At 62.6% G+C, this 456120-nt stretch carries 442 protein-coding genes, 9 tRNA genes, 5 pseudogenes and 2 riboswitches (1 of these 458 only partly in view); of the genes and pseudogenes, 212 read left to right on the forward strand and 244 right to left on the reverse strand.

Annotated elements, in window-relative coordinates:
* Positions 1-96: 96 nt before the first annotated feature.
* The 3 genes from NP552_RS03505 to phnN form a co-directional block, all read right to left on the reverse strand.
* Entirely contained in the window at positions 97-525 is a 429-nt protein-coding gene (locus tag NP552_RS03505; RefSeq protein ID WP_054916581.1) for a GNAT family N-acetyltransferase, read from the reverse strand.
* A gap of 228 nt (positions 526-753) precedes the next feature.
* A tRNA-Arg gene (locus NP552_RS03510) sits at positions 754-830 on the reverse strand.
* Between the two features lie 109 nt (positions 831-939).
* Entirely contained in the window at positions 940-1530 is a 591-nt protein-coding gene (phnN, locus tag NP552_RS03515) for a phosphonate metabolism protein/1,5-bisphosphokinase (PRPP-forming) PhnN (RefSeq protein WP_058540771.1), read from the reverse strand.
* A 344-nt stretch (positions 1531-1874) separates the two neighbouring features.
* On the opposite strand from phnN, the gene NP552_RS03520 reads away from it, so the two are divergent.
* The gene (locus NP552_RS03520; RefSeq protein WP_003254499.1) at positions 1875-2201 is read left to right on the forward strand and encodes an Arc family DNA-binding protein; all 327 of its coding nucleotides are present in this window, start codon (positions 1875-1877) and stop codon (positions 2199-2201) included.
* A gap of 56 nt (positions 2202-2257) precedes the next feature.
* On the opposite strand, the gene mgtE is transcribed toward NP552_RS03520, so the two are convergent.
* From mgtE to alaS, 8 genes are all read right to left on the reverse strand, one after another.
* Entirely contained in the window at positions 2258-3700 is a 1443-nt protein-coding gene (gene mgtE / locus NP552_RS03525) for a magnesium transporter (RefSeq protein WP_043860297.1), read from the reverse strand.
* Between the two features lie 383 nt (positions 3701-4083).
* A tRNA-Arg gene (locus NP552_RS03530) sits at positions 4084-4160 on the reverse strand.
* 77 nt (positions 4161-4237) lie between these two features.
* A tRNA-Arg gene (locus NP552_RS03535) sits at positions 4238-4314 on the reverse strand.
* Positions 4315-4391: 77 nt separating this feature from the next.
* Positions 4392-4468, reverse strand: a tRNA-Arg gene (locus NP552_RS03540).
* Positions 4469-4576: 108 nt separating this feature from the next.
* Positions 4577-4667 (reverse strand) — tRNA-Ser (locus tag NP552_RS03545).
* 72 nt (positions 4668-4739) lie between these two features.
* A complete protein-coding gene (gene csrA, locus NP552_RS03550) occupies positions 4740-4928 on the reverse strand; it encodes a carbon storage regulator CsrA (protein ID WP_010226667.1) in 189 nt (62 codons plus the stop codon).
* Between the two features lie 184 nt (positions 4929-5112).
* On the reverse strand, positions 5113-6348 hold the full coding sequence (locus tag NP552_RS03555) for an aspartate kinase (RefSeq protein WP_043860296.1): 1236 nt from the start codon (positions 6346-6348) through the stop codon (positions 5113-5115).
* Positions 6349-6438: 90 nt separating this feature from the next.
* The gene (gene alaS / locus NP552_RS03560) at positions 6439-9057 is read right to left on the reverse strand and encodes an alanine--tRNA ligase (protein ID WP_274096442.1); all 2619 of its coding nucleotides are present in this window, start codon (positions 9055-9057) and stop codon (positions 6439-6441) included.
* Positions 9058-9270: 213 nt separating this feature from the next.
* A riboswitch (FMN riboswitch) is annotated at positions 9271-9422 on the forward strand.
* A gap of 93 nt (positions 9423-9515) precedes the next feature.
* On the opposite strand from alaS, the gene NP552_RS03565 reads away from it, so the two are divergent.
* A complete protein-coding gene (locus tag NP552_RS03565; RefSeq protein ID WP_043860294.1) occupies positions 9516-10022 on the forward strand; it encodes a 6,7-dimethyl-8-ribityllumazine synthase in 507 nt (168 codons plus the stop codon).
* 89 nt (positions 10023-10111) lie between these two features.
* Here the strand turns inward: NP552_RS03565 and astE are convergent, their stop codons facing one another.
* The 13 genes from astE to acs all read right to left on the reverse strand — a co-directional run bounded on the left by astE (position 10112) and on the right by acs (position 24728).
* The gene (gene astE / locus NP552_RS03570; RefSeq protein ID WP_104572318.1) at positions 10112-11122 is read right to left on the reverse strand and encodes a succinylglutamate desuccinylase; all 1011 of its coding nucleotides are present in this window, start codon (positions 11120-11122) and stop codon (positions 10112-10114) included.
* 12 nt (positions 11123-11134) lie between these two features.
* On the reverse strand, positions 11135-11425 hold the full coding sequence (locus NP552_RS03575) for a hypothetical protein (protein WP_043860292.1): 291 nt from the start codon (positions 11423-11425) through the stop codon (positions 11135-11137).
* A gap of 14 nt (positions 11426-11439) precedes the next feature.
* A complete protein-coding gene (gene astB, locus NP552_RS03580; RefSeq protein ID WP_043860291.1) occupies positions 11440-12789 on the reverse strand; it encodes an N-succinylarginine dihydrolase in 1350 nt (449 codons plus the stop codon).
* Positions 12790-12814: 25 nt separating this feature from the next.
* Positions 12815-14281: a succinylglutamate-semialdehyde dehydrogenase gene (gene astD / locus NP552_RS03585; protein WP_173925083.1), complete on the reverse strand. Its 1467-nt coding sequence runs from the start codon at positions 14279-14281 to the stop codon at positions 12815-12817.
* Positions 14278-15306, reverse strand: coding sequence for an arginine N-succinyltransferase (gene astA / locus NP552_RS03590; protein ID WP_043860289.1), 1029 nt, complete (start codon positions 15304-15306; stop codon positions 14278-14280). Before astA ends, astD begins: the two co-directional genes overlap by 4 nt.
* Before the next feature lie 62 nt (positions 15307-15368).
* Positions 15369-16388, reverse strand: coding sequence for an arginine/ornithine succinyltransferase subunit alpha (gene aruF, locus NP552_RS03595; RefSeq protein ID WP_043860288.1), 1020 nt, complete (start codon positions 16386-16388; stop codon positions 15369-15371).
* 128 nt (positions 16389-16516) lie between these two features.
* Positions 16517-17737, reverse strand: coding sequence for an aspartate aminotransferase family protein (locus NP552_RS03600; RefSeq protein WP_043860287.1), 1221 nt, complete (start codon positions 17735-17737; stop codon positions 16517-16519).
* 318 nt (positions 17738-18055) lie between these two features.
* Positions 18056-19036, reverse strand: a complete 981-nt coding sequence (gene argR / locus NP552_RS03605; protein WP_043860286.1) for a transcriptional regulator ArgR — start codon at positions 19034-19036, stop codon at positions 18056-18058.
* A gap of 107 nt (positions 19037-19143) precedes the next feature.
* Entirely contained in the window at positions 19144-19908 is a 765-nt protein-coding gene (locus NP552_RS03610) for an ABC transporter ATP-binding protein (protein ID WP_043860285.1), read from the reverse strand.
* A gap of 65 nt (positions 19909-19973) precedes the next feature.
* Positions 19974-20672, reverse strand: coding sequence for an ABC transporter permease (locus NP552_RS03615; RefSeq protein ID WP_054916584.1), 699 nt, complete (start codon positions 20670-20672; stop codon positions 19974-19976).
* Positions 20669-21358: an ABC transporter permease gene (locus NP552_RS03620; RefSeq protein ID WP_054916585.1), complete on the reverse strand. Its 690-nt coding sequence runs from the start codon at positions 21356-21358 to the stop codon at positions 20669-20671. The genes NP552_RS03615 and NP552_RS03620 overlap by 4 nt, the downstream gene beginning before the upstream one ends.
* Positions 21359-21448: 90 nt before the next feature.
* Positions 21449-22231, reverse strand: coding sequence for an ABC transporter substrate-binding protein (locus NP552_RS03625; protein ID WP_043860283.1), 783 nt, complete (start codon positions 22229-22231; stop codon positions 21449-21451).
* Positions 22232-22766: 535 nt separating this feature from the next.
* Complete coding sequence (acs, locus tag NP552_RS03630) at positions 22767-24728, reverse strand: acetate--CoA ligase (protein WP_043860282.1); 1962 nt, start codon at positions 24726-24728, stop codon at positions 22767-22769.
* A 414-nt stretch (positions 24729-25142) separates the two neighbouring features.
* Here acs and NP552_RS03635 point away from each other — a divergent pair, with 414 nt between their 5' ends.
* The gene (locus NP552_RS03635) at positions 25143-25403 is read left to right on the forward strand and encodes a DUF2790 domain-containing protein (RefSeq protein ID WP_043860281.1); all 261 of its coding nucleotides are present in this window, start codon (positions 25143-25145) and stop codon (positions 25401-25403) included.
* An 87-nt stretch (positions 25404-25490) separates the two neighbouring features.
* Here NP552_RS03635 and NP552_RS03640 read toward each other — a convergent pair whose 3' ends face one another.
* Positions 25491-27050: a sigma-54-dependent phenylalanine hydroxylase transcriptional regulator PhhR gene (locus NP552_RS03640; RefSeq protein WP_043860280.1), complete on the reverse strand. Its 1560-nt coding sequence runs from the start codon at positions 27048-27050 to the stop codon at positions 25491-25493.
* Positions 27051-27322: 272 nt separating this feature from the next.
* Between NP552_RS03640 and phhA the strand changes: the two genes are divergently transcribed.
* The 5 genes from phhA (at position 27323) to NP552_RS03665 (ending at position 31377) form a co-directional block, all read left to right on the forward strand.
* The gene (phhA, locus tag NP552_RS03645) at positions 27323-28111 is read left to right on the forward strand and encodes a phenylalanine 4-monooxygenase (protein ID WP_043860279.1); all 789 of its coding nucleotides are present in this window, start codon (positions 27323-27325) and stop codon (positions 28109-28111) included.
* A gap of 44 nt (positions 28112-28155) precedes the next feature.
* Complete coding sequence (locus tag NP552_RS03650) at positions 28156-28512, forward strand: 4a-hydroxytetrahydrobiopterin dehydratase (protein ID WP_036994257.1); 357 nt, start codon at positions 28156-28158, stop codon at positions 28510-28512.
* The gene (locus tag NP552_RS03655; protein ID WP_210014469.1) at positions 28512-29705 is read left to right on the forward strand and encodes an amino acid aminotransferase; all 1194 of its coding nucleotides are present in this window, start codon (positions 28512-28514) and stop codon (positions 29703-29705) included. The genes NP552_RS03650 and NP552_RS03655 overlap by 1 nt, the downstream gene beginning before the upstream one ends.
* Before the next feature lie 203 nt (positions 29706-29908).
* Positions 29909-30040: a hypothetical protein gene (locus NP552_RS03660; RefSeq protein ID WP_255002693.1), complete on the forward strand. Its 132-nt coding sequence runs from the start codon at positions 29909-29911 to the stop codon at positions 30038-30040.
* 137 nt (positions 30041-30177) lie between these two features.
* Positions 30178-31377, forward strand: coding sequence for an MFS transporter (locus NP552_RS03665; RefSeq protein ID WP_058540765.1), 1200 nt, complete (start codon positions 30178-30180; stop codon positions 31375-31377).
* On the opposite strand, the gene arfB is transcribed toward NP552_RS03665, so the two are convergent.
* Together arfB and NP552_RS03675 are read right to left on the reverse strand one after the other, a co-directional pair.
* A complete protein-coding gene (gene arfB, locus NP552_RS03670) occupies positions 31371-31784 on the reverse strand; it encodes an alternative ribosome rescue aminoacyl-tRNA hydrolase ArfB (protein WP_210014468.1) in 414 nt (137 codons plus the stop codon). The genes NP552_RS03665 and arfB overlap by 7 nt on opposite strands.
* A 100-nt stretch (positions 31785-31884) precedes the next feature.
* A complete protein-coding gene (locus NP552_RS03675; RefSeq protein WP_043864106.1) occupies positions 31885-33306 on the reverse strand; it encodes an amino acid permease in 1422 nt (473 codons plus the stop codon).
* A gap of 426 nt (positions 33307-33732) precedes the next feature.
* On the opposite strand from NP552_RS03675, the gene NP552_RS03680 reads away from it, so the two are divergent.
* Complete coding sequence (locus NP552_RS03680; RefSeq protein WP_152644145.1) at positions 33733-34005, forward strand: hypothetical protein; 273 nt, start codon at positions 33733-33735, stop codon at positions 34003-34005.
* A gap of 4 nt (positions 34006-34009) precedes the next feature.
* Here NP552_RS03680 and rluB read toward each other — a convergent pair whose 3' ends face one another.
* The 5 genes from rluB to NP552_RS03705 form a co-directional block, all read right to left on the reverse strand.
* On the reverse strand, positions 34010-35074 hold the full coding sequence (gene rluB / locus NP552_RS03685; RefSeq protein WP_043864107.1) for a 23S rRNA pseudouridine(2605) synthase RluB: 1065 nt from the start codon (positions 35072-35074) through the stop codon (positions 34010-34012).
* A gap of 153 nt (positions 35075-35227) precedes the next feature.
* Positions 35228-35992 carry an SMC-Scp complex subunit ScpB gene (gene scpB / locus NP552_RS03690; protein ID WP_058540764.1) on the reverse strand — a complete coding sequence of 255 codons (765 nt, stop codon included), beginning with the start codon at positions 35990-35992 and terminating at the stop codon, positions 35228-35230.
* Between the two features lie 18 nt (positions 35993-36010).
* A complete protein-coding gene (locus NP552_RS03695) occupies positions 36011-36709 on the reverse strand; it encodes a segregation and condensation protein A (RefSeq protein ID WP_162484885.1) in 699 nt (232 codons plus the stop codon).
* A gap of 128 nt (positions 36710-36837) precedes the next feature.
* Positions 36838-37467, reverse strand: coding sequence for an L-threonylcarbamoyladenylate synthase (locus tag NP552_RS03700; RefSeq protein WP_043864297.1), 630 nt, complete (start codon positions 37465-37467; stop codon positions 36838-36840).
* A gap of 13 nt (positions 37468-37480) precedes the next feature.
* Complete coding sequence (locus NP552_RS03705) at positions 37481-38344, reverse strand: PHP domain-containing protein (protein WP_210014467.1); 864 nt, start codon at positions 38342-38344, stop codon at positions 37481-37483.
* A 66-nt stretch (positions 38345-38410) separates the two neighbouring features.
* Between NP552_RS03705 and NP552_RS03710 the strand changes: the two genes are divergently transcribed.
* From NP552_RS03710 to NP552_RS03735, 6 genes are all read left to right on the forward strand, one after another.
* On the forward strand, positions 38411-39007 hold the full coding sequence (locus tag NP552_RS03710; RefSeq protein ID WP_043864111.1) for a septation protein A: 597 nt from the start codon (positions 38411-38413) through the stop codon (positions 39005-39007).
* A gap of 1 nt (position 39008) precedes the next feature.
* Entirely contained in the window at positions 39009-39308 is a 300-nt protein-coding gene (locus NP552_RS03715) for a YciI family protein (RefSeq protein WP_088514522.1), read from the forward strand.
* Between the two features lie 202 nt (positions 39309-39510).
* Positions 39511-39912, forward strand: a complete 402-nt coding sequence (locus tag NP552_RS03720) for a translation initiation factor 2 (RefSeq protein ID WP_043864113.1) — start codon at positions 39511-39513, stop codon at positions 39910-39912.
* A 7-nt stretch (positions 39913-39919) separates the two neighbouring features.
* Positions 39920-40597 carry a response regulator transcription factor gene (locus NP552_RS03725; RefSeq protein ID WP_043864114.1) on the forward strand — a complete coding sequence of 226 codons (678 nt, stop codon included), beginning with the start codon at positions 39920-39922 and terminating at the stop codon, positions 40595-40597.
* Positions 40598-40760: 163 nt separating this feature from the next.
* Complete coding sequence (locus tag NP552_RS03730; protein ID WP_274096443.1) at positions 40761-41177, forward strand: Spy/CpxP family protein refolding chaperone; 417 nt, start codon at positions 40761-40763, stop codon at positions 41175-41177.
* Positions 41178-41234: 57 nt separating this feature from the next.
* Positions 41235-42572, forward strand: coding sequence for a sensor histidine kinase (locus tag NP552_RS03735; RefSeq protein ID WP_043864116.1), 1338 nt, complete (start codon positions 41235-41237; stop codon positions 42570-42572).
* Positions 42573-42700: 128 nt separating this feature from the next.
* Here NP552_RS03735 and NP552_RS03740 read toward each other — a convergent pair whose 3' ends face one another.
* On the reverse strand, positions 42701-43264 hold the full coding sequence (locus NP552_RS03740) for a nitroreductase family protein (RefSeq protein WP_210014466.1): 564 nt from the start codon (positions 43262-43264) through the stop codon (positions 42701-42703).
* 100 nt (positions 43265-43364) lie between these two features.
* On the opposite strand from NP552_RS03740, the gene NP552_RS03745 reads away from it, so the two are divergent.
* Complete coding sequence (locus tag NP552_RS03745) at positions 43365-44819, forward strand: TrkH family potassium uptake protein (protein WP_043864118.1); 1455 nt, start codon at positions 43365-43367, stop codon at positions 44817-44819.
* On the opposite strand, the gene NP552_RS03750 is transcribed toward NP552_RS03745, so the two are convergent.
* Positions 44776-45861, reverse strand: coding sequence for an AraC family transcriptional regulator (locus NP552_RS03750; protein WP_043864119.1), 1086 nt, complete (start codon positions 45859-45861; stop codon positions 44776-44778). The genes NP552_RS03745 and NP552_RS03750 overlap by 44 nt on opposite strands.
* 159 nt (positions 45862-46020) lie before the next feature.
* Between NP552_RS03750 and NP552_RS03755 the strand changes: the two genes are divergently transcribed.
* Complete coding sequence (locus tag NP552_RS03755) at positions 46021-46332, forward strand: DUF962 domain-containing protein (protein WP_043864120.1); 312 nt, start codon at positions 46021-46023, stop codon at positions 46330-46332.
* A 25-nt stretch (positions 46333-46357) separates the two neighbouring features.
* Here NP552_RS03755 and NP552_RS03760 read toward each other — a convergent pair whose 3' ends face one another.
* The gene (locus tag NP552_RS03760; protein ID WP_274096444.1) at positions 46358-47176 is read right to left on the reverse strand and encodes a UDP-2,3-diacylglucosamine diphosphatase; all 819 of its coding nucleotides are present in this window, start codon (positions 47174-47176) and stop codon (positions 46358-46360) included.
* 139 nt (positions 47177-47315) lie between these two features.
* Between NP552_RS03760 and NP552_RS03765 the strand changes: the two genes are divergently transcribed.
* Entirely contained in the window at positions 47316-48200 is an 885-nt protein-coding gene (locus tag NP552_RS03765) for a DMT family transporter (protein WP_210014464.1), read from the forward strand.
* A 1-nt stretch (position 48201) separates the two neighbouring features.
* On the opposite strand, the gene NP552_RS03770 is transcribed toward NP552_RS03765, so the two are convergent.
* The gene (locus NP552_RS03770) at positions 48202-48486 is read right to left on the reverse strand and encodes a SelT/SelW/SelH family protein (protein WP_054916592.1); all 285 of its coding nucleotides are present in this window, start codon (positions 48484-48486) and stop codon (positions 48202-48204) included.
* A 70-nt stretch (positions 48487-48556) separates the two neighbouring features.
* On the opposite strand from NP552_RS03770, the gene NP552_RS03775 reads away from it, so the two are divergent.
* Positions 48557-50746 (forward strand): patatin-like phospholipase family protein, encoded by a 2190-nt coding sequence (locus NP552_RS03775; RefSeq protein ID WP_043864124.1) that lies wholly within the window; start codon positions 48557-48559, stop codon positions 50744-50746.
* On the opposite strand, the gene NP552_RS03780 is transcribed toward NP552_RS03775, so the two are convergent.
* Together NP552_RS03780 and recQ are read right to left on the reverse strand one after the other, a co-directional pair.
* Positions 50743-51177: a MarR family transcriptional regulator gene (locus NP552_RS03780; protein WP_043864125.1), complete on the reverse strand. Its 435-nt coding sequence runs from the start codon at positions 51175-51177 to the stop codon at positions 50743-50745. The two genes, NP552_RS03775 and NP552_RS03780, sit on opposite strands and share 4 nt — an antisense overlap.
* 118 nt (positions 51178-51295) lie before the next feature.
* Positions 51296-53428, reverse strand: coding sequence for a DNA helicase RecQ (gene recQ, locus NP552_RS03785; protein WP_043864126.1), 2133 nt, complete (start codon positions 53426-53428; stop codon positions 51296-51298).
* A 245-nt stretch (positions 53429-53673) separates the two neighbouring features.
* On the opposite strand from recQ, the gene NP552_RS03790 reads away from it, so the two are divergent.
* Positions 53674-54261, forward strand: coding sequence for a UPF0149 family protein (locus NP552_RS03790; protein ID WP_054916593.1), 588 nt, complete (start codon positions 53674-53676; stop codon positions 54259-54261).
* A complete protein-coding gene (locus NP552_RS03795; RefSeq protein WP_370409172.1) occupies positions 54215-54637 on the forward strand; it encodes a YbaN family protein in 423 nt (140 codons plus the stop codon). Before NP552_RS03790 ends, NP552_RS03795 begins: the two co-directional genes overlap by 47 nt.
* Positions 54638-54761: 124 nt before the next feature.
* Here the strand turns inward: NP552_RS03795 and NP552_RS03800 are convergent, their stop codons facing one another.
* Positions 54762-61883: a retention module-containing protein gene (locus tag NP552_RS03800; protein ID WP_274096445.1), complete on the reverse strand. Its 7122-nt coding sequence runs from the start codon at positions 61881-61883 to the stop codon at positions 54762-54764.
* Positions 61884-62393: 510 nt separating this feature from the next.
* Between NP552_RS03800 and NP552_RS03805 the strand changes: the two genes are divergently transcribed.
* Genes NP552_RS03805 through NP552_RS03815 form a run of 3 tightly spaced genes read left to right on the forward strand, consistent with a single transcriptional unit; the run spans position 62394 to position 67316 of the window.
* Positions 62394-63767: a TolC family outer membrane protein gene (locus NP552_RS03805; protein WP_043864130.1), complete on the forward strand. Its 1374-nt coding sequence runs from the start codon at positions 62394-62396 to the stop codon at positions 63765-63767.
* A gap of 28 nt (positions 63768-63795) precedes the next feature.
* Complete coding sequence (locus NP552_RS03810; RefSeq protein ID WP_043864131.1) at positions 63796-65949, forward strand: type I secretion system permease/ATPase; 2154 nt, start codon at positions 63796-63798, stop codon at positions 65947-65949.
* 11 nt (positions 65950-65960) lie between these two features.
* Positions 65961-67316 carry an HlyD family type I secretion periplasmic adaptor subunit gene (locus NP552_RS03815; protein ID WP_274096446.1) on the forward strand — a complete coding sequence of 452 codons (1356 nt, stop codon included), beginning with the start codon at positions 65961-65963 and terminating at the stop codon, positions 67314-67316.
* Positions 67317-67322: 6 nt separating this feature from the next.
* Here the strand turns inward: NP552_RS03815 and NP552_RS03820 are convergent, their stop codons facing one another.
* The 4 genes and pseudogenes from NP552_RS03820 to NP552_RS03830 form a co-directional block, all read right to left on the reverse strand.
* A complete protein-coding gene (locus NP552_RS03820; RefSeq protein ID WP_058541545.1) occupies positions 67323-67916 on the reverse strand; it encodes a tRNA-uridine aminocarboxypropyltransferase in 594 nt (197 codons plus the stop codon).
* A 75-nt stretch (positions 67917-67991) separates the two neighbouring features.
* Positions 67992-68489: pseudogene (locus NP552_RS26000) on the reverse strand (methyl-accepting chemotaxis protein); the annotation flags it as partial.
* Between the two features lie 786 nt (positions 68490-69275).
* Positions 69276-69557: pseudogene (locus tag NP552_RS26005) on the reverse strand (PAS domain-containing protein); the annotation flags it as partial.
* A 136-nt stretch (positions 69558-69693) separates the two neighbouring features.
* Positions 69694-70587 carry a LysR family transcriptional regulator gene (locus NP552_RS03830; protein ID WP_043864135.1) on the reverse strand — a complete coding sequence of 298 codons (894 nt, stop codon included), beginning with the start codon at positions 70585-70587 and terminating at the stop codon, positions 69694-69696.
* Positions 70588-70810: 223 nt separating this feature from the next.
* On the opposite strand from NP552_RS03830, the gene speB reads away from it, so the two are divergent.
* Positions 70811-71761, forward strand: coding sequence for an agmatinase (gene speB, locus NP552_RS03835; RefSeq protein ID WP_043864136.1), 951 nt, complete (start codon positions 70811-70813; stop codon positions 71759-71761).
* A gap of 138 nt (positions 71762-71899) precedes the next feature.
* A complete protein-coding gene (locus tag NP552_RS03840) occupies positions 71900-73279 on the forward strand; it encodes a sodium:solute symporter (RefSeq protein WP_043864137.1) in 1380 nt (459 codons plus the stop codon).
* A gap of 502 nt (positions 73280-73781) precedes the next feature.
* Here the strand turns inward: NP552_RS03840 and NP552_RS25925 are convergent.
* Positions 73782-73907, reverse strand: coding sequence for a PA1414 family protein (locus NP552_RS25925; RefSeq protein WP_286900691.1), 126 nt, complete (start codon positions 73905-73907; stop codon positions 73782-73784).
* A gap of 111 nt (positions 73908-74018) precedes the next feature.
* A complete protein-coding gene (ptrR, locus tag NP552_RS03845) occupies positions 74019-74918 on the reverse strand; it encodes a putrescine utilization regulator PtrR (protein ID WP_088514513.1) in 900 nt (299 codons plus the stop codon).
* 105 nt (positions 74919-75023) lie between these two features.
* On the opposite strand from ptrR, the gene NP552_RS03850 reads away from it, so the two are divergent.
* On the forward strand, positions 75024-76199 hold the full coding sequence (locus tag NP552_RS03850) for an MFS transporter (RefSeq protein ID WP_210014461.1): 1176 nt from the start codon (positions 75024-75026) through the stop codon (positions 76197-76199).
* Here NP552_RS03850 and NP552_RS03855 read toward each other — a convergent pair.
* Both NP552_RS03855 and NP552_RS03860 read right to left on the reverse strand, forming a co-directional pair.
* Positions 76147-77031 (reverse strand): DMT family transporter, encoded by an 885-nt coding sequence (locus tag NP552_RS03855; RefSeq protein WP_370409175.1) that lies wholly within the window; start codon positions 77029-77031, stop codon positions 76147-76149. The genes NP552_RS03850 and NP552_RS03855 overlap by 53 nt on opposite strands.
* A gap of 143 nt (positions 77032-77174) precedes the next feature.
* The gene (locus NP552_RS03860; RefSeq protein WP_043864142.1) at positions 77175-77570 is read right to left on the reverse strand and encodes a hypothetical protein; all 396 of its coding nucleotides are present in this window, start codon (positions 77568-77570) and stop codon (positions 77175-77177) included.
* A 128-nt stretch (positions 77571-77698) separates the two neighbouring features.
* Between NP552_RS03860 and NP552_RS03865 the strand changes: the two genes are divergently transcribed.
* Entirely contained in the window at positions 77699-77968 is a 270-nt protein-coding gene (locus tag NP552_RS03865) for a hypothetical protein (RefSeq protein WP_043864143.1), read from the forward strand.
* Positions 77969-78042: 74 nt separating this feature from the next.
* Here NP552_RS03865 and NP552_RS03870 read toward each other — a convergent pair whose 3' ends face one another.
* Positions 78043-79371: a DEAD/DEAH box helicase gene (locus NP552_RS03870; RefSeq protein ID WP_043864144.1), complete on the reverse strand. Its 1329-nt coding sequence runs from the start codon at positions 79369-79371 to the stop codon at positions 78043-78045.
* Between the two features lie 142 nt (positions 79372-79513).
* Between NP552_RS03870 and NP552_RS03875 the strand changes: the two genes are divergently transcribed.
* Entirely contained in the window at positions 79514-80815 is a 1302-nt protein-coding gene (locus tag NP552_RS03875; RefSeq protein WP_210014460.1) for a mechanosensitive ion channel family protein, read from the forward strand.
* Here NP552_RS03875 and NP552_RS03880 read toward each other — a convergent pair.
* From NP552_RS03880 to NP552_RS03900, 5 genes are all read right to left on the reverse strand, one after another.
* Positions 80756-81634 carry a carboxylate/amino acid/amine transporter gene (locus tag NP552_RS03880; RefSeq protein WP_043864146.1) on the reverse strand — a complete coding sequence of 293 codons (879 nt, stop codon included), beginning with the start codon at positions 81632-81634 and terminating at the stop codon, positions 80756-80758. The genes NP552_RS03875 and NP552_RS03880 overlap by 60 nt on opposite strands.
* Before the next feature lie 93 nt (positions 81635-81727).
* Positions 81728-82666 (reverse strand): hypothetical protein, encoded by a 939-nt coding sequence (locus NP552_RS03885; RefSeq protein ID WP_210014459.1) that lies wholly within the window; start codon positions 82664-82666, stop codon positions 81728-81730.
* Between the two features lie 45 nt (positions 82667-82711).
* A complete protein-coding gene (locus NP552_RS03890; protein ID WP_210014458.1) occupies positions 82712-83533 on the reverse strand; it encodes a hypothetical protein in 822 nt (273 codons plus the stop codon).
* Between the two features lie 249 nt (positions 83534-83782).
* Entirely contained in the window at positions 83783-84382 is a 600-nt protein-coding gene (locus tag NP552_RS03895; RefSeq protein ID WP_054914940.1) for an FMN-dependent NADH-azoreductase, read from the reverse strand.
* 107 nt (positions 84383-84489) lie between these two features.
* A complete protein-coding gene (locus tag NP552_RS03900) occupies positions 84490-84804 on the reverse strand; it encodes a hypothetical protein (RefSeq protein ID WP_043864149.1) in 315 nt (104 codons plus the stop codon).
* A gap of 50 nt (positions 84805-84854) precedes the next feature.
* Here NP552_RS03900 and NP552_RS03905 point away from each other — a divergent pair, with 50 nt between their 5' ends.
* From NP552_RS03905 to NP552_RS03920, 4 genes are all read left to right on the forward strand, one after another.
* The gene (locus NP552_RS03905; RefSeq protein WP_043864150.1) at positions 84855-85778 is read left to right on the forward strand and encodes a LysR family transcriptional regulator; all 924 of its coding nucleotides are present in this window, start codon (positions 84855-84857) and stop codon (positions 85776-85778) included.
* A gap of 12 nt (positions 85779-85790) precedes the next feature.
* Positions 85791-86606 carry an alpha/beta fold hydrolase gene (locus tag NP552_RS03910; RefSeq protein ID WP_043864151.1) on the forward strand — a complete coding sequence of 272 codons (816 nt, stop codon included), beginning with the start codon at positions 85791-85793 and terminating at the stop codon, positions 86604-86606.
* Positions 86600-87157, forward strand: a complete 558-nt coding sequence (locus NP552_RS03915) for a peptidylprolyl isomerase (protein WP_196932143.1) — start codon at positions 86600-86602, stop codon at positions 87155-87157. Before NP552_RS03910 ends, NP552_RS03915 begins: the two co-directional genes overlap by 7 nt.
* A gap of 68 nt (positions 87158-87225) precedes the next feature.
* Positions 87226-89055: an ABC transporter ATP-binding protein gene (locus tag NP552_RS03920; RefSeq protein WP_196932161.1), complete on the forward strand. Its 1830-nt coding sequence runs from the start codon at positions 87226-87228 to the stop codon at positions 89053-89055.
* 77 nt (positions 89056-89132) lie between these two features.
* On the opposite strand, the gene NP552_RS03925 is transcribed toward NP552_RS03920, so the two are convergent.
* The 6 genes from NP552_RS03925 to hrpA form a co-directional block, all read right to left on the reverse strand.
* Positions 89133-90257, reverse strand: a complete 1125-nt coding sequence (locus NP552_RS03925; RefSeq protein ID WP_123753010.1) for a GNAT family N-acetyltransferase — start codon at positions 90255-90257, stop codon at positions 89133-89135.
* A gap of 94 nt (positions 90258-90351) precedes the next feature.
* Complete coding sequence (locus NP552_RS03930; protein WP_043864155.1) at positions 90352-91665, reverse strand: OprO/OprP family phosphate-selective porin; 1314 nt, start codon at positions 91663-91665, stop codon at positions 90352-90354.
* Between the two features lie 206 nt (positions 91666-91871).
* On the reverse strand, positions 91872-92105 hold the full coding sequence (locus NP552_RS03935; RefSeq protein WP_043864156.1) for an anti-sigma factor family protein: 234 nt from the start codon (positions 92103-92105) through the stop codon (positions 91872-91874).
* Positions 92099-92707, reverse strand: a complete 609-nt coding sequence (locus NP552_RS03940) for an RNA polymerase sigma factor (protein ID WP_274096447.1) — start codon at positions 92705-92707, stop codon at positions 92099-92101. Before NP552_RS03940 ends, NP552_RS03935 begins: the two co-directional genes overlap by 7 nt.
* A 12-nt stretch (positions 92708-92719) precedes the next feature.
* Positions 92720-93841: a beta-ketoacyl-ACP synthase III gene (locus NP552_RS03945; protein ID WP_274096448.1), complete on the reverse strand. Its 1122-nt coding sequence runs from the start codon at positions 93839-93841 to the stop codon at positions 92720-92722.
* A gap of 194 nt (positions 93842-94035) precedes the next feature.
* A complete protein-coding gene (gene hrpA, locus NP552_RS03950) occupies positions 94036-97947 on the reverse strand; it encodes an ATP-dependent RNA helicase HrpA (protein WP_054914945.1) in 3912 nt (1303 codons plus the stop codon).
* Between the two features lie 443 nt (positions 97948-98390).
* On the opposite strand from hrpA, the gene NP552_RS03955 reads away from it, so the two are divergent.
* Positions 98391-99755: a glutamine synthetase family protein gene (locus tag NP552_RS03955; protein ID WP_058541534.1), complete on the forward strand. Its 1365-nt coding sequence runs from the start codon at positions 98391-98393 to the stop codon at positions 99753-99755.
* A gap of 27 nt (positions 99756-99782) precedes the next feature.
* Positions 99783-101090 (forward strand): NAD(P)/FAD-dependent oxidoreductase, encoded by a 1308-nt coding sequence (locus tag NP552_RS03960; protein WP_043864161.1) that lies wholly within the window; start codon positions 99783-99785, stop codon positions 101088-101090.
* Positions 101091-101180: 90 nt separating this feature from the next.
* Here the strand turns inward: NP552_RS03960 and fadD1 are convergent, their stop codons facing one another.
* Complete coding sequence (gene fadD1 / locus NP552_RS03965; RefSeq protein ID WP_043864162.1) at positions 101181-102878, reverse strand: long-chain-fatty-acid--CoA ligase FadD1; 1698 nt, start codon at positions 102876-102878, stop codon at positions 101181-101183.
* Between the two features lie 283 nt (positions 102879-103161).
* The gene (gene fadD2 / locus NP552_RS03970) at positions 103162-104850 is read right to left on the reverse strand and encodes a long-chain-fatty-acid--CoA ligase FadD2 (protein ID WP_274096449.1); all 1689 of its coding nucleotides are present in this window, start codon (positions 104848-104850) and stop codon (positions 103162-103164) included.
* A gap of 201 nt (positions 104851-105051) precedes the next feature.
* Between fadD2 and NP552_RS03975 the strand changes: the two genes are divergently transcribed.
* The 3 genes from NP552_RS03975 to NP552_RS03985 are packed head-to-tail and all read left to right on the forward strand — an operon-like array spanning position 105052 to position 107298.
* Positions 105052-105996 (forward strand): alpha/beta hydrolase, encoded by a 945-nt coding sequence (locus NP552_RS03975; RefSeq protein WP_054914948.1) that lies wholly within the window; start codon positions 105052-105054, stop codon positions 105994-105996.
* A 42-nt stretch (positions 105997-106038) separates the two neighbouring features.
* Entirely contained in the window at positions 106039-106509 is a 471-nt protein-coding gene (locus tag NP552_RS03980; RefSeq protein WP_043864165.1) for a MaoC family dehydratase, read from the forward strand.
* A gap of 9 nt (positions 106510-106518) precedes the next feature.
* On the forward strand, positions 106519-107298 hold the full coding sequence (locus tag NP552_RS03985; protein WP_078481628.1) for a helix-turn-helix domain-containing protein: 780 nt from the start codon (positions 106519-106521) through the stop codon (positions 107296-107298).
* Positions 107299-107491: 193 nt separating this feature from the next.
* Here the strand turns inward: NP552_RS03985 and NP552_RS03990 are convergent, their stop codons facing one another.
* The 4 genes from NP552_RS03990 to NP552_RS04005 all read right to left on the reverse strand — a co-directional run bounded on the left by NP552_RS03990 (position 107492) and on the right by NP552_RS04005 (position 109831).
* Positions 107492-108151, reverse strand: a complete 660-nt coding sequence (locus NP552_RS03990) for a LysE family translocator (RefSeq protein WP_078481629.1) — start codon at positions 108149-108151, stop codon at positions 107492-107494.
* 82 nt (positions 108152-108233) lie between these two features.
* A complete protein-coding gene (locus tag NP552_RS03995) occupies positions 108234-108566 on the reverse strand; it encodes a type II toxin-antitoxin system HicB family antitoxin (protein ID WP_043864168.1) in 333 nt (110 codons plus the stop codon).
* The gene (locus NP552_RS04000; RefSeq protein WP_274096450.1) at positions 108563-108817 is read right to left on the reverse strand and encodes a type II toxin-antitoxin system HicA family toxin; all 255 of its coding nucleotides are present in this window, start codon (positions 108815-108817) and stop codon (positions 108563-108565) included. The genes NP552_RS03995 and NP552_RS04000 overlap by 4 nt, the downstream gene beginning before the upstream one ends.
* Positions 108818-108874: 57 nt before the next feature.
* A complete protein-coding gene (locus tag NP552_RS04005) occupies positions 108875-109831 on the reverse strand; it encodes a threonine dehydratase (protein WP_043864169.1) in 957 nt (318 codons plus the stop codon).
* 88 nt (positions 109832-109919) lie between these two features.
* Here NP552_RS04005 and NP552_RS04010 point away from each other — a divergent pair, with 88 nt between their 5' ends.
* From NP552_RS04010 to ada, 3 genes are all read left to right on the forward strand, one after another.
* Complete coding sequence (locus NP552_RS04010; protein WP_274096451.1) at positions 109920-111245, forward strand: aminotransferase-like domain-containing protein; 1326 nt, start codon at positions 109920-109922, stop codon at positions 111243-111245.
* A gap of 152 nt (positions 111246-111397) precedes the next feature.
* Complete coding sequence (locus NP552_RS04015) at positions 111398-112021, forward strand: DNA-3-methyladenine glycosylase family protein (RefSeq protein ID WP_274096452.1); 624 nt, start codon at positions 111398-111400, stop codon at positions 112019-112021.
* A gap of 93 nt (positions 112022-112114) precedes the next feature.
* Positions 112115-113185, forward strand: a complete 1071-nt coding sequence (gene ada / locus NP552_RS04020; protein ID WP_043864172.1) for a bifunctional DNA-binding transcriptional regulator/O6-methylguanine-DNA methyltransferase Ada — start codon at positions 112115-112117, stop codon at positions 113183-113185.
* 3 nt (positions 113186-113188) lie between these two features.
* On the opposite strand, the gene NP552_RS04025 is transcribed toward ada, so the two are convergent.
* Positions 113189-113446 (reverse strand): DUF2790 domain-containing protein, encoded by a 258-nt coding sequence (locus NP552_RS04025; RefSeq protein WP_043864173.1) that lies wholly within the window; start codon positions 113444-113446, stop codon positions 113189-113191.
* A gap of 282 nt (positions 113447-113728) precedes the next feature.
* Here NP552_RS04025 and NP552_RS04030 point away from each other — a divergent pair, with 282 nt between their 5' ends.
* The gene (locus NP552_RS04030; RefSeq protein WP_043864174.1) at positions 113729-114181 is read left to right on the forward strand and encodes a GNAT family N-acetyltransferase; all 453 of its coding nucleotides are present in this window, start codon (positions 113729-113731) and stop codon (positions 114179-114181) included.
* Here NP552_RS04030 and def read toward each other — a convergent pair.
* The 3 genes from def to NP552_RS04045 form a co-directional block, all read right to left on the reverse strand.
* Positions 114133-114672: a peptide deformylase gene (def, locus tag NP552_RS04035; protein ID WP_043864175.1), complete on the reverse strand. Its 540-nt coding sequence runs from the start codon at positions 114670-114672 to the stop codon at positions 114133-114135. The two genes, NP552_RS04030 and def, sit on opposite strands and share 49 nt — an antisense overlap.
* Positions 114662-115645 (reverse strand): YihY/virulence factor BrkB family protein, encoded by a 984-nt coding sequence (locus NP552_RS04040; RefSeq protein ID WP_043864176.1) that lies wholly within the window; start codon positions 115643-115645, stop codon positions 114662-114664. The genes def and NP552_RS04040 overlap by 11 nt, the downstream gene beginning before the upstream one ends.
* A gap of 167 nt (positions 115646-115812) precedes the next feature.
* The gene (locus tag NP552_RS04045; protein WP_043864177.1) at positions 115813-116004 is read right to left on the reverse strand and encodes a CsbD family protein; all 192 of its coding nucleotides are present in this window, start codon (positions 116002-116004) and stop codon (positions 115813-115815) included.
* Positions 116005-116246: 242 nt separating this feature from the next.
* On the opposite strand from NP552_RS04045, the gene NP552_RS04050 reads away from it, so the two are divergent.
* Positions 116247-117731: a right-handed parallel beta-helix repeat-containing protein gene (locus tag NP552_RS04050; RefSeq protein WP_196932137.1), complete on the forward strand. Its 1485-nt coding sequence runs from the start codon at positions 116247-116249 to the stop codon at positions 117729-117731.
* Between the two features lie 132 nt (positions 117732-117863).
* Complete coding sequence (locus tag NP552_RS04055) at positions 117864-118247, forward strand: hypothetical protein (RefSeq protein ID WP_043864179.1); 384 nt, start codon at positions 117864-117866, stop codon at positions 118245-118247.
* Here NP552_RS04055 and NP552_RS04060 read toward each other — a convergent pair whose 3' ends face one another.
* Complete coding sequence (locus NP552_RS04060; RefSeq protein WP_043864180.1) at positions 118248-119084, reverse strand: CvfB family protein; 837 nt, start codon at positions 119082-119084, stop codon at positions 118248-118250.
* A gap of 105 nt (positions 119085-119189) precedes the next feature.
* On the opposite strand from NP552_RS04060, the gene NP552_RS04065 reads away from it, so the two are divergent.
* Positions 119190-120059 carry a DUF6279 family lipoprotein gene (locus NP552_RS04065; RefSeq protein ID WP_274096453.1) on the forward strand — a complete coding sequence of 290 codons (870 nt, stop codon included), beginning with the start codon at positions 119190-119192 and terminating at the stop codon, positions 120057-120059.
* Positions 120060-120135: 76 nt separating this feature from the next.
* Here the strand turns inward: NP552_RS04065 and aceK are convergent, their stop codons facing one another.
* Positions 120136-121857 (reverse strand): bifunctional isocitrate dehydrogenase kinase/phosphatase, encoded by a 1722-nt coding sequence (gene aceK / locus NP552_RS04070; RefSeq protein ID WP_043864182.1) that lies wholly within the window; start codon positions 121855-121857, stop codon positions 120136-120138.
* 245 nt (positions 121858-122102) lie between these two features.
* Between aceK and NP552_RS04075 the strand changes: the two genes are divergently transcribed.
* Positions 122103-123008: a DMT family transporter gene (locus NP552_RS04075; protein WP_054914956.1), complete on the forward strand. Its 906-nt coding sequence runs from the start codon at positions 122103-122105 to the stop codon at positions 123006-123008.
* Here the strand turns inward: NP552_RS04075 and NP552_RS04080 are convergent.
* The 3 genes from NP552_RS04080 to cysK form a co-directional block, all read right to left on the reverse strand.
* Positions 122990-123889 carry a DMT family transporter gene (locus tag NP552_RS04080; RefSeq protein ID WP_054914957.1) on the reverse strand — a complete coding sequence of 300 codons (900 nt, stop codon included), beginning with the start codon at positions 123887-123889 and terminating at the stop codon, positions 122990-122992. The two genes, NP552_RS04075 and NP552_RS04080, sit on opposite strands and share 19 nt — an antisense overlap.
* 372 nt (positions 123890-124261) lie before the next feature.
* Entirely contained in the window at positions 124262-125197 is a 936-nt protein-coding gene (locus NP552_RS04085) for an aspartyl/asparaginyl beta-hydroxylase domain-containing protein (RefSeq protein WP_043864185.1), read from the reverse strand.
* Positions 125198-125368: 171 nt separating this feature from the next.
* Positions 125369-126343 (reverse strand): cysteine synthase A, encoded by a 975-nt coding sequence (gene cysK / locus NP552_RS04090; protein ID WP_043864186.1) that lies wholly within the window; start codon positions 126341-126343, stop codon positions 125369-125371.
* A gap of 130 nt (positions 126344-126473) precedes the next feature.
* Here cysK and NP552_RS04095 point away from each other — a divergent pair, with 130 nt between their 5' ends.
* The 3 genes from NP552_RS04095 to NP552_RS04105 all read left to right on the forward strand — a co-directional run bounded on the left by NP552_RS04095 (position 126474) and on the right by NP552_RS04105 (position 129768).
* The gene (locus NP552_RS04095) at positions 126474-127547 is read left to right on the forward strand and encodes a DUF748 domain-containing protein (RefSeq protein ID WP_258662354.1); all 1074 of its coding nucleotides are present in this window, start codon (positions 126474-126476) and stop codon (positions 127545-127547) included.
* A gap of 178 nt (positions 127548-127725) precedes the next feature.
* Entirely contained in the window at positions 127726-128571 is an 846-nt protein-coding gene (locus NP552_RS04100; RefSeq protein ID WP_043864188.1) for an AAA family ATPase, read from the forward strand.
* 18 nt (positions 128572-128589) lie between these two features.
* Positions 128590-129768, forward strand: a complete 1179-nt coding sequence (locus NP552_RS04105; protein WP_043864189.1) for a vWA domain-containing protein — start codon at positions 128590-128592, stop codon at positions 129766-129768.
* 40 nt (positions 129769-129808) lie between these two features.
* Here the strand turns inward: NP552_RS04105 and NP552_RS04110 are convergent, their stop codons facing one another.
* The 6 genes from NP552_RS04110 to NP552_RS04135 are packed head-to-tail and all read right to left on the reverse strand — an operon-like array spanning position 129809 to position 134041.
* The gene (locus NP552_RS04110) at positions 129809-130729 is read right to left on the reverse strand and encodes a biotin-dependent carboxyltransferase family protein (RefSeq protein WP_088514498.1); all 921 of its coding nucleotides are present in this window, start codon (positions 130727-130729) and stop codon (positions 129809-129811) included.
* Positions 130726-131421 (reverse strand): 5-oxoprolinase subunit PxpB, encoded by a 696-nt coding sequence (pxpB, locus tag NP552_RS04115; protein WP_100634623.1) that lies wholly within the window; start codon positions 131419-131421, stop codon positions 130726-130728. Before pxpB ends, NP552_RS04110 begins: the two co-directional genes overlap by 4 nt.
* Positions 131418-132170, reverse strand: a complete 753-nt coding sequence (locus NP552_RS04120; RefSeq protein WP_058541522.1) for a 5-oxoprolinase subunit PxpA — start codon at positions 132168-132170, stop codon at positions 131418-131420. Before NP552_RS04120 ends, pxpB begins: the two co-directional genes overlap by 4 nt.
* 44 nt (positions 132171-132214) lie before the next feature.
* On the reverse strand, positions 132215-132736 hold the full coding sequence (locus NP552_RS04125; protein WP_054914961.1) for a DUF2937 family protein: 522 nt from the start codon (positions 132734-132736) through the stop codon (positions 132215-132217).
* 12 nt (positions 132737-132748) lie between these two features.
* The gene (locus NP552_RS04130; RefSeq protein WP_043864194.1) at positions 132749-133525 is read right to left on the reverse strand and encodes a class II glutamine amidotransferase; all 777 of its coding nucleotides are present in this window, start codon (positions 133523-133525) and stop codon (positions 132749-132751) included.
* A 24-nt stretch (positions 133526-133549) separates the two neighbouring features.
* A complete protein-coding gene (locus NP552_RS04135) occupies positions 133550-134041 on the reverse strand; it encodes an MFS transporter (protein ID WP_100634621.1) in 492 nt (163 codons plus the stop codon).
* Between the two features lie 84 nt (positions 134042-134125).
* Here NP552_RS04135 and NP552_RS04140 point away from each other — a divergent pair, with 84 nt between their 5' ends.
* Positions 134126-136177: a S9 family peptidase gene (locus NP552_RS04140; RefSeq protein WP_274096454.1), complete on the forward strand. Its 2052-nt coding sequence runs from the start codon at positions 134126-134128 to the stop codon at positions 136175-136177.
* 136 nt (positions 136178-136313) lie between these two features.
* On the forward strand, positions 136314-136787 hold the full coding sequence (locus NP552_RS04145) for a cyclic nucleotide-binding domain-containing protein (RefSeq protein WP_088514493.1): 474 nt from the start codon (positions 136314-136316) through the stop codon (positions 136785-136787).
* On the opposite strand, the gene NP552_RS04150 is transcribed toward NP552_RS04145, so the two are convergent.
* Positions 136784-137062 (reverse strand): hypothetical protein, encoded by a 279-nt coding sequence (locus NP552_RS04150; protein ID WP_043864198.1) that lies wholly within the window; start codon positions 137060-137062, stop codon positions 136784-136786. The two genes, NP552_RS04145 and NP552_RS04150, sit on opposite strands and share 4 nt — an antisense overlap.
* A 126-nt stretch (positions 137063-137188) precedes the next feature.
* Here NP552_RS04150 and NP552_RS04155 point away from each other — a divergent pair, with 126 nt between their 5' ends.
* The 3 genes from NP552_RS04155 (at position 137189) to NP552_RS04165 (ending at position 138531) form a co-directional block, all read left to right on the forward strand.
* A complete protein-coding gene (locus NP552_RS04155; RefSeq protein WP_043864199.1) occupies positions 137189-137563 on the forward strand; it encodes a YajD family HNH nuclease in 375 nt (124 codons plus the stop codon).
* A 65-nt stretch (positions 137564-137628) separates the two neighbouring features.
* Positions 137629-138099, forward strand: coding sequence for an RNA methyltransferase (locus NP552_RS04160; RefSeq protein ID WP_196932130.1), 471 nt, complete (start codon positions 137629-137631; stop codon positions 138097-138099).
* A gap of 66 nt (positions 138100-138165) precedes the next feature.
* Positions 138166-138531 (forward strand): YgaP family membrane protein, encoded by a 366-nt coding sequence (locus tag NP552_RS04165; RefSeq protein ID WP_043864201.1) that lies wholly within the window; start codon positions 138166-138168, stop codon positions 138529-138531.
* Here the strand turns inward: NP552_RS04165 and NP552_RS04170 are convergent.
* A complete protein-coding gene (locus NP552_RS04170) occupies positions 138528-139748 on the reverse strand; it encodes a hypothetical protein (RefSeq protein ID WP_043864202.1) in 1221 nt (406 codons plus the stop codon). The two genes, NP552_RS04165 and NP552_RS04170, sit on opposite strands and share 4 nt — an antisense overlap.
* Positions 139749-139771: 23 nt before the next feature.
* A complete protein-coding gene (locus NP552_RS04175; protein ID WP_043864203.1) occupies positions 139772-140218 on the reverse strand; it encodes a YcgN family cysteine cluster protein in 447 nt (148 codons plus the stop codon).
* Positions 140219-140370: 152 nt separating this feature from the next.
* Between NP552_RS04175 and NP552_RS04180 the strand changes: the two genes are divergently transcribed.
* A complete protein-coding gene (locus NP552_RS04180; protein ID WP_043864204.1) occupies positions 140371-140964 on the forward strand; it encodes a nitroreductase family protein in 594 nt (197 codons plus the stop codon).
* Between the two features lie 99 nt (positions 140965-141063).
* On the opposite strand, the gene NP552_RS04185 is transcribed toward NP552_RS04180, so the two are convergent.
* From NP552_RS04185 to NP552_RS04205, 5 genes are all read right to left on the reverse strand, one after another.
* Entirely contained in the window at positions 141064-141996 is a 933-nt protein-coding gene (locus NP552_RS04185; protein WP_274096455.1) for a D-2-hydroxyacid dehydrogenase, read from the reverse strand.
* Between the two features lie 78 nt (positions 141997-142074).
* Positions 142075-142368 carry a YcgL domain-containing protein gene (locus tag NP552_RS04190; protein WP_043864206.1) on the reverse strand — a complete coding sequence of 98 codons (294 nt, stop codon included), beginning with the start codon at positions 142366-142368 and terminating at the stop codon, positions 142075-142077.
* On the reverse strand, positions 142365-143498 hold the full coding sequence (rnd, locus tag NP552_RS04195) for a ribonuclease D (protein ID WP_043864207.1): 1134 nt from the start codon (positions 143496-143498) through the stop codon (positions 142365-142367). Before rnd ends, NP552_RS04190 begins: the two co-directional genes overlap by 4 nt.
* A gap of 97 nt (positions 143499-143595) precedes the next feature.
* Positions 143596-145230: a phosphoethanolamine transferase gene (locus NP552_RS04200; protein ID WP_078481643.1), complete on the reverse strand. Its 1635-nt coding sequence runs from the start codon at positions 145228-145230 to the stop codon at positions 143596-143598.
* A 200-nt stretch (positions 145231-145430) separates the two neighbouring features.
* Positions 145431-145796, reverse strand: a complete 366-nt coding sequence (locus tag NP552_RS04205) for a 5-carboxymethyl-2-hydroxymuconate Delta-isomerase (protein ID WP_058541519.1) — start codon at positions 145794-145796, stop codon at positions 145431-145433.
* Positions 145797-145910: 114 nt separating this feature from the next.
* Between NP552_RS04205 and NP552_RS04210 the strand changes: the two genes are divergently transcribed.
* Positions 145911-146138, forward strand: coding sequence for a YdcH family protein (locus NP552_RS04210; protein ID WP_043864210.1), 228 nt, complete (start codon positions 145911-145913; stop codon positions 146136-146138).
* Between the two features lie 164 nt (positions 146139-146302).
* Here NP552_RS04210 and NP552_RS04215 read toward each other — a convergent pair whose 3' ends face one another.
* From NP552_RS04215 to dapA, 9 genes are all read right to left on the reverse strand, one after another.
* Positions 146303-146494, reverse strand: a complete 192-nt coding sequence (locus NP552_RS04215; protein WP_043864211.1) for a YhfL family protein — start codon at positions 146492-146494, stop codon at positions 146303-146305.
* Between the two features lie 188 nt (positions 146495-146682).
* The gene (locus tag NP552_RS04220) at positions 146683-147948 is read right to left on the reverse strand and encodes a trans-sulfuration enzyme family protein (protein WP_274096456.1); all 1266 of its coding nucleotides are present in this window, start codon (positions 147946-147948) and stop codon (positions 146683-146685) included.
* An 80-nt stretch (positions 147949-148028) separates the two neighbouring features.
* Positions 148029-149246, reverse strand: coding sequence for a YcaO-like family protein (locus tag NP552_RS04225; protein ID WP_100634611.1), 1218 nt, complete (start codon positions 149244-149246; stop codon positions 148029-148031).
* 64 nt (positions 149247-149310) lie between these two features.
* Positions 149311-149436, reverse strand: coding sequence for a hypothetical protein (locus NP552_RS04230; RefSeq protein ID WP_254996984.1), 126 nt, complete (start codon positions 149434-149436; stop codon positions 149311-149313).
* 249 nt (positions 149437-149685) lie between these two features.
* Positions 149686-149775 (reverse strand) — tRNA-Ser (locus NP552_RS04235).
* 92 nt (positions 149776-149867) lie between these two features.
* Entirely contained in the window at positions 149868-150578 is a 711-nt protein-coding gene (gene purC / locus NP552_RS04240; RefSeq protein WP_010223163.1) for a phosphoribosylaminoimidazolesuccinocarboxamide synthase, read from the reverse strand.
* Between the two features lie 30 nt (positions 150579-150608).
* Positions 150609-151367, reverse strand: a complete 759-nt coding sequence (locus NP552_RS04245) for an MBL fold metallo-hydrolase (RefSeq protein WP_043864220.1) — start codon at positions 151365-151367, stop codon at positions 150609-150611.
* Positions 151368-152483 (reverse strand): outer membrane protein assembly factor BamC, encoded by a 1116-nt coding sequence (gene bamC, locus NP552_RS04250; protein ID WP_213607179.1) that lies wholly within the window; start codon positions 152481-152483, stop codon positions 151368-151370. It lies immediately after the preceding gene.
* A gap of 17 nt (positions 152484-152500) precedes the next feature.
* A complete protein-coding gene (gene dapA, locus NP552_RS04255) occupies positions 152501-153379 on the reverse strand; it encodes a 4-hydroxy-tetrahydrodipicolinate synthase (protein ID WP_043864222.1) in 879 nt (292 codons plus the stop codon).
* A 260-nt stretch (positions 153380-153639) separates the two neighbouring features.
* On the opposite strand from dapA, the gene NP552_RS04260 reads away from it, so the two are divergent.
* Both NP552_RS04260 and NP552_RS04265 read left to right on the forward strand, forming a co-directional pair.
* Complete coding sequence (locus NP552_RS04260) at positions 153640-154200, forward strand: glycine cleavage system protein R (protein ID WP_043864223.1); 561 nt, start codon at positions 153640-153642, stop codon at positions 154198-154200.
* An 11-nt stretch (positions 154201-154211) separates the two neighbouring features.
* On the forward strand, positions 154212-154685 hold the full coding sequence (locus tag NP552_RS04265; protein WP_043864224.1) for a peroxiredoxin: 474 nt from the start codon (positions 154212-154214) through the stop codon (positions 154683-154685).
* 30 nt (positions 154686-154715) lie between these two features.
* Here the strand turns inward: NP552_RS04265 and NP552_RS04270 are convergent, their stop codons facing one another.
* Positions 154716-155786 carry an AI-2E family transporter gene (locus NP552_RS04270; RefSeq protein ID WP_043864225.1) on the reverse strand — a complete coding sequence of 357 codons (1071 nt, stop codon included), beginning with the start codon at positions 155784-155786 and terminating at the stop codon, positions 154716-154718.
* A gap of 23 nt (positions 155787-155809) precedes the next feature.
* Positions 155810-156049: a sulfurtransferase TusA family protein gene (locus NP552_RS04275; protein WP_043864226.1), complete on the reverse strand. Its 240-nt coding sequence runs from the start codon at positions 156047-156049 to the stop codon at positions 155810-155812.
* A gap of 128 nt (positions 156050-156177) precedes the next feature.
* On the opposite strand from NP552_RS04275, the gene NP552_RS04280 reads away from it, so the two are divergent.
* On the forward strand, positions 156178-157611 hold the full coding sequence (locus tag NP552_RS04280) for a M48 family metalloprotease (protein WP_043864227.1): 1434 nt from the start codon (positions 156178-156180) through the stop codon (positions 157609-157611).
* Between the two features lie 82 nt (positions 157612-157693).
* Here the strand turns inward: NP552_RS04280 and nadA are convergent, their stop codons facing one another.
* The 6 genes from nadA to NP552_RS04310 form a co-directional block, all read right to left on the reverse strand.
* Positions 157694-158752 (reverse strand): quinolinate synthase NadA, encoded by a 1059-nt coding sequence (gene nadA, locus NP552_RS04285; protein ID WP_274096457.1) that lies wholly within the window; start codon positions 158750-158752, stop codon positions 157694-157696.
* Between the two features lie 209 nt (positions 158753-158961).
* Positions 158962-160452 carry a YdgA family protein gene (locus tag NP552_RS04290; protein ID WP_058541515.1) on the reverse strand — a complete coding sequence of 497 codons (1491 nt, stop codon included), beginning with the start codon at positions 160450-160452 and terminating at the stop codon, positions 158962-158964.
* 40 nt (positions 160453-160492) lie between these two features.
* Complete coding sequence (locus NP552_RS04295; RefSeq protein WP_043864299.1) at positions 160493-161362, reverse strand: isocitrate lyase/PEP mutase family protein; 870 nt, start codon at positions 161360-161362, stop codon at positions 160493-160495.
* 216 nt (positions 161363-161578) lie between these two features.
* Entirely contained in the window at positions 161579-162397 is an 819-nt protein-coding gene (locus NP552_RS04300) for a methyltransferase domain-containing protein (protein WP_043864230.1), read from the reverse strand.
* Between the two features lie 26 nt (positions 162398-162423).
* Positions 162424-162786 (reverse strand): DUF1641 domain-containing protein, encoded by a 363-nt coding sequence (locus NP552_RS04305; RefSeq protein ID WP_058541513.1) that lies wholly within the window; start codon positions 162784-162786, stop codon positions 162424-162426.
* 26 nt (positions 162787-162812) lie between these two features.
* Positions 162813-164003: an NAD(P)/FAD-dependent oxidoreductase gene (locus NP552_RS04310; RefSeq protein ID WP_058541512.1), complete on the reverse strand. Its 1191-nt coding sequence runs from the start codon at positions 164001-164003 to the stop codon at positions 162813-162815.
* 1055 nt (positions 164004-165058) lie between these two features.
* Here NP552_RS04310 and mgtA point away from each other — a divergent pair.
* The 14 genes from mgtA to NP552_RS26010 all read left to right on the forward strand — a co-directional run bounded on the left by mgtA (position 165059) and on the right by NP552_RS26010 (position 179100).
* Positions 165059-167770, forward strand: coding sequence for a magnesium-translocating P-type ATPase (mgtA, locus tag NP552_RS04315; protein ID WP_229589607.1), 2712 nt, complete (start codon positions 165059-165061; stop codon positions 167768-167770).
* A 25-nt stretch (positions 167771-167795) separates the two neighbouring features.
* Positions 167796-168146, forward strand: a complete 351-nt coding sequence (locus NP552_RS04320; RefSeq protein WP_210014251.1) for a DUF2493 domain-containing protein — start codon at positions 167796-167798, stop codon at positions 168144-168146.
* A 307-nt stretch (positions 168147-168453) separates the two neighbouring features.
* Complete coding sequence (locus NP552_RS04325; RefSeq protein ID WP_274096458.1) at positions 168454-169341, forward strand: ParA family protein; 888 nt, start codon at positions 168454-168456, stop codon at positions 169339-169341.
* Positions 169334-170086 (forward strand): hypothetical protein, encoded by a 753-nt coding sequence (locus tag NP552_RS04330; protein WP_274096459.1) that lies wholly within the window; start codon positions 169334-169336, stop codon positions 170084-170086. The genes NP552_RS04325 and NP552_RS04330 overlap by 8 nt, the downstream gene beginning before the upstream one ends.
* Positions 170083-170325, forward strand: coding sequence for a hypothetical protein (locus NP552_RS04335; RefSeq protein ID WP_274096460.1), 243 nt, complete (start codon positions 170083-170085; stop codon positions 170323-170325). The genes NP552_RS04330 and NP552_RS04335 overlap by 4 nt, the downstream gene beginning before the upstream one ends.
* Positions 170325-171023: a DUF2786 domain-containing protein gene (locus NP552_RS04340; protein WP_274096461.1), complete on the forward strand. Its 699-nt coding sequence runs from the start codon at positions 170325-170327 to the stop codon at positions 171021-171023. Before NP552_RS04335 ends, NP552_RS04340 begins: the two co-directional genes overlap by 1 nt.
* Entirely contained in the window at positions 171020-172366 is a 1347-nt protein-coding gene (gene dnaB / locus NP552_RS04345) for a replicative DNA helicase (protein WP_274096462.1), read from the forward strand. The genes NP552_RS04340 and dnaB overlap by 4 nt, the downstream gene beginning before the upstream one ends.
* A gap of 174 nt (positions 172367-172540) precedes the next feature.
* Positions 172541-173068, forward strand: coding sequence for a hypothetical protein (locus NP552_RS04350; RefSeq protein ID WP_274096463.1), 528 nt, complete (start codon positions 172541-172543; stop codon positions 173066-173068).
* Between the two features lie 225 nt (positions 173069-173293).
* A complete protein-coding gene (yejK, locus tag NP552_RS04360) occupies positions 173294-174298 on the forward strand; it encodes a nucleoid-associated protein YejK (RefSeq protein WP_213607169.1) in 1005 nt (334 codons plus the stop codon).
* An 11-nt stretch (positions 174299-174309) separates the two neighbouring features.
* A complete protein-coding gene (locus NP552_RS04365; RefSeq protein WP_274096464.1) occupies positions 174310-174657 on the forward strand; it encodes an Arc family DNA-binding protein in 348 nt (115 codons plus the stop codon).
* 1 nt (position 174658) lies between these two features.
* Positions 174659-176365 carry a ParB family protein gene (locus NP552_RS04370; protein ID WP_274096465.1) on the forward strand — a complete coding sequence of 569 codons (1707 nt, stop codon included), beginning with the start codon at positions 174659-174661 and terminating at the stop codon, positions 176363-176365.
* 32 nt (positions 176366-176397) lie between these two features.
* The gene (locus NP552_RS04375; protein ID WP_274096466.1) at positions 176398-177093 is read left to right on the forward strand and encodes a DUF2857 domain-containing protein; all 696 of its coding nucleotides are present in this window, start codon (positions 176398-176400) and stop codon (positions 177091-177093) included.
* A complete protein-coding gene (locus NP552_RS04380) occupies positions 177090-178388 on the forward strand; it encodes an STY4528 family pathogenicity island replication protein (RefSeq protein WP_274096467.1) in 1299 nt (432 codons plus the stop codon). The genes NP552_RS04375 and NP552_RS04380 overlap by 4 nt, the downstream gene beginning before the upstream one ends.
* Before the next feature lie 262 nt (positions 178389-178650).
* Positions 178651-179100 (forward strand): prepilin peptidase, encoded by a 450-nt coding sequence (locus NP552_RS26010; protein ID WP_443201027.1) that lies wholly within the window; start codon positions 178651-178653, stop codon positions 179098-179100.
* A 45-nt stretch (positions 179101-179145) separates the two neighbouring features.
* On the opposite strand, the gene NP552_RS04385 is transcribed toward NP552_RS26010, so the two are convergent.
* On the reverse strand, positions 179146-179739 hold the full coding sequence (locus tag NP552_RS04385) for a hypothetical protein (protein WP_274096468.1): 594 nt from the start codon (positions 179737-179739) through the stop codon (positions 179146-179148).
* 157 nt (positions 179740-179896) lie between these two features.
* On the opposite strand from NP552_RS04385, the gene NP552_RS04390 reads away from it, so the two are divergent.
* The 10 genes from NP552_RS04390 to NP552_RS04435 all read left to right on the forward strand — a co-directional run bounded on the left by NP552_RS04390 (position 179897) and on the right by NP552_RS04435 (position 190189).
* On the forward strand, positions 179897-180622 hold the full coding sequence (locus NP552_RS04390) for a PFL_4669 family integrating conjugative element protein (protein ID WP_274096469.1): 726 nt from the start codon (positions 179897-179899) through the stop codon (positions 180620-180622).
* A gap of 26 nt (positions 180623-180648) precedes the next feature.
* Entirely contained in the window at positions 180649-181164 is a 516-nt protein-coding gene (locus tag NP552_RS04395; RefSeq protein WP_230852995.1) for a DUF3158 family protein, read from the forward strand.
* A 13-nt stretch (positions 181165-181177) separates the two neighbouring features.
* Positions 181178-181690 carry a single-stranded DNA-binding protein gene (locus NP552_RS04400; protein WP_028700191.1) on the forward strand — a complete coding sequence of 171 codons (513 nt, stop codon included), beginning with the start codon at positions 181178-181180 and terminating at the stop codon, positions 181688-181690.
* A 199-nt stretch (positions 181691-181889) separates the two neighbouring features.
* A complete protein-coding gene (locus tag NP552_RS04405; RefSeq protein ID WP_103463305.1) occupies positions 181890-182276 on the forward strand; it encodes a hypothetical protein in 387 nt (128 codons plus the stop codon).
* A gap of 416 nt (positions 182277-182692) precedes the next feature.
* Positions 182693-182890: a CrpP family ICE-associated protein gene (locus NP552_RS04410; protein ID WP_023660706.1), complete on the forward strand. Its 198-nt coding sequence runs from the start codon at positions 182693-182695 to the stop codon at positions 182888-182890.
* A gap of 120 nt (positions 182891-183010) precedes the next feature.
* Positions 183011-184921 (forward strand): DNA topoisomerase, encoded by a 1911-nt coding sequence (locus NP552_RS04415; RefSeq protein ID WP_274096470.1) that lies wholly within the window; start codon positions 183011-183013, stop codon positions 184919-184921.
* A 20-nt stretch (positions 184922-184941) separates the two neighbouring features.
* A complete protein-coding gene (locus NP552_RS04420; RefSeq protein WP_274096471.1) occupies positions 184942-185376 on the forward strand; it encodes a hypothetical protein in 435 nt (144 codons plus the stop codon).
* Positions 185377-185654: 278 nt separating this feature from the next.
* Positions 185655-187622 carry a DEAD/DEAH box helicase gene (locus NP552_RS04425; RefSeq protein ID WP_274096472.1) on the forward strand — a complete coding sequence of 656 codons (1968 nt, stop codon included), beginning with the start codon at positions 185655-185657 and terminating at the stop codon, positions 187620-187622.
* A gap of 114 nt (positions 187623-187736) precedes the next feature.
* Complete coding sequence (locus tag NP552_RS04430) at positions 187737-189260, forward strand: hypothetical protein (protein WP_274096473.1); 1524 nt, start codon at positions 187737-187739, stop codon at positions 189258-189260.
* Positions 189261-189322: 62 nt separating this feature from the next.
* The gene (locus NP552_RS04435; RefSeq protein WP_274096474.1) at positions 189323-190189 is read left to right on the forward strand and encodes a DNA adenine methylase; all 867 of its coding nucleotides are present in this window, start codon (positions 189323-189325) and stop codon (positions 190187-190189) included.
* Positions 190190-190317: 128 nt separating this feature from the next.
* Here NP552_RS04435 and NP552_RS04440 read toward each other — a convergent pair whose 3' ends face one another.
* Positions 190318-191004, reverse strand: a complete 687-nt coding sequence (locus tag NP552_RS04440; protein ID WP_274096475.1) for a DUF6710 family protein — start codon at positions 191002-191004, stop codon at positions 190318-190320.
* Between the two features lie 175 nt (positions 191005-191179).
* On the opposite strand from NP552_RS04440, the gene pilL2 reads away from it, so the two are divergent.
* The 9 genes and pseudogenes from pilL2 (at position 191180) to pilV (ending at position 201293) form a co-directional block, all read left to right on the forward strand.
* Complete coding sequence (gene pilL2, locus NP552_RS04445) at positions 191180-192319, forward strand: PFGI-1 class ICE element type IV pilus protein PilL2 (RefSeq protein WP_274096476.1); 1140 nt, start codon at positions 191180-191182, stop codon at positions 192317-192319.
* Positions 192316-194031 carry a PilN family type IVB pilus formation outer membrane protein gene (gene pilN / locus NP552_RS04450; protein WP_274096477.1) on the forward strand — a complete coding sequence of 572 codons (1716 nt, stop codon included), beginning with the start codon at positions 192316-192318 and terminating at the stop codon, positions 194029-194031. Before pilL2 ends, pilN begins: the two co-directional genes overlap by 4 nt.
* A 3-nt stretch (positions 194032-194034) precedes the next feature.
* Entirely contained in the window at positions 194035-195369 is a 1335-nt protein-coding gene (pilO2, locus tag NP552_RS04455; protein WP_274096573.1) for a type 4b pilus protein PilO2, read from the forward strand.
* The gene (gene pilP, locus NP552_RS04460) at positions 195359-195889 is read left to right on the forward strand and encodes a type IV pilus biogenesis protein PilP (RefSeq protein ID WP_225231631.1); all 531 of its coding nucleotides are present in this window, start codon (positions 195359-195361) and stop codon (positions 195887-195889) included. Before pilO2 ends, pilP begins: the two co-directional genes overlap by 11 nt.
* Before the next feature lie 12 nt (positions 195890-195901).
* Positions 195902-197440: a GspE/PulE family protein gene (locus tag NP552_RS04465; RefSeq protein WP_274096478.1), complete on the forward strand. Its 1539-nt coding sequence runs from the start codon at positions 195902-195904 to the stop codon at positions 197438-197440.
* A complete protein-coding gene (locus tag NP552_RS04470) occupies positions 197433-198599 on the forward strand; it encodes a type II secretion system F family protein (protein WP_274096479.1) in 1167 nt (388 codons plus the stop codon). The genes NP552_RS04465 and NP552_RS04470 overlap by 8 nt, the downstream gene beginning before the upstream one ends.
* 22 nt (positions 198600-198621) lie before the next feature.
* Positions 198622-199137, forward strand: coding sequence for a type 4 pilus major pilin (locus NP552_RS04475; RefSeq protein ID WP_225231628.1), 516 nt, complete (start codon positions 198622-198624; stop codon positions 199135-199137).
* Positions 199138-199148: 11 nt separating this feature from the next.
* Positions 199149-200093, forward strand: a complete 945-nt coding sequence (locus NP552_RS04480; protein ID WP_274096480.1) for an ATPase, T2SS/T4P/T4SS family — start codon at positions 199149-199151, stop codon at positions 200091-200093.
* Positions 200083-201293 (forward strand): annotated as a pseudogene (pilV, locus tag NP552_RS04485) (shufflon system plasmid conjugative transfer pilus tip adhesin PilV). Before NP552_RS04480 ends, pilV begins: the two are co-directional and overlap by 11 nt.
* Positions 201294-202112: 819 nt before the next feature.
* Here the strand turns inward: pilV and NP552_RS04490 are convergent.
* Both NP552_RS04490 and NP552_RS04495 read right to left on the reverse strand, forming a co-directional pair.
* Positions 202113-203273 (reverse strand): site-specific integrase, encoded by a 1161-nt coding sequence (locus tag NP552_RS04490; RefSeq protein ID WP_274096481.1) that lies wholly within the window; start codon positions 203271-203273, stop codon positions 202113-202115.
* Complete coding sequence (locus NP552_RS04495) at positions 203248-203526, reverse strand: helix-turn-helix domain-containing protein (RefSeq protein WP_274096482.1); 279 nt, start codon at positions 203524-203526, stop codon at positions 203248-203250. Before NP552_RS04495 ends, NP552_RS04490 begins: the two co-directional genes overlap by 26 nt.
* Positions 203527-203630: 104 nt before the next feature.
* Between NP552_RS04495 and pilM the strand changes: the two genes are divergently transcribed.
* From pilM to NP552_RS04570, 16 genes are all read left to right on the forward strand, one after another.
* Positions 203631-204071: a type IV pilus biogenesis protein PilM gene (gene pilM / locus NP552_RS04500; RefSeq protein WP_225231623.1), complete on the forward strand. Its 441-nt coding sequence runs from the start codon at positions 203631-203633 to the stop codon at positions 204069-204071.
* Positions 204072-204964: 893 nt separating this feature from the next.
* Positions 204965-205321 (forward strand): hypothetical protein, encoded by a 357-nt coding sequence (locus tag NP552_RS04505; protein WP_274096483.1) that lies wholly within the window; start codon positions 204965-204967, stop codon positions 205319-205321.
* A gap of 106 nt (positions 205322-205427) precedes the next feature.
* On the forward strand, positions 205428-205778 hold the full coding sequence (locus NP552_RS04510) for a hypothetical protein (protein WP_274096484.1): 351 nt from the start codon (positions 205428-205430) through the stop codon (positions 205776-205778).
* A gap of 700 nt (positions 205779-206478) precedes the next feature.
* Entirely contained in the window at positions 206479-207048 is a 570-nt protein-coding gene (locus NP552_RS04515; protein ID WP_274096485.1) for an STY4534 family ICE replication protein, read from the forward strand.
* A 53-nt stretch (positions 207049-207101) separates the two neighbouring features.
* Complete coding sequence (locus NP552_RS04520; protein ID WP_274096486.1) at positions 207102-207260, forward strand: hypothetical protein; 159 nt, start codon at positions 207102-207104, stop codon at positions 207258-207260.
* Between the two features lie 77 nt (positions 207261-207337).
* On the forward strand, positions 207338-207763 hold the full coding sequence (locus NP552_RS04525) for a hypothetical protein (protein WP_274096487.1): 426 nt from the start codon (positions 207338-207340) through the stop codon (positions 207761-207763).
* A gap of 76 nt (positions 207764-207839) precedes the next feature.
* On the forward strand, positions 207840-208190 hold the full coding sequence (locus NP552_RS04530; protein ID WP_103463313.1) for a hypothetical protein: 351 nt from the start codon (positions 207840-207842) through the stop codon (positions 208188-208190).
* Between the two features lie 309 nt (positions 208191-208499).
* Positions 208500-208820: a hypothetical protein gene (locus NP552_RS04535; protein ID WP_043287754.1), complete on the forward strand. Its 321-nt coding sequence runs from the start codon at positions 208500-208502 to the stop codon at positions 208818-208820.
* Positions 208821-209166: 346 nt separating this feature from the next.
* On the forward strand, positions 209167-209298 hold the full coding sequence (locus NP552_RS26015) for a DUF5983 family protein (RefSeq protein ID WP_443201028.1): 132 nt from the start codon (positions 209167-209169) through the stop codon (positions 209296-209298).
* A 62-nt stretch (positions 209299-209360) separates the two neighbouring features.
* Positions 209361-209966, forward strand: a complete 606-nt coding sequence (locus NP552_RS04540; protein WP_274096488.1) for a DUF3275 family protein — start codon at positions 209361-209363, stop codon at positions 209964-209966.
* A 92-nt stretch (positions 209967-210058) separates the two neighbouring features.
* Entirely contained in the window at positions 210059-210313 is a 255-nt protein-coding gene (locus NP552_RS04545; protein WP_023660733.1) for a hypothetical protein, read from the forward strand.
* A 65-nt stretch (positions 210314-210378) separates the two neighbouring features.
* A complete protein-coding gene (locus NP552_RS04550) occupies positions 210379-210981 on the forward strand; it encodes a hypothetical protein (RefSeq protein ID WP_443201022.1) in 603 nt (200 codons plus the stop codon).
* A gap of 28 nt (positions 210982-211009) precedes the next feature.
* Positions 211010-212449: a DUF6094 domain-containing protein gene (locus NP552_RS04555; RefSeq protein ID WP_274096489.1), complete on the forward strand. Its 1440-nt coding sequence runs from the start codon at positions 211010-211012 to the stop codon at positions 212447-212449.
* Positions 212450-212546: 97 nt separating this feature from the next.
* Complete coding sequence (locus NP552_RS04560) at positions 212547-214796, forward strand: SNF2-related protein (protein WP_274096490.1); 2250 nt, start codon at positions 212547-212549, stop codon at positions 214794-214796.
* Between the two features lie 396 nt (positions 214797-215192).
* Positions 215193-215390 (forward strand): hypothetical protein, encoded by a 198-nt coding sequence (locus NP552_RS04565; RefSeq protein WP_274096491.1) that lies wholly within the window; start codon positions 215193-215195, stop codon positions 215388-215390.
* 65 nt (positions 215391-215455) lie between these two features.
* A complete protein-coding gene (locus NP552_RS04570; RefSeq protein ID WP_213607138.1) occupies positions 215456-215686 on the forward strand; it encodes a hypothetical protein in 231 nt (76 codons plus the stop codon).
* On the opposite strand, the gene NP552_RS26020 is transcribed toward NP552_RS04570, so the two are convergent.
* From NP552_RS26020 to NP552_RS04580, 3 genes are all read right to left on the reverse strand, one after another.
* Entirely contained in the window at positions 215609-215863 is a 255-nt protein-coding gene (locus NP552_RS26020) for a DUF2946 domain-containing protein (RefSeq protein ID WP_443201023.1), read from the reverse strand. The two genes, NP552_RS04570 and NP552_RS26020, sit on opposite strands and share 78 nt — an antisense overlap.
* A complete protein-coding gene (locus tag NP552_RS04575) occupies positions 215850-217214 on the reverse strand; it encodes a PepSY-associated TM helix domain-containing protein (RefSeq protein ID WP_213607137.1) in 1365 nt (454 codons plus the stop codon). Before NP552_RS04575 ends, NP552_RS26020 begins: the two co-directional genes overlap by 14 nt.
* 117 nt (positions 217215-217331) lie before the next feature.
* The gene (locus tag NP552_RS04580) at positions 217332-217715 is read right to left on the reverse strand and encodes a DUF2946 family protein (RefSeq protein ID WP_274096492.1); all 384 of its coding nucleotides are present in this window, start codon (positions 217713-217715) and stop codon (positions 217332-217334) included.
* A gap of 380 nt (positions 217716-218095) precedes the next feature.
* Between NP552_RS04580 and NP552_RS04585 the strand changes: the two genes are divergently transcribed.
* From NP552_RS04585 to NP552_RS04630, 10 genes are all read left to right on the forward strand, one after another.
* A complete protein-coding gene (locus tag NP552_RS04585; RefSeq protein WP_274096493.1) occupies positions 218096-218812 on the forward strand; it encodes a TonB-dependent siderophore receptor in 717 nt (238 codons plus the stop codon).
* A gap of 75 nt (positions 218813-218887) precedes the next feature.
* The gene (locus tag NP552_RS04590) at positions 218888-220276 is read left to right on the forward strand and encodes a TonB-dependent siderophore receptor (RefSeq protein WP_274096575.1); all 1389 of its coding nucleotides are present in this window, start codon (positions 218888-218890) and stop codon (positions 220274-220276) included.
* A 10-nt stretch (positions 220277-220286) separates the two neighbouring features.
* The gene (locus tag NP552_RS04595) at positions 220287-221117 is read left to right on the forward strand and encodes a DJ-1/PfpI family protein (protein ID WP_274096494.1); all 831 of its coding nucleotides are present in this window, start codon (positions 220287-220289) and stop codon (positions 221115-221117) included.
* Positions 221118-221431: 314 nt separating this feature from the next.
* A complete protein-coding gene (cydD, locus tag NP552_RS04600; RefSeq protein ID WP_274096495.1) occupies positions 221432-223135 on the forward strand; it encodes a thiol reductant ABC exporter subunit CydD in 1704 nt (567 codons plus the stop codon).
* Complete coding sequence (locus NP552_RS04605) at positions 223120-224832, forward strand: amino acid ABC transporter ATP-binding/permease protein (protein WP_274096496.1); 1713 nt, start codon at positions 223120-223122, stop codon at positions 224830-224832. The genes cydD and NP552_RS04605 overlap by 16 nt, the downstream gene beginning before the upstream one ends.
* 33 nt (positions 224833-224865) lie before the next feature.
* Positions 224866-226470: a cytochrome ubiquinol oxidase subunit I gene (locus tag NP552_RS04610; RefSeq protein ID WP_274096497.1), complete on the forward strand. Its 1605-nt coding sequence runs from the start codon at positions 224866-224868 to the stop codon at positions 226468-226470.
* A 3-nt stretch (positions 226471-226473) separates the two neighbouring features.
* On the forward strand, positions 226474-227628 hold the full coding sequence (gene cydB, locus NP552_RS04615; RefSeq protein ID WP_213607130.1) for a cytochrome d ubiquinol oxidase subunit II: 1155 nt from the start codon (positions 226474-226476) through the stop codon (positions 227626-227628).
* 17 nt (positions 227629-227645) lie between these two features.
* Positions 227646-227801, forward strand: coding sequence for a cytochrome bd-I oxidase subunit CydX (gene cydX, locus NP552_RS26025; RefSeq protein WP_213607129.1), 156 nt, complete (start codon positions 227646-227648; stop codon positions 227799-227801).
* 296 nt (positions 227802-228097) lie between these two features.
* Positions 228098-229522: a di-heme oxidoreductase family protein gene (locus NP552_RS04625; protein WP_213607128.1), complete on the forward strand. Its 1425-nt coding sequence runs from the start codon at positions 228098-228100 to the stop codon at positions 229520-229522.
* A 55-nt stretch (positions 229523-229577) separates the two neighbouring features.
* Positions 229578-230198 (forward strand): methyltransferase domain-containing protein, encoded by a 621-nt coding sequence (locus tag NP552_RS04630; RefSeq protein ID WP_213607127.1) that lies wholly within the window; start codon positions 229578-229580, stop codon positions 230196-230198.
* A gap of 237 nt (positions 230199-230435) precedes the next feature.
* Here the strand turns inward: NP552_RS04630 and NP552_RS04635 are convergent, their stop codons facing one another.
* Positions 230436-231362 (reverse strand): LysR family transcriptional regulator, encoded by a 927-nt coding sequence (locus tag NP552_RS04635; protein ID WP_213607126.1) that lies wholly within the window; start codon positions 231360-231362, stop codon positions 230436-230438.
* A gap of 1 nt (position 231363) precedes the next feature.
* On the reverse strand, positions 231364-231810 hold the full coding sequence (locus NP552_RS04640; protein ID WP_274096498.1) for a DUF2946 family protein: 447 nt from the start codon (positions 231808-231810) through the stop codon (positions 231364-231366).
* A gap of 712 nt (positions 231811-232522) precedes the next feature.
* On the opposite strand from NP552_RS04640, the gene NP552_RS04645 reads away from it, so the two are divergent.
* The 8 genes from NP552_RS04645 to NP552_RS04675 all read left to right on the forward strand — a co-directional run bounded on the left by NP552_RS04645 (position 232523) and on the right by NP552_RS04675 (position 241103).
* Positions 232523-232912 (forward strand): DUF2946 family protein, encoded by a 390-nt coding sequence (locus NP552_RS04645; RefSeq protein ID WP_274096499.1) that lies wholly within the window; start codon positions 232523-232525, stop codon positions 232910-232912.
* 71 nt (positions 232913-232983) lie between these two features.
* Entirely contained in the window at positions 232984-235137 is a 2154-nt protein-coding gene (locus NP552_RS04650; protein ID WP_274096500.1) for a TonB-dependent receptor, read from the forward strand.
* A gap of 5 nt (positions 235138-235142) precedes the next feature.
* A complete protein-coding gene (locus NP552_RS04655) occupies positions 235143-236612 on the forward strand; it encodes a PepSY domain-containing protein (protein ID WP_274096576.1) in 1470 nt (489 codons plus the stop codon).
* 37 nt (positions 236613-236649) lie between these two features.
* A riboswitch (cobalamin riboswitch) is annotated at positions 236650-236853 on the forward strand.
* 36 nt (positions 236854-236889) lie between these two features.
* Complete coding sequence (locus tag NP552_RS04660) at positions 236890-237537, forward strand: energy-coupling factor ABC transporter permease (RefSeq protein WP_213607121.1); 648 nt, start codon at positions 236890-236892, stop codon at positions 237535-237537.
* A 247-nt stretch (positions 237538-237784) separates the two neighbouring features.
* Complete coding sequence (locus tag NP552_RS04665) at positions 237785-238075, forward strand: c-type cytochrome (protein WP_213607120.1); 291 nt, start codon at positions 237785-237787, stop codon at positions 238073-238075.
* Between the two features lie 136 nt (positions 238076-238211).
* Positions 238212-238592: a DUF2946 family protein gene (locus NP552_RS25930; protein ID WP_337994628.1), complete on the forward strand. Its 381-nt coding sequence runs from the start codon at positions 238212-238214 to the stop codon at positions 238590-238592.
* 106 nt (positions 238593-238698) lie between these two features.
* Positions 238699-240615 (forward strand): TonB-dependent receptor, encoded by a 1917-nt coding sequence (locus NP552_RS04670; protein ID WP_213607119.1) that lies wholly within the window; start codon positions 238699-238701, stop codon positions 240613-240615.
* A gap of 56 nt (positions 240616-240671) precedes the next feature.
* Positions 240672-241103: a copper uptake system-associated protein gene (locus NP552_RS04675; RefSeq protein ID WP_213607118.1), complete on the forward strand. Its 432-nt coding sequence runs from the start codon at positions 240672-240674 to the stop codon at positions 241101-241103.
* A gap of 31 nt (positions 241104-241134) precedes the next feature.
* Here the strand turns inward: NP552_RS04675 and NP552_RS04680 are convergent, their stop codons facing one another.
* The 3 genes from NP552_RS04680 to NP552_RS04690 form a co-directional block, all read right to left on the reverse strand.
* A complete protein-coding gene (locus tag NP552_RS04680; protein WP_213607117.1) occupies positions 241135-241710 on the reverse strand; it encodes a putative natural product biosynthesis protein in 576 nt (191 codons plus the stop codon).
* Positions 241711-241786: 76 nt separating this feature from the next.
* Positions 241787-242176 carry a DUF2946 domain-containing protein gene (locus tag NP552_RS04685; RefSeq protein WP_274096501.1) on the reverse strand — a complete coding sequence of 130 codons (390 nt, stop codon included), beginning with the start codon at positions 242174-242176 and terminating at the stop codon, positions 241787-241789.
* 174 nt (positions 242177-242350) lie between these two features.
* Positions 242351-242731, reverse strand: a complete 381-nt coding sequence (locus NP552_RS04690; protein WP_213607116.1) for a DUF2946 domain-containing protein — start codon at positions 242729-242731, stop codon at positions 242351-242353.
* A 147-nt stretch (positions 242732-242878) separates the two neighbouring features.
* Here NP552_RS04690 and NP552_RS04695 point away from each other — a divergent pair, with 147 nt between their 5' ends.
* Positions 242879-243280, forward strand: a complete 402-nt coding sequence (locus NP552_RS04695; RefSeq protein ID WP_213607115.1) for a DUF2946 family protein — start codon at positions 242879-242881, stop codon at positions 243278-243280.
* A gap of 75 nt (positions 243281-243355) precedes the next feature.
* Positions 243356-245416: a TonB-dependent receptor gene (locus tag NP552_RS04700; RefSeq protein WP_213607114.1), complete on the forward strand. Its 2061-nt coding sequence runs from the start codon at positions 243356-243358 to the stop codon at positions 245414-245416.
* A gap of 193 nt (positions 245417-245609) precedes the next feature.
* Here NP552_RS04700 and NP552_RS04705 read toward each other — a convergent pair whose 3' ends face one another.
* Positions 245610-247661: a TonB-dependent receptor gene (locus NP552_RS04705; protein WP_274096502.1), complete on the reverse strand. Its 2052-nt coding sequence runs from the start codon at positions 247659-247661 to the stop codon at positions 245610-245612.
* Here NP552_RS04705 and NP552_RS04710 point away from each other — a divergent pair.
* The 22 genes from NP552_RS04710 (at position 247660) to NP552_RS04815 (ending at position 265730) form a co-directional block, all read left to right on the forward strand.
* Entirely contained in the window at positions 247660-247935 is a 276-nt protein-coding gene (locus tag NP552_RS04710; RefSeq protein WP_274096503.1) for a hypothetical protein, read from the forward strand. The genes NP552_RS04705 and NP552_RS04710 overlap by 2 nt on opposite strands.
* Before the next feature lie 676 nt (positions 247936-248611).
* Entirely contained in the window at positions 248612-249307 is a 696-nt protein-coding gene (locus NP552_RS04715) for a methyl-accepting chemotaxis protein (protein ID WP_274096504.1), read from the forward strand.
* A 10-nt stretch (positions 249308-249317) separates the two neighbouring features.
* Positions 249318-250076, forward strand: coding sequence for a TIGR03759 family integrating conjugative element protein (locus tag NP552_RS04720; protein WP_274096505.1), 759 nt, complete (start codon positions 249318-249320; stop codon positions 250074-250076).
* Positions 250073-250621, forward strand: a complete 549-nt coding sequence (locus NP552_RS04725) for a lytic transglycosylase domain-containing protein (RefSeq protein WP_443201029.1) — start codon at positions 250073-250075, stop codon at positions 250619-250621. Before NP552_RS04720 ends, NP552_RS04725 begins: the two co-directional genes overlap by 4 nt.
* Positions 250618-251148 carry an integrating conjugative element protein gene (locus NP552_RS04730; RefSeq protein ID WP_274096507.1) on the forward strand — a complete coding sequence of 177 codons (531 nt, stop codon included), beginning with the start codon at positions 250618-250620 and terminating at the stop codon, positions 251146-251148. Before NP552_RS04725 ends, NP552_RS04730 begins: the two co-directional genes overlap by 4 nt.
* Before the next feature lie 32 nt (positions 251149-251180).
* Complete coding sequence (locus tag NP552_RS04735) at positions 251181-251402, forward strand: hypothetical protein (RefSeq protein ID WP_274096508.1); 222 nt, start codon at positions 251181-251183, stop codon at positions 251400-251402.
* 1 nt (position 251403) lies between these two features.
* On the forward strand, positions 251404-253620 hold the full coding sequence (gene traD, locus NP552_RS04740) for a type IV conjugative transfer system coupling protein TraD (RefSeq protein WP_274096509.1): 2217 nt from the start codon (positions 251404-251406) through the stop codon (positions 253618-253620).
* A 10-nt stretch (positions 253621-253630) separates the two neighbouring features.
* Positions 253631-254380, forward strand: a complete 750-nt coding sequence (locus NP552_RS04745) for a TIGR03747 family integrating conjugative element membrane protein (protein WP_213607107.1) — start codon at positions 253631-253633, stop codon at positions 254378-254380.
* Positions 254381-254391: 11 nt separating this feature from the next.
* Positions 254392-255861, forward strand: coding sequence for a UvrD-helicase domain-containing protein (locus tag NP552_RS04750; RefSeq protein ID WP_274096510.1), 1470 nt, complete (start codon positions 254392-254394; stop codon positions 255859-255861).
* A gap of 18 nt (positions 255862-255879) precedes the next feature.
* Positions 255880-256188, forward strand: a complete 309-nt coding sequence (locus tag NP552_RS04755) for a hypothetical protein (protein WP_274096511.1) — start codon at positions 255880-255882, stop codon at positions 256186-256188.
* Between the two features lie 502 nt (positions 256189-256690).
* Positions 256691-257008, forward strand: coding sequence for an integrative conjugative element protein, RAQPRD family (locus NP552_RS04760; protein ID WP_274096577.1), 318 nt, complete (start codon positions 256691-256693; stop codon positions 257006-257008).
* A gap of 2 nt (positions 257009-257010) precedes the next feature.
* Positions 257011-257244, forward strand: a complete 234-nt coding sequence (locus tag NP552_RS04765; RefSeq protein ID WP_443201024.1) for a TIGR03758 family integrating conjugative element protein — start codon at positions 257011-257013, stop codon at positions 257242-257244.
* A gap of 15 nt (positions 257245-257259) precedes the next feature.
* Positions 257260-257610 carry a TIGR03745 family integrating conjugative element membrane protein gene (locus tag NP552_RS04770; RefSeq protein WP_213607103.1) on the forward strand — a complete coding sequence of 117 codons (351 nt, stop codon included), beginning with the start codon at positions 257260-257262 and terminating at the stop codon, positions 257608-257610.
* A gap of 13 nt (positions 257611-257623) precedes the next feature.
* Positions 257624-258007: a TIGR03750 family conjugal transfer protein gene (locus tag NP552_RS04775; RefSeq protein ID WP_274096513.1), complete on the forward strand. Its 384-nt coding sequence runs from the start codon at positions 257624-257626 to the stop codon at positions 258005-258007.
* A gap of 8 nt (positions 258008-258015) precedes the next feature.
* Positions 258016-258666 (forward strand): PFL_4703 family integrating conjugative element protein, encoded by a 651-nt coding sequence (locus NP552_RS04780; RefSeq protein ID WP_023628669.1) that lies wholly within the window; start codon positions 258016-258018, stop codon positions 258664-258666.
* Positions 258663-259553, forward strand: coding sequence for a TIGR03749 family integrating conjugative element protein (locus NP552_RS04785; protein ID WP_274096514.1), 891 nt, complete (start codon positions 258663-258665; stop codon positions 259551-259553). The genes NP552_RS04780 and NP552_RS04785 overlap by 4 nt, the downstream gene beginning before the upstream one ends.
* Positions 259534-261033, forward strand: a complete 1500-nt coding sequence (locus NP552_RS04790; RefSeq protein ID WP_274096515.1) for a TIGR03752 family integrating conjugative element protein — start codon at positions 259534-259536, stop codon at positions 261031-261033. Before NP552_RS04785 ends, NP552_RS04790 begins: the two co-directional genes overlap by 20 nt.
* Positions 261011-261460 (forward strand): TIGR03751 family conjugal transfer lipoprotein, encoded by a 450-nt coding sequence (locus NP552_RS04795; RefSeq protein WP_274096516.1) that lies wholly within the window; start codon positions 261011-261013, stop codon positions 261458-261460. The genes NP552_RS04790 and NP552_RS04795 overlap by 23 nt, the downstream gene beginning before the upstream one ends.
* A complete protein-coding gene (locus NP552_RS04800) occupies positions 261460-264453 on the forward strand; it encodes a conjugative transfer ATPase (RefSeq protein WP_443201025.1) in 2994 nt (997 codons plus the stop codon). Before NP552_RS04795 ends, NP552_RS04800 begins: the two co-directional genes overlap by 1 nt.
* Positions 264450-264755: a hypothetical protein gene (locus NP552_RS04805; protein WP_213607100.1), complete on the forward strand. Its 306-nt coding sequence runs from the start codon at positions 264450-264452 to the stop codon at positions 264753-264755. Before NP552_RS04800 ends, NP552_RS04805 begins: the two co-directional genes overlap by 4 nt.
* 31 nt (positions 264756-264786) lie before the next feature.
* Positions 264787-265392, forward strand: a complete 606-nt coding sequence (locus tag NP552_RS04810) for a DsbA family protein (RefSeq protein ID WP_274096579.1) — start codon at positions 264787-264789, stop codon at positions 265390-265392.
* Positions 265393-265400: 8 nt separating this feature from the next.
* Positions 265401-265730: a hypothetical protein gene (locus NP552_RS04815; protein WP_103470041.1), complete on the forward strand. Its 330-nt coding sequence runs from the start codon at positions 265401-265403 to the stop codon at positions 265728-265730.
* Positions 265731-266046: 316 nt separating this feature from the next.
* Here the strand turns inward: NP552_RS04815 and NP552_RS04820 are convergent, their stop codons facing one another.
* Complete coding sequence (locus NP552_RS04820; protein ID WP_274096517.1) at positions 266047-266331, reverse strand: hypothetical protein; 285 nt, start codon at positions 266329-266331, stop codon at positions 266047-266049.
* 479 nt (positions 266332-266810) lie between these two features.
* Between NP552_RS04820 and NP552_RS04825 the strand changes: the two genes are divergently transcribed.
* Genes NP552_RS04825 through NP552_RS04845 form a run of 5 tightly spaced genes read left to right on the forward strand, consistent with a single transcriptional unit; the run spans position 266811 to position 271429 of the window.
* The gene (locus tag NP552_RS04825; protein ID WP_274096518.1) at positions 266811-267230 is read left to right on the forward strand and encodes a TIGR03757 family integrating conjugative element protein; all 420 of its coding nucleotides are present in this window, start codon (positions 266811-266813) and stop codon (positions 267228-267230) included.
* On the forward strand, positions 267230-268165 hold the full coding sequence (locus NP552_RS04830; RefSeq protein WP_274096519.1) for a TIGR03756 family integrating conjugative element protein: 936 nt from the start codon (positions 267230-267232) through the stop codon (positions 268163-268165). The genes NP552_RS04825 and NP552_RS04830 overlap by 1 nt, the downstream gene beginning before the upstream one ends.
* Before the next feature lie 20 nt (positions 268166-268185).
* Positions 268186-269547, forward strand: coding sequence for an integrating conjugative element protein (locus NP552_RS04835; RefSeq protein ID WP_213607096.1), 1362 nt, complete (start codon positions 268186-268188; stop codon positions 269545-269547).
* A gap of 2 nt (positions 269548-269549) precedes the next feature.
* Entirely contained in the window at positions 269550-269906 is a 357-nt protein-coding gene (locus tag NP552_RS04840) for a hypothetical protein (RefSeq protein ID WP_213607095.1), read from the forward strand.
* Positions 269903-271429 (forward strand): conjugal transfer protein TraG N-terminal domain-containing protein, encoded by a 1527-nt coding sequence (locus NP552_RS04845; protein WP_213607094.1) that lies wholly within the window; start codon positions 269903-269905, stop codon positions 271427-271429. Before NP552_RS04840 ends, NP552_RS04845 begins: the two co-directional genes overlap by 4 nt.
* Before the next feature lie 38 nt (positions 271430-271467).
* On the opposite strand, the gene NP552_RS04850 is transcribed toward NP552_RS04845, so the two are convergent.
* On the reverse strand, positions 271468-271818 hold the full coding sequence (locus NP552_RS04850; protein WP_213607093.1) for a hypothetical protein: 351 nt from the start codon (positions 271816-271818) through the stop codon (positions 271468-271470).
* A gap of 111 nt (positions 271819-271929) precedes the next feature.
* Here NP552_RS04850 and NP552_RS04855 point away from each other — a divergent pair, with 111 nt between their 5' ends.
* The 5 genes from NP552_RS04855 to NP552_RS04875 all read left to right on the forward strand — a co-directional run bounded on the left by NP552_RS04855 (position 271930) and on the right by NP552_RS04875 (position 276586).
* Positions 271930-272208: a type II toxin-antitoxin system ParD family antitoxin gene (locus NP552_RS04855; protein ID WP_213607092.1), complete on the forward strand. Its 279-nt coding sequence runs from the start codon at positions 271930-271932 to the stop codon at positions 272206-272208.
* Positions 272209-272225: 17 nt separating this feature from the next.
* Entirely contained in the window at positions 272226-272570 is a 345-nt protein-coding gene (locus NP552_RS04860) for a type II toxin-antitoxin system RelE/ParE family toxin (RefSeq protein ID WP_274096580.1), read from the forward strand.
* 91 nt (positions 272571-272661) lie between these two features.
* The gene (locus tag NP552_RS04865; protein ID WP_213607090.1) at positions 272662-273333 is read left to right on the forward strand and encodes a hypothetical protein; all 672 of its coding nucleotides are present in this window, start codon (positions 272662-272664) and stop codon (positions 273331-273333) included.
* Positions 273334-273440: 107 nt separating this feature from the next.
* Complete coding sequence (gene mobH / locus NP552_RS04870) at positions 273441-275336, forward strand: MobH family relaxase (RefSeq protein WP_443201026.1); 1896 nt, start codon at positions 273441-273443, stop codon at positions 275334-275336.
* Positions 275333-276586 carry a site-specific integrase gene (locus NP552_RS04875; protein ID WP_213607088.1) on the forward strand — a complete coding sequence of 418 codons (1254 nt, stop codon included), beginning with the start codon at positions 275333-275335 and terminating at the stop codon, positions 276584-276586. The genes mobH and NP552_RS04875 overlap by 4 nt, the downstream gene beginning before the upstream one ends.
* Before the next feature lie 337 nt (positions 276587-276923).
* Here the strand turns inward: NP552_RS04875 and NP552_RS04880 are convergent.
* From NP552_RS04880 to NP552_RS04965, 18 genes are all read right to left on the reverse strand, one after another.
* A tRNA-Lys gene (locus NP552_RS04880) sits at positions 276924-276999 on the reverse strand.
* Between the two features lie 61 nt (positions 277000-277060).
* On the reverse strand, positions 277061-277735 hold the full coding sequence (queC, locus tag NP552_RS04885) for a 7-cyano-7-deazaguanine synthase QueC (RefSeq protein WP_058541509.1): 675 nt from the start codon (positions 277733-277735) through the stop codon (positions 277061-277063).
* Between the two features lie 15 nt (positions 277736-277750).
* Positions 277751-278398, reverse strand: a complete 648-nt coding sequence (queE, locus tag NP552_RS04890) for a 7-carboxy-7-deazaguanine synthase QueE (RefSeq protein ID WP_043864236.1) — start codon at positions 278396-278398, stop codon at positions 277751-277753.
* A 158-nt stretch (positions 278399-278556) separates the two neighbouring features.
* Entirely contained in the window at positions 278557-279369 is an 813-nt protein-coding gene (gene ybgF / locus NP552_RS04895; RefSeq protein ID WP_054914972.1) for a tol-pal system protein YbgF, read from the reverse strand.
* Between the two features lie 6 nt (positions 279370-279375).
* On the reverse strand, positions 279376-279873 hold the full coding sequence (gene pal / locus NP552_RS04900; protein WP_042121796.1) for a peptidoglycan-associated lipoprotein Pal: 498 nt from the start codon (positions 279871-279873) through the stop codon (positions 279376-279378).
* A 52-nt stretch (positions 279874-279925) separates the two neighbouring features.
* Entirely contained in the window at positions 279926-281176 is a 1251-nt protein-coding gene (tolB, locus tag NP552_RS04905; RefSeq protein WP_213085823.1) for a Tol-Pal system beta propeller repeat protein TolB, read from the reverse strand.
* Between the two features lie 47 nt (positions 281177-281223).
* Positions 281224-282309, reverse strand: a complete 1086-nt coding sequence (gene tolA, locus NP552_RS04910) for a cell envelope integrity protein TolA (RefSeq protein ID WP_043864239.1) — start codon at positions 282307-282309, stop codon at positions 281224-281226.
* Entirely contained in the window at positions 282309-282761 is a 453-nt protein-coding gene (gene tolR / locus NP552_RS04915; protein ID WP_043864240.1) for a protein TolR, read from the reverse strand. The genes tolA and tolR overlap by 1 nt, the downstream gene beginning before the upstream one ends.
* 14 nt (positions 282762-282775) lie before the next feature.
* Positions 282776-283471, reverse strand: coding sequence for a protein TolQ (gene tolQ, locus NP552_RS04920; RefSeq protein ID WP_043864241.1), 696 nt, complete (start codon positions 283469-283471; stop codon positions 282776-282778).
* Positions 283472-283473: 2 nt separating this feature from the next.
* Positions 283474-283929 carry a tol-pal system-associated acyl-CoA thioesterase gene (ybgC, locus tag NP552_RS04925; RefSeq protein ID WP_043864242.1) on the reverse strand — a complete coding sequence of 152 codons (456 nt, stop codon included), beginning with the start codon at positions 283927-283929 and terminating at the stop codon, positions 283474-283476.
* Positions 283930-284054: 125 nt separating this feature from the next.
* Entirely contained in the window at positions 284055-285110 is a 1056-nt protein-coding gene (gene ruvB / locus NP552_RS04930; RefSeq protein ID WP_043864243.1) for a Holliday junction branch migration DNA helicase RuvB, read from the reverse strand.
* Complete coding sequence (gene ruvA, locus NP552_RS04935) at positions 285111-285719, reverse strand: Holliday junction branch migration protein RuvA (protein ID WP_043864300.1); 609 nt, start codon at positions 285717-285719, stop codon at positions 285111-285113.
* A gap of 108 nt (positions 285720-285827) precedes the next feature.
* The gene (gene ruvC / locus NP552_RS04940; protein ID WP_043864244.1) at positions 285828-286352 is read right to left on the reverse strand and encodes a crossover junction endodeoxyribonuclease RuvC; all 525 of its coding nucleotides are present in this window, start codon (positions 286350-286352) and stop codon (positions 285828-285830) included.
* Between the two features lie 116 nt (positions 286353-286468).
* Positions 286469-287215: a YebC/PmpR family DNA-binding transcriptional regulator gene (locus tag NP552_RS04945; RefSeq protein ID WP_043864245.1), complete on the reverse strand. Its 747-nt coding sequence runs from the start codon at positions 287213-287215 to the stop codon at positions 286469-286471.
* Between the two features lie 121 nt (positions 287216-287336).
* Positions 287337-289112, reverse strand: coding sequence for an aspartate--tRNA ligase (aspS, locus tag NP552_RS04950; protein ID WP_043864301.1), 1776 nt, complete (start codon positions 289110-289112; stop codon positions 287337-287339).
* A 96-nt stretch (positions 289113-289208) separates the two neighbouring features.
* Positions 289209-289430, reverse strand: coding sequence for an FmdB family zinc ribbon protein (locus tag NP552_RS04955; protein ID WP_043864246.1), 222 nt, complete (start codon positions 289428-289430; stop codon positions 289209-289211).
* Between the two features lie 110 nt (positions 289431-289540).
* Positions 289541-289870 (reverse strand): ribbon-helix-helix domain-containing protein, encoded by a 330-nt coding sequence (locus tag NP552_RS04960; protein WP_043864247.1) that lies wholly within the window; start codon positions 289868-289870, stop codon positions 289541-289543.
* A gap of 274 nt (positions 289871-290144) precedes the next feature.
* A complete protein-coding gene (locus NP552_RS04965; RefSeq protein WP_043864248.1) occupies positions 290145-290615 on the reverse strand; it encodes a Dps family protein in 471 nt (156 codons plus the stop codon).
* A 303-nt stretch (positions 290616-290918) separates the two neighbouring features.
* On the opposite strand from NP552_RS04965, the gene NP552_RS04970 reads away from it, so the two are divergent.
* Positions 290919-291506 (forward strand): cold-shock protein, encoded by a 588-nt coding sequence (locus NP552_RS04970; protein WP_043864302.1) that lies wholly within the window; start codon positions 290919-290921, stop codon positions 291504-291506.
* A 122-nt stretch (positions 291507-291628) separates the two neighbouring features.
* Here the strand turns inward: NP552_RS04970 and NP552_RS04975 are convergent, their stop codons facing one another.
* Entirely contained in the window at positions 291629-291835 is a 207-nt protein-coding gene (locus tag NP552_RS04975) for a SlyX family protein (RefSeq protein ID WP_043864249.1), read from the reverse strand.
* 3 nt (positions 291836-291838) lie between these two features.
* Positions 291839-292264 (reverse strand): HIT domain-containing protein, encoded by a 426-nt coding sequence (locus tag NP552_RS04980; RefSeq protein WP_043864250.1) that lies wholly within the window; start codon positions 292262-292264, stop codon positions 291839-291841.
* Between the two features lie 771 nt (positions 292265-293035).
* On the opposite strand from NP552_RS04980, the gene NP552_RS04985 reads away from it, so the two are divergent.
* The 3 genes from NP552_RS04985 (at position 293036) to NP552_RS04995 (ending at position 297160) form a co-directional block, all read left to right on the forward strand.
* Complete coding sequence (locus NP552_RS04985; protein WP_043864251.1) at positions 293036-294310, forward strand: OprD family porin; 1275 nt, start codon at positions 293036-293038, stop codon at positions 294308-294310.
* Positions 294311-294476: 166 nt separating this feature from the next.
* Positions 294477-296192, forward strand: coding sequence for a proline--tRNA ligase (locus NP552_RS04990; protein ID WP_043864252.1), 1716 nt, complete (start codon positions 294477-294479; stop codon positions 296190-296192).
* 20 nt (positions 296193-296212) lie between these two features.
* Complete coding sequence (locus NP552_RS04995; RefSeq protein ID WP_043864253.1) at positions 296213-297160, forward strand: lipoprotein; 948 nt, start codon at positions 296213-296215, stop codon at positions 297158-297160.
* Positions 297161-297205: 45 nt separating this feature from the next.
* On the opposite strand, the gene dinB is transcribed toward NP552_RS04995, so the two are convergent.
* Positions 297206-298270 carry a DNA polymerase IV gene (gene dinB, locus NP552_RS05000; RefSeq protein ID WP_043864254.1) on the reverse strand — a complete coding sequence of 355 codons (1065 nt, stop codon included), beginning with the start codon at positions 298268-298270 and terminating at the stop codon, positions 297206-297208.
* A gap of 213 nt (positions 298271-298483) precedes the next feature.
* Between dinB and NP552_RS05005 the strand changes: the two genes are divergently transcribed.
* The 4 genes from NP552_RS05005 to NP552_RS05020 all read left to right on the forward strand — a co-directional run bounded on the left by NP552_RS05005 (position 298484) and on the right by NP552_RS05020 (position 302928).
* Positions 298484-298560: transfer RNA gene (locus NP552_RS05005), tRNA-Met, on the forward strand.
* A gap of 132 nt (positions 298561-298692) precedes the next feature.
* Positions 298693-298769, forward strand: a tRNA-Met gene (locus NP552_RS05010).
* A 224-nt stretch (positions 298770-298993) separates the two neighbouring features.
* Positions 298994-301636 carry a bifunctional lysylphosphatidylglycerol flippase/synthetase MprF gene (gene mprF, locus NP552_RS05015; protein WP_274096521.1) on the forward strand — a complete coding sequence of 881 codons (2643 nt, stop codon included), beginning with the start codon at positions 298994-298996 and terminating at the stop codon, positions 301634-301636.
* On the forward strand, positions 301636-302928 hold the full coding sequence (locus NP552_RS05020; protein ID WP_043864256.1) for a virulence factor family protein: 1293 nt from the start codon (positions 301636-301638) through the stop codon (positions 302926-302928). Before mprF ends, NP552_RS05020 begins: the two co-directional genes overlap by 1 nt.
* Before the next feature lie 74 nt (positions 302929-303002).
* Here NP552_RS05020 and NP552_RS05025 read toward each other — a convergent pair whose 3' ends face one another.
* Positions 303003-304901 (reverse strand): potassium transporter Kup, encoded by a 1899-nt coding sequence (locus tag NP552_RS05025; protein ID WP_043864257.1) that lies wholly within the window; start codon positions 304899-304901, stop codon positions 303003-303005.
* A 267-nt stretch (positions 304902-305168) separates the two neighbouring features.
* Between NP552_RS05025 and rimO the strand changes: the two genes are divergently transcribed.
* The 5 genes from rimO (at position 305169) to tsaA (ending at position 309110) form a co-directional block, all read left to right on the forward strand.
* On the forward strand, positions 305169-306506 hold the full coding sequence (gene rimO / locus NP552_RS05030) for a 30S ribosomal protein S12 methylthiotransferase RimO (RefSeq protein WP_043864258.1): 1338 nt from the start codon (positions 305169-305171) through the stop codon (positions 306504-306506).
* A gap of 89 nt (positions 306507-306595) precedes the next feature.
* Positions 306596-307063 (forward strand): acetyltransferase, encoded by a 468-nt coding sequence (locus NP552_RS05035; protein ID WP_054914976.1) that lies wholly within the window; start codon positions 306596-306598, stop codon positions 307061-307063.
* A gap of 130 nt (positions 307064-307193) precedes the next feature.
* On the forward strand, positions 307194-307904 hold the full coding sequence (locus NP552_RS05040) for an rRNA pseudouridine synthase (protein ID WP_088514533.1): 711 nt from the start codon (positions 307194-307196) through the stop codon (positions 307902-307904).
* Between the two features lie 41 nt (positions 307905-307945).
* Entirely contained in the window at positions 307946-308407 is a 462-nt protein-coding gene (locus NP552_RS05045; protein ID WP_043864260.1) for a DUF1456 family protein, read from the forward strand.
* 7 nt (positions 308408-308414) lie between these two features.
* Complete coding sequence (gene tsaA, locus NP552_RS05050; protein WP_196932159.1) at positions 308415-309110, forward strand: tRNA (N6-threonylcarbamoyladenosine(37)-N6)-methyltransferase TrmO; 696 nt, start codon at positions 308415-308417, stop codon at positions 309108-309110.
* A 110-nt stretch (positions 309111-309220) separates the two neighbouring features.
* Here tsaA and fpr read toward each other — a convergent pair whose 3' ends face one another.
* Positions 309221-310000 (reverse strand): ferredoxin-NADP reductase, encoded by a 780-nt coding sequence (gene fpr, locus NP552_RS05055; protein ID WP_043864261.1) that lies wholly within the window; start codon positions 309998-310000, stop codon positions 309221-309223.
* A gap of 121 nt (positions 310001-310121) precedes the next feature.
* On the opposite strand from fpr, the gene NP552_RS05060 reads away from it, so the two are divergent.
* Positions 310122-311048, forward strand: a complete 927-nt coding sequence (locus NP552_RS05060; protein WP_043864262.1) for a LysR family transcriptional regulator — start codon at positions 310122-310124, stop codon at positions 311046-311048.
* Here the strand turns inward: NP552_RS05060 and NP552_RS05065 are convergent.
* From NP552_RS05065 to NP552_RS05075, 3 genes are all read right to left on the reverse strand, one after another.
* Positions 311045-311407, reverse strand: coding sequence for a diacylglycerol kinase (locus tag NP552_RS05065; protein WP_054914977.1), 363 nt, complete (start codon positions 311405-311407; stop codon positions 311045-311047). The two genes, NP552_RS05060 and NP552_RS05065, sit on opposite strands and share 4 nt — an antisense overlap.
* Before the next feature lie 77 nt (positions 311408-311484).
* On the reverse strand, positions 311485-312135 hold the full coding sequence (gene erdR, locus NP552_RS05070; RefSeq protein ID WP_043864264.1) for a response regulator transcription factor ErdR: 651 nt from the start codon (positions 312133-312135) through the stop codon (positions 311485-311487).
* A 264-nt stretch (positions 312136-312399) separates the two neighbouring features.
* Positions 312400-313110 carry a tRNA-uridine aminocarboxypropyltransferase gene (locus tag NP552_RS05075; RefSeq protein WP_043864265.1) on the reverse strand — a complete coding sequence of 237 codons (711 nt, stop codon included), beginning with the start codon at positions 313108-313110 and terminating at the stop codon, positions 312400-312402.
* A 246-nt stretch (positions 313111-313356) separates the two neighbouring features.
* On the opposite strand from NP552_RS05075, the gene NP552_RS05080 reads away from it, so the two are divergent.
* Together NP552_RS05080 and NP552_RS05085 are read left to right on the forward strand one after the other, a co-directional pair.
* Positions 313357-313776 carry a quorum-sensing-regulated virulence factor family protein gene (locus tag NP552_RS05080; RefSeq protein WP_043864266.1) on the forward strand — a complete coding sequence of 140 codons (420 nt, stop codon included), beginning with the start codon at positions 313357-313359 and terminating at the stop codon, positions 313774-313776.
* A gap of 345 nt (positions 313777-314121) precedes the next feature.
* Complete coding sequence (locus NP552_RS05085; RefSeq protein WP_043864267.1) at positions 314122-315240, forward strand: LOG family protein; 1119 nt, start codon at positions 314122-314124, stop codon at positions 315238-315240.
* 53 nt (positions 315241-315293) lie between these two features.
* Here the strand turns inward: NP552_RS05085 and recX are convergent, their stop codons facing one another.
* The 23 genes from recX to NP552_RS05200 form a co-directional block, all read right to left on the reverse strand.
* On the reverse strand, positions 315294-315761 hold the full coding sequence (gene recX, locus NP552_RS05090; protein ID WP_043864268.1) for a recombination regulator RecX: 468 nt from the start codon (positions 315759-315761) through the stop codon (positions 315294-315296).
* 14 nt (positions 315762-315775) lie between these two features.
* Positions 315776-316858: a recombinase RecA gene (recA, locus tag NP552_RS05095; protein ID WP_043864269.1), complete on the reverse strand. Its 1083-nt coding sequence runs from the start codon at positions 316856-316858 to the stop codon at positions 315776-315778.
* Between the two features lie 106 nt (positions 316859-316964).
* Positions 316965-317447 carry a CinA family protein gene (locus tag NP552_RS05100; protein WP_054914980.1) on the reverse strand — a complete coding sequence of 161 codons (483 nt, stop codon included), beginning with the start codon at positions 317445-317447 and terminating at the stop codon, positions 316965-316967.
* Between the two features lie 59 nt (positions 317448-317506).
* On the reverse strand, positions 317507-318001 hold the full coding sequence (locus NP552_RS05105) for a lysis system i-spanin subunit Rz (protein ID WP_058541502.1): 495 nt from the start codon (positions 317999-318001) through the stop codon (positions 317507-317509).
* A complete protein-coding gene (locus NP552_RS05110; RefSeq protein WP_054914982.1) occupies positions 317998-318549 on the reverse strand; it encodes a glycoside hydrolase family 19 protein in 552 nt (183 codons plus the stop codon). The genes NP552_RS05105 and NP552_RS05110 overlap by 4 nt, the downstream gene beginning before the upstream one ends.
* A gap of 26 nt (positions 318550-318575) precedes the next feature.
* The gene (locus NP552_RS05115) at positions 318576-319619 is read right to left on the reverse strand and encodes a phage late control D family protein (RefSeq protein ID WP_058541501.1); all 1044 of its coding nucleotides are present in this window, start codon (positions 319617-319619) and stop codon (positions 318576-318578) included.
* 64 nt (positions 319620-319683) lie between these two features.
* A complete protein-coding gene (locus NP552_RS05120) occupies positions 319684-319890 on the reverse strand; it encodes a tail protein X (RefSeq protein ID WP_058541500.1) in 207 nt (68 codons plus the stop codon).
* Positions 319865-320710 carry a phage tail protein gene (locus NP552_RS05125; RefSeq protein ID WP_054914985.1) on the reverse strand — a complete coding sequence of 282 codons (846 nt, stop codon included), beginning with the start codon at positions 320708-320710 and terminating at the stop codon, positions 319865-319867. The genes NP552_RS05120 and NP552_RS05125 overlap by 26 nt, the downstream gene beginning before the upstream one ends.
* 9 nt (positions 320711-320719) lie before the next feature.
* The gene (locus tag NP552_RS05130; protein ID WP_274096522.1) at positions 320720-322102 is read right to left on the reverse strand and encodes a hypothetical protein; all 1383 of its coding nucleotides are present in this window, start codon (positions 322100-322102) and stop codon (positions 320720-320722) included.
* 140 nt (positions 322103-322242) lie between these two features.
* Positions 322243-322542, reverse strand: coding sequence for a phage tail assembly protein (locus NP552_RS05135; RefSeq protein WP_043864277.1), 300 nt, complete (start codon positions 322540-322542; stop codon positions 322243-322245).
* A 9-nt stretch (positions 322543-322551) separates the two neighbouring features.
* Positions 322552-323061: a phage major tail tube protein gene (locus NP552_RS05140; protein ID WP_274096523.1), complete on the reverse strand. Its 510-nt coding sequence runs from the start codon at positions 323059-323061 to the stop codon at positions 322552-322554.
* A 12-nt stretch (positions 323062-323073) separates the two neighbouring features.
* Positions 323074-324240 (reverse strand): phage tail sheath subtilisin-like domain-containing protein, encoded by a 1167-nt coding sequence (locus NP552_RS05145; RefSeq protein WP_043864279.1) that lies wholly within the window; start codon positions 324238-324240, stop codon positions 323074-323076.
* Between the two features lie 109 nt (positions 324241-324349).
* Entirely contained in the window at positions 324350-324682 is a 333-nt protein-coding gene (locus tag NP552_RS05150; RefSeq protein WP_088514470.1) for a hypothetical protein, read from the reverse strand.
* Positions 324683-324692: 10 nt separating this feature from the next.
* A complete protein-coding gene (locus tag NP552_RS05155) occupies positions 324693-324884 on the reverse strand; it encodes a Com family DNA-binding transcriptional regulator (RefSeq protein WP_411269346.1) in 192 nt (63 codons plus the stop codon).
* Between the two features lie 64 nt (positions 324885-324948).
* The gene (locus NP552_RS05160; protein WP_274096524.1) at positions 324949-325338 is read right to left on the reverse strand and encodes a phage tail assembly chaperone; all 390 of its coding nucleotides are present in this window, start codon (positions 325336-325338) and stop codon (positions 324949-324951) included.
* 1 nt (position 325339) lies between these two features.
* Positions 325340-327241 (reverse strand): phage tail protein, encoded by a 1902-nt coding sequence (locus NP552_RS05165; RefSeq protein WP_274096525.1) that lies wholly within the window; start codon positions 327239-327241, stop codon positions 325340-325342.
* Positions 327241-327843 (reverse strand): phage tail protein I, encoded by a 603-nt coding sequence (locus NP552_RS05170; RefSeq protein ID WP_274096526.1) that lies wholly within the window; start codon positions 327841-327843, stop codon positions 327241-327243. Before NP552_RS05170 ends, NP552_RS05165 begins: the two co-directional genes overlap by 1 nt.
* Before the next feature lies 1 nt (position 327844).
* Entirely contained in the window at positions 327845-328726 is an 882-nt protein-coding gene (locus tag NP552_RS05175) for a baseplate assembly protein (RefSeq protein ID WP_104572111.1), read from the reverse strand.
* The gene (locus NP552_RS05180; RefSeq protein WP_043864285.1) at positions 328723-329049 is read right to left on the reverse strand and encodes a GPW/gp25 family protein; all 327 of its coding nucleotides are present in this window, start codon (positions 329047-329049) and stop codon (positions 328723-328725) included. Before NP552_RS05180 ends, NP552_RS05175 begins: the two co-directional genes overlap by 4 nt.
* 80 nt (positions 329050-329129) lie before the next feature.
* The gene (locus NP552_RS05185; RefSeq protein ID WP_274096527.1) at positions 329130-329690 is read right to left on the reverse strand and encodes a phage baseplate assembly protein V; all 561 of its coding nucleotides are present in this window, start codon (positions 329688-329690) and stop codon (positions 329130-329132) included.
* On the reverse strand, positions 329687-330208 hold the full coding sequence (locus NP552_RS05190) for a hypothetical protein (RefSeq protein WP_043864287.1): 522 nt from the start codon (positions 330206-330208) through the stop codon (positions 329687-329689). Before NP552_RS05190 ends, NP552_RS05185 begins: the two co-directional genes overlap by 4 nt.
* A gap of 103 nt (positions 330209-330311) precedes the next feature.
* A complete protein-coding gene (locus tag NP552_RS05195; protein ID WP_043864288.1) occupies positions 330312-330668 on the reverse strand; it encodes a hypothetical protein in 357 nt (118 codons plus the stop codon).
* 106 nt (positions 330669-330774) lie between these two features.
* A complete protein-coding gene (locus NP552_RS05200) occupies positions 330775-331128 on the reverse strand; it encodes a phage holin family protein (RefSeq protein ID WP_043864289.1) in 354 nt (117 codons plus the stop codon).
* A gap of 649 nt (positions 331129-331777) precedes the next feature.
* Between NP552_RS05200 and NP552_RS05205 the strand changes: the two genes are divergently transcribed.
* Complete coding sequence (locus tag NP552_RS05205; RefSeq protein ID WP_274096528.1) at positions 331778-333787, forward strand: acyltransferase family protein; 2010 nt, start codon at positions 331778-331780, stop codon at positions 333785-333787.
* Positions 333788-333924: 137 nt separating this feature from the next.
* Here NP552_RS05205 and NP552_RS05210 read toward each other — a convergent pair whose 3' ends face one another.
* The gene (locus tag NP552_RS05210) at positions 333925-334659 is read right to left on the reverse strand and encodes a LexA family transcriptional regulator (RefSeq protein ID WP_078480062.1); all 735 of its coding nucleotides are present in this window, start codon (positions 334657-334659) and stop codon (positions 333925-333927) included.
* A gap of 169 nt (positions 334660-334828) precedes the next feature.
* On the opposite strand from NP552_RS05210, the pseudogene mutS reads away from it, so the two are divergent.
* A pseudogene (mutS, locus tag NP552_RS05215) lies at positions 334829-337395 on the forward strand (DNA mismatch repair protein MutS).
* Between the two features lie 139 nt (positions 337396-337534).
* A complete protein-coding gene (gene fdxA / locus NP552_RS05220; RefSeq protein WP_043863281.1) occupies positions 337535-337858 on the forward strand; it encodes a ferredoxin FdxA in 324 nt (107 codons plus the stop codon).
* A 535-nt stretch (positions 337859-338393) separates the two neighbouring features.
* Here the strand turns inward: fdxA and rpoS are convergent.
* From rpoS to NP552_RS05260, 8 genes are all read right to left on the reverse strand, one after another.
* The gene (gene rpoS, locus NP552_RS05225; RefSeq protein ID WP_274096529.1) at positions 338394-339401 is read right to left on the reverse strand and encodes an RNA polymerase sigma factor RpoS; all 1008 of its coding nucleotides are present in this window, start codon (positions 339399-339401) and stop codon (positions 338394-338396) included.
* A gap of 108 nt (positions 339402-339509) precedes the next feature.
* A complete protein-coding gene (locus NP552_RS05230; protein WP_088514535.1) occupies positions 339510-340370 on the reverse strand; it encodes a peptidoglycan DD-metalloendopeptidase family protein in 861 nt (286 codons plus the stop codon).
* 174 nt (positions 340371-340544) lie between these two features.
* Complete coding sequence (locus tag NP552_RS05235; RefSeq protein ID WP_162484879.1) at positions 340545-341222, reverse strand: protein-L-isoaspartate(D-aspartate) O-methyltransferase; 678 nt, start codon at positions 341220-341222, stop codon at positions 340545-340547.
* Positions 341222-341971: a 5'/3'-nucleotidase SurE gene (gene surE / locus NP552_RS05240; protein WP_043863278.1), complete on the reverse strand. Its 750-nt coding sequence runs from the start codon at positions 341969-341971 to the stop codon at positions 341222-341224. The genes NP552_RS05235 and surE overlap by 1 nt, the downstream gene beginning before the upstream one ends.
* Complete coding sequence (truD, locus tag NP552_RS05245) at positions 341959-343017, reverse strand: tRNA pseudouridine(13) synthase TruD (protein WP_043863277.1); 1059 nt, start codon at positions 343015-343017, stop codon at positions 341959-341961. Before truD ends, surE begins: the two co-directional genes overlap by 13 nt.
* Positions 343014-343487: a 2-C-methyl-D-erythritol 2,4-cyclodiphosphate synthase gene (gene ispF / locus NP552_RS05250; RefSeq protein WP_274096530.1), complete on the reverse strand. Its 474-nt coding sequence runs from the start codon at positions 343485-343487 to the stop codon at positions 343014-343016. Before ispF ends, truD begins: the two co-directional genes overlap by 4 nt.
* Before the next feature lie 76 nt (positions 343488-343563).
* Complete coding sequence (fghA, locus tag NP552_RS05255) at positions 343564-344412, reverse strand: S-formylglutathione hydrolase (RefSeq protein ID WP_043863275.1); 849 nt, start codon at positions 344410-344412, stop codon at positions 343564-343566.
* Between the two features lie 8 nt (positions 344413-344420).
* Positions 344421-345533, reverse strand: coding sequence for an S-(hydroxymethyl)glutathione dehydrogenase/class III alcohol dehydrogenase (locus tag NP552_RS05260; RefSeq protein WP_043863274.1), 1113 nt, complete (start codon positions 345531-345533; stop codon positions 344421-344423).
* A gap of 109 nt (positions 345534-345642) precedes the next feature.
* Here NP552_RS05260 and NP552_RS05265 point away from each other — a divergent pair, with 109 nt between their 5' ends.
* Positions 345643-346536 (forward strand): LysR substrate-binding domain-containing protein, encoded by an 894-nt coding sequence (locus tag NP552_RS05265; protein ID WP_177346320.1) that lies wholly within the window; start codon positions 345643-345645, stop codon positions 346534-346536.
* A gap of 95 nt (positions 346537-346631) precedes the next feature.
* Here the strand turns inward: NP552_RS05265 and ispD are convergent, their stop codons facing one another.
* The 23 genes from ispD to rpsB all read right to left on the reverse strand — a co-directional run bounded on the left by ispD (position 346632) and on the right by rpsB (position 372575).
* Complete coding sequence (gene ispD, locus NP552_RS05270; RefSeq protein WP_054914996.1) at positions 346632-347342, reverse strand: 2-C-methyl-D-erythritol 4-phosphate cytidylyltransferase; 711 nt, start codon at positions 347340-347342, stop codon at positions 346632-346634.
* Positions 347339-347617, reverse strand: a complete 279-nt coding sequence (gene ftsB / locus NP552_RS05275; protein WP_043863271.1) for a cell division protein FtsB — start codon at positions 347615-347617, stop codon at positions 347339-347341. Before ftsB ends, ispD begins: the two co-directional genes overlap by 4 nt.
* Before the next feature lie 160 nt (positions 347618-347777).
* The gene (gene eno, locus NP552_RS05280; RefSeq protein ID WP_043863270.1) at positions 347778-349067 is read right to left on the reverse strand and encodes a phosphopyruvate hydratase; all 1290 of its coding nucleotides are present in this window, start codon (positions 349065-349067) and stop codon (positions 347778-347780) included.
* 155 nt (positions 349068-349222) lie between these two features.
* Positions 349223-350068, reverse strand: a complete 846-nt coding sequence (kdsA, locus tag NP552_RS05285) for a 3-deoxy-8-phosphooctulonate synthase (protein WP_043863269.1) — start codon at positions 350066-350068, stop codon at positions 349223-349225.
* A gap of 3 nt (positions 350069-350071) precedes the next feature.
* Positions 350072-351700 carry a CTP synthase gene (locus NP552_RS05290; RefSeq protein WP_043863268.1) on the reverse strand — a complete coding sequence of 543 codons (1629 nt, stop codon included), beginning with the start codon at positions 351698-351700 and terminating at the stop codon, positions 350072-350074.
* Between the two features lie 271 nt (positions 351701-351971).
* Entirely contained in the window at positions 351972-353255 is a 1284-nt protein-coding gene (gene tilS, locus NP552_RS05295) for a tRNA lysidine(34) synthetase TilS (RefSeq protein WP_274096531.1), read from the reverse strand.
* A gap of 63 nt (positions 353256-353318) precedes the next feature.
* Positions 353319-354266, reverse strand: a complete 948-nt coding sequence (locus NP552_RS05300; protein WP_043863266.1) for an acetyl-CoA carboxylase carboxyltransferase subunit alpha — start codon at positions 354264-354266, stop codon at positions 353319-353321.
* 106 nt (positions 354267-354372) lie between these two features.
* Positions 354373-357894 carry a DNA polymerase III subunit alpha gene (dnaE, locus tag NP552_RS05305; RefSeq protein WP_058541490.1) on the reverse strand — a complete coding sequence of 1174 codons (3522 nt, stop codon included), beginning with the start codon at positions 357892-357894 and terminating at the stop codon, positions 354373-354375.
* A gap of 102 nt (positions 357895-357996) precedes the next feature.
* Positions 357997-358626 (reverse strand): ribonuclease HII, encoded by a 630-nt coding sequence (gene rnhB, locus NP552_RS05310; protein ID WP_210014264.1) that lies wholly within the window; start codon positions 358624-358626, stop codon positions 357997-357999.
* Positions 358627-359754, reverse strand: coding sequence for a lipid-A-disaccharide synthase (gene lpxB / locus NP552_RS05315; protein WP_210014265.1), 1128 nt, complete (start codon positions 359752-359754; stop codon positions 358627-358629).
* Position 359755: 1 nt separating this feature from the next.
* The gene (lpxA, locus tag NP552_RS05320; RefSeq protein ID WP_043863262.1) at positions 359756-360532 is read right to left on the reverse strand and encodes an acyl-ACP--UDP-N-acetylglucosamine O-acyltransferase; all 777 of its coding nucleotides are present in this window, start codon (positions 360530-360532) and stop codon (positions 359756-359758) included.
* Positions 360529-360969 (reverse strand): 3-hydroxyacyl-ACP dehydratase FabZ, encoded by a 441-nt coding sequence (gene fabZ / locus NP552_RS05325; RefSeq protein ID WP_038613986.1) that lies wholly within the window; start codon positions 360967-360969, stop codon positions 360529-360531. The genes lpxA and fabZ overlap by 4 nt, the downstream gene beginning before the upstream one ends.
* Before the next feature lie 112 nt (positions 360970-361081).
* Positions 361082-362137, reverse strand: a complete 1056-nt coding sequence (lpxD, locus tag NP552_RS05330; protein ID WP_058541488.1) for a UDP-3-O-(3-hydroxymyristoyl)glucosamine N-acyltransferase — start codon at positions 362135-362137, stop codon at positions 361082-361084.
* Positions 362138-362139: 2 nt separating this feature from the next.
* Positions 362140-362643, reverse strand: coding sequence for an OmpH family outer membrane protein (locus tag NP552_RS05335; RefSeq protein WP_043863260.1), 504 nt, complete (start codon positions 362641-362643; stop codon positions 362140-362142).
* A 45-nt stretch (positions 362644-362688) separates the two neighbouring features.
* Positions 362689-365037 carry an outer membrane protein assembly factor BamA gene (gene bamA / locus NP552_RS05340; RefSeq protein WP_043863259.1) on the reverse strand — a complete coding sequence of 783 codons (2349 nt, stop codon included), beginning with the start codon at positions 365035-365037 and terminating at the stop codon, positions 362689-362691.
* A 74-nt stretch (positions 365038-365111) separates the two neighbouring features.
* Positions 365112-366464, reverse strand: a complete 1353-nt coding sequence (gene rseP, locus NP552_RS05345; protein ID WP_054915001.1) for an RIP metalloprotease RseP — start codon at positions 366462-366464, stop codon at positions 365112-365114.
* A 57-nt stretch (positions 366465-366521) separates the two neighbouring features.
* Complete coding sequence (gene ispC, locus NP552_RS05350) at positions 366522-367712, reverse strand: 1-deoxy-D-xylulose-5-phosphate reductoisomerase (protein WP_210014266.1); 1191 nt, start codon at positions 367710-367712, stop codon at positions 366522-366524.
* Positions 367709-368524, reverse strand: a complete 816-nt coding sequence (locus NP552_RS05355; protein ID WP_054915002.1) for a phosphatidate cytidylyltransferase — start codon at positions 368522-368524, stop codon at positions 367709-367711. The genes ispC and NP552_RS05355 overlap by 4 nt, the downstream gene beginning before the upstream one ends.
* Positions 368524-369279 (reverse strand): polyprenyl diphosphate synthase, encoded by a 756-nt coding sequence (gene uppS, locus NP552_RS05360; protein WP_043863255.1) that lies wholly within the window; start codon positions 369277-369279, stop codon positions 368524-368526. The genes NP552_RS05355 and uppS overlap by 1 nt, the downstream gene beginning before the upstream one ends.
* Positions 369280-369297: 18 nt before the next feature.
* Complete coding sequence (gene frr, locus NP552_RS05365) at positions 369298-369855, reverse strand: ribosome recycling factor (RefSeq protein ID WP_043863254.1); 558 nt, start codon at positions 369853-369855, stop codon at positions 369298-369300.
* A complete protein-coding gene (gene pyrH, locus NP552_RS05370; RefSeq protein ID WP_038614006.1) occupies positions 369852-370595 on the reverse strand; it encodes a UMP kinase in 744 nt (247 codons plus the stop codon). Before pyrH ends, frr begins: the two co-directional genes overlap by 4 nt.
* A gap of 182 nt (positions 370596-370777) precedes the next feature.
* Positions 370778-371641, reverse strand: coding sequence for a translation elongation factor Ts (gene tsf, locus NP552_RS05375; protein WP_043863253.1), 864 nt, complete (start codon positions 371639-371641; stop codon positions 370778-370780).
* 193 nt (positions 371642-371834) lie between these two features.
* A complete protein-coding gene (gene rpsB / locus NP552_RS05380; protein ID WP_043863252.1) occupies positions 371835-372575 on the reverse strand; it encodes a 30S ribosomal protein S2 in 741 nt (246 codons plus the stop codon).
* Between the two features lie 345 nt (positions 372576-372920).
* On the opposite strand from rpsB, the gene map reads away from it, so the two are divergent.
* From map to NP552_RS05400, 4 genes are all read left to right on the forward strand, one after another.
* Positions 372921-373703, forward strand: coding sequence for a type I methionyl aminopeptidase (gene map, locus NP552_RS05385; protein WP_043863251.1), 783 nt, complete (start codon positions 372921-372923; stop codon positions 373701-373703).
* Positions 373704-373723: 20 nt separating this feature from the next.
* Positions 373724-376426, forward strand: a complete 2703-nt coding sequence (locus NP552_RS05390; protein WP_043863250.1) for a [protein-PII] uridylyltransferase — start codon at positions 373724-373726, stop codon at positions 376424-376426.
* Between the two features lie 23 nt (positions 376427-376449).
* On the forward strand, positions 376450-377643 hold the full coding sequence (dapC, locus tag NP552_RS05395; RefSeq protein WP_274096532.1) for a succinyldiaminopimelate transaminase: 1194 nt from the start codon (positions 376450-376452) through the stop codon (positions 377641-377643).
* Positions 377644-377737: 94 nt separating this feature from the next.
* A complete protein-coding gene (locus NP552_RS05400) occupies positions 377738-378481 on the forward strand; it encodes a M12 family metallopeptidase (protein ID WP_052504292.1) in 744 nt (247 codons plus the stop codon).
* Between the two features lie 109 nt (positions 378482-378590).
* Here the strand turns inward: NP552_RS05400 and NP552_RS05405 are convergent, their stop codons facing one another.
* Positions 378591-380237 (reverse strand): Na+/H+ antiporter, encoded by a 1647-nt coding sequence (locus NP552_RS05405; protein ID WP_043863248.1) that lies wholly within the window; start codon positions 380235-380237, stop codon positions 378591-378593.
* A 158-nt stretch (positions 380238-380395) separates the two neighbouring features.
* On the opposite strand from NP552_RS05405, the gene pncA reads away from it, so the two are divergent.
* From pncA to NP552_RS05430, 5 genes are all read left to right on the forward strand, one after another.
* The gene (gene pncA, locus NP552_RS05410) at positions 380396-381085 is read left to right on the forward strand and encodes a bifunctional nicotinamidase/pyrazinamidase (protein ID WP_274096533.1); all 690 of its coding nucleotides are present in this window, start codon (positions 380396-380398) and stop codon (positions 381083-381085) included.
* Positions 381086-381153: 68 nt separating this feature from the next.
* On the forward strand, positions 381154-381501 hold the full coding sequence (locus NP552_RS05415; RefSeq protein ID WP_043863246.1) for an ArsC family reductase: 348 nt from the start codon (positions 381154-381156) through the stop codon (positions 381499-381501).
* A gap of 39 nt (positions 381502-381540) precedes the next feature.
* The gene (gene dapD, locus NP552_RS05420; protein WP_274096534.1) at positions 381541-382575 is read left to right on the forward strand and encodes a 2,3,4,5-tetrahydropyridine-2,6-dicarboxylate N-succinyltransferase; all 1035 of its coding nucleotides are present in this window, start codon (positions 381541-381543) and stop codon (positions 382573-382575) included.
* Positions 382576-382629: 54 nt separating this feature from the next.
* Positions 382630-383835, forward strand: coding sequence for a cysteine desulfurase (locus NP552_RS05425; RefSeq protein ID WP_054915006.1), 1206 nt, complete (start codon positions 382630-382632; stop codon positions 383833-383835).
* Complete coding sequence (locus NP552_RS05430; RefSeq protein WP_078480074.1) at positions 383832-384242, forward strand: SufE family protein; 411 nt, start codon at positions 383832-383834, stop codon at positions 384240-384242. Before NP552_RS05425 ends, NP552_RS05430 begins: the two co-directional genes overlap by 4 nt.
* Here NP552_RS05430 and tcdA read toward each other — a convergent pair.
* Positions 384221-385045 (reverse strand): tRNA cyclic N6-threonylcarbamoyladenosine(37) synthase TcdA, encoded by an 825-nt coding sequence (tcdA, locus tag NP552_RS05435; protein ID WP_058541484.1) that lies wholly within the window; start codon positions 385043-385045, stop codon positions 384221-384223. The two genes, NP552_RS05430 and tcdA, sit on opposite strands and share 22 nt — an antisense overlap.
* Positions 385046-385334: 289 nt before the next feature.
* Between tcdA and NP552_RS05440 the strand changes: the two genes are divergently transcribed.
* The 4 genes from NP552_RS05440 to NP552_RS05455 all read left to right on the forward strand — a co-directional run bounded on the left by NP552_RS05440 (position 385335) and on the right by NP552_RS05455 (position 390464).
* Positions 385335-387926 (forward strand): glycosyltransferase, encoded by a 2592-nt coding sequence (locus NP552_RS05440; protein WP_043863241.1) that lies wholly within the window; start codon positions 385335-385337, stop codon positions 387924-387926.
* Between the two features lie 177 nt (positions 387927-388103).
* Positions 388104-389255, forward strand: a complete 1152-nt coding sequence (gene dapE / locus NP552_RS05445) for a succinyl-diaminopimelate desuccinylase (protein ID WP_043863240.1) — start codon at positions 388104-388106, stop codon at positions 389253-389255.
* On the forward strand, positions 389255-390067 hold the full coding sequence (locus NP552_RS05450; RefSeq protein ID WP_274096535.1) for a putative RNA methyltransferase: 813 nt from the start codon (positions 389255-389257) through the stop codon (positions 390065-390067). Before dapE ends, NP552_RS05450 begins: the two co-directional genes overlap by 1 nt.
* Before the next feature lie 19 nt (positions 390068-390086).
* On the forward strand, positions 390087-390464 hold the full coding sequence (locus NP552_RS05455) for a hypothetical protein (protein ID WP_043863238.1): 378 nt from the start codon (positions 390087-390089) through the stop codon (positions 390462-390464).
* Positions 390465-390572: 108 nt separating this feature from the next.
* Here NP552_RS05455 and NP552_RS05460 read toward each other — a convergent pair whose 3' ends face one another.
* Positions 390573-390782 carry a cold-shock protein gene (locus NP552_RS05460; RefSeq protein ID WP_038996759.1) on the reverse strand — a complete coding sequence of 70 codons (210 nt, stop codon included), beginning with the start codon at positions 390780-390782 and terminating at the stop codon, positions 390573-390575.
* A gap of 222 nt (positions 390783-391004) precedes the next feature.
* Here NP552_RS05460 and plsB point away from each other — a divergent pair, with 222 nt between their 5' ends.
* From plsB to NP552_RS05475, 3 genes are read left to right on the forward strand one after another with little or no spacing between them, the layout of a single operon-like run.
* Positions 391005-393500, forward strand: a complete 2496-nt coding sequence (gene plsB / locus NP552_RS05465; protein ID WP_043863237.1) for a glycerol-3-phosphate 1-O-acyltransferase PlsB — start codon at positions 391005-391007, stop codon at positions 393498-393500.
* Positions 393501-393513: 13 nt separating this feature from the next.
* On the forward strand, positions 393514-393912 hold the full coding sequence (locus NP552_RS05470) for a YbaY family lipoprotein (protein ID WP_043863236.1): 399 nt from the start codon (positions 393514-393516) through the stop codon (positions 393910-393912).
* Positions 393913-393944: 32 nt separating this feature from the next.
* Positions 393945-394634 carry a DUF4197 domain-containing protein gene (locus NP552_RS05475; RefSeq protein WP_043863235.1) on the forward strand — a complete coding sequence of 230 codons (690 nt, stop codon included), beginning with the start codon at positions 393945-393947 and terminating at the stop codon, positions 394632-394634.
* Between the two features lie 78 nt (positions 394635-394712).
* Here the strand turns inward: NP552_RS05475 and NP552_RS05480 are convergent, their stop codons facing one another.
* The gene (locus NP552_RS05480; protein ID WP_043863234.1) at positions 394713-397778 is read right to left on the reverse strand and encodes an efflux RND transporter permease subunit; all 3066 of its coding nucleotides are present in this window, start codon (positions 397776-397778) and stop codon (positions 394713-394715) included.
* Between the two features lie 6 nt (positions 397779-397784).
* Positions 397785-398885 carry an efflux RND transporter periplasmic adaptor subunit gene (locus tag NP552_RS05485; protein ID WP_043863233.1) on the reverse strand — a complete coding sequence of 367 codons (1101 nt, stop codon included), beginning with the start codon at positions 398883-398885 and terminating at the stop codon, positions 397785-397787.
* A gap of 280 nt (positions 398886-399165) precedes the next feature.
* On the opposite strand from NP552_RS05485, the gene NP552_RS05490 reads away from it, so the two are divergent.
* Positions 399166-399801, forward strand: coding sequence for a TetR/AcrR family transcriptional regulator (locus tag NP552_RS05490; RefSeq protein WP_043863232.1), 636 nt, complete (start codon positions 399166-399168; stop codon positions 399799-399801).
* Here NP552_RS05490 and NP552_RS05495 read toward each other — a convergent pair whose 3' ends face one another.
* Positions 399802-400581, reverse strand: coding sequence for a class I SAM-dependent methyltransferase (locus tag NP552_RS05495; protein ID WP_274096536.1), 780 nt, complete (start codon positions 400579-400581; stop codon positions 399802-399804).
* 99 nt (positions 400582-400680) lie between these two features.
* On the opposite strand from NP552_RS05495, the gene NP552_RS05500 reads away from it, so the two are divergent.
* Positions 400681-401301: a hypothetical protein gene (locus NP552_RS05500; RefSeq protein ID WP_058541478.1), complete on the forward strand. Its 621-nt coding sequence runs from the start codon at positions 400681-400683 to the stop codon at positions 401299-401301.
* Here the strand turns inward: NP552_RS05500 and NP552_RS05505 are convergent.
* The 7 genes from NP552_RS05505 to ppc all read right to left on the reverse strand — a co-directional run bounded on the left by NP552_RS05505 (position 401298) and on the right by ppc (position 408454).
* Positions 401298-401987, reverse strand: a complete 690-nt coding sequence (locus NP552_RS05505; RefSeq protein WP_058541477.1) for an extensin-like domain-containing protein — start codon at positions 401985-401987, stop codon at positions 401298-401300. The genes NP552_RS05500 and NP552_RS05505 overlap by 4 nt on opposite strands.
* Before the next feature lie 6 nt (positions 401988-401993).
* The gene (locus tag NP552_RS05510) at positions 401994-402824 is read right to left on the reverse strand and encodes an isocitrate lyase/PEP mutase family protein (RefSeq protein ID WP_274096537.1); all 831 of its coding nucleotides are present in this window, start codon (positions 402822-402824) and stop codon (positions 401994-401996) included.
* A gap of 33 nt (positions 402825-402857) precedes the next feature.
* Positions 402858-403721: a DUF72 domain-containing protein gene (locus tag NP552_RS05515; protein ID WP_213607016.1), complete on the reverse strand. Its 864-nt coding sequence runs from the start codon at positions 403719-403721 to the stop codon at positions 402858-402860.
* Between the two features lie 3 nt (positions 403722-403724).
* Positions 403725-404018 carry a hypothetical protein gene (locus NP552_RS05520; protein WP_043863226.1) on the reverse strand — a complete coding sequence of 98 codons (294 nt, stop codon included), beginning with the start codon at positions 404016-404018 and terminating at the stop codon, positions 403725-403727.
* Between the two features lie 127 nt (positions 404019-404145).
* On the reverse strand, positions 404146-404820 hold the full coding sequence (gene tsaB / locus NP552_RS05525) for a tRNA (adenosine(37)-N6)-threonylcarbamoyltransferase complex dimerization subunit type 1 TsaB (protein WP_043863225.1): 675 nt from the start codon (positions 404818-404820) through the stop codon (positions 404146-404148).
* Between the two features lie 88 nt (positions 404821-404908).
* Complete coding sequence (gene adk / locus NP552_RS05530; RefSeq protein WP_043863224.1) at positions 404909-405559, reverse strand: adenylate kinase; 651 nt, start codon at positions 405557-405559, stop codon at positions 404909-404911.
* A 267-nt stretch (positions 405560-405826) separates the two neighbouring features.
* Positions 405827-408454 carry a phosphoenolpyruvate carboxylase gene (gene ppc, locus NP552_RS05535; RefSeq protein WP_043863223.1) on the reverse strand — a complete coding sequence of 876 codons (2628 nt, stop codon included), beginning with the start codon at positions 408452-408454 and terminating at the stop codon, positions 405827-405829.
* A 144-nt stretch (positions 408455-408598) separates the two neighbouring features.
* Between ppc and NP552_RS05540 the strand changes: the two genes are divergently transcribed.
* The 4 genes from NP552_RS05540 to NP552_RS05555 all read left to right on the forward strand — a co-directional run bounded on the left by NP552_RS05540 (position 408599) and on the right by NP552_RS05555 (position 415290).
* Complete coding sequence (locus NP552_RS05540; protein WP_043863222.1) at positions 408599-408943, forward strand: hypothetical protein; 345 nt, start codon at positions 408599-408601, stop codon at positions 408941-408943.
* Between the two features lie 373 nt (positions 408944-409316).
* Positions 409317-409730, forward strand: coding sequence for a DUF4398 domain-containing protein (locus NP552_RS05545; protein ID WP_043863221.1), 414 nt, complete (start codon positions 409317-409319; stop codon positions 409728-409730).
* A 52-nt stretch (positions 409731-409782) separates the two neighbouring features.
* Positions 409783-410571, forward strand: a complete 789-nt coding sequence (locus tag NP552_RS05550) for an OmpA family protein (RefSeq protein ID WP_043863220.1) — start codon at positions 409783-409785, stop codon at positions 410569-410571.
* A 138-nt stretch (positions 410572-410709) separates the two neighbouring features.
* A complete protein-coding gene (locus NP552_RS05555; RefSeq protein WP_274096538.1) occupies positions 410710-415290 on the forward strand; it encodes an NEL-type E3 ubiquitin ligase domain-containing protein in 4581 nt (1526 codons plus the stop codon).
* A 48-nt stretch (positions 415291-415338) separates the two neighbouring features.
* Here NP552_RS05555 and NP552_RS05560 read toward each other — a convergent pair whose 3' ends face one another.
* The 15 genes and pseudogenes from NP552_RS05560 to NP552_RS05630 all read right to left on the reverse strand — a co-directional run bounded on the left by NP552_RS05560 (position 415339) and on the right by NP552_RS05630 (position 431384).
* Positions 415339-415668 carry a hypothetical protein gene (locus NP552_RS05560; RefSeq protein ID WP_043863218.1) on the reverse strand — a complete coding sequence of 110 codons (330 nt, stop codon included), beginning with the start codon at positions 415666-415668 and terminating at the stop codon, positions 415339-415341.
* Positions 415665-416582, reverse strand: coding sequence for an alpha/beta hydrolase (locus NP552_RS05565; RefSeq protein WP_043863217.1), 918 nt, complete (start codon positions 416580-416582; stop codon positions 415665-415667). Before NP552_RS05565 ends, NP552_RS05560 begins: the two co-directional genes overlap by 4 nt.
* Complete coding sequence (locus NP552_RS05570; RefSeq protein WP_043863216.1) at positions 416554-417831, reverse strand: flavohemoglobin expression-modulating QEGLA motif protein; 1278 nt, start codon at positions 417829-417831, stop codon at positions 416554-416556. Before NP552_RS05570 ends, NP552_RS05565 begins: the two co-directional genes overlap by 29 nt.
* 24 nt (positions 417832-417855) lie before the next feature.
* Positions 417856-418401 (reverse strand): hypothetical protein, encoded by a 546-nt coding sequence (locus NP552_RS05575; protein ID WP_100633066.1) that lies wholly within the window; start codon positions 418399-418401, stop codon positions 417856-417858.
* 27 nt (positions 418402-418428) lie between these two features.
* Positions 418429-419133, reverse strand: a complete 705-nt coding sequence (locus NP552_RS05580; protein WP_043863214.1) for a TetR/AcrR family transcriptional regulator — start codon at positions 419131-419133, stop codon at positions 418429-418431.
* A 100-nt stretch (positions 419134-419233) separates the two neighbouring features.
* Positions 419234-420736 carry a lysine--tRNA ligase gene (gene lysS, locus NP552_RS05585; RefSeq protein ID WP_043863213.1) on the reverse strand — a complete coding sequence of 501 codons (1503 nt, stop codon included), beginning with the start codon at positions 420734-420736 and terminating at the stop codon, positions 419234-419236.
* A 71-nt stretch (positions 420737-420807) separates the two neighbouring features.
* A protein-coding gene (prfB, locus tag NP552_RS05590; RefSeq protein ID WP_100633065.1) for a peptide chain release factor 2 occupies positions 420808-421903 on the reverse strand; the annotation gives its coding sequence in 2 pieces (ribosomal slippage) (positions 420808-421830 and positions 421832-421903; 1095 coding nt in all).
* Positions 421904-422043: 140 nt separating this feature from the next.
* A pseudogene (locus NP552_RS05595) lies at positions 422044-423085 on the reverse strand (diguanylate cyclase); the annotation flags it as partial.
* A 48-nt stretch (positions 423086-423133) separates the two neighbouring features.
* Positions 423134-424147: a chemotaxis response regulator protein-glutamate methylesterase gene (locus NP552_RS05600; protein ID WP_274096539.1), complete on the reverse strand. Its 1014-nt coding sequence runs from the start codon at positions 424145-424147 to the stop codon at positions 423134-423136.
* A complete protein-coding gene (locus NP552_RS05605; RefSeq protein WP_274096540.1) occupies positions 424144-426459 on the reverse strand; it encodes a hybrid sensor histidine kinase/response regulator in 2316 nt (771 codons plus the stop codon). Before NP552_RS05605 ends, NP552_RS05600 begins: the two co-directional genes overlap by 4 nt.
* Entirely contained in the window at positions 426456-427124 is a 669-nt protein-coding gene (locus tag NP552_RS05610; protein WP_043863208.1) for a chemotaxis protein CheW, read from the reverse strand. The genes NP552_RS05605 and NP552_RS05610 overlap by 4 nt, the downstream gene beginning before the upstream one ends.
* On the reverse strand, positions 427121-428386 hold the full coding sequence (locus NP552_RS05615; RefSeq protein WP_274096541.1) for a CheR family methyltransferase: 1266 nt from the start codon (positions 428384-428386) through the stop codon (positions 427121-427123). Before NP552_RS05615 ends, NP552_RS05610 begins: the two co-directional genes overlap by 4 nt.
* Positions 428383-428898: a chemotaxis protein CheW gene (locus tag NP552_RS05620; protein ID WP_274096542.1), complete on the reverse strand. Its 516-nt coding sequence runs from the start codon at positions 428896-428898 to the stop codon at positions 428383-428385. Before NP552_RS05620 ends, NP552_RS05615 begins: the two co-directional genes overlap by 4 nt.
* A gap of 7 nt (positions 428899-428905) precedes the next feature.
* The gene (locus NP552_RS05625; RefSeq protein ID WP_043863205.1) at positions 428906-430528 is read right to left on the reverse strand and encodes a methyl-accepting chemotaxis protein; all 1623 of its coding nucleotides are present in this window, start codon (positions 430526-430528) and stop codon (positions 428906-428908) included.
* 136 nt (positions 430529-430664) lie between these two features.
* Entirely contained in the window at positions 430665-431384 is a 720-nt protein-coding gene (locus NP552_RS05630) for a tellurite resistance TerB family protein (protein WP_054915019.1), read from the reverse strand.
* A 175-nt stretch (positions 431385-431559) separates the two neighbouring features.
* Here NP552_RS05630 and ydcS point away from each other — a divergent pair, with 175 nt between their 5' ends.
* The 5 genes from ydcS to NP552_RS05655 all read left to right on the forward strand — a co-directional run bounded on the left by ydcS (position 431560) and on the right by NP552_RS05655 (position 437017).
* Positions 431560-432711 (forward strand): putative ABC transporter substrate-binding protein YdcS, encoded by a 1152-nt coding sequence (gene ydcS, locus NP552_RS05635; protein WP_058541467.1) that lies wholly within the window; start codon positions 431560-431562, stop codon positions 432709-432711.
* A 110-nt stretch (positions 432712-432821) separates the two neighbouring features.
* Positions 432822-433862, forward strand: a complete 1041-nt coding sequence (locus NP552_RS05640; RefSeq protein ID WP_043863202.1) for an ABC transporter ATP-binding protein — start codon at positions 432822-432824, stop codon at positions 433860-433862.
* A 1-nt stretch (position 433863) separates the two neighbouring features.
* Positions 433864-434769, forward strand: a complete 906-nt coding sequence (locus NP552_RS05645; protein WP_054915022.1) for an ABC transporter permease — start codon at positions 433864-433866, stop codon at positions 434767-434769.
* Positions 434759-435568: an ABC transporter permease gene (locus NP552_RS05650; protein ID WP_043863200.1), complete on the forward strand. Its 810-nt coding sequence runs from the start codon at positions 434759-434761 to the stop codon at positions 435566-435568. The genes NP552_RS05645 and NP552_RS05650 overlap by 11 nt, the downstream gene beginning before the upstream one ends.
* Positions 435569-435592: 24 nt before the next feature.
* Entirely contained in the window at positions 435593-437017 is a 1425-nt protein-coding gene (locus NP552_RS05655; protein ID WP_058541466.1) for a gamma-aminobutyraldehyde dehydrogenase, read from the forward strand.
* 65 nt (positions 437018-437082) lie between these two features.
* Here NP552_RS05655 and NP552_RS05660 read toward each other — a convergent pair whose 3' ends face one another.
* From NP552_RS05660 to NP552_RS05670, 3 genes are all read right to left on the reverse strand, one after another.
* Entirely contained in the window at positions 437083-438189 is a 1107-nt protein-coding gene (locus NP552_RS05660; protein WP_043863198.1) for an NADH:flavin oxidoreductase/NADH oxidase, read from the reverse strand.
* 107 nt (positions 438190-438296) lie between these two features.
* On the reverse strand, positions 438297-440006 hold the full coding sequence (recJ, locus tag NP552_RS05665) for a single-stranded-DNA-specific exonuclease RecJ (protein ID WP_274096543.1): 1710 nt from the start codon (positions 440004-440006) through the stop codon (positions 438297-438299).
* Between the two features lie 45 nt (positions 440007-440051).
* The gene (locus tag NP552_RS05670) at positions 440052-440594 is read right to left on the reverse strand and encodes a YaeQ family protein (RefSeq protein ID WP_054915026.1); all 543 of its coding nucleotides are present in this window, start codon (positions 440592-440594) and stop codon (positions 440052-440054) included.
* Between the two features lie 153 nt (positions 440595-440747).
* Here NP552_RS05670 and NP552_RS05675 point away from each other — a divergent pair, with 153 nt between their 5' ends.
* Together NP552_RS05675 and NP552_RS05680 are read left to right on the forward strand one after the other, a co-directional pair.
* On the forward strand, positions 440748-441947 hold the full coding sequence (locus NP552_RS05675) for a CaiB/BaiF CoA transferase family protein (protein ID WP_043863195.1): 1200 nt from the start codon (positions 440748-440750) through the stop codon (positions 441945-441947).
* Between the two features lie 8 nt (positions 441948-441955).
* The gene (locus NP552_RS05680; protein ID WP_274096544.1) at positions 441956-442813 is read left to right on the forward strand and encodes a TIGR02285 family protein; all 858 of its coding nucleotides are present in this window, start codon (positions 441956-441958) and stop codon (positions 442811-442813) included.
* Positions 442814-442984: 171 nt separating this feature from the next.
* Here the strand turns inward: NP552_RS05680 and NP552_RS05685 are convergent, their stop codons facing one another.
* The 6 genes from NP552_RS05685 to xerD all read right to left on the reverse strand — a co-directional run bounded on the left by NP552_RS05685 (position 442985) and on the right by xerD (position 448624).
* Complete coding sequence (locus tag NP552_RS05685; RefSeq protein WP_054915027.1) at positions 442985-443272, reverse strand: DUF3509 domain-containing protein; 288 nt, start codon at positions 443270-443272, stop codon at positions 442985-442987.
* A gap of 117 nt (positions 443273-443389) precedes the next feature.
* Positions 443390-443788, reverse strand: a complete 399-nt coding sequence (locus tag NP552_RS05690; protein WP_052504291.1) for a response regulator — start codon at positions 443786-443788, stop codon at positions 443390-443392.
* Positions 443789-444015: 227 nt separating this feature from the next.
* Positions 444016-445425, reverse strand: coding sequence for a threonine synthase (gene thrC, locus NP552_RS05695; RefSeq protein ID WP_054915029.1), 1410 nt, complete (start codon positions 445423-445425; stop codon positions 444016-444018).
* A gap of 27 nt (positions 445426-445452) precedes the next feature.
* Positions 445453-446757: a homoserine dehydrogenase gene (locus NP552_RS05700; RefSeq protein ID WP_043863191.1), complete on the reverse strand. Its 1305-nt coding sequence runs from the start codon at positions 446755-446757 to the stop codon at positions 445453-445455.
* An 81-nt stretch (positions 446758-446838) separates the two neighbouring features.
* Entirely contained in the window at positions 446839-447576 is a 738-nt protein-coding gene (gene dsbC, locus NP552_RS05705) for a bifunctional protein-disulfide isomerase/oxidoreductase DsbC (RefSeq protein WP_043863190.1), read from the reverse strand.
* Positions 447577-447727: 151 nt separating this feature from the next.
* Entirely contained in the window at positions 447728-448624 is an 897-nt protein-coding gene (xerD, locus tag NP552_RS05710) for a site-specific tyrosine recombinase XerD (protein ID WP_043863189.1), read from the reverse strand.
* Between the two features lie 68 nt (positions 448625-448692).
* On the opposite strand from xerD, the gene NP552_RS05715 reads away from it, so the two are divergent.
* Positions 448693-450495 (forward strand): cation:proton antiporter, encoded by a 1803-nt coding sequence (locus NP552_RS05715; RefSeq protein ID WP_054915032.1) that lies wholly within the window; start codon positions 448693-448695, stop codon positions 450493-450495.
* Between the two features lie 21 nt (positions 450496-450516).
* Here the strand turns inward: NP552_RS05715 and NP552_RS05720 are convergent, their stop codons facing one another.
* The 6 genes from NP552_RS05720 to ffh form a co-directional block, all read right to left on the reverse strand.
* Entirely contained in the window at positions 450517-450924 is a 408-nt protein-coding gene (locus NP552_RS05720) for an acyl-CoA thioesterase (protein ID WP_043863187.1), read from the reverse strand.
* Between the two features lie 96 nt (positions 450925-451020).
* Entirely contained in the window at positions 451021-451371 is a 351-nt protein-coding gene (rplS, locus tag NP552_RS05725) for a 50S ribosomal protein L19 (RefSeq protein WP_043863186.1), read from the reverse strand.
* A gap of 42 nt (positions 451372-451413) precedes the next feature.
* A complete protein-coding gene (gene trmD / locus NP552_RS05730; RefSeq protein ID WP_043863185.1) occupies positions 451414-452166 on the reverse strand; it encodes a tRNA (guanosine(37)-N1)-methyltransferase TrmD in 753 nt (250 codons plus the stop codon).
* 3 nt (positions 452167-452169) lie between these two features.
* Entirely contained in the window at positions 452170-452706 is a 537-nt protein-coding gene (gene rimM, locus NP552_RS05735; protein ID WP_043863184.1) for a ribosome maturation factor RimM, read from the reverse strand.
* A gap of 5 nt (positions 452707-452711) precedes the next feature.
* The gene (rpsP, locus tag NP552_RS05740; protein WP_028942918.1) at positions 452712-452963 is read right to left on the reverse strand and encodes a 30S ribosomal protein S16; all 252 of its coding nucleotides are present in this window, start codon (positions 452961-452963) and stop codon (positions 452712-452714) included.
* A 238-nt stretch (positions 452964-453201) separates the two neighbouring features.
* Complete coding sequence (ffh, locus tag NP552_RS05745) at positions 453202-454578, reverse strand: signal recognition particle protein (protein WP_043863183.1); 1377 nt, start codon at positions 454576-454578, stop codon at positions 453202-453204.
* Between the two features lie 196 nt (positions 454579-454774).
* Here ffh and NP552_RS05750 point away from each other — a divergent pair, with 196 nt between their 5' ends.
* The gene (locus tag NP552_RS05750; RefSeq protein ID WP_043863182.1) at positions 454775-455587 is read left to right on the forward strand and encodes a cytochrome C assembly family protein; all 813 of its coding nucleotides are present in this window, start codon (positions 454775-454777) and stop codon (positions 455585-455587) included.
* A 10-nt stretch (positions 455588-455597) separates the two neighbouring features.
* Positions 455598-456120 carry the 5' portion of a transporter associated domain-containing protein gene (locus tag NP552_RS05755; RefSeq protein WP_054915033.1) on the forward strand. It continues 677 nt past the right edge of the window, so the window shows 523 of its 1200 coding nt (coding positions 1-523); the start codon lies at positions 455598-455600; the stop codon falls past the right edge of the window.

The raw sequence follows: 456120 nt of genomic DNA on the forward strand, positions 1-456120 counted from the left end.
GACTGCGCCGGAAGTGGTGCGAATTATAGAGAGATTAAATTGTGCGTCAAGGGTTTATTTCAAAATAACCTCGGCACATAGGTCAGCATGAGCATTTCAAGACTGAAGCGTCTTTTTCAGGTAGTAGCGCTGATAACCAGGCGGGCAATCCTCCAGCATCCCCATGATGTGGTATCCCTGCTTCTGGTAGAAGTCAGGGGCCTGGAAGCTATAGGTATAAAGAAACAAACCGGTGCAGCCCCGCGCCCGCGCCTCCTCTTCGGCTCGCATCAGCAGTTCGCTGCCCAACCCATGACCGCGTGCGGCATCGCTCAACCAGAAGTAGTCGATATAGAGCCAACCCATTGCGAAATGACCGAACAGCCCACCTCTCACCTGGCCCCCGCCATCGCGGGCATACAGCTGGAAATCTTCATAGGTGTAAGGGCCGATCTGTTCGATGTTGAAGCGGCGCAGCCCTTCACGCACCACTGCCATGGCATCGGCGTCAGCGCCCAGGGTGAATCGGTAAGGGGCATCTGTCATAAGCTCTCCTGTGCGGCATTGGACTACATGAGTACGCTGCGAGCCTGCAGGCGCCGGCTCGCAGCGGATGTTAAATCGGATTTCGGGTTCACAGGTAGAAGGAGGCTCGCCAGGGGGCAGCACGAACGTCAGCCAAGGTAGCGAATCATGCGCAGAAACGAGGAGGGATGGATGGAGCAGAAGAAGAGAAGGTAAAGCGCAGGAAGCAGCCAGCCCTCGAACGAAGGATGGTGTCCCAGGCAGGGTTCGAACCTGCAACCTTCCCCTTAGGAGGGGGATGCTCTATCCAATTGAGCTACTGAGACATGCGTCTGGCGTACATGGCCCGCCATACGGAACGGCGAGCATGTTACCCAGCGAGCCAGGATTTGTCATGTCGTCTCTGCGCTTTTTACCAGTAGGTGGTTTCCAGCCTCAGGCACGTACGCCTGCCTCCTGCAAAACCATCAGCAGGCGGCGCACTGCATCGTCAAGACTGGTCGAGTTGTCCACCCGCCGGACCCGATCATCAACCTGTGTCATGGACTGTTGGTTGCGCGCCATTCGCTGCTCGATCTCGTGCTGCCCCTCCCTGCCCCGTTGAAGCAATCGCCCGCGCAATACCTGCGGATTCACACAAAGCAATATGGGCAACAGGTCCGGGTACTTCGCCTGCGCCACCGGCAGGTGCGCGCGCGACCCGTTGACCATCACGTGCCAGCCTTCGGCAAGCCACGCATCTATATAAGCAGGAACCCCATAAGCCAACCCATTGGCGCGCCACTGCAGGGCAAATTCGCCACGGTCAGCCATCTGCTCGAACTGCTGGACCGATACGGCGACTGCGTCCTCCCCCACCGCCTCGGCGGAGCGAGTGATGACACGCTTAGGAATGCGCACCTGGCTTGCCAGCAAAAGCTCACGCGCCGCATCCAGAAGACTGTCCTTGCCGGCACCGGACGGCCCCATCAAATAGATCACCCTGCCCGCCCCCGCCAAGGGAACGTCGCTTGCGTCATACTGCATAGCCACTATGCTCAGAGAAAGGAAAGCTCGCGCATTTTAGGCGCATTGCACGGTCTTTGCGCCTTTGCCGGTGATGAAAAGTCGAGCCGCCGAGGTGGCCAGGCCGAGCGCCAAATGAAAACTTTTCAAACCAGTGCGCATTTCTGATAATTGGTACTGGCATAACGCCTTTACCCAGTTCAATATTTGTCACAGAATTGACGCCAAGGAACTGGCGACACTGAGGCATGATGAAGACCTCATTCGTAATCCAGGTTGAACATTTTGTCTTAACGATGGTCGTAACACTCATCGTGCGGCCGATTTCGAGAACCGCTTCCCCCTGAACTAAACCGGTCAATTATATGCGCCCAATGAAACAGGCTATCTACTCAAGCCGCACCGCTGACAAATTTGTCGTCCGCCTGCCAGACGGAATGCGTGAGCGCATTGCCGAGGTTGCGCGTAACCACCACCGCAGCATGAACTCCGAGATCATTGCACGCCTGGAGCAGAGCCTTATTCAGGAAGGTGCACTGGGCGACGAGCTGAGCATGCGCTTGGACAGCCCAGAACTGTCACTGCACGAACGTGAACTGCTGCAACGCTTCCGCCAGCTGTCCCATCGCCAGCAAAATGCTCTGGTCGCACTGATCGCCCATGACGTCGAGATGGCCGCAGACGCTTCCTGATTCCACCCACGCACAAAAAAGCCAGCTTTCGCTGGCTTTTTTTATGCCTTGCCTTTTTACAGCAAGAAGATCGTAGCAAGGCCCAGGAAGATGAAGAACCCGCCACTGTCGGTCATGGCAGTGATCATCACACTTGCGCCCATCGCAGGATCGCGCCCCATTCGAGCAAGCGTCATCGGGATAAGAACGCCCATCAGGGCCGCCAACAGCAGGTTCAGGGTCATCGCCGCAGTCATCACTACCCCCAGCGACCAGCTGCCATAGAGCAGGTAGGCCACAACGCCGATCACGCCCCCCCACACCAGGCCATTGATCAAGGCCACCGCTAGCTCCTTGCGCATCAATCGCGCAGTATTGCCCGGGCTGACCTGATCGAGCGCCATGGCACGTACGATCATGGTAATGGTCTGGTTGCCGGAGTTGCCCCCGATACCGGCCACGATGGGCATCAGTGCAGCCAACGCCACCAGCTTCTCGATCGACCCCTCGAACAGGCCGATCACTCGCGAAGCGACAAAGGCCGTGATCAGGTTGATTGCCAGCCATGCCCAACGGTTGCGAAGCGAACGCCAGACCGAGGCGAAGATGTCTTCCTCCTCACGCAGACCCGCCATGTTGAGGACTTCGTTCTCGCTTTCCTCACGGATCAGGTCGACCATTTCGTCGATGGTCAAACGGCCGATCAGGCGATCGCTCTTGTCCACCACCGGTGCCGAAATCAGGTCATAGCGCTCAAAGGCCTGTGCCGCATCGTAGGCGTCTTCATCGGGATGAAAACTCACCGGGTCACTGGCCATCACCTCGGCAACCTGCTTGTCGGGGTCGTTCACCAGCAGCCGCTTGATGGGCAACACACCCTTGAGCTTGCCGTCGTAATCGACCACGAACAGTTTGTCGGTATGGCTTGGCAGCTCCTTGAGCCGGCGCAGGTAACGCAACACCACCTCAAGGCTGACGTCCTCGCGGATGGTCACCATCTCGAAGTCCATCAAGGCACCGACCTGGTCCTCGTCATAGCTCAACGCGGAGCGTACGCGCTCACGCTGCTGGGCATCGAGGGTTTCCATCAGCTCATGCACGACGTCGCGCGGCAGCTCCGGCGCAAGGTCGGCCAGCTCGTCGGCGTCCATCTCCTTGGCAGCGGCAAGCAGCTCGTGATCGTCCATGTCGGCGATCAGGGTTTCCCGAACCGAATCGGATACCTCGAGCAGGATGTCACCATCACGCTCGGCCTTGACCAGTTGCCAGACCGTCAGACGATCATCCAGCGGCAGGGCTTCGAGAATGTAGGCAACGTCAGCGGAGTGCAGATCATCGAGCTTGCGTTGCAGCTCGACCAGATTCTGGCGGTGTACGAGATTTTCGACCCGATCGTTATGGTGCCCTTCCTGACGATGTGTCAGGTCTTCGACCACTCGTTGGCGCTGCAGCAATTCGACCACCTGGGCCAGGCGATCCTGCAGGCTTTCTTGCGATTTTTTTACTTCACTTTCGGTCATACGCGTACTCCACTCCCAGCAGCGGAGCACGCCAGGAGAATCAATCAGTCAGATCGTGATTGGCAAAACAAGCTATTGAGTAACTACTGGGTAAGTCCATGGTGGTATTCCACAAGCCCCGGCGGAGCTGACGGGCGCAATCATACACGGCTTGGGCTGCTCGGGCTGAAAATATTGGCCAGAACAATCGCTTGCGAGATAAAGCTGTGACAACGTACAGCTCTGACAGTGCGACGGCTGGCACACCCCAAAGAACACATTGAAGACGCAAAAGTTAGCAGAGGCCGGTAAACGCATCGATGACAGTTTATTCATCGCGCCTTACGGAAAAGTGAAAAGCCGAAAAGCAGAAGGCCCGCTCAAAAAGCGGGCCTTCTGTTGTATGGTGCACTCGACAGGATTCGAACCTGTGACCGCTCGGTTCGTAGCCGAGTACTCTATCCAGCTGAGCTACGAGTGCAGGGTTGGCGCTTGATAGACCAGATCACCTCTGGTTGAAGCTGAAACAACTTCCAGACTGGAAGCTGCTTCGTCGTATGGTGCACTCGACAGGATTCGAACCTGTGACCGCTCGGTTCGTAGCCGAGTACTCTATCCAGCTGAGCTACGAGTGCAGGGTTGGTACTTGATGGACCAGATCACCTCTGGTTGAAACTGAGGCAACTTCCAGACTGGAAACTACTTCGTCGTATGGTGCACTCGACAGGATTCGAACCTGTGACCGCTCGGTTCGTAGCCGAGTACTCTATCCAGCTGAGCTACGAGTGCATTTGTTGCCGCGCATTATAGACCGCTTAATCGATTTGCCAACCACTTTTTCGTTTAATTTCAACTACTTAGCGATTCAAGCAAGATTACAGCGCCCTACATGAATAATGGCGGAGAAGGGGGGATTCGAACCCCCGATACCCTTGTGAGGTATACTCCCTTAGCAGGGGAGCGCCTTCGGCCACTCGGCCACCTCTCCGCAACACGGGGCGTATAATAACCAGAGCCTTCCCCGTTTGCAAACCCTTTTTTGAAAAAATATCGATAAAAATTAATGGGTTGGTTCTTCGTCCTTCTCTTTCTTGATCCGCAGGTAGATTTCCTCACGGTGCACGGCCACTTCCTTGGGCGCGTTCACCCCAATCCGTACCTGGTTTCCTTTGACGCCGAGCACGGTCACGGTGATTTCGCCGTCGCCAATTATCAGGCTCTCTGCGCACCGACGAGTCAGAATCAACATACCTTTCTCCTCACGCAATTCAGTTCAGGGATAACAGTCTGCAAAAAAAAGGGCTTCAACCCGCCGCCAGAACAGCGACGGACCTACGCCTGAACGTTGACCGACACCCGACAACCCACAGGTTTCTTGTGCCGTTCAAAAACACGAAGGGCGCGGCCAGGCCGCGCCCCAGTGAGCACAACGCTTACTCGCCCTGACGGGAAGGCGCGTCGAGTTCGAAAGCGGTGTGCAAGGCACGCACAGCCAGTTCCAGGTACTTCTCTTCGATAACCACCGACACCTTGATTTCCGAAGTGGAGATCATCTGGATGTTGATGCTCTCCTTGGCCAGCGATTCGAACATGCGGCTGGCAACGCCCGCATGCGAGCGCATGCCCACACCCACGATCGATACCTTGGCGATCTTGGTATCACCCACCACTTCGCGGGCATTGAGCTTCAGGGCGGTTTCACCCAGTACCTTCTGCGCCTTTTCGTAATCGTTGCGGTGTACGGTGAAGGTGAAGTCGGTGGTGTTATCGTGCGAAACGTTCTGCACGATCATGTCGACTTCGATATTGGCTGCACTGATGGGGCCCAGAATCCCGAATGCCACGCCCGGGGTATCCGGCACACCGCGAATGGTCAGCTTGGCTTCATCGCGATTGAAGGCGATGCCGGAAATGATCGGCTGTTCCATGGATTCCTCTTCATCAATAGTAATGAGGGTACCCGGACCCTCCTGAAAACTGTGCAGTACACGCAGCGGTACGTTGTACTTTCCGGCAAACTCCACGGCCCGAATCTGCAGCACCTTGGACCCGAGGCTGGCCATTTCCAGCATCTCTTCGAAAGTGATCTTGTCCAGCCGCTGCGCCTGGGACACTACGCGCGGGTCGGTGGTATAGACACCATCGACGTCGGTGTAGATCTGGCACTCGTCAGCCTTCAATGCAGCCGCCAGGGCCACGCCGGTGGTATCGGAACCGCCACGCCCCAGCGTGGTGATGCTGCCGTGCTCGTCAACGCCCTGGAAACCGGCTACCACGACCACGCGACCTGCCTTGAGGTCGGCACGAATCTTCTGATCATCGATCTGCAGGATGCGCGCCTTGTTGTGCGCACTGTCGGTGAGAATACGCACCTGGTTGCCGGTGTAGGACACCGCAGGCACACCCCGCTTGATCAGCGCCATGGCCAGCAATGCGATGGTCACCTGCTCGCCGGTGGACACGATCACGTCCAGCTCGCGCGGAACCGGCTGATCGCTGATTTGCCTCGCCAGCTCGATCAGACGATTGGTTTCCCCGCTCATTGCCGACAGCACGACCACCAGGTCGTCGCCAGCCTCGCGGAACTTCTTCACCTTGTCGGCAACCTGTTCGATGCGCTCGACCGTGCCCACCGAGGTGCCGCCAAATTTCTGTACGATCAACGCCATTTCAAAGCCGCCTCAGCCCGTGAAGGGCACCCAATAAACACAATTACCCAACGCCAGGGCCCGCCATCGGATGGCGGGCCACCGGGCGCTTCAGACACCCTGTTCTACGAATGGCACGGTCAGAGCCAGTGCACCGTCCAGCGCTGCGGCATCCACGCCACCGCCTTGCGCCATGTCCGGACGACCACCGCCTTTGCCGCCCACCGCTGCAGCGGCTTGCTTCATCAGATCACCGGCTTTGAGTTGGCCGGTCAGGTCCTTGGTCACGCCTGCGACCAGTACGACCTTTTCTTCGTGGACACTGCCGAGCAGGATCACTGCGCGGCCGAGTTTGTTCTTCAACTGGTCGACCAGGGCCAGCAAGGCTTTGCCGTCCTGCCCGTCCAGACGTGCGGCCAGCACTTTGACGCCCTTGACGTCGACTGCGCTGGCAGACAGGTCATCGCCGGCAGCACTGGCAGCTTTGGCCTGCAGTTGCTCCAGTTGCTTTTCCAGCTGACGGTTGCGCTCGAGCACCGCCGACAGCTTGTCGACCAGGTTCTCGCGGCTGCCCTTGACCAGCTGGGCAGCTTCCTTGAGCTGCTCTTCGGCAGCGTTCAGGTAGGCCAGTGCGGCGGCGCCAGTGACCGCTTCGATACGACGCACCCCGGAGGCCACACCGCCTTCGCTGATGATCTTGAGCAGACCGATATCGCCGGTGCGCTTGGCATGGATGCCGCCGCACAGCTCGACGGAGAAATCACCGCCCATGCTCAGCACGCGCACGCTGTCGCCATACTTCTCGCCGAACAGCGCCATGGCGCCCTTCTGCTTGGCAGTCTCGATGTCGGTCTCTTCGGTCATGACCTCGGTGTTGTTGCGCACTTCGCGGTTGACGATGTCTTCCAGCGCCTTGAGCTGCTCTGGCTTGACCGCCTCGAAATGGCTGAAGTCAAAACGCAGGCGCTGGCTGTCGACCAGCGAGCCTTTCTGTTGTACGTGCTCGCCCAGCACCTGACGCAATGCCGCGTGCAGCAGGTGGGTGGCCGAGTGATTGAGCGAGGTGGCATGACGAACCTGCGCATCGACCCGGGTTTCAACCTGGGCACCGACGCTCAGCTTGCCGCTGGCAACCACACCGTGGTGCAGGAAGGCACCGCCGGTCTTGGTGGTGTCACGGACATCGAAGCGGACGGCACCGGCCTGCAGGTACCCGCAGTCACCCACCTGGCCGCCGGACTCGGCGTAGAACGGCGTGCGATCGAGGATCACCACACCCTCCTCGCCTTCACCCAGCTGCTCGACGGCCTTGCCGTCCTTGTACAGTGCAACGACGCTGGCAGCGCCTTCGGTGGTGGCATAACCGGTGAATTCGGTGGCCACATCGACCTTGACCAGGGTGTTGTAGTCCAGGCCGAAGGCGCTGGCCGAACGCGCGCGCTCACGCTGCGCCTCCATCTCGCGCTCGAAACCGACTTCGTCGATGGTCAGGCTGCGCTCACGGGCGATGTCGGCCGTCAGGTCCATCGGGAAACCGTAGGTGTCATACAGTTTGAACACCACGTCACCGGGCACCACGCTGCCCTTGAGTTCGGCCAGGTCCTGCTCGAGGATCTTCAGGCCCTGCTCCAGGGTCTTGGCAAACTGCTCTTCCTCGGCCTTGAGCACGCGCTCGATGTTGGCCTGCTGCTGCTTGAGTTCCGGGAACGCCTCGCCCATCTCGGCAACCAGCGCCGCAACGATCTTGTAGAAAAAGCTGCCGGTGGCACCGAGCTTGTTGCCGTGACGGCAGGCGCGACGAATGATGCGACGCAGCACGTAGCCACGGCCTTCGTTGGAAGGCAGCACGCCATCAGCAATCAGGAAGCTGCACGAACGAATGTGGTCCGACACTACCTTGAGCGACGACTGGTCTTCGTTGCTGCAGCCGATGGCGGCAGCCGACGCGCTCAGCAGGTTCTTGAACAGGTCGATTTCATAGTTCGAATGCACATGCTGCATCACCGCACTGATGCGCTCCAGGCCCATGCCGGTGTCCACCGACGGTGCAGGCAGCGGGTGCAGCACGCCGTCGGCAGTGCGGTTGAACTGCATGAAGACGTTGTTCCAGATCTCGATGTAACGGTCACCGTCTTCTTCCGGCGAGCCTGGCGGGCCACCCCAGATGTCGGCGCCGTGGTCATAGAAGATCTCGGTGCAGGGGCCGCACGGGCCGGTATCGCCCATGGTCCAGAAGTTGTCCGAGGCGTAGAGCGCGCCCTTGTTGTCGCCAATGCGCACCATGCGCTCGGCCGGCACACCGATGTGCTGGGTCCAGATGTCGTAGGCCTCGTCATCGGTGGCATACACGGTGACCCAGAGCTTTTCCTTGGGCAGTTGCAGCACGCCGGTGAGGAAGGTCCAGGCGTAGGTGATGGCGTCACGCTTGAAATAGTCGCCGAAACTGAAGTTGCCCAGCATTTCGAAGAACGTATGGTGACGCGCGGTATACCCGACGTTTTCCAGGTCGCTGTTCTTGCCGCCGGCGCGCACGCACTTCTGGCTGCTGGTGGCGCGGGTGTACGCGCGCTTTTCCTGGCCAAGGAAGCAGTCCTTGAACTGGTTCATCCCCGCGTTGGTGAACAGCAGGGTCGGGTCGTTGCCCGGGATCAAGGAGCTGGAGGCAACTCGGGTATGGCCCTGCTCTTCGAAGAAGCGAAGGAAGGCTTCACGGATTTCTGCGCTTTTCATAGGTTCTTCCACGGAAACGGCGGCCTGCGTCAAATTGACGAAACGACGGCAAAGGGCCGCATTATATCGAGCCTTAACACGAGGTGCAGTGAGTTTATACATCGCCAACCGCCATTTGAGGATGAAATGACCTTCATCCGGCGCGGTTTGCTTAGCAGGCTATACGTTCTGCCGACATCTATGCTACAACGTGTGCGTCGCCAGCCACTGGCGGCACGTTCTCAGGGCGGGGTGCAATTCCCCACCGGCGGTAATTGCGCCCATTGCGCATAGCCCGCGAGCGCTTGCAGGCAACCCTGCAAGGTCAGCAGACCCGGTGTGATTCCGGGGCCGACGGTCATAGTCCGGATAAAGAGAGAGCGGGATAGGCACGCGAGTGCCTGCGTCTGCACATCTGCGCAACGACAATCCCCTTCGATCCACTGCCCTGTTTCTCATACAAACAGGAGTTCGTTTCAATGCAAGCTACCCCAATCGACAGCAAAGGCCATCACAACGATCGCATCGCCTTCGTCCAGGCCTGCTGGCACAAGGATATTGTTGACCAGAGCCGCAAGGGTTTCGTCGAAGAGATGGCCAAGCAAGGCTATCAGCTGAGCGATATCGACTTCTATGAAGTCGGCGGTGCCTTCGAAATCCCGCTGCACGCCAAGCTGCTGGCCCGCAGCGGCCGTTACGCCGGCATCGTGGCTGCAGGCCTGGTGGTCGACGGCGGCCTGTACCGCCATGAGTTCGTCGCCCAGTCGGTGATCAGCGGCCTGATGCAGGTGCAGCTGGAAACCGAAGTGCCGGTGTTCTCGGTGGTACTGACCCCGCATCACTTCCATGCCGGCGACGAGCACCAGAAGTTCTTCTTCGATCACTTCGTGCACAAGGGCGCCGAAGCGGCAGTGACGTGCGCCGACACCCTGCTCAAGCTGCGCTCGCTGCGCCGCAATGAAGTACCGCAGAAGATGGCGGGCTGATTGCACTGCCCCTTTCGCCGGCAGGGCCGGCTGCTACGGGATGCGCGACACCTGTAGCAGCCGGCCTTGCCGGCGAAGGTGTTTCATCTTCAGCCCAACTGCTCATCCGACGCAGGCACGATCAGCATCCCCGCACGCAGCCCGTTCTTCACCTTGGGGTTCGGGAAAATGATCCGCGCGCCCTCCTCCTCGACAACCCAGCGCGTCTCGGCCAGGTCCTCGGCCAGCAGATACCCTCTGGAAAGCTCGGAAAAGTTCTCGATATCCGCCGGCAGGTGCAGGTGGAAGCTGTCGCTGTGCTTGATGATCTCGCGCGCGACGCTGAACAGTTGCAGCCCGCCGATCCCTTCATCTTCAGCCGGCTCGTTACCCTCGATGATCGCCCTGAGCCGCGCTTCGAGCTTGCCGAGCTTGATCTCGCCGTTCTGGCCGAACGGCCGCGCCTTGCCCAGCTCGAGGGTGAACGCTTCGGCCCCCAGGGTTTCGTAGGTGAATGCGGTAAAGGTGATCGAAGGCTTGCTCTGCAGCAGCACAGCCTGCATGCCGGCGGCGCGCAAGCGAGCCAGTTCCCGACGCGAGTGCTGACGGCCTTCCTTGTAGGGATACAGCGCAAACTGCTCGATCTTGGAGCCGCGAATGGCGGTGTGCAGGTCATAGTGCAGGCGGGTACGGCCCTCTTTATAGAAAAAAAAGGCCGTTGCCAGACGCTCCAGCGCACAGGCACGCAATGCCTCGACACCACTGGACTGCTCATGACGCCGGTTGAACAGACGGTTGACGTCGTGCTCGATATACCGCGCGCCCGTGCGCATCGCCTCGGGGTTGCCGAACAGGAACAGCACACGCGCCCGCGGCTTGATCTCCCCCCTGGCAATGCCATGCAGGAGTTCGTCGAGCAACTCGATCGGTGCAGTCTCGTTGCCATGAATGCCCGCAGACAGCAGCAGGTCCATGCCATCGTCACGCCCCTCGGGCGGGGTCACTTCAAGCGCCCCCTCGTCGAGCCAGCGCATGCGCACGCCTTCGACAGTCAGCTGGGTCTTCTCTGCCGGTTCACGACCGGCAAGGGTCAGTTCAAGCAGTTTGCCGAGGGCGAGCATGGGCGGTGTTCCTTAGTGGTGATGCCCGCAATCGGGGCCATGGACGTGGTCGTCATCTTCGCCAGCATCGGCCGGCTCCATTTCCAGCTGCAGGCTCACCAGGTTGGTGGCGAGCGGGCGCAGCAGCAGGTTGGCATACTCGGCGTCGCCTTCTTCAACATCGACACCGATCAGCAGCTGGCCGCGGCCATCCTGCTGAATCCACACTTCCTTGCCTTGCCACAGCACGGCAAAACGGGTGCAGGAAGTTTCCAGCTGGGTGCCATCTTCATCTTCGAGGATCAGCTGCAGGGCGTCGGACATAATCGAGTTCTCTTTCAAGGTTGGAGTTGGAACGGATACACCGAACCCAGCTTGAGGATCTGGGTCAGCTCATCCAGTGCCGTACGACATTCCAGCAACAGCTGCGGGTCAGCCAGGTCGCGTTCGCTCAGGCTGTCGCGGTAGTGCCTGTCGACCCATTGGGTCAGGGTGTCGTACAGCGGCGCGGTCATGATAACCCCTGGGTTGACGGCCGCCAGTTCCGTTTCGTTGAGCGCCACGCGCAAACGCAGGCACGCGGGGCCGCCGCCATTCTGCATGCTCTGCTTGAGGTCGAAGACCTTGACCTCGGTCACCGGCCCGCCCTGGCCGGTCAAGGCCGACAGATAGGCCCAGACCCGCTCGTTGTTGCGGCATTCCTCCGGCACGATCAGCAGCATCGAACCGTCTTCACGGGACAGCAACTGACTGTTGAACAGATACGAACGCACGGCGTCCTCGACCGTCACCTGGGCCCGCGGCACGCAGATGGCCTTGAACTTACCGCCACATCCGGCCAGTTTAGCCTGCAGCTCGGCCAGCACCGCTTCGGTGTCGAGGAAGGCATCCTCGTGATAGAACAGCACCTCGCCGTTGCCTACCGCGATCACATCGTTGTGAAACACGCCCTGGTCGATCACGGCAGGGTTCTGCTGAGCATAGACCACGCCGTCGGCACTCAGGCCATGCAGCCGGGCAACCGCCTGGGAAGCTTCCAGGGTCTGGCGGGCCGGGTATTTGTGCGGCGCCGGGTAGCGCGCATCGAATGCACTTCGCCCGAACACGAAGAACTCCACGCCCGGTTCGCCATAGGCACGGCAGAAGCGCGTGTGGTTGGCAGCACCTTCGTCACCGAACTGCGCCACCGCCGGCAACGCGGCATGGTGGGCAAAGTGCTGCGTATTGGCGAACATCGCGCCCAGCACACGACTGGTGGTCGGGTGCTCGATACTGCGGTGGTACTTGCAGTTCAGGTTGGCCGCCGTGAAGTGCACGCGTCCATCGGCCGTATCGGCGCTCGGGCTGACCGTGGCGGCGTTGGCCACCCACATGCTGGACGCAGAGCAACTGGCGACCAGCAACGGCATCGCCTCCCTGGCCGCCCGCTCGATGACCTGCGCATCGCTGCCGCCAAAGCCCAGGCGACGCAGCGCAGCCACATCCGGACGCTCCTGCGGGGCCAGTACGCCCTGCACAAAGCCCATCTCCATCAGCGCCTTCATCTTCGCCAGGCCCTGGCGCGCCGCTTCACGCGGGTTGGATGCCTGCTGGCTGTTGCTCTGCGAAGCAACGTTGCCGTAGGACAGCCCGCCGTAGTTGTGCGTCGGCCCCACCAGGCCATCAAAATTCACTTCAAATGATTTCATCGGCTAAGGCTCCGTGAAGCTGTTGTTATAGGGTGACGCCGGGCGTCAGCGTGGCGGGCAGCACAAGGCTGGATGCCTCCAGCGACGCCACCGGGTAGGCGCAGTAGTCGGCCGCGTAATAGGCGCTCGCCCGATGGTTGCCACTGGCCCCGACACCACCGAACGGTGCGCTGCTGGCGGCACCGGTCAGTTGCTTGTTCCAGTTGACGATACCGGCGCGGCTTTCCAGCCAGAACTGCTGGTAGCGCGCCTCGGAATCGGACAACAGCCCTGCGGCCAGGCCGTACTGGGTGTTGTTGGCTTCGCGGATCGCGGCATCGAAATCGCTGTAGCGGATAACCTGCAGCAGCGGCCCGAAGAACTCCTCGTCCGGGCGCTCGGCCACCGAGGTCACGTCGATGATGCCCGGGGTCAGCAACGCCGCATCGGCCTGTGGCTGGGTCATCGGCAGCAGCGACTGTGCGCCGCTGGCCAGCAACTGGGCCTGGGCATCGAGCAGCGCGCGGGCTGCCCCCAGGGAGATCACCGAGCCCATGAACGGCGCCGGCTGCTGATCGAACGCGCCCACCGAAATGTTCCGGCTGACGGCCACCAGCCGCGCCAGCAGGGTGTCGCCCCATTCGCCTTGGGGTACCAGCAGGCGGCGTGCACAGGTGCAGCGCTGGCCGGCGGAAATGAAGGCCGACTGGATGATGGTGTATACCGCAGCGTCCAGGTCCTGCACCTGGTCGACCACCAGGGGGTTGTTGCCCCCCATCTCCAGGGCCAGGATCTTGTCCGGGCGCCCCGAGAACTGCTGGTGCAGCAGGTTGCCGGTGCGGCTGGAGCCGGTGAAGAACAGGCCGTCGATGCCGGGGTTGGCCGCCAGGGCCACCCCGGTTTCCCGCGCCCCCTGCACCAGGTTGAGCACGCCAGCCGGCAGCCCGGCCTCGATCCAGCACCTGAGCGTCAGCTCGGCCACTTTCGGCGTGAGCTCGCTGGGCTTGAACACCACGCTGTTACCGGCCAGCAGCGCCGGCACGATATGCCCGTTGGGCAGGTGGCCCGGGAAGTTGTACGGGCCGAACACCGCCACCACACCGTGGGGTTTGTGCCGCAGTACCGCCGTGGCGTCAGCCAGCGGGCCGCTCTTCTCGCCGGTACGTTCGCGGTAGCTCTGCACCGAAATGGCCACCTTGTTGACCATGCTGGTCACTTCGGTGGTGGCCTCCCACAGCGGCTTGCCGGTTTCTTCGCCGATGCAGCGGGCCAGTTCATCGGCGTGGGCCTTGAGGCTCGCGGCAAAGGCTTCGAGCACGCTGATACGCGCCTCCAGCGGTTGGCGAGCCCAGCCAGCAAAGGCTTGACGCGCAGCCTGTACTGCGGCCTCGACCTGCCCCGCGTCGGCGCCCTGGCCCTGCCAGATCACCTGCTGGCTGACCGGGTTCAGCGACTGCAGGGCCTCGCCCTGGCCGGCCTGCCATGTACCGGCAATGTAGTGCGTGGTCATTATTTGGCCTCCCGTGCTGCGGACAGTGGCACCGCACGTACCTGGTCACCGGCGCTCAGGCGCAGGCGCTTGGCCGTAAGCGGGTCGACCACCAGGGTGCCCGCAGCCAAGCGCGCGGGCGCTGCGGTGATACGGCAGTCCTCGCGCTTGCGGTTGTGGATGATGAAAGGGGTGGCATCGTCGCCCGGCGTGCCGATCGCCAGCACCAGGGCCTGGCTGTCGTGCACCGCGCGAATCTTGCTGGTCTGGCACTCGACCGCCGGGCCCGCGTCGAAGATGTCGACGTAGCCCTGATAGCTGAAGCCTTCGCTCTGCAGCATGGCCAGCGCCGGTTCGGTATCGGTGTGCACGCGCCCGATCACATTGCGCGCCGCCTCGGACAGAAAGCAGGTGTACAGCGGGAACTTGGGCATCAGCTCGGCGATGAACGCCTTGTTGCCGACCCCCGTCAGGTAGTCGGCCTGGCTGAACTCCATCTTGAAGAAGTGTCGGCCCAGGCTCTCCCAGAAGGGCGAACGGCCCTGCTCGTCGGACATGCCGCGCATTTCTGCAATGATCTTGTTGCCGAACAGCTCGCTGAATTCGGCAATGAACAGCAGGCGAGCCTTGGCCAGCAGGCGACCATTGAGGCCACTGCGGTAGTCGCTGCGCAGAAACAGGGAGCACAACTCGGAGTTGCCGGTCAGGTCGTTGGCCAGAAACAGCGTGGGGATCTCGCGGTAGATGTCCAGTTCCTGGGACGCGCTGACGGTCAGGCCCACCCGGTAGTTGTACCAGGGTTCACGCAGCCCAACGGCACCGGCGATGGCCGAAATGCCCACCACTTCGCCTTCGTCGTTCTCGAGCACGAAGAGGTAGTCGGCATCGCCACGCTCGGCTTCGCCGCGGAAGGTCTTCTCGGCCCAGCCCACCCGGTGGGCCAGGCGCTCTTCGTTGGCCGGCAGAGTGGTCAGGCCGGTGGTGCCGGTGCTGCGCGCCAGCTCGATCAGCGCCGGTAGGTCGCTGCTGCGTACGGGACGAACAATCATGCTATCTCCTCGGGCAGGTGCCTGCTGGCCCCTGCGAAACTCGACCTGGGGTAGCCAGGCAATCAGACCGCGACCAGGCGCACGCTGGCGCCCTCACCCACTCCCAGCGCCTCGGCGGCGGCCAGGTCCAGCTGCACCGGCTTGCCAGGGGCCCAGTCCAGCTCCAGCATCACGGCGCGGTAATCCTGCAACTGGCCGTTGGATACCAGGTACGGGCGCCCACCCTTGACGGCCTGCTCCTGCAGCTTGACCGGCACCAGCCGGCTCTGGGCGATGGAGCGGATGCCGGACACTCGCGCATGCAGGGTCGGCCCACCGTCGAAGATGTCGATGTAGTGATCGGTCTCGAAGCCTTCGCGCATCAGGATGTCGAAGGTGATCTGCGCGCGCGGGTGCACCTGGCCCATGGCCTCCTGCGCGGCATCCGGCAGCAGGGGCACATAGATGGGGTAATGCGGCATCAGCTCGGCAAGGAATGTACGGCTCTTGAGCCCGCACAGGCGCTCGGCGGCAGCGTAGTTGAGGTCGAAGAAGTTGCGCCCGATGGCATCCCAGAACGGCGAGTCGCCGTGCTCGTCGCTGTAGCCGACGATCTCGGTCACCACCGAATCGGCAAACCGCTCCGGGTGCGCTGCCATGAACAGCAGCCGGCCGCGGGAATTGAGCTCGGCCCAGCCGGTGCCCACCAGTTCGGGCAGCACGTAGAAGCTGGTCAGCAGGCTGTTGCCGGTCAGGTCGTGACACTGCGACAGCACATGGATCTTGTTGTGGATCTTCAGCTCGCGCGAGGCGTGCACGAAGGTCTCGTTGCGAAAACTGTAGAACGGCTCGGAATAGCCGGCCGAGGCCACGATGGCCGAACAGCCGACCAGCTTGCCGGTCTCGCTGTCTTCGAGCACGAAGAAGTAGCTCTCCTCGCCATTGAAGCTGACTTCGGCGGCAAAGGAGGTTTCGGACGCGGCGATCTTGTCGCCCAGGCGACCGGCATCATCCGGCAGGGACGTGACACCGATGGGACTGTCCGCGGCCAGACGCTGCACTTCACCCAGGTCAGCCATTTGCGCGGGGCGCATCACCAGCATGGTGTCACTCCTTTAGGGAAAATCGGGCCGACAGCTGCCGGCGCAGAAGAAGCGGCACGTGCCACGGGCACGGGCCACCAGAATCGGTTCGCTGGCCACCGGGGCCAGCGAAGGACCGCAGGCCGGTATCAGGCCTTGGTCAGTGCAGCGGCAGCGCGTTCGAAGCGGTCCAGGCCTTCATCGATGTCGGCATCTTCCACCACCAGGCTGGGGGCGAAACGCACCACGTCCGGGCCGGCCTGCAAAACCATCAGGCCTTCTTTCTCGGCAGCGTTGAACACGTCCTTGGCCTTGCCCTTCCAGGCATCGGACAACACGCAACCGATCAGCAGGCCCAGGCCGCGGACCTGGGTGAACAGGCCGTACTGCTGGCCGATCTTCTCCAGGCGCGCCTTGAAGCGCTCGTGCTTGGCCTTGACGCCCGCCAGCACTTCGGGGGTATTGACCACATCCAGCACCGCAGAGGCCACGGCGCAGCCCAACGGGTTGCCGCCATAGGTGGTGCCGTGGGTGCCCACGGCCAGGTGCTTGGCCAGCGCTTCGGTGGTCAGCATCGCGGCAATCGGGAAACCGCCGCCCAGGCTCTTGGCGCTGGTCAGGATGTCGGGGGTCACGCCGTAGTGCATGTAGGCGAACAGCTCGCCGGTACGGCCGACGCCGGTCTGCACTTCGTCGAAGATCAGCAGTGCGTTGTGCTTGTCGCACAGCTCGCGCGCGCCTTGCAGATAGGCCTTGTCGGCCGGCACCACGCCGCTCTCGCCCTGGATCGGCTCGATCACCACCGCGCAGGTCTTGTCGCTGATCTGCGCCTTGAGCGCTTCGAGGTCGTTGTACGGCACATGGCTGATGCCGGTGATCTTAGGGCCGAAGCCGTCGGAGTACTTGGGCTGGCCACCGACGCTCACGGTGAACAGGGTGCGACCGTGGAAGCTGTTCACGGTAGCGATGATCTCGTGCTTTTCAGGGCCGAAGCGGTCGTGGGCGACACGACGGGCCAGCTTGAAGGCGGCCTCGTTGGCCTCGGCGCCGGAGTTGCAGAAGAACGCACGCTCGGCAAAGGTGGCGTCGACCAGCTTGTGGGCCAGACGCAGGGCTGGCTCGTTGGTGAACACGTTGGACACGTGCCACAGCTTGTTGGCCTGCTCGGTCAGCGCACCGACCAGTGCCGGGTGGGCGTGCCCCAGGACGTTTACGGCGATGCCGCCAGCGAAATCGATCAGCTCGCGCCCCGCCTGGTCCCATACACGGGAGCCCTGGCCACGCACGGGGATGAAAGCGGCCGGCGCATAGTTGGGGACCATTACCTGGTCGAAATCGGCGCGTTGCACCGGAGCTTGCTCAACGGACATCGGAGTCTCCTGAAGAGGAACGCCTGCCTGGAACTGGCGAGCGATGGGGGGATTGTAAGGACTGATGAACGCCCGGCCTTGCCGCCAAGCGACAACTTCTTATAGCGCCAAACCCTGTTTTGCCAAGGCTTTCGGCAATGCGACAAATAGGGTCGCAAAGGCGCAGTTTAAACGGTGCGCGGTGCTGGCGGGGAGATTGTGTCACGCACGGATTTGCGGGGGCTTATTCGCTGGCAAGCCAGCGCCCTCGGGCCGGTGCAGCCCCCTTCGAAGCTGTGGGCGCTGGTTTGCCGCCGAAGGTCGCGCTGCGCTACCGAATCAGCCGCGCTCGGCAGGCGCCGACGACAACTCGAACGGGCTGTTGCTGCGGCGCTGGTTGCGGTCTTCGCGTGGCGTTGCACCAAAGAAGTTGCGGTACGCGCTGGAAAAATGCGGCCCCGACGAGAACCCGCACGACAGGCCGATCTGGATGATCGACTTGCTGGTCTGCATCAGCATCTGGCGCGCCTTGTTCAAGCGCAGCTCCAGGTAATACTGGCTGGGCACCCGATTGAGGTACTGCTTGAAGATCCGCTCCAACTGCCGGCGCGATACGCACACATGCTGGGCAATCTCGTCGGTGGTCAACGGCTCCTCGATGTTGGCCTCCATCAGCAGCACCGCCTGGGTCAGCTTCGGATGGCTGGAGCCCAGGCGATTCTGCAGCGGGATGCGCTGACGCTCGCCCCCCTCGCGAATGCGCTCGACCACCAGCTCTTCGGAAACCGCACCGGCAAGCTCGGCGCCATGGTCACGGGCCAGCACGGCCAGCAGCAGGTCCAGTACCGACATGCCACCACACGCGGTCAGCCGATCGCGATCCCAGTCGAACAGGTGGCTGGTGGCGATGACCTTGGGGAAGCGCTCGGCGAAGTCATCCTGCCAGCGCCAGTGCACCGCGGCGCGATAACCATCCAGCAGGCCCAGCTGGGCCAGCGGATACACACCTGCCGAAAGACCGCCCACCACGCACCCCGAGCGCACCAGTTGCTTGAGCGCGCTGCCCAACGCCGCGCCTACCGCCTGCGGCGGCTCATCGGCCAGCAGAAACAGCTTCTGGCAACCTTCCAGCCGCCCCACCCAGGCTTCGCCAGGCAAGCGCCAGGCGCCCTCCGGCGCAGGTTCGGCCTGCAGGAACAGCAACTCGTAGACCACTTCGGGGTGCACCTTCTGGGCCACCCGCAAGACCTCTTCGGCCAGCGCCAGGGTCAAGGCCTTGGTGCTGGGCCAGAGGAGAAAACCGATTCGCTGGGTGGTCATTGGGTAAGGTCCGAAACCTGAGAGGAGTCTGGGAGAAAAGCCTCGATCGAGGCGCAGCATGCCCTATTCTGGTGCAAAGCGGCAGCCTCGAACTGTAGCACGGTCGATTATTTCAGGCTGCCGGACAGGAACTGCTGCAACCGCTCGGACTGCGGGTTGACCAGCACTTCACGCGGGTTGCCGCTCTCTTCGACCACACCCTTGTGCAGGAACACCAGCTGGTTGGACACCTCGCGGGCGAAGCCCATCTCGTGGGTCACCACCACCATGGTGCGGCCTTCCTGGGCCAGCGCCTGCATCACCTTGAGCACATCGCCCACCAGCTCCGGGTCCAGCGCCGAGGTCGGCTCGTCGAACAGCATCACTTCAGGCTCCATCGCCAGTGCACGGGCAATCGCCACACGCTGCTGCTCACCACCGGACATATGGCCCGGGTAGGCATCCTTGCGATGGGACACACCGACCTTGGCCAGGTAGTGCTCGGCCTTTTCCAGCGCGTCCTTGCGGCTCATGCCCAGCACGTGCACCGGTGCCTCGATGATGTTCTCCAGCGCAGTCATGTGCGACCACAGGTTGAAGTGCTGGAACACCATCGACAGACGCGAGCGCATGCGCTGCAACTGCTTGGGGTCGGCCGCCTTCAGCGCGCCGTCCTTGTTCGCCACCAGCTTCAACTCTTCGTTGTTGAGCAGGATCTTGCCGGCATGCGGCTGCTCGAGCAGGTTGATGCAGCGCAGGAAGGTGCTCTTGCCCGAGCCGCTGGAGCCGATGATGCTGATCACATCGCCCGCCTTGGCCGCCAGGGACACACCCTTGAGCACTTCGTGACTGCCATAGCGTTTGTGCAGGTCTTGGACTTCGAGTTTGTACATGCTGTCGGTTCTCACAAAGCGTCAGTCCCGGGCCTGCGCCCGGGGCGAAAAAGTTGCCGCCGGGCTCAGCCCTTGCGCGGCGCCAGGTAGCCGAGCCAGCGGCGTTCAGCCAGCTTGAACAGGCGCACCAGAATGAAGGTCAGGCACAGGTAGAACACACCGGCGGTGATGTACGCCTCGAACGGCAGGTAGTACTGGGCATTGACCGTGCGCGCCGCACCGGTGATGTCGATCAGGGTCACGATCGACGCCAGGCTGGTGGTCTGCAGCATCATGATCACTTCATTGCTGTACTGCGGCAGCGCCCGGCGCAGGGCCGAGGGCAGCAGGATGCGGCGGTACATCTTGACCCGCGACATGCCCATCGCCTTGGCCGCTTCGATCTCGCCGTGGGGCGTGGCCTTGAGGCTGCCGGCGATGATCTCGGCGGTGTAGGCACTGGTATTGATGGCAAAGGCCAGGCACGCACAGAAGGTCGCACTGGACAGCCACGGCCACAGGAAGCTCTCGCGCACCGCCTCGAACTGGGCCAGCCCGTAATAGATCAGAAACAGCTGCACCAGCATCGGCGTGCCACGAATCACGTAGGTGTAGAGCCAGGCGCTCATGTTCACCAGCGGCTGCTTGGACACCCGCATCAGGCCCAGCGGCACTGCCACCAGCAGGCCGAACAGCAACGACAGCGCCAGCAGCTTGAGCGTGGTCAGCATGCCGCTCAGGTACAGCGGCATGGCTTCCCAGATGACGTTGTAATCGAAAATCATAGATCAGCCGCCTTTACGCCAACCGAGTAGCGTTTCTCGAGGTAACGCAGGGCCAGCAACGAGACGCTGGTGATCACCAGGTACAACGCCGCGACCGCCAGGAAGAACGTGAACGGCTCGCGGGTCGCGTCCGCCGCCTGCTTGGCCTTGAACATCATGTCTTGCAGGCCCACCACCGAAATCAGTGCGGTGGCCTTGGTCAGTACCAGCCAGTTGTTGGTGAAGCCAGGGATCGCCAGGCGAATCATCTGCGGCACCAGCACCCGGAAGAAGATCTGCAGGCCGCTCATGCCATAGGCCATGCCGGCTTCGGCCTGCCCCTTGGGGATGGCCATGAAAGCGCCGCGGAAGGTTTCGGACAGGTATGCACCAAAGATGAAGCCCAGGGTACCGATACCCGCCATCAGCGGATTGAGGTCGATGTAATCGTCGAAACCGAGCAAGGGTGCGACGCGGTTGAGCAGGTCCTGACCGCCGTAGAAGATCAGCAGGATCAGCACCAGGTCGGGGATCCCGCGGATCACCGTGGCGTACAGGTCGCCCAGCCAGGCCAGCCAGCGCACCGGCGACAGCCGCAGCGCCACGCCGATCAGGCCCAGTACGATGGCCAGGGCCATGGACGACAAGGCGAGCTGTAGCGTCAGCCATGCTCCATCGAGGATGACTGCCCCGTAGCCTTTCAACATGTTGAGGTCCTCGACCTTAGGGATGAAAAAATGGTGCAAACCTCAGCGCTTCTGCTGCTTGCACCATTGAACAGGTGAAACGTCGACGGATTACTGCGCGTCAGGGCCGTAGATGTCGAAGTTGAAGTACTTGTCCTGGATCTTCTTGTACTCGCCATTGGCACGGATGCCGTCGATGGCGGTGTTGATCTTGTCCTTCAGGGCGTCGCCCTTGCGCACGGCGATACCGATACCGTCACCGAAGTACTTGGCGTCGGTGAAGGACGGGCCTACGAATGCATAGCCCTTGCCGGCGTCGGTCTTGAGGAAGCCGTCTTCGAGCAGGGTCGCATCGGCCACGGTGCCATCCAGACGACCGGCGGCAACGTCCAGGTAGATTTCGTTCTGGGTGCCGTAGGGAACGATGGTGGCGCCTTTGGGGGCCAGCACTTCCTTGGCGAAACGGTCGTGGATCGAGCCACGCTGAACGCCGATCTTCTTGCCCTTGAGTTCGTCCAGGCTGTCGCTGACGGTGGTACCGTCCTTCATCACCAGGCGGGCCGGCGTGAGGTAGTAGCGCTTGGTGAAGTCCACGGACTTCTTGCGATCATCGGTGATCGACATGGACGACAGGATGGCGTCGATCTTGCGCACCTTGAGCGCCGGGATCAGGCCGTCGAACTCCTGCTCGACCCAAACGCACTTGACCTTCATCTCTGCACACAGCGCGTTGCCGATGTCGTAGTCGAAGCCCACGATGCTGCCGTCCGGCGCCTTGGAAGCGAACGGTGGGTAGGCGGCCTCGATGCCGATCTTCAGTGGTTTTTCATCAGCCAGCGATGCCAGGGAAAACACGGACAGCGCCAGGGCGCCAAGCAGTGCGAGTTTCTTCATCTGGGAACTCCATCGGTAAAGGGCAATACGTGACAGGCCGATTGGCCGTCGACGTTGCGAATGGGTACAACGCGAGCTGCGCAGGGCTCGACGAAACAGGGTCGAGGCATCACGAGCGAGTGATTGGCATTTTAGCGACAGCTCCGAACCCGATATTTCTTCAATGCGACAACTAGTTACAGAAGCGCCGGAAGTCAGGGCCGGAGATATTGACAGCTTTCGCGGAATATGCAAAAGCGAGAGACAAATAACCTATCAATCAAGCAATAACCGCGCCCATTATTGGCAAAGCCTTGTAATCCGGCAAGTGCAGCGTGGCAGCCATGCAAAATTGGCGTGGTGGATGCGCCCGGATCGGGCGGCGGCGTTTCCCAATGCCCCGTTTGTGTGCGAAACCGGTGACAGAAAAGGTTACCGATGAAAGTCGGCGTAACAGGCATGAAAAAGCCCCGCAGTGCGGGGCTTTGTGCTGACAGCCAACCGGCCCTATCGCCGGCAGGCCGACCCCTACAAGGGCCGGCCTGCCGGCGATGACTCAGGCCGACGCCAGGTTCATCGACTTGTGCGTGTCGATCAGGTGCTGCACCACACCCGGGTCGGCCAGCGTCGAGATGTCGCCCAGGCCGTCGTACTCGGCCGTGGCGATCTTGCGCAGGATACGGCGCATGATCTTGCCCGAGCGGGTTTTAGGCAGCCCTGGTGCCCACTGGATCACGTCTGGCGAGGCGATCGGCCCGATCTCCTTGCGCACCCAGTTCTTCAGCTCCAGACGCAATGCTTCGCTCGGCTCCTCGCCACCGTTGAGCGTGACGTAGACATAGATGCCCTGCCCCTTCAGATCATGCGGCACACCGACGACCGCCGCCTCGGCGACCTTCGGATGCGCAACCATGGCGCTCTCGATCTCGGCGGTCCCCATGCGGTGGCCCGAGACGTTGAGTACGTCGTCGACCCGGCCGGTGATCCAGTAGTAGCCGTCTTCGTCGCGGCGCGCGCCGTCACCGGTGAAGTACATGCCGCGGAAGGTCTTGAAGTAGGTGTCGACGAAACGGTCGTGATCGCCGTACAGCGAACGCGACTGGCCCGGCCACGAATCGAGGATCACCAGGTTGCCCTCGGCGGCGCCGTCGATCAGGTTGCCCAGGTTGTCCACCAGCGCCGGCACCACGCCGAAGAACGGACGGGTGGCCGAGCCCGGCTTGAGCGCAGTGGCGCCCGGCAGCGGGCTGATCAGGATGCCGCCGGTCTCGGTCTGCCACCAGGTGTCGACGATCGGGCAACGCTCCTTGCCCACGGTGGTGTGGTACCAGTTCCAGGCTTCAGGGTTGATCGGCTCGCCTACCGAGCCCAGCAGGCGCAGGCTCGAACCGTCGGCATCCTTCATGGCCGCCTGACCTTCGGCCATCATCGCGCGAATGGCGGTGGGCGCGGTGTAGAGGATGTTGACCTTGTGCTTGTCGACGATCTTCGCCACACGGGTGATGTCCGGGTAGTTCGGCACGCCTTCGAACAGCAGGGTGGTGGCGCCGTTGGCCAGCGGGCCATAGACGATGTAGCTGTGACCGGTTACCCAGCCCACGTCGGCGGTGCACCAGTACACGTCACCAGGGCGATAGTCGAACACGCGCTCATGGGTCAGCGAGGCGTACACCAGGTAGCCGCCAGTGGTGTGCAGCACGCCCTTGGGCTTGCCGGTGGAGCCGGAGGTATAGAGGATGAACAGCGCTTCTTCGGCGCCCATCTCTTTCGGCGCGCAGTGGGCAGAAGCCACTTTCATCAGGTCTTCGTACCAGATGTCGCGGTGCTGGTGCCAGGCAATGTCGCCACCAGTGCGCTTGCACACGATGATCTTCTGCACGCTGGCGGTTTCCGGGTTGGTCAGCGCCAGGTCGACGTTGGCCTTGAGTGCGGTACGACGCCCGCCACGCAGCCCTTCGTCGGCGGTGATCACGACCTTGGACTTGCAGTCGATGATGCGGCCGGCCAGCGCCTCGGGCGAGAAGCCGCCGAACACCACCGAGTGGATCGCGCCGATACGCGCGCACGCCAGCATGGCGACCACGGCTTCGGGAATCATCGGCATGTAGATGGTCACCACGTCGCCGCGGTGAACGTCCTGGCCACGCAGGGCGTTGGCGAACTTGCAGACCTGCTCGTGCAGTTCGCGATAGGTGATGTTGCGGTGCTCGGAAGGGTCGTCGCCTTCCCAGATGATCGCCAGCTGATCGCCACGCTCGGCCAGGTGACGGTCCAGGCAGTTGTAGGAAACGTTCAGAGTGCCGTCGGCAAACCACTTGATGTCGACATGGTGGTCGTCGAACGAGGTCTGCTTGACCTTGGTGAAGGGCTTGATCCACTCGAGGCGCTGAGCTTGCTCGCGCCAGAAGCCGTCAGGGTTGATCACCGACTGCTGGTACATGGCCTTGTAGGTCGCCTCGTCGGTCAGCGTGTTGGCCGCAACCTCGGGACGCACGGGATACAGGGGAGCCGCACTCATCTTTGTTACCTCGGTGTAATAGTTGTTTTTGTATGACCTCGTTTTAACTGTACCAGAGCGCCAAGGGCCATTCGACGTTGGTAGTAACGGGACCTGCATTTGGTCCAACACTGCGCGCCGACCGCTCTGGCACGGGCGCTCCAGCGCGGCAACAGATAGAAAAATAAATCCCGAGGTGAAATTTCAACTGATTGTTACAGTTTCCGCCAACAGTGTTTATCAAAACGGGCTCTGTTTCGGGGCCCGCCACACTCCTAGAATTCACCTCGCCAGCAACGGCAACGCGAATTAACTGGTAACAGCCCCCACGAAGGCATGTTAATCCCGCGATAACCCTGAAAGTTTCAACTTGCTGCACACGCCGCGCCACAAGCGCAGCGTGACCCCTTACGACCTTAGACAGGTAACTTGAAGATGAAAGCTTTACTGGTATTGGCACTCGGTAGTTTTTGCGCATCGGCCATGGCGGCTGAAGTTGCAGATGTTTCCGCCGAGCAGATTCCGGTTGAACAATACAGTTACTCGCAACATCTGGACATCGCCAAAGTCATTTCCATGACCGAAGTCCCGAACGTCTGCGAAGTGGTTCCGGCCCGCATGACCTACGAGGACTCCCAAGGCCAGAAGCACATTCTCGAATACCGCGTCATGGGTAACGGGTGCTCCAACGGCTGATAGAGCACACTGACGGTAGTTGCGCCTCGGGCCTTGTGTCGACGAGGCGCACCCTCGCTGAAAACAGTAACTTCCCCGCCTTTCAAGTCACTCCACAACTTTGCCGATTGCGTAATCACGCAACTTGTTGGCAATGGTGGTATGCGAAACGCCCAGGCGTTTACCCAGTGCTCTGCTACTGGGGAATTCACCCTGCAAACTTTCAAGTACGGCTTTTTCGAAACGACCGACTATTTGCGACAAGTCACCTTCCAGGGAAAACTCGCCCAAAGGTTGGCGCGCGCCATAATCGGGCAGGCGAATATGCTCGGCCTTGACCACCCCGCCGTCGCACAATGAAACCGCCTGGAACAGTACGTTCTCCAGTTGCCGCACGTTGCCCGGCCAATGGTATTGGCTCAGGCGCTCCATCGCCGCCGGTGCCAGGCTCGGCAACGGGCAGCCAATCTGACGGCTGGCCTGGTCGAGAAAATGCTCCACCAGCGGCGCCAGGCCGTCCAGGCACTCGCGCAGCGGTGGAATGTGCAGCGACAGCACGTTGAGGCGGTGATACAGGTCCTGGCGAAACTCGCCGCGGGCGCACAACTCCGACAAGTCCACCTGGGTCGCGCAGATCACCCGCACATCCAGGTACACCTCCTCGTCACTGCCCACCCGGCGAAAGCAACCGTCCTGCAGAAAGCGCAACAGCTTCACCTGCAGGCGCGGGCTCATCTCACCCACGCCGTCGAGAAACAGCGTGCCGCCCGCGGTCAGTTCCAGCAGGCCAAGCTTGCCCTCGGCGCGGGCGCCTTCGAACGCCCCCGGCCCATAGCCGAACAGCTCGGTCTCGGCCATCGACTCGGGCAGCCCGGCACAGTTGAGCGCCATCAGCGGCGCCTGCCCACGCGGACTGGCCAGGTGGCAGGCACGGGCCAGCAGCTCCTTGCCGGTACCGGTCTCGCCCTCGATCAGCAGTGGCGCATCCAGCGGCGCCATGCGACGTGCCTCGCGCACCACCGCCGCCATCACCCTGGAGCTCTGGAAAATGCTGTCGAACCCACGCAGCTCCTGCTTGCGCACGTTGTAGATGCGTTCGCCGATGCGGTCAGCCCGGTGCAGGGTCAGCACGGCCCCTGCCAGCGCCTCGCTGTCATCGTGCTCGGACTGCAGCGGTGCGATATCGGCCAGGAACACATCGCCTTTGATCTTCACCCGCAAGCCGTTGATGCGTGACTTGTTGGCCCGCACCAACTCCGGCAGGTCGAAATCCTCGGCATACCGCGACAATGCAATGCCCGGCACTTCGTCCACCCGTACCCCGAGCAACTGCGCCGCCGAACGGTTGGCCGCGACGATCGAGCCCCCCATGTCGATCGACAGCACCGGAAAATCCAGCGCACCCAGCAAGGCATTGAGCTCCATGTGCCGGCGCTCGCTGGGCATCAGGCCCACCCGCTTGACCCCGAACACACCGGTAATGGCTTCGAACTTGGGGCGCAGCGCCTGGAACTGCAGGTTGATCAGGTTCGGGCAGTGCAGGTAGATGGCATTGCCATGCTCGCCCCCCACCTCGCCGCGGGCCACGTTGATCCCGTACTCGACCAGCAGGTTGAGCATGTCGCGCAAGATACCGATGCGGTTCTGGCAGTGCACTTTGATACGCATGAAAGGTCCTACAAACAAGAAGACGAGGCCAACTATCTGCACAACGGCATTAATTCTCGTAAAGAATACGTTACAAAAAGGCGGATTCACAGCTACCAGCACCTGCGTTTTCTCGGCGCTTTGGCACCACCGTAAAATCTGCGTTACAAAAATACGGTTGAACCGCCCGCCGGGCACGAGGCAACGGGATGCAAACACCAGGGTGAGGGGGTATTCCTAGGGCATGGCGAAAGCCACCCTATAACAATAAAGGCCCTCATCAGGAGAGCAGCATGAAACAGACGCACTACGTGGCCCGCGAGCCCGATGCGCAGGGTTTTATCGATTACCCGCCGCAGGAACATGCGGTGTGGAATACCCTGATCACCCGCCAGCTGAAGGTGATCGAGGGCCGCGCGTGCCAGGAGTACCTGGACGGCATCGAACAACTGAACCTGCCTCATGACCGCATTCCGCAACTGAGCGAGATCAACCAGGTACTGGGCGCCACCACCGGCTGGCAAGTTGCCCGCGTGCCGGCCCTGATCCCCTTCCAGACCTTCTTCGAACTGCTGGCCAGCAAGCGCTTTCCGGTGGCCACCTTCATTCGCACCGAAGAAGAACTCGACTATCTGCAAGAGCCCGACATCTTTCACGAGATCTTCGGCCACTGCCCGCTGCTGACCAACCCCTGGTTTGCCGAATTCACCCACACCTACGGCAAACTCGGCCTGGCCGCGACCAAGGAACAGCGCGTCTACCTGGCCCGCCTGTACTGGATGACCATCGAGTTCGGTCTGGTGGACACCCCGCAGGGCCGCAGGATCTACGGCGGCGGCATCCTCTCCTCGCCCAAGGAAACCGTCTACAGCCTGTCCGACGAACCGGAACACCAGGCCTTCGATCCGCTCGAGGCCATGCGCACGCCGTATCGCATCGATATCCTGCAGCCGGTGTACTTCGCCCTGCCGCAGCTCAAGCGCTTGTTCGACCTGGCCCACGAAGACATCATGGGCATGGTTCAACGCGCCATGCAGCTGGGCCTGCACGCCCCCAAATTCCCCCCCAAGGTGGCCGCTTGAGCCACCCTGTACACCTATAACAACCACTTGCGGAAGAATCACCTATGAACGCCTTGAACCAAGCCCATTGCGAAGCCTGCCGTGCCGACGCCCCACAGGTCAGCGACGAAGAACTGCCGGTACTGATCAAGCAGATCCCGGATTGGAACATCGAAGTGCGCGACGGCATCATGCAGCTGGAAAAAGTGTTCCTGTTCAAGAATTTCAAACATGCCCTGGCGTTCACCAACGCAGTGGGCGAAATCTCCGAAGCCGAAGGCCATCACCCTGGCCTGCTGACCGAGTGGGGCAAGGTCACCGTGACCTGGTGGAGCCACTCGATCAAGGGCCTGCACCGCAACGACTTCATCATGGCCGCGCGCACCGATGAGGTCGCCAGCACCGCAGAAGGTCGCAAGTAATGCACTTCGGCGCCATCGCGCGCGTGCCAGGCGACCCGATTCTGGGGCTGATGGAGGCGTACGCCAGGGACACCAACCCCGACAGGTTCGACCTGGGGGTTGGCGTGTTCAAGGACGCCCAGGGCCTTACCCCGGTGCCCAAGGCGGTCAAGCTGGCCGAACAGCGCCTGCTCGACGCCCAGACCAGCAAAAGCTACGTAGGCGGTCACGGGGATGCAGCCTTCGGACAACTGATCGCGCAACTGGTACTCGGTGACGACGCGCCACTGCTCGCAGCCCGGCGCGCAGGCGCCACGCAAACCCCGGGCGGCACCGGCGCACTGCGACTGGCGGCGGAGTTCATCCGCCAGTGCCTGCCAGGGCGTGGCATCTGGCTGAGCGACCCGACCTGGCCGATCCACGAAACGCTGTTCGCCAGTGCCGGCCTGAAGGTCAGCCACTACCCCTATGTGGGCGCAGACAACCGCCTGAACGTGACCGGCATGCTCGCGGCACTGGAATCGGTGCCCACGGGCGACGTGGTGCTGCTGCACGCCTGCTGCCACAACCCCACCGGCTTCGACCTGTCGCAGCAGGACTGGCAGGCGGTGCTGGAAGTGGTCAAGCGCCGCGAACTGCTGCCGCTGATCGACTTCGCCTACCAGGGCTTCGGTGACGGGCTGGAGCAGGATGCCTGGGCCGTGAGGCTGTTTGCCCAGGCCCTGCCGGAGCTGCTGGTGACCAGTTCGTGCTCGAAGAACTTCGGCCTGTACCGCGAGCGCACCGGTGCGCTGCTGGTATGCGCCGACAGCGCCGAAAAGCTGCAGGATGTGCGCAGTCAGCTGGCATCCATTGCACGCAACTTGTGGTCGACGCCGCCAGACCATGGCGCGGCGGTGGTGGCGACGATTCTTGGCGATCCGGCGCTCAAGCGCCTGTGGGCCGATGAAGTCGACGCCATGCGCCAGCGCATCGCCATGCTGCGGGTCGGCCTGGTCGAGGCGCTGCAGCCCCATGGGCTGAGCGAGCGGTTCGCGCATATCGCCGCGCAACGCGGAATGTTCTCCTACACCGGCCTCTCACCGCAGCAAGTGACGCAACTGCGCGAGAAGCACAGTGTGTACATGGTCGGTACCGGGCGGGCGAACATCGCCGGGGCGGATGCGGCCAGGCTGCAGGTGCTGGCGGCGGCCATCGCGGACGTCTGTCGCTGAAGCCTTCGTCGGCAAGGCCGGCTCCTACAGGGACGACGTCGATCCGTGTAGGCGCTGGCCGTGCCGGCGAAGCCGCTGAAGGCCACCAATCAGCAGGAAAATTCATACTGTCATCCAGACTCCTGTATCCTGCCCAGGCTTTATCGAAGCCAAGCGCGCCTTGCGCAGCCTTTCCACCTTATAAACTTGCGAGGAACGACGAGATGCATGAAATCCCGAATCTTCCCTTCCCAAGCCTGAACCAAGCCGAGCAGCCTGCTGCTCCTCTCAGCGCCGAACCTGCCCACGTGGCAGATTCCGATGGCGACGAAACCCCGAGCGCCGAACAGGAATAAACCGCGCACTACCCGGCGTGTGAAAACCACTACGACAGGGGACGACCCCGGCAACGGGTTTTCACACCGCCAAGAACCCTCCCCGCGCTCCACAGGTCTATGATAGGCACTCCAGCCCGTCACCTCCCGGACCTTCCATGCCTGTCACACCGCGCCCCCTGGCGGTCACCCTGCAAGTCGTCTCCATCGTGCTGTTCACCTTCATCGGCTACCTCAACATCGGCATTCCCCTGGCCGTGCTGCCCGGCTTCGTGCACGACACCCTGGGGTTCGGCGCCGTGGTCGCCGGCCTGGTGATCAGCGTGCAATACCTCGCCACCCTGCTCAGCCGCCCCTATGCCAGCCGCCTCATCGACAATCAGGGCTGCAAGCGTGCGGTGATGTACGGCCTGGCCGGCTGCGGCCTGAGCGGCGTGTTCATGTTGCTGGCCGCCTGGCTGCAGGCCACGCCCTGGATGAGCCTGACCAGCCTGCTGGTGGGGCGCCTGGTGCTGGGCAGCGCCGAAAGCCTGGTGGGTTCGGGCGCCATCGGCTGGGGCATCGGCCGGGTGGGCGCGCAGCACACCGCCAAGGTGATCTCCTGGAACGGCATCGCCAGCTACGGCGCGCTGGCCATCGGCGCACCGCTGGGGGTGGTGCTGGTACAGCAGCTGGGGCTGTGGAGCATGGGCGTGAGCATCCTGCTGCTGTGCGCGGCAGGCCTGGCGCTGGCCTGGCCCAAGCAGGCGGCGCCGATCGTCAGTGGCGTGCGCATGCCGTTTCTGCATGTGCTGGGGCGGGTGTTCGGGCATGGCTCGGGGCTGGCGCTGGGCTCGATCGGCTTTGGCACCATCGCCACCTTCATTACCCTGTACTACGCCAGCCAGTCCTGGCACAACGCCGCCTTGTGCCTGAGCCTGTTCGGCGCCAGCTTCATCAGCGCACGCCTGCTGTTCGGCAACCTGATCAACCGTCTGGGCGGCTACCGTGTCGCCATTGCCTGCCTGAGCGTGGAGACGATCGGCCTGTTGCTGCTGTGGCTGGCCCCCAGCGCCGAACTGGCACTGGCCGGTGCGGCACTGAGCGGCTTCGGCTTTTCGCTGGTATTCCCGGCGCTGGGGGTAGAGGCGGTCAATCTGGTGCCGGCGGCCAACCGCGGTGCCGCGGTGGGGGCCTACTCACTGTTCATTGACCTGTCGCTGGGTATAACTGGACCACTGGCGGGGGCCGTGGCGGCAGGTTTCGGCTTTGCCTCGATCTTTCTGTTTGCGGCAATCGCCGCCTTGTGCGGCCTGCTGCTCAGCCTTTACCTGTACCGCCAGGCACGACTGAACCCGGTACGCCACACGCTTCAGTAGTCGATCTTGCCGCGCCCGGCCTTGATCGCCCTGCGCTTGCTCTTTGACTCCAGGCGACGGGTCTTGGAGCCCAGGGTCGGGCGCGTAGGCCGCCGCGCCTTCTCGACCTTCACCGCCGCCAGAATCAGTTCGCGCAAGCGCTCCAGGGCGTCGGCCCGGTTCTGCTCCTGGGTACGGTATTGCTGGGCCTTGAGCACGATCACCCCGTCGCTGGTGATCCGGCTGTCACGCAGGCCCAGCAACCGTTCCTTGTGAAACGGCGGCAGTGACGAGGCATTGATGTCAAAGCGCAGGTGCACGGCGCTGGAGACCTTGTTGACGTTCTGCCCACCGGCGCCCTGGGCGCGAATGGCGTTCAATTCGATCTCGTCATCGGGAATGTGCACGGCGTTGGAAATGATCAGCATGGGCCTGGCTTTGCGCGAATTGGCCTTCAGGATACCCGCCCTGGTGCACAAAACCAAAAAGCCCGGCACAAGGCCGGGCTTTCATTGCAGCATCCTGCGCTTACTTGAGGGCGGCGCTCGGCACTGCAGGGGCGCCGTTGGCGCTGCGCTTGCTCTTGAGCCAGTAGAAGCCCCACATCACCACCAGCCATACCGGAATCGCGTACACCGATACACGGATGCCCGGCATCAGCAGCATGATGCCCAGGATGAACACCACGAACGCCAGGCAGAGGTAGTTGCCGTAGGGGTAGATCAGCGCGCGGAACAGCGACTTCTGACCGGTACGGTCCATGTGCTGGCGGAACTTGAGGTGCGAATAGCTGATCATCGCCCAGTTGATCACCAGGGTCGCCACCACCAGCGACATCAGCAGCTCCAGGGCGCTGTGCGGCATCAGGTAGTTGAGCAGCACCGCCACCACGGTAACGGCTGCCGACGCCAGAATCGAGCGTACCGGCACGCCACGCTTGTCGATCTTGGCCAGGCTGGCCGGCGCATCACCCTGCTCGGCCATGCCGTAGAGCATGCGCGCGTTGCAGTAGGTGCCGCTGTTGTACACCGACAGCGCCGCGGTCAGCACCACGAAGTTGAGGATATGCGCTGCGGTGTTGCTGCCCAGCAGCGAGAACACCTGCACGAACGGGCTGGCGCTGTAGGCATCGCCCGAGCTGGTCAGGCTGCTGACCAGGCTGTCCCACGGGGTCAGCGACAGCAGTACTACCAGGGCACCGATGTAGAAGATCAGGATGCGGTAGATGACCTGGTTGATCGCCTTGGGGATCACGGTCTTCGGCTTGTCGGCCTCGGCTGCGGTGAACCCGAGCATTTCCAGGCCGCCGAAGGAGAACATGATGATCGCCATGGCCATCACCAGGCCGCCGACGCCGTGCGGGAAGAAACCGCCGTGGGCCCACAGGTTGGTGACCGAGGCTTCAGGGCCGCCGCTGCCACTGACCAGCAGGTAGCTGCCCAGGCCGATCATGCCGACGATGGCCAGCACCTTGATGATCGCGAACCAGAACTCCGCCTCGCCGAACACCTTCACGTTGGCCAGGTTGATCGCGTTGATGAGGATGAAGAATGCGGCTGCCGAGGCCCAGGTGGGGATCTCCGGCCACCAGTAGTGGACATACTTGCCGACCGCGGTCAGCTCCGACATCCCCACCAGGATGTACAGCACCCAGCAGTTCCAGCCCGACAGGAAGCCGGCGAAACCGCCCCAGTACTTGTGGGCGAAGTGGGCGAAGGAGCCGGCCACCGGCTCTTCGACGATCATCTCGCCCAGCTGGCGCATGATCAGGAAGGCAATGAAGCCGCAGATCGCATAGCCCAGGATCATCGACGGGCCGGCCGATTGCATCACCCCGGCCGAACCCAGGAACAGGCCGGTGCCGATGGCGCCACCGAGGGCGATCAGCTGGATGTGGCGGTTTTTCAGGCCACGCTTGAGCTCACCTGAATGCGAGTTTTGTCCACTCATGAACGGAGTCACCTGTTTGTTTTTATCTGTGACGGAATCGGACCCACCGCGCTCGTGGCGCAGCGGAATTAACAAGGTGGTATACCTTGAGGAGTCTTGGACCAGAGCCTTCGGCACGGGCGGCAGCCCGAGGCGAATCAGCCCGGAGTCAGCAAGGTTGCGCGGTACGCAGTTGGGTCACAGTTAAAACGCGGCGCATTGTATACCCTTGCTTTGGCGCAGGGGTCAACACGTTGCGTGACTGTCGGATGACAAGACGCAGCGGTCCGGCGGGGGTTCTGGAGCCTGGGGGAGTGTACGGCGTGCATGGCGCCTCCATTTCTTGTTATGGCTTGCCCAGCTCTGCGGCGGGGCTTTTGCACTTGGCAATGGCGGCTATCACACCGTGGTTGCGGGGGTTGGGCAAGAGGTTGACGTGGACGGAAGGTGAGCGTCGCCGACGTTTTCGGCAAGGTTTGTTTACAGCCTGAAGGATGGGCTGGCTTGCCCAATCAGTACGCCACAAGTCGTAACGAATTATTTACGACGTGGTTCAAAAAGTTTCCACTGGTTGCCTTGGAGTGTCTGCGCCGGCCCTCCGCCGGCAACGCCGACTCCTACACTGCGAGTGCAATGCCTGTAGGAACCGGCCTTGCCGGCGAAGGGCACGTGAAAACACCACAGGCACAAAAAAGCCAACCCGAAGGTTGGCTTGTGTGAGCGCTTACTCAGCCCGCGGCGGCTTGCCACGGCTGCTGCCCGGCCGCTTGGGTGCGGAGCCGGCCGGCTTGCGCTTGTTCATGTCGCTCGGACGCTCGGCCACGGTGCTGCGGCCCTTGCGTGGCGAGTCGTCACGCGGCTGGCGCGCTGCGCGCTCGGTGGGCGCGCCACCTTCCTTGGCCGGGCGCAGGGTGCGCACGCGCTCGCCACGGCCCACCGGCTTGGACGACTTGCGCTGCATGCGCTCGAGCTTGTCCTTGACCTTGGCCTTCATCGCTGGCATCGCCACCGGCTTGAGCCCCACTTCGGCAGCCAGGATGTCCACTTCGCCCTGGCTCATTTCGCGCCAGCGGCCCATCGGCAGGTCGCTGTTGAGGAACACCGGGCCAAAGCGCACACGCTTCAGGCGGCTGACCACCAGGCCCTGGGATTCCCACAGGCGACGCACCTCACGGTTGCGGCCTTCCATCACCACGCAGTGGTACCAGTGGTTGAAACCTTCACCGCCCGGGGCTTCCTGAATGTCGGTGAAACGCGCCGGACCGTCTTCGAGCACCACGCCCGCCTTCAGGCGCGCGATCATGTCTTCGTCCACTTCGCCGCGTACACGCACTGCGTATTCACGGTCCATTTCGGACGACGGGTGCATCAGGCGGTTGGCCAGCTCACCATCGGTGGTGAACATCAGCAGGCCGGTGGTGTTGATGTCCAGGCGACCGACGTTGATCCAGCGGCCCTCTTTCGGGCGCGGCAGGCGATCGAACACGGTCGGACGACCTTCCGGGTCGTCACGGGTGCAGATCTCGCCGTCGGGCTTGTTGTACATGATGACGCGGCGCACGGTCTCTGCGGCTTCTTCACGCTTGATCAGGCGGCCGTCGACCGAAATCGCGTCGTGCATGTCGACGCGCTGGCCAAGGGTGGCGTCCACGCCATTGACCTTGATGCGACCCTGGCTGATCCAGGCCTCGACGTCGCGGCGCGAACCCACGCCGATGCGCGCGAGTACCTTTTGCAGTTTTTCGCCGGCTGGACGCGGCGGGCTATCGTGCAGATCCTGTTCACTCATCTGGGCACCTCCCGGTGTAGTGCTGCTGAAAATCATTGAATTGGCCAAACAAGCGCCAAAAAAGGTCGCGAATCATACGCCGAACCGACGACAAACGCACCACAGACTAGCCGATATTGCACCCCAGGACGCTGTTTTCCGCTCGAAGGCTGCTCAGCCCTGCGGCGAACCGGGCGCTGCCTGGCCCTCATCGGGTTCATCGGCCTCCTCGAGCAGGTCGTCGAAGTCGGTCTTGAGCCCCTGCTCCATCGAGTCCAGCTCCAGCAACAGGCTGTGAAAGCTGGTCTCCTCGACCGGTGCTTCGGGCTCGGCGCTCTCGTCGGCCAGGGCCTGCAGGTGGGCTGGCACCGGTGCGTCATCCACTTCCAGCAATGGCTCGGGCTCCATCTCGCGCAACTCGGCCAGCGAGGGCAGCTCGTCGAGGTTCTTCAGGTTGAAGTGGTCGAGAAAGGCCTTGGTGGTGGCGAACATCGCCGGTTTGCCGGGCACTTCGCGGTAGCCCACGATGCGCACCCACTCGCGCTCGAGCAGGGTCTTGATGATATTGGTGTTCACCGCCACGCCCCGCACATCCTCGATCTCGCCACGGGTGATTGGCTGGCGATAGGCGATCAGCGCAATGGTTTCGAGCAACGCACGCGAATAGCGCTGCGGCCGTTCTTCCCACAGCCGCCCGACCCAGGGCGCGTAGTCCTCGCGGATCTGCAGGCGGTAGCCCGAGGCCACCTCCTTGAGCTCGAACGCGCGCCCGGCACAGGACTTGCGCAGCACCTCGAGGGCCTTCTTGAACACGCCGGGCTCAGGGCGCTCGGCCTCTTCGAACAGCTCGTACAGGCGCTCCAGCGATTGCGCCTTGCCAGAGGCGAGCAGGAAGGCTTCCAGCAGCGGCGCCAGGTCACGGGGGTCGGTCAGGTTCATTGGGGTGCTCGTGTACGGTTATTCGGCCCGGGCGCGGACATGGATGGGAGCGAAGGGCTCATTCTGCACCAGTTCGACGAGAGATTCCTTGACCAGTTCGAGGATGGCCATGAAGGTCACCACCACCCCCAGCTTGCCCTCCTCGGCCGTGAACAGCTCGACGAAGGGCACGAAGCCGCCGCCCTTGAGGCGCTCGAGCACATCGCTCATGCGCTCGCGGGTCGACAGCGCCTCGCGGCTGACCTGATGGCTCTCGAACATGTCGCCGCGGCGCAGCACCTCGGCCATCGACATCAGCACCTCTTCCAGCGCAACGTCGGGCAACAGCTTGCGCGCCTTGGCCTGGGGTGCCTCCAGGCGCGGTACGATCACCTCGCGGCCAACCCGGCTCAGGCCGTCGATGCCTTCGGCGGCGGCCTTGAAACGTTCGTACTCCTGCAGCCGGCGAATCAGTTCGGCACGCGGATCGTCCTCTTCCTGCTCCACTTCGGCAGAGCGCGGCAGCAGCATGCGCGACTTGATCTCGGCCAGCATCGCGGCCATCACCAGGTACTCGGCGGCCAGTTCCAGGCGTACGGTCTTCATCAGCTCGACATAGCCCATGTACTGGCGCGTGATCTCCGCCACCGGGATGTCGAGAATATCCACGTTCTGCTTGCGAATCAGGTACAGCAGCAGGTCGAGCGGGCCCTCGAAGGCTTCGAGGAACACTTCCAGCGCATCGGGCGGGATGTACAGGTCCACCGGCATCTCGGTCATGGCTTCGCCATACACCATCACCAGTGGCAGCTCCTGCTGGGCGCCGGCCTGTGGGTCCAGGGCCGGCTCGACCGCAGCGACCTGGTTCACGCTTCGGCCATGAAGGGCGCCGGGTCGCCGCAGCCTTCACGCACCAGCACCGCCTCCTCCCCGGTCAGGTCGATGATGGTGGAGGCCTTGAGGTCGCCGTAACCGCCGTCGATGATCAGGTCGACCTGTTTTTCCAGGCGCTGACGGATCTCGTACGGGTCGGTCATGGGTTCGTCGTCGCCTGGCAGGATCAGGCTGACGCTCATCAACGGCTCGCCCAGCTCTTCGAGCAAGGCCAGCAGAATGGGGTTTTGCGGCACGCGCAGGCCGATGGTGCGGCGCTTCTCGTGCAACAGCAGGCGCGGTACTTCGCGGGTGCCATTGAGGATGAAGGTATAGGGCCCCGGCACATGCGCCTTGAGCAGGCGGAACGTGGCGGTGTCGATCTTGGCGAACAGGCCCATCTGCGACAGGTCGCAGCAGATCAGCGTGAAGTTGTGGCTCTTGTCCAGCCCGCGCAAGCGGCGCACGCGCTCCACGGCAGACTTGTCGCCGATCTGGCAACCCATGGCGTAGGACGAATCGGTAGGGTAGACCACCACCCCACCCTTGCGGATGATCTCGACGGCCTGCTTGATCAGGCGCGGTTGCGGGTTTTCCGCATGAATCTGGAAAAATTGACTCACGTTTTCTACCTGTTCAGACGGGTGCAGTGGGCTGCTCATGTTTGAATCGACGCCACAGGGGTGGCAGGTCCTCCGGCAACGGCCGGTAGACACCGATCTCAGACCAGGCGCCCGGGCCATGGAAATCGCTGCCGGCGCTGGCCAGCAGACCGAACTCACGGGCCAGGATCGACATCGTGCCCACCTGTTCGGCGGGCATCATCCCGTTCACCACTTCCAGCGCCTGGCCACCTGCTTGAATATAGTCGGCAATCAGGCGTCGACGCTTGCTGCGGGTTAATTCGTAGTGCATCGGGTGGGCAAGGCTGACCCATGCGTGGGACTGGCGCAGGGTCTGCACGGTGTCTTCCAGGCTTGGCCAGTGCAGCTTCACATCCCCCAGCTTGCCGGCGCCCAGCCACTTGCGAAAGGCTTCGCCGCGGTCCTTGACGTGGCCGGCACGCACCAGGTACTCGGCAAAGTGCGGACGGGCCGGCGCATTGCCGCTGTCGCCCAGCTCCTGCTGGATGGCACGGGCGCCGTCCAGCGCGCCGGGCATGCCCTTGAGCGCCAGCCGCCGGTCGATTTCCTCGGAGCGCAGCCAGCGTCCACGGTGCAGCGACTCGACGGCGCGCTGCAGCGGTTCGGCATCGAGCGGGAAGTTGTAGCCCAGGATGTGAATCGTCGCCCCGCCCCAGGCGCAGGACAGCTCGACCCCGCTGACCCACTGCATGTCCAGCGCCTGGGTGGCAGCCTGGGCTTCGAGCTGGCCTTCGAGGGTGTCGTGGTCGGTCAGCGAAAGCATCCGCACGCCGTGTTCATGGGCGCGAGCGACCAGCGCCGTGGGCGACAGGGCGCCATCGGAAGCGGTGCTGTGGCAGTGCAGATCAACATTCATAGGTGGCGCATACGCTCTCATTGATGTTTGTTATTATGCCGTCACATCCTGCTTCTGGCTGCCACTGTGAAACAATTCATCGATTTCATCCCGTTGTTCCTGTTTTTCATCGTCTACAAGCTCGACCCGCGCACGGTCGACGTTGCCGGCCAGTCGTTCGAGCTGGGCGGCATCTACAGCGCCACGGCGGTGCTGATCATCAGTTCGCTGGTGGTGTATGGCGCATTGCTGATCCGCCAGCGCAAGCTGGAGAAGGGCCAGTGGCTGACCCTGGTGGCATGCCTGGTATTTGGCGGCCTGACCCTGGCCTTCCACAGCGAGACCTTCCTCAAGTGGAAGGCCCCGGCGGTGAACTGGCTGTTCGCCACCGCTTTTGCGGGCAGTCACTTCATTGGTGACCGTGTATTGATCAAGCGCATCATGGGCCATGCGCTGACCTTGCCCGAGCCGGTGTGGACACGCCTGAACCTGGCGTGGATCGCGTTCTTCCTGTTCTGCGGCGCGGCCAACCTGTTCGTTGCCTTCACCTTCCAGGACATCTGGGTGGACTTCAAGGTATTCGGCAGCCTGGGCATGACCGTACTGTTCCTGGTGGGCCAGGGTGTCTACCTGTCCCGTCACCTGCACGACAGCGACCCTACTACCCCCAAGACCGAGGACTGACATGCTCTACGCCATCATCGCCACAGACGTTGCCGATTCGCTGCAAGCCCGCCTGGCTGCACGCCCGGCGCACCTTGAGCGCCTGCAGCAGCTCAAGGCCGAAGGCCGCATCGTACTGGCCGGCCCGCACCCGGCGATCGACAGCAACGACCCTGGCGCGGCCGGGTTCAGTGGCAGCCTGATCGTCGCCGAGTTCGAGTCGCTCGAGGCTGCCAAGGCCTGGGCAGATGCGGATCCTTACATTGCGGCGGGTGTATATGCCGAAGTGCTGGTGAAGCCATTCAAGCAGGTCCTGCCGTAACCTGATCGGCGCGACGAGCCCATCGTCGCGCCGGTTCGCCTCACCTTCTGCGCACCTTCGCACACACTCGCTGCTCCCCTTCCTGGCTTTGCCCACTACAGCGGGCCTGTAGTGCTACGCCTTAAAATCCACTCGAATGTTCATCATTCTCGTCCACCTGCCGACAACCTACGCAACACCCGATTGGAATCAAGGAGTTCCGATGCGTCAAGGTCCGTTGTCCATGCTGCTGTGCCTGTTGCTGCTGACCCCGCTCGCCAAGGCCGCCGAAGCCTCCGCCAGCACCCCTTTGTCGTTGAGTGCGGGTAGCCAGATCTCCGAGCTGCAGCAACGCCTCAAGGAAAGTGAGCGCCAGCACGAAGCGCTCAAGCAGCAGCTGAAAAATGCCGAGAACGAGCGCGAAAGCGCCCAGCTGACCCGCCTGCGCCAGGAGAACCAGCGCCTGAAGCAGCAGCTCGAGCAACACCAGGCCAACCCGCTGCCCAAGCTGCTCACCGATCAGCAGCAATGGTTCGTGATTGGTGCCGGAGTTGCCCTGTTGGCCGTGCTCTGCGGTATCTTTGCCAGTGGCAGCCACAGACGGCGCCGGCAATGGTTGAATTGAGTGAGACATGAGCGAGCTGCTACTGATTGATGATGACCAGGAACTGTGTGAGCTGCTGAGCAGCTGGCTGACCCAGGAAGGCTTTCAGGTGCGTGCCTGCCATGATGGCCAGAGCGCCCGCAAGGCCCTGGCCGAGCATGCCCCGGCAGCGGTGGTGCTGGATGTGATGCTGCCCGACGGCAGCGGCCTGGAACTGCTCAAGCAATTGCGCAGCGACCACGCCGAACTGCCAGTGCTGATGCTGTCTGCTCGCGGCGAGCCGCTGGACCGTATCCTGGGCCTAGAACTGGGCGCCGACGACTACCTGGCCAAGCCCTGCGACCCCCGCGAGCTCACCGCGCGGCTGCGCGCCGTGCTGCGCCGCAGCCACCCGGCCGCCACACCCACCCAGATGGAAGTGGGCGACCTGCGCTTCAGCCCCGCCCGTGGCGTGGTCGACATCGACGAACGCGAGCTGACCCTGACCCTTTCCGAAAGCCGCATTCTCGAAGCCCTGCTGGGCCAGCCGGGTGAGCCGCTGGACAAACAGGAACTGGCGCAGCTCGCCCTGGGCCGCAAGCTGACCCTGTACGACCGTAGCCTGGACATGCACGTCAGCAACCTGCGCAAGAAGATCGGCCCGCATCCCGATGGCAGGCCGCGCATCGTCGCCCTGCGCAGCCGCGGCTATTACTACAGCCTGTAGGCGCCAGCCTTGCTGGCGAAGGGGCGCACGCCAACGCCCCACCGTGTAAACACCCTCGCCCACCGTCTTTACCCAAGCTTTACCCTTGCCTGACCGCCGCTGACCTTGATCTCCCTAGACTGGGCACATCCGGTAACGACCGGCCTCAACAAGGAGAGTCACCATGCGCAAGACCCTTATCGCCCTGATGTTCGCTGCCGCCCTGCCAACCGTAGCCATGGCCATGCCCGATGGCGCCCCCCGTCACGGCGCCGAGCACCAACGCGGTGGAGCGCCTTTCGCCCAGCTGGACCTGACCCGCGAGCAGCGCCAGCAGATCCGTCAACTGATGGGCGAGCAGATGAAGAGCCGCCACGAAATCACCCAGCGCTACCTGGCCAAGCTGCCGGCAGCCGACCAGAAGGCACTCAAGGACGAACTCAAGGCAAGCCACGACAAGGTCGACACCCAGATCCGCGGCATGCTCAAGCCAGAGCAGCAGAAGCAGTTCGATGAAATGAAGAAGAAGCAGGCAGAGCGCAAGGCCGAGTGGGCCGAGTTCAAAGCCTGGAAAGCTGAAAAAGCCAGCAAGGCCCAGTAAGCTGTCCACACCCCGCCCGACCTGCCCCCGCAGGTCGGGCTTCTTTCGTTTGAGGTAATGCCCTTGCGTTCACTGTTCTGGCGCATCCTGGCCAGCTTCTGGCTGGCCATCACCCTGGTTGCCGGGCTGTCGATCCTGCTCGGCCACATGCTCAATCAGGACGCCTGGATCCTCAGCCGCCACCCGGGGCTCAATACCCTGGCCATGAACTGGTCGGCGCGCTACGAACAGCAAGGGCCCGAGGCCGCGCAGCGTTATCTGGAGCTGCGCAAGCGGCGCTACAACATCGACGTGCAGGTGCTCAACGAAAGCGGCGAGGCGGTGGTGCCAGGCACGTTCCCGCGCCGCGCAGCAGCCTTCGAGGCGCGCCGGCACAACGGCGAGCCGCTGCCCTGGCGACGCCTCACCGAGGAGTACACCAGCCCCGGCACGGGCGACACCTACCTGCTGATCTACCGCATCCCTCACCCCGAACTCGACGCCTGGCACCGCGACAGCCTGCTGTGGCCGCTGAGTGCATTGGGCATTGCCCTGGTGGTACTGACCCTGTTCAGCCTGCTGGTAACCCTGTCGATCACCCGCCCCCTCAGTCGCCTGCGTGGCGCGGTACATGACCTGGGGCAGACCACCTACCAGCAGAACAGCCTGGCACGCCTGGCCAACCGGCGCGACGAGTTCGGTGTGCTGGCCAATGACTTCAACCGCATGGGCGCGCGCCTGCAGAGCCTGATTGCCAGCCAGCGCCAACTGCTGCGTGACGTGTCCCATGAACTGCGCTCACCCCTGGCACGCCTGCGGATCGCCCTGGCCCTGGCCGAGCGGGCAGAGCCTGCACAGCAGCAGGCCTACTGGCCGCGCCTGACCCGCGAGTGCGACCGCCTCGAGGCGTTGATCAGCGAAATCCTGGTGTTGGCGCGGGTGGATGCCGAAAGCGCCAGCGCAGAACCGGTCGACCTCAATGCGCTGCTGGCCAGCGTGCGCAAGGATGCTCAGCTCGCAGCGCCGGAACAGGACATCCAGCTGCACGACACGCCAGGGCTGAGCCTGCAGGGCTGGCCGACACTGATCGAACGTGCGCTGGACAACCTGCTGCGCAATGCCGTGCGCTTCAATCCGCCGGGGCAACCGATCGAGATGAGTGCACAGCGTGAAGGCGAGCGTATCGTGCTGACGGTGCGCGATCACGGGCCGGGGGTGGCCGACGAGCACCTGGCGCAGTTGGGCGAGCCGTTTTTCCGCGCCCCGGGGCAGACCACGGCCGGGCATGGCCTGGGCCTGGCGATCGCGCGCAAGGCGGCGGAACGTCATGGTGGCAGCCTGGTGCTGGGCAACCATGCGCAGGGCGGGTTCGTGGCGACGCTGGAGTTGCCGGTGGCGGGGCCGGCTAGCGCCTGAATAAAGACGGGTGGTGGCTTCTTCGCTGGCAAGCCGGCCCCCACAGGCATGTCACCGTCCTCCAGGGCAAGTGCGCACCTGTGGGAGCTGGCTTTGCCAGCGAAAGGGCCATCTGATGCCTGTATAGCTTAGCGGGGCTGCTCCCAGGCGCTGACAAACGCCTCGACAGACACCACCGGCGCCGTACGCGGCGGGTTAAGCGGCGTGCCCACATACAGGAAGCCGATCAACTCTTCGGTATCCGCCAACCCGAGGCCCTTGGCCACCTGCGGGCTGTAGGACAGCTCGCCGGTACGCCACACCGCGCCGATCCCCTGGGCATATGCCGCCAGCAGAATGGCATGCGCCGCACACGCGGCCGCCAGCCGCTGCTCGGACTTGGGCACCTTGACGTGATCCTGCACGTTCGCGATCACCACAATCAGCAACGGCGCCCGCAGCGGCATGGCATGGGCCTTTTCCAGCGCTGCCTCGGTGGCTTCGCCCTGCTCCTTCACCGCCTCGGCCAGCAGCGCCCCCAATTGCTCGCGGGCCGCGCCTTCGATGGTCAGGAACCGCCAGGGCCGCAATTGGCCATGGTCCGGCGCACGCGAGGCCGCCCGAAACAGCAACTCGCGCTGCGCAGCATCAGGTGCCGGCTCTACCAGGCGAGGAACGGAAACACGGTTGAGCAATGCGTCGAGAGCCTCCATCGGCTACCCCCTGTCGAGAAATGTGCGGCTATTCTACCGTTTACTTAAAGAGGCCCATAGGTAGAATGGCGCCCCTCCGTTTCAACCCAGAGCAGATCACATGGCGTTGCCGACCTTAAGGATCATCGGTTTCATTATCGGCATCTTCCTGATTACCCTGGCGATCAGCATGACCGTGCCCATGGCCACCCTGGTCATCTACGAGCGCACCGGCGACCTGCCGTCGTTTCTGTGGGCCAGCCTGATCACCTTCATTGCCGGCCTGGCCCTGGTCATACCCGGGCGCCCCGAGCACGTGCACCTGCGCCCGCGCGACATGTACCTGCTCACCGTGAGCAGTTGGCTGGTGGTGTGCATCTTCGCCGCCCTGCCGTTCCTGCTGACCCAGCACATCAGCTACACCGATGCCTTCTTCGAGAGCATGTCGGGCATCACCGCCACCGGCGCCACCGTGCTCAGTGGCCTGGACAGCATGTCGCCGGGCATCCTGATATGGCGCTCGCTGCTGCACTGGCTGGGCGGCATCGGCTTCATCGGCATGGCGGTGGCGATCCTGCCGCTGCTGCGCATTGGCGGCATGCGCCTGTTCCAGACCGAGTCCTCGGACCGCTCCGAAAAGGTCATGCCCCGCTCGCACATGGTCGCCAAGTCGATCGTGGCGGTGTACGTGGGCATCACCACCATCGGCGGGCTGGGGTTCTGGCTGGCCGGCATGAGCCCGTTCGATGCAATCAACCACGCCATGTCGGCGATTTCCACCGGCGGTTTCTCCACCTCCGACCAGTCGCTGGCCAAGTGGGACCAGCCGGCCGTGCACTGGGTGGCGGTGGTGGTGATGATCCTGGGCAGTGTGCCGTTCACCCTCTACGTGGCCACGATGCGTGGCAATCGCAAGGCACTGATCAAGGACCAGCAGGTACAGGGCCTGCTCGGCCTGCTGGTGGCCACCTGGGTGGTGCTGGGTACCTGGTACTGGGCCACCACCAGCCTGCCGTGGTTCGATGCCTTGCGCCACGTGGCGCTGAACGTGACCTCGGTGGTCACCACCACCGGCTTCGCCCTGGGCGACTACAGCCTGTGGGGCAACTTTTCGCTGATGCTGTTCTTCTACCTGGGTTTCATCGGCGGCTGTTCGGGCTCGACCGCGGGCGGGATCAAGATCTTCCGCTTCCAGGTGGCCTACATCCTGCTCAAGGCCAGCCTCAACCAGCTGATTCACCCACGTGCGGTGATCAAGCAGAAATACAACGGTCACCGCCTCGACGAAGAGATCGTGCGGTCGATCCTGACCTTCTCGTTCTTCTTCGCCATCACCATCTGCATCATCGCGCTGCTGCTTTCGCTGCTGGGCGTGGACTGGATGACTGCCCTGACCGGCGCGGCCAGCACCGTATCCGGCGTGGGCCCGGGCCTGGGCGAAACCATCGGCCCGGCGGGCAACTTCGCCACCCTGCCCGACGCCGCCAAGTGGATCCTGGCCGGCGGCATGCTGCTGGGCCGCCTGGAAATCATTACGGTGCTGGTTCTGTGCATGCCGGCGTTCTGGCGGCACTGACGCCCTGGGCCGACGCCTCGGGGCCGGCACTGCGCGCCAGCTCCATGCGTGTGCGGTATTCCCCGGGGGTGAGGTCGAACCAGCGCCGGAAAGCCCGGAAGAAGTTGCTCGGGTCGGCAAAACCCAGCAGGTAGGCAGCCTCCAGCAATGTCATGTTCGGCTGCGCAAGGTACTGCTCGGCAAGTTCGCGACGGGTATCATCGAGCAGGGTCTGAAAGCTGGTGCCCTCCTCCTGCAGGCGCCGCTGCAGCGTGCGCTGCGACAGGTGCAGAGCCTGGGCGACCATTTCGCGCTTGGGTTCGCCCTGGGGCAGCATGCGGCACAGCACCTGACGTGCACGGTGGGTCACCCGGCTTTCGGAAAAACGCGCCAGGTACTCGCCGGCAAAACGGTCGTGCAGAATTGCCATGGCCTCGTTGGCCGTGGGCAACGGCGCCTCCATGTCGGCGCGCTCGAACACCAGCGCATCGTGGGGCGCGCCAAACACCAGCGGGGCACGAAACGCCTGCTTGTAGGGTTCTATATCCTGAGGCTGCGGGCCTTGTACCAGCACCCGGCGCAGCTGGATGGTGCGCCCGCTCAACCAGCAGCACAGCGCCAGGGCGCAGGCCAGCGAGGCCTCGGCGCTGTGCCGGGTGGGCGGCAGGTGATCGCCATGCACGGTCAGCACCAGCGAGTAGCCTTCCGGCCCCAGGCGAAAGCTCAGGTCGGAACTCTCCGCGATAATGCGCTGGTAACGCACCAGGCGCTCGAACCCCTCGGCCAGGGTGCGGCTGGACATCAAGGCATAGCCGACCACGTGAAACGATGCCGGGCGCACCACCCGCGCCATGTTAAGGCCGATGGCACGGTTGCCCGACAACTCTTCGGCCAGTTGCCACAACCGGGTCATGGAGTCCTGGGTGAAACGTGCGTCGGGGTCGTCCAGCGCGGCGAAGTCCAGGCCGAGCTGCTTGAACAGCGCAGGGCAATCGAGCCCTTCGAATTCAAGTGCCTTGACGATCCCCGAGGCCCAGCTTGCTGACGTGGTTCTTTCGCTCATGGCTGGCTTCTTTTGGGTAAGACCGCTCCTGCGGTGAACGCAAAGGATACTAAAGTGGCGCTTATTGTCACTGACTGATACTGCGACACAATTCTAGACTCGGTTCAGGCTCCACGCCGTGCATGTTTCGCCACCTTCGACCGATACGGGAGCGACGCAGTGAACAGCCCCCCACGCTTCAACAGCTTTGCCGAGTTCTATCCGTATTATCTGGGTGAGCATAGCAACCCTGTCTGCCGCCGCCTGCACTTCGTCGGCACCAGCCTGGTGATCGCCCTGCTGGCCTACGCCCTGGCCAGTGCCAACGGCTGGCTGCTGCTGGCGGTCCCGGTGGCCGGTTACGGCTTTGCCTGGGCAGGCCACTTCTTTTTCGAGAAGAACCGCCCCGCCACCTTCACCTACCCCTTCTACAGCCTGCTGGGCGATTTTGTCCTGTACCGCGACATGCTGCGCGGCAAGGTGCAGTTCTGACCATCGCCCGCCCCCTGCGCGTGGCCTAGAGGCTGGGCTCACCCACCGCCCGGGCCTGGCGCAGGGCCTCACGGGCCTGGGCGTCGACCAGGCGGTACAGCTCGATCGTGCCGTCCCAGTGCTCGATCAAGGCAGTGCACGACTCCACCCAGTCGCCGCAATTGAGGTAGTCCACCTCCCCCACCTTGCGGATTTCGGCGTGGTGGATGTGCCCGCACACCACCCCGTGAAACCCTCGCTTGACGCATTCGCGTGCAATCGCCTCCTCGAAGTCGCTGATAAAGCTCACCGCCGTCTTGACCTTGTGCTTGAGGTAGGCCGACAGCGACCAGTAGCCATAGCCATACCGCGCGCGCCAGTGGTTGAGCCAGCGGTTGAGGGTGAGGGTCAGTTCATAGGCCCAGTCACCCAGGAAGGCCAGCCAGCGGTGATAGCGGGTTATCACGTCGAACTGGTCGCCATGGATCACCAGTAGCCGCCTGCCGTCGACGGTGAGGTGCTCGGCCTGGTCCACCAGCTGGATATTGCCCAGCACCAGCTTGGAGTAGCGACGCAGGAACTCGTCGTGGTTGCCGGTCACATAGATCACCTCGGTGCCGCGCTTGCTCATGGTCAGCAGGCGCCGGATCACGTTGGTATGGGCCTGGGGCCAGTACATGCCACCCCGCAGCTTCCAGCCGTCGATGATGTCGCCCACCAGGTAGATGCGATCGGCCTGGTAGCCCTTGAGAAACTGCGACAGATGCTCGGCCTGGCAGTCGCGGGTGCCAAGGTGCACGTCCGAGATCCACAGCGTGCGCACGCGCTGCTTGCGCGAAGGTTTGCCAAGCTCGGCATGGGTCATGGGCAGGCTCCGGGAGAGTTTGTGCGAGCTTGCCTGTGGGCAGTGAATCGACCATGAACGTTGTGCGGCAGTCCTGTGACAGGCCGTCGGCGCATGTACACTGCGTGGCCTGTACCCCGATCCAAGGCAACCGCCCGCCATGACCCCTCGTACCGCCCTGGGCGCCCTGCATGCAGGCGCGCTGTTGTTCGGCCTGACCGGCGTGTTCGGCAAACTGGCCAGTGCCGGCCCGTCGGTCATCGTGTTCGGCCGTGCGGCCTTCGCCGTGCTGGCCCTGGCCATCTTCGTCGGCGTTGCCCGACAACACTGGCAACCCCTGAAGGCACGGGACTGGCGCGGGCTGGCATTGGCCGGGATGTTGCTGGCCGGCCATTGGGTCAGCTTTTTCGTCGCGGTCAAGGTGGCCGGCGTGGCCATCGCGACCCTGGGCTTTGCAAGTTTCCCGGCGTTCACGGTCATTCTGGAAGGGCTGTTGTTCCGTGAACGCATCCGTCGCAACGAAGCCTTGTTGGTAGTGCTGGTGAGCATCGGCCTGGTGCTGGTGACGCCCGACTTCGACCTCGCCAGCCAGGCCACCAGCGGGCTGCTGTGGGCGTTGTTCTCCGGGTTGCTGTTCGCCCTGCTGTCACTGCTCAACCGTGCAGGCTCCCGGCACATTCCGGCGGTACAGGCGGCGCTGTGCCAGAACGCCGTGGTGGCACTGTGTCTGCTGCCGGTGGCGGGCCCGCTGCTGCCTTCGGTGAGCGCGCTGGACTGGCTGTGGCTGGGGCTGCTGGGGGTGTTCTGCACCGGCGTGGCACACAGCCTGTTCGTGGCCAGCCTGGCGGTGATCAAGGCCCGCACCGCCGCCGTGGTGTTTGCCATGGAGCCGGTCTATGGCATCGCCATGGCCTGGGTGATCTTCGCCGAGCAGCCCACCTTGCGCATGCTGATGGGCGGGGTGCTGATCATTCTGGCCATCGTGATTTCAAGCCGTCTGGCCGCCGGCGCACCACGCACCGCACCCGCCACCTCCGGCGGCTGAGTCAGGCGCGGTCGTTGTGGCCCAGGTCGCGCTGCGGGTCGATCTGGTCGCGGACCCGCTGCTTGAGCACCTTGGCCTCGGGGAAACCGCCATCGGCCTTGCGTTCCCAGATCTGCACGCCATCGCAGGTGATGCGAAAGTTGCCGCCCGTTGCCGGTTCCAGGGCCACCCGGGCCAGGTCGTCACTGAAGGTGCTCAGCAGTTCCTGGGCCAGCCAGGCGGCGCGCAGCAGCCATTGGCACTGCGTGCAATAGGTGATGACAATTTCGGGTTTGGATACGGACATGGGGTAACGGTCTCCTGATAGGTGGTCGCGCTTATACTAGCCACCTTTAGCCTTTGCTCCGAGAGCCGCGATGCGTCGTCTGCTGTTGTGCCTGTTGCTGTCCCTTACCTCCCTTGCCCTCTGCGCCGCCGAGGCCGCCCGGCCCAAGGTCGGCCTGGTGCTGTCCGGCGGCGCGGCGCGCGGCCTGGCCCACATCGGTGTGCTCAAGGCGCTGGAAGAACAGGGGGTGAAGATCGACGCCATCGCCGGCACCAGCATGGGCGCGGTGATCGGCGGGTTGTACGCCTCGGGCTACAAGATCGACGAGCTGGAGAAGCTGGCCCTGGCCATCGACTGGCAGCAGGCGTTGTCCGATGCACCGCCGCGCAAGGACATCCCCTTCAGGCGTAAGCAGGACGACCGCGACTTCCTGGTCAAACAGCGCCTGAGCTTTCGCGACGACGGCAGCCTGGGCCTGCCGTTGGGGGTGATCCAGGGGCAGAACCTCGCGCTGCTGCTCGAAAGCCTGCTGGCCCACGCCAGTGACACCCGTGACTTCGACAAGCTGCCGATCCCGTTCCGCGCAGTGGCCACCGATATCGCCAGCGGCGAGAAAGTGGTGTTTCGCAAGGGCCACCTGCCCCAGGTGATCCGCGCCAGCATGTCGATCCCGGCGGTGTTCGCCCCGGTCGAGCTGGACGGCCGCCTGCTGGTCGACGGCGGCATGGTCGACAACATCCCGCTGGATATCGTGCGTGAGATGGGTGTGGACATGGCGATCGTCGTCGATATCGGCACGCCGCTGCGCAATCGCAAGCAGTTGGCCACGGTGGTCGATGTGCTCAACCAGTCGATCACCCTGATGACCCGGCGCAACTCCGAAGAGCAACTGGCCTCGCTGCACCGCGACGACATCCTGGTACAGCCGCCGCTGTCGAGCTTTGGCGTCACCGACTTCGGCCGGGCCCAGGACATGATCGACGCCGGCTACCGCGCCACCCGCCTGCTCGACCCGCGCCTGGCCAGCCTGCGCCGGGTCAACGACACGGCGGTGCAACTGGCCGAGGCGCGCTCGGCCGGGCAACGCACTCCGGTGATCACCGCCATCAAGGTCGAGAACGACTCCAAGGTCAGTGACGACGTGATCCGCTACTACATTCGCCAGCCCATCGGCGAACCGCTGGAGCTCGACCGCCTGCGCACCGACATGGGCACCCTGTACGGCCTGGACTACTTCGACCGGGTGCAGTACCGCGTGGTGCACAAGGGCGACGAGAACACCCTGGTGATCAACGCCCGGGGCCGACGTGGCGGCACCGACTATCTGCGGCTGGGGCTGAACCTGTCCGATGACCTGCGTGGCGACAGCGCCTTCAACCTGGGCGCCAGCTACCGCGTCAACGGCATCAACCGCCTGGGCGCCGAGTGGCTCACCCGAGCCCAGATCGGCGACAAGCAGGAGCTCTACAGCGAGTTCTACCAGCCGCTGGATACCGGGTCGCGCTACTTCGTGGCGCCCTACCTGGACATCGGCTCGCAGAACATCGAGGCCACCCTGGACAACGACCCCATCGCCGAGTACCGCCTCGAACGCTATGGCTTCGGGCTCAACCTGGGCCGCCAGATCGGCAACAACGGCGAAGTGCGCCTGGGGGTGGGCCAGGCCTGGGGGCAGGCCGAGGTACGCATCGGCGAACAGGGCCTGCCCAAGGTGAACTTCAACGAAGGCTTCTATGACCTCAAGTATTCGTTCGACACCCTGGACAATGTCTACTTCCCCCACAGCGGCGAAGACGTCAGCCTGACCCTGCGCCAGTTCGAGCCGGGCCTGGGCTCCGACCAGCGCTATCGCCAATGGGACATGAAACTGGACAAGGCCCTGAGCAGCGGGCCGAACACCTGGGTATTCGGCGGTCGCTATGCGCGGACTCTGGATGATGCCGAGGTGGTCACCTCGAGCTTCGTGATGGGCGGCGCCCGGCAGCTGTCGGGCTTTCGCCAGGACTCGGTGTCAGGCCAGAACCTGAGCCTGATGCGCATGGTCTACTACCGGCGCCTGACCCCGCGCTCCTACCTGCCGCTGGACTTCCCGCTGTATCTGGGCGGCTCGCTGGAACGCGGCCGCGCCTGGAACAACGACAACGAGTTCGACAGCGGCTACATCAACGCCGCGAGCATCTTCCTGGGCTTCGAAACGCCGCTGGGGCCGCTGAACTTCAGCTACGGCATGAACACCGAGAACCAGAAGGCGTTCTACCTCAACCTGGGGCAGACCTTCTAGGACTTCTCCAGGTTGCCCAGGATGCGCGCGTGCACCCGCATGCACACGCGCAGCTCTTCTTCGTCGATGCCTTCGAACAGCTCGACGCGCAAGGCGTTGGCAATGGTCTCGATCTGGTCGATCAACGGCTTGGCGGGCGGGCACAACACGATCTTCTTGGCGCGCCGGTCCTCCAGCACGGCCTGGCGCTTGACCAGGCCCTGGGCCTCGAGGCTGTCGAGCAGACGGGCCAGGGTCGGCCCTTCAACCCCCACGCTCTGCGCCAGTTCACGCTGGGTGGGGGCCTCGTCGAAGCGCGCCAGGTGCAGCAGCACCAGCCAGCGCGCCTGCGACAGGTTGAGCCCGGCCAGGCGGCGGTCCAGCTCGGCGCGCCAACCCCGGGACATATGGGCCAACTGCATCCCGAAACGGTGGTGATCGGTCAACGGCATAGGAAACTCATCATCAGAACTAATTAATAGGCAGCTAATCATGCCCTTGGGCCTTAGGCAAGGCTCATGCCGTCGGCAGGCGCTGCATAATCGTCATAAATGATGACAAACAACCTTTCTACATCTCGAACTCGGCCGCCAGTGCGGCGCGCACGCAATACAGCACGCCCTCAGGCACGCGTCCGCCAAACTGCTCGATGATCGCCGACACCGGCGGCAACTCGCCTTCGCCGTCGAGGAACGCGTCCTGGATCTCGCCCATCAGGTCCTCGGGCAGGTCCAGCGCCTGTTCCAGTGACAGCTGTTGGCGACCGATGGCCTCGGCCAGCAGGCTGTAAACATTCTTTTCACTGCATTGCAGCTGGCCGGCGATCTGCAGCGGAGTCATGCCCGCGCGGGCCAGGCTGATCAGCTCGTGGCGCAGGTCGGCGACCGGGGCCGGGGCCTCTGCAGCGCCGCCCAGCACCTCGAGGAAGGCCTGGCCGTAGCGCTCCAGCTTGCGTGCCCCCACGCCACTGACCTGGGCCATCTCGCTGAGGCTGCCGGGCTGACTGCGCAGCATCTCCAGCAGGGTCGAGTCGGGGAAGATGACATACGGCGGCACGCCATGCTCCTCGGCCAGCTTGCGCCGCAAGGCGCGCAAGGCGTCCCACTGTTCGCGTTCCTCGCCGCGCACCAGCTGGCTGGCCGGGCTGCCCGAGCTGCTGCTCTTGCTGCTGGTCTGCGGCTTGAGGTCGCGGCGCAGCTCAAGGGTGACTTCGCCACGCAGCAAGGGCCGGCACGTATCGGACAGGCGCAGCCCGCCATAGCCTTCCAGGTCGATATCGGCCAGGCCACGCGCCACCAGCTGGCGGAACAGCGAACGCCACTCGCCTTCTGCGCGAGCCTTGCCCACGCCATACACGGCAAGCTTCTCGTGCCCGAAGCTGCGGATCTTCTCGTTGTCCTTGCCCAGCAGCACGTCCACCAGATGGCCCACGCCGTAGCGCTGGCCAGTACGGTAGATGGCCGACAGCGCCTGGCGCGCAGGCTCGGTGGCGTCCCAGGTCTGCACGCCGTCGACGCAGTTGTCGCAGTGCCCGCAGGGCTGGGGCAGTTCTTCGTCGAAATAGTTGAGCAGGGTCTGGCGACGGCAGCGGGTCTCTTCGCACAGTGCCAGCATGGCATCGAGCTTGTGCTGCTCGACCCGTTTGTGACGCTCGTCACCTTCGGAGTTCTGCAGCATCTGCTTGAGCATCACCATGTCCTGCAGGCCGTAGGCCATCCAGGCATCGGCGGGCAGGCCGTCACGGCCGGCGCGACCGGTTTCCTGGTAGTAGGCTTCCAGCGACTTGGGCAGGTCCAGGTGGGCCACGAAACGCACGTTGGGCTTGTCGATGCCCATGCCGAAGGCGATGGTCGCGACCATGATCAGGCCTTCCTCGTTGAGGAAGCGGCGCTGATTGCTGGCGCGGGTCTCGGCAGGCAGGCCGGCGTGATAGGGCAGCGCCGGGAACCCCTGCTCGCACAAAAACGCGGCCACATCGTCGACCTTCTTGCGCGACAGGCAATAGACGATGCCGGCGTTGCCGCGCCGCTCGTTGAGGAACGCCAGCAACTGTTTGCGCGGCTGTTCCTTGGGCACGATGCGATAGAAGATGTTCGGCCGGTCGAAACTCGACAGAAAGCGCTCGGCGTTCTGCAGGTGCAGGCGGGTGACGATCTCTTCGCGGGTACGCATGTCCGCGGTGGCGGTCAGGGCAATGCGCGGCACGTTGGGGAAGAGTTCGGCCAGTTGCCCCAGTTGCAGGTATTCAGGGCGGAAGTCATGGCCCCATTGCGACACGCAGTGCGCCTCGTCGATGGCGAACAGCGCGATGTCCAGGCTGCGCAGAAAATCCAGCATGCGTGGCTGCACCAGGCGTTCCGGGGCCAGGTACAGCATCTTGAGCTCGCCGCGACGAATGCGCATGGCCAGTTCGCGCTGCTGGTCGGCGCTCATCGTGGAGTTCAGCGAAGCCGCGGCGACACCCAGCTCGTCGAGGGTCGCCACCTGGTCGTCCATCAGCGCGATCAACGGCGACACCACCACTGCCAGGCCTTCGCGCAGCAGCCCCGGAACCTGGAAGCACAGCGACTTGCCGCCGCCGGTGGGCATCAGTACCAGCGCATCGCCGCCCTTGGCCACGCATTCGATGATCGCCCCCTGGCGCCCGCGAAAGCTGTCGTAGCCGAAGATGTCCTTGAGGACGCGCTGAGCCTGTTCGAGCATAAAAACTCCATAAATCGCAGAACCATCCTGGCCACAGGCTGGATGAAAAGCTTCCCCGCCACACCTGAAATTGCGTAAGCGGCTTTTGCCGGGGCCGCATGCTGGCGTGACCGGGCGCAAAAGCCGGGCATTATACCGGACACGGCGCCCGTGCAGGGGGCTCTGCGATAGGCGTCATCCTTTGCCTCGCAGGCGCCGCAAGATGCTAGAATTCCAGCATCGTTTATTCCCAAGGTAGCCCTGTAATGTCCTTCGCTGAGCAATTAACCCGCCTGCAAGCCTTCCTCGACGCTGACGAGCTGCACGAAGAAGCGCTGGACTACGTTGCCGCACACGGCTACCTGACCGCGCTGTCGATCTGCTCCGAAGCCGTTCCCGAGCGTGAATGGATCGACGCCCTGTTCGCCGAGCCGCCGCACTACAAGGACGAGGCCCAGCGCGAAGAAATCGAAAGCACACTGATCAAGCTCAAGGATCACATCGCCCGCCAACTGGCCAGCGATGAGGAGTTCGAGCTGCCGTGCGACCTGGACCTTGGCGACGAGCCGGACGACTCCGAGCTGCGCGGCTGGTGCATCGGCTTCATGGAAGGGGTGTTCCTGCGTGAAGCGGCCTGGTTCGAAAGCGCCGAGGAAGAGGTCAGCGAAATGCTGCTGCCGATCATGGTCGGTTCCGGCCTGTTCGACGAAGAGGCCGAGTTCGCCGACATCGCCAGCGACGCCAACCTGATGGACGACATGATCGTGCAGATCCCCGAGGCGCTGACGGCCTTGTACCTGCTGTGCCATGCCCCGGACGAGAAACCTGCGCTGCTCAAGCCTCGCCACCACTGAGTCTGCATCCATGCGCTACCTGCTGCTGGCCATCGGCTGGCTCAGCGTCGCGCTGGGGGTGATCGGCATCTTCCTCCCGGTGCTGCCGACCACCCCTTTTCTGTTATTGGCGGCAGCCTGCTTTGCGCGCAGCTCGCCCCGCTTTCACGCATGGCTGGTCAATCACCCGCGGCTTGGGCCGTGGATTCGCGACTACCTGGGCGGTGAGGGCATTCCGCTCAAGGCCAAGGTATACGCCATCGGGCTGATGTGGCTGAGCATAGGTTTTTCGTGCTACCTGGTGCCCTTGCCGTGGGCACGCGGGTTCATGCTCACCAGTGCGGTACTGGTGACCGTGTACATCGCGCGGCAGAAGACCTTGCGCAAGCGTACCTAGGCGCAACCACGCGCCCACCCCATCGCGGGCCAAGCCCGCTCCCACAGCTACTTCATTGCTCCTGTGGGAGCGGGCTTGGCCCGCGATGGCAGCGGCAGGTCAGCTGCGCCATCTACGCCTCATGTCACACCGTATCCACCTTCAACGAATGATCATTGAGCATCCCGTTGATCACCGTGGCTGTATCCGCGCCCGCCGAGATGACCCCACCCGCGCCCGCCGTCACCCCATAGTGATGGGCAAGGTCCACGCCGGCCAGTTCGATGGTCTGGGTCGGCGCCGCGCCGGCCACCGCACTCACCTGGATGGTCGATATCACGCCGTTGCCCGTGCCCGTCACAGTGAAGTGCAGGTAATCGTCCAGCGACGCCGACGTCGCGTTCTCGCCCTGCAGCAATTGCGAGAGGTCCAGCCGATCGGTACCCGGGGTAAAGTCGGTCACCTTGTCGTGGCCAGTATTGCCCTGTTGCCACAGGAAGGTATCGCTGCCCGCGCCACCGGTCAGGGTATTGTTGCCCGGCCCGCCGATCAGCAGATCGTCACCACCGCCCCCGATCAGGATGTCGTTGCCAAGGCCGCCGATCAGCGTGTTGGCGTTGTCGTCGCCGGTCAGCTTGTCGTCGTGGTCGGAGCCGATCAGGTTCTCGATCGACACCAGCTTGTCGAGCCCGGCGCCGATCGTGTTCTGCTCACCGGTCAGCGCCAGGCTCACCGTCACCCCAGCGCTCGCCCCGGCGTAGCTGGCGGTGTCGTTGCCAGCGCCACCGTCGAGCAGATCGTTGCCGTTGCCGCCGATCAACAGGTCGTTGCCATCCCCCCCGTAGAGCTTGTCGTTGCCATCGCCGCCAATCAGCACGTCGTTGCCTGCACCGCCATTGAGAACGTCATCACCGCTCCCGGCCAGCAGCACGTCGTCGTGGCTGGTGCCTTCCAGGGTACTGCCGGCCTGGTAGGTGATGTCCACCGCCCCCGTGGCGCTGCCGCCATGGCCGTCGCTGACGGTATAGGTGCCGTTGTAGGTGGGCGTGTAGTCATGCGCCCCGGCGTAGTTGATCGACATGTTCAGCTGGTAGCTTTCTGCGCCCTTGCCGCCGTCGTCATTGACCTGGTTGACCAGATGGATGCTGTACACCCCATCATGGCTGGCGGTGAAACTGCCGCCATCGGCGATGGTGTGGTAGGTGCCGCCCTCATCCTTCCACTGCATCAGCAAGTTGCGATCAGCGGTGCGGTTGTGGTCCAGGGTCAGGGTTTCGCCCTCGCGCAGGCTTACCTTGATCACGTCTTCGTCATTGCCATTGGCAGCACTCACCGCCCCCAGGTAGCCACTGACCACCAGCGCCGCGGTCATCGACCCGGCTGCGCCGGTAAAGGCACTGCGCGCCAGAACCCGCTCCTGATTGGCCAGCGTGTCGTCCTGGCCGGTGAAGGTGATGACCGTCTTGCCGTTGCCGGCCGTGAAATCCGCCCCCTTGGTCCAGCCGGTGTTGAAGGTGATCGGCGCCGCACTCAGGCGATCGTGGTTGGCGTCGCTGTCGTTGGCCAGCAAGGCGGCGGCCGGCACGCTGATGCTCGGCGCAAGGATATTGGTGATGACATGATCGGCACCGGCCACCGGCGCAGCATTGGTGTTGACGTTGATCACCAGGTTGGCACCGCTCAGGTCGCCGTCGTTGTCGCTGGCCACGAAGCGGATGGTCTCCACCTGATTGCTGCCGCTGTCCTTGGGCGGCGTATAGGTGAACTGGCCGTTGTCCATGTCCACCACCAGCGTCCCGCCCAGCGCGGTCTTGACCGTGATGCTGTGGGTGTTCGCGTCGAAGGTGCCGCGGTCTGCGCCGCCACTGGCTGCATAGCTGGGCTGGTTGGCGTTGCCTTTGGGGTCGAAGGTGTAGGTGGTGCCGTCGATCAACAGCGACTTGATGAAGCCACCATCGGCACCGAAGTCGCCACCGCTCATCAGGCTGCCGGTGATCGGCGCGCCCTGCACGGTGCCCGACAGCACGTTGTCCAGTTGCGCCAGGTCGGTGACCACCACCGAGTTGGTATTGGTGTGGGTACTGCCGTCATAGGCAGCCGGGTTGAGATTGCCGGTGTTGACGCCGCTGCCCAGCCCGATCGCATACGACTTGATGCCGTTGTCGCCCAGGAAGTTCTCCCAGTTGCCGGTGCGCGTTTCGGTCAGGGCATGCCCCGAGGTCGGCGCACCGTCCGAGAAGAAGTAGCTGACGCTCTGCGCGCCCTCCAGCTTGCCCGGCGTCTGGTAGGCCGTCTGCGCCACGTTGACTGCCGAGTCGTAATAGGTCGAGCCACCCGGGGTCAGGTCCTTGATCAGGGCCTTGGCCTCGGCCACCGTCACCCACACGTCGGTGCGATCACTGGCACCGGTGGAGAACGTGACGACCTGCACCTTCACATCGCCCATGTCGTCGTACTTGTCCAGCAGTGCGCCGATGGCCTCCTTGGCCAGCTCCAGGCGCGACAGGCCGCGCACCCCGGAATTGTCGGCCATGCTGCCGGACACATCGATGATCAGCATGACGTTGGTGTCCACCTGCCCCGGCGTGGTCGAGCGCACGGCGTCAGCCGTTGTGGGCACGTCATCGACGATATTGATCACGATGTTGCTGGTGGTCGAATTGCCGGCCGCATCGGTGGCCTTGTAGACGAAGGTCTCGCTGGTGACCACGTTGGGGCCGTCGTTGAGCCCGCCTGCGGTTTTGGGTGCGGACGTAAGGGTGTACTTGAAGCTGCCGTCGGCGTTGAGCTGAATCTGCCCATAGGCGCCCGTGCTGCTGCCCACCAGCGTATAGGTGATCGCGCCGCTGGCTCCGCTGACCGAGCCCACCAGGCTGCCGGTCGCGGTTTCACCCGCTGAGCCGGGGTCGCTGCCGGTCACAGTGCCGGGGGCGAGGTCGTTCGGATCCTGACTAAGGTCCAGGGCCTTCTCGTACACCGTGACCTCGTTGTTAGTGCAGGCGACGATCTTGCTGTCGGTGACATTGATGGTGATGGTGGTGGTGCTTTCGTCGCCGTCCGCGTCACGAATGGTGTAGGTGAAGGTGTCCTGGGCACCGTCCTGCGTCACCGCATTGGGGTTGGCCTTGTACTCGGCCTCGCCGTTGGCATGCAGGATGAGGGTGCCATAGGTGCCGGCGATGCCCACGCCCAGCGAGCCGATGGCCGAGGTCGAGGTGTCGGCGCCGAACCGCACACCCACCACCGCCCCGCCCTGGACCGGGCCGTCTGCCCCCAATGTGTCGTTATCCAGCACATTGCCGGTGACCGTACCGCCCTCCACCACCGTGGTGCTGTCGGACTCCGCCCTTGGCACGTCATCCACGATCTTGATCACGATGGTGCTGGTGACGCTGTTGCCCAGTTGGTCGGTCGCCTTGTAGGTAAAGGTCTCGGACGTGACGATATTCGCCCCGTCGTCGCCGTTGCCGATGTGCGGCGCCGAGGTCAGGGTGTACTTGTAGCTGCCGTCGGCATTGAGCTGAATCTGCCCATAGGCACCTGTAGTGCTGCCCACCAGCGTGTAGGTGAGCGCGCCGGAACCGCCCGTGACCGAGCCGACCAGGGTGCCGGTACCCGTCTCGCCAGGCGAGGTAGGGTTGCTGCCCACCACCGTGCCCGGGGCCAGGTCCTGCGGGTCCTGGGTCAGGTCCAGCGCTTTTTCGTAGACTTTCACCTCGGTATCGGCGCAGGCCACCAGCTTGCTGTCGGTGACGTTGATGGTGATGGTCGTGGTGCTTTCGTCACCGTCCGCGTCGCGGATGGTGTAGGTGAACACGTCCTTGGCGCCAGTTGGCGCTACCGAGTTGGGGTCGGCCTTGTAGATCGCCTCGCCATTGGCGTTCAGGATCAACGTGCCGTAGGTGCCGGCGATGCTCGCGCCCAGCGAACCGATGGCCGAGGTCGAGGTGTCGGCGCCCGCCCGTACACCCACCACCGCACCGCCCTGGGCTGCACCGTCTGCACCCAGGATGTCGTTGAGCAGCACGTTGCCGGTGACCGTACCGCCTTCCATCACCGTGGCGCTGTCCGATTCGGCGATGGGCATGTCGTCGACGATATGGATCACGATGGTGCTGGTAACGCTGTTGCCCAGCGCATCGGTGGCCTTGTAGGTGAAGGTCTCGGTGCTCACGACGTTGGCGCCGTCGTTGCCGTTGCCGATGTGCGGCGCCGAGGTCAGGGTGTACTTGTAGCTGCCGTCGGCGTTGATCTGAATCTGCCCGTAGTTACCGATGGCGCTGCCTTCCAGGCTGTAGGTCAGGGCACCGGAGCCACCGCCCACCCGGCCTTGAAGGTTGCCGACCGAGGTTTCCGTGGCCCTGGTCGGCGCGCTGCCTTCTACCGTGCCAGGCGCCAGGTCCCAGGCGTCCTGCACCAGGTCCAGCCCGCGCTCGTACACCTTGATGTCATCGTCCGGGCAGGCGACGAGCTTGCTGTCGGTGACATTGATGGTGATGGTCGTGGTGCTTTCGTCACCGTCCGCGTCGCGGATGGTGTAGGTGAACACGTCCTTGGCGCCGGTTGGCGCTACCGAGTTGGGGTCGGCCTTGTAGATCGCCTCGCCATTGGCGTTCAGGATCAGCGTGCCGTAGGTGCCGGCGATGCTCACGCCCAGCGAACCGATGGCCGAGGTCGAGGTATCGGAGCCTGCCCGTACACCCACCACCGCACCGCCCTGGGCTGCGCCGTCTGCACCCAGGATGTCGTTGAGCAGCACGTTGCCGGTGACCGTACCGCCTTCCATCACCGTGGCGCTGTCCGATTCGGCGATGGGCATGTCATCGACGATATGGATCACGATGGTGCTGGTAACGCTGTTGCCCAGCGCATCGGTGGCTTTGTAGGTGAAGGTCTCGGTGCTCACGACGTTGGCGCCGTCGTTGCCGTTGCCGATATGCGGCGCCGAGGTCAGGGTGTACTTGTAGCTGCCGTCGGCGTTGATCTGAATCTGCCCGTAGTTACCGATGGCGCTGCCTTCCAGGCTGTAGGTCAGGGCACCGGAGCCACCGCCCACCCGGCCTTGAAGGTTGCCGACCGAGGTTTCCGTGGCCCTGGTCGGCGCGCTGCCTTCTACCGTGCCAGGCGCCAGGTCCCAGGCGTCCTGCACCAGGTCCAGCCCGCGCTCGTACACCTTGATGTCATCGTCCGGGCAGGCGACGAGCTTGCTGTCGGTGACATTGATGGTGATGGTCGTGGTGCTTTCATCGCCGTCCGCATCGCGGATGGTGTAGGTGAACACGTCCTTGGCGCCGGTTGGCGCTACCGAGTTGGGGTCGGCCTTGTAGATCGCCTCGCCATTGGCGTTCAGGATCAGCGTGCCGTAGGTGCCGGCGATGCTCACGCCCAGCGAACCGATGGCCGAGGTGGAGGTGTCGGCGCCCGCCCGCACACCCACCACCGCACCGCCCTGGGCTGCGCCGTCTGCACCCAGCGTGTCGTTGTCCAATACGTTGCCGGTGACCGTACCGCCCTCCACCACCGTGGTGCTGTCCGACTCTGCCCGTGGCACATCGTCCACGATCTTGATCACGATGGTGCTGGTGACGCTGTTGCCCAGCGCGTCGGTAGCCTTGTAGGTGAAGGTTTCGGAGGTGACCACATTGGCCCCGTCGTTGCCACCGCCCACCTGCGGCGCGGACGTCAGGGTGTACTTGTAGCTGCCGTCGGCGTTGATCTGGATCTGCCCGTAGGCGCCGGTGCTGCTGCCCACCAGCGTGAAGGTCAGCGCGCCGGAGCCACCACCGACCGAGCCGGCCAGCGTTCCGGTCGCGGTCTCGCCCGCCGAGCCCGGGTTGCTGCCCACCACTGTGCCCGGCGCAAGGTCTTGCGGGTCCTGGACCAGGTCCAGGGCCTTTTCATACACCGTGACGCTGTCCGGGCAGGCGACGAGCTTGCTGTCGGTGACGTTGATGGTGATGGTCGTGGTGCTTTCATCGCCGTCCGCATCGCGGATGGTGTAGGTGAACACATCGGTCGCGCCCGCTGGCGGCACGGCGTTGGGGTCGGCCTTGTACACCGCCTCGCCGTTGGCGTTGAGCACCAGCGTGCCGTAGGTACCCGCAATGTTCACGCCCAGCGAGCCGATGGCCGATGTCGAGGTATCGGAGCCGGCCCGCACACCGACCACCGTGTGCTCGACCGGCGGGCGATCGGCGCCCAGGCTGTCATTGTGCAGCACGTTGCCGGTGACGGTACCGCCTTCGACTACCGAGGCGCTGTCGGGCCTGGCCTGCGGCACGTCATCGACAATGTTCACGTCCAGGCTGCCGGTGGCCTTGCTGCCATCGCTGTCGATGGCCACCACGCTGAAGCTCTCACCGATGTTGTTGATGCCCTGGCCAGCGGGATGAGCTTCGTTGTCGAGCAAGGTGTAGCTGTAGCTCACCACGCCTGTGGCGGGGTTGTAGCCGGTGATGGTGAGGGTATTGCCAAGCCCCGTGGTGATCGATTGCGGAAAACCACTGACCACCCCGCCGATCACCACGTTGATGCCCCCGACGGTAAGCGTGTGCAGGCCATCGGGGGCATGCACGGTAAAGCTGCCGCTCTGGGTCAGCGCGCCATTATCGGGGCTTGAGCCATCGGCCAGGTTCTTCTCGTACACGGTCAGTTCACCGCCATTCACCTCCAGCCCGTCCAGTGTCACCGGGTGGTCGATGGGCGGCTCAACCGGCGGGATCACCGGCGGCACGAAACCGCCAGGGCCCTGGTCATCACCCCGCGCGCCAATCCAGGGTTCGGGAATCTCGGGGATGCTGTTGAAACCCGCCGTCGGAAAGCCGATCACCGGGTCCAGGTGCCCTCCCACCTCGGTGAGCTGCACGAACGAATGGCCGCCGCCCAATGCGCTTGGCGAACCGCCGTTGCCGGGGCCCGCCGCCGGAGCTTCGCCCTCCTGGCTGGGGTCGGCGCCCGCCGCAATGGCCTGCTGCAGTTTCTCCACATCGGTCAGTTGTGCCTGGCTGGGCGTCACCGTCTCGGGCGCGTTCACGTGCGAGGCATGGTTGGCCAGCAGGTCGGGAGACAGCTGCAGGCTGCTGTCACGGCCCAGGGTCAGCTCGGCACCGTTTTCCAGGTGCACCGCCACTGCCCCGGCCGCGCCGGTTTCCAGTTGTTCCCCGGCATAAAGGCGGTCGCCTTCCACCAGGGCACGTCGACCGCCATCGGCCGCTACCGCGAATACCTGGCCGACAACCTTGCTGACCACACCGATCAAATTAGCCATGAGCATGCCTCCATTGCCGAAGGTTTTCGCAAACACGTGCCGGGGTATCGCGAAACCTGGCGCGGGCAATGCCCGGCCGACTCGGAGAACAACCTTGCGACCGCACGCACCGATCTCAACGAAATCAATGCATTCGGCCTGCCCATACTCCGGTTAAGTCACGCTGCGATCTGGCAATCGGCCATGAGCCAAAATTTTGTCGCCATATTTCGCCGCGTTGACCTCCCCTCCGCTCACTCCATACCCAATGCTGCAAAAAACGAGGAACTTTATCGGACGCCCTGACAGGCCAACATCTGCGCCTGTTTTCGAGCTATCTGAAGAGAACAATGTCTTGCTTTGAGCACAGCGCATAAGTTTTTTTTCGCATATCGGTTATGAGAAATACTTCTTAGGTTGGCCGTTAAATGTTCTTAGCTCTGTTGTTACAAGCCTGAAACGGTTTGACCTCCATTTTTCGTCATTTTTTTGGCGATTGAGAGACCACAAGAAATCAGGGAGATGTCATCCATGCGCGTTTTGACCCCCATCAGCAGCGCGATTCTGTTCGCCATGATCTGTGCCAACGCGCAGGCCATGTCCTTGTCACAAGCCGTGCAGAGCGCCGTGGACTACCACCCGGAGAACAAGGCCGGGATCAATAGCCGGCTGTCCGCCGACGAGGATGTGAAGGTGGCCAGAGGGGGCTACTTTCCCACCGTCGACCTGGTGGCCGGCTACGGACGCGAACGTTCAGACAACACCAACACCCGCGGCTTCAACGCCGACGGCAGCCGCAATCACAACAAGGAAACCCTGAACTACACCCAGTCCGAACTGCGCCTGCGCCAGATGCTGTTCGACGGCTTCAATACCGCCAATGAAGTGGGCCGCACCGAGGCCGTGGTCAATTCACGCGCCTACTACGTGCAGGCCACCTCCGAGACCATCGCCCTGCGCGCCATCGAGGTGTACCTGGAAGTGCTCAAGCGCCGCGAGCTGGTGACCCTGGCCAAGAACAACCTGCAGGCACACCTGCGCGTCAACGACCAGATCGGCCTGCGCAGCGAGCGCGGCGTGGGCAGCAATGCCGACCTCGACCAGTCCACCGCACGCCGGGCGCTGGCCGACAACAACCTGTACACCGCCCAGGTCGACCTGGCCGATGCCGAAGCCAACTTCATCAGCGTGGTCGGGCGTGCCCCCGACGAGCTGGAAACCCCGGTGTCGATCAAGGGCGAGATGCCCGGCGACCTGACCCAGGCGCGCCAGGCCATGCTGCAGAACAACCCCTACCTCAAGTCGGCCCAGGCCGACATCCAGGCCGCCGAGCAACAGTACGAAGTGGCCAAGTCGCCGTTCTACCCGCGCCTGGATGCAGAGCTCGCCACCGGCGCCAACAACAACATCGCCGGTGAACCCGGGCATGCCAACAGCGATTGGCGAGCCGGCGTGGTAATGAGCTACAACCTGTTCAAGGGCGGCAGCGACAAGGCCCGCCTGCAGTCGGATGCGCACAAGATCAACCAGGCTATGGACATCCGCAACAACGCCTTGCGCACCCTCAACGAAAACCTCGCGCTGTCGTGGAACGCCATGACCAACGCGCGCCTGCAAACCCCGACTGCACGCGAATACGCCGACACCACCACCCGTGTGCGCGCCGCCTACCAGGATCAGTTCGGCCTGGGCCAACGCACCCTGCTCGACCTGCTCGACAGCGAGAACGAGCTGTACAACGCCAACCGTCGCTACACCGAAGTGCGCTACACCGAGGAGTTCTCGATGTACCGGGTGCTGGCCAACATGGGCGAGTTGCTGAGCAAACAGAAGATCTCGCTGCCACCGGAGGCCATTGCACGCAGCGAAGTCAGAAGCGACGCCACGCTGCCGGACCTGCGTTGAACACGTTCGACCGCCCGAGGAGCCGCCCATGACCAGCATGCAGCCGGCCGGCACCGCCGACCCGCGCCAGAGCTTCGATGACCCGTTGCTCGACGGGCTGCTGATACTGTGCAAGCTGCACGGCGCTGCGGTCAGTCGCAGCAGCCTGTGTGCCGGCCTGCCGCTGGCCGAACAGCGCATGAGCCTCGACCTGCTGCCGCGCGCAGCGGCCCGGGCCGGCCTGCAGGCACGGGTACTGCGCCGCGAGCTGGGCGCGATCTCGGCGCTCAACCTGCCGGTGCTGCTGTTGCTTGCCGATGGCCGCAGCGCCGTGCTGCGGCGCTGGGGCGAGAACGACCAGGCCCTGATACTGCCCAGTGAAGCCGAAGGCGGCGAGCAGTGGGTCAGCCGCCAGGAGCTGGCCGACGTCTACAGCGGCCAGGCCCTGTTCGCACGCCCGCGCCACGAGGTCGAAGACCTGCGCACACCGCTGCTGCCCAGGGTCAACGCCTGGTTCCGTGACACCCTCAAGCAGTCGCGCTGGCTCTACAGCGACGCCTTGCTGGCCAGCCTGCTGATCAACCTGCTGGGCCTGATGGTGCCGCTGTTCGTGATGCAGACCTACGACCGGGTGGTGCCCAACCAGGCCACTTCCACCCTGTGGGTGCTGGTCATCGGCCTGATGCTCGGCACCCTGTTCGAGCTGGTGCTGCGCGTGGTGCGTGCGCACCTGCTGGACCAGGCCGGCAAGAAGACCGACCTGATCCTGTCGGCCACCCTGTTCGAGCGCATCACCGGCATGTCGATGAAGGCCCGCCCGGCCACCATCGGCGGCTTCGCCCAGAGCATCCACGACTTCCAGGGCCTGCGCGAATTCCTCACGGCGGTGACCCTGACCAGCGTCATCGACCTGCCCTTCGTGGTGCTGATGCTGCTGGTGATCGGCCTGCTGGGCGGCTGGCTGGTGGTGATTCCGCTGGTGGCCTTTCCGATCACCATCGCCTTTGCGCTGTTCATCCAGGCACGCCTGCGCGATACCGTGGAAAAAAGCCTGAGCCTGGGCGCGCTGCGCCAGGCGCTGCTGATCGAGACCCTGGGCGGCCTGGAAACCCTCAAGGCCTGCGGGGCCGAAAGCGAGCGCCAGCACCAGTGGGAAAGCACCCACGGCGCCCTCACCCGCCTCGACGTACAGGCGCGCAACCTTTCGGCACTGGCCACCAACGGCACCCTGTTCATCCAGCAGCTGTGCGGCATGGCCACCATCGTCGCCGGGGTGTACAGCATCATTGCCGGCAACCTCAGCGTGGGTGCCCTGGTGGCCAGCTACATGCTCGGCAGCCGCGTGCTCGCACCACTGGGCCAGATCGCCGGGCTGATCACCCGCTACCAGCAGGCCCAGCTGACCATGCACAGCACCGACGCGCTGATGGCCCTGCCCCAGGAACGCCCTGCCGGCCAGCAGACCCTGGAGCGCACCCAGTTGCACGGCGCGCTGCAGGTCAGCCAGGTGACCTTCCGCTACAACGGGCAGAACGCCGCAGCGCTGGACAACGTGAGCTTCACGGTCAAGCCGGGCGAACGCATCGGCATCATCGGTCGCAGCGGCTCGGGCAAGAGCACCCTGGCACGCCTGCTGATGGGCTTCTACGAACCCGAAGAGGGGCAGATCCTGCTCGACAACCTCGACCTGCGCCAGCTCGACATCGCCGACCTGCGCCAGCAGCTCGGCTACGTGGCCCATGACCTGCCGCTGCTGGCCGGCAGCCTGCGCGACAACCTGACCCTGGGCGCACGCTACGTCAGCGATGCGCGCATGCTCGAAGTGGCCGAGATGACCGGCGTGAGCGAACTGGCCCGCCAGCACCCGCAAGGCTTCGAACGGCCGGTGGGCGAGCGCGGCATGCTGCTCTCCGGCGGCCAGCGCCAGACCGTGCTGCTGGCCCGCGCGATGCTGCTGGAACCGCCGATCCTGATCCTCGACGAACCCACCAGCCATATGGACAACAGCAGCGAAGACCAGCTGCGCCAGCGCCTGCACGGCTGGGTGCAGGGCAAGACCCTGCTGCTGGTCACCCACCGCACCTCGATGCTCAGCCTGGTCGACCGCCTGGTGGTGCTGGACAACGGCAAGGTGGTGGCCGACGGGCCCAAGGACGCGGTCATCGATGCACTGCGCAAGGGCCGTGTCGGCTCTGCACTCTGAGGGGTATCAGCATGTCTGCATTGACCGGCCTGGGCGATTACATCCGCAGCTTCGGCAAGACTGCCGAACGCGAGTACATGCCAGACCTGGCCGGCGCGACGCTGCAGGACTCGCCCCGCCTGTCGCGCATCACCGTGTGGCTGGCGGCAGGCTTGCTGCTGGTGGCACTGGTGTGGGCCAAATTCGCGGTGCTCGATGAAGTCACCATGGGCGAAGGCAAGGCCATCCCGTCGAGCAAGGTGCAGGTGATCCAGAACCTGGAGGGCGGCATCGTCACCGAGATCTTCGTGCGCGAGGGGCAGATGGTGAACAAGGGCGACACCCTGCTGCGCCTGGACGACACGCGCTTTCTGTCGAACAAGGGCGAAAGCGAAGCCGACCGCTATGCCCTGACCGCGCAGGTCGAGCGCCTGTCCGCCGAGGCCGAGGGTCGCCCCTTCCAGCTTTCGGAGGTGGTACGCAGCAAGGCCCCGCAGGTGGCCGAGGACGAACTGTCGCTGTACCAGTCGCGCCAGCGCCGCCTCACCAGCGAGAAACAGACGCTCAACGAGCAACTGCGGCAGAAAACCCAGGAGCTGGCCGAGTTTCGCTCCAAACTGGAGCAGTACCGCTCGGGCCTGGCATTGCTGCAGGAAGAGCTGAACATGTCCACGCCGCTGGTGGGCACCGGCGCGATTTCGCCGGTGGAGATCCTGCGCCTCAAGCGCAGCGCGGTGGAGGCTCGCGGCTCGCTGAACGCCACCAGCCTGGCGATTCCGCGGGCCGAAGCGGCGGCGGCGGAGATCCGCAGCAAGATCGAGGAATCCGAGGCAGGCTTTCGCTCGGAGGCGGCCAAGGAACTCAACGACAAGCGCACCGAGCTTTCGAAGATCACCGCCACCAGCATCGCCATCGACGACCGTGTCACCCGCACCACCGTGGTGTCGCCGGTGCACGGCATCATCAAGCTGCTCAAGGTCAACACCATTGGCGGTGTGGTGCAGCCGGGCAGCGACCTGCTGGAGATCGTGCCGCTGGAAGACAACCTGCTGATCGAGGCCAAGGTGCGCCCACAGGATGTGGCCTTTCTGCACCCCGGGCAGACCGCGATGGTCAAGTTCAGTGCGTACGACTACACGATCTATGGTGGCCTGAAGGCCAAGCTGGAGCTGATCGGCGCCGACACGGTGACGGACGACAAGGGCAACGCGTTCTACCTGATCCAGGTGCGCACCGACAAGAACCACCTGGGCGGGGACAACAAACCGTTGCTGATCATCCCGGGCATGACCGCCACGGTGGACATCATCACCGGGCACAAGAGCGTGCTGGATTACCTGCTCAAGCCGGTGCTCAAGGCACGCACCGAGGCGTTGCGCGAGCGCTAGCGCCCATCAACGCAGGTGGTTGCGCTCGTAGGTCTGTTGCCCCATCGCCGCAATCTGCCCCTCGATCAGGGCATCGAACGGCCGCAGCAGCGCATCGAACAGCGCCGGCGCCTCCAGCACGTTCAACGCCTGCGTCACTGCCTCGATGGTCGACAAGGCGCCCTCCCCGGGTGCCTTGCGCAACCGGTAGCGCGACGGCTGCAACGCCCCCAGCGTGACCCGTGGCAACGTTGCCAGCAAAGGGTTCACATGCAGCAACTTGCGCGCCTTGCGCCAGGTGCCGTCGGGCACCACCAGCAACCACGGTCGCTCATCGCCAGCATAAGCCTGCAGCGCCTGCGCGCCCTCACCCGGGAACAACAGGCCGGTGCGATACCCCGGCTGCGTCAGCCACTGCTCGAGATCCTCGAACACCTCGCCCACCCGCAACTCGGCATTGCGCAGGCCAAGCGCCGCCAGCCTGGCGGTGTTCAAGGCATGGTTCACTTCGCTGGGATGCTGCAGCAGCAGTACACGGGTGCGGCTGTCCAGGCGGGGGATCAACGCGCAAAGGCAATGGGTTTGTGGGCGCAGGCAGCGCTCGCAGTGAATTCTGGACATCGGGTTCTCCTGGGGCGCGAAGTGTGCCACAGCAGGCCCGCGAAATACCTCACCGCCCTGGGTCAACGCGCGGATTCAGCGATTGAAGCGTTCGGCCAGGCTGTACAGGTAGTCGGCCATGCGCTGCAGGTCCTGGCTGATCTCGGCGCCCTGCTTGGCCTGCCCGGCGCTGTGGTCGCACAGCTGGGCGATGCGCGTGATCTGCTGGTTGATGTCTTCGGCCACATGGCTCTGCTGTTCCGACGCCGTGGCCATCTGCTGGCTCATGCCGGTGATGCGGCTGACCGCCTGGCTGATGCCCACCAGCGCGGTCTGCACGGCCTCGACACTGTGCACGCTGTCACGCGAGATCTGCTCGCCGCGGCTGGCACTGCTCACCGCCCGCTCGGCCCCGGCACGCAGGCTGGCGATGATCTGGTGGATTTCCTCGGTCGAGACCCGCGTGCGCTGCGCCAGCGACCGCACCTCGTCGGCCACCACGGCAAAACCGCGGCCCTGCTCGCCGGCCCGCGCCGCCTCGATGGCGGCATTGAGCGCCAGCAGGTTGGTCTGCTCGGCGATCGAGGTGATCACATCCACCACGCTGCCGATGGACTGGGTTTGCCCGGCCAGTTCGTTCACCGCCTGGCCGATCTCGGTCACCGCATCGGCCATGCTGCCCATTGCCTGCAGGCTTCGTTGTGCCAGGTCGCTGCCCTGGCGGGCCAACTGGTCGGCATCGGACGCCGCCGTGGCGGTGTCCTGCACGTTGTGGGTGACCTGCTGGATGGTCGCCGCCATCTGCGCAATGGCGGCCGCCGACTGGTCGGTCTCGCAGCGCTGGCGGTCGAGCATCTGCGCCTGGGCCCCGGACAGGTCGCTCGATTGCGTGGCCCGTGCCTTGACCCCGACGCCGGCGTCCACCAGCCGCGTGAGCGCGGTCTGCAGGCGCGCTTCCTCACTGATGATCGCCAGGTCCAACTGCCCCTGCAGGCCCCGGTTGTCACTGTAGGTCAGCGCTACCAGCGGGCTGGTGAAGGCCCTGGGGTGCTCGGCCAGGGTACGCCGGATCATCCGGTCGTGATGGGCCTCGATCAGGTACCAGGCACTGAGCAGGCTGGCCATCAACACGCCCAGCGCCGCGTACTGGGGCAGCCACAGGTAGCCGGCGGCCGACAGCAGCGCCGCCCCTACCAGCGGCCAGCCCAGCTCCAGTTGCACCGCTGCACGCGCGGCCCAGGACATGGCGCCCCGGCCCTGGCGCAAGCGTGCATACAACGCCGTGGCTCGACGGATCTGGTCCGGGGTGGGCACCGAGCGCACCGACTCGTAGCCACTGATACGGCCATCCTCGTAGATGGCCGTCACGTAGGCACTGACCCAGTAGAAATCGCCGTTCTTCGCGCGGTTCTTGACCACCCCCATCCAGGGCTTGCCTTGCTTGAGGGTGTCCCACATGTGCCCGAACACCGCGGGCGGCATGTCCGGGTGGCGTACAAGGTTATGGGGCTGGCCCACCAGTTCGTCGTAGGTAAAACCGCTGATGCTGACGAAGGCGTCGTTGCAGTAGGTGATGCGGCTGTTGAGGTCGGTGGTGGATATCAGGCGCTGATCGCTCGGGAAGGTTCTTTCATGCTCAGTGACGGGCAGATTCGTACGCATCTCGGCGATCCCTGCTTGGAAGATGTTGGGAATTTTCAACAAGCAAGAACAGGTTTAGCAGAGCATTTACGGGCTTGTAGGGCTTGTCTGAAGGATTTTTCTTCTATTTGCGCAAAAGATTTTCATGCGCATCCGATCAGGCTGGCGTGAGCTGCGCCTTGAGGCGGTCGCGAAAGGTCTGGATCAAGGGTTCGCGGCTGCGGCCCCGGCGAATGATCAGCGAGAACGGCGCCTGATAGCCGAAGGTCGCCGGCGACAGCACCCGCAGGTCGCCCTTGTCCACCCAGGCCTGGGCATAGTGTTCAGGCAGGTAGCCGATGTAAGCCCCCGACAGTACCAGGATCAGCTGTGCCTCCATGCTCTCGACCGTGGCGGCGCTGTGCTTGAAGCCGTGGCGGGCCAGTTCGGCCTGGCTCCAGTAGCCTCGACCGACCATGCGCTGCTGGGTGATCACCTGTTCGGGAATGCGCCGCTCGGTGAACAGCGAATGCCGGTTGCTGCAGTACAGCCAATGCTGCTCGCGGTACAACGGCTGATACACCAGCCCGCTCATGCGCGTGGAGAAAGCGCCGATGGCCAGGTCCAGGCGGTTGTCCTGCACCCCCAGTTGCAGTTCGTAGGGGCTGGACACCGACAGGTGCAGGTGCACGGCCGGGTGTTCGAGGCTATAGGCACCGATGGCGTCGGCCAGCGGCAGTGCGCGATCGCCGACCGTGGAGTCGATCACCCCCAGGTTCAGGGTGCCGCGCAGCTCGCCCTTGAGCGCCGCCGCGTACTGCTCGAAACCGTCCATTTCGGCCAGCAGGCGCAGGGTCTCCTGATGGAACAGTTCGCCCTTGCTGGTGAGGCTGAAGCCGCCGCGCCCACGGTGGCACAGCACGATACCCAGCGCCGACTCCAGCTGGCTCATGTAGGTACTGATGGCGGACGTGGACAGGTTCAGCTCGCGCTGGGCATTGGCGAAGCCCTGGTGGCGTACCACGCTGACGAAGATGCGCAGCAATTTCAGATCAGGCAGGGCCGAGGCCATGGCAAGGGCTCCAACAGGGCAACGAATACGCGCCAGTCTACCCGCTGATCGCCATTAGTTCATGAAAACCTGAAGTAAGTATTTGCCTGTAGCGATTCTCTTGGCGCACTACCTTTTGCAGACTCTGCGCCAATGCACCTGTCCTCGCGCATTGCTGCACCTGTTCGCAGGGTGGCCGGACAGGTTCCAACAACTAGAACAATCCAAACCGTGAGGCCCGACCGTGGACAAGATTCTTCACCAACCACTGGGCGGCAACGAAATGCCGCGTTTCGGCGGCATCGCCACCATGCTGCGTCTTCCCCACCTGCCCAGCGCCGCCGGCCTGGACGCTGCCTTCATCGGCATCCCGCTGGACATCGGCACCTCGCTGCGCTCCGGCACCCGCTTCGGCCCGCGCCAGATCCGCGCCGAATCCGTGATGATCCGCCCGTACAACATGGCCACCGGCGCCGCCCCGTTCGACTCGCTGTCGGTCGCCGACATCGGCGACGTGGCAATCAACACCTTCAACCTGCTCGACGCGGTGCGCATCATCGAAGAGGCCTACGACGAGATCCTCGAGCACGACGTGATCCCCATGACCCTGGGCGGCGACCACACCATCACCCTGCCGATCCTGCGCGCGATCCACAAGAAGCACGGAAAGGTCGGGCTGGTGCACATCGATGCCCATGCCGACGTCAACGATCACATGTTCGGCGAGAAGATCGCCCACGGCACCACCTTCCGTCGCGCCGTCGAAGAAGGCCTGCTGGACTGCGACCGCGTGGTGCAGATCGGCCTGCGCGCCCAGGGCTACACCGCCGAAGACTTCAACTGGAGCCGCAAGCAGGGCTTTCGCGTGGTGCAGGCCGAGGAGTGCTGGCACAAGTCGCTGGAGCCACTGATGGCCGAAGTGCGTGAAAAGGTCGGTGGTGGTCCGGTTTACCTGAGCTTCGACATCGACGGCATCGATCCGGCCTGGGCACCAGGCACCGGCACCCCGGAAATCGGTGGCCTGACCACCATCCAGGCGATGGAGATCATCCGTGGCTGCCAGGGGCTGGACCTGATCGGTTGCGATCTGGTGGAGGTCTCGCCGCCCTACGACACCACCGGCAACACCTCGTTGCTCGGCGCCAACCTGTTGTACGAAATGCTGTGTGTTCTGCCTGGCGTAGCGCATCGCTAACGGCCATCGGCCTGGAGTTTCACCCCCGGATGGAGCCTTTCGGCGGGCCGTACACGCGGCCCGCTTGCGGATGAATGACGCCTGGCGCACGCCACCGGCGATCGATCTCACCATAATAAAGATAATCGGAGACACCCCATGGCCTTGGACATATTCGTTGTACTGATATACGCCGCCGGCATGCTGGTACTGGGCTGGTTCGGCATGCGCCGCGCGAAGACCCACGAAGACTACCTGGTGGCCGGGCGCAACCTGGGCCCAAGCCTGTACATGGGCACCATGGCCGCCACCGTGCTGGGCGGCGCCTCTACCGTCGGCACCGTGAAGCTGGGTTATGTGCACGGCATTTCCGGCTTCTGGCTGTGCGCCGCGCTGGGCCTGGGCATCATTGCCCTGAACCTGTTCCTGGCCAAGCCGCTGCTGCGCCTGCGCATCTTCACCGTGACCCAGGTGCTGGAAAAGCGCTACAACCCCATGGCCCGCCAGGCCAGCGCCGTGATCATGCTGGCCTACGCCCTGATGATCGCCGTGACCTCTACCCTGGCCATCGGCACCGTGCTGCAGGTGCTGTTCGACCTGCCGTTCTGGGGCGCCATCCTGCTCGGTGGTGGCGTGGTGGTGGTCTACTCGACCATTGGCGGCATGTGGTCGCTGACCCTGACCGACATTGTGCAGTTCGTGATCAAGACCGTGGGCCTGATGTTCATCCTGCTGCCGATCTGCCTGTACCGGGTGGGCGGCTGGGACGAACTGGTGGCCAAGCTGCCGGCTGCCAGCTTCAACCTGACCACCATTGGTTGGGACACCATCATCACCTACTTCCTGATCTACTTCTTCGGCATCCTGATCGGCCAGGACATCTGGCAGCGCGTGTTCACTGCCCGTGACGAAAAAGTCGCCCAGCGGGCTGGTACCACGGCCGGTGTGTACTGCGTGATCTACGGCCTGGTGTGTGCCCTGATCGGCATGTGTGCGCATGTGCTGCTGCCTGACCTGGGCAATGCCAACAATGCGTTTGCGGCAATCGTGAAGTCAGCGTTGCCCGACGGCATCCGTGGGCTGGTGATTGCCGCGGCCCTGGCGGCGATGATGTCCACCGCCAGTGCCGGCTTGCTGGCTGCCTCCACGGTGCTGACCGAAGACCTGCTGCCCAAGCTGCGTGGCGGCAAGCAGTCGAGCCTTGGCATCAACCGGTTGTTTACCTTGCTTACGGGTATTGCGGTGCTGGGGATAGCGCTGGTGGTAGTGGATGTGATCAGTGCATTGACCCTGGCGTACAACCTGCTGGTGGGCGGCATGCTGGTGCCGTTGATCGGGGCAATCTACTGGAAGCGTGCAACCACGGCCGGGGCAATCACCAGCATGGGGCTGGGGTTCGTGACGGCGCTGGTGTTCATGTTCAAGGATGGGATGGATGCCAATACGCCGATCTACTACAGCCTGGCGATCGGGTTGGTGAGTTTTGTGGTGGTGAGTTTGATGTCGCGTCGGCCGGTAGGCGCGGTGAATCTGGCATAGGACGCCCCGCCCGGGTAGCGGGGCGGAGGGTCATGGACGACCTGTAGGAGCGGGCCTTGCCCCGCGAAGGCAGCAACGCGCCTGGGTCAGCAATAGGCTCTGTAACATCGGCAAGCGCAGGCTTATCCAGCATGGATGCAGCCAGCAAGGGCCCCTTCCGCTCTTACAGCGGCTTACTTTTTTCTTGGAAAAAGTAAGCAAAACCGCTCCCGTCCATCATCCGGCCCTACGCTTCGCTACGGGTCCCCTCATTCCACCAACGCTCCGTGGGGCCACGCCGAACGGGCATCCCTGCCCGTCGGCGCTTTACGGGCCATCCATGGCCCTCCACCCCACTACGCGCAGGTTCCATTCGGCCTCCTGGGGGACGGGAAGATCAAGATCAAGATCAAGAACTAAAGCCAAAGCCAAAGCCTTTCAGGGATTTTGTGGGAATGGGGACGGCTGAAAAATCGCAAAAGAATACCGACGCATTGCGCAATGCGTCGGTTTCAGCAGCACGCTAGCGCCGAGGTTGGCGTTTGCGTTGCTCCTCATCGGTAGGGATCGGTACAGGCTGCATGGGTGGCGGGACAAGCCCCAGTGCCACAGCCAGGTCGTGGAGCCAGTTGAACAGATCGTTTCTCATAACTCCCCCTCACGGGTCATCTGCGCGCGAAGTACGGCGGCGGCGCTACAAACTCATCATAGCCCCATGTGCAGCATCACGCCCGGGTAAAAACTTCTCTATTGATTTCAGTCAGGCACGCAGGGCCACCTCGGCATCATCGCTCACCTGCCCCTTCACCGCTTCCTGCACCGCTATCCAGGCACTCAGGTTGGCCCCGCACATGCCCTTGCGCCACATCAGCCAGGTGGTGGTCTGGTCGAACGGCGACTGCAACGGGTGCACCGTGACCCGTTCACGGCCCGGCAGGCTTTCAAGCATCGAGGTCGCCATCAACGCCACACCCGCCCCGGCGATCACGCAGGCAAGCATGCTGGGATACGATTCGATTTCCATCACCCGCCCCATCGCCGCACGATCATGGGCGTACCAGGCCTCCAGCCGCATGCGGTACGAGCATCCCTGGCGAAACGTGAACACCGCACGCCCAGCCACGTCCCGGGCACTGTGCACCGGCGGGTGGTCGGCCTCGGTGAGCAGCACCAGGGTCTCCTCGCACAAGGGCACCCCATCGAGCCCGGCCAGGGCCAGCGGCCCATCCACCAGCGCCGCGTCGAGACGCCCGCTGAGCAGCCCTTCGAGCAATTCGCCGCTGGGGGCGGTCTGCACCTGCAGGTTCACCGCCGGGTAAGCTCGGTGATAGCGCGCCAGCAACTCAGGCAGATGAATGGCCGCTGAACTGTACATGCTGCCCAGCACGAAATTCCCCGCCGGCTCGCCCCCCTGAACCGCCGCAAAGGCTTCGTCATGCAACGCCAGCATGCGTGCGCTGTAGTCCAGCAGCACCTTGCCAGCCGGCGACAGCTGCAGGCGCTGGCGCTCGCGCCGAAACAGCTCCACACCCAGTTGCTCTTCCAGCTGGCGCAGGCGCGTGGACAGGTTGGAGGGCACGCGGTGCAGGCGCTCGGCCGCGCGGGTGATCGACCCCTCTTCGGCAACCGCCTGAAAGATGCGCAGTTGACTCAGCTCCACGGCAATTCTCCAAAACTGAACAAGTTTCTCATAATTATTCAATTTTTATGAAAGTCAACCCGCAGTAGCCTGACGGTCAACGCTCATCGCACAGGAACCCGGACCATGTCCTCGACAATGCGCCTGCTGGCCAGCTTCGTTGCCCTGATGATGGCCATGGGCATCGGCCGATTCGCCCTCACCCCGCAACTGCCGCACCTGATCAGCGAAGGCCAGATCAGCCTGACCGCCGCCGGGCTGGTAGCTGCCGCCAATTACCTGGGCTACCTGCTCGGCGCCCTCGACGCGATGTTCGCGCACCGCCCCGCCCAGGTGCGCAGGCGCCTGCTGGCCGGGTTGTGGCTGTGTGTGCTGCTGACCCTGGCCTCGTTCTGGGCCCACGGGTTCTGGCCGCATATGGCGCTGCGCCTGGGCACCGGCATCGCCAGTGCGTGGGTGGTGGTGACGCTCACCGGCATGACTCAGCACCTGGCCGCTCAAAGCCGGCAACCGCGTCTTGGCGCACTGGTGTTCGCCGGCCCTGGCATGGGTATCCTGCTCACGGGGATGCTGGCACTGGGCGCCAATCTGCAGGGGCTGGGTTCGGCACCGCTGTGGCTGATCTACGCCGCCGTGGCGCTGCTGATGCTGCTGGTGATCCAGCCCGCGCTGCCACGCCCGCAACCAGTGCCCGCGCACAAGGCCACCGCGCAGGGTGCGACACCCGGCATCGGGCGGCTGGGGCTGATCTATGCACTGTACGGGGTGGGATACATCATTCCGGCCACTTTCATGTCACAGATGGCCAGCGCACGTTTTCACGGCCAGTGGCTGGCCGACCTGTTCTGGCCGGCCTTCGGCCTGGCTGCCGCCATGGGTGTGGTGCTGGTCAGCCTGCGCCGCCCGCACCACGGCAGCACGGCGCGCTGGCTGATGGCAACGTTGTGGCTGCAGGCCGCTGGGGTACTGGCCTGCCTGCTGGGCAGCGGCGCCGGCCTGGCGCTGGGTGTACTGCTGTGCGGCACGCCGTTTCTGGCCTGCATGCAGTTGGTGATGCAGCGCTCGCGCGAACTGGCCCCCCACGCCACCCACCGCAATGCCGGCCTGCTGACCACCTGCTTCGCCCTCGGCCAACTCAACGGCCCGCTGCTGGCGGCGTTGAGCAATCAGTTCAGCGCCAGCCTGCAACCGGCGCTGGTAGTGGCCGCCAGCGGCCTGATCGTCGCCGGGGCCCTGCTGTTGCGCCCGGCTACTGGCCGAGCAGGCGCCGCAGACGCCTGCGTACCCACTGCTCGGCACTGACCAGGGTAATGCCCAGCAACACGCAGACGGCGCCCAGGATGAAGTTCAGGCTCAACGGCTCGCCCAGCAGCAACACGCCGAACGTCACCCCGAACAACGGGGTGATGAACGAGAACACCGCCAGGTTGGACGCCAGGTAGCGACGCAGCAGCCAGAACCAGGTCAGGTAGCTGAAGAACGACACCACCACCGCCTGGAACAGCACGCTGCTGATCGATGTGGCGGTCAGCGTCACATGGCCGACCTGCCCGGTCAGCACCGCGATCAGCAGCAGGCCGACGAAGCCGACCATCAGTTGGTAGAACAGGGTCAGGGTAGCCGGTGCCTCCGACAGGCGCGAAGCCCGCACCACGACGGTGGTCGCGCCCCAGGCCATGCCGGCCATCACGCCCATCGCATCGCCCAGCAGCATGCGCCCATCGAGGTTGTCCAGCGACAGTCCGCCGGCAAAGGCCACGGCAATGCCGGCGAACGCCAGCAGGATGCCGAGCCACTGCAGCGGGCGCAGGCGCTCGCTGGGCAGCATGAAGTGCAGCCCCAACGCAGTGAACACCGGCGCGGTGTAGAGGAACACCGACATGTGCGCCGCGGACGTCAGTTGCAGCCCTTCGGCTATCAGCAGAAACTCCAGGCCGAACAGCGAACCGGCCAGCAGACCGCCCTTCCAGGTGGTGCCCAGCTGTTCCCAGCCACCCCGCCAGCACATCAGCAACGCGACCATCAGTGCCGAGATGCCCGAGCGCGCGGCGGCCTGCATCACCGGTGCAATGTCCGGCGCGGCCCACTTGATCATGACCTGCTGGATGCCCCAGATCAGGCACAGGCCCAGCATGACCTGCAGAGCGAAGGTGTCGGTATTCTTACGAAGGGCGCTCAAGGGCGACCCCCATTATCGCGGCACGGCATGGCAGGCTCTCGGCAATAGTGGATCCAGCGCCGATTATCAGGGCCTGCTGCCAGCGATTACCAGCCCGATCAGGCGATTTGTGCCTTTGACGCCACTTCGTCGAAGGTCGCCTCATCCAGTGCATCAGCCTGCTCGTTCAACACCTGGCGCGGATGATCATTGCCCGGGATTGCGCTGTCGATAAGGCTGAGCAGGCGCGAGCCTCGTTGGGTAAGGACGAAGTTCTCGCCATTGCCCCCTTCCTCTTCAGGGCGCGTCTCGATAAAGCCGCGCTCGAACAGCAGCTTCTCGTATTCGCAGGCCTTGGTCTTCAGATGATCAAGCTCCGGCACTGCATCGCCTTTGGCAGCCAGGCCGGCAGCATGCTGCTCGGCATACGGGCGCGGGGTAAAGCTGTGGCCGGCGCCGTTCTGCACTTCGTGCAGCAGGCGCTCCATCAGGTCCCAGTCATAGGTAGTGCTCATCGGTCCAACCTCCAGCAAGGGGATGTAAGGGTGTGACAGGCGCGCGCGGCAGCGGTTCGACTGAACTTTCCGGCCGGCACAGCCCTCCACCGAACACCTTCGCCCGTAATGGAACACGAGGTCCGACCATGAAAACGCTGATGAGCATCACCGCTGCCGCTGCCCTTCTATTTGCCGTGCCCACCTGGGCCTGCACGCTGGAAGAGGCCACGCAGAAACGCGAGGAGCTGGCCAAGGAGGTCAGCAAACTGACGGAGCAGAACCCGCAGAAGGCCAAGGAGATCAATGAAGAATTGCAGGGGATGAAGCTGGGAACCGAGAGCAAGGACCTGCCGGACAAATGCCAGCTGATCGACAAGCGCATGCAGGAACTGAAGGCGGCAGAGAAGAAGGTCTGAATCGAGGATGACGCGTTCGCTGGCAAGACAGCTCCTGTAGGAGCCGGCCTTGCCGGCGAATAGGCCCTGCAACCTTACTCGGCAGCCGGTGCCGGCTTGCGCTTCTTCAGCGGTGCCATGCCGTCCTGGCTCACCAGGGAGGGAGCATTGGGCTTGGGCTTGGCGGTCGGCTTGCGTTTGGCCACCACCTTCTTGTCGGTCTTCTTGTCGGTCTTTTTCTTCTTGACCCCGGCGGCCTTGCCCGACGCCTTGACCTTCTTCGGCCCGGTATAGGTGCCTTTGACTTCCTTGATGGTGCGGCGCTCGAAGCTCTGCTTTAGGTAGCGCTCGATGCTCGACATCAGGTTCCAGTCACCATGGCAGATCAGCGACACTGCCAGGCCTTCGTTGCCGGCGCGCCCGGTACGACCGATACGGTGTACATATTCGTCGCCGCTGCGCGGCATGTCGAAGTTGATCACCAGGTCCAGGCCGTCCACGTCCAGGCCACGGGCCGCGACGTCGGTCGCCACCAGCACCTTGGCGCCGCCCTGCTTGAGGCGCTCGATGGCCAGCTTGCGGTCCTTCTGGTCCTTGTCGCCGTGCAGCACGAATGCCTTGATGTCCTTGGCCACCAGGTGACCGTAGATACGGTCGGCCATCACCCGGGTATTGGTGAAGATGATTGCCTTCTGGTAGGTCTCGTTGGCCAGCAGCCACTGCACGATCTGTTCTTTGTGCTGGTTGTGGTCGGCGGTGATGATCTGCTGGCGGGTGCCGTCGTTGAGCTGGCTGACGGTGTTGAGCATCAGGTGCTCGGGGTCTTTGAGTACCTTGCCGATCATGTCGCGCAGGCCGGCACCGCCAGTGGTAGCCGAGAACAGCAGGGTCTGCTCGCGGTTCGCGCACTCGTTGCACAGACGCTCGACGTCTTCGGAAAAGCCCATGTCGAGCATGCGGTCGGCTTCGTCCAGCACTACAGCCTGCACATGTTCAAGGTGCAGGTTGCCGGCATTGAGGTGCTCGAGCATGCGCCCCGGGGTGCCGACCAGGATGTCCGGCACCTTGCGCAGCATGGCGGCCTGTTCCTTGAAGTCTTCACCACCGGTGATCATGCCGGCCTTGATGTAGGTGAACTGGGCGAAACGCTCGATTTCCTTGAGGGTCTGCTGGGCCAGCTCGCGGGTCGGCAGCAGCACCAGGGCACGGATCTCGACACGGCTCTGCTTCAGGTCCACCAGGCGGTTGAGCACTGGCAGCATGAAGGCGGCCGTCTTGCCGCTACCGGTTTTCGCCGTCACCCGCAGGTCACGCCCTTGCAGCGCCAGGGGGATGGCCGCCGCCTGCACAGGCGTGGGCTCGACAAAGTTCAGTGCGGCCACGGCTTTGAGCAGGCGTTCGTGCAGGGCGAATTGGGAAAACACGGGTGTACCTCGGGCAAGTGCAGAAATTCAGCCATATAGGGTAACGTTTTCCGGCGCTCACGCCGAATTTCTTTTGGCATTGTCACGACTTTCCGCGTTCTAATTGCACTTCCACTCTTTTTGCGGACACCTTTACTAAGGCATGGATATTCAATTGTTCTGGCAAAACGCCCTGGATCTGTGGGGCACCCTCGATCAGCACCCGCTGCTGCACGCCGGCCTGGGCCTGGCGGTACTGCTGCTGGCCGCCCTGGTACTGGGGCGTGTGGCACGCTTCATGATCCTGCACGCCGTCCGGCTGCTGAGCCGCCAGCCGGCCCTGCACTGGCTCAACGACCTGCTGCACAACAAGGTATTCCAGCGCCTGGCGCAGATGGTGCCCTCGCTGGTGGTGCAGTTCGGCCTCAAGCTGGTGCCGGAGCTCAGCGCCACCAGCCAGCATTTTCTGGGCAACGTGGCGCTGGCGTTCACCATCCTGTTCCTGGTGCTGGCCATCAGTGCACTGCTCGATGCCCTGCTCGATATCTATGCCCGCACCGAACATGCGCGTACCCGTTCGATCAAGGGCTATGTGCAACTGGCCAAGATGGTGCTGTTCGTGTTCGGCGCGATCATCATCGTCGCCACCCTGATCGACCGCTCGCCGTTGTTGCTGCTGTCGGGCTTGGGTGCGATGTCGGCGGTGATCCTGCTGGTGTACAAGGACACCCTGCTGTCGTTCGTGGCCAGCGTGCAACTGACCAGCAACGACATGCTGCGCGTCGGCGACTGGATCGAGATGCCCCAGGTGGGCGCCGACGGCGACGTGGTGGACATCACCCTGCACACGGTCAAGGTGCAGAACTTCGACAAGACCATTGTCTCGATCCCCACCTGGCGCTTGATGTCCGAATCGTTCAAGAACTGGCGTGGCATGCAGCAGGCCGGCGGTCGGCGCATCAAGCGCAGCCTGTTCATCGATGCTGGCGGCGTGCGCTTTCTGACCGATGAAGAAGAACAACGCCTGAGCAAGGTGCGCCTGCTCACCGACTACATGGCCCGCAAGCGCAGCGAACTGCAGGCCTGGAACGAAGCCCAGGGCCCTGTGGCAGCACTGTCGGCCAACCGCCGGCGCATGACCAACATCGGCACCTTCCGCGCCTATGCCCTGGCGTACCTGAAAAGCCACCCGGACATCCAGCCGAACATGACCTGCATGGTGCGTCAGATGCAGACCACCGCCCAGGGCGTGCCCCTGGAAATCTACTGCTTCACCCGCACTACCGCCTGGGCCGATTATGAACGTATCCAGGGCGATATCTTCGACTACCTGCTGGCCGTGATGCCCGAGTTCGGTCTGGGCCTGTACCAGCAACCCAGCGGCAGCGACCTGCGCGCCGGGCTGCTACCGGCCGGTGCCATTCGCGAGCAACGGGCGTTGAGCACCGAGTCGGCTGAGCCATAGCGAGGCCAGTATCACCGCACCACCGATGAACAGCCGGCCCAGCGGCTCGTGCTGGTTCCAGATCAGCAGGTTGAGCAACAGCCCGACCGGCACATGCAGGTTGTTCATCACCGCCAGGGTGCCGCCTGAAACCAGGCAGGCGCCCTTGTTCCACCAGTACAGCCCCAGCGCCGTCGGGCACAATCCCAGAAACAGCAGCACCAGCCACTGCACGTCGGTGCTGGGCAGATGCTGCGCGTTGCCGAACAGCAGGAAGGCCGGCAGCACCACCAGCAGGGCGCCCAGGTAGAAGTAGCCGAAGCGTCGGTAGTGCGGCAGGTCACTGGGGTAACGGGCAACCAGGTGCTTGTACAGCACCTGACCGGCGGCATAGGTGAAGTTGGCCAGTTGCAGCAGCACAAAGCCCATGAAGAAGTCCGGGCTGATACGGTCGAAGCGAATCACCGCTGCGCCCCCCACCGCCACCAGTGCGGCCACCAGTGCCCACGGGTTGAAGCGCCGGTTCAGGGCATCCTCGATCAGGGTCACGTGCAAGGGTGTAAGAATGGTGAACAGCAGCACTTCGGGCACGCTCAGCACACGAAAGCTCAAATACAGGCACACATAGGTGATGCCGAACTGCAACGCGCCGATCAGCAGCATGGCCCGCATGAAGCGCGGCTCGACCTTGCGCCAGCGGGTCAACGGCAAAAACACCAGGCCGGCCAGCAGTACCCGCGCCAGCACCGCGAAGTAGCTGTCGACATGCCCGGCCAGGTATTCGCCGATCAGGCTGAAGGAAAACGCCTGGATCAGCGCGACGATCAATAAGTAGCCCATGTATGCCCCCTGATATGCAGGCGGCGACCTTAGCGGTTGACCAACGGGCCGGCAACCGCTTTTGAAAGGCCTGCACTCAAGGTGCCAGCAGGCTCAACGGGTCTGATCGGCCGTGATGAACTGGAAGCGTGCGGGGGTGGCGCCAGAGGGCAAGGTCACCGCGATGATCGGCACCAGGATGCCCGTCTGGCTGAAGAAGTCCCGCTGATCCGCCTGCGCACCCGCCCTTCCGCTCGCGCTCCCGCCAATATAGAAGAAGGCTTCCATCGGCAATTGCCGACCGATGTTCTGCGGCCACAGGGCCATGCGCACTTCGTTCTGGATGCCACCAAGGTTGGCGCCGGGCAGGTTTCTGGCACGCAGGCTCTGATAGAACGCGATGGCGCCTTCTTTGTTGAGTTCATCGCGAACATTGAAGCCGCACTGGCGTGCATTGATCCGGTTGGCGTTGTAATGCGCCAGCCATTGTTCGGCTGTACCGATGCCCTGCGCCCTGCACTCGCGACTCACCGTGGGGTAACCGACATTCTGCCCGCACCCCTGCGATTCTCGCCTGTTGGAATCGGCGTCCACAGGAAACGAGCACAACACACGGGGCTTGTATTGATTGTTGGCGTACAAGATAGGCACGAAGATGAAGCCGTTAGTGTACCCATAGGCCAACCGACTGAACGCAGAGTCGGCGCGCAGGTAGGAGAACGACACGCCCGAGGCGGTGGGGTTCGGGTTCCACGAATGAAACGCCGGGCTGTTCTGCGTAGCGCGCATGAGGATGCCGCTGCACAGAAAGGCCGGCGCGCTGGAGGCGTTACAGTTCTGCCGGGTGTCGCGGTAACGTTCCTGCAGGTGGCGTGCAACCGTGGCTCCGGAAACAGCCGCCGTACCTGCACGGGACTGCAACGCAGCGGCCTGGACCGTTGGCGGCACCGAGCTTGCCTGCGCAAACTCGTCACTGGCAGGCTGCACCGGCGCCCGGTTGGCGCAGGCTGTCATCAGGCTGATCAACAGCAACAGTGTGAACGTGTTCAACATGGTGCCTCCCTGCGCTCGCGCCGGCTTTGAACCCTTGCTTGCGGGTCACGCCTTGCTTGGCGGGCGTTTCGCAGGTTTGCCAGGCACTTTCGCAGGTGCTTCTGACGCCTTCGCAGGTTTTTTCACCGGCACTTTCGCAGGGACCTCAGGCGCCGCCTCAGATGCCGGGGGCACCTCCAGGCTCGGGATATAAAGCAGCCTGGAAAATTGGTAGTCCGAGCCCGTAACCGCTTCAAGCGCATAATTGAGCCACACTGGCTGGCCTCTGTTCTGCTGAAACCAGCTCAGTGGAATTGGAAACTCGGCAGAACCACCCTCCATGGATTTCCACCCCAGGTCCTCATGCCCTGTCATGGTGAAACCTCTTAGACGAACCTTGTGTGAGGGGTGCCATTTGGTATAGGTAACCGTGGCCACGCGAGAACCGCGCGCAAGTTTTGGCGGGTCCAATGGACCTAAACTTTGGACTTCCACCGTATAGTAACGACTCTGCGAAACCACCCATGCTCCGCCATTCCTGCTCAGCGCGAAATTTACCTGTGCCGTTTGACCGGAACTGCTGTACATCAGCGCTTTTGGACAAGAAGAGTACAGCGCTTGCGGCGGGTTTTTGATGACCTGCACGGGCAAATCGAAGATGATACCGGAAGGTTCGACAATTCTTACCCTGACCCTGTCACCGGCGTACATACCGGCTGATATGAGCGTCCTGACTGACAAAAAATCCGTATTGCTGCCGCAGTTGTAGATCCCCCTTATCAGGAAATACCTTCTTGACGGGTCTTGGGGGTAATCGGGATGTGGAATCGAACAGTCGATCGTCGGGGCATCCCAGGCATATAGCTTGGACTCAATTTTAGCAGGCATAGGTACGCATCCTTATATCCGCGAGGCAAGTTACAAACTTTCACGGCGGAAAGTCTGTCCATCACCTGTATATAAACAGATAGGAATTCAAGCGCGCACCTGACAAAACTGTCAGTTCTCTATAAACAATCAACCTGGCAATGACAAGTTTTATAACCACCCACAAAAAAGCCCGGTCAAACCAGTGTCTGACCGGGCAGGTACACCCAAAGGAGCAAAGGTGTCAGGCGGGGGGGAAATCGGTACGGCTCAAGCTACCGCAGCCAGCAGCGCCTTGGCCTGGTTCAGGCCTTTTTCGTGGAAGTCGCCGCCCATGTTCAGGCCCTCGGCGTGAATGAACGTCACCTCGTGAATGCCGATGAAGGCCATCACCTGGCGCAGGTAGGGCTCCTGATGGTCGCTACCGGCCCCGGCGTGGATACCGCCGCGGGCCGTCAGCACATAGGCGCGCTTGCCGGTCAGCAAGCCCTGCGGGCCGGTGGGGGTGTATTTGAAGGTGACGCCGGCACGCAGCACATGGTCGAGCCAGGCCTTCAGCGTACTGGGGATGGTGAAGTTGTACATCGGCGCCGCCAGCACCAGTACATCGGCGGCCAGCACTTCGTCGGTCAGTTCGTTGGAACGTGCCAGTGCCTGCACTTCTTCGGCGCTGCGCTGGGCTTCGGGCTTCATCCAGCCACCCAGCAGATGGCTGTCCAGGTGGGGTACCGGGTTCAATGCCAGGTCGCGCACGCTGATCTGGTCGGCCGGGTTGGCCGCCTGCCACTGGCTGATGAAATCACGGGTCAGCTGACGAGACACGGAGTCCTGCAGGCGGGCGCTGCTTTCGATGATCAGTACGCGGGACATGGGTTGCCTCCATCGGCAAGTTCGCTAAGTCGATGGAGGCAAGATTAGAGATTGACCTATCGATAAAAAAGCGTAAAAACTGGGTTAAATCTATCAGTTAACCTGTTTTATTGCGGTTTGCAGTCCAGCGCGATGCGCAGCTTGAGGATTTCGCGGTTGAATTTGGCCGTCACGTCGACGCTCTTTTTCGCCGGTACCTGTATGCGCCGTACCCTGGGGGCCTCCGGGCCGTTGCGGAAGGTGACCTTGCACGTCGCTGCCACATCGCCGTAGTTGTTCAGGCTGATCGAGCCGATGTCACGGTCGGTGTCGTAGGTGGTGTAGTCAAGCTTCACCCCGTCGGTGTTCTTGGTCACGTCGATGGGGTAGGCCAGGGCCGTCAGCGGCAGCAGGGCCAGCAGTGCAACACAGATTTTCTTCATAACGGCGCTCTCCATGAAAGTGCGCCAGCTTAGGACAACAGGAGCCGAAGATGAAAGCGCCGCGCGTTACCCTGGATCAGTGGCGGACTCTGCAGGCGGTGGTCGACCACGGCGGCTTTGCCCAGGCCGCCGAAGCCCTGCACCGCTCCCAATCGTCGGTGAGCTATACCGTGGCCCGCATGCAGGACCAGCTCGGCGTGCCGTTGCTGCGCATCGACGGGCGCAAGGCGGTGCTCACCGATGCCGGCAGCGTGCTGCTGCGCCGCTCGCGCCAGTTGGTCAAGCAGGCCAGCCAACTCGAAGACCTCGCCCATCACATGGAGCAGGGTTGGGAAGCCGAGGTGCGCCTGGTGGTCGATGCCGCCTACCCCAATGCCCGACTGGTACGTGCCCTGAGTGCGTTCATGCCGCAAAGTCGCGGCTGCCGGGTGCGCCTGCGCGAGGAGGTGCTGTCAGGGGTCGAGGAAGTGCTGCACGAAGGGGTGGCGGACCTTGCCATCAGCGGCTTCAGCATCCCCGGCTACCTGGGCACCGAATTGAGCGCGGTGGAGTTCGTGGCCGTTGCACACCCCGAGCACAGCCTGCACCGCCTGGGCCGCGAGCTCAGTTTCCAGGACCTGGAGAGCCAGTTGCAGGTGGTGATCCGCGACTCTGGCCGGGCGCAACCGCGGGATGTGGGCTGGCTGGGCGCCGAACAGCGCTGGACGGTCGGCAGCCTGGCCACCGCCGCCACCTTCGTCAGCAGCGGCCTGGGCTTTGCCTGGCTGCCACGCCACCTGATCGAGCGCGAACTGCGCGAAGGCGTGCTCAAGCCACTGCCGCTGGACCAGGGTGGCAGCCGTCACCCGCTGTTCTACCTTTACTCGAACAAGGACAAACCCCTGGGCCCGGCCACGCAGATCCTCATCGAGTTGCTGCGCAACTTCGACACTGCGCCGCTGGACGTGCCCTTCGCCGCCCCCGCCCAAGCCTGACAGGTAACGCCCATGGCCTATTTCGAACATGAAGGTTGCACCCTGCATTACGAGGAATATGGCCAGGGCGAGCCCCTGGTACTGCTGCACGGCCTGGGCTCGAGCTGCCAGGACTGGGAATACCAGGTACCGGAGCTGGCCCGTCAGTACCGCGTGATCCTGCTCGATGTGCGCGGCCACGGGCGCTCCGACAAGCCTCGCGAGCGCTACAGCATCGCCGGCTTCAGCGCCGACCTGCTGGCCCTGCTGGAGCATCTGAACACCGGCCCGGTGCACCTGGCTGGCCTGTCGATGGGCGGCATGATCGGCTTCCAGTTTGCCGTCGACCATCCCCACCGGTTGCGCAGCCTGTGCATCGTCAACAGCGCACCCGAGGTCAAGCTGCGCAGCCGCGACGATTACTGGCAATGGTTCAAGCGCTGGAGCCTGGCCCGCCTGCTGAGCCTGGAGACCATCGGCAAAGGCCTGGCCGCACGCCTGTTTCCCAAGCCGGAGCAGGCCGAGTTGCGACGCAAGATGGCCGAGCGCTGGGCGCGCAACGACAAGCGTGCGTACCTGGCCAGCTTCGATGCCATCGTCGGCTGGGGGGTACAGGAACGCCTGGGCCAGATCCGCTGTCCTACGCTGGTCATCAGCGCCGACCACGATTACACCCCGATACAGCTCAAGCAGCGCTACGTCGCGCTTATTCCTCAAGCACGACTGGCGGTCATCGAAGATTCACGGCACGCTACACCGCTGGATCAACCCCGGCTGTTCAACCAGACCCTGCTGCAGTTTCTGGCAACGGCTTCAACCACTTCTCAAGGATCATTGAGTTCATGCTGAAAAAACTTCTGCTTGGCGCCTGCTCGGTCGTCTTCGCCACCAGCCTGATGGCTGCCGAAAAAGCCCCGCACGTACTGCTCGACACCAGCTTCGGCCAGATCGAAGTGGAACTGGACCCGGTCAAGGCGCCCATCTCGACCAAGAACTTCCTCGAGTATGTCGACAGCGGCTTCTACACCAACACCATCTTCCACCGCGTGATCCCGGGCTTCATGGTCCAGGGCGGCGGCTTCACCGCGCAGATGCAACAGAAGTCGACCAAGGACCCGATCCGCAACGAGGCCAGCAACGGCCTGCACAACACCCGCGGCACCCTGTCGATGGCCCGCACATCCAACCCGAACTCGGCCACCAGCCAGTTCTTCATCAACGTGGCCGACAACGCCTTCCTCGATCCGGGCCGCGATGCCGGCTACGCCGTGTTCGCCAAGGTGGTCAAGGGTATGGACGTGGTCGACCAGATCGTCAACTCGCCGACCACGCGCAAGAACGGCATGGCCGATGTACCGGCCGATCCCGTACTGATCAAGTCCGCCAAACGCATTGACTGAGCCCGTGTTCACAGGGACGTGAACCACGACCGGCCCGGTCGAGTCAGACAGGAGTTAGAGTTTTGAGGTTGTATCGCTATTTCGAAAAGCTGATCGATATCTTTCGCGAAGCACCGACCGCATCGCCGCCGGGCAAGGTCCTGCCGTTCTATTTCTACTACCTGCGCCAGGTGTGGCCCAGCTTTGCCGCACTGCTGGTGGTGGGGCTGGTGGCTTCGCTCATCGAAGTGGCGCTGTTCAGTTACCTGAGCCGCATCATCGACCTGGCCCAGGGCACGCCAAACCCCGATTTCTTCAGCGATCACGCCAGCGAGCTGATCTGGATGGTGGTGGTCACGCTGCTGCTGCGCCCGCTGTTCTTCGGCCTGCACGACCTGCTGGTGCACCAGACCATCAGCCCGGGCATGACCAGCATGATCCGCTGGCAGAACCACACCCATGTGCTCAAGCAGAGCCTCAATTTCTTCCAGAGCGATTTTGCCGGGCGCATCGCCCAGCGCATCATGCAGACCGGCAACTCGCTGCGCGATTCGGCCGTGCAGGCGGTGGACGCCCTGTGGCACGTGCTGATCTACGCGATCAGCTCGCTGGTGCTGTTCGCCGAGGCCGACTGGCGCCTGATGCTGCCCCTGACCGTCTGGATCTTCGCCTACATCGGCGCACTGTGCTATTTCGTGCCCAGGGTCAAGGAACGCTCGGTGGTGTCATCGGATGCGCGCTCCAAGCTGATGGGCCGTATTGTCGATGGCTACACCAACATCGCCACCCTCAAGCTGTTCGCCCACACCGACTTCGAGCGCCAGTACGCCCGCGAAGCGATTCGCGAGCAGACCGAAAAGACCCAGCTGGCCTCGCGGGTGATCACCAGCATGGATGTGGTCATCACCAGCCTCAACGGGCTGCTGATCGTCACCACCACCGGCCTGGCGCTGTGGCTGTGGAGCCAGTCGCTGATCACCGTGGGCGCCATCGCCCTGGCCACCGGCCTGGTGATCCGCATCGTCAACATGTCGGGCTGGATCATGTGGGTGGTCAACGGCATCTTCGAGAACATCGGCATGGTGCAGGATGGCCTCAAGACCATCGCCCAGCCGGTCACCGTCACCGATCCGCCAGATGCTCCGGCGCTGAAGGTCGATCGCGGCGCGGTGCGCTTCGACAACGTCGACTTTCATTACGGTCAGGGCAGCCGGATCATCAGCAACCTGACCCTGGACATTCGCCCCGGCGAGAAGATTGGCCTGATCGGCCCCTCGGGCGCCGGCAAGTCCACCCTGGTCAACCTGCTGCTGCGCCTGTACGACCTGGAAAGTGGCCGTATCCTGATCGACGGCCAGGACATTGCCCAGGTGAGCCAGGCCAGCCTGCGCGCACAGATCGGCATGATCACCCAGGACACCTCGCTGCTGCACCGCTCGATTCGCGACAACCTGCTGTATGGCCGGCCGGATGCGACAGAAGAGGAGTTGTGGGAGGCGGTGCGCCGGGCGCGGGCCGATGAGTTCATCCCTCAGCTGTCCGATGCCCAGGGGCGCACCGGTTTCGATGCGCATGTGGGCGAGCGTGGCGTGAAACTGTCCGGCGGCCAGCGCCAGCGCATCGCGATTGCGCGGGTGCTGCTCAAGAATGCGCCGATCCTGATCATGGACGAAGCTACTTCGGCGCTGGATTCGGAAGTGGAGGCAGCCATCCAGGAGAGCCTGGAGACCCTGATGCAGGGCAAGACGGTGATCGCCATTGCTCACCGCCTGTCGACCATCGCGCGGATGGACCGGCTGGTGGTGCTGGAGCAGGGGCGGATTGCCGAGATGGGCACCCATGCCGAACTGCTGGCGCACCAGGGGCTCTACGCACGGTTGTGGCATCACCAGACGGGTGGGTTTGTCGGGGTCGATTGAACACCGCGGCGACGGTATCGCGGGTCAAGCCCGCTCCCACAGGGATTTCACTGCGCCTGCGGGAGCGGGCTTGGCGTTCAGACTTGCCTGAAGGGCAGCGCCGTACGCGCCTCCTCGGCATACCCCAGCACCCCCACCCGCTCCTGCGCCAGAAAGTCCTGCACGGCCGCCTTCAACCCCGGATGCAGCAGGTAATGCCAGGACCGCGTGATCACCGGTTCGAACCCGCGAATCAGCTTGTGCTCGCCCTGCGCCCCGGCATCGAAACGCTGCAACCCTTCGGCAATGGCAACGTCCATGCCCTGATAGAAGCACGTCTCGAAATGCAACCGGTCGAACTCCGCCAGGCAGCCCCAATAGCGCCCATACAGGCTGTCACCACCCACCAGGCTGAACGCCATCGCCACCGCCCGCCCGCCCTGATGCGCCATCACCACGCGGATCGACGCGGGCATGCGTTCGGCCAGCAGGCTGAAAAACGCCCGGGTAAGGTACGGGGCACGGCGGCGCACGGCGTAGGTGTTGGCATAGCATGCGTACACGAAATCCCACTGCGCCTCACTCAGCTCATGGCCGTGGTACCACTGAAACTCGATACCCTGCCCCGCCACCTGCTCGCGTTCCTTGCGCATCTGCTTGCGCTTGCGCGAACTGAGGCTGTCGAGAAAATCCTGGAAGTCCCGATAACCCTGGTTGCGCCAGTGAAACTGACACCCCAGGCGCTCCATCCAGCCCGCACGCCCACGCAATACTTCGTCGCTGGCCGGGTCGGTGAAGTTCACGTGCAGGCCCGACAGCCCCTGTTCGAGCAAAGCATCGCTGACGCCGTCGATCAGCTCACCCGCCGCCTGCGCGTCGCCCAGCAGGCGCGCGCCGCTGACCGGTGAAAACGGCACCGCGCACAGCAGCTTGGGGTAGTAGTCGATACCGGCGCGGTCGCAGGCGTCGGCCCAGCCGTGATCGAACACGTACTCGCCGAACGAATGGGTCTTCACGTAGGCCGGCATGGCCGCCCGCACCAGGCCCTGAGCGTCGGTCAGAACCTGGTGGGCCGGTGCCCAGCCGGTGCGCGGGGTGACGCTGGCGCTGTCTTCCAGGCTGCGCAGGAAGGCATGGCGCAGGAACGGCTGGGCATCCGGCACCAGGGCATCCCAGGTGGCGGCGTCGATATCGGCAAGGTGCGGCAGAATTGAGATGGGCATGCGCGCAGTCTGCCCCCTCGTGCGAGCAAAAAAAAGCCCCGCAGGTGCGGGGCGAAGATCTAACGGATGAAGGAGTGTGTTGCAGGGGTAACGCTTAGAACACGTACTGCGCGCGCATCACGAAACCGTCGCCGCTGTCGTCGCCGGCAGCGTTCTGCGCGTTGTCGGTCTTGGCCTTGACGTACACGCCGCTGAGCTTGATCGACTCGTTGGCGTACCAGTTCACACCCAGGTTGTGCACCTTGGCTTCCACGTCACCGATGTCGGCAAATGCGCCGTTGTTGTCGTCGACGCTCAGGTGGTCGTAGCGGTAGAACACTTCCCACGCACCAATCTGCTTGTTGGAAGGCTTGATGCTGTCGAACTTGCCGAGTTTGTAGCCACGCGCTTCACCGGTGATGGTGTAGGCCACCTGGCCGTAGTAACCCTTGGCCTTGATGTCGGAGAAGGCCGAGTCGTCTGCCTGAACATCACGCTTGATGTACTCGCCCTGCACCGAGAACGGGCCCAGCGCGTAGGCGGCTTCCAGGCCCCAGGCCTTGTCGGTGTCGTAGGCACCGGCCGGGGTGGTGGCGTTGCCGCCCAGCACCAGGCGGTTGCCGTTGTTGCCGGCGTCCTGGCCACCGTCGGTGCTCACCCCACGCATGCCCAGGCGGCTGCGGATACGGCCGTCGAACGCGGTGTCGGAAAGGTCGCGCTGGGCGTAGTTCAGGCCAACGTGCAGTACGTTGCCGGCCTCGTGCATCGGTGCGAACACACCGCGCAGGTTGAACTGCTTGGAGCTGTCGCCGTCCTTGTCCTGGTTGGTGGCGTCCTTGGCGAACAGGCCGGCCGAACCGTACAGCGAGTCACCGGCGTTACCCGATGCCTGGATACCGAAGCCGCCGTTGTGCGAGTTGGTCCAGTCCACCAGGTCGTAGGCAGCGGTTCGCTCCTGGGCAGTCACCCACTTGGAGCTGGTGGCTTTTTCCAGGCCGAACTCGGGGTCGAAGCGACCGACCTTGATCGACACCGGCTTGAAGCCGTTGTAGGCCAGCGACGCTTCGTCGAAGTAACCGTCTTCGGAACGGTTGTCGCCACCGGAGTTATGCGAGAAGTCGTAGGCGATCTGGTAGGCCCAGTCGGTGTACATCACACCGCCCAGTTCCAGGTAGGCACGGCGGAAGTAGCCCGCATCGGCGGTATCGCCGTTCTTGGTGTAGAAACCGTCGAAGCGGCTGTAGTCGGCCTGGACCCGGCCACCCAGCTTGAAGCTGAATTCCTTGTCAGCGGTAGCGACCTCCAGGCCACCCTTGGTCTTGACTACGATATCGGCGCCGTCAGTAGTCACGGTGCCCGCGAAAGCCTGGGCGGTAACGGCCATTGCCAAGGCGCTGGCTGCGAAACCTGCGAAGTGCTTACGGATCATCGAAGGAACTCCCCTACGTTCATAACGTTTATGGTCTTGATTACGTTGAAAAAACACGCGGCTCAGGCCACTTGTGCTGGGGACGAATCTTGGCGGGGGGTTATTTCAGATCAGTGGCTGTTAGATAAATATTTAGTGACAGGGGAACTTTTTACTTCGAATGTGAATAAGACAATCAGCCCCGTTGCAGGGCTGGTTGCGGGGTTTCAGCGCGTTGCCCGGCGCTCGGCGGCCAGCCGCGCCGCAAGGGCATCGGCCCCCTCCACAGGCGCCGGCGGCAGCGCCTTGAGGGTTGCCTGGGCCAGGCGCAACTGCTTGATGAAGCGACGACAATTGCGACAGAACAGCAGGTGCTGGCGCGTCATCAGGCGCTCGCCCAGGGTCAGTTGCCCGTCCAGGTAATCACTGGAGCAGGCGACCAGTTGCTTGCAGGTCAGCATTGGCCGGTGTCCTCGAAATGTTCCAGGGTCGCGAAGACCTTGAGGCGTGCACGGTGCAGCAGCACACGCACATTGGAGAGCGACAGGTCGAGCAGATTACAGATCTCCACCAGTTCGAGGCCCTGGCGCTCACGCAACAACAGCACACTGCTCTGCAGTTGCGACAGGCTGAGCAGGGTGTGCTCCAGGCATTCGCGCAACTGCTCCTGGCTGAGCAGGGCCTCGGGGCTGTCTTCGTGCCATGCCGAAGGCGCCAGCAGCCAGTGACCGTCGCTGGCAAAACGCGCGTCGTCGATGCTGCCATGGGGGGCCGGCAGGTCGTCGAGCAGCACCTCGCGGCGGTTTTGCCGGTAACGGGTCTTGGCCGTATTGGCGGTGATGGTCAGCAGCCAGGTCTTGAGGCTGGAGCGGCGCTGGAAGCCCGCCAGACCGCGTACCGCCGCCAGCCAGGCATCCTGCACCACCTCGTCGGCGCCACGTTCGCCGACGATGGCATAGGCCACCGCGCGCATGGCGCCCTGGCAGGTCTGAACCAGTTCGGCGAACGCGCGCTGCTCTCCCTCCAGCAAGCGGTCGAGCAAGCGCTGTTCGTCAGCCGTCACTGGCGTGGGCGATCAACGTTTGCGCAGGATCACGCTGCCGATCGAGTAGCCGGCACCGAACGAACTGAGCACCCCGAGGGCACCCTTGGGCAGGTCGTCCTGGTGCTTGTGCAGCGCGATCACCGAGCCGGCCGAACTGGTGTTGGCGTAGGTATCGAGAATCACCGGGGCCTCCTCGACCAGCGCGTCGCGGCCCAGCAGCTTCTTGACGATCAGGTGGTTCATGCTCAGGTTGGCCTGGTGCAGCCAGAAGCGCTTGACGTCACTGACGTTGAGGTTGTTTTCGCTCAGGTGCTGGCCGATCAGCTCGGCCACCATCGGGCACACCTCGCGGAACACCTTGCGGCCTTCCTGCACGAACAGCTTGTCCGGCGCACCGATACCCTCTTCCGCCGCGCGGTTGAGGAAGCCGAAGTTGTTGCGGATGTTGTTGGAGAACTGGGTCAGCAGCTTGGTGCTGACGATATCGAACTGGTGCGCCGAGGTAGCGAGGTCGGCACGTTCGACCAGCACCGCCGTGGCGGCGTCGCCGAAGATGAAGTGGCTGTCACGGTCACGGAAGTTCAGGTGGCCGGTGCAGATCTCGGGGCTGATCACCAGCACCGAACGGGCCTGACCCAGTTGCACGCTGTTGCAGGCGACCTGAATGCCGAAGGTCGCCGACGAACACGCCACGTTCATGTCGAAACCGAAACCGGCGATGCCCAAAGCCTGCTGCACTTCGATGGCGATGGCCGGGTAAGGGCGCTGCAGGTTGGAGCAGGCGACGATGACCGCGTCGACATCGGCTGCGGTGCGCCCGGCACGCGCCAGGGCCTGCTCGGCGGCGGCCACGCCCATCTGGCAGAGGATCGACGGCTCGTCGTTGCTGCGCTCCGGCAGGCGCGGCTTCATGCGCTGCGGATCGAGGATGCCGGCCTTGTCCATCACGAAGCGGCTCTTGATGCCCGAGGCCTTCTCGATGAACGCAGCGCTCGACTCGGCCAGTGCCTGCACTTCGTCCCGTTCGATGGCAGCGGCATTGTCGGCGTTGAACTGCTGCACATAGGTGTTGAAAGACTCGACCAGCTCTTCGTTGGAAATGCTGTTGGCCGGGGTGTACAGGCCGGTGCCGCTGATGACGACGTTATGCACGGTCGTTCCTCTGTTCGGGGCCGCTGCCTGCCGGGCAACGGCCTGTTCTGTCGGTCAAATGGCACGAAAGTACCAATTAATACAGGCAATGCACCCGGCAAGCGGGGCAGTACGCTGTGCTGCATTCTGTAGCTACCGTGGCAGGTACCTGACACGGTAGCGAAGTTCGCCAAGTGTGCCACAAGTTCCGGGGATTAGGCTTCCACCAGACTCCATTGCTTGGCCAGGCGCTTGTCGGAAATCGGTACCTTGGTACCCAACTGCTGGGCAAACAGCGACACGCGGTATTCCTCGATCCACCAGCGGTACAGCACCAGTTGCTCGTCGCGCTTTCCCTCCTGGGCATGCTTGTCGGCACGCGCCTTGTACTGTGCCCACAGACCGCTCAGCTCGCCGCTCCACACGCGGTCCTTCTGCACCTGCGAACCGAGTTTTTCCAGACGCAGTTCCACCGCCTTGAGGTAGCGCGGCAGTTCCTTGAGCCAGATGCCCGGGGTTTCCCGTACAAAACCCGGGTACACCAGGTTGGCCAGTTGCTGCTTGATGTCGTTGAGCGCCACGGCCTGGGCCAGGTCGATCTTGCCCTTGAAGCGCTTCTGCAGACCGTGCCAGAGCTTGAGTATCTCGAGGGTCAGGCGGGCCAGGCGCTCGGCGTGATCGGCCCAGTGGCCGCGCTTGCGTTCGGCCAGCGAAGCAAGCCCGGCACCGTCGCGCGGCAGGCTGCTCTCGCCGTCGAGGATGCAGGTGTCCAGGCTGGCCAGCAGGATGTCCTCGACCAGCGCATCGACACGCCCCAGCTCGCGGTACAGCAGGCCCAGTTCGGTCAGCCCCGGCAGCTTGCCGCGCAGGAACTTCGCCGGCTCGGCCAGTTGCTGCAGCAGCAGCCGCTGCAAGGCTCGGCGGTGCTGGAACTCGGCTTCGGCCTGGGTCGAGAAGCGCCCTTCCTTGACCGTACCGCCCTCTTCCACCAGCGCCGGGTACACCGTCATCGACAGCCCGGCGATCTTCTGCTGGGCGGTCTGGGCCACCTCGGCAAACACCTTGGCTTGCACCGGCTGCTGGGCCTTGGCCGATTGCGGCACGGCCAGCGCGGCCTGGCTGGCAGCAACGAAGCGCGCCGTCAGCTCGGTCAGGTCGCGGCCTTCACCCAGGAACTTGCCCTGGGCATCGACCACTTCGATGTTCATGCGCAAATGGCCTTCCACCTGCGCAGCCGCCTCGGCCCAGGCCTCGTCGCTGACCCGCGCACCGGTCATGCGCAGCAGTTCGCGGCCCAGCGCCTGGGGCAGCGAGCCGTCGGCGAAGGTCATGCGCTGCAAGGCGGCCTTGACGAAGTCGGGCACCGGCACGAAGTTCTTGCGCAAGGCCTTGGGCAGGTTGCGTACCAGCGCAATGCACTTGGCTTCCAGCAACCCCGGCACCAGCCATTCCAGGCGCTCGCCCGGCAGGCTGGGCAGCAGCGGCGCCGGCACCCTCACGGTAACGCCGTCGCGGGGGTGGTTGGGTTCGAAGTGATAGCTCAGCGCCAGGCTCAGGTCGCCGATGCGCAGGGTATCGGGGTACTGCGTGGCGGTGACTTCACTGGCCTCGCGGGCCAGCACGTCCTCTTCGCGCATGATCAGCAACTGCGGGTCTTTCTGGCTGGTGACGCGGTACCAGCTGTCGAAGGTCGCGGTCTGGTGGATCTCGGCCGGCAGGCGCGCCTCGTAGTAGGCGTACAGGGTCTCTTCATCAGCCAGGATGTCGCGCCGGCGGGCCTTGGCCTCCAGCTCGTCGAGCTGCTCGAGCAGGCGCGTGTTGGCCGCCAGGCACTTGGCCCGCGACTGGATCTCACCGCCCACCAGGGCCTGACGGATAAACAGCTCGCGCGAGGCCTGCGGGTCGATCGGCCCGTAGTGCACCGGGCGCCGGCCGACCACGATCATGCCGTACAGCGTGACCTGCTCGAAGGCCACCACCTGGCCGCGCTTCTTCTCCCAGTGCGGTTCGAAGTGGTTCTTCTTGATCAGGTGCCCGGCCAGCGGCTCGATCCAGTCCGGCTCGATCTTGGCCACCATGCGCGCATACAGCTTGGTGGTCTCGACCAGTTCGGCGGTCATCAGCCATTGCGGGCGTTTCTTGCCCAGGCCCGAGGACGGATGTACCCAGAAGCGCCGCTGGCGCGCGCCCAGGTAGTCGCCGTCCTCGGTCTTCTGGCCGATCTGGCTGAGCAGCCCGGACAGAATCGCCTTGTGCAGGCGCGGGTAGTCGGCCGGCTCCTTGTTGATGCTCAACTGCAGGTCGCGGCAGATCAGGCTCAGTTGCCGGTGTGCATCGCGCCATTCGCGCAGACGCAGGTAATTCAGGAAATTCTTGCGGCACCAGTTGCGCAGCGGGCTGGCCGTCAGGGCCTGGCGCTGTTCTTCGAAGCCGCGCCACAGGTTGACCAGCGCGGCGAAGTCCGAGTCGCTGTCCTTCCACTGCGCATGGGCCTGGTCGGCAGCCTGCTGGCGCTCGGGCGGACGCTCGCGGGGGTCCTGCACCGACAGTGCACTGGCCACGATCAGCAACTCCTGCAGGCTGCCCTGCTTGGCGCCTTCGAGCAGCATGCGGCCCAGACGCGGGTCCACCGGCAGGCGCGCCAGCTGGCGGCCCAGCGGGGTCAGCTGGTTCTCGCGATTGACTGCCGAGAGTTCCTGCAGCAGGTTGAAGCCGTCGCTGATGGCCTTGCCATCCGGCGGCTCGATGAACGGGAAGGCGTCGATCTCGCCCAGGCGCAGGTGCAGCATCTGCAGGATCACCGCAGCCAGGTTGGTGCGCAGGATCTCGGGGTCGGTAAAGGCGGGCCGACCATTGAAGTCGTCCTCGCTGTACAGGCGCACGCAGATGCCCGGTTCGACCCGCCCGCAACGGCCCTTGCGCTGGTTGGCACTGGCCTGGGACACCGCCTCGATGGGCAGGCGCTGCACCTTGGCACGGTAGCTGTAGCGGCTGATGCGCGCCGTGCCGCTGTCGATCACGTAGCGGATGCCCGGTACGGTCAGCGAGGTTTCCGCAACGTTGGTGGCCAGCACCACGCGCCGCCCCGGATGGGACTGGAAGATCTTCTGCTGCTCGGCCGGCGACAGCCGTGCATACAGCGGCAGGATTTCGGTGTGGCGTAGCTGTGCCTTGCGCAGCATCTCGGCGGCATCGCGAATTTCGCGCTCGCCGGGCAGGAACACCAGCACGTCGCCCGGGCCCTTGCCGATGCTGCGCTCATGGGCGGCAATCTCGTCGAGGGTGGCCAGGATCGCCTGGTCGACGGTCAGATCGTCCTCGACGCGGTTGCCCTCCTCGTCCTGCTCGCTGGTCAGCGGCCGGTACCAGGTCTCGACCGGGTAGGTACGCCCGGACACCTCGATGATCGGCGCATCGTTGAAGTGCCTGGAAAAGCGCTCCAGGTCGATGGTCGCGGAGGTGATGATGACCTTGAGGTCGGGGCGCCGCGGCAGCAGGGTCTTGAGGTAGCCGAGCAGGAAGTCGATGTTCAGGCTGCGTTCGTGGGCTTCGTCGACGATGATCGTGTCGTAGCGTTCCAGAAAGCGGTCGTGCTGGGTTTCGGCCAGCAGGATGCCGTCGGTCATCAGCTTGACCAGGGTGTTGGCATCGCTCTGGTCTTCGAAGCGCACCTGGTAGCCGACCAGCGCGCCCAGCGGCGTACCCAGCTCTTCGGCCACGCGGGTGGCCACGCTGCGCGCGGCAATCCGGCGCGGCTGGGTGTGGGCGATCTGGCCATGCTGGCCGCGGCCCAGTTCCAGGCAGATCTTGGGCAACTGGGTGGTCTTGCCCGAGCCGGTTTCGCCCGCGATGATCAGCACCTGGTGGGCGGCCAGCACCTTCTTGATTTCGTCACGCTTGGCCGCGATCGGCAGGCTGTCGTCGTAGTGGATGCGCGGCACGCTGGCCTTGCGCGCGGCGACCTGATCGCAGGAGGCCTGTACCCGGGCGGCCCACTGGGCCAGCTTGGCCTCGTCGGGGCGCTTGCGCAGGTCATGCAGTTGCCGACGCAGGCGATGGCGCTCGGCGATCATGGCGTGGTCAAGGTTTTTCAGCAGTTGCTCGATGGCGGCGTTCTGGTCAGTCATGACGTCTTTTTAATAATGCAGGTGAGCCTGCTTTCACATGATCGGCGTAGTTTGGTCGGGGATTGTCGCAGATTTGCCCTGCCACGGCACGGTTCGCCATGCAGGGCCATTGTTTAGCCATTGATTAACTGAAGGTATACAAAGGCCGATTTAATGAACCTTCCCACGCGTGGGAGTATCCGTGCATGACTTTGCCAGCGTGTACGCCCCGCCCCCTGATGCGCCCTTCGTTCCCGAAGGTGCGGGCGCGCCCCGGTGAAAATCCGCTGTTCAATAGCATCCTCGCGTTCTGGGCCTTGTGGCATTGCCGCCATGCCCGCCCACCAGATACCGCCCTCGCACCCCACTGATACCGCTGGCCCGGTTGCGGCCAACCTGTCGACCGATCGACGTGCCCACTGGCGCGCGATCCTGTACGCCGCCACGGCGTAAGCGAGTGCACCATGCAGTTTGCCCCTGTTTCCGAGGCCGAGGATTTCCTGGCCGCCAACCCCGATATCGAGATGATCGAGCTGTTCATCCTCGACGCCAACGGCGTGCCCCGCGGCAAGCTGCTGCACCGCGAGGAACTGCTGGCCGTGTATGAAAGCGGGCGGCCGCTGCCCAGCACCATCCTCGGCCTGACCCTCAACGGCGACGATGTGGAGAACTCGGGGCTGGTGTGGGACGTGGGCGATATCGACTGCCGCGCATACCCGCTGGCCGGCAGCCTGGTGCGCATGCCGTGGCGGCAGATCCCCACGGCGGCAGTGCAGGTGAGCATGCACCCCAGCGAAGGCCTGCCGGCCACCGTCGCCGATCCACGCCAACTGCTGGCCAAGGTGATCGACGCGCTCAAGGCCGATGGCTATGAGCCGGTAATGGCTTGCGAGCTGGAGTTCTACCTGCTCGACCAGAAGCGCGATCACCTGGGCCACCCGCAACCGGCACTGGATACCGACGGCGGTCGCCCCCGCGCCACCCAGGTATACGGCCTGCGCGAGCTGGAGCAGATCGAACCGTTTCTGGCCGACCTGTACAGCGCCTGCAAGGCCCAGGGCATCCCTGCGCGTACCGCGATTTCCGAATACGCCCCCGGCCAGGTGGAGATCACCCTGGAGCACGGCGACGCCTTGCTGGCCATGGACCAGGCGGTGCGCTACAAGCGCCTGGTCAAGGGCGTGGCACACAAGCACGGCATGCAGGCCTGCTTCATGGCCAAGCCGTTCGAGCACCTGGCCGGCACCGGCATGCACATGCACGTGAGCCTGGCCGACGCCGCCGGCCACAACCTGTACGCCAGCGAAGACAAGGCCGGCACGCCCCTGCTGCGCCAGTCGGTGGGCGGCATGTTGGCCATGCTGCTCGACTCGCTGCTGCTGTTCTGCCCCAACGCCAACTCCTATCGCCGCTTCCAGGCCAACAGCTATGCACCGCTGGCGCCGACCTGGGGTGTGGACAACCGTACCGTGAGCCTGCGCGTGCCCGGCGGGCCGGCCAACACCCGACATATCGAACACCGCATCTGCGGCGCCGATGCCAACCCGTACCTGGCAGCCGCGGCCATTCTGGCCAGCATCCACCATGGCATCCGCCAGCAACTGGACCCCGGCGCCCCGGTGCAGGGCAACGGCTACGCCCAGGCCAAGACGCTGCTACCCACCGACTGGCTGACCTCGCTGACCGCGCTGGAGCGCTCCAGCTGGGCGCGCGAAGCGTTCGGCGAGGCCTTCCTCGGGGTGTACCTGGCGGTCAAGCGCGCCGAGTACCGCCAGTTCATGGCCGAGGTCGGCGAGCAGGACTGGCGCTGGTACCTGACCCAGGCCTGAGCCCCCTATTCTTCAAGGAACACACCCATGAATGCAGCCCTCAACCACGGCACCGCCCAGCGCAGCGCCTCCTACTACACCGCCAGCCTGAACGACACCACCCAGTACCCGACCCTGCAGGGCACGGTCGAGGTCGACGTGGTGATCATCGGTGGCGGCTTCACCGGCGTGGCCAGCGCGGTGGAACTGGCCGAGCGCGGCCTGAAGGTGGCCATCGTCGAAACCAACCGTATCGGCTGGGGCGCCAGCGGGCGCAACGGCGGCCAGGTCACCGGCAGCCTGTCGGGTGACGAGGCCATGCGCAAACAGATGCGCAAGCGCCTGGGCGATGACGTGGACGATTTCATCTGGCAACTGCGCTTTCGCGGCCACGACATCATCCAGCAACGGGTCGAACGCTATGCCATCGACTGCGACCTCAAGCACGGCCACCTGCACGCGGCCATGAAGCCTGCGCACATGGCCGAACTGCAGGCCTTCGCCGACGAAGCCCAGCGGCGCGGCATGGGCGAGCAGGTGCAGATGCTCGACCGCGAGGCGGTGCGCCAGCACCTGGACAGCCCGTTGTACCTGGGCGCGCTGAAGAACCTGCGCAACCTGCACCTGCACCCGCTCAACCTGTGCCTGGGTGAGGCGCGGGCGGCGCACCAGCTGGGGGCGCTGATCTTCGAGAACTCCGAAGTGCTGGAGATCGTGCATGGCGACAAACCTGCGGTGGTCACGGCCAAGGGCCGGGTCAACGCACGCCAGGTGATGCTGGCCGGCGACGTGTACCACAAGCTGGAAAAGCCCCAGCTCAAGGGCAAGATCTTCCCGGCCATGGGCGGCATCGTGACCACCACCCCACTGGGCGAGCTGGCCCGCAAGCTCAACCCGCAGGACCTGGCGGTGTACGACTGCCGCTTCGTGCTCGACTATTACCGCATGACCGCAGACGGGCGCCTGCTGTTCGGTGGCGGGGCCAATTATTCGGGACGTGATTCGCGGGATATCGCGGGGGAGCTGCGCCCGTGCATCGAGGCGACCTTTCCGGCGCTCAAGGGCGTGCCGATCGAATTCCAGTGGAGCTGCGCGATGGGCATCGTGGTCAACCGCATTCCGCAGTTGGGCAAGCTGTCGGACAACGTGTGGTACTGCCAGGGGTATTCGGGGCATGGCATTGCCACCAGCCACATCATGGGCGAGATCATGGCCGAAGCGATCACCGGCACATTGAGCCGATTCGATACCTTTGCCGGCTGCAGCCACATCAAGGTGCCGATGGGCGATGTGCTGGGCAACCCATTGCTGGCGGCGGGGATGTGGTACTACCAGATGCTTGAGAAACTGCGTTGAAAACATCGCGGGTCAAGCCCGCTCCCACAGGGATCACTACTGTCCTTGTGGGAGCGGGCTTGACCCGCGATGAGGCCCGAAGGTTAAACCTCAGGCGATCTTCTTGAGGCCCAGCTTCTTCAACTCTTCATCGCGCAACTCGCGCCGCAGGATCTTGCCCACGTTGGTGGTCGGCAAGGCATCGCGGAACTCGATCAGGCGCGGCACCTTGTACGCCGTGACATTGGCGCGCATGTGCTCCATCACCTGGTCCTTGGTCAGGGTCACACCCGGCCGCGCCACGATGAAGATCTTGATCAGTTCGCCCGATTTCTCGTCCGGCACGCCAATGGCGGCGCACTGCAACACGCCCGGCAGGGTCGCCAGCACGTCTTCGAGTTCGTTCGGGTAAACGTTGAAGCCGGACACCAGAATCATGTCCTTCTTGCGGTCGACGATGCGCATGTAGCCATCGGTCTGGATCACCGCGATATCACCGGTCTTGAGCCAGCCGTCGGCATCCAGGATCTCGGTGGTCGCCTCTTCGCGCTGCCAGTAGCCCTTCATCACCTGCGGGCCCTTGATGCACAGCTCGCCGATCTCGCCCAGCGCCAGCTCCTTGCCATTGTCGTCGATCACCTTGCACAGGGTCGACGGCAGCGGAATGCCGATGGTACCGATCTGGTTGTGCTCGGCCGGGTTGACCGCCGCCACCGGGCTGGTCTCGGTCATGCCGTAGCCTTCGCAGATGGAGCAACCGGTGACGCTCTTCCAGCGCTCGGCCACCGCCACCTGCAGGGCCATGCCGCCCGACAGGGTGAGCTTGAGCCCCGAGAAGTCCATCTTGCGGAAGGTCTCGTTGTTGCACAGGGCCACGAACAGGGTGTTCAGGCCGACGAAGCCGGTGAACTTCCACTTGGACAGTTCCTTGACCATCGCCGGCAGGTCGCGCGGGTTGCTGATCAGGATGTTGTGGCTGCCGATCAGCATCATCGCCATGCAATGGAAGGTGAAGGCATAGATGTGGTACAGCGGCAGCGGCGTGATCAGGACCTCGCAGCCCTCGCCCAGGTTCGAGCCCATCAGCGCACGGCATTGCAGCATGTTGGCCACCAGGTTGCGGTGGGTCAGCATCGCACCCTTGGCCACACCCGTGGTGCCACCGGTGTACTGCAGCACGGCGACATCGCCGCTGTCGGGGCTGACTTCGTTGACCGCCTTGCCCTGCCCCTTGGCCAGCGCATCGTTGAACTTGACGGCCTTGGGCAGGTGGTAGGCCGGCACCATCTTTTTCACGTACTTGATCACACTATTGATCAGCAGACGCTTGAGCGGTGGCAGCAGGTCGGCCACTTCGGTGACAATGATGTGCTTGACCTGGGTCTTGGGAACGACCTTTTCGGCCAGGTGGGCCATGTTGGCCAGGCACACCAGCGCCTTGGCACCGGAATCGTTGAACTGGTGTTCCAGCTCCCGCGCGGTGTACAGCGGGTTGGTGTTGACCACGATGAGCCCGGCGCGCATCGCACCGAAGACGGCCACGGGGTATTGCAATACGTTTGGCAGTTGTACCGCGATGCGGTCACCGGGCTGCAGGTCGGTATGCTGCTGCAGGTAGGCGGCAAACGCCCCCGACAGCTCATACAGCTCGCCATAGGTGAGGGTCTTGCCCAGGTTGCTGAACGCCGGCTTGTCGGCGAAACGCTGGCAGGACTGCTTCAATACCGCTTGAATGTTCGGATACTCATCAGGATTGATTTGCGAGGCAACCCCGGCTGGGTACTTATCCTTCCAAAAGTGTTCGATCATGGAAGCCCACTCCTCCAGCAACAGCGAAATCTTCTCCGCAGTCGACGCGATTATTATTGATATGTGATGACGGATTGCTACAAACCGAAGCATCAGAAGCGCGCCGAGAGTAGCAGCTTTGCCAGAGGGCGCCTAGAGCCAAAGTGGGCCGCAAAGTCACATAAATGACTAACGAATACCCAGTAGTCATTTTTAGAGTAAAGGGTCTATTCAGCAAAAGCTTCGCCGGCAAGGCCGGCTCCTACACGGCAAAGTAGGAGCCAGCCTGGCCGGCGAATGGCTTTCAGGCGATATCGCGCAATTCCCGGCGCAGGATCTTGCCCACCGGGGTCATCGGCAGCGAATCGCGCAGCACGATCTGCTTGGGCACCTTGTAGCCGGTGAAGTTGGCCTTGCAGTAGGCCTTGAGCTCCTCGACGCTCACGCCGCCATCGCGTGGCACCACGAACAGTTTCACCGCCTCGCCGGAACGCTCGTCCGGCACTCCGATGGCCGCGCAGTTGGCCACCTTGGGGTGCGCCATCACCACGTCCTCGATCTCGTTGGGGTACACGTTGAAGCCCGACACGATGATCATGTCCTTCTTGCGGTCGACGATGCGCGTGAAGCCGTCCGGGTCGATCACTGCAATATCGCCGGTCTTGAGCCAGCCCTGCGCATCGAGCACCTCGGCGGTGGCGTCCGGACGCTGCCAGTAGCCCTTCATCACCTGCGGCCCCTTGATGCACAGCTCGCCGCGCTCGCCCAGGGCCAGCTCGTTGCCGTCATCATCGATCACCTTGTACGCCGTATCGGGCAGCGGTATGCCGACCGTACCCAGGCGCGCCTGCTGGCCGTAGGGGTTGGTGCTGGCCACCGGCGAGGTTTCGGTCAGGCCATAGCCTTCGACGATGCGACACCCCGTGATGCTCTCCCAGCGCTCGGCAGTGGCCTTGACCAGCGCCGTGCCGCCGGAGTTGGTGACCTTCAGCGAGGAGAAGTCCAGGTGCTTGAAATCCGGATTTTCCATCAGTGCCACGAACAGCGTGTTCAGGCCCAGCAATGCCGAGAAGCGCCACTTTTTCAGCTCTTTGACAAAGCCCGGTATGTCGCGCGGGTTGGTGATCAGCACGTTGTGATTGCCGGTGACCATCATGCACATGCAGTTCGCGGTGAAGGCATAGATGTGATACAGCGGCAGCGGCGCGATCATCACCTCCTGGCCTTCCTTGATCATCCTCTGCCCGTCCGGCCCCAACTGCGAAAAGCACGCCAGCACCTGCAGCATGTTGGCCACCAGGTTGCCGTGGGTGAGCATCGCGCCCTTGGGCAGGCCGGTGGTGCCGCCGGTGTACTGCAGCACCGCCACGTCATCGAGCGTCACCTGCACCGGCTTGAGCGCATGGCCACGGCCCTGGCGCATCACCTGCCGGAACGGCACCGCCTGGGGCAGGTGATACGCCGGCACCATCTTCTTGACCCGCGCCACAACGGTGTTCACCAGCCAGCCCTTGGCCAGCGGCAGCAGGTCGCCCATCTTCGCCTCGATCAGCACCTCGATGCCGGTATCGGGCAGCACCTCCTGCACCAGCTTGCCGAACATGTTCAAGTACACCAGGGCACGGGCGCCGGAGTCCTTGAACTGGTGGCGCATCTCGCGCGCGGTGTACAGCGGGTTGGTGTTGACCACGATCAGCCCGGCGCGCATCGCGCCGAACACGGCAATCGGGTACTGCAGCACGTTGGGCATCTGCACCGCGATGCGATCACCCGGGACCAGGTCGGTGTGCTGTTGCAGGTAGCCGGCAAAGGCTGCGGACTGGCGATCCAGATCGGCGTAGGTCAGGGTGACGCCCAGGTTGGTGAACGCCGGGCGGTCGGCGAAGCGCTTGCAGGAGCGCTCGAACACCTCCAGCACCGACTTGTAGACAGTCAGGTCGATATGTGAGGGCATGCCCGCGGGGCGCTTGTCATTCCAGAAGTCAGCTTGCATTTATTCTTGTCCTCATTCCTGAGCCTGTGGGCTGCCTGCATGCAGAAAATCGCATCGTGTGCCGACGTTAGCAGTTAAGCCGCAGGGGGCAAACATGCCAAGACCTGTCATTAACATTCTGAATCTTGTTGCCATCATCCGTTCAATTACACAAATGGGCTATACACTTGCAGGATCAGCCACTTGCGCAAGGGAACCGCCATGAACCACGACGTGTTCTGGCTGCCGGCCAGCAACCATTGCAGCCTGCATGTGTATCAATGGCTGCCCGCCGCGCCGATCCGGGCCGTGGTGCTGCTGGCCCATGGCATGGCCGAGCATGCCGGGCGCTACCAGCGCCTCGGGCAGGCACTGAGCGCTGCCGGCTTCGCGCTGTATGCCCACGACCAGCGCGGCCACGGGCGCACCGCCGAACACGGCACCCTGGGGCTGTTCGCAAGCCACCAGGGCTGGGACAGCGTGGTCAACGACCTGGCCAGCCTGGCCCAGCACATCGGCCAGCAGCACCCGGGCGCCCCGCTGTTCCTGTTCGGCCACAGCATGGGCAGCTACATCGTCCAGGCCTACCTGCTGCACCACAGCGCCAGCCTGCAGGGGGCGGTGCTCAGCGGCTCCAACTTCCAGCCACCGGCGCTGTACCGCGCGGCCTGCGTGATCGCCCGCCTCGAAGCCTGGCGCCAGGGCCCGCTGGGACGCAGCGCCCTGATCGACTGGCTGTCGTTCGGTTCGTTCAACAAGGCGTTCAAGCCCAACCGCACGGCCTTCGACTGGCTCAGCCGCGACAGCGCCGAGGTCGACGCCTACGTGGCCGACCCGCTGTGCGGGTTTCGCTGCACCAACCGCCTGTGGGTCGACCTGCTGATGGGCCTGGAACACATCAGCCAGCCGCGGCACCTGGCACAGATCGATCCCAACCTGCCGATCCTGGTGATGGGCGGCGAATGTGATCCGGTGAGCGCCGGCAAGCGTCTGAAGGATCTGGTCGGCGCCCTGCGCCTTGCCGGCAATCAGCGCGTGCAATTGCAGCTCTACCCGCAGGCACGCCATGAACTGCTCAACGAAACCAACCGTGACGAGGTGACGGCGGCGCTCATCGCCTGGCTCGAGCAGGCGCTGACCCAGGGTCGCCCGGCCCGCAGCGAGTGATACAGTACGCACCTTGTCCGAACCTTGAAGGAAACAGCCTGCATGACCCAGGTCACCAACACGCCTTACGAAGCCCTCGAAGTGGGCCAGACCGCCAGCTTCAGCAAGACGGTCGAAGAACGCGACATCCAGCTGTTCGCCGCGATGTCCGGTGACCACAACCCGGTGCACCTGGATGCCGAATTCGCGGCCAGGAGCATGTTCAAGGAACGCATTGCCCACGGCATGTTCAGCGGCGCGCTGATCAGTGCCGCAGTGGCCTGCGAACTGCCCGGCCCCGGCACCATCTACCTGGGCCAGCAGATGAGCTTCCAGAAGCCGGTGAAGATCGGCGACACCCTGACCGTACGCCTGGAAATCCTCGAGAAGCTGCCCAAGTTCCGCGTGCGCATTGCCACCCGCGTGTTCAACCAGCACGACGAACTGGTGGTGGACGGCGAAGCCGAGATCCTCGCCCCGCGCAAGCAGCAGAGCGTCGACCTGGTGAGCCCGCCGCCGATCACCATCGGCTGATAGCGGCCCATGGCGCTGGTGACCGAGCACCTGCAGGCGGGCGGCCTGGTCGAGGCCTACTGGGTCAGGGCCAGCGCCGCCAGCTTTCCGCGTCATGCCCATGACGAGTATGTGCTGGGCGTTAACCTGAGCGGTTGCGAGCAGATCTGGCTGGACGGACGTGAGCTGCAGGCGGCGCCGGGTCAGGTGACCCTGTACAACCCGCTGGCGGTGCAGGCCTCCACCTTCGACCCGGCAGGCGTGGAGTACATCAGCCTGCACCTGGCGCCCGAGGCGATAGCCCGGTTGGTCAGCCAGAACAACCTGAACAGCCCGCTGTTCGAGCAAGGCGTGTTCGACCAGCCTTCGCTGTGCCAGGCGATCGTGGCCTTCGCCCGTGCGCCGGCACACTCCGGCCATCAGGAGGAAGCCTTGTTGGCCCTGCTGGCGCAATGGCTGGAGCAGTCGCCCGGCAGGCCCGGCGAATACAGCCACGCATTGGCCCAGGCACTGCAGTTCATGCGCCAGCACCTGGGGCACAAGCTTGAGCTGGACGAGCTTGCGCAGGTGGCCGGGTTGAGCAAGTACCACTTCGTGCGCAGCTTCAAGAAGGCCACAGGGCTGGCACCGCTGCAGTACCACATGCAACTGCGCCTGATCGAGGCACGCCGTTGCCTGCGCGCCGGCCTGCACCCGCTGGACGTGGCCCAGCTTCTGGGCTTCTACGACCAGAGCCATTTCATCAACAGTTTTCGCCGGGTAATGGGCGCCACGCCCCATCATTACTGGCAGGCGTTCAAGCCTTCATAAGCAAAAGAGCTGCTGGCGCAGCCCTGACCGGTCAATGCGGCAAAAAGCCTGCCGTCCCGTCCTTGGAACGTTTTGCCGTGCGTTTTTCCTTGGCGGTTTTGGCGGGTTTCTTCTTGACCGATTTTTTCGCATCCAGACCTTTCATGACAGGCCCTCCGCTGAGCGCGACACCTGCTTGCCGGTGACCGACTGATTATAGACCCGCCCCGGCGACCGGCGCGGCGAGGATGAATTCGCGGTAGCCCGATACGATCACGTACACCGCGAAATAGCAGAAGATGCCCGCCGAGGCCAGGTACGACCAGGTCAGCAGACGGTCGCCCAGCAGGCGCCCGCCGTGGCTAGCCAAGGTGCACAGCGACGCGCACCACAGCAGCCCGGCAATGAAGAACCCGCTGAGAAACAACCCGGCCTCGAGCATGCCGCCTGCGCCGGAGCGCGAGATCAGCACCCCGCCGACCGCGGCAAACCACAGGATCGCGCTGGGCGAAGACATGGCCAGAAAGATGCCGCGCAGAAACTCGCGCCAGGGCGATTCGCGCACCACCTGCTGGCTGGTGTCCATATGCGCATTGCCGCGCCAGGCGGCCAGCAGCATCTTCAGTGCAAACCACACCAGCAAAAGCGAACCGCCCACCCACAACACCCAGCGCACGCTGGTGAACTGCAGCAGCACGGTCATGCCGAGCAATGCCGCCACGGCATAGATCAGATCCCCCACACAGGTGCCCAGCCCCAGCCAGAAGCCCTGCAGAAAGCCGCGCTGCATGGCCAGGGTGATCATGGCGATATTGGCCACGCCGATATCCAGGCACAACGACAGACTGAGAAGAAATCCGTTTGAAAATGGCATGAACGCTCAACTACCGACGATGAAGGGCAGGCGCCATTAGACTCAGTGAGGGAGGGTGGTGTATTGGAAGAAATTGCCGTGCTCAGGCCCGCGCGGCCCGCTCGAAGACCTCATCGGCCCATTGATTGAGACTCTTGCCTGCAGCCTGCGCCGCGATGCTGGCAGCGGCGTGCACCTCTGGCCGGATACGCAGCATCACCTTGCCAGAAGCCGGTTTCTCGGGAGCGATGCCCTGTTCAGCACAATCGGCCAGGTAGTCTTCAAGCGCCAGGCTAAACGCTTCATGCAGCGCACTCACGGAGCTTGCGTGAAAACTGATGATGTCTCGAACCCCGAGTACCCGCCCGACGAAGATATCGTCGCGTGCGTCGTATTCGACACGAGCCGAATAGCCCTTGTAAGTCATACTGCTCATACCTGAACTCCTGCCCGCGAGAGAAATTCACGGGCTTCTTCAACCTGATATCGCTTGGCCTCTTTGCCTGGGTGCGGGCGGTGGCAGCGCCACTGCTGATCGCCCAGCACCAGCTTGAGCCTTGAGCCCTCACGCTCGATGACCCGCCCCCCAAGATGGAGAACCAGCGCTTCAATATCGGAGAAGACCACAGAAGAAAGGGTCGGTATCCGAAAAATGGCATCGAGGGTCTTTCGACATCGATTGTTCATCGGAAAATGCTATCAAAATAAGATAGCATTTTTTCCAAAGGAGTCATTCAGGATCTTTCAGTGACCCGCCAGCACCTGCGCATACCGCTCCCGGTCGATATTGGCGCCACTGAGCACCACTGCCACCTTGCGCCCCTGCTGGCGCTCGCGCTCCTGCAGCAACGCCGCCAGCCCCGCCGCACCGGCACCTTCGGCGGTGTTGTGCGTGTCTTCGTGGAAGATGCGCATGGCGTTGGCGATTTCAGGGTCGCTGACGCGCACCACCCGCGCCGCGCCCTGGCGGATGATCTCGAACGCCTCGGGCAAGGGCATGCGGCATGCCATGCCGTCGGCGAAGGTGTTGGCGGTTTCGGTGGTGACGATGCGGTTCTGCTCGAAACTCGAGGCAAAGGCATCGGCCTCGGTGGACACCACCCCGACGATCTCGGTGTGCAGCCCCAGCAGGTCACGGGTACGAATCAGCCCGCAGATGCCCGAGCCCATGCCGATCGGCACGTACACGCAGTCCAGCGCCGGTACGGCCTCGAACAGCTCCAGCGCGTAGGTAGCCACGCCGCGGATCAGGTCCGGGTGGAACGGCGGCACGCTTTCATAGCCGTGCACCTGCGCCAGTCGCGCCGCCTCGGCCCGCGCCAGGTCGAAATCGGCGCCATGCTCCACCAGCTGCGCACCCAGCGCGCGCATGGCGGCATTCTTTTCCCGCGAGTTGCCCTCGGGCACCACGATGATGATCGGCAACCCGGCACTGCGCGCCGCCAGCGCCAGGCTCTGCCCGTGGTTGCCACGGGTGGCGGTGACCAGCCCGCGCACCGTGGGTGAGCGCGCCAGCAGCGCCTGCACGTACAGCAGCCCGCCGCGAACCTTGAAGGCACCGGTGGGCGCGTGATTCTCGTGCTTGACCCACACCTGGCAGCCCACGCGTTCGGCCAGGCGCGGCCAGGCGTACTGGGGCGTGGCAGGAACGCGGGTGTGTACCAGGCGGGCAGCGTCGCGCAGGGCGGACAGGTCGAACATGAGGCACCTCGATGGCCAGGGGAATTGACCTGATCCTAGTCGCGCCGCATTGTATGGGTGAACCCTTATATTGCATGGCCAACAATAAATGTGGACCCCCACCCTAGGCGACACCTCCCTGCCCCGCTACCTCGAACTGGTCGAGGCGATTGCGCGGGCGATCGAAAGCGGCGAGCTGAAAGTGGGCGAGCGCCTGCCGCCGCAGCGGCGCCTGGCCTGGAACCTGGGCCTGAACCCCAGCACCACCCAGCAGGCGTACCGCGAGGCAGCGACCCGGCACCTGGTGTCCGGTGAGGTAGGGCGCGGCACCTACGTGCTGGCGGGCAGCAAGGAAGCAACGCTGTTCCGCCTCAAGCAACCCGGCCAGCAAGCGACGCAGATCGACCTGTCGACCAATGTGCCGGTGGCCGACGACAGCAGCCCCGACCTGGCGCATGCCTTGCGCCATCTGCTGGAACAAGGCCCTGCCGGCCAGCTCGAGCATTACCTGGGTGCCGAACAGTTGCTGCGCGGGCGCCTTCAGGGCGCCGCCTGGCTGCGCCGGCGCGGCCTGCAACTGGACGAGCGCCAGGTGCTGCTGTGCGGCGGTGCCCAGCTGGGGTTGTTCAACGTGCTGCTTTCGCTGTGCCAGCCAGGAGACGCCGTGATGGTCGAGGCCTTGACCGCACCCGGCATCAAGGCGGCCTGTCGACAATTGCGCCTGCCGTTGCACGAGGTTGCGCTGGACGGCCAGGGCATCCTGCCCGACGACCTGGACCGTGTCGCACGGGCCACCGGCGCGCGGGTCGTGGTGCTGACGCCGACCCTGCAGAACCCCACCGGCGCCTGCATGGGCGCTGCGCGCCAGGCCGCCATTGCCGCAGTGATCGAGCGCCATGCCCTGACCCTGATCGAAGATGATGTCTACGGTGCCCTGGCCGATACCCCGGCGCTGCTGGCACAGGTGGGCGGGCGCGGCGTGCTGGTCACCAGCCTGTCGAAGAGCGTCGCGGCCGGTTTGCGCCTGGGCTGGATCGTCGGCAGCGCCGAGTTGCTGGCGCGCATCGACCCGCATGCCCAGGCAACACACTGGCCGGTGTCGCCGCTGGACCTGGAGATCGCCTGCCGCTGGATCGATGACGGCACCGCGGCGCGACGCGTGGCCTGGCAGCGTGAAGAAGTGGGTCAGCGCTGGCGGATGGCCAGGCGGATACTGGGCAAGGCATTGGTGGGGGATGTGCCTTCGCCGCATGTCTGGGTCAACGGTGTGCGCGCCACAGCGTGCCGTGATGCCGGCGTGGCAGTGGTGCCAGCCGAGGTGTTCGCGGTGCGCCAGGGCGACCGGGCAGCGGTGCGCATCAGCCTGTCGGCGGCGCAGAGCCGGGTGCAGTTGAAGCAGGCGCTGGAAAGGGTGGCGGAAGTGGTTTCAGGGTGAGCGGGCCGCCCCTTCGCCGGCAAGGCCGGCTCCTGCAGAGAACGCGGTACCGGTGCCGGCGAAGAGGCCCTCCAATTCAATCGCAACATCCGGAGTGAAACCCCAGTCACCTTTTCTACACTGAACCTGCTCCCTTACCCACGGAAACCGGCATGAACCCGCTGTTCTACACCCAGGCCTGCGCCCACCTGGCCAGCCTCGACCCGATCTGGGCCGCGCATATCGAGCGCATCGGCCCATGCCTGCACCAAACGCTGCCCACCCGCGACCCGTATCAGGCGCTGGTCAGGTCGATTGCCTACCAGCAATTGCACGCCAGGGCCGCCGAAGCGATCCTGCGGCGGTTCCTGGCGCTGTACCCCGGGCAGGCCTTCCCCAGCCCCGAGCAACTGCTGGCCACCGCGCCCGAGCAACTGCGTGCCTGCGGGTTTTCCGCGAGCAAGCTGGCCACTATCCAGGGCATCGCCCAGGCTCGCCTCGACGGCCTGGTACCCGACCATGAGCTGGCCCGCCGTCTCGACGAAACCAGCCTGATCGAGCGCCTGACGCAACTGCGCGGGGTTGGACGCTGGACCGTGGAGATGCTGCTGATCTACACCCTTGAACACATGGACACCCTGCCCGCCGATGACTTCGGCGTGCGCGAAGGCTACCGTCGCCTGTTCGCCCTGCCCGCCCAGCCCACGCGCAAACAGATGCTGGAACTGGGCGCCCCGTGGAGCCCGTATCGCACCGTGGCCGCCTGGTACCTGTGGCGCGTACCCGCCACCGGCTGAAATCCGGGCGAATTCCACCGCAAGACCCGGAGTGCCGCCCCACACGGCACCACCTACCCTCACCAAATCGCCCTCAGCCAAGAGCCACTCGCCATGCCCCGCACACCTTCGATCGATGTCAACGACCCACGCTGGCAAGCCGTGCTGGCCCGCGACGCCGCGGCGGATGATGATTTCGTCTATGGGGTTCGCACCACCGGGGTCTACTGCCGCGCCTCCAGCCCGTCACGGTTGCCGCGCCCGGAGAACGTCGAGTTCTTCGACACTGCCGCCCAGGCCGAGGCCGCCGGCTATCGCCCCAGCCGGCACTACGCCGCCGACCCGCGCCAACTGGCCGAGCAGCATGCCACCCAGGTCACCCGGGCCTGCCAGCTGATCGAAACGGCCGAGGTCGAGCCCAGCCTCAAGCAAGTGGCCGCCCATGTCGGCATGAGCCCGTATCACTTCCACCGGGTGTTCAAGGCCGCGACCGGCCTCACCCCCAAGGCCTACGCCAATGCCAGACGCGCGCACAAGGTACGCCGGCAGCTTGAGCAGCCGGGCTCGATCACCGACGCCCTGTACAAGGCTGGCTACAACTCCAACAGCCGTTTCTACGAAGACAGCAACGCCCGGCTGGGCATGACCCCGGCCGCCTATCGCGCGGGCGGCGCCAATGCCTCGATCCGCTTTGCCATTGCCCAGTGCTCACTCGGCGCGCTGTTGGTGGCCCAAAGCGAGCGCGGGGTGTGCGCCATCCTGCTGGGCGACGACCCCGAGGCGTTGCTGCACGACCTGCAGGACAAGTTTCCCAAAGCCGAACTGATTGGCGCCGACGCCGAATTCGAGCAGTGGGTGGCCAAGGTGGTGGGGTTCATAGAAGCGCCCGCCCTGGGCCTGGACCTGCCGCTGGACCTGCGCGGCACGGCCTTCCAGGAGCGGGTGTGGCAGGCGTTGCGCAGCATCCCGGCAGGCAGCACCGCCAGCTACGCCGAGATCGCCCAGCGCATTGGCGCGCCCAGGGCAGTCAGGGCGGTGGCCCAGGCGTGCGCCGCCAACAGCCTGGCGGTGGCAGTGCCCTGTCATCGGGTGGTACGCAGTGATGGCAACCTGTCCGGCTACCGCTGGGGCGTGGAGCGCAAGCAGGCGCTCCTGGCCCGGGAACAACAGCCCAGTGACCTGTAATGATCAGCCCTGGCTGCAGCCGTCGCCCATGGCGCGGTATTCGATGGTGTGGCGCTGGCCCTGATGGTCTTCATAGGTCATGGTGGCCGGCACCACTTCGCAGACATTGGGCAGGGTCGAGAGGCTGATCACCCGGGCGATGTCCAGGTTGGTCGAATAGTCATATTGCTCGACCACCGGCTGCGCAGCAGCGGTCTTGACCTCGTCCGCCAGGGCGAACGAAGAGACACCCACCAATACAAGTGCAAGTAAGGTTTTCATGGTATTAGGCCTGCAAAGCAATCAAACGAAGTGTTTGACTTCATCAGCCGAGTTGGCGCGGAGAAGTTGTCATATCAACGAATGGACATAACACGAAGTACCGATCCCGTTACGCTTCTAGTTGCTGGGATGGGTCAAGTTTATAAGGTTGCGAAGGTGGTTGAAGCCCGAAGCCGGACATTCACTGTTACCGCCTCGGTAACAATAACCGCACGACAAGCCCTCGACAGCCTACCCAAGCCCGTGTAAAAGCCCGTGCCAGAGCCCTTGCTGGAAACCGCCGTGAGTGAAATACGCTACAGCCTGCTAAGCGCTGCAGAGCGCCCTTTGCTGAACAAATTCTATCGCGCCGAAGGTACGGCCATGCGTGCCAGTGCCAAGGGCGAGGCCTGGGTGGCGCGTGCGGGTGAGCTTGTCGCCGCAGTGAACATGAGCGCGGTACCCGAGGGGTTCTGGCTGACCGGCTTGCTGGTGGCACCCGCCTGGCGCGGCCGGCGCATTGCACGACAACTGATCGAGCATGCCTGCGCCGGCAAGCCGGGCACGGTGTGGCTGTTCTGCCACCCGGACCTGCTGGCCTTCTACCAGCCACTGGGGTTCAGCCCTGCCGGCGCACTGCCGCTGCAGCTCAATGAGCGCCTGGCGCGCTATCAGCGCAGCAAATCGTTGATCGCGTTGGCGCGGGATCAGTCGTCGCTGGCCGGGTCCAGCCCCGGGAACAGCACCTCGGTATAACCGAACTTGCTGAAGTCATGAATGCGCGAGGGGTACAGGCGACCGATCAGGTGATCGCATTCGTGCTGCACCACCCGCGCATGAAAACCCTCTGCCGAGCGCTCGATGGGCTGGCCCTGCGGGTCGACCCCGCTGTAGCGAATGTGCCGGTAGCGGCTGACCACGCCGCGCAGGCCGGGCACCGACAGGCAGCCCTCCCAGCCATCCTCGACCTCGGTGCCCACCGGGGTGATCACCGGGTTGAGCAGAATGGTCTGCGGCACGGGCTCGGCATCCGGGTAGCGCTCGCTACGCTCGAAGCCGAAGATCACCAGTTGCAGGTCGACCCCGATCTGCGGCGCCGCCAGCCCCACGCCGCCCACGTGCTGCATGGTGTCGAACATGTCGGCAATCAGCTGCTCCAGCTCGGCAGTGCCGAACAGGCGGGCCGGTACGGGCGGTGCAACGCGCAACAGGCGCTCATCGCCCATCTTCAGGATGTCACGAATCATGCGGGGCTCGGCTCACGGGTTCAGGCGCGGAATCGGACGGGATGGAGTGATCGCGCCCCAGCCCGGAAACATGCTTTTTATCATGTTCCGGCGCATCGTCGTCGGGCATTTCCTTCTCGCCAGGGTCCTTGCCTTCGGCCGACATGTGCTCGATCACCGCATTCATCTCCGCCCCCAGCAGCAATACTGCGGCAGAAATATAGAAGTACAGCAACAGCACGATGATCGCACCGATGCTGCCGTACATCGCGTTGTAGTCGGCAAACGTCTTGACGTAGTAGCCAAACCCCAGCGACGCGATGATCCACACCACCACCGCCAGTACCGAGCCGGGGGTGATGAAGCGAAATTCCTGCTCCACATCGGGCATCACGTAATAGATCAATGCCACCGCCACCATCATCAGGATGATGATGGCCGGCCAGCGCAGGATGGTCCACAGCGTGACGATGAACTCCTGCATGCCTACCTGCGAGGCGATCCATTCCATCACCTGCGGGCCGAGCACCATCAAGGCGGCGGCGGCCAGCAGCATGCCGGCGATTCCGACGGTATACAGCACCGAGAGCGGGATGCGCTTCCACACCGGGCGCCCTTCCACCACGTCATAGGCGGCGTTCATCGCGCTCATCATCAGGCGCACGCCCGCCGACGCGGTCCACAGGGCGATCACGATACCTACCGAGAGCAGCCCGCCCTTGGATTGCTGCAACTGGTCGATCACCGGGTTGACCTGCTCCAGCGCCTGGGGCGGCAACACCAGTTCCGACTGCAGGCGCAGCCAGGTGAAGAAGTCGGGCAGATGCAGAAACCCGATCAGGGCGATCAGGAACAGCAGGAAGGGGAACAGCGAAAACAGCATCTGGTAGGCCAGGGCCGACGCATAGGTGGACATCTCGTCATCGAGAAACTCGCTTACCGTGCGCACCAGAACACGATGCAACGGCAGGCCGTGCAAGTTGGGGAAAATCATAGCGTCTCCTTTCGCCGCTCCACTGTCATAGGCAGTAATCCAAGCGTTGGGGGGGTGTTTTACCTGACGGTAGTCTAGTAGACCACGTCTGTGAGGTTACGATTGATTGCCACAGACAGCAGAACGGCCACCCGAAGATGGCCGTTATCGGCTACACGCGCAGCCGGTCAGGGCTTTTTCACAGCATCCTTGACCGCATCCTTGGCCTTGCCCACTGCCTGCTGGGTTTCGCCCTTGACTTCCTGGGCCTTGCCCTCGGCGCGCAGTTTATCGTTATCGGTCACCTTGCCCACGCCTTGCTTGATGTTGCCTACCGCTTCGTTGGCCAAGCCTTTTGCTTTGTCCGAAGTGCTGCTCATGGCATTTCTCCTGAAGGGGAACAAATAGCTGTCAGTGTCGACAGTCAATGGACCCGCCCGCTTCTGCGAGAGTTTCAAATATTTTTGTGCGGTGTGGATTCCCACAATGGATAAACAGCGGGCGAATATCGCCCCCAATCGTGCCTGGCCTGCGCCAGGGGCTGTCGGCTTTGCCTAGAATCGGGCACCAGCGCCCTGCAGCCCGGGCGCGATAAAAACAACAGACACAGCGATCACTACCCATGCGTATCTCCCCCTTGCTGGCAGCCCTGCTGCTGGCCGTACCTGCCCATGCCCTGCACGCAGCACCTGCCGTACAGCCCGCCGCCCTGACCACCCTGGTGGTCGATCGCTATGCCGACGACGAGCAGCCCGGCAGCCTGCGCTGGGCCATCGAGCGCAACAACCAGGCGCCCGGCACCTACCGGATCGAGATCCGCCCGGTCGGCCAGCCGCCCTACGTGATCAAGCCCGCTTCGGCCCTGCCGCCGATTCTCGGCCCGGTAAGCCTCGAAGGTGCGGCCTGGAAGCGCAACGGCGAGTACATCGCCATCGACGGTTCGGCCTATATCGTCGGCAACGGCACGCGCGCATGCCCTGGCGCCGTGCCCGGACAGTTCGGCACCAATGTGCGCACCACCACCGGCCCGGGGCTGGTGATACGCGATACCCAGGGCGTGGAGATTTCCGGCCTGGATGTGCGTAATTTCTGCATCGGCATCCTGGTCAACCGCGCCAGCCACAACGTCATCCAGGACAACCGCATCACCGCCAACAAGGGTGGCGCCGGCATCATGCTGACCGGCGACGACGGCCAGGGCAATTCGACCGCCACCACCACGGTGAACAACAAGGTGCTGCGCAACCAGTTGGTGGACAACGGCGACGGCCTGGAGCTGACCCGCGGCGCGGCGTTCAACCTGGTGGCCGACAACCTGTTTCGCTCCACCCCGGCCAACGCGGAGCCCTCCCAGGGCATCGAGATCCTGTGGGGCAATGACAACACGGTGGTGCGCAACCGCTTCGAGGACTATTCCGACGGCCTGCAGATCAACTGGGGCCAGCGTAATTACCTGGGGGCCAACACCTTTACCGGCAACTCCATCGGCGTGAGCGTCAGCGGTGCGGGCAACATCCTCGATGGCAACCTGATCCACGGCAACCGCATCGGCGTGGCGCTGCGCCCGGAGCCGACCTCCACCAGCAACCGCCTGACCGCCAACCGCATCTGGAACAACAGCCAGGATATCCGGCGCTGCGAAGCGGGCGGTTCGTGCGTGCCCGATCAGCGCACCGGTGCCATCGTGTTTTCGGTGCCGGCGCTGGAGCATGCGATCTATGTGGGCTCGCGTGGCATCGGTGTCGACCCGTCGGGCACCAACCGGGCGATCATCTGCACCGACAAGGCCGCACCGCAGGGTTGCCAGCCGGTACCCAATCACGATCAGGCGGCCCCGCTGCTCAAGGCAGTCAAAGGTGACCGCTTGCTGGGCCAGGTGAGTGGCGAGCCCGACAGCCTGTTGCGGGTGGAGGTGTTCGGCAATGCTGACTCAAAGGCCGGTGAAGCGGAGCAGTATCTGGGCGAAGTGATGGTGGCGACGGATGCCAAGGGTCAGGCGCAGTTCGAGTATGTATTGCCGCAAGCAGATGGGCTGCAGGCGTTCACCGCGACGGTCACCCGGTCCGACGGGGCCACCTCGGAGTTGAGCAAGGCGCTGGCGCGCTGAGGACCGCGGGGTGGCCATTCGTCGGCAGGGATTGTCTGCGAATGGTCGGCCCTGTCAGCAGGCCCCGCTTTAGTTTTCAGCGCAATCCCAGCACAATGGCCGACCTTTCAAGCGTCACCCGTAGGAACCTGCATGAAACTCGACAAACCCACCGCCATCGCCCGTCGCAACCAGGCGCTGGAACGCCCTGTGCTCAACAGCGACAACACCCTGTTTGCCGTGCTCGATACCAAGCGCAGCCTGTGGTGGTTCGATGTGCCGGTGAAGCTGGTGCTGCCCAAGAGCGTGGCCGACTGGGTCAACCTGCTGCTCTACACCCCGGAAACCGACCAGCTGCAGCACCTCAAGGTGCCGGTCAACTTCCTGCGTGCGCACCTGGAGAAGATGGAAGTACGCAAGCCGGGCAAGCGTCGCTCGACCATCAGCCTGGCGCTGAGCGCCGACCGCGACTCGCTGCTGCAGGACTTGCGTCCGGGCGGCGAAAACCTGAGTTTTGCCGCCTTCGTGCAGGTCTGATCAGACCAGTTCGATGCGGTCGGCGTGAATCACGATGCGCCCGTCCTTGTACAGGGCGCCGATCGCTTTCTTGAAGTTGCCCTTGCTCACCCCGAACAGGTCGCTGATCACCTGCGGGTCGCTCTTGTCGCTGACCGGCAGCACGCCGTTGGCGGCCTTGAGCTTGTCGAGGATCTTGTCGTTCAGCGTGCTGGCCAGGGCCTGGCCGACCGGCTGCAGGCTCAGGGCGATCTTGCCGTCGCTGCGCAGCTCCTTGATGTAGCCCTTCTCCTGCTTGCCCGAACGCAAGAACTTGAACACTTCGTTCTTGTGGATCAGGCCCCAGTGCTTGTTGTTGATGATGGCCTTGAACCCCATCGGGGTTTCCTCGACCACCAGCAGGTCGACTTCCTGGCCCACGCTGTAGTTGGCCGGCAGCTTGTCGAGGTAGCGGTCCAGGCGCGCGGTGGCGGTGATGCGCCGGGTGCGCTTGTCGAGGTAGGCATGCACCACGCAGTACTCGCCCGCCTTCATCTGGCGTTTTTCTTCGGAGTACGGCATCAACAGGTCCTTGGGCAGGCCCCAGTCGAGGAAGATGCCGATGCTATTGATTTCCACCACCTTGAGGCTGGCGAACTCGCCCACCTGCAGTTTGGTCTTCTCGGTGGTGGCGATCAGCTTGTCTTCGCTGTCGAGGTAGACGAAGACGTTGAGCCAGTCCTCGACCTCGGTGGGCGTGTCCTTGGGGATGTAACGGTTGGGCAGCAGGATCTCGCCGTCCGCCCCGCCGTCCAGGTACAGACCGAAATCCGTGTGCTTGACCACTTGCAAAGTGTTGTAACGCCCAACTAAAGCCATTTGCTGAAATCCTCGTTGCGAGGCTGGCATTCTACACGCTACGGGAACCGCCAGGCGCGCCGTTGTTCTATAAACACAAGCACGCCCCTGCAAGGATATGCACCCATGGATGCCTGCCTGTCCACGTTGTTTCGCTGCCTTTCGCTGCTGGTGCTGTCGACGCTGCTGCTGGTCGGCTGCAACCGCATGGACCTCGCCTACCGCAACCTCGATGTACTGGTGCCCTGGTCGCTGAGCGACTACCTGAGCATGAATCGCCAGCAGAAAGGCTGGCTGGACGAACGACTAAAGGCGCACCTGGCATGGCATTGTCGTACACAGCTGCCGGGCTATCTGACATGGCTGGGCGATATTCGACAGATGGTCGCGCACAACGAGGTCACCGACGCGCAGCTAAGGCTGCGCACCGAGCAGGCCAAGCAGGCCATCGCCGAGGTGGCCGACCAGATCATGCCGTCGGCCACGCAGCTGCTGCGCGGCATGGACGACCAACAGGTCAGCGACATGCGCGAGGCGTTTGCCGAAGACATTCGCGAGCGCGAGGCCAAGTATGTGAAGACGCCGCTGGCCAGGCAGATCGAGCAGCGCCAGCAGCGCATGGAAAAACGCCTGACGCCATGGCTGGGCGAACTGAACCCGCAGCAGCGCCTGCGCGTGGCGCAGTGGTCACAGGCGTTGGGCGAACAGAACCGTCAGTGGATCGCCAACCGCGCACACTGGCAGGCGCAGTTCACTGCGGCGATGGAGCAACGGCGCAGCGAGGCATTCGAACCAAGGCTGGAACTACTGCTCAAGCAGCGCGAAAGCCTGTGGACGCCGGAGTACCGCATGGCCTACCAGCGTACCGAAGAGGAGGCGCGCAGCCTGCTGGTGGACCTGATGGCGCAGAGCAGCGAGCAGCAACGTCAGCACCTGCTGGGCAGGCTGGCCAAGGTGCAGCAGGACTTCAGCAAGCTCAAGTGCCTGCAATCCTGAACCGATTCGCCGGCAAGGCCGGCTCCTACAGGCGCGACGCGCTTCCCCTTGGCGCCGGCAAGGCCGGCGAAGCTGCTCAGTTCTCCCGGCACTTGCGCCGGTACGGGAACACATCGATCACCTTCCCCTCCCGTATCGCCGCCTGCAGCCCCTTCCAGTAATCTGCGTCATACAACTCGCCATGCAACTGGCTGAACAGCCGCCGCTGACCGATGTCGGCAAACAGAAACGGCGGGAACTCCTCGGGGAACACGTCCAGCGGCCCGATCGAGTACCACGGCTCGCTGGCCATCTCGTCCTCGGGGAAACGCGGCGGCGGGATATAGCGGAAGTTGGCTTCGGTCAGAAAGCAGATCTCGTCGTAGTCATAGAACACCACCCGCCCATGCCGGGTAACGCCAAAGTTCTTCAGCAGCATGTCGCCGGGGAAGATGTTCGCCGCCGCCAATTGCTTGATCGCCAGCCCGTAGTCCTCCAGCGCCTCGCGCACCTGGGCCTCGTTGGCGTTTTCCAGGTACAGGTTCAGCGGGGTCATGCGCCGCTCGGTCCAGCAGTGGCGGATAAGCACCGTGTCGCCCTCCACCACCACGGTCGACGGCGCCACTTCCAGCAACTCGGCCAGGCACTCGGGCTCGAACTTGCCCAGCGGGAAGCGAAAGTCGGCGAACTCCTGGGTATCGGCCATGCGCCCCACGCGGTCGACGCTCTTTACCAGGCGGTACTTCTCGATGACCGTGGCGCGGTCGACACTCTTGGACGGCGAGAAGCGGTCTTTGATGATCTTGAACACGGTGTTGAAGCCCGGCAGGGTGAACACGCTCATGACCATGCCGCGCACGCCGGGGGCCATGATGAAGCGGTCATCGGTACTGGCCAGATGATTGATCAGCGCCCGGTAGAACTCGGACTTGCCGTGCTTGTAGAAACCGATGGAGGTGTACAGCTCGGCGATGTGCTTGCCCGGCAGGATGCGCTTGAGAAAGCCCACGAACTCGGCCGGCACCGGCACATCGACCATGAAGTACGAGCGAGTGAACGAGAAGATGATCGACACATCGGCTTCATCGGTGATCAGCGCATCGATTTCGATGCCGTGGCCTTCGTGGTGCAGCAGCGGAATCACCAGCGGCCACTGTTCATCGTGGGTGAACAGCCGGCCCACCAGGTAGGCCCCCTTGTTGCGATAGAGCACCGAGGAAAACAGCTCCACCTGCAGTTGCGGGTCCTTGCACACCCAATCGGGCAGGTTCTCGCGCAACTGCGCCTCCAGGCGCGCCAGATCACCAGGCAGGTCGGCGAAGGGCACCGCGAAGGCGTAGTCGGCGAAGACCTGCGCGAGCATCTCGCCCAGCCCGCCCTGGGGGCGGTAGGTGCGGGTCTGCGCGGCGCGCTCATGGGCGCGCAGTGCCGGGCGCGTGGTATGGATGAACATGCAGCCGTCGCTGATCAGGTCATGGCTGAACAGGCTGCAGAAAATCGAGTTGTACCAGGTTTCGGAAAGCTCATCGTCCAGCCGCGGGTCGATCAGGCTGATGTAGGCGCTCTTGACCAGCGGCCAGAACGTCGCATCCAGCAGAACCTCGGGCTCGAAAGCGCCGGCCAGCCAGCCGCTGACCTCGCTGACCTTTTCCTCGTAGAGATTGATACGTGCCGCCGAGGCCGTCTGGATCTGCTGCCATTGCGCGAGCTCGAAGCGTTGGCGTGCCCCGTCGGTGATCTGGCGAAAGTGCTCACGGTAGCTGTCGAAGCCATCGAGAATCATCCGGGCGATGGCGGCGGCCGGCCATTGTTGGGGCATGGGTAAGACCTCTGCGGGAATTTCAAAGACCTGAGCTTAGCCAGTCACGCAAGGCTGCGATAGCCTACTTAGGAACCGTTTCGCGCCCTTCGCCGGCAAGGCCGGCTCCTACAGATACCGCCCCCACAGCATGAGCCAGCGGTGCTGGCGAAAGCGCCCGAATTGACACCGCAAGAAAGCGAGAGAGCCCACCCTGGCTTTTACCGTAAACTCCCGCCCCTGCCCCTGTTACCCGGAGAACCCCCGTGAGCCCCATCGCCATCACCCGACTGTTGATTCTCGCTGCCGTGTGGGGGGCCAGTTTTCTGTTCATGCGCATCATTGCGCCGGTGCTGGGCACCCTGCCCACCGCCTTCTTTCGCGTCTCAATCGCCTGCGCCGGGTTGCTGGTGATTCTCGCCCTGCTGCGCGTGCGCTGGGACTTCCAGGGCAAACTCAAGGCCTGCCTGTTTCTGGGCATGATCAACTCGGGAATACCCGCAACGCTCTACTCGGTGGCCGCACAGGTGCTGCCCGCCGGCTACTCGGCGATCTTCAACGCCACCACGCCGCTGATGGGCGTGCTGATCGGCGCGCTGTTCTTTCGCGAGGCCATGACCCTGCCCAAGCTGGGCGGCATATTCCTGGGCCTGTTCGGGGTCGGGATTCTCAGTGGTGCGGGGCCGGTGGCCTTCGACGCCAGGCTCATGCAGGGCGCCCTCTCGTGTCTGGCGGCCACCACCTGCTATGGCTTCTCGGGGTATCTGGCGCGGCGCTGGCTCGACCAGCAGGGCGGCCTGGACAGTCGCCTGTCGGCGCTGGGCAGCATGATGGGCGCCACCTTGCTGTTGCTGCCGCTGTTCGGCTTCAGCGTGATCACCCAGCCACCTGCCAGCTGGGGCGGCTGGCAGGTGTGGTTGTCGCTGCTGGGGCTGGGCCTGTTGTGCACCGCCTTCGCCTACATCCTGTACTTTCGCCTGATCAGCGAAATCGGCCCGGTAAAATCCACCACCGTGACCTTCATGATCCCGGCCTTCGGCGTGCTGTGGGGCGCGTGGCTGCTGGACGAGCCCCTGTCGATGGCGCACCTGTATGGCGGGCTGCTGATTGCCGTGGCCTTGTGGCTGGTGCTCAAGCCGGCCCGCCAGGCCCGTCAGCTGGCCAGCGACTGATCCACCGTGTCAGGCTTGGTCGCGGGCTTGCGGAACACGAACAGCAGGCCCACCACGATCAAGCCCATGCCCAGCAGGCTCAAGGCCGCCAGGCGATTGCCGAAGATCAGGTAGTCCATCACCGCCGTCACCGCCGGCACCAGGTAGAACAGGCTGGTGACATTGACCAGGTTGCCCTTGGCGATCAGCCGGTACAGCAGCAAGGTCGCCAGCAACGACACCACCAGGCCCATCCACAGCACAGAGAACACAAAGCTGGCATTGGGGTTGACCGCCAGCGGCTGGAACGGTGCAAACAGCGCGCACATCAGCAGGCCCGCCAGGTACTGCAAGGGCAGCGTGCCCACCGGGTTGCTGGTGATGCGCTTCTGCATGATCGAGCCGAACGTCATGCTGGCCAGCGCCAGCAGCGCGAACAGCATGCCCGCCAGCGAGATGCCGCCCAGGCCGATGCCCTGGTACACCACCATCACCAGCCCGATCAGCCCCAGGCTCAGGCCGAACAACCGGCTGAACGAACGCTTGCGCTCCATCAGCACCACCGTGAGGATCGGCTGCACGCCCATCACGGTGGCCATGATGCCGGGCGTCACCTTCAGGTCCAGCGCCAGCAGGTAGAAGATCTGGTAGGCACCGAGCAGCACGCAGCCGGTGGCGATGGCTTGCAGCAACGGGCCGCGACCGCGTGGCCAGTGCAGGCGCAGCAACGGGCCGAGCAGCAGCAGGCCGACAAAGGCAATCGCAAAGCGGATCAGCAGAAAGGCAAAGGGCGAGGCCTGCGCCAGGCCGAGCTTGGAGACGATGGCGCCGCTGCTCCAGAGCAGGACGAACAGGCTGGTGGTGGCCGCCGAGGCCACGGATTGTTTCGAGATAACTGACATGAAATGCCACCTGTATTCGGGCAAGTAAGCCGAACGGTCGAGCTGCGCGGTGCAGCCGGCCGTATTCAGTAGGGTTCAGGTGTGGTGGGGGCGCAGCCAGTGGCCGCTCAGCCCAGCACTACAACCACGCCGGGTGGTGCGACAACGCACGCCACGGGGCTACTGACAGGTGGTGGGTAGTGACTGATCATGACCGGCTGCTGGGACCCACGCACGACCACGACCGCGTCGGGCGCGGTAGCGAATACGGTGGTGGGGCGGGAAGCTGGCATGTGCAGGTCTTCGGTGAGGTGAACTGTGGGTGAATATAGCCACACTCGCGACACGGTGCAAGGCCCGCCCCGGCAGGGGCCAACCTTGCACCGAGTGTGGTCAGAACAGCCAGCGGTACAGCAGGTAAGCAACCAGCACCGCCAGCACCGGGCGCAGCACGCGGTAGGCCTTGGGGTTGGCGCGCTTGAAGGTCTTGACCCGGCTGCTGATCACGGTACTGAAGCGTTTGCTCCAGGCATACGCCTGGTTGATGCCGCCCACGCGCTCGTCGTCGGTGTTCTGCGGCGCGGTGGCCCGGCCCAGGAAGGCACTGACCTTGCGGTTGATGCGGGTCATCAGCGGGCTGGTCAGCGGTCGCTCGATATCGCAGAACAGGATCACCCGGGTGGTCTCGGTTTCATTCTTCACCCAGTGCACGTAGGTTTCATCGAACATCACGTCTTCGCCATCGCGCCAGGCGTACACCTGGCCGTCGACATAGATGCGGCAGTCGTCCGAGTTCGGCGTGGACAGCCCCAGGTGATAGCGCAGCGAACCGCCGAATGGGTCGCGGTGCGGGTTCAGGTGGCTGCCGCCCGGCAGCAGGGCGAACATCGCGCCCTTGACGTTGGGGATGCTGTTGACCAGCTCGACGGTGCGGGGGCACAGCGCCTCGGCCGATGGCAGCGCCTTGTCGTACCACTTCAGGTAGAAGCGCTTCCAACCCTTCTTGAAGAACGAACCGAAGCCGGCATCGTTGTCTTTTTCGGCGGCTCGGATGTAGCCCTCGTCGAACAGGTGCATGGCCTCCTCGCGGATCACCTGCCAGTTGTCCTTGAGCACGTCCAGCTCGGGGAAGCGGCTACGGTCCAGGTAGGGCTTGGAAGGCACCCCCGAAAACAGGTACATCAGGGCGTTATAGGGGGCGAACAGCGCCGAATGGTTGACGAACTGGCGCAACACGGGCAAACGCGCCTTGCCGCGCAGGTGCACGTACAGGGTGCTGCCGAAGAACAGCAGCAGTACACCTGCCTTGGCGACAAAGGAAAAGGTCATGCAACACTCCTTGAATTTCGATCAGGCCATCGCTGCCGGATAATCGGACATGATAAACCGATCCGGCCCCGGTAAAAACAACCGGGGCCGGACATTCAGTGTTGGCAATTGTGCAACAACGCAGTGCGCCGAACATTGAGGCGGATCAGCCTCGGTGGAGCCTGGCGGTGGTTACTGCTGGTTTTCCTGCTCGGTGAACAGGTCGCTGAAGAGCATGCTCGACAGGTAGCGCTCGCCCGAGTCGGGCAGGATCACCACGATGGTCTTGCCCTGCATTTCCGGCTTTTCGGCCAGACGTACCGCCACGGCCATCGCCGCGCCACAGGAGATACCGCACAGGATGCCCTCCTCCTGCATCAGTCGCAGGGCCATGGCCTTGGACTCCTCGTCGCTGGCCAGCTCGACCTGGTCGACCATCGACAGGTCCAGGTTGTTGGGTACGAAACCTGCGCCGATGCCCTGGATCTTGTGCGGGTTGGGCTTGATTTCCTGGCCGGCCAGGGCCTGGGTGATCACCGGAGACACCAGCGGCTCGACCGCCACCGACAGAATCGGCTTGCCCTGGGTGTTCTTGATGTAGCGCGACACACCGGTGATGGTGCCGCCGGTGCCCACGCCGGCAACCAGCACGTCGACCCCGCCGTCGGTGTCGTTCCAGATTTCCGGACCGGTGGTCTTCTCGTGAATGGCCGGGTTGGCCGGGTTGTCGAACTGCGCCGGCATGAAGTAGGTGGCCGGGTCGCTGGCTACGATTTCGGCGGCCTTCTCGATCGCGCCCTTCATGCCCTTGGCAGGCTCGGTCAGCACCAGCTCGGCGCCCAGCGCCTTGAGTACCTTGCGCCGCTCGATGCTCATCGAGGCCGGCATGGTCAGCATCAGCTTGTAGCCGCGCGCAGCGGCCACGAAGGCCAGGCCGATACCGGTGTTGCCCGAGGTCGGCTCGACGATGGTCATGCCCGGCTTGAGCCGGCCGCTGCTTTCGGCGTCCCAGATCATGTTCGCGCCGATCCGGCACTTGACCGAATAGCCGGGGTTGCGCCCCTCGATCTTGGCCAGGATGGTCACGCCCCGCGGGGCGATGCGGTTGATCTGCACCAGCGGCGTGTTGCCGATGGAGTGCGCGTTGTCAGCGAAGATACGGCTCATGGCTTGGGTCCTTTTGGCACCGTGCGAAAACTTCAAGGGTATGCCTGCCCCTGCGGTGCGTCCACCCCGAACGAACCGATGCGCCCGTGCGGCGGTCAACCGATCATCCTCAATCACGGAACCCACGCCGATGAAACGCCGCTACCGCTGGCCCCTGTGGGGGCTGCTGGGCATTGCACTGTTGCTGCTGGCCCTGCACCTGACGCTGCCGATCCTGGTACGCAACTACTTGAACGAAAAGCTCGCCGACATGGGCGACTACCGCGGCCAGGTCACCGATGTCGACCTGGCCTTGTGGCGGGGCGCCTACAAGATCAACGGCCTGACCATCGTCAAGACCACGGGCAAGGTGCCGGTGCCGTTTCTGGAGGCGCCGCTGATCGACCTGTCGGTGAGCTGGCATTCACTGTGGTACGACCATGCCGTGGTGGCCGAAGTGACCTTCCTGCGCCCGAAACTGAACTTCGTCGATGGCGGCAACACCCAGGCGTCGCAGACCGGTAAGGGCACCGACTGGCGCGCGCAGCTGAGCAAGCTGCTGCCGATCACCCTCAACGAGCTGCGCATAGACGACGGCACCCTGACCTTTCGCAACTTCAATTCCAAACCGCCGGTCAGCCTTGAAGCGACCCAGCTCAACGCCAGCGTCTACAACCTGACCAACGTGGTGGACGTCGAAGGCAAGCGCGACGCCCGCTTCGAGGGCAAGGCCCGGCTGCTGGGCGACGCGCGGGTGGAAAGCACGGCCACCTTCGACCCGCTGAGCAACTTCGAGGACTTCCAGTTCCGCCTGCGCGCCACCGGCATCCAGCTGCGCCAGATGAACGACTTTGCCAGCGCCTACGGCAAGTTCGACTTCAATGCCGGGCACGGCGACGTGGTGATCGAGGCCGAGGCGAACAAGGGCCAGCTCAAGGGCTACATCAAGCCGTTGTTGCGCGATGTCGAGGTGTTCAACTGGCAGCAGGACGTGGACAACAAGGACAAGGGGTTTCTGCGCTCGATCTGGGAAGCCCTGGTGGGCGGTACCGAAACGGTGCTCAAGAACCAGCGCAAGAACCAGTTCGCCACGCGCGTGGAGCTCAGCGGCAGCGTGCATCACAGCGATATCAGCGCGTTCGAGGCGTTTTTGCAGATTCTGCGCAACGGCTTCGTGCAGGCATTCAATGCGCGGTATGAACAGGGGCCGCCGAAAGCTGACTGATCCATCGCGGTACTGGCCCTTTCGCTGGCAAGCCAGCGACGAGGCCAGGCCTGCCACCCCGGTTTCATGACCAATCATCCACAGACTGAATACCCCGTCCGCGTTCACAGCCACGCAAGCCCCGCGTTATAGTCGTCGCATGATAGTCACCGCATGACCATTTTTTGAGGATCGGTACATGAAGTTCGAAGGCACCAGCGCATACGTCGCCACAGATGACCTGAAACTGGCCGTCAACGCGGCGATCACCCTGGAGCGCCCGCTGCTGGTCAAGGGCGAACCCGGCACCGGCAAGACCATGCTCGCCGAGCAACTGGCCGAAGCCTTCGGTGCCAAGCTGATCACCTGGCACATCAAGTCCACCACCAAGGCCCACCAGGGCCTCTACGAGTACGATGCGGTCAGCCGCCTGCGCGACTCGCAGCTGGGCGTGGACAAGGTGCACGACGTGCGCAACTACCTGAAAAAGGGCAAGTTGTGGGAGGCCTTCGAAGCCGAGGAGCGGGTCATCCTGCTGATCGACGAAATCGACAAGGCCGACATCGAGTTCCCCAACGACCTGCTGCAGGAACTCGACAAGATGGAGTTCTACGTCTACGAGATCGACGAGACCATCAAGGCCAAACAGCGTCCGATCATCATCATTACCTCCAACAACGAGAAGGAACTGCCCGACGCCTTCCTGCGCCGCTGCTTCTTCCACTACATCGCCTTCCCCGATCGCGCCACGCTGCAGCAGATCGTCGACGTGCACTACCCCAACATCAAGCAGGACCTGGTCAGCGAGGCGCTGGACGTGTTCTTCGACGTGCGCAAGGTGCCGGGCCTGAAGAAAAAACCCTCCACCTCCGAGCTGGTCGACTGGCTCAAGCTGCTGATGGCCGACAACATCGGCGAAGCGGTATTGCGCGAGCGCGACCCGACCAAGGCCATCCCGCCGCTGGCCGGTGCGCTGGTCAAGAACGAGCAGGACGTGCAGTTGCTGGAGCGCCTGGCGTTCATGAGCCGGCGCGGCAACCGCTGAGCCAACGGGGTCATTGCCATGCTGCTGAACCTGTTCAATGAAATGCGCGCGGCCAAGGTGCCGGTGTCGGTACGCGAGTTGCTCGACCTGCTCAATGCCTTGAAGCAGCGGGTGATCTTCGCCGACATGGACGAGTTCTACTATTTGGCGCGCGCCATCCTGGTCAAGGACGAGCGCCACTTCGACAAGTTCGACCGGGCCTTCTCGGCCTACTTCAAGGGCCTTGAAAACCTCGACCACCACCTGGAGGCGCTGATCCCCGAAGACTGGCTGCGCAAGGAATTCGAGCGTTCCCTGACGGATGAAGAGCGTGCGCAGATCCAGTCCCTGGGCGGTCTGGACAAGCTGATCGAAGCGTTCAAGAAACGCCTGGAAGAACAGAAGGAACGCCATGCCGGCGGCAACAAATGGATCGGCACCGGCGGTACCAGCCCGTTCGGCTCGGGCGGCTTCAACCCCGAGGGCATTCGCGTGGGCGATGCCGGCAAGCGCCAGGGCAAGGCGGTCAAGGTATGGGACCAGCGCGAGTACAAGAACCTTGACGACGGGGTGGAACTGGGCACGCGCAACATCAAGCTGGCCTTGCGCCGGCTGCGCAAGTTCGCCCGTCAGGGCGCGGCCGAAGAGCTGGATATCGACGGCACCATCGACCACACCGCGCGCGATGCCGGGCTGCTCAACATCCAGATGCGTCCGGAGCGGCGCAACAGCGTGAAGTTGCTGCTGCTGTTCGACATCGGCGGTTCGATGGACGCCCACGTGAAGATCTGCGAAGAGCTGTTTTCGGCCTGCAAGACCGAGTTCAAGCACCTGGAGTACTACTACTTCCACAACTTCGTGTACGAGTCGGTGTGGAAGAACAACCTGCGCCGCACCTCCGAGCGCACCTCGACCATGGACCTGCTGCACAAGTACGGCGCCGACTACAAGGTGGTGTTCGTGGGCGATGCGGCCATGGCGCCCTACGAGATCACCCAGCCCGGTGGCAGCGTGGAGCACTGGAACGAGGAAGCCGGGTATGTGTGGATGCGCCGCTTCATGGAGAAGTACAAGAAGCTGATCTGGATAAACCCCTACCCCAAGGACACCTGGGGCTATACCGCTTCGACCAACATCGTGCGCGAGCTGGTCGAGGACCGGATGTTCCCGCTGACCTTGCGCGGGCTGGAGGAAGGGATGCGGTTTCTCTCCAAGTAGCGGTGAACCCTTCGCCGGCCTTGCCGGCGAAGAGGCCCTGTCAGTCGGCAAACCTCTGCAGATAAACCTGCTGCTCTCGCCATGCCATCTCCTGCACCACGGCCCGCAACCGCACCACACGCCCCGGCAGCAACTGCGCCAGGCCGGCCAGCGCCAGCGGGGTCAGCGCCCCCAATCGCGGATAGCCGCCAATCGTCTGCCGATCATTGAGCAACACGATCGGCTGCCCATCCGGCGGTACCTGCACCGCGCCCAGCGGTATCCCCTCCGAGATCATCGGCTGCCCCTGATACTGCAACGCCGGGCCCAGCAGGCGCATGCCCATGCGGTCGGCGCGGGTGTCCAGGGTCCAGTCGCGGTTGAAGGCATCGAACAGGCTCTGCCCGGCAAACTCGCCGATCTGCGCCCCCATCACCAGGTCCAGCACGGTGCAGGTACCAGGCACGGGTCGAAGCCCTTCGGGCACCTCACGCACACCCGGCGCGTTGCCGGCGTAGCCCAGGCACTCGCCTCGGGCCAATGCCCTGCCCAGTCCCGTCAGCCCGCCCAGCTCCTCGCGCACCACCGTAGCGCAACTGCCCAGCACCTGCGGCGCAGCGAATCCCCCTGGCGCCGCCAGGTAGGCCCGCACACCCTGCAGCGGCTGGGTGAACTGCAGGCGCTGCCCCTTGTCCATCACGAAACTGCGCCACGGCGCCAGCGGCTGGTCGTCGAGCCGTGCGCCCAGGTCAGCACCGGCCAGTGCCAGGCAGCACGCCTGCTCGGCCACCAGCGTCAGCCCGCCCAGGGTGATCTCCACCACCGCCGCCTGCGGTGCATTGCCCAGCAGCCAGTTGGCCCAGCGCATCGATACCCAGTCCAGACCACCGCCCTGGGTCACGCCCAGGTGGCGCACGCCAAAGCGCCCGGCATCCTGCAACAGGCACAGCGGCGTGCTGGCCTCGATCAGCAAGCGGCTCACGGCGACACCTGCAGGGGCGTGTCGTCGCCGCCGAGTGCAAGGAATTCGGCACGGTCCACCGCCACGAAGCGCACCCGGTCGCCCGGCTGCAGCAGGCTGTAGCCCTCGCGCTGGCGATCGAACAGGCGGCTGGGGGTACGCCCGATCAGGTTCCAGCCCCCGGGCGAAACCGCCGGGTAGGCCGCCGTCTGGCGCTCGGCGATGCCCACACTGCCGGCTGCCACGCGCTTGCGCGGGGTGGCCAGGCGCGGCGCGGCCAGCGCCTCCTCGACCAGCCCCATGAACGCGAAACCCGGGGCGAAGCCCAGGGCGAACACCTGGTACTCGCGCGCGCTGTGGCGGCGGATCACCCCCGCCACGGAATCGCCGCTGCGCTGCGCCAGCAAGGCCAGCTCGGGCCCGACGCTGGGGTCGTACCACACCGGAATGTCGTGGCGCTGCCCTGCCCCGCCCTCGTCGGGGCGAAGACCTTCGAGCGCCTGCGCGATACGCTCGCGGGCCTGGGTGGGCGACAGGTCGAAATGCACCATCACGGTGGTGTACGACGGCACCAGATCGATCAACTGCGCCGCAAAGGCTGCGCGCAGACGCTGGGTGGCAGCGAGCATCCAGGGCATGTTGGACTCATCGATCGCATCGAACAGGCGCACCATCAGGCAATCGACAGCAACCACCTCGACGCGCCACTTCATGGCGCCGCCTGCGCATCGAGAGCCTGACGAATCTGCCGCACCGCAGCCACCGAGCTGGCATTGTCGCCATGCACACACAGCGTATGGGCCTGCAGGCGCAGTGCGCTGCCATCACTGGCAACCAGCGGCTCGCCCCGTGCCAGGCGCAGGGCCTGCTCGACGATCAGGGCCGGGTCGTGGTGCACGGCACCGGGCAGGCGCCGCGACAGCAGGCGTCCGGCGGGGTCGTAGGCACGGTCGGCAAAGGCCTCGAACCACAACGTGACGCCATATTCGTCACCCAGTGCCTGGGCCGCGCGATTGTCGGCCGTGGCCATCAGCATCAGCGGCAGGCTGCGGTCGTAGGCGGCCACCGCCTCGATCACCGCACGCAGCTTGCCCGGCTCGGCCATCATGTCGTTGTACAGCGCGCCGTGGGGTTTGACGTAGGCCACCTGGGTCTTCTGGGTACGGCAGATACCGTCCAGCGCGCCGATCTGGTAATGCAGCAGGTCGCGAATCTCTTCATTGCTGCAGGCCATCGAGCGGCGCCCGAAACCGGCCAGGTCCTGGTACGCCGGGTGCGCCCCCACCAGCACGCCCCCGGCCACGGCCAGCGCCACGGTGGCGCGCATGATGCCCGGGTCGCCAGCATGAAAACCGCAGGCGATGTTGGCGCAATCGATAAAGGGCATCACTTCGGCATCCAGCCCCATGCTCCAGCTGCCGAAACTTTCACCCATGTCGCAATTGAGTAGCAGGCGGCTCACGCGCGTTGCTCCTGTGTCGGGTGGGGGGGCGGCCCGGAGGCCGTCTAGCGCCAGCTCGGCTCCACCGGCTTGCGCCGACCGCCGAGGATCGCCCAGCCGATCAGCATCAGCAGGCTCTCGATCACCAGTGCCAGCAGCATGGCGCTGGCCAGGCCCCAGGCCATCGCCTCGGGCGCCAGCAGGATCTGGTAGCTGTAGCCCTTGAGGGTTTCCTCGCGCAAGGCCGGGTCGGCCGCCACCAGTACGTGCCAGGTGCGTACCAGCCACGGGCGCTGCAGGGTCTGCCACTCTTCTTCGAGCAGGCGATTGCGCGCCACCAGGCTGTCGATGCTGTCGGCATCGCTGTTGAACACCGGGTCGTCGCTGGCACGGTAGTGACGTACCAGCGCCTGCAGGTCGCCATTGAAAAAGCGCTGCGCGGTCTGGTTGAAGCCCTTGAGGCCCTCGCGCGATTCGAGCAGGTGCGCCTCGACCCGCTGGGTGTAATCGTTGATCAGCCCGGGGATCTGCACACCGACCAGCAGGCCGAAGGTAAACAACAGCAAACGCAGGTAACTTCTGAACATGAAGGCTGATCCTTAGCTGGCCTGACCCTGGGCAATGCATTCACCGCGCCGCCACAGGCCCCACTGGCCAGGCTCGTAGCGGTGCCAGATCTCGTCCTCGGTCAAGGCCTCGGTGGCAATGACGGTGACCACGTCGTTGGGCGTGGTCTCGGCCTGGAAGTCGACGATCATGTCCACGTCCTTGAGCCGCGCCGGGCCGAACGGTGCGCGCCGGGTGATGTGTACCAGCTTGGTCGAACAGAAGCAGAACAGCCAGTCGCCATCGCTGAGCAGGCAGTTGAACACGCCCTTGCCACGGAACTCGGCGCAGGCCTGCACCAGCACCGGGATCAGCTCCTCGACCTCGACCGGCTCGGGGAATGCCTCGCGGATGCGGTTGAGCAGGTCGCAGAAGGCGGCCTCGCTGTCGGTATCGCCCACCGGGCGGTAGAAGGTGCGTTGCCCCTGGAAGTCGCCCAGCTGGCCGTTGTGTGCGAAGCACCAGTTGCGCCCCCACAGTTCGCGCACGAACGGGTGGGTGTTGGACAGGCATACCTTGCCCACGTTGGCCTGGCGAATGTGGCCGATGACCACCTCGCTCTTGATCGGATAACGCTGCACCAGGTTGGCGACTTCCGACTCGCAGCTGGCCGCCGGGTCCTGGAACAGGCGCAGGCCACGGCCTTCATAGAAGCCGATGCCCCAGCCGTCACGGTGCGGCCCGGTACGTCCGCCACGCTGCATCAGCCCGGTGAAGCTGAACACGATATCGGTAGGGACATTGGCGCTCATGCCCAGTAATTCACACATGCAGGGGTCGCTCCAGGGCGGATCTTACAAACGCGGTTCGAGGCGCTCGCGGCTGCCGCCGGCGGGTGCTTCAGGGGGTTCGCTGCGGTAGCGGTCACGGCTGTCGGCGGCGAACGGCTGGTCGTCCAGCGGCTCGTCGGCATCGCGCCTGGCGGCGGCTTCGGCAGCGGCGCGGCGGGCCTTGGCACGGCGCTCCAGCGGCCAGCGCAGCAGCACGAACACGGCATACAGGATGAACGCGATCATGCCGTACATGGCCAGGTCGGACGCGGCGCGCAGCACGTTGTTGCCGACCTTGAAGGCCAGGTCCAGGGCAGTGATGGCAATGGCCGGGGCGAACTTCTCCTTCACCGGGTCGATGATGGTCGGGGTCAGCAGCAGCACTGCCATGATCACCCGCAGCGGCTCGCGCAACCAGCGCCACATCCACGCGGTCAGGCGAAAGCCCACCAGCAGGCAACCCAGGGCGGCCAGGGCATAGAGTCCCCAGGCGAGCAGATAATCGTTCTCGGTCATGGCGTCCGTGGCAAGCTAGGCAAATAGATGCTTATGATAACGACTTTTCAGCGCGCAGGCGCGCCCCAGCAAAGAGAACCCCGCATGTCCGCAGCTGCCAACGCCCCCCAAGCCCCGATCGCCCGCCAGGATGCCGGCACCGATCCCTATGCCTGGTTGCAGGCCCGGGACACCCCCGAGGTGCTGGCCTACCTGAACGCGGAAAACGCCTATCAGGAGGCGCAACTGGCCGACCAGGCCGGGTTGCGCGAGCAGCTGTTCGAAGAGATCCGTGGCCGCATTCTCGAAACCGACCTGTCGCTGGCCTCGCCCTGGGGCCCCTACCTTTACTACACCCGCACCACCGCCGGCGACGAGTACCCGCGTCATTACCGCTGCCCACGCCCGGCAGACGATTCGCCGACGGTCGATGAAAGCCGCGAAGAGCTGCTGCTGGACCCCAACCTGCTGGCCGCCGGTGGCTTCCTCAGCCTGGGCGCCTTCAACATCAGCCCCGACCACCAGCGCCTGGCCTACAGCCTGGATACCAGCGGCGACGAGGTCTACACCCTGTACGTCAAGGACCTGGCCAGCGGCACGGTCGAGCAGCTGCCGTTCGAAGACTGCGACGGCAGCATGACCTGGGCCAACGACAGCCAGACGCTGTTCTTCGCCGAACTGGACGACACCCACCGCCCGCACCGGCTGATGCGTCATCGCCTGGGCACCCAGGGGGCGGTGCAGGTGTTCGAGGAGGCCGACGGTCGCTTCTTCCTGCACTGCTACCGCGCCAGCTCCGAGCGCCAGCTGATCCTGCTGCTCAACAGCAAGACCACCAGCGAGGCCTGGGTACTGGATGCGCACACCCCGGAACAGGCGTTCACCTGCCTGGCACCACGGGTCGAAGGCCATGAGTACTACCCTGACCATGGCCAGTTGAACGGCCACTGGCACTGGTTCATCCGCAGCAACCAGCAAGGCATCAATTTCGCCCTGTTCCACGGCCCGGCCGACACCCTGCCAACCCACGAGCAGTGGCAGGTACTGGTGCCGCACCGCGACACCGTGATGCTCGAGGGGCTGACCCTGAACGCCAGCGCCCTGACCCTGAGCCTGCGCGAGGGCGGCCTGCCGATCATCGAGGTGCGCCCCCACGGCCTGCCCACCTACCGCGTCGAGCTGCCGGATGCAGCCTACAGCCTGTACGTGCAGGACAGCCTGGAGTTCGACAGCCCACGCATCCGTCTGCGCTACGAGGCGCTGAACCGCCCTGCGCAGGTACGCCAGCTGACGCTTGCCGATGGTCAGCAGCAGGTGCTCAAGCAGACCCCGGTGCTCGGCCCGTTCGACCCCGACGCCTACGTCAGCCAGCGCCTGTGGGCCACCGCCGGCGACGGCACGCAGGTACCGATCAGCCTGGTTCAGCGCCGTGAGGACCTCGGCAAGCCGGTGCCGCTGTACCTGTACGGCTACGGTGCCTACGGCGAAAGCCTGGACCCGTGGTTTTCCCATGCGCGCCTGAGCCTGCTGGAGCGCGGCGTGGCCTTCGCCATTGCCCACGTGCGCGGCGGCGGCGAACTGGGCGAGGCCTGGTACCGGGCCGGCAAGCAGGAGCACAAGCCCAACACCTTCAGCGACTTCATCGCCTGCGCCGAACACCTGATCGCCACCGGCGTGACCGATGCCGAGCACCTGGCGATCAGTGGCGGCAGTGCCGGCGGGCTGCTGATCGGCGCGGTGCTCAACCAGCGTCCCGAGCTGTTCAAGGCGGCGATTGCCGAGGTGCCGTTCGTCGACGTGCTCAACACCATGCTCGACCCCGATCTGCCGCTGACCGTCACCGAGTATGACGAGTGGGGCAACCCGCAGGAGCCCGAGGTGCACGCGCGCATCAAGGCGTATGCGCCCTACGAGAACGTGAAGGCCCAGGCCTACCCTGCCCTGTTGGTGGTGGCCGGTTACAACGACAGCCGCGTGCAGTACTGGGAGGCGGCCAAGTGGGTGGCCAAGCTGCGCGTGCACAAGACCGATGACAACCTGCTGCTGCTCAAGACCGAGATGGGCGCCGGGCATGGCGGCATGAGTGGGCGCTACCAGGGGCTCAAGGACGTGGCACTGGAGTACGCGTTCGTATTTAAAGTGCTGGGCCTGGTGTAATTCAGGATTTCTGTTGTCTGAATCAGCAATTCGCCGGCAAGGCCGGCTCCTGCAAGCTATGCACTGGCCATTGCAGGAGCCGGCCTTGACGGCGAAAACCAGACACCACAAACCTCCAAGAAAAAGACCAACCGCGATGCCCGACCCGACCTCCCTGAACAACGAAATTCGCGACATGCTCATGGACTGCGGCCTGTTCGACCAACTGCTGCCGCCTGACTTTCAGACCGCTGCCGGCTACTTCAGCATCAGCACCATCGCCCAGGGCGAGGAAATCTTCCACGAAGGCGATGCCGGCACCTTCATGTGCATCATCCACTCGGGCCAGGTATCGGTACGCAAGACCGACCCCGACGAGCATCAGGTGGAGATCGCCACCCTGCGCAAGGGCCGCGCCTTTGGCGAGATGGCCGTGCTGGACGGCGAACGCCGATCGGCCAGCTGCGTGGCCGCCAGCGACTGTCAACTGCTCAACCTGGGCAAGGACTCACTGGAAAAAATGCTCAACGAAACGCCCAAGGTGGCCGCCAAGATCATCCGCGCCCTGGCCGTGGCACTGTCGCGTCGCCTGCGCATGCTCGACGGCCAGCGTCTCTCGCAGCAGGTCTAGCCCTCGCGCGGTTTGTCCTTGCCGGCATCCGGCGCAAGCCCTGGCAGCGGCTGGTCCTTCGGCGGGCTGGGCAAGGGAATCGGCGGCAACAGCGGCGCACCCGACGAGCCCTGCCCTGCACGGGGGATGGTCGACGGGGCCACCTGCGGGTAAGGGGTGGGCGTGGGCGTACCCGGTGCACCCGGTACCGGTGCGAGGGTGCGTGGCTGCAGGTCCGCAGCCTGGGCCTGGCCGAGCCAGGCAATCAACAGCAGGGCAATGCTCGCATGGCGCATGGGGCGGGCTCCTGGAGAGTGCTGCCTACAGGCTACGCGCAAGCGCTGCGGTTTGCCTGTCCGAAATGCCCGTCATGGCGCTAAACTTCACGGCATAACCGTAACAAGCCCGAGAAAGGTACAACCATGAGTTCGGCAACCTCTTCCGCCGCCGCCACCGCGCGGCTGGACCGCATCCTCGCCGATGCCAAGCGCGACAAGGAAATGGGCTACCGCGACAAGGCCCTGCGCATGTACCCCCACGTGTGCGGCCGCTGCGCCCGCGAATTCGCCGGCAAGCGCCTGAGCGAACTGACCGTGCACCACCGCGACCACAACCACGACAACAACCCCCAGGACGGTTCGAACTGGGAACTGCTGTGCCTGTACTGCCACGACAACGAGCACTCGCGCTACACCGACCAGCAGTACTTCAGCGAAGGCTCCACCGCCAGCCCAAGCATCGCCAAGGCCACCCATAACCCGTTCGCCGGGCTGGCCGGGCTGCTCAAGAAAGACTGACCCTGCGCCCCACCCGTGCCGGCAAGCCCGTATAATCGCGTCTTTTTTCTCAAGGGCCCCGGCACGTGGCGAACAAACGGTACAGCTGCATTGGTCTGTTCAACCCCAAATCAGCGGAGAACGTCGGTTCGGTGATGCGTGCGGCGGGTTGCTATGGCGTGAACTCGGTGTTCTACACCGGCAAGCGCTACGAGCGCGCCCGCGACTTCGTCACCGACACCAAGCGGGTGCACTATGACATCCCGCTGATCGGCATCGACGACCTGCAGAAGATCATCCCGCTGGGCTGCACACCGGTTGCCGTCGAACTGATCGAGGGCGCCCGCCCGCTGCCCGAATACACTCACCCCGACCGCGCGATCTACATCTTCGGCCCTGAAGACGGCTCGCTGGATGCCGACGTGCGCGCCTGGTGCGAAGAGACCATCTACATCCCGACCAATGGCTGCATGAACCTCGCTGCTACCGTCAACGTGGTGCTCTACGACCGCATGGCCAAGGGCCTGAACACCCGCTCCGGGCCCAAATTCAAGTAATCCGCGGGAACGTCCTGGCGGCCCTGGCGGTCTGCTGACTATCCATGCCCCCACAGGAGTACGACCATGTCCCAGAACAAGACCCTGACCCTGGCCACACCGTTTCAGAGCAAGACCGAACACAACGTGCAAGGCTGGGAGCGCGCTGGCTCCCTGGCCACGGGTGTGGTGATGGTCGGCAAGGGGCTGCGTCGCGGCGGTTTCTTCGGCCTGATCCAGATCGCCATCGGCGGCGTGGCGCTGGCCCGGGGCATCACCGGACACAGTTCGGCCAAGAGCCTGATCGAGCGCGGGCGCCGCGACCTGGATCAGATCCGCAGCAAGATCGAACGCACCGGTGAAGAGCTCAGCGTGCTGAAGGCCAATGCGCAAGCGGCCACCCACAGCGCCACGGTCACCGGCAACGACTCGCTCAAAAGCCCCAAGGCCTAACGCAACAGCTTGGTGTCCAGCACCTCGGAGCCACGTCCCAGCACGTTTTCACTGAGCTGGATGAACTCCGCAGTGCTGACGCTGTTGAGGCGCATCAGGCCCTGGGTCACGTCGTCCAGCGAACGCTGGTTATGCGTGTGCAGGCGGATCTCGCGGTCCAGCGCCTGCAGCAGCAACACCGCACGGGCCACCCCCGCATCGGTGATCTGCTCGCCGCGCAGCGTGGTGACCTTTTCGCCCTGCCTGGCCAACCGGGCCTGCACCGCCTGGTAGCGGTCCTCGGTGATGCCACCGGCACGGCGCAGCAGTTCGATGCCGTAGTATTCGGCCAGCCCCTCGCCAATCCAGTCACTGCGTTCCTGGTCGTTGACCTGGGCGAACACCCGCACCAGTTCGCGCAACAACGGGCTGCTGCCGTTCTCGTTGACCAAAGGGCGATTGCTGTTGAGGTAGATCGAGTGGTAGCCGGCCCGGGTGCCGCGCCACAACTGGTCGCGGGCGCCCACCAGCAGCAGCTTGGGCGGGTTGCGCGGGAACACGCTCTGCAGCTGTGGCCACACGAACGTCAGCAGGGTCAGGGTGTCCATGCGCCGCAGGCCCTGGCCCTGGGGCCCGGCGACGGTGACCTCGGTCTCGCCCAGACGGGTGCGCCGGCTGCCCAGGTTGCCGGCGAGCATCCAGCCGGTAGGTCGGTCGAACAACCGCGAAGGGTTGTCGATGCGGAAACGCTGCTTGCCAATCCGCGGCCAGGGCGTTTCGACACTCTTCCAGTCGCCCGGCAACTCGAACACCAGGCGCGCGACCAGCTCGGTGCCGTCCTGCTGGTCGAGGCGCGCGGCAGGCACCAGGTCATCGCCCCGGAACAAGGCCCATTGCGCAGTGATGCGGCTGTCGTAGCCGGCGTTCTTCAGGGCATGGTTAAGCTGTACCCGGTAGCTCAGGCTGGACACTCCTGCCCCCGGCTGCCACAGGCCACGGCGTGCTCCGGCCTGCAACTGCCAGGCGCCATCGGCCTTGAAATCGCTGTAGACGGCTTCCTTGCCCAAGTCGAAATCCAGGCTGCGCACCGCTGCGCCGTCGGCCAGGGTCAGGCGCACCTCGGCCTGCCCGCTCTGGGGCAGCAGGCGCACGTGGTAATCCAGATCGACCTTCTTCGCCCAAGCGCCATGGCTCGCCAGCAACAGCGCAGCCCCCAGCAAACAGCGACGTATCTCCATTCACATCCCCTTGCGCCGCAGCCTCAGCCGGCGCGGAAAATCAGATAGTCTTCCCAATCGTCTTCGGCCACGCTGTCTTCACTGAGCATGCGGCCAGACCACGAAATGCGTTGCTTGTGCACCTGCTCGCGATCGCCACTGACCAGGTGATGCCAGCTGGGCAGGTCCTTGCCCTCGCTGACCAACCGATAGCCACAGGTGGGCGGCAGCCACTTGAACTGGTCGGCCTTGCCCGGGGTGAGCTGGATGCAGTCGGGTACCGAGGCAAAGCGGTTGGGGTAATCGCTGCACTGGCAGGTCTTGAGGTCGAGCAGCTTGCAGGCAATGCTGGTGTAGTAGACGCTGTTGTCGTCTTCGTCCTCGAGCTTTTGCAGGCAGCACAGGCCGCACCCATCGCACAGCGACTCCCACTCCTGGCGATCGAGCTGATCGAGGGGCTTGCTGATCCAGAAGGGTTGGGTGGCAGGCATGGTGCGTTTTGTCCTGTTTCAATTCAAGTGCGCGCGCGTGGCGGCGCCAGTCTAGGGCGTGTGGCCGGGCTTTGCCAGACCGCTTGTCAGGGCTGGCGCCACGCAGTAGTTTGACAGGCTGTGTGTTTCCCCACCCCGTCAGGAACCCCTCCATGAGTGCCAACCCTCGCGTTGCCGACTATGCCATTGCCGAGCAGTTCATCCAGCGCTGGTCGCCCCGGGCGTTTACCGCCGAACCGATTGCCGAAGACACCCTGCTGAGCTTCTTCGAAGCGGCGCGCTGGGCCCCCTCGGCCTACAACTCGCAGCCGTGGCGCTTTCTGTTCGCGCGCCGTGACACGCCGAACTGGGAGCGCTTCCTGGGCCTGCTCAACGAATTCAACCGCAGCTGGGCCCAGCACGCCTCTGCGCTGGTGCTGGTGATTTCCAAGACCACCTTTACCGCCCCTGGCGCCAGCGAAGAAACCCCGGCGCTGTGGCACACCTTCGACACCGGCTCGGCCTGGGGCCACCTGGCGTTGCAGGCCAGCATCAGTGGCTGGCATACCCACGGCATGGCCGGGTTCGACCAGGCGCTGGCGCGCAAGGAGCTGAAGATTCCGGACGGCTATGAACTGCATGCGATGGTCGCCATCGGCAAGCTGGGCGACAAGGCGAGCCTGGCCGAGTACCTGCAGGCCCGTGAAGTGCCAAGCCCGCGCAAGCCGTTGAGCGAGCTGGCGGCCGAGGGTGATTTCAGCCTGTAGGGCTGAAGTTCGCGGCGCCCCTTTCGCCGGCAAGGCCGGCGCCTAAAGGATCTCCTGTAGGCGCCGGCCTTGCCAACGAAGGCTGCGACGCGGTTTCAGTCAGTAGCCCCGCTCGAAATCCACCTCGCCACGCAACGCCTGCCCCGCCTCGTATGCCCGCAGATTCTCCACGAACAAACGCACCATCGCCGTCGGCGAGGTCGGCGCCGAGCTGTGCCCGGTCAGCAGCAGGCCCCAGGCGGTCCAGAACGGATGACGCTGCGGCAGCGGCTCCTGGCGGCATACATCGATCACCGCGCCCGCCAGGTGCCCCAGCTTCAGCGCCTCGACCAGGTCGGCATCGACCACCGATACCCCACGCCCGGCATTGATGAACAGCGCCTGGGGGTTGAACCTGGCGAACAGCGCGGCGTTGTACAGGTCGTGGGTGACAGGCGTGTCGGGCAGCAGGTTGACCACATAATCCACCTCGCCCACCAACCGCCCCAGCTCATCCAGGCCGGCCACCTCGACAAACGGCGCCTGTACGCGGGCCTGGCTGGCCACGCCATACAAGGTGACACCGAAGGGCAGCAGGAACTCGGCAACCTGCTGGCCGATGTCACCGGTGCCCACGATCAGCACGCGCCGCCCTTCCAGGCTGCGCCCCAGGCGCCCGTCCCACTTGCGTTCCACCTGGCTGAGCACGCGCGCGAGCACCTCGCGCTCATGGCCGAGCATGTAGGTGAGCACGTACTCGGCCATCACCTGGCCAAAGATGCCCACCGCCCGCGTCAGACGATAGCCACGCGGCAAGCCGTCGACCAACAGCGGGGTGATGCCGGCCCAGGTCGACTGCACCCAGGCAGGGCCGTGGCCCTGACGCAGCAGGGTGGCCAGCAGATCGGGCTGGCCGAGCCACACCGGGCACTCTGCTGCCAGCTTCGACAGTTCGGCAGAGTCGCCGCTGGTCACTACCTCGAGGTCCGGTGCCATCTCGCGCAGCAGGCGAGCGTAAAGGGCATGATCCTGTTCAACGATCAGAACGCGCATGTTTTGGATAACCTTGGCATAAACCACGGCGCTGGCCCGCTCACTGCGCGGGCCGCGCCATGCAAGACAGAAAAAAGCTCAGACCGGGTCGTTGCGCCGCAACAGCTCTTCGGGAAGATGCTCGATGTACTCGTCTTCAAGTGGCGGCATCTGCAGGTGGTAGCCCTGCTTCTCCAGATTGGCCAGCACCTGGGTGATGTCTTCGCGGGCCAGTTGGCGTTCGGGGGTCAACACCAGGTCGAAGGCATGCACCGGCTTGCCAAAGGCCGGCAGCAGCCCCTCGGGCACGCGCTCCAGGCCATCGGCCTTGAGCACGTAGAGGTACATTTCATTCTTGCGCGGGCTCTTGTAGATCGAGCAGATACGTTTCATGGCTGGTCTCCGGTGCCGGCCAGGCAATCGAGCAGCGCCTGGCCCATCCGCTCGCGGCGCCAGCCGCGCAACGAATCAGGCAGTTGATAGGGCCCGTTGGGGTAGCCGCTCTTGAGCAGCGCCTCGAGGGTTTTCTTTCGCAGCATCAGTTCGGGCGCGATGCCCAGGCGCTCGCCTTCGGCCTGGCCGATGGCACGCAGCTGCTTGAGCAGCGCCGAAGCCTCGATCGGCAAGGGCTCGGGCAGGGCCGGCGGCCACTCGCTGGGCGGCACGCTGGCGGCCTTCTTGATCAGCTCGAGCAGGAACTCGCCATCCTGGCGAATGGTGCGCGGGTGCATGTCTTCGATCTTGGCCAGGGCCGACAGATTGTCGGGCTGGGTACGGGCCAGAGGCCACAGCGATTGCTCGCGCAGCACCCGGTTGCGCGGCAGGTTGCGCGCACGCGCCTCGCGTTCGCGCCAGGCGCACAGCTCGCGCAGTACCGCCAGTTGCGCACGCGACAGCTTCCAGGCCAGCTTGGCATCACGGTACAGCTCGTAGGGGTCGGTTTCGCGGCGCAGTTGGGCCACCAGCTCGGCGCCGTCTTCCAGCACCCAGGCATTCTTGTCTTCGGACAGCTGCGGGCGCAGGCGCTCGTAGACTTCGGCCAGGTGCACGGCATCTTCGGCGGCGTAGCTGACCTGGGTTTCCGACAGCGGGCGCTGCAGCCAGTCCGAACGGGTCTCGCCCTTGGGCAGCTCGATGCCGAGTACTTCCTGCACCAGTCGCGAGTAGCCCATGGAGAACCCGAGATTCAGGTAGCCGGCGGCCAGTTGGGTGTCGAACAGCGGCGCCGGCAGGCTGCCGGTCAGGCGCATCAGCACTTCGAGATCTTCGCTGCAGGCATGCAGCACCTTGGTCACGGCGCTGTCTTCGAGCAGCTCGGCCAGCGGCTGCCAGTCGCCGATCAGCAACGGATCGATCAGAAAGGCACGCTGCCCGTCGCCGACCTGGATCAAACCGGCGATGGGGTAAAACGTGTCAACCCGCATGAATTCGGTATCAAGCGCTACATAAGGCAACTGCCGCCACTGTCGGCAGTGCTCGGCCAGGCTGCGGTCGTCGCAAATCCAGTGAATATCGATGGCCACAAGGCTCTCCCACGAACAATGGCGCGCAGTATATACGGCGCAGGCCACCGCCGGGAAACCGCTCGACCGCCGTTCCCTCGCCAGCCTGCGCACGCGGTCAGTGTGTAGCGACCACCGGACGGCAACTGGCGAACATGTCCAGTTGCGGGTCGTACACCGAGGTGTGCACCCGCAGCAGGCCGAGCATCGAATGGAACAGGTTGTCCTGGCTCAGCGGCTGGTTGCGCGAGCGCTGCAGACAGTCGGTATCGACGGCATAGTCCTTGCGATAGCCATCGGAAAACCACGCCAGCATCGGTATGTGCTTCTGCTGCTCGGGAGCGAGCATGTAGGGCGTGCCGTGCAGGAACAGGTTGTACTCACCGAGCGACTCTCCATGGTCGGACAGGTACAGCATGGCGGTGTCGACCTTGTCCTGGCGGCTGCGCAGGACGTCGATCAGCGTGGCCAGCACGTGGTCGGTGTACACCAGGGTGTTGTCGTAGCCATTGATGATGCTCTGGCGGTCGCACTTGTCCAGGGCATTGCTGCGGCACACCGGGGTGAAACGCTCGTAGGCCTTGGGGTAGCGCTTGAAGTACTCCGGCCCGTGGCTGCCCATCTGGTGCAGTACCAGCACGGTGTCCTGCTGCAGGTTGTCGAGCATCGCCTCCAGCCCCTTCAACAGGATTTCGTCGTGGCATTCGCTGTCGGCGCACAGGGCCGGGTCCTTGAGGTTGCTGACATCCTCGAACGCCACGCGATCGCAGGTGCCCTTGCAGCCGGACTGGTTGTCGCGCCAGTGCACCGCGATGCCGGCACGCTGCAGCACGTCGAGCAGGCCCTCCTGGTTCCTGGCCTTGCTGGCGTCATACTGCTTGCGGGTGAAGGTGGAGAACATGCAGGGTACCGACACCGCCGTTTCGGTGCCGCACGAATGCACGTCGCTGAAGGCCACCAGCCCCGCCTCCTTGCTCAGCTGAGGCGTGGTATCGCGGTCGTAACCGAGCAGGCCGAAGTTCTGTGCGCGGGCGCTCTCGCCCACCACCAGCACGGTCAACGACTTGCGGGCCTGGGGCGTTACCGCCAGCGGGCGCACGGCATCTTCGCCAATGCGGCGCAACGGTACATGCGCGCTGCCTAGCTGCTCGCTGACATAGGCTACTGCGGCGCCGACATAGTTGCTGGGCACGACCATCAGGTGCAGTTCATGGTGATTGCGAAACAACGAGGAAAGCCCCTGGTAATTGAGCAATGCCACCGCGCCCAGTACTGTTGCGCTGGCCGTACCGACCACCAACTTGCTCAACAACTCGCGGGGGAAGGTGCGATAAAGAATCGGGGTTTTATATAAAAGAATACTCGGCACTACGCCCAGTAACAGGATATAGCCGGCCAACGTGAACGAGAGCAGATCACGCACTTCGGTGGCATTGGTTTCCATGGTATTGCGCAACATGCCCACATCGATCAGCACGCCGTAGCGATTCATGAAGTAGGCCACCCCCGCGCTGACAAGGAACAACCCCGCCAGCACCGGCTTGAACACGGGCCGGAAGGCCACCAGGGTCAGCACCAGGTTGAACGCGCAGAACACCAGCACGGCAAACGCCAGGCGCAGCACCAGGCCCGGGGCATCCCCCGGCACGATACTGAAAACATGCTGCCACAGTACCGCGTTGAAACCGATCAACAGGTACAGGCTGGCAATCAACGTTACCCATTCGGCACGCAGGGGTTTTAACTTGAACATGGCGCTTCGCTTCTTGAAAGTCCGGGACGATGTCATTGCAACATCAATTAAAAACAAGGCGGACTGTAGGCAGGGTGCCATCAATTTTTCGTGAAAAAGACGCCAACAAATAATTGCACTTTATTGAGCGAAGGGCAGAACACTTCTTGTTCAGCCTTTATTCAGGAACAGGGCCTTGTCGCCCTGCTCCCGAACAGCGGTCAGGCGGGCAACAGCACCTTGGCGTAGCTGTCGCGGTCCATGTCGACCAGCTCGACGCTCAACTGAAGCTCGCGACCGCTCACCTCGACCACCGCATCCTTGAGCACCTCGAGCAGGCTGCCCGAGAGCTGCTTCTTGACCTCCGGGGAGCGGCCGCTGAGCAGCGACAGCCGCACACAGACAAATGCCCGCTCGACCGGGGCCACGCCCACACGAAAATGTTCGAAGGCGCGCGCGCGACTCTTGATATCCAGTTCCTGGGCGAACTGACCACTGCCGACCAGCGCGTGATTCAGGCGCAGCAGAACCTTGTCGACTTCAAGCTCGCGCAGGTTGGCGCTGTATTCCAGGTGCAGATGGGGCATGACTCGGGCGTCCGTCGGGGGAAATGATTCGACAGACTACCCCATCTGCGGGGGGCGGCAAACGCGTCTATCCTGAAGGTTCATGCCCACCAACCTATCAGCAGAGGTGAAGAGATGCCGGTCAAACACGATTTGCTTGCAGACCTGAATCTGACCAGGGAAGCCTTCGACGAAAAAAAGAAAACCGATCCGCGGCTCAGTACGTTGCACGAGAAGTACAACGCGATCGACGCCCAAGTGGTCGAGGCAGAAAGCGGCAGCGCCACGGACGATCAGGTGACGGAACTGCGCAAGAAACGGCTGCTGACCAAGGATGAGATCGTCGACCATCTCAAGGCCTAGGCGTTGTACCGCTGGCCGTGCTGGATAAATCTTGGTTGACCACAACAGTTAATATCATTTTGATATCAAATTTTTTGCCAGATAATTGGCAAGCCAAAAAAAACCCCGACACTTGGCGTGTCGGGGTTTCTTGATCAGGCCGCAATGGCCTGATCACGCCAAACTTACTGCTGCTGCGGCAGTTTGTCGATTGGACCGCAGCCACCAATAACCTTGGAGATGGAAACCGAAGGGTGGAACAGGTAATCGTACGAGCAGTTCTTTGGCTGGTTGTACACTTGGCCAGTGCAACCGGACAGCAGGGCAACACCCGAAACAACAGCGATTGCGACCGATGCCTTGATAAACTTTTTCATTCTAAATCCCTTAAATTACGATTCGCCGTCTTACTGATGGCGCGGCGATTGTAGGGAGGTCAGCACAATAAATCAAAAGATTTGTTACACCTTTCAAAGTCTTATGGAACGTTCGTGCTAGTTGCCCGGGCAGGGCCTGCGAATCGACTTCGACGGTCATTCTGATTTTCGGCTCAGATTCTCGAGCTTCACACCGGCGACACTTCGCCTGCTGCCGAGGCTTGGGTGAGCATGGCAAGGCGCAGTGCGCGCCTGATGTCTGCATTGATATCGTCGGTGTCTTCCAGCCCCACAGAGATCCGGACCAACCCGCGAGGTACGCCCATTCGCTCCAGGTCGGTGCCGCCTGCTCGGGCAAAACTACCGTAGTGATAACACAGGGATTCAATGTTCCCGAAGGTGGTACCTGTTCGTATCAATTGCAGTTGACTAACAAAGATTGTGCCCGCTTCCTGCGAAGGCAGCACAATGGCAATAAGGCCTGTATGCAATGACGGGTCAATGCCGTTGGCCTGTGCGCTCCTGGTCGACCAAACGGCACGCCATTGCAACGTGGGAAACTCCTGATTCAACATGGCAATGACCGCAAGTGCATTGTCGGCATGCTTTTTCAATCTGAGCGCAAGTGTTCTCAAACCACGCACCGTAAGCCAGGCCGAAAACGGGTCGAGGATCAGCCCGGCACTTTCCCTGTGAGACTTCAATGCCTTGAACAGATCCGGGTCATTGGTACTTACCATCCCGCCCATTACATCACCGTGTCCATTGATATGCTTGGTGGTGGAATACAAGGTCACTGCCGCCCCCAGCGACAACGGCTTCTGGCAAAGTGGCGTTAGAAAGGTATTGTCGACAACCAGAAGAACGGCGTTCTTCATGCAAAGTTTCGCCAGTTCCGCAATATTGATGTCCAGAAAAGCCGGGTTGGTGGGTGCCTCGATAAAGATCATTCTGGTGTCGGGCCGCAGGGCCGCCTGAAACGCCGCCGTTTCGTACGCTTCAATGACCGACAGCGTTATGCCACGCTGACGTGTTTCATGCTCAAGCTGTTCGATCACTTCATAGAACAGGCCGCGGGGCACGATGACGTGGTCACCTGCGCCCAGCAGCGCACGAAAGACCAGCAGGCAGGCGGTCATTCCGCTGTTGACTGCCAGACTGTAGGCGCAGTGTTCGATGGCACGAAACTTCGCCTCCAGGACGGAAACGGTGGGGTTGGCGTAGCGCTGGTAGGCAAAGTTTTCCCCCTCTGCATTGCCGAGCATGTCCCTCCCCGCTTCAACGGAGTCCAACAGTGCCGCGGAATTGCAGATCAGTGCGGGCACTGGAAACTGATCCAGGCCCGCCTCATGTTGCCCCAGGTGGATCGCGCGGGTAGCAGCGCCGAGTGGCGAAGACAGCAGATAATCACGGCGCTGCCGTTCACGCGGGCTCACGTTTTTGGTTGGGCTCATGAATGGCCTGATTCCGAAAGAGAGGGCTGATCCAGCCCGTTGATGATGACCTGCCCCTGGCGACCTGAGGGTGGTGCCGTTTACTCGTACTTGTAGCAAGGCACCACTTTTCCACCCAGCGAGACGATGGAGAACCTTTCCATTTTCGGCATGACGGCACAGGCCAGGCTCACTTGGGCCGCGCTGCAATGCAGCTCCTTTACCCAGATGGGATGATCCGCCTTGAAGCACTCGTGCTTCAGGTGCAGCAAATGTTGATCCAGTGGCATTCTGTCCGGGTCGCGTGGCATGGGGGCAGATGTCATCCTGGCGCGCTGCGTCGAATCAAACGCCAGGCGCAGGCACCGCAGTAGCCGTGGGTGCCGTGCCAGGTTGTTCCTTGAACCTGTCCATTCCCGGGTGACCTCTTCCAGGCCTTCGGCGACTTTGTATTGCTGCACCAGCTCCTTGATGGCGCGTGCTGCGGCGTGGCTCGGGTACAGCGAACAGCCACCGCCAACCACATGCACATCGGCGATTGTCTTGTCTGGGCAATAGGCAATGAAAACGGGATAGGGTATCTGGCTGGTGGCGTCGAACACTTCGATCGAGGCCCCGATAGCACCTTGCGCATCGCGCAAGGTTTGCAGCAATGCTTGCGGCATCGAGGCGTGAGCGATCTTTCTTATGGGTGTTTTGCACTCGTAAAAGAAGTGCTGTGCAATAAAGCGGCCGATACCGTGGCGCTCTATGACTTCGCTCGCGGCATGTATCGCCGCCTCGGTGAACCCGTAGCCTGCTGCCACACCCGTACCACAGGAATATCGGCGCGCAGCGCCATAGTCGGCATCATCGCCAGCGATGGCTTCATTGGCATACTGATGATTGATCAGGAATGACGGGTAGTGCAGATCAGCGCCGCCTGATGCTTCATGCGCCGCAAAGTGGATGACAGCCATCTGTGCAGTCTTCGAATGACGAAGCATCTGCACCGGCAGTACGTCCTGCAGGGCCGGTTGGGAAACTACCGAATCAAAACACTGCAAGGCGCTATGGGAGCGTAGTTGAAGTGGCCCCATGCTATGTTCATACGCTTCATACTTGGCGCCGATGCGCGCCTCTGCTTCATACCCTTTTCCGCAGCCGACAGACTCCATGTCACGGCTGTCAAAGGGGAATTCAAGCGTGGCCACAGTGCTGGACAGCGGGCTACCGTAACGGTTCAGGGTTACCTGTATTCCTTCGTTGATAAAATGCTGATCTATCACACTTTCTGCATCTTGCAATGACAACGTACGCTCGGGAGCAATCATGTTCATCGGCTGGAATTTCCATATACGCTGAAAGAAAAATGAGGCGCAGCAAGCGCCTCATTCATTTTCATCACTCAGCCAGTACAGCAGCTTCTTCTGGCGTGAACTCTTCTTCCAGCTTGACGCTATCCACTTCGTCTTCAGCAGGTTGGTCGACCTTGAACTCGTTGATATACATGCAGCAGTACTTACCCATGGAAATATCCTTTTCATGATGGATTCATGTGCGCACTTGTTTTCAGGTGCAGGTCGAGAGTAATACCGGCCACTTTCACTGCCCATAGGAAAAGTCCTGACTCCAGGCGTGAATACGTGGTTTATGGGGTGTTACTTGAGTGCCAGAATGCGCCGAAACAGGGAACAGTGTTTCCTACGCACAATTGCTGTGCGCACGCGAAAAGCAAAAAGCCCCTGAAACCGTAGGTTTCAGGGGCTCTTGCATGTATGGCGGAGAGATAGGGATTTGAACCCTAGGTACTGTTGCCAGTACAACGGATTTCGAATCCGTCCCGTTCGGCCACTCCGGCATCTCTCCAGTGGCGCGCATGATACCAGCAGTTTTCCCAAACGCAAAGCTTCTTGTGAAAAAAATTCGCGTGGTATCAGGCGCTTGCGTCAGTCACGCGCTTACAGCGGCACGCCCAGACGCTTGGCAACTTCTTCGTAGGCTTCGATCACGTCGCCCAGACCCTGACGGAAGCGGTCCTTGTCCATCTTCTTGCGGGTTTCCTTGTCCCACAGGCGGCAACCATCCGGGCTGAACTCGTCACCCAGCACGATCTCGCCATGGAACACGCCGAACTCGAGCTTGAAGTCCACCAGCAGCAGACCAGCGTCGTCGAACAGCTTGCTCAGCACTTCGTTGACCTTCAACGACAGCGCCTTCATTTTCACCAGCTGCTCGGCGGTGCCCCAGCCGAACGCAACCACGTGGGATTCGTTGATGAACGGGTCGCCCTTCTCGTCGTTCTTGAGGAACAGCTCGAACGTCGAGGGCTCCAGCTTGATGCCCTCCTCCACGCCCAGGCGCTTGACCAGGCTGCCGGCTGCGTAGTTGCGCACCACGCACTCGACCGGAATCATGTCGAGCTTCTTGACCAGGCATTCGTTGTCGCCCAGCAGCTTGTCGAACTGGGTTGGAATGCCGGCTTCTTCAAGCTTCTGCATGATGAAGGCGTTGAACTTGTTGTTCACCATGCCCTTGCGGTCGAGCTGTTCGATACGCTTGCCGTCGAACGCCGAGGTGTCGTTGCGAAACAGCAGGATCAAGCGGTCGGCGTCGTCGGTCTTGTACACCGACTTGGCTTTGCCGCGGTAGAGTTCTTCACGTTTTTCCATGATGGGCTCCGCTTGCTAAATTGAAATGGGCTAGGCGATTTCGCGCCAGTCGAGCCCGTAATCCTGATTCGCCACTTGCAGCCAGTCCGGGTCACACCCGAGGGCGTCGACGAAACATTGCCGGGCCAGCTGTGGCAGGTTGTTCTTGCTGCTGAGGTGGGCCAGCACCAGGTGCTGCAGGTTCTGCCAGCCCAACTCCGACACCAGGCGCGCGGCCTGGTGGTTGTTCAAATGTCCGTAGTCGCCACCCACGCGCTGCTTGAGGAACATCGGGTAATGCCCGCGGCCCAGCATGTCGCGACAATGGTTGGCTTCGATCAGCAAGGCGTCCAGGCCCTGATAGCTGTCGAGCAGGGCCGCGTCGTACGAGCCCAGGTCGGTCAGCACGCCAAACCGGCGGCGGCCATCGCTGAACACATACTGCAAGGGCTCCAGCGCATCGTGGCTGACGCCAACGGCGGCAATGCTCAATGCACCCAGCTGCAGGGTATCGCCAGCTGCCAGGAAGCCGCTGGGCTCCACGGGCTTGCGCATCCCGCGCAAGGTGCCACGACTGAGGTACACCGGCACATTGTAGCGCCGCGCCAGCAACCCCACCCCATGCACGTGGTCGGCATGCTCGTGGGTCACCAGCACCGCGCTCAACTGCGCCGCCGACACGCCGAGCAGCGCCAGACGCCGCTCGGTTTCGCGCAGGGAGAACCCGCAATCGACCAGTACGCAGGTACTGCCACTGACAATCAGCGTGCCATTTCCCTGGCTGCCACTTCCGAGTACGGCGAAGCGCACTTAACCCAGGTTGTCCTGGATGACGCTCAGCACGCGACGGGCCACATCGGCCGGGGCCACGGTGTTGATGTTCTTCTCGACCGTCACCTGCACGCTGTCACCCACCTTGCTCAGGCGTACCTGATAGCGCTCGGCGCGGGCTTCACGCTCTTCCTTGCTCGGCGCGCTGCCGAACAGGCGGCTGAAGAAACCAGGCTCCTGGTCCTTGGCCTCGGCTTTTTCGGCAAGGTTGATGTAGTACAGGCCCAGGCTGCGGTTGATATCCTCAACCCGCCATTCGCCCTGTTCCAGGGCACGGCCGACGCTGGACCACGCGCGATCGAGGTCGGCGCCCAGGTTCAGTACCGGGTTGCCGCTGCCGTCTTCGCTCAGGCTGACACGGCTCGGGGTATCGAAGTCACGGGCCGCCAGCAGCGATACCGAACCGCCCTTCTCGGCGCTGCGGGTCATGCTGGCAAGCATTTCGTCGACCAGTGCAGCGTCCACACCGGTGTTCTCGGCGCGTGCCGGAAAGTCCTGTTCGGTGGCGCTGCCGGCAGCACGCTCGACGGTCACCACATAGACTTCACTGGTATTGCGCTGTACGCCCGGCTCGATGCGAACCCGGGCACGGATTTCATTGTTGCTGCTGCCTGCAACACCGCCCAGGCGCTGGGCCATGGACGCCGACAACTCGTCGAAACGCTGCCAGGTGGTGCTGAACTCGCCGGTCTGCGGGCGCTCTTCGGCGATGCGGAAGCCGTTGTCCTCGAAGAACTGGTGGGCCACCGGCCACACCTCGGCCGGGGCGCGCTGGGCCAGGACCCAACGCGAAGCGCCGCTCTTCTGCAGGCTGAAATCGCTGATGTCGGCACCTGCCGCCAACGGCTGTGGACGCGGCACTTCGAACTCGCCCTTGACGTTGTCGTCGGCGACGTTGCGCGGAATCGGCAGCAGCGGGTCAAGACGCTTGACGTTGCTGACATCCGGCGGCAGCTGCATCGGCGGCTTTTGAGTGGCCTCCAGATAATCGCTGCCCCGGTCACGGAAGTAACCCTCTTCGCCCCAGAGCCAGCCACAACCACTGGTGCTGGAGATGATCAAGGCAAGGGCGGAAAGACCAGCCAATCGCTTCATGCGGTGTACGTCCTCAATTAAAACTTCAGGCCGCACTGGCGCATGGCCTGGCGTACCGTATCGTGACAGGATTCGCTCAGCCAGGTCAGCGGCAGGCGGATGCCTTTGTGCATCAGGCCCATTTCGACCAAAGCCCACTTCACCGGAATCGGGTTGGCTTCGACGAACAGGTCCTTGTGCAGGGGCATCAGTTTTTCGTTGATGGCGCGGGCCTCGTCGGCCTTGCCTTCGAGTGCGGCGTTGCACAGGTCGGCCATTTCGCGCGGGGCGACGTTGGCGGTCACCGAGATGTTGCCTTTACCGCCCAGCAGGATCAGTTCGACGGCGGTCGGATCATCGCCGGACAGCACGATGAAATCCTTGCTCACGCCATCCAGGATCGCCTTGGCACGCTTGAGGTCGCCGGTGGCTTCCTTGATGCCGATGATGTTCGGCACGCTCGAGAGACGGATCACGGTCTCGGCCTGCATGTCACAGGCGGTACGGCCGGGCACGTTGTAGAGGATCTGCGGGATGTCGACGGCTTCGGCAATGTGCTTGAAGTGCTGGTACAGGCCTTCCTGGGTCGGCTTGTTGTAGTAAGGCACCACCAGCAGGCAGGCGTCGGCACCGGCGTCCTTGGCATTGCGGGTCAGGTGCACCGCTTCGCTGGTGGAGTTGGCACCCGTACCGGCGATCACCGGAATACGGCCGTTGACCTGCTTGACCACGGCCTTGATGACTTCGATGTGCTCATTGACATCCAGGGTCGCCGATTCGCCGGTGGTACCGACCGCAACGATGGCGTGGGTGCCGTTTTCCAGGTGGAAGTCCACGAGTTTGCTGAGGCTGTCCCAGTCAAGACGCCCTTGTGCATCCATGGGTGTGACCAATGCCACCATACTGCCCGCAATCATGAAGCTGCTCCTGCCGGAAAAAGAGAGCGGTAATGGTACTGGCGCCACAGGGCTTGCACAAGCGAAGCAGGCGGCAGGAGCATTCCCCTCGGCGACCATTTTCGCTACCCTTCTCTCTTTGATCGGTACACAGCGGCCCGCCGGGCTGCCGACAACGCGCCCCGACAGTGCCCGAGCCCTCGATCCTGAGCCACGGAACCACGCCGACAAGCCTATTTGCCCCGTCACGTACCGACCGCTCATCGCTTTAGGAATGCTGCATGTCCACCCCCACCGTTCGCGAACAATTCCTTGTCATCAGTGCCCTGGGCGCCAACCCCATGGAACTGACCAACATTCTGTGCCGGGCCAGCAACGACAATCGCTGCTCGGTCGTCACCTCGCGCCTGACCCGCCACGGCGAGTGCAGCGCACTGGTGCTGCAGGTCACCGGTAGCTGGGACGCCCTGGCGCGTTTCGAAGCGGCGCTGCCGACCCTGGCCAAGAAGCACACCTTCACCGTGAATGTGGTGCGTAGCGCCGAACTCGAAGTGCGCCCGCTGTCGCTGCCCTACGTCGCCTATGTCAGTGCCGCGTACCGCCCCGACATCATCAACGAGCTGTGCCAGTTCTTCATCGACCACAACGTCGAGCTGGAGAACCTGACCTGCGACACCTATCAGGCACCACAGACCGGCGGCACCATGCTCAACGCCACGTTCACCGTGACCCTGCCGGCCGGCACCCAGATCAGCTGGCTGCGTGACCAGTTCCTGGACTTCTCCGACGCCCTGAACCTGGATGCGCTGATCGAACCGTGGCGCCCACAGAACCCCATGTAAGGAAACCCGCAATGGCCGTAGCACTCGACCAACCCGTCGCCGATTTCGAGGCGCAAGCCACCGGCGCCAAGACCGTCAGCCTGAGCGGCCTGAAGGGTCGCCAAGTGGTGATCTACTTCTACCCCAAGGACAGCACCCCGGGCTGCACCACCGAAGGCCAGGGCTTTCGCGACCAGTACGCGGCGTTCCAGGCGGCCAACACCGAGGTGTTCGGCGTATCGCGTGACGGGCTCAAGTCCCACGAGAACTTCAAGGCCAAGCAGGGCTTCCCGTTCGAGCTGATCAGCGACAAGGACGAAGCCCTGTGCCAGCTGTTCGACGTGATCAAGCTCAAGAAGCTGTACGGCAAGGAATACATGGGGGTGGACCGCAGCACCTTCCTGATCGACAGCGAGGGTGTGCTGCGCAAGGAATGGCGCGGCGTGAAGGTGCCCGGGCATGTGGAAGCGGTGCTGGCGCAGGCGCAAGCATTGAACAAGGGCTGAAGCGCTTCGCCGGCGAAGCGTGCGCCGCGGCTAGAGCAGCGGCGCCACCACCGGCTCACGCCGCGGCCAGGCGTCGAGCACCGCCTTGAACAGCGTAGCCAGCGGGATCGCGAAGAAGATCCCCCAGAAGCCCCACAATCCGCCAAACAGCAGTACTGCGCAGATGATCGCCACCGGGTGCAGGCTGACCGCTTCGGAGAACAGCAGCGGCACCAGCACGTTGCCGTCCAGCGCCTGGATGATCGCGTACACCGCCATCAGGTAGATGAACTGGTCGCCCCAGCCCCACTGGAACAGGGCAATCAGGGTCACCGGTACGGTTACCACCACCGCCCCCACATACGGCACCACCACCGACAACCCCACCAGCAGCGCAAGCAGCGCCGCATAGTTCAGGCCCAGTGCGATGAACGCGATGTAGGTGGCCACGCCGCAGATCAGGATCTCGATGCCCTTGCCGCGAATGTAGTTGGCGATCTGGCGGTTCATCTCCTCGGCCACGCGGGTCATCAGGGCCCGCTCGCGCGGCAGGTAGCCGCTGACCCAGCGCGCGATCTGCTCGCGGTCCTTGAGAAAGAAGAACACCAGGATCGGCACCAGCACCAGGTAGATCATGATGTTGACCAGCAACGGCAGGCTCGACAGCGAGAAGGTCAGCGCCCATTGACCAAACTTGCCGATCTCGCCGCGCATCGCCTCGATGGCCTGCAGCACCTGCTCATCCGAGACCAGATGCGGGTAGCGCTCCGGCAGCAGCAACAGCAGCGACTGCCACTTGCCAAGCATGCCCGGCAGTTCGTTGAACAGGGTGATCAACTGGTGCCAGAGCAACGGCACCAGCACCAGCAGGAACACCGCCAGCGCGCTCAGGAACAGCAGGAACACCAGCCCCACCGCCACCTTGCTGGGCACCCGCAGGCGCTCCAGCGCATTGACCAGGCCCTGCATCAGGAACGCCAGCACCATGCCCGCCAGCACCGGCGCCAGCATGCCGCCCAGGGTCAGTATCGCGGTGAACCCCAGAAACAGCAGGACCGCCAGCACCACCGCTTCTTCATCCGAGAAATAGCGGTGCAGCCAGCCACGAAGCACTTTGAACATCGGTGATCCTTAAAGAGAAAGGTTCAGGCTTTCTTGAGCCAGTAGGTGTAGACCCCGGCGTCGGCCTGCTCATGCAGCAGCGTATGACCGGCCAGGCGGGCAAAAGTGCGGAAGTCGCGCTGCGAGCCGGCATCGGTGGCCACCACCTTGAGTACTGCACCACTGCCCAGGCGGTTGAGCTCCATCTTGGCCTTGAGCAACGGCAAGGGACAATTCAGGCCGCTGGCATCCAGTTCGGCGTCGCAGGGTACGGCATCGGTCATCGGGCTTCTCCAGGCAGGTACATGCCCACGGCAGGTAGCGGCATGCACAGACCTCGTAGGATACCGCCACTGGTCGTCAACGTGTGAGCCGGCTACAGTAAGGTTCTTTGTCGACCCGAGCTTCGTGCATGAATTTTCTGCGCCCTACCCTGCTGACGCTGGCTTGCCTGCTGGCTCTACCGAGCCATGCCGACGACCTGCCGTCACTCGGCGACGCCAGCTCGGCCATCGTTTCCCCGCAACAGGAACATCAACTGGGCCGCGCCTGGTTGAGCCTGCTGCGCGGCAACGTGCGCCAGCTGTCCGACCCCCAGCTCAAGGACTACGTCGAAACCAGCGTCTACCGCCTTGCCGAAACCAGCCAGCTGCAGGACCGGCGCCTGGAGTTCATCCTGATCGACAGCAAGGAACTCAACGCCTTCGCCGCCCCCGGCGGGATCGTGGGGGTCAACGGCGGCCTGTTCCTGAACGCCCAGACCGAGGGCGAGTACGCCTCGGTGCTGGCCCACGAACTGGCGCACTTGTCGCAACGCCACTTCGCCCGCGGCGTGGAAGCCCAGCAACGCATGCAGCTGCCGATGATGGGTGCCCTGCTGGTGGGCATCATTGCCGCCGCTGCCGGGGCTGGCGATGCCGGCATCGCCGCGATTGCCGGCACCCAGGCCGCCGCGATCCAGGAACAACGGCGCTTCTCGCGCCAGAACGAACAGGAGGCCGACCGCATCGGCATCCTCAACCTGGAAAAGGCCGGCTACGATCCGCGCAACATGCCGACCATGTTCGAACGGCTGATGCGCCAGTACCAGTACAGCGCCAAGCCACCGGAGTTTCTGCTGACTCACCCGGTTACCGAGTCGCGGGTCGCCGACACCCGCAACCGTGCCGAACAGGCCCCCAAGGGCGGTGTGGACGACAGCCTGCGCTACCAGTTGATTCGTGCACGCCTGCAACTGACCTACGAAGGCACGCCGGGCCTGGGTGCCAAGCGCTTCCGCGCCCTGCTGGACGAAAACCCCAACCTGGATGCGGCGCGTTACGGCCTGGCACTGGCGCAGATCAAGGGCGGCCAGCTCAACGAGGCCCGCGAGAGCCTCAAGCCCTTGCTCGCCAAGGCACCCAACGACATCACCTACAACCTTGCGCAGATCGACCTGGACGTCACCAACAACCGCCTGGCCGATGCCCAGCAACGGGTGGAGAAGATGCGAGCCCTGTACCCGGGCAACTACCCGCTGCAGCAGTCACGCATCGACCTGCTGCTCAAGCAGAACCGCCCGGCCGAGGCAGAGAAGGCACTGGATGCGCTGCTCAAGAATCGGCCACAAGACCCGGATGTCTGGTATGAGGTGGCGGAGGTTCGCGGCCTGTCGGGCAACACAATCGGCCTGCACCAGGCTCGCGCCGAGTACTTTGCTCTGGTGGGCGACTTCGACCAGGCCTTGCAGCAGCTCGACTACGCCAAGCAGCGGGCGGGCAACAACTTTGTGCTGTCGTCGAAGATCGATGCCCGTCAGCGCGAGCTGATGGAACAGCAGCGGATGGTCAAGGACATGATGCGCTGACACGCATCAAGGTAGCGCGCACACCATATCGCGGGTCAGCCCCGCCCCCTTGTGGGAGCGGGCTCGACCCGCGATGCTGCTTTCAGGCGTTGCCGGAGAGCTTGAGCCGCGCCGCCTGGGTGAAGTCCAGCATGCGCTTGAGTGGCTTGAGTGCCTGCGGGATAAGCGCCGGCTCGACGAAGATCTCGTTGCTGCCCTCGCGCAGGCACTGCAAGGTGCGCTCAAGCGTGTTCATCGCCATCCACGGGCAGTGCGCGCAACTGCGGCACGCCGCGCCGTTGCCGGCAGTGGGCGCCTCGACGAAGACCTTGTCCGGGCACAGCTGCTGCATCTTGTAGAAAATGCCGCGGTCGGTGGCCACGATGAAGGTCTTGTTCGGCATGCGCTGCGCAGCCGCAATCAGCTGGCTGGTGGAACCCACCGCATCGGCCAGGTCGATCACCGCCTCTGGCGACTCGGGGTGCACCAGGATCGCCGCGTCCGGGTACAGCGCCTTCATGTCCAGCAACTGACGTGACTTGAACTCCTCGTGAACGATGCAGGCACCGTCCCACAGCAGCATGTCGGCGCCGGTGTTCTTCTGGATGTAACGGCCCAGGTGCTGGTCAGGCCCCCAGATGATGGTCTCGCCGTTGTCCATCAGGCTTTCGACGATCTCCAGCGCACAGCTGGAGGTCACCACCCAGTCGGCCCGTGCCTTGACCGCCGCCGACGTGTTGGCATACACCACCACGGTGCGCTCGGGGTGCTTGTCGCAGAACGCCGAAAAGTCCTCCACCGGGCAACCCAGGTCGAGCGAGCAGGTAGCCTCCAGGGTCGGCATCAGCACGCGCTTTTCGGGGTTGAGGATCTTCGCCGTCTCACCCATGAAGCGTACACCGGCCACCACCACGGTCTTGGCCGGATGCTGGTTGCCGAAACGGGCCATCTCCAGCGAGTCGGACACGCAACCGCCGGTCTCCTCGGCCAGGGACTGGATCACCGGATCACAGTAGAAGTGGGCCACCAGCACGGCGTCCTGAGCCTTGAGCTCGGCGGCGATGGCGGCACGGTAGTCAGCCTCTTGCTCGGGCGTCAGCGGCTTGGGCTGCTTGGCGTCGAGGTGGGCCTGGACCAGAAGGCGTTCGGAAATCTGGGTCATGTTCGCAAGACCTGCAGGCGCTAGTGCGCGTAAGTCGAGTGTATCACCGAGCCCTGGCAAATCGGATAACGGTTCAGCCTGTACGACAGAACCAAAGACCCTCTGCGGCCTCGGGTTTTATGGGTTGCCGAAGGCTACAGTTAATCGAATGAATTCTAAAGGGTTTTTTGCCAAACCAGGCTGGCGGGGCAAGCCCGCCAGCCCAGCGGTCAGTTGCCTGCCGGTTGCAGGCCGCCGAGGCTGGACATCACCAGCGCGGCGAACTCTTCAACGGTCATCTTCTGCCCGTTGAAGGCCACCTGGCCATCGGCATAGTGCAGGTTGGCAATGATGTCATTGCCCTTGAGCGTGGCCAGCTTGGAATACAAGGCCATCTGCCCGACCATCTCGCCGGCCATTGCGGCCTGCTTGACCTGCGCCTCGTCCTGCCCTTCCAGGCTGGCCTGCAAGGCTGCCAGGTCACCGATCATCGGCTTGGACAGCGACAAGCTGCTCTGCAGTTTCTCGATCATCTGGCGCACCAGCTGATCGGAAGGCAGGTCGGCCGACGTCGGCTTGGCCAGGTCAAGGGTGAGGTTGAAGCGACTTTCACCGTTGGCGGTCTTGAAGGAAAGGTCCTCCACGGCCACCTGAGGCTTGCCCGCCAGCAACTGCATCATCTGCACCTGCATCAGCGCCTGCTCTTCGGCATTCAGCTCCAGCTCGGGCGGTTGGCCGGCAGCGGCCGTCTCCTGCAACTGGGGCATGTGCTTCTCATAGATCGCCATGATCGCCTGCAGCGCAGGGATATCGAAGCGGTTGACCGCCACCACCAGTTGCCCGCCGCCCACGGCCTTGCCGTCATAGGTGATGGCGTCGACCTTGTAGGCGGCCCTGGCATCGACCTTGTCGCCGTTGACCTTGTAGGTGTTGCGTTGCTCCACACCCTTGACGGTCAGCGGTACCTGGCGATCGCCAAAGGTGAAGGCGCTGTCGTCCAGGGTCACGTCGGCCTGGCCTTCATAGAAGTCGTAGGGCGTCAGGGTGAGGTCTGCAACCAGTTTCAGGCCCTTGAGGTCGAACTTGAGCGGCGGCGTCTCGCTATCGACCATCGACACCTGCAAGGTGCCCATGCTGCCGTCGAGCTTGAGGCGCTTGCCTTCGAAGTCACCGCTCATGCCCAGGTCGAAGCCGGAGAACTTCACCGACGAACCGTCCTTGGCGATGTCCAGCGGCATCAGCCTCAACGTGCCGTCATACGACTGGTCATAGCCCAGGCTGAACTCGCCCTGCACCGGCGAGACATCACCGCTGGCCGCATACCACTCGGCTGTGGTGGCATCCTTCTCGATCGAGGTGCTGGATGCCGCCATCACCGGCATCAGCTTGAATGCCTTGACCCGCTGCCAGGGAAACGGCCCGTGCTCGATGCGATCGACCAGGGTCAGTTCCAGGTTGCTCGGCTCATCGCCCAGCTCCAGGTTCTGCACGGTGAACCTGTAACGCGCGACACTGCTGAACAGGTGTTGCTCCAGCGATACCAGCTCAAGCCGCGCCGTGGCACCCAGGCCCTTGAACGACTTTTGCATCTGCAGATTGGACTGTGCGGTAGCGTGCTCCAGCACGCCAGGCAACTGCTTGCCCGTATACCACGCCCCGGCCGTGCATACGGCCGCTACGGCGACGGCAAGCCCGCACACCACTCCCAGTGTTTTCTTCATGAATTGATCCGTTTGCTATCCATATTGAGGTGAAGCGATGTTACTCGTTGACGTCCATGAACTCCCGCGCCCAGACGATGTAGTCGCCGGGTACGGTGTAGGTATGGGTGAGTTCGGTGGCACTGAGGTCCGAGGCGCTGCTGGTGATGCGGCGCTGCTCGCGCAGGCAGTCGTAGGTGGCCTTGATCGCGGCGAAGTAGGCGCCATGGCCATCCACGGCGATACGCACGCCCAGCTCGGCCAGGCGCGTGTCGTCGTGCAGCTGCGGGTTGCCGTAGGTCACCAGCATCAGCGGCACGCTGACGTGGCGGGCAATCTCTTCGAGGTGATCGAAATCGCGGATGCCGACCATGCACACGCCGTCCGCGCCAGCATTCTGGTACGCGACCACGCGGGCAATGACTTCTTCGACCGGGATCAGCGCGGCATTGGTGCGCGCGATGATCGACAGCTCCTGGTCGACGCGAGCCTCCAGGGCAGCGCGGATCTTGCCCACGCCTTCGTCGATGCTGATCAGATCGGTGGACTTGCGCCCGAACTGGGCAGGCAGCAGGGTGTCTTCGATGGTCAGCGCAGCCACGCCGGCGCGCTCGAGCTCGGTGACGGTGCGCATCACGTTCAGCGCGTTGCCGTAGCCGTGGTCGGCGTCGGCGATCACCGGCAGCTGTGCGACACGCCCGATGCGCGTGGCCTGCTCGGCAAATTCACTCAAGGTGATCAGGGCAAAGTCCGGAGCCGCCAGCACCTGTAACGAAGCCACCGAGCCGCCCAGGATGCCGACTTCGAAGCCGAGGTCGGCGGCGATTCGCGCAGACATCGGGTCGAACACGGAAGCCGTGTGATAGCAGACCGGGGAGGCCAGTAGTTTACGAAAGGCACGGCGCAAATCTTGGTGGGAGGCTCTAGGCATGATCATTCCAGTTTCTTCATCTTCATTCTGGAGGAGAACATACCATTCCTGCCCGACACTCCGACAGTCGCCAGACCCGAACCCAAACAAAAATAAGCGAACAGAAAACGAAAACGCCCCCCCTCCAGAAGCCCTGCACGCGCTGCCCCCCTCATTCTCAGGGAGAGACCAGTCGCGGCTTGCAGGGCTGTCGAGAGTGACCGCCCAAGGGCAATCTCAGACCGAGGCCACGATGAAGGTGCGCTTGAACGGGAACAGCGTGCGCCCGTCGTCCTCACGCGGGTAGTGCGCTTCCAGAAGCCTGAGGTACTTGCGCAGAAAGGCCTCACGGTCCTCGTCATCCAGGGAGCTGAGCACCGGGCGCAGTGCCGAAACCTTGACCCAGTCGAACACCGGCGACTGGCCTTCGACCACCTGCAGATGCTCGGTTTCCCAGATATCCAGCTTGCTGGTAAGCGGCGCCAGCAACCGGTAGTAGCAGTCCAGGGACAGGACATTGCGCGCCGACATGAACTTGCGCAGCTCCAGCGTGCCGATCACCCGGCCCGCAGGCCCGCATTCGCTCAGGGCCCTGAGCATCAGGTGGTACCAGGGTGCATCCCGCCAGTTGGGCATGTGCAGCGCCAGGTAGCCGCCGGCGTGCAGATTGCCGAGCAGCCGCGGCAGCAGGTTTTCGTGGTCCTCCATGAAATGCAGCACGGCAGCGGCGAACAGCAGGCTTGCCGGCTGCTTGGGCTCCCACTGGCCTATGTCGCTGTTCAGCCATTGGGCATTGACCGGCAGGGCTCGGGCCTCGGCGAGCATTTCTGCCGAGCTGTCGACGCCGAACAACTGTGCCTCTGGCCAGCGTTCGGCCAGCAGCCGGGTGGCGATTCCGGTACCACAGCCCAAATCATAGATGGACGCTGGTGCCTGCAACGGCAGGTGATCGAGCAACTCGATCACCGGACGCTCCCTCAAACGCGAAAACTGTTGATAGCCTTGCGGGTCCCAGGTCGTACTCCCGCGCAGACCCTGTTGCTGTTTTACAAGCATTGCCACGTTCCTCTCGCTCCATGCGATCAATATTGCCGTCCAAGATTGTTCAACACCCTCAACATCAGCGCGATACCACGTCGCGTTTGCGGCTCGCGCAGCAGTTGCACCAGGCCCAGCAGGCTTGGTGGCTGGGTATCGCTGCTCTGCGCCTGCGCCATGCGCAGCGCGTTGCCCACGGTCCAGGTCAGGGCTGTCACGTCCTCGAACCCATGGGCCAGCTTGTCCACCATCGCGGTGTCGAGCAGGTCGACCAGGTCGGACCCCAGCGACAGCAAGTCGATGATGTTGTCCATGCGACCACTGACCAGCAGCGGTTCGAGTTTTTTCATCAGGGCGTCAACGCCCGGGTGAGCAAGGTGTTCCACGGTAGGTTCGAAGGTTTCCATATCGACGTACTCCTGCACCGCTCGACTCAGATCATTCCACGGGCAACCGCCCAGTAGAGGCCCCGGTTGAATCCATTGCGCAACAGGCCGCCCAGCTTGGTCGGTGGGGTGGGCACCACATCCTGCTGGTAGTTGTAGGTCAGTGGCATGCCGGCGTTGAGGCCCATCTGCGCAACGGCCTGGACCTTCCCGTCGTAGACGGCGCAGGGGGTGCCCAGGCGGATCTCGCCGGCGATGTTGTTGGCCACCACCGGTGCCTGGTTATGGCAGGCACCGCCCGCCTTGCTGATGGGCAGGTCCATGGTGTCGCCGATCACGTAGACGTTCTCCAGGCCGTAGACCTGCAGGGTCTCGTGGTTGGTCGGCAGCCAGCCCTCGTTGTTGGGGGCCTGGGACGCACCGCTCTGTATCACCGCGTCCACTGCACGAATGGGTGGGGTCGCCATCAGGATGTCGAACGGCTGCGCCTGGCCTTCGGCCGAATAGGCAATACGTTGATCCGGGTCCACGCGGTCCAGGGTGAAGCCACGCTGAAACCTGATGTTCTTCTGTTCAAAAAGGGTGGGCAACAGTTCTCCGGTTGGCCGCTGCATGAACAGACAGTTTCTGAGCAATTGCGCAGTGGTCGGATAGGTATAAACAATTTCAATGTTATTGCGAACACCGCGACGGCGCAGCAAGTCATCCAGCATCAAGGTAGTTTCCACCGGCGCAATACCGCACTGATGCGGAACATTGGGCGTCTGTGGGAAAGAAACGGATATGAAGATGCGCCCTTTTTCAATCGTCATCAGACGTTGCGCCAATTGTCGCGCCGCCTTGTATTGATAGAAATGATCCCCCGCCTCCTGCAGCCCCTCGATGCGCTCGGGAGCGGGTACGCAGCCCGTCGCGATCACCAGAAAGTCATAGCCCACGCGCCTTCCAGAGCGGGTGTGCAGGGTTTGCCCGGTGAAGTCGAAGCGGGTCACCTCCTCCACCTGGAAGTCGATTTCAGGTCGCAACAGCGAACGCTCGGGCCGTTTCAGGTCTTCCTGGAAATAGCTGTTGAAGGCAACGTACATGAAGGCAGGTTTGTAATAATGATCCGGCGAATTCGACAGCAGTTTGACCGTGACCTGGTGTTTGAGTATTTCCGGGTAAAGTTGTCTGACCAATTGATTGGCGAGCATCGTGCCGCCTACACCTCCCCCCACGACGACAATAGTTTTAGACATAGCCCCACTCCCTGGCTGGTTTTGAATCCATGCCAAGTACCATAGCAATTATAAAAAAATGCCATATACAGAATCGCTATAGCAAAACAGACATTAATTGCTGTTTCAAAAAAATATTACCCTTCCACCGGTGAAACTCTGCCCACTTAGCATTATTCCTTGGCACAGGCAGACTCTCCTCTGCCGCTGGCTGCTTTGTGTGAAATTTTATTAACGTTTCAATTTTCACGCCTGATCGCTGTTGACTTCGCTCCCCCTCCTGAGTAAATTGCGCGGGCCGGAAATCCGGCCTTTTTTCAACTCACCAAAGAAGCCAATGGACATAGTATCTAGACGCTGTCTGGTCATTGCCGCTGCGCAACGCCAGGCACTTAACCCTGAAAATGACGGGACTCGACTCCGCGGTCGGGTAAGCTGCGCTAGGGCTTGATGCTCCAACGTGGCTTGCCTCCCCGGTTCGTCCGGTCGCGAGGCACACGTTATGTACTTCACTTCTTCTGCAATACCGGGCGTACGCGCCTTCACTTCAGCCCTGCGGGCCAGGCTTCTGCGCGCGCCCAGGCTGCCCGTGCGTGCGCCAAGGCTCCTCTGCGACTCCCCTGCCAGCAGCGCCTTGCGGGCCCGTTGGCGCGTCTGCTCCACAAGCGGCCAACGCCAGCAGCGCTGGAGCCTGGACGACAGTCAGGACCCACCGAGTCGGGGCGCCGCCCTGTTTCTGCAGCACGCCTGATCCAGGTTTGCATGCATTCGGGGTGCGTACTTCCCCTTGAATAAACGGCAACTTTGCGCTTATTAAAAAACGAATTTCCTAGTTGGAAAATTCGCCGGCACTTTATTGCCTTCGCATTAATAAAAATCTGTGGAGCACATTATGGAAGAGGCCAGTAGTCGGTTCGCTGCCTGTGCACGTTCATTCAACAGGCAGCGAACGTCACCGCTAAAGATTCCACTCTTCGAATCGATCGCCTGCCCGCGACTCGACATACTTTCACTCGCCTATGATTAGTTGAGTTGTCGGTGTGTCGTGCCGCGAGCAGGCGGCAGGAGCACAGACCATGACTGTAAAAAACCCAACACCCCGCCACACCCACCCCACCCGTGACAGCAACAAGCTGTCGATGCGCGCCGCGCGCGAGGCCCAGAACGGCCTGGCCGTTACCCTGGCCAACGTCAACTCCAGCCCCGCCGGTCTCACCGAAGAAGAAGCCCAGGGCCGCCTGCAACGGGACGGCCACAACGAAGTCGCCCATGACCGTCCGCCCCATGCACTGGTGCAGTTGCTGCACGCTTTCAACAACCCCTTCATCTATGTGCTGATGACCTTGACGGGTATCAGTTTCTTCACCGACTTCTGGCTGCCGCTGCAGGCCGGCGAAGAAACCGACCTGACCGGCGTAATCATCGTGCTGGTGATGATGTTGGCGAGCGGCGTGATGCGTTTCTGGCAGGAACACCGATCGGCCAAGGCCGCCGAAGCCCTGAAGGCGATGGTGCGCACCACCGCAGCCGTGCTGCGGCGCGAGCAGCTAGGGGCCCAGGCGCGGTTTCGAGAACTACCCATGCGCGAACTGGTGGTGGGCGACATCATCCAGCTGTCTGCCGGCGACATGATCCCCGCAGACATTCGCCTGATCGAGTCCCGCGACCTGTTCATCAGCCAGGCGGTACTGACCGGCGAAGCCTTGCCAGTGGAAAAGTACGACACCCTGGGTGCGGTGCAGGAAAAATCCGCCAAGGCCCAGGCCGCCGACCAACAGGACCTGCTGGACCTTCCCAACATCTGCTTCATGGGCACCAACGTGGTCAGCGGGACCGCCACGGCCGTGGTGGTCGCCACCGGGGCTCGGACCTATTTCGGCTCACTGGCCCGCTCCATCGTCGGCTCCCGCGCGCAGACCGCCTTCGACCGCGGGGTCAACAGCGTGAGCTGGCTGCTGATCCGCTTCATGCTGGTGATGGTACCCATCGTGCTGCTGATCAACGGCTTCACCAAGGGGGACTGGGCCGAAGCCTTCATGTTCGCCCTGGCGGTAGCGGTTGGCCTGACCCCGGAAATGCTGCCGATGATCGTCAGCGCCAACCTGGCCAAGGGTGCGGCCGCCATGGCCAGGCGCAAGGTAGTGGTCAAGCGCCTGAACGCGATCCAGAACTTCGGCGCCATGGACGTACTGTGCACCGACAAGACCGGCACCCTGACCCAGGACCGCATCATCCTCGAACACCATGTCGATGTCGGCGGCAACCGCTGCGACGAGGTGCTGCAACTGGCCTGGCTCAACAGCCACCACCAGAGCGGCATGAAAAACCTCATGGACCGCGCCGTGGTCAGTTTCGCCGAGGACAATCCGCAGTTCACCCCTCCGGCAGCCTGGCGCAAGGTCGATGAACTGCCCTTCGACTTCGTACGTCGGCGTCTGTCGGTGATACTGGCCGATGCCAGTGGTGGTCACCTGCTGGTGTGCAAGGGCGCCGTGGAAGAGATGCTGGAGACCGCCAGCCGGGTCCGCCAGCAGGGCACTGCCGTAAGCCTGGATGCCGAGCGCCGTTCGGCCCTGCTCAAACTCGCCGAGGCCTATAACCGCGACGGCTTTCGCGTGCTGCTGGTGGGTACCCGCCAAATAGCCGCAGGCGAGACGCAGACCCAGTACAGCGCCAGCGATGAGCGCGAGCTGATCATCGAAGGCTTGCTGACCTTCCTCGACCCGCCCAAGGAAAGCGCCGGCCCGGCCATCGCCGCACTGCGCGACAACGGCGTGACGGTCAAGGTACTCACCGGCGACAACCCCACCGTTACCGCCAAGATCTGCCGGGAAGTGGGCCTGGAGGCAGGCGAGCCGCTGCTGGGCCGCGACATCGAGCACATGGACGATGAGGTGCTCGCGCGCCGGGTGGAAGAGCGCACGGTGTTCGCCAAGCTCACGCCACTGCAGAAGTCCCGTGTGCTCAAGGCCCTTCAAGCCAACGGCCACACCGTCGGGTTTCTGGGTGACGGGATCAACGACGCCCCTGCCTTGCGCGACGCCGACGTCGGCATCTCGGTGGACAGCGGCACCGACATTGCCAAGGAGTCGGCAGACATCATCCTGCTGGAAAAGAGCCTGATGGTACTGGAGGAAGGGGTGATCAAGGGTCGCGAGACCTTCGGCAACATCATGAAGTACCTGAACATGACCGCCAGCTCCAACTTCGGCAACGTGTTCTCGGTGCTGGTCGCCAGTGCCTTCATCCCCTTCCTGCCGATGCTGGCGATTCACCTGTTGCTGCAGAACCTGATGTACGACTTCTCCCAGCTGGCGCTGCCATGGGACAAGATGGACAAGGAGTACCTGGCCAAGCCACGCAAATGGGATGCCCGGAACATCGGGCGGTTCATGCTGTGGATAGGGCCAACCTCATCCATTTTCGACATCACCACCTTCGCGCTGATGTGGTACGTGTTCGCCGCCAACAGCGTGGAAATGGCCAGCCTGTTCCAGTCGGGCTGGTTCATCGAAGGGCTGCTGTCCCAGACCCTGGTGGTGCACATGCTGCGCACCCGCAAGATCCCGTTCATCCAGAGCACTGCAGCCTTGCCGGTAATGCTGGCGACGGGGCTGGTGATGGCGCTGGGAATCTACGTGCCCTTCTCGCCGCTGGGCAGCATGGTCGGCCTGGTTCCGCTGCCGTGGGAATACTTCCCTTGGCTGGTGGGCACACTGCTCAGCTACTGCGTGGTCGCCCAGACCATGAAGACCTTGTACATCCGCCGCTTCAAGCAGTGGTTCTGAAGAACGTGGCTCAGGGAGAACGCCTATGCGCGTACTGATTTGCGCCGGCCGCCATTACGCCGACAGCCGGGTGTGCCGGCAGGTTCTGGAAGCTTTCCAGCGCCTGCACCCGGTGCAGGTGGTCATCCACGGTGGCAGTCAGTTCCTCGGTGCACATATCGAGGACTGGGCCCGGGAAAACGCAGCCCACATCGTGCGCTACCCACCCAACTGGCAGCACCACGGCAAACAGGCCGAACGCCTGCGCAACCGCTTCATGTTGGCCGATAGCCGACCGGACATCGTGCTCGCGCTGCCCGGCGGGGCAGACACCGAAGAACTGCTCGAGCAGGCCCGAAGCCAGGACCTGCAGACACTCTCGGTAGGCAACCCGTAAACCGGTGACCCCCTCCCGCGCCAGCTCGCACCCAGCCGAGCTGGCGCGAACGCAATCTCCAGGTCAACCCGCAGATCACGGTTCAGTTGCTGAACAGGGAGGGAAATTCAACAGACGAAAAAAAACCCGCTTTCTCATGGAAAGCGGGTTTTCGAAATGGTGGGTCGTGTAGGATTCGAACCTACGACCAATTGGTTAAAAGACAATTGGGATCTAGGCCGAAATTTCCATCTAGGGAGGGGTTTTAAGCACCATTCCAGCGCCTAGGCACGCAGCCTCTAATGAAACCCACATTAGAGGCATGGCAATGACACATCCGAAGAAAGCAAGACGAGCAGGTAAGGTTTCCACCAAAGGCGGCACCGGTAAATCCACTGGATCCACCAATCTGGGGGCATTCACTGCAGACGCTGGGCTGCGCACCCTCCTCATCGATCTGGACCCCGTCCAGCCTTCCGCATCCTCCTATTTCCCCCTGGTGTACACCGCCCCGGGCGGCATTTTCGAGCTGCTGTCGTACAACGAGACCGACCCGGCCAAGATCATCTCCCGCACGTCGATCAAGAATCTCGACGTCATCATCTCGAACGACGCCAACAACCAGCTCAACAACCTCATATTGCAGGCGCCTGATGGCAGACTTCGACTAGCCAACCTGATGTCGGCTTTCGATGCCGATTACGACCTCATCCTCTTTGACACCCAGGGCGCCCGCTCTGCGATGCTGGAGATGGTCGTTCTTGCATCCGACATCATCCTCTCCCCCCTCCCCCCGAACATGTTGGCCGCGCGCGAATTCAGCCGTGGGACCATCCATATGATGGATGGCCTGCGCAGTTACTCACGCCTCGGCCTCACCATTCCCCACATCAACATCATCATCAACGGCCTGGATGAAACTGCTGACGCGCGCGAGATCCACCGCACCGTCCGTGAAATTTTCGACGGGAACCCTGACTACACCGTCCTGCAATCGATCATTCCAGATGCCGTCATCTTCAAGAAAGCCGCGAGCCAAGGCGTGCCGGCTCATCGACTTGAATATCGTCAACCGTCGAACCGTAAGTCGCCGTCGGCGCTGAACGTCATCCGCAGCCTGGCTATCGAGGCGTTCCCAGAATGGAAAGACCGCTTCGAGGCAATGACCGAAGAGCGTGTTGCCGAGATCGCCAAGGAGGCCCGCCGCGATGAGTAAGCACGCGATTACCGAGGCTGCCGGGATCACGGCCGATGAAGTCCTCAGCATTGGGAAACTCTACAGCTCCAATGAGTTACGCGGCATCCAGAAAAAGCTGACATCCGCGTCTGGAGACCTGCACAAGCTGGCCAACGGTTGGAAGTTGGGTGCCGGCTTGCTCGGTTCGCTCGGTGACCTTCTGAGCATTGAACAGCGCGAGCTACTCCGTAGTGCCGCACAACTCGTTGATTCGATCGGTCACAACGTGACCCATGCGAAGGAAAAGCGCGTTCGTTCCGAGAAAGAAACGAAACGCCGGCAAGATGCGCGTGATGCTCAGTCGAAACAGCTGGTAGCCCGTACGTTCCCCTTGCCTACCGAGACTCACGAAGAACTGCTGGAGACGATCAAAGCCGCACTCATCCTGAATCGTGCACGGCAGTTCAACACTTCCTTCAACCCTTCTGAATTCAACGTTTACATCAGAAACGAGCTGAAGACACCTGCTCGGCTCTATGGGCATTCAGTGGAGCAACACCGAGCCGGGAATGTCAGATCACTCCGCTACTTCATGATCAGCGACCTGACCAGCCACCTTGCTTATGACGATGGTTCATCGGTTGAGGAACGCCTGCGGCTCCTGCAGGAGAAAGTGGCCGAAGCTGTAGGCCTGGCTGCCTTGACAGCAGACGAACGCGAGACCCTGCGCCTCTGGCAAGAGGCCTTGGTGCCTGCAGCGGACACGCAGGAGGGCCAAGCATGAGCTCTGCCCCCATATCCCAATTCGCGGGCTCGCTTTGCCTATATCTCATGAACTGCTCGGTGGCACTGGCCACTGCCTATGGCTTGGGCTCGATCTTCAAAGCCCCTCATGTCGAGCTCGCGTTGCAGGGAGCGGTCTACTCAGCCTATGCGCTCTGTGTCTTCGGCGTGCTGAACACCCTGGCCTTGATCGCATCCGCGATGCGCAGCCGATCTCGCCGCGCCGGGGAGGGGTCATGATGGACAAGCAGAAGATCCTCGACAAAGTCACCAAGCTGATGGCTTTGGCCAACAGCCCAGGGGCAAACACGAACGAGGCAGCAATCGCATTGCGCCAGGCCCGCTCGCTCATGGCCCAGTACAACATCGACGCAGACGAACTGCGGGCCAGCCAGGTTCTTGAAGCAAGCATCCCCACGGGCACACGTCGATCCCCAGCGGATTGGTTGCATGCCCTCGCCGGAACGTGTGCAGCCGCATTCGACTGCAGCCACCTCTCCTACTACCACCCATTGAAGGGTTACTGCTTCAAGTTCCTGGGCAAGGGTATCGGTCCGGATCTGGCTGCCTATGCCTACAGCAGCCTCGTCCTGCAATTACAAAAAGCACGTCGCGAGCATGTCTCGCAGCAGAAACGGTGCCAACTGAAGACCAAACGACGCCGCGGCCAACTCTTTGCGGAGGGTTGGATTGGAGCAGTGGCCTACAAAGTTCGAGAGTTCGCGGGTGACCTGGCTCCGGAGATCAAGGCTGCGATCACGGCCTACTTGACCGTGCATCACCCTGACTTGAAGCAAAGCGACATCACGTCATGCGAAGCCAAAGGCCACGATCGTAGCTCGCTGTACGCAGGTATTCGGCAAGGCCGGCATGCTCAGCTCCACCACGGAGTTGGCCGCACCGAACAGCCTGGCATTTCCCACAGGGGTGCCAGATGACCGACCTGAGCTATTCACCTCCTCACTCCATGGAGGCCGAACAGGGCGTCCTGGGCGGGCTGATGCTGGACAACGAAGCCTGGGATCTCGTCGGTGACCTACTGCAGGCAGATGACTTCTTTCGGGGCGAACACAGGCTGATCTTCACCGCTATCCAGGAACTGTCAGAGAAAAACAGCCCTTTCGACGTAGTGACGATTTTCGAGCAGATGGCCGTCCCCGAGGAGGTTGGAGGACTTTCCTACCTGGCAGAGCTGGCCAAGAACACCCCGTCTGTAGCGAATATCCAATCGTATGCGGAGATCGTGCGTAATCGCGCACACCTTCGTCGCATCATGTCCCTGTGTTTCCAGGGGACACGGGATGCAGCAGAACTCGCTGCTGACGCGGCGGAGGTTCAGGACACGCTCGAGCAGAAGCTTTTCGCGCTGGGCGAAGGTCGCGTGGTACGTGAATTCGCCAACATGAACGAGGCACTGCTCTCTGTCGTCGACAAGATCGACGCGAATTTCAACGGTCATGTGACCGTAACGGGGGTGCCAACAGGCATCACCGATCTCGATGGAATGACGCGCGGCCTGCAGCCAGCAGACCTGATCATCGTCGGCGCGCGCCCATCCATGGGCAAGACCTCGTTCTGCTTGAGCATCGTAGATGCCGCGCTGACCAGTAAGCCTGACGAGATCGTGCTGGTATTCAGCATGGAGATGCCTACTGAGGCCCTCATCTATCGAATGCTGGCAATTTTGGGCCACATCGACCTGAGCAGGCTCCTGTCCGGTCAGTTGCAGGACGAGGACTGGCCCAAACTCTCCGCCGCCGTGCATCGCATGAACGCATACGGCAACCGTCTGGTCATCGATGACAGTGCGAACCTCACTCCTGGTGCGATGCGCGCCAAGGTTCGACGGGCTAGCCGGCGCTTTGGGAAGCCCTGCTTGATCATGGCGGATTACCTGCAACTCATGCGCTGCCCTGGGCAAGAGAACCGGGCCAATGAGATCAGCGAAATATCCCGATCACTGAAGGGGATCGCCAAGGAATTCAACTGCCCCTTCATGGCCCTCTCCCAGCTCAACCGGGCTCTGGAGCAACGTCAGAACAAACGACCAGTCAATGCCGATCTGCGCGACAGCGGAGCGATCGAGCAAGACGCCGACATCATCCTCTTCGTGTACCGAGACGAGGTGTACAACGAAAACACCGAGTTCAAGGGGATTGCCGAGCTGATTATCGGCAAACAACGCCAAGGGCCTACGGGCTATGTACGCGCAGCCTTTATCGCCAACCAAACTCGCTTCGCAAACCTCACTGCTGACCATTGGCAAGGAGCTGCCGCATGACGCTCACAGAATCCCATCTGATTACGCATGGCTGCCTTAACTGTGGCCGGCACTTCGCGCTTCATCAGGTACGGCAGGTGCATCCTGCTGAGCATACCCCTGAAGGTGAGGCAGAGGTTCTGGTATGCCCGGTCTGCGGCAGCTATGACCCCGTTCCTCTCTCGGAGGTGCCCAATGCAGGCTGAGCAAATCTACCCTTCGATCCCTGCAATCGCAAACACCGACCAATCGGCCTTGGCATTCGCGCACCAGTCTGGCGTAAACGCGGTTTGGCTGGATGCTCTCAGCCAGGTTGTCTCACGGCTCACCCAGTTCGGTGAAACCACGGTGCCTGTTGAGCTGAATGAGGCTCTGCAAGAGCTTGCACAGCTGCAGTACGTCGAGCTGGAAAGCCATGATGCTGGAACGCTGGCAGCGACCCTCCTTGGCCAACCAGCCCTGCTGACCAATTACTTCTGGTCCGTATGGGTACCAAGGCACCTCCTGAGCTGTGGTCTGAAGGTTGCAGTAACCCCCCATCTGACCAGCTCCGTGGAAGAGGCTCATCACTGCACCGTGGTCTTCCGGATTCCTGGATCGCGCGAGACTGCACGTGAGTTCCTCACCGACCTGGCCACCCAATATCCGGGCTGCACCCCGGAAATCGTGGCCATCCAAGCAGGTGATGCACTTTGCCCGAAGGAGGCCGGATCCAATGCGTAACCTTCTTCGCGGCGCCCACGACAGTGTCCGCCGGCTTGCTGAGTTTGCCCTCTCCGAGGGCTGGACTCTCTCCAGGTCCAATAGCGGCCACCTGAAGTTCAGCAAGTCCGGCTTCGCACCGATTTTCACTTCCTGCACACCTAGCGACCACCGTTCCGAGCGCAACACCCTGGCGTTGCTTCGCCGTGCGGAAGTCCAAAACAGCTCCTCGCGGGGGATTCAATAATGCCGATCCGACACGTAATTGTTCACCAGCTCGACAAGCAGCCCGACGGCAGCCCCGCCGTCCTTCATGCCCGTGACACTGAGCTCCCTCCGTCTGATGCTATCGAGAGTCTCCAGGGCGACCTGAACGACAGCTACAACGCCAAGCAAGGCAAAGCGTGGGGCTTCTTCCATGGGGAGTCGGGTGCGTACCCATTCAGCGGTTGGCTGAAACAGTACCTGGAGGAGCAGCAAGACTTCACCAGCTTCAGCCGTGTGTCTGTCGAACACCTGCAGAAACTGCTTGAAGAGGTCAACCTGTCCACCGGTGGCCACGTGCTCTTCAGCCATTACCAACAAGGCTTGACTGAATACTTGATGATCGCTGTCCTCCAGCAGGTCGAAACCGTCGGCCTGGACGGTGATCTTAATGTTGTGGCCTCTCGCTACCTGGACACCAGCAACTTCTCCTGCGCGGCCCGGATCAACCTGAGCGAGTGGCGCAACAACCCAAACTCGAAGCAGTACATTTCCTTCGTTAAAGGCAAAAACGGCAGGAAGAGTTCGGACTACTTCCGCGACTTCATCGGGTGCCAAGAAGGCGTCGACGGGCCAGGTGAAACCCGCACGCTTCTCAAGGCATTCACCGACTACGTCGAGAAAGAGGATCTCCCAGAAGAAAGCGCCCGGGAGAAAACCCACGCGCTGCTCGACTATGCCACCACCCAAACGAAGCTGGGGCAGCCCCTCTCTCTTAAAGAGCTGTCCCAGACTCTCGATGAAGACCGCCCTCAGGCGTTTTACGACCACATCCGCAATAGCGACTACGGCCTATCCCCTGAGATCCCGGCCGATAAGCGCACACTCAACCAGTTCCGCCGTTTCACCGGCCGCGCCGAAGGTCTGTCGATCAGCTTTGAGGCGCACCTGCTCGGTTCCAACGTCACCTACGACGCCGACACCGGCTCGCTGACGATCAAGAACCTGCCCACTCAGCTCACCGACCAACTCAAACGCCGCCAGTAAGGAGAACCACCATGAACGCAACCAATTCCCGTACCGCTGACAAGTTCGTGGTTCGCCTGCCGGATGGCATGCGTGAACAAGTGGCAGAAGTCGCCCGCAAGAACCATCGTTCCATGAACAGCGAAATCATCGATCGCCTCGAGCAAACGCTACTCAACGGTCAATTTGAACCGGCGCAGAAAGCCCAGGGCGACGGCACCAACGCAGAGGAGTTGAGATCCGAGCTGACCCGCGCATACCGGATCATCGATCGCCTGTTGCAAAATGCTGTTCCCACTCAAGACGACATTCAGGAAGTGCTGCACCTGGTTCGCCACTCTCCTCTGGCTCACCCGCACGTTGCTGCGGTAGGAGCTTGAGATGGCCGCTACAGACCTCAAAGCCAAGCTTCTCGCTCCAGGCTTCACTCCTACAGGCACCACCGCGGCCATGAGTGACCCTATCGCGGACACCCCATTGGTGCTGACTGTCGAGCAGGTCCTCCCTTGGGAGGATAACCCTCGTACCACTCGCAACCCACGATACGATGAACTCAAGGAGTCGATCCGCCACCGTGGCCTCGACACCCCTCCGCCTGTAACACGCAGACCTGGTGAGGAAAAATACCGGATCCGCAACGGTGGGAACACGCGAATCACAATTCTGAAGGAGCTGTTCCAGGAAACTGGCGACGAAAGGTTTCAGAGGATTAATGTTCTGTTCCGCCCATGGGATCAGATCCGGGGCGAGATCGTGATGCTCACCGGTCACCTGGCCGAGGATCTCAAAGGTGAGCTCAAATTCATCGAGAGAGCTGTCGCGGTGGGTCGAGCGAAGGCGCTTTATGAGGAGGAAAGCGGCGAGACCATTTCCCAGCGCGAGCTCGCTCGACGCCTATCTAAAGATGGGTACCCTATTTCTCAGTCCCATATCAGCAGGATGCTGGATACCCTGCAATTTTTGCTGCCTGCAGTGCCTGGTTTGCTCTATTCCGGTCTCGGTATCGACCGGATCACGAAAATAATCGCGCTGAGAAAATCTGCATTGGCTTGCTGGGACAAGCATTACAGCAATGAAGGCGTTGACTTCGAAATGCTGTTCCAGGACGTCCTTGCCCAGTTCGAGGGAGAAGCGGAAGAATTCTTGTTCCAGCGCTTCCAGGACGAGCTCATCGGCACGATGAAAAAATCGCTGCAGCTCGGCTACGAGGACATTCTGCTGGAGATTACCCAGCAGCAGGATAAGCTCCGTCGCTCAACGCCAGTGGTAGAAGTGCCGAGTACCGGCAAGTCCAGTAATCATCCCGCCAGCCTGTTGGGTACTGGTACAGCTTCACTGGTACCGGCATCGCAACAGCTACCTGAAGCTACTGGGCGTTCGCCGAAGCCTTCTCAGCCTCCCCACCAGCCAGCTGCTCCAATGCCGGGAGCTTCGCTCACACCAGAGCAAGAGCAGGAACGGATCGCAGGGCATATCGCGTCCCCAACGAACCTCAGCCTGCGGGTGATCGAGACCAAAGCGAAGGTTGCCGCCCTCAGCGGGGAAACGCTGCCCGATTTCAACTCGAACTGCCTGGTCGCCATCCCTGTGCAAGCCGGCGGACTGCACCCCATTACCGACCTCTGGTACATCGAGCGTCAGATTGACCAACCTGGCGAGTTGCGCAACCAGGTAGCCCAACTGGCCGTGGAGATCCTCGAATCCGTCAACGGCCCTGGCGATATCCAGGTAATCGATGGAGGGATCGGGTTCAAGTACAAACAGCCGGAAACCGAAGTTGAAGTCACTGCAACAGCTCAACATACGCTGACCCTGCTTCAGTCATTAAGCGGTGCGATGGCCATCGCTTTGAAGATGCTGAGCGACCAACCTGATCCTGCCAGCGCACTTGCTGAATTTGAATTCGCCGCTGGCCTGGGCCAACTATTGCTGGGCCAGCCCCTGAGTGCAGATCAAGCACCAGGTGACGAAGGCCGTTTGAGCGACGGTGCGCTGGTCAAGTTATTCCGCATCATTCGGCTGGCTCGACGGCTGATCGACTTGGAAATCGAAGAGTTCAAACGGTCCTCACCAGTCCAGGACAACTGAACACTCGATGAGATGAATGGGAGGGAGTCTCAATGTCCAAGTCAACACTTAACGAAGCGGTTCTCTCACAGCTGCTTGACCTCATGCGTAACGGTCAACTTCAGCGCTGTGTAGAGATGGGAGTTGAACCAGAGGTGCTGGGCCAGATCCAGCATCCAACAGTCCTCAGCTTGCTCCGCAATACCCCTGTTTCATGGGTCAACGTGTCAATCAACAGCTCAATGATCCTCAAGCTGCTGACCGGCGCCGCGCGTACAGAAGAGGAAACTCGCCTTATCGAGCGCGCGATCCGGCTGGGGGCCACGACCAGCTTGCTCGGCAAGTTCTTCGGGCTCACACCTCAAGAGATCGCCTTGCAGCGTACCGTCATTGGGGTGCGTGCCCCACGCGGTCGATGGCCAGAGCTCTCTGAAGATCAGGATCACCATATTTGGCACCGCTGGACCAAGTTGATGGATGAGCACCGCGTCGAGCTCGAGGACAGCTTGGCCATGCTCGATGTGGCCATGCTGGTTGCCGAGGAGCTGAGCACGGACGGTCTCACGCTTGCGCAGATCTGGTCACGGATCACTCAGTGGATCGAACAAGGCTTGTATCCAGGCAGCACAGAACGCTCCCGAGTCACTGAGCGACGACAGCTCACCCTTTTAGATGAGGGCGGCCTACGTCATGTCGATGAAAGCGGCACCGCCTCTATCCATCCTGGAGAAGGCGATCAGAGAAGATGAAGCTCACACGGTTCCCGATTTCCACGCTCCTAGATTCGGCCTCGGGGCAACTCGAGGCCCATGTGCAGAAGAAGAGAGCTGAGGACACCGCCCCTACTGCAGCGCCTGCTACACCCTACTCCGGGATAATTTTCAGCGGAAATCCGCATGAAACGGTCCCGCGTAAACTCCTGCTCGACAATCGGTTGACCCCCTTGGAACGGAATTGCTGGCAAGTCTTTCGACTGCTGGTCAACGAAGATGGAATCACGGCTTTCCCCACCTATGACCAACTGCGGCCCTACCTTGGCATGAATCCAGGTAAACACGCCTCTAGAGAAACCGTGGCAAAAGCCTTGACGGTGCTCCGTCTGACCCGCTGGTTAAGCCTGGGCCGGACCGTGCGGAATGAGATCAACGGCCAGGTTCAGGGGAACGTCTACCTCCTACACGACGAGCCTGTCACGCCGGCGGAGGCCCTGGAGTTCGACAAGGACTACATGACCTTGCTGATGCAATCCATGGAGCATCAGAACAAAGCGATCAAGGATATCGCGGCAATTACCTGGAGAGAATTCACCAGCGATCCAGACGTTGGCCGACGACTTCCCTCGCGCATTGACACGATTAGCGATCGACTGAACGCCCAGAGCTGGGCAGTTGAAACCAAACAAAATGCACTGCCCGCGCCTGAGTTCGGAATCCGAACTCAGCAAGACTTAGCCGTGGACGTACTGAGTTCGGAATCCGAACTCAGTACGAACTCAGCGAAACAGGGGGCCCTCCCCCTCAGTTCGGATTCCGAACTCAGCCTGAAACCACTGAGTTCACCCTCAGTTCGGAGTCCGAACTCAGCTAGTACGTATACAAATACAGACAAGTCTGTATCTAAAAGCTCTGTACAACCGCGCGAGAGTGCAGGTGTGAACTGGTTACTTGCCCTAGATCTCCTCAAGCCAGAGGACCGTGTGAAGGCACGTGAGATCATGGGGCCGGTACCGGAGAATCTCCGAGAGGCGGTGATCAACCAGTGGAAGCATCGCTGTACTAGCGGGAGTGTCGCCAAGCCCCTTGCATACCTGACGAGCCTTGCAGGCAAGGCCATACGGGGTGACTTCAACGCAGAGTGGAGCCCTACAGCGCCTGCTGCAACTGCGACGTCATCGCCAGCGGCCAGCGTGGTAGCACGGCCCACTCAGCCCGCCGTTCCCAAGCCGGCACCGACAGCGACTGCGATGCAGACAGCAAATTCCGCGCTGACCTCGCTGCAGGCCCTGCTTGACCCTCGACGCCGCGTGGAGCCCACCGATGAGTGATTGGATGGGTTCTAAGATCACTCTGGGATTGGCCTCTGTTGTGATTGGTATGCTGGCGGGCCGCGTTTGTACCTGGGGCGCTTGCTGCCTACCTGCACTCCTCGAGCGCCAATGGCAGCGGGATGCACGGGAACTGCTGGGGCTGGATTCAGAGAAACATTCCGACCTTCAACCGGCCAGAACCCCTTCGCGAGTAATCTGGACCGCGCAGATTAGCTGCGCTGCGTTGTCACTCGTGGTGACAATGCATTTTGGGCCAACTATGCAGGCCTTCTGTGCCCTGCTGTTTACCTGGTCGCTTCTGACTTTGAGCTTGATCGACAGTGAGCACCACCTACTGCCGGATTCGCTGGTAATACCAGGACTCTGGGCCGGCTTAGTCCTCAACTCCTTCGGACTGTTCACGGTACTGCAGGACGCTCTCTGGGGGTGTGTCGTTGGCTTTGGGTTCTTCTGGTCTGTGAGTCAACTAACCGGACTAATCACTGGCCGAGAAAGCATCGGTAGAGGCGACATTAAGCTGTTGGCATTGATGGGCGCGTGGGGCGGCCTACAGGTACTTGGCTGGACTATAGTTTGCTCTCTGCTAGGTGCAGGTCTAGCCGCCATGCTTCTCATACTCCTAGGAAAGCGACCTACCGACGCAAGAATTCCATTTGGTCCGTTCATCTCCGCCTCAGGTTGGAGCGCATTTGTGATTCTCACTCATTGATTAATAACCCATGGACCATTAGTCGAGTGATGCGGCCCGCATCATTTACCTGTTTCGACACCGGCGCCGAGGCCGGGTCGAGTGGTTCCACTGGAACCACCTGACAGTGATGCGGCCCGCATCATTCACCAGCATCGACACCAGCGCGAGCCCGGTCGAGTGGTTCCACTGGAATCCCCTGATAGTGATGCGGCCCGCATCATTCACCGGCACCGGCACCGCCGCGAGCCCGGTCGAGTGATTCCACCGGAATCGCCTGACAGTGATGCGGCCCGCATCATTCACCAGCATCGACACCGGCGCGAGCCAGGTCGAGTGGTTCCACCGGAATCCCCTGATAGTGATGCGGCCCGCATCATTCACCGGCACCGACACCGCCGTGAGCCCGGTCGAGTGATTCCACTGGAATCGCCTGATAGTGATGCGGCCCGCATCATTCACCAGCATCGACATCAGCGCGAGCCAGGTCGAGTGGTTCCACCGGAATCCCCTGATAGTGATGCGGCCCGCATCATTCACCGGCACCGACACCGCCGCGAGCCCGGTCGAGTGATTCCACCGGAATCGCCTGACAGTGATGCGGCCCGCATCATTCACCTGTTTCGACACCGGCGCCGAGGCCGGGTCGAGTGGTTCCACTGGAACCACCTGACAGTGATACGGCCCGCAACACCAGGATGGGGTGCACGACCAGGACAAATCCAGCAGCCCGGGTTCTTCATTTATTACTGCGCCCCCAACTGCCTAAAAGCAGCATGGACATCGTTCACCCACCTTATATAAGGAAACCATGTCCATGGCTGACAACTATCAGCTCAACATCGGCTCCCTCAGGAGCCAGGTCCAGCTGACTCTCCACACCCACCATGCTGCTCGAATCTGGCTGGGCCGCCAGAAGACCGATGACAAACACAGCATCCTCGGGCTGGCGGGCTTCTGCCTCAAGATCAACCAGGTCGACCGTGGAGCGGCCCAGGACGACCCATACTCGGACTGGTGGATGATCAGGATTGAAGAGAAGATCCAGGAAGTGGACGATGCACTGAAGGCCATCGACAGCCGGCTGGATGAAGTGATGGCCCAGTTGCCCAAGGCGCTCGAAATCGGTGAGAACCTCTCCATTCAACCGCTGAAGCTGCCACTCTTCATCTCCAACCCGCTGGGCTTCAAGGGCGTCCATCTACTGACTCAATACGACGAAGTCGTCCGCCGCATCCTGCTGGCTCAGCACGTCGCCATGATCGGCCGCCGCGATGGCGAGATCTGGATCGACGAGGGTGCTCACCTGCTGCGCAGTCTTTTTGGACTGGCCCAGCTCCATCGATTCTCCGGTGCATCGCGTGACGACTTCGCCGCCAACAATGCACGGGCTGAAAACGCGCGCGAGATGTACAAGCGCTACGGCGACATCCCTCAGGACATCCTGGAGGGAACCCGCAGGTCGAACTTTGCCCCGCCCATTCGCCGTGTTTCCGCAGACCCGGTCGAGGATCTGGATGACGATCTCGAAGGCGAGGCCTGATTCTGATGCGTTTGGACCCCCAACCCATGGAGGCCCTGCAACAGGGTGCCTTCAAACCGCTGCAACAGGGTGCCTATCAGGCGCTGCAACAGAGTGCCTCACTAAAAGGCCTTTTAAAGCCCTTTAAAGGTAAGGGGGAGCTGATCCAGTTGGCGGAGCATTGCGCATCGCTGGAGGCAGGGTTGCGCGCCATTACCCAGGAAGTGCTGGCCCAGGTCCGTCAACATCCATTCGCCCTGCTGCCCGTCAGGCTCATCGAGCAAAACACAGCAGCTGGCACAACCTTTCTTCGCTGGCAAAGCGTGCAAGGTCGGCGCATGGGTGTCGGCGTATGGGCCCAGATGATCCACGCCCCCAAAACACCAACCCACTTGCTGCAGGACCTGTTTGCCCTGGAACAACACCGAATCACCCTGAACATGCAGATCAGCCTCATCCACTCAATCGGCAAACAGGCCGCCGAGTGCGCAGAAAAAATGGGGCAGGCCGAGGCCGAATATCAGGCTCGACTGCAGCAGGTCATGAACCCACCTCAACACTGAACGGAGATAGACCATGGGTACACCAGTAGTTTGGGAAGGCAACGTCGGTAACGCAGCTGAGCACCGTTCGTTCGCCAACGGAAACAAAGATCCGCGGCACATGCTGCGACTCAATGTGATGTTCGACAACTCGATCCCTGATGGCCAGGGTGGCTACAAGGATCGTGGGGGTTTCTGGTGCAACGTTGAGTGGTGGCATCAGGATGCCGAGCGCTTTGCTGAACTGTTCCAGAAAGGTATGCGGGTCCTGGTCATTGGCCGGGCGATCATGGACACCTGGAAAGACAAGCAAACGGGTGAAGACGTTTCGGCGCTGAAGGTCGAGGCAAGCCGCATCGCGATCCTCCCGCATCGTATCGAACAGATCACCCTGGCATCGAACGGCAATGGTCAGCGTCCGGCCAATCACCAGCAAGGTCAGGGGCGCAGTCAGACCAGCGGCGGCCACGCTCAAAACGTTCCTCAGCCGAGCCCCGACGACATGCGCCACTACAGCGAAGGCTTTGACGACGACATCCCCCTGTAGCCCCCCCCTTAATTTGGCGCGCCACATCGCGAAGCTCCTGGTGACAAGGATGTCACTTCGAGTTTCCCCTCCCTTCGATGGGGCATCTCCACGGCATTCTAGCCACAGCCTGGCAGGCGATTTTTCAGGCGCCTCTCGTGAAGTCACTGGGGGCAAGGACGGATCGTCGCCACCTCATTCCGCTTCGAGGTATCGCCCCATGCACCACGACTACCCGGAATATCCATCCGTCAAAGCGACTGTAGACCCCTCGCGCTACATGGATGCCGTTCGAGCTCTCAATGGCGTTCGCCAAGTCTTTTGCGACGGCGAATCCATCATGCTGCCGGAGGCCGAAGTGGAGGCCATCGAAATGCTTCGCCTCCGGTTCAATGCCACCTTTGAGTATGGGCAGGCCGAGGAGTATGAGTTTGCGACCAAGGCCCGGGATGCAGGGGTGAAAGCTGAGCTCCTTCGACTTGGGCAGGCAGTTTGCGACATCACAGGTCAACACGCTGAGGTGATGGTTCGTGCCGCACTGGAGGACCCCAGCGCTACGCTGCTGGCATGGTCGGCGCTCTACCGCTCAAGCATGATTCCCCACTAGCTGTGGCACACGGGCATTGGCGTGAGAGCTATTTTCAGGCGCGCCACTCGTGAAGTTTCCGGAGACAAGGACGGATCGTCGCTGTCCCTTCCTCTGAACCCGGCGTCTGATGCCTCACATCACCGGCGACAAGGACCTTCTGTTGCGGCCGCAGCTCGTGAAGCTCCTACGGCGAGGCCCGAACTCGTAGCCGAAGGGGCGCTGCAAGCAGCGCTTGCCCAGGTCAGGGGCACATTTGAAATGCCATGGTTGGCAATTACCATTTCCTGAAGGCATCTCCGCTCTACGGCTGCTAACTTGTATCGAAGTGAGCCACAGGGTCGTGAAAAACGCACTTGTCGGGGAATTACTGGTGGCCAGGTCGTTTGAGGCGTGACTCGCCCGGCGTGAACAGTGGCGCTGATGAGGAACAATCGATGCAGAACGAAGATGCCCAGGAGCGAAAAGCGGACAGGCGCCAGTTCAATAACCCCCATCCTGCGGTCGAGGCTGCTGGGGTTGAAGCCGCCGAGAAAGGGCTGCCCATATATGCCTGCCCCTACAAGCACCCTGCCATGCTTGCCTCCTGGCTGAAAGGGTACAAGCGCGCCCAGCAGCTCACCCTCAATTTTTGACCCTTCCTCCGTGGGCCTGAGCCCTACCGAATTCCCTCCCTTCCAGTTGACCATTTCGCGTTGTGCCGTCCCCGGTCGGCGGCAAGAGTGCTTCCTGATTTATCTGTGCAGGGGCACCCTATGAAACTCATGATCATCGAGGCACCGGGCAAGTTGAAGAAGCTTGGGCCCATGATGAAGAAGATCCGCCCTGGCGAGCACTGGGTGGTGGTGGCATCTGGTGGCCACATCCGTGATCTCCCCCAGTCGGGTCAGGACGACACGATGATCACAACCGGCGTCTTGAAGACCCTTCGTCCGGTCTACGAGATCCTGCCCAAGAGTGCCCGCAACGTCAGCACCATTCGCAAAGCGCTCAAGGACGCCACGGAGGTGTACATCGCCACCGACCCGGACCGGGAGGGGGAAAGTATCGCCTGGCACATACAGCAGGCGCTGGGGATCCGCGAGTACAAGCGAGTCACGTTCAATGAGATCACTCAAGCCAGAGTACGAGAGGGCCTGGCCAATGCACGGAGAATTGATGGGCAACTCGTTGCCTCACAAGAGTGCCGGCGAGTGCTGGACCGCCTGGTGGGCTATCTGGTCACGCAGGAGCTTCGCAGAGTCCTGGGCCTACCTACCTCCGCTGGTCGAGTTCAGTCACCTGCCCTCTACCTGGTGGTGTTGCGCGAGCGGGAAATCAGGAACTTCAAGGTGGTCCACCACTTCGGGGTAGAGCTGACCTTCAAGGATGAAACCACCGGTATGGACTGGACTGCCATATGGCAACCGGTCCCTGACTTCGCGAGCAAAGAAAACCCCTATATTCAGGACGGCACACTCGCGGCAAGGGTTGCCGCAACGCGCGCGGTTATTGTCGAGTCATGTGATGACGGCAAAAAGCGGCGCCCGCCACCCCCGCCGTTCATTTCATCCACCCTGCAGCAGGCGGCCAGCGTAGCGCTGAAATGGGACCCGGACAAAACCATGCAGGTCGCGCAGCGCCTGTACGAGCAGGGCGTGATCACCTACCACCGGACGGATAACCCCAACTTGGCCGATGAAGCCATGCCAGATATCCAGGCAGTGGCTCGCAGACAAGGCCTCGACGTTGTTGACGAGCGCCGGATGTTCAAGGCTGCGGATAGCGCCCAGGAAGGTCACCCCGCAATTGCGCCAACCGCGTGGGAGGATGAAGTCGCAGGCGAGTCCGCTGAAGAGCAAGCACTGTACAAGCTCATCCGGATCAGGGCGCTGGCCAGCCAGCTCTCAGACGCCATCTATGACGTGCGCATGGCCAAACTGCTGGCCAGGGGGCCGGATCAGAGGCCTCTGCGCTTCGCCGCGACTGGCAGCACTGTCGCCTATCTCGGCTGGATGAAGCTTTTGCAGAAGGACGAGACGGATGAAGAGTCGACAGACCTCCCCAAGAATCCGGTACCGGTGCTTGAGCCCAAACAGATCCTCAGCGTGCTTCAGGGTGAGGTGCTCAACCAGAAGACGAAGGCGCCTGCACGCTTCACCAAGGCCAGCCTGATCAAGGAGCTGGAGCGACTGGGGATCGGACGCCCCAGCACGTTTGCATCGATCATCAAGAACATCACCGGCAAAGGCCTGGTGGTAGAGGAGAAGCGCAAATTGGTCCCAGGCCCGTTGGGGGTGAGCACCATCGACCAGTTAGAGGGCCGCTTCAGCTTTGTCGAGCTGGCGTTCACCAGCACGCTGGAGAAGGACTTGGACCGAATCGCACGAGGAGAGCAGCAGTACGGTTCAGTGGTCGCCAAGTTCTATCAGCACCTGCAGAATGAGCTCAGCGAACTCCGGCAGGCGCCCTCGGTGACTATGGCACCGCGTGCATCTCGATCCGGCTCTGGCAACGGGGAAGGCCATGTCTGTGGCAAGTGTGGAATGCCACTCGTACGCAGACAGAAACGCGGTGAAGGCGGGTATGATTTCTGGGGGTGTACGGGATACAAAGCCAGTGGCTGCAAGGTCAGCTACCCCACAGTGAAAGGCAAGCCAGACATGAATAAGCCTAAGGGCCTGTAACCCCAGCCGGAGAAGACGGAATGTCTGTATACCAACGATTCTATGTTAAGACTTCTCAACCCCAGGAAGTTGAGCAGATGTTAATCGAGGCTCTAGGCGGGCCTGGTCAGTTCTATAAGGATGACAACGGAAGGTACTTGCGCCCAATCAAGGTCACGCTCGTGGATAACAGCTCAATCCAGCCCGAGCGCACCCATTGTGGAACACCCATCGATTCGAACGTTGAGACTGGCTGGTATTGGCTGGAATCCATAATGGACGTTGATAGCATCGAAGCTTCATGGGCGGCTTGGTTCTTTCTCATGTCGCCCCACGTTGAGACCGTTGCCGAGGACAACGAAATCTCGGGAGACGAGGTTGATGCCAAGGCAAACGTCATTGACCTGCATAGCCCTCCTTTCGGACAGACTTCCCCACTCTTCGGTCCTCTGGCAGGTGCCCCCCCCCCTCCCTGAATCGCCGGGACATCGGGAGGAACCACGACAGGCTCCTTGCTCCAGCCCACAAGGACTGTTCAGCAGCTTGCTGCAATTTGCCCGACGTTTTAGATGACTTAAAGGCCATCAGGCGTTAATTTCCGAGCGTTCGGATAATCATTCCCGCTGTGATCACGGTGACTTGATTGACAACCTGCGCGCTCCTCCAGGAGCGGGCACATGATTACAACCAACCTAAATCAAACCTCCATACTTTCACCTGTTACCCCCTCCCGCCGGATCGGGAGTGATGACTGATGAAGCGCCCACGCCTGCTGAATGGTCAATCGGTGTTGCTTGAGGCTGCCGTGTTTGACGGCTACGACATGGGCATCCTCATGCCTTACATCGAAGGCGCAAACAAGGTCATGCTCGCCCGTAGCGGGTTCTTCATCCGCCGCGGAGACCACCCGCTCTGCCGCTATTGGCGCGTGCCCAAGGCCAAGCTCATCGATGAGCTGGACCTCGTGTACCACCAGCTAATCGAGCTGGCCGGTGGCAAGATCAGTGAGTCATGGCAGGCATTCCGCCAGAAGATCGAGAGCGCACTGGCCAACCCACGCCGAGACGCTTTCATCTCCGGAATGCTGCTGCGAATTGCCCCGTTGGCCGACGGCGGTGTGCTGCTGTCCGGAGATTATCATCCTGGAGTCGTCGCAGTGGCCCGCCGGATGCGGGGAGTGTTCTTGGGCAAATCCAGCTCGTGGCGAGTCAACGCCACCGCCGAGATCCTGCGCAGCAACCTGGTCCTGGAGCTCGGTCTTGTAGAGGATCAGTTCGAGATCCTGGACGTTGTACAGGAGCTCCTGGGCGATGGCTCTGTGACTCCAGCAGCAGACATCCCGCGCATCAGCCTGGGCGGTGCTCCTCAGGAACCCTCGACAGCCGCCAGCGGTGAGGAGAGCTCCAACGATATCTACCTCGCTGCCGTCTCGCCGATCGAACGGACCGAGTTCTCAGATGCCACGATCGCACAGGCCCTAGTCGGCTATTCCCTCCTCGATCACCAGCCTGCTGGCATTGCTCACCTGCTCCAGCGCACCAGCGCACTGCTGGCTGACGATATGGGGCTCGGCAAGACGCGCCAGGCCATCATCGCGGCGCATATCAGTGCAGCCGGTCGCCCGATCATGGTGGTGACCCTTTCCTCGTTGCTGATCAACTGGCAACGCGAAATCCTTGCGGTCTACCCTGACGCGACAGTCGCGGTGCAGAAGCACGACCCACTGGTCCAATGGATGCTGATCAACTACGAACGCCTCGGCGACTACGTGCTGCTGGCTGAGCATTACCACGTTCTAGTGGTCGACGAGGCGCACCAGTTGAAGGAGCCGACTGCCGAGCGTACACGCCATGGCTTCGATATCGCAGCCAAGGTGCCGAATCGCTATCTGCTGACAGGAACGCCTGTCCTCAATCGCGAGACGGAGCTGCACACCCTGCTACGTCTATCGGGGCACCCGGTCGGCCAGTTGCCCCTCAGCGATTTCTGCGAACGCTTCGCCGGCAGCCCAGAGTTCCGGCAAAACCTCCGGGCAGAACTGGGCGACTGGATGCTTCGCCGGCGTAAAGACGTTCTGCCCGGGCTCAAGGGTAAGCACCGGCAGTTGCTGCCCGTGGCGATGGGGGTGGAGGAACGGAAGACGTACGACAGCATCCGCCTCGAGGACAGGCCCATCTTTGCCAGACTCGGCGCGCTTCGCCATTACCTGGAACAGGTGAAGATCAGAGTCGCTATGGATCTGCTGGGCGAGCTGGACCCCGAGGACAAAGTCATCCTGTTCTGCGAGTTCAAACCCACAGTCGCACGCCTCAAGGAGCTGTGCGATGCAGCCGGTATCGGGAACGTCACCCTGGTCGGCAGTGACTCACTCACCAAGCGCCAGAAGGCGATCGACAAGTTCCAGGGCGATCCCGACTGCAGGGCTTTCATCTGCACCACCCAAGCCGCCGGTACCGGCAACAACCTCACAGCCGCCAACTACGTCTTCTTCCTGGGCCTGCCCTGGACACCCGGACAACAGGATCAGGCCGAGGACCGGGCGTACCGGAATGGTCAGCTCAGGACGGTGATCGTGAAGATCCCCCTTGTGGAGAACAGCATCGATCAGCAGCTCTGGCAGATGCTCTTGGCGAAGCGCCAAGTCAGCTTGGAGCTCATTGAGCCAGAAGAGCAGCAAGACGTAATTGCCAAGGCAACGCTCGCAGCGACTATCAGCCAGTAGCTTCAGTGGGATCAGTTCTCAATACCTGTCGTGGCCATGGAAAGCTGAACTCCATCGGCAACATTCGTTTTGTATTATCATCGTGCCAGCATTGGATGGTTTAACGGTACGGACATGAAAAAAAACGCAATGAAGCGAGATATCCGCGTAATCTCGCTAGATAAGGTCAAGCTCGACCAGGAAAACGTACGTTTCGGCAACGACGTTGCCCAGAACCAACGTGAAGCAATCAAGCTCATGCTGGCAGACCCTGACGACGCAAAGAAAATTCTTCGTCTCGCTGAGCACATTGTTGAGCACGGGCTTGATCCGACCGAGCTGCAACTGGTCACTCCAGACGAGGAAGGCAACTTCATCGTTCTTGAGGGAAACCGTCGCCTTACTGCCCTAAAGCTGTTGCAGCGACCGGACCTGTGTCCGACTGAACGCGGCTACAAGGGCTTCCTAAAAGCTCACAATAACCTAGCGGACGGTGTGCCGGATGACCTGCAATGCAGTGTTGTACCCACCCGAGCAGATGGCGATATTTGGATTGAGCTTAAGCATACTGGCGAGAACCGAGGCGTCGGGAGGGTAAACTGGGATAGTGATATTCGAGACGAACGCCGGGCGCGCCAGACAGGGATCGACTCCATCGGCCGCCAACTTAGAAATTTGGTTAATGACAACCAACATATATTTAGTCAAAAAGCTGCACTCGACTGCCTCGAAGTTGACGTAACAACGTTGACTCGTATTTTTCAGTCGACTACTGGCCAGAATCTCTTCCGCCTCAAAGTTGAGAACAAAACACTCACCCCACAGCTCCCACTGGAGCACATAGCACCGTCCGTTGAGTTCATACTGGACATGTTTTCAGCTCACGGGTACAACGTAAACGATGTCAGAGCTGACACTGACCGTATAAAAACCTTTGGACATATTCCTCCTGAGATTCTCCCTGACAAGCTGGCCGAGGCTGCGAAAGGCAAAGCCAAACCGTCCCCCCTTCCTGGAACTGATAACGGTACCGGCGGCAATAGCCACGGAGGGAAGGATGGTAGTAGTGACACCACTAGGGATGGCCCTAATAAGGCAGGCCCAACAGCAGACCCGACAGGGGGAGATAAGAACGACCAAAGAAAACCAGAAGTGGAAAAAGAGCCAGGTATTCGAGCTAAACCTCAGCAGCGCGCCCGTAAATATCTGCTACCTTGGTCCTTCAGCATTCCAAACTCTCGAATCAACGCTATCTATCGAGAGCTCCGCTCTGTTCTAAAAGTTGATGACTGCCCAAACGCCACCGCAGTTACTTTCCGGGTATTCTTAGAAATCACCTGCGATGAGTACATAAAGCAAAAGAAAGACGCGGGCACTCCAATTATACGCTGGGATACACAAAAAGAAGTTCGAGGCGGCGCAGAGGGAGATAAGCTTGCGACAAAGGTGCAAGCCGTAATCAAGTATCTTCAAACAGAAAAATTGGTTGCCACTGGGCCGGCGAAAGCTATCTTCAAGCGAGCAGGCTCATTTGACCAACCCGGGTCGATTGATCACTTCAACTTGTTCGTACATAGCGCCCATGGTGCACCCATGCCGTCAGAGCTGAAGGACGTCGCGGAGGAATATCGCCCATTGTTCGAAGCGATCTGGTGCTGAACCATTGGAAAATACCTTGGTGTGTGCTTTCATGTACAGATTGATAGAATGGAACCAGATTCATGGGCGCTTCTAAGGTATTTTCTACTCCGCTACGCTACCCTGGTGGTAAAGGAAAATTTGCTCACTTCATTAAACGTATGTTTGAAGTAAACAATTTACTCGACGGGCATTATGCCGAACCTTATGCTGGTGGCGCGGGAGTAGCTTTGGAACTTATGTTTCATGAATATGCATCGGTCATTCATATAAACGACCTTGATCCAGCCATTTATGCATTCTGGCAGTCGGCAGTCCACCACACAGATGAGATCAGCAAAGCTATACATGATACACCTGTCACTATGGAAAACTGGCACAAGTTCAAAGCGGTTTTAGCCAACCCACAAGACTGCTCTATTGTTGACCTCGCAATGGCTACATTCTTCCTCAACCGGACTAATCGATCAGGAATCCTGAAGGCTGGTGTAATCGGGGGGAAAGAGCAGTCTGGCAAATGGAAACTAGATGTTCGCTTCAATAAACCAGATTTAATTAAACGCATTGAACTAATCGGAAAATACAAAAACCGCATAAAAATCTATAATGAAGATGCGCTAGAATTCATCAATAACATTATACCAACTCTACCCCAAAAATCTCTCACCTACCTCGACCCACCGTATTACATAAAAGGGTCGGGACTTTATCGAAATTTTTACATTCACGACGATCACGTCCAGATTGCAAACGCACTTGGAAGCACAGACAGACCTTGGATCGTCTCTTACGATAACGTCGAAGAAATTAAATCAATATATTCCGACTATCGCCAAGACGAATATTTTCTCAGCTATACAGCGCAGGATAAGAGAAAGGGCTCCGAAGTTATGATATACGGCCCGCATATTAAAGCCCCAGAGAGCGGCCTGAACCGCGTAGCTTCGTGAAACTTAACTACCATACATTCTTTACGTTACTCGTGCAGAAACCCATATCTGCGCAACACTGACCTCCTGCTGAATATGCTCCGTCTCCTGGCTGGCCTCATCCAAAGATACCAAGTGGGAAGTAGTGTTCAGCACGATCGATAGCCCGTAGATTTGCGTGGGAGGTTGATCAGCAAGCGTGCGATCTCCCAGGCCCATCCGAATTCAACGTAGATCGGTGAACCATATTTCTCGCCGGTCTTCCGACAGACCCAGCATTCGCCATCAAAACGCACTCCCCTGATGATCTCGGTAACGTCATAAACATCATCAGGTACGAGCACCCCTTCCCCGCCCAGAATGCCTTGGGCGATCGAATGGTTACCGCCGTTGACCCAAGCTATGTTCAACGGCTGCATCAGGGTCACGCTATGGTTTGGATCCTGCACGAACGCGCCCAGTTCACGCCCCTCCCCGATCATGCCGAGGCTGTTGAGTATGCTGCTTTCCGACCACAAAGTCGGGATTACCATATCACTGGCCAACCGGATGCTTGAGCTCTGATCCACTGGCCGACGGCAACTCTTCAGCAGAAATGCGGCCCAAGTGCCGTGATCGGCATAACCATCCCACAGCCCACCAAGTGAGTTCATCCAGTGCAGCGACTGAGGGCCCGCATGCCGAGGTCGAAGCAGTGCGTCTCGTAAGTGGATGGCCTGAACGGGCCTGAGCACAATCTTTATGAGGTCTTCCAGACTGCGCCGATTGTTATCAGCTCCGAGTCTGTTCGCCCACTCCATTAGGTGATCGAAAGCGGCAATTCGACTGTCGAGCATTATCATCTCCGTTGATTTTTTCAGTTCGAGGCCAGGCCAACCTCGGCTCCCCAAGCGGCAACTTACTTGCGTTCCATCAAGCGCGCCGGAAATTCTAACTCTGTGTGATATTGATTTTCTGCTGCATGAGAATCTGCTGGCTGTCACCGTGCCCTCAATGACTACAGGGGGCCTCATGATCAGGCAGTTGACCACTCTCTCGCTCGCGGCACTCGTTGCTGGTTGTGCGATTCAGAAGGCTGAGCAGCCGCCGAAGCCGGCGTTCGATAGCAGCCGTAATCCCGAATGGCTGTCTCCGGACATCTACCCGAACGGTGCAAGTCCGGAGAAGGAACCGGTCGTTCGGTATGGCCGCTACACCTTGGTGAGCACCCAACCCGATGCGAGCCAGCGCGACCTGATGGCACAGATCATCGACGTGACCATCCCGTCCAGTATGAACCCGAGCGTTCGGGATGCCATGCTCTACGTGGTCGACCGGTCAGGGTACGCCCTCTGCCCGCCCAGCTCGCAGCACGTCAACATCCTGTACACCCGACCTCTGCCGGCAGCCCAGTACAAACTTGGCCCGATGACGCTGCGCAATACCCTCCAGATCCTCGCCGGCCCAGCCTGGCAGGTGAAGATCGATGAAGTGAACCGTCAGGTGTGCTTCGTGCTTCGCCCCGGTTACCAACTGCCAACCCCGTCGACGCCGACAGGCCAGCTCTACGCCGAAAATGCGCGGGCTTCTGAAGCCAGCTCCGCCACACCGGCCTCGACGCCAGGCATAGTCGTCGCCGCAGTACCTACTCCCGCCCCCATCTCCCCGACTACGTCCGCTGTCGCAGCCCCAGCGCCAGTGGCTCCCGCGCTCCCCCCAGTGGCACCCGCCAAGGATGGCTCTATCCCGGCTGCGATGGTAACCACCGCGGCTAAACCTTCGACACCTGCGCCCCCAGCACCGAAAGCGCCCAACCAACTTGCAACATCCAAGCCATCGGCTGCCGTGACCACTACAGCAGTGGCGGCTCCGGCCATCGAGGTCAAGCCAGCCCCACCACCCCGGCCGCTGCCCCAGGTATGGACGGCCGAAGTTGGATCAACTCTGCGCGATAGCGTTGAGGAATGGGCCAAAAAAGCACGGTGGCGCGTGATCTGGGCCCAGGAAGACCTCAACTATCCCATCGAGGCACCGCTGCACTTCGAGGGCTCGTTCCAGGAAGCCGTCAAGCAGCTGTTCCCGCTCTACGACAATGCCCCGCGATCCTTCGTAGTCGATGGTAGCGAAGGCTCCCAGAGCGTCTTGTACGTCGCTGAGAGGAAGAAGAAATGATCAAGTTTCGTTGGGCCCACTGGGCACTGACTCCAATTGCCCTGGCCCTGCTGAGCAGTTGTGCCGTGCAACGGGTCAATGAGTCGTTCAACCGAGCAGAGTTCCAGGGCCGCACGGCTAGCCAGTACAACAAGTTCCTGCAGAACCAGCAGCCACAGCTGAGCCGCGATACGGTCGTTTTCAGCAATAAGCCGTGGGTCTCTACGGAGCCGCTGGTGACCAGGCGCGGGCTCCCGTTCAGCCTGGACCGTGACATAGCCTATCGGCCTGCAGGCCCAGTGTCGATCACCGACGTGGCTCAGCTGATCACCAAGGAAACCGGGCTGCAGGTCATTGTAGCGCCTGACGCATTGAACCCCGGCATCCTCTCCTCGAAGTCTGCCGGCAATACCGCACGCGGCGCCGCTCAGGCTGTACCTGATCCAGACAGCCTAGCGGGCCTTCTGCCAAATGGCATGACGGGGGCAATGCCAGGCAGCGCAAGCTCATTCGACTTGGGCCTCAGCAGCGGAGGACTGATCTCCGGGCTGAACTACAACGGCAAAACCTCCGGGCTGCTTAACCAGGCCACCTCACGCCTGGGGCTGTCATGGCACTTCGACCCTGAGCTGCAGGGCGTGCGCATTACCTACTTCGACACCCGCACCTTCGACGTGTGGACATTCGGTGACGAGTTGGAGATCGAGAGTACCGTCAAGTCGGGCCTACTGACCTCCACCGGCAACGGCGACTCAGGCTCTTCGAACTCTTCGGGGGGAGCCACGGGTGAATCAGGCAGCAACCAGAGCACCAAATCCACGTACAAGACCTCGCTGATGAGCGACATCGAGAGCAACGTCAAGGCCATGCTCAGCATGCAGCCTCCAGGGCGGCTGTATCTCTCTCGCTCCACCGGCACGCTCACCGTTAGCGACCGGCCGGAGGTGCTGAATCGAATCTCGGCCTACCTGAAAGAGACCAACCGCAGCATCACTCGCCAGGTGCTGTTCAACGTCAAGGTCTACGAGGTGAACTTCAGCGACAGCGACCAGACGGCGGTCAACTGGAGCGCTGTCTACAAGTCCGTCTCTGGAAAATGGGGTTTCGGCCTGAGCAACACCGTCGCCGGCATCAGCTCTGAGGCGATCTCGGCCAGCGGCAGCATTCTCGATACGTCCAGCTCTCCGTGGGCGGGCTCCAAGGCCGTCGTACAAGCCCTGTCAGAACAGGGGCGTGTCTCCGAAGTGCGATCGCCATCGGTGACCACGCTGAACCTGCAGCCGGCACCGATCCAGATCGGAAACGTCCAAAGCTATGTCGCCTCCAGCTCGACCACCACCACCGCATCGGTCGGCTCCAGCACCGCACTGACGCCGGCGACAATCACCAGTGGCTTCAACATGATGTTGCTGCCCAAGCTCCTGGACAAAGAAAACATGCTGCTGATGATCACCCTCAGCATCAGCAGCAAGCCGATCTTCAAGGACTTCGAGAGCAACGACTCCAAGGTCCAGACCACGGACTACGACACCAAGAACGTGGCACCAAAGGTCCGTCTGCGCAGCGGTGAGACGCTGATTCTCACCGGGTTCGACGAGAACGGGGATGACGCGCGTAAATCCGGCGTTGGCAGTCCCAGCTTCTTTGGCTTGGGTGGCGGGCGAACTCGCTCAACGTCCCACAGCGCCCTGGTGGTGTTGGTGACACCAATTGTCCTCCCGGACAACCTGTAAGTGGTGGCGCTCTTGAACACCGACACCCCTAAACCGTCAAGCCGGGTGCAGACCATCCAGCACCGTGGGCGCGTCTTCGTTACAGGGATGCTCTGGATTCCCCTGGGCAACATGACGAGTTACATGAAGGAGGCGCGGCAATACGGCCAGGAACATAGCCTGGATATCGTCGCGATCCGAAGAACCTCACTCATGATCCAGGCGGGCTTTGTGTCCCGAACCTCGGATGTCAACAAGGGGATGTACTCACTGGCCGCAACGTTGGCCGGCCAGTTAGGGGATTCGTGGATTGCCGCCTGGGCGGTCGACGCAGATCAAGACCGTTATGCCATCGTTGCCGTTCACGAAGGCCGGATCATCCCCGGTTGCGACCTGATCGGCACTGCAGCTGAAGTCCGCAAGCGAGTGCAACAACAGCGCAGTCGCGGTATTCAATTCGATCGAGAGTTCCTCCCCCCTGAGTTCTCCATGGGCGGTGAAGCTCTCGACATCGATGAGCTGCTCCAGCCGTCCCGGCTCAAGCGCGAGTACCGGCTGCGCCCTCTTGTGTTCGGCATGTCCAAGGCGGAACTGGCTCAGTTGCTCCTGGTTGTTCTGCTGGTAGGAGGGGGCCTGCTGGCATGGTCGCAATGGAAAGACCATCAAGCTGAAGTCGCTCGGCAAGCTGCCATAGCGGCTGAGAAAAAGCGCCTTGAGGAACTGGCCGAGCTGCAGAAGAAAACGGGTACCGAGCAACCCATACAAGCGCTGGAACACCCCTGGGCGAAGCAACCCTCGGTCACCGACTTCGTGGAGACTTGCAGTCAGGTGATCTACCAACTGCCCCTGAACATTCAGGGATGGTCATTCGACAAGGCCGAGTGCAATGGGTCCCAGGTCATGGCGACTTATCACCGGGATGGCAACAGCAACGCGCTCGGCCTGGCGAAAGCTACTGCCAACCACTTCTCCATGCGTCCAGAGTTTGCCGAGCAAGGCAACACCGCCACCCTGAGGTTCGACATCTCCGTCGGCGCCGCGGGTGATGATCCGTTGCTCGAAGCCAGTGATGCTCTCGAAGCTTTGACCACCTGGTTCCACAGTTTCTCTCAGGAACCGCAGTTACAACCGATGCAGGTGGTTGTACCTCAGGAACCTGCTCTACCAGGGCAACCCGCGCCACCACCACCGCCGCCGCCTCAGTGGAAACAGTATCAACTGTCCTACACCACCGGCGTTCTGCCTTACGACTCCTTCAATGGCGCCCCTACTCAGGGACTTCGCCTGCAGGAGATCAAGACCGAATACAAGGCCGACCACTTGATCTGGTCAGTCACAGGAGTCCTGTATGCAAAATAAGCTCAGCCTGGTTCTGCTGTCGCTCTGGCTGCCGATCACCGTCGTACAAGCAGCTGAGCCTGGTCTTTCTGGCATCGACGTCGGCGAGCTGGGCAGGGTGCAAAGCGAAACCATCTTGTTCAAAGCTCAAACCGAGCGGAACAAAGCAGAGCGCACAGCTTCCGGCGAGTCGGACGTCCAGCAGGCGCAGCAAGTGCAGCAGGTGCTGCCGCAGGCTGGTGGATTCCCGACACCTTCGATACCCACTACCCCCGGCATCCGCCTGCCGGTGTTGCCAGTGGTGAAGCAAATTAGCGGCTCCGGCCAGAAGCTCCGGGCCACGCTGCTCTATAGCGGCGGCTCCGAGATCGATGCGCAGCCCGGCAGTGAGTTGCCGGAAGGATTTCGTGTTCTGCAGGTCACGCTCGATGGTGTTGTCCTGGTCCGCGAAGGGAAGCGGTTCCCACTGGTATTCGGTAACCGAGCGAGCACGACCCAACCACAGATGGGCCTTCCTGGTCTGATTCCTGGGCAACAATGAGGCGTATTGGCCATGACCAACCTTTCCACTGAAGCCGTGGATCTCCATCCAGCTGACTCCCCAGTCGCCCCATTGCCAGTCGTTGTGCTGACTGCGCCAGGCGGCTCCCACCCGATTAAAGACGATCTTCGACAGATCTTGGCTTTGACTGCCGATGGGAAGCTGTTCATCTCCCCACAGCACCTCTCCGATCCATTTGTCATGTCCTTCATGGACCAACTTGATCACAAAGAGATCGAATTTGAGGTCGTGCATGCCTCGATGTCAGAGATCAAAGCGCTTTATCAAACCTCCGTCTCGACGGATCTGAAAAAGCTGGCCGAGACACAGCGACAAGCCCAGGTTGTCGAGTTTATGGGGGATGCCCATCGACGTGGCGCAAGCGATATCCACATCGTGGTTTCGCATGACATAACCAGGATCAAGTACCGACTGTATGGCGTGCTCAAGGAAGTACGTCAGGAGAAAAGCAACGTCGGGAGAGAATTCTGCGCGGCGCTGTACAACAGCATGTGCGACGTTTCGGGCGACTACTACAAGCCTCACATCTCCCAAGATGCCCGAGTCAGCCGAAAGTTCGTGAATGAGCTGGGACTATACGGGGCTCGTGTAGCCACTCGGCCGCTCGTCGAAGGACCGATGATGATCATGCGGCTGCTCTACGACGACACGTCCAAAACGACCTTCGAAGCTCTGGGCTTCCTGCCGGTACAGATTCAGGACTTCAAAAGACTGCGTAGCCTGCCCTTCGGTCTGAACCTGATCACCGGCCCGACGGGCTCCGGCAAGTCGAAGTCGCTGCAGGTAAACCTCAACGAGCTGTACGACGAGACCGGTGGCACTCGGCATATTCTCACGCTTGAGGATCCGCCCGAATATCCACTGAAGGCCAATCAGTCCCCTATCTACCCAGGTGAAACCTGGAACGAGGCAATTACGAATTCGGTGCGTCTGGATCCCGATGTGCTGATGTATGGGGAGCTCCGTGACGTCGAGTCTGCGAAAGCCGCCTACAGCGGCGCCATGACGGGACATCCGACCTGGTCGACCTTGCACACCAACAATGCGATCGCCTCGCTCCAACGCCTGATCGACATGGGCGTACCGCAGTACCTGGTCACCGACCCAGCGCTGACGACCGGCTTCATCAATCAATCGTTGTTGCCGGTGCTTTGCCCCGCTTGCCGTGTACCGCTGAAGGAGCATACGCATCTCATCGACGATGGCCTGCTGGCTCGCGTGAAGGACCTGCAGATCCTCGAGCAAGTCAATCTCCTCGGTGAAGGCTGCAGCCAGTGCAGGGGTCTGGGCGTAGTTGATCGCACCGTCATCGCCGAAACGCTGCTGACCAACCTCCAGTTCATGGACGTTTTCAGCCAGCGTGGCGCAAGCGCCGCGCGTAGGTACTGGGTCAAAGAGATGGGCGGCATTACGAAGATCAGCCACGCGATCATGAAGATTGCTGCAGGCACGATCGATCCGCGCCATGCAGAGACCATTGCGGGCCCACTCGACTTTGATCGACAGTTGCTGGAGCTCTCCCATGCTTGAGCTGCTCCAAGAGTTCTGGACAGGTTTACGCGAGGCAGCTCAAGGCTGGGTCGTGACCTTCTACGCCAAGCAGTTTGGCAAGAACGAGCGGGTGCAGTTCTATGAGAGTCTCATGGGGGTACTTGAGGATGGGATCCCGATCGAAGAAGCGCTGGAAACTGTCGCCAAGGCATTCAGCAACGACGGCAAAGAGCTGCACCCCGTGTCGATCGTTTGTGGTCAGGTGGCCATGCTCGTGCGCGGAGGCAAATCTCTGGCAGAAGCTTGCAGAAGCCATCTCCCCTATGACGAAGCCTCCTTGGTGGACACTGGGGAGAAAACCGGCAACCTGGTGGAAGCTTTCCACGATTGCGTACGGCTCATCGAGGCCCGTCAGCGCATCGCCCGCCTGGTCATCTCGGTGGTAGCGCTTCCCTCAATAACCTGGACGCTCATGGGTGCGCTCCTGTATGTCATCGCCACATGGATGGTGCCATCGATGGCTCAGCGACAAAATCCCGAAACTTGGACCGGGATTCCTGGGGTCTTGTATGGCCTTTCCAACCTGGTCACGAACTATGGGCTACTGATCGTGACGGTCATGCTGACGCTGATCGTCGCGTCATTCGTGACCCTTCCCTACTTCTGTGGGTTGCAAGTTAAACCCAACAGCCCGGTCTGGAAAACACAACTGAGCCTCTTCTTGCAAACGGCGAGATTACGACTCGAAAGCATCCCCCCTTGGTCGATCTACAAGGTCCTGCACGGTTCGATCTTCCTCCTGAATATGTCGGTCATGCTCCGCGCCGGCGTAGGCCAATTGAGCGCCTTAAACATCCTGAGTCGCAGCGCCTCTCCCTGGCTCCGAGAGCGGATTGACGCCATCCATTACGGCGTCAGCTCGGGTAAAGATTTCGGTACCGCTCTCAAGCTTGCTGGACACCAGTTCCCGGATGAGATGGCCATCCACTTCCTGCAGGTCCTGGCCACGCGCCAAGGCTTCGCGAAGTCGATGGAGCGATTCGCCAATCGCTGGCTTGAGCAAATGCTCAAGCGAGTGGAGGCCATCTCCAAGTCCCTCACTGCGCTCTCCGCAGTTTTCATGGGGTTGCTCATGATTTTCGTGATGGTCGGTATCTTCCAGCTGGCCGTGGGCCTGATGGATTCAATTCAACGCTAAGCACACACCACAGAGGCATAACATGGCACTTTCTACCCCCCACAAACAACGTGGTTTCCTGTCCGTCGACGGCGTGATGTGGATCATGCTCGTCACGATCGCCTTGGGTTTCATTGCCTGGATGGGCTACAAGATGCTCGGCAACTCCGACGCGGCGATCGAGCAGAGCAACATCACTTCGATCATTGCCAACACCAAAAAGCTGAAAGGATCGTCCGGCTACGGCGCCTCTGGCACCAACCTCGTACCGTCGCTGATAGCCATCGACGGGACCGGCTCGATGGGCGTGTCCGGAAGTACTCTGACGAACCAGTGGAACGGCGCAGTGACGTTGGTGAGCGCCGGTATGAGCTTCACCATCACCGAGAACAATGTGCCGAAGGCTGCCTGCATCACGCTGGCAACCAAGATCAGTAAAGACAAACAGACCACCACCAGCATCAACGGCGGCACGGCATCGAGCGGTGAAGTTCTGCCCGCTTCTGCGACGACAAGCTGCTCCAACGATTCGAATTCGATTTCCTGGACCACTTACTAAAGGCGGCCAGAGTGAGCTTGATTGCAGATGCTGATTTCGTGGATCTCTACCTCGGGCACGATTTCGCAGACGTAAAGGGGCTGGCAGGCCAGCCCCGCAAGATGCCTGTTCCTGCTGAGTGGGCATCCGAGATCCTGGAGCTCAAGGCCCAGTGCTTGCGTCAGTTCGAGACGACCCGCGAGCCCGAGTTTGCTCTAGTTCTGGAAGAGCGAGTGCTCTTGCGGGTGACGTACATACTCGACGTCTTTGCGAAGCCTTTTTTTGTACTGAACCGCTCTCGGGCAACCATCCTTGCGCTCGACGATCTTGGGCTACCGGACCATATCCACGATTGCCTCTTGAATGAACACACCAGAGGGCTTGTGTACGTCGTCGGAGAGATGGGCGCCGGAAAGACCAGCACTGCCGCTTCGGCAGTCAAGGCCCGCCTGACCTCTCTGGGGGGGCTCGGACTTACGGTTGAGGATCCGCCAGAAACGCTCCTGCAGGGGGAGCACGGGCCGGGACGCTGCATTCAGCTACCAGTCTCCCGGGCCCAGGGAGGTTACTCAGAAACGCTGATACGAGCCCTGCGTACCAGAGCCGACCTCATCCTGGTCGGCGAAGTCCGAGATACACCCACAGCAGTGGAGGTGATTAAAGCCTCAATCAACGGGCATCTGATTTTTTCGACGGGGCACGGCCGAGACGTCTCCAACGGAATAAAGCGCCTGGCAGTCCTGGCAGAACCGGTTATGCCGAACGCCCTCGAGGTTCTCTCGCAGGGACTTACGGCAGTGATCCACCAGGCACTCTACCGTCCTGACCACGGTCAGCCACGACTCACTCTCCAATGCCTGTCTCTGTCCCAGGATGACGCCCCGTCCATCCGGGAGAAGATCCGCAACGGGCACCTCCAGATGATCGAGCAGGACATCGTCGCACAATCAAACAGGAGTCTCTGGCATGGCCAGTAAACGCAACCAGGCCGGCTTTTTCACCATCGACGCACTGTTCGGTCTGATGGTGCTGGCCATCATGCTCTCTCTCGCGGGCTGGTGGATGTTCAGCTTCAGTAACCAGCAGGACTATCGCATCGCCGCCGAACACCAGCGGACAGTGGCCGACGCTTTTGCGAAGTATCTGAAAGACAACTACTCCGTGGTGCTGACCAACGCTGGGCCGACCACGCCAGTCCAGGTCACCGTGGACATGATGCAGAACACGAAATATCTGCCGGCGGGCTTCAGCTCGACTAATGGCTTCGGCCAGACCGTTGTTGGTTTGGCCAGGCGCCTGAACGCTAACCAGCTCGAGGCCATCGTGATCACCACCGGTGGCCAGGTCATCCCGGAGCTGGGCATTCGTACGATCGCTGAACACCTGGGTGGACCAGGCGGCTTCATCTCAGCGCTCAAGCCCGGGGTGATCCAGGGCGTGCGCGGTGGCTGGGAAGTCGCCCTCAGTAACTACGGCATCAACCTAGGACAAGGCCACACCGCGAGCGCTCTGTTCCTGATGGACGGAGACCTGGCCAACGACTACCTCTATCGCAACGCTGTGCCAGGCCATCCTGAGTACAACCGGATGAACACTGCCATCGATATGGGTGGCAACGACATTAACAATGCCAGGGCGATCACCGCGACGAGCGACATCACCAGTAAGGACGGCTGGTTCAGAAGCCAGAACGACACTGGCTGGGTGAACGAGAAGTGGGGCGGAGGCATCTACCAGTCCGATGCAGACTGGGTCAGGGTCCTAAACGACAAGGGCCTGTTGAGCGGCGGGAAGATCCGCGGAGGCACGCTGCAGGCAGACGGACGTGTGACGGTTGGAGAATACCTGGATATCGAGAGCACCGCTGTGGAAGGACAGGCGTGCCCGAAGATCGGAATTCAATCGAAAAACAACCTGGGCGCCCCCTTACCTGTCAGTGCCTCACACCTTCTTGCCAATCCGGGGTGTGGAAATCCGCCGGACAAGGCAGCCCGACTTGCGAAGCGTTTAATATCCCTGGGTATGATCGACCTATCGACGTGACAACCTACTCTTGTCCGATTGGCTATACCAAAATTGGCTGGGACACCACTGGTCAGGGCTGGAGATATAGCAGAACCCCAGATTTAACAGTTGGGCAGAATGATTGGGCAACAGTCTTCTGTTGCAAGTTCTAACAGAATTGCCAATCCGGTGTGTGGTCCAAGGTCGGTGGCGGACTTGATGGGCCGTATCGGGTAACCGGCTCTAATCTAGGGGCGTGGGTAATATGCACCCTCAATTACGGCAGTGGAAACTCGAAGTCATTAACATTTAGCGGAGGGAACTGGTATTACTCCGGCTCTGGCACCCAAGTTGTCTACTGCTACCGTTAAAATTGTGTTTTGCCAACCCGGGGTATGGCTATCAGTTGGCGGTGGAAAGGTCGTTACTGGTGTCATCATCCACGGCCAGCAAATTCCGCCGCCACGCGGCAGTACTAGAAGCAGCTGGTGAGTTGCCGATGCCGCCAACCCCCACCCCGCGCCCAGGCCAGATTATGCAGGCGGCAACTACGCTTATGCTGATGTGGATAGAATAGTTACATGTGGCTTCTACGATAAAGGCGCATTCAACCCTGGCGGGATATACAGCTATGTAATCGCCTGCAATTAGACTCTGCCAAGTTCAATTTTCGTAGCTCAATAGACGTCGATGCGGTCCTATACGTGCGCATTGAAAATCGCTAATTAGCCTTTGAGCATTGATATAGAGTGCATGGATAACATCCTCCCACAGCAATTGAGAAAGCTGTGTATCCGGAGTACCCCGTAGGGCAACTACATCCGCCTGTTAGCGGATTGCCCACGTAGCACCCTCCATGCCCAGGGCTGTAGAAATATGATCCTCCCCAACTACCGCCTGAGGCGGCTTTAGTCCACACACCGGATTGGCAAAACAGGATCTCCTTGAGATGCCCGGCCTGCCTGGTCAGGACAGCCCTGAGCATCACCTAATCACCCCAGAAAAGTGTGAGCCCCTTCAAGAGGGGGAGCTTGGCTCAAAGGGTCCAGCATGATTATGTCGCCTTCGTTGACCTGTTCCAAATACTGGTCTGGTGCTGGAATAGGTTCTTTGTCCCGCAATGACACCATGAGATGCCGTAGTAGCGCATCTTGCGCCACTCGCTTTGCCAGCTCCACTGTCCGGCCAGCGCCTTGCACACCATCGAAGTCGAGCACCCGCACCGTGACGCCGCTGGGGGTTTCCGAAACTACAGCAGGATAAGGAACCAGGTGATTGATGATGACCTGCTGGCCGCGGTGCTTATTTCCCTCGAGCTTTTTGACCAATCGGGACGCTTTCAAATGCGTGTATCTCTTCAACATCGCGAGACTCTTGTGCCCACTGATCGCAGCAATTTCCATGATGTCGAGCGTTCCAAGTTCAAACAGGCGCGAGCAGGCTTCATGCCTGAGGTCGTGGAAATGAAGGTCCTTGATTTCCAGGCGCTGGAGCATGATGCGCCAGGCCGATTTCAATCCATTGGCGGTGTAGCCGAATACCTTGCCCTTCGTCCGGGCCCCGAGCTGAATTAGCGCATCACGAGCCTTGAGGCTCAGGGGCACGTCCCGCTTCGATCCGTTTTTGGTATCGGGCAGGTGCGCGATTCGCCGCTGTAAGCTGATGTGCTCCCACTCAAGCTTCAACAGCTCTCCTTGGCGCATAGCCGTCTCGATCGCCAGGACGATCAGGACGTATAGATCTGGTGTGGGATGCGCGTGGCAATAACGCATGATCTGGCGCTCCTCACGAGCGGTTAATCGCCGATCACGGCCAGGTGCTGCTTTCGGTTTGCGTACATTCGAGACCGGGTTAGACTCGCACACCCCCCACTCGATCCGGCCGATGTCGAACACGTTCGACAGCAACGACATTTCCAGACGCACCGTCGATGGCGAAATGGGCAAACCCGTTTTATGGTTGGTCTGCGAGAGGCGTTGGTCGCGGAGACTAGCGATATCGGGACTTCGAAAATCACGCATGTTCTTGTCGGCATACTGGGACTTCAGCAGACTCGAGATACGGTAACTTTCTTGTACAAAGCCTTTCTTTAGTACGGAGACTTTCTGTCGATAAAGGGTCAAGCCTTCAGCGAGCGTCATGTCCTGGGTCATTCAACTCTTCCAGTTTGGCCTGCAGCAGCCTGGCCAGCTGGTCGAATCGAGTATCCAATGCGCGGCAAAGGTTGAAAACGGTATCCAGGGTAGGAGATTTGTGGCCACGCTCAAGCAGACTGATGTACGACCTATCAACCCCGGCTTCGAAGCTCAGCTTTTCTTGCGAGATGCCCCGAGCGATGCGCAGCTCGGCCAGCACCATGCCGAATGCATGATTGTGCTTTTTCGAAGAGTCTGGTTGTAATTCCAAAAGTCCAACCCGAGATCACGAGATGAAAGGTCAGAATTTTCGGGTTGTTGACTATAATCGTCAGCGGACTATAGTCCACAACGCTCAATCCTCAGGATTTCTTCATGTACATCTACTGGATCGCTATGACCCTGCTGATCGTGGCAGGAGGCATCTTCACCCAGGTGCAGCACACCGATGAGGTCGTTTCTGAGCAGGCAACGATCGATGCCCTCAGCCGGAGCATGCTGGTTTACCGCTCTGCCGCAGCAGAGTATGCCCGGACCAATCCTGGATTCACTGGAGCGCCGGCGGACGCATCGCTGAACCTTCCGAGCTGGTACACCAAGCAGAGCGGGATCGCCACGTACGTCGTCGGTGGGATCTCATACACCTACCTCACCGGAATAGTACCTGCCGGCCTGCCTTCCGCACTGAGCGAGCGCACTGAGTCCACGACGGTTGGTATTAAGAGGTCGGGCCAGTTGTTCTCGCCGAAGGGAGGGAGCATGGCCATCGCTGTTCCAGCGCCAGTCCCAGAAGGGGCAGTCGTTGCGGTCTATTGAACCGTTGACGCCGTGCGAAAATGCCTACAAGCCTTGCATCCCGGCCGTTGTACAACCCATAATGACATCAGTTCTGGTTCAACCCCGCTGGCTACTGACGGTCATCAGTAGCGCCCAGGTGTTGTGGTTCGCCTCAACACCAAACCGTAAGCACGCTATAGCTCCGGGAAGGGCGTGCGGATCTGGTTGAAAGCTCTCCCTGTGTCTCCCTGCTCTCTCTAGTCGCGCAGCCGTCTAACTCGTGATGATCGAGTTCAAAGGCACATAGAGTTTCAAGAGGTTCGGTGCTTCTTTGATCCAAGGGCCACATTGGTAATGTGGCCCCTCCTCTTTTCTTCCCTTTGGGTAGCCTGATGGACTTGTCGAAGGTCCATCAGGCTACCCAAAGGGTACTCTCCCCCCTGCCGGTGGCCCGCCGGCGATAAGCCGGGCTCCTTTTGTGCGCGGATGCGTGCCTCACGTTTGCTGGCCAAAGCCACGAGAATGGCCAGGTGATGAGAATCGAGACGATCAATGCCCAGGGATCGACGATTCCGACACAGGTGGCTCCTTCAACTTTTTTTCAATTCACGGCTGGGTCACCTTTCAAGGTCTGATCCAGCCGGCCTTCTCCCTCCCCTCTCGCCCTTTCCATCCCCTCCCGCTTGACACAACCCCTCCCCACTCCGATTATTAAGCCGTGATCTGCTGACGTCGTCAGCAACATGCCCCATGCAGCTCGGATCCGTAATGCTGCAGCACGTCAATCGTGTGATCCTCCCCAAGGTCGTTCAGCTTCTGGTAGCACGACCGATCGACATCCGTCGATAGAAGCTCCTTCCGCAAACCCAGTGGGGAATCACTTCCCTGCAGGGCAAAGTGTTTCTCTGCAATTCTCTACGCAGGAAACACTCATGACCCAACTTTCTGAACTCGATCTTGACGAAGGCGCGCCTGTTTACCAAGGCACAGCCTCATCGGAAGCTATTGAAGACTCCATCGGCAAGCTGTACGGCGAGGCGGTTCAACGCTATCCAACTTATGAGGCAGTAGTTCGCTCGCACTTTTGCAAAAGGATGCGAGAAACCTTCGGCAACGAAGAAAGCCTCAATGCTGAGGTCCAGTATGCGTTCGCTTTTGCCAGGCATGCATACGACTATGTTTCTGAGGCTGAGCTGCTCGAGATTGAAGCCGCAGACCGTGACAACGGTATCTGCGCCCACGGTCTCACTTGGCTGACCTGTCCTTGTGGCTGCTTTGAGGTCGACTGAAAGAGCCCTCGATTAACCCAGTGTTCCACACGCAGTAAACCCAACGGGGAAACCACTCCCCCTGGGGTCAGTGTTTCTCCGCATTCCAAACCGCAGGAGAACCATCATGACCGCAGTATCCGTACCATCGACCAGCTTCCGTTTTGGCTACGCGCTCGGCACCCTCACCCGTGAGTTCGTGCGCTCCATGAAACGGACAACTCCAGCTGTCCCAACCCAAGCCCAGCCTGTTGCTCATCTCACGAGCATAACGCCCACCCGAAACGACTGGGATGAGCTCTGCCGCATTCCTACCCTCGCACGCCGCGGCGTTGACCTGAACCAGTGGTTCGATGCCAACACCAAAGCGGTCCCACCGAGCAAGCGCCGCACCCGCCAGCGCAAGCCGAGCAAAGCCAAAGCTCCAGAGCTGCGTATGGGCCCGCTGGACGATCTCATAACTCCAGTTGCGATCTAACTCTCTCCCACCTCACCCAGTGCCAGGAACTCCACCTGGCAAGGTGAGGGCCTGGCAATCAAAGGAACGCCATGGCATCAAAAAAACGCGCAGCTGTAGCAGACGACCTTCGCAAGATCGGGACGACTGCCGTCGCCGCCGCCCTTGTGGGTATCTTCCTCAGCACTAGCAGGCTGCTTACCGCTTTCGCCCTCGTGGTGGGTGTTGTAATCTGGATCACAGGCATCTACCTCACCCCGGAGGAATGATATGAGCCACACTACATTCGGTATCCTCATGTTCACCGCCCTGCTCTTCATCTGCATCGGCATGGCAGTGTGGGCTGATTGGCCTAACATCAAACGGCGGTGCCAGAAGATTCTTCGGGCACATTGAACGTCGATTTCCCCCCTCTTAACCCTCCAGCTGGAGGGTTTTTTTCTTTCAGGGCTTGACAATGTGTTTCTCCGTTTCCATCCTTGTGACCGTGAGCTGCTGACGTCGTCAGTAACCCAAGCCCGAGCAGTCATGATCTGAAAGACTGCTACACCCATTGCGGTGTTGATCGCCCCAAAATCGCCAAGCTTCCGGAAGCGCGATTGATCAATCTCTCGATTGATGGAAGCCCACCCAACTTGCTACATCCCAACCCACGCGGGGAATACTTTCCCCCATGGGCGAAGTGTTTCTCCGCTTTCACTATTGAAACTGGAGAATCACCATGACCAACCAATCCAACGAAGCCAAATTCTTCGACCTGCACACCACTGGCATCGGCTACCTCAACCGTATCCGTGAAGTCAGTCCTCGCAAGGGCAAACCCTTCACCTGTGTCACCGTTGCAGCATTGCACGGTGCAACTGATAAAGCCGAGTACTCCTACATCGACTGCAACGTTGTCGGTGCCGAGGCAGAATCGCTGGTTAAACGCTGCCAACAGGCCGTTGAAGCCAAAAAGAAGGTGCTCGTCTCCTTCCGAATCGGCGACATCTGGGCTGATGCTTTCACCTATGATAAAGGCGAGAAGAAAGGTCAGGCCGGCGCAAGCCTCAAAGGCCGCCTGCTCTTCATCGGCTGGATCAAAGTTGACGGCAAGCTGGTGTACGAAGCGAAGCCGAAAAACGCCACCCCGCCCGCTGACAATCAGGGACAACCTGGTGTGGATCAAGCGTTGAATCAGGATCAACCTGAGCAACCCGTGAATCAAGGACAGCCAGTCGCCGACCAGTTCGGTGAACAGCTCGAACCTGACTTCGGTAATGATCCTCAGGAGCCCAACCAGGCTGCATAACCCCTATCAAGGCGCTGATTTCAGCGCCTTCACTTTCTGCCAAGGAGGCAGTCATGAAAATTCTGTTCGCGTTGAACCTTCTTATCCTGGTCGCCGCCGTCATCCTCGGCGACATTGTTTTCGGTGCGTGTGCTTTCATCGGGCTGAGTGGTTTCGTTATCGATGCCCTAAACCGCAAAGCCAGCTCAGTCACAACCATGCTGACCCACTGATCACACCAACTTGCTTCCTACCCTGCAGGGGACGCCGATCCCCTGCGGGAGGCGTTTTCCTCACCGAGGACATCGCCATGCCTTACTACATCACTGTTGCTGGAGATATTCAGCAGTGCTTCCCTGACTTCGGCACCGCGCACTCAGATATTCTGGAGCTACGGGATCAGGGTCAAAAGCCTAGGTTGTACTACTCGACTTCGTTCGCCTCTCTGGGCTGCGAGATCGATGACCACGGGGCGCGTATTCAAGATTACACGTACATGTCCTGGTCCGATTTCATCTCGTTGCTTTCTCACCTCGACTCGTCCTGGTCGGTAATGGATGACGAACTGTCGAATGACAGATATCGCCTTGTAGACGTCTATTCGCAGCTCTGCGGCCGCACCCACCACCTAGCTGACATGGCCTACGCCCGAGGCAAGGTCACTCCCAAGGATCTTCGAGTCAACACACGCATTCTCAGGGTCACCCAGGGCCTCATGGACCCGAACGACCTGTAAGACCACCAACTCCAGCACTTGAACCTTTCGGGTACATCGCCCGAGCGGGCTGGTGACCCCTCATCGGAGCATCACCATGTCCCAAGCCACCCAAGTCTTCAATGGCGTCATGTTCATCACCAATCCCTTCGAGAAACGAGTTGCCGGGGCTTTCATCCGTGTAGACGTTCTTGAGCGGCGGTTCGCGGACTCGATCAAAGCAAGCTCGAAACTCGCCCTGGATCGCTGTGGCCAATACTTCGAACTGTACGAGATGAGCCTGCTCACTACGCTGCGAGATCAATATGCAGCTCTCACCTTTCCTCACGACCAGTTGTTCAAACGTGAGGCAGAACGGCAGGGCTTCCAGCTCGATGATGAGCACTACCGCGCTGTACAGGAAGCTAGTTCCAACCTCTGGGAAGACATCTACGAAGACATGATCTGACCCACCCTGTATCACCAGTCCTCCACCCCGAAGGGTATCCCTTCGGGGGGACTTTCAAAGCAGTCACCGGGCAACTGTGAGGCCTCTGCCTACAGCCCGGGCAACGAATTCCGTATTGGTTCACTGTCGTTGACAGTGCCTCCCGGAGCCAGGGTTTAAGGCTCCAGCGCATTGCGCCAACCCACCCAAGATCGCCTAGCACTCGGCAGCGCGATCACATCACTCAGTGATGGAGTGCCTTCTACTTTACCTACCCGCGGGGATCTCATCCCTCGCGGACTGAGGCCTCGCTCATTCTGGAGTCCTCTGATGTCCATACCATCCGCCTCGTCCGAGGCATACCTCACCCTTCCGGTTGTCCTGGACAACGCTGCGTGGATGCGTGCGGTCTATCTCGAAAACCCTGACCGGGTAGCCGAAATGAGCCAACGCCTCGCCACCGTCGTACAAACGGCGTGGCAAGAACTCAAGCAGCAACCTCTGGCCAAGGCTTTCACCTTCGGCGTGTACACAAAGCGCCATACTGGCCGCCAACGTGACTGGGTTGCCCTCGCTTTGCGAGTCGTCACCCCCGAGAACGAGCCTGCCTACATCCAGATCCAGCTGCAGCCCACTGCAGACCCCGCCTGACACAGCCAGTTAATCACCCAGAGGGGTCACCCTCTGGGGTGGCTTCCTCTCAACCAGGAGCACGCCACATGGCACAATCACCCAACCCCTTCAACATCGCTGCCGGCGATCACCCTGTACTTCATCCCTGCTGCAGCCAAGCGTTCGAGATCGCATCTGCACACTTGCCCGAGGAGGACTGGGAGGAGCTGCAGGCACTCGTTGAAACTGCTGATACAGCTCTGCTTCAGTTCGAGTGCTTCACCCTGCCCGACAGTGACGCCATCGGCTTCAAACTTCTCAGTACGCCCTGGACCAACCAACATCGGGACAGTACTGGGGGTACGAACTGTCGACACTTCAAGCTCTGCAAGCCACCGAGGGCTTCAGTGAGGAGACCATCCGAGTACTCACTCTTGCCGCTCAGGCTGAAGTGAGGTTCCTGGTCATCGACCCCAACAGCAACGTTCTCGACGGTCTGCCGCTGTTCGACTGCTGACCACCTTCCACCCTCGCGGGGAACGCCCGCTGGGAGTTCCCCATGCTTTACGGGGAGCGCACATGATCTCAATCACCGGCCAGTTGGCCATCCGCACCATCTCCGGCCGACTCGGGCTATTCAACGTCGGCCGCCTCAGTACCTCGATCGGTGAGTTCACCATCAAGGATGCTCTTCTGGATCAGTACCAGGAGGGTAAATACCGAGGTGACTTCGCGATCAAGCAGATTCGCCCATCGTATTACTCACACGGCGGTCGACTCGTTGTTGAGATCAGGGCTGAACTCGAGGGCATGACCCTGGAGGATGTCACAGGTCTCAGTCGCGAAGACGAAGAACACCTGCCAACCAACGTCCCTGACCCTCTTGAAGAGGACGGGCCACCACCCATACCGATACCGCCACGTCGGACTCCAAGTACGCCGGCGCGACAACCCCAAAGTGATGCCTTCGCCTCGGATGAGCCCTTCGGGATGAGTCCATCGGAGCCACCGAGCACGAACGACATCGATGCCGAGCTATTTGGCACAGTTTGGCCATTGAGCGAAACCGTGAGGCTCGACACCACCGTAGACCGACAACGGCTGCGCGCCCAGTGCACGCGGCTGGACCTGCTCGGTTTTACCATGGACTTCAAAACTCAAACCTGGACCAGGGCTTCGCCTTAAAGCGCCCTGCCAGACCACTACCGCAGTCAACCTGAACCACCCACCCTGAGGGGCCTCCTCGGGGGCTCCATTTATCTACCTGGAGCACCACCATGAACGCCATGTTCAGCCACTTGAGCAAACAAACCCTCGCCAACATTGAGGACCAGCTGTCCAACAACGAGGTGTCGACTGACGAGGAGCTCGTCGACTTCTTCATCGAAGAGTTGGACCTCACACTGGACCAGGCTGAGGCTGCTATACGTCTCCGCGACCAGTACCGGATCCAAATATTCCTCGAGGGTCACGGCCCGCTGCACCAACAAGACAGTGTGGCTTTCGATCCGCTCACCAGGACCTTCAATTAACCACCAGACCACCCCGGGGGGCGTTTCCGCCCTCTGGGACGGACGCCTCCACAATGGAGGCCATCATGCACCCATCCCCCTTGTTTCAGATCGAGGAATGCCCGGACCTGTACGTCGACGCCTGTGTGTGCGACGAACAGCGCAACCTGGTGTTCATGTCGGCCTGGGGTCGTGACACCGCACTACAGGAGTTTCTGGCCAGGCTCACACTTGGCCGGGAAGAGAGTGGCCTTGAGCAGTTTCACATTCTCGTCGACGGGCGGAGCATTCCCGTCTTCCCCAACCAGGACCTGCTGGAAAAGCGCACCACACGGCAATTCCGCGGGACGTTGTTCGGCAGCATGTTGCACCTCTGGCTGTTCGATCGACGCGCCTCTGTTCCCGACCAAGCCAATCACTTCGCCTTCGCCCTCCTGGAGCGCAATGAAGCTCCACCCCATCGACTCTGGCCGCTGGTGATCGAGACCTGCCCACTCCCCCTTCTCTCCCACTGGCGCGAGCCCGTGATTGAGGTACTCACCCAGCACCAGATGCTGATCGCCCTCCCTGGAGCGATCGGCAATGTCTGCGCCTGGCGACTCGCCATGAAGCTCGAGGTGCTCGAGCCTACTCTCGGAGAGCTGATTCGCCAGGGCGTACTCACCACTGAAGCTCAGGCGCCTGCCTGAGCTCATCCACCAACTCAAAGGACACTCTATGGCCCTCATGTTTCCGCGCCTGGCGCGCAACTTTGCCCGCAACGGCTACTATCCCACCGATGAAATCACTCTTGAACGCACGCTGCAGGCACTCACACCCGCCACTTCGGGCAGGATGAGGATCTGCGACCCCTGTGCCGGTGAGGGTGTTGCCCTTGCTGAAGCGGCTCACTTCCTGGGCCGCGACCAGGTCCAAGCGTTCGCCGTTGAGTACGATCGCGAACGCGCGGATCACGCGTGCGGTCTGCTCGACCGGGTGCTGCACAGCGACCTGTTCGACACCTTGATCAGCCGCCAGTCGTTCGGCTTGCTCTGGCTCAACCCACCCTACGGTGACCTGGTCGCGGATCACTCCGGTGCATCCCAGTACCAAGGCAGCGGCCGCCGGCGCCTGGAGAAAGCCTTTTATCAGCGCTGCCTCCCGCTTCTGCAGTACGGCGGCGTGATGGTACTCATCGTCCCTCACTACGTGCTGGACGACGAGTTGACTGGATGGCTGAGCAATCACTTCGCCGACCTACGCGTGTACGGTGCTGCAGACCCCACCTTCAAACAGGTGGTGATCTTCGGCATTCGTGTACGCCGGCAGGACCTGGCCCGGGCTTCCACCAACCAGGTGAGGGCTCGTCTGCAGACGATCGGCGCCGGGCAGGAACAGGCCGAGGAGATCCCGGCCATCTGGCCATGGGAGCCGTACTTTGTCCCGTCAGTTGCTAGCGATCTGGAGCACTTCTACCGCATTACCCTGGAGCCGGAGCAATTCGCCGCAGAGATTCTGCGGTTGCGAGGTCTCTGGCCCGACTTCAACTTGCACTTCGGGCAAGCCGGCCTTCAACCCCGAGCCCCTGTCCGCGAGCTTTCTCGTTGGCACCTCGCACTGGCCCTGGCCGCCGGCGCAATTTCCGGTGTTGTACGTTCGAAGTCGGGGCGGGTCTTGGTCGTGAAGGGTGATACCTACAAGGACAAGGTGCGCAAGACCGAATTCACCGAGGATGAGAAAGGCAAAGTCTCAGAAGTCAGAATCCTCACAGACCGGTTCATTCCGATCATCCGCGCCTGGGAAATGACGCCCTCCTCGGTGAACCACGGCCAGGTGCTGATCATCAGCTCCTCGCCGGCGAGCATCGACGAAGCGCCTGCAGCTGATGAGCCAGTTGCAACGTCACTGTTCAACCCGGGGCAGATCAGGATGAGCGCCGCTGTCAGCCATCTGGTCGAAACCGGGCAGCTCAACCCTACTCCCGCCCTGAAACGCCATCTAGCTGGCGACTGGGGCGAGCTATGCGATGACGATCGAGCCTCCAATCAGCTTGCGCTTACCCACGGAGACCGTTTGTTCTCAGGCTACGACATCGACGCCGGCGACGAGTCCAGGCTCTGGATCATCACCGAAGCCGACCGCAGCTCGACCACCCTGCTGCTTCCCAGCGACTACTGACCCACGCCGCAACGGCGACAACCCCACACCAACCCACAGGGTATGCCCATACCCGCCGGGGTTTGTGCATGCCCTGCTTTCCCTGCAGGAGATGCACATGAACGCACTGACCCAAGCAGCCGCCTCGGCCAACTCCCCACTGAATATCAACCTGACGGATTTCATCGACGAGTTCGGCGATGAACTCCTGGAGTCGCTCAACCGCTCCAACCCTCCGGTTTATACCGGCAGCATTAACGAACAGCGCCAGGCCGTGATGGCAAGTCTCAAGCGCACTCCATTCGTGGCGCAAGCTGAGGTTGTCCAAGCCATCACGGCGCTTCTGCTCGATCGCAACGAGCAAGCTGCGATCATCAACGCCGAGATGGGTACCGGAAAGACGATGATGGCCATCGCAGTCGCTGCCGTGCTCCACGCGGCAGGCTACCGTCGAACCCTCGTCATCTCGCCACCTCACCTGGTCTACAAGTGGCGGCGCGAGATCCTGGAGACCACGCCAGGCGCCCGCGTCTGGGTGCTCAACGGCCCGGACACGTTGGTCAAGCTGCTTAAGCTGCGTGACCAGTCGGGGCAAACCTATGACGGCCGGCCGGAGTTCTTCATCCTCGGCCGCGTCAGGATGCGGATGGGTTTCCACTGGCGACTCGCCTGCTGGAAGCGGCGTACTGCAGGTGGCCAACTGCTGGCGGCATGTCCAGATTGTGGCCAGGTCCTCGAGGACCTGGAAGGCAACCTGGTCACCGTGGATGAATTCGAGCGCGGTGATCGCCGTCGCTACTGCACTGCCTGCAACGCTGCCCTCTGGACGCTTATGCGCCCAGGCAAAGCCGATGGTGGAGACCGACGATCGACAATCCTGAAGTCGATGTGCCGGATACCGACGATCGGCCCGGTCCGGACGGAACGGCTGCTGAACGACTTCGGCGAGGACTTCCTGGCCTCGATGCTGGTCGACAACGTTTCAGAGTTCATCAACCTGATGGACGCGAAAGGCAACTTCGTCTTCAGCGATCGCCAGGCCAAGCGCATGGAACGGGCGATGGCCAACATCGAGTTCGGATTCGGCGAAGGCGGCTATCAGCCGACAGAGTTCATCAAGCGCTACCTACCCGATGGCTTCTTCGACCTGCTGGTGGTCGACGAGGGGCATGAGTACAAGAACAGCGGTTCGGCCCAGGGCCAGGCCATGGGGGTATTGGCCGCGAAGGCGCGTAAAACCGTGCTTCTCACCGGCACCTTGATGGGTGGTTACGCCGACGACCTGTTCTACCTTCTGTTCCGCATCCTCACCCAGCGCATGATCGAGGACGGCTACCGACCCAACGCACGCGGCAGTATGGCTCCTGCAGCCATGTCGTTCATGCGCGATCACGGCGTGCTCAAGGACATCTACACCGAGCGCGATGGCGATTCGCACAAGACCGCCAAGGGCAAGAAGCTGTCAGTACGCACCGTGAAAGCCCCAGGCTTCGGCCCTAAAGGCATCCACCGGTTCGTGCTGCCATTCACCGTGTTCCTGAAGCTCAAGGATATCGGTGGCAATGTGCTGCCCAGCTACCAGGAGGAGTTCATCGACGTGCCCATGGCGCCGGAGCAGGCCTCGGCCTACCTGCGCTTGGCGGCCACGTTGACAGCTGAACTCCGCCGGGCTCTGGCCCGGAGAGACACCACCCTTCTGGGAGTGGTGCTCAATGTGCTGTTGGCCTGGCCGGATTGCTGCTTCCGATCGGAGATGGTCAAACATCCTCGCACCCGAGACACGCTAGCCTTTGTGCCGGCGCTCTTCGGTGACGATGAACTGATGCCCAAGGAGCAGGCGCTGCTGAACCTGTGCCTCGAGGAGAAAGCAAAAGGCCGCAAGGTACTTGCATATACCGTCTACAGCGGGACGCGCGACACCACGTCCAGGTTGAAGAAGGTCCTCGAGCAGGGCGGTCTGCGCGTTGCGGTACTGCGAGCCACGGTTGAAACGGCTCGGCGCGAGGACTGGATCCTCGACCAGGTCGACCGCGATGTCGACGTGCTGCTCACTAACCCGGAGTTGGTCAAGACCGGTCTGGACCTGCTGGACTTCCCAACCATCGCGTTCCTGCAGACGGGGTACAACGTGTACACCTTGCAGCAAGCCGCTCGGCGGTCGTGGAGGATCGGGCAGAAACACCCAGTCCGCGTGGTTTTCTTCGGTTATGCCGGCAGCTCGCAGATCACCTGCCTGCAGCTAATGGCCAAGAAGATCGCAGTGGCGCAGAGCACTTCGGGCGATGTACCGGAATCCGGGCTCGACTCACTGAACCAGGATGGGGACTCTGTTGAAATGATTCTTGCTAGACAACTTACAGCTGCATGAAAAAAGGGCCACCAATCGGTGGCCTTTTTTCCCTGCATGCTATTACTCTGCTTCGTGACCGAAGCCGCGACAAATCTCTCACACTGCGAGAGAATTTGAAAGCGAGGCTCAACTCAGCACTGCGGGGCGCATCCAGATAGACCTGCGTCTATGAGTAACCCGAGTACTCGCCATACAGCCTGTCCGTGAGGTTGCGTCCACGAAGCGTAAGGATCGCATTCTTCATTTCACAGGCAATCAAAGCATCACGTGAGGTGTACCCTCCACCAAGTACGTATTGGCCGTGTCGGTATAGAAACCGCTGGAGTGCCTTACGTATGCCCCGACCGTGATCGGCAAGGATTCGAAGCGGTAGATCAGTGCTTCGCTGGCAGTTGTCCGAGGGAAGTTCACCGGATGATTGTCCGAGCGATCAGTACCGCCAGCCCCGATCAACTCTTAATAGCGGGCATCAACGACCGAAACACCCAAATCGGCCCGCAGTTGAGCCGTGAGTTGTGTAGAGCTGGTCAACTCGACGCCACGCGACCGAAGTCGCCGTTGGCCGAGGAAATGAGCAAGAACGACGAGACCGGGGTTACCACCGTGCTGTAATGCGCGTAGAGCTGGATATCGGGAGTCAGGTTGTAGACGGTACCGAGGCGCCAGGGGAACGGGTCATGAGTATGGTGAAACTACTGCGAAGTGCCCAGGTTCACGTCTTCTACCGTGCGCCGCAGGTTGATGTCCTCATAGCGCAGGCCACCGATCAGCAGCCAGAACGGGCGGCCATGGCTGGTCGCGACTGCCCGGAAATGCGGCTCGGTATGGGGCTATGGGATTCCAGGTGTATGGAAGAAGAGGGAACAGTAACCGCAGGCATCCAGCAGATGATGCAGATGGGCACCTGAATGGCCGTGCTCTGCAGGTTGCATGGGCATACACGGATGCTCGGCAGCCTTTTGACGCTCTATCCAGCCGCTACTCTGGCCAATCAGCGGCCCGAGCAGCACCATAAGCATGTCAAAGATAGCCAAGCCGTTTCCGGATTGGCGTCCTGCCATACGGGTCAGATCAAGGGGTTTCATTCGCCGTCCTGGCGGTAGCGGCCCGTTGAGTCAGAAACAGATCAAGTACCAATAGCAGCAATAGGCTGCCGCCCAGCACGGGCAGCGTATAGCCGAGCAAAATTGCGAACAAGATCAACGCACAACGCGCCGAGAGGCTCAGCTCACGCCATGCGGCCAATAGCGTTGGCTGACGCGCCACTACTGGCCGGCGGCGCCACCACATCAGGTAGCCAAGAACTACCATCAACGCCAAGCCCAGACCTGTCACCACCAGGATCAACTGGTTGAGCGGGCCGAATAGCAATCCCATGTGGGCATCGATACCCCAACGGGTCAACTTGGCAGCGATGGGGTAGTCAACGAATTTCGCCTCATCCACGACCTGAAGATTACGGGGATCAATCGATACGGCGTCGACTTGGGTCGGCCAACCTGGAGCAATCTCACGCACAACCCAGGCGGCAGCGGCATCGCGGGCGGGCTTGATCTCGACTTTGTCGGCGTCGATACCCGCAGCGCGGGCACTGTTGAGAACATCGAGGAATTGCGTGGCCTGTACCGTCGGCATGGGCATGTTCATGTCCATCGCGTGGTGATGGTGCTCCGCATGCTCATCGGAGATCGCAGGAGGGCTGTTCGTGCCGAGGACAGTGCTAACACTAGGCGTGGACCAACCGAATTTGGCCCGCAACACGCCAATATTTTCACCTGCATAGCGAGACCAAGTGAGGCCGGTAGCAGAGAAAAATAGCAGCCCTAACAACAACCACAAGCCAACGGTTCGATGCAGCTTTCGGACGCTTTTGCGACGCCCGGTGGCAGCGGGGTTGGACAGCCATAGAACAAGGCCGCCCAGAGCTGCAATCCACAGCCAGGATGCTGCCAATTCGCTATAAAGCCGTCCTGGGTCTCCGAGCAGTAGGCTGCGGTGGAACTGGTCAATCGCTGTGCGCAATGGCAGCACGCCGCTTGTGCCGTAAACATTCAGTTCCCCGAGCGCCTGCGCCGTTACCGGGTCGACAAACACCGCGCGGCTCTCCGATGGGCCATGACTGGCGTCGGTGAACATCACCCGAGTGGTATCGCCCACAACTGGAGCGGGGCGCACGGCAGTAATGAGCGCATGAGGCCCGACCGCGCTCCGCGCACTTTGAATCTGTTCGTCCAGTGGCTTGGCTGGACCTTGGCTACGACTATTCAGCACGTCTGCGTAGAGCCAGTTTTCCAATTGTGGCGTGAGGGCATAGGCCACGCCGCTAAGCGCGGTGACCAGCAGGAACGGGCCGGTCAACAACCCAATATAGAAGTGCAGGCGCTTGAGCAATGCAGTGAACGCCGAGGTGCCAGCGCGTGCTGGTTTTGTTGACATAAAGCGACCTCTTTTATCAGATCTGTGACTTGGGAACCGAAAGTTCTGCCACTTTGAAATTCTTGATACGAATCGATACCGCTCCTCGGTACCGATCAACGGCCGCGAGGACGGCAGTCAGATATACAGTGCCTGAGGAGATGCGCGGGGATTAGCGGACGGCCAGCAGTAGCGAGGAGGCGCTTTTGAGCGTGGCTCTATGGCTGCAAGCGGCGACTGGGCGTAACGCGGCCAGAACAGGGCGAACAGCGTCAGCAGCATGACCAGTGCCCCGGTGCGCAATGGACAATCCATTTGAGCCTTCAGGGAGAGATGGCTAGCTGGCAGGCTTTTGTGTGCAGCAGGATGTGCATCATGCACAAGCGAGCAGAATCCATCGACCGCGCGATTCATCGCCACCGAGCTGGACTGGCCATGGACGATATCGCACGACAATAGATTGAGTAGGACGCAAGCGTAGAGCGTCCAGGCAATCAAAGAGCGTGTGCGGGGGCTATTCATGAGCGGACTCTATCAGCCGCATGTCCCTCAAACCAGGGAGCATTAATTCTAGTTCAACTGTGAATCAGGGAGCTGCCCACCGTATCAGGCCGGAGGTACCAGATCAGCGCAAATGCAACCGACGACACGATCAGCGAGAATGAATCCCCCAATCGGGGGCGACAAGATGCCGCATATAAATATCCATATCTCGACACCGACCGGTTTAACGGTGCCCAATCGCCGGAAGACTCCAGACTGCGGTCGATCGTCGCAGTCCATAGTGCCATCTGACACTCCCTAAACTACCTGCTCCGCGAAGGTGGCAGGTAGCACGTACCTACGTCAGTTGCATCATACAGCACAGGCCGGCCGCCCTTTTCCCATCCAAGAGCCCGCCCATGCACTTGCCTTCCAGCCCACTCCGACTTCCATTCCTACGTCACGCGATATGCCTGACAGTCAGCCTGAGCCTGCACAACGTAGCACTGGCCGAAAATGTGGACATCTCAACCATCGCTGCCAAACCCACTCCGGGTCAGCAAAGCGCGCCCAGCTGGACACTGGAGCCGTTGATCGTCAAGGGGCAGCGCACAAGCTATAGCGAACCCAACGCCACCTCCGCTACACGCACCAATACCCCAGTGAAAGAAGTACCGCAGTCGGTGCAGGTAATCACCCGCTCGTTGATCGAGGAACAGGCCAGCTCGACCTTGGGCGATGCCCTGCTCAACGTCTCCGGCGTACGCCCGACGAAGGCCGAGGAGACCCTTTTCACCCAACCGATCGTGAGGGGATTTCCGGCAGAGATATATATGAACGGTATGCCCGCTTTCGGCGGTACCGCAGCCTACATCGACCCCACCAGCATGATGGGTGTCGAGCGGGTGGAAGTGCTCAAGGGGCCTACGTCGACATTGTATGGCGGTGGACTAGGTGCCCCGCTCGGCGGCCTGATCAACGTGGTGAGCAACCGTCCTGAGGGCGAGCCGAGTGCCTTGTTGTCCATGCGGACCGGCAGTTTCGATACGATCAACCCAGCGATCGACCTCAACACGCCGATCAACGACAACATCGCAGCCCGGCTGTCCGCTGAATACCAGAAGAACGACAGCTGAATCGACCAGGTCAACGGTGAGCGCTGGTCGATCAAGCCAAGCATCGCTTTCCAGCTATCGCCCGACACAGAGCTGCTGCTGCGCGGCCAGTACGACAAGCGCAGCCAGCTCGAATACTCCGGACTGCCGGCTGAACAGGCATTGCGCGGCCAGATCGACCGCAATGCTTTTCCTGGTGCAGGTCATGGACAGCCCGACACCACGATCGAAAACCGCCTGAGCACGGCGGAGCTAATCCACCATTTCAACGATGACACTCGCCTGACCGTCACCGGCCAGTACTACGAGATGCAGGCGCGGGACTACGGAAGCTGGGCCCTGGGTGCAACTGACCCGGTGGCAGCGCCGACAACATACTCGATCTACAAACTCTACCTGCCGGGCAGTATTCGAGAGAGCACCCTGGATGCCAACCTGGCGTTCAACGTCGCCGCACTCGGCGGACAGCATGAGTTCGTTGTAGGTGCGACTTACGACGACACGCACTTCTGGTCAGCCATGTCGGGTGCCGAATATACCGGCGAGCTGGACTTGGCCAACCCCATCTACAGCTTTGCCTATGGCTCGACACCCGTGCTCGCGGCAGGCAGCGCCACCACGAACGACTACAAGACCAGCGCGCTCTACCTGCAGGATCAGGCCACCTATGGCCGCTGGCACCTCTTGGCGTCGATGCGCTTCACCAGCATCAGCCTGCAACAGGAGGGAGTCGTCGGCGATATCGACAAAACCTACCACCGGGCTACTCCGCGCCTGGGTGTGACCTACGACCTGACTGACAGCGTGGCGCTGTATGCCGCCTATGCCGAAGGTTTTCGGGGCGCGTTCAACTTCACCGGACTTGAAGCACCGAAGCCCGAGCTTTCCCGCAACTATGAGGGTGGTGTGAAACTGGCCTTCAGCGATATCGGACTGTCCGGCACGCTCGCGCTCTTTGAGCAAACACGACGCAACGTTGCCACACCGGATCCTGATCCTGCCAATGCCGTGATGGGCTACAGCGTCCAGAGTGGAGAACAACGGGCACGCGGCTTCGAAACGGACCTGACCTGGGAGCCGACCCCGGCCGTGTCGATACTCGCGAACTACGCCTATACCCAGGCCGAAGTCCGGAAAGACAATTCGATCCCGGTCGGTGAGGCGTTGCCGCGAGTGCCCAAGCACAGCGGCCGCCTGGCCGCCCGGTATCGCATTCTCGATGGCGTTGCCAAAGGCCTGTCCTTCGGCGCCGGCGTCACTGCGCTCAGTGCCCGTGAGCTGACCCTGCCCAACACCGTTTCGGTACCGGGTTACGCCCTCTTCGACGCTCAAGCCTCCTACGACTTCGACCGTTACAGCGTATCGCTTTCCAGCGTGAACCTGACTGGGCGCAAGGTCTTCGAGACCTACCAGTATCTCGGCTCACCACTGGTCATGCCGACTAAACCGCGCTCGGCCTACGTCACCCTCAGTGCTCGCTTCTAAGGACTTCACCATGATCAACAACCAACGTCGCAACCTTCTGCTTGGCGCCTTGATTGCGCCACTGATGGGTAATTCCGCTCTGGCAGCCACTGCTGCCGAGTCGATGCCGCATGGCCACCCGATGCCGAGCATGGGGCCGGAGATGGACAAGGTGAAGTGGATGGGTGATGAGCAGATCGGCATGCTGGTATATCCCGGCATGACCGTCATGGACCTGATCGGCCCGCATTGCATGTTCGGCGCACTGATGGGCGCGAAGATACATATCGTCGCCAAGTCCCTTGAGCCGGTGACCAGTGACGCGGGACTGACGGTAGTTCCCAACGCGACCTTTGAAACCTGCCCGCGTGATCTGACGGTTCTCTTTGCTCCTGGCGGCACCGACGGCACCCTGGCCGCGGCATCGGATCCGGCCACCTTGGCGTTCTTCGCCGACCGTGGTGCGCGAGCCAAGTACATCACCAGCGTTTGTTCAGGCTCGCTGATTCTCGGGGCTGCTGGATTACTGAAGGGCTACAAGGCGACCTCTCACTGGTCATGTCGAGAGGTGCTGTCCAGGTTTGGCGCGATTCCGACCGAGGCGCGCGTGGTGCGCGACCGCAACAGGATCACCGGCGCAGGGGTGACAGCCGGTCTGGACTTCGGCCTGGCGATGGTAGCCGAGCTACGCGACCAGACCTACGCCGAGTGCACGCAACTCATGAGCGAGTACGATCCAGAACCGCCGTTCAACGCAGGTTCGATGAAGACGGCACCTGCTGGAGTAAAGGCAGCAATGATCGATCTGGTAGCGGACTTCAGCAGAAAGGCGGCAGCACTGGCAGCAGCCAGTAACGTTTGAAACCCAATGCCAAACCGAGGCTGAAGTGCCAGGGAAAGAAAGCCGGTACTGGCTCGGCGATGGGGCCGCTCAGGTGAATGTGGGCGCTTGCTCCGCACTGCGCCGCCGAGAGTCGCTGCGACAGACCACCGCAGCCCGCTAGTTAGAGGCGGCGCAGATGGTCGGATCAGTTCCTGTGCCGGGCGTATCCGACCTCTCGGCATGGCCAAGTGCGGCGGATGGTCGCGGTTGAGCAGGCCGAGCCCCATCCCTAGAGTGCGCTCACCCTGCACAGCCCTCTCCACCCTGTGCCTTTACGTTTTTCGAGGTCACCCGTGTCGCGCCCTCAAACGGCCCCTGCCGCCCGCCAGCTCCATTTTGCCCCGGATCAGTACCAAGCTGACCGCACGGCTTGCGCGGTCCATGTCGCCGCTTCGCTATTGTGGATCATTCAGGCCGCGAGCATTGCCTGGGCCGCGCAGGGCTTGATGGACGGGCAGGGTATGGCTCGTGTCTGGCCAGCGGCTTTGGCGTTGCTACTGACGGGTGTGATCCGCAGCCTTGCCGAGGCATGGGCTTCACGGCGGCTGTTCCAAAAAGCCCGCACGTACCTGACGGTGCTGCGGGAGCAGGCGGTGACCACCCTCGCTGCACGCTCGCCGCTCGACCTGCGACGGGTTCCGGCCGGTGAGGCGGCCAGTATCCTGGCCGAACAAGCCGAATCTATCCTGCCCTATCTGGTGCGTTATCTTCCCGTACGACAAAAACTGATGATGCAGCCTTGGCTGATAGCGGCGGCAGTGGCTTGGTATTCATGGATCGCCGCGCTGGTCCTGCTGGTCGCGGCACCAGTGATCCCACTATTCATGGCCTTGGTTGGATGGCGCGCCAAGGCGGCCAGCGAGGCGCTGTTGCTGGAGCACGGCGGCATGAACGCATTCCTGCTTGACCGCCTCAAGGGCATGACTACCCTGCGCGCACTGGATGCCGTGCCCCTCACTGCTGGTCGCCTGGACGCCGCAGCGTTGTCGCTGCGCCAGCGCACCATGCGGGTATTACGCATCGCCTTTCTATCTTCGGCGGTACTCGAACTGTTCTCCGCCCTCGGCGTGGCACTGGTGGCGGTGTACATCGGTTTCCACCTCCTAGGCCAGGTACCTTATGGTACCTGGGGCACACCACTGACACTGGGCCAAGGATTGTTCATCCTGCTGCTCGCCCCTGCGTTCTTCGAGCCGCTGCGCGAACTGTCGGCGGTCTGGCATGACCGAGCCACGGGCATCAGCGCACTGGAGGCTTTGCAGAGCCTGGGCCGGCGAGGCAGTAAGCTAGCCGATGTTCCTTCGGGCGCTCCCTCGGCACCGGACACCGCGACGCAACCACTCATCGTGTTGAATCAGGTCAGTCTGCGCCATCCAGGCGCTGCCAAACCGATCATCGAGGACTTGTCTCTAGTTGTCGGCAAAGGCGAATGGGTAGCCTTGACCGGCCCCAGCGGCAGTGGCAAGTCCAGCATGCTGGCGGCGCTGGCAGGACTGCTAGCCGTCCAGGCGGGAACACTACAGGTCGGCGTACCTCGTAAGTGCATCGGCTGGGTCAGCCAGCAGCCCCACCTGTTCGCCACCAGCATTGCCCGGAATGTCACGCTGGGGCGCCGATTCAGCCGCGAGGCAGTCGATAGAGCGCTTGTGACCGCCTGTCTTGACCAAGTCGAGAGTGCCCGTGCCGGTAATTTCCTCGGGGAAGGTGGCGTCGGCCTGTCCGGTGGTGAAAACGTTCGTCTGGCCCTGGCCCGTGTCGCCCTCGACCCGCAGGTGGAACTGATCCTTGCCGACGAACCCACGGCGCACCTCGATCGCCAGGCTGCCGCTGGAGTCACTGCTGCCCTGCTAGATATCGCCAGGAACAAGACATTGGTGGTCGCCACCCATGATCCCCTGTTGATCGCCGCGATGGCGCGACAGATCTCGATGGACCGAGCGGCTCCTGGATCATGCGGCACACCTTGCAGGGAGGAAGCGCCATGCTATCCGGCCTGAAAGCCCGACCACTTTTCACGGTCCTGCAACTGTTCTGGTGCTTGCAGCGACGCCCCTTGCAGGCCGGTGTACTTCTGTCGGCAGTGACGGTGCTGTTCGGCATGGCGCTGCTGGGTCTGTCGGGCTGGTTCATCAGCGCGACTGCGATTGCTGGCTTGAGCGTCGCCACTGCACTGGCATTCGACGTATTCATGCCATCGGCAGGTATTCGCCTGTTCGCTTTGGGGCGCACGTTCTCACGCTATGGCGAACGCCTTATTACCCATGACGCCACACTTGCGGCGGTCGCGGTACTACGCGTACAGCTGTTTCGCGCCTGGGCCAGGCCTCACGTGGCTCGGGCCCTCGCCCTGCGGCCTAGCCGCCTGCTGTTTCGTCTGACGTGCGATATCGACGCACTGGACTCTCTGTACCTGCGCCTGTGCATTCCGCTACTGAGCGCACTGGTCGCTAGTCTCGCCGCGACGCTGGCCTTGGCGCTGATCAGCCCGGGCCTGGCTCTGGCGACTCTGATGGCCTTAGCGCTGACCGCGCTACCGACGCTTAGCTACCTGTGGATCGCTGGGCTGCGCCCGGCATGCAAGCGGGCGCTTCTGGTCGAGCGGCTACGTGGCCAGGCCGCCGACCTGCTGTCCGGTCAGACCGACCTGATGATGACAGGGCAACTCTCTGATCATTGCAGAACATTGGGTCATATCGACCGACGCCTAGCTCGCGAAGAAGACCGCTTGCACCAGTTCGATACCCGGGCCGGAATGACCTTCGGACTGCTCGGCAGCATCCTGCTTTCAGGCACTCTTGCCGTCACCGGGTGGTTGGTAACGACCGGGGCTATCGGCGTTCCTGTTGCGGTGCTGGCTGTCCTCCTGGCCCTGACGCTTGCCGAACCACTGGGGGCGTTGCGACGGGGAGCCTTCGAACTGGCGCGAACTTCGCTGGCGGCGCGGCGCCTGGTCCCGTACTTGACAGAGAACGCCGACATCACCTTGACGCCACAGCGATCGGCACCAGTTCCCTGTGATCCGTTCGCCCTCAAACTGCAGGATATCCATGTCCGCCACGACGGCGCGAAACATGACTGCCTGCATGGCATCCACCTGCGCATTGCGTCGGGCGAGCGCGTCGCCCTGGTCGGTCACAGCGGCGCGGGCAAGTCGTCGCTCATGGCGGTACTGACTGGAGAACTGCAACCCCGTTTAGGCCAACTGCGCCTGATCGACCACGCCTGGTTGACCCAGCGCACCGAGCTATTCAACGACACGCTGCGTGACAACCTGTTGCTCGCCGCGCCGCATGCGCAAGATACAGCCCTGTGGGAGGCGCTGCGCATCGCCGGCCTGTTCGAGACGGTAGCCAGCCTGCCTAGTGGACTGGAGACGCGCCTCGGCGATAGCGGACTCGGCCTTTCCGCCGGACAGGCCCGTCGTCTGGCGCTGGCCCGACTTTTGTTGCGCGAGCGCGCGCTGTGGCTGCTCGACGAGCCTACCGAAGGGCTCGATAAGCCAACAGCAGAGGAAGTACTGGCCCGGCTCGCCGAACAAGGCGCGGGCCGTACCTGGCTGCTGGCCACCCACCTACGCCGCGAAGCGGCGCTGGCCGACCGCCTCGTCGTGCTGGAGCACGGCCGCATCATCCGTGAGGTTCGACGAGGCAGCTCAGGATTCGATGCGGCTCTGGATGAGCTACGTCCCGATTGAAAATCCGTTTGACCTGATTAGAGGAAAGAAAAGATGGAGCTGGATATCGTCAGCCTGTCGCGATTGCAATTCGCGCTCACGGCGCTGTACCACTTCTTGTTTGTGCCCTTGACCCTGGGGCTGTCCATTCTGGTTGCCATCATGGAAACCATCTATGTGATGACCGGGCGAGTTGTTTGGCGCCAGATGACCAAGTTCTGGGGCACCCTGTTCGGCATCAACTTCGTTATGGGCGTGGCCACCGGGATCGTCATGGAGTTCCAGTTCGGAATGAACTGGAGCTACTACAGCCATTATGTCGGCGACATTTTCGGCGCGCCCCTCGCCATTGAGGGCTTGATGGCGTTCTTCCTGGAGGCAACCTTCGTCGGTTTGTTCTTCTTCGGTTGGGACAAACTGACCCAGGTGAAGCACTTAATAGCCACCTGGCTGATGGCTATCGGTACCAACTTTTCGGCGCTGTGGATCCTGATCGCCAACGGCTGGATGCAGAACCCGGTTGGCGCGGCTTTCAATCCGCAAACCATGCGCATGGAGGTCAATGACTTCTTCGCCGTACTGACCAATCCGGTGGCACAGGCGAAATTCGTCCATACGGTGTCTGCCGGCTATGTCTGTGGGGCAATCTTCGTCCTCGGCATCTCCGCATGGTATCTACTCAAGGGCAGGCACGTGGACCTGGCCAAGCGCTCGATGACCGTTGCGGCGTCGTTCGGCTTGGCCTCATCGCTCTCGGTGGTGGTGCTGGGCGATGAAAGCGGCTACCTGTCCAACGAACACCAGAAGATGAAGCTGGCCGCAATCGAAGCCATGTGGGAAACCGAACCGGCTCCGGCGCCGTTCACCGCTTTTGGCTTTCCCGATCAGGACGCTCGTGAAACCCACTACGCCGTGCATATCCCCATCGTCATGGGCCTGATCGGCACCCGCTCGCTCACCGAGGAGGTACCGGGCATCAATGACCTGGTCAAGCGAGCCGAGACCCGCATTCGCCAAGGCATACTGGCCTACGATGCGCTGGAGAGCATCCGCTCGGCCGGTTCGACCACACATCTCGATCCTGAGCTCAAGCAGGCCTTCGAAGCCAATGGCAGCGAACTGGGCTATGCCTTATTGCTCAAGCGCTATGTTGACGACCCTCGCCAAGCCAGCGAAGAACAGATCACCAAGGCGGCCTGGGATACCGTTCCTCATGTCGCCCCGCTGTTCTGGTCGTTCCGCGTGATGGTTGGTCTGGGGATGCTGTTCATCGCCCTGACTGCCGCGTTCTTCTGGCTCTCGGCCCGTCATCGCCTGGAGCAGCATCGCTGGTTACTCAAACTCGCCGTACTGGCCATTCCGCTGCCCTGGGTAGCGATCGAGGCCGGTTGGCTGGTGGCCGAGTATGGACGCCAACCCTGGGTGATCGAAGGTGTGCTGCCTACCGCCATGGCCGTGTCCAACCTGGGCATCAAGACCCTGCTATTGAGCATCGCTGGTTTCGTAGCGATCTACAGCGTGCTTTTCGTCGTGGAGATGAAGCTTATGCTCAAGGCCGTCAGGCAGGGCCCGGAACTGGAGCCTGAACAAGTCCCGGTCGTGACACCGACACTTGCCAGCGTGGCGACCCGTCAACCCCTTTACGCACCCGCGGAGTGAAGCATGATTCTGCATGAGCTATTGAACTACGACACCCTGCGGCTGATCTGGTGGGTACTGCTTGGCGTGCTGCTGGTGGGCTTCGCCGTGATGGGCGGCTTCGACCTGGGAACCGGCGCTCTGTTGCCCTTCATTGCCAGGACGGATACTGAACGACGCGTGGTCATCAACGCTGTCGGACCCACCTGGGAAGGCAACCAGGTCTGGCTGATCCTCGGCGGCGGAGCAATATTTGCCGCCTGGCCCCAGTTGTATGCAGTGTCCTTCTCCGGCTTTTACCTGGCGATGTTTCTGCTGTTGGTAGCCTTGATCGTGCGCCCCGTAGCCTTCAAGTACCGCAGCAAGCGTGCTTCGCAAACCTGGCGCCAGACCTGGGATTGGCTGCTGTTCTTTGGTGGTTTCGTTCCGGCACTGCTATGTGGCGTCGCAGTGGGCAACGTACTTCTGGGCGTCCCGTTTCGCCTGACCCCGGAGATGTACATCTTCTATGAGGGAAGCTTTTTCGATCTGCTCAACCCGTTTGCTTTGCTTTGCGGACTGCTGTCGGTAAGCATGCTGGTGGCCCATGGTGCTGCCTGGTTGCGGATCAAGACCGAGGGTGCCGTGGCGGAGCGCGCCCGTGTGCTTGGCAGCGCCAGTGCGCTGGTAAGCATCGCCCTGTACGCTGCAGCGGGAGTTGCGCTGTGGTACGGCGTGCAGGGCTACACCATTACTTCCCCCATCGATCCAAGCGGTCCCTCGAATCCCCTATTCAAGAGCGCGGCTGTTGCACCCGGAGCCTGGTTGCAGAACTACCGCCAACACGGCTGGACGATGTTGGCACCGGCTGCGGGGTTCGTTGGCCTGCTCCTCGCCTTCGTGCTGATGCGTGCACGCCGTGACATCGCGACCATCCTGGCAACCAGCCTGGGCATCAGCGGCATTGTGATATCCGTGGGCGCCTCGATGTTCCCGTTCATCCTGCCATCCACTCTCGATCCACGCTTCAGCCTGACCGTCTGGGATTCGTCGTCCAGTCACCTGACCCTGTTCATCATGCTGGTCTGCACACTGATCTTCATGCCACTGATCATCGCCTACACGGCATGGGTATATCGGGTGCTGTGGGGCAAGGTGGACGTCAAGGCCATCGAGAATGGCAGTCATCACGCGTATTGATTCAAAGGAGCATTGGCATGTGGTATTTCGCCTGGTTACTCGGACTGCCGCTGGCAGCCGCTTTCGCCGTCCTCAACGGCATGTGGTTCGAACTCACCGAGGACAGTATGGTGCGGCGGGCCTTGATGCATGACGTTGCCTCGACCCCAAACCCGGGCGAGGACGCTGGCTAGGCCAGCGGTTTGCTTCAACGCCGTGCCCATGCACACCGCCCCCCTGAGGGAGGGTGGTGTAAAGGTCAAGATGGTCCAGTGAACTGCCGACCTCATGAAATGGACCGAAGCACTGGCATCAACCAATGGCTGAGTGGCGCGGCACACCCGCGCCATCTGCGACATCCGACCGCAGGCCGGCAGCACGTGCCCCTCCGGTGCAGGGGCAAGCGCAGGTGCGGCGGGTTGTCGCAGTCCTGGCGGCTCGAGACTGGTTGTTAGAATTTCCAGCCACGCTTGAAGTTGTGACTCCCCCAATGCGCATGTCCCTCCCGATTGTCCTCTTGGCGCTTGCCAGTCTGCTGTCTGCCTGTAACAACGCCGACGATTTCGCCAAGGTCGAACCTGGCGAGCCGCTTTCCAGCGGCGCGACCACTGTCCACCGCAACGACAAGGACGCTTTCTCCATGCCGGCAGCAAACCTCTCGCCGTTACGGCGCATGGACTTTTTTGTCGGTAACGCGTTTTTCCGTGGCGCATGGCGTCCGGCCATCGACGCTCAGGGAGCCACCACTGGTGGGCGTTCGGGCCTGGGGCCGCTGTTCAACACTGACTCCTGCCAGAGCTGCCATATCAAGGATGGTCGAGGTGCAGCGCCTGCCGAAAACAGCACTGGTCCGGCACTTTCATCGCTGGTGCGACTGTCGATCCCGGCGGGACCAACAGACAAGGATCTGCTCAAGCGCCTGGGCGTGGTGCCGGAACCGACCTACGGCGGACAATTGCAGGACATGGCTATCAGCGGCCATGCGCCCGAGGGACGGGTATCGCTTAGCTACACCACAGTGCAGGTCGAACTGGCTGAAAACGAGCAGGTGGAGTTACGTAAACCGCGCTTTACCATCGAGGACCCGGGATATGGGCCGTTCCATCCTCATACCCTGATGTCACTGCGGGTGGCTCCGCCCATGATTGGGCTGGGGCTGCTGGAGGCTATCGGCGAGGAAGACCTGCGTGACAACGTCATCCGCCAAATGGCCAGCGGCAGCCCGGTCAACGGTCATCTCAACCGGGTCTGGGACGATGCCTTGCAGACGACTGTGACAGGTCGTTTCGGCTGGAAGGCCGGCCAGCCCAACCTGAACCAGCAGAACGCCCATGCGTTCGCCGGTGACATGGGGCTGACCAGTACGTTGATTCCCTCCGATGACTGCACGACACATCAGCCCGAGTGCCGTGATGCCCCCTCTGCCGGAGTGCCCGAAGTCAAGGACAAGGTCCTGGCCAGCGTCTTGTTCTACACCCAGACCCTAGGCGTCCCCGCGCGAAGGGGCGCTGATAGTCAGGGTGTGCTCCAGGGTAAGGCGTTGTTCCATCGCTCAGGATGCGCAGAATGCCATCGGCCCTCCTACGTGACCGGGCAACACCCCGTTCCCGAACTTTCTGGCCAGCGAATCTTTCCCTATACCGACTTGCTCCTCCATGACATGGGCGAAGGCCTGGCCGATGGTCGCCCCGAGTTCCAGGCTTCCGGTCGCGAGTGGCGAACGCCGCCGTTATGGGGTATCGGCCTGACGCAAGCCGTGAGTGGTCATAGCCAGTTCCTCCATGATGGACGTGCCCGCACACTGCTTGAGGCCATTCTCTGGCACGACGGCGAAGCCGCCGGGTCGCGCAAAGCAGTACAAGCCATGAGCCGGGTGGAGCGCAAGGCGCTGCTGGAATTTCTGCAGTCGTTGTAATTCATGAAACCGTTGTGGATGCTTTTGGGAAGCGACCAGCCATGGGAGGAAGGGAATGTCTGCCAACGATTCGCAACGAGCGGCATCATGGGCAAGCTACTATCGACATCATGAGAACCGCCCTGCATCAGCACTGCTCCACAACGCCATGGATAGCGTGGGACCAGCGCACTGCAAGCAGGCGATCGACCTGGGCTGCGGTGCGGGCAATGAAACCTTCGCACTGCTGAAGGCCGGCTGGAGGGTGCTGGCTATTGACCAGGCCCCGCAATCCATTCTAAGGGTCCAGTCAATCGGAGCGGGATTCGCGCCCGGCAGCCTACAGGTCATGCATGAACGCTTCGAAACGCTCAAGTATTTGCCTGAGGCCCAGCTGATCCATGCCGGGATGGCTTTGCCGTTCTGTCATCCGGCGAGCTTCATGCACTTTTGGGGACTCATCGTCGACGCGCTACGGCCCGATGGAGTGTTCGTCGGCCAATTGTTCGGCGATCGCGACGACTGGAGCCACGACTGCACAAGGACGTTCCACAGTGAAGGCGAAGCGCGCGCCTTGTTGAACGGTCTGGAACTGATCACCTTCAATGCCCTGGAGTATGACGGCAACAGCCTGCGAGGTCCGAAGCACTGGCACCTCTTTGAAATTATTGCGCGCAAACCCAGGAACTGCAGTTGAGCAACTTCATGCCCTGTGCCTTGCGCAGAAACAGAAGAGCCAGGCACTGAGGCCTGGCTCTTCACCGGCTAGATGAAAACCTGCCAAGGAAAACATCGGACCGGCACAAAGATTAGCACTTACGGCTGCACAGACCAGGCTGCGACGATACACCACACCCAGTCCCGCAGCCTCTTTCGCAAAAGGACAGCCTGCACAGCATGCGTCAGGTTGTCGCACCAGGCGACTGCGCCACAATCAAGCACACAGTAATGCCGCATCACCCGCCAGCATGCCCGGAAGATGGCAGACCAGATGGTCAACCCAGGTGCTGGTCCTGACATCAGGGCGCCGGGCGGATGGATACAACGCATAGATACCGCAGCGACCTGACCGATAGTCCGTCATTACCTGCACCAAGGTACCGCTGCGCAAGGCCGGGGCCGCTGCATATGCCGGGAGCAGGCCGATACCCAGCGCACAGGTCAGCGCCGAACGCATCGCTTCTTCGGAGTCCACCCGTAGAGGCGACTCGGCCAGTGATACCTGCGCACGGCCATGCGGGCCGTAAAGCACCCATTCGTCAACTGGCCGGGAAGGATCGCAGAAGCCAAGGCAGGCATGCTGACGTAGGTCTTCCGGTGTTTCAGGGGTGCCAGCGACCCGCAGATAGTCTGGCGAGGCGCACAGGATACCGTGCGTTGCGCCCAGCTCCTTGACCCCGTAGGAGACCACCGGCGGTGTTTCCTGCAGCAGGATCGACATGTCATAGCCCTCTTCCAGCAAGTCAGGCATGTGATTGGACATGGTCAGATTGAAAGTCACTTGCGGGTAGCGTTTGCGATAACGGTTGATCAGGTCCATGACATAACTCTGCCCCAGGCCGTGCATGGCATGAATCCGCAACTGACCGACCGGGCGACTGTGCTGTTGCTGCACCTCATCCTCGGCAACCTCCACCAGGCTCAATATCTGCTCGCAACGCTCCAGGTAAAGCTTGCCGGCTTCGGTCAGGGCGATGCGCCGGGTTGTTCGGTTGAGCAGGCGGATATGCAGGTGTGCTTCGAGGTTGGCGAGCATGCGCGAGATATTCGCGGTGGTAGTCTCCAGCCGTGCGGCTGCGGCGGTCAGACTTCCGGTATGCACGACGTAACTGAACGCGCGCATGACTTGCAGTACATCCATCTTAAATGGTCTCGATAATACCGAAGGATGGCATCGGCCGACCGGTGCAGGCACCCACGGCGATGCGTTTCTCGTTGCAGGCGAGCCTGCGAGAGGAAGCGCCTTGCACCGGAGATGCCCGCGGATTCGAGGTTGGCCAGCAATCACGGGGGGACGGCTGGAAAGCACAAAAGAGTTCCGGCAGCGACGTCAACGCCAGCGTTGGCGGGAACAGCGCTGGCGGCCTGGCCAAGGGCATCGGACCATGTGCCTGGGAGCAGCAGCAATGACCTTGCCCGGTCAGTCTGGAACTGTCGTTGTCATCCTTGTCGAAGGCCAAGGGACGATACTGCGTACCGCCTGAGGAGCAATAACTGCCCGAAAGCAACTGCGCCAGACTCAGCTGCCCGAAGGCTGCCGCCATTGGCAAGGTCGTGATCTTCAGAACGATGGCGAGCAACGCAACCACCCAGGTGTTGTCCCTAGTAGTTCTGTGCATGCCGCAGCGCATTGCCATTACCCTGGTCTCAACTGCGCCCGGCGGGTTGCTGGCGGTTCAATAGCCGTCCCGAACGGTCAGTGTGAAACGACAAGGCTTGCCGTAGAAGTTATGGCAGTTGGGTGTGCTCAGCGAAGGGTAGTAGCGGCGATTAAAAAAATTGACCATGTGCAGTTCCAGGCTGTGTTGCTTGTCCAGCTCTCTGACTAGAGTCTTTCAGCCGACCCAGGAGCGCCACTGCGCGGGGAGGGCACTCTAATATCGCTCTGTAGCGGGCAGAAACTGTGACAACCCGCCGCACGGTCCAGGAGCGCCAGATGAAAAAGGCCGGGGTCCTTGTGGAGCCCGGCGCTGGCGACGCGCTGTAAACCTGCCAGGGAACCTTCACGTCGTGCCCGAACAGTAGCATGGAGGCCTCGCGCCACTGGCCTGCGGCAACTCGCCACAGCATCCTGGAGAAGAGGCCATCAATGACGGGCACCGCGCAACGGCTGCGGCGGACGGTCGCACCGCTCGCAGTCGCACGCGGTTATACGGCTGGCTTGCTATGGCGCTTCATCGGCTTGACGCATGGCTTACCCATAATCCATCCGAATGTTTTTGCAGGGCGTGTAGTGCTTTACGGATACAAATAGATACAATTCGCCACCCCGTACCTTGTCTCGTCGATTCGAGTCTTCCCATGAACCTAGTCCGCCACCACAAAGCGCCGATCGCCTGGATGCTGTATTTCAGCGTTCTGTTCGGCTCATTGCTGTGCGTCATGGGCCATGGCCAGATGGCTGGCCTGAGCCTGAGCGGCCTGGACGATGGGGAGTATTGCTCACTCGACGGCAGCAGCCCGTTCAAGGGCGACAACGACCTTGGCTCGCACTCGCTGCCGATGACCAGCGACTGCGTGATCGCCAGCCTGTTCGGCGCCACCCTGCTGGCCGCTTTCTTCGGTTTGCTCGCCCTGCTGGCCGGCGAGTCGATCAACCTCCTGCCACGCCAGCCGATGCGGCTACTGCCGAGGCAACGCTGGCCCTTGCTCAATCCCCGAGCCTCTCCCGCGCTGTTTCCCGTGCTCTGAAAACGCTGCGCACTGGCCGTCGATGACGATCGGCTGGCGCGTGCCGATCTCTTTCCAGCCTGGAAACCCTTATGTTTCGCATGACCACCCTGGCGCTGCTTGTTGGCAGCGCATCCTGCGCCTGGGCGCAGGACAATGCCCTGACCCTGCCTACCAGCACAGTGAGCGCCATGGCCGACACGGCCAGTCAAGCCACCAGTCTCGACCTCGACCGCCCCATCGACAGCGGTTCGAACCTGAACCTCAGCGCCCGGGAAAACCCGGCCTCGGTCAGTGTGGCCGATCGCAAGACCATGGAGCGTATTGGCGCGCGGACCTTCCAGGATGCCGCCAATGCCCTGCCCGGGGTGAATGCCTCCGCGCCACCCGGCTGGGGCGGGTATGTGGCGTATCGCGGCTTCAACGGTGCCCAGATCAGTCAGTTGTTCAACGGCATCAACTTGCAGTATGGCGGCGCAGCACGCCCGGTCGGCGCGTGGATCTACGACCGCGTCGAACTGCTCGGCGGTCCGTCGTCTTTCCTCAATGGCAGCGGCGCGGTAGGCGGTAGCCTGAACGTCATCACCAAGCTCGCTGATCGTGACGAAGATACGTTCGAAGGACGAGTCAGTTACGGCCGCTACGACACCATGGAAACCTCGGTCGGCTTCAACAAAGCGCTCAACACAGGCGACGGGCCGCGCCACTACGCCCGCCTCGACTACAGCCGCACCAGCACCAACAGCTATATCGATCGCCAGGAAAATGGCGCCGGAAACCTGGCCTTCTCGCTGCTAAGCGATATCAACGACCAGCTCTCGCACACGCTGGCCCTCGAGTACCTGGAAGAAAAGGAAGACAGCCCCTACTGGGGTACGCCGGTGCTGCAACCGCTGGTGGGCGAGTTGCACATCGACAAACACGACCGCTTCAACAACTACAACGTCGAAGACGGCCGCTACGAACAGCGCACCCGCTGGCTGAGATCGATCACCGAGTACCGTTTCGACGATTCCACCCGTTTGCATAACACCTTCTACCACTACGACGGCCAACGCGATTACCGCAACCTTGAGGTCTATCGCTACAACGCCGACAACAGCACCATCGCCCGCTCCGGCGGTTATCGCCAGCGCCATGACCAGGAGGTCAATGGCAACCGCATCGACCTGAGCCACCAAGGCCAGCTGTTTGGCCTGGCCAGCGACTGGGCCTTCGGTGTCGACTACAACCGCAACCAGCAGACCAACTACCCGCTATCCAAGGGCGCCTTCGACACGGTCGACCCTAGCGCCTTCGATCCAGATCGCTTCCTAGATATCCCAGGCATGGACGCGCCGCGCAGCAAAGGCCGCAGCACCACCACCGACACCTCGTCGCTGTTCGTCGAGAACCGTACCCGCCTGACCGACCAACTGTCCCTGATCAGCGCCCTGCGCTACGACCACATCGACTTCGATGTCGTCGACCATGTCGCCCGCACCAGCCTCGACCGGCGCTGGGACGCTATCACCGGACGCTTGGGCCTTGTCTACGACCTGACTTCCAACCTGAGCCTGTATACACAATACAGCACCTCGGCCGAGCCGCCGGGCGGTACCCTGACCAGCGCCTCGATCAGCCAGGTCGGCGACTTCGACCTGAGCACCGGGCGCCAGGTCGAGGTTGGCAGCAAGTTCGACTTCCTCGACGGGCGCGGCTCGGCGACCGCCGCAGCCTACCGCATCGTGCGCAAGAACATCTCGGTGCCGTCCTCGACCGTGCCAAACACCACCGAGCAGGCCGGCCAGCAAACCTCCACCGGTATAGAGCTGGCAGCTTCGTTCAAGGTCACCCCGCAACTGCTGGCCGCCGGCAATTTCAGCTGGGTCAACGCCGAATACGACGAATTCAACGAAACCGTCAGTGGCGTGGTGTATTCACGCAAGGGCAAGAACCCGGTCAACATTCCTGAGCGCACCGCCAACCTCTGGCTGACCTACGACCTTGCTCCCGGCTGGCAGGTCGGTGCCGATGCCCGCTATGTATCATCGGTCTACGCCAACACCGCCAATACCATGTGGGTGCCGTCCTACACCTTGTACGGCTTGTCCATGACCCATGATCTGGACAAGCACGTTCAGCTCAGCGCGCGCCTGCGCAACCTGACCGATGAGGTCTACGCGCGTTTCATCCACCAGACCAACACCCAGTACTACATGGGTGAACCACGCAGCCTGGAAGTCGCCGTGCAGTGGCGCTATTGATGAAGCTGAAGCGCCAACTCTATCTATGGCACCGCTGGCTAGGCATCGTCACCTGCCTGTTCATGGCGCTGTGGTTCGTCTCAGGGGTGGTCATGCTGTACGTCGGCTACCCCAAGCTGACTCCGACCGAGCGCCTGGCGCACCTGCCCGTCCTGCCGGCGGGCTGTTGCGCCGAGCTACCGGCACGTTGGGTCGACGAACCACTGCAGGCGCTGCGCTTGAGCAGCCTCGGCGGACGCCCGTACTACTTGCTCGACCTGGCCGATGGTCGCCGCGTGGCACTCGACGCCGCCAACGGTGAGCTGCTAACCAGCGTTGATGCACGATGGGCACTGGCCAGTGCCCGGCAATACGCCGGTGACGTGCCACTCCAGTACCGGGGCAGCCTCGACGAAGACATGTGGACCCACTCCCGAGCGCTCGATGCTGAAAGACCGTTGCAGCGGGTTGAAGTCGGCGATGCAGCGTGCACCTGGCTGTACCTGTCGGGCAGGACCGGCGAGGTAGTGCGCGATGCCAGCGCTCAGGAGCGCACGTGGAACTGGATCGGCGCCTGGCTGCACTGGCTCTACCCGTTGCGCGGCGGTTTCGGCTTCGACAATGGCTGGCGCACGCTGGTGATCGGCCTGTCTCTGCTGGGCACTCTGATGGCGTTGCTTGGGGTGGTGGTTGGCGTCATGCGGGTTCGCCTGCGTACGCGCTACCGCAGCGGCTCCTGCAGTCCCTATCCGGGCGGCTGGTTACGTTGGCACCACATCGGCGGCCTGTTGTTCGGAGTCGTCGTGGTGACATGGGTGTTCAGCGGACTGATGTCGATGCGCCCCTGGGGCCTGACCGACAGCCACTCTCGCCTGGACATTAGCGCCTTGCAGCAAGGACTGCTACGAGCTGCGGATATCGGCCAGAGCGTGAAACAGGCACTGGCCAGCCTGGACCAGGAAGCCGCTTTCAGGACGGTTGAATTGCAATGGCGGCGTCTTGGCGAAAACACCTACCTGGTGGCGCGCAACGCAGTAGGGGACAGCCGGATCCTCGAACTAGGCGCTCTGCCCGCCAGGCAGCTGCAACGCGAGCGACTGGAAGCTGCAGCACGAGCCATCTCGCCGCAAACATCGCTGCGCGTCGACTGGCAGACTGGCTACGACTTCCATTACTTCGCCCGTGATGCCCAGAGCATGTATGGCTTCCAGCCCCGGCCACTGCCGGTATTGCGCCTGCGCTTCGAGGACCCCGCCGGGACCTGGATCTACCTGGACCCTGCCAGCGGTGAACTGGTTGCCAGTCACGATCTCACGCAACGCACCGGGCGCTGGCTGTTCAATCTGCTGCACAGCTGGGATTGGCAACCGCTCCTGCAACGGCCCGCTTTACGCGAGAGCATGATCATCGGCTTCAGCCTTGGCGGAACGGTCATAGCCCTGAGCGGCGTAGTTCTCGGCTGGCGCAGATTATGGCGAATACGACCGCGCCGCTGAGAACGACAGGCGCTTGGCGAATACGTTTAGCAACACTACCCTTGCAGCGTCTGCCGGTTGTGACGCAAGACACAGGCAACAGGGAAGCGGGCAAGCCTCCACAAAGGCGATTCCCGCGCTGCCCCCGCAACTGTGAGCGGAGAGTACGGACGCAACATGCCACTGGTCCATTTCGACCGGGAAGGCGCGTCCGCTACGACGACCCGCGAGCCAGGAAACCTGCCGCAGGCAGCCCGCTGGGCTTTTCTAAAAATCGCATCACTCGGAGGGAGTAACGATGCATATCGAACCTGGCGTATTGAACGCCGCGAAAGTGCTGTACGCCAACGTCACCGCCCTGGGCACCCTGGCCGTCTTTGCGCCACGCCTGCTAAAGCGACCCGACGATATTCTCAAGACCGTCCTGGCAGCGGTGTTCTTCTCGATCTTCATGGAAGTCTTCCATCTCCCCGTCGGTGCCTCCGAACTGCATTTCGTTGGCGCCTCGGCGGTGTACTTCGTGTTCGGCTTCGTCCCCACGCTGCTGGGCTTTGCAATAGGCCTGCTGCTTCAGGGGATGCTGTTCGAGCCACAGGACCTGGTGCATTTGGGAGTGAACTCGCTGTCGTTGATGCTGCCGCTGATCACTGCTCACTACACGCTTGGCAGGCGATTCTTCAATGAGGGCGGTCATAGCATCCGCTGGGCTGAGGTAGTCCGCTTCGACGCTCTGTACTACACGGGCGTGGTGCTCATGGTCGGATTCTGGCTGTCCTTGGGCGAAGAGCCGACGCCGCTTCACAACTGGGCATTGTTCGCCCTGTCATACCTGCCACTGGTTTTGTGCGAACCGTTGTTCACCTGCCTGGTGGTGCGCACCCTCAAGCGCCATGCCGATAGTCTGCTGGTCTCCCGCTTGACCTGCGTGAAGTCGCTGGCTGTCTGACTTCGACCTAAGTGTCCATCTGACACCGACACGAGCTGGGGCTGAATTCAGTCCCGGCTTTTTAATGGCGCCAATTTCGTGAATGAAATCGAGGGTGCGACAGTAGGTCGCACCTCGATCGCTCATCGCCGACCTGCCTCACAGGCTCGCGACTAGCGGAAAAGGTGCGTCACACGGTCGCAACTGACATCTGCGGCAAGCTTCATACACTCCGCTCTTTCCAATAAGAAAACCTGAGAGGCCATTCATGAAAAAGACATTGGTGATGCTCGCTTGCCTGGCAGTGGCGAGCCTGGCACAGGCAGCGCAAGATCCGGAGGCGGTATTCAATCGAGCCTGCCAGATGTGCCACAACGGCCAATTGCCAATGGCTCCTAAGAAAGGCGACGCCGAAGCCTGGAAGCCTCGACTGGCGCAGGGCAGCGAGGTACTGGTCAAACACGTTACCGAAGGCTTCAACGCCATGCCGCCACGTGGCCTGTGCATGGACTGCACGGCCGAGGACTACAAGGCCGTGATCGACTACATGTCAAAGTGATCCAGGTACCAGGGCCGAACTGGGGTACCTGCGAAGGGGTAAGTTCGGTGCGGCAGGCTGTCGCACCGGACGTAACACACAAGCATTGCTAGACTCCCGCATCGAACTATTCCAAAGCGGTCATCGAGCAAAGGATATGCACCGATCAGCAGCGCGTCGCCGCTCACTCACCTGGCTCCTTTACGCCAGCGTTTTTTTCGCCGTGCTGCACTGTGGTTTGGGGCAAGGTCAAGCGATCGGTCTGACGCTCAATGGATTAGGCGGCGCATTCTGCGGCCACATAGGCGCGGTTCCCCGCTCAATCAGCTTCGAGCAATGGCTTGGCGATGGCTTGGCAGTCGGCGCTACGCTCGACTGTCCGCTATGCAGCCATACCGGTCTTGCTTTCACGTCTCTGCAGTTCAGCCTGCCTTTTGCCGATCCTGCCGTTCAAACACTCCTGCCCATCGCGCCCGCGACTTGGCCACGCCGATTCTGGCCACCTGCCAATCCTCGCGCCTCACCTGCTCTGACCTGATTCAGTTCCATTGCCGTCCCGCGCCCTGGTTTTAAGCACATAGGGATGCCGCCATGTGCGCGACGCTGGCCTACCTTGATTCACAGCATCAGGAAATTTCCAGAGAATGAAGAAGAAAACCCTCTGCTGCGCCGCCGCACTTGCACTGTCCAGCGGCGCCACGCTGGCCGAAACCAACTCGGTTGAACTTGCCGAAACGCCCGTTGTGGGCACTTCGGTCATCGACCAGAACAGCGTCGACAGCTTCGGCAGCCTTACCACTGTGGTAGGCCAGGAGCAGATCCGTGACCTCAATGCCCTCGACTTGTCCTCCGCCCTTCGCCGCACTCCAGGGGTGGTGGTATCGCGATTCAATCCGGTGGGGTCGTTCGGCGGGGCCGAAGGTGGCGCAGTCTACATTCGTGGCATGGGCGCCAGCCGCCCCGGCAGCGAGATCAAGACCTATATCGACGGCGTGCCGTTCTACATGGGGGTCTGGGGCCACCCCTTGCTGGACTTGCTACCGATTAATGGCATGCAGAGCATCAGTATCTACAAAGGACCGCAGCCGCAGAAATTCGGCAACACCTTCGCCGCCATCGACCTGACGCCTAAGGTCGCCGAGCAGGGCGACAACCATCACGGCGAAATGCAACTGACGGGTGGCAGCTTCCGCACCGCCACCGAACAAGCCACCCTGATAGGCCGCGAAGGCAATTTCGACTACCTACTGGCTCAAGGTGCAGCCCACTCCGATGGTGACCGCAAAGACGGCGACGGCCGCTTGAACAATGGCATGGCGCGCCTCGGCTATCGTCTGAACGACAACTGGAGCGCAGGACTGCTGGTGCTGCACGCCAACAACCAGGTATCCGATCCAGGCCAGAAAGGCTTGCCGGATACGAAGAACGGTGAGTTCAACACCCGTGGCACGCTGGCCTCGCTGTCCCTGGACCACGACCATGACTGGGGCAATGGCAGCCTCAAGGTCTACCACAATGAAGGACGCGGCGCAGCGCTGGACCAGACCGGTCTGGACGGCGACACCATCAGCGACTTCACCCTGCAAGGCATCCGTTGGGAAGAACAACTCCGCCCCTGGCAAGGCGGTGAGGTCGCCCTGGGCCTGGATATCGACGAAAGCAAGGGTGAGGTGCATTTCAAGCGTATCGCTCCGGCGCCACAAGCCAAGTTCGACGCGCCAACCCTGCGCGTTACGTCGCCGCATATCGCCGTCAGCCACGCCTTTGCACTGAACGACACCTGGACCCTGACCCCATCGGCCGGCGTGCGCACCTACGACCACAATGTCTTCGATAGCGCTACTGCACCTCATGCCGGGTTGCTGTTGTCCTCGAACAATGTCGAGTTCCGCGCCAATGCTTCACGTGGCATCAATTACCCCGGCCTTGAAGCCTCGGTGATGTCGAGCCTGATACCTGCCTTGGGCGAAACCTGGAAAGACCTGAAACCGGAAAAGGTCGACCACCAGGAATTGGGTGTACGCTTCAACCCTATCGACAGCGCCACCCTGGACCTCGCCGTATTCAAGGACAAACTGCAGGACCGCTACCTGTTCGCGTTCCCGCCGGCGGTGTCCCGCCCTTCGTACATCAACTTGGGCGATTACAGCGTGAAGGGTGCCGAAGCTACCTGGCAACAGCGCTGGACCAGCAACTGGAGCAGCTTCGTCGGCTTCACCTGGCTCGATCCGTCGCTCAAGACCCTGCCCTACGCCCCCCAGAAGTCATTGTCGCTGGGCACGACCTACGAGATCGGCCAATGGCGCCTCTCCGCCGATGCGCAGTACCAGAAGGACATGTATGTGCTGGCAGAGGAACGTACCGCAGGTGCCAGCAACTTCTCCAAGGTCGACAGCTTCACCGTGGTCAACATGCGCGTAGGTTACGCAGTACCGGCGCTGGGCAAGGTGGGCGAAGTGTTCGTCGCCGTAGAGAACTTGTTCGACCGCGACTATGCCTACCGCACCAACTACCCGATGCCCGGCACCTCGGCGCAACTGGGTGTGAAGATGGGCTTCTGAGCCCGAAAACGGACGCTGCCGGCTCACCGCCGGCAGCCTTGCAAAGGAACACATTGATGAAAGCACCGATCCTCGCACTGCTGCTGGCGTGCAGTCCCCTCTTGGCAATGGCGGATATCGCCAGTGAGCAACAGAGCATCCAGCAACTGATGCGGCACAGTTTCGAACGCCCGGATGCCCCGCTGGACGTGGGCCCGGTCACGGTCGAGGGCGATCATGCCGTCGCAGGCTGGCTGCAGGACAAGCGGGGTGGACGAGCCCTGTTGCGCAAGGGGCCACATGGATGGCGCGTGGTGTTATGCGCCGGCGACTCGCTGCTCAACCCGTCCACCCTGCGCAGTGCCGGGCTCAGTGACGCTGATGCCACTCAGTTGAGCCAGGCAGTGCGCAGCGCAGAAGCGACCCAGTCCGAAGAGAGGGTCAAACAATTCGCCCTATTCCAGGGCGTGGTCAAGGTCGATAAAGATCCCGGGCACGGCAACCATTGAGGCTTGCCCCGGCCCGGGCTCCGAAGCGGGCCTAGCCAGGTACAGGCAACCAGCGACGAAAGTTCTCTAGTCCCTTGCCACTGAGCGGGCTCCAGGAAAACTCCCAGGAAGGGGGTGGCAGCCCGACGCCTTCTTCCATGGTGCATCCAGCCGGCTGCGCGCCGGCTTTCCATTCCACGACTACTCCGTCCATGGGTTGCCAAGCCAGTACCAGACCACGTGCCTGGGACATGTCACCCGCAACCCACAATGCAGCGGCCGCCGCCAGGAGCGCCTCTATGTGTTCGTCGGTCACCCGCGACCTGTAGGGCGAGCCCAACAGCCAGCGACAGACACTGATGTAATAGGTCCAATCCAGTGCCGGATGATGTCGGTAAGCCCAGGTCATGAAGCGACGGAACAGTTCCAGGCCTTCCGGGGGATCGAGCTTCAGCAGGCCAGGACAGACGTCGAACAACGTGTGCCAATACGGTAGAAGCCGTGCATCCAGGTGGACAAAACTGCGAGCGTTGCAAGGGTAGTCGGGAAACGGCAGGCGGGAATCGCTTCCGCGCGCAGGGCGAGCCTGAGTGTCGAACAGGGTCGACACGCTCATGGGACGAGACATCACGTACTCCATACGTCAGATAGCCTTCGGCAGGCCCCGGCCTGAATTGTGCCGGGTAGCCTGTTCTCATTTGCAGTCAGGCTGTCGTAGGAGGAGCACGCGGATTGAGCGAGGACCAACGTTCCCGAGGAACATAGGCATTGGCGAGCGACATCGCCGGCACCAGCGAAGATCCGGGCGGTATCGGCGTAATGATCAGCGCCGTTGGCAGCGGAGCCGGAGCCCCGTTAGAGCAACAGCAATGACCGGCATCGGACACCACCGGCTTGCCGGCATCATCCATGTCCAATACCACCGGCTGCATGCCACCGGATGAGCAGTAACTACCCGTCAGCAGTTGTGCCAGGCTGAACTCGCCCAGGGTGCTTGCCATGGGCAGCACCAACACCTTGAGCAGCATGGCCACCAGCGCAGCGACCCAGAGGTTGTCCCTGGATCGACTGTGCAGGCCGCAGCGCACGGTCACGTTTCTTCCGACGGAGCGCGTGCGGAGTTTAGATTCTTCATGACAAAGCTGATCCTCCGGCGACGATGAACGTCGCAGTGCCGGCCGAAGGCATACCAGCAGGTACGCACAATCAACAGCACTGCATTCGACAAACGGACACAGGCCCGCTTCAGCGCCTAGGCGCTGACTACATCAGAGAGGAGAAGCGCGGGGATTGGCCGATGGCCAGCAGTAGCGCGGTGGTGCCTGGCTGCGCACCTCGCGTTTGAAGGGCTTTGGATTGGCGCACGCCAGTAGCCAGGCGACGCCAACCAGAAACAGCAGCAGAAGCAGTATCGCTGAGCACATGGGGCAGGTGAAAGGATTGCTCCAATCGGCAGTGGTCAACCCACCGTCCTGTTTGATCTTTAGAACCGAGGTGTCGCTACCCAGGCTGCAGAAGCTGCCACCGATTCCATTGAGCGCAAAGCCCAGCGCCTGCCCGTGGCTGAGGCCACAGCAAAGCACATTGAACAGGACGCTGAAATACAGAATCCAGGCAATGAGGGGACGGTTGGAAGCAGGACGATCCATGGCCGGCGACTCTAGCATCCAAGCTCGGTTGTTTGAAGCCCAGCGGGACTGCATGAGCGCAAGGCTGCGACATAATGCCGCTCCATGGAACTTTTACAGGCCGCCTCGTATGCGGCTTAATGCGCAGCTTACTTCATGGGGCGGTCCATGCTGTCACGCGTTCGCACTCACCTCTGCTTGCTCGCTTGCTTCGCAGTGTTGTTCAACCTGCTGGTGATGCCGCTCGACCGTTCCCTGCGCGAACCACCTGTAGAGCAGTCGCTGATTCTCGGCAGCTTCTGCAGCCTGCACGGCGTGCAGAGCCTACCCAAGTCGCTATTGGCGCAACTCAAGCTCGATCAGTCCGAACTGGCGGATCATGCCGACAGCAAGCTGCAATCCGGTGATTGCTGCTGCGGTCACGCCGGGCAGGCACTGTTGGTCGGCGACTACTTCAAGCATCTTTATCCGCGTTTCTGGCCCGCTGAGCTGCTGGGCCATATCCCAATCTTGCCTCTGCCCCGTGAACAGTGGCCCAACCTGAATCCGCGCGCTTCCCCCTTGGCCTGAGCTGTCGACTTCTACCCGGTCCTGCGCACAACGCGCGTGATGACCGTGCCCGACTTTTTTGCCAGGAAGCTTTCCATGCCTGCGTTTCGTAGCACCGCACGTGCCGTACTGCCCGTGTTTGCCCTTACCTGTGTTTCCAGCCTGAGCCCACTGTCCCAAGCAGTAGCAGAAACGCTGTCCAGCGATAACTCGACCCTTACGCTAGGGGCGGTCACTGTCAGCGGCAACAGTACAGGCCCATTAGCCACCAGCAGCGTGTTGAGCTCGGTGGATATCCTTGGCGGTGACATCGTCGAGAAGATGCCCGTGGCCTACAGTTGGGAGCTGTTCCGCCGCGCGCCCGGCGTCATGCTGACCGAATTCAACCAGGGCACCACCTCAGGCAAGCTGTCATTCCGGGGTTTCAACGGTGAAGGCGAGGTCAACGCCGTCAAGCTGCTCATCGATGGCATTCCCAGCAACACCAACGACGGCAACATGCCCTTCATCGACTCGGTGTTCCCTATGGACATCGACAGCATCGAGGTCGTCCGCGGCACCAGCGACCCGCGTTACGGCCTGAACAACATCGCCGGCAACGTCAACATCAACACCCGCACGGGCGGCAACTACAACAAGGCCCGCCTGCGCTACGGCAGCTTCAACACCCGCGAGGTGCAACTGGCCAAGGGTATAGAGACCAGCAACTGGACGCAGAACTACTTCTTTGCCCGCCAACATGTCGACGGCTACCGCGATCACGCCGATACCGAGCGCTACAGTTTCGGCGGCAAATGGTTCTATAGCCCCGACGATGCGAGCTTCCGCCTAGGTCTGATTGCCCGTCACTACGAGTCGGAAGCTCAGGAGGCCGGCTACCTGACCGAGGACAACGCCCGCCACCACCCGCGGATGACCAACGTCTACAACGCCACGGACAAGGGAACGCGGCGGATGAACCAGGTCAGTGTGCATTTCGACACCGACCTATCGGACACCTTGTCGTGGTCGGCCAAAACGTACCTCAATACCTTCGACGACCGCCGCTGGACGCAGTACTGGCGCACCAGTTCCCAGCAAGAGCGCGATACCTACGAGGACCAGTACGGAGCCATCACCTCCCTGACCTGGCGACCACAGATAGACTGGCTGCATGCCTTCGCCTTGGAAGGCGGGAGCGACGTGCAGAAACAGGAGAACCGCAGCGAGCGTTATCGTACCCTGCAACGGGTACGTCAGGCGCAGACCCGCGACCAGGACTTCGACTTCAACACCGTCGGGGCCTACGTGCAGGCTGAAATCGAGCCGGTCGAATCGCTGAAAATCGTCCCGGCCTACCGTGTCGACAAGATCAGTGGCGATTTCACCAACAAGATGACCGGGCAGGACTATGACATCAATGACTACGGTCTGATCAAGCAGCCCAAGCTCAGCATTGTTTACTCGCCCTGGAAGTTCGCCAGTGTCTATGCCAACTGGGGCAGGACGTTCCAGGTGGGTACAGGTGCGGCGTCCTACAAGGTCCCGCCACGCAAGGATGATCTGGATCCTTCGATCAACGAAGGCTGGGAAACCGGCGTCAAGTTCACCCCAGTCAGCTGGATGGATGGTCGAGTGGCGTACTGGCGGCAAGACGCAACAGGCGAGGTCAGTCGTCGCCTGAACGACCCGAGCGGAGAATCCGATAACGTCGGCGAAACTCGCCGCTGGGGCTACGACCTGCAGGTCAACCTGCACCCGGACGAACGCACCGAAGTGTGGATGAGCTACTCCTGGCAGTACTCGAAAATCCTTGAGCCCAGCAGCGCGCTCCCGGACAGCAAGGGCAAGGAAATCGACCATGTGCCGCACCACCTGTGGAATACCGGCGTCAGCTACCAGGTAACCCCAGCGTTGCAACTGACGGCGTGGGCAAACGGACAAACCAACTACTATCTTGAGCGTGAGAATACTCAAGGTACCTATGGCGGCTATGTACTGATGAACCTGGGCGCGACCTACAAGCTCAGCGAGTCGATGAGCGTGGATCTGCAGTTGAAGAACCTGACCAACCGTTACTACGAGTATGTCTGGTATGACCCGGATGGAGCCGATGCCTCGCTGCACTCACCTGGCGATGGCCGTGCACTGTATGCCGGGCTGACCTTCGATTTCTGAAGGTCGTTTAGGACTGGCGATCTGGTGGAGAAAGAGGTGGCGGCCCCTCGTCATCTACGCCGGCTGGGCAGCCGCATCTTGAAATGATGGCGTCTTTGCCAGTCTCTGGGGGCTCTTTTCCAGAGAGCCAACGCACACATGGCGAGGGACTCATGGGAGCATTCACGCCAGTCGCGTGAATGCTCCTACCTTCTCAGAGCTTCATGTTAAGAGAGACAAAGGCCGAGCGACCGGGCGCCGGAGAGAACATCGGCTGGTCGTCACCACCCCAGAAGAAGTTGTCATACCAGACGTATTCGTACTCGCGATCCAGCAGGTTTTTCACCTGCAGGTCGACGCTGGTGGTGCTGGTCATGCGGTAACTGATGCTAGCGTCCATCAACACGAAACCACCGTAATTGCCCTGCTCGTTCAGCTCGTCAATGTAGTAGCTACCCTGCGCGCGGCCCTGCAGGCCGAACTTCCAGTCATCGTTATAGCGGTAGTCGACGCCGACGTTACTGATGTACCGCGGCGTAGAGAAGACCTCCTTGCCCGACAACGACTGGCCGGTCGCAGTGTAGGCCTTGACCACCTTGGCTTCCTGGATCGCATGGGAGGCCCAGACTGTCCACTGCTCGTTCAGTTGCGCAGTAATCTGCATGTCCACACCGCGACGACGGGTTTCGCCCAGGCCGACCGTGGTGCCCGTGCTCGGCATGTTTGCCACCTCGTCGGTGGCGTCCTGTTGCCATACAGCGACACGCGCTTGCGCGCCCTCGAACGGACGGAACTTCACCCCTACTTCCTTGCCGGTATTGATCGACGGGTCAAACGAAACCTGTCCCTGGGTCACATACGCTGGCGCGGTCGAGCCAGTGAGAATCTGGAAAGTCCGGCCCCAGTTGGCGTAGAGATCGATCTCGGGGGTGAGGCTATAGACCACGCTCAGCTTCGGCTGACGGATCCAGCCGTAGTCCTGCAGTGACGCCTTGACGCCATTTTGTAGCTCGGTGTTGCCGGAGAACTTGTCCACCCGCATGGCCGGGATAATCTTCAGCGACTCGATCGGCTGGATGACGGCCTGCACGTAACCACCGATGTTGCGGAGGGTGTACTGGTCATCGTTCTGCACCCGCGCCGGGGCGACATCAAAGTCGGTCGGAACGCTGTAGTTGTAGCGCAGGCGGCGGTAGCTGTTGTCCTGTTCCTCGTAGTTGATGCCGCCGTCGAGGGTAAGAAGGTCGTTGGCGCGCCAGGTCAGGTTGCTGAGGACACCAGTCTGCTGCTCGTCCCACTGGCGGCGCTGGCGAGGGGCGTTGCCTGACTGATAGTCGGTGAAGGTGATGGTACGGTCATCGTTGTAACTGTTGTAGTACAGCTTGCTGCTCAGGTTCAGGTCATCGTTGAGCTGCCAATCGGTGTGCAAGCTCAGGTGCTTCATATCGCGATCATCGCCATCGTTGGCGTTCTTCGCTGGCGACTGGGTGCGGCTGTCGCGCATCTGTTCGCGGGTAAGAAAGCCGGACTCCTCCGCCTGATGATGGTACAGCCGGGCGATCAGTCCGACCCGGAAATCCTGTTCGTCGTTGCTCACGAACCACTTGCCGCCGAGCGCGTACTTGTTGGACTCGCTGTGATCGCGGTAACCGTTGCTGTCCTGTTTGGCGAGGAAGTAGTTCTGGGCAATGTTGCCCTCCTCGTGACCGATCGCCAGCTGCACCTCCCTCGTGTCGAAGCTGCCATAGGTCAGGCGGCTATCGACATAGTTGCCGCCTTGTCGGGTCGCAAAGTTGATGTTTCCGCCAATGTTGTGCAAACCATAGCGGGGGTCGTTGGTACCCCGTACCACTTCGATGTAGTCAATTTCCAGCGGGAAGATCATGTCGATGAAACGCTGGTTGCCGCTGTTGACGTTGCTCGGCACGCCGTCGATCAGGGTCTTGATGCCATTGATATAGCCCTCGCCGTTAAATGCGCGGAACGTGGCCTTCCCCGACTCCGCTCCCTGGCCAGTTTCGGTCAGTTGAATACCTGGCATCTGCCCCAGTAGTTGCCAGCTATTCATCACGTTCTTGTCTTCCACCTGATCGCCGCCCATGACGTCGACTGATGTCAGTACATTTTCCGTGCTCAGTGCCACGCCTGCTTTTTGCGTAATGTTCACTTCACCTAGGGTGATGGTGGAGTTGCCAGTTTGGTCAGCAAAAATTTCAGGGGTGAACAATGCCGTAAATGCGGCAATGGAGGCCGACGTAAATCTCATGAAAGCTCCTGAACTCCGGGTCTTGGCCTGTTTGCCTATTGATATGTTATATCATATCAAATCAAGAAAGATAGGCTTCCGCGCGCTCATAGACGGCACCGATACGTTCGCCCTTTGGTCGCGCCTAGCAGATCAACCCAAAGGCAATTTAAGGGTTGCCGGCAGTCAATGCGGATTCGTACATTCCCAAACCATGGACTGCCTAACGTGGGGTGATGATATGGATGAAGAATCGCTACCGATGCTTAACCCGGAGCTCGAGGCTATCAATTGACCGGCAGACTTCTCCGGCCAGCAGCTGTTTATTCAGAACGCGGATTGGCAATACAAAGCGATGCTGAACTGGTCTCACTTTCGTGCCGACCTCTACGCCTTTGCATACAAAGGTGCCGCTGACGGCCTCGTGGAGCTATGACTAATCGTCGGGTACCGCTGGATAGCGGCATTTAGCCTTTGCTCTTTCTGTACCGCCACTCCCTGGAGCTGCAGTTAAAGCTGATGCTAAACAGTGCTCGCGTTCTGACTGGCAAAGAGCCCAAAAACTACGACAAGCATCAGTTGATACCTCTGTGGTCTGAATTGCGTCATCGTCTCAAGGAGATGGGCCCAGAGCAGCCAGACCCAACGTTAATGCTGTGCACCAGTTCATTCGCCAGTTGGACGCCGCTGACCCAGACTCGATGGCATTTCGGTATGCAACCAACAAGAGTGGTAAAGACCACCTACGTGAGGTACTCGACAGCGTGTTCCTTTGGCTAAACGGTACGTACAACTGGAAGGCGGTCGGAGAGCGAACCGGACTGCAAGAGTGGATTTTCAGTCGCGGCGCTCGACAGCAAAGGGTTGCCTTTCGGCATCGATCAAGAAATTCCACGCGGGCGGGCTAAGTATTTTCTGCTGAATCAGGATCATGGTTGCGCGAGGGTGTACTCGGCTTCGAGAGGACCCCCATGAAACTGCCGATCCGAAAACATCTGCCCCTTGATGCGGGCCTGCTCATCCTGGGCGCCATCATTGCGTTCCAGCAGTACCAGCTGTCGACTCTGTCTCGCACCGTGAATGGCGCAGCAGAAAAAGTCTCGATCGATGCACTCCAGAACAGGGTGAGCGCGATCGACGATCGGCTCGACACTGTGTCCGGCAAACCCCTGGTCACGATGGAAGACTTCCGTATCAGCCAGCAAGCGCTCTCGAGCCGGATCGATGCTGTGCAGGCCACAGCAACGCAGGCCCACGAGGCTGCAGCTGAAGCCACTCGCTCATCCGCGACTGCGGGCGATCTCCTAGTACTGAAAGCCGACCTTGAGTCGCTCGACGGCAAACTGCAGAAAATGAGCAAGCCTCAGGCTCAGGCGACTGCACCAGCCCCCAAAGCCTCCTCCAAACCGAAGCCGAAGCCCGCACCGGTTAAAGCCCCACCAATCCCGCAAGATCCTCCGCCCTTTCAGATGGTCGGCCTCGAATACCGAGGCGGAGAGCGTTTCCTGTCTGTTGCCCCCACTGGTAGCACGCGGCTAAGCCAGATCTACCTGATTCGGCCTGGGGAAGTGGTCAGCGGCAGCAACTGGCGCCTCAGGGCTGTAGATGAACGGACCGCAACCTTCGACGCCGGCGGAACAACCCGAACCCTGAGCATCCAGCCATGAGTAAAGCACCATGAATCTACCGATCGTTCGAGCCATCGCCTGCGTCTGCGTTTTTACCGCAATTGGCATTGAGGCCGCGCCGCTTCCTTCCGCCGCTGGAGGGGCCACCTCCAGTGTTCAACAGCTCACCAGCGAAAGCATCCTGTCCCAGAACAAGCTCGATGATAGAGCCGCGCAGGAGTGGGGCCTGACCTCCAAGGAGTACGAACGATATCAAGAGGTAATGCAGGGGCCCCGGGGGGTGTATTCGCCAGGGCTTGACCCTCTCACCGCGCTGGGAATCGAGGCTCGATCAGAGAGCGAACGACGCCGGTTCTCCGAGCTGCAGGTCCAAGCAGAGCGCCAGCGAGTCGATCGGGAGCTCGCCTACCAGCGAGCCTACGACGAGGCGTACCAGCGCCTGTTCCCAGGCATCAAAGCCATTGAGATTTCGACCCCCGCTTCGGGCCAGGCCGGATCTGGGAGCGGCCCAGCTCTGGAGGGCAACGGGCGCATGGCACTCTTCGTCAAAGACGACTGCCTACCCTGCATCGACCAGGTCAAACGGCTGCAGGCGTCACAGACGCCGTTTGATCTGTATTTCGTCGGCAGCCAGCAAGACGATGAAAGGATCCGCCGCTGGGCAATTCTCGCGGGTATTGACCCGTCCAGCGTTAAAAGCCAACTGATCACACTGAATCATGACCAGGGCCGCTGGGTTCGCCTCGGGCTCGGTGGCTCGCTGCCAGCCGCCGTAACACAGGTGAATGGATCATGGCGTCGTCAATGAGCGGGTGGCGGCTCTACATTCTGTCGGTGGTTCTGCTCGCCGGCAACGGATGGGGTGTAGAGGATCCGCCAGCAGCTTACAAGGCGATCGGCATCAGACACGGGGTCCCGCCCGTTGTGCTCTATTCGGTGGCACTACAGGAAAGCGGGACGCGATTGCGCGGGCAGCTTGTGCCGTGGCCCTGGACGTTGAATGTGGCCGGAACCGGCTACCGCTTCGCCACACGGGCAGACGCTTGCCAAGCTCTGATGATAGCGATTGTTAAGGCTGGACCCGCTCGGGTCGACGTGGGGCTGGGACAAACAAATATTCGCTACAACGGGCATCGCTACCGCTATCCCTGCGAAGGCTTGGATCCATACAAGAACCTGGCGGTGACCGCTCAGATCCTGGCTGAACAAAAGGCTAAGGGTGGAACCTGGATCGATGCTGCGGGGCGGTATCACCGCCCTGCCGGAGGGGCGCCGGCCGCGAAGTACCGTAGCTATTTCACGAAACATCTTAGCCGGGTCACCGGCATCAAATTCGAGGTAGTGACCCCATGACATATCCCCACGCCTGGCGATCACACGTCGTGCAGACCCTGGCCTTCGCGATCGTGAGCAGCCTGGCTCTGCCCAGCAATGCTGATCAGCAAGCGGTGCTCACCGTGGTGGAGGACCGTGGCGGCTCATCCGTACTGTCCTACTACCAAGACATTGATCCCGAGCCTACGCACACCACCCCAGTTGTGACTGGCGTCCGGGCGGGCGGGGCATTTCCGGTGTCGACTCCAGAACTGAGCCCCGGCCCAGTACAGGGACGAGTGATCAACGCAGCAGGCCTGCAGCCGATGTTCATCGTTGGCGATGATCCAACGTCGCAGGCCTGGCTCAAGCAGAAGCTATCGGCACTTCAAGGCCTGCAGGCAGTGGGCCTTGCTGTGAATGTCAGCAACGCTGCACGACTGCAAGAGATCCGCCGCTGGGCACCTGGGTTGCAGGTGATGCCTGTACCTGCCAGCGATATTGCTGGTCGCCTGGGGCTGCAGCACTACCCGGTGCTGATAACAGCTACAACCCTTCAGCAGTGAGAACCGGTATGCGCCCAACACGACTATCGCCGGTGTTCACACTGATCATCAGCCATCCCCTACACCGGCCCGGCCGGGAGCAAATGATCGAGCAGGTTCGCCATGTGAGCGAGCTGTACGGCGCTCGCTTGACAGGAATCTCCGAGGTCAACGAACACGCATTCGCCCAGCGCCTGGCCGAACGGCTGACACCGGACCAGGTTGAGCAAGCGCGTGCGGAAGTCGACGCCATGACATTCACCGCGAGGACTTGAGATGGCGACCTACACCCTTGAATCTCTGCTCCGGCCGCCAGTAGAGCTTTTCACTACTGCGGTTTGCTATGTGGCAGCTTCGCTTTGCATTGGCGCGCCCTGGGCTTTTGCGCTGACCCCACTATTTGGAATTGTCGCCGCGCTGGGTTTTATCTACTTGGGCACCATTCGGCTGCTGCAGGCGCGGAGGGTCCTAAGGCACCAGGCGAACCTCAGGCGACTTCCCCACTACACCATGACCAGCGCTGAAATGCCGATCAGCAACGAGCGCCTGTTCATCGGACGCGGGTTCAGGTGGACTCAGAAGCACACACAGCGCCTGGCCGACACCTACCTCCCTCAGTTCGCGGCATACGTGGAACCGACGAACCTTTATGAGCGGGCGCGCTGGCTGGAGGAACGCCTAGAGTTCGCCCCCTTCCCACTGAAACTGATCACAAAACTCACTGGTTGGGATTCCAACTGGAACCCCGCTCGACCTCTCCCACCGGTGGGTGGCCTGCCACGATTGCACGGGATCGAACCAGATGAGCAGAATGTCAGTCTCCCTCTGGGTGAGCGCGTGGGTCACACACTGGTCCTGGGCACCACACGGGTGGGCAAGACTCGCCTGGCGGAAGTGTTCATCACCCAGGACATTCGCCGAACACATCGCCGCGGGCCGCGAGTCCGCATGGGGCGACGGAGCCAGGCCTCTCATCGATGGAGCCGGCGCCGGCGAGCAGAGGAACAGGCCGACCACGAGGTCGTGATCGTTTTCGATCCGAAGGGCGATGCCGACTTGCTCAAGCGCATGTACGTCGAGTGCAAGCGCGCCGGGCGCCTCGACGAGTTCTACGTGTTTCATCTGGGATGGCCGGATATCTCCGCTCGCTACAACGCCATCGGTCGCTTCGGCCGAATCAGTGAGGTGGCCACTCGCATCGCTGGTCAGCTCTCCGGCGAGGGTAACTCTGCAGCATTCCGGGAGTTCGCCTGGCGGTTCGTCAATATCATCGCCCAGTCACTTGTCGCGCTCGGCCGTCGCCCTGACTACGAGCAGATCCGCCGGCACGTCATCAATATCGACGAGCTGTTCATTGAGTACGCACAGAAGTACTTCGCTGAACATGATCCGAAGGCATGGCAAACCATCGTCGAACTTGAAGGCAAGATCGATCGCAAGAACCTGTCTTTCGCCATGAAAGACCGCCCGCTGCGCGTGGTGGCCATCGACATGTACCTGACCCAGAAGCGCATCAACGATTCGGTTATGGATGGCCTGCGCAGCGCTGTCCGCTACGACAAGACCTATTTCGACAAGATCGTCGCATCGTTGCTGCCACTCCTGGAGAAGCTGACCACTGGGCGTATCGCTGAACTGCTTGCCCCCGACTACCTGGACCTCGCCGATGAGCGTCCCATCTTCGACTGGATGCAAGTGATCCGAAAACGCGCCGTGGTCTATGTTGGCCTCGATGCACTATCCGACACCGAAGTCAGTGCGGCCGTGGGCAACTCGATGTTCAGTGACTTGGTCTCTGTTGCAGGCCACATTTACAAGCACGGCATCGATGACGGCCTGCCGGGACATATGGCTGGGGGCAAGGTACGCATCAACCTCCACGCTGACGAGTTCAACGAGCTCATCGGGGACGAATTCATCCCGATGGTCAATAAGGCCGGTGGTGCCGGCATCCAGGTCACCGCCTACACCCAGACGATGAGTGATATCGAAGCGAAGATCGGCTCGAAGGCGAAAGCCGGGCAGGTGATCGGTAACTTCAACAACCTATTCATGTTGCGTGTTCGGGAAACAGCGACCGCTGAGCTGCTGACCAATCAGCTACCAAAAGTGCAGATCTACAACAGCACGCCGGCGAGCAGCGCGAACGACTCGGTCAACGGCAAAACCGCGTTCACCTCAAGCTCGCACGACCAGGTGCAGCTGGCGAGTGTGCCGATGATTGAGCCAGCCCACGTGGTGGGACTGCCGAAGGGACAGGCCTTCGCGCTCATCGAAGGTGGGAGTCTGTGGAAAATCCGCATGCCGCTCCCCGCGAACGACCCAGACGAGGTCATGCCCGGCAACCTGCAGGAGCTGGCCGCCGGCATGCGGCGATCGGCAGTGTCCTCGAACGATTGGTGGGAAGCCCCTGGCTATCAAGAGCTGAAATCAGCTTTGCCCGAAGACCTGGTTGAAGATTTCCGCCAAGTGGCCACCGATGATGCAGCTTGAGGTGTAGCCAATGGCAGATGACGTATCAAAGAAGGCCGAACAGCAGCAAGAGCGACAGGAATCGCTGTTCAGCAAGATCTTCTGGTTCCCGATTACCTTCATCGGCGTAATGTTCAGCTCGCTGTTCCTCGCCATCGTGGTCGACTGGGTATGCCTGTACTTCTTCTGGCCAGAGGCCGGGTGGCGGCACGGTCAGCAAATGCTGGTCAGCGAGGTCGGCTGGCTATCCAAGGGCCTGGTCCATAGCGCTGTCGTCCAAGAGCCCGGGCGCACCGCGACCTGGCTGGTCACTGAAGCTTACGACTGGCTGGTCGTGAAGACCGGGATGCTTAGCTGGGTCCAGGGCATGGAGTCGATCGCTCAAGCCGGTCCCCGCAACGAGCTGGACATGCGCTATTGGGCCGCGCAGAGCGTCACAACGGTCCAGAACTATGCCCTAGCCGCCCTCTTCACCGTCCTGGTGTTTTGCGTCCGCCTGGTCGTGCTGCTGATGACAGTACCGCTTTTTGCCATGGCTGCACTCACAGGCCTGGTCGACGGTCTGGTGCGGCGAGACCTCCGTAAATTTGGTGCCGGCCGGGAGTCCAGCTACCTGTACCACAAGGCCCGGGCAACGATGATGCCGTTGGCCATTTTCCCCTGGACTTTCTACTTGGCGCTCCCGATCAGCATCAGCCCAATGCTGGTACTACTCCCCTGCGCTGCCTTACTCGGGGTGTCCGTGAGCATTACGGCCGCGAGCTTCAAGAAGTATTTGTGAGGAAGAGAACGATGCAATGGACACACGAGCAGTCGCCAATCATCCAGTCGGAGGCCCCGAAACTCCTTATCCAAGCCGGCGCTGGCAGTGGCAAGACCACAACGTTGGTGGGCTATGCGCAACACCACTCCCGCCTGCGGATTCTCTATCTCTGTTACAACAAGTCGGTCGAGATCGCCGCGCGTGGCCGATTTCCGCGCAACGTGGTGAACAAAACTGCGCACGGCCTGGCCTACGCCGTCTATGGCACACAGTTCAGCCATAAGCAGACCAACAACTTGCGACTGACCGATATCGCCCGAGCGCTTGATACGCAGGACTGGGAGCTGGTCAGGGACGTGCTAACCACCCTCAACAACTATATGGCCAGCGCCGACGACCTGATCGAGCGCTGCCACTTTCCACGGTTCGGTGACCGCCCGATGCTTACCTCCGCCCAGGAGCGCTACCTGAACCAGGCGCTGGTAGCAGCGATGAGCATCTGGAAGCGCATGACTGACCTGCAGGACACAGCGGTGCAGATCACGCATGACGGATACCTGAAGCTGTACCAGTTGAGCAAACCCGACCTGAGCCAGCGCTTCGACTGTGTCCTGCTCGATGAGGGACAGGACGTAAACCCCGTCATCGCTGACATTGTGCGCATTCAGCGTATTCGTAAGGTGGCAGTGGGTGATCGTCACCAGCAGATCTATCGCTTTCGAGGGGCGGAAGACGCTCTAAATGCCAGCTGGATGGCCGGGGCTGAGAAGCACTACCTGACCCAGAGTTTCAGATTTGGGCCTGCAGTCGCCCATGTCGCCAACATCATCCTGTCCTACAAGGGAGAAACCAGGAAGCTGCAGGGACTGGGCGAGAAGACATTGGTGAAGAAGGCGCTGCCGGTCGGGCTGCCGCACAGGACATACATTCATCGGACCGTTATCGGGGTGATTGAAAACGCACTGTGCCTGGTCACCGAGAAGCCCAAAATCTACTGGGTTGGCGGCATCGACAGCTATTCAGTACGCGACCTCGAGGACCTGTTCTATTTCAGTCGCCAACAGCGCGATCTGGTCCAGAACAAAAAGCTGCTCCGTGACTACCGAGACTATGGCCAGTACGTGGAAATCGCCGAGGTTAGCCAGGACAGCGAGATGATCCGATCGATCAAGATCATCAACATGTATCCGGATCTGCCTCAGCGAATCTTGGCCCTGCGCTCATGCACCGTGGACCAAGAGCTAGATGCAACTATCACCCTCACCTCTGCCCACAAGTCGAAAGGCCTGGAGTGGGATTTCGTCGGGCTCTTCGACGACTTCACGTCGGACCCGCTCTCACCTGATATCGATCCAGGTCGACGAGATGATGAATTGAACCTTCTGTACGTGGCCGTCACCCGGGCGATGAAGATCCTCGCCATCAACAGTCTGGTGCTGTCCATCATGGAACGCTACGTGGACGCTCTCGCCCCAGGAGCGCGTCAAGCGCGCGGCTGATTAAATAAAGGAGTCACTATGAGCAAGAAATTCGAACACCGCGCTGAGTATGTCGCTATCCCATTCAAAAACGCGACTAGCGGCGCTTGGATATTCAAGAGCACAGAACAGACGCTTGAGCCCGATGTTGCGTCTCTTTTGGCAGAAGAGGAGCAACTGCAGAAGAAGATGCTCGAGCTCGGAGCCGAACGCTGGGAGCTCGTCAGCACCCAGCCAGTGTGCCGGGGCGAGATCAAAGTGGGCAATCAAAATGCCCAGGCCTGGTCCTACGGGTTCCCAATGCCGGTCGGATATCTGCTCTTTTTCAAACGCGAGTCAGTAGTCTGACCAATCAGGCGCTTTAAGCTTCATGATCATGTCCTGGGAGGAGGGCCAACATGGCGTTGGCCCTCCTTACCATCTCGACCAGCTCCACTGAGCTCACCTCTCGTCGGTGCTGCAGCAGCTCGGCGGCCAAAACCGCTTTGTCGTAGCAACCTTCATCTCGGAAACGGACACCCAGAAAGTCCGATACCCAAGCTTCAAACGCCGGCGAGTTGGTGGTTTTCCGCGGCATAAGACTCCCCCACAGATCAGTTTTTCCGTATGCCTATTCCCTGGCTTAACTTCGGCTCATTGTAATCGGTCTGGGTCGTTCAATCGCCCTACCTAAGTGGATCAATCCACTTCACCAAAGCGTGACCGGCTTAGAGAAAAAATACTACGGACCTCAGATAAGTATTTCTTGAGGCGCCCCTCCACCTGGTCTCGGCATTCTGACGCCCACAGTCCGTCGCCCCAGAGCCCAGCCGTGAACAAGCCATCCCTCCTCCTTGTATCTCCTCGCCGAATCCTGCTTGGCGCGCTGATCAGCGTCAGCGGCGGCTTTTCACTAATACCCAGCGCTCAGGCGGCCGGTGCATCAGAACAGGCCAACATCGAGGTGATGATCCGGCAGTTGAACGCGCTGGAGGACTCGGCGCGGCGCAGCGCCACGATCGCCAGCGAACCTGGCCATCGCTACTACTTCGACTATGAACGTCTGGCTGGCGACATCCAGCGCGTTCGCCAGGGCCTGCAAGAGTACCTGACCCCAAGTCGCGCACAGCCGCGGGATCCGGCAGAGCTGGCTGGAAAATACACCCTCACCGGCGGGCGGATGCCATGAGCATGAGCGGCACTCAAGTCGCAGCTTTCAACGCTGCCAGCGGCATCACCCCCCAGGCCAGCACCGTGCTGTTCGTAGGCACCGTCATCGCGCTGTCGACCCTTTGGGGTGCCTGGGCGCTGTACAGCATCTATCGGGGCTGGGCGACCCAGAACATCGACAAAAACATCGCAGCCGCGTCGACCGTCCGGGTCATCGTCCTGCTGCTGATTCTTTCCGTACTCGTTCTCAGCTAGCCAAGGAGCTAACCGATGTCCATCCGCACCATCACCAAGTCACTCACCGGCGCCGCTGCATTGCTCATGGGTCTGCACCCAGTCATTGCCGCTGCCGCCTTACCGGGAGCACAAGCCCCCACACGCGGCGAGGGAACCAGCTGGCTACAAACCATCCAAAACTACGGTTACGACGGTTTCATGCTGATTGGGCTGTTCCTGCTCGGCGGCATGATGGTGGGGGTCGCCTCCCATGCCTACGGTGTTTACCACGATATCCATGAGGGCAAGAAGAAGTGGCGAGACCTGGGCCTCACCGCGGTGGTCGGGATCTGCCTGATCGGTGTCGGCATCTTCATGGTCACCAAAGCCACTGGCGTCCTCTAACTGGTGATGCGACATGGCTGAAACCACTTACCTCAAGGATGGAACGCTCGACTTCCTCCCCCACAACCTCAACAGGCAACCCATCGTCATGGGCGGCCTCACAGCTGATGAGATGTGGGGTACGGTTGGAGCGTGTGGGGGAGCCGGGGTGATCCTGGGTATCCCGGTATCGTTCCTCTTCGGCAACCCATCTCTATTCATCGCTTGCGCTCTGGTAGGTGGTGCACTGGGCTTGACCGTGGCAAGCCGAATCCTGCGGAAGATGAAGCGCGGCCGGCCGGATACATGGTTTTACCGCCAGCTCCAGTTCTACAAGGCTCAACACCTCCCCTTCCTCGGTGGCCCCCAGTTGGTCATCCGGAAGGGCGCGTGGACATGCCGTCGTATAGGAAAGTAGGGATCTTCATGAGTTTTCGAAAACGAGTGGATGCTCAGCAAGCACATATTCTCAGCTTGCGAATCGCGGTCATTGTGCTGGGCGCAGTCAGTCTATTTGCGTTCTATGGCTGGCACAAAGCCCCCGAAGATCTGACCGTGCATGTGCCGCCGGATCTGCGCTCCGGTAGTACTCGCAAATGGTGGGAGGTACCACCAGAGAACGTGTATGCCTTCGGGTTCTATATCTTCCAGCAGATGCAGCGCTGGGAGAAGAACGGGGACGACGACTACCAGGACAACATCGAGCGTCTGGCCTCCTACGTGACCCCTGGCTGCAAGGAGTACCTGCAGAAAGACTACGAGATGCGCCGTAACGCTGGTGAACTGCGCCGCCGTGAACGGAATGTCTCAGAAATCCCTGGCCACGGGTTGACCGACCCTGGCGTGCTGCGCGTGGAAGAAATCGGAATCAACGACTGGACAGTCAACCTGGATCTGCTCGCTGATGAGTCGGTGAACGGCGAGCGGGTCAAGCGTGCAATGACCCGTTATCCACTGTCCATCGTCCGGGCCGACGTCAACCCGGAAAAAAATCCGTTCGGGCTGATGTGGAACTGCTATGCGTCCAACCCGCAACGCATCGAGGTAGATCTGCAAGCAGCCGGGGTGAAGCCATGAATGTGCGCGCGTGCCTCCTTGTTCTGGGCATTTTCGCGGTTGCCAATGTGAAAGCGGTAGAGCTGCTGCAGTGGGACCGTATCCCGATGGCAATCCCGCTGATTGTCGGGCAAGAGCGCATTGTTTTCGTCGACCAAAACGTGCGCGTAGGCATGCCTCCGCAGCTTGTTGGCCAGCTGCGGGTCCAGAGCACCGGCGGCGCCGTCTACCTGCTGGCCAGCCAGGAAATTCCACCGACCAGGCTGCAACTGCAGAACGTGGCCACTGGCGAGATCATGCTGGTGGATATTGCCGCGACACCAGCGACAGAGGGCCAAGCCAATCTCGAACCCGCGAAGATCGTCGCCGGTGCTGCCCCTTCTACCTACTACGGCGATACCACCTCGACGCGAACGCCGACTAAGCGATCCGCGACGTCGGAGGAGGAGGATGTTCCTCCGCACCCCCGACATGAGACACCTGCGCCGGTGGCCTTGACCCGCTATGCGGCGCAAATGCTGTACGCCCCACTCCGGACAGTTGAGCCTGTCGCCGGCATCAGCCAGGTGCGTGTTGATCGAGCCCTAGACCTCAGCACCTTGTTGCCGGTGTTACCGGTGGAAGCATCGGTGCTGGGTGCTTGGCGCCTCGACAACAGCTATGTCACGGCAGTCAAACTCAGAAACCTGAGTGCCCAGCAGTTGACGATGAATGCAACAGAGCTGATGGGCAACTTTTCCACGGCGACATTCCAGCACCCGTACCTCGGAGCTCGTGGAAATGCCAGCGATACCACCACGCTTTACCTGGTCACCCAAGGAAAGGGGCTGAAAGAGGCCCTGCTGCCGTCTTCGGTCAGCCAAATTGATCCGAAAGCAGGAGGGCGCCGTGGGCAGTCTGAAAAGTAATCCACTCCTCAAGTACCTGCTCATCCCCGTGCTGATCGTCGCGCTCATCATCGTGTTCAAGGGGGGGAGTAAAACAGAGGAGCCGAAGGCTCCTGAAGATAAGCCGATCATCATCGGAGGCGACACCGCGCGCAAGCTAGGGGTGGACGGCGATACTCCGGCCGACACCCTCCGCACGGTGGTCGCTGAAAGTCGCGAGGTGAAAGACCAGATCGCGAAGGTGCTGACCGACAACAAAGAACTGAAGGACCAGAACGCAGAGCTCCAGCTCCGGCTCTCGCGCATAGATCAGAATGTCGAAAACAAGCTGAATGATGCGAAGGGCGAGCTGCAGGAGCAGGTGAAGAACCAGAGCGTGGGCCTGTTGGACCAGTTCCAGCGTCAGTTGGATAACATGTCGCAGAACCCCAATGCCGCTGGGCAGGACCTCCCCATTGGGCTCGGAGTGCTGCCAGGTGACGGCGCGGGTTTCGACAAAGGGACGAGGTCCAATGGACTCGTATGGGTTGAACCGACCGATGCCACTGCCTTGGACGCTAGCGGTAAACCCCTTCAGCCCGGCTCCGCCCAGACGGCCAGCAGCTTCAATTTTCCCACCAGCTTTGGGAGCACCCTGGACAAAGGCCAAACAGTTCTCAGCTCGACGGCCCAGAACGTCGGCGCTGATTTGTCTCCCCAGGATACCCGCAAGCAAGTACGCAAAGCCTATACCTTGCCCCAGAACTCGACCTTGATGGGGTCGGTGGCCATGTCGGCGCTCATTGGCCGCGTACCGATCGATGGAACAGTAAATGATCCCTTCCCTTTCAAGGTCCTGATCGGTCCGGACAACCTCACCGCAAACGGCATCGAGATCCCTGACGTCGTCGGTGCTGTTGCCAGCGGTACCGCATCAGGCGACTGGACATTGTCCTGCGTGCGCGGGCAAGTCCGGAGCCTGACCTTCGTGTTCGCAGATGGCACGGTCCGATCATTCCCTCCCCCGGCAGAAGAGGCCAACGGCAGCCAGAACAACAACCAGAACAGCAGCAACGGTAACGGGCAGCCAGCGATCCAGGGCGGACTCGGCTGGATCAGCGACTCCTACGGCATTCCTTGCATCTCCGGCGAGCGCCGATCCAACGCCAAGGAGTACTTGACCAACCAGTCCCTGGTGACGGCCGCGGGCGCCGGCATCGCCAAACTGTTGAAGGCTGATGAGCAAAATAGCTCCACTACCTTCAGCAGCGGAGGAACTTCATTCGGGACCACGGGCTCCTCGGGGAACTCCGCCATGGGCGCGATTCTGACCGGTGGGGTCAGCGACATCCGCTCCTGGATGAACAAGCTCTACGGCGAAGCTTTCGCCGCCGTGTACGTACAGCCCGGGGCGAAGGTTGCCGTCCACTTGGACCAGCAGCTCGCCATCGACTACGAGATCAAAGGCCGCAAGGTCGATTACAACGCCGGAGCCAACCATGTATCCGCAAACCTTGACTAAGCCCCGCCTGCAGGCCGGCGCCTGGCTCGTGCTCGCCCTCATTCTAGGCGGATGCACGACTGACAAAGACGAGCTGCTCCCCCACGGGGAAGCCAACATGATGGACGTGTGGCAACACGGCACGTCTGGCGGGAGCTCTGGCAGTTCCAACAGCAGAATGTTGCTGGATGCGCGCCAAGAGCTGCGCCGACCGCTCGATGACGCTCAGGTGGCTCGCCAACAGGCAAGTGCTGACGCCTTCAACCGCACGCCCCAGAACGAAATTTACAGCCAGTTCAAGCGCCTCCCGAACCCTGATCTGGTGATGTACGTGTTCCCACACCTGGCTGGTACGGATCCGGTCCCAGTCCCGGGGTACACCACGGTGTTCCCGATGTATCAACGCGTGCAATACGCCATGCCAGGCGAGCGGACGGAGGAGTACTGATGCAGTTCATAAGCAAATTGCTGGGCAAAGGCCCTGCAACGCCTATCGAGCCCGTGCTCGGCCAGCCGACAACCGATACCGACCTTATCGACGACTATCCCGCAACTGCCAGTACTGTCATCAACGAAGAAGACCGCCAGGCTGCGAATGACCGGTACATAGCTCGCCTGGAGTCCATGGGCATCCCTTCACCCATCGACTGGCAAAACCCTAAACGTCGGCCGGCGACAAAAGCTGACGTGGCGAGGATGTACGAGGTCAACCCGTCGTTCGTGGACATGCTGCCATGGGCAGAATACCTGCCCGAGGAAGAAGCCATGCTCCTCGAGGATGGCATTTCCAGGGCGGCGTTTTTCGAGTTGATCCCGATCGGGACCGAGGGACGCTCCGACGACTGGCTTCAACAAGCTCGCGATGCGTTGCAAGGTGTCCTGCAGGACAGTTTCGACGAGCTCGAGAGCTCTCACTGGGTAGTGCAGCTTTATGCCCAGGACGAAACGGACTGGACCGGCTACCTGCAAAAACTCCAGTCCTACGTCCAGCCCCGGGCTGAGAACACGGATTTCACCAAGCTCTACCTCGCGCTGTTCCGCCACCACCTCGAGTCCATCTCCAAGCCAGGTGGATTGTTCGTCGACACGGCAGTCAGCAACCTCCCGTGGCGTGGTCAAACACGGAAAGTCCGCCTGGTGGTGTATCGCCGAGTAAAGAAACAGGACGTCGTGGTGCGCGGCCAGGAGCCTGCCGCCTACCTCAAAGCGATCTGCGACCGTCTTAAAGGATCCCTTGCCAACGCCGGCGTGACAACCAAACGCATGGATGGCCATGCGATCAAGCGTTGGCTCGTAGGCTGGTTCAATCCACACCCAGATCACCTGGGCTCGACTGAGCGCGATATCCGACGTTTCTACGAAGCGGTGTGCCAGCCAGCCCGCGAGCTGCAAGAGGGTGAGCTGCCGGTGGCGAGCGGCACCGACTTCTCGGAGAACTTGTTCTACAGAGAACCGCGCTCGGATATCGACAGCGGTCTCTGGTCGTTCGACGGCATGCCGCACCGGGTTGTGATGCTGGATCGCCTGAAGAATGCCCCCCTCACTGGGCATCTGACCGGTGAGACCAAGCAGGCCGACTCATTGAACTCGCTGTTCGACCGGCTGCCGGAGGATACCGTGTTGTGCATCACCATGGTGCCGACCCCGCAGGATCTGCTGGAAGGGCATCTCGAACAGCTATCCAGGAAGGCTATCGGGGATACGCAGGCGTCCAGTCACACCCGGGATGACGTTGAAACGGCGCGGTCCCTTCTCGGACGAAAGCACAAGCTCTACCGGGGAAGTGTCGCGTTCTTCCTCCGTGGTCAGAATAAAGCCGTGCTCGAGGAGCGCACGACTAGCTTGTGCAACGTGCTCCTCGGCGCCGGCATGCAACCAGTCCAGTCACAGGACGAGGTAGCTCCTCTAAACAGCTACCTGCGCTGGTTGCCATGCAACTTCGACACGAATGAAAACCGCGCCTTGGATTGGTACACCCAGCTTATGTTCACCCAGCACATCGCCAATCTGGCACCAGTCTGGGGGCGCTCCACTGGCACAGGTAACCCGGGCTTCACCCTATCCAATCGAGGGGGGGCAGCGCTGACCTTCGATCCGCTGAACAAGCTCGATCGACAAATGAACGCGCACTTGTTCTTGTTCGGCCCCACCGGCGCGGGTAAGTCTGCCACAGCCAACTACCTGATCATGCAGGCCATTGCGCTCTACCGCCCTCGACTCTTCATCATCGAGGCCGGCAACAGCTTCGGCCTGCTGGGCGATTTCGCCAAGCGGCTTGGCCTGACCGTCAACCGGGTACGGCTCGCTCCGGGTAGCGGCGTGAGCCTCGCCCCGTTCGTCGACGCCGTGCAGCTCGTAAAAAACAAGGACCAGGTCAAAGTCTTGGATGCCTCGGACGTGGATGCATCGGACCAGCACCTGACCGACGCACTCGCGGGGATGGAGGACGAGCAGAGGGACATCCTGGGCGAGCTGGAGATCACAGCCCGCCTGATGATCACTGGCGGCGAATCGAAGGAGGATGCGCGACTCACTCGGGCCGACCGCAGTGCCATCCGGCAGTGCATCATCAACGCCGCCGAGCTGTGCGTAAGTAAAAACCGTCCGGTGTTGACTGAAGACATCAGCGCAGCGCTGCAGGCAATGGCCAGCGACGACAAGCTCCCTGAAAGCCGGCGCAACCGGTTCATGGAGATGGCCGAGGCCATGGAGATGTTCACCATGGGCACCGAGGCTGAGATGTTCAACCGTCCTGGTACCGCCTGGCCGGAAGCTGACATCACAATCGTCGACTTGGCCACCTACGCTCGTGAGGGCTACCAAGCCCAGATGGCCATCGCCTACATCTCCCTGCTGAACACCATCAACAACATCGCAGAGCGGGACCAGTTCAAAGGCCGACCACTCATTGCCTTCACCGACGAAGGCCACATTCCATTGAAGGTGCCACTGCTCTCCCCGTATTCGGTGAAGATCACCAAGATGTGGCGAAAACTAGGTGCCTGGTACTGGATGGCAACCCAGAACGTCGACGACATCCCTCCAGAAGCATCCGCCCTGCTGAACATGATCGAGTGGTGGATCTGCTTGAACATGCCGCCTGACGAGGTGGAGAAAATCGCGCGTTTTCGTGAGCTCACGCCGGCGCAGAAGACGATGATGCTCTCGGCACGGAAGGAAAACGGCAAGTTCACCGAGGGCATCGTCCTGGCCAAGCGGATCGAGATGCTGTTCCGTGTGGTGCCACCCAGCCTGTGCCTGGCTCTGGCCATGACCGAGCCAGAAGAAAAGCGGCAGCGTTACGAAACCATGCAGGCGCTCGGCTGCGATGAGCTACACGCAGCACTGCAGGTAGCCGCGGACCTGGACCGCAAACGCGGTATCACTCCCTATCCCATCACCTTACCCGAACCAAAGAAGGCCGTGGAGCGCGTGGCATGAGAGTCATGAACACCCTGACCCAGAACATTATTGATAGCCTGACCCAGCTGCTCAAAGAGCCCGGGCACGACACACTCCAGTCATTGTCGGTTTGCGCCCCAGTGCTCATAGACGAGCTGCAACAGATCAAAAATAACGCCCTTGATCGTCGCGACATCATTCCACTGGTTCAGTGCGTGTTGGACGAATGGCTGAAGCAGCACCCCCAACCTGACGGAGCCATTCAGGATCTCCAAGTCGCCTTGCAGAAACTCGGTCGGCCTAGACCTCATCCTGGTGATTTGGGGGGAGAGCATGCCTAAGATTAGGCTCAACCTCATCTTGTTTATCGTCATGGTGATCGCAGGCGTAGGTGCCTGCTGGCAGCTCGCAACGAGTTCGAGTGCTAGAAGTCCCGATGAGACCTGGTACTTCGGTCCCTCGAATGCCAGGTGGTTAATCACTGAGTACGCAGACCTCGAATGCCCTTATTGCAGGGCATACACCCCGCAACTGAAGCAATGGATAAGCGGCCAAGAGAACGTGAAGCTCGCGTGGCACCATTTCCCTCTCGATATCCACGGCGTTGCTGCACGATCGGAGGCGCAACTCGTTCAATGCGCAGGGTACTTAGGGGGGGCAGCGGTATTCTGGCAGGCGATCGAACTGGTTCTGCTGCGCACACGGGGTGATGGACAAGGACTCGCTGAGAAGCTGGAGGTACCCGGTGTGTCCACCGAGGCTCTTTCCAGTTGCGCTAGGGTAAACATGGACATCCGTGGAGTTGTTGAGGGGCAGATTGCTGTGGCCAAGAGCCACGGCATTGCCGCTACCCCTACGATCGAGGTCACCGACAGTTTGACGGGGCACAGCATGCGCCTGGAGGGTCCCGTGGATAGCGCCACACTGCTATCGGTCATTGATGCCCTCGCAGCCCAGGCCACTGCGAGCAAGGAGTAGCGAGGGTAATGATCAAGCTCACGGTCTCCCGCATCGACAACAATGACGAAGAAAGCAATCTACCAAGCAGGTTCTTCCCAAGCGCAGGCTCTGGCCATGGATGGTTTCAGCTTGAGTCGACCGGGGAAGAATTCCCCTCACACGATGAGCTGAGCTGGGCTCTCCAGGAGTGGAACGACGACTGCGTGCTCATGGACTATGACGCGACCATAGGCAAAGGTCGGTTCGTAATAGTCGACTGGTATGCCCCAACGCCCGGGACCGTGATCGAGCTGCAGCTGCAGCTCGATATGAACCTGGAAGACCTTGATCCTGGTGACGAGGAATGGTTCGACTAGTTCACATTTCTGTAGCGACCTGAGATCCGAGGGGAACGGACTTCCCTTCGCCCAGTCTCTGTCGGTGTGATTGTGGAGGTGAACGGGATGATGGAACTACAAGGTTTCGCCAGCAGACACAGCTATTTGAGTGTTCAACTTGAAAAGCTCTATCAGCAGCTATCCGACTCACACGATGCCGTAGGTTTGTCGGCCTCCGTGACGCAACTCAACAATGATATTTGTGAAATGCAGCGGGATGTCATGAAGGCAGTAATACGCCGATCCCGATCGCCCGCCGCAGTGACTTGGGCATCAGCGACCGGGTACCCACAACTCACTCACGCTCTCGACGATCATGAGGATCTGGAGGAAGTGTGATGGTCAGGGTGAAACTACCGGTGAGACCCTGACGTAGTTCCTGAGGCATCCAATAGGCAAACTGCACCAGCCACGCGCCATCCTGCAGGCGATGGGTCTCCTGCCGAAACTTCTCAACCGATGCCTCATCAATCCCAAGAATGGCCGCCACTTCTTGGTTGGTGGGTATGGCGTCCTTCACCAGCCTGCCTCCTTGCGTCAAACCGGAATAGAAAATACCCCAGTGCCAGCTGAGCGCCATCAACCGCTTATCGGTTGGCGAGTTTATCGCTCTCAATCCAAGAATGAGCGCGATTAAGGGCCCAGGTCATCGCAGCCGTCGTAGTCTGCCCTTTGCAGTCCATATGGCCCTCTTCGAGCAAAAGCTTTCCATCCAGAGCATAGATACCGAGAAATAGCTGAGTCAGGTGCTCGCGAGAGACCCGCACCTGAATATTAATGAGGGAGCCGTCGGCCATCCGCTCATCGAAGTTCCTGAAGCAGATCGGGATCCGCCCACTCCCAGAATACTTGTCCTCTGTTGCGCATGTCCGTTCCAGTGTAAGTGCTAATCCGGGCAGTATGGAGTCACCTCAACGAGCCTGCCAGACCGAAAACGCCTCGCTTACGCCCGTGTGGGGATTTACCGAGAAATCCAAGTACCGTCAGATATCTATTTCCTACTGCGCCTGGCGGGCCGATCCGTTTTCCTGTACCCGTCCCCACTTCAGGTGCAGCCTCATGTTCAATATCCCCCCGCCTTCATCGCGAGTGATCCCGTTGTTCGTCGCCGCGCTGGCCACCGGTACCGCGCATGGCGAGACCTGGGCCATCACAGACGCGGCGCACCCACTCACCTCCGTACCGGCAGATGTGCGTGTCATCAAGCTCGATGATCAACAGCGCATCGAGGAGCAGTTGTCCAGGAAGTTACCACCCAACCCGCACCAAGCCGCGCTCGCCGCTAGGCAACTAATGGGCACGCCGGCCGGAGCTGCCCTTATGCAACAGCTGGCTGCCGCTCAGCAGGGCAATGCCGATGCCTGGAGTGTCGGGGTCTCGAAGGTGCCAGCAGTCGTTGTCGATCGCCGGTTTGTGGTCTACGGCCAACCCGACGTGGCTGCTGCCATTCAGGCAATCAACCAGGCAAGGGGGCGATGATGAGACGAATCTCGCGACTCACCTTGGCTGGGCTTCTAACCTCGACGCTACCTTTCTCAGCCTCCGCGGCCATCAGCTCGGCGGCGATTCTCGCCTCCACCACCTCGCCTACCTGCCTGGAATACAAAGTAGTCGGCATCTGCTACTGGCTGCTCTGCACACCCGTTGGCTGCACGGTCAAAACCTCAACCAAAGTCCGGCACTACATTCCGGACGCAGTGGTATCCGCCTATGCCAACACGGGGGAGAATCCGTGGACAGAGGTAAGCCCCATGGGGGCACCGAATGCGACGGCGCAAGCCGGCAATGATGGGACTACCAACCACAACGCCGAGAACAACATCACCAAGTTCAAGGAGGCCGACGTCATCGGTCACCCTGGAGCTGGGGTATTCAGCCGATTTGTAAGCTCTTTTGGCTACTCCTGCCACGGCGCGACCACCCCATACGTGCCCTACATGCTCAGCACCCTGGACACCCTCGCATGGCGGTACGGGGTTCCCGAATCCGTCTATCCAGAGGCCCTGATCCCCGGCATGCGAGAGGTCGGTGGACTTCTCTCGGCCGACATGTGGGGGAGCGTCTATCCACGGAGCGGGTTCATCCACCAGGTCGACGACTTCAAGGCCGGTGCAGTCATCGCCCAGCGCGCCGGTGACATCACCACCCGCGTAGGACAACCCCACGTGTACCTGCCTATGCGCTCCCTGCCGGAGCCTGGCTACTGGCCTGCCGGGGAACTGAAAGAAGGTGATGCCGGCACAGGCAAGTGGCAGGAGCTGACGCCAACCATCAGCCCTACCTGCGCCGTGTTCCCCTCCCCTGGCCCGAATGCCGACGCAGTCGACGAAGCCTATGCCTGGGCCCTGTGGCGGCCCTACTCATGCTGCCAGCGCAAGGGCCAGACCTTCCTGGGAAGCACTGACTTCCAATGAGAAAAGACCTGGAGAGCTATATGAACAAAATTACCATCGCCATCATTCTCGCTACAGGCATGGGCAGTACCTGGTGTATGGCTGAGGCCGCCGACCCAATCAAGGTGGAGTCCCAGGGCAGCGTGATCGGGGACGACGTGCTCTACAGTATCGGCGGCGGTAGCGCTGTTCAGATGGGCAGCGCTGGCCAAATGGAAAGCATCACCGTCGGCGCCGGCTGGCAGAACAACCTGGTCTGCGGAAACATGGACCTCAGCAACACCCTGCAGAACCAGCTGAACGGCACAACACAGGGCTTCCAACAGATCATGGGCAGCGTCATCCAGAACGCGACCGGCGCTGTCACGTCGTTGCCGGCACTGATCCTGCAGCGGGCAAATCCCGCCCTCTACAACCTGCTGACCAACGGGATCCTGCAGGCGCGCCTCGACTACGACCGATCGAAGGGAACCTGCAGGGCGATGGCCGAACGGATGGCCGACATTGCCGGCGGCCAGATGGGGTGGGGCAAGGTTGCCGAAGGTCAGAAGATGGGGCAAGCCCTGGCATCGAGCAACGATGCCGTGGCAGTGGTCGACAAAGTCGAGCAAGCACCAGGATCGAACGGCGTGACCTGGGTCGGCGGTAAGCAGGCCGGTGGCAATGGGCAGCAGCCCATCAAAGTGGTTGGGGATGTTGCCAAAGCAGGGTACAACCTCCTCAACAACCGCGCAGCTCAGGACACATCGAGCATCCCGCAGTCCAGCTGCTCCAATGGACTGGTATGCGGCAGTTGGGAGTCTCCGGCCGAAGCCGCCCAGTTCGCAAACCGGGTCCTGGGTGAACAGCAGCTGCAGACCTGTGAAGGATGCACGACCACCTCGACTCCGGGTGTGGGCTTGACCCCGCTGATCCAGGAAACATACGACAAGAAGCTCGCGGCCCTGCAGGAGCTCTTGAAGCCCGGGACACAGATCACCTCCGAGAAGCTGCGTGAAGCAAGCAGCGACTCCCTCCCCATTACCCGCGGCGTAGTTACCGCCCTTCGTGACGAGCGGGATCAGGCGGTGTTGGCCTCCCGCCTAGCATCCGAGGTCGCCCTGGCTGATGTCCTGGAGAAAGGTCTGCTGCTGCAGCGCATGCTGATTACAGGCAGCAAGGAACCCAACGTGAATGCGAACAAGCTCGCCGTTGAGGCCACACTCGGCCAGGTCGACACGCTTCAGCAACTCATCACCAACCTCAAGACCGAGCTCGACATGCGGCAGCAGCTCGCCAACAACTCCCCGATGAAGATCATCGAGCGCAGCAAGTCGCGCGCCGAAAATTCCCGCTCGATCTACGAAGCGGCGCCTGAACAGGATCGCCTGCTTCAGCTGCAGAAGCCTGCTGGCAAGGAATGACCATGTCGGAAGATGTCGAGAAAAAAGCCCACCCCCTCAAAATCCTCCTGAGAGGCGTGTTATTGAGCGTGGTGATGCTGATGCTGAGCGTGTTGCTCGGCATCATTGCGGTCAATCATCTGGGCGTGTTCGAAACCTGGGTGAAGTGGCGTGAGGGCAATTACTTACCACTGTTGCTATGGCGACTCGCACTCTACGGGAGCATCGTCTTGGCCTGGGTGAAGCTCAAGGCGCGCCTGCCCTGGGCGGGGGGAGGTCAACCATCCAAGGGTACTCAGAGGATCGAGTTCCTGGTTCTCCTGCTGTTCGTAATCATCGAGATCTCGAAGGCACCAATCACCTGGTCGGAGGTGCTATGACGCTCTACACGAACGACTATCTGGAGTATTACCTCACCCTGGTGGGGTGGATTATCAACAACGGGATCTGGGACATGATTTCAGACACGGGCCTGTTTGCCCTGCCCTTCATCATCATCGTGGCCCGTGAGTGGATCAAGGTCCGAGGAGAAGGCGCTGATGAGGGAAACAAGGGGGTGCTATCCCTGGCTCGCATTGAGACCCAGCTGTACGTTGGCTACGTGGTTGTTTCACTCTGTGCTGTTCCAGCCATCTCCGTGGGCTTTGACACTCTGCAGTTCGACCAGTCGCGAGGGAAGCAGTGCCAAGTACTGACGCCTGCGCCTTCGGAGACAGGCTGGAAAACCACCTTCAGCTCGCTAGCTGGTAAGAGCGCGAAGGTACCAGTGTGGTGGGCCCTGGTTCACGCAATGTCCAAGGGATTAAATAGCGGTGCTGTCGCAGCAATCCCATGCGGGACGGATCTCAGGCAAATGCGCATGGAAGTCGACGCGATGAGGATCGGCAATCCCCTGCTCGCGCAGGAGGTGGCAGACTTCACTCATGACTGCTTCGGTCCCTCCCGCGCGCGCTTGTTCATGCGTCAGCCCGATATCGGGTCGATCGCCAAGGACCAGAAGGCCCTTCAGGACCTAAACTGGATCGGGTCCCACTACCTGCTGAATACGTCTGGTTACTACGACACGGATTACTCCAGGACACCCCGTACATCCTGGCCCTATGACACGAAACGAGATGATGGCATGCCCCAGGTGACCGGAGGCGGTGGGTATCCAACCTGCAAGCAGTGGTGGTCGGATGGAAGCATCGGGTTGAGGGACCGGCTGAAAGGCCAAGTCGATCCAAGCCTACTTGACCAGTTCCTCGGGTGGGCAAAGTGGCTGTCTCAGGAGGAAGTCACCGACTCGATGATTCGCCAGCTCGTGTCGCCATCGAGCCAGGTCAATGGCGACGTCTACACGGATTACGGTGGACAGATCGATGGTACTGTATGGAACGGTATGGCGCGCGGCGCAGGAACGCTCGGTGTTGCATTAGGCTCCCTCGCCTACTTCCCGGGTATGGACGTTGTGCGACAAGCTCTACCGATGGTAATGGCGTTCCTGAAAATGGCCTTGGTGATTTGCATTCCAATTGTTCTGATCATCGGCGCCTATCGGCTTGAAGTAGCAATGACAATGTCAGTTACCATGTTTGCGCTGATCTTCGTAGACTTTTGGTTCCAACTCGCCAGATGGATCGACAGTACCATCATCGACGTTCTGTATGGTTCGGGCTCCCCCCACTTATCATTTGATCCTGTTATGGGGCTAAACGCAACAGTTCAAGATGCAATCTTGAACTTCGTGATGGGAGCGATGTTTATTATTTTGCCAACATTTTGGATAGCTGCATTGGCGTGGGCAGGGATTAAGACTGGTGCAGTTTTGAACGGACTATCTGATGGTACAAGAAGACTTCAAGGCGCAGGAGAAGATGCGGGAAAAACAGCAGCTAACACCATCAAGAGATCGATCACGTAAGAGGAGGCCAGGCTAAAGCTGGCCCTTTAAAACCTGACTCAATCATCGTAATACATATGGTAGTTTGGATGCCCGTATTCGCCATAGAAAGGCGCCCTATGCGACTCATCGTGATCGTCCTCGTCACTAGCATCCTCTGCAAAAAAATCTATTTTGTCAGAATCAATTTTGGACAATGCATAAATCCCGGCCACTAAACAGACTGCGGTCAAAATCGTCGAGAGGATCCCAGTTATATTGCTGATGACTAAAAATAATAGTGGACCAACAAAAACGACTCGCTTGACCCAGCGAGTCTTGGGGTTGCGATCATGCAAGCAGAATTTCGCCACATGGCCCAGCGACCGACCTAAGCGGAAGGCAAACGAGGGTTTGGCAGCTGCAGGCATGATCAATCTCCTTGCTCTGTGGAAGCATCTTGCCATCAGATATACGACACCTTTGGCATTTTCGCAAGGGTATGGCATAAAACGCCATCACCACTCATCAGGTTCACATCCATGGCCACCCACAACATCGTCGTTCCGAAGCCAATGGAGCAGTCCATTGATGATCTCGTCAACACTGGCCGGTACCAGAATTTCAGCGAGGTCGTACGGGCAGGCCTCCGCATGCTGCTCGAACATGAAGCTGCAGAGTCAGCGAGACTAGAGGCGCTACGCAACGCCACTTCAGTTGGCATCATGCAAATAGAGGCCGGTCAGTACGAAGAAGTCGACCCAGTCAATTTCGCAGCCTACCTCGACAACCTTGGAAGACTAACGAGCGATAAAGCATGAGTAGGGCCATGGTTCGCATGTCACCCCAGGCATGCATCGACATCGCCGATACGCTTCGCTTCACTGAGGTGAGGCTCGGTCAGTCCGTCAGGAGCCGGTATCAAGACCTGCTACAGGAGACGTTCCTCGCCCTAGCTGAAGAGCCTACGCCGGTAGACAGCAAAATGCGTGATGAGCTTTCCCCGGGCCTTCGTAGCCTGCATCTGTCATTCAACGTGCTGCAGATGACTGACGGCCGCGTGATTAGACCTCGACATATCGTGTTCTACCGAACTGGGACAGATCAAATCGTTGAGATACTACGAGTCCTCCACGATGCTATGGAGGTCGCACAGAATTTGAAACACCTGCATCAGCAGTAAAGGGTAAATGGCTCAACAGAAAATGGGCTTGAATGGATAATGGAATGGATCACAAGGGTAAAAGCCTTATCAGAAAGGGAGGAAATGTAAAATGGAAACAATGCTACAAGAAATCAAATGGATGGCAATCCACTGTTCAAGAACCTACTTTGAAAACACGAATAAAACTCGAAACCTAATGAGGCAGGCGCTTACACCCGCCCTAAAAACGGCTCATGATCGTCAACTTATTTTTGATAGCAAGGAGCTGAGCAAGAATGACATATACTGCTTGACAGAAATCAACAGACAACAATTTGAGGAGCACTACGGCCAACACCACAGATTTTTGCTCAATGCTTTATTAATCACCACATACAGCACATTAGAGCACACTCTCGCGAACATCACGCGAATCATATACAGAAATCTAAAAAAGAATCCGCCAAAGGAAATATACGTAAAAGACTCACTGTCAGCACTTGGTGAAATCAACATACAGATAGACCAAAAACTCGCAACCCAAACCAACATATTAAGATTAGTTCGTAATATTTTGGTTCATGCGAGGGGGGAGTGGATTCATCAAAAACCAAAGGACCTAAACACCATATTTGATAGTACCACCCATGTCACCCGGGGAAATTTCGGAGCACTAGAAATTGCGGAAGAGTATCTGGAAGAAAGCTTAATACTTGCAGAAAAACTAGTCATTGACATAATCACGAAAATAGACGAAAGAATCGAAAATCTAACCAGCAGCCCAGAGCCTCAACACAGCTAGGGCTCACAGTGATGGCATCTTGATTTGAATGCAATGCCCTGCTGAGTTCCCTTTCCCCTTGATGGCCACACGCCATTTCGAGGAAAAGCCCGCTCCATGCACACCCCATGGAGCACCCTATGCAACTCCTCTCCTGGTTGAGCCGCAAACCGGCTAAACCAACACCAGAAGCCTCACCACAGGGCTTCCATCTGCCGGCGAAGGCTACTGCTCTCCTGCAGAGCCCACTCCGTCAGCAGCTCCTGGAGAACATCTGGCGCCGGGCTTCGCTCTCACGAGCTCAGTTCAATACCCTCTACCTTAAACCGCTCGAGCGCTACGCTGAGCTGGTGCAGCTGCTCCCTGCCTCTGAAAACCATCACCATGCCCACCTTGGCGGACTCCTGGACCACGGCCTGGAGATCATGGCCTATGCCCTAAAGATCCGGCAGACGCACCTTCTGCCAATAGGCGCTCCACCGGAGTCCCAATCCGCTCAAGCAGAAGCCTGGACTGCAGCGGCTGCCTACGGCGCGTTGCTACACGACTTGGGGAAGATCGCTGTTGACCTCCGGGTCGAGCTCGAAGATGGCCGCGCATGGCACCCATGGCACGGACCGATCAACCGTCCCTACCGGTTCAAGTACGTGAAAGGTAGGGAGTACCAACTGCACGGGGCTGCTTCAGCTCTTGTGTACATGCAAGTCCTGGACACCGGAATCCTCGACTGGCTCAGCGGCTTCCCTGAGTTATGGAAGCAATTGATCTACCTTCTCGCCGGCCAGTACGAGCACGCCAGCATCCTCGGCGAAATGGTGATCCAGGCGGATAAAGCTTCTGTTGCCCAGCAATTGGGAGGAAATCCTGAACGCGCGCTTGCGGCCCCAAAGCAATCGCTGCAGCGACAACTGGCCGACGGTCTGCGATTCCTGGTGCGAGAAAAACTCAAGCTCAATCAGCCAGATGGACCGGCAGATGGTTGGCTGACGCAAGATGCGCTTTGGCTGGTGAGTAAACCAGCAGCAGACCAGCTCCGGGCATACTTGCTGACCCAGGGTATTGAGGGAGTGCCAACCTCCAATGCTCCGTTCTTCAACATGCTGCAGGACCAGGCAATCATCCAGACCAATGCCCAGGATAAGGCGATCTGGAAAGCCACCATCGATAACGGCCGCGGCTGGAAGAACAGCTTCACCTTCTTAAAGGTCTCGCCGGCACTCGTATGGCCGAATCCGGACGAACGCCCCCCTCTATACGGTGGCAGCCTCACCCTGGACCAGGAACCGGAGACAGTCGCGCAGGCGGGCGCCAGTGCGGAAACCGTCTGTGCGGTACCGGATGAGCCAGTCGCCCCCTCGGGCGACGCAACTCAACCGCCGGCACGACCTCGAGCCCTAGTCCAGCCAACTCCAACCGAAGGGATCCGATCGTCTGAGCGCGAAGAATTACTGTCACTGTATAGTAATATCACTGCGCCATCAGAAGAGCTAAGTGCTAGCCCAGGCTCAGCAGCCGCATCCCCTCCCCGGCAAGGACTCGAAGAGGTAGAGCCGGCTGACGATTCTCTAGCAGCCACAGCAAGGAATGCTGCAATAAAAGATGTCACCACCATGCCTACGAGTAGTTCGCTGGGAGGAGCTTTCATCGCCTGGCTCAAAGCCGGGGTCGCCTCCCACAAATTGATCATCAACGATACCAAGGCCCTGATTCACACCGTCGACGACACAGCAATGCTCGTTACCCCTGGGATCTTCAAGCGATATGTGCTTGAGCACCCGGAGCTTGAGAGGATCGTCGGTAAACCGGGGACAGCGGCCTGGCAGCATGTACAACGCGCATTTGAGAAAGAGAAGAGCCACCAGAAAACCAGCAAGCAGCTGAACATCTGGACCTACGATGTAGTAGGCCCACGGAAGACCACGCAGCTGAGGGGCTACTTGCTTCTTGATCCGAAGCTGATATTTGCTGAGCAGCCCCTGAACAACCCAAGCTTGCGACGAGTGACGGAAGGGGCCGCTGAATGACGCCCGAGAAATTGCTCCGGGAATACCTCGTCGATCACGACCTCCGGCCTGCCAGCGCGAAAATCTACGGCGCGGCAATGAAGAAGCTGGAAAAGAACTTCGGCAACGCTGTTGATGTGGAGACCATCGACCGACGGGACGTCCTTGCCTTAAGGAACAAGCTGATTGAAGGGGGTCTGTCGAAGCGCAGCTGGAACACTTACTCCAATCACCTCCGAACAATGTGGGGTTACGGCATCGAGTATGGGATTCTTCCCAACACCGATGTGAACCCATTCAAAAAGACGACGGTAATTGCACCGAAGCGACAGAGCAAAATCATTGCCGGCGAAGCGATTGTCCGTGCAAGGCGATGGCTCAGAAGTCTTGCTGACCAAGAGGAGTCGACTGGGGACCGGGCCAGAATCACACCAGCGTGGTTCTGGCTGGCAACTTTCGAGATGTTCTACTACACCGGCATACGGCTGAATGCACTGCTGTGCATCCGGCTCAAGGATGTGGACTGGGATCGACGGCTGGTTCTCGTCCGCGGCGAAACCGAGAAAACACACCGCGAGTTTCGCATTCCCATCATGGATGGGCTAGCGCCGCACATTCAGCGCCTCGTCGATGAAGCTGGCCGAGCGGGCTTTGCCGCCGATGACCAGCTGTTCAACGTCAATCGTTTCTCCCGCCATTACAAGCGGCACGAAATGAACTCGGACCAGGTCGAGGCGATGTACAAGAAGCTGATCATCAGGCTCGGGGTACGGATGACTCCGCACCGGTTCAGGCACACGCTTGCAACCGATCTGATGAAGCAGCCGGAAAGAAACATCCACCTGACCAAGAACCTGCTGAACCATTCGAACATCGCAACAACGATGAGCTACATCGAAGCCGACTATGACCACATGCGAGACGTATTGCACGAGCGCAGCATGCAGCAGGGAGCGTTAAGGCTTGTACGTCGGGTTGATGAAAGTAGTGCACCAAATTCGCGAACAGGTGAAAGCGGTACCCGCACAGAGCCTGGTCGACGAATAACGATCGAACAAGATCATCAAGGAGGTGGCTGCTCGGCACCAGAACATCTGCTGATTGAGTTCAGGCAGAGCTGTGCCAGTGCTTTGCTACCGCCCGAAGATCTCTTTCAACCAAGCCTTCTGTTCAGCCTGATGGCATCGACGACAGGGTCTACACCTTTTGCTCGATCTCATTCTGCTGACCCAGGCACTGTGTACAACGCCCGTGCCTCCCCGAAGTTCTGAACCGACGAATGGCAATGAGCCACTACATGGTTAACTGAAGCAGGGCAGATAGCGCATAACTGTCCCAGGTCACTGGTGCTATGAAAATGGCACCATGCCTTTGGCTGCGCGTGTTCTGGAGGCCTCGCAAAGCGGAGTTTCGCAGAGCTGAGCAGCCTGCAAAGTCGCTAAGTCATTGAGTTTTTTGGCCCAGAAACGAAAAAGCCCGCCATAAGCGACGGGCTATTCCATATTGACATCACGTTGAAGCGAGCCTAAGGTTCGCTCCAGACGGCTGCAAGACTAGAAACTGGCTGGCAAGCCCCCCTCTCTAGCACTCACGAACCGCTGTGAATAATGGTGGGTCGTGTAGGATTCGAACCTACGACCAATTGGTTAAAAGCCAACTGCTCTACCAACTGAGCTAACGACCCGTTGCGTGGGGCGTATAATACTGATTTCCTTAAGGAAATCAACACCCCACCGTAAAAAAAATCAAAAATATCGGGTTGGGTCGGTCACGCCGGCTGCCCGGAAGCCATCTGCACGCAGGCGGCAGCTGTCGCACTTGCCACAGGCACGGCCTTGATCGTCAGCCTGATAGCACGACACAGTGAGGCTGTAGTCGACACCACGCGCCATGCCCGCCTGAACGATCTGCGCCTTGCTCAGGTTCTGCAACGGTGCCTGGATGCGAAAGCCCTGCCCCTCGACACCGGCCTTGGTGGCCAGGTTGGCCATGCGCTCGAATGCTTCGACGAACTCGGGACGGCAATCCGGGTAGCCCGAGTAATCCACCGCGTTCACACCGATGAAGATATCCCGCGCCTGCAACACCTCGGCCCAGCCCAGCGCCAACGACAGGAACACGGTATTGCGTGCCGGTACGTAGGTCACTGGAATGCCTTCACCCGGTGTCTCGGGTACATCGATGCTACTGTCGGTCAGCGCCGAACCACCAATGCCATCCAGGCTCAGGCCGATCACCTTGTGCTCGACTGCACCCAGGTCACGGGCAACTCGCGCAGCGGCGTCCAGCTCGGCGCGATGACGCTGGCCGTAGTCGAAACTCATGGTATAGCAGCTGTAGCCTTCGGCCTTGGCCATCGCGACCACCGTGGCCGAGTCCAGGCCACCAGACAGCAGGATTACCGCACGTTTCTCAGTCATGACATCACTCCCCAATCAGCGTCCCGGCTCGTCGTTCCACAATTGCTTGTGCAACTGCAGTTGAAAACGAACCGGCAAATTATCGGCCACGATCCAGTCGGCCAGGTCGCTGGCCTTGACCTGATGGTGGCTCGGCGAAAACAGCACCTCCCCGGCACGCTTCTCCAGACCATACTGGATCAGCTTGGATACCGCCCAGTCATAGTCTTCACGGGAACAGATGACGAACTTGACCTGATCGTTCGGGGTCAGCAGCTCGATATTCTCGTAGAGGTTGCGGTGCATCTCTTCGGAGCCCGGCGTCTTGAGGTCCACCACCCGGCTGACGCGCTGGTCGACCTTCGAGATGTCCAGTGCTCCGCTGGTTTCCAGCGAAACCTCATAGCCGGCGTCGCACAATTGCTTGAGCAAGGGGATGGCGTTGGGTTGGGCCAATGGCTCACCGCCAGTGACGCACACGTAACGCGGGCGAAAACCAGCCACCTGCTCGAGAATCGAGTCGAGGCTGCGCACGGTGCCACCACTGAAGGCATAGGCACTGTCGCAATACTGGCAACGCAAAGGGCAGCCGGTGAGACGTACAAATACCGTGGGCAGCCCAGCGGTACGCGTTTCACCCTGCAACGAGTAAAAAACTTCGGTAATTCGTAATGTGTCTTGCATAGTCGCCACGGGCGTAACAGCTAAACAGGCTGTCCGCCTCCGTCAGGCACTGCAGCGAACCCGGCATCGCGTAGTTCGCAGCAGCGTGTGTCAATAAAAGGGCATCGATTCTAACGAAAAAACCCGCGACTAGCGCGGGTTTCTTCCAGGCGGGCAGTTCAGAGCTTCTGCAGGTCGCGCTGGGCCAACTGTGCGGCGGAGGTACCCGGGTACTGGGTGACCACCTGCTGCAGAATACCCTTGACCCGGTCGGTGTGACCCAGGCGGCGCTCGACATCGGCCAGCTTGTACAGCGAGTCCGGCACCTTGCTGTGCTTCGGATACAGCTGGCTGACCTTGGCAAACGCCTGGCCGGCGCCCTGCAGGTCGCCCTTGGCAAGGTTCACTTCACCCAGCCAGTACTGGGCATTGCCGGCGTACTGACTGTTGGGGTACTTGCGCAGGAAGGCATTGAATGCCTGGCTGGCCTTGTCGAAATCCTTGGCCTTGATCAGGTCGAAAGCAGCGTCGTAATAGAGCTTTTCTTTCGCCGGGTCGCCAGGTTCGCTACTGGCCGCAGGGGCGGTGGCCGCGCCTGCAGCGGCACCGGCGGCTACATCACCACCGGTGGAGGAATTCTCGGGAGTTGCAGCGGGTGCACCGCCGGCTCCGATACGCCGATCCAGGTCCTGGTAACGCTCCAGGCCTTCCTGTTTCAGGCGGGCTACATCGTTTTGCAGTTCTTCGATCACCCCTTGCTGGCGCGAAATCTGATCCTGCATCTGCTGCAATTGCATGAACAGCTGACCCTGCGCCGAGGCAGGGGCCGAAACCCCTCCCCCGGCGTAGGCGCCGCTCGTACCATAACCCGCTGGCGGATAACTGCTTGCGCCGTTATAGCCAGCGTTGTCATCAACAACAGGAACCTCGGCCCAGGCCACGAGTGGCAGGGCGAGAGCCAGGACGGTTACAGCACGGCGGCACGTTCGCATATCGAATTACTTACGCAGTTCGACGCGACGGTTCTGAGCCCAGGATTGCTCGTCGTTACCGGTAGCAACTGGACGCTCTTCGCCGTAGGAAACCAGTTCCAGTTGGGCTGGGGAAACGCCTTGCAGTACCAGGTAGCGCTGTACGGCTTTAGCACGACGCTCGCCCAGGGCCATGTTGTATTCGCGAGTACCACGCTCGTCGGTGTTGCCTTCCAGGACGACGCGAGCGCCATTGCCTTTCAGGTCTTTGGCGTGAACGTCCAGAGCGCGCATGGCTTCTGGCTTCAGGTCCGAGCTGTCGTATTCGAAGTAGAAGGTGGTGATTGCGCGCAGAGCGGCTTCTTCGCTCAGGGAACCGTCAACAGCACCGGTGTTAGCGCCGTAACCAGCGTTTGGATCAACAGCGCCTTCACCAGCGTTGTCGCCGCCCTTGGAGGAGCAACCTACAGCTACAGCCATGGCCAGAGCCAGCGCAGCAAACTTACCAAACTTCAGCATTTCCATCGTGAAACTCCTAATGAACCCCAATGTGTTAAGTGTTACGTAAAGCGCCGCGTCAGTTCAGGTAAGGGGACCAGGACGGTTCTCTGACTTCGCCTTGAGCGGTAGGAAGCGGGAGCCTCACGCGTCCGTTGAGAGAGACGAGCATCAAGACTCCCCGGCCCTGCTGGCGGGTGGCGTAGATTAGCATGGTGCCGTTGGGCGCAACAGTGGGTGACTCATCAAGACTTGTTTCAGAGAGGATTTTTACACTTCCTCGCTGCAAATCCTGCGCGGCCACCTTGAAGTTGGTGAAACCTTGCTGGCGATGAATCATTACCAGGGTCTTTTCATCCGCCGACAGTTTAGGGTTGGCGTTGTAGTTACCCACGAAAGTTACACGCTCGGCACCACCACCCGAAACGTTGGTTTTGTAGATCTGCGGCTTGCCGCCACGATCCGACGTGAAATAGATGGTCGAACCATCCTTGCCCCAGAACGGCTCGGTGTTGATACCCGGACCGGCCGTGACACGCGACATCTGGCGCGAAGCCATGTTCATCACATAGATGTCAGGGTTGCCGTCCTTGGACAGCACGAACGCCAGGCGCGAACCATCGGGCGACCAGGCTGGTGCACCGTTGAGGCCTTCGAAGTTGGTGATCTGCTCACGACGGCCAGTGTCGATGTGCTGTACGAAGATACGCGGACGACGCTGTTCGAACGACACATAGGCAATGCGCTTGCCGTCCGGCGCGAAGCGCGGCGACAGGATCGGCTCGCGCGACTGCAGCAGGGTCACGGCGCGGGCGCCGTCGTAGTCCGAACGCTGCAACGTGTAACGAGTGTTGTCCTTGGAGAAGCGTTCGGCGGTGACGTACAGCATGCGCGTGGAGAACGCACCCTTGATGCCGGTGAGCTTCTCGAACGACTGGTCGGCAATGTAGTGCGACATGTCACGCAGCTGGTCGGTAGTGCCCGAGACGCTGCCGGTCAGCACTTGCTGCTCGGTGGCGACGTTGAACAGCGCATATTGCACCTGCAGGCGACCGCCCGCTGGCACGATGCTGCCTACCATCACGTACTGGGCGCCCAGGGCCTTCCAGTCACGGAAGATGACTTCGCTGGCCTGGCTAGGCTGGCTGATCATGTTCTGGCGCGGAATCGGCGCGTAGTAGCCGGAGTTGCGCAGGTCATTGCCAATGATATCGGCCATGTCCTCGGGCAGCACACTGCCACCCTGCAGGGCGAACGGCACGACCGCGATCGGCGTGGCACGGTCACTGCCGCTGGTGACCAGGATGTTCTTTTCTTCTGCAACGGCCATCCCTGCTGCGCAGCAGAGAACGACCAGCAGTCCTCTAAGAAGGTTAATCACAAGGCTAGATCCTCAGGTGTGAATGTCATCTTGAATGAACGATAGGGATTGAATTCGCTCGGTTTCAAGCCCTGCATTTCGGTCAGGCGGCCAATGTTCTTGACCGCTGCTACCGCAGAGGCATCGAACGGACCATCACCACTGGAGCGTGCAACGCTCACCGTGGTCACGGTGCCATCGGGCAACATGCCAATCTGCAGGACCACCGTCATGTTCTTGCGTGCAGAAGGTGGGCGCGCCCAGCCTTCGGCTGCGCGGGCACGTATCAGGTCGTCGAAGTCGCCGGCCACCTGGTCACCCTGCTCGTCGGCCAGCGCCTGCTGCCGTTCGGTGGAGTCGGACAACAGCTCGGCCAGGGCCTGGGCTTTCTTGTCTTCCGCCGCCTTGCGCGCCGCTTCTGCTGACTTCTTCTTGGCCGCATCGGCTGCGGCTTTCTTCTTGGCATCCTCGGCGGCCTTTTTCTTGGCCTCTTCGGCTGCCGCTTTTTTCTTCGCATCCTCGGCTGCCTTTTTCTTGGCATCCTCGGCGGCTTTCTTCTTGGCGTCTTCAGCGGCCTGCTTCTTGGCCTCTTCTGCTGCCTGTTTCTTGGCCTCTTCCTCGGCTTTCTTCTTGGCGAGGTCGGCCTGCTGTTTCTCTTCGACCTTCTTGGCTTCCTCGGCTTTCTTGGCCGCGTCGGCCTTTTTGGCCTCGTCGGCTTTCTTGGCCTCATCGGCCTTCTTGGCTTCGGCCGCCTCGCGGGCTTCTTCGGCCTTTTGAGCCGCCTCTTCTTTCTTTTGTTCCGCAGCCTTCACCGCTTCCTGCTTCTGCTGCTCGACCTTCTTCTGTTCCATCTGCTCGACTTCGGTCTGGCGCGCCGCGGTTTTCTTCGCTTCACCCGCAATCTTCTGATTGGTCTGGGTGGTGGCCTGACTTTTGGACTTCAGCTGGTACAGGGTCGCCTGGACAATAGGCTTGGCCGGCGGCAGTTCCGGGGTCATGGCAAAGCTGACGAACAGCATGCCGAACACCAGAACGTGCAGCGCGATGGCCCAGACGCTGGGCCAGAAATAGCTTTCCGAGGCGGATGGCTCTCGCTGTTGCATCAGGGCGCCTCGGTAATCAGGCCAACGTTACCGACACCGGCCTTCTGCAACCCGCCCATGGCGCCCATCACCGCGCCATAGTCGACGGCCTTGTCGCCACGGATGAACACCTGGGTCTGTTTGCCCTGGTCACGTCCGGCCGCGATGATCTTGGTCACCGCGTCGGTCATTTGCGGCAAGGTCATGGCCTTGTCCATCTGCTTTTCGGTGTCGACTTCGCTGCCAAGGTTCCAGAAATAGGTCTTGTCGGCCTTGATCGAAATGGTAAGGATCTGGACGTTGTTGTCCTGCGGCAAGGCTTCGCTGGAAACCTTGGGCAGGTCGACCTTCACGCCCTGGTTGAGCATCGGTGCGGTCACCATGAAGATGACCAGCAGTACCAACATCACATCGATGTAGGGCACCACGTTCATCTCCGCGACCGGCTTGCGTTTGTGTCGAACTCGAGCCATGGGCTTTTACCTGATCACTCTTCGCTGGTGTGCACTTTACGGTGCAGGATGGCCTGGAACTCGTCGGCGAACGTGTAGTAGCGGCCGATCAAGACTTCACTGCGTGCAGCGAAACGGTTGTAGGCAATAACTGCCGGGATTGCGGCGAACAGGCCGATCGCGGTGGCGATCAGTGCCTCGGCGATACCCGGAGCCACAGTGGCCAGGGTCGCCTGCTGGGCCGAAGCCAGGCCGCGGAAGGAGTTCATGATGCCCCATACAGTACCGAACAGACCGATGTACGGGCTGGTGGAACCGACGGTGGCGAGGAACGGCAGGCTCTGTTCGAGCTTCTCTTCTTCACGCGAGATGGCCACGCGCATGGCCCGGCCAACGCCTTCCATCACGGCGTCAGGGTCGACACCCGGTTGCTGGCGCAGGCGCGAGAACTCCTTGAAGCCGGCACGGAAGACCTGCTCCACACCCGAGTCCGGGTCCGGGTTGCTGCCGGCCTGGCGGTACAGCTTGGACAGGTCGATACCCGACCAGAAGCGCTCCTCGAAGCTTTCCAGCGCACGACGACCGGCACGCAGCATGGTGCTGCGCTGAAAAATCATGATCCACGAGGTCACCGATGCGGCCACCAGAATCAGCATGACCAGCTGCACCACGATGCTGGCATTACTGACCAGGCTCCACATGGAGGTATGGTCGACGACGTTAGCTTCCACGCTTAATCTCCTGCAATTGTTTGGTTACCCGCACCATCCGCCGCCACAAAGGCTGCACGCAGCTCGGAAGGAATGGCCCGGGGTTTGAACGTATCGGCGCGCACACAGGCCACCAGGAACTGCCCCTCGCAGAGCAGCGTTGCATCACGCTCGCGCCAGACCTGCTGCACAAAGCGCAGGCTGGCACGATTCAATTCAAGCACTTGTGCGGTGACCCGCAATTCATCGTCCAGGCGGGCCGGCGCGTGGTAGCGCGCCTCGCTGGAATGAACGACGAACAAGGTGTTCTGTTCTGCCATCGCAGACTGGGCAAAGCCCAGCTCGCGCAACCGCTCGGTGCGGGCACGCTCCATGAATTTCAGATAATTGACGTAATACACCACGCCGCCCGCATCGGTGTCCTCGTAATAGACGCGACAGCGATGTGCGAACGACTCAACCCCATTTTGCGCGCGCATACTCTAGTGCTAACTCCTCAGCTTGCCAATCCGCCCCACCAACTGTTTTTAACGGATTATGTCGTATTGCCAGCGCGACTCATGCGTGTCCGCCGATAGGACCACGAAAACGCCGGATAAGTCTGTCATTCATCGGCCAGGTCGGAAAAACCCTCGCCGTTGACCGACTCGCCCATGCGGCCCGGAATGTTCAGGCCAAAGTGCAGGTAGGCGTGCCGGGTCACCACGCGCCCACGGGGTGTGCGCATGATGTAGCCCTGCTGGATCAGGTAGGGCTCCAGCACGTCCTCGATGGTGTGACGTTCTTCGCTGATCGCCGCCGCCAGGCTGTCAACACCCACCGGGCCACCGTCGAACTTCTCGATCATGGTCAGCAGCAGGCGCCGGTCCTGGTGATCGAAACCACGCTCGTCCACGTCCAGCAGGTTCAGCGCCAGGTCGGCGATGGCCTTGGTGATGTCACCTTTGCCACGCACCTCGGCGTAGTCGCGTACACGACGCAGCAGACGGTTGGCGATACGCGGGGTGCCGCGGGCGCGCCGGGCGATCTCGAAGGCGCCCTCGTCCTCGATCGGCAGGCCCAGAATCCCGCCCGAGCGGCTGACGATGGTGGCCAGGTCTGCGGTGTTGTAGAACTCCAGGCGCTGCACGATACCGAAACGGTCGCGCAGCGGATTGGTCAGCATGCCGGCGCGGGTGGTTGCCCCGACCAGAGTGAACGGCGGCAAATCGAGCTTGATCGAACGTGCGGCCGGCCCCTCGCCGATCATGATATCCAGCTGGAAGTCTTCCATGGCCGGGTACAGCACTTCCTCGACGATCGGCGAAAGCCGGTGAATCTCGTCGATGAACAGTACATCGTGGGGTTCCAGGTTGGTCAGCAGCGCCGCCAGATCGCCCGGACGCTCAAGGATCGGCCCGGAGGTGCTCTTGATCGAAACGCCCATCTCCTGCGCGATGATGTTGGCCAGGGTGGTCTTGCCCAGGCCCGGCGGGCCGAAGATCAGCGTATGGTCCAGCGACTCGCTGCGCCCACGTGCCGCCTGGATGAAAAGCGCCATCTGCTCGCGCACCACTGGCTGCCCGATGTACTCGTCCAGGCGCAATGGCCGGATCGCCCGGTCCTGGACCTCTTCGCGGTCGCGCCCGGTAGCGGCTATGAGTCGGTCGGCTTCGATCACTTAAATCATCCCCTTGAGGCTGCGCCGGATCAGCTCTTCGCTGCTCAGGCCCTTGGCATCGATGGCCGCCACGGCGCGGCTGGCTTCCTGCGGCTTGTAGCCCAGCGAGATCAGCGCGCTGACCGCATCGGTTTCGGCAGTGGAGGCACTTGCCACCGGCTGCGGGCCGTCGGACACCAGGGTAAACAGGCTTGGCGCGGTTTCCCAGGCCTTGAAGCGGTCCTTGAGTTCGACCAGCAGGCGCTCGGCGGTCTTCTTGCCCACCCCCGGCACCTTGACCAGCGCCGAGGTGTCCTGGGCCTGCACGCAGCGTATCAGGTCGTCGACCTCCAGGCCCGACATCAATGCCAGGGCCAGCTTGGGCCCTACGCCGTTGAGGCGGATCAGCTCGCGGAACAGCTCGCGCTCGCGCTTTTCGTGAAAGCCATACAGCAGGTGCGCGTCTTCACGTACCACCAGGTGGGTGTGCAGCGTCACTGCCTCGCCAACCTTGGGTAGGCGATACAGGGTGGTCATCGGCACCTCGAGCTCGTAGCCCAGGCCGTTGACATCGACAATCAGGTGCGGCGGCTGCTTTTCAGCCAGGGTACCGCGCAAACGTCCAATCACGTTCAGGTCCTTTATCCAGGGCGCCGGGGCGATCAAGCCCGCCATCAGCCGCCATGATTGCAAGCCGGCGGTGGCCGGCAAGCGAAATTGTGTTAACCGATGATGCTATCAGAGCCTTAGGCGGCCACTGCGGCTGCGTGCAGCGCCCAGCCCGTGCGGCACCAGGCTGGAACGGGTATGGGCATGGCACAGGGCGATGGCCAGGGCATCGGAGGCGTCTATCTGCGGCTTCTGGGTGAGCTTGAGCAGGTGCATGACCATCATCTGCACCTGTTCCTTGTTGGCCCCGCCCGTACCGGCGACCGCCTGCTTGACCTGGGTGGCACTGTACTCGGCGATCTCCAGGCCCTCTTCGACCCCGGCGACGATGGCGGCGCCGCGCGCCTGGCCGAGCTTGAGCGCCGAGTCGGCGTTGCGCGCCATGAACACCCGCTCGATACCCATGGTCACCGGCCCGTGCAACTGGATGATTTCGCGCACGCTGCGGTATACCACCTGCAGGCGCTCGGGCAGCTCGCCGCTGCCGGTACGGATGCAACCGGAGGCCACGTACTCGCACCCGCGCGCCGTGTGGCGCACCACACCATAGCCGGTAATCCGCGAGCCGGGGTCAATACCAAGAATCAGAGTCATATCGCCTGCGCAACCAGTGGCGCACCGGGGCGCCATTAAAAAGACAGAAGCCGGACCCGTCACGGGCACAAGGTGCCTGCGGACGAATCCGGCCTCGAGTACGCCAGAACTGAACCTTAGCCGAGTTGTTCCATGACTTCGTCAGGAATTTCGGCGTTGGAATACACATTCTGCACATCGTCCAGGTCTTCAAGCATGTCGATCAGCTTGAGCACCTTCTGTGCGCCCTCCAGGTCGAGTTCGGCGCTGGTGGTCGGCTGCATGACGATTTCCGCGTCCGCAGCCTTGAAGCCGGCAGCCTCCAGGGCAGTACGCACCGCATAGAAGCTGGCAAACGAGGTGAACACGTCGAACGAGCCATCTTCGTTGCTGACCACGTCGTCGGCATCGGCCTCCATCGCCGCTTCCATCAGCGCGTCTTCATCGACACCGGCGGCAAAGCTGATCTGCCCCTTGCGCTCGAACAGATAGGCCACCGAGCCATCGGTGCCCAGGTTGCCACCGCACTTGCTGAAGGCATGGCGCACGGCCGCGGCGGTGCGGTTGCGGTTGTCGGTCATGGCCTCGACCATGATCGCCACGCCGCCCGGGCCGTAGCCTTCGTAGCTGAGCTCTTCGACATTGTCGGCTTCGGTTGCGCCTGCACCACGGGCCACGGCGCGATCGATGATGTCGCGGCTCATGTTCGCGCCCAAGGCCTTGTCCAGCGCCAGGCGCAGGCGCGGGTTGGAATTCGGGTCGCCACCGCCCTGCTTGGCGGCGACGGTCAGCTCACGAATCCACTTGGTGAAGATCTTGCCTCTCTTGGCATCCTGGCGCTCTTTGCGGTGCTTGATGTTCGCCCACTTGGAATGACCCGCCATAACTGACTCCAGAAATCCTTGAAACAAAACCACGCCCCCGCCCGGAAAAACCTGGCGTGGGCAATCAATTCGGTATGCCGTAACGCAAAGGCGCATCCAAGTGGATGCGCCCCGGGCCCGCTTACTCAGCCTTGGGCTGTTCGCGCAGACGGATGTGCAGCTCACGCAGTGCCTTGGCATCGACCAGGCCTGGGGCCTGGGTCATGACGCACGCAGCGCTCTGGGTTTTCGGGAAGGCGATCACTTCACGAATCGACTGGGCGCCGGTCATCAGCATCACCAGGCGGTCCAGACCGAAGGCCAGGCCACCGTGCGGCGGTGCACCGAACTTCAGCGCGTCGAGCAGGAAGCCGAACTTCTCTTCCTGTTCCGCCGCCTCGATGCCCAACAGGCGGAACACGGCCTGCTGCATCTCTTTGCGGTGGATACGGATCGAACCGCCACCCAGCTCGGTGCCGTTGAGCACCATGTCATAGGCACGCGACAGCGCGGTGGCCGGGTTGGCCTCCAGCTCTTCAGGGGAGCATTTTGGCGCGGTGAACGGGTGGTGCAGCGCCGTGAAGCTGCCGTCGTCGTTCTCTTCGAACATCGGGAAGTCGACAACCCACATTGGTGCCCATTCGCAGGTCAGCAGGTTGAAGTCGTTGCCGACCTTGATGCGCAGCGCGCCCAGGGCTTCGCTGACGATCTTGGACTTGTCGGCACCGAAGAACACGATGTCGCCATCGACCGCGCCCACGCGATCGAGGATCACGTTCAGGTTGGCCTCGGGGATGTTCTTGACGATTGGCGACTGCAGGCCCTCGACGCCCTTGGCGCGCTCGTTGACCTTGATGTACGCCAGGCCCTTGGCACCGTAGATGCCGACGAACTTGGTGTACTCGTCGATACGGCTGCGCGGCATGCTCGCCCCGCCCGGTACACGCAGTGCGGCAACGCGGCATTTCGGGTCGTTGGCCGGGCCGCTGAACACCTTGAAGTCGACCGCTTGCAGCTGGTCGGCCACATCCACCAGTTCCAGCGGGTTGCGCAGGTCAGGCTTGTCCGAACCGTAGCGGCGCATGGCCTCTTCGAAGGTCATGTGCGGGAATTCGCCGAACTCCAGGTCGAGGACTTCCTTGAACAGTTTGCGGATCATGCTTTCGGTCAGGCCCATGATCTCGGTCTCGTCCAGGAAGCTGGTCTCGATGTCGATCTGGGTGAATTCCGGCTGGCGGTCGGCGCGCAGGTCTTCGTCGCGGAAGCACTTGGCGATCTGGTAGTAGCGATCGAAACCGGCCACCATCAGCAGTTGCTTGAACAGCTGCGGCGATTGCGGCAGGGCAAAGAAGCTGCCGGCGTGGGTACGGCTTGGCACCAGGTAGTCACGCGCGCCTTCCGGGGTAGCGCGGGTCAGGATCGGCGTCTCGACGTCGAGGAAGCCGTTTTCGTCGAGGAAGCGACGGATGCTGGTGGTGATGCGCGAGCGCAGACGCAGCTTCTCGGCCATCTCCGGACGACGCAGGTCGATGAAGCGATAGCGCAGGCGGGTCTCTTCACCCACGTCGGAGTACTCGTTGAGCGGGAACGGCGGGGTTTCCGCTTCGTTCAGCACTTCGAGCTCGTAGCCCAGCACTTCGATGGCGCCCGAGGCCATGTTGGCGTTGACTGCGCCTGCAGGGCGCGGACGCACCTTGCCGGTGATCTTCACCACGTACTCGCTGCGCACGCGGTCGGCGGCGGCAAAGCTTTCTGCGCGGTCCGGGTCGAACACGACCTGAGCCATGCCTTCGCGATCACGGATGTCGAGGAAAATCACCCCGCCGTGGTCGCGACGACGATGGACCCAGCCGCAAAGGGTAATTTCCTGACCTTCCAGGCTCTCGTTCAGTTGGCCGCAATAGTGGCTGCGCATCATGATGGTGGTTTCGCTTCTCGTCATTCGTGAATTCGGGTGTGGACCTTGCCGGCCCCAGGGGGCCCATAGTGCAAGACCCTGGCAGTACAGTTCAACTCAGTCGGCCTTGTCGGCGCCCGCCAGGTTCTTTTTGGTGCCGGTCTTGAAGTCGGTTTCATACCAGCCGGTGCCGCCCAGGCGGAAGCCCGGGGCAGAAATCAGCTTCTTCAGGGCAGGTGCCTGGCAGGCCGGGCAATCGGTCAGCGGCGCTGCGCTGATCTTCTGCAGAACTTCCATCTGGTGGCTGCAGGAACCGCATTGATAGTCGTACAGGGGCATTGGCGTATCTCGTTGACCACTGCGCGGGCCGCGCCACGCAGCAAAAAGCGGGATTATATATGGTTAACCGGGGCTGTGCAGCCCGCCCGCCGTGCCAGCGCACGAATGGTTCAGGGCTTGGCGCCGCCCCTCAGCACGTAGACCACGCAGATCACCCGCACCAGGCCGCTGAAATTCTTGACGCCGCCGTGGCGAAGGTGGACTTCGCGGTCCACATGGGACAGCACCGCATTGACCGTACACCGGTTGGCGGCGGCAATGCGCTCGAGGATTTTCCAGTAGACCTCTTCCAGGCGCAAGCAGGTGGCGAAGCCGTTGAGTCGCACCGAACGCGACAGCGGGCGCGCCAGGCCCATATTGAAATCTGCCTGAAAAGGATCACCAGGGGCCATACGAAGTTGCTCGGCGGTGCATGCACGTTCATTCACGACTCGCGACATATTCATCCCACGCATTGACTGACAGGAAGTTCATCACCGGGATACTTGCTATCCAGGTACCTGCCTATGAAGCGCTGTTCATCGTATTGCAACCAGCAGACCGCGAGCCTGCGCAGCGTAGGAATAACCTTTTAGTTGAGTTCATGTACCACACCTGCTGAAACTGTTCCACGCCGGCCGCAGCACGCAGGAAGTACCCATTAAAAAGCCCGATTCCTCTAAGGAAGAATCGGGCTTGCGTCTTTCAACAGGCGCCTTTACAGGCGCCGAACACTCACTTGGCCAACAGCGAGCGCAGCATCCAGGCAGTCTTTTCATGGGCCTGCATGCGCTGGGTCAACAGGTCGGCGGTCGGCTCGTCGCTGACCTTGTCCAGCAACGGGAACAGGCTGCGCGCGGTACGCACCACGGCTTCCTGGCCATCGACCAGTTGCTTGATCATCTCTTCAGCCGCCGGCACACCTGGCTCCTCCTTGATCGAGGACAACTTGGCGTATGTGGAATAAGTACCCGGCGCCGGGAAGCCCAGTGCACGAATTCGCTCGGCGATGGCATCGACTGCCAGGGCCAGTTCGTTGTACTGGCCTTCGAACATCAAGTGCAGTGTATTGAACATCGGCCCGGTCACGTTCCAGTGGAAGTTATGGGTCTTCAAGTACAGTACATATGTATCCGATAACAGATGCGACAAGCCGTCAACAATGGACTTGCGATCTTCTTCACTGATACCAATATCGATTGCCATGTACATTTCCTTCCTGTGATGTCAGTTCAACATGCTGGAAGCACTGTACCAAGAGTTGCGCGTGCCTGCAGCTCCGATTGCCGGTCTGGCGTGCGACACAGGGCTGCAGCCGCGCGGCCCGTTTGGCCCGCTGATTTGAGAAGCACCCGGCTTTGCTGTTAAATAGGCACTGTGCCGTCATTGCGCATTTTTTGTGCAATGGCGCATAGGCTGCAGCCACGCTTTGGCGCCTCATCGGTAACCGCGCACCGTGGGTTCAGCTCTTCCTGTGATATGCCTGAATAAAATGTGAGCCAAACCACCATGTTCAAGATCGTTCACCTGTTGACGGGCGCAGCTGCCTTGCTGCTGTCCCTGATTCCTAGCCTGAGGGGCGAAGCTGTCCCTTTCCTGCAACAACCCGATGCCATCTACCTGGCGCTGTTCGGGCTGCTCAACCTGATCCTGGTGCCTGTGCTGCCAATGCACTACCGCGGCGCGCGCCAGTACCTGCAACACACTGCCAGCGCGCTGCTGGTGCTTGCAGTGGTATTGCAAGCGGTCACTGTGCTGCTGCGCCCGGAGCTGGGCAATGTCGCGGCCATGGTCTGCGCCCTGCTGGCCGTGCTGCTGCATCTGGTGGCGGGCCTGGCCAAGGTTGGCCGTGCGCGCAGCCAGGCACCTGCCTACGACATGAGCAACCGCGACACGGGCACCGTGAAGTGGTTCAACACGTCCAAGGGCTTTGGATTCATTTCGCGGGATTCCGGCGATGACATCTTCGTGCACTTCCGGGCCATTCGTGGCGAGGGTCACCGGGTGCTGGTGGAGGGTCAGCGTGTGGAGTTTTCGGTGATGAACCGGGACAAGGGCCTGCAGGCCGAGGATGTGATTGCGGCACCGCGTCGCTGATCCTCGCGTGAAGAACCGCGACGGCCACTCGGCCGATCGCGGTTTTTTTACGCCTACTCACCCGCCCTGTTCTGCTGTCGATCTGCACTGAGCCTTTAGGCCCGCTGCGCGAGGCGCATGCATCAATAGTGCGGGGGCGGCGCTTCTTCCTCGTTGGACTCGTACTGCCCCACCATCTCCTCATAACGCTTGAGCAGCGCGCCCATCTGCAGCTGCAGCCGTTCAACCACCCGCTGCTGCTCCACCAACACATCGTTCAGCGCCAGCAGCGTATCGTCCTGAAATGCCAGACGACTCTCCAACTCGGTTACCCGTGCTTCCAGAGTCATGATTCAAGCCTCGATCGGTTGAAGATAATCACCAAGCTCACGCTCGACGATGCGGCGCACATGAGCCAGCGCCTCGGCTGTATAAACCAGCGCCGGCACGCGCCCCCACACCGGGCCAGGCCATGCCACATCGCTCTGGCGTCGCACGATCACATGCATGTGCAACTGGCTCACGACGTTGCCCAGGGTCGCGACATTCATCTTGTCGGCATCGAACAGCCCGTCGAGCAACTTGGCCAGCAACGTGGTCTCTTGCCAGAGTTGCTGCTGCGCCTCTTCATCAAGTTCGAATACTTCGCTGACAGCAGGACGCCGCGGCACCAGAATGAACCACGGATAGTTAGCATCCTTACTAAGTAACAAGCGACAAAGAGGTAAGTCCCCCAACGCAATCGTGTCTTGTTGCAAACGTGAATCAAGAGCAAACACAGAACAATCTCCTCGCACCTTTCAATCCCGATACCTGCACCCGGCAGGTGATTGACGCAAGGATACTCCCGATTGGAGTCACAGGCATGAGTACATGGCGCTCCATCCCGGGGCAGGCAGACCACACTGCACGCAGGAGGTCCGCTCACGCCGGTAACAAAACGCTACTTTTCGCACCAAAATAGCGCCTCGCGAACACAATCAGCACCGCCTCCTACCGAAAACTACTCACTTGTCCTACAAGCCGGTAACGTTTTGACTTCAAAGTCGATTTTTTGCTTATTCCGCGACGGCATCGACCCTCAAACCAAAAGATCTGTACACCCCCGGTTTTCGGGCACCACGCGCCCTTTGGCCACCGAAATGTGAAAATTTCATCAACGCACCGCGCAATTGAGCACGCTTGTTGCATTCATCTCTGCCCAACGTCGGCATGGCGCCTGCACAAGCAAGCCAAGTGCGACAAATAACAACAGCTGCAAGGGCAACCAGGGAGTTTTGGCATCAAAGGCTTGGCGTGATTGCGCTGCCTTTGCTGCTCTGCGAAACAGCGCTGTAGTTGAACGCACCGGTCATGCCGGGGCGTAATTTGCGACAGGGATTTAACCGTTTGCGACGGGACCATAAAGTTAATGAAAGGTTCCTTTCGCAAGTATCGCCAACGACAGTCAGCGTGATATACATTTCGCCGACTCAAAAAAGAAAGAGCCGCCCCATAAAAAAACCAGGGGGCAAGGCCGTAATCTTCCAAAACCAAAGGAGCAAATCACGATGCGCGTGATGAAGTGGAGCATAATCGCCCTGGCCGTAGCGGCAGGCACCTCGCAGCTGGCCATGGCGTCTTCTCAGGATGAATCCAAGGGGTTTGTAGAAGACAGCAGCTTGAACGTCAAACTTCGCAACCTGTACTTCAGCCGTGACTACCGCAACGTCCCCAACACCGAGCAGAGCCGCGCTGCAGAGTGGGGCCAAGGCTTCATCGGCACCTTCGAGTCGGGCTTCACCCAAGGCACCATCGGCGTCGGCGTCGACGCAATCGGCATGCTGGGTCTGAAACTGGACGGCGGCAAGGGCACTGCCGGCACCGGCCTGTTCCCGACCGGCTCCGACGAACGCTCGCAGGACGACTACTCCAAAGGCGGCGCAGCCATCAAGTTCCGGATTTCCGACACCGTCCTGAAAGTGGGTGACCAGTTCACCTCGCTGCCAGTGCTGGCCACCGACGACAGCCGCCTGCTGCCTGAAATGGCCCAGGGCGCGTTGATCACCAGCAACGAAATCAAGGGGCTGACGCTCAACGCCGGTCGCTTCACCAGCATCACCGCACAAGACCAGACCAACCGTGACGGCGGCATCCACCTGACCAAGGCCGACGTACTGGGCGGCACCTACGCGTTCAGCGACGAGCTCAGCACCAGCCTCTACTACTCCAAGGTCGAAGACTACTGGCGCAAATACTACGCCAACGTGAACTGGAGCCTGCCGATCAACGACGAGCAGGGCCTGGTGTTCGACTTCAACTTCTACAACACCAAGAGCACCGGCGCCGCGCTGGAAAAAGCCTACGACGGCGACAAGATCGACAGCCGTGCATTCAGCCTGTCCGCCGCCTACACCATCGGTGCGCACACCTTCACCCTGGCGCACCAGCGCATCAGCGGCGACGGCGGCTACGCCTACGGCGTCGACGGCGGCGGTACCGTGTTCCTGGCCAACTCGGTGGCACGTTCGGACTTCAACTCCGAAGACGAGAAATCCTGGCAGGCTCGCTACGACATCAACATGGCCACCTTCGGCGTACCGGGCCTGAGCTTCATGACCCGCTACATCCGTGGTACCGATGCCAACGTTTCCTCCGGCAACAACGGCAAAGAGTGGGAACGCGACATCGAAGCCAAGTACGTACTGCAGGAAGGCCCGGCCAAAGACCTGAGCTTCCGCGTTCGCCAGGCCACCTACCGCTCCAGCGATGCGGTGTACAACAACTCGTCGCCTTCGATCGACGAACTGCGCCTGATCGTCGAGTACCCGCTGAGCATCCTGTAAGCCTTCCGGCTCACGGACCCCAGCTCGAAAAAGCCCGGCCCTGCCGGGCTTTTTCTTTTGTGTTGATGCACTTGGCGCAGTTTCCCGCGCCACCATCCTATACGTCACCGAATCGCCCCCGTACAATGCGGGGTCATTTCAGTTAAGCAACCGACAACGGCCTACCATGCGCACCAGTCAATATTTGCTCGCCACACAGAAAGAAACCCCTTCCGACGCGGTCGTCATCAGCCACCAGCTCATGCTGCGTGCCGGCATGATCCGCAAGCTCGCATCCGGCCTTTATACCTGGCTGCCGATGGGCCTTCGCGTGATGCGCAAGGTCGAAGCCGTGGTACGCGAGGAAATGAACGCCGCAGGCGCCCTGGAAGTGCTGATGCCGGCCATTCAGCCCGCTGAACTGTGGCAGGAGTCCGGCCGCTGGGAGCAGTACGGCCCCGAGCTGCTGCGCCTGAAGGACCGTCATGGTCGCGAGTTCTGCGTGGGGCCTACCCACGAAGAGGTCATCACCGACCTCGCGCGCAACGAGCTGAGCAGCTATAAACAGCTGCCACTGAACATGTACCAGATCCAGACCAAGTTCCGCGACGAGATCCGTCCGCGCTTCGGCCTGATGCGCGGTCGCGAGTTCATCATGAAGGATGCCTACTCCTTCCATGCCGACCAGGCGTCCCTGCAGCAAACCTACGACCGAATGCACCAGGCGTACTGCAATGTGTTCACCCGCCTGGGCCTGGATTTCCGCCCCGTGCAGGCCGACACCGGCTCGATCGGTGGCAGCTGGTCCCACGAGTTCCACGTGCTGGCCGAGTCCGGTGAAGACGACGTGATCTTCAGCGACAGCTCCGACTACGCCGCCAACATCGAGAAGGCCGAAGCAATCCCGCGGGAAACCGTGCGCCCTGCCCCCACCGAGGAGCTGCGCCTGGTCGATACCCCGGACGCGAAAACCATCGCCGCCCTGGTCGAAAACTACGGCGTGCCGATCGAGCGCACCGTCAAGACCCTGATCGTGCATGCCGCCGAAGAAGGCAAGCTGATTGCCCTGATCGTCCGCGGCGACCACGAGCTCAACGAAATCAAGGCTGCCAACCTGCCACAGGTGGCCAGCCCGCTGGTGATGGCCAGCGACGCCGAACTGCGCGACGCCATCGGCGCCGGCGCCGGTTCCCTGGGCCCGCTGAACCTGCCGCTGCCGTGCATCATCGACCGTTCCGTGGCCTTCATGAGCGACTTCGGCATCGGTGCCAACATCGACGACAAGCACTACTTCGGCGTGAACTGGGAGCGCGACCTGCCCGTACCGGAAATCGCCGACCTGCGCAACGTGGTAGCCGGCGACCCGAGCCCGGACGGCAAGGGTACGCTGATGATCAAGCGCGGCATCGAAGTCGGGCACATCTTCCAGCTGGGCACCAAGTACAGTGAAGCACTCAAGTGCCAGGTGCTGGGCGAGAACGGCAAGCCGGTGACCCTGGCCATGGGCTGCTATGGCATTGGTGTTTCGCGCGTGGTCGCCGCTGCCATCGAGCAGAACTACGACGACAAGGGCATCATCTGGAGCGATAGCCTCGCGCCATTCCAGATCGCCCTGGTACCGCTGCGCTACGAAACCGCCGAAGTGCGCGAAGCCACCGACAAGCTCTACGCCGAGCTGACAGCCGCCGGTTTCGAAGTGCTGCTGGACGACCGTGACAAGAAAACCAGCCCGGGGATCAAATTCGCCGACATGGAACTGATCGGCATCCCGCACCGCATCGTAGTCAGCGACCGGGGCCTGGCCGAAGGCAACCTGGAATACAAGTACCGCAAGGACAGCGAGGCCCAGGCCTTGCCCGTGGCCGAGGTGCTGTCGTTCCTGCAAGCCCGTATTCGTCGCTGATAGCCAACACAAGAGTAGCCATGTTCAAGCGAATCACCTTCGGAGGCGCCGCCCTGTGCGGCGCCGTGCTGCTCAGCGGCTGCGCCAACCAGATGTCCCAGCGCAGCGAGCATGAGGAGCGGATCGAGCGCAAGCTGCTCGAGCACAGCCTGCAGATCGATGTCGGAGAGCCCAAGGTACTCGAGCTGCCGCAACGGCGCGTGCGCGTTCACGAACAGAAGAACTTCGAAGTCACCGAATTCGAAGTGACCCGTCGTTATGATCGCTACACGCCCTACCAACCCTGGCGCGAAATCTACGAGATCCCGCTGGGCGCAGTGGCCGTGGTTGCCGGTATCGGCGCCAATGTGGTCAATGTGTTCGCACTGGGCAACCTGCCCGACAGCGTGACCCATGACTGGCTCAGCTATGGCGTGGCCGGGCTCAACCCGTTCATGAACGTGCAGTCCAACGGCCGCGCACAACAGAACCTGGCCAGTATCAGCGAAGTGCAGAAGGACAAACGCCAGGAGTACACCAGCCTGCCGTGGGGCGAACGCCCGGTCGAGGTCAAGGCTGGCAAGCTCACCCACGAGCTGACCACCGACCGCAATGGTGTATTGCGCCTGAACCTGCTCGACAGCCCGTTCACCGAACAGAACCTGACCCAGGTGGGCACCTTGCACCTGGCCGTGGCCGATGAAGAAAACAACGTGCGTGCCGACGCCAGCCTGCTGCTCAGCCCAACGCTGCGCGGCAAACTGGTCGAAGCCCATGAGCTGATCTACGACGACCTTGAAGACGACGAGGTGAGCGAGTGGGTACACCGGGTCAAGCGCTTGTCCGAACTCGGCCTGGAAGAGGAAGCCAGCGAGCTGGAACAGAGCCTGATCGAGCTGACCCGCAATGATCCGGAGCTGCAACAGGAGTTTCTCAAGGCGCTGACCAGGGATGCCGGCCGCCTGGTGGCAGACCCCGGCGCGAAGTAGCTCCAGCACCATGAACGCCAGGCATCGACCACGATGCCTGGCGTTTCACTCGGGCGTGAACAGCTCCAGCTGAACATGCGCCCCGCGCAAGTCGTGCAACCGCACGCCAATTCCCAGCAACCTGACCGGCTTGGCGCCGCGCGCGAAAGCCTGGCTGAGCAGTTGCCGGTAGCTTTCAAGATCACGCCCCGCCCCCGCCTGCTCCAGGGTGGTCTGGGTGAAGTCATGGAACTTGACCTTGACGAACGGCTTGCCCGGCCGGTAACTGTCGTCGATCCGGGCCATGCGACCGCCCAGCGATTCCAGCAGTTCAGGCAGTTTTTCAAGGCAGCTGGCCAGGTCCGGCAGGTCGCTGTCGTAGGTGTTCTCGACGCTCACCGACTGGCGCCGGCTGTCGTTGTGCACCACCCGCTCGTCAATGCCGCGCGCCAGCCCGTAAAGACGCTCGCCGAAACTGCCGAACTCGCGGACCAGGGCCAGGCGGTCCCACTCGCGCAGATCCTTGCAATCGACAATGCCCAGGCGCCCCAGCTTGTCAGCCGTGACCTTGCCAACCCCATGCAGCTTGGTCACTGGCAAGCAGGCGACGAAGTCTTGCACCTGTGCCGGGGTAATCACGAACAAGCCGTTGGGTTTGCGCCAGTCACTGGCAATCTTGGCCAGGAACTTGTTGGGCGCCACCCCCGCCGATACCGTGATGTGCAGGCGCTGGGACACCCGCCGGCGAATGTCGTCGGCAATGCGCGTGGCACTGCCGGAAAACTTCGGGCTGTCGGATACGTCCAGATAGGCTTCATCCAGCGACAATGGCTCGATCAGCTCGGTGTACTCGCGGAAGATGTTGTGAATCTCCCGCGAGGCTTCCTTATAGGCATCCATGCGCGGCTTGACGATGGTCAGGTCGGGGCACAGCTTCAACGCGTGGTGCGACGACATCGCAGAGCGTACGCCAAAGGCCCGCGCTTCGTAGTTGCAGGTAGCAATCACCCCGCGCCGGTCGGCCGAACCACCCACGGCCAGAGGCTTGCCGGCCAGCCGCGGGTCGTCGCGCATCTCGATGGCTGCGTAGAAACAGTCGCAATCGATGTGGATGATCTTGCGTTGGGACATGGATGACCGTTAACACCGTTGATTCGTACGCGCAGTATCTCACTCGTCACCACCGGCTGCACCCTGCACCCGTCACCCCGGGCAAATGCCCTGCAGCCCCCGCCTTAGCGCGCCCGCAGCCAGATCACAAACGCTAAGCAATTGAACAAAAAAGGATTTCTGGATTTTAGCGGTTGACACGTTCTGAGATATCTGTAGAATCCACTCCACAGACGCGGGATGGAGCAGTCTGGTAGCTCGTCGGGCTCATAACCCGAAGGTCGTCGGTTCAAATCCGGCTCCCGCAACCAAACATCAGAGAAGGCCACTTGAAAAAGTGGCCTTTTTTGTTGGGCGCTGTTTGGCCCATAGCAGGTTTTTGTTGTAAATCAACAATTAAGCATTGACAGCATCTCCATACGCTGTAGAATCCGCCCCACAGACGCGGGATGGAGCAGTCTGGTAGCTCGTCGGGCTCATAACCCGAAGGTCGTCGGTTCAAATCCGGCTCCCGCAACCAAACAACAGAAAAGGCCACTTTGAAAAAAGTGGCCTTTTTTGCGTCTGGCGAAAAGTACCTTCCCCTCCTCTCCATGCCCTTGCGGCAGCATGAAACTTCTTTAACTATCCTGATGGGCGCGGATCGGCATGATCGCGAGTAAGATTCAGACATTATTTTTCCATAGGGATTGGTAACTTGGTCGGATACATCGTCCAGTCGCGCGCAATCCAAAAAGGTGATTGATGCGCCCACAAACGCCCGAAGCAGACCCCCCCGTTAGCGCCGCCCAGCCCATCGCCCCGCATCGCCTGCGCTGGCTGGAACTGCTCAGCCGGTATCGTCAGCCGATCGGCCTGGCGGTCACCCTGCTACTGTTCGGCATCGCCCTGATTGCCTGTCGCCATCTGCTCAGCGAGCTGGATATCTATGCCCTGCACGATTCGCTGCTGAGTGTGCCCAAGCCCGCCCTGGCCGGTGCACTGCTGGCCACGGTCGCAGGCTTTGTCATCCTGCTGGGCTATGAATGGTCAGCCAGCCGTTATGCCGGGGTCCGGCTGCCTTCAGCCACCCTGGCCATGGGCGGCTTCTGTGCATTCGCCATCGGCAACGCGATCGGGTTGTCGCTGCTGTCCGGCGGCTCGGTGCGTTACCGGTTGTACGCCCGCCACGGCATAGGCGGTGCCGAAGTGGCCCGCATGACGCTGTTTGCCAGCCTGTCGCTGGGCTGCGCGCTGCCGCCGCTGGCAGCGCTGGCCACCCTGAGCAACCTGCCCGCCGCGGCCATGGCGCTGCGCACGCCGGCCCCGGTACTGGCAGCCATCGCCGTCGCGGTACTGGGCCTGAGCATGGCCCTGGCCTACGGGCTGTACCGGCGTCGACTGCCGGAACAGCCGCTGGCCGACAACCTGCTGGTACGCATACGCCGACGCACACTGCGCCTGCCGGGCGCGCGCCTGACCTTGCTGCAGCTGCTGATCACCGCACTGGACGTGGCCGCCGCCGCCACGGTGCTGTACCTGCTGCTGCCCGAGGCTCCGCCCTTCGGTGCGTTCCTGCTGGTGTACCTGCTGGCCCTGGCTGCCGGTGTGCTCAGCCACGTGCCCGGCGGGGTCGGGGTCTTCGAGGCCATCCTGCTGGCCGCCTTCGCCGACCAGCTGGGGGCTGCGCCACTTGCCGCTGCGCTGCTGCTGTACCGCCTGATCTATGTCGTGCTGCCGCTGCTGGTGGCCTGCGTGGTCCTGCTGGCCAGTGAAGCCAAGCGCTTTCTGTTCGCGCGCCAGGCCATGAAGGTGGCCTCCGGGCTTGCCGCACCGGTACTGGCGATTCTGGTGTTCCTGTCGGGCGTGGTGCTGTTGTTCTCCGGGGCCACGCCCGAAATCGACACGCGCCTGGAGCACCTGGGTTTCCTGGTTCCGCACCGCTTGATCGATGCCTCGCACTTCGGCGCCAGCCTGATCGGCGTGCTGTGCCTGCTGCTGGCCCAGGGCCTGCGGCGGCGCCTGTCGGCAGCCTGGATACTCACCACCGTGCTGCTGCTGGTCGGCGCCCTGCTGTCGCTGCTCAAGGGCTTCGACTGGGAAGAGGCCAGCCTGCTGACGCTTACCGCCTGCCTGCTGGCAGTGTTCCGCGGTTCATTCTACCGGCCCAGTCGACTGCTCGAGCTGCCCTTCTCGCCGGTCTACGTGGTGGCCAGTGCCTGTGTGATCGGCGCGTCGGTGTGGCTGCTGCTGTTCGCCTACCAGGACGTGCCCTACAGCCACCAGCTGTGGTGGCAGTTCACCCTGGACGCCGATGCCCCGCGCGGGCTGCGCTCATTGCTCGGTAGCGCGGTACTGCTGGTGATCGTTGCACTGACCTGGCTGCTGCGTACCGCACGCCCGACCATCCACCTGCCTACAGGTGACGAGCTGCAACGGGCCAACCGCATCCTGCAGAGCTCCGACCAGCCCGATGGCGGCCTGGCGCTGACCGGCGACAAGGCGTTGCTGTTCCACCCTCAGGATGACGCCTTCCTGATGTACGCCCGCCGCGGGCGCAGCCTGGTGGCGCTGTACGACCCGATCGGCCCGGCCCAGCGCCGCGCCGAGATGATCTGGCAGTTTCGCGACCTGTGCGATATCCACCACGCTCGACCGGTGTTCTACCAGGTGCGTGCCGAGAACCTGCCCTTCTACATGGACATCGGCCTGACCGCGATCAAGCTGGGCGAAGAGGCCCGCGTGGACCTGCTGCGCTTCGACCTCGACGCCAAGGGCAAGGAGATGAAAGACCTGCGCTATACCTGGAACCGCGGCGGGCGCGACGGCCTGAGCCTGGAGATCCACGAGCCCGGGCAAGCCCCGCTCGAGGAATTGAAGGTGATTTCCGATGCCTGGCTCGAAGGCAAGAACGTGCGCGAAAAAGGCTTTTCGCTGGGCCGCTTCAGCGCAGAGTACCTGCAGCACTTCCGCATCGCGCTGATTCGCTTCCAGGGCCAGCCGGTGGCCTTTGCCAACCTGCTCGAAACCCACAGCCGCGAGCTGGCCAGCCTGGACCTGATGCGCGCGCACCCGCAAGCACCAAAGCTGACCATGGAGTTTCTGATGATCGGCCTGATCCAACACTACAAGACGCATGGATACGCGCGCTTCAGCCTCGGCATGGTGCCGTTGTCCGGGCTGCAGCCGCGTCGCGGCGCACCTCTGACTCAGCGCCTGGGCTCGATGGTGTTCCAGCGCGGCGAGCAACTGTACAACTTCCAGGGCCTGCGCCGCTTCAAAGACAAGTTCCAGCCTGACTGGGAACCCCGTTACATGGCCGTACCCGCCGGGCTCGATCCCCTGGTGGCCCTGGCCGATACCGCCGCCCTGATTGCAGGCGGCCTGACCGGATTGGTGAAACGCTGATGATTCGACGCTACTGGCTTCATGTACTGGCCGCCCTGGTGCTGGCCCTGCTCGCGGCGGCCCTGGGCTTCTGGCTGTGGGCCCGCCCTGCCCCGCAACCGCACCTTGAACATTTGACCCTGGCCGATGGCAGCAGCCTGGTGCGGGTTACCCCAAGCACGCGAGGCAAGGACCTGGTGGCCGTGGCCGTGCCGCAGGACCAGGCCCTGAGCGACAAGCAACTGATCGACCTGAGCCAGAGTGCCCGCGCCCAGCTGGTACAGGTGATCCTGCCGCCGAGCGACTGCAACCTGCAGCAGCAGGCGCTGCAGCAGGCCTTGCAACAGTTGCAGGGCACGCCGACGCTGGTTGCCGGCATCGGCCCGGGAGCCGGGCTGGCCTGGAGCTGGCTGGCCGGGCAGACCAACGACAAGGCCCAGGCCATCTCCGTGGGGTTCAGCATCGAGCAGCCCGGCTGCAGCGCCGCGCTGCCCAAGTCGGCCGCCCATGGTCACTGGAACGTGGCCTGGAACGACAACCCGGATGACGCCAGCGCCGCCTTCGTGCGCGACCAGGCCAATGCACAGACCAGCATCAGCGATTACGACATCCACCTGCCCCAGGTGCTCAAGGCCCAACTGACCCAGGCCCTGCTGGGCGTGGATGGCAATGCACTGAGCATTCCGGTGGTGGAAGTGCCGGCCGGCCAGACCACCGACACCGTGACGCTGTTCCTGTCCGGCGATGGCGGCTGGCGCGACCTTGACCGCGACGTGGCGGGCGAGATGGCCAAGCTGGGCTACCCGGTGGTGGGCATCGATACCCTGCGCTACTACTGGCAGCACAAGACACCGGAGCAGAGCGCAGTCGACCTGTCCGAGCTGATGCAGCACTACCGCCAGAAGTGGGGCACCAAACGCTTCGTACTGACCGGCTATTCATTCGGTGCCGACGTGCTGCCGGCGATCTACAACCGCTTGCCACCCGAAGACCAGAAGCGCATCGATGCGGTGATTCTGCTGGCGTTCGCGCGCAGTGGCAGTTTCGAGATCGAGGTCGAGGGCTGGCTGGGCAATGCCGGCAAAGAGGCGCCAACCGGGCCTGAGATGGCCAGGATGCCGCCGAGCAAGGTGCTGTGCATCTATGGTGAAGAAGAGGCCGATGAAAGCGGCTGCACCGACCATACCGCCGTGGGTGAGCGCGTGAAGCTGCCCGGCGGGCACCACTTCGACGAAAACTACCCGGCCCTGGCCAAACGCCTGATCAGCGAGATAGAAACGCGCCAGGGAAAGTCCAGCGTCGCTGAACAGTAGAAGCCTCGCCGGCAAGGCCGGCTCCTGCAACGGATCGCATCCTGCAGGAGCCGCCTTGGCGGCGAAAGGCCCCGCTAGATCTCCACCTGCGTACCCAGCTCGATCACCCGGTTCAATGGCAGGTTGAAGAACCTCAGGTTGCCGTTGGCATTCTTCAGCAGGAAGGCAAACAGCACCCCGCGCCAGCGCGACATGCCCACCAGCTTGGATGCGATCACCGTCTCGCGGCTGAGGAAGTAGGTGGTGCGCATGGGGCTGAAATCCAGCTCGTCCAGGTGACACAGCTTCAACGCCGCCGGCACGTCCGGCTCGTCCATGAAGCCGAAATGCAGGATCACCCGGTAGAACCCCTCGCCATACCCCTCCACCTCGAAACGCCGCTGTGGCGGTACCCGCGGTGAATCCTCGTTGACCACGGTGAGCAACACCACCTGGCGGTGCAGCACCTGGTTGTGCAGCATGTTGTGCAGCAGCGCATGGGGCACCGCGTCCGAACGCGCGGTCAGGAACACCGCCGTACCTTCCACACGGTGCGGCGGCTGCACGCGGATGCTGGCGATGAACACCGGCAATGGCAACGCCCCCTCATCCAGGCGCTCCACCAGGATCTGCTTGCCGCGCTTCCAGGTGGTCATCAGGATGAACAGCGCAATCCCTGCCAGCACCGGGAATGCCCCGCCCTGCAGCACCTTGGGCACGTTGGCGGCAAAGAACAGCCCGTCGACGAACAGAAAGCCCAGCAGTACCGGTACCGCCAGCAGCGGTGGCCACTTCCACAGCAGCAACATCACCGCCGACACCAGGATGGTGGTGATCAGCATGGTCCCGGTTACCGCAACGCCATAGGCCGACGCCAGCGCGCCGGAGGACTCGAAGCCCAGCACCAGCAGGATCACCCCGACCATCAGCGACCAGTTGACCGCCCCGATGTAGATCTGCCCCTGCTCGTCGCTGGAGGTGTGCTGGATCTGCATGCGCGGCACATAACCAAGCTGGATGGCCTGGCGGGTGAGGGAGAAGGCCCCGGAAATCACCGCCTGGGAAGCGATCACGGTGGCCAGGGTGGCCAGCCCGACCAGCGGCACCAGCGCCCAGCCGGGGGCCAGCAGGTAGAACGGGTTACGTGCCGCTTCGGGGTTCTCCAGCAGCAATGCGCCCTGACCGAAATAGTTGAGCACCAGCGCCGGCAGCACCAGCGCGAACCAGGCCCGCGCGATCGGCTTGCGGCCAAAATGCCCCATGTCGGCGTACAAGGCCTCGGCCCCGGTCAGCGCCAGCACCACGGCGCCCAGAATCGCCACGCCCATGCCGGGGTGGACGATGAAGAAGCGCACAGCCCAGATCGGGTTGAGCGCCTGCAGCACTTCGGGGCGCTGGACGATGCCGTGCACGCCCAGGGCCGCCAGCACCACGAACCAGGCCACCATCACCGGCCCGAACAGAATGCCGATGCGCGCGGTACCGTGCTTCTGGATCAGGAACAGCGCCACCAGCACGACCAGCGCCACCGGTATCACCCAGTGATCGATGCCATCGAACGCCAGTTGCATGCCTTCGACCGCCGACAGCACCGAAATCGCCGGGGTGATCATGCTGTCGCCATAGAACAGCGCCGCACCGAACAAGCCGAACACCACCAGCAGCGCACGCAATCTGGGATAAGGTGCAGCCGCTCGTCGGGCCAGCGCGGTCAGGGCCATGATGCCACCCTCCCCCTGGTTGTCCGCGCGCAGGATGAACAGCACGTACTTGATCGACACCACCCAGATCAGCGACCACAGGATCAACGCCAGGATGCCCAGCACACCATCATGGTTGACCGGCACCCCGTAGCCGCCGGAGAAGACTTCCTTGAGGGTATACAAGGGGCTGGTACCGATATCGCCGTATACCACCCCGACTGCCGCCACCAGCAGGCTCAGCGGCTTTGCCGCCGTATGCCCGGCATTGGCCTGACTGCTTGCCTGAACCATCAACCACTCCCGCAACCAAGACCCAGAGGCCGGCGAAATTCGCGCCAGGCGCTATCATTTTTGCAACCCGTCGCAGCGTGCCGAACGCAGCGCTGAACGACGCGGGAGCGATGGCGCGAAGCATAGCGCAGCGTTCGTCGCATTTCTGCTAGTCAAGCGCGTTGTGCCTCGCTAGAATTGCGCACTTTTTGATCAGAGGCGCCCCAAAGCGCCCGTCAGGGCTGCCACCTTCGCGTGCCAAGCAGCCCCTCTACACCGAGGTTAACCATGTCCACCACCGCCACGCCCACCACGCCAAAGGTCGGCTTCGTTTCCCTGGGTTGCCCCAAAGCCCTGGTCGATTCCGAGCGCATCCTGACCCAGCTGCGCATGGAAGGCTATGAAGTCGTGCCCACCTACGAGGATGCCGACGTGGTGGTGGTCAACACCTGTGGCTTCATCGACTCGGCCAAGGCCGAATCGCTGGAAGTGATCGGCGAGGCCATCAAGGAAAACGGCAAGGTCATCGTTACCGGCTGCATGGGTGTCGACGCCAACAACATTCGCGACGTGCACCCCAGCGTGTTGTCGGTGTCCGGGCCGCAGCAGTACGAGCAGGTGGTCAACGCCGTGCACGAAGTGGTGCCACCACGTCAGGACCACAATCCGCTGATCGATCTGGTGCCGCCCCAGGGTGTCAAGCTGACCCCGCGTCACTACGCCTACCTGAAGATTTCCGAAGGCTGCAACCACACCTGCAGCTTCTGCATCATTCCGTCGATGCGTGGCAAGCTGGTCAGCCGCCCGGTGGGCGAGGTGCTGAGCGAGGCCGAGCGCCTGGTCAAGGCCGGCGTCAAGGAGCTGCTGGTGATCTCCCAGGACACCAGCGCCTACGGCGTCGACGTCAAGTACAAGACCGACTTCTGGAACGGCCGGCCGGTCAAGACGCGCATGCTCGAGCTGTGCGAAGCGCTCGGCAGCCTGGGCGTGTGGGTGCGCCTGCACTATGTGTACCCGTACCCGAACGTCGATGACGTGATCCCGCTGATGGCCGCCGGCAAGCTGCTGCCTTACCTGGACATCCCGTTCCAGCACGCCAGCCCCAAAGTGCTCAAGTCGATGAAGCGCCCTGCCTTCGAAGACAAGACCCTGGCACGCATCAAGAAATGGCGCGAACAGTGCCCGGAGCTGATCATCCGCTCCACCTTCATCGTCGGCTTCCCCGGCGAGACCGAGGAAGACTTCCAGTACCTGCTCGACTGGCTCACCGAAGCCCAGCTCGACCGCGTCGGCTGCTTCCAGTACTCGCCCGTCGAAGGCGCACCGGCCAACGACCTGGACCTGCCCGTGGTTCCTGATGACGTCAAGCAGGACCGCTGGGATCGCTTCATGGCCCACCAGCAGGCCATCAGCAGCGCGCGTCTGCAACTGCGCATCGGCAAGCGCATCGAAGTGCTGATCGACGAAGTCGAGGAGCAGGGCTCGGTGGGCCGCAGCTTCTTCGACGCCCCGGAGATCGACGGCAATGTGTTCATCGACGGCGACCACGGCTTCAAGCCGGGGGACAAGGTCTGGTGCGTCGTCACCGATGCCGACGAATACGACCTGTGGGCCGAGCCTGTCTGACGCTTTGCGGCCTGGAAAAGCCCTGCCATCATGGCGGGGCTTTTTATTGGACTATCGTGTCCAGTACGGACACCCCAGGAGACCCTGCGATGCGCGCGCATTCCACCGTGCAAACCCCTAGCCCCCACGACTACCCTCGCCTGCTGCAGGTATGGGAAGCCTCGGTACGTGCCACCCACGATTTTCTCCCCGAAAGCTACATCGTGCTGCTGCGTGAACTGGTGCCCAAGTACCTGGATGCAGTGATGCTGATCTGCTGCAAGGACAGCCAGCAACGCATCACCGGCTTTGCCGGTGTAGCGGCCGGGCGTGTCGAAATGCTGTTCGTCGACCCGCAGTATCGCGGTCAGGGCATCGGCAAGCAGTTGCTGCGGCATGCCATCAATGAGCTGAACGCCGATGAGCTCGACGTCAACGAGCAGAATCCCCAGGCCATCGGCTTCTATGCCAGCCAAGGCTTCGAAGTCATCGGGCGCTCGGAAAAGGACGGCATGGGCAAACCCTACCCCCTGCTTCACCTCAGGCTAGGTCGTACACAGTCTGCGAGCACGGGCTGAAGGACGCTGTAAGGCCGATCCGAAAATCATCCCCTCACGGCATTAATAGCCGCCCGGCACGAATGTAGCCGGGCCTTCGCTCGCCCGGGCGGTTACAATGGGCGCCTTTCCCTGTGCCACGGCCGCCGTCATGTCTGAACCCATTCGTCTTTCCAAACGCCTTATCGAACTGGTCGGCTGCTCCCGACGGGAGGCCGAACTCTATATCGAAGGCGGTTGGGTGACCGTTGACGGCAACGTCGTCGACGAGCCACAGCTCAAGGTCGACGGCCAGGTCGTCGCCCTGCTGCCGGGCGCCAAGGCCGAAGCCCTGGAACCGGTAACCCTGCTGCTGCACCAGGCCGCCGACCAGGACAGCGAAAGCGCTCGCCTGAGCATGACCCCGGCCACCTTGTCCGAGGCCCACGCCGAAGGGCATCGCCCGCTCAAGGGCCACTTTGCCCGGCTGACCTGCGTCGCCGAGCTGCAACAGGGCGCCAGCGGCCTGCAGGTGTACAGCCAGGACTGGCGTGCCGTGCGCAAGGTCACCTCGGACCTGGCCAAGCTGGAGCAGGAGTATGTGGTCGAGGTCAGCGGCGAGATGGTTGCCCATGGCCTCGAACGCCTTAACCGCGGTTTCACCTGGAAGGGCCAGGAATTGCCCCGCATCAAGGCCAGCTGGCAGAACGAGACGCGCCTGCGCATGGTGCTGAAAAACCCGACGCCGGGGCTGATCGAACTGCTGTGCCGCAGTGTCGGTGTCAGCGTGGTCAGCATGCGCCGTATTCGCCTGGGCGGCGTGGCCATGAGCAAGCTGCCGCTGGGCCAGTGGCGCTACCTGTCCAGCAAAGAAAAATTCTAGGCCTCGCCACTCGGGCGTTGCCACTTGATCAGGATTGTCCAATGATTCACAACGATGTGCTGCGCAGCCTGCGCTACATGCTGGATATCAGCGATGCCAAACTGGCAGAGATCACCCGCATCAACGGTTTTGACGTCAGCGATGCCGACATTGCCAGCTACCTGAAAAAAGACGAGGAAGAAGGCTTCGTGCGCTGCCCGGACGAGGTCATCGCGCATTTTCTCGATGGCCTGGTGGTGTTCAAGCGTGGTCGTGACGAGAGCCGCCCGCCTCTGCCGGTCGAACTGCCGGTCACCAACAACATCATCCTGAAAAAACTGCGGGTGGCCTTCGAGCTAAAGGAAGACGACCTGCATGCCATTCTCAAGGCGGCGGATTTTTCGGTATCCAAGCCTGAACTCAGCGCCCTGTTCCGCAAGGTCGGCAACAGCAACTACCGCCCCTGTGGCGACCAGTTGCTGCGCAACTTCCTCAAGGGCCTGACCCTGCGAGTGCGTGGCTGATTCGATCATGGCCTACAGTGTCGAGCCGGTCGGCTACGTGCGCTCCTGCTTCAAGGAGAAGTTCGCCATCCCGCGCCAACCGCAGCTGGCTCCGGCTGCGCGCGGGGCGCTGGAGCTGGTATCGCCTTTCGATCAGGGGGAAGCGGTTGCCGGGCTAGAGCAGGTCAGCCACGTGTGGCTGCTGTTCCTGTTTCATCAGGCCCTGGAAGAGAAGCCGCGCCTGAAGGTGCGCCCGCCGCGCCTGGGCGGCAACACGTCGATGGGCGTGTTCGCCACCCGCGCCACCCACCGGCCAAACGGCATCGGGCAATCGGTGGTGAAGCTGGAGGGCGTCGAGGCCGGGCGACTGCTGCTGTCGGGCATCGACCTGTTGGACGGCACGCCGGTCATCGATATCAAGCCCTATGTACCCTATGCCGACAGCGTAGCCGGGGCGGTCAATCACATGGCCAGCACCCCGCCTGCGCCGATCACGGTGCAGTGGAGCGACTCGGCACTGCAGCAGGCCCATGCGCATGCGCTGCGTCTCGCAGAGCCGTTGGTGGAGCTGATAGAACAATGCCTGGCACAGGATCCACGCCCGGCCTATCAGGTGCCCCCGGTCGAGCGGGTGTACGGGGTCAGGTTCTGGGACGTGCAGGTACGCTGGCACTACCCTCAGCTGGATACGATCCGGGTGCTGGAGGTGGTGCGCGAGGCGTAGGGCCGGCGCCCGCAAGGTCGCAGGAACGCCGCGCCGGCGAATGCCGCACCACAAATCCAGGGCAAAAAAAACGCAGACCAAGGTCTGCGTTTTTTATTGGTACTGCCTGCTTACTTCTCGACGAACGCACGCTCGATCAGATAGTCACCTGGCTCGCGCATGCGCGCGGAGACTTTCAGGCCGAAGCTGTTCAGGACTTCGCTGGTTTCATCCAGCATGCTCGGGCTACCGCAGATCATCGCACGATCGTCCTGCGGGTTGATCGGCGGCAGGCCAATGTCGCTGAACAGTTTGCCGCTGCGCATCAGGTCAGTCAGGCGACCCTGATTCTCGAACGGCTCGCGGGTGACGGTGGGGTAGTAGATCAGTTTTTCACGCAGCGCCTCACCGAAGAACTCGTTCTGCGGCAGGTGCTCGGTGATGAACTCGCGATAGGCCACTTCGTTGACGTAGCGCACACCGTGGACCAGGATCACCTTCTCGAAGCGCTCGTAGGTTTCCGGGTCCTGGATGACGCTCATGAACGGTGCCAGGCCAGTGCCGGTGCTCAGCAGGTACAGGTGCTTGCCCGGGTTCAGGTCATCCAGCACCAGGGTGCCGGTAGGCTTCTTGCTGATGATGATCTCGTCGCCTTCCTTCAGGTGCTGCAACTGCGAGGTCAGCGGGCCGTCCGGCACCTTGATGCTGAAGAACTCCAGATGCTCTTCCCAGTTAGGGCTGGCGATCGAATAGGCGCGCATGAGCGGGCGGCCGTTAGGCTGTTGCAGGCCGATCATCACGAACTGACCGTTCTCGAAGCGCAGGCCCGGGTCGCGGGTGCACTTGAAGCTGAACAGGGTGTCGTTCCAGTGATGAACACTGAGGACACGTTCGTGGTTCATGTTGCTCATGTACGGGGGCTCCTGAAAAATAACGCAGCGCTGACCGTGAGCGCGATTGCGCGATAGTTTAGTGCGAGCGACAATATCTGTTAAATGAATTATCAAGATATGTCTTATCGGTTATATAGATATGCGATTTACACTGCGTCAACTTCAGGTCTTCGTGGCCGTCGCGCAACACCAGAGCGTCTCCCGTGCGGCCGGGATACTGGCGCTGTCGCAGTCGGCTGCGAGCACCTCCATCACCGAGCTTGAACGGCAATCCAGCTGTCAGCTGTTCGATCGTGCCGGCAAGCGCCTGAGCCTCAATGCACTGGGGCACCAGCTGCTGCCCCAGGCCGTGGCCCTGCTCGACCAGGCCAAGGAAATCGAGGACCTGCTCAACGGCAAGTCCGGCTTCGGCTCTCTGGCAGTGGGCGCCACACTGACCATCGGCAACTACCTGGCCACCTTGCTGATCGGCAGCTTCATGCAGGTTCACCCGGAGAGCCAGGTCAAACTGCATGTACAGAACACCGCCCATATCGTGCATCAGGTCGCGCACTATGAAATTGATCTGGGTCTTATAGAAGGCGATTGCAACCACCCCGACCTGGAGGTTCAGCCCTGGGTCGAGGACGAACTGGTGGTGTTCTGCGCGCCGCAGCACCCCTTGGCGCTCAAGGGTCGTGCCAGCCTTGAGGAACTGACCCATGAAGCCTGGATTCTGCGCGAGCAGGGTTCAGGCACGCGCCTGACCTTTGACCAGGCGATGCGCCACCATCGCTCGACACTCAACATCCGCCTGGAGCTGGAACATACCGAAGCGATCAAACGCGCGGTGGAATCAGGGCTCGGGATCGGCTGCATTTCACGTCTGGCGCTGCGCGATGCGTTTCGTCGCGGCAGCCTGGTGGCGGTGGAAACCCCCGACCTGGACCTGGCGCGGCAGTTCTACTTCATCTGGCACAAGCAGAAGTACCAGACCTCGGCGATGCGCGAGTTTCTGGAGTTGTGCCGCAACTTTACCGCCGGGGTACGACGCAGCGACGAAATCGTGCTGCCGCACATTGCCTAGAGCAGAATCACCGCCCACACCACCGCCACGATGCTCAACGCCACGAACTGGGCAGCACTGCCCATGTCCTTGGCGTTCTTGGACAACGGGTGGCGGTCCAGGGAAATACGATCGATCGCGGCTTCCACGGCAGAGTTGAGCAGCTCGACGATCAGCCCCAGCAGGCACACCGCGATCAGGATCGCGCGTTCGGCACGGCTTACATCCAGCCAGAAGGCGACCGGGATCAGCACCACGTTGAGCAGCACCAACTGACGAAACGCCGCTTCGCCGGTAAAGGCGGCGCGCAGGCCGTCGAACGAATAGCCGGCGGCGTTGAACACTCGTTTAAGGCCGGTCTGGCCCTTGAAAGGCGACATAGAAAGCCACTTGAACCCAATGAGGAGCGATGCAGGCTAGTGCACGCCGAGTCAAAAAAGCGTGAAGGCCAGTGGCCTTAACTCGTTGAAACCGATTCCAATTGTTGCAGCAACAACGCGGCCTGGGTGCGCGTACGCACGCCCAGCTTGCGGAAGATCGCGGTGACGTGGGCCTTGATCGTGGCCTCCGACACACTCAGCTCATAGGCAATCTGCTTGTTCAGCAAGCCTTCGCACACCATGGTCAACACGCGGAATTGCTGTGGGGTAAGGCTGGCCAGGCCCTCGCTGGCGGCCTTGGCTTCAGCGGACACATCGATCTTCTCGAAGGCTTGCGGCGGCCACCAGACATCGCCATCGAGCACTTTCTTGACCGCATCCTGAATCTGCTCCAGCGGGCTGGATTTTGGGATAAAGCCACTGGCACCGAATTCTCGGGACTTTACCACCACGGCCGCCTCTTCCTGGGCCGAGACCATCACCACCGGGATTTGCGGATACTGACCGCGCAGCAGCACCAGCCCCGAGAAACCATAGGCACCGGGCATGTTCAGGTCCAGCAGCACCAGGTCCCAGTCGTTTTTCTCGGCCAGGCGGGTTTCCAGTTCGGCGATGCTTGCCACCTCAACCAGTCGAACGTCCGGACCAAGGCCCAGGGTAACGGCCTGGCGCAGCGCACTGCGAAACAGCGGGTGGTCATCGGCAATCAGGATTTCGTATGTGGCCATCGATCTAATGATCCTGTTCTGTGCAGGCGCAGCCAGCGTGGGGGCGCCTGGCGGGGCAGCTCAAGGGCATCGGGCGGCAGTGCCGGAAGCCAAAAAGGCACGTCGGGGCCAGGAAAACAGCATTCAAGCCTTCGTCGTGCCCGAATCGGCGCCAAGGATGCCGAGCCCGGACCGGGTGGTCAAGTTCAAAGCCCGGTGGTTGTCTCGTAGCCCATGGCGCCAGTGCACACATTATGAAGCAAAGTGGCGTACTTGCCCCTTGAACTATAGGAAGGGCCGCAGTTTTTGGTGCACGGCATCGTCTTCATCCAGCACAAGCCTGTTCTTGGCGCCCAGATAATGGGTGCTGAATACGTCCAGATAGGCATCCAGTGCCTGCGAGGCCTGCTGATCATCGGCCAGTTCCAGACACATGGCTGCCACTTCAGCGGTACAGAAATGGTCGTCGCGCCGCGAGCGGCGCAATGTGTAGCGCGAGATCTGTTCAGGCTGCAGATTGAGCACCGGGAACCGTTCCAGATACGGGCTTTTGCGAAACATCTTGCGGGCTTCGGGCCACGTGGCATCCAGCAGAATGAACAGCGGGCGCTTGCCCGACGCTGGGGCGACGCTGCTGACCACTCGCTCCGGCGCCACGAACTCACCCGGGAAAACGATGTAGGGCTGCCACTGTGGATCATCGAGCAACGCTTGCAACTGTGCATCCACCGCCTTGCGTTCCCAGGCAAACGCCGTGGTGTCACCGATCACGTCGGCAATCAGCCAGCCCGTGTTCGTAGGCTTGAGTGGTTCGGTGTCATGCATGAGCAGGCAAATGCCCGAGTGCGCCTGCACCCGCGGGCGCCAGGCACACAGACAGTACTCGGGGATTACCCGGCAGCCGGGACAGCGTGGCGCACGCGAGCCGCGCGCGACGAAGGGTTTGACACTGCGCGCCAGGCGCTCGGCGCGCAGGCGCGAGACGGCATGGCTCATGACAGGGCGCAACGGTGGCAATGGGGATGGCAATAAAGGCAGGGCACGACGCAGGCTCAGCGAGACTAAAACCCCGGCAGTTTACCAGAGCCCGCCTCCACTGGCCGTATTTGCCGTGCAGCGTTGCGCGCTACTCCCTTATAATCTCCAGCCTGTACAGACCTGCCAGTACTGCCATCGCGCCTGTGACGGAACACTGCGCGCAATGACCGGTCAAATCGCCAGTTATCGAACCAGGAGAGATTCATGCTGCGTTTCATTGCCCCATCCTTGAGCCTGTTGCTTGCCCTGCCGTTGGGCGCGCATGCCGTCTCCAAGCAAGAGTACGCCCTGAACCAGAAGCTTCAAGAAGTCGCCAAGGAAAGCAGCGTGGGTACCCCTCGGGCAATCAACGAAGACATCCTCGATCAGGGCTACACTGTCGAAGGCAACCAGTTGATCAACCACCTCAGCGTTCGCGCCGGCCATGCACAAAAAATGCAGCAAAACCCGGAAGTCATGCGCGGCCAACTGGGAGACAGCGTGTGCCGTAACACCGGCTTTCGCCAGTTGATGGACCGCGGTGCCGTGCTGACCTACCGTTTCACCGAGTACAAGACCAACCGCCCGGTGATCGACCAGTCGTTCAACAAGGCCAGTTGCGTTTCCGGGCAGAAGAAGAAGTAACCAGCGTTCTCTGTTGCGCCGCTGCTCGCCATCGGCGCGCAGCTCAGCGATCAAGGCCTGAATGTGACGCGTACTCTACGCACAGTCACCACAGGCCTTGCCACTTCAGGCCCCGGTTGTTGGCCTGTACTGCGCAGTTTGGGCCCGGCTTGTCCGCCCGGCTCCCACCTGAACATCACGCACAGCCCATTGCCTGCCGCGTCCTCGCGAGCCCACGATCGACACCGGCATAACCCTGCGACAAGGTCTAGATTTATAGCCAGGACCTTTCACTTTGCGGACAAGCAGAGGGGCCTGACCGATGTGCGGCCAGGCCGAAGGTTTTGCTGCAAAAGGAGAAGTTGAATGCCGTACCAGACCAACGAATTGCTAGCCAACCATTTCAAGAACAATGCAATCGACCTGACCCACCTCGAACAACAGCTCAACCTGGTCGCCCCCAACAGCCCCAACCTGCCACTGTACCGGGACATGATGCTGACCGTGTTGCGCATGGCGCACGATGACAGCGACCGCTGGAGCGCCAAGATCACCCTGCAGGCACTGCGCGAACTCGACCACGCCTTCCGTGTGCTGCACCAGTACAAGGGGCGACGCAAGGTCACCGTGTTCGGCTCGGCACGCACCCCGGTCGAACACCCCATGTATGCCCTGGCCCGCGAGCTCGGTGCGACCCTGGCGCGCTCGGACCTGATGGTGATCACCGGGGCCGGGGGCGGCATCATGGCTGCGGCTCACGAAGGCGCAGGCGTGGACAACTGCCTGGGCTTCAACATCACCCTGCCCTTCGAGCAGCACGCCAATGCCACGGTGGATGGAACGGACAAGTTGCTGCCGTTCCACTTCTTTTTCATTCGCAAGCTGTTCTTCGTCAAGGAAGCTGACGCGCTGGTACTGTGCCCGGGCGGTTTCGGCACCCTGGACGAGGCCTTGGAAGTGCTGACCCTGATCCAGACCGGCAAGAGTCCGCTGGTACCGGTGGTACTGCTCGACTCACCGGGGGGGACCTTCTGGCAGGATGCACTGGACTTCATTACCCGCCAGCTCGAAGGCAATCGCTACATCCTGCCGAACGATCTGAAGCTGGTGCGCCTGGTGAACAACGCCGACGATGCGGTAGCGGAAATCAACCAGTTCTACAGCAACTACCACTCCAGCCGCTGGCTGAAGAACCAGTTCGTGATTCGCACACACCACCCGCTCAGCGAAGCGGCCCTGCTCGACATCCAGCAGTCCTTTGCCGACCTGCGCCTGAGTGGCGACTTCCATCAGCACGCCTATGCAGGCGAGGAGCATGACGAGGCACAGTTCAGCCACTTGTCACGCCTGGCTTTTGCCTTCAATGGACGCGATCAGGGCCGCCTGCGCGAGCTGGTGGACTTCATCAACCGCTCGGAAAACTGGGCAAAGCCTCAGCACAATGAAGCCCCGCAACGGGCACGTGAACCCCTCAAGGTCACCTGAAAAGCCACACCGTGAACATGCCTGGCCTACCCCCTTTCGGGGTCGGCCATCGCTCAATCGTCCAGGCTGCGACCACTCAGCACACGACCGACCATCTCCATGGAAAAACCACGGTAGACCAGAAAACGGGTTTGCTGTGCGCGACTGCGCGGATCGGAGGGCAGTTGCCCGGAAAACTTGCGTTGCCATACATCGATCAGCAGGCTTTGCCAGTCGATGCCACATTCACGCAAGGCCTGTTCGATATCACTACGCTGCAAACCGCGCTGACTGAGCTCTTCACGGATACGCGCAGGGCCATAGCCCGAACGGGAGCGGTAACTGATGAAACTTTCGAGATAGCGCGCTTCGCTGAGCAGGCCCTCTTCCGTCAGACGGTCGAGTTCCTGGTCGATCAATTCGAGCTCAGCGCCGCGCTGACGCAACTTGCGCGTCAGCTCGACACGACCATGCTCGCGTCGCGCGAGCAGGTCCATAGCTGTCCGCCTTACGGCGACGGGGGTATCGAGTACGACGGACATGGTCTATCTGCAAATCAGAAGTTGGCGTCGGCGTCAGCGTCGACCAGATCATCTTCAGGTTCTGCAGCAGCCGTTTTACCAGCAGCCGCAGCAGCTGCAGCTTCAACACCACCGGTCAGCAGCTTGTCGCGGATCTGCTTCTCGAGGGTCGCGGCGATTTCCGGGTTCTCTGCCAGGAACTTGGCGGAGTTGGCTTTACCCTGACCGATCTTGCTGCCCTGGTAGCTGTACCAGGCACCGGCTTTTTCGAGGAAGCCGTGCAGCACGCCCAGGTCGATGATCTCACCGTTGCGGTAGATGCCCTTGCCATACAGAATCTGGAACTCGGCCTGGCGGAACGGCGGCGCCACCTTGTTCTTGACGATTTTGACGCGGGTTTCGCTGCCGACCACTTCGTCGCCTTCCTTCACCGCGCCGGTACGGCGGATGTCCAGACGTACCGAAGCGTAGAACTTCAGCGCGTTACCACCTGTGGTGGTTTCCGGGCTGCCGAACATCACGCCGATTTTCATGCGGATCTGGTTGATGAAGATCACCAGGCAGTTGGCGTTCTTGATGTTGCCGGTAATCTTGCGCAGTGCCTGGGACATCAAGCGAGCCTGCAGGCCCACGTGCATGTCGCCCATTTCGCCTTCGATCTCGGCCTTGGGTACCAGGGCCGCCACGGAGTCGACGATGATCACGTCGACAGCGTTGGAGCGCACCAGCATGTCGGTGATTTCCAGGGCCTGCTCACCGGTGTCCGGCTGCGAGACCAGCAGGTCGTCGACATTGACGCCCAGCTTGCCGGCGTACTCGGGGTCGAGGGCGTGTTCGGCGTCGACGAATGCGCAGGTGGCGCCGGCTTTTTGTGCCTGAGCGATCACCGACAGGGTTAGCGTGGTCTTACCCGACGACTCAGGACCGTAGATTTCGACGATACGGCCCTTTGGCAGGCCGCCGATGCCCAGAGCAATGTCCAGACCCAGCGAGCCGGTCGAGATTGCCGGAATCGCCTGGCGATCGTGATCGCCCATGCGCATGACCGCGCCTTTACCGAATTGACGTTCGATCTGACCCAGGGCCGCAGCCAAGGCACGCTTCTTGTTGTCGTCCATTGAAGTCCTCACGTAATCATCGATAGGGCCTGACGGCCACAACACCTGTATAAGTAGCCAGTATTATTCCACAGGGTTTTCTTTCCGCCTACCCCCGATTTGCGATTTACTCTGCGCCAAGCTGTAACAAGCCCTCTAGGGCGGCGATTACCGTTTGTCGGCGCACCGCATCGCGGTCGCCATCGAAGTGCCGGCGCTCGCTGGCCACATGCGCACCGTCGCCCCAGGCCAGCCATACAGTGCCCACCGGTTTGGCCGGCGAGCCGCCATCGGGCCCTGCCACACCGCTGACCGCCACGGCAAAGCGCGCCCCACTGGCAGCCTGGGCGCCGCGCACCATGGCCTCGACCACTTCCTGGCTGACCGCCCCGACCTGCGGGAACAGTGCCTGGTCTACCCCCAGCTGGCGAGTCTTCTGGGCGTTGGAGTAGGTCACGTAGCCCGCTTCGAACCAGGCCGAACTGCCTGGAATACGCGTGATGGCCTCGGCAATACCACCGCCGGTGCAGGACTCGGCCGTGGTGACTTGGGCATTGTAACGGCGCAGGTGTTCCCCCAGCCGGGCAGAAAGTGCGGTGATCGGGTCCATGGCGGGCTCCTTGAAGGTCTGGCGCCTACCCTACACCAGCTAGCGGCGTGGCTGAACACTCAAGGTGTGAGCGCGCGTATGTAACCCTGGCAGGCGCGCAGGGCGATCAGTCCGGCGTCACCGGCATCGGTGATGGCGATAATTCGTCGAGCATGCGCCGGGTCAAGTCGGGCGCGTGGGGCGCCATGATCCAGGCTGCCGGCGCCGGGGGCGGCAGGCAGGTCGGGGGTGGCGTCGCGGTCGAGAAGGACCGACAACCGCAGATCAGCAGTAGCCAGCCGATCACGCAAGCGTGCCTGAGCCTGTTGTGCATCGAGAAGCTCCTGATAATGGGTGTTGTCGTTCAAGTCCAGCTGGCGCTCCAGCACATGGCGTTGCTGGCGTTCGCCCTGCAGCTCGGCGGCAGCACGCTCGGCCAGTTGCTGGCGTTCGAATGCCCAGGCCTGTTGCTGCTGCGCCAGCTGGCGGCCCAGGCGCCAGCCCTGGAGCTGCCAGGTCAATGCGCAGGCCAGCAGCACCAGGCTCAGCAGCACGCCAGCGTGCAAGCGGTTCAACACAGCACCTCGCGGGCGCGGGCCCAGAGTTTGAGGCGATCCTCCAGGCCATTGAGGCCACCATTGATATGCCGCGTGATGCGGTTGAACTCACCGCGGTCGGCCAGCGCGTTAAGCCCGCGCGAGTGCCAGAACCAGGCAGCCGACTCGGCGGCCCAACGCGGTTGCTCGAGCAACTGCGGCAACTCCAGCAGACGCTCGTCGCCAAACAGCGCCATGCTGCAGGCGCGGTAATTGTTGCGCCCTGTAACCTGGATCAGCCCCCTGCCGCAGTACCGCTGACCGTCGCCGTCCGCCTCCGGCGTGTTGCCCAGGCGCAGGGCCAGGGCGCCGGTGTCGTAACGGGACAGGTAGCGATCGCTGCCCAGCTCCTTCACGTAACGCAGGTGGCCCGACTCGTGGCCGATCTGCGCGAGGAAGGCGGCAATGCGTCGGGGGTTGTCGATTTCCCAACGGGCCATGGCAGTGTTCAGGGCGGGTACAAAAATGCCGGCATTGGCGCCGGCACCGGGAAGAATCTGCATCAAGTTCTGCTGAGTGATGACCATCATCATTCTCCAAAATGCATAGGGGTTCAGGCCTGTCCGGCCTTGAGCGAACGACCGGCATTACCCTGCCCGCCCTTGGCCCTGGCCTTGCCTTGCTTGCCGCCATTGCACTCGACCGTGGTGCTCCACCCGGACGCGCTGAACACCTGCTCGATCGACTCGATCAGGTACTCGCCATCGAGGCCGGGCTTGAAGCCCTGGGCGTCGAGGATGCGTTCGACGAACAGGTCGGTGCGGCCCGGCATTTCCAGGCGCAGGCTGGCGGTGCTGCGGTTGAGCGCCGCCAGGCGGGCCTTGGCGGCCTGCTCGGCAGCGCTACGGTTGGGGTACAGGTGGCGGTCGGTGTGCACAGGCGACAGGCCGTCGGGCGCGTCGTCGTTGGGCAGGTCGACCACGCTCTGCTGGCCGGTCTTGCTGTCCAGATGACGCGTTTGCACGGCCTTGTGGGTGCCTTTGTCGGTCATGCGAAACTGCCAACTGCGCACATCGCCACGGCTGATCATGACGTTGCCAAGGGCCTTGCCGCTGGCGCTCTTGCCGGCCTGGCGCGGCATCACCAGCAGCGCGCCGTTCGCTACCTTGGCGGTGCAGTCGAACAGGCGCCCCAGGCGGGTGATGAAGTTGAAGTCCGACTCGTTGAACTGGTCGATGCGCGGTATGCGCAGCGTCACCGGGCACGCTGGCTGCCAGCCATTGCGCGCGGCGATGTCGCGCACGATCTGCTGCAGGGTGACGTTCTCCCAGCTGCCGCTGCGGGTGGTCTTGCCGCTGCCGCGCATGTCGCTGGCCTTGCCTCGGATCACGATGCTGTCGGGCGGCCCGGACAGCTCCACCTCATCCACGGCGTAGCGCCCCAGGCGGGTCAATGCCTGGCCGGCGTAGCCCAGATGCACCTCGATGAAGGCACCGCGTGCCGGCAATGCCACCTCGCCGTCGCGATCGTCGATACGCAGTTCGAACTCGTCCGAGTCCATGCCCGGCTTGTCGGTGGTACGCAGCGACAGCAGGCGATCATTGATCAGCGCGGTGATGTCCTTGCCATCGGCCACGATGCGAAACACAGGTTGCATGGTTGCTGCTCCAGAAGGGCCTGCCCGCGCACGCAGCGCTGGCAGGCAGGGGGGGCGCGCCAGCTCAGTCCCACAACTGCAGCAGGGCCTGGCGGGCGGGCGTCAATGCGGGCAGCCTGATGAGCACCCCGGCACCAAACGGCTGCGCCTGGTCGGCCAGGCCCTGGTTGGCATCGAGTACCGCTTCGACGCTGCCGTTGAGGTGCCCGTAGTAGTGCTGGCAGAGGCTGTCGAGCAGATCGCCGTCAGAGGTTCTGCAGATCGTCGCCATAGCTCACGAACTCCAATGAAAAGCCTTGTTTGCGAGGAATGCCGCCAGCCACCAGGCTGCTCTGGTCCTCCTCGATGCTGGTCAGGCACCAGTTGCCCAGTACCTCGCCGTAGCCGGTGGTCAGGCTCAGTGGCTGCAATTGCCGACCGATGCTGCGCAGCGCCTGCAACTGGCCGAGCCCGCTTTTGGCACCGGGAAAGATCGTGCCCTTGAGGGTGATGCGCTCTTCGCCCAGCCCCACCGCCTGCTGCGCCGGGTGGCGGCTCAGGCGCTCCTGGCCCGCCCAGCGAAAGCCGCTCTGGCGACGCAGTTCATCGAAGGTCGCGGTGTCGAGGTTGAAGTAGTAAGGCTGCGCCTGCGCCTGCAACGACTGCAGAATGAGCAGGTGCGGGAACGGCTTGACCACCTCGGCTGCCGGCGTGACCGACGGCGCGAAACTGCCGGTGGGCAGCAACGTGCCCAGCGACGGGCTGATGCGACCCGCCACCTTGTTGATGGCTGCGGCAGCCTTGGCCGCCTTCTGCTCGAATATGACGATGCGCTCCTGCACCAGCGCAACCTTGGCCACGGCGCGGCTGTAACGGCCCAGCACCTTGTCGACGCCCTGCTGCGCCCGGTTGATGGCGCGCATCGTGCGTTGCAGCCTGGCGCCGATCAGCGGCCCGACGTAGGGGATGTCCTCGAGCGCGGCAGCGGCTTCGGCGATATCGCTGATGGCGCCGGTCATGGGCTCCAGCATCTCGTCGGCACTGCGCCGGCCCGCCTCCCCCGCTGCGATCAGCGCCCGCAGGGCCGAGTGCAACTGGTCCATGTAGGTCATGGCAGCTCCTTATACAAATGTGGGGTCGGCCAGTTGCCGCATCGAAGCCTGACGGGTCAGTTCGAGGAACTGACGTCGAATGATCGGCTCGATGTTCATCGCCAACTGGGCCGGGTCGGTGACACTGCCCTGCACGGTGATGGGCATGTTCGGGGCGAAGGTGATCTGTTGGGCAATCGGCTGCGGCGCAGGGCTGATCGAAGGTGGCGCAGGCGGCAACGACAGAATTGTCATCGGCTCGCCAGCGCCGGGATTCATCGAACGAGCGACATCGCCCAGCGACTTGGACAAGTGAGTGGGTTCGCCAGCAGGAGGCTTGGCAGCATCGTCGTCTGCAAACCACTTCTTGGCTAACGAGGAGCCCCACTCGCTGAACACAATACCCCCGATCAGCGAACCGATCGCAGGACCGATGACAGGAACGAAAGCGCCCAGCGCAGCCCCGGCCAGTGCGCCACCAAAACCGCCCACTGCCCCACCATATCCCTCAGCCTTCTGCTCGGTGGTTTCTGCAGTGAGGAAGGTCTTGCCGAACTTGTAGATGGCCTCTACGGCTGCGGGCGCTCGAGCGGCCTTGATCGCCGGAACAGCCTTGCCGAGGTAACCTTTGATGCTTTCCCAGCGCCCAACCGGAGCAGATGAAGGTCGGCGCCTGGAGGGGCTGTTCTTTCTTCCCCCTCTACCCCTTCTCGAAGTTATCGCGCCGCAGCAAAAGTCCTGGGCATTGACGACAAACACGCGTTGCGGCGCCCTTGCGCCTTTGGGAGCGTCGCCACCCAGCACGCCAGCCTTCCGTGGCCCTGCCCTGAAATCACTGGCAACAGCGATGATACCTATGGGCTGCGGCCCCTTTGCCGGGGGCTCGGTATCATCGCTCCCCGCCATTCTCCCGCTGAGCGGGTCGGATACCCGACCCGCCGCAGGTGTCCCATCGGTTGGCAGAGATGCAGGCGCTGCAGTCTCCAGTGAAGCAGCTGCAACTGCCCCTGCGGGTGCCTGCGGTGCCGCTTGCGATCTGATGTTTACGAATACCCTGGCGGGCTTCGATTGCGAAAGCCGGCGCGCAACATCGGCGACCTGGAAACTGATCACCTGCAAGTGCCCGTCGATGCTCTTCAACAATGTCAGCCTGTGCCGGGAGCCCTGTGTTTCAGCAGCCTGTACGGCGCCCCCGGTCTTTGCTTGAGTTCTCGCGCCTTGCGGGTCACCAGGAGCGCTGTCGAGCATCCCGTTGCCCAGCGTCTCGTGCCCGAGCGGGTACAGGTCGCCCTTGCCTTCGCTGCTCAATTGCCTGAGTTGCCGGATCCGCGCCTCAAGCAGCTTGAATGATGCGCCTATCGTCGAACTGACCGAGGCGCCGATAACCAGTTTCAACGCTAACGCGTTTGCCATACGGTCCCCCTGTGCGTGCAAAACCGGCTCACTCCGTGAGCCACCAGACCATGTCGTTGAACGACATGGTCATGATCTCGGTGGCAGAAAAATTCAGCTCACGGGCAAGCCGCCTGGCGGCCACCTTCTGAAGGGAGGGGTCAAAGCTCGTCGTCTTGCACCAGGCGAAAATAGCCCGCCTGCAGGCGGCCATAGTCCTTGAGCGCGAGGCCCTCCAGGTCCTTGATGCCCACCTCGGCGAGGGAGGCGAACAGGTTCAGCTCACGCTGCTCGTCGTCGCCGCTGCCGGCCGACTGAGCCGCACGAATGTCGCGTACCGTAGGCGAGCGCAACGACAGGCTGTCGACCTTGATGCCATTGGCTTCGCTCGGCCGGGTCAGCGCCACCACCACGCCGTCGGCGCTCAGCTTCATCCAGCTGGGGATCTTTGCTTGGGTCATGAGAAGTCCTTACAGGCCCAGGGCCGAACGTTGTGCCGCGAGCTGGTCGACGCCGTCGATCACGCGCTTCATGCCGATGGGGTCGATCTCGTAGATCAGGCGTCCGCCGACTTCCAGCTTGTAGTAGGTGACGGCGACGGTGTGCTTGACCTCGGCCTTGTCACCGGCCTTCCAATCGCCCATGTCGACTTCCTTGAGCGCGCCGCGCAGGGTCACGATCACCGGGGTGACAGCGCCCTTGAGGCCCTTGAAGGCACCGCGGAAGGTGCCGTTGAACGCAGAACCATCGGCCAGGCCGAAGAACTTCAGCGACTCACGGCGCACGCCGGTAGTGGTGAAGCCGGCTTCCTGCTTCTCCATGCCCATGTCCATCTCGATGGGCATGTCCATGCCGCCCACCCGGTGCTCTTCCATTTTCAGGGTGAGCTTGGGCAGGGTCAGGCTGGTGACATTGCCCTGGAAGCTGGTGCCATCGACGAACAGGTTCAGGTTCGCCAGGGTTTCGGGAATCATTGCCATTGCTAGTGCTCCTTAAGCTGCGTTATCGAGAACTTCGGTCAGCCACTGGTTGGTGACCTCGACGCGGAAGTTGGGGTTTTCGGCCGGTGGTACGTCGGTGAAGCGGATGTTCCAGTACACCTTGCCCTGCTCCAGCTGGCTGGCACTGTTGAGTTCCGGGTCGGCGAACACTTCGAAGTTGATGATCGCGCCCTGGGCCTTGAGGTCGCGCATGAACGCCTGCAGGCCTTCGGTCACGTCCTTGACGTAGGTGGCGGTGATCGAGCGGTCGACTGCCCATTTGTGCCCGTAGAGAATCGCGTCCATCACGATGTCCATGGTGCGCACGCGGGTGACGAAGGCCCACTTCGGGTCGCTGCTCAGGGTGCGGTTGCCCCACAGGCGATAGCCGTCATCGCGGATGATGGTGGTGATGTTGGCGTTGTTGAGCAGGTTGGCGCGGCAGGTCTCGTCGCCATCGAGGAACTCGATGGGGCGGGTGGTGCCGGTGATGCCGACGAACTCCTTGTTCGAGGGCGAGGCCCAGAAGCCGTACTCGTTGTCGGTCCAGGCGAACAGGCCGGCGACCCAGGCCGAGGCCGCTGCATCGACGGTGGCGCTGGTGGTGGTGTCCCAGTACTGCACGCCCGGGTCGACCAGGAAGGCGCGCTTGGCACCGAAGTTTTCGGCGTAGGCCAGGGCGGCCTCGTCGGTGGTGGCCGGGCCGTCGATGATGGCCAGGCCGCGCAGCTTGTCGGCCAGGGCCACCAGGGCGGTGGCGACGGCTTGAGTTGCGCTGTGCTTTGGAGTGACCAGCAGGCGCGGCTGGGCGTTGAAACGGCTCTTGCCGTCGAGCAGCGCTTGCAGGCCGGTACGCTTGCCGTCGGCCAGCACGCTGCCGATGATGGCGGATGTCTGCTCGGCGGCGTCGGCCACCTTGGCCACGCCGCAGGCGACGATGACCGCCTTGGCGCGCTGGTAGATGGCCTGGCAGGCACGGGTGATGGCCGCGTCGGCGCCGAAGGCGGCGATGGCTTCACGCTCGCTGGTGATCAGCACCAGGTCGTTGAACTTGGCGCTGGCGGTCGGGCCTTCGGTGAAGGTGTCCACCAGGCCGATGATCGAGGACGACGGCAACGCGATGGTGCGGGCGCCGGTGTCGACGTTGGTGACGGTGACGCCGTGAAAGAAACCACTCATGGGTAAACTCCGGGTATGAAAAAGGCCCTGCGGTGCAGGGCCTTGTAAGGTTGGATCGGCAACTATCGGGGTGAACCGGCCGTTGCAGGTACAGGTGCGGTGGCCAAAATCAGGCGAGGAAGTCCCAGGTCAGCGAGATCGCGGCGACAGAGTTGTTCGAGACGGTCCACAGCCCGTAGCCAGCAGGGATAAGCAGTGGGTAGGGTTGGGTGTACTGCCAGTTGTTGCTACTGGCTACTCCGCCCATGATGGCGTGCACCGTCATGTCACCCAGACGAGCAGGTGCCTTGGGACCGCTGTACAGGTTGATGATGCCGCCGCCGGTGCAAATGGTGGCGGTGCGCAGATAGACGCCTTCCTTGTTTTCTTCCGGGCTGAAGACTTGAGTCACCGTGGTCGGGTGAGCGTTGAAGAAATGCTTGCCTACTTTTACTGGTTCCATGATTTTTTACCTATCGAGTCGAATGCTGGGTAGCGGAACATTCCGCGTTCATGTCGCTCACAGGCGATGGTTCGAGGCTCGTGGCCTTCATATGATTCAACGTTCCGCAGCGGGAACATTTGATCTGGAGTTCGGTGAACTCGCCCATACGGGCAAGCAGTCGTTTGCATCTGCCGCATCTGCAATCTTTCAACATCTGCAAAGCCTTGTGATTTTCTGCTGAAGGGTCTTGAAGAATGAAAAAGCCCCGACAGTGCGGGGCTTCATCAGGTCATATTTTCCAGCCAGACTGGCGGTGGAGGCCGGTGGTCGACACTGGGAAATAGCACTGACTGGGGCCAGTCGCGCAGGGCCTGTCGGTAGTGAAGCAACTCGACGAAAAGCTCGGCTTGCAACGTGGTAGCCAGCAGCATCTCTAGTTCATCGCGGTGACGAGCCATCAGCCATTCGGTACCGCTGACCTGCATGTCTCGCCACTCGCGCTCAGCGGCGACCAAGTCATCATCGGGCGCGGGTTCAAAACCTTTTTCGCCCAGCCGGAAGCCCGACACAACATGGGCTGCGCACGGCAGCCAGGTAAGTGCTGGATGGAACCGGCCCACCGGGTCAACCGCTGTCACTTCGATGACCTTTTTGTTCTCAACCAATGCCCACATATCAAGCTACCTCGATCAGAACTTCACCTGGTGCACCCGCACCACCGCCACGGTTGCCTTGCATGCCCGAACCACCTGCACCGCCGCCGCCAGGGGCAAGGCCAGGGTTGCCCTTGCCCCATGAGCGGGCTTGCGACGCGCCGCCATACCCGCCACCCAGGCCCAGGGCATTAGGGGTGCCCGAGTTAGCAGCAGAGACGGGGTGAACAATGTCCCCTGTGGTCGTTCCAGAGGAGCCACCAGAAGTGCCAGCAGAGCCGCCAGCACCTCCTGTGGAGCTGATATACACATCAAATGAAGACGCCCCCCCTGAAATGCCTGAAACACTTGCCCCCCCTGGGCCGCCTGCACCGCCTGCACCGACGGTAATCAGTACGGACGATACTCCGGCAAGGTTTACAGTCGATGTTCCGCGACCGCCGCCACCTGCGCCACCACCCGATCCAGTGATCGACTCCGTGTGGCCGCCGCCGCCCCCACCCGCAGTTACGGTGACTCGTGCGCGCCGCCGACCGGAACGAAACAATGGGGGCACGATATAGTTAAAAATCCCGGGGATCTGGTACTTCGTGATTGCCGTATCTATGCTCGGTGGCAACTGGGCCTGACCAACACACCACCAGCGACCCACTGAATCATTGCGCAAGCACAGATAATCTCCCGCAAACAGCAACTCGGTCGTCGCCTGCCCCGAACTCGATGAGGTGCTATCGAGCAAGATCTTGTCTGTACCGATAGCCGCAATTACCAAAGTGTTGTCAGTCAAATCAGTTCGACGCAACACCAACTCCATTACGCCCAAGGCTGCCGTGGCCGCTGGTAGCGTAATCGTGCGGGCACCAGCACTTGCATCAAGCAGTACCAGCCCCCTATGCGAACCAGTCAAGGTTTTGTCGATGTTGAAACTGTGGACCCCTTCGGTCTCGGCTTTCTTCTCAAGCATCTCATCGACCTGCACTTTACTGTACGCATCGGTGATGCCATACCCGCTCAGCGTGGTCGGATTCGTCGCGGCGACAACGCGGCCGTAAGCATCCACCTTGACGCTGCGATAGGTGCCAGCGGCAACCCCGCTGCGCCCGAACGCCATTTCAAACGCCAGCGCCGTTACGCCCAGAGTAATGGGTGCATCCGTGGTCAGTTGCCAGGCGCTGTCACCGTTGGCCGTACCCCGCTCCACCAGCACCAGCAGGCCGGGCGTGACCTTGGCGCTGCTGTCCGCATCCGGGCAACGTGTCCACGCTCCACTGGCAACCAGATACAGGCCGTTGTCCTTGGCAGCGGCCTGATTCTTCACCAGCACGCGCGCGCCCGCCTGTAGCGCAACACCATCCATCGTCTGCAACCCGCTCAAGGTGACCGCGGCGGTGGTCGCAGCCAGCACCGAGTGCTTGAAGTCGCGCTTGGCCAGTTCCTCGGTCACGAACTCGCGGGTCGCCAGCACTACACCCGGATCGATCTTGAGTTGCACATTGCTGGCGCTGCTGACCACCAGGTTCATGCGCACCACCTGGGTACGGCCCGAGCCCTGGTTGAGCAACGGCTTGTAGGTAGGCGCACAGTTGGCCACCGCCACCAGGTCGCCGTCGGCGTCGTACAGCCCAACCTCGCGAATCCAGCGACCGCCGATCTCGGCCGGAATCACCTGCTCGGCGACGATGACCGCACTGTCCTTTTCGTCGACCTTGAGCTGGTTCAGCGGCGCCCGCCGCCACTCGTTGAGCAGGCTGGTCCAGCTCGCGTCGGGCATTGGCAGCGGCGGGTTGTCCAGCCCTGCCGGACTGGCGTCACCGACGGCCATGTGTGTGATTTTCCAAGGAATGCCCAGGGCATCCGCATTGGCCTGTTTCGCGGCCCCCACCTTGGTCAGGATCGCGTAGAACTGGGAGTTCTGATCAACCATTAGTAAATGTCCAGATAGTCAATGGTGTGTTCTCGCCCACCACGCCCGATGGCCCCCATGACCGTGAGGTCGGCCGGCGCAGGCGGGTAGATGTCAAGTTCGTCGCCGTCTTGCAGCGCGGCGCCGAGGTAAAGCGAGCCGCCGGTTTCCAGGCTGATGACCAGGCCGCTCAGGTGTCGGCTGACGGGCCTGGCGTCGTCGATCAGCCAGGTCAGTTCCTGGTACGTCTGTTCGCTGATCCCCGCCTCGGACACGCCGATCTTCAGCGCGAAAGTGCCGGGCACCGCCGGGGGCGTGGCCTTGAACCACTCGATCACTTCGATCAAATAACCAAACGGCTCCACCACGCGGCGCAATGCGCCGATCGTGCCCTTGTGGGCATGCACGTAGAACGAGGAGCGAATCACCGAGCGCTTGATCGCCTCGGGCCAGGTGTCGTCCCAACGGTCCACCGACCAGGCCCAGGCCAGCTGGTACAACAGGTTCGCCGGGCACGTATCGGGGTTGTACAGGGTGCGCAGGGTGACCTTGAGGTCTTCGTTGGAGGCCGCCTCGACGGCCCGTTCCAGCGGCGTGCTGTTGAGCGGCAGGAGGCTGTGCATGTCAGCCCCCCCGCGTCAGTTCGAACCCGGTGCACCAGGCCGCCTGCGCCTTGCTCGGGCGGATGTCGGTCCAGTTGCGCAGCTCCACCCGGCTCACACCGGCGATGTGCAGTTGCGCATCGATGGCCGAGCGCGAAACTTCCACGCCCAGGCGTCGCCGAGGGTTGACCCAGGCTTGCAGGCGCCGCTGGCACTCGGCCAGGGTCGCTTCGTTCTCCGGCCCCGTCCCGGCCATGTAGAGCACGGCATCGATGCGATAAGGAATCACCTCGGCACTGCGCACTTCCAGGCGGTCCGCCACCGGGCGTACATCGTCGTCGTTGAGGTAGGCGGCCACTTCGGCGAGCAACTGCGCACTGGCGATGCCGTTCTCCTCCAGGCTCAGCACCGTCACCTCCACCACTGCCGGTGACGGGCTTTCTGCAGAGGCATCGGCCACCTGCCCCGAGGCATTGCGTGCATGCAGGATGTAGCTGTTGCGCGGGCCGGCGGTGGTCAGGCCCTCGTACACCAGTTGCACCCGCTCGCGCAGTGCATCGTCTTCCTCAAGCACTTCGAGGGTCGGTGGCACACTGTTCGCGTCTTCGGCCTGTACCACCAGCCGCTTGAGCTGCACGTTGGCTGCCAGCTGGTCCAGGTCGCTGCCCTGGGCATAGGCCAGCAGCAGCGCCTTGGCGGCATCGTTGACCCGCGCCCGATTGAGCAGCTTGCGGTACGCGCCCACCTCCAGCAGTTTGGTCACCGGATCGCTTTCCAGCAGCGCGTCCCAGTTCTCGCCCATGTGCGACCGAAAGGCCGCCAGGTCATCCTGGAAGATGTCCTCGAAGTCGAGGTCTTCCAGCACCTGCGGCGCGGGCAGCGCCGACAGTTCCACGTTGCTCATGCCGTTATCTCCAGCAGTTGGCTGTCGCCCAGGTACTGCCCGCTCAGTTGCAGGCTGATCTGCCCGCCCACTACCGCCACCACGCGCACCCGCTGCAATTTCAGGCGTGGTTCCCAGCGGGTCAGGGCGCGGGCGACCTCGGCCTGCACCGCACTCTTCCAGCCCTCGTTGACTGGCAGGTCGACGAAACGGCGCAGCTTGCTGCCGTAGTCGGGGCGCATGCGCCGGCTGCCCAGCGGGGTGGTGAGGATGTCTTCGATGGACTGGCGCAGGTGCCCGATGCCGGACAGCGTCTGCCCGCCGTGGCGGCTCATGCCGATCATCGCGGTACCTCCCTGGCCTGAATGCATTCACTAGCCATGTTGTCTCCAGGCATAAAAAAACCCGCGTTAGCGGGCGGGGTTCAGTGCTTGTGATTGGCGGTGTTGCCGCCGGTGTCGATGATCTTGCCGGCCCCCAGGATGTCACCGGTCACACGCAGGCCACCGTTGATGCTCACCTCACCGGTCAGGGCAATGTTGGCGGCGTTCAGGGTGATTGCGTTGTCGGTGACCAGCAGCGAGCTGCCGGCCACCTTGAGGCTGACGGTGCCACCGGGCAGCTCGATGCTGTAGCTGCGGGCCTGCCAGTCGTAGACCAGCGAACCACCGTCATCGAAGCGCCATACCTCGACGTGCTCGCGGTTGTCGGGTGGCGCGCCGGCATTGCCGTACAGGCCCGGTACGAAGGTGCCCTGCGCCGGCTCACCGCTGGGGCTGAGCAGTGCGCCCTGCTCGTTCAGGCTCGGCGCACGCCAGTGACGGGCCTTGCCTGCTGCGTGGCTGTGCCAGCGCACCCAGGCGCTGGTCCAGCCGGCGCCATCGGAGACCCGTACCCGCGCTGCTACCAGGTCGATGCCGACCACCCGACATGGAATGACCAGCGCCGCCAGCATGCGGTCATGCATGGAGCTGGCGTAACTCATGCCATGTCCTCCGGTGCCTGGTAGCTGTCCTTGTGCGCGGGCCCTGTGTCGGGGCTGAAGGCGAACAGCAGCGAACCGGGTGGCTGGTCTGGCCAGGGCCACTGCAGGTCGCCAAGGTAAACGGGCTGCTGCCATTGCACCCGCCATTCCAGGGTGCCGGGTACTTCGGCAGGTATGGCTGAAGGGCGGGCCTGCACCTGAGAGATGGCGTCGACGAAACCCAGGCTCCAGAACTGCTGGCGCAGCAGCGCGGTCAATTGCGCGGCCAGTGTCATTGCTTCCAGCGAAGCCTGCTGCCGCGCTTTACTCACCAGAATCCTCGCCTCGAACGAGGCGTTAACGCATGTACGCCCATCGCCGGGGTCGACGCCAGGCCTCATGCCGGTGAGGGTGTGCATCAGCGCAGGCAAGGCCGTGTTCTCGTCCGGCAGCGCAAACGCTTCCACGTGCCGCAACTGGGGCATGCCCGCACTCAGGGTGGCGCTGATCGCTTGATGTAACGTCCCAAGTTCGTTCACGGTCACTCCTCGCTATCGGTGCGCTGTTCTGTTATTGCATCGCAATGAAAACGCCCAGGCGAACCTGGGCGTGACAGATGGATGCCGGGTCTACTGCAAGGGTTCAAATACCCATCGATGCCATTTCAAGCGGCGATCGATAGGTTGCGGCAGCAGTGGCGATGCAGGCCCGGGCCTGCAGATTGGCCTCCTTCATGTCGTTGATGGTATCGGCGATCTTCTGCGCGCCTTCCACGATCCACATGCGTGAGTAGATCAATGCGGCACCCGCCCCGGTGGCGATCACCAGGGCCCGGAACAAATCAGCCAGCAGAGCACTGCATGTGCCGATTTCGTTCACCGCCGTACCTACCACGGCCAGGACCTCCTCGTTGTAGTCCAGGTTGTTTGCCACACTGGCGCCCCAGATGCTGGTGACCAGGGCCTTGCAGTTCTGAATCTGTTCAGCAGTAAGTGACATGAGTCTTTCTCCGTTGATTGATCAAATGCGGGCGTGTGCCCTGTAGGTGTCGCTCGCAGGCGATGACTGGAGGCTCATGGCCTTCACCTCCGAACACCGACGCCCGTCAGCGGGGTGGATGGTCGGTTGGTTGCGCAGGTGTGCAATCCTTCACACCCAGCCGCTTCGCAGCCCAGCGCTCGTAAAGCCCGATGGCCACGTCGGCGCCCGCCATGGCGGTCAGGCAACCAAAGGCTGCGGCGCTCCAGATCGACAGCCCGCTGGCATACAGCAGCATCACGGTCGATACGCCGCAGACCATGCAGGCCCCGGAGCGCAGCAGCAGTCGCCTGAACAGGCCCCAGCCGCGGGCGCCCTCCTTGTCTGCGCGCCACATCTCGCCAGACAGACCACCCAGCAATGCCAGGACGATCACCAGCCAGATCGGCATTTCCAGCAACGTCTGTTGCTCGTTTGTCATGCTCGTGCTCCCTTGTTGAACAGCCGATCACTCGGCATTCCAAAAAGCCCGGTCGCCCAGGCTTTTCAGTAATGCGTGGTCGGATCGCCGGCCACTGCTGGTGCGCCGTGCGATCCTGCTTCAAATTGTTCCTCCGACCGCGGCCGCCTGCCCGCCGGATAACTGCTTACGGTGCTTTACGCTGCACACCCGGGTCAGTTGCCAACCCTCTGAACAGTTCAGGCCTGTTCATCGCTGCCTTTGCCACTGCCGGTGTCTGACCGGCTTGAGACAAAGATTATGCATCAATGCATATGCAGTCAATGCATTTATGGAAATATTTATGCATTTTCTTTTGCGTTGACGCATGCGGGCCTTGCGCGGTGGGGCCTGCAGGGCTGTTTTATGCAGTCAACACCGGCTGCGAATCGGCAAGAGCGGGCTCATGAGGAGCAGAGATTTTGACGGGCGCCAGCAGATGAATTCCGTTTCCATCTGGTTGCTCGTGATCGGTGAGATCTGCGCAGTTGCTCCTGAGCGGGCAGATAGATAGCTGTGGCATCGCCATCAACGTTGCATTGGAAGTGAGGCGAAAGGCTATAATCGCGGAATTTTCCTCGCTTTGACGGGGCTGTTCTCCTCCGTCGGACATCAAGTGCTTACCCTATAAATGACACAACCTACCCTTCATCTTTCTCATCCCAAATATCGCCCAGATATCGACGGCTTGCGGGCTGTTGCCGTCTTGGCAGTAGTTATCTATCACGCCTTCCCCAGTGTGCTCAGGGGAGGGTTTATCGGCGTCGATATATTCTTTGTCATCTCAGGCTACCTGATTTCCACTATCATTTTTGAAAGCCTGGATCGGGGCGCATTCAGTTTTACCGAGTTCTACGCACGACGTATAAAACGCATATTTCCTGCGCTGCTGCTGATACTTTCAGCGTGTTATGGTTTCGGCTGGTTCACGTTGCTGGACGATGAATTCAGGCAACTGGGAAAACATATCGCAGGCGGCGCCGGTTTCGTCTCGAACCTGGTGCTATGGAGTGAGGTCGGTTATTTCGACAACTCCGTGGAAACCAAACCGCTATTGCATTTGTGGAGTTTGGGCGTAGAGGAACAGTTTTACATTGTCTGGCCAATATTGTTGTGGGTGGCGTGGCGATTCAGGTTCAACGTTCTGGCCTTGACGATCCTCTTGGGTGCTGTCTCATTTTTCCTGAGCGTCAAAGGCGTCAAGCATGATGCGATCGCCACATTCTATTCACCACATACACGTTTCTGGGAGTTGCTGGCCGGCACGCTTCTCGCCTGGCTCACCCTTTATAGAACGCGTGCCGTGCGAAAACGACTTGGGCATGTGCTTTCCGTGCTGGGTGTGTGTTTACTGGTATTCGGCTTCTTCAGGATAAACAAAGGCCTCAACTTTCCTGGAAAATGGGCACTCGTTCCAGTACTGGGCGCTGTGTTGATCATTGCGGCGGGCCCTGATGCCTGGTTCAATCGCAGGGTGCTGGGTAACAAGTTGGCCGTGTGGTTCGGCTTGATCAGCTTCCCTCTCTACCTGTGGCACTGGCCCTTGTTGTCTTTCGCAAGGATCGTGGAAGGCGAAGTACCCACTGTCGGCATTCGCGTAGCGGCCGTACTGTTGGCTATTCTTCTGGCTTGGCTGACATACAGGCTGGTGGAGCTTCCCCTGCGTGCAAGGTGGCAGGGGCGCTCCAAGGTCATTGTGCTCGTGCTGCTGGCAGCTGGCTGCGGAGCAACAGGCTATGCGACCTACACGCAGGACAGCATTGCACAGCGAACGCATAACCAAAAACTCATGGCCTACCAGAACAGTATAAAAGTCACTGAGCGAGCGGCCGAATGCTTTGAAATACCCTATGCCTACAAGAAGCCGGATGGCTGGTTCTGCGGGCTGGGTGAGCGTGGTGCGCCCGTTGAGTACTTTGCGTACGGTGACAGTCATGCACTGAGCCTGGTGCCGGCATTGGAGAAGTTTGCACGCGACCATAAGGTAGGCATGAAGTTTACGGGAACGTCTGGCTGCCCCTCGCTGCTGGGTATCCAGTCACTGCGTGGCGAAGCCGGAATTGAAAAACACAATTGCCAGGCATTGAACGAGCGCATCTTCAACGACGTTCGGGCCTCGGGTATTAAGCACGTCATATTGATCAATCGCTGGACGTATTACACTTCATCACCGTCACGCCCTTCGGAGTTCAATGGCATTGCAAGAGATCCATCCGCAAAGGCAACGGTCCAGAGCTCAACCCATGACCTTGTCTGGGCAATGGATAACACCGTTTCTCGCTATGCCCAGATTGGCGTGAACGTTATCTTCATCGAGGATAACCCGCAGCAGCGGTATGAGCCCAAGGATGTATTACGGCGTGGGCGCGGCATAGAACGCGAATACTTGAAGTTGTCGGTCAGCCGCGAAGAGCATGTTCGCAATCAAGCATTCGTGAACGCGGCGTTGCGCAAGACATCCGCCACAATCATCAACTTCGACCGCGCGCTGTGCCCTGGGGATATCTGCCCGCTGGTCGAGGGGAACGCGTTTCTGTATTCCGATGATGATCACCTGAGTATCACGGGGGCGCTCAAGGTCTATCCCGCGCTGGCCGAAGGGCTTACCCGCTCGGCACAAACCGCCGAAATGGCGAAGTAGCCAGCGCGCTGATGCTTGCTCCGACAGGGCCGACCCCGCAAACTTTTGCAGGTATCGGTCTTGCCGGAAAGGATCAATAAGGGGTTTGAGCAGACACAAAAAACCCGCCGGGGCAGGTTTCTGAGAAAGCGTAGAACCTAGCGGGCGTACATGCCCCACCAGAACACATGCCCGAGGATGCTGATTTGCTCCTCCTGCATCTGCTGGAAGGTGTAGTCCTCGTCCGGGTGCTCGTCGCGGTTGAAGCTGCGCAGGCGGATACCCGTGGGCAGGCGATACAGCTGTTTCACGCGCAACTGGCCATTGTGGTTGATGGCATACAGGTCGCCGTCGACAATGTCGCCAATGCCGCTCTTGCCCGCATTCACCCCCACCGTGGCGCCATCACGCAGCACCGGCAGCATGCTGTTGCCGCGCACCGTCACGCACTTGGCCTGGTCGAACTGCACGCCGTTGTGACGCAGGCTGCGCTTGCCGAAGCGCAGGCTGGCCTTCTCGCTTTCCTCGATGACGAATCGTCCTGATCCTGCTGCCAACTCGACCTCACGAAGAAACGGAATGGACACTTCGTCGTCCTCGACGGGGGTGTCGTCATCCCACAGGCTGATGTCCTGCAGCTGCACGTCGGCACGCGGCGCGTTCGCCGGGCGGGTATCGCCCAGGTCGGCACGGCCGCGCAACTGATCGGTGCTCACGCCGAAGTACTCGGCGATCTTCGACACATGCTTGTCCGAAGGATCGACGATCTTCTCGCTGAGAATCCGCGACAGGGTGGATTGGGGCACGCCGGTGCGACGGTGAAGCTCCGTGGGGGAGATCCCGTGGCGGTCGAGCAATGCTCTCAAGACGGTAGCTACGTTGCGTTTTTGCATAACGTGCATAGTAACCATCTCGTGCACAAATGCAAATTCAAATATGCATTAACACAATGCCAGGGGCAAAAGGTCGCTGCGCAGCGTTAGGCCCGGCAACGGGGAAAAAATCCCTGTACCATTGCCCGCTGCCTTTGGTCTAAACGACACTGCGAGCCAAGTTTCTGTAATGAGCGATCTTTCCGCACACACCCCGATGATGCAGCAGTACTGGAAGCTGAAGAACCAGCACCCGGACCAGCTGATGTTCTACCGCATGGGCGATTTCTACGAGATCTTCTACGAAGACGCGAAGAAGGCCGCCAAACTGCTGGATATCACCCTGACCGCCCGCGGGCAGTCGGCGGGCCAGTCGATCCCCATGTGCGGTATCCCCTACCACGCCGCCGAAGGCTACCTGGCCAAGCTGGTGAAGCTGGGCGAATCGGTGGTGATCTGCGAGCAGATCGGCGACCCGGCCACCAGCAAGGGCCCGGTGGAACGCCAGGTGGTGCGCATCATCACCCCAGGCACGGTCAGCGACGAAGCCCTGCTCGACGAGCGCCGCGACAACCTGATCGCCGCCGTACTGGGTGACGAACGCCTGTTCGGCCTGGCCGTGCTGGATATCACCAGCGGCAACTTCACCGTGCAGGAGTTCAAGGGCTGGGAAAACCTGCTGGCCGAGCTCGAGCGGGTCAACCCCGTGGAGCTGCTGATCCCCGACGACTGGCCCCAGGGCCTGCCGCCGAGAAGCGCCGTGGCTCGCGCCGCCGCGCGCCGTGGGACTTCGACCGTGACTCGGCGCGCAAGAGCCTGTGCCAGCAGTTCGCAACCCAGGACCTCAAGGGCTTCGGCTGCGAGAAGCTGACCCTGGCCATCGGCGCCGCCGGCTGCCTGCTCGCCTACGCCAAGGAAACCCAGCGCACCGCCCTGCCGCACCTGCGCAGCCTCAAGCACGAGCGGCTGGACGACACCGTGGTGCTCGACGGCGCCAGCCGGCGCAACCTGGAGCTGGACGTCAACCTGGCCGGGGGCCGCGACAACACCCTGCAATCGGTGATCGACCGCTGTCAGACCGCCATGGGCAGCCGCCTGCTGACCCGCTGGCTGAACCGGCCGCTGCGTGACCTGAAGGTGCTGCAGGCCCGCCAGAGCTCGATTCGCTGCCTGCTCGACGGCTACCGCTTCGAGAAGCTGCAACCGCAACTGAAGGACATCGGCGATATCGAGCGGATTCTCGCCCGTATCGGCCTGCGCAATGCTCGCCCACGGGACCTGGCGCGCCTGCGCGACGCGCTTGGCGCGCTGCCTGAACTGCAGAACGCCATGGCCGAGCTGGAGGCACCGCACCTGGCGCGCCTGGCGGCCATCGCCGGTACCTACCCGGAACTGGCCGACCTGCTGCAGAAGGCGATCATCGACAACCCGCCTGCGGTGATCCGTGATGGCGGCGTGCTCAAGGTCGGCTATGACGCCGAGCTCGACGACCTGCTGTCGATGAGCGAGAACGCCGGGCAGTTCCTGATCGACCTCGAAGCCCGTGAAAAGGCCCGCACGGGCCTTGCCAACCTCAAGGTCGGCTACAACCGCGTGCATGGCTACTTCATCGAGCTGCCGAGCAAGCAGGCCGAACAGGCGCCGGCCGACTACATCCGCCGCCAGACCCTCAAGGGCGCCGAGCGCTTCATCACCCCAGAGCTCAAGACGTTTGAAGACAAGGCGCTGTCGGCCAAGAGCCGCGCCCTGGCGCGCGAGAAGATGCTCTACGATGCGTTGCTCGAAACCCTGATCGGCCACCTGGCCCCGCTGCAGGACACCGCCGCGGCGCTGGCCGAACTGGATGTGGTCAGCAACCTGGCCGAGCGTGCGCTGAACCTTGACCTCAACTGCCCGACATTCGTCGACGAACCGTGCATGCGCATCAGCCAGGGTCGCCACCCGGTGGTCGAGCAGGTGTTGACCACGCCGTTCGTGGCCAACGACCTGGGCCTGGACGACAACACGCGCATGCTGGTGATCACCGGCCCGAACATGGGTGGTAAGTCCACCTATATGCGCCAGACCGCACTGATCGTGCTGCTGGCGCATATCGGCAGCTTCGTGCCGGCCGCCAGCTGCGAGCTGTCGCTGGTGGACCGCATCTTCACCCGTATCGGTTCCAGCGACGACCTGGCCGGTGGGCGCTCTACCTTCATGGTGGAGATGAGCGAAACCGCCAACATCCTGCACAACGCCACCGAACGCAGCCTGGTACTAATGGACGAAGTAGGCCGCGGCACCAGTACCTTCGACGGCCTCTCGCTGGCCTGGGCCGCCGCCGAGCGCCTGGCCCAGCTGCGCGCCTACACGCTGTTCGCCACGCACTACTTCGAACTGACCGTGCTGCCCGAAAGCGAGCCGCTGGTGGCCAACGTGCACCTGAACGCTACCGAGCACAACGAACGCATCGTGTTCCTGCACCATGTGCTGCCAGGGCCTGCCAGCCAGAGCTACGGCCTGGCAGTGGCACAACTGGCAGGCGTGCCGGCACCGGTGATCCAGCGAGCCCGCGAGCACCTGGGCCGCCTGGAAACCAACAGCCTGCCCCACGAAACCGCGCCAGCAAGCCCGGGAGCGCCCAGCACGCCGCACCAGAGCGACCTGTTCGCCAGCCTGCCGCATCCGGTGATCGAGAAGATCGGCAAGCTCGACGTGGACAACCTGACGCCACGCCAAGCTATCGAAATGCTCTATACACTAAAGACTCTGTTATAACGCCCCATCGCACAAACTGATAGAATCCCGCGCGGTTCGGCGGGGCAGCGAGTTATTAGCCTGGCTCGCTGCCGACCTACCGAACCGAGCGGCCCTGTCTGGAAGGGAACGCTGCCGTCGCCTGAGGAGAAAATTAGAAATGACCTTCGTCGTCACCGACAACTGCATCAAGTGCAAGTACACCGACTGTGTAGAAGTCTGTCCGGTGGACTGCTTCTACGAAGGCCCGAACTTCCTGGTCATTCACCCGGATGAGTGCATCGACTGTGCACTGTGCGAGCCTGAGTGCCCCGCCGTTGCGATCTTCTCGGAAGATGAAGTGCCGGCCGGCATGGAAAACTTCATCGAGCTCAACGCCGAGCTGGCCGAAATCTGGCCGAACATCACCGAGAAGAAGGATTCGATGCCAGACGCTGCAGAGTGGGATGGCAAGCCGGGCAAGATTGCAGATCTGGAGCGTTGATCGACGCCGGATCAATGAAAAAGGCCCTTCGGGGCCTTTTTTATGTTCGCTGCAGGGCCAGCCACTTTTTCGCAGGCAAAAAAAAGGGGCGGTATGACCCGCCCACATTTTTTTCCGTAGTCCCTGTATTCCCTATCATCATCCTGATGAATCGCATCCCGCGATGTCCTTGGCGCTCATCCTTGAGAACCTGTGTCAGTCCGTAGACACAGTTCAGATACTATCCCCTGCAGCCGGCAGAGCAACTGGTAAAAGCTCTCAAAAAAAGTCCGGAAGGTGACGTCACCTCACAATAAACTCTTTCAATATCAATTGGTTAGACAAAATACCACGTCAAAACCGACTGGAATTTACACCCTCTTGATGTAAAGGCTTACGGATCTTGTAAGCGATAACCTACAAATCCAATAACAATACGCAACCGGGAAAGGTTGCCGCCGTGGTATCGGTGTTTCTGCGCGTGTCTGAGCGCTTGAGACAGCCACGAACAAAAACGCCTCGACTGGGTCGAGGCGCCTTTTCACAGCCGTCGCAGTTACTGGAACAGCGACTCGCTGGACAGTCCGTTCTTCTCCAGGATCTCCCACAGCCGCTTGAGGCCCTCCACCTGGATCTGACGTACCCGCTCCCGGGTAAGACCAATCTCCAGGCCAACATCCTCCAGGGTGCTGCTCTCATGCCCGCGCAGGCCAAAGCGGCGAATCACCACCTCACGCTGCTTGTCGGTCAGTTCGCTCAGCCACAGGTCGATGCTCTGGGACAGGTCGTCGTCCTGCAACAGCTCGCAAGGGTCGGTGGGACGATCGTCGGTGAGGGTATCGAGCAGGGTCTTGTCCGAGTCCGGGCCCAGTGAAACGTCCACCGAAGACACGCGCTCGTTCAGACCGAGCATGCGCTTGACCTCGCCTACGGGTTTTTCCAGCAGGTTGGCGATCTCTTCCGGTGACGGCTCGTGATCGAGTTTCTGGGTCAGCTCGCGTGCTGCACGCAGGTAGACGTTCAGTTCCTTGACCACATGGATCGGCAGGCGAATGGTGCGCGTCTGGTTCATGATGGCGCGTTCGATGGTCTGCCGGATCCACCAGGTGGCGTAGGTCGAGAAACGGAACCCACGCTCGGGGTCGAACTTCTCGACTGCGCGAATCAGGCCCAGGTTGCCCTCTTCGATCAGGTCGAGCAGCGATAGACCGCGGTTGACGTAGCGGCGCGCAATCTTCACCACCAGGCGCAGGTTGCTTTCGATCATGCGTTTGCGCCCGGCAGGGTCGCCACTTTGCGACAAACGCGCAAAATGAACTTCTTCTTCCGGGGAAAGCAGGGGCGAAAAGCCGATTTCGTTGAGGTAGAGCTGAGTTGCATCAAGTGCTCGAGTGTAATCGATGTACTTGTGCTGTTTGAGCGGTGAGCCTTGTTTGGCCCGGGTCCGAACCGGAGATACAGCAGGTTCGTCTGACACCACATCCGTTTCCAAAACGATGCCGGTTTCCATAAGGAGCACCTCATCGTCGATGTCAAACTCCGGCACTTCTTTACTGAGAGCCATTGTTATAGTCCTTTGCTGAGTTCGAACTCAGACTCAAGCGGCGCCTTTATCCTTGGCAACGCTGAGCCTGTCCCCACTACGCGAAGGAACAGGCCGGGTACATGCTTATCAACGACGTGGCAGGAATTGCAACGGATCTACAGGTTTGCCCTGGCGGCGAATCTCGAAGTGAAGCTTCACCCGGTCGGTGCCCGTGGACCCCATTTCGGCAATTGTCTGCCCAACCTTGACCTGCTGTCCCTCCCGAACCAACAGCCTGCGGTTGTGACCGTAGGCACTGACGTAGGTATCGCTGTGCTTGATGATTACCAGTTCACCGTAGCCCCGCAAGCCACTTCCGGCGTACACAACGGAACCATCCGACGCAGCAAAAACAGGCTGTCCCAAATCACCGGCGATATCAATGCCTTTATTCAAACTACCGTTTGAAGCGAATTTTCCAATCAGCACACCGTTGGCCGGCCATGCCCAGCCACCGGCCGAACGCTCCGAAGCCGGCACCTGGACAGGGGTGGTGGCGACGACGGGCGGCGCGCTGGTACCGCCTGAAGACGTGGTTTTTGCCGGTGCCGGGGTACCTGCCGGACGACGGGTGACCGTGGTCTTGCTGGAGGGCGAGGTGGAGGTGACCACCCGCGAGCCGCTGCTGGTAGCCGTGCCGGAGCCGAAGCGGATCGCCTGGCCGGGCCGGATGGTATAGGGCGCCGGGATACCGTTGCGCGCAGCGAGCTCCTTGTAGTCCCAGCCGTAGCGAAAGGCAATCGAGAACAGCGTATCGCCCGGGCGAACCACGTACTGCCCCGTAGTGACCACCGGGCGCTTGGGCGCGGCGCTGTTGCGGTCGACCACCCGCACGCTGCTCGAAGATGAACTGGAACACCCTGAAACCAGGGTTCCCAAGGCGAGTGCAATCACCAGAAGCTTTAAGCTCGATAGACCCATGCGCTGCCGAATGACTGTGTGACTCACCCGCCGCTCCCTTATGTGGTGACCGATGTAGGAATGCAATATTGTTGCAATTATAACCGAGCGCACAGGCAATGCAGATCAACTGCTTGCCAGGTTGTGCGATCGTTCAAGAAACCGCACGCCCCATAGACCCGGCAATGCACCGGGAATTCGACGCCCGCGAAAAAAATCGACTCAGCTCAATGTGCCATTGAGCAACGGCACGAAGCGTACGTCACACAGTTTGCGCCGCGAGAAGCCCTGTTCTTCGCGCACGATCAACAGCAATTGCTGTGTCTCGCCACTGGCGCCCACCGGTATCACCATGCGCCCGCCCGGTGCCAGCTGGTCGAGCAAGGCCTGGGGCACTTCGGGTGCGCCGGCGGTGACGATGATGCCATTGTAGGGGGCCAGTGCCGGCCATCCCTCGAAACCGTCGCCCCAGCGGAACACCTGGTTGCGCAGGTTCAACTCGACCAGCCGTTCCTTGGCGCGGTCCTGCAGGGGTTTGATGCGCTCTACCGAGAACACCCGCTCCACCAGCCTGGACAGCACTGCTGTCTGGTAGCCAGACCCGGTGCCGATCTCCAGCACCTTGTCCAGCGGACCGTCCTCCAGCAGCACCTCGCTCATGTACGCGACCATGAACGGCTGCGAGATGGTCTGGTTGTTGCCGATGGGCAGGGCGGTATCTTCATACGCACGGTGCGACAGCGCCTCGTCGACGAACATGTGCCGCGGGATGTTGCGCAAGGCCTCGAGCACCCGCTGGTCCTTGATGCCTTCCTCGATCAAACGCTGGATCAGCCGTTCACGGGTTCGCTGCGAAGTAAAACCGATACCATGGCGCATCAGATCCTCCGGCTCTCGCATCAGAGCAGCCCCTCCAGCCAACCCTCGAGACGGTCGAAGGCATCGTTGAAGGTGCGGTCAAGCTGTAGCGGGGTGATCGAGACATAGCCCTGCATCACCGCGTGAAAATCGGTACCCGGGCCGCCATCCTCGGCGTCGCCGGCCACCGCGATCCAGTAGCCTTCCTTGCCGCGCGGGTTGACCACCTTGGTCGGCGCCGCCGCACGTGCACGATGCCCCAGGCGTGTCAGCTGGATGCCACGGATGTGCTCCAGCGGCAGGTTGGGAATGTTCACATTGAGTACGGTGCGCGGTGGCAGCTCAAGGCTTGCATGCGCCTCGACCAGCTTGCGCGCGAAATAGGCGGCAGTGGGCAGGTTGTCCGGCAGGCGCGAGAGCAGCGAGAAGGCAAACGAGGTGCCCCCCAGGAATCGACCTTCCAGCGCCGCGGCGACCGTGCCCGAGTACAGCACGTCATCGCCCAGGTTGGCGCCCAGGTTGATACCCGAGACGACCATGTCCGGCGGATGCTCCAGCAGCCCGTTCAGGCCCAGGTGCACGCAATCGGTCGGTGTGCCGTTGAGGCTGATGTAGCCGTTGGCCAGGGTCTGCGGATGCAGCGGGCGGTCGAGCGTCAGCGAACTGCTGGCGCCGCTCTTGTCCTGGTCCGGGGCAATCACCACGCACTCGGCATAATCCGCCAGCGCAGCATGCAGCGCGGCGAGACCGGGTGCGGTGACCCCGTCGTCGTTCGAAATCAGAATACGCATGGGCTGTCCGTCTGCCCTGCCGGCACCAGATCGACGAGTTCGCGCACCACCACGGTGGCGAAGCATCCGGCCGGAAGGACGAATTCCAGTTGCAGGATATCAGGCTCGGGATAATGCCACGTCAAGCCGCCAATGGGCAGCCGCAGAATGCGCCGTTCCTGTTTGAGGTTGGCATTGCCCAGCCATTGGCACAGGGCTGCCTCCTGTTCGGCCACGCGTTGCTCGATCGCACCGCCTGCCCCGCTGGTGGCCGGCAGGCCCTCGCCCCACAGCGGCCCGGTAGGGTGCAGGTCGAGTATTGCCAGGCGCGGATCGCTGCACTCGGCCTCGCCCGCCGCGAAAAAGCTGCGGCTGTCGGTGAACGCCAGCAGGTCGCCGACCTGAGCCTGTTGCCAGCTGCCATCGGCAACCCGCTCGGCCAGCACCCGGTTGAACAGGTAGCTGCGTGCGCTGGACAGCAGCCGCGAGCGCACATTGCGCTGCTCGGGCAGGGCCTTGCGCTCGGCCCACTGGCGCGCATCGTGCACGTTGCCGCCCGCAAAGCCAAATCGCTGGCTGCCGAAGTAGTTGGGCACGCCTTGTATGCGCAATTGCTCGAGGCGCGCGTCCAGGGCCTGGTGATCGGCGCTGAGCGCTGTGAGGCGCAGGGTGAAGCCGTTGGCCGAGTGCGCGCCACGCTGGAGTTTGCGCGAGTGGCGGGTGTGTCTGAGGATGCTCAGGGTTTCGTTTTCAGCCGCGCTCAGGTCAGGGTCGGCCTTGCCCGGCAGGTGCAGGCTGAACCATTGGCGAGTCAGCGCCTGACGGTCCTTGAGGCCGGCATAGCTCACGGTGCGCAGCGGTACGCCGGCGGCGCGGGCCAGGCGGCGGGCGGCCTCCTCGGTATTGAGGTCGCGTTTCTCGACCCACAGCCACAAGTGCTCGCCTTCACCCGACAGGGGAATGTCGAGCACTTCATCGACCTGGAAATCTTCGGCCGTGGCCTTGAGGATGGCGCTGCCCAGCGCCGGCCCGGCTGCCTGCGGGCCGAGCAGTTCGAGTTCGGTCATGCGCGCAGCAACAACGCGACGGCGTGAACGGCGATGCCTTCTTCACGGCCGGTGAAGCCGAGCTTCTCTTCGGTGGTGGCCTTGACGTTGACCTGGTCGAGCTCGACCTGCAGGTCCTGGGCGATCAGGGTACGCATGGTTTCGATGTGCGCGGCCATCCGGGGTGCCTGGGCCACGATGGTGACGTCGACGTTGCCCACCTTCCAGCCCTTGGCATGGATGATCGACAGGATGTGGCGCAGCAGCACGCGGCTGTCGGCGCCCTTGAACTGCGGGTCGGTATCGGGGAAATGCTTGCCGATGTCACCCAGCGCGGCGGCGCCCAGCAGTGCATCGCTCAGCGCGTGCAGCAGCACATCGCCGTCGGAATGGGCCAGCAGGCCGAACTTGTGCGCAATGCGCACCCCACCCAAGGTGATGAAATCGCCTTCCGCGAAGCGGTGCACATCGTAGCCGTGGCCAATACGCATAAAAAAACGCCCTGATTGAGTCAGGGCGTGATTCTACCTGCTTTGCCGGGGGTTTGGCTTATTTGTAGGACTAGCCCTACGCCCGCCCCAGTGCCGCCGCATGATGGCGCAGGTGGTCATCGATGAAGCTGGCGATGAAGTAGTAGCTGTGGTCGTAGCCAGGCTGCAGGCGCAACGTCAGCGGGTAGCCAGCCGCCTGCGCGGCCTGGGCCAGCACTTCGGGCTTGAGCTGGGTTTGCAGGAAGTCGTCGCGATCGCCCTGGTCGACCAGCAGCGGCAGCGTTTCCTGCGCCTGCGCGATCAGCACGCTGGCATCCCATTCGCGCCAGCGCGAACGCTCCTCGCCCAGGTAGCGACTGAACGCCTTCTGGCCCCACGGGCAGTCCATCGGGTTGCCGATGGGCGAGAACGCCGACACCGACACATAGCGCCCGGGGTTGCGCAAGGCACACACCAGCGCGCCGTGCCCACCCATGGAGTGACCGCTGATGCTGCGCGCAGCGGAGGCCGGGAAATGCGCCTCCACCAGTGCCGGCAGCTCATCCACCACGTAGTCGTGCATGCGGTAGTGTTCGGCCCACGGCTGTTCGGTGGCATTGAGGTAGAACCCCGCGCCCAGGCCGAAGTCCCAGGCGCCGTCCGGGTCGTCCGGTACCTGTGGCCCGCGCGGGCTGGTGTCCGGCGCCACGATGATCAGGCCGAGCTCGGCGGCAAGCTTGTGCGCGCCGGCCTTCTGCATGAAGTTCTCGTCGGTGCAGGTCAGCCCGCTCAGCCAGTACAGCACCGGCAGCTTGCCGCCCTGCTCCGCCTGCGGCGGCAGGTACACGGCAAACACCATGTCGCACCCCAGCACGCTGGAGCGGTGCCGGTAGCGCTTGTGCCAGCCGCCGAAGCTCTTCTGGCAGGAGATGTTTTCCAGGCTCATGGCAGACCTCAGAAGTGGATGACGCTGCGGATGCTCTTGCCTTCATGCATCAGGTCGAAGGCCTTGTTGATGTCCTCCAGGCCCATGGTGTGGGTAATGAAGGTGTCCAGCGGGATCTCGCCCTGCTCGGCCATGTCCACATAGCTTGGCAGCTCGGTGCGACCACGCACGCCACCGAATGCCGAGCCGCGCCAGACGCGGCCGGTGACCAGCTGGAACGGACGCGTTGCGATCTCCTGGCCGGCACCGGCGACGCCGATGATCACCGACTCGCCCCAGCCCTTGTGGCAGCACTCCAGGGCCGCACGCATCAGTTGCACGTTGCCGATGCACTCGAACGAGAAGTCCACGCCGCCATCGGTCAGGTCCACGATCACTTCCTGGATCGGGCGATCGTAGTCCTTGGGGTTGATGCAGTCGGTGGCACCCAGCTGGCGTGCGATCTCGAACTTGGCCGGGTTGATGTCGATGGCGATGATGCGGCTGGCCTTGGCCTTGACCGCTCCGATCACGGCCGACAGGCCGATGCCGCCCAGGCCGAAGATGGCCACGGTGTCACCCGGCTTGACCTTGGCGGTATTGAGTACCGCACCGATGCCGGTGGTCACGCCGCAACCGAGCAGGCACACCTTCTCCAGCGGGGCCTCTTTCTGGATCTTGGCCACGGAAATTTCCGGCAGCACGGTGTATTCGGAGAAGGTCGAGGTGCCCATGTAGTGGAACAGCGGCTGACCCTTGTAGGCAAAACGCGTGGTGCCGTCGGGCATCAGGCCCTTGCCCTGGGTCGCGCGGATGGCCTGGCACAGGTTGGTCTTGCCCGACTTGCAGAACTTGCACTGGCGACATTCCGGGGTGTAGAGCGGGATCACGTGATCGCCCACCGCCACCGAGGTCACGCCCTCACCGATGGCCTCGACGATGGCGCCGCCTTCATGGCCCAGGATGGACGGGAAGATGCCTTCCGGGTCGGCGCCCGACAGCGTGTAGGCGTCGGTGTGGCAGACGCCGCTGGCGACCACGCGCAACAGCACTTCGCCGGCCTTGGGCATGGCCACGTCGACTTCGACGATCTCCAGCGGTTTCTTGGCTTCGAAGGCAACGGCAGCACGGGACTTGATCATCAAGGTTCTCCACAAAGGTTTCAGTTCAGGCGTGAAGTGTAATTCATCGTCTTTTGATTAATAATCGAGCCAAACACAAAACATTATTGCCATGCAGGGATAATCGATGATCAGCCGCTGGGAAGGGATCGACGAATTCGTCGCGGTGGCCGAAACGGGCCAGTTCACTGCGGCAGCCGAGCGCCTGGGGGTATCGTCGTCGCACGTGAGCCGCGCGGTGGCGCGCCTGGAAGATCGCCTGCAGACGCGCCTTTTGTACCGCAGCACGCGCAAGGTGACCTTGAGCGAGGCCGGGCAGACCTTTCTTCAGCACTGCCAGCGCCTGCAGGATGGCCGCGAAGAGGCCCTGCGCGCCATAGGCGACCTGACCAGCGAGCCCAAGGGGCTGCTGCGCATGACCTGTGCGGTGGCCTATGGCGAGCGCTTCATCGTGCCGCTGGTCACCCGCTTCATGGCGCAGTACCCGCAGTTGCGGGTGGACATCGAGCTGACCAACCGCACCCTCGACCTGCTGCACGAAGGCATGGACATGGCGATTCGTTTGGGCCGGTTGCAGGAGTCACGCCTGGTGGCGGCACGCCTGGCCCCACGGCGCATGTACCTGTGCGCCTCGCCAGCGTACCTGGAGCGCTATGGGCGGCCCCACAGCGTGTCGGAGCTGGCGCGGCACAACTGCCTGATCGGCAGCACGGATATCTGGGCCTTGCAGCAGGAGGGCCGGGAAATCAGTCAGCGGGTGCAGGGCAACTGGCGCTGCAACAGCGGGCAGGCGGTGCTGGATGCGGCGCTGCAGGGGATGGGCCTGTGCCAGTTGCCGGACTACTACGTGCTGGAGCATCTGGGCAGTGGCGCGCTGGTGTCGCTGCTTGAAGCGCATCAGCCGCCGAATACGGCGGTGTGGGCGTTGTACCCGCAACAGCGGCACCTGTCGCCGAAGGTGCGCAAGCTGGTGGATTATCTGAGGGAGAAGTTGGGACAGTTGCCTGAGTACCGCAGCGTGTAGAAAACGTCGCGGGCTCCCACAGGCAGTTCACCCGCCCTTGAACGTACTGCAGTCCCTTGTGCAAGGCTGGCTTGCCAGAGAATGGGCCACCGCGGTCAATTGCCGCGATTGGCCCAGCGCTGTCTCAGCCACTCCAGGTCTTCCGGTCGCGTCACCTTGATATTGTCGTTGCGCCCTTCGACCAGGCGTGGTGCCTGCCCCGACCATTCGATGGCCGACGCCTCGTCGGTGATCGCCACGTCCGCCACCAGGCTGTCTGCCAGCGCACGGTGCAATGCCCCCAGGCGGAACATCTGCGGGGTGTACGCCTGCCACACCGTGCTGCGGTCGATAGTGGCGCTTACCCGCCCGTTGGCATCGGCACGCTTGAGCGTGTCGCGCGCCGGCACCGCCAGCAGCCCGCCCACCGGGTCATTCGCCAGCTCGCCCAGCAGGCGGTCGAGATCGTCGCGCGCCAGGTTCGGCCGCGCCGCATCGTGCACCAGCACCCAGTCGTTGTCGGCTGCGCCCTGGGCATGCAGCAGCAGCAAGGCGTTGAGCACCGAATCGGCACGCTCGCGCCCACCTGCCGCACGCTGGATGCGCGTATCGCTGGCGCAGGCCAGGCCCGGCCAGTAAGGGTCGTCGGCAGCAATGCTGACCACCACGCCCTTGAGGCATGGATGGTCGAGAAAACAGTCGAGGCTATGCTCGAGAATCGTCCGCCCGCCCAGTTGCAGGTACTGCTTGGGACGGTCGGCAGCCATGCGGGCACCAACACCCGCGGCAGGAATCACTGCCCAGAAGGCAGGCAGGGACGCCGTCATTGGGCCAACTGGTAGAGGGTTTCACCCTCCTTGACCATACCCAGCTCATGACGAGCGCGTTCTTCGACGGTTTCCATACCTTTCTTCAACTCCAGCACTTCGGCATCAAGCACGCGATTACGCTCCAGCAGACGCTCGTTTTCAGCGTGCTGGTCGGCGATCTGCTGCTTGAGGTCGGCAACCTGGGCCAGGCTGCCGTTGCCCACCCACAGACGGTACTGCAGGCCACCCAGCAACAGGAGCAAGACGAGGAACAACCAATAGGGACTACGCATCAGGGTATCCACTGGAAAAAGGCCGCCCGTGCACAAGGGGCTGATGGCACGAAGCCTGACCGAAGCCAGGCTTTGTGGGGAAAGCACTTGCTGCACAGGGTTGCTGAAAGATTAGCTGCGTCTTTCAGCCTCACACTGCGGCCTTTTTACCATCTCTGGCTTAGCCGCGAAACTCGCCGCGACCACGGTACACAGCCTTGCTGCCCAGTTGCTCTTCGATACGCAGCAATTGGTTGTACTTGGAGACGCGGTCGGAGCGGCACAGCGAACCGGTCTTGATCTGGCCGGCAGCGGTACCCACGGCCAGGTCGGCAATGGTCGAATCTTCGGTTTCGCCCGAACGGTGCGAGATCACCGCGGTGTAACCGGCGGCCTTGGCCATCTGGATGGCTTCCAGGGTTTCGGTCAGGGTGCCGATCTGGTTGAACTTGATCAGGATCGAGTTGGCGATCTTCTTGTCGATGCCTTCCTTCAGGATCTTGGTGTTGGTCACGAACAGGTCGTCACCGACCAGTTGCACCTTGTCGCCGATCTTGTCGGTCAGGATCTTCCAGCCAGCCCAGTCGGACTCGTCCAGGCCGTCTTCGATCGAGATGATCGGGAAACGCTCGGTCAGGCCCTTGAGGTAGTCGGCAAAACCGGCTGCATCGAACGACTTGCCTTCACCGGACAGGTTGTACTTGCCGTCCTCGTAGAACTCGCTGGCCGCACAGTCCAGCGCCAGGGTCACGTCGGTGCCCAGGGTGTAGCCGGCGTTGGCGATGGCTTCGGCGATGGCCGACAGCGCGTCTTCGTTGGAAGCCAGGTTAGGTGCGAAACCACCCTCGTCACCCACGGCGGTGTTCAGGCCACGGGCCTTCAGTACTGCCTTGAGGTGGTGGAAGATCTCGGTGCCCATGCGCAGCGCGTCGGAGAAGGTCTTGGCGCCGACCGGCTGCACCATGAACTCCTGGATGTCGACGTTGTTGTCGGCGTGCTCGCCGCCGTTGATGATGTTCATCATCGGGACCGGCATCGAGTACTGGCCAGGGGTGCCATTGAGGTTTGCGATGTGCGCGTACAGCGGCAGGTCCTGGTCCTGTGCAGCGGCCTTGGCGGCAGCCAGGGACACGGCGAGGATGGCGTTGGCGCCCAGGTTGCCTTTGTTTTCAGTACCGTCGAGCTTGATCATCGCCAGATCGAGCGCTTTCTGCTCGACCGGGTCCTTGCCCAGCAGCAGGTCGCGGATCGGGCCGTTGATGTTGGCGACGGCCTTCAGTACGCCCTTGCCCATGTAACGGCTCTTGTCGCCATCACGCAGCTCCAGCGCTTCGCGCGAGCCAGTGGAAGCACCCGACGGCGCACAGGCGCTGCCGATGATGCCGTTGTCGAGCAGTACGTCCGCTTCGACGGTAGGGTTACCGCGCGAATCGAGAACTTCACGACCTTTGATGTCGACGATTTTTGCCATTGTTGTAAGCACTCCAGAATTGACGAAAACAACGCAGCTGAGAAAAAAACCGGGTCCGTCACAGGCGGTCGGCGCACGGGCAGGCCTGACGAGGACAAGCCCCTGACCCGGGGGTCAGGGGATGAACGGGCGGTACTTTACCGGAGAATCGAGGTTTACGCGGTTTCTACCGTCGGAAAACTCTTGACCAGTTCGTCCAGTTGCTTGAGCTGGGCCAGGAATGGCTCCAGTTTGTCCAGGCGCAGGGCGCACGGGCCGTCGCACTTGGCATTGTCAGGGTCCGGGTGGGCCTCGAGGAACAGGCCCGCCAGCCCCTGACTGAGGCCGGCCTTGGCCAGGTCGGTGACCTGGGCACGGCGGCCACCTGCGGAATCGGCGCGACCACCCGGCATCTGCAGGGCATGGGTCACGTCGAAGAACACCGGGTACTCGAACTGCTTCATGATGCCGAAGCCGAGCATGTCCACCACCAGGTTGTTGTAGCCGAAGCTCGAACCACGCTCGCAGAGGATCAGTTGGTCGTTGCCGGCCTCTTCGCACTTGCTCAGGATGTGCTTCATCTCCTGGGGTGCGAGGAACTGCGCCTTCTTGATGTTGATCACCGCGCCGGTTTTGGCCATCGCGACAACAAGGTCAGTCTGGCGCGACAGGAAGGCCGGCAGCTGGATGATGTCGCACACGTCGGCCACGGCCTGCGCCTGGTGCGGCTCGTGCACGTCGGTGATCACCGGCACGTTGAAGGTGCGCTTGATCTCTTCGAAGATCTTCATCCCCTCTTCCAGGCCAGGGCCGCGGTAGGAGTTGATCGACGAACGGTTGGCCTTGTCGAAGCTGGCCTTGAACACGTAGGGGATACCGAGCTTCTCGGTAACCCGCACGTACTCTTCGCAGACCTTCAGGGCCAGGTCACGGGATTCCAGCACGTTCATGCCGCCGAACAGGACGAACGGCTTGTCGTTGGCGATCTCGATGTTACCGACGCGAATGATCTTCTGGGTCATGGATCAGGCCTTGTTCTTTTGAGCCAATGCAGCTTTGACGAAGCCGCTGAACAGCGGGTGGCCGTCACGCGGGGTAGAGGTGAACTCCGGGTGGAACTGGCAGGCCACGAACCACGGATGGTCCTTGGACTCGACCACTTCGACCAGTGCGCCGTCGCCGGAACGACCCGAGACCACCAGGCCCGCCTCGATCAGTTGCGGCAGCAGGTTGTTGTTGACCTCGTAGCGGTGACGGTGACGCTCGACGATCACGTCCTTGGCGTAGCAGTCGTGCACCTTGGAGCCGCTTTGCAGCTGGCACTCCTGGGCGCCCAGACGCATGGTGCCGCCAAGGTCCGAGGCTTCGGTACGGGTCTCGACCGCGCCGGTGGCATCTTCCCACTCGGTGATCAGGCCCACCACCGGGTGACCGCTGGCGCGATCGAACTCGGTGGAGTTGGCATCCTTCCAGCCCATCACGTTGCGGGCGAATTCGATGACCGCCACCTGCATGCCCAGGCAGATACCCAGGTAAGGCACCTTGTTCTCGCGAGCGTATTGAACGGCAGTGATCTTGCCTTCCACGCCGCGCAGGCCGAAACCGCCCGGTACCAGGATGGCGTCCACGCCTTCGAGCAGGCCGGTGCCCTGGTTCTCGATGTCTTCGGAGTCGATGTAGCGCAGGTTGACCTTGGTGCGGTTGCTGATGCCGGCATGGCTCATCGCTTCGATCAGCGACTTGTAGGCATCGAGCAGTTCCATGTACTTGCCGACCATGGCGATGGTGACTTCGTGCTCGGGGTTGAGCTTGGCATCGACCACCGCGTCCCACTCGGACAGGTCGGCGCTGCCGCACTGCAGGCCGAAACGCTCGACGACGAAGTCGTCCAGGCCCTGGGAGTGCAGGATGCCCGGGATCTTGTAGATGGTGTCGGCGTCTTCCAGCGCGATCACCGCACGTTCTTCAACGTTGGTGAACTGCGCGATCTTGCGGCGCGACGAGCTGTCGATCGGGTGATCGGAACGGCACACCAGCACGTCCGGCTGCAGGCCGATGGAGCGCAGCTCCTTGACCGAGTGCTGGGTAGGCTTGGTCTTGGTCTCGCCGGCGGTGGCGATGTACGGCACCAGGGTCAGGTGCATCAGCATCGCGCGCTTGGCGCCCACTTCGAAGCGCAGCTGGCGGATGGCCTCGAGGAACGGTTGCGACTCGATGTCACCCACGGTACCGCCGATCTCGACCATGGCCACGTCGGCATCGCCGGCGCCCTTGATGATGCGGCGCTTGATTTCGTCGGTGATGTGCGGGATCACCTGGATGGTGGCACCCAGGTAGTCACCACGGCGCTCCTTGCGCAGCACGTGCTCGTACACGCGGCCGGTGGTGAAGTTGTTGTTCTGGGTCATGGTCGTGCGGATGAACCGCTCGTAGTGGCCCAGGTCCAGGTCGGTCTCGGCGCCGTCGTGGGTGACGAACACTTCACCGTGCTGGAACGGGCTCATGGTGCCCGGGTCGACGTTGATGTACGGGTCCAGCTTGAGCATGGTGACCTTGAGCCCCCGCGCCTCCAGGATGGCCGCCAATGAAGCCGAGGCAATGCCTTTCCCCAATGAAGAAACAACACCGCCCGTGACGAATATGTAGCGCGTCATGAAAAACCCTAGAAGTCTGCGTTAAAGCGGTCAGTGCCGCCGGGGAAAGCGAAGGAAGGCCGAAGCCCCCGATCACCTGCGTCAATCACAGTGCATCTTAAAAAACTGCCGCGCCTGGTCAGACCGGGGGTTGAAAACCCGGTAAGGAGCTCGCTAAACATTTTTAGAATCGCCCAGCAAAAAACTGCTTGGTAATCGGCAACTGCCGTGATTCAGATGAAGTCACAGAAGTTGTATCAAGAAGGGAGCGTAGTCTACCGGAATGTCCCTTTCATCTCAAACCTTGCGCGCTTGTCGGTACGCACCAGTGCAGTTGCCCGTCGGCAAGCCCCAGCCCCGGCAGGTTGGCCACCGCCAGCAACTGCCCGTCGCGGTACAGCAGCGGCACGCGCTGGCGGGCGAACAAGGGTAGCTGGCGCTCGTTGAGCAACCGCTTGAGGTCGCGATGGCCCCGGCCCTCGACCGCCATCCTCTCGCCGCCCTGCCGATAGCGCACCTGCAGCGGGCCCTGCGGCAACCTGCCGCTGAGTGTCAACTGGCCATTGCCGGGCAGTGCAAGCGGCTGGCGCGGGTCGAGCCAAGACACCGGCTGCGCCGGCGGCGTGAGCCAGTGCGCATCCAGCCAGTAGATGCGCAGGCCACTGCGGTGCAGCTCGCCATCAGCCAGGCGCCATACAGGACGCCCTTCGCCGCCGGCATCGCGCACGTCTTCCCAACCCGACCAGTGGCGGGTGTCCGGCAGGCGCGTGCGCGCCGCCAGCCAGTACTGCAGGGCGTTGCGCTGGCGTGCCGGGGACAGTTGGCGCAGCACCTCCAGATCCAGCGACGGGCAGCCCAACCAGGCGAAGGAATCAGGGGTCGAGGCTTGTGCGAGGTCCTGCTGCGCCACTTCATCGAGCAGGCCCTGCGCCTCGGCCAGGTGCGCGGCGCTGCGCGCCAGGCTGCGCGCCGCCTGGGGCCAGCGTCGGGTCAGCGCCGGCAGCACCTGGTGGCGCAGGTAGTTGCGCGAGAACTGGGTGTCATCGTTGCTGGGGTCTTCTATCCAGTGCAGGCCATGCGCGGTGGCGTAGGCCAGCAGTTCATCACGCGGGGTATCCAGCAAGGGTCGCAGCAGGCTGCCCTGCCCCAGCGCCCGCTGCGCCGGCATCCCCGACAGGCCACGCAGGCCGGCCCCGCGCAACAGCCGAAACAGCAGCGTCTCGGCCTGGTCGTCGCGGTGCTGGCCGGTCAGCAGCAGTTCGCCCGGGCGTAGGGCCTGGGCGAAGGCTGCATAGCGCGCGTCCCGGGCGCCCTGCTCCAGGCTGGCGCCAGGGGCGACGTGCACATGGATGATGTCCAGCGGTACGCCCAGGCTGTCGCACAGGCGCTGGCAGTGGGCCGGCCACGCATCGGCAGCGGCTTGCAGACCGTGGTGGACATGGAGGGCACGAAGGGGCGCAGTCGGCTGTTGGGCCAGCAGGTGCAGCAGGACGGTGGAGTCGAGGCCGCCAGAGAGGGCGACGCACCAGCCGGTAGCTTGGTGCCAGGGGGACAGGGTGTTGCGCAGGTCGATCATCGGTGGCCCTTCGCCGGCAAAGCCGGCTCCTACAGAAGCGAAAGGGCCACCGATGAGTTCAGATCAGAGCCCGTAGCTCATCAGGCGATCATAACGGCGCTTGAGCAGCGCGTCGTTGTCGAACGCCTTGAGCATGTCCAACTGCTCGATCAGCGAAGCGCGGATGTTGGCCGAGGCCGCCGCCGGGTCACGGTGTGCGCCGCCCAGTGGTTCGCCGATCACCTTGTCGACGATACCCAGGCCCTTGAGGCGCTCGGCCGTGATGCCCATCGCTTCGGCTGCGTCAGCAGCCTTCTCGGCAGTCTTCCACAGGATCGAGGCGCAGCCTTCCGGCGAAATCACCGCGTAGGTGGAGTACTGCAGCATGTTCAGCTGGTCGCAAACGCCGATGGCCAGTGCACCGCCCGAACCGCCTTCGCCGATCACGGTGGCGATGATCGGCGTTTTCAGGCGAGCCATCACGCGCAGGTTCCAGGCAATCGCTTCGCTCTGGTTGCGCTCTTCGGCGTCGATGCCGGGGTAGGCGCCCGGGGTGTCGATGAAGGTCAGGATCGGCATCTTGAAGCGTTCGGCCATTTCCATCAGGCGGCACGCCTTGCGGTAGCCTTCAGGGCGTGGCATGCCGAAGTTGCGGCGTACCTTCTCGCGCACTTCACGGCCTTTCTGATGACCGATCACCATCACCGGCTGGTCGTCCAGGCGGGCGATGCCACCAACGATCGCGGCGTCGTCGGAGAAGTGGCGGTCGCCATGCAGCTCGTCGAACTCGGTGAAGATGTGGTCGATGTAGTCCAGGGTGTACGGACGACGCGGGTGACGCGCCAGGCGCGCGATCTGCCAGCTGGTCAGGTTGCCGAAAATGCTCTCGGTCAGCGTGCTGCTCTTGTCTTGCAGACGGGCGATTTCATCGCCGATGTTCAGCGAGTTGTCATTGCCGACCAGGCGCAGCTCTTCGATCTTGGCTTGCAGGTCAGCAATCGGCTGTTCGAAATCCAGAAAATTCGGGTTCATAGGCATCCGTCTTGGGTCGACGGCCAGGCGGCCGGCCGGTTGATCCGTTTGGCGCCCTACCTTAAGGGATCAGGCGCATTCAGGTCGAGATTAAAAATTCATCAATTCATCGATATTGCAGGAAGACGTTCTCACGCCCGAACTGGTCACGCAGGGCCTGAATCAGTCCGTCCGCGGGGTCGATGCGCCAACCTTCGCCAAACTGCAGCAGGGCGCGCGCATCGTTGCCGGTGTATTCCATGCTGATCGGGCACGCGCCGCGATGGCGCTTGAACAGCTCGCCCAGCCACGCCAGGCGGTCGCCCTTGAGGGCGTCGGCATGGATCTTCAGGCGCAGGCTTTCGGCCAGGTTGGTACGTGCATCTTCCATGCTCATCACACGCTTGACCCGCAGGCGCAGGCCACCGGAGAAGTCGTCATTGCTGACCTCCCCTTCGACCACCACCATCGCGTCGGTCTGCAGCAACGGCTGCGCGGCCATGAACGCATCGGCAAACAGCGACGCCTCGATGCGCCCGGAGCGGTCGTCGAGGGTCACGAAGCCCATCTTGTCGCCCTTCTTGTTCTTCATCACGCGCAGCGCAATGATCATGCCGGCCACGGTCTGGGTATCGCGGGCCGGCTTGAGGTCGATGATGCGCTGACGGGCGAAACGGCGGATCTCGCCTTCGTACTCGTCGATCGGGTGGCCGGTCAGGTACAGGCCCAGGGTGTCCTTCTCGCCGCGCAGGCGTTCCTTGAGGGTCAGCTCGCGGGCGTTGCGGTGGTTGGCATAGACGTCGGCGTCGGCCTCCACGAACAACCCGCCGAACAGGTCCGAGTGCCCGCTGTCGTGGGTGCGTGCGGTCTGTTCGGCCGACTTGATCGCCTCTTCCATCGCCCCCAGCAGCACCGCGCGATTACGGTCGATGTTGGCCTGGTAGGCCTTGATTTCGTCGTGGAAGAACGGCCCCAGGCGGTCCAGCGCACCGCTGCGGATCAATGCATCGAGGGTGCGCTTGTTGATGCGCTTGAGGTCGACCCGCTCGCAGAAGTCGAACAGGTCCTTGAACGGCCCGCTGCTGCGCGCCTCGACGATCGCGTCGACAGGGCCCTCGCCCACGCCCTTGATCGCGCCCAGGCCATACACGATGCGGCCGTCGTCGTTGACCGTGAACTTGAAGTCGGAGGTGTTCACATCCGGTGCATCGAGGCGCAGCTTCATGCTGCGCACTTCCTCGATCAGGGTCACCACCTTGTCGGTGTTGTGCATATCCGCCGACAGTACCGCAGCCATGAACGCGGCCGGGTGATGGGTCTTGAGCCAGGCGGTCTGGTACGACACCAGGCCGTAGGCGGCGGAGTGGGACTTGTTGAAACCGTAACCGGCGAATTTTTCCACCAGGTCGAAGATGTTGCCCGCCAGGTCCGGGTCGATGTTGTTGGTGGCGCAGCCTTCGATGAAACCGCCACGCTGCTTGGCCATTTCCTCGGGCTTCTTCTTGCCCATCGCCCGGCGCAGCATGTCCGCACCGCCAAGGGTGTAGCCGGCCATCACCTGGGCGATCTGCATCACCTGTTCCTGGTACAGGATGATGCCGTAGGTCGGCGCCAGTACCGGCTTGAGGCCTTCGTACTGGTAGTCGGAGTGCGGGTAGGCCAGCTCGGCGCGGCCGTGCTTGCGGTTGATGAAGTCGTCCACCATGCCCGATTGCAGTGGGCCCGGGCGGAACAGTGCCACCAGTGCGATAAGGTCTTCCAGGCAGTCGGGCTTGAGCTTCTTGATCAGCTCCTTCATGCCGCGCGACTCGAGCTGGAATACCGCAGTGGTCTCGGCCTTCTGCAGCAGGTCGTAGGTTTTCTTGTCGTCCAGCGGGATGAAGTCGATGTTCAGGTCCGGCAGGCCGGCCTTGGCCTGCTCGCGGTTGATCGTCTCCATTGCCCACTTGATGATGGTCAGGGTACGCAGGCCAAGGAAGTCGAACTTCACCAGGCCGGCCGCCTCCACGTCATCCTTGTCGAACTGGGTTACCAGGCCGCCGCCCTCTTCGTCACAGGCAATCGGCGAGAAGTCGGTGAGTTTGGTCGGCGCGATGACCACGCCACCGGCGTGCTTGCCGGTGCCCCGGGTAACGCCCTCGAGCTTGAGGGCCATGTCCCAGATTTCCTTGGCATCCTCGTCGGTCTTGAGGAAGTCGCGCAGCATTTCCTCCTGCTCGTAGGCCTTCTCCAGGGTCATGCCGACTTCGAACGGAATCATCTTCGACAGGCGGTCGGCCAGGCCGTAGGACTTGCCCTGCACCCGCGCCACGTCACGCACCACCGCCTTGGCCGCCATGGTGCCGAAGGTGATGATCTGGCTCACCGCATTGCGCCCGTAGGCATCGGCCACATACTCGATCACGCGGTCGCGACCGTCCATGCAGAAGTCGACGTCGAAGTCGGGCATCGAGACCCGTTCAGGGTTGAGGAAACGTTCGAACAGCAGGTCGTAGGCCAGCGGGTCGAGGTCGGTGATCTTCAGCACGTAGGCCACCAGCGAGCCGGCACCCGACCCCCGGCCCGGACCTACCGGCACGCCGTTGTTCTTGGCCCACTTGATGAAGTCCATAACGATCAGGAAGTAACCGGGAAAGCCCATCTGGATGATGATGTCCAGCTCGAACTTCAGCCGGTCGAGGTAGACCTGGCGCTTCTCTTCATAGTTGGGCGTGGTGTCCTTGGGCCAGAGCACCGCCAGGCGCTCTTCCAGGCCTTCATGGGACACATGGCGCAGGTATTCGTCGATGCCCATGCCGTTGGGCGTGGGGAAGTCGGGCAGGAAGTGCTTGCCCAGCTGCACCTCGATGTTGCAGCGCTTGGCGATCTCGACCGTGTTGGCCAGGGCGTCGGGCAGGTCGCTGAACAGCTCGGCCATTTCTTCCGGGCTTTTCAGGTACTGCTGGTCGCTGTAGTTGCGCGAACGCCGCGGATCGTCCAGGGCACGGCCTTCGCCGATGCACACCCGGGTTTCGTGGGCGTCGTAGTCGGTCTGCTTGATGAAGCGCACGTCGTTGGTGGCCACCAGCGGCGCGCCCAGGCGGTCGGCAAGGGCCACGGCGGCGTGCAAATACTCTTCGTCGCCGCTGCGGTTGGTGCGCTGCACCTCGACATAGAAGCGATCGGGGAACATCGCCATCCAGTCGCGCAGCAGGGCCTCGGCTTCCTGCGGGTTGTTGCCCAGCAGTGCCATGCCGATATCGCCTTCCCTGGCCGCCGACAAGGCGATCAGGCCCTCGCTGGCCGGGGCGATCCACTCGCGCTCGATGACCACCACGCCATTGCGCTGGCCGTCCATCCAGCCACGGGAGATCAGCTCGGTGAGGTTGCGGTAGCCCTTGGCGTTCATCGCCAACAGGCAGATGCGCGACAGCGGCAGGTCGGGGTCGGCGTTGGACAGCCACAGGTCGGCCCCACAGATCGGCTTGATCCCGCTGCCCATGGCGGTCTTGTAGAACTTGACCAGCGAGCACATGTTGCTCTGGTCGGTGACGGCCACCGCCGGCATGTTCATCCCGGCCAGGGCCTTGACCAGCGGCTTGATCCGCACCAGGCCATCGACCAGCGAGAATTCGGTGTGCAGGCGAAGATGAACGAAAGAAGCCGACATGATGATCCTATAGCAGCACAAAACAACAAGGCCCGGATTGTACCGGGCCTCGATCAAAACTACAGCCTGCGCGGGAGTGGTCAGGCTGAACGGGGGTTGCCTCTACACCGGCAACAGGCAGTTGGCCTGCAGGCCACGGGCCTCGAATGCAGCCCTTACCGGGGCGAACGAGCGCCGGTGAATCGGCGTGGGGCCAAGCCGGGCCAGGGCTTCAAGGTGCAGCGGGGTCGGGTAGCCCTTGTGCCCGCCGATGCCGTAGCCAGGGTAGATCAGCTCGAAGGCAGCCATTTCCCGGTCACGGGTCACCTTGGCCAGGATAGAGGCCGCAGCGATGGCCGGCACCTGGCTGTCACCCTTGACCACCGGCGCCGATGGCACGTTGAGCTTGGGGCAACGGTTGCCGTCGATCAGTGCCAGCTTGGGCGTGATGTGCAGGCCTTCGACCGCGCGCTGCATGGCCAGCATGGTGGCATGCAGAATGTTCAGCTGGTCGATCTCGTCGACCTCGGCGCGGGCGATGTGAAAGCTCAGGGCCTTCTCGCAGATCTCGTCGAAGAGCTTTTCGCGGCGCGCCTCGGTGAGTTTTTTCGAATCGTTCAGGCCCAGGATCGGCCGGCTCGGGTCGAGGATCACGGCAGCGGTCACCACCGCGCCACACAGCGGGCCGCGGCCGACTTCGTCAACCCCGGCGACCAGGTCTTCGACCAGGTTGAAATCCAGTCCGATTTGCATTTATCGATGTTCCAGCAAGGCCAGTACCGCGTCGGCTGCCTGGTTGGAGGCATCGCGGCGCAGGGTACGGTGAATCTGATCGAAGCTCTCGGTCTGCTGCTCGCCAACGCTCACCAGTGGTGCCAGGGTCTGCGCCAGGGCCTCGCTGGTGGCGGCCTCCTGCAGCAGTTCGGGCACCAGCAGGCGCTGGGCCAGCAGGTTGGGCAGCGATACATAAGGGCTTTTGACCAGGCGCTTGAGAATCCAGTAGGTCACCGGGGCCACGCGGTACGCCACCACCATGGGTCGCTTGAACAACAGCGCCTCCAGGGTAGCGGTGCCCGAGGCGATCAATACCGCATCGCAGGCCGCCAGGGCCTGGTGCGACTGGCCGTCGAGCAGGGTCAGTGGCAGGTCGCGGCCTTCGAGCATCTGTTCGAGCTGGGCACGGCGCACCGGATTGGCGCAGGGCGAGACGAAGCGCACCCCCGGCACCAGCTCGCGAAGCCGCTGTGCGGTATCCAGAAACAGTGCACCCAGGCGCCCTACTTCGCCGCCACGGCTGCCTGGCATCAGCGCCACCAAGGGGCCGTCGGGCAGGCCCAGCGCTTCACGCGCTGCAGTGCGGTCGGCCTGCAGCGGGATGGTATCGGCCAGCGGGTGGCCGACGAAACGCACCGGCACGCCCTGCTCTTCATAGAACCGCGCCTCGAACGGAAACAGCGTGAGCATCAGGTCGCAGCCTTCGCGGATCTTCAGCACACGCTTCTGCCGCCAGGCCCATACCGAAGGGCTGACGTAGTGCACGGTCTTGATGCCGGCCTGGCGCAGTTTCAGTTCGATGTTGAGGGTGAAGTCGGGCGCATCGATACCGATGAACACGTCCGGTTTCTGCTCGATCAGCGTCTGGATCAGCAGCTTGCGGCGCTTGAGCAGCTCGCGCAGGCGACCCAGCACTTCGACCAGGCCCATGACGGCCAGGCGCTCCATGGGAAAGTAGGAACTCAGCCCCTCGGCTTCCATCAATGGGCCGCCGACGCCGATAAAGCGTACCTGCGGATGGCGGGCCTTGAGTGCACGCATCAGGCCGGCGCCAAGAATATCGCCGCTGGCTTCGCCTGCCACCAGCGCTACACAGAGTTGCGCCATGTCAGCGGGTGATGCCGCGGGCGGAGTTCTGGATCGACTTGACGAACAGGTCGACCTCGGGGAACTGCTGGGCGGGCTCGGCCAGTTCGGCGATGGCCTGGTCGACCGTCAGGTTCTGGCGATACACCACCTTGTAGGCGCGGCGCAGGGCATGGATAGCCTCATCGCTGAAACCGCGACGGCGCATGCCTTCGAAGTTCATGCTGCGCGCCTCGGCCGGGTTGCCAAACACGGTGACGAAGGCCGGCACATCCTTGCCGATGGCGGTACCCATGCCGGAAAAGCTGTGGGCGCCGATATGGCAGAACTGGTGCACCAGGGTAAACCCGGACAGTATCGCCCAGTCGCCCACATGCACATGCCCGGCCAGCGCGGTGTTGTTGACCAGGATGCAGTGGTTGCCGATCACGCTGTCGTGCCCGATATGGGCATAGGCCATGACCAGGTTGTGATCACCCAGGGTGGTTTCGCTACGGTCCTGCACGGTGCCACGGTGAATGGTCACGCCTTCGCGGATCACATTGTGGTCGCCGATCACCAGGCGCGTCGGTTCACCCTTGTACTTGAGGTCAGGGGTGTCTTCGCCGACAGAGGCGAACTGGTAGATGCGGTTGTGCTTGCCGATGCGGGTCGGCCCTTTGAGAATCACATGCGGACCAATCACGGTCCCTTCCCCGATCTCGACCCCGGCACCGACGATCGACCATGGGCCGACCTCGACGCCGTCGGCAATCTTTGCCGATGGATCGATGATTGCCCGAGGGTCAATCAAACTCATAGTTTGCGTTCCGCGCAGATGATCTCGGCCGAGCATACCGGCTTGCCGTCCACCGACGCCTGGCACTCGAACTTCCAGATCTGGCGCTTGCAGCTGATGAACTTGGCTTCGAGGATCAGTTGATCACCCGGCAGCACCGGCTGGCGAAAGCGCAACTTGTCGGAACCGACGAAGTAGTACAGGGTACCGTCCGCGGGTTTGACGTCCAGCATCTTGAAACCGAGGATGCCGGCTGCCTGGGCCATCGCTTCGATGATCAGCACGCCGGGCATGATCGGGTGCGCCGGGAAGTGACCGTTGAAGAAAGGCTCGTTGATGCTGACATTCTTGTAGGCACGAATGCGCTGGGCCTCTACGTCCAAGTCCACCACCCGGTCCACCAGCAGGAACGGGTAACGGTGAGGCAAATATTCGCGAATCTCGTTGATGTCCATCATTTCGGGGGGAAGCCTGTAGTAAAGATAGGGAGCGCGCACGTTCAAGCGGCGCTCCTTTAGCAAATCAAGGAGCGCAGTCTAGCGGCTGGGCGCTCTTGATCAGGAAATGGTATCAGCCTTCTGATGAAGCTTTGTCGCCCGAGGTCACGGCCTCGAGTCGCTTTTCCACTTGTTGAAGACGTTTGGCCATCTCATCCAGCTGGCGAATGCGCGCGGCACTCTTGCGCCACTCACCCAGCGGCTGCATGGCCGTACCGGACGAATAGGCACCTGGCTCGGTGATGGAACGGGTGACCATGGTCATCCCGGAGACGAACACCCCATCACACACATCAATATGCCCGACCATGCCGACACCGCCGGCGATGGTGCAATGCTTGCCGATCTTGGTGCTGCCGGAAATACCGACACACGCGGCCATTGCCGTGTGGTCGCCGACCTGTACGTTATGGGCGATCTGGATCTGGTTGTCGAGTTTCACGCCATTGCCGATACGGGTATCGGCCAGTGCACCGCGGTCGATGGCGGTGTTCACGCCGATCTCGACATCGTCGCCGATGCTCACGCCGCCGATCTGGGCAATCTTCTGCCATACGCCCTTTTCATTGGCGAAACCGAAACCTTCACCCCCCAGCACGGCGCCGGACTGGATCACCACACGCTTGCCGATATGCACATCGTGGTACAGCGTGACACGCGGGGCCAGCCAGCCGCCTTCGCCGATCACGCTGCGCGCGCCGATGAAGCAGTGGGCACCGATGGTCACGCCAGGGCCGATCTGCGCCCCGCTTTCGATCACTGCACAGGCACCGATGCTGGCGCTGGCATCGACCTGTGCGTCTGCAGCCACCACGGCGCTGGGATGAACTCCCGCCACAGCCCTGGGCTTTGGATCGAACAGGTGGGAAACACGTGCGTAAGCCAGGTAGGGGTCTGCAACGATCAGCGCGTGACCGGCAAAGCCCTCGGCATCGGCAGCCTTGAGCAGGACCGCAGCGGCCTTGCTCTCAGGCAGGAATTTGCGGTACTGCGGGTTGGCCAGGAAGCTCAATTGTCCCGGGCCAGCCTCGTGCAGGGTCGCAAGGCCAGTGATGTCGAGCTCCGCCGGGCCACTGAGGGTGGCCCCGAGGAACTCGGCCAGCTGGCCGAGTTTCATGGTCGCAGTCATGTTCAACGGGACTGGTTCATGCGCTCGATGACCTGGCGGGTGATGTCGTACTGAGGCTTGACATCAATGACCGCGCCACGCTCGAGTACCAGGTCGAAAGCACCCTTCTTGATCACTTCCTCCACTGCGCCGTCGAGCTTGGGCTTGAGCTGCTTGAGCATCTCGCGGTCGGCAACGGCCTTGGCTTCGTTCAGCTCCTTGGACTGGAACTGGAAGTCACGGGCCTTTTGCTTGAATTCAAGCTCCAGACGCTCGCGCTCGCCCTGGGCCATCTTGTCGCCACCCTTGACCAGACGGTCCTGGATGCCCTTGGCGCTGCTTTCCAGGTTTTTCAGCTTGGTCAGTTGCGGGCCGAATTTCTTCTCCGCATCGACCGCGTACTTCTTGGCCGCGTCCGATTCCAGCAGCGCCATCTGATAGTTCAGGACGGCAATTTTCATCTCGGCAAATGCCGGGGTCGCGATCAGGGTCGCAGCCAGTACAGCCAGTTGAGTCAACTTACGCACGATGCACTCCTACAGAATCCGTTGTCGTTTACGCGGGGCAGACCCTTAGAAGGTCTGGCCCAGAGAGAATTGGAACACCTGGGTATCGGCATCGTCCGGCTTCTTGACCGGCATCGCCAGGCTGAAGCTCAACGGGCCCAGTGCAGTAATCCAGGTCACGCCCAGGCCGACCGAGCTGGCCAGGCCGCTGAGGCCGACCTTCTCGCAATCCGGCTTGGAGCCGCAGTTGGTGTCGAACACGTTACCCACGTCCCAGAAAACCGAGGTGCGCAGCGAACGCTGGTCCTTGACGAACGGCAGTGGGAACAGCAGTTCCACGCCGCCCTGCACCAGCACGTTGCCGCCGAACGGCAGTGGATCCTGGTCCGGGTCGCGCGCAGTGCCAGGGTTGTTGCCTTTACTCGGGGTACTGCGCGGGCCCAGGCTGCTGTCCTTGAAGCCACGCACGGAGTTGAAGCCACCGGCGTAGTAGTTCTCGTAGAACGGCAGGCCCGAGGTGCCGCCGAAGCCGTCGCCGTAGCCCAGCTCGGTGTGCAGACGCAGGGTGTAGTCGTTGTTGATCGGCTTGAACAGCTGGCCACGGTAGTCAAGCTTGAAGAACGACAGGTCGCTGCCCGGGGTGGTCGCCTCGAGCACCAGGCTCTGGGAGTGACCACGGGTAGCCAGCACGCCCTTGTTCAGGGTGGACTCCGACCAGCCGGCCGATGCCTTGAAGTTCAGGTAGTTGTCGCCTTCCTTTTTGACGAAGTCGAAGATCTCGTCAACGGTGTAGCGACCGGTCTTGATCTTGTCCTGCTGGGCGGTGAGGCCGAAGGTCAGGCGCGAAGTCTCGCTGATCGGGTAGCCGACGCTGACGCCCGCACCCAGGCTGTCCACCGCATAGCTGGCCACGTCGACGTCGAGGTCGTCGTAGTCGGTGGTGCGGTAGAAGGCGTTGTAGCCAAGGCTCACGCCATCGGCAGTCCAGTAGGGGTCCACGAAGCCGAAGTTGTAGCGGCTCTGGTATTCGGAACGGGTCAGGCCGATGGAGACCTTGTTACCGGTACCCAGGAAGTTGTTCTGGCTGATCGAACCACCCAGGATCAGGCCGGCGCTCTGCGCGAAACCGACGCTGGCGGTGATCGAACCCGATGCCTGCTCTTCGACGCTGTAGTTCACGTCGACCTGGTCGTCGGTGCCCGGTACGGCCGGGGTCTCGACGTTGGCTTCCTTGAAGAAGCCCAGGCGCTCGAGGCGGGTCTTGGACTGGTCGATCAGGTAGGTCGATGCCCAGCCACCTTCCATCTGGCGCATCTCGCGGCGCAGCACTTCGTCCTCGGACTTGGTGTTGCCACGGAAGTTGATGCGGTTGACGTAGGCACGCTTGCCCGGGTCGACGACGAAGGTGATGTCGACGGTGTGGTCGTCATCGTGAGGCTGCGGCACGCCGTTGACGTTGGCGAAGGTATAGCCTTCGTTGCCCAGGCGGCGGGTGATCAGCTCGGAGGTGGTGGTCATCACCTTGCGCGAGAACACCTGGCCAGGTTGCACCAGCATCAGTGCCTTGACCTGGTCTTCCGGCACCTTCAGGTCGCCGGACAGCTTGACGTCACGAACGGTGTACTTCTCGCCCTCGTTGACGTTCACGGTGATGTAGACGTGCTTCTTGTCCGGGGTGATCGACACCTGGGTGGAGGCGATGTCCATGTTGATGTAGCCGCGGTCCAGGTAGTAGGAGCGCAGGCGCTCGAGGTCGCCGGACAGTTTTTCGCGGGCATACTTGTCGTCGTTCTTGAAGAACGACAGCCAGTTGGTGGTCTTGAGTTCGAACAGGCTGGCCAGCTCGTCGTCGCTGAACTTGGTGTTGCCCACCACGTTGATGTGCTGGATGGCAGCGACGGTGCCTTCGTTGATCTTGATTTTCAGACCTACGCGGTTGCGCGGCTGCGGCACCACCTCGGCGTCGACCTCGGCCGAGTAGCGGCCCTGGGCCACGTACTGGCGCTGCAGCTCGTTGCGCACACCTTCGAGGGTGGCACGCTGGAAGATTTCACCTTCGGCCAGACCCGACTGCTTCAGACCCTTCATCAGGTCTTCGGTGCTGATGGCCTTGTTGCCTTCGATCTCGATGCTCGAGACGGAAGGACGCTCGACCACGGTGATGATCAGGACGTTGCCGTCGCGACCCAGTTGGATGTCCTGGAAGAAGCCGGTCTTGAACAGCGCACGGGTGGAATCCACCAGGCGCCGATCATCGGCCTCGTCCCCAACGTTCAATGGCAAGGCGCCGAACACGCTGCCCGCGGAAACCCGCTGCAGACCATTGACACGAATATCGGAGATGGTGAAGGACTCGGCGTGAACTTCAGCGATCATCAGTACGGCGAGAACCGCAGTTAGCAGCAGACGTTTCATGAAGTCCTTTCTTATTCCAACTGGCAATAAACGACCCACCGCGGGACGCGGCAGGTTCGCAATTGAGCGAAGCGTTACAGTCGACCCAAATCGTTGATCAGGGCAAGCAACATCACCCCGACTACCAAACTGATACCGATCTGGACCCCCCAACCTTGCACCCGATCCGAAAGCGGACGACCACGCGCCCATTCGATCAGGTAAAACAGCAAATGCCCCCCATCCAGTACAGGAATGGGCAGCAAATTAAGAACCCCCAGGCTAATGCTCAGGTAGGCGAGGAAATTCAGGAAATCCCCAACGCCGGACTGGGCCGAAGCGCCCGCCACTTTAGCAATGGTTATCGGTCCGCTCAAGTTTTTTACCGAGAGCTCGCCGAACAGCATTTTCTTCAGCGAATCGAGGGTCAGCACGCTCATGTTCCAGGTGCGCGAAACACCCTCGCCCAGGCCCTGCAGCGGGCCATAACTGACCTCGCGCAACATGGCCGCAGGCCACTCCACCGGCGCCACGCCCGCCCCCAGGTAACCACTGGCATTCTGGCCTTCGCCACGGCTGGCGAGGGTTACCGGCAACTCCAGCGTCGCCCCGTCACGCGCCACGCTCAGCACGATGCGGCTGCCGGCACGGCCGCGCACGGTGTCCACCACCTGCTGCCAATCGTCAAGCGCCTTGCCGTCGAGTGCCAGCAGGCGGTCGCCGGTTTTCAGACCGGCGGCCTGGGCCGGCCCCTTGGGATCAAGTTCGGCCAGCACCGGCACCAGCGCCGGGCGCCATGGGCGGATGCCCAGGGAGCGGATCGGGTCGGGCTCGTCGGCACCCTTGAGCCAGGCATCGAGCTTGAGCACATGGCTGCTGTCGGTGCTGGCACCCTCTTCACGCACGCTGACCTGCAGCGCACCGCTTTCACCCAGCCGGCGCACCAGCTGCAGGTTGACCGCTGCCCAGCCGTTGGTCGGCTTGCCGTCGACCGCGACAATCTCCTGGCCGGCGCTAAGGCCTGCGGCGGCCGCCAGGCTGCCAGCCTCGACCGCGCCGATGACCGGCCGCGCCTGCTGGCTGCCAAGCATGGCCAGTGCCCAGAAGAACACGATGGCCAGCAGAAAGTTGGCAATGGGGCCGGCCGCGACGATAGCGATGCGCTGGCGCACGCTCTTGCGGTTGAATGACTGCTCCAGCTGGTCGGCAGGCACTTCGCCTTCGCGCTCGTCGAGCATCTTCACGTAGCCGCCCAGGGGAATGGCGGCCACCACGAACTCGGTGCCATGGCGGTCATGCCAGCGTACCAGCGGCATGCCGAACCCTACGGAAAACCGCAAAACCTTGACGCCGCAGCGCCGCGCCACCCAGAAGTGACCGAACTCGTGAAAGGTGACCAGCACGCCCAATGCGACCAGGGTGCCGATAATCATGTAGAGCGCACTCATGTCTTTCTCCGAATAGCGTTCAGCGGGAGCGGGCGCAACCCGTGGCGACGTCGCACCTCAGACCCCGTGACGATCCAACCAGTGCCCGGCCAGGCTGCGTGCACGCTGGTCGGCTGCAAACACCGCCTCCAGCGTCGGCACGGCAACGACCGCTTCCTGGTTGAGCACGTGCTCGATGATACTCGGGATCTGCGGGAAGCGGATGCGCCGCTGAAGAAATGCCTCGACGGCCACTTCATTGGCCGCATTGAGCATCGCAGGGGCACTGTTGCCGGCGTCCGCCGCTTCACGCGCCAGACGCAGACACGGAAAGCGCTGCTCGTCCGGCGCCTGGAAATCCAGGCGGGCAACGGCGAACAGGTCCAGCGGCGCCACACCCGAGTCGATGCGCTGCGGCCAGGCCAGGGCGTTGGCGATCGGCGTGCGCATGTCGGGGTTGCCCAACTGTGCCAGCACCGAACCATCGACGTAGTCGACCAGCGAGTGAATCACGCTTTGCGGGTGGACCACCACCTCGACCTGGGCAGGCTTGGCATCGAACAGCCAGCACGCCTCGATCAGCTCCAGGCCCTTGTTCATCATGCTGGCCGAGTCGACGGAGATCTTGCGCCCCATGGACCAGTTCGGGTGCGCACAGGCCTGCTCCGGGGTGACGTGCTCCAGCTCGGCCTGCGGCGTTTCACGAAACGGACCACCGGAGGCGGTCAGCAGGATGCGCCGCACCCCCACCTGGGCCAGGCCGCGGGCATAGTCACCGGGCAGGCACTGGAAGATCGCGTTGTGCTCGCTGTCGATCGGCAGCAGTACCGCACCACTGCGCTGCACGGCCTGCATGAACAGGGCGCCGGACATCACCAGCGCCTCCTTGTTGGCCAGCAGCACCTTCTTGCCCGCCTCCACTGCGGCCAGGGTCGGACGCAACCCCGCCGCACCGACGATGGCCGCCATCACCGCATCCACCTGCGGGTCGGCCGCCACCTGGCACAGGCCCTGCTCGCCCACCAGTACCTCGGTACTCGACCCCGCAGCACGCAGGTCGGCCTGCAACTGCTGCGCGGCCTCATCGCCCGGCACCACGGCAAACACCGGAGCATGGCGCAGGCACAGGGCCAGCAGCTCGCCCAGGCGCGAATAGCCGCTCAGGGCATAGGCCTGGTAGCGCTCGGGGTGACGGGCAATCACGTCCAGTGTGCTCAGGCCAATGGAACCTGTGGCGCCCAGCACCGTGATCCGTTGCGGGCGGCTCACAGCGCGCCCCAGTTGGCGGCCCACAGCAGCACGGCAAACAGCGGGATGGCAGCCGTGAGGCTGTCGATGCGATCCAGTACCCCACCGTGCCCCGGCAGCAGGTTGCTGCTGTCCTTGATCCCGGAACGGCGCTTGAACATGCTTTCGGTCAGGTCGCCGACCACCGACACCAGTACCACGACGGCGGCACCGAACAGACCGAGGATCAGCTCGCCGGCGCTCCACTCGCGGGTCACGCCCACCACCGCCGTGATCACCAGGCTCAGCGCCAGGCCACCGTAGACACCTTCCCAGCTCTTGCCGGGGCTGACCTGCGGCGCCAGCTTGCGCTTGCCAAAGGCCCGGCCCGAGAAGTAGGCGCCGATATCGGCACCCCATACCAGGACCATCACCGCCATGATCAGCCAGTTGCCCAGGGGCCAGTGCTTGATCAGCACCAGGCCTTGCCAGGCCGGCAACAGCACCAGCAGGCCGATCAGCAGGCGGCAGGCCACACTGGCCCACAGCTCGCTGGTACGCGGGTAGGTCAGCACCAGCCAGGTGGCCAGCGCCCACCACAGCACCGAAACGCCCAGCACCCAGGGTGCCAGCTCCGGCATCAGGTGCAGCAGCATCAGCAGGCCGGCGACCACCACGGCATAGGCAACCCGCAGGCCCTGGGCGATCAGCCCGGCCAGGCGGGCCCATTCCCAGGCCCCAAGGGTGACCACCAGGCCGATGAACAAGGCAAAGTTCGCCCCGTCGAGCAGGAAAAACCCGCACAGGGCAATCGGCAACAGAATCAGCGCAGTGATGATGCGTTGTTTAAGCATTAAGCACGGGCTCCAGCCTCGACCTGCTCGCTGGTTTTACCGAAGCGGCGCTGGCGCGAAGCGAAATCGGCCAATGCAGTGCGCATGGCCTCGTGTTTGAAGTCCGGCCAGAACAGGTCGGAGAAATACAGCTCGGCGTACGCCAGCTGCCACAGCAGGAAGTTGCTGATGCGGTGCTCGCCACCGGTGCGGATGCACAGGTCGGGCAACGGCAGATCGCCTGTCGCCAGGCACGGCTGCAGCAACTCGGGGGTGATGTCTTCCGGGCGCAGATGCCCGGCCTGCACTTCACGCGCCAGGCGCTGGGCGGCCTGGGCGATATCCCACTGACCACCGTAGTTGGCGGCGATCTGCAGGATGAAGCGATTGCTGCCTGCGGTCAGCGCCTCGGCCTCGCGCATGGCAGCCTGCAACTCAGGGTGAAAGCGCGAGCGATCACCGATGATGCGCAGGCTGATGTTGTTCTCGTTGAGCCGCCTGGCCTCGCGACGCAGCGCCGAGAAGAACAGCTCCATCAGCGCACCGACCTCGTCGGCCGGGCGCTGCCAGTTCTCGCTGGAGAACGCGAACAGGGTCAGGACCTCGACCTTGGCCTCGGCGCACACCTCGATGACCGCGCGCACCGCATCCACGCCTGCCTTGTGCCCGGCAACGCCGGGCAACAGGCGCTTCTTCGCCCAGCGATTATTTCCATCCATGATGATCGCGACATGGCGCGGCACCGATGGAGGCACACCCTGCTTGGTCTTTTCCATTGAAAAAAGTCCCGGCCCTTAAACGGCCATCAGGTCCTTTTCTTTCTCTTCGGTGGCCTTGGTGATCTGGGCCTCGGTATCTTTGGTCAGCTTGTCGATATCAGCGATGGCGCGACGCTCTTCGTCTTCACTGATTTCCTTGTCCTTGACCAGCTTCTTCAGCTCACCCAGAGCATCGCGGCGAATGTTGCGCACAGCAACGCGCGCGTCTTCGGCTGCACTGCGCGCCTGCTTGGTGAAGCCCTTGCGGGTTTCTTCGGTCAGGGCTGGCATGCTGATCAGCAGCAGCTCACCCAGGTTGGTCGGATTGAGATTCAAACCGGCGCTCTGGATGGCCTTGTCGACGGCAGCGAGCATGTTGCGCTCGAACGCCACGACTTGCAGGGTGCGCGAATCTTTCACGGTGACGTTGGCCACGCCGCTGATCGGGGTGTCGGTACCGTAGTAAGGCACCATCACGCTTGCCAGGATGCTGGGGTGTGCCTTGCCGGTACGAATCTGGCCGAACGCATAAGCCAGAGACTCCAGGGATTTCTGCATACGCGCTTGGGCGTCTTTCTTGATTTCGTTGATCATTTTTGAACTTCCTCGATCAGGGTCCCTTCAGCGCCACCATGCACGATGTTCAGCAGGGCGCCAGGCTTGTTCATGTTGAAGACGCGCAACGGCATCTTGTGGTCTCGGCACAGACAGATAGCTGTCAGGTCCATCACGCCCAGCTTGCGATCCAGCACTTCATCGTAGGTAAGATGATCGAACTTCTCGGCATGCGGGTCTTTGAATGGGTCTGCAGTGTATACACCATCGACCTTGGTTGCCTTCAATACCACGTCGGCATCGATTTCGATGGCGCGCAGGCAGGCGGCGGAGTCGGTGGTGAAGAACGGGTTGCCGGTACCGGCCGCGAAAATTACCACTTCTTTCGAGTTCAGGTGGCGCATGGCCTTGCGGCGATCATAGTGATCGGTCACGCCTACCATGGAGATCGCCGACATGACGATGGCGGTGATGTTGGCGCGCTCCAGCGCATCGCGCATGGCCAGCGCATTCATTACCGTGGCCAGCATGCCCATGTGGTCGCCGGTAACGCGGTCCATGCCCGCTGCGCTGAGCGCCGCGCCACGGAACAGGTTGCCGCCACCGATCACCAGGCCGACCTGCACACCGATACCGACCAGCTGGCCGACTTCCAGCGCCATGCGATCCAGCACCTTGGGGTCGATGCCGAACTCTTCCGAGCCCATCAGGGCCTCGCCGCTAAGCTTGAGTAGAATGCGTTTATAGCGAGCTTGATAACCACTGCCCTGCTGAGCCATTGCGAATCTCTCCTGCGGCGTTTTGAAAAAAAATCTGGGCGGGCTGTTTTCAGCCTGCTAACTGTAGCGTGGCGCAGCGACTGCGCCAGCGAAAGGGCGGCGTTGTAAACCGCCCCCGCTTTGACAAAGAGGCTGCGCGCGTGAGCGGGCAGCCTCTTTGGGGCGACAGAGGTGACTCTGTCTTACTGCTTGGCAGCAGCCAGCTGTGCAGCAACTTCTTCAGCGAAGTTGTCGACTGGCTTCTCGATGCCTTCGCCTACCTTGAAGTAGGTGAAGGAAACGATTTCGGCACCGGCTTTCTTGGCCAGTTCGCCGACCTTGATTTCCGGGTTCATGACGAAGGCTTGCTCGACCAGGCTGGCTTCGGCCAGGAACTTCGAGATACGGCCTTTGACCATGTTCTCGACGATGTTCTCAGGCTTGCCTTTGATCTTCTCTTCGTTCAGCTGCAGGAACACGGCTTTTTCGCGCTCGATCGCTTCAGCCGAAACTTCCGACGGCAGCAGGAACTCAGGGTTGCTTGCCGCCACGTGCATGGCGATCTCTTTGGCCAGTTGGACGTCGCCGCCCTTCAGGACCACTGCAACACCGATCTTGTTGCCGTGCAGGTAGGTACCGACAACGTCACCTTCAACGCGCACCAGGCGACGGATGTTGACGTTTTCGCCAACCTTGGCCACCAGGGCTTCACGAGCAGCTTCACGCGCAGCGATCAGCGGCGCAGCGTCGGTCAGTTTTTCAGCGAAGGCTTGCTCGACGCTTTCGGCGACGAAGGCCTTGAAGTCGTCTTGCAGGGCCAGGAAGTCGGTCTGCGAGTTCACTTCCAGCAGGACAGCGGACTTGTCGTCGGCCTTGATGGCGATGGCGCCTTCAGCGGCAACGTTGCCAGCTTTCTTGGCTGCCTTGATGGCACCCGAAGCGCGCATGTCGTCAATGGCTTTTTCGATGTCGCCGCCAGCCTTTTCCAGGGCTTTCTTGCAATCCATCATGCCTTCGCCGGTACGCTCGCGCAGTTCTTTTACCAGCGCTGCAGTAATTGCTGCCATTTCAAATTCCTCTTGGATAGGTTTTCAACCATTCCACCCGATACCTGACGGGCGTTCAATTCTGGAAATCCACTGCCAGAGCACATGCAGTTCGCAATGATGCAACGGCGACGCTGACAAGAGGATTTCAAGGTGGCAAAAAGGGGGCCAAGCCCCCTTTTTGCGTGCCGAGTCGACGCTAAGCGTCAGCTACTCAGGCTTCGGCAGCCGGTGCAGCTGCTTCTTCTGCGAACACTTCGGTGCCGCCGGCAACGTTGTTGCGACCACGGATAACGGCGTCAGCCATCGAACCCATGTACAGCTGGATGGCGCGAATGGCGTCATCGTTGCCTGGGATGATGTAGTCAACGCCTTCCGGGCTGCTGTTGGTATCGACAACGCCGATGACCGGGATACCCAGCTTGTTGGCTTCGGTGATAGCGATGCGCTCGTGGTCAACGTCGATCACGAACAGGGCATCAGGCAGGCCGCCCATGTCCTTGATACCACCCAGGCTGCGGTCCAGTTTTTCCAGATCGCGGGTGCGCATCAGCGCTTCTTTCTTGGTCAGCTTGGTGAAGGTACCATCTTCGGCCTGGGTTTCCAGGTCGCGCAGACGCTTGATCGAAGCACGGATGGTCTTGTAGTTGGTCAGCATGCCGCCCAACCAGCGGTGATCGACGTACGGCGAACCGCAACGTGCTGCTTCTTCAGCAACGATCTTGCCAGCGGAACGCTTGGTGCCGACGAACAGAATCTTGTTTTTGCCCTGGGCCAGGCGCTCTACGAAGGTCAGTGCTTCGTTAAACATCGGCAGGGTTTTTTCAAGGTTGATGATGTGGATCTTGTTGCGCGCGCCGAAAATGTACTTGCCCATTTTCGGATTCCAGTAACGGGTTTGGTGACCGAAGTGCACACCGGCCTTCAGCATATCGCGCATGTTGACTTGGGACATGATAGTTCCTTGATAAGTCGGGTTGGGCCTCCACGTATCCCAATGACCAACCCCGAAACCGAAGTCAGGGGCACCCAGGCCATCGTGTCGACACGTGTGTGGGTTTGAGCAGACGGGGCTATCCCCGAAAGCGGCGCATTTTATACCACACAAGTGAGCCGAGCGAAACCGAAAAAACAGACGACACCCGAGGGTTGCACCCGCCCTGCTCACGCAGCGACCGATGCAATCAACATAAATAGTAGGCAATGCCCCGCAGCCCAGGCCCCAGCCCGCCGCCTCGCTCTGTTAGAATCACGCCTTTCCCGTTTCATTTGCGCCTGCGCGCGCCGTAGAGAGCCTGCAATGACCGTCACTATCAAAACCGCCGAAGACATCGAAAAGATGCGCGTCGCCGGCCGCCTGGCCGCCGAAGTCCTGGAGATGATCGAAGAACACGTCAAGCCCGGTGTCACCACCGAGGAACTCGACCGCCTGTGCCACGACTACATCGTCAACGTGCAGCAGGCCATCCCCGCGCCCCTGAACTACAAGGGCTTCCCCAAGTCGATCTGCACCTCGGTCAACCACGTGGTGTGCCACGGCATCCCGGGCGACAAGCCGCTCAAGGATGGCGACACGCTGAACATCGACGTGACCGTGATCAAGGACGGCTACCACGGCGACACCAGCCGCATGTTCCACGTCGGCACCGTGCCGGTATGGGCCGAGCGCCTGTCCCAGGTCACCCAGGAGTGCATGTACAAGGCCATCGAGCTGGTCAAGCCGGGCTGCCGCCTGGGCGACATCGGCGAAGTGATCCAGAAGCACGCCGAAAAGAACGGCTTCTCGGTGGTGCGCGAGTTCTGCGGCCACGGCATCGGCAAGGTGTTCCATGAAGAGCCGCAGATCCTGCACTACGGCCGCGCCGGTACCGGCATGGAACTCAAGGAAGGCATGACCTTCACCATCGAGCCGATGATCAACCAGGGCAAGGCCGACACCAAGGTGCTGGGCGACGGCTGGACCGCCATCACCAAGGACCGCAAGCTCTCGGCGCAGTGGGAACACACCCTGGTGGTCACCGCCACCGGCTACGAGATCTTCACCCTGCGCAAGGACGACACGATCCCGCGCACTTCGGCCTGACCCTCACAGGAACGTCATCGATGCCCCAGGTGGACCCCGAGCTGTTCGACCGCGGCCAGTTCCAGGCGGAACTGGCCCTCAAGGCCAGCCCCATAGCGGCCTTCAAGAAAGCCATCCGCCAGGCCGGCGAGGTGCTCGACGGGCGCTTTCGCAGCGGCCGCGAGATCCGCCGACTGATCGAGGACCGCGCCTGGTTCGTCGACAACATCCTGCAACAGGCATGGAACCAGTTCAGCTGGAGCGAAGCCGCCGACATCGCCCTGATCGCCACCGGCGGCTACGGGCGCGGCGAGCTGCACCCCTACTCCGACATCGACCTGCTGATCCTGCTCGATGACGCCGACCACGAGGTGTTTCGCGACTCGATCGAGCGCTTCCTCACCCTGCTCTGGGACATTGGCCTGGAAGTCGGCCAGAGCGTGCGCTCGGTGGACGAATGCGCCGAACAGGCGCGCGCCGACCTCACGGTGGTCACCAACCTGATGGAAAGCCGCACCATCTGCGGCCCCGAACACCTGCGCCAGCGCATGCTCGAGGTCACCAGCACGGCGCACATGTGGCCGAGCAAGGAATTCTTCCTGGCCAAGCGCGCCGAGCAGAAGGCGCGCCACCACAAGTACAACGACACCGAGTACAACCTGGAACCCAACGTCAAGGGCTCCCCCGGTGGCCTGCGCGACATCCAGACCGTGCTCTGGGTAGCGCGCCGCCAGTACGGTACGCTCAACCTGCATGCGCTGGCCGGCGAAGGCTTCCTGCTGGAGAGCGAGAACAACCTGCTGGCCTCGTCACAGGAGTTTCTGTGGAAGGTGCGCTACGCCCTGCACATGCTCGCCGGGCGCGCCGAAGACCGCCTGCTGTTCGACCACCAGCGCAGCATCGCCGCGTTGCTGGGCTTTACCGATGACAACCCCAAGCGCGCCATCGAACAGTTCATGCAGCAGTACTACCGGGTGGTGATGAGCATCGCCGAGCTCAGCGACCTGATCATCCAGCACTTCGAGGAAGTCATCCTCGCCGATGACAGCGCCAGCAGCACCCAGCCGCTGAACCCGCGCTTCCAGCTGCATGACGGCTACATCGAGGCGGTGCGCAGCAACGTGTTCAAGCGCACCCCGTTCGCCATGCTCGAGATCTTCGTGCTGATGGCCCAGCACCCCGAAATCAAGGGCGTGCGTGCCGATACCATCCGCCTGCTGCGCGAGCACCGGCACCTGATCGACGACGAGTTCCGCAACGATATCCGCAATACCAGCCTGTTCATCGAGCTGTTCAAGTGCGAGATCGGCATCCACCGCAACCTGCGCCGCATGAACCGCTACGGCATCCTGGGGCGCTACCTGCCCGAGTTCGGCCTGATCGTGGGGCAGATGCAGCACGACCTGTTCCACATCTATACGGTCGATGCGCACACCCTGAACCTGATCAAGCACCTGCGCAAACTGCAGTACACCCCCGTGTCCGAGAAATTCCCGCTGGCCAGCAAGCTCATGGGGCGCCTGCCCAAGCCCGAGCTGATCTACCTCGCCGGCCTGTACCACGACATCGGCAAGGGGCGTCAGGGCGACCATTCCGAGATCGGTGCGGTGGACGCCCAGGCATTCTGCAGCCGCCACCAGTTGCCCGCCTGGGACAGCCGGTTGATCGTGTGGCTGGTGCAGAACCACCTGGTGATGTCGACCACTGCCCAGCGCAAGGACCTCTCCGACCCGCAGGTGATCCACGACTTCGCCCAGCTGGTCGGCGACCTGGTGCACCTGGACTACCTCTATGTGCTCACCGTGGCCGACATCAACGCCACCAACCCGAGCCTGTGGAACTCCTGGCGCGCCAGCCTGTTGCGCCAGCTCTACACCGAAACCAAGCGGGCCCTGCGCCGCGGCCTGGAAAACCCGCTGGAACGCGAAGAGCAGATCCGCCAGACCCAGAGCGCAGCTCTGGACATCCTGGTACGCGAAGGCACCGACCCGGACGACGTCGAACAACTGTGGTCGCAACTGGGCGATGACTACTTCCTGCGCCACACCGCCGCGGACGTGGCCTGGCACTCCGACGCGATCCTGCAGCAACCGGCCGACGGCGGCCCGCTGGTGCTGATCAAGGAGACCACCCAGCGCGAGTTCGAGGGCGGTACGCAGATCTTCATCTATGCCCCCGACCAGCACGACTTCTTCGCCGTGACCGTGGCCGCGATGGACCAGCTCAACCTGAACATCCACGACGCACGCATCATCACCTCCAGCAGCCAGTTCACCCTCGACACCTACATCGTGCTCGACAACGACGGCGGCTCGATCGGCGACAACCCGCAGCGCGTCAAGGAAATCCGTGAAGGCCTCACCGAAGCCCTGCGCAACCCCGACGACTACCCCACCATCATCCAGCGTCGGGTACCGCGCCAGCTCAAGCACTTCACCTTCGCGCCCCAGGTGACCATCCTCAACGATGCCCAGCGCCCGGTGACCATCCTCGAGCTCAGCGCCCCGGACCGCCCGGGCCTGCTGGCACGCATCGGCAAGATCTTCCTGGAGTTCGACCTGTCGCTGCAGAACGCCAAGATCGCCACCCTGGGCGAGCGGGTGGAAGACGTGTTCTTCATTACCGACGCCGACAACCAGCCGCTGTCCGACCCTGAACTGTGCCGCCGCCTGCAGGCCGAGATCGTCGAGCAGTTGCGCGTCGACCAGGCCACCGGCGTCGAGATGACCCGCCTCACCCTTTGACCGATTGACGAGACCCAGCGCCAATGAACAACGCTTTGAACCAGCTTCAGCCCTACCCGTTCGAGAAACTGCGTGCCCTGCTCGATGGCGTGACGCCGGCCGCAGACAAGCGCGCCATCGCCCTGTCGATCGGCGAGCCCAAGCACGCCTCGCCGGCATTCGTGGCCAAGGCGCTGGCCGACAACCTCGACAAGATGGCGGTGTACCCCACCACCCTGGGCCTGCCCGCGCTACGCGAAAGCATCGTGCACTGGAGCGAGCGCCGCTTCGGTGTACCGGCCGGCTGGCTGAATGCTGCACAGCACGTGCTGCCCGTCAACGGCACCCGCGAGGCGCTGTTCGCCTTCACCCAGGCTGTGGTCAGCCGTGGTGAGGACGCGCTGATCGTCAGCCCCAACCCGTTCTACCAGATCTACGAAGGTGCCGCGTTGCTCGCCGGCGCCCAGCCGCACTACCTGCCGTGCCTGGACAGCAACGGCTTCAACCCGGACTTCGACGCGGTGCCAGCCGAGATCTGGCAGCGTTGCCAGATCCTGTTCCTGTGCTCGCCAGGCAACCCGACTGGTGCACTGGTGCCGCTGGACACCCTGAAAAAACTCATCGCACTGGCCGACGAGCACGACTTCGTGATCGCCGCCGACGAGTGCTACAGCGAGCTGTACTTCGACGAGCAGGCCCCGCCACCCGGCCTGCTCAGCGCCTGCGTGGAACTTGGCCGCAGCGACTTCAAGCGCTGCGTGGTGTTCCACAGCCTGTCCAAGCGCTCCAACCTGCCAGGCCTGCGTTCGGGCTTCGTGGCCGGCGATGCCGAGATTCTCAAGGCCTTTTTGCTCTACCGCACCTATCACGGTTGCGCGATGCCGGTACAGACCCAGCTGGCGAGCGTCGCCGCCTGGAACGACGAGGCGCATGTCCTGGAGAACCGCGACCTGTATCGCGAGAAGTTCGACGCCGTGCTGCAGGTGCTGGCCCCGGTAATGGATGTACAGAAGCCCGACGGCGGTTTCTACCTGTGGCCGAAGGTCCCCGGCGATGACGCGCAGTTCTGCCGCGACCTGTTCGAACAGCAGCACGTGACCGTGGTGCCGGGCTCGTACCTGTCTCGCGAGGTGGAGGGCTTCAATCCGGGGGCCGGACGCGTGCGCCTGGCGCTGGTGGCCCCGCTTGCCGAATGTGTCGAGGCGGCCCAGCGCATCCGCGCATTCGTCGAAGGCTGAGCCGGTACGCCTGGTCGGCCGACCGATAGATAAGTAACGCCCAAGGCCCGGTCGGCCCGCCAATCATGGAGCTCCACTCAACAGGAGCTCCAGCATGGACATACCAACCTTGTGCAAGGTCACCCAGGTGGCCGATCAGCAGCAATCCTACGAAACAGCCCTGAAAGAAAACCCGCTCAACGCCCCGCAGCCCTCGCGCTCGGGTCGTCAGAAACGCGGCGTTGCCTACCACAGCCGCCTGTGGGCGCCGGGCCGCACCCTGCTCATCGCCTTCGCGGCCGACGTACCGGAACAGACGCAACAGAGCATCTTCGAGGTTGCCTGCCAATGGCTGGCGTACGCCAACCTCAAGTTCCAGCGCACCGCCGACTGGGCCGAGGCACAGATCAGGATCGAGATGAAGCCAAGCGGCACGGGGATCAACCATTCACTGGTCGGTACCGACGCCTTGCTCCGCGAAGACAGCACCATGACCCTCAGCGACTGGCCTGGCGATGAGCAGTTCCAGCGCAGCGTGCTGCATGAGTTCGGGCACGCGCTGGGCCTGGACCATGAGCATCAGCACCCGGATGCGGACATCCAGTGGAACCTGGCCAAGCTGCTGGAATACGCCGAACAGGTCGGCATGCCCATGGAAGAGATTGCTGAAAACTTCCTCAACAGGATCGAACGCACGCAGGCATTGCACAACGCCTACGACCCGGGTTCGGTCATGCACTACCCGATTCCGGCCACCTTCACCCTGAACAATGTGGCTTTCACCGGCTCGGCGCAGCTCAGTGACGGCGACAAGGCGCTGGCGGGCAAGGCCTACCCCTTCACCCCGGTACACCCGTGAAGTACACCCCGCCCAGCCCGGCAGCGGGCGAGACCTGGGCGCCAGCATGCGCCTGACCTGTCCGCGCGACTGACCCCCAGCGCGGGGCCGCCATGCGACCCCGAGCACTTCACTTGACCGGCCCCAGGTTGGCCTCGCTCATGTCCAGCTCACCCAGCACCTGGCGCACCACGTCATCACCGATCTGGTGCTGGCGGTGCAGGCTGTACAGCTCCAGGCGCTGCGCCCGCAGCGCCCGCAGGCGCAGGCGTCGCTCCAGCTGATCCATCTGCGCGGCCAGCGCCTGGGCCTCGGCACTGTCGTTGAACACGTCCAGTTGCTGCCGGTACTCGGCCATCAGGCGCGCCTTCAACTCGGCGGCCAGTGCGGCCTGGGAGGCATCCTGGGGCGCGCCGGGCTCCACCAGTTCCTCGGCCTCCAACGCATGGATCGCCGCCTCGGCGGTGCGCCGCCAGGCCTCGCGCGCCTCCTGGCGCAGGGTATCGTCGGGGCTCTTCTCCACCCCGCGCAGCAGCAACGGCAAGGCAATGCAGGCCGATACCAGCGACAGCAGAATCACCCCTGCGGCAATGAAGATCAGCAGGTCGCGTTCGGGGAACGCCTTGCCCGCGCCGATCAGCAGCGGCACCGACATCACGCCCGCCAGGGTCACCGCCCCGCGCACGCCGCCCACGGTCAGCAGCCAGCACGAACGCGCGTTGGGCACCAGCACCAGGTCTTCCTTGCCGCGCCAGCGCCGGATCACCCCGATCAGGCGCCAGATGCTCTGCACCCAGATGAACCGCAGCGCCAGCAACACCAGGAAGATCGCCACCACATCCAGGCAGCGGTACAGCAGGGTTGGCCACAGCGATGCCTCATGGCTGGTCACCGCCTTGGCGATATCGGGCAGTTGCAGGCCCAGCAGCAGGAAGATCAGGCCGTTGAAGGCGAACTCCAGCAGCGACCACACACTGCGGTTGAGCAGGCGCGTGCTGGTCTGGCGCGGCAGCAGGTCAAGCCAGCTCTGCATCATGCCCGCCGCCACCGCCGAGAGAATGCCCGAGGCGCCCAGGCGCTCGGCCAGCACATAGGCGGCGAACGGCAGCAACAGCATGAACACCACGTGGGTGGCCGGGTCGTCCCAGCCGCGCGCGATCATCCACACCCGCAGGCGCCCCACCAACCAGCTCAGCGCCACGCCGATGGCCAGGCCACCCACGGCCACCAGCACGAAGGTCACACTGGCCTCGGCCAGCGAGAACACCCCGGTGATCGCCGCCACCAGCGCAAACTTGAACGTCACCAGGCCCGAGGCATCGTTCATCAGCGCCTCACCCTGCAGCATGTGCATCAACGGGGTGGGCAGGCGATCCTGACTGATTGCCGACACCGCCACCGCGTCGGTGGGCGACAGCACGGCGGCCAGGGCAAAGGCCACCGGCAGCGGTATGCTCGGCAGGATCCAGTGGATGAAATAGCCGGCCCCCACCACCGTGAACAGCACCAGCCCCACCGCCAGGGTCAGGATCGGCCCGCGCAGGCGCCAGAACTCGCGCTTGGGCATGCGCCAGCCATCGGAGAACAGCAACGGGGGCAAGAACAGGAACAGAAACAGCTCAGGGTCCAGGGCCACGTGCAGGCCCAGGGTCGGCCAGGCCAGCAGCGCACCGGCACCAATCTGCACCAGCGGCAGTGGCAGCGGGATCAATCGCCCCACCAGTTTCGAGACACTGACCAGCATCAGCAGGATGAGAACGGTATAGGCTGACTGCATACGGCGTGTTTTTCCTGTTCAGTTTCAAATACGCTCAACGGCCAGGGTTATGCCATTGAAACAACATGTTACCGGGATCTGCATGAACACAACCGCTCCACCTAAGTCGCAGACCCGCCGGCAATCTGTAACACAATGCTACAAAAGAGGAGCCTCGCATGATCACCCCCGCGTCGACCCTATTGACCCACGATAGCCCCAACCGTGCGCTGCTGGTCATCGATGTGCAAAACGATTTCATCCCCGGCGGCGCCCTGGCGGTGCCCGGTGGCGACGAGATCGTGCCGCTGGTCAACCAGCTCGGCCGCCAGTTCGAGCGCGTGGTGCTGGCCCAGGACTGGCACCCGGCCGGGCACGCCTCGTTCGCCTCGAGCCACCCGGGCAAGAATCCGTTCGAGGTCATCGAACTGTCATACGGGCCGCAGACACTCTGGCCCGACCACTGCATTCAAGGGAGCCCCGGCGCACAGTTTCACCCGGACCTGAACATTGCCCACGCACAGCTGATCGTGCGCAAGGGCGGCAACCGCCAGGTCGACAGCTACTCGGCGTTCACCGAAGCCGACCAGACCACACCCACCGGCCTGGCCGGCAACCTGCGCGAGCGCTGCATCGACACGCTGTTCCTGTGCGGCCTGGCCCTGGACTTCTGCGTGGCCTGGACGGCACTGCACGCACGCCGCAAAGGGTTCGCCACCTATGTGGTGCTGGACGCCTGCCGCGCCATCGATACCGCAGGCTCCTGCGCGGCGGCGATGGCACAGATGCAGGCTGCCGGGGTGCAGTTCATTCAGGCGCGGCAACTGGGCGGCGCCAGCCGTGGCGCCCTGCCCGATGTTGTCGCATAATCCAGCCCACCCATTCTTCGAGGAGTTTCGGGGCGGCTGCGGGAACACCCGCGCGCCCTTAACGTTCAATGGCTTATATTCTCTTCGGCATCAAAGCCTGTGACACGATGAAGAAAGCCCGTACCTGGCTTGAAGAACACCACATCCAGTACGACTTTCACGACTACAAGACCCAGGGTATAGACCGGGACCACCTGAACCGCTGGTGCGACGAGCACGGCTGGCAGGTGGTACTCAACCGCGCAGGCACCACCTTCCGCAAGCTCGATGACGCGCAGAAGGCCGACCTCGACCAGGCCAAGGCCGTCGAGCTGATGCTGGCACAACCCTCGATGATCAAGCGCCCGGTGCTCGACCTGGGCGGCAAGACCCTGGTCGGTTTCAAACCGGACCTGTACGCGGCAGCCCTGCGCTGAACCGCGACGCCTTCACTCAATTTCGCAAGAGGTAACCGCATGTCCACTTCACTGTTCAGCCTGGCCTTCGGCGTCGGCACTCAAAACCGTCAAGGCGCCTGGCTGGAAGTCTTCTACGCGCAGCCACTGCTCGCCCCGAGCGCCGAGCTGGTCGCAGCCGTCGCCCCGATCCTGGGCTATGAAGGCGGCAACCAGGCCATCGCGTTCAGCAACGCCCAGGCCGCGCAACTGGCCGAGGCCCTCAAGGGCGTCGACGCCGCCCAGGCTGCACTGCTGACCCGCCTGGCCGAAAGCAACAAGCCGCTGGTGGCCACACTGCTGGCCGAAGACGCCACCCTGAGCTCCACCCCTGAGGCCTACCTCAAGCTGCACCTGCTGTCGCACCGCCTGGTCAAGCCCCACGGCCTGAGCCTGGCCGGCATCTTCCCGCTGCTGCCGAACGTGGCCTGGACCAGCCAGGGCGCCATCGACCTGGCCGAACTGGCCGAGCAGCAACTCGAAGCCCGCCTCAAGGGCGAGCTGCTGGAAGTATTCTCGGTCGACAAGTTCCCGAAAATGACCGACTACGTGGTGCCGAGCGGCGTGCGTATCGCCGACAGCGCCCGCGTGCGCCTGGGTGCCTATATCGGCGAAGGCACCACCATCATGCACGAAGGCTTCGTCAACTTTAACGCCGGCACCGAAGGCCCGGGCATGATCGAAGGCCGCGTTTCGGCGGGCGTGTTCGTCGGCAAGGGTTCGGACCTGGGCGGCGGCTGCTCCACCATGGGCACCCTGTCGGGCGGCGGCAACATCGTCATCAAGGTCGGCGAAGGCTGCCTGATCGGCGCCAACGCCGGTATCGGCATCCCGCTGGGCGACCGCAACACCGTCGAAGCCGGCCTGTACATCACCGCCGGCACCAAGGTGAACCTGCTCGACGAGAACAACGAGCTGGTCAAGGTGGTCAAGGCCCGCGACCTGGCTGGCCAGACCGACCTGCTGTTCCGCCGCAATTCGCTAAACGGCGCGGTCGAGTGCAAGACCCACAAGTCGGCCATCGAGCTGAACGAAGCGCTGCACGCCCACAACTAAGTGGTACGATCGGGTCTGGCCCTCTGCCAGACCCGATATCAGGCCCTACACATCATGTTCCAGCCCTCTCCCTGGCGCGCAGACTTCCCTGCCATCGCCGCCCTGCAACGCCAGCACCAGACCTACCTGGACAGCGCTGCCACCACGCAGAAACCCCAGCACCTGCTCGACGCCCTGAGCCACTACTACACCCAGGGTGCGGCCAACGTGCACAGGGCCCAGCACCTGCCTGGCGCACTTGCCACCCAGGCCTTCGAGGCCAGCCGCGAAAAAGTCGCCGCCTGGCTCAATGCCGCCGATGCGCAGCAGATCGTGTTCACCCATGGCGCCACCTCGGCGCTCAACCTGCTGGCCTATGGCCTGGAATGGCGCCTGGAGGCGGGCGACGAGATCGCCGTCAGCGCCCTGGAGCACCACGCCAACCTGCTGCCCTGGCAGCAGTTGGCCCAGCGCCGCGGCCTCAGGCTGGTGATCCTGCCGCTCGACGCCAACGGGCATATCGACCTGGAGGCGGCCCTGCAACTGATCGGCCCGCGTACCCGCGTGCTGGCGGTGAGCCAGTTGTCGAATGTGCTCGGCACCTGGCAGCCGCTGCAACCGTTGCTCGACCACGCCCGCGCCCAGGGCGCCCTCAGCGTGGTCGATGGCGCCCAGGGCGTGGTGCACGGGCGTCACGATGTACAGCAACTGGGCTGCGACTTCTATGTGTTTTCCAGTCACAAGCTGTATGGCCCGGACGGCCTTGGCGTGCTCTATGGCCGCCGCGAGGCGTTGGGCCTGCTGCGTCACTGGCAGTTCGGCGGCGAGATGGTGCAACTGGCCGGCTACCAGCAGTCGAGCTTTCGCCCCGCCCCGCTGGGTTTCGAGGCCGGCACGCCGCCGATCGCCAGCGTGATCGGGCTGGGTGCCAGCCTGGATTACCTGGCCAGCCTCGACGCTACCAGCGTGGTCGAACATGAAGCCGCCCTGCACCGCCATCTGCTGCGCGGCCTCAACGATCGTGAAGGGGTGCGGATACTGGGCGCGCCGCAACTGGCCCTGGCCAGCTTCGTGGTCGAGGGCGTGCACAATGCCGACCTTGCGCACCTGCTGACCGAACAGGGCATCGCCGTGCGCGCCGGTCATCACTGCGCCATGCCGCTGGTCAACAGCCTGGGCCTGGACGGCGCGATCCGCGTGTCGCTGGCGCTGTACAACGATTCCCACGACCTGGAGCGCTTCTTCAGCGCCCTGGACCAGGCCCTGGAGCTGCTGCGATGAGCCTGCCCGACGCCGCCCGCGAGGCGCTGGATGTATTCGAACAGGCTGCCGGCTGGGAGCAGCGCGCCCGCCTGCTGATGCAATGGGGCGAGCGCCTGGCCCCCCTGGACGCGACGCAGCAGTGCGAGGCCAACCGCGTGCACGGTTGCGAAAGTCAGGTGTGGCTGGTGGCCGAGCAGGTCGAAGGTCGCTGGCACTTCAAGGCCGCCAGCGATGCGCGGCTGCTGCGCGGCCTGCTGGCGCTGCTGCTGGTGCGGGCCGAAGGCTTGACCGGCAGCCAGCTGCAGCAGCTGGACCTGCCCGCCTGGTTCACCGCCCTGGGCCTTGGCCGACAGCTCTCGCCGTCCCGCAGCAACGGCCTGAACGCCGTGCTGCAGCGCATGGCTCAGCTCGCCGCCGGCGCCTGAGCCGCTACGCGATCGGCCGGGCGGCGCTTGCCACCCACCAGTTTCTCCACGGCCTTGCTGGCAGCGACCATGCCGAAGGTCGCCGTCACCATCATCACCGCGCCGAAACCGCCCGAGCAGTCGAGCTTGACCCCGTCCCCGACGAAGCTCTTCTGCAGGCAGATACCGCCATCGGGCAGCGGATAGCGCAACTGCTCGGTGGAGAACACGCACGGCACCCCGTAGTTGCGGCTCACGTTGCGCGAAAACCCGTGGTCGCGGCGCAGCGTCGAACGCACCTTGGAGGCCAGCGGGTCGTTGACCGTGCGGTTGAGATCGGCCACCTGGATCTGCGTGGGGTCGAGCTGCCCGCCCGCACCGCCGGTGCAGATCACCTGGATCTTGCGCCGCTTGCACCAGGCAATCAGCGCAGCCTTGGCCATCACGCTGTCGATGCAGTCGATCACGCAGTCGATATGATCGGTGATGGTCTGGGCCAGGTTGTCGCGGGTGACGAAGTCCACCACCGCGTGCACCTTGCAGTCCGGGTTGATTGCGCGCAGGCGCTCGGCCATCACCTCGACCTTGGGCTTGCCCACGTTGCCCTGCAGCGCATGCAACTGGCGATTGGTGTTGCTCACGCACACGTCATCCAGGTCGAACAGCGAAATTTCGCCAACGCCGCTGCGGGCCATGGCCTCGGCCGCCCACGAGCCGACACCGCCGATGCCGACGATCGCCACATGCGCCTCGCGCAGGCGCTGCAAGCCCTGCTGGCCATACAACCGGGCAACACCGGCAAAGCGTGGATCTTCTGTACTCATGGCCCAACCCTGAAAAAACCGGCGCGCATTATAGGCCCCACAACGCAGGATGACAGCCCGCAACCGACGCACTGATTGCCATGAATTGGTAAACCTGGCGCCAACCCTGCTTTAATGACCGGTGCAAACCCTGCTTTGGACGGCAATTGTACGGGCTTCAGAACTTCAGCATCTGAGGAAAATCCAAGCGCTACATGCACCCGTTTCCTATACCACGCTACCTGCCTGGTGCGTAGGATCCGTGCCCGCCGGCGCTTGCCCGTTCCACTTTTCGGAACCCGAAATATCTATGTCATCGCGTAAATTTGGTATCAACCTGGTGGTCGTCATGGCGATTGCCGCGCTATTCACCGGGTTCTGGGCACTGATCAACCGCCCGGTGTCCGCCCCCGACTGGCCGGAGCAGATCTCCGGCTTCTCGTATTCGCCTTTTCGCCTGGGCGAAAGCCCGCAAAAGGGCCAGTACCCGACCGAAGCCGAGCTGCGCGAAGACCTCGAGCAACTGAGCAAGCTGACCGACAGCATCCGCATCTATACGGTGGAAGGCACCCAGGCGCTGATCCCGCGTCTGGCCGAAGAGTTCGGCCTGCGCGTGACCCTGGGTGTGTGGATCAGCCCCGACCTGGAACGCAACGAGCGCGAAATCGAGACCGCCATCCAGTTGGCCAACACCTCGCGCAGCGTGGTGCGGGTGATGGTCGGCAACGAGGCGCTGTTTCGCGAAGAGGTCACCCCCCAGGCCCTGATGGACTACATGGACCGCGTGCGCGCCGCAGTGAAGGTGCCGGTCACCACCAGCGAACAGTGGCACATCTGGAAGGAAAACCCCGAGCTTGCCGGGCACGCCGACCTGATCGCCGCGCACATCCTGCCCTACTGGGAATTCATCCCGGTGAGCCAGGCCGAGCAGTTCGTGCTCGACCGCGCCCGCGAGCTCAAGCAACTGTTCCCGCGCAAGCCGCTGCTGCTGTCCGAGGTCGGCTGGCCCAGCAATGGCCGCATGCGCGGCGGTGCCGACGCCACCCAGGCGGATCAGGCCATCTACCTGCGCAGCCTGGTCAACCTGCTCAACCGCCAGGGCTACAACTACTTCGTGATCGAAGCCTACGACCAGCCCTGGAAAGCCAGTGACGAAGGTTCGGTGGGCGCCTACTGGGGCGTGTTCAATGCCGCGCGCCAGCAGAAATTCAACTTCGAGGGCCCGGTGGTGGCCATTCCGCAGTGGCGCGTGCTGGCCGTGGGCTCGGTGGTGCTGGCGATGCTGTCGCTGACCCTGCTGCTGATCGACGGCTCGGCGCTGCGCCAGCGCGGGCGCACCTTCCTGACCTTCATCGCGTTCCTGTGCGGCTCGGTGCTGGTATGGATCGGCTATGACTACAGCCAGCAGTACAGCACCTGGTTCAGCCTCACCGTGGGTTTCCTGCTGGCGCTCGGCGCGCTGGGGGTGTTCATCGTGCTGCTGACCGAGGCCCATGAACTGGCCGAGGCGGTATGGACGCACAAGCGCCGCCGGCTGTTCCTGCCGGTGGAGGCCGACAGCGCCTATCGGCCCAAGGTGTCGGTGCATGTGCCGTGCTACAACGAGCCCCCGGAGATGGTCAAGCAGACCCTCGATGCCCTCGCGGCGCTGGACTACCCGGACTTCGAAGTGCTGATCATCGACAACAACACCAAGGACCCGGCCGTGTGGGAGCCGCTCAAGGCCCATTGCGAGCTGCTGGGCGAGCGCTTCAAGTTCTTCCATGTGGCACCGCTGGCGGGCTTCAAGGGTGGCGCGCTGAACTACCTGATCCCGCACACTGCCAAGGACGCCGAAGTGATCGCGGTGATCGACTCGGACTATTGTGTCGACCGCAACTGGCTCAAGCATATGGTGCCGCACTTTGCCGACCCCAAGATCGCCGTGGTGCAGTCGCCGCAGGACTACCGCGACCAGAACGAAAGCACCTTCAAGAAGCTCTGCTACGCCGAGTACAAGGGCTTCTTCCATATCGGCATGGTCACCCGCAACGACCGTGACGCAATCATCCAGCACGGCACCATGACCATGACCCGGCGCTCGGTGCTCGAAGAGCTCGGCTGGGCCGACTGGTGCATCTGCGAAGATGCCGAACTGGGCCTGCGCGTGTTCGAGAAGGGTTACTCGGCAGCGTATTCCCACGAGAGCTACGGCAAGGGCCTGATGCCCGACACCTTCATCGACTTCAAGAAGCAGCGCTTTCGCTGGGCCTACGGCGCGATACAGATCATCAAGCGTCACACCTCCAGCCTGCTGCGCGGCAAGGACACCCAGCTGACCCGCGGCCAGCGCTACCACTTCCTGGCCGGCTGGCTGCCGTGGATCGCCGACGGCATGAACATCTTCTTCACCGTGGGTGCGCTGCTGTGGTCGGCGGCCATGATCATCGTGCCGCAGCGGGTCGACCCGCCGCTGCTGATCTTCGCGATCCCGCCGCTGGCGCTGTTCGTGTTCAAGGTGGGCAAGATCGTGTTCCTGTACCGCCGCGCGGTAGGGGTCAACCTCAAGGACGCATTCTCGGCGGCGCTGGCAGGGCTGGCGTTGTCGCACACCATTGCCAAGGCGGTGCTGTACGGGTTCTTCACCAGCAGCATTCCGTTCTTCCGCACGCCGAAGAACGCCGACAGCCACGGGCTGCTGGTGGCACTGGCAGAGGCCCGCGAGGAGCTGTTCATCATGCTGCTGCTGTGGGGCGCGGCGCTGGGCATCTACCTGGTGCAGGGCCTGCCGAGCAACGACATGCGCTTCTGGGTGACCATGCTGCTGGTGCAATCGCTGCCGTACCTGGCGGCGCTGATCATGGCCATGCTGTCGTCGCTGCCCAAGCCCGCGGATGTCACGCAGCCCGCACCTGCCGCCTGATAAACCGCCATCGCGGGTCAAGCCCGCTCCCACAGGGATTGCGCAGGACCTTGTGGGAGCGGGCTTGACCCGCGATAGGCCCGCACAGACAGCACAGATCCACAGTCCCTTCCCCGCACTTTTGCTATAAGATAACGCCCCTTCTTTTTGCCCCAGCCTTGCACCCCGGAGTCCTTCATGACGGCCCCAGCCGACCTCTCGCCTACCCTTGAACTGGCCTGCGACCTGATCCGTCGTCCCTCGGTGACCCCGCTGGACTTCGACTGCCAGAAACAGATGATGCAGCGCCTGGGCGATGCCGGCTTCATGCTCGAACCGATGCGCATCGAAGACGTCGACAATTTCTGGGCCACCCACGGCAGCGACGACGGCCCGGTACTGTGCTTCGCCGGCCACACCGACGTGGTGCCCACCGGCCCGGTGCAGGCCTGGGCCAACGACCCGTTCGACGCCCTGATCGACGCCGACGGCATGCTCTGCGGGCGCGGCGCGGCCGACATGAAGGGCAGCCTGGCCGCCATGATCGTGGCCACCGAGCGCTTCGTCGCCGACTACCCGAACCACAAGGGCAAGGTCGCCTACCTGATCACCAGCGACGAGGAAGGCCCGGCCCATCACGGCACCAAGGCCGTGGTCGAACGCCTGGCGGCGCGCAACGAACGCCTGGACTGGTGCATCGTCGGCGAGCCGTCGAGCACCACCCTGGTCGGTGACGTGGTCAAGAACGGCCGTCGCGGCTCGCTTGGCGCCAGGCTCACCGTGCGTGGCGTGCAGGGCCACGTGGCCTACCCGCACCTGGCGAAGAACCCGATCCACCTGGCCGCCCCGGCCTTGGCCGAACTGGCCGCCGAGCACTGGGACGAGGGCAACGATTTCTTTCCCCCCACCAGCTTCCAGATCTCCAACCTCAACTCGGGGACCGGCGCCACCAACGTGGTGCCAGGCGAGCTGACCGCACTGTTCAACTTCCGTTTCTCCACCGAGTCGACCGTCGAAGGGCTGCAGGCCCGCGTGGCGGCGATCCTCGACAAGCACGGCCTGGACTGGCAGGTGGACTGGGCGCTGTCGGGCCTGCCGTTCCTCACCGAACCGGGCGACCTGCTCGACGCGGTGTCGGCCAGCATCAAGGCCGTGACCGGCCGCGACACCCAGGCCTCCACCAGCGGCGGCACCTCCGACGGGCGCTTCATCGCCACCCTGGGCACCCAGGTGGTCGAACTGGGCCCGGTCAACGCCACCATTCACCAGGTCAACGAGCGGGTCCTGGCCAGCGACCTGGACGTGCTGACCGAGATCTACTACCAGACCCTGACCCGGTTGCTCGTCTGATGCTCATCTGCCCCATCTGCAGCGCCGCGCTCGACGCCCTGGACAACGGTGTCGGCTGCCCTGCCGGGCACCGCTTCGACCGGGCGCGCCAGGGCTACCTGAACCTGTTGCCGGTGCAGCACAAGAACAGCCGTGACCCTGGCGACAACCAGGCCATGGTCGAGGCACGTCGCGACTTCCTCAATGCCGGGCACTACGCCCCGGTGGCACGGCGCCTGGCCCAGCTCGCGGCCGAGCGCGCCCCCGCGCGCTGGCTGGACATCGGTTGCGGCGAAGGCTACTACACCGCGCAGCTGGCCGACGCCCTGCCCCAGGCCGACGGCTATGCCCTGGACATCTCCCGCGAGGCGGTCAAGCGTGCGTGCCGGCGCAACCCGGCACTCACCTGGCTGGTGGCGAGCATGGCCCGGGTGCCACTGGCCGATGCCAGCTGCCAGTTCCTGGCCAGCGTGTTCAGCCCGCTGGACTGGCAGGAAGCCAGGCGCCTGCTCAGCCCCGGCGGCGGCCTGATGCGCGTCGGCCCCACCCGCGGCCACCTGATGGAGCTGCGCGAACGGCTGTACGATGAAGTGCGCGACTATGCCGACGACAAGCACCTGGCCCTGGTGCCCGAGGGCATGCACCACGCCCACGGCGAAGTGCTGGAGTTTCGCCTGAGCCTGGCGGCCCCGGCCGACCGCGCCAACCTGCTGGCCATGACCCCCCATGGCTGGCGCGCCAGCGCAGAAAGACGCGCGGCCGTCATCGATCACCCCGAGCCCTTAGAGGTGACGGTATCGATGCGTTACGATTACTTTGTGCGCCAAGACTGAGCCGCACCCGGAGAGCCCCATGCGCCAACCCGATATCGAGATTTACCTGAAGGACGCCGACGTCGATCACAAGCAGATCGCCGCCTGGCTGGGCCAGGCCCTCGGCCCGTGCAGCGACTGGCAGCAGAAGGGCCAGACCTACAAGTGCAAGGCCGGTAACGTACCTGTTACCTGGCTGCCCAAGGCTGTGGGCAAATGGAACAGCCTGTACCTGGAAAGCGACCAGACCCCGTGGGAGGACGACATCGCCTGCGCCCGCGCCGCATTCGCCGCACTCAATGTCGAAGTACGCTGCGCGCCGGGTAGCTGGGTGGAAGAGGAAGGTGAAGAAGACGCCGACCGCTGGATCCGCATCAGCGCCGATGGCGAGGAAGAGATCACCTGGCGTACCAGTTGAGCCGTTGACCGGCTTTGCTTAGGCGCCAGCCTTGCTGGCGAAGCCCGGCATCGCCGGGCCAAGGGGCTGCTGCGCAGCCCATCGCCAGCAAGGCTGGCGCCTGCCGCTTTACAGCCCCACTACGTCTTCGGCCTGCAGGCCTTTCTGGCCCTGGGTCAGGTTGTACTCGACCTGTTGCCCTTCCAGCAGGGTGCGATGCCCTTCACCGCGGATCGCGCGGTAATGCACGAACACATCCGCACCGCCCTCACGCTGAATGAAGCCATATCCCTTGGCGTCATTGAACCACTTCACACTTCCAGTCTCACGAGACGACATCTGAACTACTCCGGATTTTTATTTTGGAATCGCCTTGTCGGCAGGGCCTCACCAGGCCCCACCTACGCCGCTTGCGGATTTGTCCTGCAAGTGGCGGACCGACTATAACGCAGCCATTCAACAATTTTCATGACCGGGGCGCTTTTTGCTGAACTTGCGCGGATACGGCACACTAACCTACCGAGCATCTGCTCGAATCCCATTACCCAGGGCACCTACCGAATGACCCGTTCCCCCTTGCGCCGCCTGATCTTCGGCGCCCTGCGCCGACTGCTGTACCTGTGGGTGCGCTCCGAAACCATCAACCAGTCATCCTTCTCGCTGAACCTGGACCGCAGCCGTCCGGTGTTCTACGTGCTGCAATCACCCGCGCTCACCGATCTGGCCGTGCTCGACCGCGAATGCACCAAAGCCGGGCTTCCGCGCCCGGTGCTGCCCGTGGCGGTAGGCCCGATGATGGAACCGGCGGCGTTCTTCTACCTGACCCCCGAACCCGACTGGCTGGGCCGCCACGACAAGCGCGGCGCACCGCCGACGCTGACGCGCCTGGTCAACCTGGTCAGCCAGCACGCCGAACAGGACGCGCAGATCATTCCGGTCAGCGTGTTCTGGGGCCAGTCGCCGGCCAGCGAATCGAGCCCGTGGAAGCTGCTGTTCGCCGACAGCTGGGCCGTCACCGGGCGCCTGCGCCGGCTGCTTACCGTGCTGATCCTGGGGCGCAAGACCCGCGTGCAGTTTTCCGCGCCGATCCATCTGCGTGAGCTGGTCGAGCACAACAAGGGCCACGAACGCACCGTGCGCATGGCCCAGCGCCTGCTGCGGGTGCATTTTCGCAACCTCAAGACCGCCGTCATCGGCCCCGACATCTCGCACCGGCGCAACCTGGTCAAGGGCCTGATCCACGACCCGCTGGTACGCCAGGCCATCAGCGACGAGGCCCAGCGCGAGAACATCCCGCTGGCCAAGGCCGAGGCCCAGGCCCTGCGCTATGGCAACGAGATCGCCTCGGACTACACCTACACCGCCATCCGCTTCCTCGAAGTGGTGCTGAGCTGGTTCTGGAACAAGATCTACGACGGCATCAAGGTCAACCATATCGAACAGGTACAAGGCATCGCGCCGGGGCACGAGGTGATCTACGTGCCCTGCCATCGCAGCCACATCGACTACCTGCTGCTGTCGTACCTGCTGTTTCGCAACGGCCTGACGCCGCCGCACATCGCCGCCGGCATCAACCTCAACATGCCGGTGATCGGCAGCCTGCTGCGCCGCGGCGGTGCGTTCTTCATGCGCCGCACCTTCAAGGGCAACCCGCTGTACACCGCGGTGTTCAACGAGTACCTGCACACCCTGTTCACCAAGGGCTTCCCGGTGGAGTACTTCGTCGAGGGCGGGCGCTCGCGCACCGGGCGCATGCTGCAGCCCAAGACCGGCATGCTGGCGATCACCCTGCGCAGTTTTCTGCGCTCCTCGCGCACCCCGATCGTGTTCGTGCCGGTGTACATCGGCTACGAGCGCGTGCTCGAAGGCCGCACCTACCTGGGCGAGCTGCGCGGGGCGAGCAAGAAGAAGGAATCGATCTTCGACATCTTCAAGGTCATCGGCGCGCTCAAGCAGCGCTTTGGCCAGGTGGCCGTGAACTTCGGCGAGCCGATCCGCCTGGCCAGCTTCCTCGACCAGCAGCAACCGGGCTGGCGCGAACAGGACCACAGCCCGCAGTTCCGACCGGCCTGGCTCAACGAAACCACCTCGCGCCTGGGCGAGAAGGTCGCGCAGCACCTGAACGAGGCCGCCGCGATCAACCCGGTCAACCTGGTGGCCCTGGCGCTGCTGTCCACCAGCCGCCTGGCCCTGGACGAACGCGCCCTGGCGCGGGTACTGGACCTGTACCTGGCGCTGCTGCGCCAGGTGCCCTACTCGGCCCATACCACCCTGCCCGAAGGCGACGGCCTGGCGCTGATCGGCCACGTGCGCGGCATGGACCTGCTGGCCGAGCAGCAGGACGCGCTGGGGCGCATCCTGTACCTGGATGAAAACAACGCGGTACTGATGACCTACTACCGCAACAACGTACTGCACATCTTCGCCCTGCCGGCGCTGCTGGCAAGCTTCTTCCAGAGCAGCTCGCGCATCAGCCGCGAACTGATCGGCCGCTACACCCACGCGCTGTACCCGTATCTGCAGTCGGAGTTGTTCATCCGCTGGGATGCCCAGGAGCTCGACGGGGTGATCGACCAGTGGCTGGAGGCATTCGTCGAACAGGGCCTGCTGCGTTTCGAGAACGGCGTGTACCTGCGCCCGGCCCCGAGTTCGCGCCAGTTCGTGCTGCTGACCCTGCTGGCGCGGGCCATCACCCAGACCCTGCAGCGCTTCTACATGGCCACCGCGCTGCTGCTCAACAGCGGCCAGCACACCCTCAGCGCCGAAGAGCTGGAAGACCTGTGCGTGGTCATGGCCCAGCGCCTGTCGATCCTGCATGGCCTGAACGCCCCGGAATTCTTCGACAAGAGCCTGTTCCGCCACTTCATCCAGACCCAGATCGAACAGGGCGTGCTGCGCCCGGATGCGGCGGGCAAGCTCGGCTACCATGAAAAACTCAGCGAGCTGGCCGAAGGCGCCGCCAAGCGCGTGCTGTCGGCCGAGGTGCGCCTGTCGATCCGCCAGGTGGCCTTGCAGCGCAGCGACGAAACCACCGAACACACCGAGCAACAAGTCTGAACAGGAGTACACGATGAAGAAATTGACCCTGGCTGTGCTGGGCAGCCTGCTGGCCGCCTGCAGCAGCACCCCGTCACCCTCCAAGGCCAGCCTGGACGGCGAGGTGTTCTACCTGCAGCGCATCGCCCTGCCACCGGCAGCCACCCTGAGCGTCAGCCTGCAGGACGTGTCGCTGGCCGATGCGCCAGCCGTCACCCTGGCCAACCAGAGCGGCCCGGTAAAAGGCCAGGTGCCCCTGCCGTTTCACCTGAGCTACGACCCGGCACAGGTCAAGCCGGGCCACCGCTATGCCGTGAGCGCGCGCATCGAGCTGGACGGCAAGCTGCTGTTCATCAACACCGAACACCACGGCGTGCAGCTGGACGGTAGCGACGCCCAGCCTGTACGAATCAAGGTCGACGCCGTTCGCTGATCCCCTTTTTGCCTTTGGATAAGGATGCTGCCATGTTCCGCCCTGCTCTTACCTTTACCGGCCTGTGTGCCGGCCTGCTGTTGTCGGCCAGTGCGCTGGCGCTGTCACTCGGCGACCTGTCGCAGAAGGACGCCACCGGCGGCCTCAAGGATGCCCTGACCCAGGGTGCGCAGATTGCCGTCAAGCAACTGGGCACCCCAGGCGGCTTCAGCAACAACCCGGACGTGCGCATCGAGCTGCCGGGCAACCTGGGCAAGGCTGCCAAGGCCATGAAGAAATTCGGCATGGGCGCCGAGGTCGACCAGCTCGAAGCCAGCATGAACAAGGCGGCCGAGGCGGCAGTACCGCAGGCCCAGGCGTTGCTGGTGGATGCGGTCAAGAAGATGAGCGTGGCCGATGCCAAGGGTATTCTCAGCGGTGGCAACGATTCGGCCACCCAGTACCTGAACAAGACCAGCCGCGAGCAGATCCGTGCCAAGTTCCTGCCCATCGTCAAGCAGGCCACCGACCAGGTCGGCCTGGCCAAGCAGTACAACAGCTTTGCCGGGCAGGCCTCGTCGCTGGGGCTGCTGGACAGCAAAAACGCCAACGTCGAGGGTTATGTGACCGAACAAGCGCTGGATGGCCTGTTCGAGATGATCGGCAAGCAGGAAGCGACGATCCGCCAGAACCCGGCGGCCGCGGCTACCAGCCTGGCCAAGAAGGTCTTCGGCGCCCTCTAGGGCCCTTCGCCGGCAAGGCCGGCTCCTACAGGATGCGCAGTGCCCCCGTAGGAGCCGGCCTTGCCGGCGAACGCCTTCTCAGGGCTTGCGCACCTTGAACCACGCCGCATACAGCGCCGGCAGGAACAGCAGCGTCAACGCCGTGGCCACGATCAGCCCGCCCATGATCGCCACCGCCATCGGCCCGAAGAACACGCTGCGCGACAACGGAATCATCGCCAGCACCGCCGCCAGCGCGGTCAGCACGATCGGCCGGAAGCGCCGCACCGTGGCCTCGATGATCGCCTGCCAACGGTCCAGCCCGGCCGCGATGTCCTGCTCGATCTGGTCCACCAGAATCACCGAGTTGCGCATGATCATCCCCGACAGCGCAATGGTGCCCAGCATCGCCACGAAGCCGAACGGCTGGCGGAACACCATCAGGAACAGCACCACCCCGATCAGCCCCAATGGCGCGGTGAGGAACACCATCACCGTGCGCGAGAAGCTGCGCAACTGCACCATCAGCAAGCTCAACACCACCACGATGAACAATGGCACCCCGGCATTCACCGAGTTCTGCCCGCGGGTCGAATCCTCCACCGTACCGCCCACTTCCAGCAGGTAGCCATCCGGCAGCTCGGCACGCACCGGCTCCAGGGTCGGCAGTATCTGCTTGACCAGGGTCGCCGGCTGCTCCTTGCCATAGATGTCGGCACGTACCGTCACCGTCGGCAGGCGATTACGGTGCCAGATGATGCCTTCCTCGAAGCCGTACTCCAGCGTCGCCACCTGCGACAGCGCAACGCTGCGCCCATTCTCGGTGGGCACCGCCAGGCTCGACAGGTTGGTCAGCTCGGTGCGCTCCTGGCGCGTGCCGCGCAGCAGGATCTCGATCAGCTCGTTGTCTTCGCGGAACTGGCTGACCGACGAACCGGTCAGCGAGCTTTGCAGGAACTTGGCCAGGTGCGCGGTGCTGATCCCCAGGGCCCGGGCACGGTCCTGGTCGATACTCAGGTAGATCACCTTGCTCGGCTCTTCCCAGTCCAGGTGCACGTTCACCACATGCGGGTTCTCGCGCACCCGGGCCGCCACCTTGCGCGCCAGTGCACGCACCTCCTCGATGTGCTCGCCGGTGACCCGGAACTGCACCGGATAGCCCACGGGCGGGCCGTTTTCCAGGCGCGTGACCCGCGAACGCAGGTCCGGGAACTGCTCGTTCAGGGTCTCGATCAGCCAGCTGCGCAGCGCCTCGCGCTCCTCGATGGTCTTGGCCAGCACCACGAACTGGGCGAAGCTGGTTGCCGGCAACTGCTGGTCCAGGGGCAGGTAGAAGCGCGGCGAGCCGGTGCCCACGTAGGCCACATAGTTGTCGATGCCGGCGCGCTCCTTGAGCAGGGCCTCCAGGCGCGTGACCTGCTCGGCGGTGTTGCTCAGCGAGGCGCCCTCGGCCAGCTTCAGGTCGACCATCAGCTCCAGCCGTCCGGAGGCCGGGAAGAACTGCTGGGGCACGAAGCGAAACGACAGCACACTGAGCACGAACAGGCCCAGGGTCGCCACGATTACCGTCTTGCGGTGCGCCACGCACCAGCCCACCAGCCGCCGTACACGCTGGTAGAACGGCGTGCCATAGGGGTCGGTGGCGCCATCGGTGGTGCCGTGCTTGGCCGCGTGCAGCTTGGCCAGGTCTGGCAGCAGCCGCTCGCCCAGGTACGGCACGAACACCACGGCAGCGATCCACGAGGCAATCAGGGCAATGGTCACCACCTGGAAGATCGAGCGGGTGTACTCGCCCGTGCCCGACTGCGCCGTGGCAATCGGCAGAAAGCCCGCCGCGGTGATCAGGGTGCCGGTGAGCATCGGGAAGGCGGTGCTGGTCCAGGCGTAGCTGGCGGCCTTGAAGCGATCGAAGCCCTGCTCCATCTTGATCGCCATCATCTCCACCGCAATGATCGCGTCATCCACCAACAACCCCAGCGCCAGCACCAGCGCCCCCAGGGAAATCTTGTGCAGGCCGATCCCGAGGTAATACATCGCGGCAAACGTCATCGCCAGCACCAGCGGAATCGCCAGCGCCACCACCAGGCCGGTGCGCATGCCCAGCGAGAAGAAGCTCACCAGCAGCACGATGGCCAGTGCTTCCACCAGCACCTGCACGAACTCGCCTACGCCGGTTTTCACGGCGGCCGGCTGGTCGGACACCTTGCGCAGCTGCATGCCGGCCGGCAGATTGGCCGAGATACGGGCAAACTCGACCTCAAGGGCCTTGCCCAGCACCAGGATGTCACCACCGGCCTTCATCGATACCGCCAGGCCGATGGCATCTTCGCCCATGAAGCGCATGCGTGGCGCGGGCGGATCGTTGAAACCGCGGCGCACATCGGCCACATCGCTGATACGGAAGGTGCGCTCGCCCACCCGAATGGGGAACTGCTCGATCTGCTCCACCGTCTCGAAACGCCCGCTCACGCGCAGTTGCAGGCGCTCGCTGGGGGTTTCGAAAAAGCCTGCGGTGGTCACCGCATTCTGTTCCTCCAGCGCCTGCTGCACAGCTTCAAGCGGCAGGCCCAGGGTCGCCAGCTTGAGGTTCGACAGCTCGATCCAGATCTTCTCGTCCTGCAGGCCGAGCAGCTCGACCTTGCCCACATCCTTTACCCGTTGCAGCTGGATCTGCACGCGGTCGGCGTAGTCCTTGAGCACCGCGTAGTCGAAACCTTCACCGGTCAGTGCATAGATATTGCCGAACGTGGTGCCGAACTCGTCGTTGAAGAACGGCCCCTGGATACCCGGCGGCAAGGTGTGGCGAATGTCCGCGACCTTCTTGCGGATCTGGTACCACAGCTCGGGAACATCCTTGGAATGCATCGAGTCGCGGGCCATGAAAGTGACCTGGGACTCACCAGGGCGCGAGAACGAGACGATCTTCTCGTACTCGCCCGTCTCCATCAGCTTCTTCTCGATGCGTTCGGTGACCTGGCGCGAGACTTCCTCGGCGCTCGCCCCCGGCCAGTTGGTCTTGATCACCATGGCCTTGAAGGTGAACGGCGGGTCTTCGCTCTGGCCCAGCTTGGTATACGAAAGCGTGCCGACCAGGGCCAGCAGCACCATCAGGAACAGCACGATCTGGCGATTGCGCAGCGCCCAGGCGGAAAGGTTGAAACCCATCGGGACTTACTCCTTGGCCGCCAGATTCACCACGCGATTGGACCGGTCCACCGGTCGTATCTGCTGCCCCTCGTGCAGCACATGGCCGCCAGCCGCCACCACCCAATCGGTGGGCTTGAGGCCTTCGAGCACCGGCACGCTGGCCTGGCCGTAGGCGCCAACCCGCACCACGGTGCGCTTGAGCGTATTGTCAGGCTCCACCCGCCACACGTAGGTCTGGCCGTTCTCGGCGCTCAGGGCCGACAGCGGCACCGCCAGCGGCACCTGCTCGGCGTGCTGGATGAACACCCGTGCGCTCTGCCCCAGTTCTGCGGGCACCTTGCCGGCCGCGAACGCGATGCGCGCAGCGAAGGTACGTGACCGCGGGTCGGCGGCCGGCGACAGCTCGCGGATGCGACCCTCGAAGCGCGTATCCGGTTGCGACCACAGCTCCACCGACACCGGCTGGCCGACCTTGAAGCGCCCGAAGTTCTGCTCCGGCAGGCTGATCAGCACCTCGCGCTCGCCATCGGCGGCCAGGGTGAATACGGTCTGCCCGGCAGCCACCACCTGGCCCACCTCGACCTGACGCTTGGCCACCACCCCGTCCTGTGGCGCGCGCAGCACCGAATAGCCGGCCTGGTTGCCGGCCACATCGAATTCGGCGCGCACCTGGTTGGCCCGCGCCAGGCCTGCGCGGTACAGGTTTTCGGCGTTGTCGAACTGCGAGCGGCTGACCATCTGGCGTTCCAGCAGGGTCTGGTAGCGGTCGCGCTCGGCCTTGACCAGGCTCAGGTTGGCCTGGGCCGCTGCCATCTGCGCGCGGCTGGCCTCCAGCTGCAGGCGCACGTCCTGCGGGTCGAGCTCGGCCAATGGCTGGTCGGCCTTGACCCGCTGGCCCTCCTCCACCAGGCGCTTGCTGACCTTGCCGGGAATACGAAACGCCAACTCCGGCTCGAGCCGGGCGCGCACTTCGCCGGGGTAGCTGTCGACCGCCGCCGTGGACAGCTGCGGCTGCACCACCATGGCCGGGCGCAGGGTGCTTGGCGGGGGACTCTCCTGCCCGCAGCCGCTCAGCAGCAAGGCAAGGGTAAGCGGAAATGCAAGGGGCAAGGCATGGCGCAACATGATCGAGAACCTTCCGTGAGTAGCGCATCTAATATTTATACCGGCGGGTATAGTAAATCAGCGCAACGGCGCCGGGAAGCGATTGTCGGACAGAAATTTCAGGGTCGTCGCACGCACCGAACTGACACCTGGACCTGCCGCTCGGGCCCTCCGTGGAGCCGAAAAAGCCACTTCCACCCGCCATCACTGGCGCTGATAGGCGTTCAAAGCGCAGATTGCAGCCCCCAGGCGGCGACCACGGTGTACCCTGTACCCCTTAACGAACCTGTACGTGTCATTCATGCCAAACGAAACCAGCGCCCCCAACGGCCCCGGCCGGCCCAAGGACCTCGCCAAGCGCCAGGCCATCCTCGAGGCGGCCAAAGCCCTGTTTCTCACCCACGGTTACGCCAACACCAGCATGGATGCGGTCGCGAATGCGGCAGGGGTTTCGAAACTGACGGTCTACAGCCACTTCAACGACAAGGAGACACTGTTCTCCTCGGCTATCGTGGCCACCTGCACGGCCCAGTTGCCCGAACTGTTCTTCGAACTGACCGAAGGCACGTCGGTGGAGCAGGTCCTGCTGAACATCGGGCGCGGCTTCCAGGCGCTGATCAACAGCGATCAATCGGTCAAGCTCAGCCGCCTGATCATGGCCCTGGGCACCCAGGACCCCAAGCTCAGCCAGATCTTCTTCGAAGCCGGCCCGTTGCGCGTGCTGCGCGAGATGGAAGCACTGCTGCAGCGCGTCGACCAGCATGGCCTGCTGCGTATCGAGCAGCCGGCCAGGGCGGCCGAGCACTTCTTCTGCCTGCTCAAGGGGGCGCCGAACTATCGCCTGCTGCTCGGCTACTCCCCGGCGCTGGACGCCGAGGCTGCCGAGGCACATGTGCAGGACGTGGTGGCGGTGTTTTTGCGGGCCTACCGCCCCTAGTCAGGGCTTGAGGGCTTTCTTGGGGTAGATGTCGTAGCGGCTCGACTTGCCTTCCAGGCTATGGCTGGGCTTGGGCCCGTCGATGATCGGCGCCTTGCGCGGGCGCTTGACCACCACCCGGTGGCTGGCCAGGGCCAGGGCGGCCTCCAGCAGTGCCGGGGCATCCAGGTCATCGCCCACCAGCGGGCGGAATACGCGCATCTCCTTTTTCACCAGGGCGCTCTTGTCGCGGTGCGGGAACATCGGATCGAGGTAGATCACCTGCGGCGGTTCGCCCTGCCAGTCGCGCATGCGCTCGATGGAGTTGCCTGCCAGCAGTTGCATGCGGGCCACGATGGGGCCTACCTCGGCATCCGCTGCCGCACGCGCCAGGCCATCCTCGAGCAGCGCCGCCACCAGCGGCTGGCGCTCGATCAGTTGCATCTGGCAGCCCAGGCTGGCCAGCACGAAGGCGTCCTTGCCCAGCCCTGCCGTGGCATCCAGCACCCGTGGGCGCACGCCCTGGGCGATGCCGACCGCCTTGGCGATCATCTGCCCGCTGCCCCCGCCGAACACCCGACGATGGGCCGCCGCGCCCTCGACGAAATCCACCCGCACCGGGCCCGGTGCCTGGGGGCCCAACTGCTGGATCTGCAGGCCGGTCTCGCCCACCTGCACGGCAAAGGCCGCCGATGCATCCTGCAGCGGCAAGCCCAGGCGCACCGCCCAGTGCTCGGCCTGTGCCTGATACTCGGCAGCCAACGCCTCGACCCGGATACCGCCGTCCGCCAGTTCCTCCACCGCTCACCTTCCCCACACAAAAAAATTAAATGATTGCCGGCCTGTGCCGATAACCGCAGTAATCGCTATTTTGCCAGACCCGGACAGCCTTCGACTGCCATGTCAGACATTCTTCAGCTCCCTTCCGGTTATTTGTCGCCCGTCGGCGACTTTGCCCGGCACAACACCCAGACCCTCGGCGGCGTCAGCCACCTGTGGCAGGACTTCTTTGCCCAGGCGTTGGCAGAGCAGCAGGGTGAAGGTGCGCAGGAAGGTCAGTTGGCGGTCCCCGAGGTCGACACCGTCACCGGCGAACCGATTGCCGGCAGCCAGACCCTGGCGCAGATCCACAGCCAGCGCCTGTGCGACGTGCACGACACCATCGTCGCCCCGCCCGAGCCGCTGTTCCTGCCGATTGCCGAATTCGAACTGGACCTGCTGGACAAGCCTGCGCCGCCATTCAGCGCGCTGGAACTGGTGGAGCAGCAGCGCCAGCTGGACATCAGCAACAACTGGGTGCGCCCGGTGGTGATGAGCCAGGGTCATCCGCTGCCGCAGCCAGGCCCGGCGCCGCAACCCTACCCGCTGCACCTGCCGATCGCGGAGCTGGAAGCCAGCCTGCTCGACCCGGCGCCGGAGCCGTTCGACCAGGCCACGCTGCTCAAGCAGCAGTCGGACCTGGAGTTCGACCTCAGCTGGGCCCGTCCGGTGGTACTGAACAACGTGCGCATCGCCGCCTAACGGCAGATCTGCCAGAAGCCCATGTCCAGGTGGAAGTGGTTGCGGTGGGCAGCGTTGTAGTCAGGCCCCAGCACCGTGTTGAAACTGTCGCAGCCGCCAGCCTGCACCTCGCGTAGAAACTTCGCCTTCACCCCCTCACCCGGCCAGTCGCGCAGCACCTCGATGCGCTGCCCATCGGCCAGCCTGAACCCGGCGATGTCGAGCGCATTGGCGCTGGCATGCTGGCTGCGCCGCCCTTCCTTGCGCCCGTACACATTGCGACAGGCAAAACTGCCCAGGTGATCGACCTGCACCACTGCCTGGCCGAATGCACGCTGCGCGGCCGGTTGCAGGCCGTGGCGCTCGAACAGCGCGAAGGCCACCGCGACTGGGCAACTGGCCAGAAAACTGCTGCTCAGGCGCACGCCCGAGCCCTGCACCCGCACCACGTTGTGCAGCGGGCAGGCCACATCTGGCGCGCTGTCGGCCTGCTTGCTGTAGCGCAGCGTCGAGGTGGCCAGGGCCTGTTCGCAAAGCCTGGGGTCATCCTGCAGGCGGCTCAGCTTGTAGGGGGTCAGCAGGTTCGGTGGCGCCTTGACGTCCAGCACCGCCCACGGGTTCCAGGCAGCCGGCAGGCGCCAGCCCTGTTGCCAGGCCACCAACCCCGCCGCCATCGCTATCACCAGGAAAATGCCCACTCCCCGCATGGACGATCAGCGCCTGAACAACTGGTTGAGCTGGTCGAACGGCAGCGCCTGTTCGGCATAGTCGAAGCGGCCCTGCTGCTGGATCCGTTCGGCGGCGTGGAAGAACGCGCCGTAGGCCGCACGCGCCAGCGACGAGCCGACGCTGATGCGCTTGACCCCGAGCGCCTGCAGGTCGCTTACGCTCAGGCCCACCCCGCTCAGCCCCATCAGCACGTTTACCGGCCTGGGCGCCACGGCCTGCACCACCTGGCGAATCTCCTCGGCGCTGCGCAAGCCCGGCGCGTACAGCACATCGGCACCGGCCTCGGCAAAGGCCTGCAGGCGCTTGATGGTGTCGTCCAGGTCCAGGCGCCCGTGCAGCAGGTTTTCGGCGCGGGCACACAGGGTGAACGGGAACTCCAGGCTGCGCGCCGCCGCAACGGCTGCCTCGACGCGCTCCACTGCCTGATGAAAGCCATAGATCGGCTCTTGCGGGTTGCCGCTGGCATCCTCGATGGAGCCGCCTACAAGCCCCACAGCGGCGGCCTGCAGGATGGTCTCGGCGCAGCCCTTGGGCGTATCGCTGAAGCCGTTCTCGAGGTCTGCAGCCACCGGCAGAGCGGTGGCATCGACGATGCTGCGCGCGTTGCCCAGGGTTTCCTCCAGGCTCATGGCGCCTTCGGCATCGGGGCGCCCCAGCGAGAACGCCAGGCCGGCGCTGGTGGTGGCCAGCGCCTCGAAGCCGAGGCTGGCCAGCAGCTTGGCCGAGCCTGCATCCCAGGGGTTGGGGATGACAAAGGCGCCATCACGTTCATGCAGCGCCTTGAAGGCTTCGGCACGCAGGGTTTGCACATCCATGATCACGACTCCAGAGCAGGCGGTACGGGGCGGTCAGAGCAGGCCAAGCTGCTCGGCTGCGGGCGCCCTGTGCAGTTCAGGCAAGGCCGGCAAGCCGGGCAGGCGCTCCATCAGGCCCTGATGAAAACGCTGCGCCAGCGCGGCTGCCAGGCGGTTGTCGGCAGTATGCAGGAAAACGTACGGGGTGCGCCCCTCCTCGATCCAGGCCGCGACCTTGTCCAGCCACGGCAGCAGAAACGGCTCGTTGGCCGCCAGTTCCGGGTGGCCGATGAAGCGCACCTGCGGGCTCTGGCTGAAGGCGGCAGGGCGTGGCGGCACCCGCGGTTTCTTGGACTGGGCATGCAGCACGCCCGGATCGCGCGAGGTGCAACTGAACAGGGCACGCGGGTCCAGGCAGATGCGTTCGACGCCGCGATCGAGCAACAGCCGATTGAGCAGACGTTCCTCCTCCCCCTTGGCGAAGAAGGCCTTGTTGCGCACCTCCACCGCCAGCGGCACGTCCACCTCGTCGATAAATGCCACCAGCTCGCCCAGGCGTGCTGGACCGAAGCTGGCAGGCAGCTGCAACCAGTAGGGCGCCACACGGGCGCCCAGCGGCTTGAGCAGGTTGATGAAGGTGTGCGCGGCCACGCATTGCTGACGCAGGTCGTCTGCATGACTGATGTCGCCGGGGAACTTGGCGGTGAAGCGAAAGTGCGCGGGCATGATCTGCGCCCAGCGTTCCAGGGTGGCGGGCGCGGGGCGCGCATAGAAGGTGGTGTTGCCCTCCACCGCATTGAACACCTGGCAGTAGAGGCCAAGAAAGTCGCTGGGTCTGGCCTCGGCGGGGTACAGGTACTCGCGCCAGGCGTTTTCACTCCAGGACGGGCAACCGAGAAAGTAAGGTAAAGGCGTCATGCCTCAAATGTACAGGTCCAACCCCAGCACTTCCATCTCCCAGTCCACGAAGCCGGCAGTGGTCAGGTAGCTGGCCAGGGCCTGGGCGGTGCGCTTGTTGCGCGCCCGCGGGAAGATCATGTCCTGCTGGCGCACCGGCAGGCCGCTGCGGCTGGCGCCGCCTGCAGCACCTGATGGCGACGGCTGCGCCTCGAACTCGCCCGGCAGGTCTTCGTCCACGTCCTCTTCGCGCACCGGCGGCTTGCGCAGCGGGCGCTTGATCGGATAGGACTGGGAAGAGAAGCCGTCGACACGCATGAACGATTACTCAGGAGCAATGATGGCAATTTAGCGGCACCTGAGAGACTTCGCAAATGCCCGACTGATAACTGGACCACATATCGAGCAAAAGGTTTATGCGCAACGGCGATAGACGACCAGCGGTTTACCGCGCCTTGGGCGTGGCCACCTTGTCGCGCAGGTACACCGGTTGGGCGAGATCGGGCGCAATACCTTCGCCCCGGTCCCAGGCGAACCGCGCCAGGGTCAGCAGGTCGAGGGCGTGGGGCAGCATGCCGGCGTCCTGGCCACTGACGGCAACCGGCAGGCGCTCGGCGTAGCCCCAGCCGGTACCGGCACCGAACCAGTCGCCGGCCGCGCCCGGCGGCAGGCTGACCTGTTCGGGCGCCAGCACCGCCTCGCTGCCCAGCAGGCGCATTTCGCCGGCCTGCTGCTGGTAGCAGCCCCAGTACACCTCGTCCATGCGCGCATCGATCGCCGCCGCCACCTGCTCGGCGCCGTGCTCGCGCAATGCGCGCTGGGCCAGCAGCGCCAGGTTGGACACCGGCAGCACCGGGCGCTCGAGAGCGAACGCCAGGCCCTGCACCACGCCGATGGCGATCCGCACCCCGGTAAAGGCGCCGGGGCCGCGGCCGAAGGCAATCGCATCGACGGCCGACAGGGCGATGCCCGCTTCGGCCAGCATCGTCTGGATCATCGGCAGCAGCTTCTGCGCATGCAGGCGCGGGATCACCTCATAGTGGCTGAGCACCTTGCCGTCATGCAGCAAGGCAACGGAGCAGGCTTCAGTGGCGGTATCCAGGGCCAGCAAGGTGGTCATCGGGGGTTCCAGGGGGCAAGAAAAAAGAACGGCATTATAAACAACAACGGCCCGCAAGCGGGCCGTTGTGTGCACATCCGAGCGGTGATCAGCTCAGAGCGGCCAGCACCTTGGCGGTGATGGCATCGACCGAGCCCACGCCTTCGATGTGGCTGTACTTGGGCTTGCCACCGTTGGCAGCCGACAGCTTCTGGTAGAAGTCCACCAGCGGCTTGGTCTGCTCGTGGTAGACCGACAGGCGATGACGCACGGTTTCTTCGGTGTCGTCCTTGCGCTGGATCAGCGGCTCGCCGGTCTCGTCGTCCTTGCCTTCAACCTTCGGCGGGTTGTAGACCACGTGGTACACGCGACCCGAACCTTCGTGCACGCGGCGGCCGGCGATACGCTGGACGATCTCTTCGTCGGCAACGGCGATCTCGACCACGGCATCCAGCTCGACGCCGGCGCTCACCAGGGCTTCAGCCTGGGGAATGGTGCGCGGGAAACCGTCGAACAGGAAACCCTTGGCGCAGTCGGCCTGAGCGATGCGGTCCTTGACCAAGTTGATGATCAGCTCGTCGGACACCAGCTTGCCGGCATCCATGATCGCCTTGGCTTCCAGACCCAGCGGGGTGCCGGCCTTGACCGCGGCACGCAGCATGTCGCCGGTGGAAATCTGGGGAATACCGAACTTCTCGGTGATGAACTTTGCCTGAGTACCTTTACCGGCCCCGGGAGCTCCCAGCAGAATTACGCGCATCTTGTGCTCCTCAATTTTTTATAAGCAAATCAATGGATTCGCCACTCAGGGCCAATCCCAAGAATCGGGTGATGACCGCAAATCGGTCAAAAGGCTGCTCAAGATACACAGCGCACCCGGACCACACAAGCGGTCGAAAGTCGGAAAAAAATACTGCGTGAGGCCCGTTCGTGCCCGGGTTGCGCCCGGCGCAACCGGGGGCGAAACCGCTTCGCCCGGGTGCTCGGGGCGCGCGCCGGGCACTGGCGCGCCACCCCTGCCCCGCCCTCAACCGGTGTTGCGCAGACCTGCCGCAATACCCGCCACAGTCACCAGCAGCGCCTGTTCCAAGGGGCTGTCCAGAGCGGCTTCGCGTGCGCGCGAGCGTGCCAGCAGCTCGGCCTGCAATAGATGCAGCGGGTCCAGATAGGTGTTGCGCAGACGGATGAATTCCAGGGTGTCTGGGCTGTGCGCCAGTAGCACCGGCTGCCCCGTGAGACCCAGCACCACCTGGCACGCCTGCGACAATAGGTCGCGCAGATGGGCACCCAAAGGTCGCAGTTGCGGTTGCACCAGACGTTCGTCGTAGAAGCGCGCAATGTCGGCGTCGGCCTTGGCCAGCACCATCTCGAGCATGTCGATGCGGGTGCGGAAGAACGGCCACTGTTCGCGCATCTCGGCCAGCAGTTCGCCCTGGCCACGGGCCAGCGCGTTGTTCAGCGCCGCCTCCCAGCCCAGCCAGGCGGGCAGCATCAGGCGCGTCTGGGTCCAGCCGAAGATCCACGGGATCGCCCGCAGGCTCTCGATGCCGCCCGCGCGCCGCTTGGCCGGGCGACTGCCCAGTGGCAGGCGGCCGAGTTCCTGTTCCGGGGTGGACTGACGGAAGTACTCGACGAACTCGGGGTTGTCGCGCACCACGCCACGGTAGGCCTTCACGCCGTCGGCGGCCAGCTGGTCCATCAGTTCGCGCCAGGCCGGTTGCGGCGGCGGTGGCGGCAGCAGGGTCGCCTCCAGCACCGCAGCCAGGTACAGGTTGAGGTTCTGCTCGGCGATGTCCGGCAGGCCGAACTTGAAGCGGATCATCTCGCCCTGCTCGGTGGTACGGAAGCGCCCCGCCACCGAGCCCGGCGGCTGCGACAGGATCGCCGCATGCGCCGGGCCGCCACCACGCCCCACGGTGCCGCCGCGACCGTGGAACAGCAGCAGTTCGACCTGTTCTTCACGGCAGATGCGCACCAGGGTTTCCTGGGCACGATACTGCGCCCAGGCCGCCGCGGTGGTGCCGGCATCCTTGGCCGAATCGGAATAGCCGATCATCACCTCCTGCGGCCCGTGCAGGCTGGCGCGATAGCCCGGCAGGCCGAGCAGGCGTTCCATCACCGGGCCGGCGTTGTCCAGGTCGGCCAGGGTTTCGAACAGCGGCACCACGCGCATCGGCCGGCGCACGCCGGCTTCCTTGAGCAGCAGTTGCACGGCCAGCACGTCGGAAGCGGCGCCGGCCATCGAGATCACGTAGGAGCCCAGCGAAGCGGCAGGTGCGGCGGCCACCTCGCGGCAGGTGGCGAGCACCTCGGCGGTATCGGCCTGGGGCTTGAAGTCGCCAGGCAGCAGCGGCCGGCGGTTGCTCAGCTCCTGCTGCAGGAAACGGATACGCGCGTCTTCATCCCAGTCGGCGTAGCGCCCCAGGCCCAGGTACTCAGTGATCTCGCTGAGTGCGTCGGCGTGCCGGGCGGCGTCCTGGCGCACGTCCAGGCGCACCAGAAACAGCCCGAAGGTAACGGCCCTGCGCAGGCAGTCGAGCAGCGGGCCATCGGCGATCACGCCCATGCCGCACGCGTGCAGCGATTCGAAGCACAGCAGCAGCGGCTCGAACAGGTCGCGGTTGTCGTGCAGTACCTCGGCGGGGGCCGGCTGCGGGCTGGCCAGCGAGCTCTGGGCCCAGGCCCGCGTCACCCGCAGGCGATCACGCAGTTGCTTGAGCAGGGTGCGGTAAGGCTCGGCCGAATCACCGACCTTGGCACGCAACGCCTCGCTGGCCTGCTGCATCGAAAGTTCGGCGGCCAACGAATCGATGTCGCGCAAAAACAGGTCGGCGGCCATCCAGCGCGCCAGCAGCAGTACTTCGCGGGTGACCTTGGCGGTGACATTGGGGTTGCCGTCACGGTCGCCGCCCATCCACGAGGCGAAGCGGATCGGCGCAGCCTCCAGCGGCAGGCGCAGGCCGGTGGCCTCGTGCAGCGCCTTGTCGGCCTTGCGCAGGTGATGCGGGATGGCGTGCCAGAGCGAGTGCTCGATCACCGCGAAGCCCCATTTGGCTTCGTCCACCGGGGTCGGCCGGGTACGGCGGATCTCTTCGGTGTGCCAGGCCTCGGCGATCAGCCGTTGCAGACGCTGGCGCACCTGGTCGCGTTCGGCGGGGGTCAGGTCGCGGTGGTCCTGGGCGGCCAGTTGCGCGGCGATGGCGTCGTACTTCTGGATCAGCGTACGGCGCGCGACTTCGGTCGGGTGGGCGGTCAGCACCAGCTCGATGCTGAGCTTGCCCAACTGGCGAGCCAGGGCGTCGTCGCTGTGCCCGGCGGCCTTGAGCCGGGCCAGCAGCTCGGGCAGCACGCGCGACTCGAACGGCGCGGGCTGGTCGGCATCACGACGGCGAATCAGCTGGTACTGCTCGGCGATGTTGGCCAGGTTGAGGAACTGGTTGAAGGCCCGCGCCACCGGCAGCAGTTCGTCTTCGGCAAGGTCGTTCAGGGTCGAACTCAGCTGCTCGGCACTGCCGCTGCGGTCGGCCTTGGCGCTGCGACGTATGTCTTCGATCTTCTGCAGAAAGGCTTCGCCGTACTGCTCGCGCACGGTGTCGCCCAACAACTCGCCCAACAGGTGAACATCTTCTCGCAAGCGCACATCGATATCGGTCATCAGCCTTGCCTCCGCATCCTGGGAAAACAGCTCTGGGTCCAGAGTGCCCCGTCGAGGTTGGGCTTTCAAGCCGGGTGGGCGATGCAACCAAACTATGTGCGGTGGCGATGCTCTAACGAACACATCCACCTGTGGGAGGCCACCATGAAGATCCGTGATTTAGCCGAGCATTGGGAACACAGCGCCAAGGGCCCGTTGAGCGCCACCGGCCACGTCCTGCACCTGGACGTCGAAGCGGCGGCGCGCCTGGCGGCGCTGAGCGAAATGTACCCCAAGCGCCGGCCCGAAGAGTTGCTGGGCGAATTGCTCGGCGCGGCGCTGGAGGAGCTTGAGGCGAGCTTTCCGTATGTGAAGGGCCAGCAGGTGATCGCCACCGACGAGGAAGACAATCCGCTCTACGAAGACGTCGGCCCCACCCCTCGGTTTCTGGCGTTGTCACGCCGTTACCTGCGCGACATGAGTGAGCGCAAGGACGGGCCGGCGCACTAGTGATCCGCTGGCCGACTGCGGGCTGCGCTGTGGAGCGCCACAGCCCGCAGGCCTCTGCAACGGGCCGTGCAGCCGCCTCGAGAACCCCGCATTCAAGGCCCTTTGATGGCCCGAACCACAAACCCCGTCTATACCCATACAGGCACGCGTACTACGCACGCGCTGCAAAGTTCCCCCGAAAACCTACTGACCGATCAGTCAGATAAAAACACGATAAGGCGAGACTTTTTTCTGAACTATTCAAAAAACGCTTCGGTCACAGCCAATAGCCATTACGGCAAAACCCCTAAGCTACGGGCATATCGTGTTCCCCAGGCTGACGGGCCATGCCGATGGATTGTTACGGAATTCGTTGTTCATCAGGAGTGATCCAATGGAGTTGACCACCATGAAGACCCGCACCGAAAAAACCTCCTTCACCCAACTGCGCGGGCTCAAGCTGGCTGCGCTGGCATTGGGCAGCAGCCTGGTTCTGGCCGGCTGCGCAGGCAATCCGCCAACCGAGCAGTACGCCGTAACGCAGTCAGCGGTGAACTCCGCCGTCAGCGCGGGCGGTACCGAGTTCGCGGCGGTGGAAATGAAGGCGGCTCAGGACAAGCTCAAACAAGCTGAAATCGCCATGCATGACAAGAAGTACGACGAGGCCAAGCGCCTGGCCGAACAGGCCGAATGGGACGCTCGCGTCGCCGAGCGCAAAGCCCAGGCGGCCAAGGCCGAAAAAGCGGTGCAGGACGCCAACCAGGGCGTGCAGGACCTGCGTGAGGAAGGCATGCGCAGCGTGCAGTAAGCCGCTCGCCTCACCGACCCATGCATTCGTAATCGATAAAGGATGACCCACTATGCGTAAACACGTGATGATCCCCGCCCTTCTGGCCTTGAGCGTTGGTCTGGCTGCCTGCTCCACGCCGCCTAACCCGAACCTGGAATCCGCCCGCACCAACTTCTCCGCCCTGCAGAGCAACCCGCAGGCGAGCAAGGTCGCGGCGCTGGAAACCAAGGACGCGCAAGACTGGCTGAACAAGGCCGACCAGGCCTACATGAACAAGGAAGACGAGAAGAAAGTCGACCAGCTCGCCTACCTGACCAACCAGCGCGTGGAAGTGGCCAAGCAGACCATCGCCCTGCGTGACGCCGAAAACAACCTGAAAAGCGCTGCCGCCAAACGCGCCCAGGCTCGCCTGGATGCCCGTGATGCGCAAATCAAGCAGTTGCAGAACAGCCTCAATGCCAAGCAGACCGAACGCGGCACCCTGGTGACCTTCGGCGACGTGCTGTTCGACTTCGACAAGGCCAACCTGAAAAGCAGCGCCCTGCCGAACATCACCACCCTGGCGCAGTTCCTTCAGGAAAACCCTGACCGCAAGGTGATCGTCGAGGGCTACACCGACAGCAAGGGCTCTGCCAGCTACAACCAGTCGCTGTCCGAGCGTCGCGCCAACGCGGTTCGCACCGCACTGGTACGTGCCGGCGTAGACCCATCGCGCATCGTGGCCCAGGGCTACGGCAAGGAGTTCCCGGTGGCTGACAACTCCAGCAACTCGGGCCGTGCGCAGAACCGTCGCGTGGAGGTCACCATCTCCAACGACAACCAGCCGGTAGCGCCACGCTCGGTAAGCAAAGCCTACTGACAGGCTGAGCAACCCGCAGAATCCCGCCTGTTACAGGGCGGGATTTTTTTTGCCTGCCCCTTGCGCAAATAACTACCACCGCCACCTGCCGGGCCTCTGGATCAATGCCACATTCCCCCTCCACAAGGACTGTGCACCATGCCCACTTCCAACACCGACGCGCAGGTGCGTCAATTCGATACCCTGTTCTCGCCGCTTGAAACCCAGGAGCAACCGGCCTGGCTGCAGCAGGCCAGCCCCGAGCAACGACGCCAGCTGCACCAGTACCAGGTACTGGGCCGGCTGGCCCGACGGCGGGCAACGCAGGCATTCGCGCAGGTTCAGAGCCTGTACACCTACAACCTTCTGGACCTGTCTGCGAAGGACTTCGCCACCGTCACCGCACAGGTGTTCCATCGCGTGCAGCAGCGCAGGAGCCTGGACGAGGTCTACCTGACCTACCTGCAGGCCATGCTCCAGCGCCGTACGCTGCTTGACGCCAAGCAGGATGCCTACCTGGCGACCCTGCGCGAGGAATACAGCATCGCGCACATCCGGGGCCACCTGGGCAGACAAGGCAGGCAGTTGCTCGAGTGGATCATCGGCGCCTATCCGGACGGTTCGGTGGAGTTCCCACAACAGGGCCCGTACTTCGGCCCGGATGTAACGGTGTGCACATCGCTCAGGCTGTTCGACGACCTGCTGGTGCCCGGCATCCTTCTGCTCGGCCCGCCGGTGGACGATGCCCCGTGCGTCGCGTACATGCCGGGCCACCCGCAGCACCCGCTGAAGCAGTACCCCTCGCGCACGCACTTCTTTTCCAACCTGCGTGGCGCGCTGGCGAGCACCGCCTTCCAGCAGTACTTTCTGCGCTTCATCCCCCTGCGTCACCAGCAGCGGGTGGTGAGCAGCTGGCAGGCCAGCGACGCGATGCTGGACCTGCCGATGGGCACCAGCGCCCTGGACCAGGGGCTGCGCTGGTTCGTGCAGAAGCACATGATCGAGCTCCTGCTCGACGATGCGCGCCTGCTGATCCCGACCACACCGCAGCAGGCCGACAGCCTGAACACCCTGTGCACCCCGTTCGCCAGCGCTCTCGAAGCGCATCTGCTGATCGGCGCCGGCGCGGGCCTGTGCTGCACCGAGGAAGACGAAGGCCAGGCACCTTCGCAGTGGGTCACACCGCTGCGTGTGATCAAGCCGGCACCCGCCGACTATCGGCGCTGGCTACCCGACCTGAGCAGTTACCGCCTTGACGCCGCCAGCTCCCCGACCGGGCAACCGGATGCCATGGGGCTCTACACCCAGGGCGTGCACAAGGCGATCATGATCAACCAGGCGTTCTACCGGGTGGAGCAGGCCCCCGAGGGCCACTGGCAGATACGCCACCCCACCGACAAGGATGCCTACTGCCCGCCTCTTTACCACAACGGTGCCGGAGCCTGGCACCATCGCCACGAGCAGCCCCAGCGCTGGGAACGCCTGTCGCTGCTGCGTCGCATGGGGCCGCTCGCGGCCGGCTTCGACGATGCGCGCCTGCTGGAGCTGGGGCGCGTCAGCGGGGCTGACAATTCCAGCCTGCGCCAGATGTACCTGCGCGACCGACCCGCGCCCGCGCTGCTGGTGCATGTGCTGCAGCGGGCACGCATTCAGGACCAGGTAGCGCGCAGCATGGCCCTGATCGCCCAGGGGCTGGCGGTACCCGAAATCGATGATGTGCCCCAGCTGCAGGCCTTCTACCAGGCCGTAGCCGTCTATCTGGGCAAGGAACCGGCATCGAGGCGAACCCGTCGCAGCGGCGATTCGACCCCTACCCCCGGCGACACCGCCACCCCCTGCACCACTGGCTGCAACCCGCCGCCGGCCGACCTGTACGATGCCTGGTCACCACGGCTCAATCGGGCGATCGCCTTGCACCGCTTCGAACTGGCACAACTGGATACCGATCATGCGGTGCTGGAGCTCCAGCAACGCTATCCGAACCTGCCACTGAGTGTCGCGCAACGGCTGCTGGACGAAAACCGCCAGCGCATCTATGCCCCGCTGCAGGCGACCCCGCCGCTGCCCCTGCCTCTGGACGTGGCCGAGCAGGCGCGTGCCCTCGACCATGACGCGCGCCTGAGCAATGCCCTGGAGGGCTTTACCCAGCCGGCCTCGATCAACCAGGACACCTTCATCCTGGCCGTGCGCCTGCTCGAACACCTGGACCACTGGCCGGCCGGTACCGCGCTGCTGCTGCGCAGCGGCGCACGGTTCGGCACCCCGCTTGCAGCGCTGGGCCAGACCGATGTCGATACCACCTCGGTGTACCTGGATGAAGACGAGGGCTGGCACGCGATCAGCGCGACCCAGGTGCTGCTGGCCCAGGACACCAGCGAGTTCGGGTTCTACCGCGCATTGCTGCATGCACTGGGCGAGTCGCGCAGCGCGCGGCTGGGCTTCGGACTCAACGAGCCGCAGCGCCTGCACCAGCGCCTGATGGAAATGGCGCTGGCGCGCCCCACCCGCGCCCGCCTGCTGCTGGGCCTGCCGGTGCAAAGAAGCTGGTTGACCACCACCGCCAATGCCCCGACCCAACGCAGCCCCAGTCGTGGCGAGCAGAACATGTTCAATCGCGAACCACTGCATACCCGCCTCGAACGCCTGATCAGCCACCATCGGCTGCCCATTGCGCGCCGCTACGTCAATGCCTACATCGCCCATCTGCTCAGCCAGAACCAGCCCATCGGCGCGCACGTGACGCAGCTGGAACAGGAGCGCCTGCAACTCGATGGCAGCCTGGACCGGTGGGTCGAACAAAGTGCCGATGCCACTGCCCGCGCCGAGCGCACAGAGGTGGCGCAGCAGTTGGTGCGGGCCTGGGAATGCCGCATTCTGCGCCGGCGGGACGAGGTTCGCATCGACAGCCAGCAGGCGTTGCCACCGTTGTCGGTGACGTTGCCGGCAGTGGTGGCGCTGAGGGTCCTGGATACACCGCGCATCGACGGCCTGGCAGCCTTCGTGCAGCGCTTTCCGAACCTGCACAGGCTGGAACTGGTCAACCTGCCCCTGACCGAGCTGCCGCAAGGTCTGGAGAACCTGCACCGGCTCAGCCACCTGAACCTGTCGCGTACCCGGCTGACACCGACCCGCCTGGCCGAACTGGGCACCCTGAGCGGCTTGCAGACCCTGATCCTGAACGACATCGACGTGCCCGACTTCAGCTGGACGGCCCAGCACATGACCCGTCTGCTGACCCGCGACTCGCTGCGCATTCTGACCCTGCAGGGCTCGAGCGCGCGCTTCGAACAGGGCGTTTTCGCCGCACTGCAGCAGGCAACGCACCTGCACACCCTGAACCTGGCGCAGAACCTCATCAGCTTGAGCGAACAGGACATCATCGATCTGGGTGGCCTGCAGCGCCTGGTCAGCCTCGACCTGTCCGCCAACCCGCTTTCACGCATGCCGGACGTGACCCGCCTGCAGGCCCTGGAAGAGCTCGACCTGTCGTACCTGGCCTCGCCCGTCGACCAGTGGCCCACGGGCCTTGAGCGGCTGCCCCGGGTGCACAGCGCCGACCTGCGCGGCCTGGCCATTGCCAGCGTGCCCGAAGGGGCCGGCCTTGTACGCGGCCTGCGCATGGCATACGAGTACCTGCCCGAATCACAGCGCCAGCGGTTCGAGGACGACATGATCGCCACGGGCAACACGCTGCAGGACTCCGATGCATCCAGCGCCGGGAGCTCCGACTCGCAGGGCTCCACCGACGTCGAACCGGCTTCGGTGCGCCACGCCACGGCACTGCGCGACGCACCGCGCCTGTTCGAAGGCATGTCCGCTGACGATCAGGCACGGGCCCGGCAATTGCTCGAAGACAACGGCTCGGCGGTGATCGAGTTCTTCGCCTTGCTGCTGCGCCAAGACCGCCTGCACGCCTTGCCGCCAAGGCACACGGCAATGCGCACGCGAATCCAGGCATTGATCCGGGGGGCTTTCGGCCAGGACCTGCGCAGAACCCTGTATGAGGTGGCGCTCGAGGCGGTGAGTTGCATCGACCGCGATGCGGTGGTGTTCTCGCAACTGGAAAACCTGCTGCACGCCGACCTGGCGCTGGCCAGCGTGGGCGATGCGGCAGCCGAGGGCGAACTGATCGACATGGCGATCAGCCATTGGCGCGCACTGCGCCTGCGCGAGCATGTCAGCGCCAACCTGCCGGGCTGGCGCCGCCTGGGGCACCAGATCGACTACAGCGAAATCGAACTGCACTTCAGGATCGCGTTGACCACGCGCCTGGGGCTGCGCGACCAGCCGGCCACCCAGGCCTTCACCGGCTACACCCGCTGGGTTACCCCGGCCATGCTCGATGAAGCCTGCGAGGCCGTGTTGCGCTCCCAGATGAGCCAGTTGCCCGACTACCTCTATGGGCAGGCCTACTGGCAGCGCTACCTGGATTTTGCCGCGTCACCGCAACTGGAGCAGGTCAACCGCTGGCGGGATCGAATCAGCGAATACCTGGACGCCGTCAGCAACGAAGAACTGCCGCCGCCCTTGAGCGAGGATGAACAGGCGCGCCTGCGCGACATCCTGCACCTGAGTGGTCGGCTGGGCCTGCACGAAGCGCTGCCGGACATGCTGTCGCTCAACAGCAGCGAATACCGCGCGGCCTACCAGGCCTTGATGAAACGGGTCGAACAGGCCCGCATGGAACTGACCAGGACCATTCTGCGCGAGCCGCGCCCGGGCCCTTCGTCACGTAGCTGACGCGTGCCCGGTACGCCGCAGGTATTCACGCGGCGTACCGGGAACCGCTTACTGCTGGACCTGCTGGGGCGTCTCCTGCCCCATGCAGCGCACCGCCTGCTTGCGGTTGTCCACCAGCACGCCGGTCAGGCCCTTCTGTTCGGTGTCGAACAGCACCAGCACGCCATCGATGCACTGCGCCACCTGCGCCGCCGGCTTGAGCGAGATCTTGTAGTCCTCCCCCGGCACCGTCTTGAGCATGGTGTAGTCGGCCAGCAACAGTGCATCCTGGGGCTTGGCGAAATGCAGGTAGCCGTAGTACCAGAGCACGCCCACCGTACCGATGATGCTGCAGATACCGGTAATGATCAGCGGGATGGCGTTGCGTTCTTCACTCATTGCGACTTCTCGTCAGGGTAATTGGGGACTTCGGCCAAGCGCCGCAGCCCGTTGAAATGCTCGGGGTCATCCAGAAAGCGCAGCATCACCTGGCGCCAGGTCTTGTCGGCGAAGGTCTGCACATGCCCGCCACGGGTCAGTTGCAGAACCCGCGGTGGCGGCGCGGCGCGGTACAGCGCCAGGCCGTTGGCCAACGGCACGATCGGGTCGTCGATGCTGTGGAAGAACAGCTTGGGCGGCGAGCTCAGCTGGTCGATCGACCCGATGGCGCTGTCGCCATCGGGTACCAGCCACGACAACGGCACCTGGAACGGCCAGGTCAACCAGGAAGTGCTCAGGGCAAACTGGCCCACCTTGCGGTAGCTGGCCGGCACCCCGTCGAACACCAGGGCCTTGAAGCGCTGGCGCTGCTCGGGATGCTGCGCCAGGTAGTGAATGCCCATCGCCCCGCCCAGGCTCTGCCCCAGCAGCACCAGCGGCTTGCCCTGCACTTCGGGAGCCTGCTGCAACCAGTCCAGCGCCGCGGCGATGTCCTGGTACACCGCCGGCAGGGTCGGTTCGCCCTGGGACACCCCGTACCCCCGGTAGTCCACCAGCAGCACCTGGTAGCCCTGCTCGGGCAGCCACCAGCTGGCGCCCAGATGCCAGGCCAGGTTGCCGCCATTGCCATGCAGGTGCAGTACCGTGCCCTTGACCGGCACCCCGGCCTTGGCCGGCAACCACCAGCCGTGCAGGCGCGTGCCGTCCTCGGTGGTCAGGCTCACGTCGCGGTAGGCCAGCCCGGCCTTCTCGGGCGTGAACGGCAGGCCACGCTCGGGGTAGAACAACAGCGAACTGCAGCCGGCCAGGCTCAGCAGCGCGGCCAGCAGCCCGACCCGCCAGTGCTCAGAGAATGTTCGAATAATCGGCTTCAATCCGGTCCAGGCTCAGATGGTTGAGGAAGTTGGAAAAACACATCCAGGCCGACAGCGCGTTCAGGTCGCGGAACTGCTCGGGCAGGTACTTGGGTGGCTCCACCAGGCCTTCATCGACCAGTTGGCGCAGGGTGCGCATGTCTTCCAGGGTGGTCTTGCCGCAGAACAGCAACGGAATCTGCTCCAGCTTGCCCTTGCGCACGGCCAACTGAATGTAGTTATAAACCATGATGAAGCCCTTGAGGTAGGACAAGTCCTTGGTGAATGGCAGGCCATTGGGCACCGAGCCGCGGAACACGCGGCTGGCATTGCCATAGCTTTCGGCCATTTCAAACCCCTGGGCACGGAAGAACTCGTACACCTGCATGAAGTCCGCCCCCTCCTCGACCATGTGGATGGCGCGGGTGCGGTTGGTGAGCTTGCGCAGGCGGCTGGGGTAGGAGGCAAAGGCGATCACTTCCATCAGGATCGCCAGGCCTTCCTGGGTCACCGTCGACGAGGGCGGGCCCTTGGCCAGGAAGGTGCAGATCGGCTGGTTGAGGCCGTTGAGCGTGGTGCCCACGTGCACCAGCCCTTCATGCACCTCCAGCGCGCGCACGTCGCGGCTGTTGAACATCGCGTCGCTGCGGATCTTGATATAGTCGGCGCCCGCCGCCGCGTCGGCGACGATACCGTCGGACTCGAACACGCGGATGGTTTCCTCGGCCTCGCCGAACACCTTGTTCAGGCGGCCCTGGAGCAGCTCCACGGCCTGCTTGGCGGTGAGGTCCTTGGGTTCGTCCTTGAGGTCGCCGCGCCCGTCGATGTTGTTCAGGTAGTCCGAGAGCATCAGGCCCAGGTCGGCCAGGGTCGGGTCGCCGGCATGGAAGGCGTCGGAGGCGGCGCCGTAAAGCTCCTGGGAAATCAGGCCGAAGTCTTCGGTGCCGCGCGCCTCGAGCATGCGCACCACCATGCGGTATTCCTTGCACATGCGCCGCATGATCTGCCCGACCGGGTTGAACTGGCCGAGCTGGCGGGTGATGTCGCGCTCGATGTTCTGGAACTCGAGCTTCACCGCGCTGGAGTCGAACGACAAGGGCCTGCCCTGGTAGTAGGCGCGGTCCACGGCCGGCATTTCCCGGCCCTTGGCCTTGAGGAAACCCTGGCGAATGCTGTCGTCCCATTTCACCGCATCGAGTACGCGAATAGGGGTTTGCGCCAGGACAATGCGATCAGACAGGGTGCGTATCGTCTGCTGGTACTCGTCCACCCGAAACTCCTTGTGTTGGCCAGCCTACTTGCCGGCCCGCTGAAAACGTGCGACTTCGATGAACAGGTCGGAGTTGGCCGGGTCGTCCAGGTAGGCCAGCACCCGCGCCGCCGGGCTGTCGATAAGCACGCCCTGGCCGTTTTCCTCCGGTATCTCGATGGCGCGACCGCTCAGTTCCTTGTTCTTCAGGGCCTGGTTGATCTGCTCGACATCCAGGTTGTAGATCACCAGTTGCTTGTTGTCGATCACCTCGAAGCCGCCGATCAGGAAGTTGCCCCCCAGACGCTTGGGCACGCCGGCCGAGAGGTACCAGCGGTTGCCATGGCGGGCCACGGTGAAGACGTAGGTTTCAGGCTTCTTGCCCTTGGCGGTGGCCACCGCCTTGTAGGCGTTGTCGCCCCTGCGGCTGATCTGCAACGTCAGCGGCTCGCCCCAGGCGTCCTTGCTGGTCCATTTGCCGAGCAGGGCCTTGGGCGCCGGCTGGTTGGTCGGGATCGGCTCGTTGAACGTCACCAGGCAACCACTCAACAGCACAAACGACAGGGCCAACAGCACACGCCAGGCTTTCATCCGATACTCCTTGAATTAGGTAGAGCCTCAGGCCGATGCCAGCACCAGATGCAGGTATCGGGTAAGGATAGCGAGCATCTGCGCTTCGGCCTGGGGTTGTGCAGCATCGAGCAGGCCCTGATATTCCATCTGCTCGATGATGGCCGTCAACACTATGGCATCTTGCTGTGGCTGGCGCGAACCCACCACCTGCAACAGCTGGCAGGTGCCGCGCAGCAGGATCTGCGCATGCAGGCGCACCAGTTCGGCCAGCCGCGGGCACAGCAGCGCTTCCTGGCGAAACGCCTGCTCGGCCATCAGAAAGTCGCGGCGGTTGTGCAACTGGCGCTGCACGTACTCGGCGCCCATCTTCGCCACTTCGTCGGCCAGCTGCGCGCGGGCGCCGGGGCTGCCGTCGCCCTTGGCGATCAGCTGGCGCAACAACACCTCGGTGTTTTCCCACAGCTTGGCCATGTAGGCCGCGCTGCGTTCGACATACTGGGCGAAGGTGTCGGTGAGCAGGTCTTCGATGTCCTTGAAATAATAGGTGGTGGCCGACAGCGGCACACCGGCCTCGGCGGCCACCGCACGGTGGCGCACGCCGCGCACGCCATCACGCACGATGATGCGCATGGCCGCGTCGAGGATCTGCTGACGGCGCTGCTCGCTGCCCTGGCGGCTGGCCTTGCGCCCCTGGTACTGAACACTTTCGGCTACCGCTGTGGCCACGCCAGCAGCACCTTGTTGAGCCATTGCAGTCGTCACTGGGGTCTACCTCGTTGAATGCTGACTGATCGATCAGCTTGTCGCAGACATGAAAAAGCCGCCCCTAGAGGCGGCTTGTTCAAGACACTCAGGCCTGCGGGCGCATGTGCGGGAACAGGATCACGTCGCGGATCGACGGCGAGTTGGTCAGCAGCATCACCAGGCGGTCGATACCGATGCCCTCACCGGCAGTGGGCGGCATGCCGTACTCCAGGGCGCGCACGAAGTCGGCATCGTAGTGCATGGCCTCGTCGTCGCCGGCGTCCTTGTCGGCCACCTGGGCCATGAAGCGCTCGGCCTGGTCCTCGGCATCGTTGAGCTCGGAGTAGGCGTTGGCGATCTCGCGGCCGCCGATGAACAGTTCGAAGCGGTCGGTGACGTTCGGGTTCTGGTCATTGCGACGGGCCAGCGGCGACACTTCGAACGGGTACTGGGTGATGAAGTGCGGCTGCTCCAGCTTGTGCTCGACCAGCTCTTCGAAAATCATCACCTGCAGCTTGCCCAGGCCTTCGAAGCCCAGCACCTTGGCGCCGGCCTGCTTGGCGATGGCGCGGGCCTTGTCGATGTCGTTGAGGTCGTCGGCGGTCAGCTCGGGGTTGTACTTGAGGATCGAGTCGAACACCGACAGGCGCACGAACGGCTCGCCGAAGTGGAACACCTTGTCGCCGTACGGCACGTCGGTGCTGCCCAGCACCAGCTGCGCCAGCTCGCGGAACAGCTCTTCGGTGAGGTCCATGTTGTCTTCGTAGTCGGCGTAGGCCTGGTAGAACTCGAGCATGGTGAACTCGGGGTTGTGCCGGGTCGAGACGCCTTCGTTACGGAAGTTGCGGTTGATCTCGAAGACCTTCTCGAAACCACCGACCACCAGACGCTTGAGGTACAGCTCCGGCGCGATGCGCAGGAACATCGGCATGTCCAGCGCGTTGTGGTGGGTTTCGAACGGCTTGGCCGCAGCGCCACCGGGGATGGTCTGCAGCATCGGCGTTTCCACTTCCAGGAAGTCGCGCTGGATGAGGAAGTTGCGAATATGGTTGATGACCTGCGAGCGCACACGGAAGGTGTGGCGGGTTTCCTCGTTGACCATCAGGTCGACGTAGCGCTGGCGATAGCGCTGCTCGGTGTCGGTCAGGCCGTGGTGCTTGTCCGGCAGCGGGCGCAGCGACTTGGTCAGCAGGCGCACGTTGGTCATCTCGACGTACAGGTCGCCCTTGCCCGAACGGGCCAGGGTGCCTTCGGCGCTGATGATGTCGCCCAGGTCCCAGGTCTTGACCGCTGCCAGGGTTTCCTCGGGCAGGGTCTTGCGGTTGACGTAGACCTGAATGCGCCCGGTCATGTCCTGGATCACCATGAACGAGCCACGGTTGAGCATGATGCGACCGGCAACCTTGACCGGGATCGCTGCAGCTTCCAGCTCTTCCTTGGTCTTGTCGACATACTGTTTCTGCAGGTCGTTGCAGTAGCTGTCACGGCGGAAGTCGTTGGGGAAGGCGTTGCCCTTGGCGCGCTCTGCGGCAAGCTTTTCCTTGCGCAGGGCAATCAGGGTGTTTTCTTCCTGTTGCAGGTCTTGCGGGTCGAGTTTGAGGTCGCTCATGTGGTCACATTTTCCATCAGGGGTTCATTGCCCCCGCCCGCAGGCGAGGGTCTTGTAGCGGGTCGCGAAACTTACAGCCCCTGCTTGAGGCTGGCTTCCAGGTACTCGTCGATATCGCCGTCGAGCACCTTGTCGCAGTCGCTGCGTTCGACGTTGGTGCGCAGATCCTTGATCCGCGAGGCGTCGAGCACGTACGAACGGATCTGGTGACCCCAGCCGATGTCCGACTTGCTGTCTTCCAGGGCCTGCGACGCGGCGTTGCGCTTCTGCATCTCCAGCTCGTACAACTTGGCCCGCAGCATCTTCATGGCGGTGTCCTTGTTGGCGTGCTGGGAACGTTCGTTCTGGCAGCTGACCACGGTGTTGGTCGGCACGTGGGTGATACGCACCGCCGAGTCGGTGGTGTTCACGTGCTGGCCGCCGGCACCCGAGGAGCGGTAGGTGTCGATACGCAGGTCGGACGGGTTGATCTCGATTTCGACCTTGTCGTCGATCTCGGGGGACACGAACACCGCCGAGAACGAAGTATGGCGGCGTGCGCCGGAGTCGAACGGGCTCTTGCGCACCAGACGGTGCACACCGATCTCGGTGCGCAGCCAGCCAAAGGCGTACTCGCCCTTGATGTGCACGGTGGCGCCCTTGATGCCGGCCACGTCGCCTTCGGACAGTTCCATGATGGTGGCGTCGAAACCACGCTTGGACGCCCAGCGCAGGTACATGCGCAGCAGGATGTTGGCCCAGTCCTGGGCCTCGGTGCCGCCGGAACCGGCCTGGATGTCCAGGTAGGCGTTGTTCATGTCCATCTCGCCGCTGAACATGCGACGGAATTCGAGCTGGGCCAGGGAGTCTTCCAGGCCCTGGAGCACTTCGACGACGTCATTGACGGCGCCTTCGTCGTTCTCCTCGACAGCCATGTCGAGCAGCTCGCGGGCGTCGACCAGGCCGCCGGACAGTTCGTCCAGGGTGTCGACGATCTGCGCCAGCATGGCGCGTTCGCGGCCCAGTTCCTGGGCGTACTCGGGCTTGTTCCAGACGTTCGGGTCTTCGAGCTCGCGGTTGACTTCGATCAGGCGGTCATGCTTGTGATCGTAGTCAAAGATACCCCCGAATGGATTCGGAGCGCTCGGTCAGGTCCTTGATGGTGTTCAGGATCGGTTGGATTTCCATGGGCGGGCAGCTCTCGTGCGTATTCTGTGAAAAGCCGGAGAGTATAAACGAGTCTGCAGGTGCGCGGCAGCCCGTCGGGCGGCCTTTGGAGAAGCCGGCGCCTGATCGCGGATCAGCCGCCCCCACAAGGGCAGCACGATGCCCGTGGGAGCGGGCTTGACCCGCGATGGCGGTCTGTCAGGCCACCCCGACCTGGTTGCGCCCGCCATTCTTGGCCTGGTACAGGCCCTTGTCCGCCGCCGAGATCAACTGTCGGCAATGGCTGCCGACTGCCGGCGTGTGGGTGGCCAGGCCGATGCTGATGGTCAGCACGCTGCCCGCCTGCGGCATGTTGTGCGCGATGGCCAGGCCCACCACGGTCTGGCGCAGCTTCTCGGCCACCAGCCGCGCCCCGCCCGGCGAAGTGTTGGGCAGCACCAGGGCGAATTCCTCGCCACCGTAGCGTGCCGGCAGGTCGCTGGGGCGGCTGCACGAGGCACGAATCGCCTCGGCCACCTGGCGCAGCGCCTCGTCCCCGGCCAGGTGGCCGAACGAGTCGTTGAAGGCCTTGAAATAGTCGACGTCGATCATCAGCAACGACAGCTGCGACTGGTCACGCATGGCCCGGCGCCATTCCAGTTCCAGGTACTCGTCGAAATGCCGGCGGTTGGACAGCCCCGTCAGGCCGTCGGAGTTCATCAGCCGCTGCAGCACCAGGTTCGTGTCCAGCAACTGCTGCTGGCTGACCCGCAGCGCCCGGTAGGCTTCGTCACGCTGCAGCAGGGTGAGGTAGGAGCGCGAGTGGTACAGGATGCGCGCGACCAGCTCGATGTTGTCGGGCAGCTTGACCAGGTAGTCGTTGGCCCCGGCGGCGAACGCGGCACTCTTGACCAGCGCGTCTTCCTTGGACGACAGCACGATGATCGGGATGTCCTGGGTGGCCGGGTTGCTGCGGTACTCGCGCACTAGGCTCAGGCCATCGAGGCCGGGCATGACCAGGTCCTGCAGGATCACCGTGGGCTTGATCCGGATCGCCTGCGCAACTGCCTGATGCGGGTCGGCGCAGAAGTGGAAGTCGATGTTGGCCTCGTTGGCCAGGCCGCGACGCACGGCTTCGCCGATCATCGCCTGGTCGTCGACCAGCAGCACCATCGCCGAGTTTTCATTGGTGGTCGGGAACCCCACGAGCGGTAGATCATTCATGCGCGCCCTGCTCCCTGGCGAACGACCGGTTTGGTTCATTACACATCGTCATTTCGAAAAAATCTCCATCAGGCGCGGCGCAATGCGCTCCAGCGCACGTATCTCGACGGCGGCATCGATGGCCGCAGCCGCCTTGGGCATGCCGTAGACCGCACTGCTCTGCTGGTCCTGGGCGATGGTCAGAAAGCCCTGCTCGCGCATCAGCTTGAGCCCCTGTGCGCCATCGCGGCCCATGCCGGTCAGCAGTACGCCCACCGCATCGCCCTGCCAGAAGCGCGCCACGCTCTCGAAGAACACATCGATCGAAGGGCGGTAGATCGCGTTGACCGGTTCGGCGGTGTAGGCCAGGGTGCCGTCCTTCAACAGACGGATATGGTGGTTGGTGCCGGCCAGCAGCACCTGCCCGGGCTGGGGTGCTTCGCCCTCGCGGGCCAGGCGTACCGGCAGGCCGGAGGCGCTGCTCAGCCACTCGGCCATGCCGGCGGCGAACACCTGGTCGACGTGCTGGACCAGCACGATGGCCGCGTTGAAATCCTGCTCCAGGCTCTTGAGCAGCACCTCAAGCGCCGCCGGGCCACCGGCCGAGGAACCGATCGCCACCAGGCGCTGGCGTTGTGCGCCCTGGCGCTGCGGGGCTGCCACTGCCCGCACGCGGTTGCTGCCATGCTGGCCGATCAGCCAGCTGATGTTGAGGATCTTGCGCAACAGCGGCGCGGCCGCCTCACGCGGGTTGCCGGCGCCTACCGCCGGGGTGTCGACCACGTCCAGGGCGCCGTGGCCCATGGCCTCGAACACGCGGTGCACGTTCTGCTGGCGGTCGACCGTGACGATCACGATGGCGCAAGGGGTCCGGGCCATGATCTGGCGCGTGGCCTCCACACCGTCCATGACCGGCATGATCAGGTCCATCAGGATCAGGTCGGGGGTGTGCTCGGCGCAGCGCTGCACCGCCTCGGCGCCATTGCCGGCCACCCAGATCACCACGTGCTGCGGCTCGAACGCCAATGCCCGGCGCAGGGCTTCCACGGCCAGGGGCATGTCGTTGACGATGGCGATCTTCATCCCTGGGCTCCCCCGATAAGCTCCACCACGGCTTCCAGCAAGGCATCATCATGAAAACTGGCCTTGGCCAAATAGTAGTCGGCCCCGGCGTCCAGTCCACGACGACGATCTTCCTCGCGGTCCTTGTACGACACCACCATCACCGGCAACGACTGCAACCGGCTGTCGCGACGCAGCAAGGTGACCAGTTCGATGCCGTCCATGCGCGGCATGTCGATGTCGGTGATCAGCAGGTCGAAATCCTCGCTGCGCAAGGCGTTCCAGCCGTCCATGCCGTCCACCGCGACGGCCACTTCGTAACCGCGGTTGGTCAGCAGCTTGCGCTGCAACTCGCGCACGGTCAACGAGTCATCCACCACCAGCACGCGCTTGCGCGTCGCTTCGCGGGCGGCGCGCTGGCCGCGCTCGATACGTTCCAGGCGGCCGGTGCTGAGCAGCTTCTCGACCGAGCGCAGCAGGTCCTCGACGTCCACGATCAGCACCACCGAGCCGTCATCGAGCAGGGCCCCGGCCGAGATGTCCTGCACCTTGCCCAGCCGCGCGTCCAGCGGCATCACCACCAGCACGCGCTCGCCGATCAGACGCTCGACGGCCACGCCATACAGGGTGTCGCGCTCACGGATGACCACCACCTTGATGGCCTGTTCCGCCGCCTGGCTGGGCGGCCGGTTGAGCAACTGGGAGGCGGCCACCAGGCCGATGTGCCGGCCTTCATGCCAGAAATGCTGGCGCCCCTCGATCTGAACGATGGCCTCGGCGGGCAGGTCCAGGGTGCGTTCGATATGCGCCAGCGGGAAGGCGTAGGCCTCGCCCCCCACCTCGACCACCAGGCTGCGCACCACCGACAGGGTCAGCGGCACCTCCAGGTGAAAGCGGCTGCCCTGCCCGCTGTGCTGGCTGAGGTCGATGAAGCCGCGCAACTGGCGCACGCTGTGCTGCACCGCATCGAGCCCCACGCCGCGCCCGGAAACCTCGGTGACCTTGTCGCGCAGGCTGAACCCCGGCAGGAACAGGAACGTCAGCAGTTCGGCTTCGCTCATCTGCGCCACGGTGTCGGCCGGCGACAACTGGCGCTCGACGATGCTGTGGCGCAGGCGTTGCAGGTCGACGCCGCCACCGTCATCGCTCAGTTCCAGCACCAGCAGGCCGGCCTGGTGCGAGGCGCGCAGGCGGATCAGGCCCTCGGCCGGCTTGCCTGCCAGCAGGCGTTGCTCGGGCAGTTCGATACCGTGGTCCACGGCGTTGCGCAGAAGGTGGGTGAGCGGCGCCTCGAGTTTTTCCAGCACGTCACGGTCGACCTGGGTCTTTTCGCCCTCGATCTCCAGGCGCACCTGCTTGCCCAGCGACCGCCCCAGGTCGCGAACCATGCGGCTCTGCCCGTTGAGCACGTCGGCGAACGGGCGCATGCGGCAGGCCAGCGCGGTGTCGTACAGCAGTTGCGCGCGCTGGCTGGCCTGCCAGCCGAACTCGTCCAGGTCGGCGGCCTGCTGCTGCAGCATCTCGCGGGTTTCGCCGAGCAGGCGCTGGGCCTGCGCCAGCGCTTCCTGCACCTCCGGTCGCTGGCCGCCGGTGTCCAGCTCGGCCTTGAGCGTATCGAGGGCGCGAATGCTCTGGCCGTGCATGCGCTTGAGGCGCTGCAGGGTGGCCAGGTAGGGCTTCAGGCGCTGGGTTTCGACCAGCGACTTGCTGGACAGGTCGAGCAGGCTGTTCAGGCGCTCGGCCGTGACCCGCAGCACCCGCTCGCCGCCTTCGCCGCGCTTGCCCGGCGCAAGGGCCACGGGCTCGGCAGACGCCTCCGGTTGCGCGAGCGCCTCAGGCTCGGGCGCCGGGGGCACCGGCTGCGGCGCAGTCGGTGCGGGTTCAGGATTCTGCGTCGGCTCGGGCGCGTCGCCGATTGCCGGCCCCGTCGCCATCAGCGCACTGGCCGGATCGAGCAGCACGGCCATCTGCACCACGAAGGCCTGGACCGCCGCCTCGGTGGCCGCACCGCCCAGGGTGGCGATGCGCATCAGCAGGTCGGTGCCCTGCAGCAGCGCATCGATGTGCTCGGGGCGCAGGCGCAGGCGGCCTTCCTGGGCCTCGACCAGGCAGTCTTCCATCACGTGGGCGACGCTGACCCCGGCGTCGATCCCGACGATGCGCGCCGCGCCCTTGAGCGAGTGGGCGGCGCGCATGCAGGCTTCGAGCTGGTCACCCTGGGTAGGGTTGCGTTCCAGGGCCAGCAGGCCGGCGCTGAGCACCTGGGTCTGCGCCTCGGCCTCCAGGCTGAACAGCTCGAGCAGCGAAGCGTCGCGCATTTGCTCTGGGGTCATGACAGGCTCCGGTTCACGGCAGACAACAGCTGTTCTTCATCCAGCACCCGCACGCTGCGACCGCGCCATTGCAATACCGCTTCGGTGAAGCGTGCATCGGTGGCGGTGTCGCTGGCCGGCTGCCCGGGGTCGAGGGCATGGATACCGTCCACTTCGTCCACCGGCAGCACCACGGCGCCGCCGCTGGCACCCAGGATCAGCATGCGCGGCATGACCCGCGCCGACACCGCCACCGGGCTACCGGGCTCGAGCCCCAGCAGGTCGCCCAGCGACAGGCACGGCACCAGCGCACCGCGCACATTGGCCACCCCCTGCAGCACCCGCGAGCGCTGGTGCGGCAAGGAGTGCACCGGCTGCAGCGGCGCCACCTCGACCAGGCAGCGGGTCGCCAGGGCCAGCCATTCCTCGCCCAGGCGAAACAGCAACAGCGAGCGCCCGACACTCACCGGTGCCTGCACATGCGTCTGCGCATGGGCGTCCTGGGCCAGCGCATAGCGGTCCAGCAGGCGTGTGGCCGCTGCCGCGTACACCTGACAGTTGCGACAGTGAATATGCTCGGCCAGCAACGGGCAGCTCTTGTCGCCGTGCACACCGATACGGTTCCAGCAATCGTCGATGGCCTCGACCGTGGCGGCCATCACGCCCAGCTCTGCCTGGCCGCTCATCGTTCAGGCTCCCGCTCGCTGCGCTCTCGGCGCGCCGCACGCTCCTGCAGGCGCCGGGCGCCCACCTCATCGCCCTGGGACGCCAGCAGCGCCGCCAGGTGCGCCAGGGCCTCGGGGTGCTGGGGTTGCAGGTACAGCACCTTGCGGTAGTGGCTCATGGCCTGGGCCGCATCGCCGGCGGTATCGCTGAGCAGGCCCAGCCAGTAATACACCTGCGCATCCGGTGCATGCTGCTGCAGGTAGCGTTCGCAGGCCGCGCGTGCCTCGTCGCTGCGGCCCTCGTTGGCCAGCGTGGCGATCTGCGCCAGCAGCTGTTCGGCGCCGGGCTTGCCGGCGGCTGGGGGCGCAACCCGGGCAGGCTGCGGTGCCGGGGCTGGCGCACGGCGCGCCAACGGCGCAGGCGCCCGCCGTGGACTGGGTGCAGGCATCGGGGGCGGCGGCGAAAGCACTGGGGGCGGCTCCTGCGGGATATGCCGTACATAGGCGAACGACTGCGCGATACCCAGCGGGCGCATGCCCATGCGTGCCAGCAGGCTGCCTTCGGCCGGGCCGATGAACAGTACGCCGTCTTCATGGGTGAGGCTTTTCAGTACGTCGAACACTCGTTGCTGGGTGGGTACATCGAAATAGATCAGCAGGTTGCGGCAGAAGACGAAGTCGTAGCTGCCCCTGCGGGTGCGCAGCGCCGGGTCGAGCACGTTGCCCACCTGCAGCTCGACCTGCTGGCGAACCCGCTCGTCGAGGCGATGGCCCTGCTCCACCTCGCTGAAGTGGCGCTGGCGGAAGGCGATGTCACTGCCGCGAAAGGAGTTGCGGCCATACACCGCCTGTTCGGCGCGGGCGATCGAGTTGGGGCTGATGTCGATGCCGTCGACGCGAAACCCGGGGCCGGCAATACCGGCATCGAGCAGGGCCATGGCAATCGAATAGGGCTCTTCACCGGTCGAACACGGCAGGCTGAGCACCCGCAGCGGCCGGGTGCCATTGAGCTCGGCCAGGCGCCTGAGGGCAAGCCCGGCCAGCGCGCTGAACGACTCGGGATAACGGAAGAACCAGGTTTCAGGCACGATCACCGCTTCGATCAGCGCCTGCTGCTCCGGGGTCGACTGCTGCAGGCGCACCCAGTAATCGTCCAGGTCGCGGGCCTGCAGGGCAGCACAGCGCTGGCGCAGGGCCCGCTCGACCATCGGCGCGCCAACCGAGGCGACATCCAGGCCGATACGCTCCTGCAAAAACCGAAAGAACCGCTGCTCGTCGCTCATGGCTGCACCTCCACGGGCGCGTACAGCAAGGCGCGGGCCTGGTCGGTCAGCAGGTCCTGGACGCTGATGCGTTGCATCAGGCCCTGGGCATCTTCGCGCACCGGCCCCAGGTAGGGGGCCTGCTGGTTGTCGACGCCATAGGGGCGAAACTCGTCGGGGTGGCAACGCAGGGTGTCGCTGGCCTGCTGCAGGATCAGGCCCAGCAACTGCGGCTCGGCCTGCGCCTGGCCCCGGTAGTGCACCAGCACCAGCCGGGTGCTGGTACGCAGCGGCGCCGGGGTGCCGAACCCCAGGTCGCCCACGTCGATCACCGGTACCAGCGCACCGCGATGCGCCAGCACCCCCGCCACCCAGCGCGGGGTGTGGGCGATGGGCTTGAGTGGCAGGCGCGGCAGCACCTCCACTACCTCATGGGTGTCCAGGGCAAAGCGCTGCTCGCCGATACGAAATACCAGGAACAGGCTCCCTGGCGTAGGCACCGAAGTGTCGCGGCGTGACTGAAGGTCGCTCATCGGGGCTTCAGACTTTGAACCGCGACACACCACCACGAAGGCCGACCGCTACCTGGCTCAGCTCGTCGATGGCGAAACTGGCCTGGCGCAGCGACTCCACGGTCTGGCTGCTGGCATCGCCCAGCTGCGCCAGTGCATGGTTGATCTGCTCGGCACCGGTGGCCTGGGCCTGCATGCCTTCGTTGACCATCAGCACCCGTGGCGCCAGCGCCTGCACCTGGTGGATGATCTGGGTCAGTTGCTCGCCCACCTGCTGCACCTCGGCCATGCCGCGACGCACTTCCTCGGAAAACTTGTCCATGCCCATCACCCCGGCCGACACCGCCGACTGGATCTCGCGCACCATCTGTTCGATATCGTAGGTGGCCACGGCGGTCTGGTCGGCCAGGCGGCGCACTTCGGTGGCCACCACGGCAAAGCCGCGGCCATATTCGCCGGCCTTCTCGGCCTCGATGGCGGCGTTGAGCGACAGCAGGTTGGTCTGGTCGGCGACCTTGACGATGGTGACCACCACCTGGTTGATGTTGCCGGCCTTCTCGTTGAGGATCGCCAGCTTGTTGTTGACCAGGTCGGCCGCGCCCATCACCTGGTGCATGGTCTCTTCCATGCGCGCCAGGCCCTGCTGGCCGGAGCCGGCCAGTACCGAGGCCTGGTCGGCGGCGCTGGTGACCTCGGTCATGGTGCGCACCAGGTCCCGGGAGGTGGCGGCGATTTCCCGCGAGGTGGCACCGATTTCGGTGGTGGTGGCGGCCGTTTCGGTGGCGGTGGCCTGCTGCTGCTTGGAGGTGGCGGCAATCTCGGTCACCGAGGTGGTGACCTGCACCGACGAGCGCTGGGCCTGGGACACCAGCGTGGTCAGCTCGCTCATCATTTCGTTGAAGCCGGTTTCCACCGCCCCGAATTCATCCTTGCGGTCAAGGCTCAGGCGCACGCTGAGGTCACCGCCGCGCAGCTTGTCCAGCGCCCGCACGATCAGTTGCATGGGGCCGGTGATGGCGCGCATCAGCATCAGGCCGCAGATGCCGGCTGCAATGATCGCCAGCACCAGCGAGATCATCATGCTGACCTTGGCCGTGGTCACCGCGCTGACGATGGCACCGGTGGCCTGCTCGGCCGACACACGGTTGCCTTCGATCACCGTGTTCAGGTGCTTGCGGCCCTCGTTCCAGGCCGGGGTCATGCTGTCCTGCAGCAGGCGCTGGGCCTCGGCGTAGTTCTTCTGCCGGTAGGCCTCCAGCACGCTGTCGAGCAGCTTCAGGTAGCCCTGCTCCAGGCGCACGAACTCCTCGTAGCTGGACTGGTCTTCGGAGGACTGGATGGTCTTCTGGTAATCGGCCATGTTCTGCTTGAGGCGATCCTCGAAGCTCTTGTACAGCTCGGCGTCGGCATTGGTCAGCTCGCGGTGGTTGCTCAGGCCGAGCAACTGCTGGGTGTTGACGTAGCTGTCGACCCAGGCGCTGCGGATCATCGAGCTGTAGTACACGCCAGGGATGCTGTCCGAACGCACCGCCTCCTCACTGGACTCGATCGCCACCAGGCGCGAGTAGGCAGCGACCACCATCAACAGCATGATGGCAATGATCATGGCGAAGCTCGCCAGGATGCGTTGGCGCAATGTCCAGTTCTTCACAGTCAGCCCTCAAGGATTCTACGCGAGCAGAAAAATGCGCAGATTATAGCCCACGCACCTTATCTGCACGCGCTCTGGATCAAGACGGCTCGGGCAAAATGGCCTGCGCGATGGCCATATGCCCGCATTTGCTGACTCAGGCCTGGCGAACCTGTTTTTCCAGCTCGGCCTTGAGGGCCGGGTCGAGCTTGAGCTGCTTGGCCAGCTCGTCGAGGTAGGCGCGCTCCATGAAGTGTTCCTCGTCCACCAGCATGACGCTGGCGATGTACATCTCGGCCGCCATTTCCGGCGTTGTGGCAGCGCGGGCGACGTCGGCCGGGTCCAGCGGTCGGTTGAGTTCGGCATGCAGCCACTGTTGCAGCTCGTGGTCGTTGTCGAGCTTTACGAACTCGCCTTCGATCAGCGCCTTTTCGCGCTCGTCGACATGCCCGTCGGCCTTGGCCGCAGCCACCAGCGCCTTGAGGATGGCCTGGCTGTGCAATTCGACCTGGGCGGCTGGCAGGCGATCGAGGGTCTGTGGTTCGCGCTGCGGCGCACTGCCCTGCTGGGCCTGCCAGTTGCCGTAGGCCTTGTAGGCCAGCACACCGAGGGCGGCCAGGCCACCATAGGTGAGCGCCTTGCCCCCCAGGCTGCGCGCCTTCTTGTTGCCCAGCAGCAAGCCCATCGCGCCCGCCGCCAGCGCACCACCGCCGGCACCGGAGAGCAGCCCGCCCAGGCCACCGCCACCGGCGCCGCCGAGCAACCCACCCAGCCCGCCACTGCCCCCTGGCTTGGCGCTGGCACCTTTGCCGGCCTGGTTCTGCAGCAGCTCCTGGCCGGACTTTAGCAACTGGTCGAGCAAACCTCGGGTGTTCATCTGGACGTCCTCAAACAGGAAATGAAACGCCAGAGTAAAGCCTGACCTGCGTCGTCACGCTGCGCATTTGCTTCTGGATGTTGCATTCGCGGGAACGCACTACGCTAGTAGGGAATGCACCGCTGCAGCACCGTCATCACTGCCCCTGCACAATTCCAATAAAAGAGGGAACATCATGCTTGTGCACACCACCGCATTGCTTGGCGCCCTGGGCGCCGGGATCCTCGCCAGCGCCAGCCTGCAGGCCGCCGAGCCGCTCAAGGCCGTGGGTGCCGGCGAAGGGCAACTGGACATCGTGGCCTGGCCCGGCTACATCGAGCGCGGCGAGAGCGACAAGGCCTACGACTGGGTCAGCGGTTTCGAGCAGGACACCGGCTGCAAGGTGAGCGTCAAGACTGCCGCCACCTCCGACGAGATGGTCAGCCTGATGACCAAGGGCGGCTACGACCTGGTGACCGCGTCGGGCGATGCCTCGCTGCGCCTGATTGCCGGCAAGCGTGTGCAGGCGATCAACACCGACCTGATCCCCAACTGGAAGCACCTCGACCCGCGCCTGAAGGACGGCCCCTGGTACGTGGTCGACGCCAAGGTCTACGGCACGCCGTACCAGTGGGGGCCGAACGTGCTGCTGTACAACACCGAGGTGTTCAAGCAGGCGCCCACCAGCTGGGGCGTGGTGTTCGAGCCGCAGGACCTGCCGGACGGCAAGCCGAACAAGGGCCGTGTGCAGGCCTATGACGGACCGATCTACATCGCCGATGCGGCGCTGTACCTGAAGACGGCCAAGCCGGAACTGGGCATCGACAACCCCTACGAGCTCAACGAAACCCAGTACAAGGCGGTGCTCGACCTGTTGCGCCAGCAACGCCCCCTGATTCACCGCTACTGGCATGACGCAACCGTGCAGATGAGCGACGTCAAGAACGAAGGCGTGGCGGCTTCCAGCTCCTGGGGCTACATGGTCAACGGGCTCAAGGCCGACAAGCAGCCGGTGGCCTCGACCATCCCCAGGGAAGGCGCCACCGGGTGGGCCGATACCACCATGCTGCACGCCGAGGCCAAGCACCCCAATTGCGCCTACAAATGGATGGACTGGTCGCTGCAGCCCAAGGTGCAGGGCGACGTGGCGGCGTGGTTCGGCTCGTTGCCGGTGGTGCCGGCGGCGTGTTCGGGCAGCGAACTACTGGGGGCCGACGGGTGCAAGACCAACGGTTTCGACCTGTTCGACAAGATCGCGTTCTGGCGCACGCCGCAGGCGCAAGGGGGCAAGTTCGTGCCCTATAGCCGCTGGACCCAGGACTACATCGCGATCATGGGCGGCCGTTAGGGCCTCTTCGCCGTCAAGGCCGGCCCCTGCAGGCGACTCGCACACCTGAAGGGGCCGGCCTTGACGGCAAAGCGAGCGCACCGCCCTCGCAGAACCGTGGAGTACCCCGCATGCCCCCAGCCGTACAGTTCACCCAAGTGTCCCGCCTGTTCGGCGAGGTCAAGGCCGTCGACCGGGTCTGCATCGACATCGAAGACGGCGAGTTCTTCTCCATGCTCGGCCCTTCGGGCTCGGGCAAGACCACCTGCCTGCGCCTGATCGCCGGGTTCGAACAACCCAGCCACGGCTCGATTCGCATCCACGGCGTGGAAGCCGCCGGCCTGCCGCCCTACCAGCGCGACGTCAACACGGTCTTCCAGGACTACGCGCTGTTCCCGCACATGAACGTGCGCGACAACGTGGCCTACGGGCTCAAGGTCAAGGGCGTGGCCAAGGCCCAGCGCCATGCCCGTGCCGAAGAGGCCCTGGGCATGGTGGCCCTGGCCGGCTACGGCGAGCGCAAGCCGGTGCAGTTGTCCGGCGGGCAGCGCCAGCGCGTGGCCCTGGCCCGCGCGCTGGTCAATCGTCCCCGGGTACTGCTGCTGGACGAGCCCCTCGGCGCGCTGGACCTCAAGCTGCGCGAGCAGATGCAGGGCGAGCTGAAGAAGCTCCAGCGCCAGCTGGGCATCACCTTCATTTTCGTCACCCACGACCAGACCGAGGCGCTGTCGATGTCCGACCGCGTTGCGGTATTCAACCGCGGGCGCATCGAACAGGTCGACACGCCGCGCAACCTCTACATGCAACCGGCCACCCCCTTCGTTGCCGAGTTCGTCGGCACCTCCAACGTGCTGCGCGGCGAGCTGGCCCAACACCTGGTGGCCAGCCCGCAGCCGTTCTCGATCCGCCCGGAACACATTCGCCTGAGCGCGTCGGCCATCCCGGGCGACGTCCTCCAGCTCAGCGGCGTGCTGCACGATATCCAGTACCAGGGCAGCACCACCCGCTACGAACTGCAGCTGGACAACGGCCAGTTGCTGGCGGTGAGCCAGGCCAACAGCCAGTGGCATGCCGACGCCGCCCCCTGGCAGCCCGGCCAGCGCCTGCACGCCCACTGGCCGCGCGAGGCCATGACCGCGCTGCGCGAAACCGTGCTCGACGAGGGCCGCTGAGATGATGCGGCGCCTGGCCACCTTGCTCTACCGTCGCCCCAACCTGTACCTGGCGATGCTGTTGATACCGCCGCTGATCTGGTTCGGCGCGATCTACCTGGGCTCGCTGCTGGCGCTGCTGTGGCAAGGTTTCTACACCTTCGACGACTTCACCATGGCGGTGACGCCCGAGCTGACCCTGGCCAACTTTGCCGCGCTGCTGCAGCCATCCAACTTCGACATCATCCTGCGTACCCTGGGCATGGCGGTGGCGGTGTCGATCGCCAGCGCGGTGCTGGCGTTTCCCATCGCCTACTACATGGCCCGCTACACCCGCGGCAGCACCAAGGCGTTCTTCTACATCGCGGTGATGATGCCGATGTGGGCCAGCTACATCGTCAAGGCCTATGCCTGGACCCTGCTGCTGGCCAAGGGCGGGGTGGCACAGTGGTTCGTCCAGCAGCTGAACCTGGAGCCACTGCTGCAATGGCTGCTCGGCATTCCCGGGGTGGGCGGCAGCACCCTGTCGACCTCGCACCTGGGGCGCTTTATGGTGTTCGTGTACATCTGGCTGCCGTTCATGATCCTGCCGATCCAGGCCGCGCTGGAGCGCCTGCCGCCCTCGCTGCTGCACGCCTCGGCCGACCTTGGCGCACGCCCGCGCCAGACGTTCGTGCAGGTGACCCTGCCGCTGGCGGTGCCGGGCATCGCCGCCGGCTCCATTTTCACCTTCTCGCTGACCCTGGGCGATTTCATCGTGCCGCAGCTGGTGGGCCCGCCCGGCTACTTCATCGGCAGCATGGTGTACGCCCAGCAAGGCGCCATCGGCAACATGCCGATGGCCGCCGCCTTCACCCTGGTACCGATCATGCTGATCGCCGTGTACCTGACCCTCGTCAAACGCCTGGGAGCCTTCGATGCACTCTGACAACGCCTCGCCGGGGCTGCGCCTGGCCGCCTGGGGCGGGCTGCTGTTCCTGCACTTTCCGATCCTGATCATCGTGCTGTACGCCTTCAATACCGAAGACGCGGCCTTCAGCTTTCCGCCCCGGGGCCTGACCCTCAAGTGGTTCGGCGTGGCGTTTTCGCGCCCCGACGTGCTCGAGTCGATCAAGCTGTCGCTGCAGGTGGCGTGCCTGGCCACGCTGATCGCCCTGGTGCTTGGCACCCTGGCCGCCGCGGCCCTGTACCGGCGCAGCTTCTTCGGCAAGGAGAGCCTGTCGCTGATGCTGATCCTGCCCATCGCCCTGCCCGGCATCATCACCGGCATCGCCCTGCTGTCGGCGTTCAAGACCCTGGGCATCGAGCCCGGGATCTTCACCATCGTGGTGGGCCACGCCACCTTCTGCGTGGTGATCGTCTACAACAACGTCATCGCGCGTCTGCGGCGCACCTCGCAGAACCAGATCGAGGCGTCGATGGACCTGGGCGCCGACGGCTGGCAGACCTTTCGCTACATCGTGCTGCCCAATCTGGGGTCGGCGCTGCTGGCGGGCGGCATGCTGGCGTTCGCGCTGTCGTTCGACGAAATCATCGTGACCACCTTCACCGCCGGCCACGAACGCACCCTGCCGATCTGGCTGCTCAACCAGCTCAGCCGCCCGCGCGACGTGCCGGTGACCAACGTGGTGGCCATGCTGGTGATGTTGGTGACCATGCTGCCGATTCTGGGCGCCTACTACCTGACCCGTGGCGCCGAGAACGTGACCGGCAGCGACGGCAAATGACCTGAACCAGGAGGATCGAACACCATGCAAACCCGACTGCTGATCAACGGCCAGCTCGTCGCCGGCGAAGGCCCGGCCCACAGCGTGCTCAACCCCGCGCTGGGCAGCGTACTGGTGGACATCAACGAGGCCAGCGAAGCGCAGGTGGATGCGGCGGTGCGCGCCGCCGACCATGCCTTCGACGGCTGGTCGCAGACCGCACCGAAAGACCGCGCCGCACTGCTGCTAAAGCTGGCCGACCTGATAGACGCCCATGCCGGGGAGCTGGCCAGGCTGGAATCGGACAACTGCGGCAAGCCCTACCCGGCCGCGCTGAACGACGAACTGCCGGCAATCGCCGACGTGTTCCGCTTCTTTGCCGGGGCCAGCCGCTGTCTGGGCGGCTCGGCGGCGGGCGAGTACCTGGCGGGGCACACTTCGATGGTGCGCCGCGACCCGCTGGGTGTGGTGGCGTCCATAGCACCGTGGAACTACCCGCTGATGATGCTGGCATGGAAGATCGCCCCGGCCCTGGCGGCCGGCAACACCGTGGTGCTCAAGCCTTCGGAACAGACCCCGCTGACCGCCCTGCGCCTGGGCGAACTGGCGGCCGAGCTGTTTCCGGCCGGGGTGCTCAACATCCTGTTCGGCAAGGGCCAGAGCGTAGGTATGCCCCTGGTCACCCACCCCAAGGTGCGCATGGTGTCGTTGACCGGCTCGATCGCCACCGGCAGCCAGATCATCACCGGCACCGCCGACAGCGTGAAACGCCTGCACATGGAACTGGGCGGCAAGGCCCCGGTGATCATCTTCGACGATGCCGACATCGACGCTGCAGTGGAAGGCATTCGCACCTTCGGCTTCTACAATGCCGGGCAGGACTGCACCGCGGCCTGCCGGATCTATGCCCAGGCCGGCATCTACGACACGTTCGTGAACAAGCTCGGCGAGGCGGTGGCCAGCCTCCGGCACGGGTTGCAGGACGACCCGGACACCGAACTCGGGCCGCTGATCAGTGCCGCACACCGCGACCGGGTGGCAGCGCTGGTGGAGCGCGCCGTGGCCCAGCCGCATATTCGCCTGGTCACCGGCGGCAAGGCGGTGGCGGGCGACGGGTTCTTCTTCGAGCCGACGGTGCTGGCCGACGCCCAGCAGGATGACGAGATCGTGCGCCGCGAGGTATTCGGGCCGGTGGTGTCGGTGACCCGCTTCGAAGACGAAGCGCAGGCGCTGGCCTGGGCCAACGATTCGGACTACGGCCTGGCCTCGTCACTGTGGACCGCCGATGTCGGCCGCGCCCACCGGGTGTCCGCCCGGTTGCAGTACGGCTGCACCTGGGTCAACACGCACTTCATGCTGGTCAGCGAAATGCCCCACGGCGGGCAGAAGCTGTCGGGCTACGGCAAGGACATGTCGATGTATGGGCTGGAGGACTACACCTGCGTGCGGCATGTGATGTTCAGGCATTGAGGCCCACGGCGCAGGCAGGCGTTACCTGCGCAGGAGGGCCGCTCGGCGGCCCTTTGGCATAGCCTTCAGTCGCGCAGGTCGGACTCGTGGATCGGCTGGTCGCGGTGGGTCGCACGCTGGTACTGCGCCGGCCATATGGCCTTCTGCCCGCCCAGGTCATCGTCGGCATGCAGCGGCCAGTACGGATCGCGCAGCAGCTCGCGGGCCAGCAGGATGATGTCGGCCTGGCCGGTGCGCAGAATGTGCTCGGCCTGGGCCGGCTCGGTGATCATGCCCACCGTGCCGGTGGCGATCCCCGATTCCTTGCGCACCCGCTCGGCAAAGCGTGTCTGATAGCCAGGCCCGGTGGGAATCTCGGCATTCATCGAGGTGCCCCCCGACGAAACGTCGATCAGGTCGGCGCCCAGGGCCTTGAGGCGCTTGGCCAGTTCGACGGTTTCATCCGGGTTCCAGCCATCCTCCACCCAGTCGGTGGCCGATACCCGCACGAACAGCGGCAACTCCGACGGCCACACCTCGCGCACCGCCTCGGTCACCTGCAGGGTCAGGCGAATGCGGTTCTCGAACGAGCTGCCGTACTGGTCGCGACGCTGGTTGCTCAATGGCGAGAGAAACTGGTGCAGCAGGTAGCCATGGGCGGCATGCACCTCCACGACCTTGAAGCCGGCCACCAGTGCACGCCGGGCGGCCTCGACAAAGGCCTGGATCACCTCGTGGATCTGCCCTTCGCTCAATTCGGTGGGCGCCGTGTGCTGCGGGTCGAAGGCGATTTTCGACGGCCCCACCGGCACCCAGCCACCGTCCTCGGGCTTGACGCTGCCGTGCTTGCCCAGCCACGGCCGATGCGTGCTGGCCTTGCGCCCGGCGTGCGCCAGCTGAATGCCGGGCACCACGCCCTGGGCTGTGATGAAGCGGGTGATGCGTTGCAGGGGGGCGATCTGTTCGTCGCACCACAGGCCCAGGTCCTGGGCGGTGATGCGGCCCTCGGCCGTGACGGCGGTGGCTTCGGTGAAGATCAACCCGGCACCGCCGACCGCGCGGCTGCCCAGGTGGACCAGGTGCCAGTCGTTGGCCAGGCCGTCGACGCTCGAATACTGGCACATCGGCGAGACCGCAATGCGGTTGGGCAGCGTCAGTTGACGCAGGGTATAGGGCTCAAGCAGCAGGCTCATGGGGCACCTCTCCAGTCTCCGAATGGTGGACCGGACCGAGCGCCTTGGCTTCCCCGCGGCTCAGTGCCGGTCTCTGAGAGACTAGACCAGTTTGCCCACCCAGGGGTTCAGCGCGGCTCGATGTGGGCGATCATCAACTGCACCGTCTCGTTGCCGCGAAACTCGTTGACGTCCAGCTTGTAGGCCAGCTCCACCCAGCGCACGGTGGGGTTGGGCCATACCTCGCGGTCGATGCCGAAGGCGATGCCGTCGAGGGTCACCGAACCGCATTCGCTCTTGAGCACCACCTTCAGGTGACGCTCGCCCACCACCCGCTGCTGCACCAGCTGGAACACGCCATGAAACAGCGGCTCGGGAAAATGCTGCCCCCACGGCCCGGCGTTGCGCAGGGCGCGGGCCAGCTCCAGGTGGAACTCCTCGACCGCCAGGCTGCCGTCGGACAGCAGCCGGCCGGTGAGGTCGTCCTCCTGCAACTGGCGGCGGACTTCTTCGTCGAACGCCTGGGCGAACGCCGGGAAGTTCTCGGCCGGCAGCGACAGCCCCGCCGCCATGGCGTGCCCGCCGAACTTGCTGATCAGCTCCGGGTTGGCCGCCGCCACGGCGTCCAGCGCATCGCGAATGTGAAAGCCCGGCACCGAGCGCGCAGAGCCCTTGAGCATGCCTTCGCCGGCGTCGGCAAAGGCGATGGTCGGGCGGTGATAACGTTCTTTCAGACGCGAGGCCAGAATGCCGATCACGCCCTGGTGCCAGTCAGCCTCGTACAGGCACAGGCCGAACGGCATCGACTCCAGCGGCAGGTCCTTGAGCTGGGCCAGCGCCTCGCGCTGCATGCCCTGTTCGATGGACTTGCGGTCCTGGTTCAGTTCGTCCAGCTGCACCGCCATCTCGCGGGCCAGGCTCGGGTCGTCGCTGAGCAGGCATTCGATGCCCAGGCTCATGTCGTCCAGGCGCCCGGCAGCATTGAGCCGCGGGCCCAGGATGAAGCCCAGGTCGGTGGAGGTGATGCGCGCCGCTTCGCGCCGGGCCACCTCGAGAATCGCCTTGAGCCCCGGGCGCGCACGACCGGCACGGATGCGCTCCAGGCCCTGGTGCACGAGGATGCGGTTGTTGGCATCCAGCGGTACCACGTCGGCCACGCTGCCCAGCGCCACCAGGTCGAGCAGCTCGCCGATGTTCGGCTGCGGGCGGTCGTCGTAGCGGCCCAGGCTGCGCAGGCGCGCACGCAGCGCCATCAATACGTAGAAGATCACCCCGACCCCGGCCAGTGCCTTGCTCGGAAACTCGCAGCCCGGCTGGTTGGGGTTGACGATGGCATCGGCCGCCGGCAGCGCATGGCCCGGCAAGTGGTGGTCGGTGACCAGCACCTTCAGGCCGGCCGCCTTGGCCGCCGCCACGCCTTCGACGCTGGAGATGCCGTTGTCCACGGTGATCAGCAGCTGCGGCGTGCGCTGCAGTGCCACCTCGACGATTTCCGGGGTCAGCCCGTAACCGTATTCGAAACGGTTGGGCACCAGGTAGTCGACGTGCGCGGCGCCCAGCAGGCGCAGGCCCAGCACGCCCACGGTGCTGGCCGTGGCACCGTCGGCGTCGAAGTCGCCGACGATCAGGATGCGCTGGCGCTGGTCCAGTGCCTCCACCAGCAGGTTTACCGCCGCGTCGATACCCTTGAGCTGCTGATAGGGCAGCAGGCGTGCCAGGCTCTTGTCCAGCTCGACGGCGCTCTGTACGCCACGGGCGGCGTACAGGCGGGTCAGCAGGGGCGGCAGGTCGCCAAGAAACGGCAGGGTGGACGGCAGTGAACGCGGTTCGATACGCATGGAGTGATCAAGGCTTCTCTGGTTTGAAAAAGGTCGGCGGGCGGATCAGCCGCGCTCGCCCAGCAGCCATTGCAGCTGGACTTCGTGCTGGCCGCGGTCGTCGGTGACGAACACCGTGCCTTCGCTGATCATCACATCCCACTTGATGGCGCGTGGCATGTCCTTGGCCAGGACCTCCAGCACCTCTTGCGGCACGGCGGCGATGTTGAGGTTCTTCAGGTTCTTGACCGCCGGGATCACCTTGGTTTCCCATACCCGCAGGCTGCCGTAGGCCAGCAGGCTGGTGCGCTCGGTGCGGCGCGAGCACCAGGTCAGGCGGTCGGCATCGGGCTGGCCGACTTCGATCCAGTGCAGCACCCGGTCATCCAGGCTTTTTTCCCACAGCGCCGGCTCGTCGACGTCCGACAGGCCGCGACCGAACGACAGCTGCTCGTTGTACCAGAGGGCATAGGCCAGCAGGCGCACGGCCATGCGCTCTTCGGTTTCCGAAGGGTGGCGGGCGATGGTCTGCTTGACGCTTTCGTACACGCCGCGGTCGAGATCGGTGAGGTTCAGTTCAAACTTGTAGGTGGTGGACGGCTGGGCCATGGACGGGCTTCTGGTAACAGGAAAAGTCGCCCAGTCTAACCGATGCGCTGGCAATCAACGAACCGAACCGTACAATCTGCGGCCAACAGCAGTATCTGCCGCTGCCGCCCTGTGATAAAAACTAGCGCTCTGCCCTGCTGCCACGGAAGCCCCATGTCGTTGCCCACCAAACCGCTTGCCGGCCTCAAAGTCATCGAACTCGGCACCCTGATCGCCGGCCCCTTCGCCTCGCGCATCTGCGCCGAATTCGGCGCCCAGGTGGTCAAGGTCGAATCGCCCGATGGCGGCGACCCGCTGCGCAAATGGCGCAAGCTGTACGAGGGCACCTCGCTGTGGTGGTTCGTGCAGGCGCGCAACAAGCAGTCGCTCACGCTCAACCTCAAGCACCCCGAAGGCCTGGCCATTCTCAAGCAGCTGCTGGGCGAGGCCGACATCCTGATCGAGAACTTCCGCCCCGGCGTGCTGGAAAAGCTCGGCCTGGGCTGGGAGGTACTGCACGCGCTGAACCCGAAGCTGGTGATGGTACGCCTGTCCGGCTTCGGCCAGACCGGGCCGATGAAGGACCAGCCCGGCTTCGGCGCGGTCGGCGAGTCGATGGGCGGGCTGCGCTACATCACAGGTTTCGAGGACCGCCCGCCGGTACGCACCGGCATTTCCATCGGCGACTCGATTGCCGCGCTGTGGGGCGTGATCGGGGCACTGATGGCGCTGCGTCATCGCGAGGTCAACGGGGGCCAGGGCCAGGTGGTCGACGTGGCCCTGTACGAGGCCATCTTCGCGATGATGGAGAGCATGGTGCCGGAGTTCGACGTGTTCGGCTTCATCCGCGAGCGCACCGGCAACATCATGCCGGGCATCACCCCCTCCTCCATCCATACCAGCGCCGATGGCAAGCATGTGCAGATCGGCGCCAATGGCGATGCGATCTTCAAGCGCTTCATGCAGGCCATCGGGCGCGACGACCTGGCCGCCGACCCGGCGCTGGCCAGCAATGACGGGCGCGACCTGCGCCGCGACGAGCTGTATGCAGTGATCGACCGCTGGGCCCGCAGCGTGCCGCTGGACACCCTGATGCAGGTGCTCAACCAGGCCCAGGTGCCGGCCAGCCGCATCTACTCGGCCGAAGACATGTTCAGCGACCCGCAGTTTCTCGCCCGCGAGATGTTCCTCCAGGCCAGGCTGCCCGACGGCAAGCCGTTCAAGATGCCGGGCATCGTGCCCAAGCTGTCGGACACCCCAGGCTCCAGTGAGTGGGTGGGGCCGGCGCTGGGCGAGCACACCGCGCAGTTGCTGGGCGAGCTGGGCTATGACGCGGCGCAGATCGCCCATCTTCGCGAACAGGGCGCGGTCTGAGTCGCGCCATGTGCTGCACCCTGCACGGCGCACTGCTGGCTGTGCTGCTGAGCCTGCTGCCTGCCTCGAGCTGGGCCAAGGAAACCCTCACCTGGCTGTTGCGCGACCTGCCACCGCTGACCGTGTTCGAGGGCCCCAAAACCGGCCAGGGCGCCATGGACCAGCTGCTGCCGCTGCTCATCGCGCAGATGCCCGAGTACCAGCACAGCATCGTGCGGGTCAACCGCGCGCGCGGCATGCAGATGCTCCAGGAACCCTCCTTCACCTGCGACCCCACGCTGCTGCGAACCCCGGAGCGCGAGCGCTTCGTGAAGTTCTCGATACCGGCGCTGGCTGCGCAGAGCAACATGGTGATTGCCCGCCAGAGCGACCAGGCAAGCCTTGCGCCGTACCTGCACGATGGCGAAATCGACCTGGACGCCCTGCTGGCAAGCAACACGCACAAGCTCGGTGTCGTCGGCCAGCGCAGCTACAGCCCCGCCGTGGACGCGATACTGGCCAACGCCCCGCCCGCCACCATCAGCCGCCATTACGGCAACGATGCGGTGGGCAGCCTGCTGCAGATGCAGCAGCTGGGGCGCCTGAACCTGCTGCTGGCCTACTGGCCGGAAGTGCGCTACATGAACGAAAAGCAGCCGCAGCCCCAGGCCCTGACGTACTTCCCGATCAAGGGCGTGGCGCGCTACCAGCTGACCTACGTGGGTTGCTCCGACACCCCGCTGGGCCGCGAGGCCATCAGCCACCTCGACCAGTTGCTGCGCAACCTGCGCCTGCAGACCCTGGCGCCGCTGTATGCACAATGGCTAGAGCCCGACCAGCGCAAGACCTACCTCGATGCGGCGCGCGAGCTGCTGAGCCAGCACTGACCCCGGCACGCGCTTTTACGCAGGCAAAAAGAAACCCCGAGCGGTGGGGAGGCCGTCGGGGTTAAACGAGGGCTGCTTGGAGCCTCGCACGAACAGCCTGGCGGCATCGGAGCAAAATGCCGTTCAACTGTTCTTAAGCTGTCTGAGTACCTGTCTGGACAAAGGTTCCCGTCACGCCGCAACGATTTGCGCGCGGCCCTGGCGGGCATGTTTGAGGGCTGCGATCACGCAGGGTTGCAGGCGTCCTTCGTGGATGCGCAGGTCACGTTGGATACCGTCCACCAGGTCGATGAGCAGGCGCTGGTCATGCAGCTGGCTGGCCTTGACACTGCGCTGCAGCACGGTGTCGCCGGCAGGGTCGACCAGCTGCAGGTCGAAGTCGGCACTGGCATGCCGGGAGGTCAGCGTGACCTGATAGGGCGTCAATGCTTCACTTAGCAACAAGCTGATATTGTCCATCCATTCACCGTTCACGTTGTTGTTGAAGGGGGTCTTTCACTGACCCTCGGCACAGGCTGAAAGTTCTGCCGCGGCGCGCTGCACGTTCATCGAGCATGCCCGGTGCACATGACAGATTCATGCCACGGGCCCGGCCTCCGGGTGTTGCAGCAGCAACGGGTGCAACTGGCTGGGGCTGGCTGGCGCGGGGGTGCTGCCCAGCACCCGCAGGCCCGACAGCTCGATCAGTTCGACAACCCCCTGGAGCACGCTGCGCCTGGCGCCACTGAGGACAATCAGGGCACTGGCGAGGCCGTGCAGCGCCAGGTGCTCGATGAAGCCCATGCCATCGTGCTCGGGCGACAGCGGGTCACAGATGACGATATCCACCGGCCCCCGTCGTTCGAGCACACCGTGCGCCTGGAGGGTCGTTTCAGCCACGCGCACGTCGTAGATGCCCAGGCCATTGAGCATCTGGTGCAGGTTCATCAGCCGGTAGGCATGGGGCTCCAGAAGCAGAACCTTGAGTGAGCGCATGGGCGACTCCGGATTGGACGGGCGCCCACTCTAGGAAAGCCCGCGCGGGCGTCCCATAGGAAAAATCCGAAACCAGGGGGCGGCAACGTCCTCCTGTCGCCACGGTATCGACGCGTCGCGTCGGTTCGCCAGCAAGCCAGGTTCCTGCCGTGGCATGGCGGGCCGCGCAACAAAAAGCCCCGGGGCTTGCGCACCGGGGCCTGGTTCAACGCTGCATACCGCTGCCGTCAGAGCGGCTTGCCACGGTTGCCGTGCTGGCTGACGAAGGCCTGCACCGCTTTCAGGTCGTTGGGCAGTACCGTGCATTTCTCCTCGCGGGAGAACAGGTCGGTCAGGTGCGCCGGCAGCTCCAGGGCCTTGCCCACGCCCGCCTTCTCCACCGCCTCGGGGAACTTGACCGGGTGCGCGGTACCCAGCACCACCATCGGCGTGTCCAGGCTGCGACGGCACTCGCGGCCGGCCTTGACGCCAATCGCGGTGTGCGGGTCGAGCACTTCGCCGGTTTGCGCGAACACGTCGGCGATGGTCTCGCAGGTTTGCGCATCATCCACCGCCAGCGAATCGAACAGCTTGCGCGCCTCGGTCCAGCGGTCTTGCTCGACGCTGAAGCCGCCACCCTGCTTGAAGGTGTCCATCAGGCCGGCAATCTCGGCGCCGTTGCGACCGTGCAGGTCGAACAGCAGGCGCTCGAAGTTCGACGACACCATGATGTCCATCGACGGCGACAGGGTGGCGTGCAGGGTTTCCTTGACGTACTGGTTGCCGCTCATGAAGCGGTGCAGGATGTCGTTGCGGTTGGTTGCCACGATCAGCTGGCTGATCGGCAGGCCCATGTTGCGCGCCAGGTAGCCGGCGAAGATGTCGCCGAAGTTGCCGGTAGGCACCGAGAACGCCACCGAACGCGCCGGGCCACCCAACTGCAGGGCGGCGTGGAAGTAGTACACGATCTGGGCCATGATCCGCGCCCAGTTGATCGAGTTCACGGCCACCAGGCGGGTGCCCTTGAGGAAGCCCTGGTCGGCGAAGCTGGCCTTGACCATCTCCTGGCAGTCGTCGAAGTTGCCTTCGATGGCGATGTTGTGGATGTTCTCGCCGAAGATGGTGGTCATCTGGCGGCGCTGAACTTCCGACACACGCTGGTGCGGGTGCAGGATGAAGATGTCGACGTTGTCGCAACGCCGGCAGCCTTCGATGGCAGCCGAACCGGTGTCACCGCTGGTGGCACCGATGATCACCACGCGCTCGCCGCGCTTTGCCAGCACGTGATCGAGCAGGCGGCCGAGCAGTTGCAGGGCGAAGTCCTTGAACGCCAGGGTCGGGCCGTGGAACAGCTCCAGTACCCACTCGTTGCTGTTCAGCTGACGCAGCGGGGCAACCGCGGCGTGAGCGAACTCGCCGTAGGTTTCTTCGAGGATCTTCTTGAAGTCGGCATCGGCAATGGAGCCGGTGACGAACGGGCGCATCACCCGGAAGGCCAGCTCGTGGTACGGCAGGCCGGCCCACGAGGCGATTTCTTCCTGGGTGAAGCGCGGCAGGTTTTCCGGCACGTACAGGCCGCCATCGCTGGCCAGGCCGGCCAGCAGGACATCTTCAAAATTCAGGGCCGGTGCCTTGCCGCGGGTACTGATGTAACGCATGACCTATTCCTCTAACTCAAAGACGGCTCAGTTCAGTTGTTCGACGCGGATGCGCACAACGCTGCCAACCACATCCTGCAGGGCTTCCAGGGCGGTGATCGCGTCGTCCATGCGCTGCTCGAGCACGCTGTGGGTGAGCAGGATCATCGGCACCAGGCCATCGTGCTCCTCGACTTCCTTCTGCATGATCGACTCGATATTGATGCCGCGCTCGGACAGGATGCTCGCCACCTGGGCCAGCACGCCCGGACGATCCTTGGCCTGGATGCGCAGGTAGTAGGCGCTCTCGCAGGCTTCGATCGGCAGGATCGGGTGAGCCGACAGCGAGTCGGGCTGGAAAGCCAGGTGCGGCACGCGGTTTTCCGGGTCGCTGGTCATGGCACGGACCACGTCGACCAGGTCGGCGATCACCGACGAGGCGGTCGGTTCCATGCCGGCGCCGGCGCCGTAGAACAGGGTGGAGCCTGCGGCGTCACCGTTGACCATCACCGCGTTCATCACGCCGTTGACATTGGCGATCAGGCGGTCGGCCGGAATCAGCGTCGGGTGCACGCGCAGTTCGATGCCATTGGCCGTGCTGCGGGCCACCCCCAGGTGCTTGATGCGGTAGCCCAGCGCTTCGGCGTAGTTCACGTCGGCCGTGGTCAGCTGGGTGATACCTTCGGTGTAGGCCTTGTCGAACTGCAGCGGGATACCGAAAGCGATGGACGCCAGGATGGTGAGCTTGTGCGCGGCGTCGATGCCCTCGACGTCGAACGTCGGGTCGGCCTCGGCATAGCCCAGCGCCTGGGCTTCGGCCAGCACGTCGGGGAAGGTGCGGCCCTTCTCGCGCATTTCGGTGAGGATGAAGTTGCCGGTGCCGTTGATGATACCGGCCACCCAGTTGATGCGGTTGGCCGACAGGCCTTCGCGGATCGCCTTGATCACCGGGATGCCGCCGGCCACGGCCGCTTCGAAGGCGACGATGACGCCCTTCTCGCGCGCCCTGGCGAAGATTTCGTTGCCGTGCACGGCAATCAGCGCCTTGTTGGCGGTGACCACGTGCTTGCCGTTCTCGATGGCCTTGAGCACCAGCTCGCGGGCAATGGTGTAGCCGCCAATCAGTTCAATGACGATATCGATCTCGGGGTTGCTCGCGACCTCGAACACATCAGCGGTAATGGGGGTACCGGTAATCTGGCAGTTCGGGTTTGGCGTACGCATGGCGATTTGTGCCACTTCGATTCCACGCCCGGCGCGGCGGGCAATCTCCTCGGCGTTACGCTGAAGTACATTGAAGGTACCGCCACCGACGGTCCCCAACCCACAGATGCCTACTTTGACCGGTTTCACTGTGAACTCCCCATTGAACGACCGGCCATGCGCCGGTCGAAAAAACAGCCGTCTCCCCATGGTGACGGCTCACTGATTGAATTACTTGCTTGCGGTCAATGCCAGCTTGGCCACTTGCGGCGCCGGCTGATAACCCGGGATCACCTGACCGTCCTCGAGCACGATGGCCGGTGTGCCGTTGACGCCGATCGACTGCCCCATCTGGAACTGCTTGCTGACCGGGTTCTCGCACTTGGCGGCCTTGATTTCCTTGCCGTCGACCATCTTGTCCATGGCCGCCTTGCGGTCGGTGGAACACCATACCGCCTGCAGCTGCTGGTCACCCGACGAGCCCAGGCCCTGACGCGGGAAGGCCACGTAGCGCACCTCGATGCCGCGCTTGTTCAGCTCGGGCACTTCGGCATGCAGCTTGTGGCAGTACGGGCAGGTGGTGTCGGTGAACACGGTGATGTGCGACTTGGTTTCGCCCTTGGCAGGGTAAACCACCATTTCGGAAGCCGGAATCGCATTGATGGTCTTGGCGATGGCCACGCGCTCGGCCTTTTCGGTCAGGTTGACCGGCTTGCCGTCCTGGATCTGGAACAGATAGCCCTGTACCAGGAACTGGCCGTCGGCGCTGGCGTACAGCACACGGCCGCCCTTGAGCTTGACCTCGTACAGGCCGTTGACCGGGCTGGCAGCGATGCTGTCGACCGGTATTTCCGACTCCAGCGACTGCAGCGACTTGCGAATCGCCTGCTCGGCATCGTTGGCCGCAGCCACGGCGAAGGAACTGGCCAGCGCCAGGGCGGCGGCGGCTAAAATCTGGGTCACGCGCATGAAAACTCCTGAAGGCGGACAGGGGGCCGAAAGCGGAACAGGCGTACCGAAAAACGGCCGCGATCCAGGGCCCGGGTGTAAACCGCGAAAGCGTACCACATTCGCCGCCCTGCATTGACTGCTGGCGACGCATGCAATGTGCGATCAGCGCTCAGCCGCGCGGGTGATGACGGGCATGCAGTTCCTGCAGGCGGGCGCGGGCCACATGGGTGTAGATCTGGGTGGTCGACAGGTCGCTGTGGCCCAGCAGCATCTGCACCACGCGCAGGTCGGCGCCGTGGTTGAGCAGGTGGGTGGCGAAGGCATGGCGCAGGGTGTGCGGCGACAGCGCCTTGCCGATCCCGGCCACCTGGGCCTGGTGCTTGATGCGGTGCCAGAAGGTCTGGCGGGTCATCTGCTCGCCACGCTGGCTGGGGAACAGGACATCGCTGGGGCGGCCGTTGAGCAGTTCGACGCGGCCGTCGCGCAGGTAACGTTCTACCCACACCACCGCCTCCTCCCCCATCGGCACCAGGCGCTCCTTGCTGCCCTTGCCCATCACCCGCAGCACGCCCTGGCGCAGGTTGACCTGATCGAGGGTCAGGCTCACCAGCTCGGTGACGCGCAGCCCGCAGGCATACAGCACCTCGAGCATGGCACGGTCACGCTGGCCGATGGCCTCGCCAAGGTCGGGAGCCTTCAACAGGGCCTCCACATCGGCCTCGGACAGCGACTTGGGCAACGGCTTGCCCAGTTGCGGCATGTCGACCTGCAGGGTCGGGTCGAGGGCGATCAGCTTCTCGCGCAGCAGGTAGCGATAGAAGCCACGCGCGCCCGACAGGAACCGCGCCGTGGAACGGGGCTTGTAGCCCTGGTCGAGGCGCCATGCCAAGTGGTCCAGGATCAGCTCGCGACCAGCATCGGGCAACACCATGCCACGTTCCTGAAGCCAGCCGTTGAACAGGGCCAGGTCGCTGCGGTAGGACGCTCGGGTGTTGTCGGAAAGCCCCTTCTCCAGCCACAGGGCGTCGAGGAACTGGTCGATCAGCGGGTGGTCGATGGCGGGCATGAAGACTCGGTGGTAGGCCGTAAAAATACCGCTAGTCTTCCATAACACCGCCGGCATAGGGAGCCCGAATGAACGAACAAGAGATATTGCTGGCATTCGGCGGGATCGGTGTCGCGGCCCTGGGCTGCCAGTGGCTGGCCTGGCGGCTGAAGCTGCCGGCGATCCTGTTCCTGCTGCTCAGCGGCATAATGGCCGGGCCGATCCTGGGTTGGCTCGACCCGCAGGAACTGTTCGGCCCGCTGCTGATGCCGCTGGTGTCGCTGGCGGTGGCGCTGATCCTGTTCGAGGGCAGCCTGACCCTGCACCTGTCGCAATGGCGCGAGATCGGCACGGTGGTGCGGCGCATGGTGACCCTCGGCGCGCTGTCCACCTGGGTGGTGATCAGCGCGGCCACCCACTGGCTGCTGGGGTTCGACTGGCTGCTGGCGATCCTGTTCGGCACCCTGACCCTGGTCACCGGGCCGACCGTGATCGTGCCGATGCTGCGGGTGGTACGGCCCAAGGCGGCGGTGGCCAACATCCTGCGCTGGGAAGGCATCGTCATCGACCCGATCGGCGCCCTGCTGGCGGTGGTGGTGTACAGCTTCATCATTGCCAGCGCCGCTGGCGACGGCCTGAGCCAGAGCCTGCTGACGTTCGCCGGGGTGATCCTGTGCGGCAGCGCCTTCGGCGTGGCCGGTGGCTGGCTGCTGGGCCAGGTGATCCGCCATCAATGGCTGCCCGAGTACCTGCACAACCTGGCCTCGCTGGCAGCGGTGCTGGGGATCTTCATCGCCTCCAACCAGGTGATGCACGAGTCGGGGCTGCTGGCGGTGACCCTGATGGGCATGTGGCTGGCCAACATGAAGGGCGTGGATGTGCGCCAGATCCTGCACTTCAAGGAGAACCTCAGCGTGCTGCTGATCTCCGGCCTGTTCATTCTGCTGGCGGCGCGCCTGGACTTGAATGCCCTGCTCGGCCTGGGCCCTGCGGTGCTGGCCCTGCTGCTAGTGATTCAGCTGATTGCGCGGCCGCTGAACGTGGCGCTGTCGACCTGGGGCTCGCAGCTCAACTGGCGCGAGCGTGCGCTGCTGGCCTGGATCGCCCCGCGCGGCATCGTGGCCGCGGCAGTGTCGGCGATTTTCGCGATACGCCTGGACGAGGCCGGGCACGCGGGGGCCTTGCTGCTGGTGCCGCTGACGTTCGCGGTGATCATCGGTACGGTGGTGCTGCAAAGCGCCACGGCGCGGCCGCTGGCGCGCCTGCTCAAGGTGGCCGAGCCTGCCCCCAGCGGGTTTCTGATCGTGGGCGCCAACGCGCCGGCCAGGGCCCTGGGCACGGCCTTGCAACAACTGGGCAGCCGGGTGCTGCTGGCCGATTCGAGCTGGGAGAACATCCGCGCGGCGCGCATGGAGGGGTTGCCGACCTATTTCGGTCACCCGGCCTCGCAGCATGCCGATGCGCACCTGGACCTTGTAGGCCTGGGGCACCTGCTGGGGCTGTCGCCGGCGGGCGAGCTCAACACCCTGGCATGCACGCGCTTTCGACATGATTTCGGGCATCAGCGCCTGTTCGTGCTGGCCAGCGGGCTGGAGCGCCAGCGCAGCGACAAGCACCGCGCCAGTGACGAACATCGCGGGCGCCTGTTTGGCAGCCAGGCGTTGACCTATGTGCAACTGGCCAACCTGTTCAACCAGGGCGCCGAGCTGTACACCACACACCTGACCGAGGCGTTTGGCTGGGCGGACTACCAGGCGTTGCATGGCGATCGCGCGACCTTGCTGTTTGCCCGCGATGCCAGTGGCTGGGTGTATGTGGTAGGGCCGGATACGGCGCTGAAGCCGGGGCCTGGGTGGACGCTGGTGGCGCTGGTCCAGCCGCAGGCAGGTTGATCGTGCGGGCTTGTTGGCCGTTCAGAAGCCGGGCAACACCGGCACCGGCCGCTTGTCTTCGTCGATGGCGACGAAGCTGAACAACCCGTGAATCGCCTTCTCGCGACTGTCGCAGCTCATGCTTTCGACAAACACCTCCACCTCGACCTTCAGGCTGGTGGTACCCACCTTCACCACCGTCCCCACCAGTTCCACGATCGAGCCGGCGGCAATCGGGTGCTTGAAGTCGATGCGGTCGGTCGACACCGTCACCAGCGGCAAGCGGCAGAAGCGCGTGGCGGCAATGAACGACACCTCGTCCATCCACGCCAGCGCGGTGCCGCCGAACAGGGTGTTGTGATGGTTGGTGGTCGAGGGGAACACCGCCTTGGTCACGCGGGTCACCGACAACTGGGTACGGCGCTGGATCTCTTGCTCTCTACTGTTCATGACATCTCTGAAACACGAATGACGGACAACAAAAAAGCAGCCCGAAGGCTGCTTTCTTTTCGCATGGCGGTCCCGTGCCCGCCGGTCAAACTAGCCTCAGGCCAGTTTTTCCTTGATGCGAGCGGCTTTGCCGGACAGGTCGCGCAGGTAGTACAGCTTGGCTTTACGCACGTCACCACGACGTTTCACGGCCAGGCTGTCGATCTGCGGGCTGTAGGTCTGGAAAGTACGCTCTACGCCAACACCGTTGGAGATTTTACGAACAGTGAAAGCACTGTTCACACCACGGTTACGCTTGGCGATAACAACACCTTCGAACGCCTGCAGACGCGAACGGTCGCCTTCCTTCACTTTCACCTGAACGACAACAGTGTCGCCTGGGGCAAAGGTCGGGATCTCTTTGGTCATCTGCTCGGCTTCGAGTTGCAGAATGATTTTGTTGGTCATGCTGTGCTCCTAAGATAGGTCGTCAGACCCACCATCGATACGTTAACTATCGTCCCGCTCTCGGAGATACTCCTCGAGCAGCTTCTTCTCTTCTCCAGAAAGTGAGCGACTTTCCAGAAGATCGACGCGTCGTTCATAGGTCCGCCCAAGGGACTGCTGTAAACGCCAGCGCCGGATGTGTGCATGGTTGCCACTGAGCAACACGTCGGGAACACGCTGATCCGCATACACCTCCGGTCGGGTGTAGTGCGGGCAATCGAGCAGACCATCGGTGAAGGAGTCTTCCTCCGCCGAGTCCGCATGCCCTAAAGCTCCGGGCAGCAGCCGCGTAACCGCATCGATCAGGACCATCGCCGGCAGCTCGCCGCCAGACAGTACATAGTCGCCAATCGACCACTCTTCATCGACATGAGCCTGAATGAACCGCTCGTCAATGCCTTCATAACGACCTGCGATGAGAATCAACGACTCTGCATTCGCCAGTTCGCGTACCGCCGACTGATTCAGCTGACGGCCTTGTGGCGACAGGTAGATCACCTTCGCCGCTTCCCCTGCCTGCTGCCTGGCCTGAACCAGCGCATCTTCCAGGGGCTTGATCTTCATCACCATGCCCGGACCACCGCCAAACGGCCGATCATCCACGGTGTGGTGGCGATCTGTGGTGTAGTCCCGCGGATTGTGGCAGGTCAGTTGCAACAACCCCTGCTTCACCGCGCGGCTGGTAATGCCGTACTCACTGATGGCCGAGAACATCTCGGGGAACAACGTAATGACTTCGACACGAAGGCTCGCCATCGTCTAGAAGTCCGCGTCCCATTCCACCCTCATTTCGCCTGCAGCCAGGTCGACCTTCAACACGCACTGCCCGGTATAGGGCAACAGGCGTTCACGATCATCCAGACTGCCCACGCAGGGCTTGACCACCATTACATCGTTCGCGCCGGTCTCCAACAGGTGATCAACCGTGCCGAACAGCTGTTCGTCCTGGTTGATGACTTTCAGACCTACCAACTGGTACCAGTAGTACTCGTCTTCGGTCAGGTCGGGCAAAAGGCTACGCGAGATGCAAATCTCGTAACCGCTCAGAAGACGGGCTTCATCGCGATCGTCGAGGCCTTTGAGCTTGGCAACCAGATCCTTTTGAGTGGATCGGCCGCTGACCAGCTCGACCTGCTTGACCACACCTTCGCGCCGGAGCGTCCAGTTGCGGTAATCCAACAGGTTTTCAATCGGATCGGTAAAGGAAAAGACCTTCACCTCGCCGCGAACGCCGTGAACCGAAAAAATCTTGCCAACAACGATCAGGTCATCAGCTTTTTCTGGCGTCGCGCTCATACTATTCAGGCAGCAGCCTTAGCAGCATCTTTCAGCAGTTTTGCAACGCGCTCGGATGGCTGTGCGCCAACGCTCAGCCAGTGAGCAACGCGATCCTGCTTAACGGACAGGCGAACTTCCTGGCCACGAGCGATAGGGTTGAAGAAACCAACCTGCTCGATGTGCGAACCGGTAACCGGGTTACGCGAGTCGGTCACGGTCAGGGTGTAGAATGGGCGCTTTTTGGAGCCGCCACGGGCAAGACGGATGGTTAGCATAGAACATCGTTCCTGTAGTCGGTGCTGCAAATCATAATGCACAGCGGGCACACGGGTGCCCGAAAGGCCGCATATTCTCAAGGAATACACGGACTTTTGCAAATGCCTTTTAACGGCGAGCGACAAGCCGCCGTGCTGATCTGCGAATGAGCCGCTTCTGTATATAGAAGGCGGCACGGGTCCCGCCAGCGGCGGGGTTCCGGTCGGTGCCCCACGGGAGGCACCGGCCTGAATGTGGTTACAGCTTGGGCATGCCGCCGCCAGGCAACATGCCGCCAAGGCCGCGCATCATCTTCGACATGCCGCCCTTGGTGGAAAACTTCTTCATCATCTTCTGCATCTGCTTGTGCTGCTTGATCAAGCGGCCGATGTCCTGCACCTGGGTGCCCGAGCCCATGGCGATGCGGCGCTTGCGCGAACCGCTGATCAGCTCGGGGTCGCGGCGCTCGGCCGGGGTCATGGAGTTGATGATCGCCTCCATCTGCTTGAACTGCTTCTCTGCCGCGCCCTGGGCATTGCCCATCTGCGACAGGTTGACGCCGCCGATGCTCGGCATCTTGTCCATCAGGCCGCTCAGGCCGCCCATGTTCTTCATCTGCTGCAGCTGGTCGCGGAAGTCCTCGAGATCGAAGCCCTTGCCCTTCTTCAGCTTCTTGGCCAGCTTGTCGGCCTTTTCCTTGTCCAGGGTCTGCTCGGCCTGCTCGATCAGGCTTAGCACGTCGCCCATGCCCAGGATCCGCGAGGCAATGCGGTCCGGGTGGAACGGTTCGAGCGCTTCGCTCTTCTCGCCCATGCCGATGAACTTGATCGGCTTGCCGGTGATCGCGCGTACCGACAGCGCGGCACCGCCACGGGCATCACCGTCGACCTTGGTCAGAATCACGCCGGTCAGCGGCAGCGCCTCGCCAAACGCCTTGGCAGTGTTGGCGGCGTCCTGGCCGGTCATGGCATCGACCACGAACAGGGTCTCGATCGGCTTGACCGCAGCGTGCAGCTGCTTGATCTCGCCCATCATCTCGGCATCGATGTGCAGACGCCCGGCGGTGTCGACGATGACCACGTCGATGAACTTGAGCTTGGCTTCGCGAATCGCCGCCTCGGCGATGGCTACCGGCTTCTGGGTGATGTCCGACGGGAAGAAGGTCACGCCGATGTCGTTGGCCAGGGTTTCGAGCTGCTTGATGGCCGCCGGACGGTACACGTCGGCCGACACCACCATCACGCTCTTCTTCTTGCGCTCCTTGAGAAAGCGCGCCAGCTTGCCGGCGGTGGTGGTCTTGCCCGCACCCTGCAGGCCGGCCATCAGCACCACGGCAGGCGGCGCGCTGTTGAGCGCGAGGTCTTCGTTGGCCGCGCCCATCAGCTCTTCGAGTTCGGCCTGGACGATCTTCACGAACGCCTGGCCAGGCGTCAGGCTGCGCGACACCTCGGTGCCGACCGCGCGTTCCTTGACCTTGTTGACGAAATCCTTGACCACCGGCAGGGCGACGTCGGCCTCGAGCAACGCCATGCGCACTTCGCGCAGGGTGTCTTTAATATTGTCCTCGGTGAGCTTGGCTTTACCGGTGACATGGCGCAGCGTCTGTGACAGACGGTCGGTCAGGTTTTCAAACATGGGGATCCTTTCAGGCTCTGTAGAACCGAGGTTTATCAGCTGCCCCTGGCGCATTCGGCCAGCCTTGGGCAAGGGCAGGCCGGCGATTATAGCGAAGACTCGCGCACGCGCACACCATGGCGTCGGCCACCAGTCTTCCTTGGCAGGCGCGTTGTATGCCAAACTCAGGGCCTTTCGGGCTTGCCTAACAGGACTTATGCTCCCCTTGTCACCCAGCTTGCTACCCAATCTGATCGCCGCCTGCCTGTACGCCGCCGCGATTTTCTATCAAGGCACCCGCCTGGCCCGAGGCACCAAGGCCGACAAGCGGCTGCTCGGAATGCTCGGCGCCTTCGCCGTGGTCGCTCAGGGCACCGCGTTGTGCTGGCAGCTGCTCACGCCGCTGGGCCTGAGCCTGGACTTCTTCAGCGCCGCCAGCCTGATCGCCACCGCAGTGATTGCCCTGACCCTGGTCGCCACCCTGCGCATCCCGGTGGAGAACCTGTTGCTGCTGCTGTTCCCGCTGGGCCTGCTGACCGCGCTGATGGCGCAGTTCGCGCCCTCGGGCACGGTGCCGCTGGTCAACGAGGAGCCCGGCATCCTGGCGCATATCCTGCTATCGATCCTGGCCTACGGGCTGTTCACCATCGCGGTGTTCCAGGCCTTGCTGCTGCTGGTGCAGGATTACCAGCTCAAGCACAAGCACCCCTCGGGCCTGATCCGCAACTTCCCGCCGCTGCAGACCATGGAGAGCCTGCTGTTCGGCTTCCTGTGGGCCGGCTGGGCGCTGTTGTCGCTGTCGCTGATCTCCGGCTGGCTGTTCCTGGACAACCTGTTCGCCCAGCACCTGGTGCACAAGACCCTGCTCGCCTGCGTGGCCTGGATCGTCTTCGGCGTCCTGCTGTGGGGCCGCACCCGCCTGGGCTGGCGCGGTCACAAGGCGATCCGCTGGACCCTGGCCGGTTTCTGCCTGCTGATGCTGGCGTATTTCGGCAGCAAGCTGGTACGCGAATTCATTCTGCATATCTGACAGGCGACCTATGAACACTCTGCCGTTAGGCCCACAGGTCGCGGTACTGGCACTGACCCTGGTGTGGGCGGCGCTGTTCAGCGCAGTGGATGCCGCCCAGCAGCAACAGGGCGGCACCCGCCGCAATGGCCCCAGAAGCGAACGTGCACTGATGCTGGGCGCCACCCTGGGCAAGCTGCTGGTGTTCGCCCTGGCCTCGCTGCTGGGCTTTGCCCATGCCGGCGAGCGCGGCTTCTGGCTGGCCTGCGCGGCAGCGGCACTGGCCGTGCTGGTGCTCACCGACTACCTCCCCCGCCAGCTGGCCCGACGCTACCCCGACGCCCTGCTGGGCCTGGGCGAGAGCCTGCTCAAGGTGCCGCTCATGCTGCTGCAGCCACTGGCCTGGCTGCTCGATGGCGTTGCACGCCTGTTGCTGCGCCCCTTCGCGGGCAAGGTCACGGCTGTCACCCAGCATGACAATCGCCACGACACCCCCGGTGCCTCCGGTACGCCGGACGAGGAACATGCCCAGCACAGGAGCGACCTGCTCGGCA

Origin of the sequence: Pseudomonas sp. 8209, assembly GCF_028682105.1 — a bacterium.
Classification (GTDB): domain Bacteria; phylum Pseudomonadota; class Gammaproteobacteria; order Pseudomonadales; family Pseudomonadaceae; genus Aquipseudomonas; species Aquipseudomonas palmensis.

Coding starts and splice junctions, on each gene's coding strand:
- NP552_RS04805 (WP_213607100.1), top strand. CDS start 264,450: ATGAGAGTCATGAACACCCTGACCCAGAACATTATTGATAGCCTGACC.
- NP552_RS04985 (WP_043864251.1), top strand. CDS start 293,036: ATGCGCGTGATGAAGTGGAGCATAATCGCCCTGGCCGTAGCGGCAGGC.
- NP552_RS05605 (WP_274096540.1), bottom strand. CDS start 426,459: ATGACCCCAGAGCAAATGCGCGACGCTTCGCTGCTCGAGCTGTTCAGC.
- NP552_RS04635 (WP_213607126.1), bottom strand. CDS start 231,362: ATGGATGTACTGCAAGTCATGCGCGCGTTCAGTTACGTCGTGCATACC.
- NP552_RS05655 (WP_058541466.1), top strand. CDS start 435,593: ATGCAAACCCGACTGCTGATCAACGGCCAGCTCGTCGCCGGCGAAGGC.
- recJ (WP_274096543.1), bottom strand. CDS start 440,006: ATGCGTATCGAACCGCGTTCACTGCCGTCCACCCTGCCGTTTCTTGGC.
- NP552_RS03815 (WP_274096446.1), top strand. CDS start 65,961: ATGTCTGCATTGACCGGCCTGGGCGATTACATCCGCAGCTTCGGCAAG.
- NP552_RS03915 (WP_196932143.1), top strand. CDS start 86,600: ATGCTGAAAAAACTTCTGCTTGGCGCCTGCTCGGTCGTCTTCGCCACC.
- NP552_RS05750 (WP_043863182.1), top strand. CDS start 454,775: ATGCTCCCCTTGTCACCCAGCTTGCTACCCAATCTGATCGCCGCCTGC.
- NP552_RS04370 (WP_274096465.1), top strand. CDS start 174,659: ATGGCCGCTACAGACCTCAAAGCCAAGCTTCTCGCTCCAGGCTTCACT.
- NP552_RS25925 (WP_286900691.1), bottom strand. CDS start 73,907: ATGAGAAACGATCTGTTCAACTGGCTCCACGACCTGGCTGTGGCACTG.
- astA (WP_043860289.1), bottom strand. CDS start 15,306: ATGATTGTTCGTCCCGTACGCAGCAGCGACCTACCGGCGCTGATCGAG.
- rpoS (WP_274096529.1), bottom strand. CDS start 339,401: ATGGCTCTCAGTAAAGAAGTGCCGGAGTTTGACATCGACGATGAGGTG.
- NP552_RS03985 (WP_078481628.1), top strand. CDS start 106,519: ATGGCGCTGGTGACCGAGCACCTGCAGGCGGGCGGCCTGGTCGAGGCC.
- NP552_RS25930 (WP_337994628.1), top strand. CDS start 238,212: ATGCACCGATCAGCAGCGCGTCGCCGCTCACTCACCTGGCTCCTTTAC.
- NP552_RS04215 (WP_043864211.1), bottom strand. CDS start 146,494: ATGAAAAAGTTTATCAAGGCATCGGTCGCAATCGCTGTTGTTTCGGGT.
- NP552_RS04400 (WP_028700191.1), top strand. CDS start 181,178: ATGGGTACACCAGTAGTTTGGGAAGGCAACGTCGGTAACGCAGCTGAG.
- NP552_RS03805 (WP_043864130.1), top strand. CDS start 62,394: ATGCGCGTTTTGACCCCCATCAGCAGCGCGATTCTGTTCGCCATGATC.
- NP552_RS04140 (WP_274096454.1), top strand. CDS start 134,126: ATGTCCGCAGCTGCCAACGCCCCCCAAGCCCCGATCGCCCGCCAGGAT.
- eno (WP_043863270.1), bottom strand. CDS start 349,067: ATGGCAAAAATCGTCGACATCAAAGGTCGTGAAGTTCTCGATTCGCGC.
- cydX (WP_213607129.1), top strand. CDS start 227,646: ATGTGGTATTTCGCCTGGTTACTCGGACTGCCGCTGGCAGCCGCTTTC.
- NP552_RS04840 (WP_213607095.1), top strand. CDS start 269,550: ATGTCGGAAGATGTCGAGAAAAAAGCCCACCCCCTCAAAATCCTCCTG.
- NP552_RS05170 (WP_274096526.1), bottom strand. CDS start 327,843: ATGCACAGCCTCCTGCCGCTCAACAGCACGCCGCTGGAACGGGCCGTC.
- NP552_RS04755 (WP_274096511.1), top strand. CDS start 255,880: ATGAGCAAGAAATTCGAACACCGCGCTGAGTATGTCGCTATCCCATTC.
- astB (WP_043860291.1), bottom strand. CDS start 12,789: ATGAAATCATTTGAAGTGAATTTTGATGGCCTGGTGGGGCCGACGCAC.
- NP552_RS04860 (WP_274096580.1), top strand. CDS start 272,226: ATGTCACCCCAGGCATGCATCGACATCGCCGATACGCTTCGCTTCACT.
- NP552_RS04290 (WP_058541515.1), bottom strand. CDS start 160,452: ATGAAGAAAACACTGGGAGTGGTGTGCGGGCTTGCCGTCGCCGTAGCG.
- NP552_RS05165 (WP_274096525.1), bottom strand. CDS start 327,241: ATGGTTGATCAGAACTCCCAGTTCTACGCGATCCTGACCAAGGTGGGG.
- NP552_RS04865 (WP_213607090.1), top strand. CDS start 272,662: ATGGAAACAATGCTACAAGAAATCAAATGGATGGCAATCCACTGTTCA.
- NP552_RS03675 (WP_043864106.1), bottom strand. CDS start 33,306: ATGAGTGGACAAAACTCGCATTCAGGTGAGCTCAAGCGTGGCCTGAAA.
- NP552_RS04010 (WP_274096451.1), top strand. CDS start 109,920: ATGTGGACCCCCACCCTAGGCGACACCTCCCTGCCCCGCTACCTCGAA.
- NP552_RS04720 (WP_274096505.1), top strand. CDS start 249,318: ATGAATCTACCGATCGTTCGAGCCATCGCCTGCGTCTGCGTTTTTACC.
- queC (WP_058541509.1), bottom strand. CDS start 277,735: ATGACTGAGAAACGTGCGGTAATCCTGCTGTCTGGTGGCCTGGACTCG.
- NP552_RS04435 (WP_274096474.1), top strand. CDS start 189,323: ATGGGCGCTTCTAAGGTATTTTCTACTCCGCTACGCTACCCTGGTGGT.
- fabZ (WP_038613986.1), bottom strand. CDS start 360,969: ATGATGGACATCAACGAGATTCGCGAATATTTGCCTCACCGTTACCCG.
- arfB (WP_210014468.1), bottom strand. CDS start 31,784: ATGCTGATCATTTCCAACGCCGTGCACATTCCCGATGACGAGATCGAA.
- rpsB (WP_043863252.1), bottom strand. CDS start 372,575: ATGTCCCAAGTCAACATGCGCGATATGCTGAAGGCCGGTGTGCACTTC.
- NP552_RS05485 (WP_043863233.1), bottom strand. CDS start 398,885: ATGTTGCGCCATGCCTTGCCCCTTGCATTTCCGCTTACCCTTGCCTTG.
- NP552_RS03960 (WP_043864161.1), top strand. CDS start 99,783: ATGAATGCAGCCCTCAACCACGGCACCGCCCAGCGCAGCGCCTCCTAC.
- NP552_RS04785 (WP_274096514.1), top strand. CDS start 258,663: ATGAATGTGCGCGCGTGCCTCCTTGTTCTGGGCATTTTCGCGGTTGCC.
- NP552_RS05680 (WP_274096544.1), top strand. CDS start 441,956: ATGTGCTGCACCCTGCACGGCGCACTGCTGGCTGTGCTGCTGAGCCTG.
- NP552_RS05060 (WP_043864262.1), top strand. CDS start 310,122: ATGCGATTTACACTGCGTCAACTTCAGGTCTTCGTGGCCGTCGCGCAA.
- trmD (WP_043863185.1), bottom strand. CDS start 452,166: ATGGCGAGCCTTCGTGTCGAAGTCATTACGTTGTTCCCCGAGATGTTC.
- NP552_RS03790 (WP_054916593.1), top strand. CDS start 53,674: ATGTCCTTCGCTGAGCAATTAACCCGCCTGCAAGCCTTCCTCGACGCT.
- NP552_RS03850 (WP_210014461.1), top strand. CDS start 75,024: ATGTCCTCGACAATGCGCCTGCTGGCCAGCTTCGTTGCCCTGATGATG.
- dnaB (WP_274096462.1), top strand. CDS start 171,020: ATGACCGACCTGAGCTATTCACCTCCTCACTCCATGGAGGCCGAACAG.
- NP552_RS05210 (WP_078480062.1), bottom strand. CDS start 334,659: ATGCAAAAACGCAACGTAGCTACCGTCTTGAGAGCATTGCTCGACCGC.
- NP552_RS04820 (WP_274096517.1), bottom strand. CDS start 266,331: ATGGCGCTCAGCTGGCACTGGGGTATTTTCTATTCCGGTTTGACGCAA.
- NP552_RS04190 (WP_043864206.1), bottom strand. CDS start 142,368: ATGAAACGTATCTGCTCGATCTACAAGAGCCCGCGCAAGAATGAAATG.
- NP552_RS04305 (WP_058541513.1), bottom strand. CDS start 162,786: ATGGAAACCTTCGAACCTACCGTGGAACACCTTGCTCACCCGGGCGTT.
- NP552_RS04295 (WP_043864299.1), bottom strand. CDS start 161,362: ATGCCTAGAGCCTCCCACCAAGATTTGCGCCGTGCCTTTCGTAAACTA.
- NP552_RS04645 (WP_274096499.1), top strand. CDS start 232,523: ATGAACCTAGTCCGCCACCACAAAGCGCCGATCGCCTGGATGCTGTAT.
- NP552_RS05200 (WP_043864289.1), bottom strand. CDS start 331,128: ATGACAAACGAGCAACAGACGTTGCTGGAAATGCCGATCTGGCTGGTG.
- NP552_RS05150 (WP_088514470.1), bottom strand. CDS start 324,682: ATGGAACCAGTAAAAGTAGGCAAGCATTTCTTCAACGCTCACCCGACC.
- NP552_RS04065 (WP_274096453.1), top strand. CDS start 119,190: ATGGATGCCTGCCTGTCCACGTTGTTTCGCTGCCTTTCGCTGCTGGTG.
- NP552_RS04200 (WP_078481643.1), bottom strand. CDS start 145,230: ATGTTCAAGTTAAAACCCCTGCGTGCCGAATGGGTAACGTTGATTGCC.
- fpr (WP_043864261.1), bottom strand. CDS start 310,000: ATGAGCAACATGAACCACGAACGTGTCCTCAGTGTTCATCACTGGAAC.
- csrA (WP_010226667.1), bottom strand. CDS start 4,928: ATGTTGATTCTGACTCGTCGGTGCGCAGAGAGCCTGATAATTGGCGAC.
- dapD (WP_274096534.1), top strand. CDS start 381,541: ATGTCCACTTCACTGTTCAGCCTGGCCTTCGGCGTCGGCACTCAAAAC.
- NP552_RS05080 (WP_043864266.1), top strand. CDS start 313,357: ATGCTGCGTTTCATTGCCCCATCCTTGAGCCTGTTGCTTGCCCTGCCG.
- NP552_RS04170 (WP_043864202.1), bottom strand. CDS start 139,748: ATGGAGATACGTCGCTGTTTGCTGGGGGCTGCGCTGTTGCTGGCGAGC.
- def (WP_043864175.1), bottom strand. CDS start 114,672: ATGATTCGTGACATCCTGAAGATGGGCGATGAGCGCCTGTTGCGCGTT.
- NP552_RS04810 (WP_274096579.1), top strand. CDS start 264,787: ATGGTGATCGCAGGCGTAGGTGCCTGCTGGCAGCTCGCAACGAGTTCG.
- NP552_RS04050 (WP_196932137.1), top strand. CDS start 116,247: ATGCGTATCTCCCCCTTGCTGGCAGCCCTGCTGCTGGCCGTACCTGCC.
- NP552_RS04875 (WP_213607088.1), top strand. CDS start 275,333: ATGACGCCCGAGAAATTGCTCCGGGAATACCTCGTCGATCACGACCTC.
- NP552_RS05455 (WP_043863238.1), top strand. CDS start 390,087: ATGCGCCAACCCGATATCGAGATTTACCTGAAGGACGCCGACGTCGAT.
- NP552_RS04670 (WP_213607119.1), top strand. CDS start 238,699: ATGAAGAAGAAAACCCTCTGCTGCGCCGCCGCACTTGCACTGTCCAGC.
- NP552_RS04080 (WP_054914957.1), bottom strand. CDS start 123,889: ATGTCAGTTATCTCGAAACAATCCGTGGCCTCGGCGGCCACCACCAGC.
- NP552_RS03760 (WP_274096444.1), bottom strand. CDS start 47,176: ATGACCCATGCCGAGCTTGGCAAACCTTCGCGCAAGCAGCGCGTGCGC.
- NP552_RS03715 (WP_088514522.1), top strand. CDS start 39,009: ATGCTCTACGCCATCATCGCCACAGACGTTGCCGATTCGCTGCAAGCC.
- NP552_RS05720 (WP_043863187.1), bottom strand. CDS start 450,924: ATGAACAGTAGAGAGCAAGAGATCCAGCGCCGTACCCAGTTGTCGGTG.
- ppc (WP_043863223.1), bottom strand. CDS start 408,454: ATGACCGATATCGATGTGCGCTTGCGAGAAGATGTTCACCTGTTGGGC.
- NP552_RS03635 (WP_043860281.1), top strand. CDS start 25,143: ATGAAAGCTTTACTGGTATTGGCACTCGGTAGTTTTTGCGCATCGGCC.
- mgtA (WP_229589607.1), top strand. CDS start 165,059: ATGACTGTAAAAAACCCAACACCCCGCCACACCCACCCCACCCGTGAC.
- NP552_RS05135 (WP_043864277.1), bottom strand. CDS start 322,542: ATGACCCAAGCAAAGATCCCCAGCTGGATGAAGCTGAGCGCCGACGGC.
- NP552_RS04855 (WP_213607092.1), top strand. CDS start 271,930: ATGGCCACCCACAACATCGTCGTTCCGAAGCCAATGGAGCAGTCCATT.
- NP552_RS03925 (WP_123753010.1), bottom strand. CDS start 90,257: ATGCCCATCTCAATTCTGCCGCACCTTGCCGATATCGACGCCGCCACC.
- NP552_RS05290 (WP_043863268.1), bottom strand. CDS start 351,700: ATGACGCGCTACATATTCGTCACGGGCGGTGTTGTTTCTTCATTGGGG.
- rnhB (WP_210014264.1), bottom strand. CDS start 358,626: ATGCAAATCGGACTGGATTTCAACCTGGTCGAAGACCTGGTCGCCGGG.
- NP552_RS03935 (WP_043864156.1), bottom strand. CDS start 92,105: ATGCTGACCTGCAAGCAACTGGTCGCCTGCTCCAGTGATTACCTGGAC.
- cydB (WP_213607130.1), top strand. CDS start 226,474: ATGATTCTGCATGAGCTATTGAACTACGACACCCTGCGGCTGATCTGG.
- NP552_RS04270 (WP_043864225.1), bottom strand. CDS start 155,786: ATGTTCAAAGTGCTTCGTGGCTGGCTGCACCGCTATTTCTCGGATGAA.
- NP552_RS04690 (WP_213607116.1), bottom strand. CDS start 242,731: ATGGATCGTCCTGCTTCCAACCGTCCCCTCATTGCCTGGATTCTGTAT.
- NP552_RS05505 (WP_058541477.1), bottom strand. CDS start 401,987: ATGCGGGGAGTGGGCATTTTCCTGGTGATAGCGATGGCGGCGGGGTTG.
- acs (WP_043860282.1), bottom strand. CDS start 24,728: ATGAGTGCGGCTCCCCTGTATCCCGTGCGTCCCGAGGTTGCGGCCAAC.
- thrC (WP_054915029.1), bottom strand. CDS start 445,425: ATGCGTTACATCAGTACCCGCGGCAAGGCACCGGCCCTGAATTTTGAA.
- mobH (WP_443201026.1), top strand. CDS start 273,441: ATGGAGCACCCTATGCAACTCCTCTCCTGGTTGAGCCGCAAACCGGCT.
- bamA (WP_043863259.1), bottom strand. CDS start 365,037: ATGAAACGTCTGCTGCTAACTGCGGTTCTCGCCGTACTGATGATCGCT.
- NP552_RS03660 (WP_255002693.1), top strand. CDS start 29,909: ATGCATGAAATCCCGAATCTTCCCTTCCCAAGCCTGAACCAAGCCGAG.
- NP552_RS04795 (WP_274096516.1), top strand. CDS start 261,011: ATGTATCCGCAAACCTTGACTAAGCCCCGCCTGCAGGCCGGCGCCTGG.
- NP552_RS05355 (WP_054915002.1), bottom strand. CDS start 368,524: ATGCTTAAACAACGCATCATCACTGCGCTGATTCTGTTGCCGATTGCC.
- NP552_RS03910 (WP_043864151.1), top strand. CDS start 85,791: ATGGCCTATTTCGAACATGAAGGTTGCACCCTGCATTACGAGGAATAT.
- NP552_RS05715 (WP_054915032.1), top strand. CDS start 448,693: ATGAACGAACAAGAGATATTGCTGGCATTCGGCGGGATCGGTGTCGCG.
- erdR (WP_043864264.1), bottom strand. CDS start 312,135: ATGGCCACATACGAAATCCTGATTGCCGATGACCACCCGCTGTTTCGC.
- truD (WP_043863277.1), bottom strand. CDS start 343,017: ATGACCGAACTCGAACTGCTCGGCCCGCAGGCAGCCGGGCCGGCGCTG.
- NP552_RS03780 (WP_043864125.1), bottom strand. CDS start 51,177: ATGCCGTTGACCGATCACCACCGTTTCGGGATGCAGTTGGCCCATATG.
- pilM (WP_225231623.1), top strand. CDS start 203,631: ATGTACATCTACTGGATCGCTATGACCCTGCTGATCGTGGCAGGAGGC.
- NP552_RS03995 (WP_043864168.1), bottom strand. CDS start 108,566: ATGAGCAGTATGACTTACAAGGGCTATTCGGCTCGTGTCGAATACGAC.
- NP552_RS04825 (WP_274096518.1), top strand. CDS start 266,811: ATGTTCAATATCCCCCCGCCTTCATCGCGAGTGATCCCGTTGTTCGTC.
- NP552_RS04960 (WP_043864247.1), bottom strand. CDS start 289,870: ATGTCGCGAGTCGTGAATGAACGTGCATGCACCGCCGAGCAACTTCGT.
- NP552_RS05500 (WP_058541478.1), top strand. CDS start 400,681: ATGTCAGACATTCTTCAGCTCCCTTCCGGTTATTTGTCGCCCGTCGGC.
- NP552_RS03520 (WP_003254499.1), top strand. CDS start 1,875: ATGCGCCCAATGAAACAGGCTATCTACTCAAGCCGCACCGCTGACAAA.
- NP552_RS03615 (WP_054916584.1), bottom strand. CDS start 20,672: ATGATTTTCGATTACAACGTCATCTGGGAAGCCATGCCGCTGTACCTG.
- NP552_RS05085 (WP_043864267.1), top strand. CDS start 314,122: ATGCCGTACCAGACCAACGAATTGCTAGCCAACCATTTCAAGAACAAT.
- rpsP (WP_028942918.1), bottom strand. CDS start 452,963: ATGCTAACCATCCGTCTTGCCCGTGGCGGCTCCAAAAAGCGCCCATTC.
- NP552_RS03565 (WP_043860294.1), top strand. CDS start 9,516: ATGCAAGCTACCCCAATCGACAGCAAAGGCCATCACAACGATCGCATC.
- dsbC (WP_043863190.1), bottom strand. CDS start 447,576: ATGCGCGTGACCCAGATTTTAGCCGCCGCCGCCCTGGCGCTGGCCAGT.
- NP552_RS04780 (WP_023628669.1), top strand. CDS start 258,016: ATGAGTTTTCGAAAACGAGTGGATGCTCAGCAAGCACATATTCTCAGC.
- NP552_RS05415 (WP_043863246.1), top strand. CDS start 381,154: ATGGCTTATATTCTCTTCGGCATCAAAGCCTGTGACACGATGAAGAAA.
- NP552_RS04625 (WP_213607128.1), top strand. CDS start 228,098: ATGCGCATGTCCCTCCCGATTGTCCTCTTGGCGCTTGCCAGTCTGCTG.
- alaS (WP_274096442.1), bottom strand. CDS start 9,057: ATGAAAAGCGCAGAAATCCGTGAAGCCTTCCTTCGCTTCTTCGAAGAG.
- NP552_RS04610 (WP_274096497.1), top strand. CDS start 224,866: ATGGAGCTGGATATCGTCAGCCTGTCGCGATTGCAATTCGCGCTCACG.
- tolB (WP_213085823.1), bottom strand. CDS start 281,176: ATGGCCGTTGCAGAAGAAAAGAACATCCTGGTCACCAGCGGCAGTGAC.
- ada (WP_043864172.1), top strand. CDS start 112,115: ATGCCCCGCACACCTTCGATCGATGTCAACGACCCACGCTGGCAAGCC.
- NP552_RS04575 (WP_213607137.1), bottom strand. CDS start 217,214: ATGTCAACAAAACCAGCACGCGCTGGCACCTCGGCGTTCACTGCATTG.
- NP552_RS05690 (WP_052504291.1), bottom strand. CDS start 443,788: ATGCGCTCACTCAAGGTTCTGCTTCTGGAGCCCCATGCCTACCGGCTG.
- NP552_RS04390 (WP_274096469.1), top strand. CDS start 179,897: ATGGCTGACAACTATCAGCTCAACATCGGCTCCCTCAGGAGCCAGGTC.
- fdxA (WP_043863281.1), top strand. CDS start 337,535: ATGACCTTCGTCGTCACCGACAACTGCATCAAGTGCAAGTACACCGAC.
- NP552_RS04040 (WP_043864176.1), bottom strand. CDS start 115,645: ATGATTTTCCCCAACTTGCACGGCCTGCCGTTGCATCGTGTTCTGGTG.
- NP552_RS04135 (WP_100634621.1), bottom strand. CDS start 134,041: ATGACCGAGAACGATTATCTGCTCGCCTGGGGACTCTATGCCCTGGCC.
- NP552_RS04410 (WP_023660706.1), top strand. CDS start 182,693: ATGCAGAACGAAGATGCCCAGGAGCGAAAAGCGGACAGGCGCCAGTTC.
- NP552_RS03865 (WP_043864143.1), top strand. CDS start 77,699: ATGAAAACGCTGATGAGCATCACCGCTGCCGCTGCCCTTCTATTTGCC.
- NP552_RS03820 (WP_058541545.1), bottom strand. CDS start 67,916: ATGTCCAGAATTCACTGCGAGCGCTGCCTGCGCCCACAAACCCATTGC.
- NP552_RS05140 (WP_274096523.1), bottom strand. CDS start 323,061: ATGGCAATGATTCCCGAAACCCTGGCGAACCTGAACCTGTTCGTCGAT.
- pxpB (WP_100634623.1), bottom strand. CDS start 131,421: ATGAAGTGGCGCGTCGAGGTGGTTGCTGTCGATTGCCTGATGGTGCGC.
- NP552_RS05555 (WP_274096538.1), top strand. CDS start 410,710: ATGCCCACTTCCAACACCGACGCGCAGGTGCGTCAATTCGATACCCTG.
- NP552_RS05205 (WP_274096528.1), top strand. CDS start 331,778: ATGACACAACCTACCCTTCATCTTTCTCATCCCAAATATCGCCCAGAT.
- xerD (WP_043863189.1), bottom strand. CDS start 448,624: ATGCCCGCCATCGACCACCCGCTGATCGACCAGTTCCTCGACGCCCTG.
- NP552_RS04990 (WP_043864252.1), top strand. CDS start 294,477: ATGCGCACCAGTCAATATTTGCTCGCCACACAGAAAGAAACCCCTTCC.
- rluB (WP_043864107.1), bottom strand. CDS start 35,074: ATGAGTGAACAGGATCTGCACGATAGCCCGCCGCGTCCAGCCGGCGAA.
- NP552_RS05065 (WP_054914977.1), bottom strand. CDS start 311,407: ATGTCGCCTTTCAAGGGCCAGACCGGCCTTAAACGAGTGTTCAACGCC.
- NP552_RS03900 (WP_043864149.1), bottom strand. CDS start 84,804: ATGAAGAAAATCTGTGTTGCACTGCTGGCCCTGCTGCCGCTGACGGCC.
- recX (WP_043864268.1), bottom strand. CDS start 315,761: ATGTCCGTCGTACTCGATACCCCCGTCGCCGTAAGGCGGACAGCTATG.
- NP552_RS05685 (WP_054915027.1), bottom strand. CDS start 443,272: ATGGACAATATCAGCTTGTTGCTAAGTGAAGCATTGACGCCCTATCAG.
- ispF (WP_274096530.1), bottom strand. CDS start 343,487: ATGCGTATTGGCCACGGCTACGATGTGCACCGCTTCGCGGAAGGCGAT.
- NP552_RS03930 (WP_043864155.1), bottom strand. CDS start 91,665: ATGATCCGTAAGCACTTCGCAGGTTTCGCAGCCAGCGCCTTGGCAATG.
- NP552_RS04325 (WP_274096458.1), top strand. CDS start 168,454: ATGACACATCCGAAGAAAGCAAGACGAGCAGGTAAGGTTTCCACCAAA.
- NP552_RS03895 (WP_054914940.1), bottom strand. CDS start 84,382: ATGTCCCGCGTACTGATCATCGAAAGCAGCGCCCGCCTGCAGGACTCC.
- NP552_RS03810 (WP_043864131.1), top strand. CDS start 63,796: ATGACCAGCATGCAGCCGGCCGGCACCGCCGACCCGCGCCAGAGCTTC.
- NP552_RS03650 (WP_036994257.1), top strand. CDS start 28,156: ATGAACGCCTTGAACCAAGCCCATTGCGAAGCCTGCCGTGCCGACGCC.
- NP552_RS04225 (WP_100634611.1), bottom strand. CDS start 149,246: ATGAACATGATTGCTCCCGAGCGTACGTTGTCATTGCAAGATGCAGAA.
- NP552_RS04145 (WP_088514493.1), top strand. CDS start 136,314: ATGCCCGACCCGACCTCCCTGAACAACGAAATTCGCGACATGCTCATG.
- NP552_RS04745 (WP_213607107.1), top strand. CDS start 253,631: ATGGCAGATGACGTATCAAAGAAGGCCGAACAGCAGCAAGAGCGACAG.
- NP552_RS04555 (WP_274096489.1), top strand. CDS start 211,010: ATGGCCCTCATGTTTCCGCGCCTGGCGCGCAACTTTGCCCGCAACGGC.
- NP552_RS04300 (WP_043864230.1), bottom strand. CDS start 162,397: ATGCTTGTAAAACAGCAACAGGGTCTGCGCGGGAGTACGACCTGGGAC.
- pal (WP_042121796.1), bottom strand. CDS start 279,873: ATGGAAATGCTGAAGTTTGGTAAGTTTGCTGCGCTGGCTCTGGCCATG.
- NP552_RS04000 (WP_274096450.1), bottom strand. CDS start 108,817: ATGAACAATCGATGTCGAAAGACCCTCGATGCCATTTTTCGGATACCG.
- NP552_RS04680 (WP_213607117.1), bottom strand. CDS start 241,710: ATGTCTCGTCCCATGAGCGTGTCGACCCTGTTCGACACTCAGGCTCGC.
- NP552_RS03640 (WP_043860280.1), bottom strand. CDS start 27,050: ATGCGTATCAAAGTGCACTGCCAGAACCGCATCGGTATCTTGCGCGAC.
- NP552_RS05160 (WP_274096524.1), bottom strand. CDS start 325,338: ATGTGGGCATTGGTTGAGAACAAAAAGGTCATCGAAGTGACAGCGGTT.
- hrpA (WP_054914945.1), bottom strand. CDS start 97,947: ATGACTGACCAGAACGCCGCCATCGAGCAACTGCTGAAAAACCTTGAC.
- NP552_RS05480 (WP_043863234.1), bottom strand. CDS start 397,778: ATGGGTTTCAACCTTTCCGCCTGGGCGCTGCGCAATCGCCAGATCGTG.
- NP552_RS04770 (WP_213607103.1), top strand. CDS start 257,260: ATGTCCATCCGCACCATCACCAAGTCACTCACCGGCGCCGCTGCATTG.
- traD (WP_274096509.1), top strand. CDS start 251,404: ATGGCGACCTACACCCTTGAATCTCTGCTCCGGCCGCCAGTAGAGCTT.
- dapA (WP_043864222.1), bottom strand. CDS start 153,379: ATGATTGCGGGCAGTATGGTGGCATTGGTCACACCCATGGATGCACAA.
- NP552_RS05025 (WP_043864257.1), bottom strand. CDS start 304,901: ATGGTTCAGGCAAGCAGTCAGGCCAATGCCGGGCATACGGCGGCAAAG.
- NP552_RS05175 (WP_104572111.1), bottom strand. CDS start 328,726: ATGAGCAACGTGGAACTGTCGGCGCTGCCCGCGCCGCAGGTGCTGGAA.
- NP552_RS05120 (WP_058541500.1), bottom strand. CDS start 319,890: ATGGCGACGATCTGCAGAACCTCTGACGGCGATCTGCTCGACAGCCTC.
- pilP (WP_225231631.1), top strand. CDS start 195,359: ATGCAAAATAAGCTCAGCCTGGTTCTGCTGTCGCTCTGGCTGCCGATC.
- NP552_RS05130 (WP_274096522.1), bottom strand. CDS start 322,102: ATGGCAAACGCGTTAGCGTTGAAACTGGTTATCGGCGCCTCGGTCAGT.
- NP552_RS04100 (WP_043864188.1), top strand. CDS start 127,726: ATGAAGTTCGAAGGCACCAGCGCATACGTCGCCACAGATGACCTGAAA.
- NP552_RS03840 (WP_043864137.1), top strand. CDS start 71,900: ATGGCCTTGGACATATTCGTTGTACTGATATACGCCGCCGGCATGCTG.
- lysS (WP_043863213.1), bottom strand. CDS start 420,736: ATGAGCGACCTCAAACTCGACCCGCAAGACCTGCAACAGGAAGAAAAC.
- NP552_RS04175 (WP_043864203.1), bottom strand. CDS start 140,218: ATGCCTGCCACCCAACCCTTCTGGATCAGCAAGCCCCTCGATCAGCTC.
- NP552_RS04585 (WP_274096493.1), top strand. CDS start 218,096: ATGCACTTGCCTTCCAGCCCACTCCGACTTCCATTCCTACGTCACGCG.
- NP552_RS05235 (WP_162484879.1), bottom strand. CDS start 341,222: ATGCGAGAGCCGGAGGATCTGATGCGCCATGGTATCGGTTTTACTTCG.
- NP552_RS03730 (WP_274096443.1), top strand. CDS start 40,761: ATGCGCAAGACCCTTATCGCCCTGATGTTCGCTGCCGCCCTGCCAACC.
- NP552_RS04730 (WP_274096507.1), top strand. CDS start 250,618: ATGACATATCCCCACGCCTGGCGATCACACGTCGTGCAGACCCTGGCC.
- map (WP_043863251.1), top strand. CDS start 372,921: ATGACCGTCACTATCAAAACCGCCGAAGACATCGAAAAGATGCGCGTC.
- plsB (WP_043863237.1), top strand. CDS start 391,005: ATGACCCGTTCCCCCTTGCGCCGCCTGATCTTCGGCGCCCTGCGCCGA.
- NP552_RS04550 (WP_443201022.1), top strand. CDS start 210,379: ATGCACCCATCCCCCTTGTTTCAGATCGAGGAATGCCCGGACCTGTAC.
- NP552_RS03735 (WP_043864116.1), top strand. CDS start 41,235: ATGCCCTTGCGTTCACTGTTCTGGCGCATCCTGGCCAGCTTCTGGCTG.
- NP552_RS04430 (WP_274096473.1), top strand. CDS start 187,737: ATGAAAAAAAACGCAATGAAGCGAGATATCCGCGTAATCTCGCTAGAT.
- NP552_RS05405 (WP_043863248.1), bottom strand. CDS start 380,237: ATGCAGTCAGCCTATACCGTTCTCATCCTGCTGATGCTGGTCAGTGTC.
- NP552_RS04565 (WP_274096491.1), top strand. CDS start 215,193: ATGATTGTCCGAGCGATCAGTACCGCCAGCCCCGATCAACTCTTAATA.
- NP552_RS05610 (WP_043863208.1), bottom strand. CDS start 427,124: ATGAGCGGCCAGGCAGAGCTGGGCGTGATGGCCGCCACGGTCGAGGCC.
- adk (WP_043863224.1), bottom strand. CDS start 405,559: ATGCGCGTAATTCTGCTGGGAGCTCCCGGGGCCGGTAAAGGTACTCAG.
- NP552_RS04490 (WP_274096481.1), bottom strand. CDS start 203,273: ATGACCCAGGACATGACGCTCGCTGAAGGCTTGACCCTTTATCGACAG.
- pncA (WP_274096533.1), top strand. CDS start 380,396: ATGATCACCCCCGCGTCGACCCTATTGACCCACGATAGCCCCAACCGT.
- NP552_RS04945 (WP_043864245.1), bottom strand. CDS start 287,215: ATGGCGGGTCATTCCAAGTGGGCGAACATCAAGCACCGCAAAGAGCGC.
- NP552_RS03555 (WP_043860296.1), bottom strand. CDS start 6,348: ATGGCGTTGATCGTACAGAAATTTGGCGGCACCTCGGTGGGCACGGTC.
- NP552_RS05035 (WP_054914976.1), top strand. CDS start 306,596: ATGCGCGCGCATTCCACCGTGCAAACCCCTAGCCCCCACGACTACCCT.
- NP552_RS05620 (WP_274096542.1), bottom strand. CDS start 428,898: ATGAGCGACCTTCAGTCACGCCGCGACACTTCGGTGCCTACGCCAGGG.
- NP552_RS05600 (WP_274096539.1), bottom strand. CDS start 424,147: ATGAAGATCGCCATCGTCAACGACATGCCCCTGGCCGTGGAAGCCCTG.
- pilN (WP_274096477.1), top strand. CDS start 192,316: ATGATCAAGTTTCGTTGGGCCCACTGGGCACTGACTCCAATTGCCCTG.
- NP552_RS04335 (WP_274096460.1), top strand. CDS start 170,083: ATGAGCTCTGCCCCCATATCCCAATTCGCGGGCTCGCTTTGCCTATAT.
- NP552_RS04800 (WP_443201025.1), top strand. CDS start 261,460: ATGCAGTTCATAAGCAAATTGCTGGGCAAAGGCCCTGCAACGCCTATC.
- pyrH (WP_038614006.1), bottom strand. CDS start 370,595: ATGGCTCAGCAGGGCAGTGGTTATCAAGCTCGCTATAAACGCATTCTA.
- NP552_RS04425 (WP_274096472.1), top strand. CDS start 185,655: ATGAAGCGCCCACGCCTGCTGAATGGTCAATCGGTGTTGCTTGAGGCT.
- NP552_RS03990 (WP_078481629.1), bottom strand. CDS start 108,151: ATGCCATTTTCAAACGGATTTCTTCTCAGTCTGTCGTTGTGCCTGGAT.
- dnaE (WP_058541490.1), bottom strand. CDS start 357,894: ATGTCGGCTTCTTTCGTTCATCTTCGCCTGCACACCGAATTCTCGCTG.
- NP552_RS04275 (WP_043864226.1), bottom strand. CDS start 156,049: ATGACCGATGCCGTACCCTGCGACGCCGAACTGGATGCCAGCGGCCTG.
- tsf (WP_043863253.1), bottom strand. CDS start 371,641: ATGGCAGCAATTACTGCAGCGCTGGTAAAAGAACTGCGCGAGCGTACC.
- NP552_RS04465 (WP_274096478.1), top strand. CDS start 195,902: ATGACCAACCTTTCCACTGAAGCCGTGGATCTCCATCCAGCTGACTCC.
- NP552_RS04715 (WP_274096504.1), top strand. CDS start 248,612: ATGAAACTGCCGATCCGAAAACATCTGCCCCTTGATGCGGGCCTGCTC.
- NP552_RS04060 (WP_043864180.1), bottom strand. CDS start 119,084: ATGGCTTTAGTTGGGCGTTACAACACTTTGCAAGTGGTCAAGCACACG.
- surE (WP_043863278.1), bottom strand. CDS start 341,971: ATGCGTATTCTGATTTCGAACGACGACGGGGTCACCGCACCCGGTCTC.
- NP552_RS04710 (WP_274096503.1), top strand. CDS start 247,660: ATGAAAGCTCCTGAACTCCGGGTCTTGGCCTGTTTGCCTATTGATATG.
- NP552_RS04130 (WP_043864194.1), bottom strand. CDS start 133,525: ATGTGTGAATTACTGGGCATGAGCGCCAATGTCCCTACCGATATCGTG.
- NP552_RS04165 (WP_043864201.1), top strand. CDS start 138,166: ATGTCCCAGAACAAGACCCTGACCCTGGCCACACCGTTTCAGAGCAAG.
- NP552_RS05110 (WP_054914982.1), bottom strand. CDS start 318,549: ATGGTCATCACTCAGCAGAACTTGATGCAGATTCTTCCCGGTGCCGGC.
- NP552_RS05615 (WP_274096541.1), bottom strand. CDS start 428,386: ATGAGCGACGAGCAGCGGTTCTTTCGGTTTTTGCAGGAGCGTATCGGC.
- NP552_RS04725 (WP_443201029.1), top strand. CDS start 250,073: ATGAGCGGGTGGCGGCTCTACATTCTGTCGGTGGTTCTGCTCGCCGGC.
- NP552_RS04405 (WP_103463305.1), top strand. CDS start 181,890: ATGCACCACGACTACCCGGAATATCCATCCGTCAAAGCGACTGTAGAC.
- NP552_RS03800 (WP_274096445.1), bottom strand. CDS start 61,883: ATGGCTAATTTGATCGGTGTGGTCAGCAAGGTTGTCGGCCAGGTATTC.
- NP552_RS04280 (WP_043864227.1), top strand. CDS start 156,178: ATGAATTTTCTGCGCCCTACCCTGCTGACGCTGGCTTGCCTGCTGGCT.
- NP552_RS04125 (WP_054914961.1), bottom strand. CDS start 132,736: ATGTTCAGAAGTTACCTGCGTTTGCTGTTGTTTACCTTCGGCCTGCTG.
- NP552_RS03750 (WP_043864119.1), bottom strand. CDS start 45,861: ATGAGCGAAAGAACCACGTCAGCAAGCTGGGCCTCGGGGATCGTCAAG.
- NP552_RS04340 (WP_274096461.1), top strand. CDS start 170,325: ATGGACAAGCAGAAGATCCTCGACAAAGTCACCAAGCTGATGGCTTTG.
- NP552_RS04260 (WP_043864223.1), top strand. CDS start 153,640: ATGTCCACCCCCACCGTTCGCGAACAATTCCTTGTCATCAGTGCCCTG.
- NP552_RS05100 (WP_054914980.1), bottom strand. CDS start 317,447: ATGGACCCGATCACCGCACTTTCTGCCCGGCTGGGGGAACACCTGCGC.
- NP552_RS04320 (WP_210014251.1), top strand. CDS start 167,796: ATGCGCGTACTGATTTGCGCCGGCCGCCATTACGCCGACAGCCGGGTG.
- NP552_RS03725 (WP_043864114.1), top strand. CDS start 39,920: ATGAGCGAGCTGCTACTGATTGATGATGACCAGGAACTGTGTGAGCTG.
- dapE (WP_043863240.1), top strand. CDS start 388,104: ATGACGGCCCCAGCCGACCTCTCGCCTACCCTTGAACTGGCCTGCGAC.
- NP552_RS03980 (WP_043864165.1), top strand. CDS start 106,039: ATGACCCAGGTCACCAACACGCCTTACGAAGCCCTCGAAGTGGGCCAG.
- NP552_RS03975 (WP_054914948.1), top strand. CDS start 105,052: ATGAACCACGACGTGTTCTGGCTGCCGGCCAGCAACCATTGCAGCCTG.
- queE (WP_043864236.1), bottom strand. CDS start 278,398: ATGCAAGACACATTACGAATTACCGAAGTTTTTTACTCGTTGCAGGGT.
- NP552_RS04530 (WP_103463313.1), top strand. CDS start 207,840: ATGTCCCAAGCCACCCAAGTCTTCAATGGCGTCATGTTCATCACCAAT.
- purC (WP_010223163.1), bottom strand. CDS start 150,578: ATGGAAAAACGTGAAGAACTCTACCGCGGCAAAGCCAAGTCGGTGTAC.
- NP552_RS05040 (WP_088514533.1), top strand. CDS start 307,194: ATGTCTGAACCCATTCGTCTTTCCAAACGCCTTATCGAACTGGTCGGC.
- NP552_RS03625 (WP_043860283.1), bottom strand. CDS start 22,231: ATGAAGAAACTCGCACTGCTTGGCGCCCTGGCGCTGTCCGTGTTTTCC.
- NP552_RS03665 (WP_058540765.1), top strand. CDS start 30,178: ATGCCTGTCACACCGCGCCCCCTGGCGGTCACCCTGCAAGTCGTCTCC.
- NP552_RS05185 (WP_274096527.1), bottom strand. CDS start 329,690: ATGAGTTACGCCAGCTCCATGCATGACCGCATGCTGGCGGCGCTGGTC.
- NP552_RS05640 (WP_043863202.1), top strand. CDS start 432,822: ATGCCCCCAGCCGTACAGTTCACCCAAGTGTCCCGCCTGTTCGGCGAG.
- NP552_RS05550 (WP_043863220.1), top strand. CDS start 409,783: ATGCGTAAACACGTGATGATCCCCGCCCTTCTGGCCTTGAGCGTTGGT.
- NP552_RS04975 (WP_043864249.1), bottom strand. CDS start 291,835: ATGACTCTGGAAGCACGGGTAACCGAGTTGGAGAGTCGTCTGGCATTT.
- NP552_RS04965 (WP_043864248.1), bottom strand. CDS start 290,615: ATGGCAATCGATATTGGTATCAGTGAAGAAGATCGCAAGTCCATTGTT.
- cysK (WP_043864186.1), bottom strand. CDS start 126,343: ATGAGCCGTATCTTCGCTGACAACGCGCACTCCATCGGCAACACGCCG.
- NP552_RS05430 (WP_078480074.1), top strand. CDS start 383,832: ATGAGCCTGCCCGACGCCGCCCGCGAGGCGCTGGATGTATTCGAACAG.
- NP552_RS04650 (WP_274096500.1), top strand. CDS start 232,984: ATGTTTCGCATGACCACCCTGGCGCTGCTTGTTGGCAGCGCATCCTGC.
- NP552_RS04055 (WP_043864179.1), top strand. CDS start 117,864: ATGAAACTCGACAAACCCACCGCCATCGCCCGTCGCAACCAGGCGCTG.
- NP552_RS05400 (WP_052504292.1), top strand. CDS start 377,738: ATGGACATACCAACCTTGTGCAAGGTCACCCAGGTGGCCGATCAGCAG.
- nadA (WP_274096457.1), bottom strand. CDS start 158,752: ATGACCCAGATTTCCGAACGCCTTCTGGTCCAGGCCCACCTCGACGCC.
- NP552_RS05540 (WP_043863222.1), top strand. CDS start 408,599: ATGAAGATCCGTGATTTAGCCGAGCATTGGGAACACAGCGCCAAGGGC.
- NP552_RS05440 (WP_043863241.1), top strand. CDS start 385,335: ATGTCATCGCGTAAATTTGGTATCAACCTGGTGGTCGTCATGGCGATT.
- dapC (WP_274096532.1), top strand. CDS start 376,450: ATGAACAACGCTTTGAACCAGCTTCAGCCCTACCCGTTCGAGAAACTG.
- NP552_RS04265 (WP_043864224.1), top strand. CDS start 154,212: ATGGCCGTAGCACTCGACCAACCCGTCGCCGATTTCGAGGCGCAAGCC.
- astE (WP_104572318.1), bottom strand. CDS start 11,122: ATGCTCGCCCTCGGCAAACTGCTTGAACTGACCCTTGCCGGTCGTGAA.
- NP552_RS04700 (WP_213607114.1), top strand. CDS start 243,356: ATGCCTGCGTTTCGTAGCACCGCACGTGCCGTACTGCCCGTGTTTGCC.
- NP552_RS03610 (WP_043860285.1), bottom strand. CDS start 19,908: ATGTACAAACTCGAAGTCCAAGACCTGCACAAACGCTATGGCAGTCAC.
- NP552_RS04775 (WP_274096513.1), top strand. CDS start 257,624: ATGGCTGAAACCACTTACCTCAAGGATGGAACGCTCGACTTCCTCCCC.
- NP552_RS04155 (WP_043864199.1), top strand. CDS start 137,189: ATGAGTTCGGCAACCTCTTCCGCCGCCGCCACCGCGCGGCTGGACCGC.
- NP552_RS04540 (WP_274096488.1), top strand. CDS start 209,361: ATGATCTCAATCACCGGCCAGTTGGCCATCCGCACCATCTCCGGCCGA.
- ybgC (WP_043864242.1), bottom strand. CDS start 283,929: ATGCGCGCGCAAAATGGGGTTGAGTCGTTCGCACATCGCTGTCGCGTC.
- NP552_RS04630 (WP_213607127.1), top strand. CDS start 229,578: ATGTCTGCCAACGATTCGCAACGAGCGGCATCATGGGCAAGCTACTAT.
- NP552_RS04515 (WP_274096485.1), top strand. CDS start 206,479: ATGACCAACCAATCCAACGAAGCCAAATTCTTCGACCTGCACACCACT.
- recA (WP_043864269.1), bottom strand. CDS start 316,858: ATGGACGACAACAAGAAGCGTGCCTTGGCTGCGGCCCTGGGTCAGATC.
- NP552_RS04185 (WP_274096455.1), bottom strand. CDS start 141,996: ATGCGCGTTCTGATCGTTGAACAGGATCATGCCCTTTACGCTCGCCTG.
- tcdA (WP_058541484.1), bottom strand. CDS start 385,045: ATGAGTACAGAAGATCCACGCTTTGCCGGTGTTGCCCGGTTGTATGGC.
- NP552_RS05300 (WP_043863266.1), bottom strand. CDS start 354,266: ATGAACCCGAATTTTCTGGATTTCGAACAGCCGATTGCTGACCTGCAA.
- NP552_RS03740 (WP_210014466.1), bottom strand. CDS start 43,264: ATGGAGGCTCTCGACGCATTGCTCAACCGTGTTTCCGTTCCTCGCCTG.
- yejK (WP_213607169.1), top strand. CDS start 173,294: ATGCCGATCCGACACGTAATTGTTCACCAGCTCGACAAGCAGCCCGAC.
- NP552_RS05645 (WP_054915022.1), top strand. CDS start 433,864: ATGATGCGGCGCCTGGCCACCTTGCTCTACCGTCGCCCCAACCTGTAC.
- NP552_RS04765 (WP_443201024.1), top strand. CDS start 257,011: ATGAGCGGCACTCAAGTCGCAGCTTTCAACGCTGCCAGCGGCATCACC.
- NP552_RS03705 (WP_210014467.1), bottom strand. CDS start 38,344: ATGAATGTTGATCTGCACTGCCACAGCACCGCTTCCGATGGCGCCCTG.
- NP552_RS04665 (WP_213607120.1), top strand. CDS start 237,785: ATGAAAAAGACATTGGTGATGCTCGCTTGCCTGGCAGTGGCGAGCCTG.
- NP552_RS03770 (WP_054916592.1), bottom strand. CDS start 48,486: ATGTCCGTATCCAAACCCGAAATTGTCATCACCTATTGCACGCAGTGC.
- NP552_RS05425 (WP_054915006.1), top strand. CDS start 382,630: ATGTTCCAGCCCTCTCCCTGGCGCGCAGACTTCCCTGCCATCGCCGCC.
- NP552_RS03720 (WP_043864113.1), top strand. CDS start 39,511: ATGCGTCAAGGTCCGTTGTCCATGCTGCTGTGCCTGTTGCTGCTGACC.
- NP552_RS04420 (WP_274096471.1), top strand. CDS start 184,942: ATGTCTGTATACCAACGATTCTATGTTAAGACTTCTCAACCCCAGGAA.
- NP552_RS05145 (WP_043864279.1), bottom strand. CDS start 324,240: ATGAGTGGTTTCTTTCACGGCGTCACCGTCACCAACGTCGACACCGGC.
- tilS (WP_274096531.1), bottom strand. CDS start 353,255: ATGATCGACCTGCGCAACACCCTGTCCCCCTGGCACCAAGCTACCGGC.
- NP552_RS04025 (WP_043864173.1), bottom strand. CDS start 113,446: ATGAAAACCTTACTTGCACTTGTATTGGTGGGTGTCTCTTCGTTCGCC.
- NP552_RS04695 (WP_213607115.1), top strand. CDS start 242,879: ATGCTGTCACGCGTTCGCACTCACCTCTGCTTGCTCGCTTGCTTCGCA.
- NP552_RS03775 (WP_043864124.1), top strand. CDS start 48,557: ATGCGTCGTCTGCTGTTGTGCCTGTTGCTGTCCCTTACCTCCCTTGCC.
- NP552_RS04015 (WP_274096452.1), top strand. CDS start 111,398: ATGAACCCGCTGTTCTACACCCAGGCCTGCGCCCACCTGGCCAGCCTC.
- NP552_RS04705 (WP_274096502.1), bottom strand. CDS start 247,661: ATGAGATTTACGTCGGCCTCCATTGCCGCATTTACGGCATTGTTCACC.
- NP552_RS04525 (WP_274096487.1), top strand. CDS start 207,338: ATGCCTTACTACATCACTGTTGCTGGAGATATTCAGCAGTGCTTCCCT.
- NP552_RS05475 (WP_043863235.1), top strand. CDS start 393,945: ATGTTCCGCCCTGCTCTTACCTTTACCGGCCTGTGTGCCGGCCTGCTG.
- NP552_RS04535 (WP_043287754.1), top strand. CDS start 208,500: ATGTCCATACCATCCGCCTCGTCCGAGGCATACCTCACCCTTCCGGTT.
- NP552_RS05470 (WP_043863236.1), top strand. CDS start 393,514: ATGAAGAAATTGACCCTGGCTGTGCTGGGCAGCCTGCTGGCCGCCTGC.
- ybgF (WP_054914972.1), bottom strand. CDS start 279,369: ATGCGAACGTGCCGCCGTGCTGTAACCGTCCTGGCTCTCGCCCTGCCA.
- NP552_RS04205 (WP_058541519.1), bottom strand. CDS start 145,796: ATGCCCCATCTGCACCTGGAATACAGCGCCAACCTGCGCGAGCTTGAA.
- ruvC (WP_043864244.1), bottom strand. CDS start 286,352: ATGACTCTGATTCTTGGTATTGACCCCGGCTCGCGGATTACCGGCTAT.
- NP552_RS04510 (WP_274096484.1), top strand. CDS start 205,428: ATGACCGCAGTATCCGTACCATCGACCAGCTTCCGTTTTGGCTACGCG.
- NP552_RS03905 (WP_043864150.1), top strand. CDS start 84,855: ATGAAAGCGCCGCGCGTTACCCTGGATCAGTGGCGGACTCTGCAGGCG.
- tsaB (WP_043863225.1), bottom strand. CDS start 404,820: ATGACCACCTTGCTGGCCCTGGATACCGCCACTGAAGCCTGCTCCGTT.
- NP552_RS05660 (WP_043863198.1), bottom strand. CDS start 438,189: ATGAGCCTGCTGCTTGAGCCCTATACCCTGCGTCAACTGACGCTGCCC.
- NP552_RS04750 (WP_274096510.1), top strand. CDS start 254,392: ATGCAATGGACACACGAGCAGTCGCCAATCATCCAGTCGGAGGCCCCG.
- NP552_RS04995 (WP_043864253.1), top strand. CDS start 296,213: ATGTTCAAGCGAATCACCTTCGGAGGCGCCGCCCTGTGCGGCGCCGTG.
- NP552_RS03875 (WP_210014460.1), top strand. CDS start 79,514: ATGGATATTCAATTGTTCTGGCAAAACGCCCTGGATCTGTGGGGCACC.
- NP552_RS04395 (WP_230852995.1), top strand. CDS start 180,649: ATGGAGGCCCTGCAACAGGGTGCCTTCAAACCGCTGCAACAGGGTGCC.
- rimM (WP_043863184.1), bottom strand. CDS start 452,706: ATGAGCGCGACGCCAGAAAAAGCTGATGACCTGATCGTTGTTGGCAAG.
- NP552_RS03600 (WP_043860287.1), bottom strand. CDS start 17,737: ATGTCCGTTGAGCAAGCTCCGGTGCAACGCGCCGATTTCGACCAGGTA.
- NP552_RS04045 (WP_043864177.1), bottom strand. CDS start 116,004: ATGAGCAGCACTTCGGACAAAGCAAAAGGCTTGGCCAACGAAGCGGTA.
- argR (WP_043860286.1), bottom strand. CDS start 19,036: ATGACCACCCAGCGAATCGGTTTTCTCCTCTGGCCCAGCACCAAGGCC.
- NP552_RS05560 (WP_043863218.1), bottom strand. CDS start 415,668: ATGAGTGAAGAACGCAACGCCATCCCGCTGATCATTACCGGTATCTGC.
- NP552_RS04955 (WP_043864246.1), bottom strand. CDS start 289,430: ATGCCCCTGTACGACTATCAATGCGGTTCCTGCAGCCACCAGATGGAA.
- NP552_RS04560 (WP_274096490.1), top strand. CDS start 212,547: ATGAACGCACTGACCCAAGCAGCCGCCTCGGCCAACTCCCCACTGAAT.
- NP552_RS05115 (WP_058541501.1), bottom strand. CDS start 319,619: ATGCAACCTGTGTTTCGCATCGTGGCCGATGGCAAGGACATCACCGCG.
- NP552_RS04505 (WP_274096483.1), top strand. CDS start 204,965: ATGACCCAACTTTCTGAACTCGATCTTGACGAAGGCGCGCCTGTTTAC.
- NP552_RS26020 (WP_443201023.1), bottom strand. CDS start 215,863: ATGAAACCCCTTGATCTGACCCGTATGGCAGGACGCCAATCCGGAAAC.
- NP552_RS05020 (WP_043864256.1), top strand. CDS start 301,636: ATGATTCGACGCTACTGGCTTCATGTACTGGCCGCCCTGGTGCTGGCC.
- rplS (WP_043863186.1), bottom strand. CDS start 451,371: ATGACCAACAAAATCATTCTGCAACTCGAAGCCGAGCAGATGACCAAA.
- NP552_RS04350 (WP_274096463.1), top strand. CDS start 172,541: ATGCAGGCTGAGCAAATCTACCCTTCGATCCCTGCAATCGCAAACACC.
- NP552_RS03765 (WP_210014464.1), top strand. CDS start 47,316: ATGACCCCTCGTACCGCCCTGGGCGCCCTGCATGCAGGCGCGCTGTTG.
- NP552_RS04605 (WP_274096496.1), top strand. CDS start 223,120: ATGCTATCCGGCCTGAAAGCCCGACCACTTTTCACGGTCCTGCAACTG.
- NP552_RS03505 (WP_054916581.1), bottom strand. CDS start 525: ATGACAGATGCCCCTTACCGATTCACCCTGGGCGCTGACGCCGATGCC.
- mgtE (WP_043860297.1), bottom strand. CDS start 3,700: ATGACCGAAAGTGAAGTAAAAAAATCGCAAGAAAGCCTGCAGGATCGC.
- phnN (WP_058540771.1), bottom strand. CDS start 1,530: ATGCAGTATGACGCAAGCGACGTTCCCTTGGCGGGGGCGGGCAGGGTG.
- NP552_RS03655 (WP_210014469.1), top strand. CDS start 28,512: ATGCACTTCGGCGCCATCGCGCGCGTGCCAGGCGACCCGATTCTGGGG.
- NP552_RS04380 (WP_274096467.1), top strand. CDS start 177,090: ATGAAGCTCACACGGTTCCCGATTTCCACGCTCCTAGATTCGGCCTCG.
- aspS (WP_043864301.1), bottom strand. CDS start 289,112: ATGATGCGCAGCCACTATTGCGGCCAACTGAACGAGAGCCTGGAAGGT.
- rseP (WP_054915001.1), bottom strand. CDS start 366,464: ATGAGTGCGCTCTACATGATTATCGGCACCCTGGTCGCATTGGGCGTG.
- NP552_RS04005 (WP_043864169.1), bottom strand. CDS start 109,831: ATGTTCGACCTGTCCGCCCTGCGCGACGCTGCCCGCCTGGTACACACC.
- ffh (WP_043863183.1), bottom strand. CDS start 454,578: ATGTTTGAAAACCTGACCGACCGTCTGTCACAGACGCTGCGCCATGTC.
- NP552_RS04415 (WP_274096470.1), top strand. CDS start 183,011: ATGAAACTCATGATCATCGAGGCACCGGGCAAGTTGAAGAAGCTTGGG.
- NP552_RS05460 (WP_038996759.1), bottom strand. CDS start 390,782: ATGTCGTCTCGTGAGACTGGAAGTGTGAAGTGGTTCAATGACGCCAAG.
- aceK (WP_043864182.1), bottom strand. CDS start 121,857: ATGCCCCAACAATGGCCGGCCGCCGCCATCGCCCGGATGATTCTCGAT.
- phhA (WP_043860279.1), top strand. CDS start 27,323: ATGAAACAGACGCACTACGTGGCCCGCGAGCCCGATGCGCAGGGTTTT.
- NP552_RS04835 (WP_213607096.1), top strand. CDS start 268,186: ATGAACAAAATTACCATCGCCATCATTCTCGCTACAGGCATGGGCAGT.
- pilL2 (WP_274096476.1), top strand. CDS start 191,180: ATGATCAGGCAGTTGACCACTCTCTCGCTCGCGGCACTCGTTGCTGGT.
- NP552_RS03575 (WP_043860292.1), bottom strand. CDS start 11,425: ATGTCCGACGCCCTGCAGCTGATCCTCGAAGATGAAGATGGCACCCAG.
- NP552_RS04220 (WP_274096456.1), bottom strand. CDS start 147,948: ATGAGCCCAACCAAAAACGTGAGCCCGCGTGAACGGCAGCGCCGTGAT.
- fadD1 (WP_043864162.1), bottom strand. CDS start 102,878: ATGATCGAACACTTTTGGAAGGATAAGTACCCAGCCGGGGTTGCCTCG.
- bamC (WP_213607179.1), bottom strand. CDS start 152,483: ATGAAGCGATTGGCTGGTCTTTCCGCCCTTGCCTTGATCATCTCCAGC.
- frr (WP_043863254.1), bottom strand. CDS start 369,855: ATGATCAACGAAATCAAGAAAGACGCCCAAGCGCGTATGCAGAAATCC.
- NP552_RS03620 (WP_054916585.1), bottom strand. CDS start 21,358: ATGTTGAAAGGCTACGGGGCAGTCATCCTCGATGGAGCATGGCTGACG.
- NP552_RS05125 (WP_054914985.1), bottom strand. CDS start 320,710: ATGACCTACATGGACCAGTTGCACTCGGCCCTGCGGGCGCTGATCGCA.
- NP552_RS04095 (WP_258662354.1), top strand. CDS start 126,474: ATGAAACGCCGCTACCGCTGGCCCCTGTGGGGGCTGCTGGGCATTGCA.
- ispD (WP_054914996.1), bottom strand. CDS start 347,342: ATGACGGCGTCCCTGCCTGCCTTCTGGGCAGTGATTCCTGCCGCGGGT.
- tolA (WP_043864239.1), bottom strand. CDS start 282,309: ATGCAACAGCGAGAGCCATCCGCCTCGGAAAGCTATTTCTGGCCCAGC.
- NP552_RS03860 (WP_043864142.1), bottom strand. CDS start 77,570: ATGAGCACTACCTATGACTGGGACCTGATGGAGCGCCTGCTGCACGAA.
- NP552_RS04105 (WP_043864189.1), top strand. CDS start 128,590: ATGCTGCTGAACCTGTTCAATGAAATGCGCGCGGCCAAGGTGCCGGTG.
- NP552_RS05675 (WP_043863195.1), top strand. CDS start 440,748: ATGTCGTTGCCCACCAAACCGCTTGCCGGCCTCAAAGTCATCGAACTC.
- lpxB (WP_210014265.1), bottom strand. CDS start 359,754: ATGGCGCAACTCTGTGTAGCGCTGGTGGCAGGCGAAGCCAGCGGCGAT.
- NP552_RS05670 (WP_054915026.1), bottom strand. CDS start 440,594: ATGGCCCAGCCGTCCACCACCTACAAGTTTGAACTGAACCTCACCGAT.
- NP552_RS04330 (WP_274096459.1), top strand. CDS start 169,334: ATGAGTAAGCACGCGATTACCGAGGCTGCCGGGATCACGGCCGATGAA.
- dinB (WP_043864254.1), bottom strand. CDS start 298,270: ATGTCCCAACGCAAGATCATCCACATCGATTGCGACTGTTTCTACGCA.
- NP552_RS04210 (WP_043864210.1), top strand. CDS start 145,911: ATGCCGGTCAAACACGATTTGCTTGCAGACCTGAATCTGACCAGGGAA.
- NP552_RS04310 (WP_058541512.1), bottom strand. CDS start 164,003: ATGTCTAAAACTATTGTCGTCGTGGGGGGAGGTGTAGGCGGCACGATG.
- ftsB (WP_043863271.1), bottom strand. CDS start 347,617: ATGCGTAGTCCCTATTGGTTGTTCCTCGTCTTGCTCCTGTTGCTGGGT.
- NP552_RS26010 (WP_443201027.1), top strand. CDS start 178,651: ATGCAGGCCTTCTGTGCCCTGCTGTTTACCTGGTCGCTTCTGACTTTG.
- NP552_RS04815 (WP_103470041.1), top strand. CDS start 265,401: ATGATCAAGCTCACGGTCTCCCGCATCGACAACAATGACGAAGAAAGC.
- NP552_RS04970 (WP_043864302.1), top strand. CDS start 290,919: ATGTTCAAGATCGTTCACCTGTTGACGGGCGCAGCTGCCTTGCTGCTG.
- rimO (WP_043864258.1), top strand. CDS start 305,169: ATGTCCACCACCGCCACGCCCACCACGCCAAAGGTCGGCTTCGTTTCC.
- NP552_RS03885 (WP_210014459.1), bottom strand. CDS start 82,666: ATGTTGAACACGTTCACACTGTTGCTGTTGATCAGCCTGATGACAGCC.
- NP552_RS05650 (WP_043863200.1), top strand. CDS start 434,759: ATGCACTCTGACAACGCCTCGCCGGGGCTGCGCCTGGCCGCCTGGGGC.
- NP552_RS04660 (WP_213607121.1), top strand. CDS start 236,890: ATGCATATCGAACCTGGCGTATTGAACGCCGCGAAAGTGCTGTACGCC.
- lpxA (WP_043863262.1), bottom strand. CDS start 360,532: ATGAGTTTGATTGACCCTCGGGCAATCATCGATCCATCGGCAAAGATT.
- NP552_RS04845 (WP_213607094.1), top strand. CDS start 269,903: ATGACGCTCTACACGAACGACTATCTGGAGTATTACCTCACCCTGGTG.
- NP552_RS04545 (WP_023660733.1), top strand. CDS start 210,059: ATGAACGCCATGTTCAGCCACTTGAGCAAACAAACCCTCGCCAACATT.
- NP552_RS05180 (WP_043864285.1), bottom strand. CDS start 329,049: ATGATCGGCATGAGCCGCCACGGCGGGCAGACGCTGTCCGGCATCGGG.
- NP552_RS03795 (WP_370409172.1), top strand. CDS start 54,215: ATGCCCCGGACGAGAAACCTGCGCTGCTCAAGCCTCGCCACCACTGAG.
- NP552_RS03880 (WP_043864146.1), bottom strand. CDS start 81,634: ATGGGCTACTTATTGATCGTCGCGCTGATCCAGGCGTTTTCCTTCAGC.
- NP552_RS04830 (WP_274096519.1), top strand. CDS start 267,230: ATGAGACGAATCTCGCGACTCACCTTGGCTGGGCTTCTAACCTCGACG.
- NP552_RS05045 (WP_043864260.1), top strand. CDS start 307,946: ATGATTCACAACGATGTGCTGCGCAGCCTGCGCTACATGCTGGATATC.
- NP552_RS03830 (WP_043864135.1), bottom strand. CDS start 70,587: ATGGCCTCGGCCCTGCCTGATCTGAAATTGCTGCGCATCTTCGTCAGC.
- NP552_RS04085 (WP_043864185.1), bottom strand. CDS start 125,197: ATGACCTTTTCCTTTGTCGCCAAGGCAGGTGTACTGCTGCTGTTCTTC.
- NP552_RS04150 (WP_043864198.1), bottom strand. CDS start 137,062: ATGCGCCATGCGAGCATTGCCCTGCTGTTGATTGCCTGGCTCGGCCAG.
- NP552_RS04580 (WP_274096492.1), bottom strand. CDS start 217,715: ATGAATAGCCCCCGCACACGCTCTTTGATTGCCTGGACGCTCTACGCT.
- NP552_RS05580 (WP_043863214.1), bottom strand. CDS start 419,133: ATGGCTCAACAAGGTGCTGCTGGCGTGGCCACAGCGGTAGCCGAAAGT.
- ydcS (WP_058541467.1), top strand. CDS start 431,560: ATGCTTGTGCACACCACCGCATTGCTTGGCGCCCTGGGCGCCGGGATC.
- NP552_RS04595 (WP_274096494.1), top strand. CDS start 220,287: ATGATCAACAACCAACGTCGCAACCTTCTGCTTGGCGCCTTGATTGCG.
- fghA (WP_043863275.1), bottom strand. CDS start 344,412: ATGAGCCTGGAAAACATCTCCTGCCAGAAGAGCTTCGGCGGCTGGCAC.
- NP552_RS04520 (WP_274096486.1), top strand. CDS start 207,102: ATGAAAATTCTGTTCGCGTTGAACCTTCTTATCCTGGTCGCCGCCGTC.
- NP552_RS05630 (WP_054915019.1), bottom strand. CDS start 431,384: ATGAACACCCGAGGTTTGCTCGACCAGTTGCTAAAGTCCGGCCAGGAG.
- NP552_RS05520 (WP_043863226.1), bottom strand. CDS start 404,018: ATGCGTGTCGACGGCTTCTCTTCCCAGTCCTATCCGATCAAGCGCCCG.
- NP552_RS04470 (WP_274096479.1), top strand. CDS start 197,433: ATGCTTGAGCTGCTCCAAGAGTTCTGGACAGGTTTACGCGAGGCAGCT.
- tsaA (WP_196932159.1), top strand. CDS start 308,415: ATGGCCTACAGTGTCGAGCCGGTCGGCTACGTGCGCTCCTGCTTCAAG.
- tolR (WP_043864240.1), bottom strand. CDS start 282,761: ATGGCTCGAGTTCGACACAAACGCAAGCCGGTCGCGGAGATGAACGTG.
- NP552_RS05510 (WP_274096537.1), bottom strand. CDS start 402,824: ATGGATGTGCAAACCCTGCGTGCCGAAGCCTTCAAGGCGCTGCATGAA.
- NP552_RS05490 (WP_043863232.1), top strand. CDS start 399,166: ATGCCAAACGAAACCAGCGCCCCCAACGGCCCCGGCCGGCCCAAGGAC.
- fadD2 (WP_274096449.1), bottom strand. CDS start 104,850: ATGCAAGCTGACTTCTGGAATGACAAGCGCCCCGCGGGCATGCCCTCA.
- NP552_RS04440 (WP_274096475.1), bottom strand. CDS start 191,004: ATGCTCGACAGTCGAATTGCCGCTTTCGATCACCTAATGGAGTGGGCG.
- NP552_RS04475 (WP_225231628.1), top strand. CDS start 198,622: ATGGCACTTTCTACCCCCCACAAACAACGTGGTTTCCTGTCCGTCGAC.
- NP552_RS05390 (WP_043863250.1), top strand. CDS start 373,724: ATGCCCCAGGTGGACCCCGAGCTGTTCGACCGCGGCCAGTTCCAGGCG.
- NP552_RS03955 (WP_058541534.1), top strand. CDS start 98,391: ATGCAGTTTGCCCCTGTTTCCGAGGCCGAGGATTTCCTGGCCGCCAAC.
- NP552_RS04230 (WP_254996984.1), bottom strand. CDS start 149,436: ATGGGTAAGTACTGCTGCATGTATATCAACGAGTTCAAGGTCGACCAA.
- lpxD (WP_058541488.1), bottom strand. CDS start 362,137: ATGACTGCGACCATGAAACTCGGCCAGCTGGCCGAGTTCCTCGGGGCC.
- NP552_RS05515 (WP_213607016.1), bottom strand. CDS start 403,721: ATGACGCCTTTACCTTACTTTCTCGGTTGCCCGTCCTGGAGTGAAAAC.
- NP552_RS03855 (WP_370409175.1), bottom strand. CDS start 77,031: ATGCTGGGCCTGTGCCTGATCTGGGGCATCCAGCAGGTCATGATCAAG.
- NP552_RS05075 (WP_043864265.1), bottom strand. CDS start 313,110: ATGAGCCATGCCGTCTCGCGCCTGCGCGCCGAGCGCCTGGCGCGCAGT.
- NP552_RS04365 (WP_274096464.1), top strand. CDS start 174,310: ATGAACGCAACCAATTCCCGTACCGCTGACAAGTTCGTGGTTCGCCTG.
- mprF (WP_274096521.1), top strand. CDS start 298,994: ATGCGCCCACAAACGCCCGAAGCAGACCCCCCCGTTAGCGCCGCCCAG.
- NP552_RS04675 (WP_213607118.1), top strand. CDS start 240,672: ATGAAAGCACCGATCCTCGCACTGCTGCTGGCGTGCAGTCCCCTCTTG.
- kdsA (WP_043863269.1), bottom strand. CDS start 350,068: ATGACCCAGAAGATCATTCGCGTCGGTAACATCGAGATCGCCAACGAC.
- NP552_RS03890 (WP_210014458.1), bottom strand. CDS start 83,533: ATGCCTGCTAAAATTGAGTCCAAGCTATATGCCTGGGATGCCCCGACG.
- NP552_RS04570 (WP_213607138.1), top strand. CDS start 215,456: ATGAGTATGGTGAAACTACTGCGAAGTGCCCAGGTTCACGTCTTCTAC.
- NP552_RS05545 (WP_043863221.1), top strand. CDS start 409,317: ATGGAGTTGACCACCATGAAGACCCGCACCGAAAAAACCTCCTTCACC.
- uppS (WP_043863255.1), bottom strand. CDS start 369,279: ATGGAAAAGACCAAGCAGGGTGTGCCTCCATCGGTGCCGCGCCATGTC.
- aruF (WP_043860288.1), bottom strand. CDS start 16,388: ATGCTGGTGATGCGCCCCGCGCAAATGGCTGACCTGGGTGAAGTGCAG.
- NP552_RS05260 (WP_043863274.1), bottom strand. CDS start 345,533: ATGATCAAGTCCCGTGCTGCCGTTGCCTTCGAAGCCAAGAAACCGCTG.
- NP552_RS05575 (WP_100633066.1), bottom strand. CDS start 418,401: ATGAAAGCCTGGCGTGTGCTGTTGGCCCTGTCGTTTGTGCTGTTGAGT.
- recQ (WP_043864126.1), bottom strand. CDS start 53,428: ATGCTCGAACAGGCTCAGCGCGTCCTCAAGGACATCTTCGGCTACGAC.
- NP552_RS05450 (WP_274096535.1), top strand. CDS start 389,255: ATGCTCATCTGCCCCATCTGCAGCGCCGCGCTCGACGCCCTGGACAAC.
- scpB (WP_058540764.1), bottom strand. CDS start 35,992: ATGAACCTGACCGACCCCCGTGACCTGGCGCCGCTGCTGGAAGCCTTC.
- NP552_RS04180 (WP_043864204.1), top strand. CDS start 140,371: ATGAGTGCCAACCCTCGCGTTGCCGACTATGCCATTGCCGAGCAGTTC.
- NP552_RS05195 (WP_043864288.1), bottom strand. CDS start 330,668: ATGTCACTTACTGCTGAACAGATTCAGAACTGCAAGGCCCTGGTCACC.
- NP552_RS03745 (WP_043864118.1), top strand. CDS start 43,365: ATGGCGTTGCCGACCTTAAGGATCATCGGTTTCATTATCGGCATCTTC.
- NP552_RS04850 (WP_213607093.1), bottom strand. CDS start 271,818: ATGCCTGCAGCTGCCAAACCCTCGTTTGCCTTCCGCTTAGGTCGGTCG.
- NP552_RS04375 (WP_274096466.1), top strand. CDS start 176,398: ATGTCCAAGTCAACACTTAACGAAGCGGTTCTCTCACAGCTGCTTGAC.